Annotated in this window: 385 protein-coding genes, 1 tRNA gene, 1 pseudogene and 2 riboswitches; of the genes and pseudogenes, 222 read left to right on the plus strand and 165 right to left on the minus strand. The window is 73.1% G+C overall.

Annotation, left to right across the window (positions count from 1 at the left end; translation table 11 throughout):
* Positions 1-92: 92 nt before the first annotated feature.
* Both ACIBQ8_RS13620 and ACIBQ8_RS13625 read right to left on the minus strand, forming a co-directional pair.
* Positions 93-908 carry a glutamate ABC transporter substrate-binding protein gene (locus ACIBQ8_RS13620; protein ID WP_397175477.1) on the minus strand — a complete coding sequence of 272 codons (816 nt, stop codon included), beginning with the start codon at positions 906-908 and terminating at the stop codon, positions 93-95.
* A gap of 61 nt (positions 909-969) precedes the next feature.
* Positions 970-1725 carry an amino acid ABC transporter ATP-binding protein gene (locus ACIBQ8_RS13625; protein ID WP_397175479.1) on the minus strand — a complete coding sequence of 252 codons (756 nt, stop codon included), beginning with the start codon at positions 1723-1725 and terminating at the stop codon, positions 970-972.
* 137 nt (positions 1726-1862) lie between these two features.
* Between ACIBQ8_RS13625 and miaB the strand changes: the two genes are divergently transcribed.
* Positions 1863-3356, plus strand: a complete 1494-nt coding sequence (miaB, locus tag ACIBQ8_RS13630) for a tRNA (N6-isopentenyl adenosine(37)-C2)-methylthiotransferase MiaB (RefSeq protein WP_397175481.1) — start codon at positions 1863-1865, stop codon at positions 3354-3356.
* 67 nt (positions 3357-3423) lie between these two features.
* Here the strand turns inward: miaB and ACIBQ8_RS13635 are convergent, their stop codons facing one another.
* Positions 3424-3816, minus strand: a complete 393-nt coding sequence (locus ACIBQ8_RS13635) for a hypothetical protein (protein WP_397192050.1) — start codon at positions 3814-3816, stop codon at positions 3424-3426.
* Between the two features lie 445 nt (positions 3817-4261).
* On the opposite strand from ACIBQ8_RS13635, the gene ACIBQ8_RS13640 reads away from it, so the two are divergent.
* From ACIBQ8_RS13640 to ACIBQ8_RS13650, 3 genes are all read left to right on the plus strand, one after another.
* Positions 4262-4783: a hypothetical protein gene (locus ACIBQ8_RS13640; RefSeq protein ID WP_397192051.1), complete on the plus strand. Its 522-nt coding sequence runs from the start codon at positions 4262-4264 to the stop codon at positions 4781-4783.
* A 79-nt stretch (positions 4784-4862) separates the two neighbouring features.
* A complete protein-coding gene (locus ACIBQ8_RS13645) occupies positions 4863-5609 on the plus strand; it encodes an isocitrate lyase/phosphoenolpyruvate mutase family protein (protein WP_397175487.1) in 747 nt (248 codons plus the stop codon).
* Between the two features lie 351 nt (positions 5610-5960).
* Complete coding sequence (locus ACIBQ8_RS13650) at positions 5961-6620, plus strand: hypothetical protein (RefSeq protein ID WP_397192052.1); 660 nt, start codon at positions 5961-5963, stop codon at positions 6618-6620.
* A gap of 22 nt (positions 6621-6642) precedes the next feature.
* On the opposite strand, the gene ACIBQ8_RS13655 is transcribed toward ACIBQ8_RS13650, so the two are convergent.
* Positions 6643-7551 carry a ribonuclease Z gene (locus ACIBQ8_RS13655; protein ID WP_397175490.1) on the minus strand — a complete coding sequence of 303 codons (909 nt, stop codon included), beginning with the start codon at positions 7549-7551 and terminating at the stop codon, positions 6643-6645.
* Between ACIBQ8_RS13655 and ACIBQ8_RS13660 the strand changes: the two genes are divergently transcribed.
* The 12 genes from ACIBQ8_RS13660 (at position 7550) to ACIBQ8_RS13715 (ending at position 22115) form a co-directional block, all read left to right on the plus strand.
* A complete protein-coding gene (locus ACIBQ8_RS13660; RefSeq protein WP_397175492.1) occupies positions 7550-8080 on the plus strand; it encodes a methylated-DNA--[protein]-cysteine S-methyltransferase in 531 nt (176 codons plus the stop codon). The two genes, ACIBQ8_RS13655 and ACIBQ8_RS13660, sit on opposite strands and share 2 nt — an antisense overlap.
* A gap of 40 nt (positions 8081-8120) precedes the next feature.
* Positions 8121-9026 (plus strand): tRNA (adenosine(37)-N6)-dimethylallyltransferase MiaA, encoded by a 906-nt coding sequence (miaA, locus tag ACIBQ8_RS13665; protein WP_397175494.1) that lies wholly within the window; start codon positions 8121-8123, stop codon positions 9024-9026.
* A 9-nt stretch (positions 9027-9035) separates the two neighbouring features.
* Positions 9036-9848, plus strand: a complete 813-nt coding sequence (gene dapF / locus ACIBQ8_RS13670) for a diaminopimelate epimerase (RefSeq protein WP_397175495.1) — start codon at positions 9036-9038, stop codon at positions 9846-9848.
* A 52-nt stretch (positions 9849-9900) separates the two neighbouring features.
* Positions 9901-10656, plus strand: a complete 756-nt coding sequence (locus ACIBQ8_RS13675; protein WP_397192053.1) for a hypothetical protein — start codon at positions 9901-9903, stop codon at positions 10654-10656.
* 19 nt (positions 10657-10675) lie between these two features.
* The gene (locus ACIBQ8_RS13680) at positions 10676-12955 is read left to right on the plus strand and encodes a tetratricopeptide repeat protein (RefSeq protein WP_397192054.1); all 2280 of its coding nucleotides are present in this window, start codon (positions 10676-10678) and stop codon (positions 12953-12955) included.
* Position 12956: 1 nt separating this feature from the next.
* Positions 12957-13715, plus strand: coding sequence for an SDR family NAD(P)-dependent oxidoreductase (locus ACIBQ8_RS13685; RefSeq protein ID WP_397192055.1), 759 nt, complete (start codon positions 12957-12959; stop codon positions 13713-13715).
* A 26-nt stretch (positions 13716-13741) separates the two neighbouring features.
* Positions 13742-14365: a GNAT family N-acetyltransferase gene (locus ACIBQ8_RS13690; protein ID WP_397175502.1), complete on the plus strand. Its 624-nt coding sequence runs from the start codon at positions 13742-13744 to the stop codon at positions 14363-14365.
* An 82-nt stretch (positions 14366-14447) separates the two neighbouring features.
* Complete coding sequence (locus ACIBQ8_RS13695; RefSeq protein WP_397192243.1) at positions 14448-16841, plus strand: FAD-dependent oxidoreductase; 2394 nt, start codon at positions 14448-14450, stop codon at positions 16839-16841.
* Positions 16838-18040, plus strand: a complete 1203-nt coding sequence (locus ACIBQ8_RS13700) for a sarcosine oxidase subunit beta family protein (protein WP_397175504.1) — start codon at positions 16838-16840, stop codon at positions 18038-18040. Before ACIBQ8_RS13695 ends, ACIBQ8_RS13700 begins: the two co-directional genes overlap by 4 nt.
* Complete coding sequence (locus ACIBQ8_RS13705) at positions 18040-18288, plus strand: sarcosine oxidase subunit delta (RefSeq protein ID WP_397175506.1); 249 nt, start codon at positions 18040-18042, stop codon at positions 18286-18288. Before ACIBQ8_RS13700 ends, ACIBQ8_RS13705 begins: the two co-directional genes overlap by 1 nt.
* Complete coding sequence (locus tag ACIBQ8_RS13710; RefSeq protein WP_397192056.1) at positions 18285-21386, plus strand: 2Fe-2S iron-sulfur cluster-binding protein; 3102 nt, start codon at positions 18285-18287, stop codon at positions 21384-21386. The genes ACIBQ8_RS13705 and ACIBQ8_RS13710 overlap by 4 nt, the downstream gene beginning before the upstream one ends.
* Before the next feature lie 60 nt (positions 21387-21446).
* Positions 21447-22115, plus strand: a complete 669-nt coding sequence (locus ACIBQ8_RS13715) for an HNH endonuclease family protein (protein ID WP_397192057.1) — start codon at positions 21447-21449, stop codon at positions 22113-22115.
* Here the strand turns inward: ACIBQ8_RS13715 and ACIBQ8_RS13720 are convergent.
* Both ACIBQ8_RS13720 and ACIBQ8_RS13725 read right to left on the minus strand, forming a co-directional pair.
* Positions 22102-23361 (minus strand): sensor histidine kinase, encoded by a 1260-nt coding sequence (locus tag ACIBQ8_RS13720; RefSeq protein ID WP_397175511.1) that lies wholly within the window; start codon positions 23359-23361, stop codon positions 22102-22104. The two genes, ACIBQ8_RS13715 and ACIBQ8_RS13720, sit on opposite strands and share 14 nt — an antisense overlap.
* Positions 23358-24035, minus strand: a complete 678-nt coding sequence (locus tag ACIBQ8_RS13725; protein WP_352322768.1) for a response regulator transcription factor — start codon at positions 24033-24035, stop codon at positions 23358-23360. Before ACIBQ8_RS13725 ends, ACIBQ8_RS13720 begins: the two co-directional genes overlap by 4 nt.
* 93 nt (positions 24036-24128) lie before the next feature.
* Here ACIBQ8_RS13725 and ACIBQ8_RS13730 point away from each other — a divergent pair, with 93 nt between their 5' ends.
* Positions 24129-24539, plus strand: a complete 411-nt coding sequence (locus ACIBQ8_RS13730) for a hypothetical protein (protein ID WP_397192058.1) — start codon at positions 24129-24131, stop codon at positions 24537-24539.
* Between the two features lie 22 nt (positions 24540-24561).
* Here ACIBQ8_RS13730 and ACIBQ8_RS13735 read toward each other — a convergent pair whose 3' ends face one another.
* The 7 genes from ACIBQ8_RS13735 to aceB all read right to left on the minus strand — a co-directional run bounded on the left by ACIBQ8_RS13735 (position 24562) and on the right by aceB (position 31862).
* Positions 24562-24774, minus strand: a complete 213-nt coding sequence (locus ACIBQ8_RS13735) for a DUF2277 domain-containing protein (RefSeq protein ID WP_352322770.1) — start codon at positions 24772-24774, stop codon at positions 24562-24564.
* A 4-nt stretch (positions 24775-24778) separates the two neighbouring features.
* On the minus strand, positions 24779-25519 hold the full coding sequence (locus ACIBQ8_RS13740) for an IclR family transcriptional regulator (protein WP_397175515.1): 741 nt from the start codon (positions 25517-25519) through the stop codon (positions 24779-24781).
* A 38-nt stretch (positions 25520-25557) separates the two neighbouring features.
* Positions 25558-26301 (minus strand): IclR family transcriptional regulator, encoded by a 744-nt coding sequence (locus ACIBQ8_RS13745; protein WP_397176054.1) that lies wholly within the window; start codon positions 26299-26301, stop codon positions 25558-25560.
* A 2-nt stretch (positions 26302-26303) separates the two neighbouring features.
* Positions 26304-27506 carry a (Fe-S)-binding protein gene (locus ACIBQ8_RS13750; protein WP_397192244.1) on the minus strand — a complete coding sequence of 401 codons (1203 nt, stop codon included), beginning with the start codon at positions 27504-27506 and terminating at the stop codon, positions 26304-26306.
* Positions 27507-27508: 2 nt separating this feature from the next.
* On the minus strand, positions 27509-28702 hold the full coding sequence (locus ACIBQ8_RS13755; RefSeq protein WP_397192059.1) for an FAD-binding oxidoreductase: 1194 nt from the start codon (positions 28700-28702) through the stop codon (positions 27509-27511).
* Positions 28702-30141: an FAD-linked oxidase C-terminal domain-containing protein gene (locus ACIBQ8_RS13760; RefSeq protein ID WP_397192060.1), complete on the minus strand. Its 1440-nt coding sequence runs from the start codon at positions 30139-30141 to the stop codon at positions 28702-28704. Before ACIBQ8_RS13760 ends, ACIBQ8_RS13755 begins: the two co-directional genes overlap by 1 nt.
* Positions 30142-30284: 143 nt before the next feature.
* Positions 30285-31862: a malate synthase A gene (gene aceB, locus ACIBQ8_RS13765; RefSeq protein WP_397192061.1), complete on the minus strand. Its 1578-nt coding sequence runs from the start codon at positions 31860-31862 to the stop codon at positions 30285-30287.
* Positions 31863-32019: 157 nt separating this feature from the next.
* Here aceB and ACIBQ8_RS13770 point away from each other — a divergent pair, with 157 nt between their 5' ends.
* The 7 genes from ACIBQ8_RS13770 (at position 32020) to ACIBQ8_RS13800 (ending at position 42715) form a co-directional block, all read left to right on the plus strand.
* Entirely contained in the window at positions 32020-32712 is a 693-nt protein-coding gene (locus ACIBQ8_RS13770; RefSeq protein WP_397175521.1) for a DUF4097 family beta strand repeat-containing protein, read from the plus strand.
* Between the two features lie 84 nt (positions 32713-32796).
* Positions 32797-34209, plus strand: coding sequence for a GTPase HflX (gene hflX / locus ACIBQ8_RS13775; protein WP_397176057.1), 1413 nt, complete (start codon positions 32797-32799; stop codon positions 34207-34209).
* Positions 34210-34636: 427 nt separating this feature from the next.
* Positions 34637-35845, plus strand: coding sequence for an imidazolonepropionase (hutI, locus tag ACIBQ8_RS13780; RefSeq protein ID WP_125633626.1), 1209 nt, complete (start codon positions 34637-34639; stop codon positions 35843-35845).
* Between the two features lie 34 nt (positions 35846-35879).
* On the plus strand, positions 35880-36695 hold the full coding sequence (locus ACIBQ8_RS13785; protein WP_397192062.1) for a DegV family protein: 816 nt from the start codon (positions 35880-35882) through the stop codon (positions 36693-36695).
* Positions 36696-37308: 613 nt separating this feature from the next.
* The gene (locus tag ACIBQ8_RS13790) at positions 37309-37950 is read left to right on the plus strand and encodes a helix-hairpin-helix domain-containing protein (RefSeq protein ID WP_397192063.1); all 642 of its coding nucleotides are present in this window, start codon (positions 37309-37311) and stop codon (positions 37948-37950) included.
* 241 nt (positions 37951-38191) lie between these two features.
* Complete coding sequence (locus tag ACIBQ8_RS13795) at positions 38192-40891, plus strand: ComEC/Rec2 family competence protein (RefSeq protein ID WP_397192064.1); 2700 nt, start codon at positions 38192-38194, stop codon at positions 40889-40891.
* A gap of 1278 nt (positions 40892-42169) precedes the next feature.
* Positions 42170-42715: an isochorismatase family protein gene (locus ACIBQ8_RS13800; protein WP_397192065.1), complete on the plus strand. Its 546-nt coding sequence runs from the start codon at positions 42170-42172 to the stop codon at positions 42713-42715.
* Positions 42716-42806: 91 nt separating this feature from the next.
* On the opposite strand, the gene ACIBQ8_RS13805 is transcribed toward ACIBQ8_RS13800, so the two are convergent.
* The 3 genes and pseudogenes from ACIBQ8_RS13805 to ACIBQ8_RS13815 form a co-directional block, all read right to left on the minus strand.
* Entirely contained in the window at positions 42807-43712 is a 906-nt protein-coding gene (locus ACIBQ8_RS13805; RefSeq protein WP_397192066.1) for an LLM class flavin-dependent oxidoreductase, read from the minus strand.
* Positions 43713-43754: 42 nt separating this feature from the next.
* Positions 43755-44186, minus strand: a complete 432-nt coding sequence (locus ACIBQ8_RS13810; protein WP_397192067.1) for an aldo/keto reductase — start codon at positions 44184-44186, stop codon at positions 43755-43757.
* Between the two features lie 124 nt (positions 44187-44310).
* Positions 44311-44712: pseudogene (locus ACIBQ8_RS13815) on the minus strand (aldo/keto reductase); the annotation flags it as partial.
* Positions 44713-44960: 248 nt separating this feature from the next.
* On the opposite strand from ACIBQ8_RS13815, the gene holA reads away from it, so the two are divergent.
* The gene (gene holA / locus ACIBQ8_RS13820) at positions 44961-45932 is read left to right on the plus strand and encodes a DNA polymerase III subunit delta (protein ID WP_397175533.1); all 972 of its coding nucleotides are present in this window, start codon (positions 44961-44963) and stop codon (positions 45930-45932) included.
* A 257-nt stretch (positions 45933-46189) separates the two neighbouring features.
* Here the strand turns inward: holA and ACIBQ8_RS13825 are convergent, their stop codons facing one another.
* Complete coding sequence (locus tag ACIBQ8_RS13825) at positions 46190-47329, minus strand: epoxide hydrolase family protein (RefSeq protein WP_397192068.1); 1140 nt, start codon at positions 47327-47329, stop codon at positions 46190-46192.
* A 59-nt stretch (positions 47330-47388) separates the two neighbouring features.
* On the minus strand, positions 47389-47886 hold the full coding sequence (locus ACIBQ8_RS13830) for a MarR family winged helix-turn-helix transcriptional regulator (RefSeq protein ID WP_397175536.1): 498 nt from the start codon (positions 47884-47886) through the stop codon (positions 47389-47391).
* A 68-nt stretch (positions 47887-47954) separates the two neighbouring features.
* On the opposite strand from ACIBQ8_RS13830, the gene ACIBQ8_RS13835 reads away from it, so the two are divergent.
* Complete coding sequence (locus tag ACIBQ8_RS13835) at positions 47955-49331, plus strand: MFS transporter (protein WP_397192069.1); 1377 nt, start codon at positions 47955-47957, stop codon at positions 49329-49331.
* 67 nt (positions 49332-49398) lie between these two features.
* On the opposite strand, the gene ACIBQ8_RS13840 is transcribed toward ACIBQ8_RS13835, so the two are convergent.
* The 6 genes from ACIBQ8_RS13840 to ACIBQ8_RS13865 form a co-directional block, all read right to left on the minus strand.
* The gene (locus ACIBQ8_RS13840) at positions 49399-50091 is read right to left on the minus strand and encodes an ABC transporter ATP-binding protein (RefSeq protein WP_397175540.1); all 693 of its coding nucleotides are present in this window, start codon (positions 50089-50091) and stop codon (positions 49399-49401) included.
* The gene (locus ACIBQ8_RS13845; RefSeq protein ID WP_397175542.1) at positions 50081-51010 is read right to left on the minus strand and encodes an ABC transporter ATP-binding protein; all 930 of its coding nucleotides are present in this window, start codon (positions 51008-51010) and stop codon (positions 50081-50083) included. Before ACIBQ8_RS13845 ends, ACIBQ8_RS13840 begins: the two co-directional genes overlap by 11 nt.
* Positions 51007-53601, minus strand: a complete 2595-nt coding sequence (locus ACIBQ8_RS13850) for an FtsX-like permease family protein (protein WP_397192070.1) — start codon at positions 53599-53601, stop codon at positions 51007-51009. Before ACIBQ8_RS13850 ends, ACIBQ8_RS13845 begins: the two co-directional genes overlap by 4 nt.
* Positions 53598-56657, minus strand: coding sequence for an ABC transporter permease (locus ACIBQ8_RS13855; protein WP_397175546.1), 3060 nt, complete (start codon positions 56655-56657; stop codon positions 53598-53600). Before ACIBQ8_RS13855 ends, ACIBQ8_RS13850 begins: the two co-directional genes overlap by 4 nt.
* Before the next feature lie 207 nt (positions 56658-56864).
* Positions 56865-57134: a 30S ribosomal protein S20 gene (gene rpsT, locus ACIBQ8_RS13860; protein ID WP_106235424.1), complete on the minus strand. Its 270-nt coding sequence runs from the start codon at positions 57132-57134 to the stop codon at positions 56865-56867.
* Between the two features lie 130 nt (positions 57135-57264).
* Positions 57265-58254: a hypothetical protein gene (locus ACIBQ8_RS13865; RefSeq protein ID WP_397175547.1), complete on the minus strand. Its 990-nt coding sequence runs from the start codon at positions 58252-58254 to the stop codon at positions 57265-57267.
* Between the two features lie 55 nt (positions 58255-58309).
* Between ACIBQ8_RS13865 and lepA the strand changes: the two genes are divergently transcribed.
* On the plus strand, positions 58310-60145 hold the full coding sequence (lepA, locus tag ACIBQ8_RS13870) for a translation elongation factor 4 (RefSeq protein WP_397175549.1): 1836 nt from the start codon (positions 58310-58312) through the stop codon (positions 60143-60145).
* A gap of 4 nt (positions 60146-60149) precedes the next feature.
* Here the strand turns inward: lepA and ACIBQ8_RS13875 are convergent, their stop codons facing one another.
* Together ACIBQ8_RS13875 and ACIBQ8_RS13880 are read right to left on the minus strand one after the other, a co-directional pair.
* On the minus strand, positions 60150-60431 hold the full coding sequence (locus ACIBQ8_RS13875) for a hypothetical protein (RefSeq protein ID WP_397175551.1): 282 nt from the start codon (positions 60429-60431) through the stop codon (positions 60150-60152).
* The gene (locus tag ACIBQ8_RS13880; protein WP_397175553.1) at positions 60428-60721 is read right to left on the minus strand and encodes a hypothetical protein; all 294 of its coding nucleotides are present in this window, start codon (positions 60719-60721) and stop codon (positions 60428-60430) included. The genes ACIBQ8_RS13875 and ACIBQ8_RS13880 overlap by 4 nt, the downstream gene beginning before the upstream one ends.
* 76 nt (positions 60722-60797) lie before the next feature.
* On the opposite strand from ACIBQ8_RS13880, the gene ACIBQ8_RS13885 reads away from it, so the two are divergent.
* Positions 60798-61280, plus strand: a complete 483-nt coding sequence (locus ACIBQ8_RS13885; protein ID WP_397192071.1) for a GNAT family N-acetyltransferase — start codon at positions 60798-60800, stop codon at positions 61278-61280.
* A gap of 4 nt (positions 61281-61284) precedes the next feature.
* Here ACIBQ8_RS13885 and ACIBQ8_RS13890 read toward each other — a convergent pair whose 3' ends face one another.
* Together ACIBQ8_RS13890 and ccmA are read right to left on the minus strand one after the other, a co-directional pair.
* Complete coding sequence (locus ACIBQ8_RS13890; RefSeq protein ID WP_397192072.1) at positions 61285-62778, minus strand: DUF6297 family protein; 1494 nt, start codon at positions 62776-62778, stop codon at positions 61285-61287.
* 52 nt (positions 62779-62830) lie between these two features.
* A complete protein-coding gene (gene ccmA / locus ACIBQ8_RS13895; RefSeq protein ID WP_397175558.1) occupies positions 62831-63454 on the minus strand; it encodes a heme ABC exporter ATP-binding protein CcmA in 624 nt (207 codons plus the stop codon).
* Positions 63455-63600: 146 nt separating this feature from the next.
* Between ccmA and ACIBQ8_RS13900 the strand changes: the two genes are divergently transcribed.
* Together ACIBQ8_RS13900 and ACIBQ8_RS13905 are read left to right on the plus strand one after the other, a co-directional pair.
* Positions 63601-63918 carry a hypothetical protein gene (locus ACIBQ8_RS13900; RefSeq protein WP_397175560.1) on the plus strand — a complete coding sequence of 106 codons (318 nt, stop codon included), beginning with the start codon at positions 63601-63603 and terminating at the stop codon, positions 63916-63918.
* 111 nt (positions 63919-64029) lie between these two features.
* Complete coding sequence (locus ACIBQ8_RS13905) at positions 64030-64662, plus strand: MOSC domain-containing protein (RefSeq protein WP_397175562.1); 633 nt, start codon at positions 64030-64032, stop codon at positions 64660-64662.
* Positions 64663-64719: 57 nt separating this feature from the next.
* Here ACIBQ8_RS13905 and ACIBQ8_RS13910 read toward each other — a convergent pair whose 3' ends face one another.
* Both ACIBQ8_RS13910 and ACIBQ8_RS13915 read right to left on the minus strand, forming a co-directional pair.
* The gene (locus ACIBQ8_RS13910; RefSeq protein ID WP_397175564.1) at positions 64720-65964 is read right to left on the minus strand and encodes a glycoside hydrolase family 18 protein; all 1245 of its coding nucleotides are present in this window, start codon (positions 65962-65964) and stop codon (positions 64720-64722) included.
* 63 nt (positions 65965-66027) lie between these two features.
* Entirely contained in the window at positions 66028-67233 is a 1206-nt protein-coding gene (locus ACIBQ8_RS13915; protein WP_397175566.1) for a styrene monooxygenase/indole monooxygenase family protein, read from the minus strand.
* A 55-nt stretch (positions 67234-67288) separates the two neighbouring features.
* Here ACIBQ8_RS13915 and hemW point away from each other — a divergent pair, with 55 nt between their 5' ends.
* On the plus strand, positions 67289-68506 hold the full coding sequence (gene hemW, locus ACIBQ8_RS13920) for a radical SAM family heme chaperone HemW (RefSeq protein ID WP_397192073.1): 1218 nt from the start codon (positions 67289-67291) through the stop codon (positions 68504-68506).
* Here hemW and ACIBQ8_RS13925 read toward each other — a convergent pair.
* From ACIBQ8_RS13925 to ACIBQ8_RS13935, 3 genes are read right to left on the minus strand one after another with little or no spacing between them, the layout of a single operon-like run.
* A complete protein-coding gene (locus ACIBQ8_RS13925) occupies positions 68499-69137 on the minus strand; it encodes a DUF4870 domain-containing protein (protein ID WP_397192074.1) in 639 nt (212 codons plus the stop codon). The genes hemW and ACIBQ8_RS13925 overlap by 8 nt on opposite strands.
* Positions 69134-69943: a DUF3097 domain-containing protein gene (locus ACIBQ8_RS13930; RefSeq protein WP_397175571.1), complete on the minus strand. Its 810-nt coding sequence runs from the start codon at positions 69941-69943 to the stop codon at positions 69134-69136. The genes ACIBQ8_RS13925 and ACIBQ8_RS13930 overlap by 4 nt, the downstream gene beginning before the upstream one ends.
* A gap of 17 nt (positions 69944-69960) precedes the next feature.
* On the minus strand, positions 69961-70797 hold the full coding sequence (locus ACIBQ8_RS13935) for a DUF456 domain-containing protein (protein WP_397192075.1): 837 nt from the start codon (positions 70795-70797) through the stop codon (positions 69961-69963).
* Positions 70798-70953: 156 nt separating this feature from the next.
* Here ACIBQ8_RS13935 and hrcA point away from each other — a divergent pair, with 156 nt between their 5' ends.
* The 3 genes from hrcA to ACIBQ8_RS13950 are packed head-to-tail and all read left to right on the plus strand — an operon-like array spanning position 70954 to position 73856.
* The gene (hrcA, locus tag ACIBQ8_RS13940; RefSeq protein WP_352324080.1) at positions 70954-71967 is read left to right on the plus strand and encodes a heat-inducible transcriptional repressor HrcA; all 1014 of its coding nucleotides are present in this window, start codon (positions 70954-70956) and stop codon (positions 71965-71967) included.
* 11 nt (positions 71968-71978) lie between these two features.
* Entirely contained in the window at positions 71979-73121 is a 1143-nt protein-coding gene (dnaJ, locus tag ACIBQ8_RS13945; RefSeq protein WP_364339640.1) for a molecular chaperone DnaJ, read from the plus strand.
* A gap of 9 nt (positions 73122-73130) precedes the next feature.
* Positions 73131-73856 carry a 16S rRNA (uracil(1498)-N(3))-methyltransferase gene (locus ACIBQ8_RS13950; protein WP_397175575.1) on the plus strand — a complete coding sequence of 242 codons (726 nt, stop codon included), beginning with the start codon at positions 73131-73133 and terminating at the stop codon, positions 73854-73856.
* Positions 73857-73874: 18 nt separating this feature from the next.
* On the opposite strand, the gene ACIBQ8_RS13955 is transcribed toward ACIBQ8_RS13950, so the two are convergent.
* Together ACIBQ8_RS13955 and ACIBQ8_RS13960 are read right to left on the minus strand one after the other, a co-directional pair.
* Complete coding sequence (locus tag ACIBQ8_RS13955) at positions 73875-74501, minus strand: hypothetical protein (protein WP_397175576.1); 627 nt, start codon at positions 74499-74501, stop codon at positions 73875-73877.
* Positions 74498-75010 (minus strand): SigE family RNA polymerase sigma factor, encoded by a 513-nt coding sequence (locus ACIBQ8_RS13960; protein WP_049573205.1) that lies wholly within the window; start codon positions 75008-75010, stop codon positions 74498-74500. The genes ACIBQ8_RS13955 and ACIBQ8_RS13960 overlap by 4 nt, the downstream gene beginning before the upstream one ends.
* Positions 75011-75289: 279 nt before the next feature.
* On the opposite strand from ACIBQ8_RS13960, the gene ACIBQ8_RS13965 reads away from it, so the two are divergent.
* From ACIBQ8_RS13965 to era, 8 genes are all read left to right on the plus strand, one after another.
* Positions 75290-75634, plus strand: a complete 345-nt coding sequence (locus ACIBQ8_RS13965) for a histidine triad nucleotide-binding protein (RefSeq protein WP_397175578.1) — start codon at positions 75290-75292, stop codon at positions 75632-75634.
* Between the two features lie 90 nt (positions 75635-75724).
* Positions 75725-76762: a PhoH family protein gene (locus ACIBQ8_RS13970; RefSeq protein WP_352352470.1), complete on the plus strand. Its 1038-nt coding sequence runs from the start codon at positions 75725-75727 to the stop codon at positions 76760-76762.
* Positions 76759-77235, plus strand: coding sequence for an rRNA maturation RNase YbeY (ybeY, locus tag ACIBQ8_RS13975; protein ID WP_352329052.1), 477 nt, complete (start codon positions 76759-76761; stop codon positions 77233-77235). Before ACIBQ8_RS13970 ends, ybeY begins: the two co-directional genes overlap by 4 nt.
* A complete protein-coding gene (locus tag ACIBQ8_RS13980) occupies positions 77232-78527 on the plus strand; it encodes a hemolysin family protein (protein ID WP_397175582.1) in 1296 nt (431 codons plus the stop codon). Before ybeY ends, ACIBQ8_RS13980 begins: the two co-directional genes overlap by 4 nt.
* 309 nt (positions 78528-78836) lie before the next feature.
* Entirely contained in the window at positions 78837-79487 is a 651-nt protein-coding gene (locus tag ACIBQ8_RS13985; RefSeq protein WP_397175583.1) for a hypothetical protein, read from the plus strand.
* 10 nt (positions 79488-79497) lie between these two features.
* Positions 79498-79815 carry a cytidine deaminase gene (locus tag ACIBQ8_RS13990; protein ID WP_397175585.1) on the plus strand — a complete coding sequence of 106 codons (318 nt, stop codon included), beginning with the start codon at positions 79498-79500 and terminating at the stop codon, positions 79813-79815.
* A 7-nt stretch (positions 79816-79822) separates the two neighbouring features.
* The gene (locus tag ACIBQ8_RS13995; RefSeq protein WP_397192245.1) at positions 79823-80293 is read left to right on the plus strand and encodes an NUDIX domain-containing protein; all 471 of its coding nucleotides are present in this window, start codon (positions 79823-79825) and stop codon (positions 80291-80293) included.
* A 9-nt stretch (positions 80294-80302) separates the two neighbouring features.
* A complete protein-coding gene (gene era / locus ACIBQ8_RS14000; RefSeq protein WP_397175587.1) occupies positions 80303-81220 on the plus strand; it encodes a GTPase Era in 918 nt (305 codons plus the stop codon).
* 21 nt (positions 81221-81241) lie between these two features.
* Here the strand turns inward: era and ACIBQ8_RS14005 are convergent, their stop codons facing one another.
* Together ACIBQ8_RS14005 and ACIBQ8_RS14010 are read right to left on the minus strand one after the other, a co-directional pair.
* A complete protein-coding gene (locus tag ACIBQ8_RS14005) occupies positions 81242-81715 on the minus strand; it encodes a hypothetical protein (RefSeq protein ID WP_397175588.1) in 474 nt (157 codons plus the stop codon).
* 152 nt (positions 81716-81867) lie between these two features.
* On the minus strand, positions 81868-84435 hold the full coding sequence (locus tag ACIBQ8_RS14010) for a BTAD domain-containing putative transcriptional regulator (protein ID WP_397192076.1): 2568 nt from the start codon (positions 84433-84435) through the stop codon (positions 81868-81870).
* Positions 84436-84514: 79 nt separating this feature from the next.
* Here ACIBQ8_RS14010 and ACIBQ8_RS14015 point away from each other — a divergent pair, with 79 nt between their 5' ends.
* The gene (locus ACIBQ8_RS14015; RefSeq protein WP_397192077.1) at positions 84515-87931 is read left to right on the plus strand and encodes a WD40 repeat domain-containing serine/threonine protein kinase; all 3417 of its coding nucleotides are present in this window, start codon (positions 84515-84517) and stop codon (positions 87929-87931) included.
* On the opposite strand, the gene ACIBQ8_RS14020 is transcribed toward ACIBQ8_RS14015, so the two are convergent.
* Complete coding sequence (locus ACIBQ8_RS14020; protein WP_397175594.1) at positions 87928-88368, minus strand: ATP-binding protein; 441 nt, start codon at positions 88366-88368, stop codon at positions 87928-87930. The two genes, ACIBQ8_RS14015 and ACIBQ8_RS14020, sit on opposite strands and share 4 nt — an antisense overlap.
* Before the next feature lie 107 nt (positions 88369-88475).
* Here ACIBQ8_RS14020 and ACIBQ8_RS14025 point away from each other — a divergent pair, with 107 nt between their 5' ends.
* Both ACIBQ8_RS14025 and ACIBQ8_RS14030 read left to right on the plus strand, forming a co-directional pair.
* Positions 88476-89249 carry a helix-turn-helix transcriptional regulator gene (locus ACIBQ8_RS14025; RefSeq protein WP_352352480.1) on the plus strand — a complete coding sequence of 258 codons (774 nt, stop codon included), beginning with the start codon at positions 88476-88478 and terminating at the stop codon, positions 89247-89249.
* Positions 89240-89482 carry a DUF397 domain-containing protein gene (locus tag ACIBQ8_RS14030; RefSeq protein WP_397175596.1) on the plus strand — a complete coding sequence of 81 codons (243 nt, stop codon included), beginning with the start codon at positions 89240-89242 and terminating at the stop codon, positions 89480-89482. Before ACIBQ8_RS14025 ends, ACIBQ8_RS14030 begins: the two co-directional genes overlap by 10 nt.
* A gap of 13 nt (positions 89483-89495) precedes the next feature.
* Here ACIBQ8_RS14030 and ACIBQ8_RS14035 read toward each other — a convergent pair whose 3' ends face one another.
* Both ACIBQ8_RS14035 and ACIBQ8_RS14040 read right to left on the minus strand, forming a co-directional pair.
* On the minus strand, positions 89496-89975 hold the full coding sequence (locus tag ACIBQ8_RS14035) for a hypothetical protein (protein WP_397175597.1): 480 nt from the start codon (positions 89973-89975) through the stop codon (positions 89496-89498).
* A gap of 325 nt (positions 89976-90300) precedes the next feature.
* A complete protein-coding gene (locus tag ACIBQ8_RS14040) occupies positions 90301-91032 on the minus strand; it encodes a Mut7-C RNAse domain-containing protein (protein ID WP_397175599.1) in 732 nt (243 codons plus the stop codon).
* 26 nt (positions 91033-91058) lie between these two features.
* On the opposite strand from ACIBQ8_RS14040, the gene ACIBQ8_RS14045 reads away from it, so the two are divergent.
* A complete protein-coding gene (locus ACIBQ8_RS14045) occupies positions 91059-91958 on the plus strand; it encodes a TAXI family TRAP transporter solute-binding subunit (protein ID WP_397192078.1) in 900 nt (299 codons plus the stop codon).
* On the opposite strand, the gene ACIBQ8_RS14050 is transcribed toward ACIBQ8_RS14045, so the two are convergent.
* From ACIBQ8_RS14050 to ACIBQ8_RS14075, 6 genes are all read right to left on the minus strand, one after another.
* Positions 91949-93274 carry an ATP-binding protein gene (locus ACIBQ8_RS14050; protein WP_397175601.1) on the minus strand — a complete coding sequence of 442 codons (1326 nt, stop codon included), beginning with the start codon at positions 93272-93274 and terminating at the stop codon, positions 91949-91951. The genes ACIBQ8_RS14045 and ACIBQ8_RS14050 overlap by 10 nt on opposite strands.
* Positions 93271-93936 (minus strand): response regulator transcription factor, encoded by a 666-nt coding sequence (locus ACIBQ8_RS14055; protein ID WP_358292061.1) that lies wholly within the window; start codon positions 93934-93936, stop codon positions 93271-93273. Before ACIBQ8_RS14055 ends, ACIBQ8_RS14050 begins: the two co-directional genes overlap by 4 nt.
* A gap of 9 nt (positions 93937-93945) precedes the next feature.
* Positions 93946-95256, minus strand: coding sequence for an MFS transporter (locus ACIBQ8_RS14060; protein WP_397192079.1), 1311 nt, complete (start codon positions 95254-95256; stop codon positions 93946-93948).
* 108 nt (positions 95257-95364) lie between these two features.
* On the minus strand, positions 95365-97551 hold the full coding sequence (locus ACIBQ8_RS14065) for a glycoside hydrolase family 6 protein (protein ID WP_397192080.1): 2187 nt from the start codon (positions 97549-97551) through the stop codon (positions 95365-95367).
* Between the two features lie 26 nt (positions 97552-97577).
* Positions 97578-98552: a GNAT family N-acetyltransferase gene (locus ACIBQ8_RS14070; protein WP_397192081.1), complete on the minus strand. Its 975-nt coding sequence runs from the start codon at positions 98550-98552 to the stop codon at positions 97578-97580.
* Positions 98553-98610: 58 nt separating this feature from the next.
* Positions 98611-98856, minus strand: a complete 246-nt coding sequence (locus ACIBQ8_RS14075; RefSeq protein WP_352327988.1) for a DUF2630 family protein — start codon at positions 98854-98856, stop codon at positions 98611-98613.
* A gap of 38 nt (positions 98857-98894) precedes the next feature.
* Here ACIBQ8_RS14075 and ddaH (ACIBQ8_RS14080) point away from each other — a divergent pair, with 38 nt between their 5' ends.
* Both ddaH (ACIBQ8_RS14080) and leuA read left to right on the plus strand, forming a co-directional pair.
* Positions 98895-99641 carry a dimethylargininase gene (ddaH, locus tag ACIBQ8_RS14080; RefSeq protein WP_397192082.1) on the plus strand — a complete coding sequence of 249 codons (747 nt, stop codon included), beginning with the start codon at positions 98895-98897 and terminating at the stop codon, positions 99639-99641.
* Positions 99642-99892: 251 nt separating this feature from the next.
* Complete coding sequence (leuA, locus tag ACIBQ8_RS14085) at positions 99893-101599, plus strand: 2-isopropylmalate synthase (protein WP_397192083.1); 1707 nt, start codon at positions 99893-99895, stop codon at positions 101597-101599.
* A 67-nt stretch (positions 101600-101666) separates the two neighbouring features.
* Here the strand turns inward: leuA and ACIBQ8_RS14090 are convergent, their stop codons facing one another.
* Positions 101667-102362 carry a TetR/AcrR family transcriptional regulator gene (locus tag ACIBQ8_RS14090; protein WP_397175613.1) on the minus strand — a complete coding sequence of 232 codons (696 nt, stop codon included), beginning with the start codon at positions 102360-102362 and terminating at the stop codon, positions 101667-101669.
* Between the two features lie 117 nt (positions 102363-102479).
* Between ACIBQ8_RS14090 and ACIBQ8_RS14095 the strand changes: the two genes are divergently transcribed.
* From ACIBQ8_RS14095 to ACIBQ8_RS14105, 3 genes are read left to right on the plus strand one after another with little or no spacing between them, the layout of a single operon-like run.
* The gene (locus ACIBQ8_RS14095; RefSeq protein ID WP_397192084.1) at positions 102480-102833 is read left to right on the plus strand and encodes a YrdB family protein; all 354 of its coding nucleotides are present in this window, start codon (positions 102480-102482) and stop codon (positions 102831-102833) included.
* Between the two features lie 2 nt (positions 102834-102835).
* Positions 102836-103747: an NAD-dependent epimerase/dehydratase family protein gene (locus tag ACIBQ8_RS14100; RefSeq protein ID WP_397192085.1), complete on the plus strand. Its 912-nt coding sequence runs from the start codon at positions 102836-102838 to the stop codon at positions 103745-103747.
* Entirely contained in the window at positions 103744-104628 is an 885-nt protein-coding gene (locus tag ACIBQ8_RS14105) for a Gfo/Idh/MocA family protein (RefSeq protein WP_397175616.1), read from the plus strand. The genes ACIBQ8_RS14100 and ACIBQ8_RS14105 overlap by 4 nt, the downstream gene beginning before the upstream one ends.
* On the opposite strand, the gene ACIBQ8_RS14110 is transcribed toward ACIBQ8_RS14105, so the two are convergent.
* From ACIBQ8_RS14110 to ACIBQ8_RS14125, 4 genes are all read right to left on the minus strand, one after another.
* A complete protein-coding gene (locus ACIBQ8_RS14110; RefSeq protein WP_397175617.1) occupies positions 104612-105436 on the minus strand; it encodes a trypsin-like serine peptidase in 825 nt (274 codons plus the stop codon). The genes ACIBQ8_RS14105 and ACIBQ8_RS14110 overlap by 17 nt on opposite strands.
* Positions 105437-105507: 71 nt before the next feature.
* Positions 105508-106512, minus strand: a complete 1005-nt coding sequence (locus tag ACIBQ8_RS14115) for an acetamidase/formamidase family protein (protein ID WP_387672540.1) — start codon at positions 106510-106512, stop codon at positions 105508-105510.
* On the minus strand, positions 106509-107876 hold the full coding sequence (locus ACIBQ8_RS14120) for an APC family permease (protein ID WP_397175618.1): 1368 nt from the start codon (positions 107874-107876) through the stop codon (positions 106509-106511). The genes ACIBQ8_RS14115 and ACIBQ8_RS14120 overlap by 4 nt, the downstream gene beginning before the upstream one ends.
* Before the next feature lie 57 nt (positions 107877-107933).
* A complete protein-coding gene (locus tag ACIBQ8_RS14125; protein WP_397175620.1) occupies positions 107934-109013 on the minus strand; it encodes a substrate-binding domain-containing protein in 1080 nt (359 codons plus the stop codon).
* Positions 109014-109064: 51 nt separating this feature from the next.
* Between ACIBQ8_RS14125 and ACIBQ8_RS14130 the strand changes: the two genes are divergently transcribed.
* The gene (locus ACIBQ8_RS14130) at positions 109065-109550 is read left to right on the plus strand and encodes a MarR family winged helix-turn-helix transcriptional regulator (protein ID WP_397192086.1); all 486 of its coding nucleotides are present in this window, start codon (positions 109065-109067) and stop codon (positions 109548-109550) included.
* Here ACIBQ8_RS14130 and ACIBQ8_RS14135 read toward each other — a convergent pair.
* The 3 genes from ACIBQ8_RS14135 to ACIBQ8_RS14145 all read right to left on the minus strand — a co-directional run bounded on the left by ACIBQ8_RS14135 (position 109519) and on the right by ACIBQ8_RS14145 (position 111574).
* Positions 109519-110001 carry a cupin domain-containing protein gene (locus ACIBQ8_RS14135; RefSeq protein WP_397175624.1) on the minus strand — a complete coding sequence of 161 codons (483 nt, stop codon included), beginning with the start codon at positions 109999-110001 and terminating at the stop codon, positions 109519-109521. The two genes, ACIBQ8_RS14130 and ACIBQ8_RS14135, sit on opposite strands and share 32 nt — an antisense overlap.
* 28 nt (positions 110002-110029) lie before the next feature.
* Entirely contained in the window at positions 110030-110224 is a 195-nt protein-coding gene (locus tag ACIBQ8_RS14140; protein ID WP_397175625.1) for a hypothetical protein, read from the minus strand.
* Between the two features lie 72 nt (positions 110225-110296).
* Complete coding sequence (locus ACIBQ8_RS14145) at positions 110297-111574, minus strand: Glu/Leu/Phe/Val dehydrogenase (RefSeq protein ID WP_397192087.1); 1278 nt, start codon at positions 111572-111574, stop codon at positions 110297-110299.
* Positions 111575-111814: 240 nt separating this feature from the next.
* On the opposite strand from ACIBQ8_RS14145, the gene ACIBQ8_RS14150 reads away from it, so the two are divergent.
* From ACIBQ8_RS14150 to ACIBQ8_RS14165, 4 genes are all read left to right on the plus strand, one after another.
* Entirely contained in the window at positions 111815-113344 is a 1530-nt protein-coding gene (locus ACIBQ8_RS14150) for an alkaline phosphatase D family protein (protein ID WP_397192088.1), read from the plus strand.
* Positions 113345-113353: 9 nt separating this feature from the next.
* Complete coding sequence (locus tag ACIBQ8_RS14155) at positions 113354-114070, plus strand: class I SAM-dependent methyltransferase (RefSeq protein ID WP_397175631.1); 717 nt, start codon at positions 113354-113356, stop codon at positions 114068-114070.
* Between the two features lie 73 nt (positions 114071-114143).
* Positions 114144-114734, plus strand: coding sequence for an RNA polymerase sigma factor (locus ACIBQ8_RS14160; RefSeq protein WP_397192089.1), 591 nt, complete (start codon positions 114144-114146; stop codon positions 114732-114734).
* A complete protein-coding gene (locus ACIBQ8_RS14165; RefSeq protein WP_397192090.1) occupies positions 114727-115953 on the plus strand; it encodes a CU044_5270 family protein in 1227 nt (408 codons plus the stop codon). Before ACIBQ8_RS14160 ends, ACIBQ8_RS14165 begins: the two co-directional genes overlap by 8 nt.
* Before the next feature lie 63 nt (positions 115954-116016).
* On the opposite strand, the gene rocD is transcribed toward ACIBQ8_RS14165, so the two are convergent.
* From rocD to ACIBQ8_RS14180, 3 genes are all read right to left on the minus strand, one after another.
* Positions 116017-117222: an ornithine--oxo-acid transaminase gene (rocD, locus tag ACIBQ8_RS14170; protein ID WP_397175635.1), complete on the minus strand. Its 1206-nt coding sequence runs from the start codon at positions 117220-117222 to the stop codon at positions 116017-116019.
* A gap of 1 nt (position 117223) precedes the next feature.
* Entirely contained in the window at positions 117224-118021 is a 798-nt protein-coding gene (ddaH, locus tag ACIBQ8_RS14175) for a dimethylargininase (protein WP_397175637.1), read from the minus strand.
* Between the two features lie 125 nt (positions 118022-118146).
* On the minus strand, positions 118147-118635 hold the full coding sequence (locus ACIBQ8_RS14180; protein WP_397175639.1) for an Lrp/AsnC family transcriptional regulator: 489 nt from the start codon (positions 118633-118635) through the stop codon (positions 118147-118149).
* Between the two features lie 91 nt (positions 118636-118726).
* Between ACIBQ8_RS14180 and ACIBQ8_RS14185 the strand changes: the two genes are divergently transcribed.
* On the plus strand, positions 118727-121075 hold the full coding sequence (locus ACIBQ8_RS14185) for a GH1 family beta-glucosidase (RefSeq protein ID WP_397192091.1): 2349 nt from the start codon (positions 118727-118729) through the stop codon (positions 121073-121075).
* Here ACIBQ8_RS14185 and ACIBQ8_RS14190 read toward each other — a convergent pair.
* The 5 genes from ACIBQ8_RS14190 to ACIBQ8_RS14210 all read right to left on the minus strand — a co-directional run bounded on the left by ACIBQ8_RS14190 (position 121072) and on the right by ACIBQ8_RS14210 (position 126794).
* The gene (locus ACIBQ8_RS14190; RefSeq protein ID WP_397192092.1) at positions 121072-122019 is read right to left on the minus strand and encodes an isopenicillin N synthase family dioxygenase; all 948 of its coding nucleotides are present in this window, start codon (positions 122017-122019) and stop codon (positions 121072-121074) included. The genes ACIBQ8_RS14185 and ACIBQ8_RS14190 overlap by 4 nt on opposite strands.
* Before the next feature lie 102 nt (positions 122020-122121).
* On the minus strand, positions 122122-123519 hold the full coding sequence (locus ACIBQ8_RS14195) for a glycoside hydrolase family 16 protein (RefSeq protein WP_397192093.1): 1398 nt from the start codon (positions 123517-123519) through the stop codon (positions 122122-122124).
* Between the two features lie 93 nt (positions 123520-123612).
* Entirely contained in the window at positions 123613-124392 is a 780-nt protein-coding gene (locus ACIBQ8_RS14200) for a hypothetical protein (protein ID WP_397192094.1), read from the minus strand.
* 177 nt (positions 124393-124569) lie between these two features.
* The gene (locus tag ACIBQ8_RS14205; protein ID WP_352323408.1) at positions 124570-125289 is read right to left on the minus strand and encodes a DUF5941 domain-containing protein; all 720 of its coding nucleotides are present in this window, start codon (positions 125287-125289) and stop codon (positions 124570-124572) included.
* Positions 125286-126794: a CDP-alcohol phosphatidyltransferase family protein gene (locus tag ACIBQ8_RS14210; RefSeq protein ID WP_397175645.1), complete on the minus strand. Its 1509-nt coding sequence runs from the start codon at positions 126792-126794 to the stop codon at positions 125286-125288. The genes ACIBQ8_RS14205 and ACIBQ8_RS14210 overlap by 4 nt, the downstream gene beginning before the upstream one ends.
* Before the next feature lie 140 nt (positions 126795-126934).
* On the opposite strand from ACIBQ8_RS14210, the gene recO reads away from it, so the two are divergent.
* Genes recO through ACIBQ8_RS14225 form a run of 3 tightly spaced genes read left to right on the plus strand, consistent with a single transcriptional unit; the run spans position 126935 to position 128652 of the window.
* Positions 126935-127669: a DNA repair protein RecO gene (recO, locus tag ACIBQ8_RS14215; protein WP_357979377.1), complete on the plus strand. Its 735-nt coding sequence runs from the start codon at positions 126935-126937 to the stop codon at positions 127667-127669.
* Positions 127666-128448 carry an isoprenyl transferase gene (locus tag ACIBQ8_RS14220; protein ID WP_397192095.1) on the plus strand — a complete coding sequence of 261 codons (783 nt, stop codon included), beginning with the start codon at positions 127666-127668 and terminating at the stop codon, positions 128446-128448. The genes recO and ACIBQ8_RS14220 overlap by 4 nt, the downstream gene beginning before the upstream one ends.
* 12 nt (positions 128449-128460) lie before the next feature.
* Entirely contained in the window at positions 128461-128652 is a 192-nt protein-coding gene (locus tag ACIBQ8_RS14225; protein ID WP_397192096.1) for a hypothetical protein, read from the plus strand.
* 256 nt (positions 128653-128908) lie between these two features.
* Here ACIBQ8_RS14225 and ACIBQ8_RS14230 read toward each other — a convergent pair whose 3' ends face one another.
* Positions 128909-129436 (minus strand): CGNR zinc finger domain-containing protein, encoded by a 528-nt coding sequence (locus tag ACIBQ8_RS14230; protein WP_397176061.1) that lies wholly within the window; start codon positions 129434-129436, stop codon positions 128909-128911.
* A 91-nt stretch (positions 129437-129527) separates the two neighbouring features.
* Between ACIBQ8_RS14230 and ACIBQ8_RS14235 the strand changes: the two genes are divergently transcribed.
* Positions 129528-130445, plus strand: a complete 918-nt coding sequence (locus tag ACIBQ8_RS14235) for a DMT family transporter (protein ID WP_397192097.1) — start codon at positions 129528-129530, stop codon at positions 130443-130445.
* Here the strand turns inward: ACIBQ8_RS14235 and ACIBQ8_RS14240 are convergent.
* The 5 genes from ACIBQ8_RS14240 to ACIBQ8_RS14260 all read right to left on the minus strand — a co-directional run bounded on the left by ACIBQ8_RS14240 (position 130385) and on the right by ACIBQ8_RS14260 (position 133753).
* Positions 130385-130774 (minus strand): transcriptional repressor, encoded by a 390-nt coding sequence (locus tag ACIBQ8_RS14240; protein ID WP_352323403.1) that lies wholly within the window; start codon positions 130772-130774, stop codon positions 130385-130387. The genes ACIBQ8_RS14235 and ACIBQ8_RS14240 overlap by 61 nt on opposite strands.
* Complete coding sequence (locus tag ACIBQ8_RS14245) at positions 130771-131643, minus strand: metal ABC transporter permease (RefSeq protein WP_397175652.1); 873 nt, start codon at positions 131641-131643, stop codon at positions 130771-130773. Before ACIBQ8_RS14245 ends, ACIBQ8_RS14240 begins: the two co-directional genes overlap by 4 nt.
* Complete coding sequence (locus ACIBQ8_RS14250) at positions 131640-132419, minus strand: metal ABC transporter ATP-binding protein (RefSeq protein WP_397175654.1); 780 nt, start codon at positions 132417-132419, stop codon at positions 131640-131642. Before ACIBQ8_RS14250 ends, ACIBQ8_RS14245 begins: the two co-directional genes overlap by 4 nt.
* Entirely contained in the window at positions 132416-133333 is a 918-nt protein-coding gene (locus ACIBQ8_RS14255; RefSeq protein ID WP_397175655.1) for a metal ABC transporter solute-binding protein, Zn/Mn family, read from the minus strand. The genes ACIBQ8_RS14250 and ACIBQ8_RS14255 overlap by 4 nt, the downstream gene beginning before the upstream one ends.
* A 75-nt stretch (positions 133334-133408) precedes the next feature.
* Positions 133409-133753: a DUF6703 family protein gene (locus tag ACIBQ8_RS14260; RefSeq protein ID WP_397175657.1), complete on the minus strand. Its 345-nt coding sequence runs from the start codon at positions 133751-133753 to the stop codon at positions 133409-133411.
* A gap of 57 nt (positions 133754-133810) precedes the next feature.
* Here ACIBQ8_RS14260 and ACIBQ8_RS14265 point away from each other — a divergent pair, with 57 nt between their 5' ends.
* Together ACIBQ8_RS14265 and ACIBQ8_RS14270 are read left to right on the plus strand one after the other, a co-directional pair.
* Positions 133811-134098 carry an antibiotic biosynthesis monooxygenase gene (locus ACIBQ8_RS14265; RefSeq protein WP_358292153.1) on the plus strand — a complete coding sequence of 96 codons (288 nt, stop codon included), beginning with the start codon at positions 133811-133813 and terminating at the stop codon, positions 134096-134098.
* 94 nt (positions 134099-134192) lie between these two features.
* Positions 134193-135578, plus strand: coding sequence for a glycine--tRNA ligase (locus ACIBQ8_RS14270; RefSeq protein WP_387672600.1), 1386 nt, complete (start codon positions 134193-134195; stop codon positions 135576-135578).
* A gap of 87 nt (positions 135579-135665) precedes the next feature.
* On the opposite strand, the gene ACIBQ8_RS14275 is transcribed toward ACIBQ8_RS14270, so the two are convergent.
* On the minus strand, positions 135666-136613 hold the full coding sequence (locus ACIBQ8_RS14275; protein WP_397192098.1) for a dienelactone hydrolase family protein: 948 nt from the start codon (positions 136611-136613) through the stop codon (positions 135666-135668).
* Between the two features lie 150 nt (positions 136614-136763).
* On the opposite strand from ACIBQ8_RS14275, the gene ACIBQ8_RS14280 reads away from it, so the two are divergent.
* Together ACIBQ8_RS14280 and ACIBQ8_RS14285 are read left to right on the plus strand one after the other, a co-directional pair.
* Positions 136764-137426: a response regulator transcription factor gene (locus ACIBQ8_RS14280; RefSeq protein ID WP_352323395.1), complete on the plus strand. Its 663-nt coding sequence runs from the start codon at positions 136764-136766 to the stop codon at positions 137424-137426.
* Positions 137423-138595: an ATP-binding protein gene (locus ACIBQ8_RS14285; RefSeq protein ID WP_397175661.1), complete on the plus strand. Its 1173-nt coding sequence runs from the start codon at positions 137423-137425 to the stop codon at positions 138593-138595. Before ACIBQ8_RS14280 ends, ACIBQ8_RS14285 begins: the two co-directional genes overlap by 4 nt.
* A 51-nt stretch (positions 138596-138646) precedes the next feature.
* On the opposite strand, the gene ACIBQ8_RS14290 is transcribed toward ACIBQ8_RS14285, so the two are convergent.
* A complete protein-coding gene (locus ACIBQ8_RS14290) occupies positions 138647-139090 on the minus strand; it encodes a hypothetical protein (RefSeq protein WP_397175662.1) in 444 nt (147 codons plus the stop codon).
* Between the two features lie 400 nt (positions 139091-139490).
* Between ACIBQ8_RS14290 and ppdK the strand changes: the two genes are divergently transcribed.
* Entirely contained in the window at positions 139491-142127 is a 2637-nt protein-coding gene (gene ppdK, locus ACIBQ8_RS14295; RefSeq protein ID WP_397175664.1) for a pyruvate, phosphate dikinase, read from the plus strand.
* Between the two features lie 285 nt (positions 142128-142412).
* Positions 142413-142871, plus strand: a complete 459-nt coding sequence (locus tag ACIBQ8_RS14300) for a GNAT family N-acetyltransferase (protein WP_397175665.1) — start codon at positions 142413-142415, stop codon at positions 142869-142871.
* On the opposite strand, the gene ACIBQ8_RS14305 is transcribed toward ACIBQ8_RS14300, so the two are convergent.
* The gene (locus ACIBQ8_RS14305) at positions 142868-144358 is read right to left on the minus strand and encodes a M48 family metalloprotease (protein WP_397192099.1); all 1491 of its coding nucleotides are present in this window, start codon (positions 144356-144358) and stop codon (positions 142868-142870) included. The genes ACIBQ8_RS14300 and ACIBQ8_RS14305 overlap by 4 nt on opposite strands.
* Before the next feature lie 80 nt (positions 144359-144438).
* Between ACIBQ8_RS14305 and ACIBQ8_RS14310 the strand changes: the two genes are divergently transcribed.
* Both ACIBQ8_RS14310 and ACIBQ8_RS14315 read left to right on the plus strand, forming a co-directional pair.
* Entirely contained in the window at positions 144439-145659 is a 1221-nt protein-coding gene (locus tag ACIBQ8_RS14310) for a deoxyguanosinetriphosphate triphosphohydrolase (RefSeq protein WP_397175669.1), read from the plus strand.
* A gap of 77 nt (positions 145660-145736) precedes the next feature.
* Positions 145737-146900: an NAD(P)/FAD-dependent oxidoreductase gene (locus ACIBQ8_RS14315; protein WP_397192100.1), complete on the plus strand. Its 1164-nt coding sequence runs from the start codon at positions 145737-145739 to the stop codon at positions 146898-146900.
* Here ACIBQ8_RS14315 and ACIBQ8_RS14320 read toward each other — a convergent pair.
* Positions 146863-147753, minus strand: a complete 891-nt coding sequence (locus ACIBQ8_RS14320; RefSeq protein WP_397192101.1) for a M23 family metallopeptidase — start codon at positions 147751-147753, stop codon at positions 146863-146865. The two genes, ACIBQ8_RS14315 and ACIBQ8_RS14320, sit on opposite strands and share 38 nt — an antisense overlap.
* Positions 147754-147995: 242 nt before the next feature.
* Between ACIBQ8_RS14320 and dnaG the strand changes: the two genes are divergently transcribed.
* Both dnaG and rpoD read left to right on the plus strand, forming a co-directional pair.
* Complete coding sequence (dnaG, locus tag ACIBQ8_RS14325) at positions 147996-149837, plus strand: DNA primase (RefSeq protein WP_397192102.1); 1842 nt, start codon at positions 147996-147998, stop codon at positions 149835-149837.
* Between the two features lie 354 nt (positions 149838-150191).
* Complete coding sequence (gene rpoD, locus ACIBQ8_RS14330) at positions 150192-151295, plus strand: RNA polymerase sigma factor RpoD (RefSeq protein WP_241563834.1); 1104 nt, start codon at positions 150192-150194, stop codon at positions 151293-151295.
* A 64-nt stretch (positions 151296-151359) separates the two neighbouring features.
* On the opposite strand, the gene ACIBQ8_RS14335 is transcribed toward rpoD, so the two are convergent.
* From ACIBQ8_RS14335 to ACIBQ8_RS14365, 7 genes are read right to left on the minus strand one after another with little or no spacing between them, the layout of a single operon-like run.
* Positions 151360-152166, minus strand: coding sequence for a transporter substrate-binding domain-containing protein (locus tag ACIBQ8_RS14335; protein ID WP_397175676.1), 807 nt, complete (start codon positions 152164-152166; stop codon positions 151360-151362).
* On the minus strand, positions 152163-153542 hold the full coding sequence (locus tag ACIBQ8_RS14340) for a hypothetical protein (protein ID WP_397192103.1): 1380 nt from the start codon (positions 153540-153542) through the stop codon (positions 152163-152165). The genes ACIBQ8_RS14335 and ACIBQ8_RS14340 overlap by 4 nt, the downstream gene beginning before the upstream one ends.
* Entirely contained in the window at positions 153539-154177 is a 639-nt protein-coding gene (locus tag ACIBQ8_RS14345) for an FHA domain-containing protein (protein ID WP_397175679.1), read from the minus strand. Before ACIBQ8_RS14345 ends, ACIBQ8_RS14340 begins: the two co-directional genes overlap by 4 nt.
* Entirely contained in the window at positions 154177-155463 is a 1287-nt protein-coding gene (locus ACIBQ8_RS14350; protein WP_397192104.1) for a VWA domain-containing protein, read from the minus strand. Before ACIBQ8_RS14350 ends, ACIBQ8_RS14345 begins: the two co-directional genes overlap by 1 nt.
* Positions 155456-156307, minus strand: coding sequence for a PP2C family serine/threonine-protein phosphatase (locus ACIBQ8_RS14355; RefSeq protein WP_397175682.1), 852 nt, complete (start codon positions 156305-156307; stop codon positions 155456-155458). The genes ACIBQ8_RS14350 and ACIBQ8_RS14355 overlap by 8 nt, the downstream gene beginning before the upstream one ends.
* Positions 156304-158496: a tetratricopeptide repeat protein gene (locus ACIBQ8_RS14360; RefSeq protein WP_397175684.1), complete on the minus strand. Its 2193-nt coding sequence runs from the start codon at positions 158494-158496 to the stop codon at positions 156304-156306. The genes ACIBQ8_RS14355 and ACIBQ8_RS14360 overlap by 4 nt, the downstream gene beginning before the upstream one ends.
* Positions 158493-159659, minus strand: coding sequence for a hypothetical protein (locus ACIBQ8_RS14365; protein ID WP_397192105.1), 1167 nt, complete (start codon positions 159657-159659; stop codon positions 158493-158495). The genes ACIBQ8_RS14360 and ACIBQ8_RS14365 overlap by 4 nt, the downstream gene beginning before the upstream one ends.
* 175 nt (positions 159660-159834) lie before the next feature.
* On the opposite strand from ACIBQ8_RS14365, the gene ACIBQ8_RS14370 reads away from it, so the two are divergent.
* The 3 genes from ACIBQ8_RS14370 to ACIBQ8_RS14380 are packed head-to-tail and all read left to right on the plus strand — an operon-like array spanning position 159835 to position 161770.
* The gene (locus tag ACIBQ8_RS14370; protein WP_352318900.1) at positions 159835-159993 is read left to right on the plus strand and encodes a hypothetical protein; all 159 of its coding nucleotides are present in this window, start codon (positions 159835-159837) and stop codon (positions 159991-159993) included.
* A 32-nt stretch (positions 159994-160025) separates the two neighbouring features.
* A complete protein-coding gene (locus ACIBQ8_RS14375; RefSeq protein ID WP_397175688.1) occupies positions 160026-161300 on the plus strand; it encodes an amylo-alpha-1,6-glucosidase in 1275 nt (424 codons plus the stop codon).
* The gene (locus ACIBQ8_RS14380) at positions 161297-161770 is read left to right on the plus strand and encodes a hypothetical protein (RefSeq protein ID WP_397175690.1); all 474 of its coding nucleotides are present in this window, start codon (positions 161297-161299) and stop codon (positions 161768-161770) included. The genes ACIBQ8_RS14375 and ACIBQ8_RS14380 overlap by 4 nt, the downstream gene beginning before the upstream one ends.
* 67 nt (positions 161771-161837) lie before the next feature.
* Here the strand turns inward: ACIBQ8_RS14380 and ACIBQ8_RS14385 are convergent, their stop codons facing one another.
* Positions 161838-162155 carry a YtxH domain-containing protein gene (locus ACIBQ8_RS14385; protein WP_352318894.1) on the minus strand — a complete coding sequence of 106 codons (318 nt, stop codon included), beginning with the start codon at positions 162153-162155 and terminating at the stop codon, positions 161838-161840.
* A gap of 126 nt (positions 162156-162281) precedes the next feature.
* Here ACIBQ8_RS14385 and ACIBQ8_RS14390 point away from each other — a divergent pair.
* The 7 genes from ACIBQ8_RS14390 (at position 162282) to ACIBQ8_RS14420 (ending at position 168526) form a co-directional block, all read left to right on the plus strand.
* Positions 162282-162353: transfer RNA gene (locus tag ACIBQ8_RS14390), tRNA-Asn, on the plus strand.
* Between the two features lie 200 nt (positions 162354-162553).
* Positions 162554-163018, plus strand: a complete 465-nt coding sequence (locus ACIBQ8_RS14395; RefSeq protein WP_352352548.1) for a hypothetical protein — start codon at positions 162554-162556, stop codon at positions 163016-163018.
* Complete coding sequence (locus tag ACIBQ8_RS14400) at positions 163015-163293, plus strand: hypothetical protein (protein WP_397192106.1); 279 nt, start codon at positions 163015-163017, stop codon at positions 163291-163293. Before ACIBQ8_RS14395 ends, ACIBQ8_RS14400 begins: the two co-directional genes overlap by 4 nt.
* A 258-nt stretch (positions 163294-163551) precedes the next feature.
* On the plus strand, positions 163552-164649 hold the full coding sequence (locus ACIBQ8_RS14405) for a nitric oxide synthase oxygenase (RefSeq protein ID WP_397192107.1): 1098 nt from the start codon (positions 163552-163554) through the stop codon (positions 164647-164649).
* A gap of 41 nt (positions 164650-164690) precedes the next feature.
* Positions 164691-165464: an enoyl-CoA hydratase-related protein gene (locus ACIBQ8_RS14410; protein WP_397192108.1), complete on the plus strand. Its 774-nt coding sequence runs from the start codon at positions 164691-164693 to the stop codon at positions 165462-165464.
* 160 nt (positions 165465-165624) lie between these two features.
* Positions 165625-166662 carry an NAD(P)-dependent alcohol dehydrogenase gene (locus ACIBQ8_RS14415; RefSeq protein WP_397192109.1) on the plus strand — a complete coding sequence of 346 codons (1038 nt, stop codon included), beginning with the start codon at positions 165625-165627 and terminating at the stop codon, positions 166660-166662.
* 34 nt (positions 166663-166696) lie between these two features.
* On the plus strand, positions 166697-168526 hold the full coding sequence (locus ACIBQ8_RS14420; RefSeq protein ID WP_397175698.1) for a glycoside hydrolase family 15 protein: 1830 nt from the start codon (positions 166697-166699) through the stop codon (positions 168524-168526).
* A 5-nt stretch (positions 168527-168531) separates the two neighbouring features.
* Here the strand turns inward: ACIBQ8_RS14420 and galK are convergent, their stop codons facing one another.
* Positions 168532-169644, minus strand: a complete 1113-nt coding sequence (gene galK, locus ACIBQ8_RS14425) for a galactokinase (protein WP_397175700.1) — start codon at positions 169642-169644, stop codon at positions 168532-168534.
* Between the two features lie 43 nt (positions 169645-169687).
* Here galK and ACIBQ8_RS14430 point away from each other — a divergent pair, with 43 nt between their 5' ends.
* A complete protein-coding gene (locus ACIBQ8_RS14430) occupies positions 169688-170524 on the plus strand; it encodes a 1-aminocyclopropane-1-carboxylate deaminase/D-cysteine desulfhydrase (protein ID WP_397175702.1) in 837 nt (278 codons plus the stop codon).
* On the opposite strand, the gene ACIBQ8_RS14435 is transcribed toward ACIBQ8_RS14430, so the two are convergent.
* From ACIBQ8_RS14435 to ACIBQ8_RS14445, 3 genes are all read right to left on the minus strand, one after another.
* Positions 170458-171129 (minus strand): DUF6766 family protein, encoded by a 672-nt coding sequence (locus ACIBQ8_RS14435; RefSeq protein ID WP_397192110.1) that lies wholly within the window; start codon positions 171127-171129, stop codon positions 170458-170460. The two genes, ACIBQ8_RS14430 and ACIBQ8_RS14435, sit on opposite strands and share 67 nt — an antisense overlap.
* A gap of 79 nt (positions 171130-171208) precedes the next feature.
* A complete protein-coding gene (locus ACIBQ8_RS14440) occupies positions 171209-171589 on the minus strand; it encodes a hypothetical protein (RefSeq protein ID WP_397192111.1) in 381 nt (126 codons plus the stop codon).
* A 49-nt stretch (positions 171590-171638) separates the two neighbouring features.
* Entirely contained in the window at positions 171639-172184 is a 546-nt protein-coding gene (locus ACIBQ8_RS14445; protein ID WP_397175707.1) for a hypothetical protein, read from the minus strand.
* A 114-nt stretch (positions 172185-172298) separates the two neighbouring features.
* On the opposite strand from ACIBQ8_RS14445, the gene ACIBQ8_RS14450 reads away from it, so the two are divergent.
* From ACIBQ8_RS14450 to ACIBQ8_RS14465, 4 genes are read left to right on the plus strand one after another with little or no spacing between them, the layout of a single operon-like run.
* Positions 172299-173030, plus strand: a complete 732-nt coding sequence (locus tag ACIBQ8_RS14450) for a TetR/AcrR family transcriptional regulator (protein WP_397192112.1) — start codon at positions 172299-172301, stop codon at positions 173028-173030.
* On the plus strand, positions 173027-175504 hold the full coding sequence (locus ACIBQ8_RS14455; protein ID WP_397192113.1) for a PEP/pyruvate-binding domain-containing protein: 2478 nt from the start codon (positions 173027-173029) through the stop codon (positions 175502-175504). The genes ACIBQ8_RS14450 and ACIBQ8_RS14455 overlap by 4 nt, the downstream gene beginning before the upstream one ends.
* A 49-nt stretch (positions 175505-175553) precedes the next feature.
* Complete coding sequence (locus tag ACIBQ8_RS14460) at positions 175554-175700, plus strand: hypothetical protein (RefSeq protein WP_397192114.1); 147 nt, start codon at positions 175554-175556, stop codon at positions 175698-175700.
* A 25-nt stretch (positions 175701-175725) separates the two neighbouring features.
* Positions 175726-176658 (plus strand): phosphotransferase, encoded by a 933-nt coding sequence (locus ACIBQ8_RS14465; protein ID WP_397175713.1) that lies wholly within the window; start codon positions 175726-175728, stop codon positions 176656-176658.
* A gap of 96 nt (positions 176659-176754) precedes the next feature.
* Here the strand turns inward: ACIBQ8_RS14465 and ACIBQ8_RS14470 are convergent, their stop codons facing one another.
* Positions 176755-178737, minus strand: coding sequence for an amino acid transporter (locus ACIBQ8_RS14470; RefSeq protein WP_397175714.1), 1983 nt, complete (start codon positions 178735-178737; stop codon positions 176755-176757).
* Between the two features lie 82 nt (positions 178738-178819).
* Positions 178820-179791 (minus strand): PP2C family protein-serine/threonine phosphatase, encoded by a 972-nt coding sequence (locus tag ACIBQ8_RS14475; protein ID WP_397192115.1) that lies wholly within the window; start codon positions 179789-179791, stop codon positions 178820-178822.
* A 138-nt stretch (positions 179792-179929) separates the two neighbouring features.
* Here ACIBQ8_RS14475 and ACIBQ8_RS14480 point away from each other — a divergent pair, with 138 nt between their 5' ends.
* From ACIBQ8_RS14480 to ACIBQ8_RS14500, 5 genes are all read left to right on the plus strand, one after another.
* Entirely contained in the window at positions 179930-182035 is a 2106-nt protein-coding gene (locus tag ACIBQ8_RS14480) for an ATP-binding protein (protein WP_397175718.1), read from the plus strand.
* 131 nt (positions 182036-182166) lie between these two features.
* Positions 182167-183381 carry a cytochrome P450 gene (locus tag ACIBQ8_RS14485; RefSeq protein ID WP_397175719.1) on the plus strand — a complete coding sequence of 405 codons (1215 nt, stop codon included), beginning with the start codon at positions 182167-182169 and terminating at the stop codon, positions 183379-183381.
* Between the two features lie 237 nt (positions 183382-183618).
* Positions 183619-184563 carry an alcohol dehydrogenase catalytic domain-containing protein gene (locus ACIBQ8_RS14490; RefSeq protein ID WP_397175721.1) on the plus strand — a complete coding sequence of 315 codons (945 nt, stop codon included), beginning with the start codon at positions 183619-183621 and terminating at the stop codon, positions 184561-184563.
* Positions 184564-184566: 3 nt separating this feature from the next.
* Positions 184567-185859, plus strand: coding sequence for an alpha-galactosidase (gene melA / locus ACIBQ8_RS14495; RefSeq protein WP_397192116.1), 1293 nt, complete (start codon positions 184567-184569; stop codon positions 185857-185859).
* Positions 185856-186914: an amidohydrolase family protein gene (locus ACIBQ8_RS14500; protein WP_397192117.1), complete on the plus strand. Its 1059-nt coding sequence runs from the start codon at positions 185856-185858 to the stop codon at positions 186912-186914. The genes melA and ACIBQ8_RS14500 overlap by 4 nt, the downstream gene beginning before the upstream one ends.
* 4 nt (positions 186915-186918) lie before the next feature.
* Here the strand turns inward: ACIBQ8_RS14500 and ACIBQ8_RS14505 are convergent, their stop codons facing one another.
* Positions 186919-187794 carry a sigma-70 family RNA polymerase sigma factor gene (locus ACIBQ8_RS14505; RefSeq protein WP_397192118.1) on the minus strand — a complete coding sequence of 292 codons (876 nt, stop codon included), beginning with the start codon at positions 187792-187794 and terminating at the stop codon, positions 186919-186921.
* Between the two features lie 219 nt (positions 187795-188013).
* Between ACIBQ8_RS14505 and ACIBQ8_RS14510 the strand changes: the two genes are divergently transcribed.
* Complete coding sequence (locus ACIBQ8_RS14510; RefSeq protein ID WP_397192119.1) at positions 188014-189321, plus strand: FAD-binding oxidoreductase; 1308 nt, start codon at positions 188014-188016, stop codon at positions 189319-189321.
* Here ACIBQ8_RS14510 and ACIBQ8_RS14515 read toward each other — a convergent pair whose 3' ends face one another.
* Positions 189322-190596 (minus strand): C39 family peptidase, encoded by a 1275-nt coding sequence (locus ACIBQ8_RS14515; RefSeq protein ID WP_397192120.1) that lies wholly within the window; start codon positions 190594-190596, stop codon positions 189322-189324.
* Between the two features lie 174 nt (positions 190597-190770).
* Here ACIBQ8_RS14515 and ACIBQ8_RS14520 point away from each other — a divergent pair, with 174 nt between their 5' ends.
* Positions 190771-191229, plus strand: coding sequence for a GNAT family N-acetyltransferase (locus ACIBQ8_RS14520; RefSeq protein WP_397192121.1), 459 nt, complete (start codon positions 190771-190773; stop codon positions 191227-191229).
* A gap of 27 nt (positions 191230-191256) precedes the next feature.
* On the opposite strand, the gene ACIBQ8_RS14525 is transcribed toward ACIBQ8_RS14520, so the two are convergent.
* Complete coding sequence (locus ACIBQ8_RS14525; RefSeq protein ID WP_357979480.1) at positions 191257-191703, minus strand: Lrp/AsnC family transcriptional regulator; 447 nt, start codon at positions 191701-191703, stop codon at positions 191257-191259.
* 162 nt (positions 191704-191865) lie between these two features.
* On the opposite strand from ACIBQ8_RS14525, the gene ACIBQ8_RS14530 reads away from it, so the two are divergent.
* A complete protein-coding gene (locus tag ACIBQ8_RS14530; RefSeq protein WP_397192122.1) occupies positions 191866-195282 on the plus strand; it encodes an indolepyruvate ferredoxin oxidoreductase family protein in 3417 nt (1138 codons plus the stop codon).
* The gene (locus ACIBQ8_RS14535; RefSeq protein WP_397192123.1) at positions 195279-196412 is read left to right on the plus strand and encodes an acyl-CoA dehydrogenase family protein; all 1134 of its coding nucleotides are present in this window, start codon (positions 195279-195281) and stop codon (positions 196410-196412) included. Before ACIBQ8_RS14530 ends, ACIBQ8_RS14535 begins: the two co-directional genes overlap by 4 nt.
* A 113-nt stretch (positions 196413-196525) precedes the next feature.
* Here ACIBQ8_RS14535 and ACIBQ8_RS14540 read toward each other — a convergent pair whose 3' ends face one another.
* The gene (locus tag ACIBQ8_RS14540) at positions 196526-197086 is read right to left on the minus strand and encodes a GNAT family N-acetyltransferase (protein WP_397175738.1); all 561 of its coding nucleotides are present in this window, start codon (positions 197084-197086) and stop codon (positions 196526-196528) included.
* A 328-nt stretch (positions 197087-197414) separates the two neighbouring features.
* Here ACIBQ8_RS14540 and ACIBQ8_RS14545 point away from each other — a divergent pair, with 328 nt between their 5' ends.
* The 4 genes from ACIBQ8_RS14545 (at position 197415) to ACIBQ8_RS14560 (ending at position 202120) form a co-directional block, all read left to right on the plus strand.
* Positions 197415-199217 (plus strand): protein kinase, encoded by a 1803-nt coding sequence (locus ACIBQ8_RS14545; protein ID WP_397192124.1) that lies wholly within the window; start codon positions 197415-197417, stop codon positions 199215-199217.
* 158 nt (positions 199218-199375) lie between these two features.
* On the plus strand, positions 199376-199549 hold the full coding sequence (locus tag ACIBQ8_RS14550) for a hypothetical protein (protein WP_352318817.1): 174 nt from the start codon (positions 199376-199378) through the stop codon (positions 199547-199549).
* 154 nt (positions 199550-199703) lie between these two features.
* The gene (locus tag ACIBQ8_RS14555) at positions 199704-200231 is read left to right on the plus strand and encodes a TlpA family protein disulfide reductase (protein ID WP_397192125.1); all 528 of its coding nucleotides are present in this window, start codon (positions 199704-199706) and stop codon (positions 200229-200231) included.
* Positions 200228-202120: an ABC transporter ATP-binding protein gene (locus tag ACIBQ8_RS14560; protein WP_397192126.1), complete on the plus strand. Its 1893-nt coding sequence runs from the start codon at positions 200228-200230 to the stop codon at positions 202118-202120. Before ACIBQ8_RS14555 ends, ACIBQ8_RS14560 begins: the two co-directional genes overlap by 4 nt.
* On the opposite strand, the gene ACIBQ8_RS14565 is transcribed toward ACIBQ8_RS14560, so the two are convergent.
* The 3 genes from ACIBQ8_RS14565 to ACIBQ8_RS14575 all read right to left on the minus strand — a co-directional run bounded on the left by ACIBQ8_RS14565 (position 202036) and on the right by ACIBQ8_RS14575 (position 204661).
* Positions 202036-202536, minus strand: coding sequence for a S26 family signal peptidase (locus tag ACIBQ8_RS14565; RefSeq protein WP_397175745.1), 501 nt, complete (start codon positions 202534-202536; stop codon positions 202036-202038). The genes ACIBQ8_RS14560 and ACIBQ8_RS14565 overlap by 85 nt on opposite strands.
* Before the next feature lie 68 nt (positions 202537-202604).
* Positions 202605-203318 carry a TetR/AcrR family transcriptional regulator gene (locus ACIBQ8_RS14570; RefSeq protein WP_397192127.1) on the minus strand — a complete coding sequence of 238 codons (714 nt, stop codon included), beginning with the start codon at positions 203316-203318 and terminating at the stop codon, positions 202605-202607.
* Between the two features lie 53 nt (positions 203319-203371).
* A complete protein-coding gene (locus ACIBQ8_RS14575; RefSeq protein ID WP_397192128.1) occupies positions 203372-204661 on the minus strand; it encodes a cytochrome P450 in 1290 nt (429 codons plus the stop codon).
* A gap of 207 nt (positions 204662-204868) precedes the next feature.
* Here ACIBQ8_RS14575 and ACIBQ8_RS14580 point away from each other — a divergent pair, with 207 nt between their 5' ends.
* Complete coding sequence (locus tag ACIBQ8_RS14580; RefSeq protein WP_397175750.1) at positions 204869-205768, plus strand: cation diffusion facilitator family transporter; 900 nt, start codon at positions 204869-204871, stop codon at positions 205766-205768.
* Here the strand turns inward: ACIBQ8_RS14580 and ACIBQ8_RS14585 are convergent.
* Complete coding sequence (locus ACIBQ8_RS14585; protein WP_397192129.1) at positions 205747-207003, minus strand: DUF3500 domain-containing protein; 1257 nt, start codon at positions 207001-207003, stop codon at positions 205747-205749. The two genes, ACIBQ8_RS14580 and ACIBQ8_RS14585, sit on opposite strands and share 22 nt — an antisense overlap.
* A 20-nt stretch (positions 207004-207023) precedes the next feature.
* Positions 207024-207728, minus strand: coding sequence for a FadR/GntR family transcriptional regulator (locus ACIBQ8_RS14590; protein WP_397175754.1), 705 nt, complete (start codon positions 207726-207728; stop codon positions 207024-207026).
* A 67-nt stretch (positions 207729-207795) separates the two neighbouring features.
* On the opposite strand from ACIBQ8_RS14590, the gene ACIBQ8_RS14595 reads away from it, so the two are divergent.
* The gene (locus tag ACIBQ8_RS14595) at positions 207796-208662 is read left to right on the plus strand and encodes a fumarylacetoacetate hydrolase family protein (protein ID WP_397175756.1); all 867 of its coding nucleotides are present in this window, start codon (positions 207796-207798) and stop codon (positions 208660-208662) included.
* Positions 208663-208691: 29 nt separating this feature from the next.
* Positions 208692-209522 (plus strand): AraC family transcriptional regulator, encoded by an 831-nt coding sequence (locus ACIBQ8_RS14600; protein ID WP_397192130.1) that lies wholly within the window; start codon positions 208692-208694, stop codon positions 209520-209522.
* Here ACIBQ8_RS14600 and ACIBQ8_RS14605 read toward each other — a convergent pair.
* Together ACIBQ8_RS14605 and ACIBQ8_RS14610 are read right to left on the minus strand one after the other, a co-directional pair.
* A complete protein-coding gene (locus ACIBQ8_RS14605; RefSeq protein WP_397192131.1) occupies positions 209515-210429 on the minus strand; it encodes an NAD(P)-dependent oxidoreductase in 915 nt (304 codons plus the stop codon). The genes ACIBQ8_RS14600 and ACIBQ8_RS14605 overlap by 8 nt on opposite strands.
* An 89-nt stretch (positions 210430-210518) precedes the next feature.
* Positions 210519-211244, minus strand: coding sequence for an MgtC/SapB family protein (locus tag ACIBQ8_RS14610; protein ID WP_397192132.1), 726 nt, complete (start codon positions 211242-211244; stop codon positions 210519-210521).
* Between the two features lie 126 nt (positions 211245-211370).
* Between ACIBQ8_RS14610 and ACIBQ8_RS14615 the strand changes: the two genes are divergently transcribed.
* Both ACIBQ8_RS14615 and ACIBQ8_RS14620 read left to right on the plus strand, forming a co-directional pair.
* Positions 211371-212192, plus strand: coding sequence for an NAD(P)H-binding protein (locus ACIBQ8_RS14615; RefSeq protein WP_397192133.1), 822 nt, complete (start codon positions 211371-211373; stop codon positions 212190-212192).
* Between the two features lie 128 nt (positions 212193-212320).
* Positions 212321-212701 (plus strand): DUF664 domain-containing protein, encoded by a 381-nt coding sequence (locus ACIBQ8_RS14620; protein WP_397192246.1) that lies wholly within the window; start codon positions 212321-212323, stop codon positions 212699-212701.
* Here the strand turns inward: ACIBQ8_RS14620 and ACIBQ8_RS14625 are convergent.
* A complete protein-coding gene (locus tag ACIBQ8_RS14625; protein WP_397192134.1) occupies positions 212694-213605 on the minus strand; it encodes an alpha/beta hydrolase family protein in 912 nt (303 codons plus the stop codon). The two genes, ACIBQ8_RS14620 and ACIBQ8_RS14625, sit on opposite strands and share 8 nt — an antisense overlap.
* Before the next feature lie 165 nt (positions 213606-213770).
* Positions 213771-216680 (minus strand): LuxR C-terminal-related transcriptional regulator, encoded by a 2910-nt coding sequence (locus ACIBQ8_RS14630; RefSeq protein ID WP_397192135.1) that lies wholly within the window; start codon positions 216678-216680, stop codon positions 213771-213773.
* A gap of 216 nt (positions 216681-216896) precedes the next feature.
* Here ACIBQ8_RS14630 and ACIBQ8_RS14635 point away from each other — a divergent pair, with 216 nt between their 5' ends.
* Entirely contained in the window at positions 216897-218339 is a 1443-nt protein-coding gene (locus ACIBQ8_RS14635) for a long-chain fatty acid--CoA ligase (protein WP_397192136.1), read from the plus strand.
* Positions 218340-218358: 19 nt separating this feature from the next.
* Here the strand turns inward: ACIBQ8_RS14635 and ACIBQ8_RS14640 are convergent, their stop codons facing one another.
* The 3 genes from ACIBQ8_RS14640 to ACIBQ8_RS14650 form a co-directional block, all read right to left on the minus strand.
* Positions 218359-219366 (minus strand): endonuclease/exonuclease/phosphatase family protein, encoded by a 1008-nt coding sequence (locus ACIBQ8_RS14640; protein WP_397175770.1) that lies wholly within the window; start codon positions 219364-219366, stop codon positions 218359-218361.
* 131 nt (positions 219367-219497) lie between these two features.
* Complete coding sequence (locus ACIBQ8_RS14645; RefSeq protein ID WP_397192137.1) at positions 219498-220127, minus strand: hypothetical protein; 630 nt, start codon at positions 220125-220127, stop codon at positions 219498-219500.
* Between the two features lie 211 nt (positions 220128-220338).
* Positions 220339-221124, minus strand: coding sequence for a hypothetical protein (locus tag ACIBQ8_RS14650; protein ID WP_397192138.1), 786 nt, complete (start codon positions 221122-221124; stop codon positions 220339-220341).
* Positions 221125-221585: 461 nt separating this feature from the next.
* On the opposite strand from ACIBQ8_RS14650, the gene ACIBQ8_RS14655 reads away from it, so the two are divergent.
* Both ACIBQ8_RS14655 and ACIBQ8_RS14660 read left to right on the plus strand, forming a co-directional pair.
* Entirely contained in the window at positions 221586-223364 is a 1779-nt protein-coding gene (locus ACIBQ8_RS14655; RefSeq protein ID WP_397192139.1) for a hypothetical protein, read from the plus strand.
* Positions 223361-223723, plus strand: a complete 363-nt coding sequence (locus tag ACIBQ8_RS14660; RefSeq protein ID WP_397175778.1) for a hypothetical protein — start codon at positions 223361-223363, stop codon at positions 223721-223723. The genes ACIBQ8_RS14655 and ACIBQ8_RS14660 overlap by 4 nt, the downstream gene beginning before the upstream one ends.
* A gap of 29 nt (positions 223724-223752) precedes the next feature.
* Here the strand turns inward: ACIBQ8_RS14660 and ACIBQ8_RS14665 are convergent, their stop codons facing one another.
* The 5 genes from ACIBQ8_RS14665 to ACIBQ8_RS14685 all read right to left on the minus strand — a co-directional run bounded on the left by ACIBQ8_RS14665 (position 223753) and on the right by ACIBQ8_RS14685 (position 231572).
* Positions 223753-224391 carry a GPP34 family phosphoprotein gene (locus ACIBQ8_RS14665; RefSeq protein WP_397192140.1) on the minus strand — a complete coding sequence of 213 codons (639 nt, stop codon included), beginning with the start codon at positions 224389-224391 and terminating at the stop codon, positions 223753-223755.
* Positions 224388-225785, minus strand: a complete 1398-nt coding sequence (locus tag ACIBQ8_RS14670; RefSeq protein WP_397192141.1) for an APC family permease — start codon at positions 225783-225785, stop codon at positions 224388-224390. Before ACIBQ8_RS14670 ends, ACIBQ8_RS14665 begins: the two co-directional genes overlap by 4 nt.
* 202 nt (positions 225786-225987) lie before the next feature.
* A complete protein-coding gene (locus ACIBQ8_RS14675; RefSeq protein ID WP_397192142.1) occupies positions 225988-228288 on the minus strand; it encodes a chitinase C-terminal domain-containing protein in 2301 nt (766 codons plus the stop codon).
* 119 nt (positions 228289-228407) lie between these two features.
* Entirely contained in the window at positions 228408-229451 is a 1044-nt protein-coding gene (locus tag ACIBQ8_RS14680) for a PP2C family protein-serine/threonine phosphatase (RefSeq protein WP_397175786.1), read from the minus strand.
* 162 nt (positions 229452-229613) lie between these two features.
* Positions 229614-231572, minus strand: coding sequence for a glycosyl hydrolase family 18 protein (locus tag ACIBQ8_RS14685; protein WP_397192143.1), 1959 nt, complete (start codon positions 231570-231572; stop codon positions 229614-229616).
* Positions 231573-231814: 242 nt separating this feature from the next.
* Here ACIBQ8_RS14685 and ACIBQ8_RS14690 point away from each other — a divergent pair, with 242 nt between their 5' ends.
* Together ACIBQ8_RS14690 and ACIBQ8_RS14695 are read left to right on the plus strand one after the other, a co-directional pair.
* Positions 231815-232162, plus strand: coding sequence for a luciferase family protein (locus ACIBQ8_RS14690; RefSeq protein WP_397175789.1), 348 nt, complete (start codon positions 231815-231817; stop codon positions 232160-232162).
* Positions 232163-232423: 261 nt separating this feature from the next.
* Positions 232424-232561: riboswitch (cyclic di-AMP (ydaO/yuaA leader) on the plus strand.
* Positions 232562-232575: 14 nt separating this feature from the next.
* On the plus strand, positions 232576-233295 hold the full coding sequence (locus ACIBQ8_RS14695; protein WP_397175791.1) for a CHAP domain-containing protein: 720 nt from the start codon (positions 232576-232578) through the stop codon (positions 233293-233295).
* Between the two features lie 51 nt (positions 233296-233346).
* On the opposite strand, the gene ACIBQ8_RS14700 is transcribed toward ACIBQ8_RS14695, so the two are convergent.
* On the minus strand, positions 233347-233895 hold the full coding sequence (locus ACIBQ8_RS14700; RefSeq protein WP_397175793.1) for a TetR/AcrR family transcriptional regulator: 549 nt from the start codon (positions 233893-233895) through the stop codon (positions 233347-233349).
* 91 nt (positions 233896-233986) lie between these two features.
* On the opposite strand from ACIBQ8_RS14700, the gene ACIBQ8_RS14705 reads away from it, so the two are divergent.
* The 9 genes from ACIBQ8_RS14705 (at position 233987) to ACIBQ8_RS14745 (ending at position 244250) form a co-directional block, all read left to right on the plus strand.
* Positions 233987-234490 carry a nuclear transport factor 2 family protein gene (locus tag ACIBQ8_RS14705; RefSeq protein WP_397192247.1) on the plus strand — a complete coding sequence of 168 codons (504 nt, stop codon included), beginning with the start codon at positions 233987-233989 and terminating at the stop codon, positions 234488-234490.
* A 10-nt stretch (positions 234491-234500) separates the two neighbouring features.
* Positions 234501-235724 carry a Tm-1-like ATP-binding domain-containing protein gene (locus ACIBQ8_RS14710; RefSeq protein ID WP_397192144.1) on the plus strand — a complete coding sequence of 408 codons (1224 nt, stop codon included), beginning with the start codon at positions 234501-234503 and terminating at the stop codon, positions 235722-235724.
* Positions 235724-236539, plus strand: coding sequence for a phosphoenolpyruvate hydrolase family protein (locus ACIBQ8_RS14715; protein WP_397175796.1), 816 nt, complete (start codon positions 235724-235726; stop codon positions 236537-236539). The genes ACIBQ8_RS14710 and ACIBQ8_RS14715 overlap by 1 nt, the downstream gene beginning before the upstream one ends.
* Positions 236540-236555: 16 nt before the next feature.
* A complete protein-coding gene (locus ACIBQ8_RS14720) occupies positions 236556-236969 on the plus strand; it encodes a cupin domain-containing protein (protein WP_397175798.1) in 414 nt (137 codons plus the stop codon).
* 181 nt (positions 236970-237150) lie between these two features.
* Positions 237151-237654, plus strand: a complete 504-nt coding sequence (locus tag ACIBQ8_RS14725) for a hypothetical protein (protein ID WP_397175799.1) — start codon at positions 237151-237153, stop codon at positions 237652-237654.
* Positions 237654-239075, plus strand: a complete 1422-nt coding sequence (locus ACIBQ8_RS14730; RefSeq protein WP_397192145.1) for a hypothetical protein — start codon at positions 237654-237656, stop codon at positions 239073-239075. The genes ACIBQ8_RS14725 and ACIBQ8_RS14730 overlap by 1 nt, the downstream gene beginning before the upstream one ends.
* Positions 239072-240373: a VWA domain-containing protein gene (locus ACIBQ8_RS14735; protein ID WP_397175803.1), complete on the plus strand. Its 1302-nt coding sequence runs from the start codon at positions 239072-239074 to the stop codon at positions 240371-240373. The genes ACIBQ8_RS14730 and ACIBQ8_RS14735 overlap by 4 nt, the downstream gene beginning before the upstream one ends.
* 14 nt (positions 240374-240387) lie before the next feature.
* Positions 240388-241500 carry an AAA family ATPase gene (locus tag ACIBQ8_RS14740; protein ID WP_397175805.1) on the plus strand — a complete coding sequence of 371 codons (1113 nt, stop codon included), beginning with the start codon at positions 240388-240390 and terminating at the stop codon, positions 241498-241500.
* Positions 241497-244250, plus strand: a complete 2754-nt coding sequence (locus tag ACIBQ8_RS14745) for a DUF5682 family protein (RefSeq protein WP_397192146.1) — start codon at positions 241497-241499, stop codon at positions 244248-244250. Before ACIBQ8_RS14740 ends, ACIBQ8_RS14745 begins: the two co-directional genes overlap by 4 nt.
* 174 nt (positions 244251-244424) lie before the next feature.
* On the opposite strand, the gene ACIBQ8_RS14750 is transcribed toward ACIBQ8_RS14745, so the two are convergent.
* From ACIBQ8_RS14750 to ACIBQ8_RS14765, 4 genes are all read right to left on the minus strand, one after another.
* Positions 244425-245684, minus strand: a complete 1260-nt coding sequence (locus ACIBQ8_RS14750; protein WP_397175808.1) for a lamin tail domain-containing protein — start codon at positions 245682-245684, stop codon at positions 244425-244427.
* Between the two features lie 123 nt (positions 245685-245807).
* Positions 245808-247274 carry a 5-carboxymethyl-2-hydroxymuconate semialdehyde dehydrogenase gene (hpaE, locus tag ACIBQ8_RS14755; protein WP_397192147.1) on the minus strand — a complete coding sequence of 489 codons (1467 nt, stop codon included), beginning with the start codon at positions 247272-247274 and terminating at the stop codon, positions 245808-245810.
* On the minus strand, positions 247274-248185 hold the full coding sequence (gene dapA / locus ACIBQ8_RS14760; protein WP_397192148.1) for a 4-hydroxy-tetrahydrodipicolinate synthase: 912 nt from the start codon (positions 248183-248185) through the stop codon (positions 247274-247276). The genes hpaE and dapA overlap by 1 nt, the downstream gene beginning before the upstream one ends.
* Before the next feature lie 20 nt (positions 248186-248205).
* Entirely contained in the window at positions 248206-249624 is a 1419-nt protein-coding gene (locus ACIBQ8_RS14765; protein ID WP_397192149.1) for a fumarylacetoacetate hydrolase family protein, read from the minus strand.
* Between the two features lie 162 nt (positions 249625-249786).
* On the opposite strand from ACIBQ8_RS14765, the gene hpaD reads away from it, so the two are divergent.
* The 4 genes from hpaD to ACIBQ8_RS14785 all read left to right on the plus strand — a co-directional run bounded on the left by hpaD (position 249787) and on the right by ACIBQ8_RS14785 (position 252809).
* On the plus strand, positions 249787-250647 hold the full coding sequence (gene hpaD / locus ACIBQ8_RS14770; protein ID WP_397192150.1) for a 3,4-dihydroxyphenylacetate 2,3-dioxygenase: 861 nt from the start codon (positions 249787-249789) through the stop codon (positions 250645-250647).
* Positions 250648-250661: 14 nt separating this feature from the next.
* Positions 250662-251489, plus strand: a complete 828-nt coding sequence (locus tag ACIBQ8_RS14775) for an alpha/beta fold hydrolase (RefSeq protein ID WP_397192151.1) — start codon at positions 250662-250664, stop codon at positions 251487-251489.
* Positions 251486-252151, plus strand: a complete 666-nt coding sequence (locus ACIBQ8_RS14780) for a GntR family transcriptional regulator (RefSeq protein ID WP_397192152.1) — start codon at positions 251486-251488, stop codon at positions 252149-252151. The genes ACIBQ8_RS14775 and ACIBQ8_RS14780 overlap by 4 nt, the downstream gene beginning before the upstream one ends.
* Positions 252152-252221: 70 nt before the next feature.
* Entirely contained in the window at positions 252222-252809 is a 588-nt protein-coding gene (locus ACIBQ8_RS14785; RefSeq protein WP_352352627.1) for a TetR/AcrR family transcriptional regulator, read from the plus strand.
* Between the two features lie 92 nt (positions 252810-252901).
* On the opposite strand, the gene ACIBQ8_RS14790 is transcribed toward ACIBQ8_RS14785, so the two are convergent.
* A complete protein-coding gene (locus ACIBQ8_RS14790) occupies positions 252902-253891 on the minus strand; it encodes a methyltransferase (protein WP_397192153.1) in 990 nt (329 codons plus the stop codon).
* A gap of 214 nt (positions 253892-254105) precedes the next feature.
* Between ACIBQ8_RS14790 and ACIBQ8_RS14795 the strand changes: the two genes are divergently transcribed.
* Genes ACIBQ8_RS14795 through ACIBQ8_RS14810 form a run of 4 tightly spaced genes read left to right on the plus strand, consistent with a single transcriptional unit; the run spans position 254106 to position 259374 of the window.
* A complete protein-coding gene (locus tag ACIBQ8_RS14795) occupies positions 254106-255854 on the plus strand; it encodes a dipeptide ABC transporter ATP-binding protein (RefSeq protein WP_397192154.1) in 1749 nt (582 codons plus the stop codon).
* Between the two features lie 56 nt (positions 255855-255910).
* Complete coding sequence (locus ACIBQ8_RS14800; protein ID WP_397192155.1) at positions 255911-257512, plus strand: ABC transporter substrate-binding protein; 1602 nt, start codon at positions 255911-255913, stop codon at positions 257510-257512.
* 9 nt (positions 257513-257521) lie between these two features.
* Positions 257522-258466 carry an ABC transporter permease gene (locus ACIBQ8_RS14805; RefSeq protein WP_397175824.1) on the plus strand — a complete coding sequence of 315 codons (945 nt, stop codon included), beginning with the start codon at positions 257522-257524 and terminating at the stop codon, positions 258464-258466.
* Positions 258463-259374 carry an ABC transporter permease gene (locus ACIBQ8_RS14810; RefSeq protein ID WP_397192156.1) on the plus strand — a complete coding sequence of 304 codons (912 nt, stop codon included), beginning with the start codon at positions 258463-258465 and terminating at the stop codon, positions 259372-259374. Before ACIBQ8_RS14805 ends, ACIBQ8_RS14810 begins: the two co-directional genes overlap by 4 nt.
* A 50-nt stretch (positions 259375-259424) precedes the next feature.
* Here the strand turns inward: ACIBQ8_RS14810 and ACIBQ8_RS14815 are convergent, their stop codons facing one another.
* Positions 259425-260396: an aldo/keto reductase gene (locus ACIBQ8_RS14815; RefSeq protein WP_397175827.1), complete on the minus strand. Its 972-nt coding sequence runs from the start codon at positions 260394-260396 to the stop codon at positions 259425-259427.
* 114 nt (positions 260397-260510) lie between these two features.
* On the opposite strand from ACIBQ8_RS14815, the gene ACIBQ8_RS14820 reads away from it, so the two are divergent.
* A complete protein-coding gene (locus ACIBQ8_RS14820) occupies positions 260511-261257 on the plus strand; it encodes an SDR family NAD(P)-dependent oxidoreductase (protein ID WP_352352634.1) in 747 nt (248 codons plus the stop codon).
* 40 nt (positions 261258-261297) lie between these two features.
* Here the strand turns inward: ACIBQ8_RS14820 and ACIBQ8_RS14825 are convergent, their stop codons facing one another.
* Positions 261298-262653: an amidohydrolase gene (locus ACIBQ8_RS14825; RefSeq protein ID WP_397192157.1), complete on the minus strand. Its 1356-nt coding sequence runs from the start codon at positions 262651-262653 to the stop codon at positions 261298-261300.
* 83 nt (positions 262654-262736) lie between these two features.
* On the opposite strand from ACIBQ8_RS14825, the gene ACIBQ8_RS14830 reads away from it, so the two are divergent.
* The 3 genes from ACIBQ8_RS14830 to ACIBQ8_RS14840 are packed head-to-tail and all read left to right on the plus strand — an operon-like array spanning position 262737 to position 267067.
* Positions 262737-263840, plus strand: coding sequence for a zinc-binding dehydrogenase (locus tag ACIBQ8_RS14830; RefSeq protein ID WP_397175833.1), 1104 nt, complete (start codon positions 262737-262739; stop codon positions 263838-263840).
* A gap of 12 nt (positions 263841-263852) precedes the next feature.
* On the plus strand, positions 263853-264806 hold the full coding sequence (locus ACIBQ8_RS14835; RefSeq protein WP_397175835.1) for an aldo/keto reductase: 954 nt from the start codon (positions 263853-263855) through the stop codon (positions 264804-264806).
* The gene (locus ACIBQ8_RS14840) at positions 264803-267067 is read left to right on the plus strand and encodes an arylsulfatase (RefSeq protein WP_397192158.1); all 2265 of its coding nucleotides are present in this window, start codon (positions 264803-264805) and stop codon (positions 267065-267067) included. The genes ACIBQ8_RS14835 and ACIBQ8_RS14840 overlap by 4 nt, the downstream gene beginning before the upstream one ends.
* Before the next feature lie 4 nt (positions 267068-267071).
* Here ACIBQ8_RS14840 and ACIBQ8_RS14845 read toward each other — a convergent pair whose 3' ends face one another.
* Entirely contained in the window at positions 267072-268397 is a 1326-nt protein-coding gene (locus ACIBQ8_RS14845; protein ID WP_397192159.1) for a glutamine synthetase family protein, read from the minus strand.
* A 127-nt stretch (positions 268398-268524) separates the two neighbouring features.
* Here ACIBQ8_RS14845 and ACIBQ8_RS14850 point away from each other — a divergent pair, with 127 nt between their 5' ends.
* From ACIBQ8_RS14850 to ACIBQ8_RS14865, 4 genes are read left to right on the plus strand one after another with little or no spacing between them, the layout of a single operon-like run.
* Positions 268525-269331 carry an acetoacetate decarboxylase family protein gene (locus tag ACIBQ8_RS14850; RefSeq protein WP_397192160.1) on the plus strand — a complete coding sequence of 269 codons (807 nt, stop codon included), beginning with the start codon at positions 268525-268527 and terminating at the stop codon, positions 269329-269331.
* 25 nt (positions 269332-269356) lie between these two features.
* On the plus strand, positions 269357-270817 hold the full coding sequence (locus tag ACIBQ8_RS14855; protein WP_397175842.1) for an aldehyde dehydrogenase: 1461 nt from the start codon (positions 269357-269359) through the stop codon (positions 270815-270817).
* Positions 270810-271718 carry a 3,4-dihydroxyphenylacetate 2,3-dioxygenase gene (locus ACIBQ8_RS14860; RefSeq protein WP_397175844.1) on the plus strand — a complete coding sequence of 303 codons (909 nt, stop codon included), beginning with the start codon at positions 270810-270812 and terminating at the stop codon, positions 271716-271718. Before ACIBQ8_RS14855 ends, ACIBQ8_RS14860 begins: the two co-directional genes overlap by 8 nt.
* Positions 271711-272559, plus strand: a complete 849-nt coding sequence (locus ACIBQ8_RS14865) for a fumarylacetoacetate hydrolase family protein (protein WP_397192161.1) — start codon at positions 271711-271713, stop codon at positions 272557-272559. The genes ACIBQ8_RS14860 and ACIBQ8_RS14865 overlap by 8 nt, the downstream gene beginning before the upstream one ends.
* Positions 272560-272585: 26 nt before the next feature.
* Here ACIBQ8_RS14865 and ACIBQ8_RS14870 read toward each other — a convergent pair whose 3' ends face one another.
* From ACIBQ8_RS14870 to ACIBQ8_RS14880, 3 genes are read right to left on the minus strand one after another with little or no spacing between them, the layout of a single operon-like run.
* A complete protein-coding gene (locus ACIBQ8_RS14870; RefSeq protein WP_397192162.1) occupies positions 272586-273026 on the minus strand; it encodes a GNAT family N-acetyltransferase in 441 nt (146 codons plus the stop codon).
* Positions 273004-273729: a gamma-glutamyl-gamma-aminobutyrate hydrolase family protein gene (locus ACIBQ8_RS14875; RefSeq protein WP_397175850.1), complete on the minus strand. Its 726-nt coding sequence runs from the start codon at positions 273727-273729 to the stop codon at positions 273004-273006. The genes ACIBQ8_RS14870 and ACIBQ8_RS14875 overlap by 23 nt, the downstream gene beginning before the upstream one ends.
* Positions 273726-275261 carry an aldehyde dehydrogenase gene (locus tag ACIBQ8_RS14880; RefSeq protein ID WP_397192163.1) on the minus strand — a complete coding sequence of 512 codons (1536 nt, stop codon included), beginning with the start codon at positions 275259-275261 and terminating at the stop codon, positions 273726-273728. Before ACIBQ8_RS14880 ends, ACIBQ8_RS14875 begins: the two co-directional genes overlap by 4 nt.
* Before the next feature lie 144 nt (positions 275262-275405).
* Between ACIBQ8_RS14880 and ACIBQ8_RS14885 the strand changes: the two genes are divergently transcribed.
* Positions 275406-276056: a hypothetical protein gene (locus ACIBQ8_RS14885; RefSeq protein ID WP_397192164.1), complete on the plus strand. Its 651-nt coding sequence runs from the start codon at positions 275406-275408 to the stop codon at positions 276054-276056.
* A gap of 27 nt (positions 276057-276083) precedes the next feature.
* On the opposite strand, the gene ACIBQ8_RS14890 is transcribed toward ACIBQ8_RS14885, so the two are convergent.
* Positions 276084-276986, minus strand: a complete 903-nt coding sequence (locus ACIBQ8_RS14890) for a polysaccharide deacetylase family protein (RefSeq protein WP_397192165.1) — start codon at positions 276984-276986, stop codon at positions 276084-276086.
* 224 nt (positions 276987-277210) lie between these two features.
* Here ACIBQ8_RS14890 and ACIBQ8_RS14895 point away from each other — a divergent pair, with 224 nt between their 5' ends.
* The gene (locus ACIBQ8_RS14895; protein WP_397192166.1) at positions 277211-278383 is read left to right on the plus strand and encodes an Ig-like domain-containing protein; all 1173 of its coding nucleotides are present in this window, start codon (positions 277211-277213) and stop codon (positions 278381-278383) included.
* Positions 278384-278464: 81 nt separating this feature from the next.
* On the plus strand, positions 278465-279154 hold the full coding sequence (locus ACIBQ8_RS14900; RefSeq protein ID WP_397175857.1) for a hypothetical protein: 690 nt from the start codon (positions 278465-278467) through the stop codon (positions 279152-279154).
* Positions 279155-279332: 178 nt separating this feature from the next.
* Here the strand turns inward: ACIBQ8_RS14900 and ACIBQ8_RS14905 are convergent, their stop codons facing one another.
* The gene (locus ACIBQ8_RS14905) at positions 279333-279527 is read right to left on the minus strand and encodes a hypothetical protein (RefSeq protein ID WP_397192167.1); all 195 of its coding nucleotides are present in this window, start codon (positions 279525-279527) and stop codon (positions 279333-279335) included.
* A 198-nt stretch (positions 279528-279725) separates the two neighbouring features.
* Between ACIBQ8_RS14905 and ACIBQ8_RS14910 the strand changes: the two genes are divergently transcribed.
* Positions 279726-281162, plus strand: a complete 1437-nt coding sequence (locus ACIBQ8_RS14910) for an MFS transporter (RefSeq protein ID WP_397192168.1) — start codon at positions 279726-279728, stop codon at positions 281160-281162.
* A 399-nt stretch (positions 281163-281561) separates the two neighbouring features.
* On the opposite strand, the gene ACIBQ8_RS14915 is transcribed toward ACIBQ8_RS14910, so the two are convergent.
* Both ACIBQ8_RS14915 and ACIBQ8_RS14920 read right to left on the minus strand, forming a co-directional pair.
* Entirely contained in the window at positions 281562-283532 is a 1971-nt protein-coding gene (locus tag ACIBQ8_RS14915) for a tetratricopeptide repeat protein (protein ID WP_397192169.1), read from the minus strand.
* A gap of 277 nt (positions 283533-283809) precedes the next feature.
* On the minus strand, positions 283810-284007 hold the full coding sequence (locus ACIBQ8_RS14920) for a hypothetical protein (RefSeq protein ID WP_397192170.1): 198 nt from the start codon (positions 284005-284007) through the stop codon (positions 283810-283812).
* A 338-nt stretch (positions 284008-284345) separates the two neighbouring features.
* On the opposite strand from ACIBQ8_RS14920, the gene fxsT reads away from it, so the two are divergent.
* On the plus strand, positions 284346-286877 hold the full coding sequence (gene fxsT, locus ACIBQ8_RS14925) for an FxSxx-COOH system tetratricopeptide repeat protein (RefSeq protein ID WP_397192171.1): 2532 nt from the start codon (positions 284346-284348) through the stop codon (positions 286875-286877).
* A gap of 16 nt (positions 286878-286893) precedes the next feature.
* Here fxsT and ACIBQ8_RS14930 read toward each other — a convergent pair whose 3' ends face one another.
* Complete coding sequence (locus ACIBQ8_RS14930; protein ID WP_397192172.1) at positions 286894-288093, minus strand: FxsB family cyclophane-forming radical SAM/SPASM peptide maturase; 1200 nt, start codon at positions 288091-288093, stop codon at positions 286894-286896.
* Between the two features lie 362 nt (positions 288094-288455).
* Between ACIBQ8_RS14930 and ACIBQ8_RS14935 the strand changes: the two genes are divergently transcribed.
* From ACIBQ8_RS14935 to ACIBQ8_RS14955, 5 genes are read left to right on the plus strand one after another with little or no spacing between them, the layout of a single operon-like run.
* A complete protein-coding gene (locus ACIBQ8_RS14935; protein ID WP_397192173.1) occupies positions 288456-289475 on the plus strand; it encodes an ABC transporter substrate-binding protein in 1020 nt (339 codons plus the stop codon).
* Positions 289472-290308 (plus strand): ABC transporter ATP-binding protein, encoded by an 837-nt coding sequence (locus ACIBQ8_RS14940; protein WP_397175862.1) that lies wholly within the window; start codon positions 289472-289474, stop codon positions 290306-290308. Before ACIBQ8_RS14935 ends, ACIBQ8_RS14940 begins: the two co-directional genes overlap by 4 nt.
* Positions 290301-291275 (plus strand): ABC transporter permease, encoded by a 975-nt coding sequence (locus ACIBQ8_RS14945; protein WP_397175864.1) that lies wholly within the window; start codon positions 290301-290303, stop codon positions 291273-291275. The genes ACIBQ8_RS14940 and ACIBQ8_RS14945 overlap by 8 nt, the downstream gene beginning before the upstream one ends.
* The gene (locus ACIBQ8_RS14950; protein ID WP_397175866.1) at positions 291272-292603 is read left to right on the plus strand and encodes an LLM class flavin-dependent oxidoreductase; all 1332 of its coding nucleotides are present in this window, start codon (positions 291272-291274) and stop codon (positions 292601-292603) included. Before ACIBQ8_RS14945 ends, ACIBQ8_RS14950 begins: the two co-directional genes overlap by 4 nt.
* Positions 292600-293169: an NADPH-dependent FMN reductase gene (locus ACIBQ8_RS14955; protein ID WP_397192174.1), complete on the plus strand. Its 570-nt coding sequence runs from the start codon at positions 292600-292602 to the stop codon at positions 293167-293169. Before ACIBQ8_RS14950 ends, ACIBQ8_RS14955 begins: the two co-directional genes overlap by 4 nt.
* A gap of 128 nt (positions 293170-293297) precedes the next feature.
* Here ACIBQ8_RS14955 and ACIBQ8_RS14960 read toward each other — a convergent pair whose 3' ends face one another.
* The 3 genes from ACIBQ8_RS14960 to ACIBQ8_RS14970 form a co-directional block, all read right to left on the minus strand.
* Positions 293298-294092, minus strand: a complete 795-nt coding sequence (locus ACIBQ8_RS14960) for an SDR family oxidoreductase (protein ID WP_397175870.1) — start codon at positions 294090-294092, stop codon at positions 293298-293300.
* A gap of 42 nt (positions 294093-294134) precedes the next feature.
* The gene (locus ACIBQ8_RS14965) at positions 294135-296129 is read right to left on the minus strand and encodes a glycosyl hydrolase family 28-related protein (protein WP_397192175.1); all 1995 of its coding nucleotides are present in this window, start codon (positions 296127-296129) and stop codon (positions 294135-294137) included.
* Positions 296130-296319: 190 nt separating this feature from the next.
* Positions 296320-297099 carry a CPBP family intramembrane glutamic endopeptidase gene (locus ACIBQ8_RS14970; protein ID WP_397175874.1) on the minus strand — a complete coding sequence of 260 codons (780 nt, stop codon included), beginning with the start codon at positions 297097-297099 and terminating at the stop codon, positions 296320-296322.
* Between the two features lie 117 nt (positions 297100-297216).
* Here ACIBQ8_RS14970 and ACIBQ8_RS14975 point away from each other — a divergent pair, with 117 nt between their 5' ends.
* Both ACIBQ8_RS14975 and ACIBQ8_RS14980 read left to right on the plus strand, forming a co-directional pair.
* Positions 297217-298170: an NAD(P)H-binding protein gene (locus ACIBQ8_RS14975; RefSeq protein WP_397192176.1), complete on the plus strand. Its 954-nt coding sequence runs from the start codon at positions 297217-297219 to the stop codon at positions 298168-298170.
* 24 nt (positions 298171-298194) lie between these two features.
* Positions 298195-298449 carry a DoxX family protein gene (locus ACIBQ8_RS14980; RefSeq protein WP_397192177.1) on the plus strand — a complete coding sequence of 85 codons (255 nt, stop codon included), beginning with the start codon at positions 298195-298197 and terminating at the stop codon, positions 298447-298449.
* Positions 298450-298453: 4 nt separating this feature from the next.
* Here the strand turns inward: ACIBQ8_RS14980 and ACIBQ8_RS14985 are convergent, their stop codons facing one another.
* The 4 genes from ACIBQ8_RS14985 to ACIBQ8_RS15000 form a co-directional block, all read right to left on the minus strand.
* A complete protein-coding gene (locus ACIBQ8_RS14985; RefSeq protein ID WP_397175879.1) occupies positions 298454-298786 on the minus strand; it encodes a putative quinol monooxygenase in 333 nt (110 codons plus the stop codon).
* 178 nt (positions 298787-298964) lie between these two features.
* Positions 298965-299570, minus strand: coding sequence for a superoxide dismutase family protein (locus ACIBQ8_RS14990; RefSeq protein WP_397175880.1), 606 nt, complete (start codon positions 299568-299570; stop codon positions 298965-298967).
* Between the two features lie 137 nt (positions 299571-299707).
* The gene (locus ACIBQ8_RS14995) at positions 299708-301876 is read right to left on the minus strand and encodes a transglycosylase domain-containing protein (protein WP_397192178.1); all 2169 of its coding nucleotides are present in this window, start codon (positions 301874-301876) and stop codon (positions 299708-299710) included.
* A 206-nt stretch (positions 301877-302082) separates the two neighbouring features.
* Positions 302083-303246 (minus strand): SRPBCC family protein, encoded by a 1164-nt coding sequence (locus ACIBQ8_RS15000; RefSeq protein ID WP_397192179.1) that lies wholly within the window; start codon positions 303244-303246, stop codon positions 302083-302085.
* Positions 303247-303466: 220 nt separating this feature from the next.
* Here ACIBQ8_RS15000 and ACIBQ8_RS15005 point away from each other — a divergent pair, with 220 nt between their 5' ends.
* The gene (locus ACIBQ8_RS15005; RefSeq protein WP_397192180.1) at positions 303467-304519 is read left to right on the plus strand and encodes a DUF6221 family protein; all 1053 of its coding nucleotides are present in this window, start codon (positions 303467-303469) and stop codon (positions 304517-304519) included.
* 20 nt (positions 304520-304539) lie between these two features.
* Here the strand turns inward: ACIBQ8_RS15005 and ACIBQ8_RS15010 are convergent, their stop codons facing one another.
* On the minus strand, positions 304540-305013 hold the full coding sequence (locus ACIBQ8_RS15010; RefSeq protein ID WP_397175887.1) for a proteasome activator: 474 nt from the start codon (positions 305011-305013) through the stop codon (positions 304540-304542).
* A gap of 115 nt (positions 305014-305128) precedes the next feature.
* On the opposite strand from ACIBQ8_RS15010, the gene ACIBQ8_RS15015 reads away from it, so the two are divergent.
* From ACIBQ8_RS15015 to ACIBQ8_RS15045, 7 genes are all read left to right on the plus strand, one after another.
* Complete coding sequence (locus tag ACIBQ8_RS15015) at positions 305129-305491, plus strand: hypothetical protein (protein WP_397192181.1); 363 nt, start codon at positions 305129-305131, stop codon at positions 305489-305491.
* A gap of 75 nt (positions 305492-305566) precedes the next feature.
* On the plus strand, positions 305567-305818 hold the full coding sequence (locus ACIBQ8_RS15020) for a hypothetical protein (RefSeq protein ID WP_397175890.1): 252 nt from the start codon (positions 305567-305569) through the stop codon (positions 305816-305818).
* A gap of 119 nt (positions 305819-305937) precedes the next feature.
* Positions 305938-306471 carry a 2,4'-dihydroxyacetophenone dioxygenase family protein gene (locus ACIBQ8_RS15025; protein WP_352324601.1) on the plus strand — a complete coding sequence of 178 codons (534 nt, stop codon included), beginning with the start codon at positions 305938-305940 and terminating at the stop codon, positions 306469-306471.
* A gap of 48 nt (positions 306472-306519) precedes the next feature.
* A complete protein-coding gene (locus ACIBQ8_RS15030; protein ID WP_397192182.1) occupies positions 306520-307761 on the plus strand; it encodes an MFS transporter in 1242 nt (413 codons plus the stop codon).
* Entirely contained in the window at positions 307758-308807 is a 1050-nt protein-coding gene (locus tag ACIBQ8_RS15035; RefSeq protein ID WP_397192183.1) for a 2,3-butanediol dehydrogenase, read from the plus strand. The genes ACIBQ8_RS15030 and ACIBQ8_RS15035 overlap by 4 nt, the downstream gene beginning before the upstream one ends.
* On the plus strand, positions 308804-309538 hold the full coding sequence (locus ACIBQ8_RS15040; protein ID WP_364336828.1) for an SDR family NAD(P)-dependent oxidoreductase: 735 nt from the start codon (positions 308804-308806) through the stop codon (positions 309536-309538). The genes ACIBQ8_RS15035 and ACIBQ8_RS15040 overlap by 4 nt, the downstream gene beginning before the upstream one ends.
* Before the next feature lie 54 nt (positions 309539-309592).
* The gene (locus ACIBQ8_RS15045) at positions 309593-310558 is read left to right on the plus strand and encodes a helix-turn-helix domain-containing protein (RefSeq protein WP_397175897.1); all 966 of its coding nucleotides are present in this window, start codon (positions 309593-309595) and stop codon (positions 310556-310558) included.
* Between the two features lie 39 nt (positions 310559-310597).
* Here the strand turns inward: ACIBQ8_RS15045 and ACIBQ8_RS15050 are convergent, their stop codons facing one another.
* The gene (locus ACIBQ8_RS15050) at positions 310598-312067 is read right to left on the minus strand and encodes an IclR family transcriptional regulator C-terminal domain-containing protein (RefSeq protein ID WP_397192184.1); all 1470 of its coding nucleotides are present in this window, start codon (positions 312065-312067) and stop codon (positions 310598-310600) included.
* A 142-nt stretch (positions 312068-312209) separates the two neighbouring features.
* On the opposite strand from ACIBQ8_RS15050, the gene ACIBQ8_RS15055 reads away from it, so the two are divergent.
* From ACIBQ8_RS15055 to ACIBQ8_RS15090, 8 genes are read left to right on the plus strand one after another with little or no spacing between them, the layout of a single operon-like run.
* Positions 312210-312965 (plus strand): CoA transferase subunit A, encoded by a 756-nt coding sequence (locus ACIBQ8_RS15055; protein ID WP_397192185.1) that lies wholly within the window; start codon positions 312210-312212, stop codon positions 312963-312965.
* Positions 312962-313591, plus strand: a complete 630-nt coding sequence (locus ACIBQ8_RS15060) for a CoA transferase subunit B (RefSeq protein WP_397192186.1) — start codon at positions 312962-312964, stop codon at positions 313589-313591. The genes ACIBQ8_RS15055 and ACIBQ8_RS15060 overlap by 4 nt, the downstream gene beginning before the upstream one ends.
* Positions 313588-314736 (plus strand): thiolase family protein, encoded by a 1149-nt coding sequence (locus ACIBQ8_RS15065; RefSeq protein WP_397175902.1) that lies wholly within the window; start codon positions 313588-313590, stop codon positions 314734-314736. Before ACIBQ8_RS15060 ends, ACIBQ8_RS15065 begins: the two co-directional genes overlap by 4 nt.
* A gap of 5 nt (positions 314737-314741) precedes the next feature.
* Positions 314742-315494, plus strand: coding sequence for a protocatechuate 3,4-dioxygenase subunit beta (gene pcaH, locus ACIBQ8_RS15070; RefSeq protein WP_397192187.1), 753 nt, complete (start codon positions 314742-314744; stop codon positions 315492-315494).
* A complete protein-coding gene (gene pcaG / locus ACIBQ8_RS15075; protein WP_352328073.1) occupies positions 315491-316015 on the plus strand; it encodes a protocatechuate 3,4-dioxygenase subunit alpha in 525 nt (174 codons plus the stop codon). The genes pcaH and pcaG overlap by 4 nt, the downstream gene beginning before the upstream one ends.
* Complete coding sequence (pcaB, locus tag ACIBQ8_RS15080) at positions 316002-317189, plus strand: 3-carboxy-cis,cis-muconate cycloisomerase (RefSeq protein ID WP_397192188.1); 1188 nt, start codon at positions 316002-316004, stop codon at positions 317187-317189. Before pcaG ends, pcaB begins: the two co-directional genes overlap by 14 nt.
* Positions 317190-317191: 2 nt before the next feature.
* Positions 317192-318289 (plus strand): 4-carboxymuconolactone decarboxylase, encoded by a 1098-nt coding sequence (pcaC, locus tag ACIBQ8_RS15085; RefSeq protein WP_397192248.1) that lies wholly within the window; start codon positions 317192-317194, stop codon positions 318287-318289.
* Positions 318286-319746 carry an aldehyde dehydrogenase family protein gene (locus ACIBQ8_RS15090; RefSeq protein ID WP_397175905.1) on the plus strand — a complete coding sequence of 487 codons (1461 nt, stop codon included), beginning with the start codon at positions 318286-318288 and terminating at the stop codon, positions 319744-319746. Before pcaC ends, ACIBQ8_RS15090 begins: the two co-directional genes overlap by 4 nt.
* Before the next feature lie 52 nt (positions 319747-319798).
* Here ACIBQ8_RS15090 and ACIBQ8_RS15095 read toward each other — a convergent pair whose 3' ends face one another.
* Positions 319799-322693 (minus strand): M36 family metallopeptidase, encoded by a 2895-nt coding sequence (locus ACIBQ8_RS15095; RefSeq protein WP_397192189.1) that lies wholly within the window; start codon positions 322691-322693, stop codon positions 319799-319801.
* Positions 322694-322864: 171 nt separating this feature from the next.
* Between ACIBQ8_RS15095 and ACIBQ8_RS15100 the strand changes: the two genes are divergently transcribed.
* From ACIBQ8_RS15100 to ACIBQ8_RS15110, 3 genes are read left to right on the plus strand one after another with little or no spacing between them, the layout of a single operon-like run.
* Positions 322865-323611 carry an SDR family NAD(P)-dependent oxidoreductase gene (locus ACIBQ8_RS15100; protein ID WP_397192190.1) on the plus strand — a complete coding sequence of 249 codons (747 nt, stop codon included), beginning with the start codon at positions 322865-322867 and terminating at the stop codon, positions 323609-323611.
* A gap of 34 nt (positions 323612-323645) precedes the next feature.
* Entirely contained in the window at positions 323646-323993 is a 348-nt protein-coding gene (locus ACIBQ8_RS15105; protein WP_397192191.1) for an ArsR/SmtB family transcription factor, read from the plus strand.
* On the plus strand, positions 323986-324456 hold the full coding sequence (locus ACIBQ8_RS15110) for an SRPBCC family protein (protein WP_397175913.1): 471 nt from the start codon (positions 323986-323988) through the stop codon (positions 324454-324456). Before ACIBQ8_RS15105 ends, ACIBQ8_RS15110 begins: the two co-directional genes overlap by 8 nt.
* A 4-nt stretch (positions 324457-324460) precedes the next feature.
* Here the strand turns inward: ACIBQ8_RS15110 and ACIBQ8_RS15115 are convergent, their stop codons facing one another.
* Together ACIBQ8_RS15115 and ACIBQ8_RS15120 are read right to left on the minus strand one after the other, a co-directional pair.
* On the minus strand, positions 324461-325141 hold the full coding sequence (locus ACIBQ8_RS15115) for a hypothetical protein (RefSeq protein ID WP_397192192.1): 681 nt from the start codon (positions 325139-325141) through the stop codon (positions 324461-324463).
* Between the two features lie 81 nt (positions 325142-325222).
* A complete protein-coding gene (locus ACIBQ8_RS15120; RefSeq protein WP_397192193.1) occupies positions 325223-325975 on the minus strand; it encodes a lytic polysaccharide monooxygenase in 753 nt (250 codons plus the stop codon).
* Between the two features lie 350 nt (positions 325976-326325).
* Here ACIBQ8_RS15120 and ACIBQ8_RS15125 point away from each other — a divergent pair, with 350 nt between their 5' ends.
* The 3 genes from ACIBQ8_RS15125 (at position 326326) to ACIBQ8_RS15135 (ending at position 329146) form a co-directional block, all read left to right on the plus strand.
* Entirely contained in the window at positions 326326-327330 is a 1005-nt protein-coding gene (locus ACIBQ8_RS15125; RefSeq protein WP_397175918.1) for a TerC/Alx family metal homeostasis membrane protein, read from the plus strand.
* A gap of 101 nt (positions 327331-327431) precedes the next feature.
* A complete protein-coding gene (locus ACIBQ8_RS15130; protein WP_397175920.1) occupies positions 327432-328148 on the plus strand; it encodes a GNAT family N-acetyltransferase in 717 nt (238 codons plus the stop codon).
* Complete coding sequence (locus tag ACIBQ8_RS15135; protein ID WP_397192194.1) at positions 328145-329146, plus strand: lysophospholipid acyltransferase family protein; 1002 nt, start codon at positions 328145-328147, stop codon at positions 329144-329146. The genes ACIBQ8_RS15130 and ACIBQ8_RS15135 overlap by 4 nt, the downstream gene beginning before the upstream one ends.
* On the opposite strand, the gene ACIBQ8_RS15140 is transcribed toward ACIBQ8_RS15135, so the two are convergent.
* Genes ACIBQ8_RS15140 through ACIBQ8_RS15150 form a run of 3 tightly spaced genes read right to left on the minus strand, consistent with a single transcriptional unit; the run spans position 329107 to position 332268 of the window.
* The gene (locus ACIBQ8_RS15140) at positions 329107-329991 is read right to left on the minus strand and encodes a carbohydrate ABC transporter permease (protein ID WP_397175924.1); all 885 of its coding nucleotides are present in this window, start codon (positions 329989-329991) and stop codon (positions 329107-329109) included. The two genes, ACIBQ8_RS15135 and ACIBQ8_RS15140, sit on opposite strands and share 40 nt — an antisense overlap.
* A 1-nt stretch (position 329992) precedes the next feature.
* Entirely contained in the window at positions 329993-330916 is a 924-nt protein-coding gene (locus ACIBQ8_RS15145; protein WP_397192195.1) for a carbohydrate ABC transporter permease, read from the minus strand.
* Positions 330913-332268, minus strand: coding sequence for an extracellular solute-binding protein (locus ACIBQ8_RS15150; RefSeq protein ID WP_397192196.1), 1356 nt, complete (start codon positions 332266-332268; stop codon positions 330913-330915). The genes ACIBQ8_RS15145 and ACIBQ8_RS15150 overlap by 4 nt, the downstream gene beginning before the upstream one ends.
* 355 nt (positions 332269-332623) lie before the next feature.
* Here ACIBQ8_RS15150 and ACIBQ8_RS15155 point away from each other — a divergent pair, with 355 nt between their 5' ends.
* The gene (locus ACIBQ8_RS15155; protein WP_397192197.1) at positions 332624-335035 is read left to right on the plus strand and encodes a glycoside hydrolase family 3 N-terminal domain-containing protein; all 2412 of its coding nucleotides are present in this window, start codon (positions 332624-332626) and stop codon (positions 335033-335035) included.
* Positions 335022-336047: a substrate-binding domain-containing protein gene (locus ACIBQ8_RS15160; RefSeq protein WP_358292575.1), complete on the plus strand. Its 1026-nt coding sequence runs from the start codon at positions 335022-335024 to the stop codon at positions 336045-336047. Before ACIBQ8_RS15155 ends, ACIBQ8_RS15160 begins: the two co-directional genes overlap by 14 nt.
* Here ACIBQ8_RS15160 and ACIBQ8_RS15165 read toward each other — a convergent pair.
* From ACIBQ8_RS15165 to ACIBQ8_RS15185, 5 genes are all read right to left on the minus strand, one after another.
* Positions 336034-337590 carry a PQQ-binding-like beta-propeller repeat protein gene (locus tag ACIBQ8_RS15165; RefSeq protein WP_397175932.1) on the minus strand — a complete coding sequence of 519 codons (1557 nt, stop codon included), beginning with the start codon at positions 337588-337590 and terminating at the stop codon, positions 336034-336036. The genes ACIBQ8_RS15160 and ACIBQ8_RS15165 overlap by 14 nt on opposite strands.
* Positions 337587-339176, minus strand: coding sequence for a carboxylesterase/lipase family protein (locus ACIBQ8_RS15170; RefSeq protein WP_397192198.1), 1590 nt, complete (start codon positions 339174-339176; stop codon positions 337587-337589). Before ACIBQ8_RS15170 ends, ACIBQ8_RS15165 begins: the two co-directional genes overlap by 4 nt.
* 128 nt (positions 339177-339304) lie before the next feature.
* Positions 339305-340639 (minus strand): xylan 1,4-beta-xylosidase, encoded by a 1335-nt coding sequence (locus tag ACIBQ8_RS15175; RefSeq protein WP_397175936.1) that lies wholly within the window; start codon positions 340637-340639, stop codon positions 339305-339307.
* 205 nt (positions 340640-340844) lie between these two features.
* Positions 340845-342425 carry a carbohydrate binding domain-containing protein gene (locus ACIBQ8_RS15180; RefSeq protein WP_352325889.1) on the minus strand — a complete coding sequence of 527 codons (1581 nt, stop codon included), beginning with the start codon at positions 342423-342425 and terminating at the stop codon, positions 340845-340847.
* Positions 342426-342590: 165 nt separating this feature from the next.
* Positions 342591-346160, minus strand: coding sequence for a discoidin domain-containing protein (locus ACIBQ8_RS15185; protein ID WP_397192199.1), 3570 nt, complete (start codon positions 346158-346160; stop codon positions 342591-342593).
* Positions 346161-346395: 235 nt separating this feature from the next.
* Here ACIBQ8_RS15185 and ACIBQ8_RS15190 point away from each other — a divergent pair, with 235 nt between their 5' ends.
* The 5 genes from ACIBQ8_RS15190 (at position 346396) to ACIBQ8_RS15210 (ending at position 352409) form a co-directional block, all read left to right on the plus strand.
* Entirely contained in the window at positions 346396-347388 is a 993-nt protein-coding gene (locus ACIBQ8_RS15190) for a LacI family DNA-binding transcriptional regulator (protein WP_397175939.1), read from the plus strand.
* Positions 347389-347529: 141 nt separating this feature from the next.
* Positions 347530-348903, plus strand: coding sequence for an ABC transporter substrate-binding protein (locus tag ACIBQ8_RS15195; RefSeq protein ID WP_397175941.1), 1374 nt, complete (start codon positions 347530-347532; stop codon positions 348901-348903).
* A 71-nt stretch (positions 348904-348974) separates the two neighbouring features.
* The gene (locus ACIBQ8_RS15200; RefSeq protein WP_352325894.1) at positions 348975-349895 is read left to right on the plus strand and encodes a sugar ABC transporter permease; all 921 of its coding nucleotides are present in this window, start codon (positions 348975-348977) and stop codon (positions 349893-349895) included.
* A 2-nt stretch (positions 349896-349897) separates the two neighbouring features.
* Positions 349898-350857: a carbohydrate ABC transporter permease gene (locus ACIBQ8_RS15205; RefSeq protein WP_397192200.1), complete on the plus strand. Its 960-nt coding sequence runs from the start codon at positions 349898-349900 to the stop codon at positions 350855-350857.
* Positions 350858-350891: 34 nt separating this feature from the next.
* Positions 350892-352409, plus strand: coding sequence for a glycoside hydrolase family 13 protein (locus ACIBQ8_RS15210; protein WP_397192201.1), 1518 nt, complete (start codon positions 350892-350894; stop codon positions 352407-352409).
* A gap of 100 nt (positions 352410-352509) precedes the next feature.
* Here ACIBQ8_RS15210 and ACIBQ8_RS15215 read toward each other — a convergent pair whose 3' ends face one another.
* Positions 352510-353490 (minus strand): endonuclease/exonuclease/phosphatase family protein, encoded by a 981-nt coding sequence (locus ACIBQ8_RS15215; RefSeq protein ID WP_397192249.1) that lies wholly within the window; start codon positions 353488-353490, stop codon positions 352510-352512.
* Between the two features lie 47 nt (positions 353491-353537).
* On the minus strand, positions 353538-355847 hold the full coding sequence (locus tag ACIBQ8_RS15220; protein WP_397192202.1) for a protein kinase: 2310 nt from the start codon (positions 355845-355847) through the stop codon (positions 353538-353540).
* Positions 355848-355982: 135 nt separating this feature from the next.
* Here ACIBQ8_RS15220 and ACIBQ8_RS15225 point away from each other — a divergent pair, with 135 nt between their 5' ends.
* Positions 355983-356453 (plus strand): PPOX class F420-dependent oxidoreductase, encoded by a 471-nt coding sequence (locus tag ACIBQ8_RS15225; protein ID WP_397175949.1) that lies wholly within the window; start codon positions 355983-355985, stop codon positions 356451-356453.
* 34 nt (positions 356454-356487) lie between these two features.
* On the opposite strand, the gene ACIBQ8_RS15230 is transcribed toward ACIBQ8_RS15225, so the two are convergent.
* On the minus strand, positions 356488-357294 hold the full coding sequence (locus ACIBQ8_RS15230) for an alpha/beta fold hydrolase (RefSeq protein ID WP_397175951.1): 807 nt from the start codon (positions 357292-357294) through the stop codon (positions 356488-356490).
* 97 nt (positions 357295-357391) lie between these two features.
* Positions 357392-358870, minus strand: a complete 1479-nt coding sequence (locus tag ACIBQ8_RS15235) for a hypothetical protein (RefSeq protein WP_397175953.1) — start codon at positions 358868-358870, stop codon at positions 357392-357394.
* A gap of 125 nt (positions 358871-358995) precedes the next feature.
* On the opposite strand from ACIBQ8_RS15235, the gene ACIBQ8_RS15240 reads away from it, so the two are divergent.
* Positions 358996-360327 (plus strand): hypothetical protein, encoded by a 1332-nt coding sequence (locus tag ACIBQ8_RS15240; protein WP_397192203.1) that lies wholly within the window; start codon positions 358996-358998, stop codon positions 360325-360327.
* Between the two features lie 84 nt (positions 360328-360411).
* A complete protein-coding gene (locus ACIBQ8_RS15245; RefSeq protein ID WP_397192204.1) occupies positions 360412-360915 on the plus strand; it encodes an NUDIX domain-containing protein in 504 nt (167 codons plus the stop codon).
* A 19-nt stretch (positions 360916-360934) separates the two neighbouring features.
* Here the strand turns inward: ACIBQ8_RS15245 and ACIBQ8_RS15250 are convergent, their stop codons facing one another.
* Positions 360935-362389 (minus strand): glycine hydroxymethyltransferase, encoded by a 1455-nt coding sequence (locus ACIBQ8_RS15250; RefSeq protein WP_397175958.1) that lies wholly within the window; start codon positions 362387-362389, stop codon positions 360935-360937.
* 22 nt (positions 362390-362411) lie between these two features.
* A riboswitch (ZMP/ZTP riboswitch) is annotated at positions 362412-362498 on the minus strand.
* 82 nt (positions 362499-362580) lie between these two features.
* Between ACIBQ8_RS15250 and ACIBQ8_RS15255 the strand changes: the two genes are divergently transcribed.
* Positions 362581-363513 (plus strand): MerR family transcriptional regulator, encoded by a 933-nt coding sequence (locus ACIBQ8_RS15255; RefSeq protein WP_397175960.1) that lies wholly within the window; start codon positions 362581-362583, stop codon positions 363511-363513.
* A gap of 31 nt (positions 363514-363544) precedes the next feature.
* On the opposite strand, the gene ACIBQ8_RS15260 is transcribed toward ACIBQ8_RS15255, so the two are convergent.
* Positions 363545-364762, minus strand: coding sequence for a multidrug effflux MFS transporter (locus ACIBQ8_RS15260; protein ID WP_397192205.1), 1218 nt, complete (start codon positions 364760-364762; stop codon positions 363545-363547).
* 217 nt (positions 364763-364979) lie between these two features.
* Here ACIBQ8_RS15260 and ACIBQ8_RS15265 point away from each other — a divergent pair, with 217 nt between their 5' ends.
* Positions 364980-365552: a carboxymuconolactone decarboxylase family protein gene (locus ACIBQ8_RS15265; protein ID WP_397175962.1), complete on the plus strand. Its 573-nt coding sequence runs from the start codon at positions 364980-364982 to the stop codon at positions 365550-365552.
* Positions 365553-365653: 101 nt separating this feature from the next.
* Here the strand turns inward: ACIBQ8_RS15265 and ACIBQ8_RS15270 are convergent, their stop codons facing one another.
* The 6 genes from ACIBQ8_RS15270 to ACIBQ8_RS15295 form a co-directional block, all read right to left on the minus strand.
* Entirely contained in the window at positions 365654-366256 is a 603-nt protein-coding gene (locus tag ACIBQ8_RS15270; protein ID WP_397175964.1) for a class I SAM-dependent methyltransferase, read from the minus strand.
* A 52-nt stretch (positions 366257-366308) separates the two neighbouring features.
* Positions 366309-367364, minus strand: a complete 1056-nt coding sequence (locus ACIBQ8_RS15275) for a GNAT family N-acetyltransferase (protein WP_397192206.1) — start codon at positions 367362-367364, stop codon at positions 366309-366311.
* Positions 367365-367393: 29 nt separating this feature from the next.
* Positions 367394-368134: a hypothetical protein gene (locus ACIBQ8_RS15280; protein ID WP_397192207.1), complete on the minus strand. Its 741-nt coding sequence runs from the start codon at positions 368132-368134 to the stop codon at positions 367394-367396.
* A complete protein-coding gene (locus tag ACIBQ8_RS15285) occupies positions 368131-369741 on the minus strand; it encodes a carbamoyltransferase (RefSeq protein ID WP_397192208.1) in 1611 nt (536 codons plus the stop codon). The genes ACIBQ8_RS15280 and ACIBQ8_RS15285 overlap by 4 nt, the downstream gene beginning before the upstream one ends.
* 4 nt (positions 369742-369745) lie before the next feature.
* Positions 369746-370993: a hypothetical protein gene (locus ACIBQ8_RS15290; RefSeq protein WP_397192209.1), complete on the minus strand. Its 1248-nt coding sequence runs from the start codon at positions 370991-370993 to the stop codon at positions 369746-369748.
* A 125-nt stretch (positions 370994-371118) separates the two neighbouring features.
* Complete coding sequence (locus tag ACIBQ8_RS15295; protein ID WP_397175969.1) at positions 371119-372171, minus strand: trypsin-like serine peptidase; 1053 nt, start codon at positions 372169-372171, stop codon at positions 371119-371121.
* 167 nt (positions 372172-372338) lie between these two features.
* On the opposite strand from ACIBQ8_RS15295, the gene ACIBQ8_RS15300 reads away from it, so the two are divergent.
* The gene (locus ACIBQ8_RS15300) at positions 372339-372998 is read left to right on the plus strand and encodes an AMP-binding protein (RefSeq protein ID WP_397175971.1); all 660 of its coding nucleotides are present in this window, start codon (positions 372339-372341) and stop codon (positions 372996-372998) included.
* A 69-nt stretch (positions 372999-373067) separates the two neighbouring features.
* Positions 373068-375509: an ATP-binding protein gene (locus tag ACIBQ8_RS15305; RefSeq protein WP_397192210.1), complete on the plus strand. Its 2442-nt coding sequence runs from the start codon at positions 373068-373070 to the stop codon at positions 375507-375509.
* A gap of 56 nt (positions 375510-375565) precedes the next feature.
* On the opposite strand, the gene ACIBQ8_RS15310 is transcribed toward ACIBQ8_RS15305, so the two are convergent.
* Positions 375566-378937 carry an AfsR/SARP family transcriptional regulator gene (locus ACIBQ8_RS15310; protein ID WP_397192211.1) on the minus strand — a complete coding sequence of 1124 codons (3372 nt, stop codon included), beginning with the start codon at positions 378935-378937 and terminating at the stop codon, positions 375566-375568.
* 212 nt (positions 378938-379149) lie between these two features.
* Here ACIBQ8_RS15310 and ACIBQ8_RS15315 point away from each other — a divergent pair, with 212 nt between their 5' ends.
* The 16 genes from ACIBQ8_RS15315 (at position 379150) to ACIBQ8_RS15390 (ending at position 397716) form a co-directional block, all read left to right on the plus strand.
* Positions 379150-380838 (plus strand): AMP-binding protein, encoded by a 1689-nt coding sequence (locus ACIBQ8_RS15315; RefSeq protein WP_397192212.1) that lies wholly within the window; start codon positions 379150-379152, stop codon positions 380836-380838.
* A 14-nt stretch (positions 380839-380852) separates the two neighbouring features.
* A complete protein-coding gene (locus tag ACIBQ8_RS15320; RefSeq protein WP_397192213.1) occupies positions 380853-381071 on the plus strand; it encodes a phosphopantetheine-binding protein in 219 nt (72 codons plus the stop codon).
* On the plus strand, positions 381068-382396 hold the full coding sequence (locus ACIBQ8_RS15325; protein ID WP_397192214.1) for a flavin monoamine oxidase family protein: 1329 nt from the start codon (positions 381068-381070) through the stop codon (positions 382394-382396). The genes ACIBQ8_RS15320 and ACIBQ8_RS15325 overlap by 4 nt, the downstream gene beginning before the upstream one ends.
* The gene (locus tag ACIBQ8_RS15330) at positions 382389-384086 is read left to right on the plus strand and encodes a class I adenylate-forming enzyme family protein (RefSeq protein WP_397192215.1); all 1698 of its coding nucleotides are present in this window, start codon (positions 382389-382391) and stop codon (positions 384084-384086) included. Before ACIBQ8_RS15325 ends, ACIBQ8_RS15330 begins: the two co-directional genes overlap by 8 nt.
* Positions 384083-385606, plus strand: coding sequence for a KamA family radical SAM protein (locus ACIBQ8_RS15335; RefSeq protein ID WP_397192216.1), 1524 nt, complete (start codon positions 384083-384085; stop codon positions 385604-385606). Before ACIBQ8_RS15330 ends, ACIBQ8_RS15335 begins: the two co-directional genes overlap by 4 nt.
* Complete coding sequence (locus tag ACIBQ8_RS15340; protein ID WP_397192217.1) at positions 385603-386661, plus strand: RimK family alpha-L-glutamate ligase; 1059 nt, start codon at positions 385603-385605, stop codon at positions 386659-386661. The genes ACIBQ8_RS15335 and ACIBQ8_RS15340 overlap by 4 nt, the downstream gene beginning before the upstream one ends.
* A gap of 5 nt (positions 386662-386666) precedes the next feature.
* A complete protein-coding gene (locus ACIBQ8_RS15345; RefSeq protein WP_397192218.1) occupies positions 386667-387896 on the plus strand; it encodes a phenylacetate--CoA ligase family protein in 1230 nt (409 codons plus the stop codon).
* A gap of 2 nt (positions 387897-387898) precedes the next feature.
* The gene (locus tag ACIBQ8_RS15350) at positions 387899-389155 is read left to right on the plus strand and encodes an MFS transporter (protein ID WP_397192219.1); all 1257 of its coding nucleotides are present in this window, start codon (positions 387899-387901) and stop codon (positions 389153-389155) included.
* On the plus strand, positions 389152-390003 hold the full coding sequence (locus ACIBQ8_RS15355) for an SDR family NAD(P)-dependent oxidoreductase (protein ID WP_397192220.1): 852 nt from the start codon (positions 389152-389154) through the stop codon (positions 390001-390003). Before ACIBQ8_RS15350 ends, ACIBQ8_RS15355 begins: the two co-directional genes overlap by 4 nt.
* Positions 390000-390434: a hydroxyphenylacetyl-CoA thioesterase PaaI gene (gene paaI / locus ACIBQ8_RS15360; protein ID WP_397192221.1), complete on the plus strand. Its 435-nt coding sequence runs from the start codon at positions 390000-390002 to the stop codon at positions 390432-390434. Before ACIBQ8_RS15355 ends, paaI begins: the two co-directional genes overlap by 4 nt.
* On the plus strand, positions 390431-391753 hold the full coding sequence (locus ACIBQ8_RS15365) for an MFS transporter (protein ID WP_397192222.1): 1323 nt from the start codon (positions 390431-390433) through the stop codon (positions 391751-391753). Before paaI ends, ACIBQ8_RS15365 begins: the two co-directional genes overlap by 4 nt.
* Before the next feature lie 24 nt (positions 391754-391777).
* The gene (locus ACIBQ8_RS15370) at positions 391778-393034 is read left to right on the plus strand and encodes a phenylacetate--CoA ligase family protein (protein WP_397192223.1); all 1257 of its coding nucleotides are present in this window, start codon (positions 391778-391780) and stop codon (positions 393032-393034) included.
* Positions 393035-393257: 223 nt separating this feature from the next.
* Complete coding sequence (locus ACIBQ8_RS15375) at positions 393258-395096, plus strand: hypothetical protein (protein WP_397175994.1); 1839 nt, start codon at positions 393258-393260, stop codon at positions 395094-395096.
* On the plus strand, positions 395080-396543 hold the full coding sequence (locus ACIBQ8_RS15380) for a hypothetical protein (RefSeq protein WP_397192224.1): 1464 nt from the start codon (positions 395080-395082) through the stop codon (positions 396541-396543). The genes ACIBQ8_RS15375 and ACIBQ8_RS15380 overlap by 17 nt, the downstream gene beginning before the upstream one ends.
* A gap of 10 nt (positions 396544-396553) precedes the next feature.
* Positions 396554-396676, plus strand: a complete 123-nt coding sequence (locus ACIBQ8_RS15385) for a putative leader peptide (RefSeq protein WP_397175998.1) — start codon at positions 396554-396556, stop codon at positions 396674-396676.
* 80 nt (positions 396677-396756) lie between these two features.
* Complete coding sequence (locus tag ACIBQ8_RS15390; protein ID WP_397176000.1) at positions 396757-397716, plus strand: TauD/TfdA dioxygenase family protein; 960 nt, start codon at positions 396757-396759, stop codon at positions 397714-397716.
* Positions 397717-397805: 89 nt separating this feature from the next.
* On the opposite strand, the gene ACIBQ8_RS15395 is transcribed toward ACIBQ8_RS15390, so the two are convergent.
* Both ACIBQ8_RS15395 and ACIBQ8_RS15400 read right to left on the minus strand, forming a co-directional pair.
* A complete protein-coding gene (locus ACIBQ8_RS15395; protein ID WP_397192225.1) occupies positions 397806-398933 on the minus strand; it encodes an acyltransferase family protein in 1128 nt (375 codons plus the stop codon).
* 88 nt (positions 398934-399021) lie between these two features.
* Positions 399022-399222 carry a hypothetical protein gene (locus tag ACIBQ8_RS15400; RefSeq protein ID WP_357979852.1) on the minus strand — a complete coding sequence of 67 codons (201 nt, stop codon included), beginning with the start codon at positions 399220-399222 and terminating at the stop codon, positions 399022-399024.
* Positions 399223-399427: 205 nt separating this feature from the next.
* Between ACIBQ8_RS15400 and ACIBQ8_RS15405 the strand changes: the two genes are divergently transcribed.
* From ACIBQ8_RS15405 to ACIBQ8_RS15450, 10 genes are all read left to right on the plus strand, one after another.
* Positions 399428-400747: an aminopeptidase P family protein gene (locus ACIBQ8_RS15405; protein ID WP_397176003.1), complete on the plus strand. Its 1320-nt coding sequence runs from the start codon at positions 399428-399430 to the stop codon at positions 400745-400747.
* Positions 400748-400809: 62 nt separating this feature from the next.
* Positions 400810-401715 (plus strand): dihydrodipicolinate synthase family protein, encoded by a 906-nt coding sequence (locus ACIBQ8_RS15410; RefSeq protein ID WP_397176005.1) that lies wholly within the window; start codon positions 400810-400812, stop codon positions 401713-401715.
* Positions 401712-402713 (plus strand): proline racemase family protein, encoded by a 1002-nt coding sequence (locus ACIBQ8_RS15415; RefSeq protein WP_397176007.1) that lies wholly within the window; start codon positions 401712-401714, stop codon positions 402711-402713. The genes ACIBQ8_RS15410 and ACIBQ8_RS15415 overlap by 4 nt, the downstream gene beginning before the upstream one ends.
* 52 nt (positions 402714-402765) lie before the next feature.
* Complete coding sequence (locus tag ACIBQ8_RS15420; RefSeq protein ID WP_397192226.1) at positions 402766-403992, plus strand: NAD(P)/FAD-dependent oxidoreductase; 1227 nt, start codon at positions 402766-402768, stop codon at positions 403990-403992.
* Complete coding sequence (locus ACIBQ8_RS15425) at positions 403989-404273, plus strand: (2Fe-2S)-binding protein (RefSeq protein WP_397192227.1); 285 nt, start codon at positions 403989-403991, stop codon at positions 404271-404273. Before ACIBQ8_RS15420 ends, ACIBQ8_RS15425 begins: the two co-directional genes overlap by 4 nt.
* Positions 404266-405753 (plus strand): NAD(P)/FAD-dependent oxidoreductase, encoded by a 1488-nt coding sequence (locus ACIBQ8_RS15430; protein ID WP_397192228.1) that lies wholly within the window; start codon positions 404266-404268, stop codon positions 405751-405753. Before ACIBQ8_RS15425 ends, ACIBQ8_RS15430 begins: the two co-directional genes overlap by 8 nt.
* Positions 405746-407269, plus strand: a complete 1524-nt coding sequence (locus ACIBQ8_RS15435) for an aldehyde dehydrogenase (NADP(+)) (protein WP_397192229.1) — start codon at positions 405746-405748, stop codon at positions 407267-407269. Before ACIBQ8_RS15430 ends, ACIBQ8_RS15435 begins: the two co-directional genes overlap by 8 nt.
* Before the next feature lie 24 nt (positions 407270-407293).
* On the plus strand, positions 407294-408466 hold the full coding sequence (locus ACIBQ8_RS15440) for a phosphotriesterase (RefSeq protein WP_397192230.1): 1173 nt from the start codon (positions 407294-407296) through the stop codon (positions 408464-408466).
* Positions 408463-409533: a phosphotriesterase gene (locus tag ACIBQ8_RS15445; RefSeq protein WP_397176016.1), complete on the plus strand. Its 1071-nt coding sequence runs from the start codon at positions 408463-408465 to the stop codon at positions 409531-409533. The genes ACIBQ8_RS15440 and ACIBQ8_RS15445 overlap by 4 nt, the downstream gene beginning before the upstream one ends.
* 11 nt (positions 409534-409544) lie before the next feature.
* The gene (locus ACIBQ8_RS15450) at positions 409545-410522 is read left to right on the plus strand and encodes an alpha/beta hydrolase (protein WP_397176018.1); all 978 of its coding nucleotides are present in this window, start codon (positions 409545-409547) and stop codon (positions 410520-410522) included.
* A 250-nt stretch (positions 410523-410772) separates the two neighbouring features.
* Here ACIBQ8_RS15450 and ACIBQ8_RS15455 read toward each other — a convergent pair whose 3' ends face one another.
* On the minus strand, positions 410773-411744 hold the full coding sequence (locus ACIBQ8_RS15455; protein WP_397192231.1) for an alpha/beta hydrolase: 972 nt from the start codon (positions 411742-411744) through the stop codon (positions 410773-410775).
* Positions 411745-411858: 114 nt separating this feature from the next.
* Between ACIBQ8_RS15455 and ACIBQ8_RS15460 the strand changes: the two genes are divergently transcribed.
* Positions 411859-412401, plus strand: coding sequence for a hypothetical protein (locus ACIBQ8_RS15460; RefSeq protein WP_397176022.1), 543 nt, complete (start codon positions 411859-411861; stop codon positions 412399-412401).
* Between the two features lie 28 nt (positions 412402-412429).
* On the opposite strand, the gene ACIBQ8_RS15465 is transcribed toward ACIBQ8_RS15460, so the two are convergent.
* From ACIBQ8_RS15465 to ACIBQ8_RS15485, 5 genes are all read right to left on the minus strand, one after another.
* Positions 412430-413593: an FAD-dependent monooxygenase gene (locus ACIBQ8_RS15465; RefSeq protein WP_397176024.1), complete on the minus strand. Its 1164-nt coding sequence runs from the start codon at positions 413591-413593 to the stop codon at positions 412430-412432.
* A gap of 90 nt (positions 413594-413683) precedes the next feature.
* A complete protein-coding gene (locus ACIBQ8_RS15470) occupies positions 413684-414238 on the minus strand; it encodes a hypothetical protein (RefSeq protein WP_397192232.1) in 555 nt (184 codons plus the stop codon).
* Between the two features lie 70 nt (positions 414239-414308).
* Positions 414309-415034: a LuxR C-terminal-related transcriptional regulator gene (locus ACIBQ8_RS15475; protein WP_397176027.1), complete on the minus strand. Its 726-nt coding sequence runs from the start codon at positions 415032-415034 to the stop codon at positions 414309-414311.
* A 130-nt stretch (positions 415035-415164) separates the two neighbouring features.
* Positions 415165-416439 carry a phytase gene (locus ACIBQ8_RS15480; protein ID WP_397176029.1) on the minus strand — a complete coding sequence of 425 codons (1275 nt, stop codon included), beginning with the start codon at positions 416437-416439 and terminating at the stop codon, positions 415165-415167.
* Between the two features lie 167 nt (positions 416440-416606).
* Complete coding sequence (locus tag ACIBQ8_RS15485) at positions 416607-417776, minus strand: ABC transporter substrate-binding protein (RefSeq protein ID WP_397176031.1); 1170 nt, start codon at positions 417774-417776, stop codon at positions 416607-416609.
* A 237-nt stretch (positions 417777-418013) separates the two neighbouring features.
* Between ACIBQ8_RS15485 and ACIBQ8_RS15490 the strand changes: the two genes are divergently transcribed.
* From ACIBQ8_RS15490 to ACIBQ8_RS15550, 13 genes are all read left to right on the plus strand, one after another.
* Complete coding sequence (locus ACIBQ8_RS15490) at positions 418014-418985, plus strand: Gfo/Idh/MocA family oxidoreductase (RefSeq protein WP_397176032.1); 972 nt, start codon at positions 418014-418016, stop codon at positions 418983-418985.
* Positions 418982-419824: a TIM barrel protein gene (locus ACIBQ8_RS15495; protein ID WP_397192233.1), complete on the plus strand. Its 843-nt coding sequence runs from the start codon at positions 418982-418984 to the stop codon at positions 419822-419824. The genes ACIBQ8_RS15490 and ACIBQ8_RS15495 overlap by 4 nt, the downstream gene beginning before the upstream one ends.
* Positions 419825-419844: 20 nt before the next feature.
* Complete coding sequence (iolC, locus tag ACIBQ8_RS15500; protein WP_397192250.1) at positions 419845-420786, plus strand: 5-dehydro-2-deoxygluconokinase; 942 nt, start codon at positions 419845-419847, stop codon at positions 420784-420786.
* On the plus strand, positions 420779-421690 hold the full coding sequence (locus tag ACIBQ8_RS15505) for a deoxyribose-phosphate aldolase (RefSeq protein ID WP_397176036.1): 912 nt from the start codon (positions 420779-420781) through the stop codon (positions 421688-421690). The genes iolC and ACIBQ8_RS15505 overlap by 8 nt, the downstream gene beginning before the upstream one ends.
* Positions 421687-423525 (plus strand): 3D-(3,5/4)-trihydroxycyclohexane-1,2-dione acylhydrolase (decyclizing), encoded by a 1839-nt coding sequence (gene iolD / locus ACIBQ8_RS15510; protein WP_397192234.1) that lies wholly within the window; start codon positions 421687-421689, stop codon positions 423523-423525. Before ACIBQ8_RS15505 ends, iolD begins: the two co-directional genes overlap by 4 nt.
* On the plus strand, positions 423525-424505 hold the full coding sequence (locus ACIBQ8_RS15515; protein WP_397176039.1) for an inorganic phosphate transporter: 981 nt from the start codon (positions 423525-423527) through the stop codon (positions 424503-424505). The genes iolD and ACIBQ8_RS15515 overlap by 1 nt, the downstream gene beginning before the upstream one ends.
* Complete coding sequence (locus ACIBQ8_RS15520) at positions 424502-425155, plus strand: DUF47 domain-containing protein (RefSeq protein ID WP_397176041.1); 654 nt, start codon at positions 424502-424504, stop codon at positions 425153-425155. The genes ACIBQ8_RS15515 and ACIBQ8_RS15520 overlap by 4 nt, the downstream gene beginning before the upstream one ends.
* A 20-nt stretch (positions 425156-425175) precedes the next feature.
* A complete protein-coding gene (locus tag ACIBQ8_RS15525; protein WP_352324733.1) occupies positions 425176-427002 on the plus strand; it encodes an iron ABC transporter permease in 1827 nt (608 codons plus the stop codon).
* Positions 427003-428100 carry an ABC transporter ATP-binding protein gene (locus ACIBQ8_RS15530; protein ID WP_397176043.1) on the plus strand — a complete coding sequence of 366 codons (1098 nt, stop codon included), beginning with the start codon at positions 427003-427005 and terminating at the stop codon, positions 428098-428100.
* Complete coding sequence (locus tag ACIBQ8_RS15535; protein ID WP_397176044.1) at positions 428097-428861, plus strand: HAD family hydrolase; 765 nt, start codon at positions 428097-428099, stop codon at positions 428859-428861. Before ACIBQ8_RS15530 ends, ACIBQ8_RS15535 begins: the two co-directional genes overlap by 4 nt.
* On the plus strand, positions 428852-429703 hold the full coding sequence (locus ACIBQ8_RS15540; protein ID WP_397192235.1) for an inositol monophosphatase family protein: 852 nt from the start codon (positions 428852-428854) through the stop codon (positions 429701-429703). The genes ACIBQ8_RS15535 and ACIBQ8_RS15540 overlap by 10 nt, the downstream gene beginning before the upstream one ends.
* The gene (locus ACIBQ8_RS15545) at positions 429700-430482 is read left to right on the plus strand and encodes a Cof-type HAD-IIB family hydrolase (protein ID WP_397192236.1); all 783 of its coding nucleotides are present in this window, start codon (positions 429700-429702) and stop codon (positions 430480-430482) included. Before ACIBQ8_RS15540 ends, ACIBQ8_RS15545 begins: the two co-directional genes overlap by 4 nt.
* Positions 430479-431146: aldehyde dehydrogenase family protein (locus ACIBQ8_RS15550; protein WP_397192237.1), on the plus strand; the 668-nt coding region annotated here is incomplete at its 3' end. The genes ACIBQ8_RS15545 and ACIBQ8_RS15550, both read left to right, overlap by 4 nt.

The following is a 431146-nucleotide window of genomic DNA, read 5'->3' on the forward strand; positions in this document are numbered from 1 at the left end:
GGGGGGGGTGTTTTTTTTTTTTTTTTCCGGGGGGGGGGCGCCCCGCGCGGGGGGGGGGGGGGCGGGCCCCCCCCCCCCCGCCTCTGGCGTGACTAGCTGCAGCCCTCGGCCGGGGGCGCGGTCTCCGACAGCTTCAGGCCCTCGATGCCGCCGAACCACTTCTCCAGCAGCTGCTTCATGGTGCCGTTGTCCCAGATCTTCTTCACCGCGGTGTTGACGGCCTCACACGTCTTGGTGTCGCCCTTCTTCAGGCCGATGCCGTACTTCTCGTCGGTGAAGCCCTGGCCGAGCACCTTGAAGTTGCCGCCGGCCTGCTTGGCGAAGCCCGCCAGGATCAGGTCGTCGGTGGTGACGGCGTCGAGGTTGCTGCCCGACAGCTTCTGCACGCACTCGGAGTAGTTGGCCGCGTCGACGGTCGTGGCGTCGATGTCGAGCTTGCCGTCCGGGGGCGGGTCGGTGACGCGCTTGTAGGAGTTGGAGCCGGCCGCCTTGCAGATCTTCTTGCCCTTGAGGTCCTGCGGGGCGTTGATCGCGGCGTCGTCCTTGCGGACCATGATGTCCTGGTGCGCGATCACGTACGGGCCGCCGAAGGACACCTTGGCCTTGCGCTCCTCCGTGATGGAGTACGTGGCGAAGATGATGTCGACGGTGCCGTTCTGGAGGAAGGGCTCGCGGTTGGAGGAGGCCGACTCCTTCCACTCGATCTGGGCGTCCTTGCCGCCGTTCATCTCCTTCAGCACGGCCTTGGCGACGTCGACGTCGAAGCCCTCCGGCTCCGACCCCTTCTTCAAGCCCAGGCTCGGCTGGTCCCACTTCGTGCCGACCACGACCTTGCCGCCGTCCTGGACCTTCTCCAGGACGCTGGCGTAGGTCTTGTCCCCGCCGCAGGCGGCCAGAGCGGCGAGCATGCCCACTCCCGTGACCACCGCTCCCAAACGACGCATGTGCATGTATACCTGCCTCAAAATCTCAGTGCGTGAGGATCTTCGAAAGGAAATCACGCGCGCGGTCGGTCTGCGCGTTGGTGAAGAACTCGTCGGGGGTGTTCTCCTCCACGATCTGCCCGTCCGCCATGAAGACCACCCGGTTGGCGGCCCGGCGGGCGAATCCCATCTCGTGCGTGACGACCATCATCGTCATGCCGTCGCGTGCCAGCCCGATCATCACGTCGAGCACCTCCTGGACCATCTCCGGGTCCAGGGCCGAGGTGGGCTCGTCGAAGAGGATCATCTTCGGGTCCATGGCCAGCGCACGCGCGATCGCGACCCGCTGCTGCTGGCCGCCGGAGAGCTGGGCCGGGTACTTGTCCGCCTGCGCGGCGATGCCCACCCGTTCCAGCAGCTCCATGGCCCGCGCGTCGGCCGCCTGGCGGTCCTTGCGGCGCACCTTGATCGGGCCGAGCGTGACGTTCTCGCGGATGGTCTTGTGCGCGAACAGGTTGAAGGACTGGAACACCATGCCGACCTCGGACCGCAGCCTGGCCAGCCCCCTGCCCTCCTCGGGCAGCACCTGGCCGTCGAACACGATCCTGCCCTCGTCGATCGTCTCCAGGCGGTTGATCGTCCGGCACAGCGTGGACTTTCCACCGCCCGAAGGCCCGATGACCACCAGAACCTCGCCACGAGAGACGGTCAAGTTGATGTCCTTCAGGACGTGCAACGCCCCGAAGCGCTTGTTGACGCCCTCCAACTGAACGAGTGGAGTGGCGTCGCCGTTCTCCGTCATGGACCAAAACGGTAGAGGTCATTAAGACGCTGGTCACTAACCAGGTGGTACCGATCCGGTCACATCGTGCCGTCAAGCTGGTGTTTTAGACGGGGGCGGCTGCCGCGAGCCGGACAACGACTACCCTTGAACCTGCCATGACTGTGACCCAGGAGAGCGCCCGCACGTACGAAGTGCGCACATACGGGTGCCAGATGAACGTGCACGACTCCGAGCGCCTTTCCGGCCTGCTGGAAGACGCCGGCTACGTGCCGGCCCCCGACGGCGAGACGGCCGACGTCGTCGTGTTCAACACGTGCGCCGTGCGGGAGAACGCCGACAACCGCCTTTACGGAAACCTCGGCCACCTGCGGCCGGCCAAGATGGACAACCCGCGCATGCAGATCGCGGTGGGCGGCTGCCTGGCCCAGAAGGACCAGGGCGACATCGTCCGCAAGGCCCCCTGGGTCGACGTCGTCTTCGGCACCCACAACATCGGATCACTGCCGGTGCTGCTGGAGCGGGCCCGGGTGGCCGGCGAGGCGCAGGTCGAGCTGAAGGAGTCGCTGGAGGTCTTCCCCTCCACGCTGCCCACCAAGCGCGAGTCGGCCTACGCGGCGTGGGTCGCGATCTCGGTCGGCTGCAACAACACCTGCACGTTCTGCATCGTGCCGTCGCTGCGCGGCAAGGAGAAGGACCGCCGTCCCGGCGACGTCCTGTCGGAGGTGCGCACGCTCGTCGGCCAGGGCGTCCTGGAGGTGACCCTGCTCGGCCAGAACGTCAACACCTACGGCGTCGAGTTCGGCGACCGGCTGGCCTTCGGCAAGCTGCTGCGCGCCTGCGGCGACGTCGAGGGGCTGGAGCGGGTGCGCTTCACCTCGCCCCACCCGGCCGCCTTCACCGACGACGTCATCGCCGCCATGGCCGAGACGCCCAACGTCATGCACCAGCTCCACATGCCGCTGCAGTCGGGCTCCGACCGCGTGCTGAAGGCCATGCGCCGCTCCTACCGCGCCGAGCGCTACCTCGGCATCATCGAGCGGGTGCGCGCCGCCATGCCCGACGCGGCCATCTCGACCGACATCATCGTCGGCTTCCCCGGCGAGACCGAGGAGGACTTCCAGGCCACCCTCGACGTCGTCCGGCAGAGCCGCTTCGCCAACGCCTTCACCTTCCAGTACTCCATCCGTCCGGGCACCCCGGCGGCCACCATGGAGGACCAGATTCCGAAGGAGGTCGTCCAGGAGCGTTACGAGCGCCTGGTGGCCCTGCAGGAGGAGATCTCCTGGGAGGAGAACAAGAAGCAGGTCGGCCGCACGCTGGAGGTGCTGGTCGCCGAGGGCGAGGGCCGCAAGGACGACGCCACGCGCCGCCTGTCCGGCCGCGCCGCCGACAACCGGCTCGTGCACTTCGCGGTGGGCGAGGAGACGCCGAGGCCCGGTGACATGGTCACCGTCGAGGTCACCTACGCCGCCCCCCACCACCTGGTCGCCGACGGCGCGGTCCGTGAGGTGCGGCGCACGCGGGCCGGCGACGCCTGGGAGGCCCGTCAGGGCGCCCCGGCCAAGGGGCCCGGCGTGCTGCTCGGCATGCCGTCCGTCGGCCGCCCGGCGGCTCCCGCCCCGGCCGCCGGAGCCTGCTCGGCCCACTGAGCCACCGCTTTTCAGCGCGTTCCCGCACCCCGCCGCTCCTTCTGGACGGCGGGGTGTTCCACGTTGGTCAGCGGCGGAGGCGGTCGAGGAAGCTGTAGCACGGCTGGCGGCGGAAGTCGTCGAACGTGGCGCACGGGTCGGGCCCGCCGGCTCGTACGGAGGGCGGCGGCGGGGGAGGCGCCTGACGGTCCGGCTCGGGGACGACCCGCTCCCTGGGCGGCGCCTGCGGGGACGCGTGCGGAGCCGGACGGCGTACGGCGGCCCGCCGGGACGGACGCGGCGGCGCGACCAGCGGCGGACGCGTGGGCAGCGCCCGGGGCGAGAGCGGCGACGACAGCTCGCCCCTCGCCGGCCGGCTCTTCGCCGGCTCGCCCTTCACCGGTTCGCTCTTGGCCGACGGCTGCGAGGGCTCGCCCGGCCCCGACGCCGTGGGACGGCCGGGCGCCGGCACGGCCTGCATCCAGCCCGGTGACCAGGGCCCCGGTGACCAGGGCCCCGGTGACCAGGGGCCCGGTGACCAGGGGCCCGGTGACCAGGGCCCCGGGGACGGGGTGGGCGGCGCCGGGGACGGCTCGGCCGCCGGCGAGCCCGCGATCTGCGAAGGAAAATACGATCTTGGGATAAGCGGTGTTTCCTGATCGAATTCACGGCGGTTTTGCGGGCGCGATTCCGGCGAACTGGTGAATGCGAGGAAAATCCCGAGACCGGCCGTGACGAGTACCCCGGCCGCTCCGGCCGCGGCGCCCAGCCGGGGACGGCCACCTGGGCAAACAGATCTTTGGGGGGACAAGTCGTGATTCCTTTGTGATTGGTGTGCGAGCATTCCGCTGATGCGGCTAGTGTGGTCCATCACCCGCGGAAGCCGGCGAGCTTTCCCCGATACGACCGCAGGGAGCTGCACCACCATGCATGATCCGACCGAGACGGATCGTCAGGAGATCCTGTCCGGGCCGGGCTCGTCCCCGAGGCCCCCCGGCAAGAGCAGGAAGACCGCCGTCATCGCCGCGTTGGCCCTTGTCGGCGTGCTCGCCGCGGGCGGCGCCGGCTACCTGCTGGCGGCCAAACCGGGCCAGAGCGTCCAGCAGGAGCAGGGCTCCGGCCGTCCGTCCCCCGGCACGAGCGCCGGCGACGAGGTGTTCGAGGCCGACGAGGACGCCACCATGGGCGACGCCACCACCGACGCCCCCGACGACGGCCTGCCTGCCGACGGTTCCGACGACTCCGCCATGGGCGACGCCGTCACGGACCCGGGCGGCGGCTCCGACCCCGCCGACAAGGGATCGACCGGTTCCGACGGCACGGCGCAGAAGGGCACCGGGGGCAAGCCCGGCACGCCGTCCACCAAGGCCCCGCAGCCGGCGGGCGACGATCCCGCCGACGGCCCCGCGGGGCAGCTGAGCGGCCAGTGCGCCAAGAGCGGCTGCTGAGACACCGCCCAAGTGGCTTGCCCTTTCCGGCCCGTAATGGATCTGCTGGAGAGCCGGCCGTCCTCGTAGGGTGCCGGGCATGACGACTGACAGAGCGGCCACGTTGCGACGGCTGCACGTGCCCGGCAGCCCGCTGATCCTGCCCAACGTCTGGGACGCCGCCTCGGCGCGCGCGGTCCAGGAGGCCGGGTTCCCGGTGGTGGCCACCGGCAGTGCGGCCGTCTCCCGCGTGCTGGGGTACGCCGACGGCGAGAGCACGCCGGTCGGCGAGATGATGGCCGCCATCGCCCGCATCGCCAGGGCCGTGGACGTGCCCGTGACCGCCGACGTCGAACGCGGTTACGGGCTCGCGCCCGGCGAGCTGGCCGAGCGGCTGGCCGAGGCCGGGGCGGTCGGCTGCAACGTGGAGGACTCCGACCCGCGTACCGATGAGCTGGTCGACGCCGGGGCGCAGGCGGACTTCCTGGCCGGCATGCGGGCGGCCGCGGGCGACGCCCTGGTGATCAACGCCCGGATCGACACCTACGTGCGCGGCCTGCGCGACCGGGCGGCTGCCGTGTCGCGCGGGCGGCGCTACCTGGAGGCCGGGGCCGACTGCGTGTACCCGATCACGCTGGCGGACGAGGGCGAGATCGCGGCCCTCGTCGCCGAGGTGGGCGGGCCGGTGAACATCCTGTTCCGGCCGAAGGCGCCGTCGTACGCGCGGCTGGCGGAGCTGGGGGTGGCCAGGATCAGCTTCGGCGGCGGCCTCCACCAGGCGGCCCACGCCTACACCCAGGGCCTGCTCGCCGCCATCGCCGAAGGCCACGATCCCTACACCACCTGACCGCCACCCTCCAGCACGCCCCGGGAACGCCCTGCCGGGCTCGGGGCTCTGGAGGGCCAGGCCGGGGTTTTGGCGTGCGGGTCAGGTCCTGGTTCGCGCCATGCCCGGGTTCTGAGGTGGGGGTTCTCAGGGGCCTGGGTGGTGGGCCGTGCTGGGATTCTGAGGTCCGGGTTCGTGTCATGCCGGGGTTTTGAGGTCCCGGAGTTGTGAGGTTCAGAGGCGGGCCGTGCTGGGTTCTGCAGGTGCGGGTTCTGGGGCGTTCGGGGGTGCGGGTGCCCGGGGGTGGGGTGGTTGGCGGCGCTGGGCGGGCTGGGGGGTGAGGTGGGGCGGGTGGCGCGTACGCTTGCGCTCGTGCTTGTCGCCGCGGCCGTCTGCCCGCAAACCCCGCTGATCGTGACCGGGCTGCCCGAGCTGCGCGCGGCCTGTCGTACCGCGGTCGCCGCGCTCCGGGCCGCCCGTCCCGACGTGCTGGTCGCGGTGGGCGGCGCGGAGACGACCCGCTCCTACGACGGCGCCGCGGCGGGCACCCTGCGTCCCTGGGGCTTCGAGGTCACGGTGGGCGAGGGCCGGCCCGTGCTGCCGCTGTCCCTGACCGTCGGCCGCCTGCTCCTGAACGACGCCGACGCCGACGCAGAGGTCCCCGCGCAGGCGGTGGCCTTCGACGCCGCTCCGGACGAGTGCCGGGCGATCGGGGCCGGGCTGGCCGCCCTCGGTCGCCGGGTCGCGCTGCTGGTCATGGCCGACGGTTCGGCCTGCCTGACCCCGCGGGCCCCGGGCCGGTACGACGAGGCGGCCGGGCCGTACAACGACCTGATCGCCGCGGCGGTCGGGACGGCCGACGCGGCGGCGCTGGCGGCGCTCGACCCCGTCGAGGCCGACCGGCTCTGGGTGACCGGCCGCGCGGCCCTCCAGGTGCTGGCCGGCGCCGCCGAGGGGGCGCCGCTGACCGGCACGCCGCTCATGCAGTCCTCGCCCTACGGCGTGGGCTACTTCACGGGCGTGTGGAGCTGACGAGACGCCACCGGAAGGCCCGTCAGGTCGAAGCCGTGCGGCGGCGGGGGACCGGGATGCGCATCAGGTCGCGGGCGGTGATCACTTCGCCGTCGAAGCTGCGCCGCACCTCCTCCACGAACGCCGGCTCCTCGGCGAACCCGTACCGCTCGGAGAAGTGCGTGAGCACCAGCCTGCGCACGCCCGCGTCGGCCGCCACCACGCCCGCCTCGAACGCCGTCAGGTGCCCGTACTCCTTGGCCAGCGCGCTCTCGGCGGACAGGAACGTCGACTCGATCACCAGCAGGTCGGCCCCGGAGGCCAGCTCGAACACCGCGTCGCACAGGCGGGTGTCCATGACGAACGCGGCGCTCTGCCCCGGCCTCGGCTCGCTGCACTCGGCGAGCGTGACGCCCCGGACCGAGCCGGTGCGCTGGAGCTCGCCGACCTCCGGGCCGCGGATGCCGTGGCGGGCCAGCCGGTCGGGCAGCATGCGGCGGCCGTGCGGCTCCTGGACGCGGTAGCCGTACGACTCGACGGGGTGGGACAGGCGGCGGGCGATCAGCGGCCCCACCCCGGCCAGCGCGCCGGAGACCGGATGCTCCTCGATCACCTTCGTGTCGGCGAACGCGGCCGCGTGCCGCAGCCTGCGCCAGTAGGTCTCGCCGGAGGCGGGGAAGACCGCGCGCACCGGGTGGCGCACCCGGTCGCGGGCGATGCGCTGCACGACCCCTGGCACGCCCAGGCAGTGGTCGCCGTGGAAGTGGGTCACGCACAGCCAGTGGACGTCGTTCGCGCTCAGCCCGGCGTGCAGCATCTGCCGCTGCGTGCCCTCGCCGGGGTCGAAAAGGTAGCCTTGCCCGTCCCAGCGCAGAAGGTACCCGTTGTGGTTACGGTGTCGGGTGGGCACCGCGCTGGAGGTGCCCAGCACCACGAGTTCACGTGAGGACATGATGACCACGCAGTCCACGCTGTCCACGGTCGCGTTCGCCGAGGTGCCGACGCCGGTCGGCCCGTTCGTCCTGGCCGTCACCGAGCGGGGGCTGGTCGCCTCGGGATGGGGGTCGCCCGCCGGACTGGCCGGCCGGCTCGGCCTGGCTGAGGTTCATGATGCGGATCGTACGGCCTGCGCGGTCGCCGAGCTGAACGCTTATTTCGCCGGCGAGCTGCGCACGTTCAGCACCCCCGTGGACTGGCGGCTGATGACCGGCTCAAGGCTCCAGGTGCTCCAGGCCCTGCATCGCGTCCCGTACGGCACCGCCGTCACCTACGGCGAGCTGGCCCGGCGCGCCGGGTCGAGCGTGCCGGCCCGCGGCATCGGCTCGATCATGGGCTCCAACCCGATCCCCATCTTCGTGCCCTGCCACCGGGTGGTCGCGGGCAACGGGCTGGGCGGGTTCAGCGGCGGCGTGGGGGTGGAGACCAAGCGCTGGCTGCTGACCCACGAGGGATACCTCCAGCCGACGCTCCTCGACCTGTAGGTGGTCCGTCCACACCCGGACAGTTGACACACTGGTCGGTGTGCGCCAGCAGCCAGTCATCGCCGTCGTGGGCCCCACGGCGGCCGGGAAGTCCGATCTCGCCGTCGATCTCGCGCTCCGGCTCGGGGGCGAGTGCGTCAACGCCGACTCCATGCAGCTCTACCGCGGCATGGACATCGGCACGGCCAAGCTCACCCCCGCCGAGCAGCGCGGCGTCCCCCACCATCTGCTGGACATCTGGGACGTCACGGTCACGGCCAGCGTCGCCGAGTACCAGCGGCTGGCCAGGGAGCTGTTCGCGAAGATCGACGTCCCGGTGCTGGTGGGCGGCAGCGGCCTCTACGTCCGGGCGGCCCTCGACGACCTGGAGTTCCCCGGCACCGACCCGGTGATCCGGGCCCGGCTGGAGGAGGAGCTGGCCGAACGCGGCCCGGCCCCCCTGTACGAGCGGCTGCGCGAGCTCGACCCGGCCGCCGCCGAGGCGATCCTGCCGAGCAACGGCCGCCGCATCGTGCGCGCGCTGGAGGTGATCGAGCACTCCGGCCGGCCGTTCTCGGCCACCATGCCGTCCTACGACGCCGTCTACCCCAGCGTGCAGCTCGGTCTGGAGGTGCCGCGGCCCGAGCTCGACGAGCGCATCGAGCTGCGGGTCGAGCGCATGTGGGCGGCGGGTCTGGTCGAGGAGGTCCGCGCGCTGCTCGGGCAGGGCCTGGCCGAGGGGCGCACGGCGGGCCGCGCGCTCGGCTACGCCCAGGTCATCCGGTTCCTGGAGGGCGAGTGGAGCGAGGAGCAGGCGTTCGCCGAGACGGTCAGGGCCACCAGGCGCTTCGCCCGCCGCCAGGAGTCGTGGTTCCGCCGCGACCCGCGGGTGCGCTGGCTCCCGTACGACGCCCCCGACCTGCTTGAACGATCCCTGGCGCACATCGCCGACCCCGGTGCGGCATAAACTCAGGCAATGCGGTTTCTCAAGGGGCACGGCACCGAGAACGATTTCGTCATCCTGCCCGATCCCGACGACGGCGTGGAAGTGACGGCCGCGCTCGTGGCCAAGATCTGTGACCGGCGGGCCGGGATCGGCGCCGACGGCGTGCTCCGGGTCGCCAGGACCAAGGAGCACGCCGAGGTGGCCGAGCAGGCCGCGGCGGCCGACTGGTTCATGGACTATCGCAACGCCGACGGCAGCGTCGCGGAGATGTGCGGCAACGGCGTCCGCGTCTTCGCCCGCTACCTGGTGGACGCGGGGCTGGTGGAGGGCACGGAGTTCAGCCTGGCCACCAGGGGCGGCCCGCGCCGGGTCCGCGTGGAGCCCAACGGCGACATCACGGTCGACATGGGCAAGCCGGCGGTGCTGGGGGAGAGCGTGGCGGGCGTCGGCGGCCACGAGTACCCCGGTCTCCACGTCGACATGGGCAACCCCCACCTGGCCTGCGCGATCGGCGACCCGGTCGTCCAGCTCGACCTCAGCCACCAGCCCGGCTTCGACACCGGGGTGTTCCCGGCGGGCGTCAACATCGAGCTGTTCAACCCGGTCGGCGTCAGCCGCGTGGTGATGCGGGTCTACGAGCGCGGCTCGGGCGAGACGCGCTCCTGCGGCACCGGCGCCGTGGCGACCGCCGTGGCCGCCGCGCACATGTCCGGCGACACCACCGGCACCTGGACCGTCGAGGTCACCGGCGGCTCGCTGACCGTCATCCTCGACGAGGACACGAGCTACCTGTCCGGTCCGGCGGTGATCCTGGCGAGCGGCGAGCTGATGCTTGCAGAATGATGTTCTTCTGAGGGATGCTGGGTCCACTTTCCGAACCGAGGAGGGGTTGAGGATGGCGGACCCACGTACCACGGCGGTGCAGGTCAAGGCGCCGATCGGCCAGTACGGCGGCGGCTTCATGGTCTCCCGCGAGGCCAAGGCCGTCTGCGAGCAGCACGGGCTCGGCCCGCGCGAGCTGTACTTCCGCGGGCGCTGCGGGGTGCTCGGCGAGTGCCACGCCGACGTCGTCACCTCGGTGGCGGCCTTCTTCCCGGCCGCCCACGTCGAGGAGAGCTGGAACGGCGGCCGGAAGATGCCCGTCGAGCAGGCCGTCGAGCTCTACACCGAGGCGTGCAGGCAGTGGGGGCGGCGCAAGCTCGGCGGCCACGACGGCTGCGCCCGCATCGCCGAGCTGCTCGAACCGGTCGTCATGCAGGCCTCGCCGGTGGGCGCGCCGCTGTTCGCCGGCTGGCGGGCGGTGCCGCTGCCGGACGACCCGCCCGCGCGCGCCGTCCAGCTCATGCACGTCCTGCGCGAGCTGCGCGGGGGCCTGCACGCCAACGCCGTGCTCGCGGCCGGGCTGCACCCCCTGGAGGCCACGCTCGCCGCCGTCCACGACACCACCCCGTTCGGCTACGCCGACGGCGTGACGATCGCCAGGTTCTTCACCTGGCCCGAGCCCTACGCCACCCCCGGACCCGACGTCGTGGCGCGGCGGGCCCAGGTCGAGGAGACCACCGACGACCTGATGGCCCCGGTCTTCTCGGTCCTGCGCGACAACGAATCGGACGAGCTGATCGAGCTTCTGCGTTTTGGGCACGCTCGTTGACCTGGCAGACTGACTGCCCATGGACGTGGACATCTGGGCCTGGGTCGGCGAAACCCAGCAGCAGCTTTCCGAGGCGGGCAACGTTGGCCTCGCCATGGCGCTGGGAGACCTTCCCGCACAGGCCTACGAGGGCCGGTATCCGCAGCTCGACGTGATGGCCCCGGCCATCGCCCAGCAGGCCGAGTCGCTGGAGCTGCCCTGGCTGGAGTTCTACGCCCGCTACTGGCACCTCATGGGCCGCATCGGCGACCGGGCCCAGGGCGCGGTGGCCATCGACGACGCGCGGCAGCTTCTCACGTTCGCCCAGCGCGAAGACGTGCGCGACTGCCCGGCCACCCCGGCCGCCGTCGAGGCGATGGCCATCGTGTGGGCCAACACCGACGGCCCCGGCTACGCCGGCGACCGCCTGGAGACGGTGGGCGCCTTCCTGGAGGACATGAGCCCGGAGCGGCCCGCCTTCAGCGGCCTGGCCACCCAGTACGTCGCGGCGCTCGTCGACGCGGGCAAGGCCGGCGAGGCCGTCGCCTACGCCGAGTCCGTGGTCGAGCGGCTGCGCACGGCCGGTCGCGAGGCGAGCTGGGAGCTCGGCGCCGAGGGCGCCCGCGCCCTGCTGGCCGCCGGCCGGGCCGACGACGCGCTGGCCGCCCTCCAGGCCGCCGCCGACCTCTCTCCCGACGACCCGCCCGCCAAGGCCCACCGCGAGGGCGTGCGCCGCGCGCTCATCCTGGCCGAGCTCGGCCGCACGGCCGAGGCCGTCGACGCGCTGCCCGACCTCGACGTGGTCGGCGAGCACCCGCGCGTCTTCGTCGAGTGGTCGCGCGCGGTCGCCAAGCTGGCCGGGTCCTCCCAGATCACCAACACCTGGCAGCTCGGCCGGGTGCTGCGTCAGTGGATCGACTACTTCGGCATGATGGGCGGCTACCGCTCCCGCGTCGAGCTCGCGCTGGTCGCCGGCGACCTGGCCCTCGCCAGGAACGGCGTGTGGCAGGCCCGCCTGCTGGCCGACCTGGCCGAGTCCGGCGCGGCGGAGCTGCGCGGCGAGACCGGCGACCTGACCGAGCGCGTCGCCGCGCTGCGGGCCGCCGCCGAGGCCACCTCCGAGCCCGCGGCCCCCGGCCCCCTGGCCGAGCGGGTCGGCCTGTTCGACGCCGCCGACGGCTTCAACGCCGACCCCGAGAAGTGGGTGGGCTGGCTCGCGCCGCTGTCCGGTGAGGACCTGGAGGCCACCCGCCGCCACACCACCACGCTCGGCTTCCTCGGCTTCCCCGCGGCGGGCGCCGACATCTACTGGAAGCTGCTGGTCGACTCCGGCGACATCGCCTCCGCCGACCCCGACGACGTGGCCTACCTGACCACCCTGCTCATCGAGGCCCGCCAGGACGAGCGGCTGGAGCAGATGGCCGCGCTGCTGCCGCACGCCGCCCAGTACCTCGCGCTGGCCAGGCTCCACAGCGCCCGCGAGCGCTGGCCCGAGACGCTCGACGCCGCCGAGCACGCGGTCGCGGCCGGGGCCGGCATCGAGGCCAGGCGCCTGCTGTCCGGCGCCGCCCAGCAGCTCGACCACAACGACAGGGCCGCCGGCGTCCTGGCCGAGGTGCTCGACGAGCTGACCGACGAGGACGTCTGGCGCATGGTCGTCATGGCCACCTCGGCGGAGGACTGGGACACCGTGCGCAAGGGCGCGGCCAAGATCGGCATGCCGATCAAGTCCAAGCAGGGCCCGATCGAGGAGGAGATGGGCCTGATCCGGCTCATCCTCCCCGCCCCCGACGGCGGCCAGCGCCAGGTGTTGTCCATCCGCACCGGCCCGGCCACCGCCCGGCTGGCGCTGCCGCAGCCGCGCGGCATGGACTACAACGCCGGCGACCTGGTCGTGTTCGACCCGCAGCTGCTGGAGCCCGTCCCGGAAGACCCGCAGGAGCAGCAGAACTTCGTGCCGCCGTTCGCGGCCGTGCGCATCCTGCGTCCCGGCGGTTACACCAGCTACTTCTTCGACGGCGCCGCGCCGAGCGAGGAGGACTGGGCGGAGTTCACCGAGGTCATGGCCGAGCGCGGCTGGCCGATGTGGGTCTACAGCGACGAGAACTACACCGTCACCCACCCGACCAGCGGCGAGTCGCTGCCGGGCGTGTTCGGCTGGGTCGCGGTGCCGCCGGACGTGTCGGCCGCCGAGGTCGACGCCCTGCTCGACGACGCCACCGAGCGCTGGGTGCACCCGCTGGCCTGGCTCGACCTGGCCCGCGAGATCGACGTCGAGGTCGAGCGGCACGAGCGCATCGTCAAGGAATACGGGCTCTGACGTGCTGGAACGCTTCAGCCTCGACGGCAAGGTCGCCATCGTCACGGGCGCGTCGTCGGGGCTGGGCGTGGCCTTCGCCCGCGGGCTGGCCGAGGCCGGCGCCGACGTCGTGATCGGCGCCCGGCGCGCGAGCCGGCTGGCGGAGACCGGGCGCCTGGTCGAGGAGGCCGGGCGCCGCTGCCTCCCGGTCCCGACCGATGTGGCGGTGCCGGAGGAGTGCGACGCGCTGGTGGCCGCGGCCGTGGCCGAGTTCGGGGCGGTCGACGTGCTGATCAACAACGCGGGGGTCGGCACGGCCGTGCCCGCGCTGCGCGAGCCGCCCGAGGAGTTCCGCCGGGTGGTGGAGATCAACCTGCACGGCACGTACTGGATGGCGCAGGCGTGCGCGCGGGTGATGCGGCCGGGCTCGTCGATCGTGAACATCGGCAGCATCCTCGGCGCGACCACCGCCGGGCTGCCGCAGGCCGCCTACAGCGCGTCGAAGGCGGCCGTGGCCGGGCTCACCCGCGACCTGGCCCAGCAGTGGACGGCCCGGCGCGGCATCCGGGTCAACTGCCTGGAGCCGGGGTTCTTCGCCTCGGAGATGACCGAGCAGTATCCGCCCGGCTACCTGGAACGCATGCTGGAGCTGCGGGTGCCGATGAAGCGGTCCGGCGACCCGGCCGAGCTGGTGGCGGCGGCGGTCTTCCTGGCCTCCGACGCCTCCTCCTACGTCACCGGGGTCACGCTGCCCGTGGACGGCGGCATCCTGATCACCTAGAGGGTCCTTCTAGTACGTTGTCGGGAATGACCGCCCCCTTCGTACGTTCCTACCGTCCGGCCGATCTGGCCGCCGTCTACGACGTCTGCGTGCGCACGGCCGACGCCGGTGGCGACGCCCGCGGCCAGTACGCCTCCGACCTGCTCATGGGCGACATCTTCGCCGCCCCCTACGTCACCCTGGAGCCCGAGCACGCCCACGTCGTGGACGACGGCACGGGCCAGGCCGTCGGCTACGTCGTGGGCACCGCGGACACGGCGGCGTTCGTCCGCCGCTACCGTGAGGAGTGGATCCCGGCGGCCGCGGCCCGCTGTCCCCTTCCCGCCGACCCGCCGGTCACGGCGGACGACGTGATGCTCGCCCTGCACCACCGGCCCGAGCGCATGCTGGTGCCCGAGCTGGCCGGCCACCCCGCCCACCTGCACATCGACCTGCTGCCCGGCTGGCAGGGCCAGGGCTGGGGACGCCGGCTCATGAGCGCCTTCGTCGACGGCCTGCGCGCCGCCGGGGTGCCGCGGCTGCATCTGGGGATGGTCAGCACGAACGCGCCCGCGCGGGCCTTCTACGACCGGCTCGGGTTCGTGGAGCTGGCGGTGGCCGACGCGGGGCCGGTGACGTACCTGGGACGGGACACCTCGCCGCTGGGCTAGCTCTTGTCCGCGGGGATCCAGGGCCTTATGTTCGTTGCGTAGTCCGGTGCTTGTTGCGTATTAAGGAACAACCGGAGGCGTGATGGGTCGGCCGCGCGTGGTGATCATCGGAGCCGGGATCGTGGGTTGCGCGGTGGCCGACGAGCTCACCGAACGCGGCTGGAGCGACGTCACCGTCGTGGAGCAGGGCCCGCTCTTCGCCGCGGGCGGCTCCAGCTCGCACGCCCCCGGCCTGGTCTTCCAGACGAACCCGTCCAAGACCATGACCGAGTTCGCCGCCTACACCGTGCGCAAGTACACCGCGCTCGGCGCGCACTGCTTCCGGCAGGTCGGCGGCCTGGAGGTGGCCACCACCCCGGAACGCTGGACCGACCTGCACCGCAAGCTCGGCTGGGCGCAGTCGTGGGGCGTCGAGGGCCGCCTGCTGGACGCCGCGCAGTGCGCCGAGCTGTGGCCGATGCTGGACCGCGGCCGGGTGCTGGGCGGCTTCCACGTGCCGAGCGACGGCCTGGCCGCCGCCGTGGCCTGCGGCGAGACGCAGGCGGCGCGGGCCGCCGAACGCGGGGCGCGCTTCCTCGGCGGGCACACCGTGACCGGCGTCGAGCAGCACGGCGGCCGGGTCACCGGCGTCTCCTGCCTGGTCGCGGGGGAGTACCGGACCATCCCGGCCGACGTGGTCGTGTGCGCCGCCGGATTCTGGGGCCCGTCGATCGGGGAGATGGCCGGGCTGACCGTGCCGCTGCTGCCGCTGGCCCACCAGTACGCGAAGTCCGCCCCCCTGCCCCCGCAGCCCGAGGGCCCCATCCTGCGCCACCAGGACCGCGACCTGTACGCCCGGCAGCACGGCGACCGCATCGGCATCGGCTCCTACGCCCACCGCCCCATGCCGGTCGCCCAGCACGAGATCGGCCCCAAGGGCACCACCATGCCCTCGGTCCAGGCGTTCACCGAGGAGGACTTCGAACCCGCCTGGCGCGACGCCGCCGAGCTGCTGCCCGCCCTGGCCGGGGCCAAGTACGAGGACGGCATCAACGGCGTCTTCTCCTTCACCGCCGACGGCTTCCCGCTGATCGGCGAGGCGCCGCACCTGGACGGGTTCTGGCTGGCCGAGGCCGTCTGGGTGACGCACTCGGCCGGGGTGGCCAGGGCGGTCGCCGAGCTGCTGGTGACCGGCCGGTCGCAGGTGGACCTGCACGAGTGCGAGCCGGCGAGGTTCGAGCAGGCGCAGCTGTCGCCCGCCTACGTCGAGGAGCGCGGCCGGCAGAACTTCGTCGAGGTCTACGACGTCATCCACCCGTTGCAGCCCATGGAGTCGCCGCGCCCGATGCGGACCAGTCCCTTCTACCCGCGCCAGGTGGAGCTGGGCGCGTACTTCCTGGAGTCGGCAGGATGGGAGCGGCCGCACTGGTTCGAGGCGAACGAGCCGCTGCTCGCCGGCCTGGAGGAGCCGCGGATCGGCGCCGACCGGCGGGACGCGTGGGCCGGCCGCCACTGGTCGCCCGTCGCCGCCGCCGAGGCGTGGGCCACCCGCGAGCGGGTCGCGCTCTACGACATGACCTCGCTCAAGCGCATCGAGGTCAGCGGGCCGGGCGCGGCGGCCTTCCTCCAGCACATGACCACCAACAACGTGGACAAGAGGCCCGGCACGGTCACCTACACCCTGCTGCTGGACGCCGGCGGCGGCATCCGCTCCGACCTCACGGCGGCGCGGCTGGCCGAGGACAGGTTCCAGATCGGCGCGAACGGCAACCTCGACCTCGACTGGCTGACCCGGCACGCCCCCCGCGGGGTGCACATCAGGGACATCACGCCCGGCACCTGCTGCGTCGGCGTGTGGGGGCCGCAGGCCAGGGACCTGCTGCAGGGGCTCACGGACATGGACCTGTCCAACGACGGCTTCCGCTACTTCACCTGCCGGTCCGGGTACGTCGGGCAGGTCCCGGTGCTCGCGATGCGCGTCTCGTACGTGGGCGAGCTGGGCTGGGAGCTCTACACCGGCGCCGACATGGGGCTCAAGCTGTGGGACACGCTGCGGGCCGCCGGTACGCCGGTCGCGGGCGGGCGGGCCGCGTTCAACAGCCTCCGGCTGGAGAAGGGGTACCGGCTGTGGGGCGTGGACATGACCACCGAGCACGACCCGTACGAGGCCGGGCTGGGGTTCGCGGTCAAGGAGGACAAGGACTTCCACGGCCGCGACGCGCTCCGCGCCGAACCGTCCCGCAGGCTCGTGCCGCTGCTCAGCGACGAGGTGGTCATGGGCAAGGAACCGGTCCGGCACGACGGCCGCGTCGCCGGGTACGTCACCAGCGCCGCGTACGGGCACACCATCGGCCGTCCGATCGCCTACGCCTGGCTGCCGGCCGAGCTGGCCGGACCGGGGACGCGGGTGGACATCTCGTACTTCGGCCGCCGCGTGCCCGCGGAGGTCGCCGCCGAGCCGCTGTTCGACCCCCGGATGGAGAAGATCAGACGTTGACCCACCCCGGCTTCCTCTGGCGCAACCCCGATCCGCGGCCCTCCTACGACGTGGTCGTCGTGGGCGGCGGCGGGCACGGCCTGGCCACCGCCTACTACCTGGCCAGGAACCACGGCCTGACGAACGTCGCCGTCCTGGAGAAGGGCTGGCTGGCCGGCGGCAACATGGCCCGCAACACCACCATCATCCGCTCCAACTACCTGTGGGACGAGAGCGCCGCCCTCTACGAGCACTCGCTGAAGCTGTGGGAGGGCCTGAGCGCCGAGCTGGACTACGACCTGCAGTTCAGCCAGCGCGGCGTGCTCAACCTGGCGCACAACCTGCACGACGTGCGCGAGGGCAGGCGGCGGGTCAACGCCAACCGGCTCAACGGCGTGGACGCCGAATGGCTGGACGCCGACGAGGTCAGGAAGTTCTGCCCGATCGTCAACGTCTCCGGCCGGGCCCGCCACCCCGTCCTGGGGGCCACCTTGCAGCGGCGCGGCGGCATCGCCAAGCACGACCACGTCGCCTGGGCGCTGGCCCGCCAGGCCGACGCGTACGGCGTGGACCTGATCCAGGGCTGCGAGGTGACCGGGTTCGAGATCACCGGCAACCGGGTGACCGGCGTGCGCACCTCGCGCGGGCCCATCGCCGCGGGCACGGTCGCGCTCGCCGCGGCCGGGCACACCTCGGTCCTGGCCGAGCGGGCCGGGATCCGGCTGCCGCTCCAGTCGCACCCGCTCCAGGCGCTGGTGTCGGAGCTTCTGGAGCCGGTGCTCGACTGCGTCGTCATGTCCAACGCCGTCCACGTGTACGTCAGCCAGGCGCACAAGGGCGAGCTGGTCATGGGGGCGGGCATCGACGCGTACAACTCCTACGGGCAGCGCGGCGGGAGCCACGTGATCGAGGCGCAGATGGCGGCGGCCCTGGAGCTGTTCCCGCTGTTCAGCCGGGTCCGCGTGCTGCGGACGTGGGCCGGGATCGTGGACGTCTCGCCGGACGCCTCCCCGATCATCGGCGCCACCCCCGTGGACGGCCTCTACGTCAACGCGGGGTGGGGCACCGGCGGCTTCAAGGCGACCCCCGGCTCCGGCTGGGTGTACGCCGACACGATCGCCAACGGCCGCCCGCACCCGCTCGCCGAGCCGTTCGCGCTGGAGCGGTTCACCACGGGCGCGCTCGTGGACGAGCACGGCGCGGCGGCGGTGGCCCACTGATGCTGCTCCTCGACTGCCCCCACTGCGGCCCCCGCGACGAGACCGAGTTCCACTACGGCGGCCAGGCCGGGATCGCCTACCCGCAGGCCCCCGGCGAGCTGTCCGACCAGGAGTGGGCCGCCTACGTCTTCCTGCGCGACAACCCCAGGGGCTGGTTCCGCGAACGCTGGTTCCACACGCACGGCTGCCGGACCTGGTTCACCGTCGAACGGCACACGGTCACGCACGAGATCAGGAAGGCGCCATGAGGTTCACCTTCGACGGCCGTCCCCTCCGGGGGGAGCCGGGCGACACGCTGGCCGCCGCGCTGCTGCGCAACGGGGTGCGGGTGGTGGGCCGGGGCATCGCGTCCGGCCGCCCGCGCGGCGTCTTCTCGGCCGGACCCGAGGAGCCGAACGCCCTGGTCCGGGTGGGCGCCGACCCGATGCTGGCGGCCACGACCGTGGAGCTGTACGACGGGCTGGAGGCGTGGAGCCTGCGCGGCAAGGGCCGGCTGGACCTCGACGCGGCCGACGACCGGCGCTGCGACAAGGGGTACCTGCACTGCGACGTGCTGGTGGTCGGCGGCGGCCCGGCCGGGCTCGCCGCGGCCGCCGCGGCGCGCGCGGCCCGGGTGATCCTGCTCGACGACCAGCCCCGGCTGGGCGGCAACCTGCTGAACAGCCGGGTGCTGCTCGACGGCGCGCCCGCGCTCGACTGGGTGGACTCCCTCGACCTGTCCGGCGTGCGGGTGCTCACCAGGACCACGGCCGTCGGCTACCACGACCACAACTACGTGGTGGCCGTCGAGCGGCGGGCGCGCGGCGAGCGGCTGTGGCACATCAGGGCCCGCCGGGTCGTCCTGGCGACCGGCGCCCACGAGCGCTCGCTCGCCTTCCCCGGCAACGACCGGCCCGGCGTCATGCTGGCCTCGGCCGCCCGCGCCTACGCCAACCGGTACGGCGTGCTCCCCGGCCGCCGCGCGGTCGTCCTCGCCTGCGCGGACTCCGGGTACGAGGCCGCCGCGGACCTGCGCGCGGCCGGCGTGGAGATCGCCGCGATCGTCGATCCGCGCCCCCGGGGGCTCACCCCCGACGCCCTGGCCGGGCAGGTGATCACCGGCACCACGGCCGGCGCGGACGGCGTGCTGACCGGCGTGCGGGTGGGGGAGCGGCACATCGAGGCCGACCTGCTGGCCGTGGCGGGCGGCTGGAACCCCGCCGTGCACCTGTTCAGCCAGTCGCAGGGGCGGGTGCGCTTCGACGAGGGGTTGCAGGCGTTCGTCCCGGACGTCTCGGCGCAGGCCGAGTGCTCCGCCGGCGCCTGCCGCGGCCGGTACGGCACCCGCGAGGCCATCGCCGACGGCCACGCGGCCGGCCGGGAGGCCGCCGGGTCCGCCGCCCGCGAGCTGCGCGTGCCGGAGTGCGACGAGCGGCCCCCGCGGCCGCCCGCCGCGTTGTGGCTGGTCGAGGGGGACGGCGACGAGCCCGCCTTCGCCGACCTGCACCGGGACGTCACCGTGGCCGACCTGGCCAGGGCGACCGGCACCGGGATGCGCTCGGTCGAGCACGTCAAGCGCTACACCACCGCGGGCACCGGCGCCGACCAGGGCAAGACGTCGGGCACGGTCGTCGTGGGCGTGATGGCGGCGCTGCTCGGGACCGCGCCGGGGCAGGTGGGCACGACCACGTTCCGGCCGCCGTACACGCCGGTGTCGTTCGCGACGCTGGCCGGGCGCGACCGGGGCGCGCTCTCCGACCCGGTCAGGACCACCGCCATGCACGCCGCGCACGTCGCCGCGGGCGCGGTGTTCGAGGACGTCGGCCAGTGGAAACGCCCCCGCTACTTCCCGCTGGACGGCGAGACCATGCAAGCGGCCGTGGCGCGCGAGTGCCGGGCCGCCCGCACCTCCGTCGCCGCCATGGACGCCTCCACCCTGGGCAAGATCGACATCCGGGGCGCGGACGCGGGCGCGTTCCTGGACCGGATCTACACCAACATGTACTCCACGCTCGCTGTCGGCGCCTGCCGCTACGGCCTCATGTGCCGGGCCGACGGCATGGTGTTCGACGACGGCACCACGACCAGGCTCGCCGCCGACCACTACCTGATGACCACGACCACCGGCAACGCCGCCGCGGTGCTCGACTGGCTGGAGGAGTGGCGGCAGACCGAGTGGCCGGAGCTCGACGTCTCCTTCACCTCGGTGACCGACCACTGGGCGACGGTCGCCGTGGCCGGCCCCAAGGCGCGGCGGGTGATCGCCGCCGTCGCGCCCGGCGCGCTCGGCCTGCCCTTCATGCGCTACGCCGGGACGGACGTGCTCGGCGTGCCCGGCCGGGTGTTCCGGATCAGCTTCTCCGGCGAGCTGGCCTACGAGGTCAACGTGCCCTGGCCGTACGGCAGGGCGCTGTGGGAGGCGGTGCTTGAGCTGGGCGCGGTGCCGTACGGGACCGAGGCGATGCACGTGCTGCGGGCCGAGAAGGGGTTCGCCATCGTGGGCCAGGAGACCGACGGCACGGTCACGCCGCACGACCTCGGCATGTCGTGGATCGTCTCTCCGCGCAAGCCCGACTTCGTGGGCAAACGCTCGCACGCCCGCCCCGACACCGCCCGCGAGGGCCGCAAACGCCTGGTCGGCCTGCTCGCCGACGACCCCGCGGCGCCGATCGAGGAGGGCGCCCAGCTCGTCAGGGGCGGGCCGGGCGCGCCCATGCTGGGGCACGTCACCTCCGGCTACGCCAGCGCGGCGCTCGGCCGGACGTTCGGGCTGGCCATGGTCAGGGACGTCGTGCCCGGCGACCGGCTGACGGCGGTGTCGGGGGCGGCGGCCACCGGCGTGACGGTCGTCGAGCCGGTCCTGTACGACCCGGGCAACACCCGCCGCGACGGCGACCCCCTGGAGGAGGACGCGCCCGCGGCGTCCGGGGGCGTCCCGGCGCGGGAGAGCCCGGCGGCGGCGTTCGCCGACCGGTTCGCGGCGGCGAGCGGGCCGTCGGCGCGGCTGCGCGAGCTGCCGTTCGAGCCGATGTGGGAGGTCAGGGGCGCCGATCCCGGCGTGGGCCTGCGGCTCGGCCCGTCGTGGTGGCTGGTGACCGGGGTCGCCGCGCCGGAACCCGGCTGGGTGGACGTCTCGGGGCAGCGGACGATCCTGGAGCTGTCCGGGCCGGCGGCGGAGGACGTCCTGATCACCGGCTGTCCCGTGGACCTGCATCCCGACGTGTTCCCGGGGCACGCGCAGACGCTGCTGGGCCGGGCCCCGGTGATCCTGGAACGGCGGGCGGCCGGGGAGTACCGGATCCACGTCAGGTCGTCGTTCACGGCCTACCTGGCAGAGTGGCTCTTGGACGCGCTTTTAGCGTTATAAGACCATTTAGGGGTACTTGCTATACCTAGACTTTACGAAAACCGAAGTCTGGGGGATCTCGTGCGCGTACGGGCGTTCACGGCCGGTCTGGCCATGGTGACGATGCTGGCCGGCTGCGGCGGCCTTGAGGCGCAGTCGGGCGGCCCGGACCCGGCCAAACCCGACTCCGCGTCGGTCTCGGACGCCCGCAAGAAGCTGGACAAGCTCAAGGTCAAGGGACGAGCCCCGCGCACCGGCTTCGACCGCGACGAGTTCGGCCCCGCCTGGGCCGACGTCGACCACAACGGCTGCGACACCCGCAACGACATCCTCAAGCGCGACCTGAAGGACGAGACGTTCAAGTCGGGCACCCACGACTGCATCGTGCTCACCGGCACGCTGGACGACCCCTACAGCGGCAAGACCATCAAGTTCAAGCGCGGCCAGGACACCAGCACGGCCGTCCAGATCGACCACCTGGTGCCGCTGTCGGACGCCTGGCAGAAGGGCGCGCAGCAGTGGTCGCCCGCCAAGCGCAAGGAGTTCGCCAACGACCCGCTCAACCTGCTGGCGGTGGACGGCCCGCTGAACAACCAGAAGAGCGACTCCGACGCGGCCACCTGGCTGCCGCCGCGCAAGGCGTACCGGTGCGCCTACATCGCCCGCCAGATCGACGTGAAGAGCAAGTACGACGTCTGGATCACCGACGGCGAGAAGGGCGCGATGGAAGGCATACTCAAGGACTGCTGACAGCCGCGCCGGGGGCGGTCAGCGTCAGCTCCACGCGGGCCCCGCCGCCCTCGGGCGCGGAGACGGCGAGCGTGCCGCCGCACGACTCGGCGGTGCGCCGCGCGATGTCCAGCCCCAGGCCGGTCGAGCCGCCGCCGCTGATCCCCCGCTCCAGCGACCCGGGGTCGAACCCCGGCCCCGAGTCCTCGACGACCAGCAGGCTCCCGGCCGGCCGGGACGACAGCCGTACGGCCATGGCGGTCCCCTCCGGGGTGTGCGCGAACACGTTGCCGAGCAGCGCGTCCACGCACGCGGCCAGCTCCTCGCCGCCGACGGCGACCGGCGCGGGCGCGTCGGGCAGCGACACCGACACCGGCCGCCCCTGGTCCTCGGCCAGCACCGACCAGAACCGCACCCGCTCGCGCACGACCTCGGCCGCGTCGCACGACCCGCGCCCGGCCGAGCGCCGCCGCGCCTCGGTGATGACCGCGCTGACCGCCCGCTCCAGCGCGTCCGCCCTGGCCTGGACCCGGGCGGCCTCCTCCGGGTCGCGCAGCGACTCGGCCTCCAGCCGCAGGCCGGTCAGCGGCGTGCGCAGCCGGTGGGACAGGTCGGCGACCGACTCGCGCTCGGCGGCCAGCAGGTCGCCGATGCGCCCGGCCAGATGGTTGAGCGCCAGCGCCACCGACCGCACCTCCGGCGGCCCGCCCGGCTCGGCCCGCGCGCTCAGGTCTCCGCCGGCCAGCCGGTGGGACACCCGGGCCAGCCCGACCACGGGCCTGGTCACGGCCAGCGCCAGCCGGTCGGCCAGCACGATGCCGAGCACCATGAGCCCCAGCCCGAGCACGAGCAGCGCCAGCCAGGCCGGCCGCACGCCGTGCGTCAGCTCGTCGTCCGGCACGAACACCCTGATCACGGCCGTGCCGTCGGGGGACTGCGCCGAGACCAGCACCTCCCGGCCGCCGGGGGCGACGGCGGTCACGCTGCGGCCCGTCGCGGCCAGCCGCACGGCGTCGGAGCGGGCGGCGGGCGCGCCCATCGTGCCCCCGCCGGGCAGGAACACCGTCACCCGCCGTGGCACCTGCTCGACCGCCAGCGGCAGGTCGGGCGTGCCGACCGCGACCGCGACGGACTCGGCGGCGGCGGTGGCCCGGCTCATCGCGCCGTTCTCGGCCACCGTGCCGATCAGCAGCGCCATCGGCACCAGCAGCGCGATCAGCACGAGCGACGTCGTCGCGGCCACCAGCAGCGCCAGCCAGCGCCTCACGACGGGCCGACCAGCTTGACCCCGACGCCTCTGACGGTGTGCAGGTAACGGGGTTCGGCCGCGGTCTCGCCGAGCTTCCTGCGCAGCCACGACAGGTGCACGTCCACGGTCTTGTCGGCGCCGCCGTACGGCAGCCGCCACACCTCCGTCAGCAGCTCGCGCTTGGTGACCACCTCGCCGGGCCGGGCCGCGAGGAAGTGCAGCACGTCGAACTCGCGCGGCGTGAGGTCGAGCGACACGCCGTCGAGCGTGGCCGTGCGCGCCCGGGGATCGACCCGCAGCCCGCCCACGGCCAGCGGCTCCGGCGCGGCCTCGCCCGCGCGCCGCAGCACCGCCCGCACCCGGGCGTCGAGCTGCCGGGCGCTGTACGGCTTGACCACGTAGTCGTCGGCCCCCGCGTCCAGGACGGGCACCATCTCGGCGTCGCCGTCGCGGGCGGTCGCCACGATCACCGGCACCCGGCTCACCGCCCGCAACATGCGCAGCAGCTCGACGCCGTCGAGGTCGGGCAGGCCCAGGTCGAGCACGATCAGGTCGGGACGGTCCTGCACGGCCAGCCGCAACCCCTCCAGCGCGGTCGGGGAGGAGGAGACCGCGTGGCCGAGATCGCGCAGGCCCCGGCTCAACGACGTCCGGATGGTCACGTCGTCCTCGATGAGCAGGATGTCAGCCATATACCCAAACCGTAGACGGTCCGTGGTGATGCACCGAGCATCGTTAGCGTCGCCTTAACCTGCGCTTAGCCGTACGTGGGGGAGGGTGAAGGCGTGAAGCGTCTCGTGCTGGCCTGGGCCGTCACCGCGGCCGCCGCGACCGGGGCGGCCGTGGCCGTGCTCGGGCTGCTCGGAACCGGGGTGACCGGCCCGTCCAGCCGCGTGCTCAGCGGGCCGGAGGTGCGCGCCGCGCTCTCCACCGCCACCGCGCGCGCCGCCACGCCCATGCCGCGGACGTCCGCCCGCGCCCAGGACCGGCTCATGCGCACCGAGGCCGGCACGGTGATCGCCTCCTGCTCCGGCGGCCTGGTCACCCTGCGCTCCTGGAGCCCCGCCCAGGGCTACTCGGTGGACGGCGTCCAGCCCGGCCCGGCCCGCGAGGCGAAGGTCGAGTTCGAGCCGGAGGACGGCGAGGAGGTCGAACTCAAGATCTTCTGCACCCCCGACGGCCCCGCCACCCGCTGACCGGCCCGGCGGCGCGGACGGGTCAGCGGCCTCCGCGAACCTCCAGCGCCCCCAGCAACTCCTCGGAGGCCCTGGTGATCGCCTCCACGGCCCGGTCGAACGCCTCGGCGTTGTGGGCCGCGGGGGCGCGGAACCCGGAGATCTTCCTGACGTACTGGAGGGCGGCGGCCCGCACGTCGTCCTCGGTCACGCTCTCGGCGTACGGCGGCCGCAAGGTCTTGATGCTTCTGCACATGGTCTCAACGGTAATAGCCGATGCGCTGGCTTATCTCCCTCGCGCCTGCGGCCAGCAGCTCGCCGACCTCGGGCAGCCGCTCGGGCGTGAGCCGGTAGGACGGCCCCGACGCGCTGACCGCGGCCACCACCGAGCCGTCGGCCCCCCTGATCGGCGCCGCCACCGCGTTCAGCCCGATCTCCAGCTCCTCCACCGTGGCCGCCCACCCGCGCCGCCTGATCTCCTCCAGGCCCAGGCCGGCGGCGGAGGTGACGGTGCGGGGGGTGTAGCGCTCCAGCTCGCCGGCCAGGCGCAGGGCGCCGAAGGCGAGCAGCACCTTGCCGCTGGAGGTGGCGTGCGACGGGGTGCGCTGGCCGACCCAGTTGTGGCCGCTGATCGCCGCCGGGCCGCGCACCTGGCTGATGTTGACCGTGTCGCCGTCCTGGGGGACCGCGATGTTGACGGTCTCGCCGACCGCCTCGGCCAGCCGCAGGCACACCTCGCGGCCCTCCCTGGACAGGTCGAGCTGGGCCGTGGCGGCGCCGGCCAGCCGTACGACGCCGAACCCCAGCCGGTAGCGCCCCCGGTCGCCGCTCTGCTCCACCAGCCCGCCCTGCTCCAGGGCGGCCAGCAGCCGGAACGCGGTGGACTTGTGCACGTCGAGCTCGACCGCGAGGTCAGTCACCCGGGTGGCGCCCTCGCGGGCCAGGATCTCCAGGATCGCGATGGCCCGGTCGACGGACTGAACCGTCGTACTGTTGCTCACAGCGCAACAGAATAGCCGCCGGAGCCGGACGGCAGGCGCTACTTCGAGGAGGCCGGGGCCAGCTCGCGGCCGAAGTCGGAGGCGATCCTCCGCATGCCCTCGGCCAGCTCGTCGCGGTCGAGGGCGTCGATGCGCTCGGCCGGCCCCGACACCGACATCGCGGCCACCACGCGCTCGCCGTCCCGGACGGGCACCGCCAGGCAGTGGACGCCCAGCTCCTCCTCGCCCAGGTCCATCGCGTAGCCGCGCTCCTTGACCCGGCCGAGCTCGGCCAGCATGCCGGCCGCGTCGGTGATCGTGTTCGGGGTGCGCCGCGGCATGCCCGTACGCTCGAACACCGCCATCGCCTCGGCGGCCGCCCGCCCGGCCAGCAGCGCCTTGCCCACGGCCGTGCTGTGCGGCAGCACCCGCCGTCCGACCTCGGCGAACATGCGCAGCCTGCGCGGCGAGGGCACCTGCGCCACGTAGACGACGAAGTCGCCTTCCAGCACCGCCAGGTTCGCCGTCTCGCCGGACAGCTCCACCATCCGCGTCAGGTACGGCTGCGCCCACACCCCCACCATGCTCTCCGCGATGCCGCCCAGGCGGACCAGCCCGCCGCCCAGCGCGTACCGGCGGTCGGACTCCTGGCGCACGTAGCCGCGGGCGAGCAGCGTCTGCAGCAGCCGGTGGATGGTCCCGTACGGCAGGCCCGTCCGCGCCGCGATCTCCGACAGCCCGGCCTCGCCGCCGTGCTCGGCCAGCGCCTCCAGCACGTCGAGCGCCCGCTCGACCGACTGCACGCTCACAGCGACACCCCGCGCAGGGAGGCGTCCAGCACTTCGGCGGTGTGGGCCACCCTGATCTCCTTCCCGGCCCGGCGCATGGCCGCGGCGATCTGCATCGTGCATCCGGGATTGGCCGAGACCAGCAGCTCGGCCCCGGTCGAGGCGACCGCCCCGGCCTTGCGGTCGCCGAGATCGCGGGCCGCCTCCGGTTGCAGGATGTTGTACGTCCCCGCCGAACCGCAGCAGATCGCCGACTCGGGCACCTCCCGCAGCTCAAGGCCGGGAATGCCGCGCAGCAGCTCGCGCGGCTGCGCCCGGACGCCCTGGGCGTGGGCCAGGTGACAGGCGTCGTGGTAGGCGACGGTGAGCGGCAGCGGATGCCGCCTGGCCGCCGGGCCCAGCTCGGCCAGGAACTCCGACAGGTCCCGCACCCGGAACCCGGGATCGGAGCCGAACAGCTCCCCGTACTCCTTCATGACCGAGCCGCAGCCGGCCGCGTTCACCACGACCGTCTCGACCCCCGCCCTCCGGAACGCCCTGACCGTCCGGCGCGCCAGCCGCCGGGCCTGATCGGCGCGCCCGGCGTGCACGCTGAGCGCCCCGCAACACCCCTGCCCGGCCGGGATCAGCACGTCGCAGCCCTCCAGCGCCAGCACCCGCGCGGTGGCCGCGTTCACCTGCGGGAAGAACTCGCCCTGCACGCACCCGGTGAGCATCCCGACCACGGCCCTGCGCCCGCCCCTGGCCCTGACCAGGCGGGGCAGGCGCTGCCGGTGCTCCACGCGCGGCGCGAGCGCGGCCATGGCGCCCAGGCTCGGATGGGCGCGGGTCAGGAACGGCGCCATCCGCCCGGCCAGCCCCATCGTCGGCCGCAGCAGCCGCAGCCTGCGCGGGTAGGGGAACAGGCTGAACACGATCTCGCGCACCGCCCGCTCCCGCGGCTCGCGCACGTGCGTGCGCTCGGCCTCGGCGCGGGTCTGCTCGATCAGCCGGTCGTAGCGCACGCCCGACGGGCACGCCGTGACGCACGCCATGCAGCCCAGGCAGGCGTCGAAGTGCCCGGCCATCTCCGGGGTGACCGGGACGCCCTCGACGTGCTGCTTCATCAGGTGGATCCGCCCGCGCGGCGAGTCCATCTCCTCGCCCCACAACGCGTACGTCGGGCACGTCGGCAGGCAGAACCCGCAGTGCACGCAGTCGCCGATCAGCTCCGGGTCCATGGTCACAGCCCTCCCGCCAGCCGTCCGGGCGACATCCTGCGCCCGGGGTCGAACCGTTCCTTGACCCGCCGCATCAACGGCAGCGCGCTCACCCGCCCCCACCTGTCGACCCCGGCGTCCGGCGCGGCCAGCACGTTCACCCGGCCGCCGGCGGCCTCGACCCGCTCCCGCAGCCCGCTCACCAGGCCCGGCAGCGCGTCCCCGGCGACAGGGGCGACGGGCTCCAGCAGCACCCGGCCGGCGACCACCGACCCGCGCAGCGACAGGCCGCACCCTTCTGCCGCCCGCAGCACAGCGCCGGCCGCCGAAGGCGGGAAACGCACCTCGACCAGCACCTCACCCCGCGGGACGACCCCCCACCAGGACGGCGGCTCGCCGGTCACCGCCCCGCCGCCGACCAGGTCGCGCAGCGCCTCGGCGCGGGCCCGCGCGGCCGTGCCCTCCACCAGTACCGCCAGCGTCACCGGCCCGCCCGGCTCCGGACGGTCCACCTCGACCGCGCTCGGCTCGGCCTGCGCGGCCGCCAGCGCCGCCGCGACGCCCGGCACGTCGTCCGCGGTCGTCCCGGCGACCACCCAGCGCCGCTCGCCGGGCAGCGGATGCAGCCGGAACGTGGCCTCGACGATCACCCCGAGCGTGCCGTACGAGCCGGTGAACAGCTTGCCGAGGTCGTAGCCCGCGACGTTCTTGACCACCTTGCCGCCCGACCGGGCGACCGTGCCGTCGGCCAGCACCACCGTGACGCCGATGAGCAGGTCGCGGGCGGTGCCGTAGCGGAAGGCGCGGGGGCCGGGCAGGGCGGTGGCCAGGGCGCCCCCGACGGTCGCCTCCCCGGCGAACGGCACGTCGAGCGCCAGCTCCTGCCCGCGTGCCGCGAGCGCCGCCGCCAGCGCCGCCGTGCGCACGCCGGCCTGCGCGCGCACCACCAGGTCGCCCGCCGCGTGCTCCAGGACCGCGTCCAGGCGGGACAGGCCGAGCAGCACGTCGCACCGCTCCGGCGGCGGACCCCAGTGCAGCTTCGTGCCGCCTCCCGCGGGCACCACCGCCAGGTCGGCCGCGGCGCACGCGCGCAGCACGGCGGCGACCTCCTCGACGCTCTCCGGCACCGCCACCCACCGGGCGCCCCACCGGTGCGCCGGGTCTCCGGGCCCGGCCGCCCTGACCGGCACGCCGGTGCCCGCGAACGGATCCGCCATCAGAACTGCTCCGCCCTGCCCGACTCGACCAGCGGGTGCGCGCCCTTGCGCACGCCCGGAACCTCGCCGCACAACCGCGGCGTGGGGAACACCTTGCCAGGGTTGGACAGGCCGCCCGGGTCGAACGCGCACCGGAGGAGCTGCATGGTGTCCAGATCGGCGCCGGTGAACATCTTCGGCATGTAGCGCGCCTTGTCCACCCCGACGCCGTGCTCGCCGGTGATCGAGCCGCCGTGCTCGACGCACAGGTCGAGGATCGCGCCGGAGACCGCCTCGGCCCGCTCGCCCGCGCCCGGCTCGGCGTCGTCGAACAGCACCAGCGGGTGCAGGTTGCCGTCGCCGGCGTGGAAGACGTTGGCCACCCTGATGCCGTGCTCGCGCGAGAGCCGGTCGATGGCCGCGAGCACGCCGGGCAGCGACGTGCGCGGCACGACGCCGTCCTGGACGATGTAGGCCGGGCTGATCCGGCCGACCGCCGCGAAGGCCGACTTGCGGCCCTTCCAGATGGCCGCGCGCTCCTCGGGACCGGCCGCCACGCGCAGCTCGAAGGCGTCCGAGCAGATCTCCGTCAGCCGCGCGAACTCCCGCTCGACCGACTCCCGCGGCCCGTCCAGCTCCACGATCAGCACCGCGCCCGCCCCCTGCGGGTAGGAGCAGGCGACCGCCGCCTCGGCGGCCTCGATGGCCAGCGCGTCCATCATCTCGATCGCGGCCGGCACGATGCCCGCCCCGATGATCGCCGACACCGCCCGGCCGCCCTGCTCGATGTCCCCGAACGCGGCCAGCACCGTGGTCACCGCCTCCGGCGCCCGGCTCAGCCGTACGGTGATCCTGGTGGCGATGCCCAGCGTGCCCTCCGAGCCGACGAACGCGCCGAGCAGGTCGTAGCCCGGGTCCATGCGGTCGAGGACGACCAGGTCGCCGTCGGGGGTGACGATCTCGCACGCCTCGACGTGGTTGACGGTGAAGCCGTACTTGAGGCAGTGGGCGCCGCCGGAGTTCTCCGCCACGTTGCCGCCGATCGAGCAGACCTGCTGGCTGGAGGGGTCGGGGGCGTAGTAGTAGCCCGCGTCGCGCACGGCCTCGGTGATCGCCAGGTTCGTCACGCCCGGCTCGACGACGGCCCTGCGGTCGGGCAGGTCGATCTCCAGGATCCGGCGCATCTTCGAGGTGACGATGAGCACGCCGTCCTCGCGGGGGAGCGCGCCGCCGGACAGGCCCGTGCCCGACCCCCTGGCCACGAACGGCACCCCGAAGTCATTGCACATCCGGACGATCCGGGCGACCTGCTCGGCCGTCGCGGGCAGCACGACCACGCCCGGCGTCGCCCGGTGGCTGGTCAGCCCGTCGCACTCGTAGGTGCGCAGGCGTACCGGATCGGTGATCACCGAGTCGGGAGGCAGCAGCGAGCGCAGCGCCGCCGTCAGCGTGTCGAGCACCAGTCACTCTCCAGATCCGTCACCTCTAGTGTGCGACTGTTCGCACCGGTCTGGCCAGTTTTCGGAGGCAGGTTGGGGTGGGTTTCGGGGGGTCCGCTTATGTCCGGCGCTGGCGCGCCGGACATAAGCAGAAATTTCAACATCTACGGCATTTGGGCGTACGCCGGCAGCGTCAGGAACTCGGCGAAGTCGTCGTCCAGCGCCACCTGCTTGAACAGCGCCGTCGCCTGCCCGAACAGCCGCTCGTCGTAGCCCGGCTCGGCCGAGATGCGGGCCAGCTCCTCGGCGATGATCCGCTCGACCAGCTCCTTGGTCACCTGCTCACCGGTGTCGGCCAGCGTGATGTCGTTGTGGATCCACTGCCAGATCTGCGAACGGGAGATCTCGGCCGTCGCGGCGTCCTCCATGAGGTTGTGGATCGCGACCGCGCCCAGTCCGCCCATCCAGGCGGCCAGGTAGCGCAGGGCAACGTCGACGTTGTTGCGCAGGCCCGTCTCGGTGATCTCGCCGGGCGTCTCGGAGACCGACAGCAGGTCGGCGGCCGAGACGCGGACGTCCTCGCGCAGCCGGTCGAGCTGGTTGGGCCGCGCCCCCAGGACGCCGTCGAACACCTCGCGGCACACCGGCACGAGGTCGGGGTGGGCCACCCAGGAGCCGTCGAACCCGTCGCCCGACTCGCGCGTCTTGTCCGCCCGCACCTTCTCCAGCGCCACCGCGTTGACCTCGGGGTCGCGCCGGGAGGGGATGAACGCCGCCATCCCGCCGATGGCGTGCGCGCCTCGCTTGTGACACGTGCGCACCAGCAGCTCGGTGTAGGCCCGCATGAACGGCGCGGTCATCGTCACCGCGTTCCGCTCGGGCAGCAGGAACTCCCGGCCCCGCGTGCGGAACTTCTTGATCACGCTGAACAGGTAGTCCCAGCGGCCCGCGTTGAGCCCGGCCGAGTGGTCGCGCAGCTCGTGGAGGATCTCCTCCATCTCGAACGCCGCCGGATAGGTCTCGATCAGCACGGTCGCCCTGATGGTGCCGTACGGGATGCCCAGGAGCTCCTGGGCCCGGGTGAACACGTCGTTCCAGAGCCGCGCCTCCAGGTGCGACTCCATCTTCGGCAGGTAGAAGTAGGGGCCCTTGCCCTTGTCGAGCTGGCGCTGCGCGCAGTGGAAGAAGTAGAGCCCGAAGTCGAACAGCGACGCCGACACCGGCCGCCCGTCCACCTGGGCGTGCTTCTCGTCCAGGTGCCAGCCGCGCGGGCGCACCACGATCGTGGCCAGCTCGTCGTCGGGCCGCAGCGCGTACGTCTTGCCGCCGGTCTCGAAGTCGATCGCCCGGTCGAGCGCCTCGCGCAGGTTGAGCTGCCCGGACACGCAGTTCTCCCACAGGGGCGAGTTGGCGTCCTCGAAGTCGGCCAGCCACACCTTGGCGCCGGAGTTGAGCGCGTTGATGGTCATCTTCCTGTCGACCGGCCCGGTGATCTCGACGCGGCGGTCCTCCAGGCCCGGGGCCGGCGGCGCGACCTGCCAGTCGCCCTCCCTGACCTCCTTGGTCTCCGGCAGGAAGTCGAGCGTCCCGCCGGCCGACAGCTCCGCCTGACGGGCCTGACGGGCTTCGAGCAGCTCCAGCCGCTTGGCGCCGAACTCCCGCTGGAGAGCCGCCACGAAGCCGAGCGCCTCCGGCGTGAGGATCTCGTCGAACCGTTCGAGCATCGGGCCGGTGATCTCCATGTCCCCCTCTTTTCCGTAGAGTGGAAAACTGATTCTGGATTGTGGAAGTGAAGCTACTCCGCCCAGGGTTCCCGGGTCAAAGGCTGGGGTACCCCTGGGACGTCTTCGGGGGCATCCCCGATGCGGAGGGGGTCATGCCCGCGAAAGGATCGGGGGCATGAAGACGATTGCTGTGGCGGGCGGGCTGCTGGCCGCCGCGCTGGTGCTGACGGGTTGCCGGGTCGAGAGCTTCGGCGGTTCCACGAACCAGGACACCGTGTCCTACCAGGTGACGGACAAGGTTTCCAAGCTGCAGGTCAAGAGCGACGCGGGCGACACGGTGATCACCGAGACCGACGGCACCGCCGTCCGGGTGGTCGAGACGTTGCGCTGGCGGGGCGACGACAAGCCCAAGCCGCAGCACAAGGTCGAGGGCCAGGCGCTCTTCGTGACGTACGACTGCCCGTCCAACTGGGGGAGCTGCAGCGTCGACTACAAGATCGAGATCCCCAAGGGGCTGGCCGTCGACCTCGACAGCGACTCGGGTGACATCACCTTGCGGGCGCTGAGCGGTCAGCTCGACGCGAAACTCGACTCAGGCGACCTCGAAGGCTCCGGCATGACCGGCAAGAAGGTGTACGTCCAGGCCGGGTCGGGCAACGTCGAGCTCAAGTACGCCACCGCGCCGGACAGCGCGGAGCTGGAGGCCGGCTCGGGCGACGTCGTCCTGAAGGTGCCCACGGGGGCCTACGACATCAAGACCGACGTGGGCTCCGGCGACGCCGCCGTCTCGATCAAGTCCGACCCGAGCTCCCCCCGCAAGATCTCGCTGACCGCCGGTTCCGGTGACGTGACGCTCTCGGCGGGATAACCAGGTGATGACGCCGGGGATGTCGTGCCACCATCGTGGGAAGACACCGAGGTGTCCAGACGTTCCCTCATAGAGATGACACGAATGCACGAATACACCGCGCTCGACGAGTTCGAGACCGGCGACATGGACCTCGAGGAGCGCCAGGCGCTGCGCCGCGTGGCGGGCCTCTCCACCGAACTCCAGGATGTCTCCGAGGTCGAGTACCGGCAGCTGCGGCTCGAGCGGGTCGTCCTCGTCGGCGTCTGGACCTCCGGAACCGCCGAAGACGCCGAGAACTCCCTGCTGGAGCTCAAGCTCCTGGCCGAGACCGCCGGGTCCGAGGTGCTCGAAGGCCTCATCCAGCGGCGCCAGAAGCCCGACCCGGCCACCTACATCGGCTCGGGCAAGGCCCTGGAGCTGCGCGACGTGGTCGAGTCGACCGGCGCCGACACCGTGATCTGCGACGGCGAGCTGACCCCCGGCCAGCTCCGCCAGCTCGAGGAGACGGTCAAGGTCAAGGTCATCGACCGTACGGCGCTGATCCTCGACATCTTCGCCCAGCACGCCAAGAGCCGTGAGGGCAAGGCCCAGGTCGAGCTGGCGCAGCTGCAGTACCTGCTGCCGCGCCTGCGAGGCTGGGGCGGCAACCTGTCCCGCCAGGTCGGCGGTCGCGCCGCGGGCGGCGTGGGCATCGGCGGCCGCGGCCCCGGTGAGACCAAGATCGAGCTCGACCGGCGCCGCATCCGCGAGCGCATGTCCAAGCTGCGCCGCCAGATCAGCGGCATGTCCACCTCGCGCGAGACCATGCGCCACCGGCGCCAGCGGCGCGAGGTCCCGGCCGTGGCCATCGCGGGCTACACCAACGCGGGCAAGTCCTCGCTGCTCAACCGCATCACCGGTGCGGGCGTGCTGGTCGAGGACGCGCTGTTCGCCACGCTCGACCCGACCGTGCGCCGCGCCCGCACGCCGGAGGGCCGGCTGTTCACGATCGCCGACACCGTCGGCTTCGTGCGCCACCTGCCCCACCAGCTCGTCGAGGCGTTCCGTTCCACGCTGGAGGAGGTCGCCGACGCCGACCTGATCCTGCACGTCGTCGACGGCTCGCACCCCGACCCCGAGGGTCAGCTCGCGGCCGTCCGCGAGGTGTTCGCCGACATCGAGGGCGCCTCCGAGGTGCCCGAGGTCGTGGTGATCAACAAGGCCGACGCGGCCGACCAGGAGGTGCTCGACCGCATCGCCAGGCGCGAGCGCGACAGCATCGTGGTCTCCGCGCGCACCGGCAAGGGCGTCCCCGAGCTCATGCGGCTCATCGAGGAGCGGCTGCCGCGCCTCGACCACGAGGTCAACCTGCTGGTGCCCTACGACCGGGGCGACCTGATCTCGCGGGCCCACAAGGAGGGCGAGGTGCTCTCCGTCGAGCACGTCCAGGACGGCACCGTCCTGCACGCCCGCGTGCTGCCGAGCCTGTTCCAGGAGCTGGAGCGGGTGGGTAAGCCGGTCGAACGCGTCTCTTAGCGGGACGGCTGGGCAGCTCTCGCTCAAAGTAGCGCAGAGCTGCCCAAATAGGGCAGTGGTCCCGGAACCCTGGGGTTGCTAGGATGGCCAGACCTAACGTTGGTCTGGTTTTTTGGTTTCGGTTCTGGGTTTCGGATGATGACGTTGAGCGCGGCAGTCGTCAGCGGGGGCCAGGGGGGCAAGGCGTGGCTGGGTGACGGATGGGATGAGTGGTCTTTCTTCCGAATAACCCTGTACACCAAGCCCGGCTGTGAAATAACGTAACTGAACTGAAATCGCCGGGTCATGTCTCCGGCGATACGGTCACCGCACAACATCACGCGGATGAGAGCAGGAGACCCCCCATGTCGTCCGGACCCGGAGCGGACTCAGTGGGCGCGGCACAAGCCGTGCGCTGGGTGCTGCGCCTGCAGGGGGCGGTGGTGCGATGACCGTTCGGCTCTTGACCAACATCGGCCGCCTGTGGACGGGTAACGAGGTCCTCAGCAACGCGGCCATCCTCGTGCACAACGACCGCATCGCCTGGGTCGGGCGGGCGCCCGACCTCCCGCAGAGCGTGCCCGGCGTCGTCGACGACATCGTCGACGTCGACCACGTGGAGAACCTCGGCGGCGCGCTCGTCACGCCCGGTCTCATCGACGCCCACACGCATCCGGTCTACGCCGGCAACCGCTACGCCGAGCTGGCCATCCGCACCGGCGGCTCCAGCGCGGCCTCGATCACCGCGGCGGGCGGCGGTGTCGGCTCCACCGTCACCGTGACGCGCGGCACCGACCCCTGGACGTTGTGCAACGGCGTGCGCGAGCGGCTGCGGAGCTGGCTGCTCAGCGGCACCACCACCGTCGAGGCCAAGACCGGCTACCACCTCACCCGCGACGGCGAGCTGGCCGACGTGCGGCTCCTGCGCGAGCTGGAGAAGGAGCCGATGATGCCGCGGGTGCACGTCACCTTCCTCGCGGCGCACGTCGTGCCTCCCGAGTACTTCGGCCGCCAGCGCGAATACGTCGAGGCCGTGGGCGCCTGGTGCGCCGACGCGGCCGCGGCGGGCGCCGACAGCGTCGACGTCTACTGCGACGAGGGCCACTTCACCACCGAGGAGTCCCGCTGGGTCCTCGCCTCGGGCCGCAACGTGGGGCTGCTCCCGCGCATCCACGCCGGCCTGTTCAGCCGGCGCGGCGCCGTGCAGCTGGCCGCCGAGCTGGGCTGCGCCTCCGCCGACGGCCTGCACCACATGTCCGACGAGGACATCGCGATCATGTCCCGCTACGGCGTGCCCGCGGTGGTCTGCCCGGCCACGGCGCTGCAGCGCGGCCACGTGCCGCCGGTCCGCCAGATGATCAAGCACGGCGTGCAGATCGCCCTCGGCAGCGACCACAACCCCGGCTACTGCGGCATCACGTCGATGTCGCTGGTCATCGCCATGGCGGTGTCGGCGTTCGGCATGAGCGTCAACGACGCGCTGCGCGCGGCCACGCTGGGCGGCGCGACCGTCCTCGGGGCGCCCGACCGCGGGGTGCTGGCTCCCGGGCGGCTGGCCGACATCGTCCAGTGGGACGCCGACCACGAAGGCGCCTTCGCCTGGTCCTTCGGGCTCAAGCCGCGCCGGGTGTGGCGGGGCGGGACGCCGGTCCAGTAACCCCGGACCGGGATCGGGTGGCTAATCTCGGGATATGCCGCCCTCTGTCGCCGTTGTCACCGATTCCACCGCTTACCTGCCCGCCGTGCCCGGTGTGACGGTGGTGCCGGTACAAGTGGTCGCCCGCGGCCTCCCGCGCGACGAGGACGCCTTCACCGGCGACCTGGCCACCGCCACCACCTCGCGTCCGTCGCCCGCCCGCTTCGCGGCCTGCTACGACGAGCTGGCCGCCGCCGGAGCGACGGGCGTGGTCTCCATCCACCTGTCCGGCGAACTGTCCGGCACCGTCGAGTCCGCCCTCGCGGCGGCCAGGGACGTGCCGGTGCCGGTGGAGGTGATCGACAGCCGGTCCATCGCGATGGGCCTGGGCTATCCCGTGCTGGCGGCGGCGCGCTCGGCCGCCGCCGGAGCCTCCTTGGACGACGTGGCCGAGGCCGCCCGCCGCACCGCCGCCGTCACCCGGACCTTCTTCTACGTGGACACCCTGGAGTACCTGAGACGCAGCGGCCGCATCGGCGCCGCCACGTCGTTGTTCGGGTCGGCCCTGATGATCAAACCGCTGCTGCACATCGTGGACGGGCGCATCTCCCTGCTGGAGAAGGTGCGGACGTCGGGGCGGGCGATCGCGCGGCTGGAGGACCTGGCGGTGGAGGCGGCCACGGAGCTGGGCGGGGCCGGGGTGGCGGTGCAGCACATGGGGGCTTGGGGGCGGGCCGAGGCGTTGGGGGAGCGGTTGACCAAGCGGGTGGAGGGGGTTCGTGAGGTGCGGGTGGTGGAGGTGGGGGCGGTGATCGGGGCTCATGTGGGGCCGGGGATGCTGGGGGTGACGGTCACGGCGTACGAGGGGTGACCGGGCTTGTCTTTTTTGACGGCTTTTCTCTGGTCGGGGCAGTGTTTTCCACAGCCCTTTCGTCTGTTGAGGTCGTTTTCCCCAGAACTCGGTTCGGTGGGTCGGGGGTGGGGGTGGCATCCCTAGGGTCGTCGGCGTGCGATCTCAGGACCCGACGGCAGAGCGGACCATAGCCGAATCCAGGCTCCGGTCGATCACGAGCCCTGCCCGGAGGTCACGTCCGGGACGACGCACCAGACATCCTTACGGCGACGAGGCCCAGAACCTCCCGGCCTCCCGACTCAACGCACCCCCACCCCCTCCTGCGCCTACTTTTTCCGCATCCGCTTCTTCCACGGCCTCCTCTTCCACGGCCTCCTCTTCCGCGGCCTCCTCTTCCGCGGCCGTTTCTTCCGTGACCGCGTCTCCTGCGTCCGGGTCTCCTTGGCTGGGGGCCCCTGCGTCCGGGCCCCCAGTGCTGGGTGCTCCGGGGTTGCACCAAGCAGAGCAGCTGGATGAGCCGGAGGAGAGCGTCCCCGGAGCCGGGCGTCGGAGCGGGCGGGGGATCGAGCCTCAGGCCGCCACGGTGCCGCCCCCACACAGCCCTCGGCGGCTCACAGGCAGCCCCGCTCCCATGCCCCCGACCTTCCAAGCGTTCCGCGACGCCATCACCTCGGCCCAACCCTCCGCCACCATCGACCTCAGCAAGCCCGGCCTGCGTGTGCTCGTGGCCGTCGGTGCCCTGGCCGTCGCGGTCGCCGTCTTCTTCGTCTGGCGCTCCCAGCCCACCCCTGAGCCCCTCCCGCCACCACCCGCGACGACCCCTCTGTCCCCGTCACCCACCGCCGCCAAGGTGACCGTTCAGGTAGCGGGCAAAGTCCGTAAGCCGGGCGTCTACCTGCTCCCGCAGGGCTCTCGTGTGACGGACGCGGTGACGGCGGCGGGCGGGCTCAAACACGGCGCCTCAACGGGCCCCCTCAACCTGGCCCGACGCCTGATCGACGGAGAGCAGATCATCGTCGGTGCCCCCTCTCCGGTCGTCGCCGCCGTACCTCCCGGATATCCCGGCTCGGACCCCGCCCCGGCCATCCTCGACCTCAACGCCGCCACCCCCGACCAACTCGAAGAACTCCCGGGAGTGGGAGAGGTGCTGGCCGCCAGGATCGCCGAGTTCCGCACCACCCACGGCGGCTTCACCAGCGTGGACCAGCTCCGCGAGGTGAGCGGCATCGGCCCGAGAAAGTATGAAGAAATCAAGCCGAAGGTCCGCGTCTGACATGCCGCCCTCCAACGACCCCTCGCCCCCCGGCCGTTCTGCCATCTCCATGCGCCCAGCTACGACCGATCCTCTGCGCTCAGTCACCACCGCCGATGCTCTTTGTGCCGCCCCCACCGACTCTCTGCGCCCCGCCGTCGCAGACGACGGTGAGCACAAGCGCTCCTGGACACTGGTCCTCCCAGCGCTGTCCGCCTGGGCAAGCGCCCTGATCATGCTTGGTCAGCCGCCCACTGCGGGCATGACGACCGCCGCGATCATCGCCCTTGCCGCAGGCGTCCTGGCCTGGCGCACCCGCTCGCCGTTCACCCGCTTGCCCCTCATCTGTCCACTGATCAGCAGGTTCCTGCCTGCGTCGTTCAGACCGGTCCTGTCTGCCTTTCCACTGCACCTGCCGTTCAGCCGCCACCGTTCGCTACGTTCGTCGCCCTCTTCCTCAGGACGGGTTTCCTCCGGGCGGACGTCGCCCCTTTGGGGTGCCTTGCGGAATGTCGTGCTCGCGACACTTATCTGCGCGGCGGCGGCCTCCGCGTCTGTCGCCTTCCGCGTCCAGGCGCTGACCACCGGCCCGGTGGCCGAGCTCGCCGCCAGGAACGCGAACGTGAGCGCCGAGATCGTCCTGTCCGACGATCCGAAGCGCAGGCCACGCAGAAGCGGCCACTTCAACCGGGACAGCTACGTGATACCGGCCACGCTCAAGATCATCGAGTCGCCTGCGTGGCAGAAAGGCAGCTCCACCACCGGTCAACCCGAGGGAAACCGTCCCGACGTCCCTGGAAGCAGTGACGGAGGTCCGACGCAGTCATCCGCAGCACCGGAACGCCAAGCCGTCGATGTCCCCATCACGGTGTTCGCCGGTGGCAACGCCTGGAGCGCCCTGCTGCCGAGCCAACGCCTGCAGGTCACCGGCCGCCTGGCGCAACCAACGCCCGGCGACCTGGTGGCAGCCATCCTCCTGGTACGAGGCGAGCCCCGCGTCCTGACACAGCCCTCGTCCATGCAGACCATGGCGGGCACCCTCAGAACCGGCCTCAGGACAGCCTCCGACCCTCTCCCGCCCGACCAGCGCGGCCTGCTGCCCGGCCTGGTCGTCGGAGACGTCTCCCGCATCGACCCTCAGGTGGCCGCCGACCTCAAGGAAGCGGGCCTGAGCCACCTGAACGCCGTAAGCGGCGCAAACCTCGCCATCGTCGCAGGCGCCGCCCTGGCGCTCTCCCGCCTGGTCGGCCTCTCCCTGCCGCTGAGAGCTGTTTTCGCGGCTGTCGCGATGCTCGCGTTCACCGTGGTGGCCAGGCCGTCCCCGAGCGTTCTGCGTGCCCTGCTGATGGGCCTGGCCGCCGCCCTCGCCCTGGGTACCGGCCGGGCGAAGGACGGCCTCGCGGCCCTCTCGGCAACCGTCCTCTTGCTGGTCCTGTTCGCGCCGGAACTGGCGCGTTCGTACGGCTTCGCCCTCTCGGTCGCGGCCACCGCCGGCATCCTTCTCCTCGCTCCACGCTGGCGCGACAAACTCTCCCCTCCGTCACCGGGGGAGAGCAGCAACCGCGACGCCACCGAAGCGCCCACGACGACAGACCGGAAACCGGTGAAGGAAGGGGAACGCGCCAGCGAACAAGGGCGTGCGGCGAGTGCATCCGAAGCGGGCGGCGACTGCCGCGCGGCCTCGTCCCCCGAAGACGCGTCGGCTGGTCGAGGGCGTGCCGTCGCAAGGATGTGCCGGTTGCCGCGATGGCTGGCGGAGGCGCTGGCCGTGTCGGCTGCCGCGCAAGCGGCCGTGACGCCCGTCCTGGTGCTGATGTCGGGTCAGTTGACGTTGGTGGCGGTGCCCGCCAACCTGCTCGTGGCCCCCGCCGTTGCTCCCGCGACCCTGCTCGGTTTCGCCGCCGCCCTGGTGGCCCCGATCTGGCCGGACGCCGCCGGCATGCTGGTCATCCCGGCCGGATACGCGGTGGGCTGGATCGTCACCGTGGCTCGCTGGGCGGTGAACGTCCCTCTCGCCACCCTGCCCTGGCCGGGCGGCCTCCCTGGTCTGGGGCTCCTCGCCCTCGCTGTGGCGGTCGCGATCCCGGTGCTGAGACACCGTCGTTGGCGGACGATGGCGCTGCTGACGGCCGGAGCGGCTTTGGTCGCCGTACTGGTGATCCGTCCGCTGACAGGGGCTTGGCCGCCCAAGGGTTGGTTGATGGTGATGTGCGACGTGGGGCAGGGCGACGGGCTGGTGGTGGCGGCCGGGCCTGGACGAGGCGTGGTCGTGGACACCGGCCCGGACCCGGTCGTCATGGATCGATGCCTGCGCAGGCTCGGCGTCGAGGACGTTCCCCTGCTCGTCCTGACCCATCCGCACGCCGACCACGTGGACGGCCTGCCAGGCGTCCTCAGGAACCGACGCGTGGGAGCCGTGATCGTCAGCCCTCGGCCGACGGCGGTGCAGTCCAGCGCGCGGATCTCGGCCGTACTGGCTCGACACCGGGTTCCCGAGGGGAACGCGGAACCCGGCACGCGATGGCGGTTCGGCCCGTCCGAGCTCACCGTCGTCGCCCCTGACGCGGCGTCAGGCGGGGGGAACGGGCAGGGCGAAGGCAGCGTGATCAACAACTCCAGCATCGTCATCCACGTACGCTGGCGCGCCGGTTCCGCCCTGCTCGCCGGAGACCTGGAAACCGAGGCGCAGGACGACCTCGCACGCCACCTCATCCTGCGCGCCGACATCCTCAAGACCCCGCACCACGGCTCGAATCGTCAGTCCCCGGCCTTCCTCGGCTCGCTGGGCGCACGGGCCGCCCTGATCAGCGTGGGCACCGGCAACGACTACGGCCACCCGGCCACATCGACCCTCGCCCTCCTCCACCGCCTCGGCACCGCCATCTACCGCACCGATCGATCGGGTGACCTGGCAGTCGTCGAACACGAAGGCAGCCTGGCCGTAGTCCCCCGTGGCCCGTGAGTGATCCGGTCCAGGACGAGCGGGGCCGAAGCGCACCGGGAGGCAAGAAAGCGGAGACCGCTACCGGTGAGCCGCCCGACCGGATGAGGATGGGGCTGCGGGGACCGTCGTCAGGTTATGGGCGGGGCACGAGGCAGTGCCTTCTCGCGCCCGGTGGCGAGCTGACTTTCGGGACGTTGGCGGGGCACGGGCGGTACCTTCTCGCGCCTGGTGGTGGGCTGACTCTCGAGACGTTGGCGGGGCGCGAGGCGGTGCCTCTTCACGCCTGGTGGCGAGGTGACCTTCGCGGACGGGGACGTTGGCGGGTTGTGGAGTGGTCGCTGTTCGTGCCTGGTGGCGAGCTGATCTTCGTGGCGGGGCACGAGGCGGTGCTTCTTCACGCCTGGTGGCGAGGCGACCTTTGGGACGGGATGGTTGCGGGGTGGTGGCTGTCCGCGCATGGTGACGAGCTGACCTTCGGGACGGGGATGTCGCGGTGCTGCTGGGCGGGTTCGATTCCCTGGGGGTGATGGCGAGTTGCCGGATTGGTCTTCCGCCACGACGCCGTTGGTCAGCTACGCGCTTGCCGGAGGTGTCACCTCCGCACAGGCTGTGCACCGGTGCCACAGCTCAGCCTGTGTTGGCCCGCCGTAGCTACCTCCACTCCCCACGCATCCTTCAGGGGAGCCCGTGCGGCGTCCTGGTCTCTCCGGGCGGGCCGGTCGGAGGGGGCTGGGGCCATTGGCGCTTCTCGCTGGCGCGGGCCGTTCGGACGGGTGTCGGTCGTCTTGTCGAGCCGGAAGGTGGGCCGTGGCTCCGTCGTCTGGTTGACGTGGCGTTCGCGCCGGGAGATCGGCTCGCCGCCGGGCGTGACAAGTCACCGGCCTGCGGGCCGCTCCACAACTCCTCAGCAGCGTTGCGCTGTTTGTAGAGCGTCAGGATCGCGGGTGACCGTCCGTCGCCGCAGGTGGTGCGCTTCCTGCGGCGGACGCTCTCGGGGAGGGCGTGGCGTCTGCAGGTCCGAGCAGGAAGGGACGGCCTGCTGGGGCGGGGAGCCGTTCGATGCTGCCCGGACGAGTTCGAGGTGTTCGGTCGAGACGTCCGAAAGCTACGGCTGACCAGGTGGGGAGTCGTTCGATGGCGGCCTGATGGGTTTCGTGGTGACAGGGAAGGGCGTCGCGAGCCCGCCAGCCAGCTCGCCGAGTCGGAAGCTTAGGGACGGTTCGGTTGGCATCGTTCATGGGGGGCATGCTACTGTCGTCATATCATTCAGTTCGTGAACGATTTTAGGTGAGAATAATGATCGATCATCGCGGCGTGCAGATCGTCTTCGCCGACCTGCAGGACAGCATCGTGGCCCTGAGCAGCACGAACAGCCCCGAGGTCATCAGACGGTCGGCCGGTGTGCTCGGCACGGTCGCGCAGGCTCTGAACATCCCCTTCACCGTGTCGGTCGCCCCCCGACCCGGTGGGCCTGGCGTCATCGCCGAACTTCCCGAGGCGTCCCCCTTCGTGCGCGGCGGACCGTGCTGCTGGGACGACCACGCATGGCGCGAGGCGATCGCCGCCGAGGGTCGCAAAACGCTGGCCCTCTGTGGCGTGACCTCGGAGATCGTCGTTCTGCACACCGCGCTGGACGCCCTGGCCGATGGCTACGAGGTGATCGTGCTGGTTGACGCGAGCGGCGGCATGTCGGAGCGTACGGAGAGCGCGGCCTTCCGTCAGATCGAAACGGCGGGTGGCACGGTGACGTCCGTGGCGGGCTTCGTCACGAGTATGGTGCGTGACTTCACCACCCCAGTGGGCCGCGGCGTCATCACCGCACTGCACGGCCTGTCGGGCTAACGATCACGGCCGCGGCCCGGCCCTCAGCTCGTCGGCGTGTCATGCGGCTCTCGGCTCGTCCGCGTGTCCATGTGGACGGCGACCCGTCGCGCTACTTCGCGACCGCCTCGCGGACGGACGGCACGATCTCCTGGGCCCAGCGGGCCAGCGTGGGGAGGTCGGTGGCGCCGTGGCCGGCGGAGAAGAGGACGAAGCCCGAGGCGTCGTGCTCCAGCACCGCTTCGGTCAGCTCCTCGACCCACTGCCTGACGGAGCCGCCGATCCAGCGCCCGTCGTGGTCGCGGGTGGCGGGCAGCGGACGGTCGGTGATGCGTCCCGGGAAGTTGTAGATCGTACGGATCTCGCGCGGGTCGCGGCCCACCGCGGCGGCCGCCTCGTCGATGATGGGCCGCGAGGTGCGATACCGGTCGCTGCGCCAGTCGGCCGCGTGGCCGGGGATCCAGCCGTCGGCGACCCTTCCCGTGGCGGCCAGGGATTTGGGGCCGTTCGACCCGGTCCACACCGGGGGCGCGGCCACGGGGGCGGGCTCGATTTCGCGTACGCGGTAGTGGCGTCCTTCGTGGGTGACCGGTGCGCCGCCGCCCGACAGCTTCCGGATCAGGACGATCGCCTCCTCGAAGGCGTCCACGGCGTCGCCGGGGGTCTGCCGGGGCACGCCCATGTCGGCGATGCGGTCCCACAGCCCGCCCGCGCCCATGCCGAGCACGACGCGGCCGTTCGACAGCGCCGACAACGACGTCACCGTCCTGGCCAGCATGGGGGCGGGCCTGGTCGGCAGGTTGGTGACGTTGGCCAGACCGGCGATGTGCCGCGTGCCGCCCAGCAGGAAGCCGATCGTGGCGTAGGCGTCCAGGCGCTCGCCGAGATAGGGGTGGTCGGACAGCGAGAAGAGGTCGAGCCCGTCCCGGTCGGCCTGCTGGACCATGCGCAACAGCTCGGGCAGGTCCTCGACACCGGAATGCGCGCCGAAACCGAACACCACGTCAGAAGTGGACACAGTATTGCCTTTCATACTTCACACAGAGAAAAGAAGGAGAGGTCACCAGGCGTACGCTTCTGGTGCGGGCTTGGGGCCGTCGGGGCCGGGCGGCGGGAACAACTCGTCCAGCCTGGCCAGGGTGTCTGCGTCGAGGGTGATCGCGGCGGCGCGGAGCGAGCCGTCGAGCTGGGCGGCCGTACGGGGGCCGACGATCGGCGCGGTCACTCCGTCCTGGGCGAGCAGCCAGGCCGGCCCGACGTTCGCGGGGTCCTCGCCGAGGTCGGCGCAGAGCCGCTCGTACGCCTCGATCGTCTCCTGGTGACGGGCGAGGACGGCGGCCGACCGGCCCGAGGCCCCGCGGGAGGCGCCGCCCTGCTCGCGCTTGCGCAGGACGCTGCCGAGGACGCCGCTGTTCGGCGGCGACCACGGGATCAGGCCCAGCCCGTAGTGCCGCGCCGCGGGCAGCACCTCCAGCTCCATCCAGCGGTTCATCAGGTTGTAGATGGACTGCTCGGCGACAGGCCCGAGCGCGTGTCGCGCCCGTGCCGCCTCCTGGGGCCTGCGCCAGGTGCCAGCCGGCGAAGTTGGACGAGCCGAAGTAGAGCACCTTGCCCTGCTGTCGTAGGACGCCGAAACCCTCCCAGATCTCCTCCCACGGCGTAGTCCTGTCGATGTGGTCGGTGCCCAGCCGTCTGAGCGAGGCGTCGCACGCGCGTCTGATGTGCAGCGCGGACAGGCGGCTCTCGTTGGGCCACCGCCCGGTCGGGAGGTGGAGCTTGGTGGCCAGGACGATCCTGTCGCGCCTGCCGTCCCCTCGGGTGAACCAGCGGCCGACGATCTGCTCGGTGCGGCCGTCGGCATAGACGTCGGCGGTGTCGAAGAAGGTGACGCCGTGCTTGTGTGCGCGATCCATGATCGCGTGGCTGTCCGGTTCGGACGTCTCTGACCCGAAGTTCATCGTGCCCAGGGCCGGCCGGGACACCGCCAGGCCGCTCCGGCCGAGCTGGACGTGATCCATCTCAGACCACTTGAGGCCGCGCGAACGGCCCCACGCGCATCGCGACCTCGGCGGCCGACGCCCGAGGGTCCGCCAAGCCGCTGTGGCCTCCAATGATCATCACAACTGTACGACTCGTCATCGTGGCTCCAACCGAAACTCAGTTCGTGCTCCGAACCATAATCGTTCGTAACACGAACTGCAAGTCGGTCCGGTGGGTCTCGGCGTCGAGTACCAGGTTGTCGGTGCCGCATGGCATGCTGCCTGACATGGCGGGAACCGATCCAGCACTTGTCACCCTGGTCCTCGGCGACGAGGAGCTGCTTGCCGAGCGGGCGGTGGGTGCTGTCGTCGCGGCGGCGCGGGCCGGCGACCCGGGGGCCGAGGTGCATGATCTCGTCGGCGGAAAGGTCGCCACCGGCGAGCTGACCCAGCTGACCTCGCCCTCGCTCTTCGGCGACCGTTCGGTGGTCGTCATCCGCTCGGCGCAGGACCTGCCGAAGGACGTCATCACCGAGGTGGTGACGTACGCGAAGCAGCCGTCCGACGACACGGTCCTCGTGCTGGCGCACCCGGGTGGGGTGAAGGGGAAGGCGCTGGTCGACGGGGTGAAGAAGGCCGGGGCCAAGGTGGTGACGATCAACAAGGTCACCAAGGCCGGCGAGCGGCTGGAGTTCGTCAAGGGAGAGGTCAAGCGGGCCGGGCGGAACATCGCGGGGGACGCGGCCCAGGCGTTGCTCGACGCGGTGGGCAACGACCTGCGGGAGCTGGCGGCGGCGTGCAGCCAGCTCGCGTTCGACACCGAGGACAAGACGATCAGCGCGGCGGCTGTGGCGCGCTATCACAAGGGCCGGGCCGAGGTCACCGGCTTCAACGTGGCCGACTCGGCGATCGAGGGGCGTCTGGCCGAGGCGCTGGAGCAGTTGCGCTGGGCTCTGGGCACCGGTGTCGCCCCGGTGCTGCTGGTGAGTGCGCTGGCCGGTGGGCTGAGGTCGCTGGCCAAGGTGGGGAGTGCCCCGCGCAACCTGCGCGGGGGGCAGCTCGCCGCCCATGTGGGGATGCCGCCCTGGAAGGTCGACCGGGTCAAGCGCCAGCTGAACGGCTGGGGGCCGGAGGGCCTGTCCCGGGCGATCCAGGCGGTGGCCACTGCGGACGAGCAGGTCAAGGGCGGCGGAGCTGACGCGGCCTACGCCCTGGAGCATGCCGTGCAGGTGATCGTCGCCAGCCGCACAGGCCGGTAGCGAGAAGCGTGCTGTGCAAGTGATCGTGGCCAGCCGTGTGGGCTGCTAGCCAGAAGCGTGCCGCGCAGGTGGTGGTGCGGGCCGGTAGCGGGGAGTGTGCCTTGCGGGTGGTCGTGGCGGGTCGTGCGGGCCGGTCGTGAGGAATGTGCCGTGCAGGTGGTGGTGCGGGCCGGTAGCGGGGAGTGGGCCGTGCCGGTGGTTGTGGCCGGTCGTGTGTGGGCCGGTAGTGGGCGCCCGCGGAGCGGCGGTGGTGGTCCTCAGGGGAGGCGTAGGGGGCGGAAAAACGTGGTGATGTCGGTTGCGAGCCGGGCTGGTTCCTCCAGGGCCATGAAGTGGCCGCCTCGGGGCGGGGTGTTCCAGTGGCGCAGGTCGGTCAGGGCGCGTTCGGCGAAGCTGCGGGGGAGGCCGGCCATCGACGGTTCGTGGCTGAGGGTGACGGCCGACGGCACGGTGATCGGCGGCCGGGGCGGGTTGCTCGGCCAGTCGTAGTACGACTTGAACGAGGTGCCGATCGAGCCGGTGGCCCAGTAGAGGGTCAGCATGGTGAGCAGGGTGTCGCGGTCGAACCGGGATTCCAGGTCGCCGTGGCAGTCGCTCCAGGCGCGCAGTTTGTCCACGATCCACGCGGCCAGGCCGGCCGGTGAGTCCAGCAGGGCGGCGGCGATCGTGTCAGGACGGGTGAGCATGATCTCGCTGTAGCCGCCGTCGCGCTGGTCGTAGGCCGCCTCGGCGTCCAGGAAGGTCTGCTCGTCGGGGGTCAGTGGCGGGACGTCCAGGGACGCGGGAGCGGGCGGGTGGATGAGGTGGATCCCGGTCACCTGCTCCGGATAGAGGGCGCCGAGCCAGCCGACGGCCGCGCCGCCGATGTCGCCGCCGAAGGCCCCGTAACGCTCGTGGCCCAGGACCTCGGTCATGAGCAGGTGCAGCATGCGGGCCATCGCGGGCCGGGTGAGGGGCTCGTCCGGCAGGTCGGAGTAGAGGAAGCCGGGCATCGACGGGATCACGACGTCGAAGGAGTCGGCGGGGTCGCCGCCGTACCGGGCGGGGTCGGCCAGGCGTGCCGCCAGGGGAAGCATCTCCAGGAAGCTGCTGGGCCAGCCGTGGCAGAGCAGGATGGGCAGCGGCGCGCGGCCGGTGCCGGGGATCCGGACGAAGTGCAGGTCTCGTCCCTGGACGGGGGCTTTGCGGTGGTCCAGCTCGTTGAGGCGGGCCTCCTGGGCGCGGAAGTCGAACCCGTCGGCCCAGTACGTCACCAGTTCGCGCAGGTAGGCGGGGTCGGTGCCGCCCTCCCAGGGACGGTGGTCCAGCGAGCGGGTGAACCTGGCGTTACGGAGACGGGAGCGCAGGTCGTCGAGCACGTCGTCGGGAACCTCTATGCGGAACGCCGTCACGGCCATGTGGTCTCCGGGGTCGGAAGTGTCATTCCAGCATGGGTATCACCGGACGCCTGCCCGTCTCAATGCAATTGATTGGGGTTCGTCTCCACGTAGAGCAGGAGCTGTTTGAGCAGCTTGTCCAGGGTGTCCTGGTCGTCGGGGGAGAGGGCGTTCACCATGGCCGTCTCCAGCACGGCCAGGACGGCCATGGCCTCCATCCAGAGGTCGTGCCCCTTGGGCGTGAGCTCGACGTCCACGCGACGGCGGTCTTCGGTGCTGCGGACGCGGCGTACCAGACCCGCCTTCTCCAGCGTGTCGAGACGGCCGGTCATGCCGGCGGGGGAGAGCAGCAGCTCGGCGGCCAGTTCGGTCGGGGTGGCGGTGCCGTTGTGGGCGGCGAGCCTGTGGAGCGTCTGGAACTCGAAGTCCTGGACGCCGGTCTGGGCCAGCGCGGCCGCCTTGGCGTGGCCGAGGTGTTTCACCAGCGACTGCATGCGGGTGACGATGCCCTCCGTCCGCTCGTCGAAGGGCGCCTTGCCGCGCCAGCGGGCCAGATGACGATCGACGGAGTCCTCCACGGCACAGGATCATACGCTACCAAGTAATTTGTTGACGAAACATTCGCTGACGAAATACCTTCCTGGTCATGTCGATTTCGTTGTTCGCCGGGCCCAGGAACCGGCTGCTGGCAGGACGCAGCATGTCCGCGCTGGGCACGGCCATGATCCCCACCACGCTGACCCTGGCCGTGCTGCGCGCCACGGGCTCGGGGGAGGCGCTGGGGCTGGTGCTGGCCTGCGAGATGGTGCCGTTGCTGTTGCTGCTGCCGGTCGGCGGCGTGCTGGCCGACCGCGTCCGGCCCGGACGGGTCGTGCTGCTCGCCGACCTCACGCGCTGCCTGGCGCAGGGGCTCATGGCGGTCGAGCTGCTGGCCGGGGTGTCCCGGGTTCCGGATCTCGCCGTGTTGTCGGCGGTCTCGGGGGCTGCGATCGCGTTCGGGAGTCCTGCCGTGCCGCGGCTGGTGGTGGCGGTGGTGCCGGGGCCGGACCGGTTGCGGGTGAACGCCCGGATCGGGGTGGTGACCAGCGTGTCGGCCGTCCTGGGACCGGCGCTCGCGGGGACGCTCACGCTGGCCGTCGGGCCAGGGTGGGCCGCGGGGGTCACGGCGACGTTGTTCGCGTGCTCGGCGCTGACCCTGGGCGGAGTCCGTACGGCGGCCACGGGCCAGGACCCGGCGGACGAGAGCCCCGGGCGCGCGGACGGGACGGGGGTCGTGCAGGAGCGGAAGGCGGTCGTGCGGGAGGGGAAGGCGGTCTCCGGCGAGGAGGCCGGGCGGCGGCGATGGGGGATCGGGTTCGGACGGGAGCTGGTCGAGGGGTTCGGGGAGGTCAGGCGGCGGCCGTGGTTCCTGGCCTGCGTGCTGGCGCACGGCGTGTGGCACTTCATGGCCGGGTTGTTCCTCACCCTCGGGCCGGTGGCGGCCGTGCAGCGGCTGGGAGGCGAGGCCGGTTGGATGATCATCGTGCAGAGCGGCACGGTCGGGCTGCTGGCTGGGGTGCTGGTCGCGCCGCGGTTGCCGGTGCGCAGGCCGCTGGTCGCCGTTCAGGCGGGGGCCGCGCTCTATCTGCTGCCGATGGTGGCGTTGCCGGTGGCGGTGGGGTTCGGGCTGCCGGCCGTGGTGGTCGCGGTGGCGTACTTCGTGGCCATGGTGGGGCTCGGGGTGCTCAGCCCGCTGTGGGAGACGGTGGTGGCCGAGGAGATCCCGGAGGGGGCGTTGGGGCGGGTGCGGTCGTTCGACCAGCTCATCTCGTTCGCGGCGCGGCCGGTGGGGCTGGCCGTCGCGGCGCCGCTGGCGGGCGTGACGGGGATGGGGGTGCTGATGGTCACCGGTGGGGTGGTGGTCGCCGTCGCCAACCTCGCCGCCGTGGCGCGCTCGCCCAGGCCCGCGCCCCCTCCGGCAGCCGCCGACCCGGATCCGGCGACGGCCCGGCGCGGGCAGGGGAGGAGCGGGCAGGTCAGGTGAGGGCGGGTCAGGTGACGGTGGGAGAGGAGGGAGCGGGTCAGGTGAGGACGGGGGAGGAGCGGGCGGGTCAGGTGAGGGCGGCCTCGCGGACGACGCCGTCGCTGATCTCCAGCACCCGGTCGGCCAGCGTGATCAGGCTGGGGTCGTGCGTGGCGACCAGCGCCGTCACCCCCTCGCTGCGCACCAGCGCGCGCAACAGCTCCATGATCTGCCGCCCGGTCTGCGAGTCGAGCTGTCCCGTCGGCTCGTCGGCCACCAGCAGCCTGGGCCGGTTGCCCAGAGAGCGGGCGATCGCCACCCGCTGCCGCTGCCCGCCCGACAGCTCGTACGGCCGCTGGTTCATGTGCTTGTCCAGCCCCACCAGCGCCAGCAGCAGCCGGACCCGCTCCTCCCGCTCGGCGGACGGCACGCGGGCCAGCCGCATCGGCACCCCCACGTTCTCGGCCGCCGACAGCACGGGGATCAGCCCGAACGACTGGAACACGAAGCCCACCACGTCCCGGCGCAGCGCCAGCAGGGCGTCCTCGGACATGGACGTGACCTCGTGCCCGTCCACGACGACCCGTCCGGCGTCCGGACGGTCCAGGCCGCCGATCTGGTTGAGCAGCGTGGTCTTGCCCGACCCCGAACGTCCGCGGACCGCCACCAGCTCGCCGGGGAACACCTCGAAGGACACCTCGCGCAGCGCGACGACCTCCTTGGGCCCGCTCCGGTAGACCTTGCGGACCCCCTCCACCACGACCAGGGGCTCATTGCTCATGGGAAGGCTCCTCTCGGGCGGGCCAGACGCCGATGTGGTCGGATTCGAGTTCGAGGCGCACCCGGCGTTCCATGTCCAGGGCGTTCATGAAGTCGCGGGGGAGCTGCAGGCGGCCCACCCGGTCGAGCACGGCGTACTCCTCGGCGACGATCTGCCCCTCGGCGCCCTCGCGCCGCAGCGTCTCGCTGCTGGTACGTCCGTCGCGGATGCCCACGGTGCGGTCCACCTGCTCCGACACCAGCGGGTCGTGGGTCACGATGACCACGGTCACGCCGAGCTCCCGGTTCGCCTTGCGCAGGGATTCGAAGACCTGCTCGGACGTCTCGCTGTCCAGCTCGCCGGTGGGCTCGTCGGCCAGGATGAGCTGCGGCTCGTTGGCCAGGGCGACGGCGATGGCGACCCGCTGCTGCTCGCCGCCCGACATCTCGGGCGTGCGGCGGTCGGCGCAGTAGCCGACGCCGAGGAGCTCCAGCAGCTCGCCGGCGCGGGCGCGGCGCGCCCGTCCGCCGCCGGCCAGCTTCATGGGCAGCTCGACGTTCTCCCTGGCGGTCAGGTACGGCAGCAGGTTGCGCGCGGTCTGCTGCCAGATGAAGCCCACCACGGAACGCCGGTAGCGCAGCCGGTCCTTGGCCGTCATCGCCAGCAGGTCGGTTCCCGCGACCCTGGCCACCCCCGCGGTCGGCACGTCGAGCCCCGACAGCACGTTGAGCAGCGTGGACTTGCCCGACCCGGACGCGCCGACGATGGCCACCAGCTCGCCCTTGTCGATCACCAGGTCGAGGCCCTGCAGGGCGACGACCTCGACGCCCTCGGTCTTGTAGATGCGCACCAGGTTGTCGCAGACGATGTGCGCGTCGGCGCCGAACGCGGTCTTCTCCCGCGTGGCCTTGGCTTCCAGCTCTGACAGGGTCGGGTTCATGTGAGGTCCCCCACTCGAAGGACGGCGCCGATGCTGCGACGGCGGCTGATGGCGGTGTGCGTGTACGCGCCGAGCACGGCCACGACGGCCAGCCCGGCCGCCAGCGCGGTCGGCGTGATCAGGTCTAGGGAGTAGTCGCCGACGGGCAGGTCGCCGGCGTAGGAGGACAGGTCGACGCCCGGCCCGAGCGCCGCGGGCAGCCCGAGGCCGAGCAGCAGGCCGGCCAGGGCGGTTAGCAGGATCATCGGCATGATCTCCAGGACGGTGAGCCGCTGCGCCTGCCGGTCCGACAGGCCCAGTGTGCGCAGGAACGACAGCGCCCTGGCCCGGTCGGCCGCGCCGATCACCAGCGAGAGGATGACGGCGACCAGCGCGTACGCGGCCAGCGCCACCGTGACCACGACCAGCGTGGTGCGCACGGTGCTGGTCAGCGGGTCGTCCTGGATGGCGGCCAGCGCCTGGGCCTGGGATTCCACGGTGCTGAGCGGGACCAGCCGGTGCAGCTCGTCGAGCGCGGGGTTGCCGCTGATGAGCAGGGTGTTCACGGCGGGCCGCACGAGGGACTCCATCGGCAGGATCACGAACTTGCCCTGGTTGTAGAAGCCGGGCACGGAGGTGATCACACCGCCCTCGCGCACCTTGAGCCGCGACTGCCAGCCGATCTCGTACGTGCCCCGCCCCTTCAGGTCGGGCGAGACGAAGGCGCCGCCGCTCCCGGTGGGCACCTCGATCGGCGCGTCCACCAGCAGCCGCCGCCACTCGGGCAGGTTCACGGCGATGGCCTCGGCGCGCTCGGCGCCGTACCCGATCTGGACCCGTCCGGTCTGCGCGAGCACGACCTGCCCGACGCCGGCGACCTTGCGCACCCGCTCGATCACGTCGGCCGGGATCTCCACCCGGGACGTCACCTTGACCGGCGCGCCCACCTGCTGCCAGGACGCCAGCCGCTGCGTGCTCACCAGCCCGTCGGAGATCACCGCGGCGAACACCGACACGCCGAGCGCGGGCAGCAGGATCAGCACCGGCAGCACCGACGCGGAGCGCGCCCTGGCCGCCCTGGTCAACCCCAGGAACGGCACGGCCCCGGGCCGCCGCGCGGTCAGCCGGACGAGCAGCCGCAGCGGGTACGGGTAGCAGCGCAGGATGATCACCGCCGCGGCGAGCGTCAGCGCGATCGGCACCACCAGCAGGAACGGGTCGAACCCGGCCGAGGCGGCCAGCCCGCGGGTGCGCAGCAGGTACGCCCCGGCCAGCGCGAGCACCACGACCAGCACCTCCAGCGTGAGCCGGCGGGCGGACGGACGGGCGGTGCTGACGTCCGCGCGCTGCTCGTGCAGCGGCACCCGGTGGGTGACGGCCAGCCCGGCGGCGGTGAACCCGACGGCGGCCACCATCACCAGCAGCGGTCCGACGTGCACGATCGGCAGCACGGGCCCGGGGACGAACCAGGACAGCCCGTACCCGGCGAGCCCGGCGGGCACGACGGCGAGCGCGGTCAGCGCCGCGCCGGTGCCCGCCACCTGCCCCAGCGACCCGCCACGCGCCCGCGTCAGCGCCAGCGTGTGGTCGAGCCGGCCGGACAGCAGCTGCACCGCCAGCACGATCACGCCGACCGCGACCAGCAGCAGGCCGCCGAGCACCAGGTACATCACGGTCTGCGCGGTGGACTGGGCGGCCAGGAAGTCCGTCAGCAGCTTGGGCAGCGCGGTCACCACCCGGTACGGGCTGTACGAGCCCGACGCCTGCAACCCGATCACCCGCTCGAACTCGCTGACGGCCGCCTGGAGGTCGGTCGTGGCCAGCGCGTCCGCTTTGTCCGGGGCGACGGGCAGCACCCAGTTGTAGGACAGGTTGCGCCCGTCGCCGCTGAGCGCGGTCAGCCCGGCGTCGGACATGATCGTCGTGATGTGCTTCTCGAACTCCAGCTTGCCCGGCGGCAATATCCGGGTGACGGACAGGATGTCGCTGTTGTGGCTCCAGTAACGGTCGCCGGCCTGCTTGGCCTTGAAGGCGCCGACCAGCTTCACCGCCACGTAGTGGCTCTCACCGAGCACCTTGACCTGGCCGATCTTCAGGTCCATCGCGGTCAGCGCGGACTCGACCAGGCCCACCTCGATGAGCGGGATCGTCTCGCCCTCGAAGCGCATGGTCGAGGGCTTGCCCGGCGCCTGCCCCTGGACCCAGTCCACCCGCCGGTCGGCGTCGGACAGCCAGCCGAGGTTCATGAACATGGTCCCGCCCGAGCCGTGGATCGGGGTGACCACGGTCTTGGCGCTCATGTGGCTGTCGCCCGTGCCGGCCGGCACCACCAGCGGCCGCAGCGCCGCGGGCACGAGCTGGCGCCAGCGCCGGTCCCTGGACTCGAACTGGTCGCGCTCGTGCAGGTCCTCTTCCTTCGACATCGACCCGACGGTCACGGTCAGGTCGGCCTGCTCGGCGGAGGCGGTCCGCAGCGCGTCGCGCAGCGCCTGGTCGAACGACGACTGCATCGCCCTGGGCAGCCCCGCGACGAGCAGGCAGGCGCTCAGCGTCAGCACGAAGAGCACGGCCACCGCGCCCAGGTGCGTGCGGGCCAGCAGCGGGATCCTCACTGTTCCTCCCGAATGCCGAGACCCTGCCTGCGCAGGTTGCGCGCCAGTCCGGCGACGATGGCGAGCAGCACGGCGGCCACCCCGGCGAGCATGGCCCCCGTGGCGCCCCACGGGATGTCGAGCACCACGCCGGGGGTGACCGCCGACGCCTGCCCGGTCAGCACGATGTGCGGCACCACGAGCATGCCCACGACCACGGCGAGCCCGGTCCCGGCCGCCAGCGACAGCCCGATCACGAACGTCTGCTCGATCGCCAGCATCCCGAACACCTGCCGGGAGCTCACGCCGAGCGCCCGCAGGATCGCGAACTCGTTCATCCGCTCGCGGGCCGCGACCGCCGCGTTGACCAGGAAGCCGAGCGCCGCGAACACCAGCGCCGCGAGGAAGCCCAGCATCAGCGCGCCCTGGAGGCCGCTGGCCAGCGGGTCGTCCTGCATCTTGGCGGCCAGGGTGCGCTGGTCGATCGCGGTGACGTCCCATGCGGGGCGGCCGGTGAGCGCCGCCGCCGCCCGGCCGTCCGGGGTGGCGAGCCACCACTCGGTGGCGGGCCTCGGCAGTTGCGCCGCCGCCAGATCCTGCGCCTGCATCGTCCCCCAGTCGGCCAGTACGGCGTGTTGCCCGGCGGTCGTCGTCGGCATCGTCTCCACGACCGCCACGACCTTGACGTCCATGACCCTGCGGTCGATGCTGGCCCGTCCCACCTGGCCGACGCCCAGCTTGAGCGACTCGGCCAGACCGGCGGTCAGCACCACGGGCAGCGGCCCCTGGACGGGCGGCGACCCGAAGAGGGCCGTCGCGGGCTGCCGCCCGGTCGCCTTCACCGACACGGCGGGCGCGGTCACCGGCCGCCCGTCGGCGCTGATCCCGGTCACCGTCAGGCTGCCGCTGCCCGAGGGCGGCGCGCTCGCGACCAGCCCGCGCAGCGACAGCGGGTAGGTGATCTTCCCGCTCCGCCCCGCCAGCGCGGCGAGGTCCACGTCGAGGGTGTTCTCGCCCGCCTTCAGCACGCCCAGCGACACGTCGCGCCACACTCCGAGGGCGTCGGACAGGACCAGCCGCACCGGCAGTTCGGCGTCCGCGGTGGCGCGCAGGGTGAGCGCGGCCGGCTGTCCCGGCAGGTCCAGTTTGCCGGCCTGCGGCCCGGCCAGCGCCCGGGAGATCTCCGCGACGGGCCGGTCGGCCAGGTCGGGGCGGAGCTGGAACAGCGTGCCGAGCTTGGCCGCGTCGATCCCGATGAGGATGGCGTTCTCGCTGCTGACCTCGGTCTGGCCGCGGAAGACGGGCGAGGCGGCGGTCACGCCGGGCAGGGCGGTGAACGCCGTGCCGCGGCCCAGCGGGCCGAGCTCGGGGGCGTCCGGCGGGCCCGACAGGCGCAGGTCGGCCCCCGCCTGGTGGCGGGCCTGGTCGAGCTGGGAGGCGCGCCAGGTGGCGGCGGTGGCCATGGACACGATGCCGATGGCGATGGCCATGGTGAGCAGCAGCGCGGGGCCGGCGTACTTGAGCGGGCGCCTGCTGACCTGCCAGGCGCCGAGCGCCGGGGCGAGGGATGGACGCCTGGAGGTGATCCGCTCGGCCACCGCGGAGATGCGCGGGACCAGCCGCAGGCCGAGCATGCCGCCGGTGAGCAGGGCCAGCGCGGGACCGGAGATGATCAGCGGGTCGATGCCGAGCCCGCCGCCCGCGGTCGTGGTGACCGGCGCGCCGTAGTGCTGGAGCTGCCAGATCGCGAGGCCGGCCACGACCAGCAGCGCGACGTCGGCGCCGGCGCGCTGGATCAGCCCGCGCCCGCCGCCGCGCCCGCGCGCCGACTGCTCCTCCACGTACGTGCGCCGCGCGCCCGCCAGCGCGGGCAGCACCAGCAGCACCGCGGAGGCCACGGCCACGGCCACCGACACCAGGAACGTGCCCAGGCCGGCCGAGGGGTCGAGCCGCACGCCCGACGCCTTGATCCAGGGCAGCCGGCTCACCAGCCCGAGCAGCGGCGGCCCGAGCAACGGCGCGACGATCGCGCACGGCACCGCGACCAGCATCGCCTCGCCCCCGGCCAGCGCGGCCAGCCGCAGCGTGCCCGCGCCGCGCGAGCGCAGCAGCGCCACCTCCATGCGCCGGTGGTCGGCCAGCAGGCGCGCGGTGAGCATCAGCGCGTACGCCGCCAGCAGCAGCAACTGCAGCACTGGGATCAGCATGGTGGAGCGGGCCACCAGCGAGGCGGTGTCGAGCTGGGTGAGCATCTCGGGCAGGCGGCTGGTGGTCACGCAGCTCGGGCACTCGCCGGCCTTCAGGTGCGCGCCCACCTCGCCGACCGCCGCGGCCAGCGGGCGCAGCTGGGCCGGCGTCAGGGAGCGCAGGTCGGGCTCGGCGGTCCAGGTGGCGTTCACATTGGTGGCGAAGCGGCCGATGAACGTCTCGCGGGAGACCATCAGCGGCCCGTACGTGGTGAAGTCGCCGCGTTCGACGCCTCTGCTGAGCAGTTGCTCCCCGGTCCAGCGCTCGCCGAAGGGGTCGTCGAGCTGGAACACGCCGGTGATGCGCACCTGGACGGGCTCCGGCGACAGCCGTCCCACGGTGGTCAGCTCCTGGCCGACCTTGAACCCGGCCGCCGAGGCCGCCGACAGCGAGACCGCCGCCTCCACCCGGCCGTCGGCGGGCTTGGGCCAGGCGCCGGAGACGAGCTTGGCGTGCTGGTCGAGGCCGTCGTAGCTGCCGAACCTGAGCAGTTCGGGCCGCTCGCGCTTCTCCTGGCCGGGCATGGCGTAGGAGTCGGAGCGGAAGCTCGTGGTGAGCGCCGGCGCCTTGGTGTACGCCTTGGTCAGTTCGGCGCGGACCGCCCGGTCGTAGACGGGGAACGTCTTGTCCGTGACCGGCGCGCTGATCGTCGCGGACGTCTGGCGCAGGGAGGCGGTCTCCATCGTCCTGCGCACGCCGGCGTCGGCGATGGAGGAGGCGTACATGGTCAGCGCCACCAGCGTGGTGGTGGCCAGCAGGATCGAGCCGAACGCGGCCAGAAGGAGCAACGGCTCGCTGAACGCCCGTTTGACGACCAACGGCCCCCGCATGTGTCCCCCTTCGTCCGTTTAGTGAACCCTCACGGAGAGGGCGGACGGGAAGCAAGTGATCTTGTTAAGGGATGCTCAGCCGATACCCGGCGGCGATGCCGATGTGATATCAAAACTGTGACAAAAAGTGCACAAAACCAAGAACGCCGCACCCCATGAAGGAGTGCGGCGTCAGCGCGCGCCCGGACTTCGCCGGACGGCGGGAGCTTACTTGGCGGCCAGAGCGGCAGCCTGCTTGGCGATCGCCGACTTGCGGTTGGCGGCCTGGTTCTTGTGGATGACGCCCTTGCTGACGGCCTTGTCGAGCTGGCGGGCGGCGACGCGCTGCAGCGCCGCGGCCTGCTCGACGTCGCCCTGCTCGGCGGCCTCGCGGAACTTGCGGACGGCCGTCTTCAGAGAGGACTTGACCGCCTTGTTGCGCAGACGCGCCTTCTCGTTCTGCTTGTTGCGCTTGATCTGGGACTTGATGTTCGCCACGAAGAAGCCTCGGTGAAAGTCTAAGGATGGATGGGGCGCGCGGGCTCGAGAGAGGGCGCGCCACACGCAAGTGAACAGGGTACCAATAACCCAGGTGGCTGCTCAAATCAACGCCCCGGGTGCTCCCAGTTTAGGCCAGCCAGCGGGTCATGTACTCCTTCCAGTCCTCTTCGGTGGCGGCGAAATCGACGTACAGGGCCAGGCCGAAGCGCTCGCGGCGGCCGTGCTCGGACAGGGCCAGCCGGGCGCCCTCGGCGGCCGTCGCCACGCTCTCGGCGGCGTCCAGCCAGGGCAGGCCGTGGTCGTGGTAGGCGGGGGCGCCGACGAACAGGGACTTGTCCCGCGGGACGAGGTCGAGGGCGAGCGCGGCCTGTCTGGCCACGTGGCCGCCGTACAGGGACTGGGCGGGCGCGCCCGAGTCGTAGGTCATGATCGCGACCTGGTCCACCCGGTTCACGACCTCCTGGAAGTAGCCCTGCGACCAGTACTTGTCGTGGCCGAGCGCGAGCCTGGCCGCCGGGCGCATGAGGGGATAGGGCTCGATCTGCGGGGTCGAGGCGGACAGCAGCCTCGTATGGGCCCGCGTGCGTTCCAGCAGGTCGAGGAACTCGGTGTCGCCGTCGCCGATCGGCTCGAAGTTGTAGTGGACGCCGTCGTAGCCCGCCTTCATGACGGCGGCCACGCCGGCCAGGACGTTCGCGCGGGAACGGGCGTCGTCGAGGTCGAGGCCGTTCTCGACGGACTGGCCCAGCCAGGCGGAGACGCGGACGCCGGGCAGGTGCCGATGCATCCATGTCACGAAATCTGCTGCCTTGGGGTGCTTGGCGGGGTCAAGGCGGCCGTCCCGCTCGAACGGGCCGGAATGGACGTACACGTCCTTGATGCCGGTGGTGCGCAGGCGGGCGGCGAGTCGTTCCACGTCCCGCTCCGTACGGCGGCCGTCGACCCAGGCGTGGCCGAGCCAGAGGGCGTCGTTGCCGGTGCTCTTCGCCCAGGCCGCCGGGGCACCGGTAAACTGGAGGCGGAGCGCGACGGCGAGCAGGCCGGCCAGCGCCACCACGACGGCCAAGGCCAGCGCGATCAGGCGCAGGCCGCGGCGGACGACGGTCCGGATCATCATCTGGGCATGTCACCATGAAAGACGCTTGACCTCAACCCTGTCGAAACGGACTTCGGTGCGCACTCAGCCTGGCCAGACCGACCCCGCGTTGATCCGCAACTTCTGCATCATCGCGCACATCGACCATGGCAAATCGACCCTTGCCGACCGGATGCTGCAGATCACCGGCGTGGTCGACGACCGCTCCATGCGCGCCCAGTACCTCGACCGGATGGACATCGAGCGCGAACGCGGCATCACGATCAAGTCGCAGGCCGTGCGCCTGCCCTGGGACGGCCACGTCCTCAACATGATCGACACCCCCGGGCACGTCGACTTCACCTACGAGGTGTCCCGCTCGCTGCAGGCGTGCGAGGGCGCGATCCTGCTGGTCGACGCCGCGCAGGGCATCGAGGCGCAGACGCTGGCCAACCTCTACCTGGCCATGAACGCCGACCTGCACATCATCCCGGTGCTCAACAAGATCGACCTGCCGGCGGCCCAGCCGGAGAAGTTCGCCGAGGAGCTGGCCGGCCTGATCGGCTGCGACCCCTCCGACGTGCTCAAGGTGTCCGGCAAGACCGGCGTGGGCGTGCGCGAGCTGCTCGACCACGTGGTGGCGACCGTCCCGGCGCCCGTGGGCCAGGCCGACGCCGCCGCGCGGGCGCTCATCTTCGACTCCGTCTATGACACCTACCGCGGCGTCGTGACGTACGTCAGGGTCATCGACGGCCATCTGAGCAAGCGCGAGCGCATCCTCATGATGTCCACCAACGCCACCCACGAGACGCTGGAGATCGGCGTCATCTCGCCCGAGCCCAAGCCCGCCGAGCGCGGCCTCGGCGTCGGCGAGGTGGGCTACCTGATCACCGGCGTGAAGGACGTGCGCCAGTCGCGCGTGGGTGACACCGTCACCTCCTCGGTCAAGCCCGCCAAGGAGATGCTGGCCGGCTACGAGCACCCCAAGCCGATGGTGTTCTCCGGGCTCTACCCGATCGACGGCGACGAGTACCCCGAGCTGCGCGAGGCGCTCGACAAGCTCCAGCTCAACGACGCCGCGCTGATCTACGAGCCGGAGACCTCGGCCGCGCTCGGCTTCGGCTTCCGTGTCGGCTTCCTCGGCCTGCTGCACATGGAGATCGTGCGCGAGCGCCTGGAGCGCGAGTTCGGCCTGTCGCTGATCTCCACCGCGCCCAACGTGGTCTACCGCGTGGTGATGGAGGACGGCAAGGAGCTCACGGTCACCAACCCGTCCGAGTTCCCGACGGGCGGCAAGATCGCGCAGGTCTTCGAGCCGGTCACCAAGTCCACGATCCTGGCGCCGGCCGAGTTCATCGGCGCGATCATGGAGATCTGCCAGGGGCGGCGCGGCCAGCTCCTCGGCATGGACTACCTGTCGGAAGACCGCGTCGAGATCCGCTACACGCTGCCGCTCGGCGAGATCATCTTCGACTTCTTCGACCAGCTCAAGTCGCGCACCCGCGGCTACGCCTCGCTCGACTACGAGCCGGCCGGCGAGCAGGAGGCCGAGCTGGTCAAGGTCGACATCCTGCTGCAGGGCGAGGCCGTCGACGCCTTCAGCGCGATCGTCCACAAGGACAAGGCGTACTCCTACGGCGTCGACATGGCCAAGAAGCTGCGCGAGCTGATCCCGCGGCAGCAGTTCGAGGTGCCGATCCAGGCCGCCATCGGCGCCCGGGTCATCGCCCGCGAGAACATCCGGGCCATCCGCAAGGACGTCCTGGCCAAGTGCTACGGCGGTGACATCTCCCGTAAGCGCAAGCTGCTGGAGAAGCAGAAGGAGGGCAAGAAGCGGATGAAGATGGTCGGCCGCGTCGAGGTGCCCCAGGAGGCCTTCGTCGCCGCGCTGTCCACCGACTCCGGCGCCGCCGCCGACAAGACCAAGAAGTAGCCGACTACGGGCCCGGCACGGCGGGCGTTCGCGCGAGCGCCCGCCAGTGCCGGCCCGGGTCGGGGAGCAGGCGGCGGGCCCGCAGGTCCATCAGGCCGCCGACGCCGGTCAGCTCGGCGGCCGGCTCGCCGTCCGCGCCCCTGAACTCCTGCCTGACCCCGACGCCGGCCGCGCGCAGGCACTCCCAGCGGGCGTGGTCGCCGTACTGGTGGTAGACCACGTTGTCGAGGTGGCCCCGGGTGTCGAGCTCGTAGCCGCGTACGGCGATGGGCACCGAGAAGGTCATGATCGTTCAGCCAGCCAGGCGTGCGATTTGGCGGTGAGGTAGCGCAGGCCGTCGTCGCCGAGCTCCACCCATTCGCCGCGGGCCCAGCCGCCCGTGGTCTGGGGGGCGAAGCCGTGCCGCTGGAACAGCGCCGACGCCTCCTTCTGGGTGAGGCCGCGGCGTCCCCATTCCGCGATGACGCGGGCCGTGCGCTCGGCCTCGTCCGGCTCCTCCTCGCCGAGCGCGGCGGCCAGCTCCTCCAGGCCGCGGGCCATCAGGCGCAGCGAGGCCTGCACGCGGGCGATGTCCATCGGCGCTCCTCCATCGCTATCCGATTGGCAGCGATAGCTTAGCGATGGAAGCGGATACCCTGAAAGGGTGGAAGTGGTGCATACGGAACGAATGGTCCTCTCCCGGATCCGCCCGGAGGACCTCGAAGCCGTGCACGAGATCCACTCCGACCCGCGGACGAACGTCTACAGCGCCGCCGGGCCCACCGTCGACCTGGAGGCCAGCCGGGTCATGCTCGACCTGTGGCTGGCCGACTGGGCGGACCGGGGGATCGGCTACTGGGCCGCCCGGCTGACGGAGGGATCGCAGGTGCTGGGCGTCGGCGGCCTGCGGCACGCGGCCCTGGACGGCGCGGACGTGCTCCACCTGTACTACCGATTCCGCCCCGCCGCCTGGGGCCACGGGTACGCGGTCGAGCTCGCCAGGGCGGCCCTGCGCGTCGGGCGCGACCTCGGCACCGTGGTCGCCCTGATCGGGGACGGCAACGAGCCCTCCCGCCGGGTGGCGGAGAAGGCCGGCCTGCACAGGGAGCGCACGATCCCGTACGGCGGCGTGCCGAGCGACCTCTACGTCGCCTGACCGCTCACGGGCGGGGGCCCCGACGGGAGCTCACCAGGACGCCCGCCAGCGCCACCAGGCCCGCCACCGCCTGGGCCGCCAGGAACCCGCCCGCCGCGGCCGGCCCGGTGGCCAGCGCGACCACCGCGGGCAGGCAGCCGAGCAGCGCCAGGTCGGCGCCCGTCGCCGCCCACAGCACCGGGCCGGTCGGGATCGTGCCGGCGGGGGTGTCGATGACCGGCATCGAATGGTCGACCGGCCCCCTCCTGGCCATCCGCAGCGCGCCGGCCGCGAGCGCGGGCGCGGTGAGCAGCCCGAACACCCACGTGCCGGACGGAAGGCCGCCCACCGCCGCGACGCCGGCCAGGGCCAGGGTCGCCCACGCGCCGCCCAGCAGGCCGGGCAGCAGCGCCCGCGCCGCCAGCGCCGGACGCCGGCCCACGCCGATCAGCCGGGCCAGGGCGGGGTTGTCGGCGTCCCGGCGCGCGCCGGACGTACCGGACGCCGCCACCGCCAGCGCGCCGCCGAGCACGACCAGCCCGAGAGCCGCCGGAGCGGCGCCCGCCTGGGCGAACACGGCGGGCAACGCCGCGCTCGCCGCCGTGGCCGCCAGCCGCCAGGGCCGGCGGCCGAGCCGCACCCAGTCCTGCCAGGCCAGCGCGAGCGGCGCGGGCATTCCCGGCCACGCCCGCGAGGCGAGCTTCCTGGCCCGCCAGTGGTTGTCCTCGGCGATCCAGGTCAGCGCGCCGGGATCGAGGGTGACGGCGGCGCTGGTGACGTGCCCGGCCCGGGTGGAGGCGGTCAGCAGCAGACGGGTGGGGATGGCGGCCAGCGACCCCCACGCCCGGCGGGCCAGGACGGCGGCGAGCGCGGCCATGGCCGACGCCGTGGCCGCCAGCGCCGGCAGGGGCGCGTTCGCGGCGGCCGCGAGCGCCGTACGGGCCTGGCCGCTCACGGCGACCACGGCCAGCAACAGGAGCGCGACCAGCACGCCGGTCAGCCACAGGTTCCAGGTCGGGGAGGACTGGGCGAGCATCGCCAGCGCCATGCCCGCCACGCTCGCCGCCGTCGCCACCGCCAGCGCGGCCAGCAGCCGCCACACCAGCGCGCCCGGCGCGCCGAGCGCCGCCAGCAGCCCGAGCCCGAGCAGCAGCCCGGCCACCAGCGCGACGACCATGAGCAGCCGCCCGGAACGCCCGAGCAGCCGCCGCCGGTCCAGCGGCGAGGTCAGCAACCAGGACGCCTCCGCCGCGGGCAGCATCACCGGCCCGGCCGCCCGCGCCAGCGCCAGGCAGCCCGCGAACCCCAGCAGCACCAGGGCGACCCCCGCGCCCATCCGCCCCGGCTCGACCGTCCCGCCCAGGCCGGAGACCACCGAGGACAGCGGCTGCCCGACGACGGCGAGCAGCATGCACAGGCCGAACAGGCTGACGTAACGATCGACCAGCCCGGCCCGGGCCCGCCCGCGCGCCCGGACGAACGCCCGCACCGACCGCACGCTCACCTCGCCCGCGCTCACCGCCCGCCCGCCTTCCCCGTCAGGCCGCTCTTCCGGACGACGGCGTGGCCGCTCATGCGGGCACCCCGGCGGGGGAGACCCGGCGGGCGGCGTCGGCCAGGGTCTGGTCGTGGGTGGCCATCACCACGGTGCCGCCCTCGTCGGCGTACTCCTCCAGCAGTTCCCCGAGCCGGACGCGGAAGGCCGCGTCGAGGCCGCGTTCGGGCTCGTCGAGCAGCAGCAGCGTGCTCGGCCGCAGCAGCGTGGCGGCCAGGCAGAGGCGCTGGCGCTGGCCGGTGGACAGGTTGAGCGGCGGCGCGTCGGCCCGCTCGGTCAGCGCGAACTCCTCCAGCGCCGAGTCCACCGTCATGCGCGCCTCGGCGTACACGGCGCCCATGAGCTCCAGGTGCTCGCGCGCGGTCAGCCCGGGGTACCAGGCGGGCTCGTCGCCGAGCAGCGCCACCCGGCGCCAGAAGGACGCGTCGTCGGCGGGCTCGGCGCCGAACAGATGGACCGCGCCGGACGTGGCGGGCTGGAGGCCGGCCAGGCAGCGCAGCAACGTGGACTTGCCCGATCCGTTGGGCCCGACGACCGCCACGACCTCACCCGGCTCGACGGCCAGGTCGAGGCCCCGGAGCACCGGATTGCCCCCGAGCTCGACGGACAGGTCCGTGACTTCGATGATCAAACCGCTCACCGTTCGAGCGTAGCCACCCCGGCGGCCGCCCGCGTGACCGGTCCGCGGGGCCGTCCCGCCGCCTTCCCCGGGGCGGGAGAGCCGATTCTGTCGGTGCCGGTCGCTACCTTTGCTGTTCCCGAACACCAGTGCTACTGGAGGGTGACGTGATTGCTTCTGAGCGATTCGAGCGTGCCGCTGTGCTGGGGGTGGCCGTGGCGGAGGAGACCCGGCGGCTGCTGCGGCTTCACCTGCGACCCGCCGAGGTGGGCGGCGACGGCAGGGTGGTGGTCGACGTGCCCTATCCCGACGCGGCGGTGGTGGCGGCGCTGCTCGACGTCGCGGCCGAGTGTTTCGGCGAACGCGGCGGCTCGGTCGAGGAGACCCGGCAGGCGGCCCTGGAGACCCTGTTACAACTGGCCGAGTTCGACACCGACTCCCAGCTCGCCCGGGTGGCGCCGGAGCCCGGCGACGGGCGCGGGTGACGGCTCGGCGAACAGGCCGAATGGGCACATGTCTGTTCTTCTCCGCTGAAAGGCTGAGAAAGGCGGAAAAATCGGTGCGCCGGGTGGCCGTCCGTCCGCTACCGTCGCGGCATGCGCATCCTCTCCGTCAACGTCGGGCTGTCCTTCGACGCGGAATGGGCCGGCAAGCTCGGCCGTACGGCGATCGACAAGCGGGCCGTGCGCCACCGGGTGGAGGTGCTGCGCAACGGCCTGGCCGGCGACGAGCGGGCCGACACGCCCAACCACGGCGCCCCCACCCAGGCCGTCTACGCCTACGCCCGCGAAGACTACGACTGGTGGCAGGGCGAGCTCGGCCGCGACCTGCGCGACGGCCGTTTCGGGGAGAACCTGACCACCGCCGGCCTCGCCGTCAACGACGCCCTCGTGGGCGAGCGGTGGCGCGTCGGCAGCGCCCTGCTGGAGGTCACCGGCCCGCGCATCCCCTGCGTGGTGTTCCGCAACTGGATGGACGAGCCGGGCTGGCTCAAGCGCTTCACCGGGGCCGCGCGGCCGGGCGCCTACCTGGCCGTGGTCGAGCCGGGCGAGCTGGGCGCGGGCGACGAGGTGGAGATCGTCTCGCGCCCGGCGGCCGGGATGACGGTGGCGGACGCCTTCCGCGCCCGCCACGGCGACGCCGACGCGCTGGCCCGGGTGCTCGCGGTCCCCGGCCACGCCCCGGAATGGGACGAGCTGGCCGCGCGGGCCGGCCGGATGGTCAGCTAGAGACCGCCTCCATCCGGCCGGGCGGCTGGAGACCGCCTCCACCCGGCCGGGCGCCGGTCAGCGCAGCACGGCGTACAGGGCCGAGGTGAGGGAGGCGCGGGCGTCGTCCTGGTCGATCGACCACATCATCGAGCCGCCCAGGCCCTTGAGCCGGATGTAGGCCGCCTTCTCCAGCAGCGACGCCGGGTCGTCGTAGGACCAGAACTCGTTGCCGTCGTACAGCCACATCGCGCCGGTGCGCACGTCCCGGTAGCGCTTGCCGGGCTTGGCGGCCAGGTCCTTGTAGTCCTCGCTGCCCGGCCCCCACTTGCCGGCCGCTGGTCCGGTCGCGGGCTGCCAGAGGCCGTCGCCGCCGCCGGTCACGCCGGTCCAGCCCTGCCCGTACGCGGGCACGCCCACGACGATCTTGCGGCCGGGCGCGCCGCGCGACAGGTAGTCGCGGACGGTCTGGTCCACGCTGTACCTGACGGGGTTGGGGTCGCGCCGGTCGGTGAACAGGTTCCCGTTGTGCCCGGTCCGCGACTCCCAGGTGCCGTGCAGGTCGTACCCCTGGACGGTGGCGAAGTCGAGCGACCGGAACACCCGGCGCACCTCGAAACCGGCGTCGATCTTCGCGGCGGCGGCCGGGAGGAAGGCGGTGAGCTGGGAGCTCGCCGAGAAGGCCCGGAGCTGGGCGCGCAGTTCCTCGACGAAGAGGGTGAAGTTGCGCCGGTCCTCCGGCCTGATCACGTTCCCGTCGTTGCCCGCCGAGCCCGGCCACTCCCAGTCCAGGTCGACGCCGTCGAACACGCCGGCGCCCGCGCCCGGCTCCAGGCCCGGCAGGTTGCCGCGCAGCCACAGGTCGACGCACGAGCGGGCCAGCGCGGACCGTGACTCGGCGGTGAGCACGGCGTCGGAGAAGTACTTGGACCCGGTCCAGCCGCCGAGCGAGATCAGCACCTTGAGGCCGGGGTGCCTGGCCTTGAGCTTGCGCAGCTGGTTGAGGTTGCCGTTGAGCGCCTGGCCCGGCTGGTCGGCGACGCCGTCCACGCTCTGCTCGGCCGGCACCGGACGCTGCCAGTCGGCCCAGGGGTCGGCCGAGTAGCAGGCGCCCTCGGCGCTGACGAAGCCGAAGGCGTAGTTGAGGTGGGTGAGCTTGGCGGCGGCGCCGCTGGTGTCCACGTCCTTGACGTGGTAGTTGCGCCCGTACACGCCCCACTGGATGAAGTAGGCGACCCGCTTGAATCCGGGATGGGCCTCGGCGGGCACGGACACCGCCGTGAGCCCGAGTAAGAGCGAGAGTGCGAGGAGGATCTTCTTCACGGGCGCTCCTGGGGGGTGAACTTATAAGAAACTTTCCTATAAGTTGACGCGATCGTAGAACCGTCACCCCGTGCCGTCAACGACGCGCGCCACCTCCTCGGCGCTGGAGAACAGCCGCCACGCGCGCGCCGGGTCGCCGAACAGCGACAGCACCAGATCGGCCACCTCCTGCCTGGTCGCGGCGGCTTCGAGCAGGGTGAGGACGTGCTCCGCCGGCGGCCGCAGGAAGGCGTTCGTCCACGCGACGACCGGCTCGGCCGCCACCCACATGCGCCGGGCCGTCCCCCGCGCGAACGCCGCGTCGTACGGGCCGCCCGCCGCGATGGCCTCGGCCGCGATCCAGGCGCAGGCCGAGCCCAGGTTCGCGCCCTGCCCGGTGATCGGGTCGTTGGCGACCCAGGCGTCGCCGATCGCCAGCGCCACGACGCCGCCGGGCAGCTCGGCCACCGCCTCGCGCACGACCGGCGTGATCGCGCCCTGCAGCAGGTCCTCCGGTCCGAGCAGCTCGAACGCCGCCGGATCGATCAGCTCGGCCAGGCGCGGCGCGTGCTCGGGCAGCAGGGCGAGCAGCGTCTCGCAGAACTCGTCGGCGGGCACCCGGGCCAGCACGTCGAGCGGCCCGCCGGGGATCGCCTCGACCAGGACGCCGCCGTGCACGCCCGACCGCGTCATCATCGCCATGCACAGGATCTCGCCGCAGCCGGGCGAGATGTTGAAGCCGAAGGCGGGCCCCGGATCGAACCCGTGGAACAGCCCGGCGGCCAGGATCCGCTGCGGCGCCCCGTACGGCGACCAGGCCGGAATGCGCGGGAACAGCTCGCGCACCGAGCGCCGCCCGGTGGCCACCACCATCAGCTCGTGGCCGCGCGACCAGCGGGCGACCTGGCCCGCGTCCGGCGGGAGGGGATCGACGACCAGGCGGCCGCCCCTGCCGGTGTAGTCGTCCATGAGCGCCGGCAGCAGCACCCGGAAGTCGACCCCGTGGAACGGCTCGCTCACGCGGCCGGTGAACTCCAGCGGCGGATCGCCCTTGATCGAGAGGCTGCCGCTGACCAGCAGGCAGCCGGGGTCGAGGAAGTGCAGGCTGCCCAGCTCCCGCTCCCGGGCCTGCGCGCGGCCCATCCTGCCGACCGTGTTCGGCAGCCGCCCGCGGCCCAGGTCCGCCGCGTCGCCCTCGCTGTAGAGCGTGGTCGCGACGCCGAGCTGCTGCAGCCGCAGGGCCAGCGTCAGCCCGGAGATGCCCGCGCCCACGATCCCGACGCCCGTCATGTGCGGCCTCCTTCGATGGCTCGGAGCACCCCCGTGAGCAGGCACACTGGATGACGTGCCATCCACCCTGCCCGACGGCGATCCGGCGCCCGCCTCCGGCGAGCTGCCCGACAGCGCGCTGCGCGGGCTCGGCGAGCGCCCGTTCGGCTTCTACGTGCACGTGCCGTTCTGCGTCACCCGCTGCGGCTACTGCGATTTCAACACCTACACCGCCGCCGAGCTAGGGCCCGGCGCCTCCCACCGCGACTACGCCGACACGGTCGTGGCCGAGGTGCGCCTGGCCCGGCGCGTCCTCGGCGACGCCGACCTGCCCGTGGAGACGGTGTTCTTCGGCGGCGGCACGCCCACGCTGCTGCCTCCCGAGGACCTGGCGCGCGTCCTGGCCGCCATCGACGCCGAGTTCGGGCTGCGGCCGGGGGCGGAGGTCACCACCGAGGCCAACCCCGAGTCCGTCGACCCCTCCTACCTCGACAAACTCCGTCAGGGCGGCTTCAACCGGGTCAGCTTCGGCATGCAGAGCGCGCGTGAGCACGTGCTCCAGGTGCTCGACCGCAGGCACACGCCGGGCCGCCCGGCGCGGGCCGTCCAGGAGGCGCGGGCGGCCGGGTTCGAGCACGTCAACCTCGACCTCATCTACAGCACGCCGGGGGAGTCCGACGACGACTGGCGGGCCTCGCTGGCCGCCGCGATCGAGGCCGGGCCCGACCACGTGTCGGCGTACTCGCTGATCGTGGAGGAGGGCACCAGGCTCGCGGCCCGCATCCGGCGCGGCGAGCTGCCCATGCCCGACGACGACGTCGCCGCCGACCGCTACCTGATCGCCGAGGAGCTGCTGACCGAGGCCGGTTTCTCCTGGTACGAGGTGTCCAACTGGGCCACCTCCGAGCAGGCCCGCTGCCGGCACAACCTGCTCTACTGGACCGGCGGCGACTGGTGGGCCGCCGGCCCCGGCGCCCACAGCCACGTCGGCGGCACCCGCTGGTGGAACGTCAAGCACCCGGCCGCCTACGCCCAGCGCCTGGCGGCGGGCGCCTCGCCCGCGCACGCGCGCGAGGTGCTCACCGGCGACGACCGGGCCGCCGAGCGGCTGATGCTGGAGCTGCGGCTGGTCTCCGGCTACCCGCTGGCCGAGGTCGCCCCCGGCGCGCGCACGGCGGTGGCGAGCGCGCTGGCGCGCGGGCTGCTGGAGCCCGAGCCGTTCAGGGCGGGCCGGATGGTGCTCACCCTCAAGGGGCGGCTGCTGGCCGACGCCCTGATCACCGAGCTCATGTGACCAGGCGGATGGCGAACGGATAGCGGTAGTTCTCGCCCCGGTTGGTGGCGATGGCCGCCTGCACGTGGAAGATCAGCGACACGATCCAGATGATCGGGAACAGCAGCAGGCCGACCAGCACCAGCGACAGCACGATCGCCACCGCGTAGCCGATGAACATCGTGATCTGGAAGTTCAGCGCCTCGGCCGCCTGGTCCCTGACATAGGGGGACTCGTCCTTCTTCATCAGGTAGATGACCAGCGGGCCGACCCACGAGACGAGCAGGCCCAGCAGGTGGGCGAGCATGGCCATCGTGGTGTCGTCGCTGCCGCGGCGGGGGCCGAACCGGCCGGGCACGTACGGCCCGGCGGGGTAGCCGTGACCCGGCTGGGCGCCGTAGCCGGGGGCCTGGCCGTAGCCCGGCGGCGGGGGCACGTAGCGGGGCGGCGGAGGCATGTGGCCGGACTGCTGGCCGGACTGCTGGCCGGGCCCGCTCGGCGGCTGCCGCCCGTAGTCGGGCCGGGAGCCCGGCTGCTGGCCGTAGCCGAGCTGGGGGCCCGAACCCTGGTCGCGGGGCACGTCGTACGGCGGGACGTCAGGGGCCGAGTCGGCGGGGGTGGGATCGTCGGGGGACGGCGGGGCCTGGCTCATGATGCCTCCGTAACGAAGTCGATCAGTTCCTCGACCCGGCCGAGCAGCTCCGGCTCCAGGTCGGTGTAGGACGAGACGGCGCCCAGAATGCGCCGCCAGGCGTCCGCGGGCTCCATGCGCCAGCCCAGTGCGGCGAGCACGCCCTCCTTCCACGGCACCCCGCGCGGCACGTCGGGCCAGCCCGGGATGCGCAGCACGGACGGTTTGACCGCCTGCCAGATGTCGATGTACGGATGACCCACGACGAGCACGTGCGGCGAGGTGATGCGGGCCGCGATCCGGCTCTCCTTCGACCCCGGCACCAGATGGTCGACCAGCACGCCCAGCCTGCGGCCCGGCTCGGGGGCGAACTCGGCCACGATGGCGGGCAGGTCGTCCACGCCCTCCAGGTACTCCACCACGACCCCCTCGACCCGCAGGTCGTGGCCCCAGATCTTCTCCACGAGCGCGGCGTCGTGCACGCCCTCGACGTAGATCCGGCTCTCCTTGGCGACCCGGGCCCGCAGCCCCTCCACGGCGATGGACCCGGACGCGCTGCGCCTGGGCCCCGCCGGGGCCGCGGCCGCCGGGCGCACCAGCGTCACGGGCCTGCCCTCCAGCAGGAACGCGGCCGGCGCCAGCGGGAACAGGCGGCGTTTGCCGAACCGGTCCTCAAGGGTGACGGCCTCCTTGTCGCAGGCCACCACGGCGCCGCAGAAGCCGCTGTCGGCGTCCTCCACGACCAGGTCGAGTTCGGCGGGCACCTTCGGGATCTTGCCCTTGCCCGGCCGCCGCCAATTGCCCGCCAGCACATCACCCTCGTACACACGGGGACCGTAGCAAATCACCCGCTGACCGCAAGGCGCTTACGCGCGCCGCTGCGCCGGACGAGGACGACGATCGTGCCGATGACGCCGATGAGCAGGCCGATGCCGGGGAACAGGAACAGCGCCGCCACCCCGCCGAACAGGCCGCCCGCCGCGGAGAGCACGTCACGGCCCACGCCGAAGCGGGCCGAGGACTCCTCCTGCGTGGCGCAGGTCAGCTGGTAGTCGCCCTTGGCGGGGGCGTTGACGGCGAGGATCTCCTGCCAGGTGGTCCCGCCGGCGCTGAGCGTCTGGGTGCCGGAGACCTTGACCAGCCTGGCCTGGGCCGGGCCGCCGGAGATCTCGCACTGGTAGTTGACCCGCGTGTCGGTGGCGATGTAGACGGCCGGGCGCTTGGCGGGGTCGATCGCGACCTTCACGCTTTCGCCCGACGCGAACGTGGTCGTCGGGGCCATGTCCGAGACGCTGCTCAGCACGCCGCCGGCGAACACGAACACGCCCACGACGCCCAGCACGACCGCGACGGCCCACACGACGGCGATCCACCACAGGCGCGGCTTGATCGCCTTGCCGTCGATCCTGGCGGGGAACTGCGGCTGCGGGCCGTACTGGTTGTGGGGGCCGGGCTGGCCGTACTGGTCGGGCTGGCCGTACTGGTCGGGCTGGCCGTACTGGTTCTGCTGGCCGTACTGGGGCGGGGGGCCGTACTGGGCGGGCGGCTGTTGCTGCTGGTAGGGCGGCTGGCCGTGCTGCTGCGGCTGGTACGGCGGCTGGGCGTACTGGTTCGGCTGACCGTAGTAGGGACCCTGCCCCTGGGGCGGTCCGTACTGCGGGGGCTGGGAATTGTCGGTCATGCGGCAAGTGTGAGGCCTGTCGCTTGTAAGTCGCTAGCAACAGGATGGGACCTGGTGTTATCGCACCTTGTGGGCGAGAGCCGTACACTTGGCACTCGGGAACACGGAGTGCTAGACCTGTCGTTTCCCTGTTAGGCAGAGGCAGGAGGTGAGCACGTGCTCGACGAACGGAAGCTTGCGGTGCTCCGCGCCATTGTCGAAGACTACGTGTCCACCAACGAACCGGTGGGCTCCAAGGCGCTCGCGGAGCGCCACAACCTCAAGGTCTCCCCGGCAACGGTCAGGAACGACATGGCCGCTCTGGAGGAGGAGGGCTACATCACCCAGCCGCACACCAGCGCGGGCCGCGTGCCGACGGACAAGGGCTACCGCCTGTTCGTCGACCGGCTTTCGCAGGTCAAGCCCCTGTCGGGGGCCGAGCGGCGGGCGATCGAGACCTTCCTCGCCGGCGCGGTCGACCTCGACGACGTGGTCTTCCGCACCGTCCGGCTGCTCGCGCAGCTCACCAGGCAGGTCGCGGTCGTGCAGTACCCGACGCTGACCCGTTCCACGGTCAGGCACGTCGAGCTGGTCCCGCTCAACGACCGGCGGGTCATGCTCGTGCTGATCACCAACACCGGGCGCGTCGAGCAGCGCGTGATCGAGCTGCCCGAGGTGGTGGAGGACGACCGCATCGCCCACCTGCGCGCGGTGCTCAACTCCTGCCTCGACGGCTGCGGGCTGAGCAACGTCCCCGAGCTGGTCGCCGACCTGCCCGAGCGGCTGCCCGCCGAGGATCGGCCCGCCGTGGCCACCATCCTGTCGGTGCTGCTCGAAACCCTCGTCGAACGCCATGACGAGAAGATCGTGTTCGCCGGCGCCGCCAATCTCGCGGGCGCCGACTTCGCCACCGGCCTGCGCGACGTGCTGGAGGCGCTGGAGGAGCAGGTCGTGCTCATGCGGTTGCTCGGCGAGACATCCACAGACACCCCGTCCGCGCTCACCGTGCGCATCGGCTCGGAAAACCCCTACCTTCGCGGCACGTCCATCGTCGCAACCGGATACGGTTCTGGCGACAACCAACTGGCCCGGCTCGGCGTGCTGGGTCCCACGAGGATGGACTACCCCGTGACGATGGGCGCCGTACGCGCGGTGGCACGCTACGTCAGCCAGATCCTGGCTGCATCTTAAGAGGTCGATAAGTGGCAAACAGCGACTACTACGCCACCCTCGGGGTGCGCCGTGACGCCAGTCAGGACGAGATCAAGAAGGCCTACCGCCGCCTCGCCCGCGAGCTGCACCCCGACGTGAACCCCGATCCTGAGACCCAGGAGCGGTTCAAGGAGATCACGCAGGCCTACGAGGTGCTGTCCGACCCGAACAAGCGCCAGATGTACGACCTGGGCGGCGACCCCTTCGGCGGCGGAGCCGGCGCCGGCGCGGGCGCCGGCGGCTTCGGCGCGGGTTTCCCCTTCAGCGACATCATGGACGCCTTCTTCGGCACCGCGGGCGGCACCCGCGGCCCGCGCTCGCGCGCCAGGAGGGGCCGCAACGCCACCATCCGGGTCGAGCTCGACCTGCGCGAGACGGCGTTCGGCACCACCCGCGAGCTGGTCGTGGACACCGCCGTGCTGTGCGAGGTGTGCCACGGCGCCGGCGCGGCCCCCGGCACCCACCCCGACGCCTGCGACATGTGCAACGGGCGCGGCGAGATCTCCCAGGTCACCCGCTCGTTCCTGGGCCAGGTCATGACCTCGCGGCCGTGCCCCCAGTGCGGCGGCTTCGGCAGCATCATCCGCCACCCCTGCCAGGAGTGCTCGGGCGACGGCCGGGTGCGCACCCGCCGTACGATCAAGGTCCGCATCCCCGCGGGCGTCGAGGACGGCACCCACATCCAGCTCGCCGGCGAGGGCGAGGTCGGCCCCGGCGGCGGCCCGCCCGGAGACCTCTTCCTGGAGATCGTCGAGCGCGCGCACGAGATCTTCGAGCGGCGCGGCGACGACCTCCACTGCACGGTCCAGATCCCGATGACGGCCGCCGCGCTCGGCACCATCCTCGCCGTCGAGACGCTCGACGGCTCCGAGGAGATCGACGTGCGCCCCGGCACCCAGTCCGGCCAGGTCATCACCATGTACGGGCGCGGCGTGCAGCGGCTCAACGAGTCCGGCAGGGGCGACCTGCTCATCCACGTCAACGTCGAGACCCCGATGAGGCTCGACCAGACGCAGGAGGACCTGCTGCGCGAGCTGTCCAGGCTGCGCGGCGAGGAGCGGCCGCCGGGCAAGTTCGCCCCCGGCCAGCAGGGTTTCTTCTCCCGCCTGCGTGACGCCTTCAACGGCAGGTGACGATCACCCGTGACCGTCCCCGTGTTCATCGCCGAGGACCTCGTCGGCTCCGAGCTCACGCTCGACGGCCCTGAGGGGCGGCACGCGGCCTCCGTGCGGCGGCTGCGCGCCGGCGAGCGGGTCGACCTGACCAACGGCGCGGGCGACGTCGCCGAGTGCGTGGTGCGCGAGGTGTTCAAGGACGCCCTCGCCCTCGACGTGCTGGCCCGCTACACCGTCGAGCCGCCCGCGCGGCGGCTGGTGGTCGTCCAGGGGCTGCCCAAGGGCGACAGGGGCGAGCTGGCCGTCGAGATGATGACCGAGGTGGGGGTCGACGTGATCGTGCCCTGGGCCGCCTCGCGCAGCATCACGCAGTGGAAGGGCGACAAGATCGCCAAGGCGCTGGGCCGGTGGCGTGCCACGGCCCGCGAGGCCGGCAAGCAGGCGCGCCGGTTCCACCTGCCCGAGGTGGCCGACCTGGCCTCCACCGCCCAGGTCGAGGGGCTGCTGGCCGACGCGGCGCTGGGGCTCGTGCTGCACGAGGAGGCCGCCGAGCCGCTGTCGAAGGTGGCGCTGCCGCCCGGCGGCGACATCGTCGTCGTCGTGGGGCCCGAGGGCGGCGTCGCGGAGGAGGAGCTGCGCAGGTTCGCCGCGGCCAAGGCGGTGCCCGTGCTGCTCGGGCCCACCGTGCTGCGCACCTCCACGGCGGGGGTGGCGGCGGCGTCCGTGCTGCTCGCGCGTACCGGGCGCTGGTAGGCCCGGCTCAGGGCGCTCTCACGGCGTCGTGTGCGGCACGTCCACCAGCGGGCTGCTCAGGTCGCTCGGGCCGGTCGGCATGTCGTCCGGCGGGCACTCGTCGGAGGGGCACGACGTCGGCGTGTCGGTCGGCTCGGTCGGCGTCGGCGTGGGGGTCGGCGTGATCTCGGGGCACTCCTGGTCGCCGGCGGGCTCGCCGCTCGGGCAGGGCGTCGAGGACGGCGTCGGCGACGGCGTGGGCTGCCTGGTCGACCTGGCCGTCTCCGAGGGCCGGTGGGTCTGGCTGTGGCTGGGCGGCACGACCACCACGGGCGGCGGCTCGGCGCTGTGGCTGTCGGGCCTGGGCGGCGTGGACAGCCTGGTCGAGGAGTTGCCCGGCGTGGTGGTCGAGTTGTCCACCACCTTGACGGGCGTCTCGAAGATCTGGGAGCGCAGCCCGGGAACGACCATCACGATCGTCCCCGCCACCAGCACGGCGCTGACGGCCGCCGCGCCCGCACGCCACCAGAACAGGTTACGGACGCCGCGCCGCTCGATGCGGGCGCGGATGATCTGCAGTCCTTCCGGCGAGGGCACGACCGCGTCCGCCTCCGCGCGGAGCGCACGGCGCAGGACGTCGCCGTACTCGTCGGGGGGCTGGGTCATGACATCTTCTCCAGGACGGACCGCAACGCGGCCATTCCACGGGCGGTGTGGCTCTTGACCGCGCCCTTGCTGATGCCCATGGCGTGGGCGATCTCAGCTTCGGACAGATCTCCGTAATAACGCAGAACCAGTGCTTCTCTCTGTCGGGTCGGCAGGGCGCGTAACGCCTCGATGACGGCGGAGCGTTCCAGCTCGCCGATCGCGCCGTTCTCGGCGCTCGGGGCGTCCGGCAGGCCCTTGGGTGCGTACTTCTCGACGACCGCGCGGTGACGCAGCACGGAACGGGACCGGTTGACGACAGACTGACGCAGGTAAGCGAGTGCTTTGTCGGGATCGCGGAGTCTGCGCCAGGCGCCGTGAATGGCGACGAACGCGTCCTGCACGACTTCCTCGGCGGTTGCCATGTCACGCACCAGCAACACCGCGAGACGCACCAATGACCGGAAGTGCGCGCTGTAGAGCGCGGTCACGGCCATGTCGGCATCCCACCCGACCGGCACCGCCCCCATCGACCTGTCGGCCAGAAGGGTTTCGGTGGTCACATCAGTGGGACGCGCGGCCTTCCCAGAGGGTTTACTCTCTTCCGGTTCTGAAGGTTTCCCCGGTTCCTTAGGGTGCATTACCCAGTCGTGTTCCTCGCCAGGTGGCGCTCGCCCGACCCTGAATCATCTTTTTTGCTCTGAAGTGTCGCACACTCACCCTAACCGCGCGGATCTTCGGGCGCACGACACCACGGATTACCGATTCGCAACGGACTGCCGAACGGTCGCTCTCGATAGGGTACTGCCGTGAGCGACTGCCTCTTCTGCAAAATCGTGGCCAAGGAAATTCCGGCCGACGTCGTCTACGAGAACGCCAGGGCGCTGGCGTTCCGCGACATCAATCCGCAGGCCCCGACGCACGTGCTGGTCATCCCGCGCGCGCACCACCCCGACGCGGCGTCACTGGCCGCCGCCGACGACGGGCTCGCCGACGACGTGCTCAAGGCCGCGCACGCCGTCGCCGTCCAGGAGGGGGTGGCCGAGAGCGGCTACCGCGTCGTGTTCAACACCGGCGCCGGCGCCGGCCAGACCGTCTTCCACGTGCACGCCCATGTTCTCGGAGGGCGTGACCTCACGTGGCCGCCCGGCTGATATTGACGCGAGCAATCAGCCTGGTGCCGGATACGATGGGCGGAGAAGAACACCGAACAGACCGGGAGGCATCAGGCCGCTGGCCTGCCCATGTCCGAACTACATGAATCCCGACGCACGGCACCTCCCTCGCGCACTCAAGCCAAGGTGCTGATTCCGGACGAATACCCGATGGTCAGCCTCCTCGGCTCCCGTGACGAGCTGCTTCGCGTCATCGAGGGCGCCTTCAGGGCCGACATCCACGTGCGGGGCAACGAGATCACCGTCACCGGCAGCCCCGACGAGAGCGGCGCGGTCGTGCGCCTGTTCGAGGAGCTGGTCGAGGTGCTGCGCAGCGGGGGCGAGCTCACGCCCGACGCGGTCGAGCGGAGCATCGCCATGCTGCGCATGACCTCCGACCGTCCGGCCGAGGTGCTCTCCCTCGACATCCTGTCCTCCCGCGGCCGCACGATCAGGCCGAAGACCGTCAACCAGAAGCGCTACGTCGACGCGATCGACCAGCACACGATCGTGTTCGGCATCGGGCCCGCGGGCACCGGCAAGACGTACCTGGCGATGGCCAAGGCCGTGCGCGCGCTGCAGGAGAAGCGGGTCAACCGCATCATCCTGACCAGGCCGGCGGTCGAGGCGGGCGAGCGGCTCGGCTTCCTGCCCGGCACCCTCTACGAGAAGATCGACCCCTACCTGCGGCCGCTCTACGACGCGCTGCACGACATGGTCGACCCCGACTCGATCCCGAAGCTGATGGCCGCGGGCACGATCGAGGTCGCGCCGCTGGCGTACATGCGCGGCCGTACCCTCAACGACGCCTTCATCATCCTCGACGAGGCCCAGAACTCCTCGGCCGAGCAGATGAAGATGTTCCTGACCCGGCTGGGGTTCAACTCCAAGATCGTGGTGACCGGCGACGTGACCCAGGTCGACCTGCCCTCGGGCACGGTGAGCGGGCTGCGGGTCGTCCAGGACATCCTGGAGGGCATCCCCGACATCCACTTCGCCCGCCTGTCCAGCGCCGACGTGGTGCGCCACAAGCTGGTGAGCGACATCGTCGACGCCTACGGGCGCTACGACGCCACCCAGGCCGCCCAGGAACCGAAGGCCATCCACCGGGGGAAACGACGCCCGTGAGCATCGAGATCAACAACGAGTCCGGCGTCGGCGTCGACGAGGAGAACCTCGTCGCGCTGGCCACCCACGTGCTCGGCGAGATGGGCATCAACCCGCTCGCCGAGCTGTCCATCGTGGTGGTCGACGAAGACGCCATGTCCGAGCTGCACGAGAAGTGGATGGGCGAGCCCGGCCCGACCGACGTGCTGGCCTTCCCGATGGACGAGCTGCGTCCCGGCGGCGGCGCGCGCGGCGACGGCGAGAGCCCGGCCGACCCGGCGCTGCTCGGCGACGTGGTGCTCTGCCCGCAGGTGGCGGCCAGGCAGGCCAAGGAGGCCGGGCACAGCGCCCAGGCCGAGCTGGAGCTGCTGTGCACCCACGGCATCCTGCACCTGCTCGGCTACGACCACGCCGAGCCCGAGGAGCACAAGGAGATGTTCGGGCTGCAGGCCCAGATGCTCGAGTCCTGGCAGGAGGTGCGCGACTCGCGGTGAACGCCTGGTTGCTGTGGGCCATCGCCCTTGTGATCATCGGTGGCCTGATCGCCAGTGCGGAAACGGCACTGACGCGCATCTCCAGGGTGCGCGCGGAGGAGTTCGTCCGCGAGGGCCGGCGCGGGGCCGACCGGCTCCAGGCCATCGTCACCGACCCGCCCCGCTACCTCAACCTGCTCCTGCTGCTGCGCCTGAGCTGCGAGCTGGTGGCGACGGTCATCGCCACGCTGCTGTTCATCGACCTCATGCACGACCAGGGCTGGGCCTACGTGGCCGCCGCGGCCGTCATGATCGTGGTCAGCTACGTCGTCGTCGGTGTCATGCCGCGTACTCTGGGGCGCCAGCACGCCGAGCCGGTCGCGCTGGCCGGGGCGCCGATCGTCTACGGCCTGACCCGCATCTTCGGCCCGCTGCCCAAGCTGCTCATCCTGCTCGGCAACGCCCTGACCCCCGGCAAGGGCTTCCGCGACGGCCCGTTCACCTCCGAGGCCGAGCTGCGCGACCTGGTCGACCTGGCCGAGGAGCGCCGGGTGATCGAGCCGGACGAGCGCGAGATGATCCACTCGGTCTTCGAGCTGGGCGATACGCTGGTCCGCGAGGTCATGGTGCCCCGCACCGACATGGTCTACATCGAGCGCGGCAAGACGATCAGCCAGGCGCTGTCGCTCGCGCTGCGCAGCGGCTTCTCCCGCATCCCGGTCGTGGGCGAGAACGAGGACGACGTCATCGGCATCGCCTACCTCAAGGACATCGCCCGCAAGATCCACGAGTCGGGCGAGGGCGGCGGCAAGGAGACGGTCGAGTCGATCATGCGGACGGCCGCGTACGTGCCGGAGAGCAAGCCCATCGACCAGCTCATGCGCGAGATGCAGGCCCGGCAGATCCACATCGCGATCGTCATCGACGAGTACGGCGGCACCGCCGGCCTGGTCACCATCGAAGACGTCCTGGAGGAGATCGTCGGCGAGATCACCGACGAGTACGACCAGGAGGCCCCGCGCGTGGAGACCATGTCCGAGGGCGCGCTGCGGGTGACCGCCCGCATGCCGGTCGACGAGCTGGGCGAGCTGTTCGACACCGAGATCGACGTCGACGACGTCGAGACCGTCGGCGGCCTGCTGGCCCACGCGCTCGGCCGGGTGCCGATCGCCGGGTCGCAGGCGGAGGTGGCGGGGCTGGAGCTGACGGCCGAGAGCCTGGCCGGGCGGCGCAACCGCATCAGCACGGTCGTCGTCCGCCGGGTGGCGGCGTCCGAGGAGGACGACGTCCAGGCCGCCGCCGAACGTGACTGACCGCTTTTGCGGGGAGATGTCGCAAGCGTTCTACAAGTCGTCTGCAAGCGGGGTCCGGCAGTCTCGTACCTGACACCCGGTGCGGTGGGTGTCACGAGGAAGCGTCCGAACGCCGGGTGGGGTTCGCGGCCGGAGGACGCTCCTGGGGGGACGATGGCGTTCCGGCCAGCTAGCCGGCCAGGACGTCGATCGGCGTAAAGGGTGTTCTCGTCTGAAAACTCAGGCGAGGGCACCCTTTTTGCGTTTGGTGGAAACTCTGCGGAGATTGCCGCATTCGTGGCGGGGGGAGGCTGCGGTCCAGGGGGAATCATGAAAGCGCGGATCATCGTGTACGGGCTGCTGGCCGCGACCCTGGCGGGCTGCGCGGGCAGCGGCGGGGCGGACGGGAAGATGGCGGCCGTCGTCGACGCCCAGGCCATGGCCCAGCTCCGTGAGGTGCTCACCAGGCGGCCGAGCCTGCCGGACGGCTTCGCGCAACGGCCCGAGCAGGCCTGGCGGGTGCCGTTCGGCCGGGTGGACCAGGCGTGCCGGGCAGCGCTCGACGTGGCGGCCGGGCACGCGCCCCAGGAGGGGCTCACCGGCCAGGCCGCGGTCAGCTACCAGGGGGACGGACTGGGGGAGCGGGCCGCCGTCGGACTGGCCCGGTACGCCGGCGACGAGGCCGAGGCGCGCTTCGACGACCTCAGCGACGCCCTGGAGTCGTGCCGGGAGGTCCGGACGCCGGGCGGCACCGCCCTGCGGGCCCGCAGGCTGGACGTCGGCGACGCCGCCCGCTCCGGGGACGAGGCCGCCGCGGCGCGGCTGCGCGGCCGGCTGAACGGCTACCCGTACGCCCTCGACGTCGTGCTGTCGCGGGACGGCGACACGCTGGTGTCGGTCGTGCACGCGGGCATGAGCGACGTGAACCGGGACCGGACGAGGAAGCTGGTCGCCGCCCTGCTGTCGATGTCCACGGCCTAACCTGGTTCCCGTGACTCTCGATCCTGAAGACAGCAAGATCATCACCCTGGCGCGGGCGGTCAGGGCCCGCAACGAGGCCGCCGAGGGCGCCGCCGTGCGCGACGAGACCGGCCGCACGTACTCGGCGACCGGCGTCGCGTTGTCGTCGCTGACGCTGTCGGCCGTGCAGGTCGCGGTGGCCATGGCGGTCTCCGGCGGCGCGCGTTCGCTGGAGGCGGTCGCGCTGGTGACGGCGGGCGAGCCCGACCCGGCGGACGAGGCGGTCGCGGCCGAGCTGGGCGTCAAGGCCCTGCTCGTGGCCGGCCCCGACGGCACGCTGAGGTCCTGACGTGGCCATGTCGCCGTTCCTGGCCCGGCTGCGCGCCAAGATCGGCAACGACCTGCTCATGCTGCCGTCGGTCAACGGGTGCGTCTTCGACCGCGCCGGGCGGGTGCTGATGGCCCGGCACGGCGACGACGGCCTGTGGGCCACGCCCGGCGGCGGCGTCGACCCAGGCGAACGGCCGCAGGACGCGGTGGTCAGGGAACTGCGCGAAGAGCTGGCCGTCGAGGTCGAGGTACGCGGGCTGATCGGCGTCTACGGCGGCCCCGAGTACCGCACGGTCTACCCCAACGGCCACGAGGTGGCGTACGTCATCGCCATGTACGCCTGCACCCTCGTCTCCGGCACGCCGACCCCCGACGGCGAGGAGATCAACGACTACCGGTGGGTGACCGAGCACGAGGCCGGCGGCCTGAAGACGCCGGCCTGGACACCCCTGGCGCTGCCCGACGCGTTCGCCTGGTGGCGTGAACACGGCAGCTGATAAGCGACAATGCACAATGTGACTTCGCCAGACAATCATCGCGCCGGATTCGCCTGCTTCGTGGGAAGGCCGAACGTCGGCAAGTCCACATTGATGAACGCCCTGGTCGGCGCCAAGGTGGCGATCACCTCGTCCAAGCCGCAGACGACCAGGCGGGTCATCAGGGGCATCGTGCACCGCCCCGACGCCCAGATCGTCATCGTGGACACGCCTGGCCTGCACCGGCCGCGCACCCTCCTCGGCGAGCGGCTGGACAGCCTGGTGCTGTCCACGCTCACCGAGGTCGACGTGATCGGCTTCTGCGTGCCGGCCAACGAGCCGATCGGCAAGGGCGACCGCTTCATCGCCGACAAGCTGGCGGCGGTGAAGAAGACGCCCGTGATCGCCGTGGTGACCAAGTGCGACCTGGCGAGCCGGGAGCAGGTCGCCCAGCAGCTGCTCGCGGTGTCGCAGGTGGCCGAGTTCGCGGCGGTCGTGCCGGTGTCGGCCCAGTCGGGCGAGCAGCTCGACGTGCTGGGCGACGTGCTGATCGAGCACCTGCCCGAGTCGCCGCCGCTGTACGAGGGCGGGCAGCTCACCGACGAGCCCGAGCAGGTGCTGGTGGGGGAGCTGATCAGGGAGGCGGCCCTGGAGGGCGTGCGCGACGAGCTGCCGCACTCGATCGCCGTGGTCGTCGACGAGATGCTGCCCCGCGAGGGCCGCGACGACCTGCTCGACGTCTACGCCCACATGTTCGTCGAGCGGCCCTCCCAGAAGGCCATCGTCATCGGGCACAAGGGCGAGCGGCTGCGCGAGGTGGGCACCAAGGCCCGCCGGCAGATCGAGGCGCTGCTCGGCACGCGGGTCTACCTCGACCTGCGGATCAGCGTGGCCAAGGACTGGCAGCGCGACCCCAAGCAGCTGCGCCGCCTCGGCTTCTTCGACTGAGCCGCCGGGCTGGGCGGGCGGTCAGCGCGCGCGGCGCGCCAGGGCCAGCACGGACAGCACGACGACCGCGATCGAGCAGGCCAGCGCGGCGAACCAGCCGAACCTGATGACCGGCTCGACCGACAGCAGCCCGCCCAGGTCGAGGGAGAGCCGGTCGCCGATGCGCTGCGGGTCGGCGACGAACATCACCAGCAGCAGCGTGGCCACCGCGCCCGGCACCACCGCCAGCGCCGCCACGCGCGGCCGGCCGCCCAGCAGGCCCGTGACGCCGAGCGCCAGCGCGGCCAGCCCGGCGAGCAGCGTGTAGAGGCCCGTGCTGACGTCGACGCCGCGCACGTCGTCGGAGACGCCGGCGCCGATCAGGTCGCTGCGGGCTTCGACGCCGGCCCAGGGCATGATCGCGGTGAGCACCAGGAGGGCGGCCGCGACGGCGACGGCCAGCGCGGCGCCGCGGCGGGCGGACGTCGTCCGGGCGGGCTTGAGGTCTTCGGCCACACGATCACTGTAAGCCGGACCCCCGGCCGTCACCACCCGACGCGACGGACTCGTCACCAACCCGGACACCCGCCGCGGCGGGCAGGGGTCGAGAGGGGGCGACGGGGGCCCGGGTGACGGACCAGCGGGGTGCCGAGCGGCGGGGTGCGGGGTCAGGGGGTGGACAGGAAGGCACGGGCGTTGGCGGCGGCCCGGCGGTCGCCGGTCTCGTCGAAGACCTCCAGGGCGGCCGTGGCCAGCTCCCGGGCGCGCCCGGCGGCACCCTCGGCCCGGTTGACCCCCGCCAGGGCCAGCAGCGCGTACGCGTCCAGCAGGCGGTCGCCGAGCCGGACGGCGATGCCCCTGGCACGTTCGGCGGCCGACCTGGCATCGGGTTTGGCGCCCTGCGCCAGCCGTACGGCGGCCAGGTCGAGCAGGGTGTCGGCCTGCCGGTGACGGTCGCCCAGCTCCGTCAGATACTCGACGGCCGCCAGGAGGTGGACGGCGGCCTCCTCCAGCCGGCCCGCGCGGCGCAGCACCGCGCCGAGCACCTGCTCGGCGTCGGCGGCGTCCCGCTGGTGCTCGGCCGCCTCCAGGCAGGCCAGCAGCGCCCGCTCGGCCTCCTCCAGCCGGTCGCGCTCCAGGTGCACCCGGCCCAGGCGGCGCCGGGTCTGGTTGACGTCGCGGGTGCGGCCCTGCCGCAGGAACATGCCGAGCGCCAGCCGCAGCTTCTCGTGGGCCAGGTCCCATTCGCGCTCGGCCAGGTGCAGGTCGCCCTGGCTGAGCAGGACGAGCGCCTCACCCCGGTCGTCGCCGGCCCGCCGCGCCGACTCCAGCGCCCGCTGCGTGACCGCCCGCCAGTCGTCGAGGAAGCGGTGCCGCTCCAGGTACGGCCCCAGCAGGTGCGCCAGCCGCCAGCACGGCTCGTCCAGCCCGGCGGCGTGCAGGTCGGCCACCAGGCTCACCAGGAACGGCCGCTCGGCGTCCAGCCACTCGACCGACTCCCTGATGTCCCTGGTCGCCACGGCCGTGCCGGGGTCGCCCGACACCAGCGAGAAGCGCGAGGCCCGCACCCGGGCCAGGACGAGCTCCGACACCTCGGCCAGCACGCCCGGCAGCGGCTGCTCGCGCGCGAACAAGCGGGTCAGGTCGTGCATGCGGTAGCGGATCTGGCCGGCCGCGTCCACGCCGTGCGTCTCCAGCAGACCGGCGTCCACCAGGGCCTCGGCTCCGCCGCCGAGCCGGTCGGTGAGCCAGTCGGCGAAGTCGGGGGCCGACAGGGCGCCGAGGCCGCGTAACGTCCGCCTGGCCGGCTCGGGCAGCCCCTCGTAGCCGATGGCGAACACGCTGCGGACCGTCTGGTCGCCCGCGTGCAGCAGGTCGAGCCGCTTGTGCTCGTCCTCAAGGAGGCCCACCAGGTAGTCCACCGTCCAGTTCGGACGGGCCGCCAGCCGGGACGCGGCGATGCGCAGCGCGATCGGCAGGCCGCCGCAGAAGCGGGCCAGCCGGTGCAGAGCCTCGTCCGCGGGCCGTCCGGAGCCGGCCACGAGCAGGGCCAGGGCCTCCTCCCGGTCGAGCACGCCCACCGACAGCCGGGTCGCGCCGGTCAGGCCGCCCAGCGGCGAGCGGCTGGTCACGACCGTCGGGCAGGACGTCAGCAGCGGGCGCACCTGGGCCTCGCCGGCGGCGTTGTCCAGCAGCACCAGCAGGCGGCGGTTGGCCGTGTAGGTGCGGAACAGGCGCTCGCGCTGCTCCAGCCCGGCCGGGATGGCCTGGGCCGGGCAGCCGAGCCAGCGCAGGAAGTCCTCCAGGACGGCCGAGGGGGCCGTGGTCTCGCGCAGGTCGGCGTACAGGATGCCGTCGGGGAAGGACTCGCGGGCCCGCCAGGCGGCGTGCACGGCCAGGGCCGACTTGCCCGCGCCGGCCTGGCCGTGCACGACGACGTGGCCGCCGACCACCCGGTCGAGCAGGTCGGCGCGGCCGGTGAAGTTCGCGATGTCCGGCGGCAGCAGCACCGGGGGGCCCGCCGAGACGTGCAGCGACACGTCGTCGTGGAGCATGCGGTGGTAGAGCAGTTGCAGCTCGGGGTCGGGCTCGATCGCGTGGCCGCCGTCGAGCTGGTCGCGCAGCACCGCGTACGCGGCCAGCGCGTCGACCCGGCGGCCGCTGCGGTAGAGGGCCAGCATGTACTGGCCGCGGAAGCGCTGCCACAGCGGGTGCTGTTTGGTCAGCCGCTTCAGCTCGGCCAGCAGCTCGCGGTGGCGGCCGGCGTCGAGGTCGGCCTGGAGGCGGCGTTCCAGGGCGAGCAGGCGCAGCTCCTCCAGCTCCTCGCGCAGGCGCCGGGTCTCCTCCCACCGCTCGCCCTCGGGGTCGAGGTCGTCCAGGGCGGGGCCGCGCCACAGCGACAGCGCCTCCTCGTACGAGCCGCGCTCGACCAGCAGCCGGAACCGGTCGACGTCGAGCTGGTGGGCGCCGATCGCCAGCACGTACGAGCCGGACACGGTCGTGATCACGTCCTTGCCCAGGAGCTGGCGGAGCTGGCCCACGTACCCGCGGACGAGGCTGTCGGAGCGGTCGCCGCCCTCGCGTGGCCACAGCAGCCGGCGCAGCCGTTCCACGGTCAGCGGGCGGCCCGCGTTCAGCAGGAACATCGCCAGCAGGTCCCGGTGCTTCGGGGTCGTGGGGGTGCGATCCCGGCCGCCGTCGCGGACTTCGAGCGGGCCCATGATGCGGAATTCCACGCGGCCTTCCTTTTCGGAGGAGATGTCGATCAGAATGGCACATCTGATGGCTGCCCTGATTTCCTCCGACCCTCACCGCTTGGGCCGTTACTGGCTGGCCGCACGGCTCGGCGCCGGGGGCCAGGGCGTGGTCTACGAGGCGTACGGCGAGGCCGGGGAGCGCGTCGCGGTCAAGGTGCCCAGGTCCGACAGCCCGGAGTCGCGCTCCAGGCTGGCCAAGGAGGCGGCGGCGGCCCAGCGGGTGGCCTCGTTCTGCACGGCCAGGGTGATCGAGGCGCAGGTGGACGAGGCGCCACTGTACATCGTCAGCGAGTACGTCCCGGGGCCGAGCCTGCGGGAGGTGGCCGCGGAGGCGGGGGCGTACGAGGTGGACGCGCTGCGCCGCCTGGCGATCGGCGTCGCGACCGCGCTGACGGCCATCCACCAGGCCGGGATCGTCCACCGCGACCTCAAGCCGGACAACATCATCCTGGGCCCGGACGGCCCCCGCGTGATCGACTTCGGCGTGGCCAGGGTGGCGGGGCCGACCACGACCGGGCCGATCATGGGCACGCCGGGCTACATGGCGCCCGAGGTGCTCACCGGGCGCGCCGCCACCGAGGCGGCCGACGTGTGGGCGTGGGGGATGGTGGTGCTGTTCGCGGCGCGGGGGCGCGACGCGGTCGAGGCCGGCGAGCCGATGGCGGTCGTGGGCCGGGTGCTGGAGTTCGAGGCGGACGTCGCCGGGCTGCCGGAGGACCTGGCCCCGCTGGTGTCGGCCGCCACCGCCCGCGATCCCGCCGTCCGTCCCGCCGCCGGTGACCTGCTGCTGCGCCTGCTGGGCGAGGGCACCCGCCGGGACGCCGGCGACCCCCTGGCCCGTGGCGGGATCGTGGCGGGGGAGCTGCGGGGGCAGGCCGGCCCCGATCTGGGGGCGATCGCCGAAGAGCTCTACGGCGAGCTGAGCGAGGACGAGCGGACGGCCGTGCCCGAGGTCTTCCTGCGGCTGCTCGACGGCGACGGCCTGCGTCCCGTGGAGCGCGAGGAGCTGCCCGAGGACAAGGCGGTCGACTCGATGCTCGCCGTGTTCGTCTCGGCGGGCATCCTGACGCCGGGCGGTGACGCGTACGAGCTGGCCGCCCCCGGCCTGGTGCAGGCGTGGCCGCGGTTGCGCGACTGGCTGGCGGGCAACCGCGAGGGGCTGCCCGTGCACCGCCGCCTGGCCGAGGCCGCCGCTGAGTGGGACGGCCACGGCCGCAAGCCCGCCGACCTGCTCCAGGGCACCAACCTGGACCGCACGCTGCAGTGGGCCGCCACCGAACGCAAGGACCTCACCCTGGCCAGACGCGAGCGCGACTTCCTGGACGCCGCCGCCGGGCAGGCCCGCAGGCGCACCCGGCGGCGCGGCCTGCTCGCGGCCGTGCTGGCGGTGCTGCTGGTGGTGGCGCTGGGCGGGCTCGGCGCGGCGGAGTACCTGCGCAGGGAGTCGGCCCGGCAGCGGGACGAGGCGCTGGCCAGGGAGCTGGCGCTGCGCGCCGCCGGGCTGCGCGAGCTGGAGCCCGCGCTGGCCGGGCTGCTGTCCGTGGCGGCCTGGCGGCTGGCCCCGGCGCTGGTCGAGACGGCGGGCGCGCTGTACGACGCGGGCTCCCAGCACGTCACCGACGTGTTCGTGGCGCCGTACGTGGACACGGAGAGCGTGCAGGCGCTCAGCACGGACGGCCACGTCCTGGCCTCCGTGACGGACGGCACCGCCCGCATCTGGGACGTCCCGACCGGCCGGAAGCTGCACGAGCTGGCCGGCCTCGGCGCGGGCGTGCAGAACGTCGCCGTGAGCCTCGACGGCCGCCTGCTGGCCGCCCTGGACGACAAGGGCGTGCGGCTGTGGGACGCCGTCACCGGCAGCCGGCTCGGCGGCCGGTTCGCGACCATGGCGGGCGGGTTCGGGGCGCTGGAGTTCGACCGCACAGGACGCCGGCTCGCGGTGCCGTACGGCTCCGACGGCGAGCAATGGTGGGACGTCGCCACCCGCACCCCCCTCACCGCCCCCGGCGGCGCGATACTCAACGGCGTCAGCCCCGACGGCCGCTACGGCTTCGTCGCCGACAGCGAGGACCGGTCCGAGGTGTGGGACCTGGGCCGCCGCCGGCGGCTGGACCTGCCCTCGCTGCCCGGCACCGGCACCTCCGTCGAGGCGAGGTTCAGCGACGACGGCCGCGCCCTCGTGGTCGTCGAGGACGTGCCCCGCCACGACAAGCCCAAGGTCCACCTGTACGAGCTGCCCTCCGGCACCTCCGAGTACGAGCTCGAAGGCGAGCACGCGCAGGCCGCGGACCTGGTCTTCGACGGCCGGTACGTGGCCACGTGGCGACCGGCTGACCTGCTCGTCCTGCGGCCGCGCGACAGCCTGGTGACCACTCTGGTGCTCCCGGTGCCGGAGGGCGTCACGCAGGTCCGCTTCGACCTGGCGGGCAAGGCCGTGCGCCTGCTGGACGCGGCGGGCGGCGTCTCCACCGTCGATGTCTCCACGCTGTTCGATCCCCGGCTCGGCGATGAGCTGCCCGACCTGCGGATGAGCCAGGACGGCCGGGTCCTGGCCGTCAAGCGGGACGAACGGCTCGAACTGCTCGACCCGGCGACCCGCCGCCGCCTGGCCGGCCCGATCGCCTGGAAGGGCGACGGCTCGGCGATGGCCTTCAGCGCGGACGGCAGGCGGCTGGCCTACGGCGACGGCGACCGCGTCCGCGTGCTCGACGTCGCGAGCGGGCGGGAGGCGCAGGCGTTCGAGCTGGCCGGGAAGGGGGCGGAGAAGGCCGACGCGCTCGCCTTCGACCCCGGCGGCCGGACCCTGGCCGTGCTGCCCTCCAGGTTCGAGGGGCCGCTGCCGCTGGAGCTGCACGACCTCGCGGGCTCGTGGGCGCGGACCACGAAGGTGACGGGCGCCGGGCCCATGAGCTTCGCGCCGGACGGTTCGCGGCTCCTCATGGGCGGCCCCGAGCTGCGGCTCTACGATCCGGTGGGCGGGACCGCGCTGCCGGTGGGGGCCGAGGCCCGGCGGGTCGGCGGCGCGTTCGCCTACAGCCCGGACGGCCGCCAGGTGGCCTTCTCGCATCCTGACCGGATCACGCTGTGGGACCGGGACCTGCGGACCATGCTCGGCGCCTTCCCCAGCGTGCCGGGCGCGGAGCAGCTGGCGCTGCCGGTCTGGTCGCCCGACGGGCGGCTGATCGCCACGTACGAGAAGGGCCCGCGGATCCGCCTGTGGGACGTGGCCTCGCGGCGGTACGTCGGGGTGGTGTTCGACGCGCTGGCGGAGTCGGCGGGCGACAACGCCTGGCTCGGCTTCTCGGCCGACGGCACAAAGCTGTACACGCTGGACGACGACGGCGCCTTCCGTACGCACGACCTCGACCGGCGGCATGTGGCCGCGACCGTGTGCGCCCGCGCCGGCCGCGCGCTCACGGCGGCGGAGTGGCGGACGTACCTGCCGGGGGTCGAGCCGTTCGACGTGTGCCGCTAGGACGCCCAGGCGACGACCTGGAACCAGACCGCCTTGCCGGGCGGCACGGGGTGCCAGCCCCAGTCGTGGGACAGGCTGTGGACGATGGCCAGCCCCCGCCCCCGGCAGGCCAGCGGATCGGCCTGGCCCATCCGGGGGAGTGCCGCGCACGAGTCGCGGACCTCCACGGTCAGCAGCCGCCCCTCCCGGACCACCACGACCCGGACGGGTTCCGCCGAGGGGGCGTGGGTGAGCGCGTTGGTGGCCAGCTCCGAGACGAGCAACTGGGCGATCTCGACGGCGGCCGCCGCCGCTTCGTGATCCTTGGCGACGTCGCGGACGAACCGCCGCACGGAGGAGACGCAGCCGGGCTGCCGGGGCATCCGCCGTTCGCCGAGGACCGTGTCCGGCAGGGGCCGCCGGTGGGCGAGCGTCACGGCGGGACTTTCGGATTTCATGTGGCCAGCGTGACGCCATATGACTACGGTCGGTAGTGGTCTGATTGCAAGGAGTGGACTTTGAAGTCCGTGCCGTTGGCGTTGAACTCGGGCGAGGGGAGGGCAGGGTGGCCGACTTCTATGCGCCTCAGGCGATATGGGGCAGGGAGTTGCGGCACTACCGAAAAGCGGCGGGCCTGACACAGGGGCAGCTCGCCGAGCGCATCCATTTCAGCGAGGGCCTGATCAGCGGCGTCGAGACCGGTCAGCTCCCGGCCAGCCCCGAGTTCGCCGAGGCCTGCGACAAGGCCCTCGGCACCGGCGGAGCCCTGCGCCGCCTGCTCGACTGGCGCAAGGGTCAGATCTTCCCCTCCTGGTTCGGCAAGTGGCACGAGAAGGAGCAGGCGGCGCTCACCCTGCGCACCTACGAGCCGCTCCTGGTGCCCGGCCTCCTGCAGACCGAGCAGTACGCCCGCGCCCTGCTGCGCGGCAACGAGGCCGCGGTGGCCGCGCGCATGGAGAGGCAGGCGATCCTTGCCCGCGACGACCCTCCGTCGCTGCGCTGCGTCATCGACGAGGCGGTGCTGTTCCGGCCCATCGGCGGGCCGGAGCTGATGAAGGGTCAGCTCCGGCGGCTGCTCGACGCGGTCACCCCGCGGCTCAGCATCCAGGTCCTCCCGCACGGGCTGCACTCCGGCTTGACGGGCGGCTTCGTGATCGCGACCCTGGACGGAGGCTCCGAGGTGTTGTACGCGGAAACCGCGGTGCGCGGCATCACGACGAGCGATCATGAGGACGTCTCGGCGGCCGTGGAGCGGTTCGAGGCCATCCGTACCGAGGCGTTGCCCTTGAGCATGTCCCTTGAAACGATAAAGAAAGCCATGGTGGAACGATGGACCTGAGCTGTGTCCAGTGGCAGAAGTCCAGTTTTTCCGGCGACAACGGCGGCAACTGCGTCGAGATCGCCGAGCTCAAGAACGTTCCTGGCGGCCCTGCGCACAAGGGCGGGCAGGCCGAGCTGGTCGTCGTGCGTGACTCCAAGGACCCCGACGGGCCCAAGCTGTTCTTCACGCCCGCCGAGTGGGACGCGTTCGTGGCGGGCGTGAAGGCGAGCGAGTTCGACCGCGCCCGGTAGTTCGCGGCGGGGTTCAGCAGGTGGCCGGACCGGCGTCCCGCTGGACCTCTATGGAGGGCGTCTCGCCCACGTGCGGCGGCATCGCGGACGCGGACATCAGCGGATCGCCCGGGGTGCCGCCGACCTTCTCCAGGAAGTCGGCCCACTCGGTCGGCACGGTGAGCGCGGTGATCGCGTACCACTCCCCGGCCATGGCGGGGTCGCCGCCTTCGAGCGAGACGGGCACGTCCCACTGGCCGGAGGCCCGTACGGGGTCGACGCGGTAGAAGCGGGTGTGCCTGGTGCGCGGCGTGCCGGTCGTGCGGCGTACGCCGATCAGCAGGGTCGTGCCCTCGGGCAGCGTGGCGGTGCCTCTCACCAGCGGGCAGGGCGAGGCGGTGGCCCCGGGGCCGGTGACGGGCGCGGTGATGGCGAGCCGGGGCGTCTCCCGCTCGCTCTGCGCCTGGCTGTACTTCACCACGACGCCGGGCAGGCCCACCAGCGTCGTGGCCATGCCGACAATGGCGGTGGCCCACTTCCTTCTGGCGCTCCATACGCGTGGAGCGGGCCCGGCGCCGCGGCCGAGCTTTCGATTCTTGGCCATTTGCGGTATTTCCCCCGATCGTGCGCCGCGAGATGGATGCGCGGAAACGCGACGAATCCGAATTTTTCCGGATAAACGTCGAATTGGAGTCTTTTGCTCAACGGGGTGGAAGGGTGTCAGTATGCACCCGATATCGGGTGATGCCGTTTCCCCTGCTCATACCCTTGATCGTCCGCGTAACCCCCGGCCGAGGGTGTTTTTGAGATCAACTTGACGGTCGTTCTCAAAGTGCGAATCAGCGGCTATTGGCCCAAATGCGCGCCGATTGCACGATCTCCTCAAGGTTGTCGCTGTGCGCGCCCTGCCAGTAGACCTGGCCGCAGTCGCCGCACCGGCCGTAGGCGTCGTAGCTGCGCCGGGTGCCGGCCTCCAGCAGCGGCCCGACCTCGTCCTTCGACACCGGCACGAGCACGCCGTTGCAGGCCGTGCAGCGCGTCCAGGGGGCCAGCGGCGGCTCGAAGCGTTCGAGCACGTCGCGGAGCTGGTCGGCGGGGCGCGAGCCGCGGACGTAGGCGCCCAGCCACAGCGCGCGGCGGCGCAGCAGGCCGCGGTCCTGGGTGAGCAGCACCCGCCGCTCCTCGTTGGCCTGCACCACCAGCGCCGGGTCGTCCATGTCGTTGTGGTACGCGGTGTCCACGCCGAGCAGCCGCAACCGCCGGGCCAGCGTGCCGAGGTGCACGTCGAGCAGGAACCGCGGCCCGGCGGGCAGCGGCTGCGGCCGGGGCACCGGGTGCACCTCGACCGTCTCGCCCGGCGCGAGCAGGTGGGACGGGGCCACGCCGCGGCCGTCCGACAGCATCGGGCCCGCCTCGGTCAGCGGGATGCCGAGCGACTCCACGTGATGGCCGAGCGTGGAGGTGCCGTCGATGGTCACCCGCTGCCACTCCCCACGGCGGCTCACGGGCACGAACATCCTCAGCTCGGCGGCGATGCGCAGGCGTGCGTCCCGTTCGGTCACACTGTCCATTCTGCGGGACCGGATACCGTGACATCATGCCCATGTCCCGCCGAGCCTTCCTCGGGCTCGCCGCGCTCGCGGTCGGCTGCTCCACGGCCAGGCCCGCCGAGCTGCGGCTGGTCACCGGGCTGGCGGGCGGCCCGTACGGCGCGCTCGGGCAGCGGCTGGCGGGCGAGCTGCGGCACGACGGGCTGACCGTGCGGGTGGTGGAGACCGCGGCCAGCGTCCAGAACCTGACCATGATGGCCGGCGGCCGGGCCGACGTCGGGTTCGCGCTGGCCGACAGTGCCGACGACGCGGTCAGGGTGCGCCACCAGCCGGTCTCCGCGCTGGCCCGGATGTACATGAACTACGTGCACCTGGTCGTGCGCGAGGGCGCGCGCGTCCCCGGCGTCGGCGACCTGGCGGGGCGGCCGGTGTCGATCGGGGTCGAGGGGTCGGGCACGGCGGTGACCGCGACGCGCGTGCTGTCGGCCGCCGGGCTGCGCACGCCGCCGCAGATCAGCAGGCTCGGCCTCGACGCCTCCGTCACCGAGCTGCGCGCCGGCCGGATCGAGGCGTTCTTCTGGTCGGGCGGCGTGCCGACGCCCGCGCTCGCCGCGCTCGACGACATCGCGCTGGTGCCGCTGGAGTCGCTGGTGCCGGTGCTGCGCCGCCGCTACGGGCCGGTCTACGAGCACGCCGCCGTGCCGGCCGGCGCGTACGGGCTGGCCAGGCAGGTGCCGACCGTGGGCACGCCGAGCTACCTGATGTGCCGTACGACGCTCCCCGACGACCTGGCCTTCACCGTCACCGAGACGCTCTTCCGCGCCCGCGACCGCCTCCAGGCCCCCTCGGCCCCCGGCGGCCGCCTCGACAGGCGTTACGCCATCGGCACCGGCGTCGTGCCCCTGCACCCGGGCGCGGCCCGCTACTACCGCTCGGTCTACGGCTGAGCCAGGGCCAGCTCGACCACCAGCCCGCGCGGCACGGCCGGCAGCAGCCGCAGGGTGGCCCCGCACGCCTTGGCCAGCTCGGCGGCGATGGCCAGGCCGAGCCCGCTGCCCGGGACGTTCGCGTGCGCCCCCGACCGCCAGAACCGCCCCAGCGCCTCGGCCCGCTCCTCCGCGCCCAGCCCCGGCCCGTCGTCGGCGACGCGCAGCACCCCGCCGTCGAGCGTGACCGTCACCGTGCCGCCCTCGGGGACGAACTTCTGGGCGTTGTCGAGCGCGATGTCGGCGATCCTGGCCGCCGCCTCCGGCACCACCGCGCCCGCCGGGACATCGGCCACCAGGCACACGCCCTTGGCCGCGAAGACCTCGCGCCACACCGCCAGCCGCTCGCCGAGCCCGACCTCCTTGCCCGCCAGGCCCGCGCCCGCCTCGACCCTGGCCAGCGCCAGCAGGTCCTCCACCAGCAGCGCCAGCCGGTCGAGCTCGGACATCGCCTCGGCGTACTCGGCGGTGCCCTCCTCGCGCAGGTGCGGCTCCAGGTTCTCCAGCCGCAGCCCGAGCACGGTGAGCGGGGTGCGCAGCTCGTGCGAGGCGTCGGCCACGAACGCGCGCTGCCGTTCCATCGCCGCCGAGACCGCGTCGGCCATCGCGTTGAAGCGCTCCTCCAGCCGCCGCAGCTCCGACGGGCCCGCCCCGGGATGCGCCCGCGCGTCGAGCCGGCCCTGCGCGATGGCCCGCGTGGTGCGGTCGAGCTCGGTCACCGGCCGCAGGATCCAGCGGGCCAGCCGCCGGGCCGCCAGCGCCGACCAGGCCAGCGCGACCAGCGCCCCCGCCGCCAGCGCGCCCCAGACCAGCGACACGTCCAGCCGGGCCTGGCCGGTCGGGGCCTCCAGCAGCACCACGCCGGACAGCTGCGCGTCACGACCGGCGGGCTCGGCCAGCAGCACCGTGGCCGGGCCGAACGGGCTGACCGTGGGCAGGTCCTCGGTCGTGCGGCCGGACAGCGCGAGCCGGGTCGCCTCCCGGTCGTCGGCCTCGAACCGGCCGGCCGAGACCAGGATCGAGCCGTCGCGGTCGCGCACCCGGACGGCCGCGCCGTACAGGTCGGCGTAGCGGGAGACCTCGATGATCAGGCCCGTACGGTCGTCGTCGCGGGCCGCGGCGTCGGCCAGCTCGGCGAACCGGGTGGCGTCGGCGCGCCGGTCGAGCAGCAGGCGGTTGGTCCGGTGGGAGGCGTAGGCCAGGCCGAGCGGCACCGCCAGCGCCGCGATCAGGAAGACGATCAGCGTGGTGAAGGTGACCACCAGCCGCGCGTTCATCCCGCCGGGCCCAGCCGGTAGCCGGTGCCGCGCAACGTCTCCACCAGCCCGGGACGCCCGGTCTTGGACCGCAGCCCCGCCACGTGCACGTCGAGCGACCGGGACGCCGACAGCAGCGGATCGCCCCAGACCTCGTCGAGGATCTCCTCCCGGCTGCGCACCACGCCCGGCTCGCGGGCCAGCAGCGCCAGCACGTCGAACTCGCGCCTGGTCAGCGCCACCGGCCGGCCGGCCACCGTGACCTGCCGGCACTCCAGGTCGATGCGCACGTCGCCGACGCACACCACGTGGTCGCGGGCCGGCATCGGACGCGTGCCGCGCCGCAGCACCGCCTCCATGCGGGCCATCAGCTCGACCGTGCGGAACGGCTTGACCAGGTAGTCGTCGGCCCCCGAGCGCAGGCCGCGCAGCACCTCGCGCTCCTGCGTGCGCGCGGTGACCACGATGAGCGGCACCGCCGAGACGCGGCGCAGCCGGCGCAGCACGTCGAGCCCGTCCATGTCGGGCAGGCCCAGGTCGAGCAGCACGAAGTCGACGCCCCCCGCCAGGCGGAGGGCGTCGACGGCCAGGCCGGCGCGGGTGACCGAATGGCCGTGCCGGGCCAGCGCCGTGGTGAGCGCGGAGGCGAGCCGATCGTCGTCCTCGACCAGGAGAACCCGCATGGTGCCAGGTTAGACGCGGGCGGTGACCGGATCCGACGGCTCGGCGCCCTCGCTGCGCGACAGCGCCGCGTCGCGGGTCTCGCGCATGGTCAGGTAGACGGCCAGGGAGACGGCGGCGCAGGCGGAGACGTACCAGTAGAAGCCGGACTCGATGCCCTTGTCCTTGAACCACAGGGCGACGTACTCGGCGGTGCCGCCGAACAGCGCGTTCGCGATCGCGTACGGCAGCGCCACCCCCAGCGCGCGCACGTGCGTCGGGAACAGCTCGGCCTTGACCACGGCGTTGATCGAGGTGTAGCCGGTGACGATCACCAGACCGGCGAGCGACAGGACGAGCGCGCCCCCGAAGCCGCTCGCCCCGCCCAGCGCGGTCATCAACGGCACCGTTCCCAGCATCGACCCGATCCCGAACGTGATCAGCAGCGGCCGGCGGCCGATGCGGTCCGACAGCGACCCCGCCAGCGGCTGCAGGCACATGAAGATGAACAGCGCGCAGAAGCTGACCAGCGTGGCCGTCTCCTTCGGCAGGCCCGCGGTGTTCGACAGGTACTTGGTGAGGTACGTCGTGTAGGTGTAGTACGCGACCGTGCCGCCCATGGTCAGGGCGATGACCAGCAGCGCCTCCTTCTTGTGCGCCAGGAGCTGCCTGATGGTGCCCTTGTCCCTGCGCTCCTCTTCCTCCTCGCCGTACGCCTCGGTCTCCAGCAGGCTGCGGCGCAGGTAGAACACGACGGCGGCGGCCGCGGCCCCGACCACGAACGGGATGCGCCAGCCGTAGGAGTTCAGGGCCTCCTTCGACATCGTGTTCTGCAGGATGATCTGCAGGCCGAGGCCGACGAGCTGGCCGGCGGTCATGGAGACGTACTGGAAGCTGGAGGCGAAGCCGCGCCGGCCGCGCGGGGTGGCCTCGGTCAGGTACGTGGCGCTGGCGGCGTACTCGCCGCCCACCGACAGGCCCTGGAGCAGCCGCGCGACCACCAGGACCAGCGCGCCGGCGTAACCGACCGACTCGTACGTCGGCGCGATGGCGATCAGCAGCGCGCTGGCCGACATCAGCGTGACGGTGAGCGTGAGCGCCGCCTTGCGGCCCCGGCGGTCGGCGTAGCGGCCGAGCAGCCAGCCGCCGAGCGGGCGCATGAAGAAGCCGACGGCGAAGATGGCCGCGGTGTTGAGCAGCTTGGCCGTGTCGTCCCCGTCAGGGAAGAACGAAGCGGCGAAGTACACGGCGAAGCTGCTGTAGACGAACCAGTCGTACCACTCGACCAGATTGCCGACGGAGCCGCCGATCACTGCCTTCCACGGCACGCGCGCTTTGTTCATGTAGGACCTCCTGGGGGGAGTGGATGCAGGCCAGAGCCTCTCCCCAGAAGGTTGTTCGGACAAGGTGCGGCGGCTCAGATCTAACGTGCGCTTAACATCGGGTTCTCCTCAGCGCAACGGGGGACGGGCGTTCTTGGCGCGTTCGAGCGCCAGATCGGCCCACCACTCGCCGCTCTCCGGCGCCACCACGCCGCGTTCGGGGTCCTCGTCGCCGTTCGTGCCGCGCCGGCATCGTCCGCCGGAGCTGCCGGCCCGGGTGATCCACAGGTAGGCGTCCGCCAGCTCCTCGCCGGTGTCGGTGGTGGGCCGCTCGCCGACGCCCCGGCCGGGCGGGTTGCACCAGGTCTGCGGGTCTTTGTACTTCTTCGTCGGCGACCACTGGCCCTGGCCGTTCCTGGCCGTGTCCACCACGAAGTGCGGCAGGTCGCCGCCGGGGTCGGCGTCCTTCGGGCAGGTGGCGCCGCCCGTCCTGCGCATGACGGCGATGCAGGCCGACAGCGACTTGCCGTACTCGACGGCCTTGGGGGTGGGCTGGAAGGAGGCGGTGTTGACGAAGAACCCGTCGGCCTGGTCGATGCCCGCGCCGATCAGGCGCCGGGCCATCACCTCGGTGCCGGGGTAGAGGTCCTGGCTGCCGTCGAGGTAGACGGCCGTGCCGGGGTGCCCGGTCTTGAGCGACTTCACGGCCTCGCGCAGGTCGCGGTAGCGCTGCTCGGCCGTGCCGGCCGCCGTGCAGTCCTTGGTGCCGGGCAGGTTGACCAGGCTGGACGGCTCCAGGATGACCACGGCCTTGCGGTCGCCGACCTGACGCGCCACGCCCCTGACCCACTCCTGGTAGGCCGTCATCTCGGCGGCGCCCGTGGCGGCGCAGTCGCCGCCGCCCGGCATGTAGTTGATCAGGAACACCGGCACGCCGCCCGCCTCCTGCGCGGCGGTCACGGCGCTCTCGACCGTGGCCCTGACCTCGGGCTGGTTCAGGCGGATGGCGTGCGGGACGGCGGCCAGCCGGTCCATGAGCGCGGCGTCGGCCGGGCGGTCCTTCCGCCACACGGCGGCCTGGCGGGCGGCGGCCTTCTCCTTCTCGGACCAGAAGGTGACGCCGTTCTCGCGCAGCGGGTTGCGGGGGGTCGCGGTGGAGGCCGGTTCGGGACCCGCGGTCGTGCGGGTGGTCGCGGGGGTGGTTGCGGGGGTGGTCGCGGGGGTGTCGTCGTGGGGCCACAGCAGGGCCGTGGTGGCGCCGGCGGCCGCCACCACGACCGCCGCGGTTGCGGCCAGCAGTCTCGTACGCCGCTTCCCCGCCGTCGTCCCGTCCGTCCCTTCGGGAGGAGGGGGGACGGTGGCCGGCGTCCCGTCAACGGGAGGGGGAGGGGGGAGGGTGGCCGGCGTCCCGTCAGCGGGAGGGGGAGGGGGGAGGGTGGCCGGTGTCTCGGCGGGGGGCGGGGGGCCGTCGGACGGGGCTGCGGGGTGTGGGGGCGGGGTGGGGAGGGCGGCTGAGGGGGTGGCGGTGCTGAGGGCGTCCATCAGGTCCTGGGCCGTGGGACGGGCGGCCGGGCTCTTGGCCAGGGACGCGGTCACCAGGTCGAGCAGCGGCCCCGACAGCCCCCGCAGCTCGGGAGCCTCGTTGACGATGCGTAACAGGATCGTCGGCACCGACCCCGACCCGAACGGCGGCAGCCCACCGGCGGCGAAGGCGACCGTGCAGCCCCACGAGAAGATGTCCGAGGCCGGCCCGACCTGCGACCCCGCCACCTGCTCGGGCGACATGTACGACGGCGTCCCCACGATCGCGCTGCTCATCTCCGACTCCGCCAGCCGCGCGATGCCGAAGTCGATGACCTTGGGCCCCACCCGGGACAGCAGCACGTTCGACGGCTTGAGGTCGCGGTGCACGACCCCGGCCCCGTGGATGGCCCGCAACGCCATCGCCATGGCCGCGGCCAGCCCGTCGAGCGCGGAGCCCGTCAGCGGCCCGGAGCCGCGCACCGCGTCGTCCAGGCTGGGGCCCTCGACGTACTCGGTGACCAGGTACGCCACGTCCGCGTGCACGTCGGCGTCGAGCACCGGGGCGGTGCAGAAGCGGGCGACCCGCCGGGCCGCGGCCACCTCGCGGGCGAACCTGCGCCGGAAGTCGGGGTCGGCGTCCATCCTGGCGCGGATGAGCTTGACGGCCACCCGTGCGCCGCCCGGGCCCTCGCCCAGGTAGACGACGCCCATGCCGCCCTCGCCCAGCCGGCCCAGGAGGGCGTAGCGCCCCACCCGCCGCGGATCCGCGTCCCGTAACGCCTCCACCGTCATGACGAGTCAGGTTAGCCGGGGAAAGGTCAGACCGTCAGCCGCCACTCGTCCCACTCGTCGAGCAGCTCGAACCCCATGGCCTCGTTGATGGCCAGCATGTGGGCGTTGGACGTGGCGTTCCAGGTGATGATCTGCTCCAGGTGCGGCTCGCGCTCGCGCAGCCACAGCAGGTTGGACAGCTTGAGCAGCAGGCCCAGGCGATGGCCGCGGTGCTCGCGCAGGACGGTGGTGTCGGCCTGGTGGCCCCAGCCGTCGGAGCGGTCAGCGGTGAGGTAGATCCGCGTGTAACCGGCGGGCGCGCCGTCGGACTCGCGCCTGGCGATCATCGTGTAGCAGGTCTCGCCGTTGATCGTGACGCGCTCCTCGCGCAGGCGCAGGCGGTCGAGGCTGAAGGTCATGTCCTCGACGTCGGCGTCGCGGGGGGCGTCGTTCATGCCGCTCATCAGCGTGGCGAGGTCGGCCAGCAGCTCAGGACCGGCCGGGCCGGCGAACCGCTCGACGCGGTAGCCGGGCACCTCCGGCAGCATGCCGCGCAGCGCGGCCCAGTCGGCCGTGCGCAGGTCGAGCGTGCGGCGGGCCTCCCGGAGCGCGACCGTCATCCCGTGGGCGCGGGCGAAGCGGGCGCCGACGCCGGTGGTGGGGGTCTCGGTGAGCAGCAGGGTGCGGCCGTGGGCGCGCATCCGGACGAGGACGTGCTCGAACAGCTCGCCGCCGAGGCCGCGGCCGCGCAGCTCCGGCCGGACCACGAGCGGGAAGAGCCAGCCCATGTGCCGGTTGTCGTACTGGTGCAGCGCCAGGGAGTAGCCGCCGGCGACCTTGCCGCCGTCGGTCGCCACCCAGGTCTCGGCCAGGTCGCCGGGGCCGCCCAGGCGGGCGATGGCGGAGAGGCGGGCGAGTGACAACTTGGGGCCGGGCTCGTGCGCGTGCGCGGCCAGGTAGGCGTCGTGCAGGCCCGTCATCAGCTCGCCCGGCCGGTCGAAGTCGATTGGCTGGATGTGCATCCGTCCAGCCAAGCGCATCGGCGTGGCGTCTGGCCAGCCGTTTTACCGCCGGTGGGCCCTACTGCCGGTAGTTCTCCACCTCGCCGGCCGGGCGGACGGCCGCGCCGTCGGGGTCCTCGCCCGCGCCGCGCCTGGCCCGGCGCTGCCGCAGCAGGTCCCAGCACTGGTCGAGCGCCACCTCAAGCTGCTTGACCCGCGCGTGCTCCTCGTCGGAGGTGACCTCGCCCGCCGACAGCCTGCCGCGCAGCTCGTGCTCCTCGGCGACCAGAGCGCTGATCCTGGTGAGAATCTCGTCGTCCCGCATGCCCAAGACTCTAACGACTGCGTGATAGAACACGCCCTATGTCTGGTATCGCGCTGGTAAGGAAGCCCGGACCCCGGATCGCCGAGGGCATCGTCACGCACATCGAGCGCGTGCCCGTGGACCACGAACGCGCACGTCACCAGCACGACGCCTACGTCGCGGCGCTGGCCGCGGCCGGATGGCGGCCGGTCTACGCCGAGGACGCCGACCACCTGCCCGACGCGCCCTTCGTGGAGGACGCCGTGGTGGTGTCGGGGCGCCTGGCCGTGCTCACCCGGCCGGGCGCGCCGGAGCGGCGTCCGGAGGTGGAGTCCGTCGAGCGGGCCGTACGGGAGCTCGGCCTGAAGGCGGTCCGGATCGCCCGCCCCGGCACCCTGGACGGCGGCGACGTGCTCCAGGTCGGCCCCACCGTGTACGTCGGCAGGTCGGCCCGCACCGACGACGAGGGCGTCAGCCAGCTCGCCGCCCTGCTGCCCGAGCGGCGGGTCGAGCCCGTGGGCCTGCGCGGCGTGCTGCACCTGAAGTCGGCGGTGACCGCCCTGCCCGACGGGACGCTCATCGGCGATCCCGGTCGCGTCGAGCTGCCGGGCCTGCTGGAACCGCCGGAGGAGCCGGGCGCGCACGTGGTGCCGCTGGGCGGCGACCGGGTGCTGCTGGCCGCCTCCGCCCCGCGGACCGCGGCGATGCTGGAGAGGCGCGGGCTCGTCGTGACGAGGGTGGACATCTCGGAGTTCGAGCGGCTGGAGGGCTGCGTCACCTGCCTGAGCGTGCTCATCCCGGACTAGCGGTGGCGCGTGTCGGAATTTCGCGGCCCTGACCAGGTGTTTCACCATCGGTGGACCGATCGGCTCTCATGATGTGAGATCAAGGGCAGCGAATCCCGAGACGTCTGGTAGCGTGCTTGGCATGCTGCGCGGGCTGCTTCTTAGCTGCCGCGGCGAGGGCCTGTAAGGCCGGCTCCCTCGTCGCGGAGCCAGTCATGCGCGTCGGCCGCTTTCGACTCGACTTTCGACTCGACCGACGAGGAGCAGCAGAGATGAACGCCCAGCAGCCCAGCCCCATGCCGGCCCATCGCTATCAGCCGTTCGAACCGATCCGGCTGGCCGATCGCACCTGGCCCGACCAGGTCATCACCAAGGCGCCCCGGTGGTGCGCGGTCGACCTGCGCGACGGCAACCAGGCCCTGATCGACCCGATGGACTCCCACCGCAAGCTCCAGATGTTCGAGCTGCTGGTACGCATGGGCTACAAGGAGATCGAGGTGGGCTTCCCGGCCGCCTCCCAGACCGACTTCGACTTCGTCCGGCAGATCATCGACGAGGGCCGCATCCCCGACGACGTCGTCATCCAGGTGCTGACCCAGGCCAGGCCCGAGCTGATCGAGCGCACCTTCGAGGCGATCGAGGGCGCCAAGCAGGCCATCGTCCACCTGTACAACTCGACCTCCACCCTCCAGCGCCGCGTCGTGTTCGGCCAGGACAAGGAGGGCATCACCGCCATCGCCGTCGAGGGCGCCAAGCTGGTCAGGAAGCTGGCCGAGGCCACCGACGTCGACGTCTTCTACCAGTACTCGCCCGAGTCGTTCACCGGCACCGAGCTGGAGTACGCCGTCGAGGTGTGCGACGCCGTCAACGAGGTGTGGCAGCCCACCCCCGACCGCAAGGTCATCATCAACCTGCCCGCCACGGTCGAGATGGCCACGCCCAACGTCTACGCCGACCAGATCGAGTGGATGCACCGCAACCTGCGGCACCGCGACTCGATCGTGCTGTCGCTGCACCCGCACAACGACCGGGGCAGCGCCGTGGCCGCCGCCGAGCTGGGCTACATGGCCGGCGCCGACCGCATCGAGGGCTGCCTGTTCGGCAACGGCGAGCGCACCGGCAACGTGTGCCTGGTCACCCTGGGCATGAACCTGTTCTCGCAGGGCGTCGACCCCGAGATCGACTTCAGCGACATCGACGAGATCCGCCGCGTCACCGAGTACTGCAACCAGCTCCCGGTGCACCCGCGCCACCCGTGGGGCGGCGAGCTGGTCTACACCGCCTTCTCCGGCTCCCACCAGGACGCCATCAAGAAGGGCTTCGAGCACCTGGAGCGCGACGCCGCGGCGGCCGGAACGCCGGTGGCCGAGTTCACCTGGGCGGTGCCCTACCTGCCGATCGACCCCAAGGACATCGGCCGCACCTACGAGGCCGTCATCCGGGTCAACAGCCAGTCGGGCAAGGGCGGCGTGGCCTACATCATGAAGGCCGACCACCAGCTCGACCTGCCGCGCCGGCTGCAGATCGAGTTCTCCAAGGTCGTGCAGGCCCGCACCGACGCGGGCGGCGGCGAGATCAGCCCCACGGCCATGTACGAGATCTTCCGCGACGAGTACCTGCCCAACCCCGCCAACCGCTGGGGCCGGCTGAGCCTCATGGCCCACCGCCACGAGTCGACCGTCGACGACAAAGACCGCATCGGCGCCGACGTGCGCCTCGACGGTGAGATCCGGGAGATCGCGGGCGTCGGCAACGGCCCGATCTCGGCCTTCATCGACGCCATCGCCGGCGTCGGCATCAAGGTGCGGGTCCTCGACTACGTCGAGCACGCGATGAGCGCGGGCAGCGACGCCAAGGCCGCCTCCTACCTGGAGTGCGAGGTCGACGGGCAGGTGCTGTGGGGCGTGGGCATCGACGCCAACACCACCACGGCCTCGCTCAAGGCCATCATCTCGGCGGTCAACCGCGCCGCGCGCTGACGTTCTCGCGGAAGGGGCAGGAGTGCACATGCGCTCCTGCCCCTTCCGGCTTGCGGGGACGTTCCGGTCACGCGGCGAGGCCGAGTGTGGCGGCGGCCAGCCGCAGCGCGTGGTCGAAGGCCGCCCGCCGGCTGTCGATCGTGTTGTTGAACTGGCCGAACACCTCGAAGTTGACCCAGCCGTACAGCGTCGCCCAGGACGCCATCGCCCGCCACACCACGTCGTCGGGCACGCCGGGCATCAGGGCGCGGATGTTCTCGGCGTCCGCGGCCACCTCGGCGGGCGGCTCGGGGGCGGCCGGCGGGTGCAGCTCGCCCGCGTCCCAGGCGTCGACGACGAGCGCGCCGAGCACGGTGACGTCGCGCAGCCGGGCCGCGATGGTGTCCTGCGGCGCCTGGTAGCCCGGCACGGGCGAGCCGTAGAGCAGGGCGTACTCGTGGGGGTGGGCCACCGCCCAGTCGCGCACGGCATGGCCGGCGGCCAGCCAGCGGCCGAGGTGGGCCGTGCGCGGGCAGGCGGCCTCGGCCTGCTCGACGGCCTGGCCCAATGCGTTGTAGCCGTCGATGATCAGGGCGGTCAGCAGGTCGTCGCGGCTCGGGAAGTAGCGGTAGATGGCCGAGGAGACCATGCCCATCTCCCGCGCCACGGCCCGCAGCGACAGGCCGCCCGCGCCGTCGGTGGCCAGTTGGCGGCGGGCGATGTCGGTGATCTCCCTGGTGAGCTCGGCTCTCACGCGCTCTCGCGCGGTACGGCTGGCTGTCATGCACAGCAGGTTATCAGAGCACTGGCAAAAAACGAGAGCACTGCTCTTGACGAGTGCCGCTCTTTTTAGAGAGCATTGCTCTCGTAAGCGAACAGCGCACCCCCTCAGGAGATCTCCATGCTCGCCCTCGCCAAGAACGCCAACGCCGCCCTGATGTTCTTCCTGGAGCTCGGCGTGCTGGGCGCGGTGGCCTACTGGGGCTTCACGCTCAGCCCGAACTGGGCGATCAAGCTCCTGGCGGGGCTGGGCGGCCCGGCGCTGTTCATCGCCGCGTGGGCGCTGTTCGGCGCGGGCGGCGGCGCGAACGCCACCATCCCGCTCACCGGCCTGGCCCGCGTCGGGCTGGAGATCGTCTGGTTCGGCGGCGGCGCGCTCGCGCTCTACGCCGCGGGCCGGGTCACCCCGGCGATCGTCTTCGCCGCCGTCTTCGTCGTCAACGCGCTGCTGCGCGTCATCTGGAAGCAGGTCTGATCATGGGTAAGCACGTCGTCGTGGGGTCCGGCCAGGTCGGCTCGCACCTGGCCGCCAAGCTCGCCGCGCAGGGGCACGAGGTCGTCGTCGTGACCCGCTCGGGCCGCGGGCCGGAGGGCACGGTCAGGGTGGCCGCCGACGTGGCCGACCAGGCCCGGCTGTCCGAGCTGGCCAAGGGGGCCGACGTCCTTTACAACTGCGTCAACCCGGCCTACCACCGGTGGCTGACCGACTGGCCGCCGATGGCCGCCTCGTTCCTGGCCGCCGCCGAGTCGAGCGGGGCCGTGCTGGCCATCCTGGGCAACCTCTACCCGTACGGGCCCGTCTCCGGCCCGATGACCGAGGACCTGCCGCCGGCCTCCACCACCCCCAAGGCCCGGGTGCGGGCCAGGATCTGGCACGACGCGCTGGCCGCCCACCGCGAAGGGCGGATCAGGGTGACCGAGGTGCGCGGCTCGGACTTCTTCGGCCCAGGTGCCACCGACCAGTCCCACCTGGGCACCCGCTTCATCCCCGCGCTCAAGGCCGGCCGGACGATCCGGCTCGTCTTCCCCGCCGACGTCCCGCACAGCTGGACCTACCTGCCGGACGTGGCCGACGCCCTGATCACCGCCGGCGCCGACGAGCGGGCCTGGGGCCGCCCGTGGCACGTGCCCACCAACGACCCGATGACCTTCCGCGAGGTCGGCGCCCGGATGGCCGCCCTGCTGGACCTGCCGGAGCCCAGGATGACCACGCTGCCGTGGCCGCTGCTGCGGGCGTCCGGGCTGTTCTCGCCCATGATCGGCGAGCTGCGGCACGTGCGCTACCAGTTCACCGCGCCCTATGTGCTCGACTCCTCGGCGTTTCAGCAGGTCTTCGGCGTCGCGCCTACGCCGGTGGAGGCCGCGCTGAAGGCTACGCTCGACGGATGAAGATAGCCATGATCGGCCTGGGCGACATCGCGGAGAAGGCGTACCTGCCCGTGCTCGCCGCCCAGTCCCTCGACCTCCACCTGTGCACCCGCAACACCGCGCGGCTCGACCGGCTCGGTGACGCCTACCGCGTCGCCGACCGGTCCACCAGCGTCGACGAGGTGATCAAGGCGGGGGTCGACGCCGCGTTCGTGCACGCCGCGACCGAGGCGCACCCGGAGATCGTCGAGCCGCTGCTCAGCGCGGGGATCCACGTCTACGTCGACAAGCCGATCGCCTACAGCCTGGCCGAGTCCGAGCGCCTGGTGCGCCTGGCCGAGTCCGAGGGCAGGTCGCTGATGGTCGGGTTCAACCGCCGCCACGCCCCCGGCTACGCGGGGCTCATGGCCCTTCCGCGTCATCTCGTGCTGATGGAGAAGAACCGCGACAACTACCCCGACGCGCCCCGGCGGGCCATCTTCGAGGACTTCATCCACGTCGTGGACACGCTCAGGTTCCTGGCCCCCGGCCCGGTCACCGAGACCAGGATCCGCACCCGCGTCCGCCGCGACCTGCTCGAACACATCGTCCTTGAGCTGTCGGGCGCCGGGTTCACCGCGATCGGCGTCATGAACCGGGTCAGCGGCGCCGCCGAGGAGACCTGCGAGGTCATGGGCGACGGCATCAAGCGGCGGGTGGTCAACCTCGGCGACGTCCTCGACTACGAGGGCGGCGAGACGCTCACCAGGCGGCCCGACTGGGTGCCGGTCGCCCGGCAGCGCGGCATCGAGCAGATCTGCCAGGAGTTCCTGCTCGCGGTCCGCGAGGGCCGGGTGATCACCGCCGACGACGCCCTGATCACCCATGCCATCTGCGAAGAGGCCGTCAGCCAGGCTTCCTGACCCGCATCGACTCGTCGGCCCTGGCGAACATCCGGTCGAACGTCGTCCCGCCCAGCCGGGCCAGCACCGTGTAGCCGTCGGTGTCGCTCAGCGGGCTGGAGGAGGAGACCACGCCCGCCACCGAGTCGCCGTACAGCACCGGGCCGCCGCTCCCCCCGGCGGCGGCATGGCAGTTGCGGGTGACCATCAGCCCGGGGCCCACCGTCGAGCCCTCGACCGCGTCGCCCAGGCAGCGGTACATCTGCGTGCCGGGGTAGCGCTTGCCGGCCGGGTAGCCGAGCAGTTCCAGCCCGCGCAGCCCGGCGCCGCGGCTCGTGCGCAGAGGCGGCAGGCCCTGGCCGACCACGTCCTCCAGCGGGCGCCTGCCCTTGACGACCCCGACCAGGCCGACGTCGTACGGCAGCACGTCGGGGGAGTCGGGGTTCGCCCGCCAGCGGTCCGGCGCCCACGTGCGCACCGCGGACCAGACGCCGTGCCGCGGGTTGCCCCTGTCGAACCCGGGCATGAAGACCAGCCGCTTGAGCGGCCGGCCGTCGTGGTAGAGGCAGTGCGCGGCCGTCAGCACCAGGCTGCGGCTGCGCGAGCCGATGACCGCGCCGCCGCACCACACGTCGGTGCGGGTGACGGGGTCATGGCCGAGCAGCACGCCGGTCAGCCGCCGCGCCCCCGTGTAGGGGCGCGGGACCGGCGCGTAGCCCAGGCGGTCGCCGTCCGGGGTCAGCACCTGGGGGACGGGGACGCTGCGCTGCGCGACATCGGTGAGGCCAGCCGGATCGAGCAGGACCAGAGACAGTACCAACCTGAGCACTTTCCCACTCTACGGGGAAGATGATCAATGCTCTGACCTGCGACACCAAGGTTTACCTAAGTGGGGGATTGTCATGCGTCGTACTGGGCGCCCAGGGCGCGCAGGCGGGCGTGGGCGTCCTCGTACACCGATGGGGCGCCCAGGTAGGTCTTGGGCAGCTTGGCGACCATGGTGTAGTTGGTGTCGCACACGTTCCCGACCGGCGCCTGGCCGGCCTGGCTGACGAGCTGGTACGCGTCCAGCGTGTCGAGCCCGGTCAGCTCCGAGGTCCAGGTCACCAGGTCGTGCTGGCTGATGCGGTAGGCGTCCTCCAGGGGCCTGGCCGAGCCGGTGGACATCAGGTGCAGGTCGTCCTCCAGCCGGGGCCACGGCGTGGCCACGCCCTTGATCAGCTCGACCGCGACCACGGTGTTCATGGCCGACTCCACGGCCGTGCCGCAGACCTCGCCGTGCCCCTGCAGGCCGTGGCCGTCGCCGATCGAGAACATGCCGCCCTCGACGTTGACGCCCAGGTAGACGGTGACGCCCGCGCGCAGCTCGGGGGTGTCCATGTTGCCGCCGTGCGCGTCGGGGGTGATGGTCATGCGGGCCTCGTTCGCGCCCGGGGCCACGCCCACCGTGCCGTGCATCGGGTCGAGCGGCAGCGCCACGCTGAAGTCGCTGTTGCGCGCGTGGTAGACGGCCACGCCCTTGTCCACGTCGATGTCGTAGCGCCAGACCCGCTCCTCCAGCGGCGGCTGGAGCGTCGCCGTGGTGTGGGTGCCGGTCAGCGCGCCGAAGTGCGGGAACGTGGTGGAGACCGCCCAGTCGCGGGCCGGGGTGATCTTCACGAAGTGCAGCGCCAGCGTGTCGCCCGGCTCGGCCCCCTCCACGTGGAAGGGACCGGTGACGGGGTTCAGGTACGGGAACTCGCAGACCCGCGACGGCAGGTCCTCCACGGTCCGCACCCGGCCGCCGAAGCAGTCCTCGGTGTACAGCTCCAGCACCGTCCCGGGCCGGACCCTGCCCAGGGCGGCACGGCCGCCGAAGGTGTAGCTGAGCTCCTCCGGCGTGGGGTGGTAGGAGACGACGTTCACTTGACCTCCGAGGGGAGAACGGGCCTGCGGCCGATCAGATAGCTGACGCCCAGGACGGCGAGACCGACCGCCAGCCAGATCAGGCCGACCGTCTGGGTCACCAGTTTGGTGTTGTACACCACGGCGGCCAGGACGAGGAAGCCTATCGCCGGCGCGATCAGATGGGCCCACACGTTCCCGCTGCGCCTGCGGAAGAAGTGGTGGACGACGACGGCCACGTGCAGGATCAGGAAGGCGGTCATCGCGCCGAAGTTCACCAGCTGGCTGAGCAGGGCGATGCCGTCGTCACGGCTGTTCATGTAGAGGCCGATGCCCAGCGACAGCACGGCGACCGCCAGCGTGGCGTTGACCGGCACCTGGTGCTTGGGGTGGACCTTGGCCAGGAACGAGGGGAGCATGCGGTCGCGGGCCATCGCGAACAGCAGCCGCGAGGTGGCCGCCTGGGCGACCAGCGAGTTGGCGAAGCCCCACGCGATCGCGGTGGCGACGGCGGTCAGCACGCTCAGCCAGTGGCCGCCGGCGAACTCCGCCATGCGGTAGAAGGCGTCGCCGTTCGGGTCGCCGGCCTTGATCAGCTGGGCGCGGTCGGGCATGAGCAGCGCCGCGACCCACGTCTGCGCCACGAACAGCACCGCGGCCAGTGCGAGCGCGGCCACCATCGAACGGCCGAGCCGCCGGCCGTCCTCCTTGTTCTCCTCGGCGAGGGTGGAGATGCCGTCGAAGCCGAGGAAGGACAGCACCGCCGTGGCCGCCGCGCCGAACACCAGCGTCCAGTTGAACGCGGAGGACTCGAAGATCGGCGTGAGCGCGCCCGCCTGGGCCTTGCCCTGCGCCAGGGCGATGCCGCCGACCACCAGGAAGATCGCCAGCACGGCCAGCTCGGCGACCAGCATCACCCGCGTGATGCGCGCGGTCATCTGGATGCCCATGTAGTTGACGGCCGTGTTGAGCAGCACGAAGATGACCAGCCAGCCCGACACCGGGATGCCCGGCACGAACGAGTTCATGGCCAGGCTGGCGATGAGGTAGAGCAGCGACGGCACCAGGATGTAGTCGAGCAGGATCGCCCATCCGGCGATGAACCCGACCGGCGCCGAGATGCCGCGCCCGGCGTAGGTGTAGACGGAGCCGGCCATGGGGAACGCCTGGGCCATCTGCGAGTACGACAGCGCCGTGAACGCCATGGCGACCAGGCCGATGATGTAGGCCAGCGCGACCATGCCGCCGGACGACTGGAACACGCCGCCGAAGATGCCGAACGGTGCGATCGGCACCATGAAGATCAGGCCGTAGATCATCAGGTCGGCGAAGCCCAGAGAGCGTTTGAGCTCCTGGCGGTAGCCGAACTGCTCAACGGTGCTCATGTTGCGCGGCTCCTTGGTGAGGTTGGGGGGCGTTTCGCACCTTAGAGCCAAAGCTTTCTAGTGAAAAGGTTTCTCAAGCAAGAAATCCAGGCCGTCCGCCCTGCCGAGGTGCACCGTGCGCCGCACCTGCCGGTTCAGCAGCGTGAGCGGGCCGCGCGCGCTGACGATCGTGGTGCCGTCGGCCACCGCGTCGAGGGCGGGGACGGCCAGGCTGCCCGCCCGTGCCGACAGGGCGGCGAGCATCGCGACGGCCTCGTAGCAGCCCTGGCCGTGGGCGTTGAGCATGGGGGCGTGCGGGCCGAAGCGTTTGGCGTACCGCTCGGCGAAGTGCAGGCTGGCCTCGGTCGGCAGGTCGCGGAAGTAGCCCATCGACGCGTAGAGCTCGCCGGTGCCGTCGCCGCCGATGCCGAGCAGGCCGTGCTCCTCCAGCGCCCCGCACAGCCGGGCCGCGCCGAGGCCGGCGGCCGCGTAGGCCCGGTTGAAGGCGACCAGGTCGCTGCCGATCAGCGTGAGCAGGATCGCGTCGGGGCGGGCGTCGGCGATCCGGCCGAGCCAGGAGGCCGCCCCGCCGTACCGGACGAACGCCTCGCCGACGACGGTCGCGCCGCGCGCGCGCAGCCGGCGGCGGGCGCCCGCGTGCACCAGGCGCGGCCAGACGTAGTCGTTGCCCAGCAGGTACCAGCGGCGCGCCCGGTGGACGCTGACCAGCCACTCGATGCCCGGTTCGAGCTGCCTGCCGGGGGTCTCGCCGAGGAAGTAGACGCCCGGCGCGTGCCCGCCCCCCTCGTACGGCGGCGCGTACACGAACGGGACCCGCCCGCCGATGGCCGCGACCACGTCGATGCGCACGTCGCTGGCGTGCGTGCCCACCACCGCCTCGACCGTGCCGGACGCGACCAGGCCGGCCACCTCGGCCGCCACCTCGCGCCCCGGCCGCCCGCCGTCGATCAGCACCAGCTCGATCCGCCTGCCGAGCACGCCGCCCCGGGCGTCGACCTCCTCGGCGGCCAGCACCGCGCAGTTGATCGCGCACGGCCCCACCAGCCCGAGCACCCCCGACACGGGCACGACCAGGCCGATCCGGACCGCGTCCGAGGGGATGAGCCGGGCCTCGAAAGGATCGACGATGGCCGCCACGCCGACGAGTATCCTCCGAACTAGCTCTCCGGTGAAAGGACCTGATGTGTCATGGCTAAATCCGGGCTGGGGTCCTCACTCGCGTACGTGCTCAGCCGCGCCGAACGCGAGGTCACGCGCGGCCTGGCGGCGACCCTGGCCGGCGAGGACGTCACCGTCGAGCAGTGGCGCATCCTGCGCGCGCTGGCCGACGGGCGCGGCCACTCGATGGGGGAGCTGGCCGAGGCGGTGCTCATGCCGCACCCGACGCTCACCAAGGCGGTCGACCGGCTGATCGACCGGGCGCTGGTCCACCGGGGCGCGTCGGCGGGCGACCGGCGGCGGGTGGCGGTGTTCCTCGCCGACCGGGGGCGCGACCTGCTGGCCCGCGTCGACGGCGCGGTGGCCGACCATCACCGGGCCATCGCCGCCGCGTTCGGCCAGGAGCGCACCGAACGGCTGATGCGCGAGCTGGACGAGCTGGCCGCCGCCCTCGACCGGGCCTCCGCTCAGCCGCCGGGCCCGGTCAGTCCAGCCAGTACGTGTCGTGGCGGATGAAGAACTCGGCCTTCTCCTCCTCGCTCTTGCCGGCCAGGTCGAGCAGCCCCTCGAAGTAGCCCTCGCGCGGAGCGCCGGGGGCGAAGTGCAGCAGCATGGTCGCGGGCTCGCCCGACTCGTTGCGGAAGGCGTGCACGCCGCCCTCGGGCACGTGCACCCAGTCGCCGGGGCGGGTGTCGATCCAGCGGCTGCCGTCGTAGATCCGCACCGATCCGTCGAGGACGTAGAACGACTCGGAGATCGACTTGTGGAAGTGGGGGCTCGGGCCGGACGGCTCGGGCCCCATCACCCAGCGGTAGAGCCCGAACTGGCCGTTGGTGGTGGCCCCGGTGGCCAGGTAGTGGACGGTGTTGCCGCTCGGGTAGGTCAGCTCGGGGGCGTGCTCGTAGGGGCGGTACGTGGCGGACAGCTCGCCGGTGTCGCCCGGATAGCGCGGTTCCGGATAGGTCATGAGGCCATCCTGCCCGACCCGCCCCCGATCAGCTCTCGCGGTTCTTCCTGTCGTGGTCGGACCACAGCAGCAACGCCAGGCCCGCGACCGCGAGGCCCAGGTAGGCCGCCAGGGGCAGCTCCACGAACCGCCCCACGAACCCCCACTCCGTGTCGAACCAGACGCGCCCGGCGAACCCGCCGAGCCCCTGGATGATGGCCATGACCCCGATGAAACCCCTCATGACCCCGACCGTCGCAGAACGGGACCCGCCCCGGCATCCGACCTTGGGCGGGTCACGTGCGACCAAAGTAGGTCAGGGGTACAGGCCCCGCATGCTGTGGGCCTCGGCGACCCGGCCCACGCCGATCACGTGCGCCGCCTCCCGCAGCGTCAGCCCGCGCTCGGCGGACATCGACTTGACCTCGGAGAAGGCGCCCTCCATCAGGTCGCGCAGCTTCACCTCGACCTCGCGGGAGCTCCAGGAGAAGGCCTGCATGTTCTGCACCCACTCCAGGTAGGACACGATCACCCCGCCCGCGTTGGCCAGGATGTCCGGCACGACGGTGGTGCCGTTCGCGGCCAGGATCTCGTCGGCCTCCGGCGTGGTGGGGCCGTTGGCGCCCTCCACGATCAGCCGGGCGCGCACGCGGGGCGCGTTCGCCTCGGTGATCACGCCTTCGAGCGCGGCCGGGACGAGCACGTCCACGTCCAGCTCGAACAGGTCGTCGTGGGCCATCGCGTCGGCGTGCGGGTAGCCGGCCACGCCGCCGGTCTCGGCCACCCAGGCGCGCACGCGGGCGACGTCGAGGCCGCCGGGCGCGTAGAGCGCGCCGGTGACGTCGGAGACGGCGACGACCTTGCAGCCCTCGTCGGACAGGTACTGCGCGGCCAGCGCGCCCACCTTGCCGAAGCCCTGCACGGCGACCGTGACGCCCTCCGGCGAGCGCCCGAGGGCGGCCAGGGCCGCGATCTGCACGCCGCGCGAGGTGGAGCCGGTGCGGCCGAGCGAGCCGCCGAGCGTCATCGGCTTGCCGGTGACCACGCCGGGCACCGAGTAGCCGGCGTTGACGCTGTAGGTGTCCATGATCCAGGCCATGGTCTGCTCGTCGGTGCCGACGTCGGGGGCCGGGATGTCCTTCTCCGGGCCGATCAGCGGCAGGATCTCGTTGACGTAGCGGCGGGTGAGCCGTTCGAGCTCGATCGTGGTCAGCGCGCCCGGGTCCACGGCCACGCCGCCCTTGGCGCCGCCGTACGGGATGCCGACCAGCGCGCACTTCCACGTCATCCACATCGCCAGGGCGGTGACCTCGTGGATGTCGGTGCTGGGATGAAAGCGGATGCCGCCCTTGGCCGGGCCGCGCGAGACGTTGTGCTGGACGCGGAAGCCCTGGACGACGTCCATGCGCCCGTCCTCGCGGCGCACCGGGACCGAGACGGTCAGGGAGCGGCGGGGCGTGGCCAGCATCGTGCGGAGGCCGTCGTCGAGCCCGAGGTGGGCGGCGGCCTGGTTCAGTTGGTGAAGAGCGGAGTCGAGCGCCTGTTGACCAGGTGTGATCAGCGCCGGCGTCTTTGACGGCACCATGATGCTCATGGTCGAGTTTCCTCCTGTATGCGCGCCCATTTTGTGGGAGAAGGCGCCGTTGCCTTCCCTCTTGGGCGTGTTGTCTCGATCATCCTAGGCGGGGCAGTTTGACCTTGCCTAGGCTATGAAGGCATATCCAAGCCGTTGATCAACGTGCTGGGAACGTGCCACTCTGGCAGGCTATCGAGCGAGAGTGTGCCGAATCGTCGAAAACCGGAGGGTTGGATGCCCGCACTCGTGGTTGGGCCGATGTTGCGTCACGTCGACTCGGTCAGTGCCTCGATCTGGGTGGAGACCAGCGAGCCCTGCACGGTCACCGTCGAGACGGCAGGCGGGGCTTATCGGTCGCCCACCTTCACCGTGCACGGTCACCACTACGCGATCGTGGATCTCGTTGACCTGTCCCAGGATATCGCCTCCTATTCCGTCAGCCTCGACGGGGACCAGGTCTGGCCCCTGGCGGGTCGCCCGGCCAGCCGGGTGCGGCTGCTGCCCGCCGAAGGGCCCCGCAAGCTGGCGTTCGGGTCGTGCCGCACGAGCGTGCCGCACGACTCGGCGCACGTCCGCACCCACGGCGACGACGTGCTGCGCGCCTACGGCGTGAGCCTCATGCGCGCCGGCGAGGAGGAGTGGCCCGACCTGCTGCTGCTCCTCGGCGACCAGGTCTACGCCGACAGCCCCTCGCCCCAGATGCTCGACTACATCCACGCGCGCAGGACCACCGAGCCGCAGGGCGAGATCGCCGACTACGAGGAGTACGCCGAGCTCTACCGCCAGGCCTGGACCGACCCGGAGATCCGCTGGCTGCTGTCCACCGTGCCCACCGCCATGATCTTCGACGACCACGACCTGCGCGACGACTGGAACACCTCCCAGCCCTGGCGGGAGAAGATGGCCCTGACGAGCTGGTGGCCGCGCCGCGTGGTCGCCGGGCTGGGCGCCTACTTCGTCTACCAGCACCTCGGCAACCTGACGCCGGCCGAGCGGGCGGCCGACCCGCTGGTGCGCGAGCTCACCGAGGGTGGCGGCGACGGCGGCCCGGCCCTCGACGCCTTCGCCGCCAAGGCCGACGCCGAGCCGAGCAGCAACCGCTGGAGCTACACCCGCGACCTCGGGCACACCCGGCTCATCATGATCGACACCCGGTGCGCCAGGCAGCTCACCCCCGGCGACCGGCGCATGCTCGACCCCGAGGAGTGGGCCTGGCTCCAGGAGCAGGCCGCCGCCCCGGCCGAGCGGCTGGTCATCGGCTCCTCGATCCCGTTCCTGCTGCCCGAGGGCGTGCACGGCGTCCAGAACTGGAACGAGGCGCTGTGCGACGGCAAGTGGGGCCGTACCGTGCAGCGGTGGTCGGAGCAGCTGCGCCAGGCCGTCGACCTGGAGCACTGGGCGGCCTTCCGGCGCTCGTTCGAGGACCTGGGCAGGCTGCTGGTCCGGCTCGGCAAGCCGGCGGTGATCCTGTCCGGCGACGTCCACTACTCCTACCTGGCCAAGGCCTCGGCCGGGCAGATCTACCAGGTCGTCTGCTCGCCGATCCGCAACCCGCTCAGCCGGTTGCTGCGCTGGGCCAACGTGCTCACCCAGTTCGGGCTGGCGACGCTGGTGGGCAGCCTGCTGGCGCGGCTGGCGGGCATCCCGCGGCCGCCGTTCCGCTGGCGGGTGACCAAGGGCCCGCTGTTCCAGAACGCGCTGGCCACGCTGACCTTCCCCGACACGATCACCTGGTACGAGTCGACGGGCGACGGTGTCAGGCCGATCGACTCGGCCCGGCTGGCGTAGAAATGACCTATGAATGACGATCAGTACTCCAGGGCCGTGCCGTTCTACGACCTGTGGCACGAGGACGGGCACGTCCCCCAGATCCGCGAGCTGCTCCCGCCCCTGCTGAAGGGGGTGCGGGGCGGCGTCATGGAGATCGGCGCGGGCACCGGCCTGATCACCGAGGTGATCGTGCGCGAGACGGAGGGCGAGGTGTTCGCCGTCGAGCCGGCGCTGGCCATGCGGTCGGTGCTGCTGTCGCGGCTGGCGGCCGACGAGGAGGCCCGGCGCCGGGTCACCGTGCTGGCCTGCGGGGCGCTCGACGTCGACGTCGACGAGCCGGTCGAGGCCGTCGTGATGATCTCGGTGTTGCAGGCGTTCCCGGCCGGGCGGCGGGAGGAGCTGTGGCGGGTGCTGGCCAGGCAGCTCGAACCGGGCGGGCTGCTGCTGTTCAACTGGCGCGAGCGGCCCGCGCCCACGCCCGGTGAGCTGGAGCTCATGGGGTCCTACCAGGTCGGGCGGCACGCCTACGAGGTCTGGGGCCAGGTGCTCGACGTCACCGGCGAGACCGTGCGCTCGCGTTTCCTCTACCGGGTCAGGCAGCGCGGCGTGGTGATCGGCGAGGACGAGGTGACCAGCGAGGCCCACCGGCCCGCCGGCGACCGGCTGGCCGCCGAGCTGACGGCGGCCGGGTTCACCAGGGACGAGGCCCCCGACGGCCTGTCCGCCTGGCGAAAGGCGACATAGCCAGAAAAAGGTGGAACCGGGCTTCCGGGTGCGGCCAACAACAGGGTGACCGCATGAGAGAGGACCGGATGTCGTGAGTGTCGAGGACACAACCGCAACGCTGGATGACTCGACCCTGATCGGGAATTCGCTGAGCGATCCAGAGCGTTTCGCCGCGCTGTTCGACCGGCACGCCGACGAGATCCACAGGTACGCCGCCCGCCGCCTGGGCGCCGAGCTGGCCGAGGACGTGACGGGGGAGGTGTTCCTCCTCGCCTTCCGCGGCCGCGGCCGCTACGACCGCACCCTGCCCGACGCCCGTCCCTGGCTGTACGGCATCGCCACCAAGGTCGTGTCCCAGCACCGCAGGGCCGAACGGCGGCGCACCGCGGCCATGGCCAGGGTGGGCGCCGAGCGTCCGGGCGCGTTCGACGAGCGCAGCGCCGACCGGGTCACCGCCGAGCAGCTCCAGCCCCGCCTGGCCAGGGCGCTGACCAGGCTCAGCGCGGGCGAGCGCGACCTGCTGCTGCTCGTGGCGTGGGCCGACCTGACCTACGAGGACGCCGCGCGCGCCCTCGGGGTGCCCGTCGGCACCGTCCGGTCCAGGCTGCACCGGCTCCGCGTCAAGGTACGCAGGGCGCTCGGCGGCATCGATCCCTTCGCAGAGGAGCCCCAGCATGGATGACGAGATCCGCACGTTCGCCGACGGCAGGCCGGCGGCGCCGCCGTACGAGCCGCAGGCCCGCGCGCGGGCCAGGGAACGGCTGCTGGCCGAGGCACGCGGCGGGCGGCGTCTGCGGCTGCCCAGGCTGGGCTGGCAGACGGCCGCGGCCTTCGGCGTCACGGTGGTCCTGGTCGGCGGCGTGGCGGTGGCGCTGTCCGGCCAGGGCGGGACGGATGCCCGCCCGGCCACCTCCGTGATGCTGGCGGCCGGCGAGGTGAACCCCCGGCCGGACCAGTTCATCCTGATCGAGTCCGACACCATGTACGGCTCGCGCTCGATCGACGCCTCCGGCGGGCAGAGCCGCTACCTCTACCGCCAGCACCGCAGGATCTGGAAGTCCGTGGACGGCAGCAAGGACGGCCTGCTGCAGATCGAGGGCCGCGAGCCGCGCCCCTGGCCGGGCGAGCCGCTGCCCGCCGACGCCACCAGTTGGCAGGGCAGCGAGTGGAACCGGCTGGCCTCCTGCCCCGACCTGCGCGGCCCCTACCGCGACGACTACGCCTACCTGAGCACGCTCCCGACCGACGCCACGGCCATGCGCGACCGCCTGTACCAGCCGGTCCCCGGGGGCGGCAAGGACGGCGATCCCGACGCCGTCGCCTTCGCCCGCGCCGGCGACCTCGTCAGGGAGAACTACCTGCCCAAGGCACAGCGGGACGCCCTGTTCGAGGCGGTGAAGACGATCCCCGGCGTCGAGGCGGCCGAGGGCGTCGCCGACTCCTCGGGACGCGTGGGCGTGGCGCTGGGCCGGGTCGCCGGCTGGGGCGTGCGCGAGGAGCTGATCTTCGATCCGGCCGGGCACACGTTCCTGGGGGAGCGGCAGGTCGTGGTCGACGCCAAGGCGGGCGCGCCGAAGGACAGCGTCCTGGCGCTGACGGCCCAGCTCGACGTCTCCGTGGTGGACGCCCTGCCGGAGGCCCCCGACGCCGCCGCCGACGCGAGCTGCATGCCGGAGACCCAGGCCCCCGTGCCCACTCCGTCGGAGTCCGGCTCGACGACGTCGGAGCCGCCGACGGCCGAGGCGACGATCACGTTCACCCGGGAGCCGGCGGCCGGCGCGCCCTCGGCCGAGCCGTCCGAGGAGCCGCGGCCGACGCCCACCGGCACGGCCGTCCCGACCGGCGAGCCGCAGCCGACCAGGACCGTCACGGTCGAGCCGAGCGCCTCCGCCGGGTCCTGACAGCCGGACGGGCGCGCCGGTGTGGCCGGCGCGCCCGCCCGGGGCCTGTCCGGGACCTGAGGGCTAGAGGCTTTCCAGGACGGCGGCGAGCTGGTCGACCGCCCAGAGCAGGTCCTCCTCGGAGATCACGATCGGCGGCGCGAGCCGGATCGTGGACCCGTGGGTGTCCTTGGCGAGCACGCCGCGCGCCATCAGCGCCTTGGAGACCTCGCGCCCGGTGCCGAGGGCCGGGTCGATGTCCACGCCCGCCCACAGCCCGCGCCCGCGCACCGCCACGACGCCCTTGCCGGCCAGCTCGCGCAGCCGCGCGTGCAGCACCTCGCCGAGCCGGGCGGCCCTGGCCTGGAACTCGCCGGTGTTCAGGATGTCGATGACGGCGATGCCGACCGCGCAGGCCAGCGGGTTGCCGCCGAACGTGGACCCGTGCTGGCCCGGCTTGATGACCCCGAGGACGTCCTCGTCCGCGGCGATGGCCGAGACCGGCACCACGCCGCCGCCGAGCGCCTTGCCCAGGATGTAGACGTCGGGGACGACGTTCTCGTGGTCGCAGGCGAACGTGCGGCCGGTGCGCCCGAGACCCGACTGGATCTCGTCGGCGATCATCAGCACGTTGTTGTCGGTGCAGATGCGCCGGACCTCGGTCAGGTAGCCGTCCGGCGGCACCAGCACGCCCGCCTCGCCCTGGATCGGCTCGACGAGCACGGCCACGGTGTCGTCGTCGATCGCCTCCCTGATCGCCTCGGCCGAGCCGTAACGGACGATCTTGAACCCGGGCGTGTACGGCCCGAACCCGTCGTGCGCGTCGGGGTCGGTGGAGAAGCTGATGATCGTGGTGGTGCGGCCGTGGAAGTTGTCCTCCATCACGATGATGTTGGCCCGCTCCGGCGCGACGCCCTTGACCTCGTAGCCCCACTTGCGGGCCACCTTGATCGCGGTCTCGACGGCCTCGGCGCCGGTGTTCATCGGAAGGATCATGTCCTTGCCGGTGAGGTCGCCGAGCCCGGCGCAGAACTGGGCGAACTGGTCGTGGTAGAAGGCCCGGCTGGTCAGCGTGAGGTTCTTCAGCTGCTCCTGGGCGGCCTCGATGATCTTCGGGTTGCCGTGGCCGAAGTTCAGTGACGAGTAGCCCGACAGGCAGTCGAGATAGCGCTTGCCCTCGACGTCGGTGACCCACGCGCCGTGCGCCTCGTGGATGACCACGGGCAGCGGATGGTAGTTGTGCGCGCTGCGGCGCTCGCTTACTTCGATCAGCTCTGCGCTGGTGCTCATGTTACTTCTCCCCCCTGATCTCCAGTGTGCAGCACTTGGGACCGCCGCCCGCCTTGCGCAGCTCCGACAGCTCGACCGGGATCACCTCGTAGCCGTGCCGCTTGAGCTCCAGCTGGAGCCCGGACGCCTCGGAGTTGATCACCACGTTGCGGCCGTCGCTGACCGCGTTGAGGCCGAGCACCTCGGCGTCCTCGGCGGTCGCGATCACCGCGTCCGGGAACATCGCGCGCAGCACCTCCTGGCTGCCCTTGGAGAAGGCGCCGGGGTAGTAGGCGACGTTGCGGCCGTCGAGCGGGAACAGCGCGGTGTCCAGGTGGTAGAAGCGCGGGTCGACCAGCTTCAGCGAGACGACCGGGCGGCCCAGGTACTCCTGCGCCTCCTGGTGGGCGACCACGTCGGTGCGGAAGCCGGTGCCGGCCAGGATGACGTCGTCGAGGGTGAGGAAGTCGCCCTCGCCCTCGTTGACGTGCGTGGGCTCCAGCGTCGGGTAGCCGCGCTCGACGAACCAGCGCAGGTAGGCCGGGCCCTCGGGGCCGCGCTCGGGGAAGGTGAAACGGGCGCCGTAGACCCGTCCGCCGACGACCAGCGCGCCGTTGGCGGCGAACACCATGTCGGGCAGGCCCTCGATCGGGTCGATGAGGCTGACCTGGTGCCCGAGCTCCTCGTACGCCGACTTCAGCCCTTCCCACTGCCGGATCGCCACCTCACGGTCGGCGCCGGCCTCGGGGTCCATCCACGGGTTGATGGCGTACTCGACCGCGAAGTAGTCCGGGCGGCACATGAGGAAGTGTTTGGGCATGCAGGGCTCCGTCGTCTGGGCAGGGAGAGTTCCCGTGTTGTTCCGGGAGGACGGGGACAGCCTAAGAATTGACGTTTGCGCAGGCCAAGCGGTGCGCATTGCGCGTTGGCGCGGGTCTGTTGCGTCTATCGGCCAACGACGTGCGATCCGTTGCGCGAGTCCGTCAGGGCGGCTCCCGGAGGGGTGTCCACCAGCCGCGACAGCACGATCGAGCTCTTGGTCCGCACCACGAAAGCCTCCGCCGCGATGCGCTCGATGACCCGCTCGACGTGCCGCACGTCGGTGGCCCTGATGTGCAGCAGCGCGTCGGCCTCGCCGGTGATCGTGGCCGCCGCCACCACCTCGGGGAACTTGGCCACCGCCAGGGCGATGTCCGACGGCTTGGTCTTGCCCTGGCAGAACAGCTCGACGTACGCCTCGGTGGTCCAGCCGAGCGCCTGCGGCGCGACCCGCGCGCTGAAGCCGGTGATCGCCCCGCTCTTCTGCAGCCGGTCGACCCGCCGCTTGACGGCCGACGCGCTCAGCCCCACCTGCTGGCCGATGTCCGCGTAGGTCGCGCGGGCGTCGTCGACGAGCGCCGCGATGATGTCACGATCGAGCCGGTCCAGTTCCACCGGCTCTGTATACCGCCTGGCCAGGCTGGCGCGCGACGAGCGCCGCGCGGGAGACTGGGCGCTCGGTCCACTGCCGGAGGATTGCCGCCACATGAATGTCGCACGTTTTCCCGAGGGTTTCGTCTGGGGGGTCTCGACGTCGGCCTTCCAGATCGAGGGCGGCACCGCCGCCGACGGCCGCGGGCCGTCCATTTGGGACGCCTTCGCGGGAGGCACTGCCGACGCCTGCGACCATTACCACCGATATCGCGAGGACGTCTCGCTGATGAAAGACCTGGGAATGGCCGCCTACCGGTTCTCGGTGAGCTGGCCGCGCATTCTCCCGGACGGCTCGGGAAAGGTGAACGCGGCCGGTCTCGACTTCTACCAGCGGCTGGTCGACGCCCTGCTGGAGGCGGGCATCACGCCTTTGGCCACCCTTTATCACTGGGACCTGCCGCAGGCGCTGCAGGAGCGCGGCGGATGGCCGTCCCGCGACACCGCCCGCTGTTTCGCGGACTACGCGGCGATCGTGGCCGAGCGGCTCGCCGACCGGGTCGGCACCTGGTTCACCGTGAACGAGCCGTGGGTGGCGGCCTTCGTCGGCCACGGCTCGGGGGTGCACGCGCCGGGCCGCCGGTCGGCCGCCGAGGCGTTCAGGAGCGCCCACCACCTGCTGCTCGCCCACGGCCTGGGCGCCCAGGCCCTGCGCGCCGCCGGGGCCGCCGAGGTGGGGGCCGTGCTCAACTTCTCGCCCGTGCTGACGCCGGCCCAGGTCGGCGACTTCGACCGGCCGCTGTCGGAGGAGGACGCCGAGGCCGTGGCCAGGATCGACGCGCTCGTCCACCGGCAGTTCCTCGACCCGATGCTGCGCGGCGCCTACCCCGCCGACCTGCTGCCGGTCATCGAGCGGCACGCCGGGCTCGGGCACGTCCGCGACGGCGACCTGGCCGACATCGCCCAGCCGCTCGACCTGCTCGGCGTCAACTACTACGCGCCGGCCGTCGTCCAGGCGCAGCCCGGCGAACCGGCCGACCCGGCTTATCCGGGAAGCGCCGGCGTGCTTTTCAGCACCATTCCCACGGCGGTCACCGCGATGGGCTGGCCGATCGTCCCGAACGCCCTTTCGCTGTTACTGCGGCGGCTCGCCGGCGAATATCCCGGGCTCGAACTCATGATCACCGAGAATGGCGCGGACTTCGTCGACACGGTCACTCCCGACGGCATTCACGACGTCGACCGCGTGCATTTCATCGAGGAGCACCTGCGGGCCCTGCGGACCGCCGTCGAGGAGGGCGCGAACGTTCGCGGATATCTCGCCTGGACGCTGCTCGACAATCTCGAATGGGCCGAGGGGTACCGGCGCAAGTTCGGCCTCGTGCACGTCGACTTCGACACCCAGCGCAGGCGGCCCAAGGACAGCGCCCTGTGGTACCGCGACGTCATCAGGCGCAACGGCCTGACCGAGGCGCCGCCCCGGCGTCCCACGCTGGAGACGGTGGCCGCCCGCGCCCGCGTCTCCCGGGCCACGGTCTCCCGCGTCGTCAACGGCGAGGCGTCGGTCAGCCCCGAGGTGCGCTCCACGGTCCTCCAGGCCGTCAAGGAGCTCGGCTACGTGCCCAACGCCGCCGCCCGCAGCCTGGTGACCCGGCGCACCGACACCGTCGCGCTCGTGCTGCCGGCCCCCAGGCACGCCGCCGACCCGATGGTCGCCGCCGCCGTCCAGTACGTGACGAGCCTGCTGGAGGGCGCGGGCAAGCAGATCACCCTCATGCTCGCCGACACCGCCGAGAGCCAGCGCCGCATCGTCCGGCACGCCGAGGCGCGCCTGGTGGACGGCGTCGTCCTGCTGCCGCCCGAGCGGGGCGACACCCTGGCCGAACGGCTCTCGCGCACCGGCGTGCCGCTCGTGCTGCTGGGCCGGCCGCCGGTCGCCTCGCTGGTGCCGTACGTGGACGCCGACAACGTCGCGGGCGCGGCGGCGGCCACCGAGCACCTGCTGGCCACCGGCCGCCGCCGGATCGGCATGATCTGCGGCCCGATGGACCTGGTCGCCACCCAGGACCGGCTCGCCGGCCACCGTACGGCCCTCGACCGCGCCGGGCTGCGGCCCAGACTGGCGATCGGCGACCTGACCCGGGCCTCCGGCGCGGCGGCGGCCGGGCAGCTCCTCGGCGACGCCCCCGACCTGGACGCGATCTTCGCGGCCGACGACCAGATGGCCGTCGGCGCCCTGCTGGCCGCCCGCGCCGCCGGCCGGCGGGTGCCCGACGACCTGGCGATCGTGGGCTTCGACGACATCGACGCCGCCTCGGCCACCACCCCCGCCCTCACCACCGTCCGGGTGCCCGTCACCGAGCAGGCGCTGGCGCTGGCGCGGCTGCTGCTGTCGCGGCTGGAGGGCCGGAGCACCACGCCGGTCGTCCTGCCCACCCGGCTGATCGTGCGGGAGTCGGCCTAGATCTGCCGCTCGAACAGGCTCGGGAAGACCTTGGACACCTTCGACAGCAGGTACTCGCCGTAGGTGCCGGTGAAGTCGACCTGGCCGTCCCAGCGCTCGCCGGCGGCGTAGGGGAGGGGCGGCACCACGCTGTCCCACCCGGGGTCGAAGAAGAACGGGTAGCTCAGGCGCTCGTTGCCGCTGCGGTTGCGCACGCGGTGCGGCGTCGAGCGGTAGCGGCCGCCCGTGAGCTTGTCGAGCATGTCGCCGATGTTGCAGACGAACGTGCCCGGCAGCGGCGGCGCCTCGATCCAGCCGTCCGCCGTCCGGACCTGGAGGCCGCCGTTGGCGTCCTGGAGGAGCAGGGTGAGCAGGCCGTAGTCGGTGTGCTCGCCCACGCCCCAGGTCTCGTCGTCGTCCGGGGGCGCGGGCGGGTAGTGGAAGATGCGGAACAGGACGGTCGGGTCCGCGGTGTAGCCGGTGCGGAAGTAGCCCTCGTCCAGGCCGAGGCTGAGCGCGACCCCCGACATGACCGCCTGCGCGACCCCCGTCATCGTCTCCAGGTAGGCGAGGACGGCCTCCCGCAGCTCGGGCACCTGGACGGGGAACTGGTTGGGGCCGTGCAGCGGGAGCGGGCCGGGCGGCTGCTCGGCGCCGAAGTAGACGCCCTCCTTCAGGTCCGGCCGCCCCGAGGTCAGCTCGCCGCCCACCGGGAAGAAGCCGCGCCAGGCCGGGCCGCCGCGGTCCATCGAGATCTCGGCCTTGACCTCCTCGGGCAGCGCGAAGAAGCGCCTGGCGGCGGCGTCGAGCCGGTCGAGGAGGTCCTGCGGCACGCCGTGCCCGCGGACGTAGAAGAAGCCGCTGTCCCGGCAGGCCGCGCCGATCGCCGCGCCGACGGCCTGCCTGTCACCGCCCGGGGTGTCGCCGACCAGCGGGGAGATGTCGATCACCGGCAATTCGCGCACTGTCCCATTGTTCCCCATCTACCGCGATCACCGACGAAGGCCGCGGCGGGAGGAGCGCGGGCTCGGGTGTCTCCGCCGCGCTCCTCCGCCGTCCTGGGCGGGTCAGGTCGTCGAGAAGGTGAACCAGTTGACGTTGACGAAGTCGGCGGGCTGGCCGCTGCTGAAGGTCAGGTAGACGGTGTGCGTCCCGGTGACCCCGCTGATGTTGGCGGGGACCGTGCGCCAGCTCTGCCAGCCGCCCGTACTGGCCAGCGCGAAGTCGCCGATCGGCGGGGCGGACGGACTGTCCAGCCGCACCTGCACCAGCCCGCTCACGCCGGCCGCCGCCCCCGACGCCACCCTGGCCTTGAACTGGCGGGCGGGCTCGGAGCCGAAGTCGACCCCGTCGTAGCGCAGCCAGTCGCCGTTCGCGATGGCGCCGACGTTCTGGCCGCCGCCGGTGTCGGTGGTGGCCTCGACGATGGTGCCCGACTGGGCCTGGTAGCGCTCGGCCTGGATGGTGGAGCGCGCGTCCACGCCGCCCGGGACGGTCGGCGTGGACGTCGGGGTGGAGACCGTGCCGCTCTGCCAGACGGCCACGTAGTCCACCAGCAGCGGGTGGCCGGGGACCGTCGCCGCCGTCGGCGTGCCCGTGCCGGCCAGGGCGTTGGGGAACGCGCCGCCCATCGCCAGGTTGAGCAGCAGGAAGTAGCCGCCGTGCCCGGTCATGTCGGCCCAGGTGGTGGCGTCGAGCTGGTTCTGGCTGACGCTGTGGAACTGCTGGCCGTCGACGTACCAGCGGAGCTGGTTCGGGCTGGCGGCGCGGTCCCACTCGAAGCGGTAGGTGTGGAAGGCCGACTGGCAGGACGATCCGGGGCAGGCCCGGCTCGCGCCCAGGCCGGTCGTCTCGTTGCAGGGCCCGCCGGGGCTGACGCCGCAGTGGAGCACGCCCCACACCGAGTCGATGCCGTTGACGTTCTCCATGATGTCGAACTCGCCGATGCCCGGCCAGTTCCAGTAGTTCCCCCGGTACGGCGACCCCAGCGCCCAGAACGCCGGCCAGTAGCCGAGCGCCGCCTGACCGGTCACGTTCGGCATCTGGATCCGGCCCTCGATCCGCAGCACGCGCCCGGCGGCCGGCTTGAAGTCGGCCCGCCTGGTCTCGATGCGGGCCGAGGTCCACTCGCCCGAGCCGCTGCGCAGGGGCGTGATGCGCAGGTTGCCGGAGCCGTCGAGGCTGACGTTGGAGGTGCTGGAGGTGTAGTTCTGGATCTCGCCCGTGCCCCAGTTGCCCGGCCCGCCGGGATAGCCGTGCCCGGTGTCGATGATCCACTCGGCGGACGAGGGCGGCGTGCCCGCCGAGCCGTTGAAGTCGTCGGACCAGACCAGCGACCAGCCGGACGGCGTGGACGGCACGGAGGCCGAGGCGCTGACGGCCACTTTGACGAGCAGGCCGGTGAGTGCCACGAGCACCACCGCCACGGCCACCAGGCGGCGCCGGTGCCGGATCTCTGTTGTCATCCCTGCTCCATGGGGGGTGATGGCGGGTGAGAGAGCGCTCTCTTGACGCGACGTAAACACGCCGCTGACCGCGTGTCAATATGGGAGAGCGCTCTAGAGCAGGTCCACGGACGACGCCCCGGCGGCCTCGAACGCCTCCCGCCAGAAGCTCTCCAGCAGCGGGAACCGGCCGGGGACGGACTTCTTCGCCCGCAGGAACCCGTGCACCACCACCGCGTACCCGGACAGGTCGGGCAGCAGCCGCGCGGCCCGCAGTTCCCCGACCTTCCGGCCGCGGGCGGCCTCGCCCAGGTCCAGCTTGCCGACGTCCAGGTCGCCGCGGTCGTTGAGCAGGTCGCTGAACACGATGAGCCGGTGCTCCCTGTCCGGCTGCCGCAGCGCGCTGAGCTGCTTGACCGCGTACCGCAGGGCGCCCAGGACGTCCGAGCCCCGGCCCTCCTTCGGGCAGTCGAACAGCCCGACCGCCCGGGGGAGCACCTGCTGGATCCGGCGGGCCCTGACCCGGTCCTCGACCGCGGGGTCGTCGCCGGGGTTCTCGGTGCGGGTGGCGGCGATGGGCACCGGGTCCTCGCGGCACGCGCTGCTCTCCGAGCTGCCGGTCACCGCCGCGAAGCCGATCCAGTCGCAGCCCTTGGCGAACCCCGGCAGTTCGGAGTCGACGTCGTTCCTGGCGGTCACCGGGTCGGCGTAGCCCGTCGAGTCGACGACCGCGCCGCACACCGGGCCCGGATCCGTGCCGCACCCGCTCACCGGGCCGACGGCCAACGCCAGCACCACCACGACCCGCCCGGACCGGCCCGCCCACGGCCCGCGCGCCGCCGCGCGCCCGTCCGGCGGATGCCCTCGTCTGAACGGCCGCGACCCGAACGCCATCCGCGTCTCCTGGCTCCGGCCGGACCGGACCCCGGCTCGAATGTGGCTGAATTTCAGACTAGTCCGTCATGTCCTTTTCTGGCGGGGCGATTCGGCGCCCGCACGCGAAACGGCGGTCACCGGCGCCCTTGTCGGGAGCCCGTGACCGCCGTCGTGTCCGGAGGGGGAGGTGGCCGCTCAGCCCTTCTCCGCCTCGCCGGTGGCCTGCTCGAGCGCGTCCTCGGGCGAGGCCTCGAGGTCCTGCTCGGCGTCGGCGCCGGCCTGCGCGGAGGCCTTGTCCAGGCGCACCCAGCTCGTCACGCTCTCCACCGCGAACAGCACGAACAGGTACGCCGTCAGCACCGCGAGCACCGGCGTCAGCCAGCCCAGCGCCGCACCGGCACCGATGATCAGCAGGCGCAGCTCCCAGCCGAGCCCCGCGTGGAACACCCACGCGGGCGGCCAGATGCTCTGCCGGGTGCGGTAGACGGTGTCGTAGGTGTGGTAGCCCACCACGTAGACCAGCACGAACAGCAGCCACTTCGGCGCGCCGGCGGCCAGGCCGATCGCGATCATGGCGAGGAACTCGGTGCCGCGCAGCAGCGGCGGCGTGAGCCAGTCGAAGCGGCCCAGGTGGTCGCGCGGCGCGGTCGGCAGCACGAGCAGCAGCGTGATGGCCACCGGCACGAGCAGCAGCGGCCCCTTGTCGGGCAGCCCGACGACGGTGACGGCGACGACGGCGAGCAGCGCCACGAGCGTGGCGGGCACGGGCGGCAGGCCCTTGCCCAGCTTGCCCGCGAGGGCGTGCACGAGCGGGCCGTCGTCGCGGTAGGCGAGCAGGCGGGCGGTCTGGATGCGGCGGCGTTCCTCGTCGGGGTCCGGCGTGGGGGTGGCCATGGCCTGCGGTTGAGTGATCATACGAGCGACCTCATGAGGCGTCCGGTGAGGGTGTAGGCGGCGGCGACGGAGCCCCAGACCACGAGGGTGAGGAAAGTGATCCGGGCGTCGAAGAGGGCGGCGGTGATCGCGATGGCCGCGAACCGCTCGCCGATGGGGAACACGATCATCTTCCGCGCCCAGTGGACCGCGCGGAACTTGCCCGCCCTGGTCCACATCTTGAGCACGCCGCGCAGGCCCTGACTGCGCTCGGCCTTGCGCCGCTCCAGCGCCCTGCGCAGGTCGCGGTCGTCGGGGGCGTCGAGCGGGAGGGTGGGGAGCTGCGCGGGCGGCTTGCGCCGGTTGGAGATGCCGAAGGAGAAGTCGAGCAGGTGGCGGACGGACTGGAGCCCGATGGCGGCCAGCGCCAGGATCCAGATGTCGTCGCCGTTGCCCGAGACGACCCAGCCGACGGCCAGGCCGGCGAAGACCACGTATTCCTTGAAGCGGTCGAAGGTGGCGTCGAGCCAGGCCCCCAGCACGCCGAACTTGCGGGCGTACCGGGCCACCTGCCCGTCGACGCAGTCGAAGACGAAGGCGAAGTAGATCAGCAGGCCGCCGGCGACCATCCACGGCCGGTCGCCGGTGGCGAAGCACGCGGCGGCGGCCACGCCGAGCGTGATCGAGATCAGCGTCACCTGGTTGGGCGTGAGCCCGCGCCGCGCCGCCCAGCGGGCGATGAAGCGCGAGTAGGTGGAGACGAAGTAGGTGGTGAAGAAGCCGTCGGCGCCCTTGACCGCGTTGTTGAGCCGGGCGCGGTCCTCGTTCATGCCGGCCATCTCGGCGCCGGCCTCGTTGACCTCCTCCGGCGTGCTCACCCGCCGGTAGAACAGGTCGCGCCGGCCGCGCACGCCGACCGACACGCCGTTGCGCACCAGGCCGAACACCACGAGCTGGACGAGGTCGTCGTCCGCGCCGAAGCGGTCGGCCATGAGGGCCAGCTCGCGGCAGGTCTGCGCGAGCACGGGGGCGTTGCGGGCGCTGATGTGCAGCGGGCCGAGCACCACCGCGTTGGGCCTGGTCACCGCGTGGTTGGCGGTGCCGACCGACACGACGCGCGACTTGCCGACGCGCGCGCGCACCGGCAGCCCCTCGAGCCGGCCGTAGCCGATCTCCGGGTCGGCCTCGTCGATCGGTACGGTGTCCTCCTGCGCCTCCTCGGTCACCTCCAGACGCGGCTCCTTGGCCACGAGCGCCAGCGCGCCGCGCTTGGCCTTGGTGATCTGGTAGATCAGCTCGTCGTGGACGACCGAGTTCTGGGGGATGATGAAGAGGCTCTCCGTTGCCGATTCTGCGACGTCGGCCAGGGCGCGCAGGGCGGCGGCCACGTCGCCGGTCTCGATCGTGGCGGGCCGCGGGTCATAGGAGACGAGCTGGCTGCGCAGCCGCTCGGCCACGGTGGGATTGCCGGGCAGCGCGGCCAGCCTCAGGCCGGTCGGAGAGGTGTCGGGGCCGGGCGAAGAGCCCAGCAGGACCACGCGGGTCATGACTCCCTTTCGAGGCAGTAGCGGGGGGTTGAACAACGGGTGATGCGGGGACAGACGTCAAAGTCTAGTGACGACAGGGCAAACTCGCGTCACCAGAGCATGCCCGGAACATGCCGCGCGTGCGGCCGTAAGATGGGCAAGTGAGTCTCTACCGCGACGAAGGCGTCGTCCTGCGGACACAGAAACTCGGTGAGGCCGATCGCATCGTCACCGTTCTGGCCAAGCGCACCGGCAAGATCCGGGCGGTGGCCAGGGGCGTGCGCCGCACCAAGTCACGCTTCGGCGCGCGGCTGGAGCCGTTCACGCACGTCGACCTCCAGCTCCACACCGGCCGCACGCTCGACGTGATCACTCAGGCGGAGACCATCAGGCCCTACGGCGAGGCGCTGGCCGTCGACTACCCCCGTTACACCGCCGGCAGCGCCATGCTGGAGACGGCCGACCGGCTGACCCACGGCGAGAAGGAGCCGGCGCTGCGGCAGTTCCTGCTGCTGGTCGGCGGCCTGCGCACGCTGTCCGAACGCGTCCACGAGGCCAGGCTGGTCCTCGACGCCTACTTCCTGCGCTCGCTGGCGGTGGCCGGTTACGCGCCGGCGCTGGAGGCGTGCGCCAAGTGCCAGGCCCCGGCGGTCAGGGCCTTCGCCATCGTCGCGGGCGGCGTGGTGTGCGGGGCCTGCCGTCCGGCGGGCTCGGCGGTGCCGGCGGGGGAGACGATCGGGCTCATGACGGCGCTGCTGCGCGGCGACTGGGCCACCGCCGACGCCTCGGAGTCGCGCCACCGCAGCGAGTGCAGCGGTCTGGTGGCCGCATATCTGCAATGGCATCTGGAACACGGAATACGCTCTCTGCGACACGTCGAAAGGGAGCATGCGTGAACGTCCGGCCTCCGACCCCTCATCCGTCAGGCGCCATCCCGCCGCCGATCCCGCGTGACCTCGTGCCCCGGCACGTCGCCATCGTGATGGACGGCAACGGCCGCTGGGCCAAGGCGCGTGGCCTGCCGCGCACCGAAGGGCACAAGGCGGGCGAGTCCTCGCTGTTCGACGTCATCGAGGGGGCCCTTGAGCTGGGCGTCCCCTACCTGAGCGCCTACGCCTTCTCCACGGAGAACTGGAAGCGCTCGCCCGACGAGGTGCGCTTCCTGATGGGCTTCAACCGCGACGTCATCAGGCGGCGGCGCGACGAGCTCAACGCCATGGGCGTGCGGGTGCGCTGGGCGGGCCGGCCGGGCCGGCTGTGGAAGAGCGTGATCTCCGAGTTGCAGAGCGCCGAGCAGATGACCCTCGGCAACAGCAAGCTGACGTTGCAGTTCTGCGTCAACTACGGCGGCCAGGCCGAGATCGTCGACGCGGCGGTCAAGCTGGCGGCCGACATCGCGGCCGGGCGGGTCAAGCCGTCCAAGGTGAGCGAGAAGGTGTTCGCCCGCTACCTCGACGAGCCGGAGATCCCGCCGGTCGACCTGTTCGTCCGCTCCTCGGGCGAGCAGCGCTTCTCGAACTTCCTGCTGTGGCAGTCGGCCTACGCCGAGATGGTCTTCCTCGACCGGCTCTGGCCCGACTTCGACCGCCGCGACCTGTGGGCGGCGTGCGAGATCTACGCCAAGCGCGACCGCCGCTACGGCGGCGCGATCCCCAACGAGGTCGCCGGCGCCTAGAGGCACCCCGGGGTGCACCCCTGCCGAGGTGCACGGCTTCCCGGCCCCGACGGCGCGGGCAAGAGCACGACCTTCCTGCGCCACCACGAGGGTGGCCGGCACAGCGGCACGTGGACGCTCGTCCGCCCGGCGCTGCGCCGCGAGCGTGCCGCTGTGCTGGGCGGCCTGGATCCTGACCGCCCTGCTCGGCGGGACGTCGGCTGAGAGACGTGGCGTCGCGGCGGTATCCGGAATTCTGGCACGAGGGTCAGGCTGAGAGCCGGTGAAGGCGGGTACAACCCGTTCCCCCACGATGAAGGAGGGCCGATGATCCCAGGTTGCGGCTCGTGCAACTGTTCCGACGTCTTCGCCACCGCCAAGCCGCCGTGGTGGCAGACGTCCAGCGAAGCACCCTGAACCACCCGTACCTGCCGCCCGTCCCCCGGTCGTCGCGGGGACGGGCGGTTCGCGTGCCGGACGGTCAGGCGCGGCGGCGGGCCCGGTAGGCGGCGACGTGCATGCGGTTGCCGCAGGTGCGGCTGTCGCAGTAGACCCGCGAGCGGTTGCGGGACTCGTCGACGAACACGCGGTCGCAGTCGGGGGCCGAGCAGGTGCGCAGGCGCTCCATCTCGCCCTCCACCAGCAGGTGCGCCAGCGCCACGCCGCAGTCGGCGGCCACGTGCTCGGCCAGGGAGGCGTCGTTGGCGAAGTAGTGCACGTGCAGCGGATGACCGTCGTGCTCGGTCAGCCTGGGCGTGATGCGCGTCTCGGCGAGCAACGCGTTGAGCGTGCGCACGGCGCTGGCCACGTCGGAGGCCGTGAACACCCGGTGGAACGCCTCGCGCACCATGCGCACCTGGCCGAGGTCGCGGGCGGTCAGCGCGCCGATGCCGCTGATCTGCCGGGACTCCACGAAGGCTTGCAACTCGGCCAGGCTGGCCAGACCGTCGTCGCCGCCGGTGGACGGCGAGGTGTTGACCAGGTCGACAACGGTCGCCAAAGAATGCACCATGTCATGGCCAAACGGCATGTTGACTCCTGTCGGGGCCGGTTCTAGCGTGGTCGCAGCGTATCTCTCCCATGGGACTCCGGGGGTTTCCGTGAGTGCATATCGGCGTATCGTCCTGATCGCGATCGCCGGAGCACTGATCATCTCCACCTCCGCGCCCCTGGTGCGGCTGTCCGGGGTCTCGCCCGCGACGTCGGCGTTGTTCCGCTGCGCGTACGCGGTGCCGCCCATGGTGCTGCTCGCCTGGCTCGAACGGCGGAAGCTGGGGCCCCTGCCCTGGCGGAACGCGCTGCCGGCCTGGGCGGCGGGCGTGCTGTTCTCGCTCGACCTGCTGTTCTGGCACCAGTCGATCAAGCTGGTCGGCGCGGGCCTGGCGACCGTGCTGGGCAACCTCCAGGTGTTCATCGTGGCCTTCGCCGCCTGGGGCCTGTTCCGCGAGCGCCCCTCCAACCGGCTCATGGCGAGCACGCCGATCGTCTTCGGCGGCGTGGTGCTGATCTCCGGGGTGTTCGACGGCGCGGCGTACGGGCTCGACCCCGTCATGGGCGCCGTCACCGGCCTGGCGACCTCCGTCGTGTACGCCGCCTACCTGCTGCTCATGAAGGCCGGGCCGGGCCGGACGGCGGGGCCCCTGGCGCACGCGACCGTCGTGGCCACCGTGCTGATCGCCGCGCTCGGCCCGCTGTTCGGCGGGGCCGACCTGGCGCCGGAATGGCCGGCGCACGGGTGGCTGCTGCTGCTCGCGCTGGGGCCGCAGGTGGCCGGATGGCTGCTGATCACGTACTCGCTGCCCAGGCAGCCCGCGGCCCTGACAGCGCTGCTGCTGCTCGTGCAGCCGATTACCACGGTCGCCATCTCCACGCTCACGCTGGGGGAGCGGCCCTCCGCGCTGCAGCTCGCCGGGTGCGCCGCCGTCGTGCTCGGCGTGCTGTACGGCTCCCGCGGCCCTCAGCCCACGCGGGCCGGCGCCGAGCAGGACGAGCAGGTGCCGAAGACCTCGACCGTGTGAGTGATCTCGGTGAAGCCGTGGTCGCTGCCGACCGCCTCGGCCCAGCGCTCGACGGCCGGCCCGGCCACCTCGACCGTGTGCCCGCAACGACGGCAGACCAGGTGGTGGTGATGGTCGTCGCTGGCGCACGCCCGGTAGACCGACTCGCCCTCGTCGGTGCGCAGCACGTCGACCTGGCCGCAGTCGGCCAGCGCCTGCAACGCCCGGTAGACGGTGGTCAACCCGATCTTGGCGCCGTGCAGGCGCATCTCCGCGTAGACGTCCTGGGCGCTGCGGAACCCCTCGCTGCGGCGAAGGGTGTCGTGCACGGCATCGCGCCTCGTCGTCATGCGACCTCCTCGACACGGACTTGTGGTCGCCGGCTCACTGGGGACTCCTGGATACGGCCTCGCCGTACGAATTTACCGACAGCGAGGGCCAGGACGAAGCCGGCGAGGGCGAGAAGCACGATCGCCGCGCCCGGAGGCACCCGCGACGACATCGTCGAGGCCAGCAGACCGCCCACCGAGGCGAGCACGCCGAACAGCATCGCCAGCCCCATCGTGGCCCGAAAGCCCCTGGTGAGCTGCTGGCTCGTGGCCACCGGGATCACCATCAGGGCGCTGACCAGCAGCAGGCCGACCACCCGCATGGCGATGACCACGGTGAGCGCGGCGGTGACCGCGATCAGCAGGCTGAGGAAGCGCACCGGCAGGCCGCTGGCCTTGGCCATCTCCTCGTCCTGGCAGAGCACGAACAGCTCCCTGCCGAAGACGACGACCACGCCGATCACCGCCACGGCCAGCGCGCCGATGATCCAGATGTCCTCCCGCGTGACGCTGGCGATGGCGCCGAACAGGTAGGAGTTCAGCTTGGCGTTGCTGCCGCCGGGGGCGATGCCCATGAGCATGACGCCGCCCGCGATGCCGCCGTAGAACAGCAGGGCGAGCGCGACGTCGCCGCTGGTCCGGCCCCGGGCCCTGACCAGCTCGATCGCCACCGCGCCCAGCACCGAGACGATCACGGCCGTCAGCACCGGCGCCGTGCCGGTCAGGAAGCCCAGCGCCACGCCGGTCAGCGCGACGTGCCCGATGCCGTCGCCGAGCAGCGACAGCCTGCGCTGCACGATGAACGTGCCCACCGCGGGCGCGCACAGCCCCACCAGCAGCGCGGCGATCAGCGCGAGCTGGAAGAGGTTCTCCTGCAGAAGGTCGATCATCGCGCTTCTCCCTGCCAGCCGGTCAGCGGGCCGGCGGCCGGCTCCTCGGCGTGCGGATGCTGGTGCTCGTGTCCCGGCCTGGCGCACTCGCCCTCGGGCCGCGGCGGCGCGCCGTCGTGCGCGACGCGGCCCTCGCGGACCACGACGCCGCGGGTGATGAGCGGCTCCAGCGGGCCCAGCTCGTGGGCGACCAGGACGATCGTCTTGCCGTCGCGGACCAGGCCGCCCAGCGTGTCGGCCAGGAGCTGCTGGGTCTCGGCATCGACGCCCGCCGTGGGCTCGTCCATCACGTACGTGTCGGGCTCCCCGGCCAGGGCGCGGGCGATGAGCACGCGCTGCTGCTGGCCGCCCGACAGCGACTGCACGGGGTCGCCGGCCCGGCCGGTCAGGTCGACCGCGTCAAGGGCGTGCGCGACCGCCGCCCGGTCGGCCGCGCTGGTCCTGCGCAGCCGGCTCTGCCGGGCGATGCGGCCCGAGGCCACGACCTCGCGGACGGTGGCGGGCACGCCGCCGCCGACCTGGAGGCGCTGGGGCACGTAGCCGATGCGCCACCAGTCGCGGAAGCGGGCGGGCGGGGAGCCGTACAGGAGGGTCCGGCCGCCGGACAGCGGGGTGAGGCCGAGCAGCGCGCGGACCAGGGTGGACTTGCCGGAGCCGTTGGCCCCCAGCAGGGCCACGACCTCGCCGGGGCAGACGGTCAGGTCGACGCCGCGCAGGATCTGCCGGCCGTCGAAGCTGACCCGGCCGCCGGTCATCGCGAAGGCCGTCTCGCTCATGCCGCACACCCCAGAGCCGTGCGGAGGGTCTTGAGGTTGTCGCGCATGGCCGTCAGGTAGTCGCCGGCGGGCTTGCTCTCCAGCGGGTCGAGCACGGCCGTCTTCGCGCCGACCTCGCCGGCCAGCACCTCGGCCACCTTCGGGCTCACCAGGGACTCGGTGAAGATCGTGGTGGCGCCCTCGGCCCTGGCCAGCGCGGCCACCTCCGACAGGCGCTTCGGCGACGGCTCGGTCTCGGGGTCGAGCGTGATGCCCACCTGCTTGAGCTTGTAGCGGTCGGCCAGGTAGCCGAACGCCTCGTGCGCGGTGACCAGCGTCTTGCCGGCGCAGGCGGCCAGGCCCTTGGCGAACTCCTGGTCGAGGCCGCCCAGCACGCCCGCAGCCGTGGCGGCGCGGGCCTTGTACGCCTGCGCGTGGGCGGGGTCGGCGGCGGCCAGGCGCTCGCCCAGCTTCCCGGCGACCGTGGCCAGCCGGGACGGGTCGAGCCAGATGTGCGGGTCGTAGGAGACGCCGTGTTCGTCCGCGTGCTCCTCCGCGTGCCCCTCCTCGCCGGCGTGCCCGCCCGCCGGGATCGTCGTGACGACGGCGGCGGCGTCGAAGGCGGTGTCGGCGGAGACGGCGTCGTCGACGGCCGGCTGCACGCCCTTGACGTAGACCGTGAGCGCGGCGTCCTGGAGCTTGGTCATCTGCTGGATGCCCAGCTCCAGGTCGTGCGGCTCGACGCCGGGCGCGGTCAGGACGGTCACGTTCGCGTCGGGCCCGGCCACCTGCTCCGTGAGCCACTGGAGCGGGTAGAAGGCGGCGATCACCTCGGGCCTGCCGCCCGCGGCGGTCTCGGTGCCCTCCGCGGCCCCGGCGCCACAGGCGGACGTGGCCAGCAGGGCTGCTCCGGCGAGGAAGGTTACGGCGCGCATTGGGGGCGTACGGGACATCACGCCCTCAAGTATGGAGAAAATGAAAATGATTGTCAAAATCTCCGGCGGGCCGGGCTAGAACGCCCCAAACCGGTCAGCGGCCAGGACCGCCAGGAAGACCAGCATCACGACCCGCAGCAGCCGCCCGCCGATGCCCAGCGACGGCCACGACAGGTACGCCAGCCACCCGACGAACGCCAGCACCACCAGCGCCGCCACGCCGCCCAGCCAGTTGGCCAGCGCGAAGGCGGCCAGCAGCAGGATCACCAGCACGGCGGGGGTCGCCCACCTGGGCACCTGCGTGAACAGAAAGGTCATCGGGATGGCGCTGCGCCGCTCGACGGCCTTGCGCGCGCCGCCCGCGCCCGGCGTGAAGAACTGCTCGCCCTGGGGCAGCGGGCGCTTGTTTTTGGAGGCCACGTCGAGAGCCTATGGGAGTTCGCGTGACAGCAGGGTGCGCACCTCTAGGCTGGGCTGGTGCTCGCCGTGATCCGATACACCGTGCCAGAGTCCCAGTCCCAGGACTTCATCAAGCAGGGCCACGCCATCCTCGACACCTTCGCCGCCCAGCCGGGTTTCCACCGCGGGCGGCTGGCCCGCTCGGTCGACGAGCCCAACCTGTGGGCGCTGGTCAGCGAATGGGAGGGCGCCGGGTTCTACCGCAGGGCGCTGTCGGCCTCCAGGATGGTCATGTACCCGTTGATGATCCTCATGGTCAACGAACCCAGCGCGTACGAGGACGTGTACACGCAAGAGGGTGCGTAGCGATACTCGCGCGCGGGACCGGGTGAGCGTCCCCTAAGCTGGGATCTCACCGAATTCACTCGCCGACCTCCAGCCGGAAAGAGACGCAACCAAAATGGCACGACGCACCGACGTCATGGACACCATCGTCAGCCTCGCCAAGCGCCGCGGGCTCGTTTACCCGTCGAGCGAGATCTACGGCGGACTTCGCGCGTCGTGGGACTACGGTCCTCTGGGTGTCGAGCTGAAGAACAACGTCAAGCGGCAGTGGTGGCTGTCGATGGTCCAGTCGCGCGACGACGTGGTGGGCCTCGACTCCTGCGTCATCCTGGCCCCCGAGGTCTGGCGGGCCAGCGGCCACGTCGAGACCTTCACCGACCCGCTGACCGAGTGCCAGTCGTGCCACAAGCGCTTCCGTGCCGACCACCTCGTCGAGGCGTACGAGGAGAAGAACGGCAAGGAGCCCGAGAACGGCCTGGCCGACATCACCTGCCCCAACTGCGGCAACAAGGGCACCTTCACCGAACCCCGGCAGTTCAGCGGCCTGCTCAAGACCTTCCTCGGCCCGGTGGAGGACGAGTCGGGCCTGGCCTACCTGCGTCCGGAGACCGCCCAGGGCATCTTCATCAACTACCTCAACGTGCAGCAGTCGGCGCGCAAGAAGGTCCCGTTCGGCATCGGCCAGGTCGGCAAGTCCTTCCGCAACGAGATCACCCCGGGCAACTTCATCTTCCGCACCCGCGAGTTCGAGCAGATGGAGATGGAGTTCTTCGTCAAGCCCGGCACCGACGAGGAGTGGCACCAGTACTGGATCGACGAGCGGTTCCGCTGGTACTCCGACCTGGGCATCAACAAGGACAACCTGCGCCTCTACGAGCACCCGCAGGAGAAGCTGTCCCACTACGCCAAGCGCACCGTCGACGTCGAGTACCGCTTCAACTTCCAGGGCTCGGAGTGGGGCGAGCTCGAAGGCATCGCCAACCGCACCGACTTCGACCTCACCGCCCACTCCAAGGCCTCGGGCGTCGACCTGAGCTTCTTCGAGCAGGACACCGGTGAGCGTTACGTCCCCTACGTCATCGAGCCGGCCGCCGGCGTCGACCGGGCCACGCTGACCTTCCTGCTCGACGCCTACACCGAGGACGAGGCGCCCAACGCCAAGGGCGTCCTGGAGAAGCGCACGGTGCTGCGGCTCGACCACCGGCTCGCGCCGGTCAAGGCCGCGGTGCTGCCGCTGTCGCGCAACGCCGACCTGTCGCCGAAGGCCCGCGACCTGGCCGCGCAGCTGCGCAGGCGGTGGAACGTCGAGTTCGACGACGCGGGCGCGATCGGCCGCCGCTACCGCCGCCAGGACGAGATCGGCACCCCGTTCTGCATCACCGTCGACTTCGACACCCTCGAAGACCACGCGGTGACGATCCGCGAGCGCGACAGTATGGCCCAGGAGCGCATCGCCATCGATCAGGTCGACTCCTACCTGCGTCAGCGCCTCAACGACTGACCCCGGCACCACCTCACCGGCGCCGCCCCGGCTCTCCGCCGCGGGCGGCGCTCGCGTTCTCCCGGCCGAGCCGGGCGGCCCGGCCGGTCAGGGCAGGTGGCGGGCGAACCAGGTCAGCACGTAGTCGTAGGCCTGCGAGGCGGCCCGCTCGTCGTAGCGGGCGCCCGTGTCGTTGAAGAAGGCGTGGCCGACGCCGGGGACGGTCACCAGCTCGTGGGTGAGCCCGGCCTCCGTCAGCGCCGCCTCGGCCGCGTCCCTGGTGGCGTTGACGCGGTCGTCCTGCTCGGCGTAGATCGCCAGCACGGACGCCTTGGCGCCGGTCAGGTCGGCGTGGTCGGGCAGCGGGCCGTAGAAGGGCGCCGCGGCGGCCAGCCGGTCCTCCCCGGACGACAGCAGCAGCCACGTCATGCCGCCGCCGAAGCAGAACCCGATCATGCCCAGCCCGGCGCCCTCGGCCCGCTTCTCCAGCTCGCCGACGGCCGCCTTCATGTCGGCCACGAACCGCTCCTGGGGGATCTCGCCCAGCTTGGCCGTGACCTGGGCGGTGTCGGCGAACGCGGCCGTGCCGCCGTCCCGGGAGAGCAGGTCGGGCGCCAGGGCCGAGTAGCCGCTCGCGGCCAGCCGGCCGACGACCGAGCGGATGTGGTCGGTCAGGCCGCGGTTCTCGTGCATGACCAGCACCGCGCCCTTGGGGACGGCGGCGGGGGACCAGGCGGCCCGCAGGGTGGCGCCGTCCGGGCCGGGGAACGTGATCTCCTGCGTGGGCAGCGGGGCCGGGCCCGCGGGCGAGGCCGTGCCGGACGGCGAGGCGGCGGGCAGCCCGGGGGTGCCCGCCGGGCCGGCGTCCAGGTCGGCGTCGGCGTCGGCGTCGGGGCCGGTGTCGGGGGTGGCGCCGCAGGCGGCGAGGAGAGCAGTGGCGGCGGGGAGGGTGAGCCCGAGGAGGCCCAGGCGGCGCAGGGCCTCGCGCCGCGAGATCAGGCCCTCTACGTGGTCGAGTGCCACTTCTTCTGCCAGATATCGCTGGAAGGGCGTCATGGTCGAAAGATCTAACTGTCAACACCGAAAAATCGTGTAAAGGCGATAGTTATGTGGTTTTTCGCTGGTATTTGGTGAGGTGGTGCTCAAGTCGGGAACGCCGCTCCGGCCCCATGGCGTGACCCCTCATCCGGAACTATGGTCAAGATCATGCGACTGCTGGTGGTCGAGGACGAGGAAGACCTGGTCGACGCGTTACGGGTGGGTCTGGTCCGGGCGGGCTACGCGGTGGACGTGGCCTACGACGCGCCGTCGGCGCACGAGAAGCTGGAGGTCAACACCTATGACCTGGTCCTGCTCGACCTGAACCTGCCCGGCGGCGACGGCTTCGAGCTCTGCCGTTCGGTACGGGCCGCCGGCCGCGGGGTGCGCATCATCATGGTCACCGCCCGCGACCGCCTCGACGACCGGGTGCGCGGCCTCGACGAGGGCGCCGACGACTACCTGGTCAAGCCGTTCGCCTTCCCCGAGCTGCTGGCCAGGGTGCGGGCGCTGCTGCGCAGGGACACCGGCGGCACCGCCGTCCTCCAGGTGGGCGGGCTGCGCATCGACACCGCCCGGATGGAGGTCTCCCTCGACGGCCGCTCCCTGGCCCTGACCCCCAAGGAGTACGGCGTGCTGCACTACCTGATGACCCGTCCCGGCCACGTGGTCTCCACCGAGGAGCTGCTCGAACACGTCTGGGACGAGCACGCCGACCCGTTCACCAACACCGTCCGGGTCACCGTCGGCAACCTGCGCCGCAAGCTCCAGGAGGACGGTCTCATCGAGACGGTGATCAGCCGCGGCTACCGGCTCAGGGAGCCGGCGTGATCCACACCATCCGCTTCCGGCTCACCGTGCTCTACTCGGGGCTGCTGTTCGTGCTGGCCGCGCTGGTGCTGGGGGGCATCTACGTCGCGGTCTCCAAGACCACCGAGGAACGCCCGTACTCGACCGAGTACGCCAAGGCGTACCGCGGCAACCAGTACGTGGGCAAGCAGGAGGTCGTCTTCATCGAGGAGGTCGAGAACGAGGTCAACATCAGGACGCTGGCCACGCTGCGCGACTACTCGCTGGCCACCCTGGCCGGGCTCTACCTGGCGTCCCTGGGCATCGGCTGGGTGTTGTCCGGACGGGTGCTGCGTCCGGTGCGGTCGATCACCCGGACGACGGAGGAGATCCAGGCGACCGACCTGACGCGGCGGATCAGGCTGGGCGGCTCGCGCGACGAGCTCAAGGACCTGGCCGACACCATCGACACCATGCTCGACCGGCTGGAGGAGGCGTTCAGCGCGCAGCGCCGGCTGATCGACGACGCCTCGCACGAGCTGCGCAGCCCGCTGACGATCATCCGCGCCAACGTGGACGCCGTGCTGGCCTCGCCCGACGCCAGCGAGGCGGAGCGGGCCAGGGCCGTGCAGATCGTGGACCGGGCCACCACCCGGATGACCAGGCTCGTGGAGGACCTGCTGGCCAGCGCCCGGCGGCAGGCGACCGCGTTCGCCGACACCGACCTCGACCTGAGCCGGGTGGCGCGGGAGGCGTGCGAGGAGTACGCGGCCCCGGCCGCCGCCCGCGGCCTGACGATCACCCGCGGGCTGGACCGGAACCTGGAGATGACCGGCGACCAGGACGCGCTGCGCCGGGCGGTGGCCAACCTGCTGTCCAACGCGGTGCGCCTGACCCCGCCGGGCGGCGTCGTCCGGGTGGAGGCCGGCCGGTCGGACGGCTGGCTGTGGGTCGCGGTCAGGGACGACGGACCCGGCCTCGGCGTGGCGGAGCAGGAGCGGGTCTTCGACCGGTTCTGGCGCGGCGAGGCCAGCCGGCGCGACCGGCACACGGGCCTCGGCCTGGCCATCGTCCGGCAGATCGTGGAGTCGCACGGGGGACGGGTGGCGGTGTTCTCCAGGCTCGGTCAGGGGGCCACGTTCGTGCTGTGGCTGCCGCCACGCGACGGCGCGCCGGGCCCGGCCCCCGAGCACAACCCCATCCTGGCCTGACCGCCCCGCCTGGCAGTCTCTCGGGCCCGCGCCGGCGCGGGCCGGTGCGCGCTACTCCAGCACGCGCCCGACGAGCTGCCCGTCGCGTGCCACCGCCACGCAGTACGCCGTGCGGTGCCGCGGCCACTCCTCCTCCAGCGGCGGCAGCGCGGTCACCTCGACCTCGCTCACCCTGCCCGGCAGGATCCGCAGCCGCGGGGCGCAGAAGTCCGTGGCCTGCCTCCTGGCCTGGTCGGCGCCCGGCCACGCCCCCTCCGGCACGACGTAGATCATGCCGAACTCGGCCTCGTGCGGGTTGCCGCACGGCACGAGCGTCGCGATCAGGTCGTCGGGGATCGACACGAGGCAGTCGCCCGGCCGGAGCTGGGTCGCGTGCCGCTGTTCCGCTCCCGGCACCGTCGACCCGCCGGAGGGCTCGGGCGTTCCCGAGCCGCAGGCGGACAGCGCCAGGACCAGGCAGGCGGCCATCAGACCTCGGGGCGTCGTGCGGGGCATGCGAGCAGAGTGTCATGTCCCGATCACGTCCATATCGCGGAACGACCCGAGCTGGGTCACGTTGAGCGATCACGACGGCCGGAGGTCCAGGTAGATCACCGTGCCGGCGGGGGGCTTGGCCGATCCCGCGACGAAGCCTGCACGGCGCTTTGGCTTGGCGCGAGCGGCCATGGGCGTCTCCTGGCGGGACGGGATCCGATTCCCCACCTCTCGCTCCTCTTTCTCAAGAATTGGTGTAAACCAATTGGTATAAACCAATTTATCGGTCAGCGGTCCTATAATTGGATTAGACCTGTCGCGGGCTGTTGACCTGCAAAAACGATGACTTAACCGAGGAGTGCAGTTTCATCATCTATTTCGCCGGTAGAGTCCGGGACAGAAGCGTTGGATTGGAGCTGTGGTGGCCAAGTACGTTTACGACTTCACCGAGGGCAACAGGAATCTCAAGGATCTTCTCGGTGGAAAGGGCGCGAATCTCGCCGAGATGACGAATCTCGGGCTGCCCGTACCCCCCGGATTCACGATCACCACTGAAGCCTGCCGTCACTACCTGACGGAAGGCGCTCTTCCCGACGGCCTGGAGCGCGAGGTCGCCGAGCACCTGGACGCCCTGGAGGCCCAGATGGGCCGCCGGCTCGGTCAGGCCGACGACCCGCTGCTGGTCAGCGTACGGTCGGGCGCGAAGTTCTCCATGCCGGGCATGATGGAGACGGTCCTCAACATCGGGCTCAACGACGAGTCGGTGCACGGCCTGGCCAAGCAGGCGGGCGGCAACGACCGCTTCGCCTGGGACTCCTACCGCCGGCTGATCCAGATGTTCGGCAAGACCGTGCTCGGGCTCGACGGCGACCTGTTCGAGCACGCGCTCGACGAGCTGAAGGGCCGCCGCCAGGACACCGACCTCGACGCGGGCGAGCTGCAGGGCCTGGTCGAGACCTACAAGGGCATCGTCAGGGAGCAGACCGGCAAGGACTTCCCGGCCGACCCCCGCGAGCAGATGCGGCTGGCCGTCATGGCGGTCTTCGACTCCTGGAACGCCCCGCGCGCCATCCTCTACCGCCGCCAGGAGCGCATCCCGGCCGACCTCGGCACCGCCGTCAACATCGTGGCCATGGTCTTCGGCAACGTCGGCAACGACTCCGGCACCGGCGTCGCCTTCACCCGCGACCCCGGCTCCGGCCAGCAGGGCATCTACGGCGACTACCTGCAGAACGCCCAGGGCGAGGACGTCGTCGCCGGCATCCGCAACACCATCCCCCTCCAGGAACTCGAACGCCTCGACAAGCGCTCCTACGACGAGCTGCTGCAGATCATGGAGACGCTGGAGAACCACTACAAGGACCTGTGCGACATCGAGTTCACGATCGAGCGCGGCAAGCTGTGGATGCTCCAGACCCGGGTCGGCAAGCGCACCGCCGCGGCCGCCTTCTGCATCGCCACCCAGCTCGTCGACCAGGGCCTGATCACCCTCGACGAGGCCGTCACCCGCGTCACCGGCGACCAGCTCGCCCAGCTCATGTTCCCCCGCTTCGATGGCGGCGCCGAGAAGAAGAAGATCGCCAAGGGCATGAACGCCTCGCCGGGCGCCGCCGTGGGCAAGGTCGTCTTCTCCTCCGAGCGCGCCGTCGAGCTGGCCGGACGGGGTGAGGACGTCATCCTCGTCCGCCGCGAGACCAACCCCGACGACCTGGCCGGCATGATCGCCGCCAAGGGCATCCTGACCAGCCGCGGCGGCAAGACCTCGCACGCCGCCGTGGTCGCCCGCGGCATGGGCAAGACGTGCGTGTGCGGCGCCGAGGAACTGGAGGTCTCCACCGGCGAGCGCCGGTTCACCGCCCCCGGCGGCGAGGTCGTCTCCGAAGGGGACGTGATCTCCATCGACGGCACCACCGGCGAGGTCTACCTCGGCGAGGTCCCGGTCGTGGACTCGGCCGTCGTCGAGTACTTCGAGGGCGCGCAGCCGGACGACGACCTGGTCAGGGCCGTGGACCGGATCATGGGCCACGCCGACTCCGTGCGCCGGCTCCGGGTCCGCGCCAACGCCGACACCCCCGAGGACGCCGCGCGGGCCCGCCGCTTCGGCGCCCAGGGCATCGGCCTGTGCCGCACCGAGCACATGTTCCTCGGCGAGCGCCGCCAGCTCGTCGAGGACCTGGTCCTGGCCGACGGCGAGGCGGAGCGGCAGGCCGCGCTCGACGCCCTCGAACCCCTCCAGAAGGCCGACTTCATCGGCATCTTCAAGGCCATGGGCGGCGACCCGGTCACCATCCGGCTCATCGACCCGCCCCTGCACGAGTTCCTGCCGGACCTGGTGGACCTGTCGGTGAAGGTCGCCACCTCGCCCGACGTGACCGACAAGGACCGCAGGCTGCTGGCCGCCGTCAAGAGGCTGCACGAGCAGAACCCGATGCTGGGCCTGCGCGGCGTGCGGCTCGGCCTGGTGATCCCGGGGCTGTTCGCCATGCAGGTGCGGGCGATCGCGCAGGCCGCGGCCGAGGTCCCGGGCGCGCGTCCGGAGATCATGATCCCGCTGGTGGCGTCGGTCCAGGAGCTGGAGTCCGTACGCGAGGAGGCGACCAGGATCCTCGCGGAGACCGGCGTCGAGGCGCTGATCGGCACCATGATCGAGGTGCCGAGGGCGGCGCTGACGGCGGGCCAGATCGCCGAGGCCGCCGAGTTCTTCTCCTTCGGCACGAACGACCTGACCCAGATGACCTGGGGCTTCAGCCGCGACGACGTGGAGGCCGCCTTCTTCTCGCGCTACCTGGAGCTCGGCATCTTCGGCGTCAGCCCGTTCGAGACCCTGGACCGCGACGGCGTCGGGCGGCTGGTCAGGATCGCCGCCGAGGAGGGCCGCGCGGCCCGCCCCGACCTGCACCTCGGCATCTGCGGCGAGCATGGGGGCGACCCCGACTCGGTGCACTTCTGCCACGAGGTCGGCCTCGACTACGTCTCCTGCTCCCCGTTCCGCATCCCGGTGGCCCGGCTGGAGGCCGGCCGCGCCGCCCTGACCGACACCGACTCCGACACCCGCTGACGGGCGCGGCGGCCGGGGCCCCGGGCCCCGGCCGCCGCTACCCGCGGCGCCGGTTGGCCAGCGCCACGGCGGTGAAGACCACGATCCCGATCAGGAGGAAGAAGAGCACGAAACCGATGATGATCTCCGGGACGCCTAAGTTCACGGGGGTTCCCTCCCTGCCGGCGCCCCTGGAGGAGCGCTCCTTGCGACGGATCGTAGGAGCGCGCGGTTGAAGATCTGTTGACGTCCTGTCCATGGACCCCGGAGATCACGCGAAAAGCGGCTTTTGGGATACTTTCCGCCATGGAATGGGAGCTGCGGACCGCCGTGCCGGGCGACGTGGAGGCCATCGCCGAGCTGCGGGCCACGGTGATGCGCCCCGACCTGGAACGGCTGGGCCGCTTCGACGAGCACCGGGTACGGCAGCGCTTCCGCGACTCCTTCGCTCCCGGGCACACCTCCGTCATCCTGGCCGGCGGCGCCTTCGCCGGCTGCGTCACCCTGCGTCCCGCCGAGGACGGCCGCCTGCTGGAGCACTTCTACCTCGCCCCCGCCGTCCAGGGACGCGGGCTCGGCACGGCCGTCCTGCGGGCGCTGCTGGACCGCGCCGACGCCGAGCGCGCGACCGTGCGCCTGGTCGTCCTGCGGGGCAGCGCCGCCCAGCGGCTCTACGAGCGGCACGGTTTCACCGTCGAGGGCGCGGACCAGGTGGACGTCCTCATGGTCCGCCGGCCGGGCGCCGGGCAGCCCGCGGCGGGCTAGCGGGGCGCGGGCTCCTCGGCCGGCACGTAGTCGTGCCGCATCCCGTGGTCGCCCAGCCACTGCCGCAGCCCGGCCACGGCCTCCGGATCGCCCGCGACCCGGGCCGCGTACTCGGCCAGGGCCACCTCCTCGCCGTCCTCGAACAGCAGCCGGGCGGGGCCCGACCACGACAGCGTCCACCTGGCCTCGCCGAGCTGGATCAGCACCGCCTCCAGCGCCTGGCCCAGCACCCCGGCGAGCAGCGTCTCCGACGGCTTCCAGCCCAGCTCGCGCAGCCGCTCGGCCAGCTCGGCCTGGCGGCCCCTGGCGATCGCCTCGAAGGCCGCGTCGAGGTAGGGCCGCGCCGCCCCCATCACCCGCTGACCCGCCACCGCCAGGTCGTGCAGGGCCTCGGCGTTGCGCGCGGCGTACATGCCCTGGGCCACCAGCTCGTCCCACGGCACCGGGCGCAGCGCGGCCAGCGCCTCCGGCGTCCACATCGACCGCTCGACCGCCTCGGCCGCGACGCCGGGATCGCGCAGCAGCGTCAGCGCCGGACGCGGGTCAGGGACGTGCTCGGGCTCGGGCAGCACCGCGATGGCCGCCAGCCGGTCGGCCAGGCCGGGATGGGAGTCGTACGGCGAGACCTCCTCGGGCCGCTCGCCCAGCCGCGCGATCTCGGCCTGCCGGTCGGGGTCGTTCATCAGCGCGTGGAAGCCGCCGAACACCGAGGCGGGCCGGGTGCCGCCCACGCCGGTCAGCGACAGGTAGTCGCCGGCGTACAGGTCCCAGCCCAGGGAGGTGTCGTGGATCTTGCGGAGCGCGCCCGACATGGCCTGGCGCCCGCCGATCGCCACCGCGAACTCGTCGGCCTCCAGCTCCTGGCGGCGCGACACGGCCTGCGAGACCCGCAGGTAGAGCTTGGCGTACCAGGCGAAGAGCCGTTGAATGATCGGATGGTTGCCCAGCCCCTGCACGGTCGCGATCAGCGACACCCGCCCCCGGTAGACGGGCGCGCCGAGCCGGGTGTGCGCGCCGCTGTAGTGGCCCAGCTCGTGCCCGAGCACGGCGCGCATCTCGTCGACGGTGAGCGTCTGGAGCAGCGGCAGCCCGATGAACATCCGCCGCCGCGTGGCGCGCAGCCCCAGGAACCGGGTGTCCTCCGAGACCGCCGCGTTCACCTCGGGGACGAGCCGGATCTCGTCGGGCGGCGCGGTGCGCACCCGCCGGGCCAGGTCCTCCACCGCCTGCCAGAGCGCGGGCTCGTGCTCGCGCCCCACCGGAACCCCCGGCAGCTCGCCCCCCTGGTTCCTGCCGACCATGAACAGCGCCCGCACCAGCGCGCCCGCCGCCAGCGTGAGCAAGATCGCGACCTTCAGCGCCGCGGTGTGGAAGTCCACCAGCAGCAGGACGTCGAAGAACACGGCGGCCACCAGGATGACGCCGACCAGCACGTAGAAGCCGGCGAGCAGACTGAAGGCCAGCACCGCTCGGAACGCTGTCGTCATGGGGGAGGGCTCCCGGGGAAGGGGTTCTCGCGAGGCTCGACACTAGCGGAGACAGGAAACTGGATAAAATCACTGCACCAATGTCGTACTACGACGAGCACGACCAGGAACGATGGGTCCCGGAACCACCCGGCAACCCCGGCCGCGCCGCGTTCGAACGCGACCGCGCCCGCGTCCTGCACAGCGCCGCGCTGCGCAGGCTGGCGGCCAAGACGCAGGTCGTGGGCCCCGGCGAGACGCTCGGCGGCGGCCAGCACATCCCGCGCACCCGGCTGACCCACTCGCTCGAATGCGCCCAGGTCGGCAGGGAGATGGGCGCCACGCTCGGCGTCGACCCCGACCTGGTCGAGACCGCCTGCCTGGCCCACGACCTCGGCCATCCGCCGTTCGGGCACAACGGCGAGGTGGCGCTCAACGCGCTGGCCACCTCGTGCGGCGGCTTCGAGGGCAACGCCCAGAGCCTGCGCCTGCTCACCAGGCTGGAGGCCAAGGTCCTCACCGAAGACGGCCGCAGCGCCGGCCTCAACCTCACCAGGGCCGCGCTCGACGCCTCCGTCAAATACCCCTGGACGTGCGAGAAGTCCCCGAAGTTCGGCGTCTACCACGACGACCTGCCGGTCTTCGAGTGGATCAGGGACGGCGCCCCCGAGGGCCGCGTGAGCTTCGAGGCCCAGATCATGGACTGGGCCGACGACGTCGCCTACTCCGTCCACGACCTGGAGGACGCGCTCCACTCCGGCCACGTCACCCCCGAGGCGCTCCAGTCGCCCGTGGAGCGCGGCGCGGTGGCCCGCATCACCCGCACCTGGTACGCGCCCGGCGCCGACCTCAACGAGCTGGAGGAGGTCTTCGCCAAGCTGATCGCCGACCCGCTGTGGCCGCGCCGCTTCGAGGCCACGCTCGCCGACCTGGCCGGCCTCAAGGCGCTCACCAGCGGCCTGATCGGCCGGTTCTGCCGCTCGGCCCAGACCGCCACCCTGGAGGTCCACGGCGCCCGCCACCGCGCCGACCTCGTCGTGCCGCGCGCCACGCTGCTGGAGTGCGCCCTGCTCAAGGGCGTCACCGCCCACTACGTGATGACCACCGAGGGCCACCACGCCAACCAGGCCAGGCAGCGCGAGCTGATCACCGAGCTGGCCTCGCTGATCACGCTCGGCGCCCCCGCCACCCTCGAACCCGCCTTCCGCCCCGCCTTCCTGGACGCCCCCGACGACCCCGCCCGGGTGCGCGTCGTGATCGACCAGATCGCCTCGCTCACCGACACCTCGGCCGTGGCCTGGCACCGGCGCCTGTCGAAGTGACGGCCAGCCGCCGGGGCCGGTGAAACCGCCCCCACGAGCGGCTTTGCGGACCTGCCTCGTCGGCGGATACTGCGCGCATGGCCACATATGTCATCGTCGGCGCGGGCCTTGCGGGAGCCAAGGCCGCGCAGACGTTGCGCGAGGAGGGCTTCGCCGGCGAGGTGGTGCTCGCCGGCGCGGAGAGCGAACGCCCGTACGAACGGCCGCCCCTGTCCAAGGAGTACCTGCGGGGCGGCGGCGACCGGGAGAAGATCTACGTCCACGCCCCCGGCTGGTACGCCGACAACGACGTGGAGCTGCGGCTCGGCCTGCCCGTCACCCGCATCGAGCCCCGCAACCACGTCGTCAGGTTCGCCAACGGGTCCCGGCGGGCCTACGACAAGCTGCTGATCGCGACCGGGGCGACGCCGAGACGCCTGCCCGGCCCCGCCTACTACCTGCGTACCGTCGAGGACTGCGAGGCGCTCAGGCGGCGCTTCGCCGAGGGCGGCAGCGTCATCGTGGTCGGGGCGTCCTGGATCGGGCTGGAGAGCGCGGCGGCGGCCCGCGCGGCGGGCTGCCCGGTCACCGTCGTCGAGCCCGAGCCCACCGCGCTCAACCGGGCGCTCGGCCCCGAGCTGGGCGCGGTGTTCGCCCGCCTGCACGCCCGCCACGGCGTGGACCTGCGCTTCGGCACCGCCGTCGCCGAGGTCACCGGCACCGGCGTGCGGCTCAGCACGGGGGAGCGGCTGACGGCCGACCTCGTGGTGGCCGGCATCGGCGTCGCGCCCGAGGTGGAGCTGGCCCGCGACGCGGGCCTGGAGATCCGGCAGGGCATCCGCACCGACGCCTCCCTGCGCACCTCGCACCCCGACGTGTACGCCGCCGGCGACGCCGCCGAGCCCTTCCACCCCCTGTACGGCCGGCACGTCCGCGTCGAGCACCGGTCGGGCGCGCTCAAGGGCGGTCCGGCCGCCGCCCGCGCCATGCTCGGCCAGGACGTCGTCCACGACGACATCCCCTACCTGTTCACCGACCAGTACGACCTGAGCATGGAGTTCACCGGCGACACCGGCGGCCACGACGAGATCGTCTGCCGGGGGTCGGTGGAGGACCTGCGCTTCGTCGCCTTCTGGCTGCGCGAGGGCCGGGTGGTCGCCGGCATGAGCGTCAACACCCGCGACGCCGTGCCGGAGATCCAGCAGCTGATCAGGGCGGGCGCCGTCATTGACCGAAAGGAGTTGACGACGGGTTCGCCGTGATCGGGTTGTCGTCCTTGGGCTCGGCGGTCTTGCGCGGCTTCCTGGGCTGCTTGGTGGCCTGCGGCACCTTCTTCGACGTGCACTGGACCGCGCAGCGCGGCGTCTCGCCGAGCCTGCCGCGCAGCGCCAGCGTCTCCTTGCGGGGGGAGAGCGTGCGGTTGCCGGAGCGCCAGGCGTCGAGGTAGTCCCACGGCTCGACCATGCCGCGCCGCACCCACCAGTAGGCCGGGCCGGTCTTCCAGGAGATCGCGAAGTAGAGGTTGGAGCCGGCGTCGCGGGCGTTGCCCGACCTGCCCACCCGGCCGAGCAGCTGCCCGGCCTTGACCCGCACGCCCGGCCGCACGCCGTCGGCGACGGAGTCGAGGTGGCCGCCGAGGTAGCGCACGCCGTCGTCGCCGATGATCGTGACGAACCGGCCCTCGCGGTCGGCGCCCTTGTCGGTCGAGGGCGCCCACCGGTTCTTGACGTTGACCTCGTCCACGACGCCGTCCACCGGCGCGACGAACGAGCAGCCCTGCGGGGCCCAGATCGTCGTCTTGGGCAGCACCAGCAGGCTGCGCTGGTAGGTCGTGCCGCAGCCCTTGACCGGGAAGGTGTAGGTGAACTTCGACAGCTTGGGCGGCGGCACCTTGACCGGGTCGTCCCCCTTGGGCGGCCGCTCGGCCTGCTGCTCGCCCTCCTGGCCGGACGGGCCGGGCGAGGGGATGGTGGCGGTGACCGCCGGGGTGGGCGTGCCCGTGGACGCGCTCGCGGACGTGCTCGTGGGCGGGGCCGTGGAGGGCGACTGGGCGCTGACGCCCGCCACCCCGGTCGCCTGGGCGCAGGCGCCGGTGAGCAGCACGGCGCCGGCCACAACCGCCCACCGTACGATATGCCCGGAATGCATAGTCTTCCTCACCCGTGTCACCGTTTCCACCGACAACCCTCACCTTTGTAGCCGACCACGGGACTCCGCATCACCAGTTTCCCGCTTTAGCAACCCAGAGGTGACGCGCGTCTTCCCCGGCCGTCGACCGGCCGTGCCACGCCGTTCACCGGCCGCGGCACACCCCGCGAGGGGCGGAACCGTCGGTCGGGCGGAATAGACTCACCGGCGTGGCTGGCCGGATCCGTGATGTCGACATCGCGCTCGTACGCGAGCGCTCCCCCATCGCCGACGTGATCGGCGAGCACATCCAGTTGCGCAATGCCGGAGGGGGCAACCTCAAGGGCCTGTGCCCCTTCCACGACGAGAAGAGCCCGTCCTTCAACGTCACCCCCGAGCGCGGAATGTACTTCTGCTTCGGGTGCTCAGAAGGCGGCGACGTGATCACGTTCGTCGAGAAGATCGAGCATCTGCCGTTCGGTGAGGCGGTCGAGCGGCTGGCCCAGCGGGCCGGCATCCAGCTCCAGTACGAGCAGGGCGGCTACGTCCCCAAGCGCGACCACGGCGAGCGGGCCCGGCTGATCGAGGCCCACCGGGTGGCCGCCGAGTTCTACGCCGAGAAGCTGTTCGGGCCCGACGCGGCCCCGGGGCGGCGGTTCCTGTCCGAGCGCGGGTTCGAGCGCGCCGACGCCGAGACGTTCGGCGTCGGCTACGCGCCGAACGAGTGGGAGGCGCTGGCGCGCCACCTGATGGGGCGCGGGTTCACCGCCGACGAGCTGGTCAAGGGCGGCCTGGCCAAGGAGGGCAGGCGGGGGCCGATCGACCGGTTCAGGGGGCGGCTGATCTGGCCGATCAGGGACGCCACGGGCGACGTGATCGGATTCGGCGCGCGCAAGTTGCTCGATTCCGACGATGGTCCGAAATATCTGAATACGCCTGACTCGCCGCTTTACAAGAAGAGCCAGGTCCTTTATGGCATTGATCTCGCCAAACGAGAGATCAGCAAGCGCGCCCAGGCGGTGATCGTCGAGGGATACACCGACGTGATGGCCTGCCATCTGGCCGGAGTTCCGACCGCGGTGGCCACCTGCGGCACGTCGTTCGGCGAGGAGCACATCAAGATCCTGCGCCGGTTCCTGCTCGACCAGGCCGAGTTCCGCGGCGAGGTCATCTTCACCTTCGACGGCGACGCGGCCGGCCAGAAGGCGGCGCTGCGGGCCTTCGCCGACGAGCAGAAGTTCGTCACGCAGACCTACGTCGCGGTGCAGAGCGACGGCCTCGACCCGTGCGACCTGCGGATCAAGCAGGGCGACGCGGCGGTGCGCGACCTCATCGCGAGCCGCGAGCCGCTGTTCCAGTTCGCCATCAGGAGCACCATCTCCCGCTACGACCTGCGCAGCAACGAGGGCAAGATCGCCGCCCTCGACGCGGCGGCGCCCATCGTGGCCGGGATCAAGGACGTCGGCCTGCGCAAGCGCTACGCCATCGACCTCGACCGCTGGCTCGGGTTCATGGACGAGCGCTTCGTCATGCAGCGCATCGGCGAGGTGGCCAACACCCAGCAGGGCCGCCCCCAGCGCGCCCCCAAGGCGGCTCCCGTCGATCCGAGCGTGCGGGTGGAGGGCGAGCTGCTCAAGCTGGCCGTCCAGCGGCCGGCGCTGCTCGGTCCGCGCTTCGACGCCCTCGACCCGCAGGCGTTCACCGCGCCCGACCACGTCGCGCTGCACAAGGTCATCCAGGCCGCCGGAGGCGCCGGCTCGGCCGGTCACGGCGGCCGCGAGTGGGTCGACCGGCTGCTGGAGCACGCCCACGACGAGGCCACCAGGGCGCTGGTGACGCGGTTCGCGGTGGAGCCCGTCCAGGCCGACGCGCACGCCGAGGAGCGTTACTCGGGGGCCATGCTGGCGGCCATCGAGGCGATCGCGGTCGACCGGGCCATCGCCCAGGCCAAGTCCCGCATGCAGCGCCTCAACCCGGTGGAGGAGCAGCAGGAGTACAACAGGCTGTTCGGCGAGCTGGTGGCGCTGGAGCAGCAGCGCCGGGTGCTGCGCGACCGCGCCGCGGGAAGCTGACCGCCGGGGCATTTGATAACAGTTCGGCAGCGGGGACGGCCGGGGAACCGGGAGGTGTCCGGGGAATCCCGGCCGGTCCGCGCCGCCGTGACGGGGCGTCTCCGGCGTCTTCCGGGCAGCGAAAGAGATACGTCCGGCCGGCGGACGTCGCCGGACGTGGGATTCCAGACCGCGTAATTGACTTTTCTTTCCTGATCAAACTCGGGCCAAACCTTTACTCGATCTCAATTCGGTAATGCTGATCGTCTTACCTTCCGCAACAAAAATGGGTCTGCCATTTGATGGAACCAATACTGCAGACTGTCTCCCGTGGGTGCATCGGTGCTGCCAAGCGGGCCGCCATCGGTAGATCAGGTGGCGGACCTCGTCGCGAAGGGAAGGGAGCGCGGAAGCGTAACCGTCGATGACGTCGCCGCCGCGCTTGACCGATCCGAGCTGCCGTCCGACGCGCTGGAACGCGTCGTGCGGATGCTCGCAGAGAACGGCGTGGAGGTCCTCGAGCCCCAGGGCGACGAGGAGTCCACCCGCGCCGATGAGGAGGACGTAGGCAAGCGGGCGCCGACCAGCGATCTCGTCCGTATCTATCTGCGGGAGATCGGCCGCGTCCCCCTGCTGACCGCCGAGGAGGAGGTGGAGCTCGCCAAGTCGATCGAAGCCGGCCTGTTCGCCGAGGACAAGCTGGCCAACGGGGTCTCGCGTCTGGCCTTCCCGGAGTTCAGGGAGCTCGTCTGGCAGGGCACCAGGGCCAAGCAGCGGCTGATCGAGGCCAACCTCAGGCTCGTGGTGTCGATCGCCAAGCGGTACGTGGGCCGCGGCATGCTGTTCCTCGACCTGATCCAGGAAGGCAACCTCGGGCTCATCCGGGCGGTCGAGAAGTTCGACTACACGAAGGGCTACAAGTTCTCCACCTACGCCACCTGGTGGATCAGGCAGGCGATCACCCGGGCGATCGCCGACCAGGCGCGCACCATCCGCATTCCGGTGCACATGGTGGAGACCATCAACAAGCTCGTCAGAGTGCAGCGTCAGCTCCACCAGGACCTCGGCCGCGAGCCCATCCCCGAGGAGATCGCCAAGGAGATGGACCTCCCGGTCGACCGCGTGGTGGAGATCCAGCGCATCGCCCAGGAGCCGGTGTCCCTGCAGTCGCCGATCGGCGAGGAGGACTCCGACCTCGGTGACTTCATCGAGGACGCCGACGCCGTCGTGCCCATGGAGGCCGCCGCCTTCATCATGCTGCAGGACCAGCTCGACGACATCCTGGCCACGCTGTCCGACCGCGAGCAGCGCATCATCCAGCTCCGCTTCGGCCTGGCCGACGGGCATCCGCGCACGCTGGAGGAGGTGGGCAGGGAGTTCGGCGTGACGCGCGAGCGCATCCGGCAGATCGAGTCGAAGACCCTGGCCAAGCTCCGCCACCCGACGCGCGCGCAGATGCTCAGGGACTACCTGGACTGACCCTTCGACCCCGAGGGCGGGCCCGGCGAGCGTGCCGGGCCCGTCCGCATGCCGGGCGGCGGGCTCAGGAGCAGCCCTCGAACTGCGGCACGGCGATGTTGGCCAGGTTCAGGCCCGCCTTGCTGAACCACTTGTGCAGCAGCCTGCTCGCGGTGCCGTCCTGGTACATGTCGGTGATCGCCCGGTTCACCGCCTCGCAGCCCGGCACGTCGTCCTTGTGCAGGCCCACCCCGCTGCGCTGCTCGTTGAACTGGGCGTTGGCCAGCCGCAGCCCCGAGCCGTCCTGGTTGGCCAGGCCGGCCAGGATGACGTCGTTGGTGGTGACCGCGTCCACCTGCCGGTTCTTCAGCGCGCTCAGGCACGTCGCGTAGTCCTTGAACGGCACCAGCTTGGCCGCCACGCTGCGTTCCTCCACGACCCGCTCGGCGGCGTTCGAGCCCTCCACCGCGCAGATCCGGCGGCCCTTCAGCTCCCGGACGTTGTTCACCTTGTCGTCCGGCCGCGTCAGGATGTCCTGGTAGGAGATGTGGTACGGCCCCGCGAACAGCACCTTCGCCTTGCGGTCCATGCTGATCGTGTACGTCGCCACCACCATGTCGGCCCGCCCCTGGACCAGCACCTTCTCCCGGTCGCCGGCCAGCACGGGGATCAGCTTGAAGTCCTTGCCCAGCCGCTTGGCCAGGTAACGCGCGACGTCGACGTCGAAGCCCTCGAAGGTGCCGTCCGGCTTGCGGAATCCCACCGACGGCAGGTCGGAACGGACGGCGATGACGAGGGAGTCCTTGTCGACGATCGACTCCCGGCCGCCGGTCCCGCAGGCCGCGGCGGCCACCGCGGTCAGGGCCAGGGCCGCTACCAGTGCCCGCTTCAACGGTACTCCTTGAGTCTCGGCCACACCCCGGCGATCATCAGCAGCCCGATCCCGGCGATCGCGAACGGCAGCAGCCGCCACAGGCTGTCCAGCGCGTTCTCGCCGGCGTCGATGGCCCGGTCGAAGGTGCGCTCGTGCCGTTCGGCCAGGGCCACCAGGGCCTGGTCGTAGGCGTCGAAGGCGGCGGTGACCGGCCCGAGCTTGGCGGTCACCGCCTCGGCGGTCCTGCCCTCCAGCGCCAGCGCGCGGAAGGAGGTGTCGGCCTGCTGGAAGGCCCGGTACGCGTCCAGCACGCGGATGCCCTCGGGGCCGGTCAGCTCGGGCCCCAGCATGCCGCGGGCCGCCCCGGCGTCGGCGGCCACCTTCGCGTGGTACTGGGTGAGGTTGCCCGACTCGAAGTAGACGACCGACTGCGACTTGTCCAGGAACGTGTGCTCGTAGGTGTCGGCGCGGTCCTTGTCCAGCAGGTAGCGGCTCTGGTCGCCCTGCGCGCTGTTGCTGATCGCGCGGGCCTTGGCCAGCGTCAGGACCGAGTCGAAGCCCTGTGTCTTGGCCGTGCGCAGGTCCGTCTGGTCCTGGCCGAGCACGTTCACGCCGAGGATCAGCGAGACCACGGTGGCCAGCGTGGCGACCAGCAGCGCCGGGCCGAACACCCGGCGGAACCGCCGGGCCAGGAAGATCTGGAGCCAGATCAGGCAGCCCAGCGCGAGCAGCCCGGCCAGCAGCACCGCCGAGCGCAGCAGCGGGACCATGGCGTTGTTGTCGTCGTAGGTGCGGCGGACGATCGTGCCGCTCTCCAGGGTCAGGTTGTAGGCCTGCGGCAGCAGTACCAGCCGCATCAGGTCGGTGGCCTGCCGGTAGGTGCCCACGACGTCGTCCGGCGGCGCGCCGGGCGCGTGCCGGGCCTGCTCGTTCAGCAGCAGCGCCTGCCCGGCGAGCCGTTCGTAGCGGCCGAGGCCGTCGAGCACCGACTGCACGGTCCGCCGCTCGGCGGCGTTGTCGCCGGCCAGCTCGAACGCCTTCAGCAGCGCCTGGTTGGCCTCCGTGCGCCGCCGCTCGTACCGGTCGACGGCCTCGCGGCGCTGCTGGCCGTACTGGTCGCCCATGACCAGCGAGTTGGCGACCTGGGCGTCCATGTCGCTGAGCGCCAGGTAGAGCCCGGCGGTGGCGACGACCTGCGGCCCGGCGTCGCGGCCGATGACCTGCAGCCCGTCGCCGGCGGTCAGGCTGCCCACCCCGAGCGCCGCGAACAGCAGCGCGAGCGCCGCCACGGTGACGCCGGAGATGACGCGGATGCGGCCGGGCACGCTGCGGCGCGGCAGGGGGGCGGGGGCGCCCGCCGGGACGACGGCGCCCGGGTTCTGCACCAGGGTCACGGTGTGCCCTCCCTGATGGTGATGACGGTCCAGGCGCCCAGGTGGATCCGGTCGCCGGGACCGACCCGGACGGGCGTGTTGATCTCCAGGGTCCTGCCGTTGACCTGGGTGCCGTTGGCCGACCCCGGGTCCACCAGCGTCCAGGTGCCGTCGGGCTGGGCCAGCAGCACGGCGTGCAGGTGCGACACCCCCGGGTCCTCGGGCGGGCCGGTCAGGTCGATCTCCGGCGCCAGGTTCCTGGCCCGGCTGCGCCGTCCGATGCGCACCTGCTCGCCGACCAGCCCGAACGAGCGCTCGGGACAGTACGGCGGGAAGGCCATGCGCGCCGCGTCGGGACCGCCCTCGGCGACCACCTTCTCGTAGTACGCGCGGTCGGCGGCGGCGACCGCCTCCCACCGCGCTCCCCGCACCGGGAGCGGGACGCCGCCCCCGCCGCCGGTGAAGTCGTGCCCGCACACCTCGCAGAACTGCCCGGCGCGCGGCGTCTGGCAGACCGGGCAGGCGTCGTCACCCCCGCCCGCGCCCGCCGCGGACGGCTGGGGCTGGGACGCGGCGGGCGCGCCGCCGATCTGCGCGCCGCAGACGTCGCAGTAGTCGTCGGAGCCGGAGGCGTGCCCCTGGGGACAGGTCGCCATCAGCCCTCGCCCTTACGCAGCCGGCTGGTGCGGACGGAGCCGGTGTCCAGCTCGATCTCGTCGGCCTTGTCCACGTTCCTGCGCAAGCGGGCCGTGCCGGTCGCGGGATCGACCTCCACGACCTTCTCCAGCAGCCGGGCGGTGTCCTCGCGGCCGGACTCCGCGGCCAGCTCCCTGGCCTTGGCCAGGCGCGCGGTCGCGGCCTCCACGTCCCCGGCGGCGCGGGCGCTGAGGCCGTCCTGGATGAGCTCGTGCAGCTCGGCCTGGCCGGTGTAGTGGGCGACCTTCCGGTTGATCTGCGTGGACTGCGCCAGGTCGTCGGTCCACTGGGCCAGCACGTTGCCGGTGGCCACGACGTCCTGGGTGTCGGGGCGCACCAGCTTCACCCAGCCGGCCCTGATCTCCTGGCCGATCTGGCCCGGCGGCACCTCGACGCACAGGTGGTACTCGCGTTCCTCCTGGCCCCACGAGCCGGTCGGGTAGTCGCCGGTCAGCGGGTTGACGTCGGTGCGTTTGCCGGTCAGGTCGAGCAGCGTGGGGGAGACCTGCTTGACGAACTTCAGCTTGGCGGTCTGCGGCACCCACACCCGCAGCGACAGGTCCGCCACGGTCTTGCTCATCGACGTCTGCGTCACCCGGCGGAAGAACTCGGCCAGATCGCTCTGGTTCCGTACGAACTCGAACGAGCCGAGCATCGCCTCGGCGACCTTCCGCAGCTCGGCGGGCACCCAGTCGTCGCCCACGCCCAGGCTGTCGCAGACGAACTTGCCGCTCCACCCCTGCAGCACGGCCCCGAACACCTCGGGGCGCTCGTTGTTCTGCCCGTCGGTCATCAGCAGCGCGTGCCTGATCGCGTTGGGGTACCCGCTCAGCAGGTGCCCGGCCAGCTTCAGCCACTCGCCGATGGCCGTGCCGCCGTGCGCGAGCAGCCTGCTGATCGCCCGCTCGGCCTCGGCGCGGGTGGCGGGCGTGGCCCTGACCAGGTTGGCGTTGCCGCCGGGGTAGATGACCTTGGCCTTCTCGGTCCCGGCGATCACCGCGAAGTGCACGCCGTCGCGCAGCGCGTGCACGGCCGCCGCCGCGGCCTGCCGGGCCTCGCGGATCTTGCCGCCGCTCATCGAGCCGGAGGTGTCGACGATGATGACCTCGGCCGCCTCGGTGGGCGCGGCCTGGGCGAAGCCGCCGCCGGAGGAGGCCACGGTGAGGATCGCGTGCACCTCCCGGGCGTCGGTGGACAGGTATTTGTTCTGGTCGATGTTCAGCGTGAACGTGGGCTGGTCACCCATGCGTTTCTCCTAGGGGGATGAGAACGATCGTCACGTTGTCCTGGCCGCCGGAGGCCAGTGCGTGGCGCAGCATCTCGCGGGCCATGTCGAGAGGGGTTCCCGTCTGCGGGAACCGGTAGCCGTCCAGGTAGCGCCACAGCCCGTCGCTGCACACCAGCAGCAGGCCGGGCGCCCCCGGGGCGAGCGTGCGCACATGCAGCGACACCTCGCCGGAATCCGCGCCGAGCCACGCGGTGATCTCGCCGGTCGGGACCACGTCGTCCTCGGTCAGCAGCACGCCCTGCCCGGGGGCCTCGCCGGGCAGCCAGTACGCCCGCGTGTCACCCGCCCAGCTCAGCGTGATCCCGCCGGGGGCGGCGACCGCGGCGACGTAGGTGCAGGCGGGGGCGTCGTCCACGGACGTCGCCAGCGCGGCCACGGCCTTCCCGGCCAGCTCGAACGCCTCCTGCGCGGAGGCGCCCCTGGCCAGGGCGGCGCCCGCGGTCTCCACCGCCGCGGCCGAGGCCTCGTCGGCGCGCGGCGAGCTGCCCACGCCGTCGCACACCACCGTGATCACGGCGTCGCCGGTGGTCAGCAGCGCCATGGCGTCCTCGTTGCGGGCGCGTCGCAGGCCCTTGTCGGTCACCGCGGCGGCGCCGCCGTCCAGGACGGTCTCGGCGTGGTCGCGGCCGGTGGGCTGGCGGGCGCCGCACCGCTCGCAGTAGCCCTCGGCGTCCACCGCGGCCGCGCCGCAGGAGGTGCAGACGGGCGCGCCGAGCGCGTGCCCGCAGCGCTCGCAGTAGACGTCCCCCTGGACGACGGGGGAGGCGCACATCGGGCAGCTCTGGGGGTTGGGTTCGGTCACAGCCACGTCCTCGGTCGTACGGCGTTCGCCTCGTCGATGAGCGCGTGGCGTTCATGGCGGGAGCCGGCCGCCACCGCGAGCTTCCGGTAGATCGACTCCAGCCGCCTGCGCAGCCCCGGTTCGGTGAAGTCGGCCCCGGCCAGCTTCGTCCCGGGCGGCGCGGGGTTGTTGTCCAGCCAGGCCAGCGCGCAGCGCAGCAGCTCGGCGGTGAGCAGGTCGCGGCGGCGCGGGTCGAGGTCGGCCAGGTTGGCCAGCCGTCCGGCCGCGCCCACCAGGTCGGCGGCGGACACCGTGCTCAGGTCGCTCCGGCGGAACACCGAGGCGGCCAGGGCCACCTGCGCCGCGACCCGGTAGCTGGAGGCGGGCGGCACCTCGTCCAGCACGTTGACGCGGCCCGTCCTGGCCAGCCCGAACGCGGCGCTGACGTAGGAGTGGTCGGTCCGCCAGACGGCGTTGTACCAGTGGGCCGACTGCCTGCCGGCGCACTCCAGCGCGAAGGCCAGCGCCAGCTTGGGCGCGAGCTCGCCGGGCAGCGCCGACACGCACGCGTCGAACATCGTCACCGCGGTGTCCGTCTGGCGCGTGGCCAGCGCGAGCACCCCGCGGTACCAGGTCGTCCGCCAGTCGCCGGGGAGCTGCTGGTCCAGCTCCGACAGCGCCACCGGGGTCTCGGCGGCGCCCGCCTCGGCCAGCAGCCTGGCGCGCATGAGCCGGGTCTCGGGCGTCGGCGGCATCGCCGAGAGCTGGTCGAACAGCTCCTTGCCGTCGAACCCGAGCAGGCCCGCCAGCGCGCCCGCCGCCGGGTCGAGCGGGTCGACGTGCGGCACCGGCAGCTCGACCGCGACCGCGGCCGGGTCGAGCGGCCCGAACACCTCCTGGCGGGAGTCCGACAGCGCCGTCCACACGGCCGAGCGCTCGGGCCCGAACAGGGTCGAGGGCGCCGGGAACGGCACGCCCTCCTCGGCCGCGCTGATCTCCCGCAGCACCCCGACGAGCTGCTCCTCCATCTCCCACGCGCTCTGGAACCGGTCGGCGGGGTCGGGCGCGGTGGCCTTGCGCAGCAGCCGGGCGAACGACTCGTGCCCGCAGTCCTGCGGCAGCGGACTGGCAGTGCCGCCCTTGGCCGGGCTCCAGGACGGGATTGTCAGCACCGCCAGGGTCCTGGCCACGGTGTAGAGGTCGGAGGCCACGGACGAGGGATGGGTGTCCAGCTCGGGCGCGTGGTAGCCGACCGTCGCCCAGGACGTGCCGGGCGGCGAGCCGACCGGCTGGACGGCGCCCAGGTCGATCAGCTTGAGCCGCCGGCCGACCCGGATCACGTTGGCCGGCTTGAGGTCGCAGTAGACCAGGCCGTTCTCGTGCAGGTAGCCGAACGCGTGCAGGATCTCCCGGCCGTAGATCAGCGCCTCGCGCAGCGGCAGCGGGCCCTGGCGGCGCAGCTCGTGCAGCGACTGGCCGCCGACGTACTCCATGACGATGTAGCCGAGGCCGCCGGAGAGCTGGAAGTTGAGGATCTTGACGATGTTGGGGTGGTCGACCGTGGTGAGGAACTTGCGCTCGGCCTCGGCCGCCGCCAGCGCCTCGGCGTCGTTGGTGTTGAGCAGGCCCTTGAGGACGACCCAGCGGCCGTCCAGGGCCTCGTCGGCGGCCAGGTAGATCCAGCCGAGGCCGCCGTGCGCCAGGCAGCCGAGCACCCGGTACTGCCCGGCCACCATGTCGTCCTTGGCCAGTTTCGGGGTGAAGGAGTACGGCGTGCGGCAGTGCGGGCAGAACCCCTCCGTCAGCCCGGGACGGCCCTGCCGGGACCGGCCCACCGGCTCGCCGCAGGCCGGGTTGGCGCAGAACCGCTTCTCCTCCGGCACCTGCGGATCGGCCATCACGGCCGTCGCCGGATCCCGGTACGGCACGGACGGCAGGTCGGCGATGCCGCCCAGCACCCCGGCCCGCGACCTGCCGCTGCTGCTCACCGGCGAGGTCAGCGACCGGCTCACCGGCTGGGTGTTCACCGGCCCCGAGAGCGGCCCCGAGAGCGGCCCCGAGAGCGGGCCCGAGGCCGAGGCCGACGCCGGGCCCGACGCCTGCTGGGGGACGGACGCCGCCGGGGGCGGCGCGGCCGCCGCGTTGCCGCACAGGTCGCAGTAGCCGTCCTCGATGGTGCCGGTGCAGCCCGGCTGCGCGCAGCGGGTCATGGCTTACCTCCGTGTATCGCGCGCTGGTAGGTGTCGACCGCGGCGGCCGCCTCGGTCAGGTCGCAGGGAGCGCTCCACAGCAGGGATCGTGCCCGCTCGAAGCACGCGGTGGCGCCGGGGTCTTCGGCCATGCCCTTGCGCACCGCCATGGCCTGGCAGGCGCCGAGCCGGCCGCGTAACTCGTCGCGCCTGCCGACCAGGCCGTACAGGGCCTTGGCGGTGGCCCGCGCGCGGTCGGCCGCCTTCTCCGCCTCGCTCTCCACGCTCGCCAGCCGCCTGGCCCGCACCACCCAGGTGTCGGCCGAGGCGTCGAGCGCGGCCAGCTCGCCGGTCAGCTCCTCGACCCGGCTGCGCGGGCGGGCCTGCGGCGGCAGGGCGATCTTGACCACGACCGCGCCGTGGGCCAGCCTGGCCTCGCTCTCGGCCGCGCGTACCCGGTCGAGGGCGGCCACCAGGTCCTCGCGGCGCCTGGCGTACTCGCGCTTGACCACGATCGCCTGGTCGATCTCCGCGCGGGCCTCGGCCAGCACGCGGGCGACCCCGCCGAGGTCGGGGCCGACGCCCGCGCCGAGCGGGTCGGCGAGCAGGGCCGCGCGCATCCGCCGCAGCTCCGACTCCTGCGCCTCCAGGCCGGCGCTCTCGCCCAGCTCCCGCTCCAGGTCGCGGATCTCGCGCAGGACGCGGTCGGCGTCGTCGAGCCGGGGCAGGACGGCGTTCCACACGGCGTCGATGTCGTTGAGCGCCGAGGTGACCTCGCGGAAGGCGCCGTCCATGCGGGCGACGGTCTCGTCGAGGGTCAGCCGCTCGTCGGCCTCGGGCAGCAGCGAGCGCTGCTCGACGGGCTTGGCCGCGGCCCGCAGCACGACGGACGTGCCCGACAGCAGCCGGGTCAGCTCGTCGAGCTGCTCGGCGCCCAGTCTCGCGCGCGCGGCCCTGACCTGCTCGGCGTCGCGCAGCACGGCCCGGTAGGCGTCGTTCAGCAGCCACAGCCGGGTCAGCGCGGCCTGGACGGCGGCCCAGCGCTGCGCCGTCACCCCGTCCAGCGTGGCGCCCTTGAGCAACTGGTACGTGGTGTGGGATTCGAGATCGAGCAGGTCGCCGGAGATCCGGTCGCGTTCGTCGGCCCGAGCGCGCAGCGCGTACTCGGCGCCTTCCCTGCTCATGGGTGGTCCCAGACTCATCACGCTCCCCGTGAAGAGGGCCCCCGATGCCCCGTGTCCTACCGGCTCAACGGGAGTCTTGACCGGTTGGTTCCATAGGGTAGGGGTGACCCTGACTTGTCCCTGATTCAACCCTCGGTCACCTGCAAACGGCTTAACGATCTCCTACGGTGGAGACATGGCACGCATCCTTCTGATCATCGCCGCGATCATCGTCGCACTGCTTCTCGTCGGCCCGCTCGTGGGTTTCGTCTTCACGCTTCTCAAGTGGGCTCTCATCATCGGCGCCGTCGTCCTCGGTGTCACGTTCGTCGCGAAGTGGGCCAAGAGGCCGTAGCTTCCGCCCGCTTCCCAAGGCATAGTGAGTGAATGGAGGCGCGGCCGGCGGTTGACGATGCCGCGCTCGGGCGCGAGGCGCTGGCCGTGCTCGAGGCGAACTGGACGGGCAGCGGCACCGTGCCCGCGCCGGGTCTCTACCCGCACCAGTGGAGCTGGGACTCCGCGTTCGTCGTCATCGGCCTGGCCAGGCATCGCCCGGAGCGCGCCCGGGAGGAGCTGCTCAGCCTGCTGAGCGGCCAGTGGGCGACCGGCATGGTGCCCCACATCGTCTTCCACACCCGCGAGGCGTACTTCCCCGGGCCGTCGGTCTGGCGCTCGCAGGAGCACGCGTCCGCGCCCAGGGTCTGCACCTCCGGGCTCACCTCCCCGCCGCTGCAGGCGCTGGCGCTGCGGTGGCTCTACCGGCACACCGGCGACGTGGCCTTCGTCCGGCGCACGTTCCCGCTGCTCGTCGCCCAGCACCACTACCTCGCCTCGGCACGCGACCTCGGCGGCGCCGGACTGGCGGCGATCGTCCACCCCTGGGAGTCGGGCATGGACGACAGCCCCGCCTGGGACCAGCCGCTGGCCGCGCTGCCCGCCATCGGCTACGGCTACCGCAACGTGCAGCTCGCCGAACGCCACCCCGACAGCGACCACGACCGCTACGTCTGGCTGGCCATGCGGTACCGCGACGCCGGCTACCGCGCCGAGTACCTGCGCGACGAGCACCCGTTCGCGGTCGAGGACCCGATGTTCAACGGGATCTGGCTCGCCTCCTGCCAGGCGCTGGCCGAGCTGGCGCCGGTGGCCGGGGCCGACCCCGCACCCCACGCCGAACAGGCCGAACGGCTCAGGCAGGCCATGCTCGACCGGCTCTGGGACGGCTGCTTCTACCCCCGCGACCTGCGCTCCGGCCGGCTGATCAAGGTCTGCACGGTGGGCGCGTTCGGCCCGCTGCTCGATCCCGGCCTGCCCAGCGACCACCTGCACGCCTGCGTCGAGGTGCTGGAGTCGGCCCGGTTCATGGGCGCGACCGGCTACCCGGTGCCGAGCTGCGAGATCCGCGCCGCCCAGTTCGACCGCACCCGCTACTGGCGCGGGCCGTCCTGGGTGAACACCAACTGGCTGTTACGCCGGGCCGCCGCCGTCCACTCGCTCGACCAGCTCGGCCGGCAGCTCGCCAACGGCACCCTGCGGCTCGTCCGGCAGGCCGGGTTCCGCGAGTGCTTCGACCCGTTCGACGGCAGCGGGCGCGGGTGCAGGGACTTCTCCTGGAGCGCGGCGCTCACCCTCGACCTGCTCGCCGATACCGTGGAGATATGAGCATTCTTCGCCGCCTGCCCGCCGACGTGCGCCGATCCCTGGACACCCGGCCGGGGGAGCGGGTGCTGACGTTCACCGAGACCGCCGACGGTCACCTGGTGGCCACCAACCTCGCCCTGTTCCTGTCGGACGGGACGCGGGTGCCGTACGAGGAGATCGACAAGGCGTCCTGGGACGACGAGGGGCTGCGGGTCGTCACCACCACCGGCGCCCGCCACTTCGAGCGCGTCGCCGAACCGCGGATGGTGCCCGAGACCGTGCGCGAGCGGGTGAACTCCACCATCGTGGTCAACAAGCGGGTCAGCCTGCCGGGGCGCGGCGGCGTCCGGCTGGTGGCCAGGCGCCCGCCGGGCGGCGAGGTGCTGGGCTGGACGCTCGTCTTCGACGAGGGGCTCGATCCGACGGACCCGGGCCTGCGCGCGCAGGCCGAACAGGCCCTGGAAGGCGTCCGGCGCAGCATGGGCGTGTGAGGGATCACACGTCCGTGCCGCGCCGGATCTCGGGGCCGATCTTGAGGCCGGATCTCAGGCCGGGCCCTCAGTAGGGAATGCCGGTCTCGCGGGACTTCCGTTCCGCGAGATCCTCCTCCTCGGGCCAGCCGCTGCCGGACCGGTGGTGGCCGTCGGAGCCGAGGAACGGGATCTTCTCCTGAAGCGTCCCGCCCACCTTCTCCCTGGCCGCCCCGGCCAGCCTCGACGCCTGCGCGCCGACCACCCCGGCGGCTTCCTGGACCCTCGGGCTGTCAGCCACACGCTGGGCAGCCCGCTTGATCTGTTCGTACCGCTCGCGTCCCGCCCGGCTGCCGAGCACGTAACCGACAGCCAGACCGACCGCAAATGTCATCCGATAACGCATCTTGCACCTCCGCTGTCTCCCGGCCTACCCCAGTTGCGATGCGACACGCACTCCAGGAGTGCGCTAATCTATTCCTGCGCACGACGGAAGGGCCCAACAAGCCCGACCAGCAGGGCGAACGTACGATCCCGCGTAGCTCAACGGCAGAGCAGCCGGCTGTTAACCGGCAGGTTATAGGTTCGAGTCCTATCGCGGGAGCTGCGGTCAAACAAGAGTTTGGCAGGTTAGGCCCTCTCACCGAGACAGGTGAGGGGGCCTGACGCTTTCCACGGAGACGTCCCCCCTCGCTGCGGGGCGGCGGTAGGTGGGCTCCAGGCGGTCATCTCCCTGACACCCCTCATCGAGAAGTTGTACATTCACAGCGGTTCTCATTGACGTCCTCACTCCGCGAGAAGCCGTTGACCACGTCCGAAGCACCCCTCAGCCCGGAACAGGGCCGCACTCCGCCGGCGGGCCTGACGCGTGCCAGGGCACGGCAGATCATCGGGCGTCTCACGCTCTGGGTGGTGTTCGGGGTGATTTTCGGGCTGCTTCCCATATGGATCGACGCCTTGCGCGGCGTCATGTCACCTCAGCGGTTCAGCTGGATGTCCATCCTGGCCAAGGGGGAGCTCTTCATCGCCTCTTCCGCGCTGGCCGCCGCGGCGGTGGGGGAACTGGTGTTCGCGCCCTTCGGCCATGAATGGCAGATCATGAGAGCCATGATGGTGGGGTCGTCGCTCCTGTGCTGCATCGGGAACGCGGTCGCGTACACGCAGGTGGCCATGGCGGGTCCGGGCACGGTGGCCAACGTCTCCCTGACGTTGTTCGTGCTCACCTTGGCGGCCAGTGCCGCCTGCGTCGGATTGGCGGCGGGCCGATGACCGATGTCCTGGGCCTCGCGGTCGTCCTGGCCGGATCGGGCGCCTTGGGCGCGTTCGCCTCCGCGCTGCTGGCCTGGCTCAGACTGCGGCGACATGGCGATGCGGTGCGCATCCGGGTGCGGAACGAGGGCGGGGCCACGATCGAGCTGGCGGCGACGAATCTGCGCGGCCTGTCGGGCGAGGAAGTCCGGGAGCTGACGCAGAGGATCTCCGACGCGCTCGAAGAGTCGCGGATCGCCGATGATTCAAAGCCTGATCGCCGCGAGATGTCCTGAAAGCAAGGGATTCACGCGTTGTAGTGGGTGAGTTACCGATTTTGGCGTTACGGGGACAACGGGCGTTCGCGGCGGGAGGATGGGGGAGCCGGTCGGGTGTGGCCGGTAGCCGCGGGAAGTCGTGACGGGGGCGTGGAGAGGGCGCCGCCGGCAGGACGTGCCGCCGACCCGGAATCGGCGGGGCGCTCCGCTGAGCGAAATGTTGGTTGCCGCGTGCGTACCTGGATCAGGTCACTGCGTCCCTTCGATGTGCATGCCGTGCACGCGCTGTTCGAGCGCACCACGGACCTCCGCGAGGCGGAGCGTTTCATCAGGCTCTTCCACGCCGAGAACCCCTCCACCGGCGGCCTGGCCGCCCGGCTGCGCGACGTCGCCAGAGACGTCGCCCGCCACGGCACCTACGTCCACACCTTCGAGGAGCTGGAGTTCGGCGCCCGGGTCGCCTGGCGCAACAGCGGCCGGTGCATCGGACGCCTGTACTGGCGTTCGCTGAAGCTGCGCGACCGGCGGGAGGTGACGACGGCCGAGGGCGTGGCGGTGGAGTGCGTGGCGCACCTGCGCGAGGCGACGGGGCAGGGGCGCATCAGGCCCACCGTGACCGTCTTCGCCCCGGACACCCCGGCCATGCCGGGCCCGCGGGTGCTCAACGACCAGCTCGTCCGCTACGCCGGGCACCGGCTGGACGGCGGCGGCGTCCTCGGCGACCCGCGCAATGCCGGGCTCACCGATCTGGCGAAGGAGCTGGGCTGGCGCGGCGGGCCGGGCCGGTTCGACGTGCTGCCGCTGGTCGTGCGGGCCGGGCTCGGCGACCCGCTGTTGTGCAACCTGCCGGGCGACGCCGTGCTGGAGGTGCCCCTGCTGCATCCCGAGTACGCGTGGTTCGCCGAGCTGGAGCTGCGCTGGCACGCCGTGCCGGTCATCTCGGACATGTGCCTGGAGATCGGCGGCGTCTGCTACCCGTGCGCGCCGTTCAACGGCTGGTACATGGGCACCGAGATCGGGGCGCGCAACCTGGCCGACTCCGACCGGTACGACCTGCTCCCCGAGGTGGCCAAGCACCTCGGCCTGGACACCTCCACCGAGCGCTCGCTCTGGCGCGACCACGCGCTGGTCGAGCTCAACGTGGCGGTGCTGCACTCGTTCGAACGGGCGGGCGTGACGATCACCGACCACCACACCGAGTCCCGGCGCTTCCTGACCCACCTGGAACGCGAGGAGCGCGCCGGACGGCGCTGCCCGGCCGACTGGTCGTGGATCGTGCCGCCGCTGTCGGGCGGCGCGACCCCGGTCTTCCACCGCTACTACGACACCTGCGAGCTGACCCCCGCGTACGTGCACCGCCACCCCACCCGCTGATGCGCTTGCCAGCCCCGCCCAGAACATGGTTCGGTTAGCGCATGGCGGAACTCGTGCTCTCATCGTCGGACCGGGGCGTGCTCACGCTGACCTTCAACCGTCCCGACACGCTCAACGCCTGGACGGACGCCATGGGCCGGCGCTACTTCGACCTGCTGGCCGAGGCCGAGAAGGACCCGGACGTCCGGGCGATCGTGGTGACCGGCGCGGGCAAGGGCTTCTGCGCCGGGGCCGACTTCAGGACGCTCGCCGCCATCCAGACCGGCTCCTACGACGAGACCCCCGACCCCCGCCCCAACACCTTCCCCACGACCATCGGCAAGCCGATCATCGCCGCCGTCAACGGCGCCTGCGCCGGGCTCGGCATGGTGCACGCGCTCGTCTGCGACCTGGTCTTCACGGCCGAGGACGCCAAGTGGACGACCGCCTTCCCGCGCCGCGGCCTGGTCGCCGAGTACGGCCTGTCCTGGGTGCTGCCGCGGGTCATGGGCCAGCAGCGGGCCATGGACGTCCTGCTGTCGGGCCGGGTGTTCAGCGGGCGGGAGGCGTACGAGCTGGGGCTGGCCAACCGGGCGGTGCCGGGGGAGTCGCTGCTGGAGCAGGCCCAGGAGTACGCCAGGGAGCTGGCCGTGCACAGCTCGCCGGCGTCCATGGCGGTGATCAAGCGGCAGGTGTGGCACGACTGGGACGTCACCCTGGAGGAGTCGGCCAGGAAGGCCGTCCACGAGATGCTGGCCTCCTTCGGCCGGCCCGACTTCGCCGAGGGCGTCGCCAGCTTCCTGGAGCGCCGCCCGCCGGACTTCCCGGCGCTGTGAAACCGCAGGCCGGAGGGGGTACGGGCGGACCGCGCCGAGGTTAGACGGCGAACCCGGCAGGGTAGGGCTGGGCGTGTCCGGCAGGGTTCGCGGACAGGCCGGGGCGTGGGGGCACGTCCAGCGGGGGGCACGTTCGGGGGGCGCGGTGCAGGCTTTCGTCATGAAGGAGATCGGCCGGGTCGGCTTCATGGACAAACCGGTGCCGCGGCCGGGTCCGCGCGACGCCGTCGTCCGCACCACCACCGCGCTCATCTGCACCTCCGACTCCCACACCGTCCAGGGCGGCATCGGGCCGCGCACCGATCTCACGCTCGGGCACGAGGGCGTCGGCGTGGTGCACGAGGTGGGCGAGGAGGTGCGGGACTTCCGGCCGGGCGACCGCGTCCTGGTGGGGGCCATCACCCCCGACTGGGGCGACCTCGCCTGCCAGGACGGCCATCCCTCACAATCGGGCGGCCCGCTCGGCGGGTTCAAGTTCGCCAACTCCAAGGACGGCGTCTTCGCCGAGTTCTTCCACGTCAACGAGGCCGACGCCAACATGGCGAAGATCCCCGCCGGGGTGCCGGACGAGACGGCCGTCTACTGCGCGGACATGCTCTCGACCGGGTTCATGGGCGCCGAGAACGGCGACATCCCCATCGGCGGGACGGTCGCGGTGCTGGCCCAGGGCCCGGTGGGCCTCATGGCCACCGCGGGCGCCCGGCTGCGCGGCGCCGGCCTGGTCATCGGGGTCGAGTCGGTGCCCCTCCGCAAGCGGCTGGCCCGCGACTTCGGCGCCGACGAGATCGTCGACTTCAGCGCCGAGGACGTCGTCGAGGGCGTGCTCCGCCTGACCGGGGGACACGGCGTGGACACCGCCATCGAGGCGCTCGGCGCGGACGCCACCTTCCAGACCGCGATCAAGATCGTCAAGCCGGGCGGGACGGTCTCCAACACCGGCTACTACGGCCAGGGCGAGTTCGTCCGCATCCCGCGCGTCGAGTGGGGCGTCGGCATGGCCGGGAAGAAGATCACGACCGGCCTGTGCCCGGGTGGGCGGCTGCGCATGGAACGCCTGCTGCGCATCCTCGTGGGCGGCCGGGTCGATCCCACGCCGCTGACCACCCACACGTTCCCCTTCGCGGAGATGGAACGCGCCTTCGAGGTCTCGGACAAGAAGCTCGACGACGTGGTCAAGGTCATGATCACCTTCCGGTGACGATCAGCAGCCACACAGGGGGAGAACGCCGGCCATGCTCGATCTCGATCCACCCTTCCGCCCGGTGCGCCACCGGGACGGCTACCCCGCGCTGGAGGACCTGGGGCTCATCGGCGACGGCACGACGGCGGCGCTGGTCGCCCTCGACGGCTCGATCCCGTGGTTGTGCCTGCCGCGCTTCGACAGCGACCCGCTGCTGTGCGGCCTGCTCGACCGCGAGCACGGCGGCTGCTTCACGCTGACCACCGACGACCTGCGCGAGGCCAGGCAGTACTACGAGCCGGACACCGCCGTCCTGGTCACCGAGCTGCGCGGCCCGTCCGGCGTCGTCCGCATCACCGACGCGCTGGTCCTGCGCGCCGGCGCCGACCTCAGCGACGACGCCGGCGGCGGGCGGGGCGAGCTGGTCAGGTCCGCGGTCGTCCTGGCGGGGGAGGTGCGCCTGCGGGCGGAGCTGGCGCCGCGCGGCGGCGGGCAGGCCCGGGTGCTCGGCAGCGGCCTGGAGGTGGGCGTGTCCCGCCGCCCCGACCTGCGGCTGCACCTGCGCTCCGACCGGCCGCTGACCGGGCTGCGCACCGTGCACGACCTCCGGGAGGGCGAGCGCCTGGACCTGGTGTTGTCGTGGGGACGCATCCACCGTCACCACCGGTTCGACCCCGAGGCGATGCTGCGGCAGACCGCCGACGCCTGGCGGCGCTGGATGGGCGCGTGCACCTACCGGGGCCCGCAGGAGGCGCTGGTCCGGCGGTCGGTGATCACGCTGAAGCTGTGCGACGACTGGGTGAACGGGTCGCTGGTGGCGGCGCCGACGTCCTCGTTGCCCGCGCCCGTCGGCGGGGTGCGCAACTGGGACTACCGCTACACCTGGATCCGCGACGCCGCCTACGCCGTCTTCGCGCTGCGCCGCGTCGGCTTCGCGGAGGAGGCCGACGGCTTCCTCGGCTGGGTGCTCGACGCCTTCGAGCAGAGCGGCCGGCCGCGGATCATGTACACGCTGCGCGGCGACCCCGTACCGGAGGAGGTCGTCGACGCCGACCTGGAGGGCTACCGGCGCTCGGCGCCGGTGCGGTGGGGCAACGGCGCGGCCGACCAGCGCCAGCACGACGTCTACGGCGAGGTGCTGGACTGCGCCGACCAGTGGCTGCTGCCCGGCCGCGACCTGCAGCCCGCGCTGTGGTCGGGGCTGTCGGCGCTGGCCGAGGCCGCCGCGCGCAGCTGGCGGCAGCCCGACCAGGGCATCTGGGAGGTACGCAGCCAGGGCCGGGTCTTCACCTACTCGGCGGGCATGTGCCAGGTGGCGCTCGACCGGGCCGCGGCCATCGGCGAACGGCTGGGCCTGGACGGTCCGATCGCCAGGTGGCGCGCCACCGCCGAGGAGCTGCGCCGGCTGATCCTGGAGCAGGCGTGGGACGAGGAGGAGCAGTGCCTGAGCGAGCACCTCGACGGCGGCGGCGGCCTGGACGCCAGCCTGCTCGCGCTGCCGCTGCGCAAGGTCGTGCCGGCCAACGACCCGCGGATGGCGGCGACCACCGCCGCCGTCGCCGAACGCCTGTCCGCCGGTGACGGCCTGCTCTACCGCTACCTGCACGACCAGTCGCCGGACGGCCTGCCCGGCGACGAGGGCGCCTTCCTGCTGTGCAGCTTCTGGCTGGTGGACAACCTCATCCTGCAAGGTCAGCGGGCCCGCGCCGAGGAGCTGTACGCCTCCCTGTGCGCCCGCGCCAGCCCGCTCGGCCTGCTGCCGGAGCAGATCGACCCGGCCACGGGCGCGTTCGCGGGCAACTACCCGCAGGCGTTCAGCCACATCGGGGTGATCGCCAGCGGGGTCAACCTGGCACGGGCGGGAGCGGCCCGCACGCCCTGACCGGCTCAGGCCAGGCGGTGGGCGCCCTTGGCGGCGGTGGCGGCCAGGAAACGCGGGGCCTGGAAGCCGCGCTCGGCGTAGGCGGCCGAGACCGACTCGCGCACGCCGTCCAGGCTGTCGTCGGGAACCAGGGCGATGGCCGAGCCGCCGAAGCCGCCGCCGGTCATCCTGGCGCCGCGGGCCCCGCCGCGGAAGGCGGCCTCCACGGCCACGTCGAGCTCGGGCGAGGAGACCTCGTACTGGTCGCGCAGCGACAGGTGGGAGGCGTTGAGCAGGGCGCCGATCTCGGTGACCTTGCCCGCGCGCAGCAGGCCGACCAGGGCCTCGACGCGGTGGTTCTCGGTGACGACGTGCATGACGCGCTTGCGCTCGTCGCCCTGGAGCCGGTCGAGGGCCGCGGCCAGGTCGGTGACGTCGCGCAGGGACGCCACGCCCAGCTTGCGGGCCGCCGACTCGCACTCGGCGCGGCGCTTGGCGTACTCGCCGCCGGCGTGCTCGTGGTGGACCTGGGTGTCGATGATGAGGATGCTCAGGCCCTCGGCGGCCAGGTCGAGGGGGATCCTCCTGGAGCCCAGCGAGCGGCAGTCGAGGAACAGCGCGTGGCCCTCCTCGCACAGCGCCGAGGCGGCCTGGTCCATGATGCCGCACGGCATGCCGACGAAGTCGTTCTCGGCCCGCTGGCTGAGCAGCGCGATCTCCATCGGCGTCAGGCCGAGCCCGTGGACGTCGTTCAGCGCGGAGGCGACGGCCACCTCCAGCGCGGCGCTGGAGCTGAGCCCCGCGCCCTGGGGCACGTCGCCGTCGATCGCGATGTCCGCGCCGGCGACCCGGTCGCCGAGCATGGCGAGCACGCCCACGGCGTAGCGGGCCCAGCCGGTCGCCGCCTCCCTGGCCGGCAGCTCGATCGGGCCGCCGGAGGACTGGAGGGACAGCAGCCGGATCGTCTGGTCGGCGCGCGGGGTGACGGCGGCGCTCACGCCCCACGGCACCGCGAAGGGCAGGACGAAACCGTCGTTGTAGTCGGTGTGCTCGCCGATCAGGTTGACCCGGCCGGGTGCGCGCCAGACCGTCTGGGGATCGGCACCGAAGGCGGCACGAAAAGCTTCAGCAACGCGCATAATCCAACACTCCTCAACAAAGGCCCGACCGTAGACTAGCGCCATGGAGGAGCTCCTGGATCCAGCGCTCGGCCAGGTCCGGGTGTTCCTGATGCACGACGACAACAAGCGGCGCAAGCTCAAGTACAACCTCGGCCATCGGCGGCTGCTCACCTTCGGCGGGGCGTACTCCCATCACATCAGGGCCGTGGCTCAGGCCGGAAGGCTGCACGGCATCGAGACGATCGGGGTGATCAGGGGCGAGGAGCACCTGCCGCTCAACCCCACGCTGGCCTTCGCCGCCTCCTGCGGGATGACCCTCACCTACCTCGACCGCGCCGCCTACCGGCTCAAGCACACGCCCGAGGTGCAGGCGCGACTGCGGGAGCGGTGGGGTGACGTGACGATCCTGCCCGAGGGCGGCAGCAACGCCGCGGCCGTGCGCGGCTGCGCCGAGCTCCCGCCCGAGATAGACGTCGACTACGACGTCGTCTGCTGCCCGGTCGGCACCGGCGGCACGCTGGCCGGCATCTCGGCCGGGCTGCCCGAGGGCAGGCGGGCGCTGGGCTTCCCGGTGCTCAAGGGGGCCGGCTTCCTGGCCGGCGAGGTGGCCCGGCTCCAGCACGAGACCTACGGCCGCACCTGGACGAACTGGTCGCTCAACCTCGACTACCACTTCGGCGGCTACGCCCGCTCGACCCCGGCCCTCGACCGGTTCGCCGCCGAGCACCGGGTCGAGGGCGTCTACGTGGCCAAGATGCTCTACGGCGTCCTCGACCTGGCCCGGCGGGGGGCGTTCGCGCCGGGCACCCGCGTCGTGGCCGTGCTGACCGGTCAGCCCTCGACGTCCGTGGCCGCGTGCGGGGCGCCGACCGGCTTCGACTCGGGCGAGCCGCGCTGACGCAGGTAGATCGAGAGCACCACCATCGACAGCACGGCCAGCAGCTCCGACTGCCAGTTCTGCAGGCTGCGGTTCCAGAACTCGGCGGAGGTCACGTACTGGCCCCACGAGACGGGGTCGCGCAGGTCGCCGAGCCGTCCGGCGTTGTAGGCCGCCTGGCCCGCCACCGACTGCGCCAGCCACGACAGCACGAAGATGGCCCCCATCACCAGCCCCAGCGAGTTGCTGAACAGCCACAGCCGGGCGCCGCGGGCCCTGGCCCAGGCGGGGGAGTAGCTGGTGGCGTGCGCGCCGACCTGCTGGTCCTCGTCCGACTCGGCGCCGGCGTCCTCCACCTTCTTGGACTCGGGGGAGCCCTTCTGGACGAGCCAGACGGTCAGCATGATGTACAGGAAGAACTGCAAATACTCCGACTGCCAGTTCTCGGCCACGTCCACGGCGAAGTCGGAGGAGGTGACGTAGTCGGCGAACGACACCGGGTCGGCGCCCTGGACCAGCTGCAGGTCGTTGAACTGCAGCATGCCCGCCACCGCCTGCCCGCCGAGCGCCAGCAGGAACATGACCAGGAAGGCCAGCGAGAGGGAGTTCTCCTTCAGCCACTTCACAACCGCGCCCACCCGATGGCCAGGAACCAGGCCAGCCCCGCCGCGATGACGAGCAGGGTCAGCGTGAACATCACCCGCATCAGTCCTCCACCTCGCACTCGTAGGGCAGGTCGGGCACGGGCCGGCAGCCCGCGGCCTTGACCCGCCAGCCGTCGTCGAAGCGGTGCAGGAACAGGGTGTCGCCGGCCAGCCGCACCTGGGCCTCCTTGCCCCACACGTTCACCTCGGTGACCGCGCCGCCGGGCCCCAGCTTCAGGTCGCCCAGCGCCTGGGCGCAGGTCTGGCCGCGGTCGGGCAGCTTCTCGGCGGTGGTCCTGGCCAGCAGCCCGCACGCGGCGTCCTCCTGGTGCGCCGCCAGGGCCGCGTGGAACCGCTCGGCCGCGCGGGCGGGGGACGTCGTGTCCACGGCGCAGCCGACGGCCGCCAGGAGGAGCGCCGTCACGACGAACGGAAATCTCATGAGCCTCCCGCTACCCAGGGGGGCGGCGGGCATGCTGGGCCGGTGGGGGCTATCCGAGCTGGTCGAGCACCGGGGCGACCAGCGCGTTGAGCTCGCGGACCAGCACGAGCACGGCCCGGTGGGCACGCTGCTCGACCTCGTCGTGCGGCCCCTCGGGCTCCGGCGGGAGGTCGCCGAGCGGCACGGGCGCCTCGACGAGCAGCGTGGCGCGCAGGAACGGGATGCGCGCGAGGTCCTGCTGGGTCGGCTCGACGTACTGGCCGAAGGTCTCCTGCCAGCCCAGCCAGCCGCGGTCGCGCCACCAGGCGCGCGATCTGGTCAGCTCGGCGGGCAGCGGCGAGACGATCCGGACGCGCGCGAACAGGGTGCCGTCCCAGGTGTTGCGGTGGCAGGTGGCCTCCAGGACGCGGCGGTCCCAGCGCACGTAGCCGGGGGTGAGGGCGGGCGGCGTGGCCAGCCGCCAGGCCGCGCAGGCGAACCTGACCGGCGCGATGTCACCCCACTCGAACTCGTCGAGGTTCTTGCGCACGTGCACGGCGTAGCGCCCGTCACGGTCCCTGTCGAACTCCTGGTCGATCCAGAACGCCTTGCCCATGCCCCCTACGCTACGGCCCGGCGGCGCCTTCCCGGCGGCGTACGGGAGATCCGGCCTTGCCGTCGATTACGTGACCGTTTAAGCTAATCTGGTCAAACAATTGGAGGACGACGTATGGCCAGAGCGGGCAGGCCGCCGCAGGACCCCGCGCGGCAGGCCGAGCGCGCCCACCGGATCCTCGACGCCGCCGCCGAGCTGATCCTGCGCTGGGGCTACGACAAGACCACCGTCGACGACGTCGCCAGGCGCGCCGGGGTCGCCAAGGGCACGATCTACCTGCACTGGAAGACGCGCGAGGAGCTGTTCGCCGCGCTGCTGCGGCGCGAGCGGGTGCTCATGCTGGACCGGGTGCGCGAGGCCGCGCCCGCGACCCTCGGCGAGCTGTTCGGCAGCCTGGCCGCGGCGCTGCTGCACCGGCCGCTGCTGCACGCGGTGCTGCTCGACGACTCCGAGGTGCTCGGCAAGCTCACCCGGCTCAAGCGGCAGCGCCCGGCGGCCGGCGGCCTCGAACTCGGCGGCCCCTTCGACGCCTACCTGCGCGAGCTGGTCCGCCTGGGCGCCGTGCGCGCGCAGCCGGCCGAGCACGTCACGGTGATCGGCTCGATCTTCTACGGCTTCATGTTCCTGCCCGGCGCGCAGCCGGAGTCGGAGCGGCTGCCCGACGACCGCGTCGCCGAGCTGCTGGCCGAGACCGTCGAGCGCGCGGTGGGCACCGGGCGCGCGCTGCCGCCCGGCGACGCCGCCGCCGTCGCGCGGGCCACCCTCGACCTCATCGACGCCCTCGCCGACGTCGCCCGGCGCAAACTGGCGACATCCATGAGCCCGGCCAAGGAGCGCGTGCAATGAAGGCAGTCATCCCCCTCGACGACGAAGCCGCCGCCGACCTCGGCACCGCGGGCGGCAAGGGCGCCTCGCTGGCCCGGCTGGCCAGGGCGGGGCTGCCGGTGCCCGGCGGGTTCGTCGTCACGACGCAGGCGTACCGGTCGTTCGTGGCGGCGTTCGGCGACGAGATCGCCAACGGCGGCGACCCCGGCGCGCTGTTCGCCGCGCACGAGATCCCGGCGGGCCTGGCCGAGGCGGTCCGGGCCGCGCACGCCGCGCTCGGCGACGACGTCGCGGTGGCCGTGCGCTCCTCGGCCACCGCCGAGGACCTGCCCGAGCTGTCGTTCGCCGGGCAGCAGGACACCTTTCTCAACATCAGGGCCGACGGCCTGCTGGACGCGGTCCGCCGCTGCTGGGCCTCCCTGTGGAACCCGCGCGCCGTCGCCTACCGCGAGCGCAACGGCGTCCCGCACGACGACGTGGCCCTGGCGGTGGTCGTCCAGGAGCTGGTGGACGCCGACGCCGCCGGGATCATGTTCACCGCCGACCCGGTCACCGGCGCGCGCGACGAGATCGTGGTCAACGCGTCCTGGGGGCTCGGCGAGGCCGTCGTCGGCGGGCAGGTCACGCCGGACACGATCATCCTGTCCGGCGGCCGGGTCACCGGCTCGCGGGTCGCCGACAAGACCGTCATGACCGTGCGCACCGCGGGCGGCACCCGCGAGGAGCCCGTGCCCGCGGAACTGCGCCGCGCCCCCGTGCTCGACCCGGCGCAGGCGGTGGAGCTGGCCGCGCTCGGCGAACGCGTCCAGGCCCTGTACGGCATGCCCATGGACGTCGAGTGGGCCAGGCGCGACGGCACGTTCGCGATCCTCCAGGCCCGCCCGATCACCGGCCTGAAGCCGCAGGTCGAGGAGTGGAACGACAGCCTCAAGGGCGACTACCTGTGGACCGCGGGCAACCTGGGCGAGGCCATCCCCGACGTGATGACGCCGGCGACCTGGTCGTTCGTCCGGATCTTCATCAAGGAGGCCATGTCGGCCTCGGCGCTGCCCGGGTTCGACCTGGTGGGCAACATCGGCGGGCGCTTCTACATGAACCTCAGCGTCGTCCACTCCATCGCCGCCGCCCTGGGCATGCGGCGCAGGCTGGGCGCGGTCGAGCAGGTCTTCGGCAGGCTGCCGGCCGGCCTGGAGGTGCCGCTGGTGCGGCTGTCCCGCTGGGAGATCGTCCGGCGCGTCCTGCCGCTGGCGGTCGACATCCAGCGGCGGGTGCGCCGGAACGTCAAGGACCTGCCGGCCTTCCTCGCCACCTCCCGGCAGCGCTGCGAGGAGCTGCGCGCCCGCGTCGCCGTCACGACGGGCGGCCCCGAGCTGGCCCGCCTGTGGACGTCCGACATCGAACCCCACTTGGTCACCGCCAGCCGCATGCTGGAGGCCGCCGGCCGCCAGGGCGGCGCCACGCTGGTCTGGACCCGCGACCGGCTGCACCGGCTGATGGGCGAGGCGGACGCCGAGGCCATGCTCACCGGCGTCAACGCCGACGGCGAGCTGGCCAGCCTCGGGCCCGTCCTGGGGCTGGGCAGGCTGGCCAGGGGCGAGATCAGCCGGGAGGAGTTCGCGCTGGCCTACGGGCACCGCGGCCCCCACGAGTTCGAGGTCTCAAGGCCCCGGCCAGGCGAGGACCCGGCCTGGATCGACGCCCAGCTCGCCGGCCTGCGCGACCTGCGGGCCGGCACCGAGGCGCTGCTGGCCCGGCAGGAGAAGGCCAGGCAGGAAGCGTGGGCGCGGTTCGCCGCCCGCCACCCCGGCAAGGAGGCCCGGATGCGCGCCCGGGTACGGCGGTGGAACGCGGTCGTCCGCGACCGGGAGAGCGCCCGCTCGGAGAACATCCGGGCCTTCTGGGTGCTGCGGGCGTTCGTGGTGCGCGCCGGGGAGCTGACCGGGCACGGCGACGACCTGTTCCACCTCTACCTGGAGGAGATCCTCGACGTGCTGCGCGGCGACGCCTCCCCCCTCGCCCGGGTCCCGGTCCGGCGGGCCACCCACGAGCGGTACGCCGCGCTGCCGCCGTACCCGACGGTGATCGTCGGCCGGTTCGACCCCGTCCGGTGGGCCGCCGACCCGCGCCGCCGGGCCGACGTCTACGACGCCCGCGGCTTCGACGTCCCGGTCAGCGACACCGTGACCGGGTTCCCCGGCGCGCCGGGCGTGGTCGAGGGCGTGGCCAGGGTCATCGCCGGCCCGGAGGACGGCGACCGGCTGGGGACCGGCGAGATCCTGGTGACGACCCTGACGAACGTCGGCTGGACCCCCATGTTCCCGCGCGCCGCCGCCGTCGTCACCGACATGGGCGCGCCGCTGTCGCACGCCTCGATCGTGGCCCGCGAGCTCGGCATCCCGGCCGTGGTCGGCACCGGCAACGCCACCATGCGGCTGCGGGACGGTGACCGCGTCCGCGTGGACGGCGAGCGCGGCACGGTCGAGTTGCTCCGGTGAAAAGAGTGCGCCAAGTCGGCCGTCCCCCGGCGGCCGGTGTGTTCACTGGATGACCATGATCGAACAGTGGATCCTCGACGACGAGCGCGAGCTCGAAGCGCGCTGCGCCCGCTTCCGCCTCGCCCTGCTGGGCCTCGACCGCGACGCCGCCCAGCCCGACCCCCAGGAGGCCCGGCAACCGGATGACACCGCCTGAACAGCACGACCCGCCCGGCCTCCGTATGACACCGCCTGAACAGCACGACCCGCCCGGCCTCCGGACCGACCCGCCCGGGTGGGGCGACCTGCCCGGCGCTCTCGTCCGGGAGGTCGAGCGGCGGCTCGGCCGGGCGGCGGCCGGGTTCGCGGAGCGGCACGGCGGGTTCACCGGCGGCGTGCGCGGCGTGCTCACGCTGACCGGCGGCGGCCGGGTGTTCGTCAAGGCCGTGCCCGCCGGCTCGCAGCACGCGGCCGACCATCGGGCGGAGGCCGTGGTGGGCGCGGCCCTGCCGCCGGGCGTGCCCGCCCCCCGGTTCCTGTTCTCCTGCGAGGCGGCGGGGTGGGTGCTGCTGTGCTCGGAGGTCGCGCCCGGCCGGATCCCGCACGAGCCCTGGCACGACGACGAACTGGCCGCCGCGCTCGCCCTGCTCGCCGCGTGCGCCCGCGAGCTGACCCCGTCCCCGCTGGGCGGCCTGCCCACGCTGGCCGGGCGCATGTCGGGACGCTGCGAGCTGTGGAACACCCTCGACCCCGCCCGCGCCGGAGCCTGGGAACGCGCCCGCCTGCCCCGCCTGGCCGCGGTCGAACGCCACTGGACCGCCCTGGTCACCGGCGGCACGCTGCTGCACTTCGACCCGCGCTTCGACAACATCCTCATCGACCGCGACGGGACCGCCCGCCTGGTGGACTGGGGGCGCGCCTGCACCGGCCCGGCCTGGGCCGACCTGGTCTGCCTGCTGCTCCAGTCGGACCTCGGGCCGCGCGACCCCGAGCGCCTGCTCACCACGCACCCGCTCGGCCGCCGGGCGCCCGCCGAGCAGGTGGACGCCCTCCTGGTCGCCCTCCTCGGCTACTGGACGCGCTCGTCTGCCGCGCCCGCGCCGCCGGCGCTGCGCGACCGGCGCGAACGCTCCCGCCGCGCCACCCTCGCCTGGCTGCGCACCCGCTGGCCCTGACGCGCCCCCGGACCGGCCCGGCGTCGGACACGGCCCCGGATCAGCCCTGGACCGGCCCCGGATCAGCCCAGGACCGGCCGGACCGGGCGCGGCCGGTCAGCCGCCGACGTGGATGCCGGGCCGCCGCTGCGGCTCGGGCTCGACCTTGCGGATGATCTCGCGGACGACCGGCGCGGTGTCGCCGCGGCCCAGGATGAGGTAACGCAGCAGGTGGACCATCGGCGAGCCCTCGGCCCACTCGAAGTAGCAGTGGGGCCGCACCCCGGTGCCGTCGCGCAGCGCCAGCAGCACGGCCGCGATGGCGTTGGGCGCGGCCGGGCTCTCCGCGCGCAGCACGCGGTGGCCGTCGACCTCGACGCCGCGCACCCGCAGGACGTCGCTGAAGCTGGACGGGTCGATGACGTCGATCTCCAGGAACAGCACGTCGGCCCGGCCCGGCACCGGGTTCATGGCCCGCTGCTCGCTCTCCTTGGCCAGGTACTCGGCCGCGTCGCCGGGGCCGCGCCGGTTGGCGATGATGTTGAGCGCGCCGTCGTGGTTCAGCGAGTCGGTGACGAACCGGCGCGCGGCCTGGTCGAACTCGATCCGGTCGGCCCGCAGCTCGGTCGTGCGCGACACCCGCGAGATCAGCGAGATCGCGATGATGCCGAGGATGAAGAACGCCGAGATGGTGATGCCGTCGGGCTTCTCCCTGATGTTCTCCACCAGCGCGTAGACCAGCACCAGCGTCAGGACGGCGAAGCCCACGACGGCCGGCGTCTGGCGGTGGCGGACGGCCGAGATGGTCACCGCCACCGCGCCGGAGACCATCATGGCCAGGATGCCGGTGGCGTACGCGCCGGCCTGGGCGTCGACGTCGGCGTTGAAGGCCAGGGTGAGCAGGACGCAGATGGCCGTGTAGACCAGCACGACCGGCCGGACGGCCTTGCCCCACTCGGGCGCCATGCCGTACGAGGGCAGGTAGCGGGGCACGATGTTGATCAGGCCCGCCATGGCCGAGGCGCCGGCGAACCAGAGGATGAGGATGGTGCTGACGTCGTAGACCGTGCCGAAGCCCTCGCCGAGCCGCTCGTGCGCCAGGTACGCCAGCGCCCTGCCGTTGGCCTGCCCGCCCGGCCTGAACTGCTCGGCCGGGATGAGCACGGTCGTGACGAAGCTGGTGGCGATCAGGTAGACGCTCATGATGAGCGCGGCCACGGTCAGCAGCTTGCGGGTGTTGCCGATGCGCGAGCGCAGCCGCTGCCCGGGGTCGTCGCCCTGGGCGGCCACCAGCGGCATCATGCTGACGCCCGTCTCGAACCCGGACAGGCCTAGCACCAGCAGCGGGAAGGCCAGCACCGCCGGGCCGACCAGCCCGGTGAAGCCGCCGCGCCCGTTGAGCAGCGCGTCCGTCCAGCGCGACAGGACCTCCGGGTCGGCCGCCACGTCGGCGAACCCGACGGCCACGACGACCGCGTTGAGCAGCAGGAACAGCGCCACCAGCGGGATGGCGACGCCGACCGCCTCGGTGAAGCCCATCAGGAACACCCCGCCGAGCACCACCAGCAGCACCACGGTGATGATCACCGCGTGCCCGTGCAGGAAGCTCGGGAAGTACGGGTTCTCCAGGATGTGCACCGAGGCGTCGGCGGCCGACAGCGTGATCGTGATGATCCACGACGTGGCCACGAACCCCAGCAGGACCAGCACGAACAGCTTGCCCCGCCAGAACGGCAGCAGGCGCTCCAGCATGGCGACCGACCCCTGCCCGTGCGGGCTCTCCTTGGCCACCCGCCGGTACATCGGCAGCATGCCCAGCAGCGTCAGCGCCACGATGAGCAGCGTGGCCAGCGGCGACAGCGCGCCGGCCGCGAGCGCGGCGATGCCGGGCAGGTAGGCGAGGGTGGAGAAGTAGTCGACGCCGGTCAGGCACATGACCTTCCACCAGGGCTGCGGCTCGCCGTGGCCCTCGGCCGACTCGGGGCCGACCGGCTGGACCTGGTGCCGCAGCAGCCATCGCGCCGCCCCGCTCGAAGGCGGCCCGGTGCGGCCCGCGCTCTCGACCGACTCGGGTATGGCAAGCTCACCGGTACCGCTCACCGGAACTTCCTCTCGGGGACGCCGCCAAAGAACGTCCCCACCTTAGGGGGTCGGATCCGGGCGGCGCCCGGGGCGGTCCTCCCTAGAAGCCGTCCTTGCGGGAGTCGGCGGGAAGTGCGGTGGCGGCCGGGCCGTCCGGCGCGGGACCGGCCGCGCGCTCGGCGGGGTCCGGTGCGGGCACCGGCTGCACCAGCACCAGCGTCAGGTCGTCACGCAGGTCGCCGGCGTGCTCGTCCAGCAGGTCGAGCAGGTTGGGCAGCGCGTGGTCGAGGCCGGGCGCGGCCAGGGCGTGCCGGACGTGCTGGTCGAGCGGGAACTCCACGCCGTCGGCGTCCCTGGCCTCGCTCAGGCCGTCGGTGTAGAGCAGCAGCCGCTGGGACAGGCCGAGCCCGGCGCGGCGCATCCGCGGCTCCGGGCCCAGGCCGAGCGGCGGCGACGGCTCGGGCGGCTCCAGCGCCTCCAGGCGGTGGCCGATGCGCAGGGGAGCCGGATGGCCGCAGTTGACCAGCCGCACCTCGCCGGGCACGAACTCGGCCAGCAGGACGGTCACGAAGTCCTCCTCGCCCAGGTGCGGGACGAGGTCGGCGTCGAGCGCCGTGACCAGCGTCACCAGGTCGGGCGCGTCGGGCGCGTGCCGCCGGAAGGAGGCCAGCACGACCGCGCTCAGCCGGACGGCCTCCATGCCCTTGCCCTTGACGTCGCCGACGATCAGCCGCACCCCCGAGGGCGCGACCAGCGCGTCGTGCAGGTCGCCGCCGATCAGCGCCTGGTCGGTGGCCGAGCGGGTGTGGACGGCCAGGCTCATGCCGCCGAGCCGGGGCGGCAGCGGCCGGACGATCGCCTGCTGGGCCAGGTCGGCGATCTGCCGCACGCGGAACAGCTCGCGCTCCTGGTCGCACTGGAACCGGTAGGCCACGGACGTGAGCCCGGCCGCGGGAGCCAGGACGAGCAGGCCCGTCAGAGGGTCGAAACCCGCGCGCCCGAAGGTGACATAGAGCGCGACAACCCCTTCGACCAGCAGGAACAGCAGGAACCAGCCTCGCTGTGAACGCATGGTGTGTCTCCGGTTATCGGCTTCTTCTTTCCGGACGCGGCGAACAGGGTGAGTAGCTACTTTCTCACTTTTAGTCACGCAGTGCATCAGGTTCCGGCAAGCTGCTGTCACAACTTCATCCGATAGGTGGCGATCACGATGGCAGGTAAGTGGCAGGCGGGCAACCTTCCAGCGGAACTCACGAGCCTGATCGGCCGCGGCGCGGAGCTGGAGCAGGTGCGCAGGGCGTGCCGGCGGTCGCGGCTGGTGACCCTGACCGGGGTGGGCGGCGTGGGCAAGACCCGCCTGGCCCTGCGCGCCGCCGCCGACCTGCGGGCCGACTTCGCCGGCGGCTGCTGGCTGGTCGAGCTGTCGCCGCTGGACGACGGGACCCTGCTGCCGCACGCCATCGCCGAGGCGCTCCGGCTCACCGACCAGACCACCAGGCCCATGTCCGAGGTGCTGGCCGAGCACCTGTTCGGGCGCGAGCTGCTGCTCGTGCTCGACACCTGCGAGCACCTGGTCGGGGCCTGCGCGGTGACCGTCGAGGGGCTGCTCGCGGCGGTGCCCGGCCTGCACGTGCTGGCCACCAGCCGCCGTCCGCTGGAGGTGGACCCCGAGCTGGTGATCGTGGTCGACCCGCTGCCGGTGCCGGCCGCGGGCGCCGCCGCGCCGCTCGGCCACGACGCCGTGACCCTGCTCGTCGAGCGCGCCACGGAGACGATGCCGACCTTCGAGATCACCGACACCAACCGCGACGACGTCGTCCGGCTGTGCCGCAGGCTGGAGGGCATCCCGCTGGCGATCGAGCTGGCCGCGGCCCGGCTGCGCGACCTGCCCCTGGGCCATCTGGCCGACCGGCTGGAGGACCGCTTCGCCACGCTGGAGGACGACCCCGCGCTCACCCAGGAGGCCGACCCGCCCTGGCACCAGGCGCTGCGTACCGCCGTCGGGTGGAGCCACGAGCTGTGCGAGCCCGCCGAGCGGCTGCTGTGGGCGCGGGTGTCGGTGTTCGCCGGGGACTTCGACGCCGAGGCGGCGCGCCGGGTGTGCGCCGACGAGCGGCTGCCCGAGGCCGACATCGGGCTGCTGCTCGACGCCCTGGCCGACGAGTCGATCCTGACCTGGCTGCCGACCGGCTCGGGCGAGCGCTACCGCATGCTCGACACGCTGCGCGAGTACGGCGCGGGCTGGCTGCGCGGCCTCGGCGAGGAGGAGGAGCTGCGCCGCCGGCACCGGGCCCACTACCAGGACCTGGCCGTGCGCGGCGCGGCCGGCTGGCTCGGCGCCGGCCAGCCCGCCTGGTACGACCGGATGGTCGGCGAGCACGACAACCTGCGCGCCGCCCTGGAGAACGCGCTCGGCGAGCGGGACGGCCGGGCCGCCCTCGACCTGGCCGGCACCCTGGCCTTCTTCTGGTACGGCTGCGGCTACGCCAAGGAGGGCCGCCACTACCTGGGCCAGGCCCTGGCGCTCGACCCGGCCCCCGGCCCGGTCCGCGCCCGCGCCCTGTGGGCCGACGGCCTGCTCGCCGCCACCCAGGGGGACGCCGCCGCCGTCGCGGCGCGGGCCGAGGAGTGCGAGGCCGCCGCGGCCGACGACGACGCCTTCGCCGCGCTGTGCGTCAAGGCGCTGCGCTCGTCGGCCGGCGTGATCCGCGGCGACCTGGAGCAGGCCATGGCGGAGTCGGAGCCGGCGTACGCGATGCGCTGGAACGGCGAGGAGCTGACGATCGCCGGGCTGCTGGCGCTGATGTGCCGGGCGGTCGCGCACACCGTCGCCGGCCGGATCGAGGAGGCGATCTCGGTGCTGGAGGACCTGCGCGCCCTGTGCGACCAGCAGGGCGAGCAGGCCATGCGCTCCCACGGCGACCTGCTGCGCGGCCAGGCCGAGCTGGCGCGCGGGCAGGTGGCGGCGGCCGTCGCCTACGGGCAGGCGGCGTTGCGCACCAAGCGAAGGCTGCACGACGACTTCGGCATCGGGCTGACCGTCGACCTGCTGGCGCTCGGCGCGGGTGCCGCGGGCCGGCCGGAGCGGGCGGCCCGGCTGCTGGGGCTGGCGCAGCGGATCTGGAGCAGCCACGGTCAGGCGCAGGCCAGCGTCCCGGCCTGGGTGGCGGCCCGGCAGGAGTGCGAGCGGCAGGCGCGCGAGGCCCTGGGCGACGACGCGTACGGGTCGGCGTTCCGCGCCGGGTTCGACGGCGAGGTCGACGCCGGGATCGCGTACGCGCTCGAACCCGAGGGGGAGGGGCTGCCGAACGTGTGAGACCACCGATCCTGGGGCTCCGACGTGGCGGAGGAGGCAGATGTTGCCTGCCTGGCGGTGACAACCTCACCCCTTGGATCCATCGGCGTTACCACGGAGAGTGGGGAGACATCCGTACATGGGAGGCTGCATTGGACACCGCGCCACTTCCGTTCCCGGTTCCCGGCGAGCGGACGTCCGAGACGATCCGCCGCCTGCGGGACGAGCACGGACCGGTCCTGCCCGTCCTGCTGCCGGGGGAGGTGAACGGCTGGCTGGTGACCTCCTACGAGGCGACGGACGAGGTGCTGGCCAACGACGAGGCCCTCTACAGCAAGGACGCCAGGAACTTCACCGGCCTGCATGACGGCACCGTCCCCGCCGACTGGCCGCTGCGCCAGGTCATCGAGGGCGACCACCTGCTGACCAAGGACGGCGCCGACCACCGGCGGCTGCGCAGCCTCATCAACCGCGCCTTCACACCGGCCCGGGTGGCCGCGCTGGCGCCGCGCGTCCAGGAGATGACCGACGAGCTGCTCGACCGCATGGCCGGGCGGGACGGCGAGGTCGATCTCGTGCATGCCTTCAGCGAGCCGCTGCCGGTCGCCGTGATCTGCGAGCTGTTCGGCGTCCCGCAGGAGGAGCGGACGCAGATCCGCGAGTGGACGGGGGTGATGTTGTCGCACGCCGCCGCCCCCGACGAGGTGAACGCGGCGGCCGGGTCGCTGCTCGGCTACCTGGCGGCCTTCATCGCGCGCCGCCGCCGCGAGCCGGCCGACGACCTGACCACCGGCCTGATCCGCGCCAACGAGGACGACGGCGGCCGCCTGTCCGACAACGAGCTGCTGTGGATCCTGTGGGTCGTGCTCGTCGCCGGTCACGAGACGACCGTGCACCTGATCGCCAAGGCGGTGGTGGCCCTGTGCGCCGACCCCGCCCAGCTCGACCGCGCCCGTACGGAGGACGCGTGGGAGCAGGTGGTGGAGGAGGCGCTGCGCAGCCGCAACTCGGTCGTCGGCCTGGTCTTCCGCTACGCGCTCAAGGACGTCACGGTCGCCGGCACGACGATCCCGGCCGGGCAGCCCATCGTCGTCGGGCTCACCGGCGCGGGCACCGACCCGGCCCGCTACGGCCCGGACGCCGGCCGCTTCGACCTTGGGAAGGCCAAGGAGGGGCATCTGGGCTTCGGCCGGGGCCCGCACTTCTGCCTGGGGGCGCCGCTGGCCCGGCTGGAGGCCAGGATCGCGCTGTCGTCGCTGTTCGGCAGGTTCCCGGGGCTGCGGCTGGCGGTCCGTCCCGAGGAGATCGCCTACACGGCGTCGATCATCACCGAAGGGCCGCTGGCGGTGCCCGTGCTGCTGCGCTGATTCTGCCTGTCAAACCGTCTTTCCGTGATTCGGAACAGGGCGGCCGGGAGCGGGGACGCAGTCCTCGACCCGGCCGCTCCTGCTGTGCCGGGTGCGGTGATGCCGCCCCACTCCGCTCGGCCTCTTGACATGATCTTCGCCGCAATGGTCTCCTAGCGCCAGTTCGGAATCGCATTCCTTATGACGGAACAGGACGGGGATCTCCATGGAACGCGCGCATTCGGCCGGCCGGCCCTCGTGAGGGCTCTCGTCTTCACCGCACCCGGCGTCGTGGAGCAGCGGGACGTGCCCGAGCCCGTGGCCGGGCCGGACGAGGTGCTGGTGCACGTGGTCGCCTCCGGCATCTGCGGCAGCGAGCTGCACGGCGTGAAGACCCCCGGGTTCCGGGTGCCGCCGCTGGTCATGGGGCACGAGTTCGCCGGGCGCACCGACGACGGGCGGCCGGTGACGGTCAACCCGATCCTGTCGTGCGGCGCGTGCGACGTGTGCCTGCTCGGTCGGCCCAACGTGTGCAGGAAGCGGCAGATCATCGGCGTGCACCGGCCGGGCGCCTTCGCCGAGCGCGTCGCGGTGCCGGCCGCGTCCGTGGTGCCGCTGCCCGACGGGCTCGGCTGGACCGCCGCGGGCGTGGTGGAGCCGGCCGCGAACGCCGTGCACGCCTGGGGGCTGGCCGGGCGGCCGGCCGGGGCGCGGGTGGGCGTGATCGGCGCCGGGGCCATCGGCCTGGCCTGCCTGCTCACCGCCCTGTCCGGCGGCGCGGCCGGCGTGGAGGTGGCCGACCGCTCGCCCGAGCGGCTGGCCGTCGCCGCGGAGCTCGGCGGCGTGGCGGCGGGCGCCGAGCTGACCGGCGAGTACGACGTGATCTTCGACGCGGTCGGCGCCGCCTCCACCCACGAGCAGTCCCTGTCCCGGCTGCGCCCCGGCGGCGTGGCCGTCTGGCTCGGCCTGGCCGACCACGTGGCCGGGTACGACGCCGCCGACCTGGTGCGCGGCGAGAAGCGCGTGCTGGGCTCGTTCGCCTACGACGCGGCCGACTTCGCCGCGGCCGTCGACCTGGCCGGCCGCTGGGACCTGAGCTGGGTCCGGACCTTCCCCCTGGAAGAGGGCGCCGAGGTCTTCACCCGGCTGATGAACGGCCAGGCCACCCCCGTCAAAGCCCTGCTGACCCCGGAATCGAGGTAATCCATGGCCCGCATCGTCCTGGTGGGCGCCGGCAGCATCACGTTCGCCAAGAACCTTCTCTCCGACATCCTGACATTTCCGGAACTGTCGGAGTCCACCATCGTGCTCCACGACATCGACAGGGCCCGGCTCGACACCGCCGCGGCGATGGCCCGCTGGATGGTCGCCGAGCTGGGCATCGGCGCCAGGATCGAGGCGCACGCCGACCGCCGGCCCGCCGTCGAGGGCGCCGACTACGTGATCAACGAGATCGCGGTGGGCGGACTGGAGGCGGTCCGGCGCGACCTGGAGATCCCCGCCGCGTACGGCGTGCGCCAGACGATCGGCGACACCCTGGGCGTCGGCGGCATCTTCCGCGCCCTGCGCACGATCCCCGTCATGGTCGGCATCGGCGACGACCTGGCCGAGCTCGCCCCCGACTCGGTGCTGTTCAGCTACACCAACCCGATGTCGATGATCCCCTGGTCGGTCTACGCCGGAACCCCGTTCAAGAACGTCGTGGGCGTCTGCCACGCCGCCCGCGACACGCAGAGCACGCTGGCCGCCATGGTCGGCGTCCCGGAGGAGGAGATCTCCTTCCTCACCGCGGGCGTCAACCACCAGGCGTTCGTGCTGCGCTTCGAGCGCGACGGCGAGAACCTCTACCGGCGGCTCGACGAGCTGATCGAGCAGGACCCCGAGCTGCGGCGGAGGGTGCGCGTGGAGGTCTACCGCAACTTCGGCTACTTCCCGACCGAGTCCTCCGAGCACGGCTCGGAGTACCTGCCGTGGTTCCTGCCGCACGCCGAGGAGGTCGAGCGGTACCGCATCCCGATCAACGTCTACCTGGAGTGGCTGGCCGAGGGTTACGAGGAGTACGAGCAGTACAAGAGCTCGCTGGAGGCCGGCCGGGGCGTGCCGATCGAACGCGGCGACGAGCTGGCCTCGCTGGCCATCCACTCGATGGAGACCGGCGCCCCCAGGCTGATCCACGGCAACGTGCGCAACGGCGGCCTGATCTCCAACCTGCCGCCGGAGGCCACCGTCGAGGTGCCCTGCCACGTCGACGGGTCCGGGGTGCGGCCGCTGCCCGTCGGCGAGCTGCCCGCCCAGGTCGCCGCACTCAACCGGGCCTTCCTCAGCGTCGGCGAGCTGACCGTCAAGGCGGCCCTGGAAGGGCGGCGCGACCACGTCTACCAGGCCGCGCTGCTCGACCCCAACACCGCCGCCACCCTGCCGGTCCGCAAGGTCCGCGAGCTGGTGGACGCCCTCATCGAGGCCCACGGCGACCTGCTGCCCGAAGGCATCAGGAAGTGACCCTGCCCGACGCCGGCCTGCCGCTGTCCCGCTACCGTCCGGTGTCGCAGCTCCGGGTGGCCGTGCACGAGGTCGGCCGGGCCCGGCTGCCCGTGGTGGACGCCCACATCCACCTCGGCCGCTGGCTGACCGAGGACGGCGGCTGGATGGTGGGGGACGTCCCCGCCCTGATCGGCATGATGGACGAGCTCAACCTGCGCGGCATGGTCAACCTCGACGGCCGCTGGGGCCGGGAGCTGGCCGAGAACCTCGAACGCTACGACGCCGCCCATCCGGGCCGGTTCGCCACGTTCTGCCACGTCGACTGGTCCGAGACCGCGACGCCCGGCTTCGGCGAGCGGCTGGCCGCCCAGCTGCGCCGCTCGGTCGCCGAGGGCGCGGCCGGGCTGAAGGTGTGGAAGGACGTCGGGCTGCGGGTGCGCGACCACCGGGACGAGCTGGTCATGCTCGACGACCCCCGGCTGGACCCGCTGTGGGCCGCCGTGGGGGAGGCGGGCGTCCCCATCGCCCTGCACACCGCCGACCCGGTCGCCTTCTTCCAGCCCGTGGACGAGCGCAACGAACGCCTCGAACTGCTGGCCGCCCGGCCCGACTGGAACTTCTCCGGGCCGCAGTTCCCGCCGTTCGAGCGGCTCATGGAGGCCATGGAGTCGATGGTGGCCCGGCATCCGGCCACGACCGTGATCGGGGTGCACGCCGGGTGCTGGCCGGAGAACCTGGGGTTCGCCGGCCGGATGCTGGACGCGTACCCGAACTTCCACATCGACATCGCGGCGCGCGTCGCCGAGCTGGGACGCCAGCCGCGCGCCGCGCGGGCGCTCCTGCTCCGCCACCCCGGCCGGGTGCTGTTCGGCACCGACGAGATCCCGCCGCACCCGGACGTCTACCGGATCCACTTCCGGTTCATGGAGACCGACGACGAGGCGTTCGCGCACTCCCTCGACGACCCGCCGCTGATGGGCCGGTGGACGATCTCCGGGCTCGACCTGCCCGGCGACGTCCTGGAACAGGTGTACGCGGGCAACGCGCTGCGGCTCGTGCCCCGGCTGGCCTGACCGGTCAGGGCGCGAGGGCCAGGTCGAGGGCGAGGTCGAGGGCGGCCAGGCGGGCCGGGTCGGAGACGATGTCGATCTCGGTGACGCGCTCGCCGTCCGTCGTGACGCGCAGCACCAGGAACAGCCGGCCGCCGCGCAGCACGCCGATGCCCGGCCTGCCGTCGACGAGCACGAGATCGGCGAAGCGCGCGCGGCCGGAGTCGGTGAGCGTGCCCTGCGCCACCGGACGGGCGCCGCGCCGCTCGCCGCCCGACCCCGGCACGTCCGACCGGTGCAGCACGTCGGGGTCGAGCACGGCGAGCAGGGCGTCCAGGTCGCCGGCGCGGGCCGCGGCGAGGAAGGCGGCCACGAGCTCGCGCTGCCTGGCGTGGTCGGCGGCGGGCAGGACGGGCGTGCCGTGCACCCGCTGCCGCGCCCGGCTGGCCAGCTTCTTGGCCGTGGCGGGGGAACGCGCCACGATCCGCGCGATCTCCTCGAACGGCACGGCGAACAGGTCGTGCAGCACGAACGCGACCCGCTCGGCGGGGCTCAGCGTGTCGAGGACCACCAGCAGGGCGAGCCCGACCGAGTCGGCCAGCACCGCGGCGTCGGCCGGATCGCCGTCATGGACGCTCACCTGGTCGAACCGCTCGCCCTCGACGAGCTGCTCGCCCCTGCGCCCGCGGGCGCGCAGCATGTCGAGGCAGACCCGGCCGACGATCGTGGTCAGCCAGCCGGGCACGTTCGCGACCCCGCCCGTGCCGGCGCGGGCGGCCCGCAGCCAGGTCTCCTGGACGGCGTCGTCGGCCTCGTCGGCCGAGCCGAGCATGCGGTGGGCCACCGCCCGCAGATGGCTCCTGGCCTGGTCGAAGTGGCCGGCCAGGTCGGCTTGCGCGTTCATCGGTCACCTTTCGTCGCGCCGGGTCGTCATACAGGCGGCTGGGCGACGACGAAGGGCGACCATGGCGGCATCCTAAGCCCGTCAGGGCACGGTGCGGGGCCCCGGCGCGGCGCGCGCGGGGGCCCCGCCGGCATGTCCCCGGGGCGATCTTCCGGATGGTCTGTCACCTTTCCGCGGCCCGCGTCGTCAAGGTGGTGAGTCTTCATGAAGGAGTGGACGATGACGTACGACAAGCTGCGCACCGCGGTCGAGGGACGCGTGTGGCTGCCCGGCGACGAGGGCTTCGAGGCGGCGGCCAGGGCGTGGAACCTGACCGTGGCCCAGCCGGTGGCCGCCGTGGTCGAGGCGGCCGACGCCGCCGACGTGGCCGCCCTGGTCCGCCATGCCCGCGAGGAGGGGCTGACCGTCTCCGCGCAGCCGCGCGGCCACGGCGCGAGCGGCACCGCCGACGGCGTGATCCTGCTGCGCACCGACCGGCTGGACGAGCTGGAGATCCACCCGGCCGAGCGGCGCGCCCGCGCCGGCGCCGGCGTGAGCTGGGGCGCGGTGCAGACCGAGGCGGGCAGGCACGGCCTGACCGGGCTGGCCGGCAGCAACCCGGCCGTCACCGTCACCGGCTACACCCTCGGCGGCGGCCTGAGCTGGTTCGGCCGCAGGTACGGCTGGGCGGCCGACAGCGTGCGCGCCTTCGACGTCGTGGACGCCGAGGGCCGGCCCGCGCGGGTGACCGGGGAGAGCGACCCCGACCTGTTCTGGGCGCTGCGCGGCGGCGGCGGCGACTTCGCGCTGGTGACCGCCGTCGAGTTCGACCTGTACGCCGAGCGCGCCCTGTACGGCGGCCGTCTCATGTGGCCCGGCCAGAAGGAGGCCGAGGTGTTCGCGGCCTTCCGCGAGCTGACCGCCGACGCGCCGCCCGAGCTGTCGTTGTGGGTGAACCGGATCCAGTTCCCCGAGGCGCCCCCGATGGTCACCGTGGACCTGGCCTACCTGGGCGAGGCGGCCGAGGCCGAGGACCTGCTGGGCCGGCTCGCCAAGATCGACGGCGTGCTGAGCGACACGCGGGCCGCGATGGCCACGGCCGACCTCGGCGCGATCACCGCCGAGCCGACCGACCCGGCGCCCGCGGTGGCCCGTACCGAGCTGCTGACCGGGCTGGACGCCGGCGCCGTGGAGATCCTGCTGGCCGAGCCGGTGGGGCCGCTGGTCGCCATGCAGGTCAGGCACCTGGGCGGCGCGCTGACCCGGCCGGGCGGCGGCGCCGGGGGAGCGCTGGCCGAGCCGTACCTGCTCTACCTGCTCGGGGCCGGGATCAGCCCCGAGCTCGGCCAGGCCGTACGGGCCAAGCAGGACGCGGTCGTCGCCGCCCTGGGCGAGCGGGTGAGCGGGCGCAAGCCGTACACGTTCCTGTCGCCGGGCGAGCGGGCGGCTCAGGCGTTCCCCGAGCCGGCGCTCGCCCGGCTGCGCGAGATCAAGCGGTCGCGCGACCCGCAGGGCGTGTTCCGCGCCAACTACCCGGTGCTGGACTGATCACCAGTTGGCGGGCAGGCCCGGCGTCGTGGCGGGCAGGGCGTGGCCGGGCGGGCTGATGACGTAGACGACGCCGCCGCTGCTCGAACTGCGCAGCCACACGTTCTCGAAGTCGGCGCGCGGATAGACGTGGCGGACGGCGTCGTTGGAGGGGGAGGCGGGGTCGTTGGCGATCACGTCGCCCGTCGCGGTGAAGCCGACGATCACCATGAGGTGGCCGTCGGTGCCGTATCCGGCGCCGGGCAGCTCGCCCTTCTTGAACGACTGCGAGGTGATCACCGGGATGCCCGCCTTGATCAGCCGCTCCAGCTCGGTCAGGGTGCGCAGACGGGTGACGAAGCCGTCCAGGCCGTACCGGCCGGCGTAGGCGGTGTTGAACGGCCAGTTGCCGGCGCCCTGGTAGGCGTGGTCGTAGGTGTAGCGGGCCGCGTGGTCCACCTCGGGGTTCGGGTCGGACGGGTCCACCCAGGAGGTGTCCTGCGCGCTCGGCCACTTGTCCCAGTAGCCGAGCACCATCGTGGTGGAGGTCGGGCTGCACCACGCCTCGCCGCCGCCGTCCCACTCGGGGTAGTGGCCGGCGTGCACGTTCTGGGAGCGGCGCGGGACGTTCAGCTCGACGCCCCACGCCCCGCCGCCGGGGCTGACCGGGACGGTCTTGCGCTCGGGCACGTTCGAGGCCATCGCGCCGAGCGTGCGCACCCGGGGCGTCACGGCCGAGCCCGGCCTGCGGTAGAGGGTCAGGCGGAGCTGGTACGCCGACAGTTGCCGCCCGGACGCCGCCACCAGCGTGTCCACGGCGACGGACCCGTCCGCGTCGCCCTGTCCGGCCACGGAGGTGCGCAGGATGTCGCCCTCCGCGTAGGACCAGCGGCCGAGGACGTACCACTTGCTCAGCCCGGCGGTGTTCCTGGCCCTGGCCTCGACCTGGAGCCAGCTCCCCTGGGGCACGTCGGCCGTCCAGGAGGCGATCAGCTGGGTGGCCGGGAAGCCGACCGTGCGCTCGGGGCCGGTCCATCGGGCGTACTCCCACGTCCTGGTGCCCAGGGCGTCGGTGTAGGAGGTGGTGCCGGCGGCCGAGGCGAACGACAGCCCGTCGGCGGCGGACGTGCCCTCGCCGGTGCCGGCGGCGAAGTCGGCCCGCTGGTAGACGACGTCGGGGACGACGGGGCCCGGCTTCGTCCCGGCGACGTCCTTCCCGGCGACGGCGGCGACGGCGGGCGGTTGGAGGGTGGTGGCCAGCAGGAGTCCGGACAGGAGGACGGTCAGCGCGCGCATGAACCCACCTTGCTCGGAAGGCTTCGGATGGGCCCGACAGTAGGGACATCCGGCGGGCAAAGCATCGGGAAATCTACGTATCGGCCATGGAGGCGCGGCCCGCGCCCGTCCTGGTGTGGAATGCTCTCCGCCATGCTGATAAGGAATGGGACAATTGATGACATTTTCTCGATCGTGGCGCTGCACGTGGAGAGCTGGCGTACGGCCTACGCGGGCATCATGCCCGACGGCTTCCTGAACGGCCCCCTGGACGACGACCGGCTCGCGCTCTGGCGGGAGCGGCTGGACCCGCCCGTCCGGGGGGCGGGCCTGTTCGTCGGCCACGACGACGACGGGGAACTGCTCGGCTTCGCCTACCTGCTGCCGGCCCCGGACGGCCGGATCCTGCTCGACAACCTGCACGTGCGGCCGGGGAGCACGGGCTCGGGCGCCGGATCGCGCCTGCTGCGGCACGCACTGGCCTGGGCGGCGGACGAGCATCCCGGCCGGGAGGTCTACCTGGAGGTGCTCAGGGCCAACACCCGGGCCGTCGGCTTCTACGAACGGCACGGCGCACGCCGCACCGACGAGCGGATGTGCCGTTTCCAGCAGGGGTTCGAGCTGCCCGAACTGGAGTACGCCTGGGTGAACTGACCCTCGGGCGACGCGCGGTGCGGGCGGTCAGGTGAGGGCGTCGCGCGTCCAGGAGCCCAGGACCAGCAGGGATTTGGTGCCGGTGACGTTGCCGGCCCGGCGCAGCCGGTCGATGACCTGCTGGAGGTGCCCGAGGTCGCGCACCCGTACGTGGATCAGGGCGTCGGGGTCGCCGGCGATGGTGAAGACGGCCTGCACCTCGGGCACGTCCGTCGCCGTGCGGACGATCTCGCCCACCGGCGTGGTCCCCGGGTACCGCAGCTCGGTGAACGCCTCGATGCCCCAGCCGAGCTTGGCGTAGTCGATCTGGACGGTGAACCCGGTGATCACCCCGATCTCCCTGAGCCGGTCGACCCGCCGCTTGACCGCCGCCACCGACAGGCCGACCTGCTCGGCCATCTCGGAGAAGGTGCGGCGGCCGTCCTCGCGCAGCAGCCGGAGCACCTGATGGTCGATGTCGTCGATGTCCGGCATGTGAGAATCCTCCTTGGTGGCGCAAAGTTCTTCTGCGCCAGAATCGCCCAGCTCACATTATTTGCGTCTTCGTTGTGGTTTCGCGTCTGATACTTGCGCACAGTAGCTCTCCGTTGCTGTGCTGGGAAACCCCACATACGCTTTGCCCGCCAGGAGGTTCGCGTGAGCGTGAACAGCGCGACCGTGTCGCTCGACGACAAGTACGCCGCGCCGGACGGCCGGGTGCTGATCTCCGGCATCCAGGCCCTCGTCCGGCTGACCCTTGAACAGCGGCGCCTGGACCGGGACCGCGGCCTGAACACCAGGGCCTTCGTCTCCGGCTACCAGGGCTCCCCGCTGGGCGGCCTGGACCTGGAGATGGGCCGCGCGGCCCGCTTCCTCGACGAGGCCGGCGTCGTCTTCCGGCCCGGACTCAACGAGGAGCTGGCCGCGACGGCCGTGGCCGGCACACAGCTCCTCGGCCAGGTCCCCGGCCGCAGCCACGACGGCGTCACCGCCTTCTGGTACGGCAAGAACCCCGGCCTCGACCGCGCCGCCGACGCCATCAGGCACGGCAACATGGCCGGCACCGCCGCGCTCGGCGGCGCGGTGGCCTGGATCGGCGACGACCCCGGCTGCAAGTCCTCCACCGTGCCCAGCTCGTGCGAGCCGATGTGCCAGAGCCTGTCGATGCCGCTGCTCGCGCCCGGCTCGGTCGCCGAGATCATCGAGTTCGGCCTGCACGCCGTCGCCCTGTCCCGCGCCACCGGCCTGTGGACCGGCCTGAAGATCGTCGCCGACATCGCCGACGCCTCGGCCACCGTCGAGCTGGGCGCGTCGCATGACGGCATCCCCCTCCCCGACCACGCCGACCGCGGGAAGTCGCCCATCCTGGTCGGCCCCTCCGCCCTGGACGCCGAGTACGACCTGCTCACCCGCAGGCTGGAACTGGCCCGCGACTACGGCCGCAGGCACGGGCTCAACCGCGTCATGCGCGACGCCCCCCGCGCCACGCTCGGCATCCTGGCCTCCGGCACCACGTACGCCGTGGTCCTGCGCGCCCTGGCCGACCTCGGCCTGGACGAGAGCGCCACCGAGGACCTCGGGCTGCGCCTGATCCGGCTCGGCATGCCGTTCCCGCTGGCCGAGGCCGACCTGGCCGCCATGACCTCCGACCTCGACCGGGTGCTGGTGGTCGAGGACAAGGTGCCGTTCCTGGAAGGGCAGCTCAAGCAGGCCCTCTACGGCGGCGAGCGCGCCCCCGTCGTGTCGGGCCGGGACCTGCTGACCGCCCGCGGCACCCTCGGCGCCGAGGACGTCGCCAAGGCCCTGGCCACCTGCCTCGGCCCCGACCGGCTCCCGCGCGGGACCGTCCACCTGGCCAGGCCCGCCTCCGCCGCGCGCCGCCTGCTGCCGATGGTCGCCGCGCGCACGCCGTACTTCTGCTCGGGCTGCCCGCACAACTCCTCCACCCGCACGTCCGACGACACGCTGGTCGGCGTCGGCATCGGCTGCCACGCCATGATCGCCCTGGACGGGCACGGCCGCGGCACCCAGATCGGCATCACCCAGATGGGCGGCGAGGGCGCCCAGTGGATCGGGCTCGCGCCGTTCACCCGGGACCGGCACTTCGTGCAGAACCTCGGCGACGGCACCTTCCACCACTCCGGCTCCCTGGCCGTGCGGGCCGCGGTGGCGGCCGGGGTGACGATGACCTACAAGCTGCTCTACAACGACGCCGTCGCCATGACTGGCGGCCAGCGCGCCGAAGGGCGGCTCGACGTGCCCGCGCTCACGCGCTCGCTGGCCGAGGAGGGCGTGCGCCGGATCGTCATCACCACGCCGGAGCCGGAGACCTACCGCGGGGTGCGGCTCGCGCCGATCGCCTCCGTGCGGCACCGCGACGACCTCGCCGACGTCGAGCGGGAGCTGGCCGCGCTGGACGGCGTGACCGTCCTGCTGCACGACGACAAGTGCGCGGCCGAGGAACGGCGGCTGCGCAAGCGCGGCAAGCTGCCCACCCCGACGGCGAAGGTCGTGGTCAACGAGCGCGTCTGCGAGGGCTGCGGCGACTGCGGCGACGTCTCGACGTGCCTGTCCGTCCAGCCCGTCGAGACCGAGTACGGCCGCAAGACCCGCATCCACCAGCCGTCGTGCAACTCCGACCTGAGCTGCCTCAAGGGCGACTGCCCGTCGTTCCTGCTGGTCGAGCCCGGCACCAGGGCGCCGCGCGAGCTGCCGCCGCTGCCCGTGCGGCTGCCCGAGCCGGTCGTCAGGCTCGACGGCGACGCCGAGACGCTGATCCGGATGCCCGGCATCGGCGGCACCGGCGTCGTCACGGTCTCGCAGATCCTGCAGATGGCCGCCCACCTCGACGGCCTGCACGCCGCCGGCATCGAGCAGACCGGCCTCGCGCAGAAGGGCGGCCCGGTCGTCAGCGACGTGCGCATCGCCAAGCGGCCGGTGGACGGCTCGGTGCGCGCCTCGCGCGGCACGGCCGACGTGCTGATCGGCTTCGACCTGCTCGGGGCCGCCGCCGACGCCAACCTCGCCGTCGCCGCGCCCGGCCGGACGGTCGCCGTCGTCAACACCTCCATCGTGCCCACCGCCGCCATGGTCACCGGACGGGCGACCGTGCCCGGCTCCTCGGCCGACGCCGTGGTCAGGCTGGAGTCCGCTACGGAGGGTGCGGACAACCTGTACCTCGACGCGCACGAGCTGTCCGAGGCGCTGTTCGGCGACCACATGCCGGCCAACATGCTGCTCGTCGGCGCGGCGTACCAGCACGGCTGCCTGCCCGTCTCGGCCGCCTCGATCGAGGCGGCGATCAGGCTCAACAAGGCCGCCGTCGAGCAGAACCTCGCGGCCTTCCGCTGGGGCCGGGCCGCCGTCGCCGACCGTGAGGCGGTACGCCGGGCCGCGCTCGCCGAACCCGCCGAGCGGCCCGCGCCCGACCTGGAGGAGACGCTGGCCCTGCGGGTGGCGGACCTGACCGGCTACCAGAACCAGACCTACGCCCGTACGTACGAGAACGACGTCAGGCGCGTGGTCGCCGAGGCGGCCGGACGCGCGGGGGAGGAGGCCGGCGCGCGCGTCGGGCTCGCCTACGCCCGCTCCCTGCACAAGCTCATGGCCTACAAGGACGAGTACGAGGTCGCCCGCCTGCACCTCGACCCCGAGGAGCAGGCCAGGCGCGAACGCGAGTACGGCGCCGACGCGGTCGTGTCCGTGCTGCTGCACCCGCCGCTGCTGCGCGCGATGGGCATGAAGCGCAAGATCCGGCTGCGCCGCTCCGCGCCGGTGCTGTTCCGCGGCCTGCGGGCCGCGCGCGTGCTGCGCGGGACCGCCCTCGACGTGTTCGGCCAGGCCGAGGTCCGCCGGGTCGAAAGGGAACTGATCACCGAATATCGTGATCTCATGCGTGCCGCCCTCGCCCGGCTGACCCCCGGCACGATCGACGCCGTCACCGAGATCGCCGGCCTTCCCGAGTCGATCCGCGGGTACGAGGACATCAAGCTCGCCCGCGTCGCCGAGTTCCGTCAGCGGGCCGCGGCCGCCCTGGCCCGCCTCGCCGAAGCCGCACCCAAGGAGTCGTCGTGACCGTTGACCGCCTGCTCCCCGACCAGGACGCCAAGGACCTGATCGAGCTGACCCGCGACATCGCCGACAAGGAGCTCGCGCGCCGGGTCGACGAGCACGAGCGCGCGGAGACGTACCCGGAGGGGCTGTTCGCCACCCTCGGCGCGGCCGGCCTGCTCGGACTGCCCTACCCCGAGGAGTTCGGCGGGGGCGGGCAGCCGTACGAGGTGTACCTCCAGGTGATCGAGGAGCTCGGGGCGCGCTGGGCGGCGGTCGCGGTGGCGACGAGCGTGCACACGCTGGCCTGCTTCCCCGTGGCCGCGTACGGCACTCCCGAGCAGCGCGACCGCTGGCTGCCCGACATGCTGGCCGGGCGGATCGTCGGCGGCTACAGCCTGTCGGAGCCGCAGGCGGGCTCGGACGCCGGCGCGCTCACCTGCCGGGCCGAGCGCACCGAGAGCGGCGACTACCGCATCACCGGCAACAAGGCCTGGATCACCCATGGCGGCATCGCCGACTTCTACGCCCTGTTCGCCCGTACCGGCGAGCGCATCTCCTGCTTCCTCGCGCCCGGCGCGGCCGAAGGGCTCACGTTCGGCCGCCCGGAGGAGAAGATGGGCCTGCACGCCGTGCCGACCACCAGCGCCCACTGGGACGGCGCCGTCATCGACGGCGACCGGCTGATCGGCGAGGAGGGCCAGGGCCTGCAGATCGCCTTCAGCGCCCTCGACTCCGGCCGGCTCGGCATCGCGGCCTGCGCCGTCGGCCTGGCCCAGGCGGCCCTCGACGAGGCCGTCGCCTACGCCAAGGAACGGCAGACGTTCGGCAAGCGCATCATCGACCACCAGGGCCTCGGCTTCCTGCTGGCCGACATGGCGGCGGGGGTGGACAGCGCGCGTGCCACGTACCTGGACGCCGCCCGCCGCCGCGACGCCGGCCTCGACTACAGCCGGCAGGCCAGCGTGGCCAAACTGGTCGCCACGGACACCGCCATGAAGGTCACGACGGACGCGGTCCAGGTGTTCGGCGGCTACGGCTACACCAGGGAGTTCCGGGTGGAGCGCTACATGCGCGAAGCCAAGATCATGCAGATCTTCGAGGGCACCAACCAGATCCAGCGCTTGGTGATCGCCCGCCAGCTCGCCAAGTAGCCCCTGACGCCCCGTGATCGACCTCAGTGATCACGGGGCTCTTTTTTCGTGTCAGGAGCCGCGTGCCGAGCCGGGTTCGCCGCTGGAAGTGACGGGACGAGGGCGGTTCGCAGTCAGAGGCTGTGGTCGGCGGGGGCTTCGAAGATCAGGCCGCGGCCGTCCTCTTCGTCCCAGTCCTCGCCGACCTGGACGAAGCCGAAGCCTGCGATCGTGGCCAGGGACGCGACGTTGTCGGGGCTGATCGTCGCCCGTACGGTCCTGACCGCCGGTTCGGCCGCGGCTCGGCGCAGCAGCTCGATCAGGATGGCTCGGCCGTAGCCCTGGCGGCGGAACTCGGGGGCGACCGCGTAGCCGATCTCCACCATGCCCGCCTCGTCGGGTGGTCCGTGGAAGCCGGCATGACCGATGACGACGCCATCGGGGCCGGTCACCGCCTGCCGTGCCATCCAGGATGCGTGGTCAGGGTCGGCGGCCATCTGGTCGATCCGGATCCGCCACAGCCACCGTGCTCTGTCTGTCACGAAGTAATCGGTCAGAACGACCCCCGCCGTCCGGCCGGCAGTGGCCAGGTCCCCGTCGAGGAGAGCGGACATCGCCGCGCTCGACAGCTCGACGAAGCGCACCTGCTTCGGACTGGTGGGGGACGACGGTTGACGATCGGGTTCATCTGTCACCGTGCGATGGTCGCAAAGTGTCCGCCGGACCGGAACCGGTTTTTCGCGAGCAGGGGGCCGGCCCCGCTCGCCACGGCCCAGGCCGCCACCGCTGTTCCGCTCAGCGCCGCCACGCGCGGTCCCCTCGCCGCGCGGCCTGACCGGCAACCTGGCGTGGCGTGGGCGGGCAGGGCGGTCACGTAGGCGTGCGGCAGGTCGTGCGTGGTGGCCGCCGGACGTCCCGAGTGCGCCGACATGGAAGGCGCACGGCTACAAGGTTTCGTAGTGACTTGACCCACTGTGTCGGACACTGGGGCGATCTGCCCGGCCAGCGCTAGGGTGAGATCTTGTGCAGGCGCTCACGCCGGAAGACTTAGCCCGGATCGGTCCCTATCGGCTGGTCGGCGTGCTCGGACGAGGCGGTCAGGGAACGGTCTACCTGGGTCAGGGCACCTCCGGCGAGCAGGTCGCGGTCAAGGTGCTGCACGCCGATGCCGCGGCAGACGAGCACGCGCGCCGCCGGTTCCTGCGCGAAGCCGAGGCGGCCCGCCGGGTTGCCCCGTTCTGTACCGCGCGGGTGCTGGACACGGGCCTGGTGGGCGGACGGCCGTACATCGTCAGCGAGCACATCCCGGGGCCGTCGCTCGACCTGCTGGTCAGGACCGAGGGGCCGCGGTCGGGGAGCGGGCTGGAGCGGCTCGCGGTGGCCACGCTCACCGCGCTGGCGGCCATCCACCGGGCGGGGATCGTCCACCGCGACTTCAAGCCGCAGAACGTGATCATGGGTCCTGAAGGGCCCGTGGTGATCGATTTCGGGATCGCCAGGGTGACCGCCCTGACGGCCACGCACAGCGTGGTGGGCACTCCCGTCTACATGGCGCCCGAGCAGTTCGGCGGAGAGCCGATCACCCCGGCCGCCGACCTGTTCAGCTGGGCGACTTCCATGATCTACGCGGCCACCGGGCGGCAGGCCTTCCGCGGGGACGCCCTTCCGGTGATCATGCACGCCGTCCTGACCCGCGAGCCCGATCTGTCGTCCGTGCCGCGGGAACTGCGTCCGGCGCTGGCGGCCTGCCTGGCCAAGGACCCCGCGGCCCGGCCGGGCGCCGCCGCCCTGGTGCGCCGCCTGACCGGCGACGAGTCTCCGCCGGCCGCTCCCGTCGCTCCCGCGGCGCACGCGACGACGGGCATCCCGGAGGCCGAGCGGCCCGCCCTCCGGCCGTACCCGCCGACGCGGGAGCACCTCCCTCCCGGCCCGGCGGACCCGCACGGACCGCCTGGTCAGGACGTCCTGTCGCCGCCGCCTGCCGGAGGCGGCGACGGGGGCCGGTCGAAGAGGGTGGGCCTGGCCGTCGGCGCTGGAGCGGTCGCTCTGGTGCTGGTCGTGGTGGGCGTACGGGCCGTGGTCAAGAACACGGTACGGGGAGCGCTGCCGACCGGCCGCCCCTCCGCCGCCGCCTCCTCCCGGCCGAACCCCTCAGAGACGCCGGCGCCCTCCCAGACGCCCTCCCAGACGCCCTCCCAGACGCCGTCACAGACACCGTCGCAGACGCCCTCCCAGACGGCTTCGGAAAAGCCGAGCGAGGCCGAGTTCACCCCCGCCGACCTCGACAAGGAGAGCACGGACCCGACCCCCGTCACGGCAGACGCCCTCCTCCCGCAGTCCTTCACGAGCGCCGAGGGGGTGCGTTTCAGCCGTAAGGCGGCCGGGGTGGAGGACTGCCCGAGCCCGTGGCCCGTGGCCAGGGTCAAGTCCGCCCTGCGCAAGGCGCGCTGCGACGACATGGCCGTGGGCGTCTACGTCAGCTCGGGCGCTCCGAAGGGACGCATCATGGCGACCGTCTGGGTCGTCCCGCTGAAGGACTCGGGCCGGGCCGGCGCCGCCTACTCAAGGCTCAGGAACGTCTACGCGCAGGAGTGGGGCATCCGGTGCCCCCGGACAGGGCCGGGGTCGACCGGCATCTGCTACACGTCGAACTGGTGGGACGTGCAGCTCTACTCGTGGACCGGGCGACGCGGCCGGTACGTGATCCGCACCCTGGCCGTCTACACGAACCTCACCAGAGCCGCCGGCGCGGCCAAATGGCTCAAGGACGCCTCGCGCGCGGCGTTCGAGAACTCCGGCCCCCTGGTCCACCAGAACGGACAGTGAACGAAACCGACGGCCCACGTGCGGATAAAGATCAGCCCGGAAATGTCAAGATCACTTGCTGCTCAAAGTCATCTCCAGTCTCAGCCGATCTGTCCGTTAACTCCGGTCTCTTGCTGGGCGACGTTGATCGCGTAAAGATCCCCACGCAAGGAGCTGCCATGATCCGCGCACTCAACCAGCTGGGAGACCGCCTCCTCGACAAACTCCTCCCCTCGGCGAACGCCTCGGCCGCGTGCTGGACCGACTGGTGCTGCCAGGGCAAGTTCTGCCGGACCTGCTGCTACCACGACTCCAGCGGCACGGTCAGCTGCGGCAGCTTCGACTACTGCTGACGGACGCCCCTCCCGATCTCCCATGACAGCCATCTGCCGGCGGTCCCCGGGACGGTGCGGGCCGGCGTGCTGCCGGCCGGCACCGTCCTGGTGGGGTTTCGACGACCTCGCCGGCCTGTTCGCCGCACAACCGCGTCACCCCTGAGGAGCCCGCATGCCCTATCTCGTCGCCGCCGTCGTCATCGTCGGACTGTTGTGCCTGGTGAACCTGGTGTTGACGCTGGCGGTGATCCGCCGCCTGCGCGCGCACACGCTGCGGCTGTCGGAGCTGGGGCCGACGCGTCCTCCGTCGGTGCAGCCGGGCACGACGATCGGCGAGTTCAGCGCGGCCACCGCCGACGGCGGGACCGTGTCGCGCGCGTTCTTCTCGGGCGTCTCCGTGGTGGCGGTGTTCTCCACCGAGTGCGCGTCCTGCCACGAGCTGCTGCCGGAGTTCACGTCCTACCTCGCCGAGACGCGTCCCGAGCGGGTGCTGGCCGTGGTCACGGGCGACCCGGACGAGGCCCGGCGGTTCACCCGCGAGCTGACCTCGGCCACCGTCGTCGTGGAGCCGATGGGCGGCCCGGTGAGCAGGGCGTTGCAGGTCTCGCAGTTCCCCAGCTTCTTCCTGGTCGACGGCGACGCGGTGGTCGTGGCGGCCGAGGCCGCCCCGGGCAGGCTGCCGGCGGTCACCCGCCGATGACCCCTCCCGCCGGGCCCGGCGGCGTATCCCGGGGGCGGCGGGCGCGCGCGGCCGTGGCGCTCGCCTGGCGGGCGCATCCGGCCGCCGTCCTGGGGTCGGGGATCGCGGTGCTGCTCATGGGGCTGGTCCCGGTGGCCGCCGCGTGGCTGACCAAGCTCGTCCTGGACGGCCTGGCCGCCGGGGCGGGGCCCGCCGAACTGCTGCCGCCGGGCGTGGCCCTCGGCGTGACCGGCCTGGTCGGCGCGGCACTGCCCGCGGTCGCCGAGTACGCCCAGGAGCAGCTCCGCCGCGCGCTCCAGGTGCTGATCCAGGACCGGCTGTTCCAGGCCGTCAACACCCATCCGGGGCTGAGCCGGTTCGAGAACCCGGCCTTCCACGACCGCGTACGGCTGGCGCAGGACGCCGGGCAGAACGCGCCGCAGCGGATCGTCCGCTCGACCCTGGGGATCGCCCAGGGAGCCGTCACCCTCGCCGGGTTCACCGCGGCGCTGGCCCTGCTCGCGCCGGGGATGATCGCCGTCGTGGCGCTCTCCGCGATCCCGTCGGTCCGCGCCCAGCTCGACCTGTCCCGGCGGCGCGCGAGCATGATGTGGGGCGTCAGCTCCAGGGCCCGGCGGCAGATCTTCTTCGCCGGCCTGCTGACCAGCCCCGACGCGGCCAAGGAGATCCGCCTGTTCGGCCTGGGCGACCTGCTGCGCGGCCGGATGCTGGCCGAGCTGCGCGCGGTCAACGCCGCCGAGCAGGGGCTCGCCCGCCGGACCCTGCGCATTCAGGGCGTGCTGTCGCTGGTGGGGGCGGCCGTCGCGGCGGCCGGCCTGCTCTGGGCGATCATCGCCGCCGCGTCGGGCGCGCTGAGCGTCGGCGACGTCGCCGTGTTCGTCGCGGCCGTGGCCGGGGTGCAGTCGGCGCTGGCCTCGATCGTTGGCCAGTCGGCGGACGCGCACAACGCGCTGCTGATGTTCGGGCACTACCTCGACGTGGTGGCCGACCCGCCCGACCTGCCCGTGCCGCGGCGGCCGCGGCCCGTCCCGGCGCTGCGCGAGGGCATCGAGGTGCGCGACGTCTGGTTCCGGTACGACGACGCCCATCCGTGGGTGCTGCGCGGGGTCGACCTCTTCGTCCCCCGCGGCGGCTCGCTCGCCCTCGTCGGCCTGAACGGCGCGGGCAAGAGCACCCTGGTCAAGCTGATCTGCCGGCTGTACGACCCGGTGCGCGGGTCCATCCTCTGGGACGGCGTCGACCTGCGCGAGACGGACCCCGCCGAGCTGCGCGGCCGCATCGGCGCGGTCTTCCAGGACTACATGTCCTACGACCTGACCGCGGCCGAGAACATCGGGCTCGGCGACGTCGCGGCGATCGGCGACCGGGAGCGGGTCGAGGACGCGGCCCGGCTGGCCGGCGTCCACGAGACGGTCGCCGGGCTGCCGCGGGGCTACGACACGCTGCTGAGCCGGATCTTCTTCGGCGACCGGGACGACCCCGAGGCCGGAGTGGTGCTGTCCGGCGGTCAGTGGCAGCGCCTCGCGCTGGCCCGCGCCCTGATGCGCAAGGGCCGCGACCTGCTCGTGCTGGACGAGCCGAGCTCCGGCCTGGACGCCCAGGCCGAGCACGCCATCCACCAGAGCCTGCGCCGCCACCGCGCCGGACGCACCAGCCTGCTGATCTCCCACCGGCTGGGCGCGGTCCGGGAGGCGGACGTGATCGTCGTGCTCGCCGAAGGGCGGATCGCGGAGCAGGGCTCGCACGCGGAGCTGATGGCGCTCGGCGGGGAGTACGCGAGCCTGTTCACCCTCCAGGCCCAGGGCTACGAACCGGCCGCCCCTCCGGACCCGCGGACGGGCGACATCCCCCGCACGACGACGCCGAGCACCCGGTCGAACGGCACGTAACCCCACCTCCGCGAGTCCTCGCTGACCGGCCCGTCACCCAGGACCACCAGCCGGCCCGCCGGGACCGTGTCGCCCGGCGAGGCCCCCACCCGGCCCGCGACCTCGGGCGGGACCGGGTCGCCCGGCACGGCCACCGCCCGCTTGATGAACCACATGGCCGCCCCCGGCGCCGGCAGCGGCCCGGTCCGCCACTCGCCCCCGGGCGGCAGCGTCTGCAGCACCACGACCTGCCCGCGCCCGACGCCCGCCCCCGTCGTCCTGCGGACGAGCACCCGGTCGCCGGTGCGGTAGGTCGGCAGCATGCTCGCCCCGCTGATCCGGACGACGACCAGGCGCCGCCGGGCGGCGACCAGCCCGGCGGTCAGCCCGGCGGCCAGGGCCGCGATCGGGGCCAGCAGGATCAGGACACGCCGCACGACGCCCTCCCAAGTCGATCATCACCGGAGACTGCCGACACTAGCGCCGGATCCTCCCGCCGGACAGGTCAGCTCGCAGCCGGCCGCCTGGCAGGCCCGGGGTGGCCGAGGTGCGGGGGGTGTCCGGGGTGGTCGAGGCCGGCGGTGAGCTGGTCGATCGCCGTGTCGATGCGCCGTCCGAGCAGGGCGGTGTCCGGCGGCCCCGCGGAGGCCGCGGTCTGCCGGAGCCACTGGTCGAGGACGACGCGCAGCGCCGTCAGGGCCGCGGCCGCGCACAGCAGGGGATAGCCGGTGTCGCCCGGACGCCCGGGGGCGGGGTGGCCGATGTGCTCGGCGATGGCCTCGGCCAGGGCCTGCTCCTGCGCCGCGAGCACGGCCAGCTGCTGCGGCACGAGCGTGGGCGCCGACCGGACGAGCTGCAACGCCCGGACGTGGTCGCGACCGGCGGCCTCGCTCTCGTTCATGACCGTCAGCACGGCCGCGCGGAAGGCGCGCAGGACCGGCTCGGTGCGCGGCCGGGCCCTGAACCGGGCGACGAGCTCCTGCGCGGCGGCGGCCAGCGAGGCCACGACCGCCTCCTCCTTGCTGGAGAAGTAGTTGAAGAACGTGCGCAGCGCGATGTCGGCCTCGCCGGCGATCTGCTCGACGGTCACGTTCTCGACGCCGTGGCGCAGGGCCAGCCGGAGCGCCGCCTCGCGGAGGGCGGCGCGGGTGGCCTGCTTCTTGCGTTCGCGGCGGCCGGGCGACGCGGGCTCCCCGCCGCCCGATGCGAGCTGAACCACCCCGGCCTCCTCTGCCACGGTCCTCATTATGGGCGAGGGCGCCGGCCGCCCGGTCAGGACCAGGCGACGGGCAGGGAGTGCACGCCGAAGACGAGCATCTCGTCGCGCACCGGCACCTGGCCGGCCGGGACGGCCAGCCGCAGGTCCGGCAGGCGGGTGATCAGCTCCTTGAAGCCGATGCGCATCTCCACCCGGGCGAGCTGCTGGCCCAGGCACTGGTGCACGCCATGCCCGAAGGCCAGGTGGGGGACGCGGGCGCGGTTGACGTCGAAGCGGTCGGCGTCGGGCCAGTGACGGGGGTCGCGGTTGACCTCGGGCGTGGCGATCACGACGGTCGCGCCGGCGGGCAGGTCGGCGCCGCCCAGCCTGACGGGCTCGGTCGTGACGCGGCTGACGCCGAGCTGGATGATGCTCAGGTAGCGCAGCAGCTCCTCGACCGCGTTGTCGACGAGGGAGGGGTCCGCCCGCAGGGCGGCGAGCTGGGCGGGGTGCTCCAGCAGGGCGAAGGCGCCCAGTCCCAGCATGTTGGCGGTGGTCTCGTGGCCCGCGCCGAGCAGGACGAGGGCGACGTCCACGAGCTGGGCGTCGGTCAGCGGCGGGTCGGCGTCGTGGACGAGCCCCGACAGCAGGTCGTCGGCCGGCTCGGCGCGCTTGGCGGCGACCAGCCGCTGCATGAACGCGTACAGCTCGACGCCCGCCACGGCCCGCTCCTCGTCGGTGGAGTTGGCGTTCAGGCCGACGGAGGTGCGTTCCTGGAACTCGGCGCGGTCGGCGTAGTCGACGCCGAGCAGCTCGCAGATGACCAGCGACGGCAGCGGCAGCGCGAACGACGGCACGAGGTCGGCCTCCGTGCCGGCCGCCTTCATCGCCTCGATGTGCTCGATCGTGATCTCGGTGACCCGGGCCTCCAGCTCCCGCATGCGCCGGACGGTGAACTGGCCGGTCAGCAGCCGGCGGATGCGCGTGTGCTCGGGCGGGTCCATGAACACGAAGAAGCCGTCCTCGCGGCTCTCGACGGACGGGCCCGCGGGAAGGGCGCCGGCCGCCTGCTCGGCCACCTCGTGCGGCTGCAGCGACGTGGCCTCGCGGTGACGGATCCGGTCGGCGCTGAAGCGGGCGTCCGACAGGACGGTGCGGGCCTCGTCGAAGCCGGTGACCAGCCACGCCCGCGCGCCGTTGAGCAGCTCCACCGGCCGGACCGGGCCCTGGCCGCGCCGCTCACGCAGGCCCGGCGGCGGGTCGAACGGGCATCCGCCGCGCTCGACCAGGTCGGCGGGCAGGATCCGGCGCATCGCCGTGGGGCTCGCGCCGGGGGAGTCGCCGGTCGGGCTGCGGTCGCTCATCGGCACGTCCTGTTCTCGCGGGGGCGGGCCGTTCCACCCTACAAAGATGCACGACGCGCATCAATGCACGTTGTGCATGTCCATTCGGACGCCGGATCAAGGTGTGCCCGCGGGCCCACGGGGCAAAGGCACGCATCCGACAGCTCACCGGCACGGGAGGAACGTGATGACGCGACAGCCTGGACGAGCACCCGTTGCGGGGCCGGCGTGAGCGGTAAGGGGGGCTCGCAGGAGGCGACCTACGCGGCGCTGGCCGCCAACCTGGGGATCGCCGTCACCAAGTTCGTGGCGTTCTTCTTCACCGGCTCGTCCTCGATGCTCGCCGAGGGCATCCATTCCTTCGCCGACTCGGGCAACCAGGGGCTGCTGCTGCTCGGCCAGTCCCGGGCCAAGCGCGGGCCCACCCCGTCCCACCCCTTCGGCCACGGGCGCGAGCGGTACTTCTACGCCTTCCTGGTCTCGGTCGTGCTGTTCTTCGGCGGCGGCCTGTTCGCCCTGTACGAGGGGTACGAGAAGATCAGCCACCCGAAGCCGCTGGAGAGCTGGCCGTGGGCGATCGGGGTGCTGGTGGGCGCGATCGTCATGGAAGGGCTGTCCCTGCGCACGGCGGTGCGCAACGCCGACCGGGCCCGCGGGGGCCGGTCGTGGCTGCGCTACATCCGCGAGGCCAAGGCCCCCGAGCTGCCCGTGGTGCTGCTGGAGGACACCGCCGCCCTGATCGGGCTGGCCTTCGCGCTCGTCGGGGTCACGCTCACGCTGGTCGTCGGCGACCCGGTCTATGACGGCATCGGCTCGATCGCCATCGGCGTGCTCCTGATCATCGTGGCCGTCACCCTGGCCACCGAGACCAAGAGCATGATCATCGGTGAGTCGGCGTCGCCGGAGGTCCAGCGGGCCATCGAGGAGGCCCTGCGCGAGGACGACGCCGTCGCCTCCTTCACCCGCCTGCGCACCCTGCACCTGGGCCCGGAGGAACTGCTCGTGGCCGCCCGCGTCACCGTCGCCGAGCAGGGGGACGCCGTCGCAGAGGCGCTGGCCAAGGCCGAGGAGCGCATTCGCGAACGCGTCCCGATGTCCACGGTCGTCTACCTCCAGCCCGAGCCCTGATCCTGCCACTGCCGCACCCACGAGCGGCCGTAGTCGTTGCCGTGCGGCGTGCGCAGCACGGTGTGGACGTGGAACGGCTTGGGCGTGTCGTAGTCGAGGAAGACGCCGCAGTGGTGGTCGAGCTCGGCGACGATCACCGGTGACTGCAGCCGGTAGTAGAAGACGTCCCCCGGCCGGTGGCCGCCGATCCAGCAGAACCAGGTCTCGTCGAGGTGCGCGGCGATCTCCCGCACCCGGGCGGCGCGCGGCCCTGCCGGAAGCAGGCCGACGAACGACTCCGCGACGGCCAGCGCGTGCTCCCGGGCGGCCGGGGGCATGGCGGCGACCCGCACCCCCTCGAACGGGATCACGCGGTTGTCCTGGAACGCCCCGGCCAGGTGGCGTTCGTCCCCCGGGTGCACCCGTCCCTCGGGCATCGCCGGATCGACCATGCGCTCGTAGACGACGGCCTGCCGGCGTTGCTCCTCGGGCAGGGCGGCCATCAGCCGGAGGCCGCGGGCGACCCGGTCGGCGAACAGGTCGCGCAGGCCGGCGTGCGGACCGGCGTCGATCTCGTCGGGCTCGGCGCCGAGGAACACCGGCGACAGCGCCATGCGGCCCTCGACGACCAGGCAGTTGAGCGCGCAGTGGTGGCCGTAGAGCTGCCAGCCCCAGGGGGCCCGCGGGCCGGGCGTGCCGTAGAGGGCGAAGTTGTAGCTGAACTCGTTGAGTATCGTCTCCAGGCCGACGACCTCGCCCAGGAAGCCGTTGACCCGCATCACCGCCCGGACGAGCCGGCCGCCCTCGGGCGAGAGCGAGGCGTCCACCAGCGCCAGCGCCTTCTCCCTGACGGCCGGCGGCCGCAGGTCCAGCCGCAGGCCGGTGTCGAACTGCATGAACTCCGGGTTGGCCCAGGTCTGCCACGCCACGGCGTCGGCCTCGTGCGAGAGGCGTTCGCGGTCCTCGTCGTCCAGGCAGGCCAGCAGGTCGCGGGCGGCCGACACCATCGCGGCGACCGGCGCCTCCTCTCCGGGGGCGGCCGGTGTCAGCGGGTACAGGCCGTCCCGCAGGACGCCGTCCTCGGTGACGCCGCGGAAGTCGTTCCCGTACAGCGGGGTCCAGCCCTCGATCAGGCCGCCGGTGAACGTCCCCGGTCTCCTGGCCAGCTCGCGGTAGGCGTAGGGGTCGAGGCCGCGTACGCCGGCCAGCCTCGGGTGGTCGTGCGGGAACAGGTACTGGCGGAACTCACCGGGCATGAGGGGCTCTCCGGTCTGTCTCAGACGGTGGTGTTGTGCCGGGCGACGGCGGCTCGTACGGCGCTCTCGTCGCCGGCCGCGATCGCCTCGACCAGGTCGGCGTGGATCTGGTGGCGCAGCTCGCGGTACCCGGCGCCGGCCGCGTCGTCGGGACGCGCGGACGCGGCCCCCAGATGGCCGAGCGTGCCGAGGTAGACGGCCCGGGCCATGGCGTTCGGGCTGATGGCGGCGATGCGCTCGTGCAGGGCCCAGTTGGCGCGCATGAAGGCGTCCCAGCCGGGCGCGGCGCGCAGCCGCCGCAGCAGGCGGCGCAGGTCGGCGACGTCCCGGCGGGTGCGATGACGGGCGGCGCCGACGTCGATCAGCTCCTCCAGGTGGTCGCGCAGCTCGACGGCGTCGGCGACCGTGCCCGGCTCCTCGGCGACGCCGAGCAGGGTGTGCCGCAGCCGCACCACCGGGCCGGGATCGGCGACGAACAGGCCGCCGCCGCGGCCCGGCCGGATCTCCAGCACGCCGCGGTCGCGCAGCAGCCGGACGGCCTCGCTGACGGTGGCGTAACCGAGGCCCGTCTCCGCGCGCAGCGACTCCAGCGTGCCGACCGGCTCGCCGGGGCCCAGCCCGCGCGACCTGATCCGCTCGTCGAGCGCGGCGGCCAGCCGCTCGGCCCGCGTGCCAGCGCCCTGCCCGAGCGCGGGCGGTTGTCCGGGCGAGGAGAAGTAGGGCATAGTCCGGATCCAACCACAAAACCTGCGAACCTTTAGCAGGTTTTTCGCCGCCTTGAGGAGATGAGCGATGAGGATCGTCGGGATCCGCAGGAACGCCGCCGGAGGCGTCGAGGCGGGCGCGCTGTCGGACGACGGGACCGAGGTCACCGTCCTCGCCCCGCTGGAGCGGTTCTGGGCCGGCGCGGCCGCCTTCCTGGCCCGCGAGCCGGCCGGCGAGCGCGTCCCGGTCCCGTCGGTCACCCTCGTGCCGCCGGTGCTGCCGGAGGCCCGGGTGATCTGCGTCGGGCTCAACTACCTCAGGCACGTCGCCGAGGGCTCCCACGCGGGGGAGGGCGTGCCGCCGCACCCGACGCTGTTCGCCCGCTGGACGCGGTCGCTGACCGTGGGCGGCGTCCCGGTGCCGGTGCCCTCGGGCGAGGACGGCCTGGACTGGGAGGGCGAGGTCGTCGCGTACGTCGGCGCGCCGCTGGTGGACGCGGGCCCGGAGGAGGCGCTGGCCGCGGTCGCCGGCTACTCGGTATTCAACGACCTCACCGCGCGCAGGGCGCAGAAGCTCACCAGCCAGTGGATCCTGGGCAAGAACGCCGACCGTTCCGGCCCGCTCGGCCCGCTGGTGCCCGCGTCCGAGGTCGGTGACCTGCGCGACGGGCTGCGGCTGCGGACCCGGGTGAACGGCGAGGTCGTCCAGGACGGGCGTACCGACGAGATGGTCTACGGCGTCGGCGACACGCTGGCCCTGATCTCGCGCACGTTCACGCTGCGGCCCGGCGACCTGCTGGCCACCGGCACGCCCGCCGGGGTCGGTTACGCGCGCACCCCTCCGTGGCTGCTGCGGCCCGGCGACGTCGTCGAGGTCGAGGCCGAACGCCTCGGCAGTGTGCGCAACCCGATCGTCGGCAACGACGCGCGGGCGCTGACCGAGCCGGAGGGGTGAACCGCGGCCCGATGGCCGACACTGGGGTGGTGGAGACACGACCTGTCCGCGGCGGGGCGGGGCGGCCGGGGCACCGGCTGCGCTTCGGCCCGGCCGCCGAGGGCATCGAGCGGCTGGCGGCCTCGCTCGTCGGCGAGGCGTTCGCGCCCCACCGCCACGACACGTACGCGATCGGCGTCACGCTCGCCGGCGTGCAGACCTTCCGCTACCGCGGCGAGCTGCGGCGATGCCTGCCGGGGGAGTGGCACGTCCTGCACCCCGACGAGCTGCACGACGGGGCCGCGGGCACCGACGCGGGCTTCGGCTACCGGATCTTCTACGTCGATCCGTACCTGATCCAGGAGGCGCTGGGCGGCCGGCCGCTGCCGTTCGTCGCCGACCCGGTCGTGCGGCCGGAGGGGATGTCGCCGGCGCTGCTCGCCTGGCTGCGGCACCTGGACGAGCCCCTGGAGGAGCTGGCCCGGCTGGAGGTCGCGCTGCTGGTCGCGGCGGCCCTGGAGCGCCACGCCGACGTCCCCGTCCGGCGGCGGCGCGACCCCCTCGCGGTCGAGGCGCTGGCACGGGTGCGCGAGCTCATCGCCGCCGACCCCGCGACCCGGCACCCGGTGGCCGAGTTCGAACGCGTCTCGGGCCTCGACCGCTGGACGATCGCCCGCCAGTTCCGCGCCGCCTTCGGCACCAGCCCGACCCGGTACCGGACGATGCGCCAACTGGACGTGGCCCGGCGGGCGATGCGCGGCGGCCTGCCGCTGCGGGAGGCCGCGCTGCGGGCCGGCTTCGCCGACCAGAGCCACCTGACCCGCATGTTCAAGCGCGCCTACGGGCTCACCCCCGGCGAATGGACCGCGGCCCTCACCTGACGCCCGGCGCGTCCACGGCGGCGCTCGCCCGGCGGCCGTCGGTCCTGGCCTCGATCGCGCGGATCACGGCCACCATGTCGAGCGTGCCGTGCCCGAGCGCCAGGGTCTCGGCGAACAGCGCGTGGCAGACGTCGATCAGCGGCGAGGCCACGCCCGACGCCCGCGCCGCCCCGGCGATGAGCCGGTTGTTCTTCAGCACGTCGGCGATGGCCGCCTGGGCGGTGAGGTCGCCGTCCAGCAGCTTGCGGACCTTCCCGCGCGACACGTCGCTGGCCATCGGGCCCGAGTCGAGCACCTGGGCGAACCTGTCCAGGTCCAGGCCGTGCCGGGCGGCGAAGTGCGCGGCCTCGGCCAGGCCGCTGACCATGGTGATCAGGAAGATGTTGACCGCCAGCTTCATCAGCAGGCCGCCGGGCACCGGGCCGCACGCGATCGTCCCCGCGCACATCGGCGCGAGCAGGGGGCGTACCCGCTCGACCGCCGCGGGCTCGCCGGCCAGCATCGCGACCAGCCGCCCGGCCTCGGCCGGGCCGCGCGAGCCCGACACGGGCGCCTCGACGTAGTCGCCGCCGGCCGCCCGCACCGCCGCGCCCAGGTCCGCCGACCACGCCGGGGACGTCGTGCCCATGTGCACCACGATCCGCCCGGCCACCATGGACGCGAAGCGCGGCGTGCCGCGCCCGAGCACCGCGTCCACGGCGGCCTCGTCGGCCAGCATGAGCAGCACGACCCCGGCCCGCGCGAACACCTCCTCCGGGCTCGCCGCCACGTGCGCGCCGGCCGCCCGCAGCGGCTCGCACCCGGCCGCCGTACGGTTCCAGACCACGACCGGCGTGCCCGCCCGCACCAGGTTGAGCGCCATGGGCCGGCCCATGATCCCCAGTCCGATGAATCCCGTCACGGCCATCCGCCCTCCCGCTCTCCGTGTCCCGCCGCCACCGTTGTAGCGGCAGCGACGGGCTGCGGTCTTGAACGGTTGTGCGGCCCCCGCCGGCGTCAGGGCGTGGTGACGTCGAGGTCGACGCTGGAGACGCCGAGCACGCCGTCGATCTCCAGCAGCTCGGTGATCAGCACCTCGACCGGCCCCGCGCCCTGGACGACGAGCCAGATCGAGATCGACTCCCGGTCCTTGCGCGGCTGGTCGCGTTCGAGGGTGAGCTCGGCGATGACGAAGCCCCTGTCGCTGCACAGCGCCAGCACCCGCCGCAGCGCGCCGTGGCGGTCGAGGTAGGTCAGGTGCAGGCGCGACTGGGCGTACTTCGAGCGGGGCAGCCGGGCGCTGAGCGGGGTGAAGGCGAACAGCACCAGGAAGTGGCCGGCGGTGACGGCGACCGCCAGCAGCCACAGCCCGGCCCCGGCGGCCATGCCGACCGCGCAGGTCAGCCAGACCACCGCGGCGGTGGTCAGGCCGCGCACCGCGTCCCGGCGGACGAAGATCAGGCCGCCGCCGATGAACCCGATGCCCGACACGATCTGCGCGGCCACCCGGGACGGGTCCAGCGTGACGTGCTCGCCCAGGACGTCGGCGAAGCCGTACTTGGACACCAGCATGATCAGGGCCGAGGCGAAGCCGACCAGCGTGTGGGTGCGCAGGCCGGCGCTCTTCTGGCGGATCTCGCGTTCGAGCCCGATGGCGGCCGACAGCAGCAGGGCCAGGCCCAGTTCGCCGAGCTGGGCCCATCCCTGCCCGGCCAGTGCCGTCGCGGCGTACGCCGTCCCCATTTGCCCAGATGTCCCCGGCGTGCGCGGGGTTCACACCTCGCGCCAACCAAGTTAGTTGCCTGACTCATTTTCTGTGCTACGGTTCTTCTCAGTCAGGCAACTAACTAATGACCGAGGAGAACCACCATGTTCGTCGTCACGGGTGCCACCGGGAACGTCGGCCGCGCGCTGGTCGGCCTGCTGGCCGAGGAGGGCCTGCCGGTCACCGCCGTCGCCCGCCGCGTCACGCAGGCCGAGGTGCCGCCGGGCGTCCGGGCCGTCGCCGCCGACCTGGGCGACGCCGAGAGCCTGCGTCCGGCCCTGGCGGGGGCGGAGGCGCTGTTCCTGCTGGTGGCGGGGGAGGACCCGGAGGGCGTGGTCGCGGCGGCCGGGGAGGCGGGCGTGCGCAGGATCGTCCTGCTGTCCAGCCAGGGCGCCGGGACGCGGCCGGGGGCCTACCCGCACGCCGTCCGGTTCGAGGAGGCCGTCCGCGGGTCGGGCCTGGCCTGGACGGTCCTGCGTTCGGGCGGCATGGCCTCCAACGCCTACGCCTGGGCCGAGCCCGTACGCCTGCACCGCACCGCCGAGGCCCCCTTCGGCGACGTCGGCCTGCCCTTCGTCGACCCCGCCGACGTCGCCGCCGTGGCGGCCGCCGTCCTGCGCGAGGACGGGCACGACGGGGCGACGTACGTGCTGACCGGCCCCGAGGCCACCACCCCGCGGGAGCGGGCGGCGGCCATCTCGGCGGCGCTGGGCGAGCCGGTGCGCTTCGCCGAGCAGACCCGCGAGGCCGCCCACGCCCAGATGGCGCAGGTCATGCCGCTGCCGGTGGTGGAGGGCACGCTCGCCATCCTGGGCGAGCCCACTGCCGACGAGCGGAGCGTCAGCCCGGACGTCGAGCGCGTCCTCGGCCGCCCCGCCCGCCCGTTCGCCGCCTGGGCCGAGCGCAACGCCGCCGCCTTCCGCTGACCGGCGGCGACGGGCGCGGCAGCACGGCGGCTGTCGGTCTTGTCGGTGGCGGGTTCTACGGTGGACCGCATGACCGACAGCGACACCCCCTGGGAGCCCTGGTCGAAGACCACCTGTCCACCGTCAGGCTGACCGGCGCCCCGCTCGGTGAGCCCTGGGAGTCGGCCGGCTGGGACGGCCCCGACTGGCCGTTCACCTCCGCCGCGCACGACAGCCCCGCCGACCTCTACGCCCTGTGGGACGTCGCGGTCGAGCGCTCACGCGCCCGGATCGGCGCGGCGCTGGCCGACGGCGGCCCGGCGCGGCTCGTCCACCTGTCCTGGCCCGACGGCCGGCACGCCAGCCTGCGCCGCCTGCTGTGCGACCTCATCGAGGAGTACGGCCGCCACACCGGCCACGCCGACCTCCTCCGCGAGGCCGTCGACGGCCGGGTGGGCGAGGACCCGCCGGCCGGCTGGAAGCCGGTGACGGCGGGCGTCACCGGCTCCGGAGCCGCACCCGTCAGGTGATCGGGCAGGTGTCGCGGTACTCCTCGATCGCGGTCCCGCGCGGGGCGGGGCACAGGAACTGGTCGTAGCGGGTGTCGTCGTCGACGAACCGCTTCAGCCAGGCCACCATCGACTTGGCCATCGTGGTGTTGGTGACCTGCGGGAAGAAGTGCGTGGCGCCGTTCAGCTCCAGGTACGCCTTCTCCACCGGAGACGGGATCGACTGGTAGAACAGCTCCGAGTGGGTCGCCACCGGCGCGATCGTGTCGGCCTCACCGCCGATGATCATCGTCGGCACCCGGAGGCCCGACCAGCTCTTGGTGAGGTTCCACGGCGCCAGCGGCACCGCCGCCTGGAGCGACGGGCGCGCGTCGGCGGCCTCCAGCGTGCCGCCGCCGCCCATGGAGTGACCGGCCACCGCGAGCCGGGAGGCGTCGATCCTGCTCCGCACGACCGACGGGCTGCCCGAGGTCAGGTAGTCCAGCGCGGCCAGGAGCTGACGGCCGCGGCTGGCCGGCTGGTCGTAGATCGTGATGGTGTCGATGCCGATCACCACGAACCCGTGCGAGGCGAGCCGCGGCCCCAGCCAGGCGAGGCTGGACCAGGTCGCCGTGTAGCCGGGCGAGATGGCGATCGCGCCGAAGGTGCCCTGGCTGGTGTCGGTCGGGTAGTAGACCGTCCCGCCGCCGAAGCCGGAGACGCTCAGCCGCGAGACGCCGAGCTCGGCGGTCGCGAACGGGCCGCGGGCGGCTTCCAGGATCGCGCTGGTCGGGTCGGGGCCGCGCTCGTACGGGCCGGCCGCGTGGGCGGCCGGCGCCGCCGCGACGCCGCCGGCGAGCAGCGTGACGGCCAGGGCGAGCTTGGTGAACGTTCGCGCGCCGAAGTGGGGGGTGGAGAGCTGCACGTCGTCGAACTCCCTGCTCATCGGGGAATGACTGCTGTCTGTCGCCATTGTCGGGACGCGCGGTCAGCCGTGCATCGGTGAAATCACCGGTCTCGTGCCGCGCGCCGCCCGGTTCAGGCGCTCACCCCGAGATCGCCGGCGGTCACCGGGGCGCGCGGTTCACCTGGGTCCTTCCGGCGGCATCGCTCAGGACATGAACCTGACCAGCTCCACCCGCGAGCGGATGCCGAGCTTGCTGAAGATGTTCCTGAGATGGTGCTCGACCGTGCGCCTGCTGAGGAAGAGCTGCTCGGCGACCTCCTTGTTGGTGGCGCCCGCGGCCACCATGCGGGCGATCTGCGCCTGCTGGGCGGTGAGCTGCGACACCGTCGCGTCCGCGGCCGGCCGGACCGGCTCGCCGGAGGCCCGCAGCTCGGCCCTGGCCTGCTCGGTCCACAGGCGCGCGCCGTGCCGCTCGAACGTCTCCAGCGCCGCGTGCAGGTGGTTCCTGGCCGCGCCGGGCCGCCGGTCGCGCCGCAGCGCGCTGCCCAGCAGCAGGTGCGTACGGGCCGCCTCGAACGCGTTGACGCCCTGGCCGTGCAGGCGCAGGGCGTCCAGGAACAGCTCCTCGGCCTCGCCGGGACGCACCGACAGCAGCGCCCGGCAGCGCGAGACCAGCGCCCGCAGGGCGGGGCTGCGCGTGCTGCCGACCCAGCGTTCGAGCACCCGCAGGGCCGCCGCGGCCCGCTCGCGGTCGCCGGTGCGGGCGGCCGCCTCGATGTAGTGCGGGGTGGACATGACCTTGATGACGACGTGGCGGTTGCGCCGCTCGGCCCGCAGCCGGCCGGCGGCGTCGGCCACGCGGCCCGCGGCCAGGTCGAGGCAGGCCAGCGCCCAGTTGCCGACCGCGCCGGCCAGGCCCAGCTCGTGGGCGTCGGCCAGCTCGATGGCGGCGTCGGCGCGGATCCGGCACGTCTCCTGGTCGCCCTCGACGGCGGCGCTGACCGCCAGCCAGGCCAGGTGCTGGGCCGCGGTGTTGTGCTGGCCGGTCTCGCGGGCCAGCCGCAGGCCCTTCGCGGCGGTCGCGGCGACGGAGGCGTACCGGCCCATCCAGACGTCGGGGTAGATCGTGAACTCCAGGAGCTGCGGCACCGCCGACGCGGCCCCGCGCAGCCGGGCCTCCTCCACGGCCCGCGCCGACAGCCGGTGGGCCACCGCGTCCTCGCCCAGCAGCATGCCCGCCACGCAGGCCCACGTGAGGACGGCCGGGTCGCGTACCGACCCGGCCAGCTCCAGCACCCGCCGCAACGGCCCGGCCGCCTCCTGGTGCAGGCCGCTGAAGGTGTGGGCCATGCCCGCCAGGTACTCGAACATGAGCTGAGCCGTCGCCGGCTCGTCCGGCCGCCGCAGCGCCGCCGCCTGCCGGGCGATCGCGATGAACGCCCGGTTGTCGCCCGCCCGGTAGCTGGCGTCCGCCGCGCGGACCAGCGCGCGCACGCCGAGCACGCGGTGGCTGTCCAGCAACCGCCGGGCCGCCGCCAGCAGCTCCTCGCGGGCGCTGCCGGTCTCGCCGCCCAGCAGCTCCAGGCTGCCGCGCAGGAGCTGGACGTGGCCGCGCAGCTCCTCGGGCGCGCCGGGCGACCGCAGCCGGGCCAGCAGGGAGCGCGCGGCCAGGGGACGTCCCGACACCCAGGCGTGCCTGGCGGCGGCGGCCAGCCGTCCGGCCTCGACCGCGGGATCGGCGGTCAGCTCGGCGGCGCGCTCCAGCGCCAGGTAGGGCTCGGGGAACCCGGCACGACGCTCCGGGGCGAGGCCCGGCTCGGAGCTCCCGGCGGCCCACCGCACGGCCAGCGCCGCCCGCGCCAGCTCGTCCCCGGCCTCCTCGCCGCCGTCCCCCGCCCAGGCCCGGTGCCACGCCCGCCGCAGCCTCTCCCAGCCGCCCGCGCGCTCCCCGTCCGGGCTGCCCTCCTCCGAGCCGGGCGCGCCGGCGGCGTCCGAGGGCTGGGGCCGGGGCGGGGTGAGCAGGGCGGCGAGGAGGCGGTGGGCGCGGCGGCGCTCGGCCAGCGACGCCGCGTGGTAGGCGACCGCCCGCATCGCGGGCTCCCGGAACGCGAACGCGTCCCCCTCGGCCCGCAGGACGCCCGCCCGTTCGGCCGGTTCGAGCACGGACAACGCGCACGCCGGGCTCGCCGCCCTGGCCAGGGTCGCCACGTCCAGGGCCGGATCGGCGGCGATCAGCAGCGACAGCCGGCGCGTCCGCGCGGGCAGCCGGGCCAGCACGCCCGTGTGCTCGCGCCACAACCGCCCACCGGGAGGCAGGACGGCGGGCGGCGCCGCGAGCCCGGCCCGCTGGTCGGGGGTGAGCGCGCCGATCAGCTCGCGCAGCGCCAGCGGGTTGCCGCAGGCGATCTGGTCGAGCGCGGCCGGCAGGTCCTCGGCGAGCCCGCCGGGCGCCAGGTCCGCGGCCAGCTCCCGCACCGCCGGCCCGTCGAGCCCGCGCAGCTCCCGGACGGGCACGCCGTCGAGCCGCCACGTCGCGCCGCCGTCGAACCCCTCCTGGACCGGCTCGCCGTCGGGCCCGCGCTCGCGGTACGGGGTGGGCGCCGGAGGTCTGGTGGTGAAGAGCAGGGCGATCGGCTCGCAGGACAGGCGGCGGGCCACGAACGAGAGCGCGTCCAGGCTGGCCGCGTCCAGCCGGTCGGCGTCGTCCACGCAGGCCAGCACGGGACGCTCGGCGGCGACCGCCGACAGCAGCCCGAGCACGGCGGCGGGCAGCACGAGCCCCGCCCCGCAGGTCCCGGACTCCAGGGCCGCGGCCAGGGCGCGGGCCTGGACGGCCGGCAGCGCCGCGACGGCCGCGGACACCGGCCTCAGCAGGCCGTGCAGCCCCGCGTACGGCACCCGCGACTCCGGCTGCACCCCCGCCACCCGCAGCACCCGGAACCCGGAGGCCCGCGCGGCGGCCAGGTCGAGCAGTGCCGTCTTGCCCATGCCCGCCGCGCCGGTCAGCAGCAGCGCCCCGCCGGAGCCGGCCCGGGCGTCGTCGAGCAGCCGCGACAGGACGTTCTCCTCCGCGTCGCGGCCGCGTAACACGGGGACGCGCGTGACTGGGGACACGCCGTCCAGTGTCACGCGCGGGTGCCACCGCTGAAAGGGGCCGCCGTCCACGGAAACCGCCGGCCGGGCCTCTCGGCCGCAGGCGAGCGGATGGACGGGAGAAAGTGTGGCATTCCGGTGACAGCAAGCGCTTGGTGACCTACCTTGAGTCCTGACCGTCAAGGAGTGCCGATGCGGAATCAGGGGCTTGGGTCATGGCCGGCACGCAGGGCGCGGATGACGCCCGCCCGGCCCGCCGTCGGTTACCGGGGAATCGACCGCACCTACGGCGACCTGTACGACCGGGTCACCCGCCTGGCCCACGGGCTGACCGGCCTGGACGTGGGCCGCGGCGACCGGATCGCCTATCTCGGGCCCAACCACCCGTCCCTGGTGGAGACGTTCTTCGCCGCCGGGCTGCTGGGCGCGGTGTTCGTCCCGCTCAACGCCCGGCTGGCCGCGCCCGAGCTGCGCTTCCTCCTGGACGACTCCGGCGCCCGCGTCGTCGTCCTCGGCGCGGGCCAGGACGGCGGCGGCCTGCCCGGCCGGCACCTGGGCCAGGACGCCTTCGAGGAGCTGATCGCCGGCGCCCCCGCCGACCCCGTGGACGAGCCGGTGAGCCAGGACGACATCTGCCTGATCATGTACACCTCGGGCACCACCGGCCGCCCCAAGGGCGCGATGCTCACCCACGGCAACCTCATCTGGAACGCCGTGAACCTGCTGGTCGACGTCCCCCTCGCGCACGACGAGGTGACGCTGGTCAGCGCGCCGCTCTACCACATCGCGGCCCTGGCGCAGACGCTCGTGCCGACCGTGCTGAAGGGCGGCAGGGCGCTGCTGGAGCCGTCGTTCGGGGTGGACAGGACGTTCGACCTGGTCGAGTCCGAGCGGGTCACGATGATGTTCGGCGTGCCGTCGATGTTCGCGGCCCTCGCGCGGTCGCCGCGCTGGGCGCAGGCCGACCTGTCCAGCCTGCGGCACCTGCTGTGCGGGGGAGCGCCGGTGTCCGAGCCGCTGATCAGGACGTACCGGGAGCGCGGGCTGCCGTTCCTCCAGGGGTACGGCATGACGGAGACCTCCCCGGGCGCGCTCTTCCTCGGCGCGGGGCACCCGGACGCCGGGCTCGGCTCGGCCGGGGTGCCGTGCTTCTTCTCCGACGTGCGGCTGGTCGCCCCCGACGGCTCGCCCGCCGCCCCCGGCGAGCCCGGCGAGGTGTACGTCCAGGGCCCCAACGTCATGCCCGGCTACTGGCGGCGGCCGAAGGAGACGGCCAAGGTGTTGTCCGCCGACGGCTGGTTCAGGTCGGGCGACATCGGCGTGGCCGACGAGGACGGGTACGTCCGCATCCGCGACCGGATCAGCGACATGTACATCTCCGGCGGCGAGAACGTCTACCCGGCCGAGATCGAGAACCTGCTCCTCGCCCATCCGGCGGTGGCCGAGTGCGCGGTGATCGGCGTGCCGGACGAGAAGTGGGGGGAGACCGGCAAGGCGCTGGTCGTGCTGCGGCGGGGCGCGAGCGCGGAGCCCGAGGAACTGCTCGCCCACCTGGACGGCCGCCTGGCCCGCTTCAAGATCCCGAGGTATCTGGAGCTCGTCCCCGGCCTGCCGCGGAACGGCGCCGGCAAGCTGCTCAGGGCGTCCCTCAGAAAGCTGCACGGGCGGCAGGAGCCGTGACCGGTCAGGGAGCGGCGGGTCAGCCGATGGCGGGCAGGCGCAGGTCGGCGAAGACGCCGCGGTGGTCGGTGCCGGGCACGTCGAGGATCTCCGTACGGGCCACGCCCACCCGGCGGTCGGCCAGCACGTGGTCGATCGTGATGAACGGCGGTACCGCCCTGCCGTTGGGCCAGGTCGGGACGAGCCCCTTGCCCACCTGGTCGGCCGCGTCGACGTAGCCCCTGGCCAGCAGGTCGCGGAAGGCGCGGTGGTCGAGACTGGCGTTGAAGTCGCCGGCCAGGATCCTGAGCACCGACGGCGACGGGGACGGCAGCGCCTTGAGCGAGGCGTCCCACTCGGCCGCCATCCGGCCGAGCGGCGGGTTGGGGTGCACGGCCACGACCTCGACCTTGCCGCCCGAGGGCAGGGACAGCGTGGCGGCCGGCATGTTGTGGCCGATCGGGGTGAACAGCCCCCGCCGCGCCCGCAGCGGGTGCTTGGCGAACAGGCCGCTGCCGATCGCGCCGTCCGCGGCCTGGAGCACCCGGTACGGGAGCAGCTTGCGCAGCCCCGCCTGGTCGAGCCGCCGGACCGCCTCCGGGGTCAGCTCCAGCGCGCTGAAAACCTCGATCTCGTACGTGCGCACCAGGCGGACCACGGTCTCGGCGTCGGCCCGTCCGAACAGGTTGACCGACAGCACCCGCAGCGGGACGCCGTCGATCACCTTGCCCGCCTCCACCCCGGACGTCCTCGGGATCAGGCACGCCACGAACACCATGCCCACGACGGCCGCGCTCAGCCCCGCCGGGCGGTTGCGCCTGAGCACCGCCAGCAGCGCGGTCAGCGCGGCCAGCCCCGCGCCGATCGGCGTCACCGTCATGAGCTGGATGAGGATGGAGCCGGTCTCCAGGCCGCCGACCCGCAGCGCCGCCCAGGCCGCCAGCAGCGCGACCACCGTCCAGGCGAACCAGCGCCTGCGCCGCCGGGGTGAGGGACGCTTGCCGGCGGATGCGCGTTCGGCCGTCGCGCTCGCTCCCCGTTGATCCACAGCATGAACCCTAAGGCAGCGGCGGAGGACCCGAACCAGCGCCGCTCACCCCGTCCCGTCCCGCCTCAGCCCGCGCCTCACCCCGGCCCGTCCCGCCTCAGCTCGGCCCGCCCTCGGCTCGGCTCGGTGGCTCACCTTGCCGACTCGGCGCCGGTCTTGACGGCGAGGAGTTGCCTGCGCATCGCGACGAAGTCGCCGACGTCCGTCATCGCGACGTGGGCGGCGCCGCGCACGGTGGGCTCGCCGCGCATCCGGAGCCGGTAGATCAGCCGGGTGCCGCCGCCGGTGTCGCGGAGCGCGATGGAGCAGGTCGTGGTGGCGTCGGCGCCGCGGTCGGCCAGGACGAGGCTGTGCGGGGCCTCGATCCGCTCGACGACGAAGGCGCCGCCGTCCATGACGTCGCCTGGCTTGAGGGCGCCGGGATTGAGGTCGTGCGGGGGCTGCGGGGGCTCGCCCGCGGCTGCCGCCCACGCGTCGGCTCCGGCGCCAGGGCGGGTGTCGGGGCGGGTACCGGGGCGGGGGCCGGGGCCCGGGTAGCCGCCGAGCCGGACCACCCAGGCCCACACGACCGGCGGCGGCGCGTCCACGGTGACGGCACGGGTGGCCTGGAGCTGGGGGAGCGGCACGATGTCGTCGCCCGGCAGGTCCTCGTGCACCTCTTTGTCGGTCGCGCCCCAGCGCAGGTGCCAGGGCCGCACGGCGAGCAGGTACCCGGCCGCCGCACCCGCGGCCAGCCGGAACACACGGCGTGGCAGGAACATCGCAGCACTCCTTCGTGTCACTGACGGAACGTGTCGCTGGACGTGTTGCTGAGCGTGTCGCTGAACGTGTTGCCGGACGTGTTGCCGGGCCGGGCGTGCCGTCGGCGGCGTGTGTCGCCGGAGCCCCTGGCGGGACGTGTCGTCTGCGTCGGCCTCTCGTCGATCGGCGCCCGGAATTTCGGAGCTTATGCTGAATTATGGGCCAATGTGGCTAGATCTGGTCGGCTTTCCATATTGTCAGGCCATATGTCTCCGCAATCGGCCGCCACGCCTGCGCGAATTCTGCCTTCGCCGTCTGCGCGGCCTCCGATCTGCTGAGACCTCGCCGGTAATCGCGGTCGCCCGAGACCGGGCCGGTGCAGCCGCCCGCCACATGCCGCCGGGCCCAGGACAGGAAGGCGGTGTCGGCGTCGTAGGAGGCGTCGAGTGCGGTGATGAGCGTCTGCTTCAGCGCCGCGCCGTCGGGCAGGGCCGTCACGTCCAGCGTCCGGGCGGCGGCGAGCTGGTCGCGGCGGCCGGCGGTGATGTCCTCGATCGTGGTCACGCCGCTCCGGCGGCAACCGGTCGCGTCCGCGATCGCCGCCGACAGGCTGGAACGGGCGGAACTGCTGCTGGACAGCAGCTCGTCCACCTGTCCGGCTTGCCCGGCCGCAGCCGCCGTCGGGTCCGTGCTCGGCGTCGGGCCGGTGCTCGGGGCCGGGTCGTCGGCGGGGGTGGCGTCCCCGGTCGCGGGGTCCTCCGCCGCCTCGTCCGAGGTCTGAGGCTGGACGGCCGACGGCGCGCCGCTCGAACTTCCGCCCGCCTCCGCCGGAGAGGACGGGCGGCTCCCGGCCACCCACCAGACCAGCGCCGTCGTCGCACCCGCCAACGCCACGCTGACCAGCACCACCGGCCGCCGCCACCCCGGCGGACGCAACCGCGACGGCGGCGGCGGATGATCGTCCATCGGCGGCCCCTGCGACAGGCCGCCGAACACGCCCTCCCCGGACGAACGCACCCCAGGCGGGTTACCATCGGCGCCGCCCACCGCGACCGGGACATGGCTGCCGCCGGGAGGGGCACTGGGACCTGAGGGTCTGGAGGGCGGGAAACCAGGGCCGCCGGGTTGGGGGCCGGTATTTGAAGGGCCGCCGGGCACATGGCCCCTCCCCGTTGGGCTGCCGGGTGGGGTGCCGGTGCCTGCGGGGGTGGGGGGTGTGGGGGTGGGGAGGTGGGCGCCGCAGCGGGGGCACTGGGTCAGGGCGCCGGTGTCGCTGCCGCATCGCCCGCACCGCCTCCCGGCGCCTGAATGGTGGACCAATACACCCTCCCGTAATGCTCCGTAAAGGGAAGAATTTCAATTTATCGGGCTTTTGTCCCGACCTTCACTTCCGGTGAACGAGACTATTTGATAACAACGAGCCCCCCAAAGCACTCGCCCCTCATAAGCTCGGCCGGGTTCACCGACGAAGGAGGGTCATGGCCGTCGACAGCTCCGGCGCCGCCGGATCCACGCGGGACACCACGGCCCACCCGGGCGTGCCCCGCATGAGCAACGTCACCCGCTACCTCAGCGCCGCCGCCTACCTCGACAGCGGGTTCCGCGACCGGGTGCTGGGCGAGCTGATGTTCGACCCCTACCGCGCGGTCCCCCCGTCCTACGGCGGCTTCGACCTCATCCCGGTGATCCACCACTGCCGGCGCTCGCGCTCGATGCTCGTCGTCCGCGACGCGCTCATCACCGTGTTCTTCCTGGCCGGGTTCGTGATCTCGCCGGTGACCACGATCGCGTGGGTGGCGATGCTCGTCCCGCTGGTGCTGCTCACCTCGGGGCGGGTCCGGCGCGGCTCGCTGCTGCTGCGGGGCGCGCTCTGGTTCTGGGCCGCGAACATGGCCCTGCTCCTGCTGGCCGGGGTGTTCTCCACCGCGCTGTCCGTGCTGCTGCTGCAGGGCCTGTCCAGCTCCTCCTTCTACGACGACGGCCCCTCCTACGGCGTCGCCGACGTCCTGAGCCAGGGGCTCGGCACGCTGGCCCTGGCGATGGCGGTGCCCTTCACCACGCTGGGGGTGGCGCTGGTCTACCGGATCGCGACGTACATGACGCTGGCGGGCACGCTGCGGCCGGGCGCGCCCGAGCCGGTCACCGGCGCGACCGGCCCCCGCACCGCCCACCGCGTCGACTACGTGCGCAGCGCCCAGTGGGGCAACATCACCATGTACGCCAACGAGGACGCCTTCATGGGCGCCGGGTCCATCGCCAGGAGCTGGTCGATCGCCGTCGAGCTCGACCGGGTGCGCGGCCGCGAGGGCCCGCCGCGCCGCCAGGACGACCCGGTCGACATCGACCCCGTCGAGCTGCACGCCTTCGTCCGCGAGCGGCTGAAGGACATGCGCGACCGCGTGCTGCGTCCCAACGAGGGCATCCAGCGGCTCGACATCGGCGACCACGTCGTCACCAGGGGGATCTTCACCGTGGCCGACTGGCACGAGGGCGGCGTCCCGGTGTCCCATCCGCTGATCGGCAAGAACGGCCTGCCCAGGTCCCACGCCACGCCCGAGGAGATCGAGGCCGTCGTCCGCCATCCGCAGGGCGGCGTGCGCTACTACCAGCGCGTCACGATCAACAACGCCGGGCAGGAGATCCGCGACCGCAACGGCCGGCTCGTCGCGCCCGCCGAGGACCAGGAGGCGCTGACCTCCGCGTTCATCTACCTGGCCGTCGAGGGCCGGATGCTCTACACCCAGTTCGTGGTCACCGTGCTCCCGCCCGCCCACGGCCCCTACCACGTGGTCGACCGGCTGCCCACGATGACCGGCGGCCGCATCGCCTGGGAGGCGGTCAGGTCGTTGAAGCTGCGGCTGCTGCGCGACGTGCTGGCCGCGCCCGCCCGGCTGGTCCGTACGGGGGTGCAGGCCGTCCGGCAGAACATGCTGGCGCCCGACCCGCGCAAGCACATCGTCTACCCCTACGGCGCCCGCTTCAGCGTCCGGGAGCTGGGCGCGAGCGACGACCTGCAGACCCACATCCAGGTGCTCGACGTCTCCAAGTACGTGCGGATGATCGAGCAGCGGCTCACCGAGGCGGTCCTCGACTTCCTGGAGGACAAGGGCGTGGAGACGGGCGCCTACCGGTTGCAGGCGGCGAGCGTGACCATGAACACGCTGTCGGTCAGCGGCGGCGCCACGGTCAGCGGCCCGGTCGCCTTCGGGCACCAGGCCGCGGCGACGGTCAACAACCTGGGAGGGCAGGGCGCGTGACGACCGAGGGAACCCCGACGCCGAGCTCGTACGGCGTGCACATCAGCGGCGGCGAGGTGAGCGGCCCGATCGCGGTGGGCCCGCACTCCCGCGCGACGGTCAACAACCTGGGCGGCGCGGCCCCCGGCGAGGCGGCCCGGCTGCTCGACCGGCTGGAACGCCTGCTCGCCGAGCACGAGGCCGAGGTGACCGAGCCCGCGCGGGCCCGCCGGGACGTCGCCGACGTGCGGCAGGAGATCGAGCAGGCCGACCCCGACCGCTCCCGCGTCCTCGACGCGCTCAAGCGGCTGTCGGCCCGCGCGGCCGAGGTGTCGGTGATCGTGGAGGTCGTCGGCCAGATCCGCGAGCTGTTCGGCTGACCCCCCGCGGCTCTCGGAGGGGGCCGTGGTCAGCGGAAGACCGCGATCGCGGCCTCGCCGAGCATGTCGTCGATGAGCTGCACGACCTCCCTGACGACGGGGGAGTGCTCGCCCGCGATCTCCCGGAGGCGTTCGACGAGCCGGGCCGAGGGCTGGTCGAGGTAGAGCTCGGCCTCCAGCCGCAGCGCGCCCACCAGCCCGCACAGCGCCGCGCCGCGCCCGTCGGGCTGCTTCCAGCCCTCCACCGCCGAGCGCACCCCGGCCGAGGCGCGCACCACCGAGGCGATGTCGGCGAGCTGGTACCGCGTGTACGGCAGCATGCCCATGCGCCGCCTGGTCACCATGACCAGCACGCCCGCGGTGACCAGGCTCTGCCGGGTGAGGTCGTAGGCGTCCTCGGCGAGCTTCTTGATCCAGAACCTGGCCTCGCCCTCGGCCCGGTCGCGGGCCATCAGCGGGACGAGGGAGTCCACGACCGCGTCGCCGACCGGGGTGGGGTCGACGACGGCGATCCGGCCCTGCCCGACCGTGACGCGCCCGCTCAGCGCCAGGTCGAGCAGCACCGCCCCGGCCAGCCCGAGCGCCATCGAGTGCTGGTGCACCAGGGGCTTGCCGGACTGGTCGTGGCCGATGAGGAACAGCTCGTGGTGGAGCGGCGGCCGCGTCACGGCGACCGGATCCCGGTCAGGCCGGCCTTCTCGTCGCCGTCCAGCACCGGGCGGCGGCCGCGGGCGTACAGGACGCCGAGGACGACGACGCCGACCGCGAGCCAGATCAGGCCCACCCGCTGGGCCATGATGTTGGCGTTGACGATCACGAAGATCAGGATCGCCATGCCGATCAGCGGCATCACCAGGTGCGACCAGAAGTCCGACGAGCGCTGCCTGACCCGGTAATGGACGATCACCGACACGTGCAGCACGACGAACGCGATCAGGCCGCCCATGTTGACCAGGCTGCTCAGCAGGCCGACGCCCTCCTTGAGCTGCGAGGCCCACACGCCGATGGCGATGGACAGGGCCGAGACGAGCAGGATGGCGTTGGCCGGGACCGAGTGCTTGATCGACACCTTGGCGAGGAAGGCGGGCAGTTGCCGGTCACGGGCCATGGCGTACAGCAGGCGGGAGACGGCGACCTGGGCCACCAGCGTGTCGGCGAAGCCCCAGGAGATGGCGGTGGCCGTCGAGGTGACGTGCCGCAGCCACTCGCCGCCCGCCGAGGCGGCGGCGTCGTAGAAGGCGGTCTCCGAGCCGGTCTGCAGCAGGCCGGCCGGGTCGGGCACCACCAGCGCCGCCACCCAGACCTGGGCGACGAACAGCAGCCCGGCCAGGATCAGCGCCAGCCGCATGGCCCTGGCCACCTGGGCCGAGCCGCCCGCGGACTCCTCGACGAGCATGCTGATGCCGTCGAAGCCGAGGAAGGACAGCACCGCGACGGAGACCGCGGCGAAGATCACCGGCCAGGAGAAGGTGTCGGGGTTGAACAGCGGTGTGAGGCTGAACCCGTGGCCCCGGCCCTGGAGCAGGGCCCAGATCCCGATCAGCACGAACAGGCCGAGCACGACCAGCTCACAGGTGATCAGCACCTTGGTGAGGGTGATCGTCATCCGGATGCCGCGCAGGTTGACCACCGTGTTGACGGCCACGAAGATGAGCAGCCACCCCCAGACCGGCACCCCTGGCACGCTGTTGTTCATGGCGATCGAGGCGACCAGGTAGAGCAGGCTCGGCACGAGCAGGTAGTCGAGCAGGATCGCCCACCCGGTCATGAAGCCGACCGACGGGGCGATGCCGCGGCCCGCGTAGTTGTAGACCGACCCCGACAGCGGGAAGGCCTTGACCATCTGCGCGTAGGAGGCCGCGGTGAACAACATCGCGACCATGCCCACCAGGTACGCCAGGACGGGCATGCCGCCCGAGGTCTTGTAGACCGGGCCGAAGATCGCGAACGGCGCGATCGGCACCATGAAGATCAGGCCGTAGAACACGAGATCGGTCAGTCCGACCCCGCGGCGTAATTCCTGACGGTAGCCGAACTGCTCGATGCTCTCCTGAGGTTGCACGACAGCCTCTCCATGTCGTCCATGCGGGGGGTGACGGGCCTCGGTATACGCATGGGGTTACGGATACCGGTGGGGCTCGATCTGGCGATCCTTCCGTAGCCCACGGTCACGTCGCAAGAGGCTGCTCCAGGTGGTTGCGTACCTGAGCCCGGCGGAGGCGGGCGGGACGCGTGCCGTCCCCCCCCCCGGCCGGGGCGCCGCCTCAGCAGGCGCCGACGTCCTTCCACACGCCCCACTCGCCGGTGGTGCCGGGCTCCTGGCCCTGCGTCCACCACTTGGCCTCCCACGTGTGGGCCTTGTGCGAGACGCGCTGGCCGCCGTTGTAGACGGCCGTCGCGCTCCAGGCGGGCGCGGTGCAGGCGCCGCCGGTCGGGGTGACGGTCGGGGTCGCGGACGGGCTCGGGCTGGGCGCGACGCCGCCCCGCGCCAGGTCCTGGACCAGCCCGTACGTCCGGCCGCCGAAGGTCAGCGTGTAGTTCGCCTGGCCGGGGACGGGCAGGTAGTACACGTAGTCGAGGGTCACCGACGCGCCGGGGGCGAGCGTCTGCCAGGTGGGCAGCTTCACCGACACCCGGTGGAAGTCGCCCTTGAGCCCGCCGACGTTGTTGCCGGTGTGCTCACTGCTGATCACCCGCAGGCCGAAGCCGGACTGGTCCTTGGCGTTGTTCGGGGCGGAGGTCGCGTAGTCCCACTGGAACTCAGCGCCGCCCGGGACGGTGGTCTGCGTCTTGTTGGTGATGACGAGCTTGGGGTTGATCGGGTAGTTGCTGTCGCCGGCGGGGAAGCCGGTGGCCTCGATCGTGACGTCCACCTTCTCGGCGGGGACGGCCACCTTGGCCTTGGCCGCGCCGTACGGGGCGGCGGTCCTGAGCTTGTCGTAGAGCAGGCCGGTCAGGGTCTGGCCCATGAAGTACTCGCCCTTGGCCGCGTCCCAGGCGTAGTCGCCGGCCAGTTCCCAGATCATCACGCCGCCGATGCCCTGATTCCTGACGTAGTCGGCCTTGGCGCCGAGCGACTGGTCGTCCTCGGTGGACAGGAACACCTTCTTGCCGGCGTTCCACAGCCAGGGGGCGGTCAGGGTGGCGTTGTAGTTGCGGGTGTAGGTGCCGGTCAGCCGGTCCTCGGGGTCGTTGGCCGGGTCCAGGCCGTAGGCGGGGCCGTAGGAGCCGGCGATGCCCTTGGCCAGGTTCATGGCGTGCCACATGGGGTTGGAGCCGGCGCCGACCTCCTTGCCGTTCTCCTCGTCGTGCCAGAGGTTGTCGATGCCGCGGGCGCCGTCGCCGCAGGTGGTCAGGCCCTGCGGGCAGCTTCCGCTCGGGCCGTTGGAGGTGCCCCACAGGCCGTTCGCGCCGCCGTTGACGTTCCTCCAGCCGCGCGTGTAGTACGGCACGCCGATGTTGATCCGGCCGGCCGGCATCGCGCCGCGGAAGTAGTGGTAGGCCCAGTCGGTGTTGAGGTAGCCGAGCCCGCCGTACTGGGCGGCGGTGTAGACGCCCCACTTGGCCAGCTCGGCGTCCTTGCCGTCGTCGTACAGGGCGGCGTTGGGGCCGACGAACTCGTTCCAGGCGCCGTGCAGGTCGTAGGACATGATGTTGACGTAGTCCAGGTACTGGGTGACCTGGAAGGTCTCCATGCCGCGCAGCAGGTAGCCGGAGGCGGGGGCGGCGACGGTCAGCATGTAGTACCTGCCGTCGGCGGCGGCCGCGGTGTCCAGCTTCTGGCGCAGCGTCCTCATCAGGGCCGCGTAGCCCTTCATCAGGTTCGACCTGCGGGCGTTGGCGATGGTCCAGTCGAGCGGGTTCCCCGCGTCCTTCATCGAGGTCGGGTACTCGTAGTCGATGTCGACGCCGTTGAACCCGTACGCGCGCACGAACGCCACGACCGAGTCGGCGAACGTGCCGATGCCGGCCTGGTTGACCGAGCCGTCGGCGTTGGTGGTCATCGAGTAGAAGCCGCCGGAGGGCACGCGGGCGCCGCCGGCGTCGAGGTAGCCGCCGGTCTCGGCCCAGCCGCCGACCGACACCAGCGTCTTGGTGCCGGGGTACTGCTTCTTGTACTTGTTCAGCAGGTTGAAATGGCCTTTGTAGGCGTAGGCCGGGTCCATCTCGGCGCCGGGGACGCCGGGCCACTCGGTCGCGGTGGCGTTGGCGTCCACGGCGATCTTGTTGCTGCCGTCGACGTGGGCGAAGGCGTAGTTGATGTGGGTGACCTTGCCCCACGGGATGTCGCCGGCCAGGTAGGCGGGCTGGCCGTTCTTGCCGGTGCGCCAGCTGGTGAAGTAGCCGATGATGCGGCGGGGGTGGTCGGCCCCCATCTTCTCGCGGCCGTCCTCGTCGTAGGCCAGGCAGTAGGGGACGTCCACGCCGGGGGTCTGGTAGAGGCCGTCCGGGCGGCAGGCGGCGTTGTCGGCCGCGGCGGTGGCCGTACCGGCCAGGGCTCCTGCGATGAGGACCAGTGAGGTGCCGCACGCGGCCAGGGCCGCGCGTAGGCGTGTGGGCTTCAAGGCCACCTCCGAGGGGGCATGACTGGGGGGTTGATCGGAAGGTAAGCCTGGCGAACAGGGCCGTCAATGCTTTCTGTTAGGAAACTTTCTTAATAGTTGCCGTCCGGTCGCCCGGCCGGTCACGATCCGGTCCGGCGCAGGATGAGCACCGCGATGTCGTCGCGCGGGGCGCCGTGCGTGAAGGCGTTCAGGTCGGCGGCCAGGGCCTCGACGGTCCTGGCGGGCGGGTCACGGGCCCAGGAGCGCAGCCGCTGCTCCAGCGGGTAGAAGGAGCCGTCGCGGGCGCGGGCCTCGGTCACGCCGTCGGTGCACAGCAGCAGCGAGGCCCCCCGCGGGAAGGCGAAGCGCGCGCCGTGGCGCGGCTCGCCCGCCAGCCCGGCCAGGCCGAGCGGCACCTCCGGCTCGCCGAGCCAGAGCTGCCCGGCGTTCCCGCCGTGGATCAGGTACGGCGCGATGTGCCCGCAGTTGACCGCGTCCACCTCCAGCTCGGGGCCGATGTCCAGCAGCAGGGCGGTGACGAACCGCTCGGGCTCGCCGGTGTGCGCGGCGAACCTGTTGTGCCTGATCACGGCGTCCTCCAGGGCGTCGGCCACGCCCATGAGGGAGATCTCGCGGTAGGCCGCCTCCCGGAAGGCGCCCAGCACGGCCAGCGCGGCGCCGATCGCGGGCAGCCCCTTGCCCTGTACGTCGGCGATCATCACCCGGGTCCCGTACGGCGACGGCGCCACCTCGTACATGTCGCCGCCCACCATCGTGTCCTCCTCGATGGGCTGGTAGAGGCCGTCCACGACCACGTCGAGGGAGCGCAGCGGCAGCGGCCTGACGAGCTGCCGCTGCAACGCCGCGGCGGCCGAGCGCAACCGGCGCACCTCCTCCTCGCGCTGGATCCGGTAGCTCGCGCCGACCACGCTCATCAGCCCGAATGCCGCGGTGAAGCCGGAGACCTCCAGGTTCGTCCGCAGGTTGCCGCCCAGATAGGCGACCGAGGCCGACACCACCGCCAGCACCCACACCGACGCGACCGCCGTCTGCCACACCGAGCCCAGCGCCGACACGATCGCGGGCAGGAAGATCAGCACCGGCACGAGCTCCGCGCCCCCGCCGGTGAACCTGTCCAGCCCGACCACCAGCGCCGTGATCCCGATCAGGCCGACCACGAACACCGGTGTCGTGAAGAAGGGCCGCCTGTGCCCGCCACCCCAGAGAATCGTCGTTCACCCCCCGGTGACCAGCTTCTCCCAAGGCGTCCGCGTTCCGTCCTGCGGCGCGCCGGGCACGGCGAAGGGCCGGCCCCGAAACCCGGGACCGGCCCTTGACGTGCGAACTTATCCGAGGCCGTTCTTCATGGCCGTGAGGAGTTCGGCGTTGGTGGTGTCACCGCTGAGCTCCCAGAAGAACGCGCCGCCGAGGCCCTGGTTCTTCGAGTAGCTCATCTTGCCGCCGATGGTGCTCGGCGTGTCGTAGCTCCACCACTGGTTGCCGCAGTAGGCGTAGGCCGTGCCCGCGACCGTGCCGGTGGACGGGCAGCGGGTCTTGATGACCTTGTAGTCCTCGATGCCCTGCTCGTACGTGCCGGGCGCCGGGCCGGTCGCGGTGCCGCCGGGCGCGGCCTGGGTCACGCCGGTCCAGCCGCGGCCGTAGAAGCCGATGCCGAGCAGCAGCTTGGCGGCCGGGACGCCCTTGCTCTTCAGCTTCTGGATGGCGTTGTCGGTGTAGAAGCCGGGGACCGGGATCTTGTCCCAGGTGGTGAGCGGGGAGTGGGGGGCGGTCGGGCCCTGCGCGTCCCAGCCGCCGAAGAAGTCGTACGTCATGACGTTGTACCAGTCGACGTACTGGGCGGCGCCGCCGTAGTCGGCCGCGTCGATCTTGCCGCCGTTGTTGCCGTCGGCGGTGATGGCCGCGGTGACCAGGTTGTTCGCGCCGAAGCGGGAGCGCAGCGCCGACATCACGTTCTTGAACGCCGCCGCGCCGCTGGTGTCACAGGTCAGGCCGCAGGCGTTCGGGTACTCCCAGTCGATGTCGATGCCGTCGAAGACGTCGGCCCAGCGGGGGTCCTCCACCAGCTTGTAGCAGGAGTCGGCGAAGGCCGTCGGGTTCTGCGCCGCCTGGCCGAAGCCGCCGGACCAGGTCCAGCCGCCGAAGGAGAAGAGCACCTTCAGGTTGGGGTACTTCTTCTTCAGCTTGCGCAGCTGGTTGAAGTTGCCCCGCAGCGCGCCGTTGTCCCAGGTGTCGGCGACGCCGTCGACGCTCTCGCCCGCCTGGTAGAAGCGGTCGTAGTCGGCGTAGCTGTCGCCGATCGTGCACTGTCCGTTCTGCACGTTGCCGAACGCGTAGTTGATGTGGGTCAGCTTGGCCGCCGAGCCGCTGGTGTCGATGTTCTTGACGTGGTAGCCGCGCTGGTAGATGCCCCACTGGACGAAGTAGCCCAGCACCTTGTTGCCGCCGCCACCGCCGCCGCCCGTGGTGGTCGCGGTGATCTGGTTGCTGTCGGCGGAGCGGTTGCCGGCCGCGTCACGCGCGCGCACGGTGTAGCTGTAGGAGGTGTTGGCGCTGAGGCCGCTGTCGTTGTACGTGGTGCCCGTGACGGTCGTGACCAGCGTGCCGCCGCGGTAGACCTCGTAGCCGGTCACGGCCACGTTGTCGGTGGAGGCGTTCCAGGCCAGCGAGACGCTGCTGTTGCTGACGCCGGTCGAGCGCAGGTTGCCGGGCACCGACGGCGGGGTCGTGTCGTCGCCGCCACCGCCGCCGGTGGTCGTCGCCGAGATCTGGTTGCTGTTGGCCGAGCGGTTGCCGGCCGCGTCGCGCGCGCGCACGGTGTAGCTGTACGCCGTGCTCGCGGTGAGGCCCGTGTCGTTGTACGTGGTGCCCGTGACGGTCGTGACCAGCGTGCCGCCGCGGTAGACCTCGTAGCCGGTCACCGCCACGTTGTCGGTGGAGGCGTCCCAGGCCAGGGCCACGCTCGTGTTCGTGACGCCGGTCGAGCGCAGGTTGCCCGGCACGGACGGCGCGGTCGTGTCGCTGCCGCCGCCGCCGGAGACCTTCCACAGCGCCGCCACGTTCGGCGGCTCCCAGCCGGGCTGGGAGGTGTGCGCCTGGAGGCAGACGTAGTCGACGCCGTTGTAGGTGACGACCGTGCCCGCCGTGTAGGCGGTCCACGGGGCCCAGGCCGCCGCGTACGCCACCGTGCTGGCGGAGGCGAGCGGTGGGGCGGCCACGGCCGCGGTGAGGGGCAGGGCCAACGCCGCCATTCCCGCCAGGACCTTGCTCAGAATGGTGTGTTTCATGTCGCTCCGACATCCGTTGGGGGGTGTGTGGGGAGTGGGATGGGAGACTTCTGGGGAAACTATTAGGAAAGTTTCCTTTAAGTTGTGAATCGACGGTAGCCTCTGCCTGGGGGAGCGTCAATACGTATCGGTCAGGCGTCCGTAATCGTGCCGGTCAGACCGCGGACACGGCCGTTCACGAGGGGATAACGGTTCGGGAACGGGGGCTGACGGCGGGCTGAGCCGTGGCTCAGCATGGGAGCGTGGCAGGAATCTCCGCCTGGCGGCGGACGCCCACGCGACGCGGGCCCTACGTGGCCCGCGCGGTCGCGGAGTTACGGTCCTGGCCGTCGCTGAACGTCAGCGGCACCGGTCAACAGGTCGCCTTCGCCGTACACGGAACCGAGATCCTGCGCCTGGCCGGCCGGGACGAGGTCCACCTGCGGCTCACCGCCCCCGCCATCGGCCGCCTGGAGCCGTATCTGCGGGCCTGCGACCAGGTTCACGCCTGCCGCGACCGCGCCTGGGTCGCCGTGCAGGTCGACGCCGAGCCGGATCTGGAATTGTTGCTGGCCCTCACCAGCGTGGCGATAAAGGCGCACGTGGCGTGAACCGATTCGCTGCGTAGCGTTTCTCCGACGCAGCGTCGAATTCATTGCCGCCATTTGCCTGGGAATTACTCGCCGGGTAGCTTGGTTGTACACAGCCGAACGGGGAGTCGTCCCAGGTAGGGATGGCATTGCCAGGGAATTACCCTAGCGGGACCCGTGTTGTACAGAATCGATGCGGGCAATCCCCGCATCCGGGCGTCGCGCAAATACCTTCAGGCCCTTTCCCGGGCCCGGGAAGACGATGCGTCAGCCCTTTGCCTGACCAAGAGACCGCTGAATCCGCCTGTGCGCGGAACCGGGGACCCATGTGTCCAATGGGGTGAATCGGCACCGTGGTGCCGTAGGGCAGCTTCCCGCCCGAACCCGTCAGCTAACCCGGCAAGCGGCACGGAAGCTCAAGGAGTAACACCCTCATGGCCAAGCACCGTCTTCACCGTGCCTTCAAGCTCGACCTCGCCAAGATCGCTCTCGGCGCGACCGCCGTCGCCGGCGTGCTCGGCACGCACGCGGCAGTGAACGCCGACACCACCCACGCCACCGCCCACACCGCCGCCCAGACCGCCAAGGTCGCCGGCGTGGCCGCGCAGCCGCACGTCGCGCAGAACCGCGCCGCCGACGAGAGCGCCAAGGGCAAGGTCAACGTCACCGCCGCCCAGGTGCTGGCCACGGCCCGCGCCCAGGTCGGCACGTCGGAGGACGCCAACGGCGGCGGCACCAAGTTCCAGAAGTGGTACGCCGACTCCCAGCGCGCCGCCGAGACCGCCGCGCGTGACGGCGGCAACCGCGCCATGTACCTGAACGCCCCCTGGTGCTCGATGTTCGTCTCCTGGGTCGGCGAGCAGACCGGCGCCCGCCCGCAGGTCGGCTGGGACGCCTACACCGTGACCCACGCCAAGTGGTTCGCCGCCAACCACCGCTGGGGCACCGAGGCCAAGCCGGGCGCCGTCGTCTTCTTCTCCTGGAGCGGCAGCAAGAGCCTGAGCGACATCCAGCACGTCGGCTTCGTCGTCAAGGACAACGGCGACGGCACGATCTCCACGATCGAGGGCAACACCGGCAACGGCAAGGTCGAGCAGCGCGTCCGCCCGACCTCCCAGGTCGTCGGCTACGGCTACCCGTCGTACGCCGCCTGATCCACCCTTGCGAAAGAGCGCATTCCCCGAGGGGAGTGCGCTCTTTCGCGTTCAGGGCCGCCGCTGCCGCTGGACCAGGGCCGCCGCGGCCTGCCCGGCCGAGCGGGCCGCGCCCGGCTCCTCGGAGATCATCGCGGTCACCGTGGCGCCGTCGATCAGGGTGAGCAACTGCTCGGCGAGCAGGCCGGGGTCCCCGGCTCCCGCCTCCTCGGCGAGCGAGCGCAGGTAGGCGCGCAGGCGCTCCTTGTGCTCGCGCACCGCCGTGCGGACGGCGGCCGAACCGGCGCCCAGCTCGGCGAAGGCGTTGGCGAACCCGCAGCCGCGGAAGTCGTCCTCGGCGAACCAGCGTTCCAGCCAGGCGAAGACCGCCGGGACGGGGTCGCCGGCGTCGGCCACGTACGCGGTGAGCGAGGCCATCCAGCGTTCGTCGCGCCGCCGCAGATAGGCCACGACCAGCGCCTCCTTCGACGGGAAGCACTGGTAGAGGCGCTTCAGCGAGAGGCCGGAGGCGGCCCGGATCTCGTCCATGCCGACCGCCTGCACGCCGCGGCGGTAGAACAGGTCGCCCGCGGCGTCCAGCAGCCGCTGCTCGTGATCCATGACACCCCTCCAGGTGCTTGCCGCGGAGAACGGTCGTTCTCTACGCTAGCGCACAACCCGGGAGAACGACCGTTCTCCCGATCGGAGAGGACTGCCCATGACCCGCCCGCCCGTGCCGCCGTTCACCGAGGAGACCGCCCGGATCAAGGTCCAGGCCGCCGAGGACGCCTGGAACACCCGCGACCCCGAACGCGTCGCGCTCGCGTACACCGAGGACTCGGTGTGGCGCAACCGCGGCGAGTTCGTCACCGGCCGCGCCGGGATCGCGGAGTTCCTGCGCCGCAAGTGGGCCCGCGAGCTGGACTACGCCCTGCGCAAGGAGCTGTGGGCGTTCACCGGCGACCGCATCGCCGTCCGCTTCCAGTACGAGTCCCGCGACGCCGCCGGCCAGTGGTGGCGCAGCTACGGCAACGAGCAGTGGGAGTTCGACGCGTCGGGGCTGATGCGCCGCCGGGAGGCCAGCGTCAACGACGTCGCCATCACCGAGGATGAACGCCGCATCTTCGGCTCCCGCCCGCCGTCCGAACACGGCGTGGACGTCCTCGGGATCCGCCGCGCGGAGATCGCCGGGGTAAGGTCGGAAGGCCGATCGTAGGAGGTCTGACATGGCGGTCTTGCTGCTGGGCACCCTCGACACCAAGGGGGAGGAGTACGCCCTCGTCCGCGACCTGATCATCCGGGCCGGCCAGGGCGTCGTCCTCATGGACACCGGCGTCATGGGCGCCCCGGCGCTGGCCGCCGACGTCCCCGCCGAGGCCGTGGCGCGGGCCGCGGGCACCACCCTCGACCGGCTCAGGAGCGCCGGCGACCGCGGCGCCGCGCTCGCCGCGATGGCCGCCGGGGCCACCGCCCTGGCCCAGGACCTGCACGCCCGCGGCGAGCTGAGCGGCGTGCTCGCGCTCGGCGGCAGCGGCGGCTCCTCCATCGCCGCCGCCGTCATGCGGGCGCTGCCCGTCGGCCTGCCCAAGCTGCTCGTCTCGACCATGGTCAGCGGCGACGTGTCGGCCTACGTCGGGGAGACCGACGTGACGCTCATGTACAGCGTCGTCGACGTCGCGGGCGTCAACTCCGTCTCCCGCCGCATCCTGACCAACGCCGCCGCCGCCGTCAGCGCGATGGCCGCCTCCCACGACGCCGGCGCCGAGCCGTCCGGTGAGGACAAACCGCTGGTCGCGGCCACGATGTTCGGCGTCACCACGCCCGCCGTCGACGCCGCGCGGGCCCGGCTGGAGTCCCTGGGCTACGAGGTGCTGGTCTTCCACGCCACCGGCTCGGGCGGACGGGCCATGGAGGCGCTGGCGGCCGGCGGCCACTTCGCCGGGGTGCTCGACCTGACCACCACCGAACTGGCCGACGAGCTCGTCGGCGGCGTGTTGTCGGCGGGCCCCGACCGCCTGACCGCCGCCGGGCGGGCCGGCATCCCGCAGGTCGTCAGCCTGGGGGCCGTCGACATGGTCAACTTCGGCCCGATGGAGACCGTGCCGGACCGGTTCAGGTCACGGCAGCTCCTGGTGCACAACCCGACGGTGACGCTCATGCGCACCACCCCCGCCGAGAACGCCGAGATCGGGCGGGCGATCGGCGAGCGGCTGGCCCGCGCGTCGGGGCCGGTCACGCTGTTCGTGCCGCGCGGCGGCGTCTCGGCCGTCGACGTCGAGGGCGGCCCGTTCCACGACCCGGCGGCCGACGCGGCCTGCTTCGACGCCGTGCTCGCGGCCGTCGCGGGCGGCGCCGTCGAGGTCGTGCAGAGCGACCAGGACATCAACAACGCGCAGTTCGCCGTGGCGGCCGCCGACCGGCTGCACCGGCTGATCGAGAAGGGGGCCTGATGCGTCGCGACGAGGCACTACGGAGGTTGCGCGCCGAGCGGGAGGCGGGCCGGCTGATCATCGGCGGCGGCGCGGGCACCGGGCTGTCGGCCAAGTCCGCCGAGGCGGGCGGGGTCGACCTGCTCATCATCTACAACTCCGGGCGGTTCCGGATGGCCGGCCGCGGCTCGCTCGCCGGCCTGATGCCCTACGGCGACGCCAACGCGATCGTCGTGGAGATGGCGGGGGAGGTCCTGCCGGTCGTCAAGGACACGCCGGTGCTGGCCGGGGTGTGCGGGACCGACCCGTTCCGGCTGATGCCGCGCTTCCTCGACGAGCTGAAGGACATGGGCTTCACCGGCGTCCAGAACTTCCCGACGGTCGGCCTGATCGACGGTGTCTTCCGGGCGAACCTGGAGGAGACCGGCATGGGCTTCGACCTGGAGGTGGAGATGATCAGGCTGGCCGCCGAGCGCGACCTGCTCACCGCCCCCTACGTGTTCACCCCCGAGCAGGCCACCGCCATGGCGCGGGCGGGCGCCGACGTCCTCGTCCCGCACATGGGCCTGACCACCAAGGGCAGCATCGGCGCCGTCACCGCGATCGGCCTCGACGAGGCGGCCGTGCGCATCCAGGAGATGCGCGACGCCGCCGTCGCCGTCAACCCCGACGTCATCGTGCTGTGCCACGGCGGTCCCATCGCCGAGCCCGACGACGTGCGTCACATCCAGCAGCGCACGGTCGGCGTCGCCGGGTTCTTCGGCGCGTCCTCGATGGAACGCCTGCCCGCCGAGCGGGCCATCGCCGAACAGGTCCGCGCCTTCAAGCAGCTCTGACCGGGAGGAACCCGCCATGCACCGACGACCGGACGCCCTGCCCACGATGATCTTCGACTGGGGGGCCATCAAATGGCACGTGACGCCCGACGCCGTGCCGGGCGCGTCCTCCACGTTCGGCGAGGTCGTCATCAACCCGAACAAGGGCCACGAACGCCACCTGCACCCCGACTCCGACGAGGTCCTCTACGTCATCGAGGGCGAGGGGCGGCAGACCGTCGGCGACGACCCGGAGTTCCCGGTCCGGGCCGGTGAGGCGATCTACATCCCGAAGGGCACGCTGCACTCCACCTTCAACACCGGCTGGCGGCCGCTGCGGATCATCGCGACGTACACGCCGGGCGGGGCCGAGCTGGCGCTGCGCGAGCTGCCCGGCTTCGTGGAGCTCGGCCCCGGCGACCACCCGACCTGGGCGGCCGCCACCTCCTGAGCGGCGCGGCCGTGCGCGGGGTTCGGGCCCGCGCACGGCCCGCGGCGTGCCCGGCCTCCATGTGAATGATCGTTCACGTCCGGTCTGTCGGTGGCCTCCGGTAGATTTCCGGGTCTGTTGATCAAGCCCATTCGGAGTTGGCTGTCGGCGCGAGCATGCCGTCAGACTGGAGGTCGAGACCTTGGACGCGGACGAAACCGCGTGGGAGCAGCGCAGCGTCGTGCGGGTGGTGCCGCCGGTCCAGCCGCGCAAGCTGGCGAAGGTGCCCTTCGTCGAGCTGGCTGACGGCAGGTTGCAGGGGGTCGTGTCGAGCGGGTCCGACATCGAGCGGGTCTACGTCTCCTCGATCGCCGCCGGCACCCACGACCTGAGCTGCAGCACCAACAACAACCGCCCGTGCGGCGCGCTGCACGGCTACGCGTGCAAACACATCCGCATGCTGGCCGACGAGGCCGTGCTCCAGTACGGCCTCGACCGGGTGGCCCGCTACCTGCGCGTCGAGGTGCCCGAGGGCGGCCACCTGATGAGCGTGCTGAACGGCACCCCCCAGCGCACCCCGGCGGCCGTGGTGTTCAGCCGGTTCCTGCGCCACCTGGCCTACCTGGAGGTGCCCGACAGCACCGAGCCGCTGGCCGAGCTCCACTGGTTCCCGGCGATGGGGCCGCAGACGGGAGAGGTGGGCTGATGCTCGACGTACAGCTCGGGGAGCTGGCCGGCGACGGGCCGGCCGGGGTCGAGGAGGCGCTCGCGCTCGCCACGGGGTTCGACGGCGCGCTCGGGCACGGGTTCGCCAGGGTCGCCGAGGAGCCCGCCGCGGCGCTGGCCGCGCTGGCCGGCGCGCTCGCGGGCTCCCCGCTCGGCGACCGGCTGGGCGAGGCGGTGGAGAAGGTGACCGCGGGGTCGGTCGCCGACGAGCACCTGGCGGCGCTGGCCGGCGGGCGGGCCGCGCTGTTCGGCGCGGTGCACGACGCCCTGCTCGCCCGCCTCGACCAGGCGCTGGGCCGCAGCCGCGCATCCTGGCCGCCGGCCGCCGCCACGGACGCCGCCACGGACGCCACAACAGGGGCGGCGTCCGTGGGCGGCGTGCCGGAGAACCTGCTGGCCGGGTGCCGGGTCTGGTTGCGGGAGCTGGCGATCACCGGCTGGCGGGGCGTCGACGACGACCTCGTCTCCGCCGCCGACCAGGCGATCGAGGCGCTGCTCGGGGTGCCCGAGCTGCGCGGGCTCGCCGTGCTGCTCGACGGGCTGGCGACCGAGCTGCGGGCCGCGTCCCCGGTGGCGACGATGGACCGGCTGCCGCTGCGGCGGTGGGCCGACCTGTGGACGCGCGGGCTGCTGCTCGCCCAGTCCGGGCCGTGGCACGGCGTGCCCGAGCCGGTGTCGGGGCGGCTGCTGATCCTCGGCGCCGACGTGCACGAGCACGCCACGGTCGTCCGGGTGCAGGTGCACGGCGTCCTGGAGGAGGCCGGGGGCCGGACGCGGCTGGTGCGCACCAGTGTCGCGGCGGCCAAGGTCGACACCATCGTGGGGCCGTCGGTGTGGCGGCTGTTCGGCGGGCGGCCCGTGCTCATGGGCGCGCTGGCCGGCCACCGGTCCGTGGAGATCGACGGCATGCCGCTGCTGCCCGGCGGCGACCTGCTCTGGCACGACGACCGCGCCCGCACCGGCGCCGAGGCCGACCCGTTCACCACCGCGCGGGTGCTGCTCGCGGGCGCGCCGGCCCCGGCCACGCCGCCGCTCGACCGCCACCCCGTGCGCATCGCCGAGCCGGTGCTGGTCGAGGGGTACACGGTCGACGGGCACACCCTCGACCTGGGCGGCAACAAGCTCGCCCTCGACCTCGACCGGCTCCCGGCGAGCTGCCCGCTCACGCCGGAGCTGGTGGCCGCGTCCTCGGCGTGCGTCGGGCTGGTGCGCCGCGACGGCGGCCGGTGGCTGCTGCAGCCGCTCGCCGTCCAGGCCACGGTCAAGAAGAAGCCGGTCACCGTGCACAACGGCGACTGGGCGAACGGCCCGACCGACCCCAAGGTCGTCAAGGCCGAGGCCAAGGCCGGCGACGTCGTCGCCGTGCTGCGCGAACGGGCAGGACGGCTGCTGCGCAAATGACCGACTCGACCACGAGCGCCGACGAGACCCGGCGCCAAGTGCTGTACTGGCGGCTCATGTCGCGGCTGTTCTCGGCCGACGAGCAGCCCGCGCTGGAGACGGCCAGCATGGGCATCGTCGGCGACCTGGAGCTGCCGCCCGCGCTGCTCGACCCCGGCGTCTCGGTGGACACGCTCGTCCAGCGCTTCCCCGAGCTGGGCGCCGAGCTCCAGGACCTGATGGCCGACAAGGAGCACGCGGAGGGCGGCGAGGTGCGCCGCGCCGCGCTGGTCTCCAAGCTGCTGCTCAACGTCTTCTCCACCGGCACGGGCGACGTCACGGCGGGCGACCTGGCCCGCTGGAAGCAGGACGCCGCCTGGTTCGAGAAGGGCATGGGCTGCGAGCCCGGCGGCCTGCGCAACGGGCCGGGCAACGAAGAGCTGGCCGCCGTGCTCGCCATGATCGAGGGCGGCCTGGTCAAGCGCATGCGGCTGCGCGAGGTGCTGGCCGACCCGGCCCTGGCCCGGCAGCTCACGCCCAGCATGTCGCTCATCGAGCAGCTGCTGCGCGACAAGTCCAACCTGTCCGGCGTCGCCCTGGCCAACGCCAAGGCGCTCATCCGCAGGTTCGTCGACGAGGTCGCGGAGGTGCTGCGCACGCAGGTGGAGAAGACCAGCGTGGGCGTCATCGACCGGTCGGTGCCGCCGAAGCGGGTCTTCCGCAACCTCGACATCGAGCGCACGATCTGGAAGAACCTCACCAACTGGAGCCCCGAAGACCAGCGGCTCTACGTCGACCGGCTCTACTACCGGCAGACGGCCCGCCGCACCACGCCGGCCCGGCTCATCGTGGTCGTCGACCAGTCGGGCTCGATGGTCGACGCGATGGTCAACTGCACCATCCTGGCCTCGATCTTCGCCGGCCTGCCCAAGGTCGACGTGCACCTCGTCGCGTACGACACCCGCGCGCTCGACCTGACGCCCTGGGTGCACGACCCGTTCGAGGTGCTGCTGCGCACGACGCTCGGCGGTGGCACCGACGGCACGGCCGCGATGGCCCTGGCCAGGCCGAAGATCGCCGATCCGCGCAACACCGTGATGGTGTGGATCTCCGACTTCTACGACAACCGCTCGCTGATCAACGACTTCGGGTCGATCCACCGCTCGGGGGTCAAGTTCATCCCCGTCGGCTCGGTCAACAGCTCCGGCCACCAGAGCGTCGACCCGTGGTACCGCCAGAAACTCAAGGACCTGGGCACCCCCGTGCTCTCCGGCCACGTCCGCAAGCTCGTCTTCGAGCTCAAGAACTTCCTCACCTAGGAGAACCCCCGACCATGAGTGACATGCTGCGCGCCCCCGCAGAGGCGAAGTACGCCGAAGAGCTCGACTGGCTGGAGTCGGTCGACGACGGCCCCAAGCCGTTCTCGTGGCGGCTCAGCCCGCGCATGATCCGCATCTTCATCCTCGGCTCCGAGCGCTCCGACGGGCTCGACCGCGAGATCCCGCAGAAGTGGTTCGGTGACCGCAGCTTCGTCGAGCGCAGCATCGTGACGCTGGCCTCCGACCGCGGCCTGCTGCTGATCGGCGATCCGGGCACGGGCAAGAGCTGGCTGGCCGAGCTGCTGGCCGCGGCGATCTGCCGCAACTCCACGCTGGTCGTGCAGGGCACCGCGGGCACCACCGAAGACCACATCAAATACTCGTGGAACGTCTCGATGGTCATCGCCAAGGGCCAGTCGCGCGAGTCGATGATCCCCTCGCCGATCATGAACGCCATGGAGCAGGGCGTGATCGGCCGCTTCGAGGAGCTGACCCGCTCGACCAGCGACGTCCAGGACGCGCTGATCTCCATCCTGTCGGAGAAGTACGTCTCCATCCCCGAGCTCGACGACGACAACATCGTCTTCGCCCAGCCCGGCTTCTCGATCATCGCCACCGCCAACAGCCGCGACCGGGGCGTCAACGACCTGTCCTCCGCGCTCAAGCGCCGCTTCAACTTCGTCCGCATCCCGGTGGTGACGAACAAGAAGAGCGAGGCGGAGATCGTCCGGTTCCGTACCGAGGAGCTGCTGCGCCGGCACCAGATCGAGCTCGACCTGCCGCCCACGCTGCTGGACATCCTGCTGCAGAGCTTCGCCGACCTGCGGGCCGCGGCCGCCTCGGCGACCAGCGACGACGAGAAGCTGGAGTCCGCGCTGTCCACGGCCGAGCAGATCGGCGTGCTGGAGGACGCCATCCTGCACAGCCACTTCTTCGGCGACCGCACGCTGCGCCCCGAGACGCTGGCCGGCTCGCTGGTCGGCTCGCTGGCCCGGCGCAGCCCGGAGGACCTGGCCATCCTCAACAAGTACTGGCACGGTGTGGTCGAGCCGCGCAGCAAGAAGGACGGCGGCCCGTGGCAGGACTTCCTCGAGGGCGGCCGCCAGGCCATCTCCACCCTGTCATGAGCCTCTTCCAACCGCTGAAGGATCAGCTCAGCGAGGCCGCCTCGGCGTTCGCGGGCGACGGCGCGGTCTCGTCCATCCTCACCGGCATGGTCGAGGACGTCGACCGGGCGCTGCGCGAGGAGCTGGAGATCTTCCCGGTCTGCCACCATTCGCCCGCCTCGGCGCTGGCCATGGTGCGCCGCCTGCGGGAGAAGCAGCCCAAGGTCATCTACCTGGAACTCTGCGAGGACCTGGCGCCGCTGCTGACCGAGCTGCGCAACTGCCGCCTGCCGGTGGCGCTCCAGGCGTTCGCGACCGACCTCGACGGCTTCCCCAAGGGTTCGGGGCCGCTGAGCGTGGTGGCCCCGATCACCGAGGCGTCGGCCGAGTACCAGGCCATCTCGTACGCGCTGGAGACCCCGGACGTCGAGCTGGTGCTGGTCGACCGCTCGGCCGACCACGTCTTCCAGTGGCTGCCGCGCGAGGGGGAGGAGCCGGCGAAACCGGGTGAGGAGGCCGGCCTGCACGGCGACGCCGTCGGCGTGGAGATCGGCGACCTGCGCCCCCGCTTCGCCGAGCTGGAGGAGCACCTGCTCCACCACGGCAAGGTCCGCCACTGGTCGGAATGGTGGGACCAGTACGTCGAGCAGCCGCTCTCCGGCGCCGACTACGACACCTACCGCCAGGTCATGGTCCTCATCGGCAGCCTGTTCCGCCGGTTGCGCCCCGACGACGACCGGCTGGCCGGCGACGAGGAGCGCGAGCGCTACATGTGGACCAGGATGCGCGAGCACCTGTCCGCCTCGGGCGCCGACCCGGCCGACTGCCTCTACGTCTGCGGCGCCTTCCACGCCGCCAGCCGCGTCGAGCAGTTCGGGCTGGCCGCCACGGCCCCGTACGAGATCGCCCCCCGCACCGCGACCCGCTGGCTGTACGGGCTGATCCCCTCCAGCCACTCGGCCATCGAGGCGCAGTTCGGGCTGGCCTCGGGGTCGGTGTCGATCGCCGCCGCCACCTGGGCCAAGGCGGTGACGCGCGGCAAGCTGACGCCGTTCCAGCTCAGCGGGCAGAAGGGGGCCAGGAAACGGCCGGTCAAGCTGCCCGCGCCCGCCGCGCCGGCGCAGGTCGCCGACCGGCTGACCGGGTTCCTGTCCAGGCCGCCGACGCTCGACGCGCTCGACGAGGCCGAGCTGCTGGGCTGGAGCGTCGACATCGTCCGGCTGGCCCGGCGCAACGGCTACCTCGCCAGCACCGCCGACGCCATCGCGGTGTTCGAGACGTCGATCCTGCTGGCCGGCATGCGCAACCGGGCCAGGCCCACGCCGTACGACTTCCAGGACGCGGCGGTCACCTGCATCGAGAAGGACGTCGTGCCGGGCCGGCGCGACGTGCGGCGCCTGTGCGAGATCCTGCTCGGCGGCGACCGCATCGGCTCGGTCGGCTACGACGCGCTGCCGCCGCTGGCCCAGAACGTCTACGACCGGCTGCGGCCGCTCGGCGTCGACTTCGACAAGCGCACGATCCAGCGCGCGCTGCTCGACCTGCACGCCGACCCCGAGCTGCGGCCCTGCTCCGACCTGCTGTGGATGCTGCGCTACGTGCTGCCCGCCGACGCGGCCCGGCCGATCATGGGCGAGCGCAAGCTCGGCGAGCGGGCCATCCAGGAGAGCTGGGACCTCGCGCTCGGCCGCAACCAGCGGGCCATCATCGAGCTCGGCTACGAGGGCGTCACCATCGAGCAGGTGGTCGAGCAGCGGCTGCGGCGCGCGGTCCGGGAGCCCGACGCCACCGCCGCCGTGGCCCTGGCCGCCGTCGAGGACGCCATCCTCTACCTGGGCGGCGGGCGCGTCGCCGACGAGCTGGGCGCGCGGGCGGTGGAGTTGCTGGCCGGCGAGCGCGGCGTCGACGACGCGCCCGACGTGCTGCGCCGCATCCGCCGCCTGCTGGCCTACTACCGCACCGCCGAACCCACGCTGCCGGCGTGGTGCGAGGCGTTCGTGACCGAGGGGTACGCGCACTACTGCACCCTGCTCCCGACCGCGTTCGTCGAGGACGACACCGGGGTGCGGCAGGTGTCGGCGATGCTCGGGTTCCTGTTCACGATGGAGGGGCTGGCGCTGGCGCTCGGGTGCGACCGGGCGCAGCTGGAGATCGCGGTGCGGCAGTCGCATCCGGAGGCGCCGGCCAAGGTGGCGCTGCTGTGGGCCGCCCAGCACCTATTGGGGCTGCTGCCGCTGGCCGAGCTGCGGTCGCGGTGCGACGAGCTGCTCGGCAACCCGCTGGTCATCCCGTCGTTCCCGCAGTACATCACCGGGTTCGTGCAGGCGATGGAGCCGGCTCCGGCGCTGTCCGGGTTCGTGGTGGAGGTGATCTCCAAGGCGTTCGGACGGCTGCCCGACCAGGTGCTGCTGCCGTGGCTGCCGAAGCTGATCACGACGCTGCGCGACCAGGCGGGCGAGCTGATGCCGGTCCTCGTCCGGGAGGCCGGGCGCACGTTCCCCGGCAGCCTGACGGCGGTCGACGCCTGGACGCCGCCGTGGGCCCGGACGGCGGCGGCCGTGCCGAAGGCGGCCCCCGCGGTCGCGTCCGGGCCGGTCGCCGAGCTGCTGGCGGGGCATCCGGCGGCGTGCGACGCGGTGGCGGGGCTGCTGGGCTGCGAGGGCGGCTGGCAAGAGCCCTCCGCCGTCGGCGGGCCCCGGCACCGCGAGGTCGAGACCCTTCTCACCGACCACCCGGCCACCGCCGCCGCCCTGGCAACCCTCCTCACCTGACCACCCCCTCACCCCGAGCGCCGTAACGCCGGTGCTCGGGGTGGAGGCAGCGGCCCCGAGCGTCGTAACGCCGGTGCTCGGGGTGGAGGCAGCGGCCCCGAGCACCGCAAGGCCGGTGCTCGGGGCGGGGGTCAGCGGCCCCGAGCACCGCAAGGCCGGTGCTCGGGGCGGGGGTCAGCGGCCGAAGCAGATGGTGTGGCCGGGGTGGACGTGGTCGGGCTTGTAGGCAGCCTGGTCGATCGTGACGCCCTCGGGGGAGACGAGCAGGATGGTCTCGCCCTGGTTGCGGAGCTGTACCCGGCCGTCGAGCACGACCTGCAGCACGCCCCCGCCCGCGAGCACCCCCGTCAGCTCCATGCGCCCGCCCCCCGAGTCCGCCAGCGCCCACCCGCCGAGGTCCACGGACCGGCCGGTGACGTTGAGGAGGGTGACCGTCTCGTGCCCCCGGTCGGCCCCCACCGGGTCGGGCAGCGCGGCCACGATCAGCACGTCCCCGGTGGACGGCGGGCGGGCGAGGACGGGCGCGCCGGGCGGCGCCGGGTCGGGGCTGATGACGAAGTCCTCGGGCCAGGCCGTGAGCTGGATCTGGGTGCCCGAGGCCCGGATCACGTCGTGCAGGTTGCCGTGTTCGAGCCGGTCCAGCAGGAACACCGCGTCGTCCCGGTTGACGGGGTCGGCCCGCAGCCAGGCGTCGAAGCCGTCGAGGTTCGCCGCCCCGGTCGCCAGGTAGGGCACCAGCCGGCGGAACAGCTTCGGCCACATGACGAGCCGGGTGAGCGCCTCCAGCGAGCCGACCTCGGCCGGCCCGTCGGGGTCGGCGGCCGAGCGCGGCCAGATGCCGGTGGCCGCCGCCTCCGTCCTGGCCGTGCGCGACACGCCGGCCAGGTGCGTGCGCAGCGTCGCGGGCAGCGTGGCGTAGAAGGCCGGGTACGTCAGCCCGGCGGCCAGCAGCTTGGCGTTCGCCGACGTGTCCACCAGCGCCTCGTCGAGGAACACGGCCTGCCCGTCGGGCCCGGGGTGCTCGCCGGTGAACACGAAGCCGATCAGCCGGCCGTTGGCGTCGATGCCGTTGCTGAGGACGTGCCCGCGCAGCTCGTCCTGGTCGGCCGACTGGACCTTGTTGGGCAGGTCGTCGAAGAAGCGCACGTTCGTGAAGCCGAGCAGCCGCAGCAGCTCGTCGCGGGCGGCGTTCGCGCCGGTCAGCTCCTGGTGGGTGTCCTGGAAGTGGGTCTCCAGGGCGTCGACGGCCTCCAGGCGGACGGAGATGCCGCGCGCGCCGAGCTCGGGCGGCCGTCCGGACGGCCGGGCCAGCGCCTCGACCAGCGCGGGCGTGTCCGGCCTGAACTTGATCGTGTCGCCGTCGGGTTCGGGGCCCTGCCGGGGAAGGTCGGGGTAACGGATGACGAAGCTGCCGCGCAAAAGTGTGTAGCTCATTGGGTTCCCCCCCAAAGATGGCCATCACCGCCGTATCGGCCACCGGGAGCGTAACTCCGCGCGCTTCCCGGCGTCCACGTCCCACGCCGGGCCGGGGAGCGGCCCGGCGCGGGACGTGCCGGCTCAGGCGGCTCCGAACCGGGGGATCGGCAGGTCCTCGGTGGCCAGGTGCACGATGTGCGACTCGGTGTAGACGTCGATGCTGTGCCGGCCGCCCTCCCGGCCCACGCCGCTGGCCTTGACCCCGCCGAACGGCGTGCGCAGGTCGCGCACGTTCTGGGAGTTGACCCACACCATGCCCGCCTCGATCGACTGGGCCAGCCGGTGCGTCCGGCGCAGGTCGTTGGTCCACAGGTACGCCGCCAGGCCGTACCGGGTCGCGTTGGCCAGCTCCACCGCCTCCGTCTCGGTGGAGAAGGGCGTCACGCAGACGACCGGTCCGAAGATCTCCTCCTGGAAGATCCGCATGTGCGGGGCCACGTCGGCGAACACCGTCGCGGCCAGGAAGTTGCCCGCCGTCAGGTGCTCGGGCCGGGAGCCGCCGGCGACCAGGCGGGCGCCCTCGCGCGAGCCGAGCTCGACGTACTCCATGACCCGCTCGTAGTGCTCGGGGTGGATGAGCGCGCCCAGCTCGGTGGCGGGGTCGCCGGGCGCGCCGACGCGGACCCGCGCGGCCCGCCCGGCCAGCCTGGTCACGAACTCCTCGTACACGGTGTCCTGGACGAGGATCCGCGAGCTGGCCGTGCAGCGCTCGCCGTTCAGCGAGAACACGCCGAAGACGGCCGCGTCGAGCGCCCGGTCCAGGTCGGCGTCGTCGAAGACGAGCAGCGGCGACTTGCCGCCCAGCTCCATCGACAGCGTCTTCAGCGACGACGCGGCGTTGCGCATGATGGTCTGCCCGGTGCCGCTCTCGCCGGTGAAGGAGATCACCGGCACGTCGGGGTGGGCCACCAGCGCCGCGCCCGCGTCCTCGCCGATGCCGTGGACCAGGTTGAACACGCCCTCGGGCAGCCCGGCCTCCTCCATGATCTCCGGCAGCAGGCTCGCCGAGGCGGGGGACCACTCGGCCGGCTTGAGCACCACCGGGCAGCCGGCCGCCAGCGCCGGGGCCAGCTTCCAGGTCTCCAGCATGAACGGCGTGTTCCACGGCGTGATCAGCCCGGCCACGCCGACCGGCTTGCGCACGACGTAGTTGAGCTGCGCGGAGCCGACGCGGTAGACGTCCTCGCCCATGGTGGTGATCACGTCGGCGAAGAAGCGGAAATTGTGCGCCGCGCGGCGGGCCTGGCCGCGGGCCTGGGTGATCGGCAGGCCGGTGTCCCGGCACTCCAGCGCGGCGATCTCGTCGTCCCTGGACTCGATGGCCGCCGCGATCGCGCGCAGCGTACCGGCCCGCTGCTCGGCGGGCATCGTGCTCCACGGGCCGTCGGTGAACGCCTTCTGGGCGGCGGCGACGGCCGCGTCCACGTCGGCCGCGCCGCCCGCGGCCACCTCCAGGTACGGCTCGTTCGTGGTCGGGTCGAGCGCGGTGAAGGTCGCACCGGACTGGCTCGGGACGTGCCGGCCGCCGATGTAGTGCTCCAGTTTCATCAGGCGACTCCCTCGCTCTGTGCCAGTAGTTCGTTGATCCGGGCGATGCCGGGCTCGGTGGGGGTGATCAGGGGGGCTCGTACGTGGCCGGAGGCGATCAGGCCGCGCTGTTCCAGCACCCACTTGGCGGGAGCCGGGTTCGTCTCCACGAACAGCAGCTCGACCAGCGGGTGCAGCGAGTAGTGCAGCTCCAGCGCGGTCGCGTGGTCGCCCGCGGTGTACGCCTCGTACATGCGGGCCACGGTCTTCGGCGCCAGGTTGGCCGCCGCGCTGACGAAGCCGACGCCGCCGATGGCCAGCAGCGGCAGGCAGAGCAGCTCGATGCCGGACCACATGAGGAAGTCGCGCCCGCACAGGTTGAGCACGTGCGAGAAGTGCTCGAAGTCCTTGGTGGTCTCCTTGATGCCGACGACGTTGTCGTGGTCGCGGCGCAGCCTGGCCACGGTCGCGGGGGCGATGTCGACGGCGGTGCGCGAGGGCACGTTGTAGATCACGATCGGCAGCGCGGGGAACTCGGCGGCGACCGTGGCGTACCAGCGGTAGAGGGCTTCCTGGGTGGGACGGGCGTAGTAGGGCGTGATGACCAGGGCGGCGTCGGCGCCCAGGCGCTCGGCCTCGGCGGTCAGCCGCAGGGTCTCGTCGAGCTTGGCCGAGCCGGTGCCGGGCAGGAACGGCACCCGGTCGGCGGTCTCCTCGGCCACCACGGCCATCGCCGCGACGCGCTCCTCGACGGACTGGGCGCCGGGCTCGCCGGTGGACCCGCCGGTCGAGATGCCGTGCGAGCCCTGGTCGAGCTGCCAGCGCACCAGCGAGCGCAACGAGTCCAGGTCCAGCGACCCGTCGGCGGCGAACGGCGTCACCACGGGGGCGATGGATCCGCGGATGGTCGACGGATCCGAGCGGAACTTCATGGGTTCTCCTTCTTGGGGGGTCAGCGCTGCTGCTCGTACGCCTCGCGCCAGGCGCCCTTCAGCGGGTAGAGGCCGTCGATCGAGGCTCCCTCGGCGACGCGATCGAGGATGAAACGCTCCTCGTCCTCCTGCCGGACGGCGTCCCGGGCGACCTCGGCGACCAGCGCGGGCGGGATGACGACGACCCCTTCCGCGTCGCCCACCAGCACGTCGCCAGGGCACACCAGCACGCCGCCGCAGTCCACCGGCACCTGCGAGTCCATCGGGACGTGGCGGCGGCCGAGCACGGCGGCGTGCGCGGCGCCGTAGTAGGAGGGCAGGTCGAGCGAGGCGAAGGAGGGGCTGTCGCGCAGCCCGCCGTCGGTGACGACGCCGGCCGCGCCGCGGCGCAGGGCGCGCATGGCCAGGATGTCGCCCAGCGTGCCCGCGCCGTGCTCGCCGCGGGCGGAGATGACCAGCACCTCGCCCGGCTGGAGCTCCTCGACGGTCCGCTTCTGCGCGTTCATGCCGCCGCCGCGCTCGGCGAAGACGTCCTCGCGCAGCGGCAGGTAGCGCAGGGTGCGTGCGACGCCGACCATGCGCAGGTCGGGACGGGCGGGGCGGACGCCCTCGATGAAGTGGTGGTCGATGCCGCGCGCGCGGAGCTGGGAGGAGAGCGTCGCGGTGGAGACCGAGCGCAGCGCGGCGACGACCTCCTGGGTCAGGGGGCCAGGATCAGGGGCGGAGTCGGGGGCGGGATGGGCGGCGCCGTACGCGGCGGCCCTGGTCGCCTCGGTGACCTGGGGCTGGACGCCGTACGCCGTGGGTGGCTCCTGGCCGGCGACGACCTCGTTGCGCAGCCGGGCCGTGCCCTCCAGCTCGACCTCCACCACGTCGCCGGGCCTCACGACGGTCGAGCCCGCCGGGGTGCCGGCCAGGATCAGGTCGCCGGGCTCCAGCGTCATGTACCGGGACAGGTCGGCGACGAGCAGGTCGAAGCCGAACAGCAGCTCGTCGGTGCACGCCTCCTGGACGAGCTCGCCGTTGACGTACGTGCGCAGCCACAACCGTCCGGGGTCGGCGCCGGTGAGCAGTTCGGAGCCGACCGGCGTGAACCCGTCCTGGCCTTTGGCCCGCAGGTTGGAGCCGAGGTCGGCGTGCTTGAAGTCGTAGACGCCGAAGTCGTCGGCCGCCACGTACCCGGCCACGTGCTCCAGCGCACGCTCGGGGGAGACGCGATGGGCGCGGCTGCCGATGAGGATGCCGATCTCGCCCTCGAACGCCAGCAGCTCGCACCCCTCGGGACGCACCACGGGCCGTCCGGACCACGACAGGGACGTCGGCGGCTTGAGGAAGTAGGAGGGGACGGCAGGGACGCGACCGCGCTCGGCGGCGCGGCTGCGGTAGTTCAGATGGACCGCGACGATCTTCCCTGGTGACAGGCCGAGAGGGTGTCCCACCTCGTCTCCTTCCAAATCATATACGACATCATTTATGTTATGGCATGTGGAACAATATCGACATACCCCCTCAGATGCCTACATGATGCTCATCACGTCATCAGTGGAGAGGAGAGTGCGGATGATGGTTCAGACCGCCCAAGCAGGCCGGGGAGTGGCGTGATGGGTGAGATCGTGCTGGCCGCCAAGATCACGCACGTGCCGTCGATCTGGCTGTCGATCCAGCCCGGCAAACACTTCGGCATCCGCCGGCCCGCGGAGCTCGCCCTGACCGAGGTCGGCAGGCGGGCCCGCGAGCGCGGCGCGGACACGTTCCTGATCGCCGACACCCATTGGATGAACAGCATCGGCTTCCACCTCAACGGCAAGCCGCGCCACCGGGCCACGTACGTCAGCCATGAGTTGCCGCACTTCATCCACGACCTCGCCTACGACTACGCGGGCGATCCCGAGCTGGCCGAGCTGATCCGCGAGGAGATCGTCGCGGGCGGCCAGAAGGCCCGCGTGCACACCTACCAGGACCTGGGCCTGGAGTACGCCACACTCGTGCCGATGTACTTCATGAACCAGGACACCGACATCCGGGTCCTGCCCATCGGCTGCAACATCTACTCGACCGTCGAGGAGAACCGGCGGATCGGCGAGGCGCTGCTGCGGGCCGTACGCCGCAGCGACAGGAAGGTGGCCTTCCTGGCCAGCGGGTCGCTCTCGCACGCCTTCCCGCCCAACGAGATCGCCGAGTCGCTGCTCGACGACGTGAGCAGCGAGCTGAACCGCAAGGTCGACCACGCGGTGCTGGAGATGTGGGACGAAGGACGCATCCCGGAATTCCTCGACATGCTGCCCGACTACAACGAGCGCTGCACCGGCGAGGGCGCGATGGCCGACACCGCCATGCTGTTCGGGCTGCTCGGCTGGCGCGAGTACACCGGGCGCGGCGAGCAGCTCTGCCCGTACTTCGGCAGCAGCGGCACCGGCCAGGTGGTCGTCGACTTCCCCGTACCCGCGTACCACACGAGATGAAGGAGCCGGCGCACATGGCGGCCGTACAGACGTTCACGCCCGACCGGCCCGCCGGCGGGCCGCCCGTGCTGCTGCTGCACGGGTTCGCCTCCAGCGGGCGGCAGGACTGGGTGGAGACCGGGATCGCGGCGGCGCTGGCCGCGGCCGGGCGCGTGGTCGTCGTGCCCGACCTGCCCGGCCACGGCGGGAGCCCGGCCCTGGACGAGCCGGTGGGCGCGCCCGGGATCGCGGCGGCGCTGCTCGCCCCGACCGGCGACGGGCCGCTCGACGTGGTGGGCTACTCGCTCGGCGCCCGGCTCGCCTGGGAACTGCCGGAGCTGGCGCCCGGCCGGGTGCGCGCGGTCGTGCTGGGCGGACTCAGCCCGTTCGAGCCGTTCGCCGCGCTGGACGTGGCGGCGCTGCGCTCGGCCGTGGCGGGCGGCGAGCCGGGCGACCCGATGACCGGCATGATCGCGGCGATGATCGCGGGCGCCTCCGGCGGCGACCCCGGCCGGGCCGCCGGGCTGGTCCGGCTGGTCGAGGGACTGCGCGGCACGCCGTTCGAGCCCAAGGGCTGGGCCGGGCGCACGCCGCCGGTGTTCGTGGCGGGCGCGCGGGACATGATGACCTCCGGCATCGAGAACGTCGTCGCGCTGGTCCCGGGCGCCCGGCTGGTCACCGTCCCCGGCGACCACCGCGGCGCGCTGGCCGGCCCCGAGTTCCGCGCCGCGCTCGCCGAAGCGCTCGGCACGGCGCCGGGCCCTGCGTCCGGCACAGCGTCCGGCACAGTGCCCGACGCAGCGTCCGATGCAGCGTCCGATGCAGCGTCCGATGCAGCGGCCGATCCGGCGTCCGGCGCGTGACCAGCACCGGCGGAGTCGCGTCGAAGGCGGAGCTCAGCTACGAGATCCTGCGTGCGCGCATCCTGGACGGCACCTACGGCCCCGGCTACCAGCTCGTCATGGACCGCCTCGCGCGGGAGATCGGCGTCAGCACGATCCCCCTGCGCGAGGCGCTGCGCCGCCTGCAGTCCGACGGGCTGGTGGAGGTCGTGCGCAACGTCGGCGCCCGCGTCGCGGTCTTCGACGCGGCGCAGGTGCGGCACACGCTGGAGGTGCTGGCCCGCCTGGAGGGGTACGCGACCGCCGTCGCGGCCCCGCGCATGGGCCCGGCGGACGTGGCGCGCTCCCGCGACATCAACGCCCGGCTGTTCCAGGCGCTCGACTCCTTCGACCCCACCGCGTTCACCGCGCTCAACCGCGCCTTCCACTTCTCGGTCTACGAGCACTGCGACGACGAGCACCTGAACTTCCTGCTGGAGGCCGAATGGACCAGGCTGGACCACATGCGGCGCTCGGTGTTCGGCTACCTGCCGGGCCGGGCCCGCCGTTCGGTCGAGGAGCACGAGCACCTGCTCGATCTCATCGCCGGGGGAGCCGACCCCGCCGAGATCGAACGGCTGGCCTGCGCGCACAAGACGAACACCGCCGGCGCCCTCTATGACGTCCGGGTCACCCACGGCTAACGATCGGGTCATACCCTCGCGGCATTTTGTCCTACACTGGTAGACGAAACGCCGTACGAAGGGGTGCCGCATGCCCAAGATCATCGACCACGACCAGCGTCGCAGCGACATCATCGACGTCACGTGGGACCTGATCACGAAGGGGGGCATCGAGGCGGCCACCATGCGCGAGATCGCGAACGCGGCGGGCTTCGCCAACGGCGCGCTCAAGCACTACTTCCCCGGCAAGGAAGACATCATCGAGGCGACGTACGAGCGCGCCCTGGCCATCGTGACCAGCTACGTCAAGCTCGACGGCCGCCGCGGGCTGGGCGCGCTGCGCGAGATGTGCGAGGCCGCGATGCCGATCGACGAGGAGCGCATCACGGCCGGCCGGGTGCTGCTGATCTTCTGGCAGACCTCGCTGACCAACCCCAAGCTGTACGACAAGTACCTGGAGCACCTGCGGGCCTGGCGCGGCATGCTGCACCGGCTGATCGAGGAGGGCCGCGCCGACGGCGACATCCACACCTCGATCCCCGACGAGCAGCTCGTGGACGAGCTCGTGCTGCTCAACGCGGGGGCCAACGTGATGAGCCTGGTCGGCCCGCAGTTCTCCACGGTCGAGCTGCAGAAGCGGCACCTGGAGTCGTTCTTCGACCGCATCTCCCGGCCCTGACCCGCATCTCCCGGCCCTGACCCGCATCTCCCGGCCCTGACCCGCGCGTTCCGGCCCGCGCCGCCTTTCCGGCGGCGCGGGCCGCGCCGTGCTCAGACCGCTTCGGCCACGATGACGCGCGGGCTGCCCGGCAGGGCCAGCTTGTCCACCGGCTTCCAGGCGGCCTCGTCGAGCCAGGCGCGCACCTGCGACTCCTCGTGGACGACAGTCCCGTCGATCACCAGGTACTCCCCGGCGTGCAGCGCGTCGATGGCCCGCTGCTCGGCGTCGTCGTCGAGGAAGAAGTCGAGCAGCAGCAGCCGCGCCCCCGGCGCCGCCGCCGCGCGGGCGTTGCGCAGGATGGCCCGGTTCTGCTCGACGCCGAAGCGGTGGATGACGTGGTTCACCATGACCAGGTCGTACGGCCCGGCGGGCGTGGCCGTGTCGGTCGGGGCGCCGGTCACCTCGGCCCGGCCGGCGAACCCGGCCTCGGCCACCTGCCGGGTGACGGAGTCGGCGAAGGCCGGGTCGTACACGAAGGACGCCCGCAGCTCAGGGTTGGCGCGCAGGGCCTCGAAGGCGAAGGCGCTGGACAGGCCGCCCAGGTCCAGCAGGCTGCGGAAGCCGGAGAAGTCGAACGCGCCGCCCAGCATCCTGGCGTGCAGGCTGTTGTACGTCATCACCCCGGCCATGAACGTGCTCCACCGGTCGCCCGAGGTGTCCAGGACGCCCGGCTCGGTGGTGTCCACGGTCGTGTCGAACTGCAGCCAGTGGCCGTAGCTGATCTGGTTGAGGAAGGTGAGGAACGGCCCGAGGTCGAGCTCGGACGACCTCTGCCCGGCCAGGTAGCCGGCCGCGTCGGCGCCGAGGGCGTACCGGCCGTCGGTCCTGGTCAGCAGGCCGAGCCCGGCCATGCTGTCGGCCAGGATCCGGGCCATGCGGGGGGTGACGCCGGTGGCCGCCGCGATCTCCCCGGCGCTGCGCTCGCCGTCCGCGAGCGCCTCGAACAGCCCGATGCGGCTGGCCGCGAAGAGCTGCTTGGCGCCCATGTAACCGGTGGCGATGGCGACGATCGGATCCGGCGTGGGGGAAGGCGTGGACATGGTCAAGGCCCTGCCCTTTCTGTATTGTCTACGAATGTAGACGTTCACCATAGACCCTCTGTCTACGAACGTGGAATAACCGTTGACAGTAGGGGGACCCTCTGTCAACCTTTGTAGAACTATCTGGCTCGAACATGGCCTTTCGGCAGCTCAGTGTGGGTTTGCGTGCCCCACTTCGAGCACGGGACCGGTGCCTGGAATGGAGCTCTCGCGCATGTCGCTGCTCAACCTGACGGATCTGACCATCGGCGTCACCCGGGAGGACGCCGAGCCCCAGGAACTCGTCCACCGGCTCACCCTCGACGTCGCCTCCGGGCAGACGCTGTGCGTGGTGGGGGAGTCGGGCAGCGGCAAGACCGTGACGGCGCTGTCGATCATCCGCCTGCTGGAGTTCGTGGCCCCGGCCTGCACCGAGGGCGCGATCGAGGTCGGCGGCGTGGACGTCACGCGGCTGAGCGCCGAGGGCATGCGCGCCTACCGGGGCGCCCGGATCGGCATGATCTTCCAGGAGGCCCTGGACTCGCTCAACCCCGCCCAGCGCGTCGGCGCGCAGCTCATCGAGGGCTACCGGCCCGAGGGCGCGCTGCCCCGGCAGGCGCTGCGCCGCGGCAGCCGGCTGCGCCGCGAGGCCGAGGCCAAGGCCAGGAGCCTGCTCACCGAGGTCGGGCTGGCCGACACCGACCGGATCATGGCGCTCTATCCGCACCAGATGTCCGGCGGCATGCAGCAGCGCGTGATGATCGCCATGGCGCTGATGTCCGACCCCGACGTCCTCATCGCCGACGAGCCGACCACCGCCCTCGACGTCACCACGCAGGCCGAGATCCTGGCGCTGTTCCGTCGCGTGCAGCGTGAGCACCGGACCGCCTGCGTCTTCATCACCCATGACATGGGCGTCGCCGCCGAGATCGCCGACCGGATCGCCGTCATGTACCGGGGCAGGCTGGTGGAGGTCGGCGACAAGATGGACATCCTCCGCAAGCCTACGCATCCGTACACCAAGGCGCTGCTGGAATGCGTGCCGCAGCTCGGCGTCAGCCGCCGTACGGGATTCCCGACGATCTCGGAGACCAGGCTGCGGGCCGCCACCGAGACCGCCACCGAGACCGCCATCGGGAGCTCCGGCGGCAGCGTGACCGAGACGCCGGCGCTCGGCGACGAGCCCGCCCCCGCCGACGGCACCCCGCCCCTGGTCATCGAGAACGTCACCAAGGTCTACCGGACCGGCCGCCGGGGGAGCGTGCGCGCGGTCGGCGGCGTCTCGCTGGAGATCGCGCCCGGCGAGTTCTTCGGCCTGGTCGGCGAGTCCGGCTCGGGCAAGACGACGCTCGGCCGCATGGTCAGCGCCCTGGAACGGCCGACCTCGGGCAGCATCTCCTTCGGCGGGCACCGCATCACCGAGGCGGGGCTGCGCGGCGACGAGCGCTCCTTCCGCCGCGCCGCCCAGCTCATCTTCCAGGACCCGCAGAGCTCGCTCGACCCCCGGCACACCGTGGCCCGCATCATCGCCGAGCCGCTGCGCGAGCTGACCCCGCTGCGCGGCGCGGACCTCGACCGGCGGGTGGCCGAGCTGATCGACGAGGTCGGCCTGCCCGCCGACTGCGCCCGCAAGCTGCCCTCGCAACTGTCCGGCGGCATGCGCCAGCGCGTGTCCATCGCGCGCGCGGTCGCCGCCGAGCCGAAGCTCATCGTCGCCGACGAGCCCACCTCAGCCCTCGACGTCTCCGTCCAGGGCCAGGTCATGAACCTCCTCCTGCAGCTGCGCCGCTCGCACGGCATCAGCTTCCTGTTCATCACGCACAACCTCAGCCTGGTGCTGTCGGTGGCCGACCGCGTCGGCGTGATGTACAAGGGCGACCTCATCGAGGTCAGCGCCCCGGAAACCATCGCCTCCTCCTCCACCCACGAGTACACGCGCCGGCTCCTCGCCGCGAACCCCGACTTGTCGGCATACGTGGAATAGCCCCGGGCCGGCCTTCTCTTCTGTCCCCCCTTTTAGAGCAAGAGCGAGAACCCACCATGAACGTGCTCAAGAGCCTGAGGGCCGGGCTCGTCTCCGCCGCCGCGGCGAGCGCCCTGCTGCTCTCCGGTTGCGCGGGCGGCGCGACGTCGTCCTCCTCGTCCTCCGCCGACGCCGGCGCCCCCGTACGCGGGGGCGACCTCGTGGTCGCGGTGCCGACCGACCCGCAGTCGCTGGACATGGTCGCCAACCCCGGCCAGGTCACCGCCCACATCGGCAACATGCTGTACGAGAAGCTCTTCGAGGTCGACAGGGCCTTCGCGGCCAGGCCGATGCTGGTCGACACCTACAAGCGCAGCGACGACCGGCTCACCTACACCTTCGAGCTGCGCGCCGGTGTCACGTTCCAAGACGGCGCCCCGCTCACCGCCGCCGACGTGGTCGCCAGCCTGGAGCGCTGGCTGAAGAGCCACGTCACCGGCCAGCAGGTCGCCGCCGACGTCAAGAGCCTCAAGGCCACCGGCGACCGCACGGTCACGCTGGAGCTGAAGAAGCCGCGATACCCGCTGATCGACGAGCTGGCCAGCCCCGGCGCGGAGATCTACGAGGCGAAGAACCTCAAGGACGTGCCGGCCACCGGCTTCGCCAAGGAGGGCGCGGTCGGCACCGGGCCGTACAAGCTGAAGAGCTGGGACATCGGGCAGCAGGTCGTGCTGGAGCGTTACGACGGCTACAAGTCGCGCGCCGAGGAGGACTGGGGCGGCCAGGCCGGCGCCAAGCACGCCTACCTCGACACGGTCACCTACAAGGTCGTCGCCGACCAGGACGCCGTGGTCAACGGCCTGCAGACCGGCCAGTGGGCGCACGCCATGCCGGGCGACGACCAGTACACCCCGCTGAAGAACAACCCCGCCGTGGTCGTGTCGAACCTGGCCGGGGCCAACCAGAACGTGCTGATCCCCAACTTCAACAAGGGCTCGAAGTTCTCCGACGTGCGTGCCCGGCAGGCGCTCAACCTGCTGATGGACAAGCCCGCGCTGAACGCCGCCACCGGCGGCGGCCCGGACCTGACCGCCGAGGTGGGCGCGCTGGTCTCGCAGGACAACAAGGGCCTGTACTCCACCGCCGGCGACGACGTCTACAGGCAGCACGACCCGGCCAGGGCCAAGGAGCTGTTCGCGCAGGCCGGCGTCAACGCCGGTGACACCGTGCGGATCCTGACCTCCAGCAGCTACCCGCAGTTCAGCCAGTGGGCGGTGCTGCTGCAGGACCAGCTCTCCAAGATCGGCATCAAGACGAAGATCGACACCTACGACTTCCCGACGATGCTCGGCACGATCACCAAGGACCCCGGCGGCTGGGACGTCACCACCCTGTTCTTCAACGCCGCGCTCACCTCGCCCTCGCAGATGCCCGCGCTGACCCTCGGGGCGTTCAACGGCTCCGGCTCGCCCGAGCTGGCCAAGCTGATCGAGGACTACAACGCCGCGACCTCCCCCGAGACCGCCAGGACGCTGATGGACCAGCTCCAGGCGTTCGTGTGGCAGCAGCTCCCGGTCATCACGATCAGCCAGTCGAAGCTGTACGCCGCCTACTCGCCCAAGCTCAAGGGGTACGACACGTTCTACCGCGTGTTCTGGAACTCCTGGCTGCGGAAGTGAGGGGGGAACATGGCGGGACTCCTGCTCCGGCGGCTGCGTGACCTGGTCGTCATCCTGCTGATCGTGGGCACGATGATGTTCTTCGTCATCCGCCTGATCCCGGGCGACCCGGCCATCGCCATCCTCGGCCCGACGGCCAGGCCCCAGGACGTCGAGGCGCTCCGGCAGAGCATGGGCCTGACGGGCTCGCTGTGGGAGCAGTACCTGAGCTGGCTCGGCAACGTGGCGGGCGGCGACTTCGGCTCGTCGATCACCTACCACGCGCCGGTGGCAGGGGTCGTGGCCGAGCACTTCGTCCCGACGCTGACCCTGGCGGTGATCAGCACCGTCCTCAGCTTCGTCGTCGCGGTGCTGGTCACCTCGTGGAACGCGGTCTCGCCGCGCAACCCGGTGGCCCGCGCGCTCAACCTGCTCTCCTCGCTCGGCATGGCGATCCCCGACTTCTGGATCGCGCTGATCCTGGTGCTGGTGTTCGCCGTGTCGCTGCGCTGGTTCCCCTCCAGCGGGTACGCCGACCTCTTCGCCGATCCGGTCGCCGGGGTGCCGATGCTGGTGCTGCCGGTGGTGTGCCTGGTCATCGGGCAGTCGGCGCTGTTCACGCTGACCCTGCGGGAGAGCGTGCTCGGCGAGCTGCCGCAGACGTACCTGCGCACCGCGCGGGTCAAGGGCCTGTCGGAGCGGCAGGTCATGCTCGGGCACGTGCTGCCGAACGCGCTCATGCCGCTGGTCACCCAGCTCGGCAGCAACTTCGCGATGATGGTCGGCGGCATCGTGATCATCGAGTCGATCTTCGTCATCCCCGGGCTGGGCTCGTTGCTCATGGGCGCGGTCTCGACCAGGGACTTCCCGCTCGTCCAGGGCGTGACGCTGTTCGTCGCGCTGATGTTCGTGCTGGTCAACCTGGTCGTCGACCTGTCCTACGCCCTCCTCGACCCCAAGGTGCGTGTTTCGTGACTTCCCAGGCCGTCGCCGGGCGCGTCGGGACGGCCGGGCGGCCCTCCGCGGCCTCCCGGGCCTGGCGCCGCAACCGGGTGCTGATCACCGCCACCGCGCTGCTCGTCCTGGTCGTGCTGGCCGTCGTGCTGCTGCCGGTGTTCCTGCCGGACGCGAACGCGACCGACCCGGTGCACCGGCTGCTGCCGCCCTCGGCCGACCACCTGCTCGGCACCGACTCCTACGGCAGGGACGTGCTGAGCCGCCTGGTCTCCGGCGGCCGGGCCTCGCTCGGCCTCTCGGCGCTCATCACGCTCTGCGCGGCCTTCACCGGCATGGTGATCGGCCTGGTCAGCGGCTTCTACCGGGCCGTGGACGCCGTCGTCATGCGGATCATGGACGCCTGGATGTCGTTCCCGGCGATCATCCTGGCCATGGCGCTGGCCATCGGGCTCGGCGCCAGCATCTGGACCGAGCTGATCGCGCTGACGGTCATCTTCACGCCGTTCACGGCCCGGGTGATCCGCAGCCGGGTGCTCGGCGTGGCGGCCCGGCAGTACATCGGGGCGGCGCGGGTGTCCGGCATGCGGCCGGCGAAGATCCTGTTCGTGCACGTGCTGCCCAACGTGCTGCCGCTGGCGCTGGTGCAGGTCGTGATCCTGTCGGCCTCGGCCATGCTGGTGGACGGTGCGATGAGCTTCCTCGGCCTGGGCATCGCGCCGCCCACGCCGACGTGGGGCAACATGATCGCCGAAGGGCGGTCGTACCTGACGCAGGCGCCGTGGCTGATCGTGCTGCCGGGCGTGGCCATCATGCTCTGCGTGCTGCTGCTGAACCTCATCGGGTCGAGCATGCGCAACGTGGTGAACGCGCGCGCCCGGTCGATGAGCGAGCTGCAGAAGCTGCGCACCCGCCGTCCGGCGCGGTGAGGGCACGCGTGGGGACGCCCGGCGATCGGCCGGGCGGCCCCGCGGCCGGGTCAGGGGGTCCAGACGCCGTCGGCGCGCACGTCGCGGTCCAGCCACAGGCCGGCCAGGGCCGCGCGCACCTGCGGGCCGTGCTCGCGCCACAGCCGCAGCGCGCCCAGGTTGTCCTCCAGCTGGGCCGCCCTGCTCACCCCGAACAGCACGTTGGCCACCGCCGGATGCTCCAGGCAGAAGGCGATCGCGACCTGGGCGGGCGTCGCGCCGAACTCGGCAGCGACCCGCGCGACGGCGTCCGCGGCCTGCCTGACGGCCTCCCGGATGCCGCCCGGGTCCGCGCCGATCTTCCGTTCGGGGAACCTCCTGCCCACCAGGATGCCGCCCTCGAAGACGTCGCTGGCCTGCAACGCCAGCGCGCCGGAGGCGAAGTGCCGGCCGTAGAAGCCGCCCTCGGCCATCGAACGGCGGGCGATGCTGTACTTGAGCTGGGCGAAGCTCGGCGGCGTGAGGCCCTCCTCGGCGGCGAAGCTCAGCGCGAGGTCGACGTCCTCGGCGATCCAGTTGTTGACGCCCCAGCTCGTGAAGCGGCCGGCCGCGATCTGCTCGGCGACGTCGGTGACGATCCGCCGGATGTCGGGCCGCTGCATATAGTCGCCGACCACGACGGTCTCGGCGCTCTCGACGCCGACGCGGTCGAAGCTGACGTCGAGCTGCTCGCGGAAGCCCGTGCGCGGGTACTCCCACAGCCAGAGCTTGCCGCAGAGCTGCCAGTCCTCCCGGCTCGCGCCCGCCTCGCGCACCGCCCGGCCGAAGATGAGGTCCGTACGGGCCTGCTCGGCGTGCGGGCCCATGTTGTAGTGGGCGACGTCGAAGAGGGTCACCCCGGCGTCGAGGGCCGCCCTGATCAGGGCCACCGCGTCGCCGAACTCCATGCGGTCCCAGGTGTTCCAGGACCCCAGCCCGAACAGGGACGTCGCCGGGCCGCCCGGTCCGAGACGCCGTGCCGGAACCCGCTGTGTGTCGCTCACGTCGATCCACTCCCTGCCGGATGAAGCCTTTTTTGTCTACGCTTGTATAATAATAAACCCAGGACGCCCGCGCAGCCCCGTCTGCGAAGGCCCGAACCGAACAGGAACCCCCACATGAGCGAGCCTGTCGTTCCCAGGACCGTCCTCGTCACCGGCGGCGCGAGCGGCATCGGCCGCGGCGTCGCCGAAGCCTTCGCCGCGGCGGGCGACCGGGTGGTCATCGCCGACCTCGACGAGGCGCGGGCCAGGGCGGTCGCCGCCGAGCTCGGCGCCCACCACGTCCAGGTGGACGTCGGGGACGCCGCCTCCGTCGAGTCCGCCGTCGCGGCCGTCGCCGCAGAGCACGGCGACATCGGCGTGCTGGTGAACAACGCCGGGCACACCGCGGGTGGCGGCCCGCTCATCGGGCTCGACGTCGACGTCTTCGACGCCTGCGCCCGGGTCAACTTCCGCGGCACGTTCCTGATGACCCGGGCCGTCGGGGCGCACATGGTGGCGCGCGGCGTCCGCGGCTGCATGGTGAACATCTCCTCCATCGGCGCCCGCCAGCCCACGCCCGGCCTCGGCCACTACGAGGCCACCAAGGCCGCCATCGACGCCCTGACCCGCTCGGCCGGCATCGAGCTGGCCCCCCACGGCATCCGCGTGAACGGCGTCGCCCCCGGCCCGGTGCTCACCCCGATGACGGCCATGTTCGCCACCGACGACGCGGCCAGGAAGGCGTGGGAGGCCCGGATCCCGCTGGGCTCGATCGCCCAGGTGGCCGACATCGTCCCCGCCGTGCTCTTCCTGGCCTCCGACGGCGCCCGCCACATCACGGGCGTCAGCCTCCAGGTGGACGGCGGCCAGCTCCTGGCCTGACCCGCCCCCGGCGGGGCCGGGCCGCCACCGGCCCCGCCGGTCAGTCCAGCGACACCCCGTCGCGCAGGTGGACGATCCGCCCCGCGGTCACGGTGGCGTCGACCGCGACCTGCGGCAGGTCCGCCGGCGCGACCTCCAGGGGGTCGCGCTCCAGCACGCAGAAGTCGGCCGCCTTGCCCCACTCCAGCGACCCCTTCCACGCCTCCGCCCCGTCCTGGACGGCGGGCGCGGTGGTGTAGCAGCGCAGCAGGCGGGTCATCAGCCGGGGGCGCGGCGCCCGCTCGCCCAGCAGCCCGCACGCCGCCGCCACCTGCGCCCGCCAGTCGGGCGTGGTCACCGGCCCGTCGCTGCTCAGGGTGAAGGTCACCCCACTGGCCAGCAGCTCCTGGAGCGGCCAGGCCGTCCCGGCGACCTCCGGGCCGAGCGCGCCGGCCACCCAGCCGGCGGTGGCGGACGCGATCACCGGCTGGGTGGTGAGGCCCATGCCGAGCCCGGCCATGCGGGCGATCTGGGCGGGGTTCACCAGGTCGCCGTGGATGACGTAGTGCCGCCCCGAGGCCCCGTGCTCCAGCTCGGCCACTGTGTCCACGAACGCGTCGATGGACCGGTCGCCGGTGGCGTGCACGCCGACCTGGAGGCCCGCCCAGTGCGCCAGCCGGATCATGGTGCGCAGGTTGTGCTCGCGCGCGGCGTCGTCCGCCCCCGCCACCAGCAGCGATCCGTGGCCGCCGGAGGTGTAGCGGTGGCAGGTCCAGGCCGAGCCCATGGGCGGGATGCCGTCGGCGAAGATCTTGAGCCCGGTCACGTTGAGCCAGGCGGGGTCGGCGCGGGGGAGGGGCGCGTCCAGGCCGGTGGCGACGTCCTCCAGCGTGCTGGGGCCGTCGAGGGCGCCGAACAGCCGCAACGCGGTCACCCGGGCCCGCAGCTCGCCCTCCTTCGCCAGCGTCGCGTAGGTGTCCAGGACGGCCTGGGAGAAGCAGCCGGTCTCGCCGTCGTCCTCGCCGGGGCCGAGGCCGGGTTCGGTGTAGCTGGTGATGCCGAGCGAGGCGCAGATCCGCCCGGCGCGCAGGATGGCGGCCCGCCTGGACTCCTCGTCGGCCAGCAGCCGGCCCTGGTGGGCGGACAGGCCGTTCTCGCTGATCAGCGTGTCCGGCCAGACCGCGCCCAGCCAGGCGGCGTGCAGGTGGGAGTCGTTGATGCCGGGCAGGACCGTCCGGCCGGCCAGGGAGAGCACCCGGGTGCCCGGCCCGGCGTGCGCCAGGGCCTCCTCGTCCGTGCCGACCGCCACCAGGCGGCCGGCCCGCGCCGCCAGGCCGCTGGCCCGCCCGTCGCGGGCGTCGAAGGTGAGCACGTTGCCGCCGACCGCCACGAGGTCCGCGTACTCGTCCGCTGACACCGGGTTCCTCCCGAGGGGCTGTAATTGTTTGTCAACGAGTGTAGATTAACCACACTTAACGGTCGAAAGCCACGAAGGTGACCATGCCTACGAGAACCGCCGCCGCCGTCCTCACCGAGCACGGCAAGCCCCTCAGCCTTCAGGACGTACCGCTGCCGGACGCCGTCGAGCCCGGCGCCGCCCTGGTGCGCATCACGTGCACCACCCTGTGCGGCACCGACGTGCACCTGTGGGCCGGCCAGATGACGTTCCCCGGGATGCTGCCGATGATCCTCGGCCACGAGATGGTCGGCGAGGTCGTCGAGGCCGGGCCGGGCACCACCGACGCCCTCGGCCGCCCCGTCGGCGCGGGCGACCGCATCGGCTGGTCGGAGTCCACCTGCGGACACTGCTACGGCTGCGCCGTGCTGCGCCAGCCGGTCGCCTGCGCCAATCGCGGCTACGGCTTCACGCAGCGCGCCGACCGCCCCCCGTACGCCACGGGCGGCCTGGTCGAGTACTGCTACGTGACCCCGGGCGCGGCCAAGCTGCTGCTGCCCGCCGACGTCAAGGACACCTGGGCCTCGATGTCGGGCTGCGCGGCCAAGACCGTGCTGCGCGCCGTGGACCGGGCCGGCGGCATCAGGACCGGCGCCACCGTGGTGGTGCAGGGCGCGGGCGCGCTCGGCATCTTCGCCACGGCCGTCGCCAGGATCGCCGGCGCGGGCACCGTCATCACCGTGGGCGGCCCGGACGACCGGCTGGCCGCCGCCCGGCGCTTCGGCGCCGACGCGACCGTCTCGACCGACCTGAGCAAGGAGGAGCGCGTCGCCCGGATCAGGGAGCTGGCCGGGGAGCGCGGCGCCGACTACGTGTTCGACCTGGCCGGAGCGCCTACCGTGGCCGAGGAGGCCGTCGCGGTGGCCGCCCAGCGCGGCACCGTGGTGATCGTCGGCTCCACCGGCTTCGAGCTCGCGCCCGTGCCGCTCGGCGCGGTCATGGGCAAGGAGCTGACCGTGGTCGGCTCGCTCAACGGCGACATCGCCGACTACCACCGCTCGATCGAGTTCTTCCGGACCTTCGCCGCCCGCATGCCGTGGGACGAGCTGTTCAGCGAGCCCGTCGGCCTGGCGCAGGCCACCGCCTGCGTCGAGTCGATGTCCCGGCTCGGCCAGATCAAGGCCGTCGTCGACCCCCGCCTGCCCTAGGAGAGCCAAACCGTGCAGACCATCCCGCGCCGCCGCATCGGACGTACCGGACCGGAGACGGGCGTGCTCGCCCTCGGCTCCTGGCACACCTACGACCGCATGGACTTCCACGACGCGGTCGCCATGATCCGCGAGGCCGTGGACCGCGGCATCGACCTGTTCGACGTCGGCGTCTACGGCTTCCCCGGCATGCCGCCCGTGTTCACCGACGTGATCTTCTCGGCCCTGGTGCGCGCGGCCGGCCTGCGCCGCGAGGACTACCTGCTCTCCTCCAAGCTGTGGCTGGAGGGCTACCCCGACCACAGCCTGCGCGACCAGCTGCTCAACGCCCTGTTCCGGGCCGGCGCCGACCACGCCGACCTCGTGGTGCTGGGCGACCTGCGGCACGACGGCGTGGACCTGCACCGGCTCGTCCTCGACCTGGCCGGCCTGGCGAAGGAAGGGCTGATCCGGAGCTGGGGCGTCAACAACTGGTCGGCCTCGAACGTGCAGACGCTCATCGACGCCGCCGCCGGCGAGGGCGTCGAGGGCCCGGCCGTCGCGCAGCTGAAGTACAGCGTCTCGCGCCGCTCGATCCCCGACGGCGCGCCGTTCGCCCGCATCTTCGCCCAGGGCGTGACGCTGCAGTCCTCCGACGTGCTGGAGGGCGGCGTGCTGCTGGGCAAGGGCGTGGACCGGCAGGTCGGCCGCGACCCCGGCGGCGTCAGGGAGCGCATCGCGGCCTCGGCGGCCGAGCTGGCCGCGATCGCCGCCGACCTGGACGCCACCCCCGCGCAGGTGTGCGTGGCCTTCACGCTCACCCACCCGGCCAACACCACCACGCTGTTCGGCGCGACGAGCCTGGACCAGCTCCGCGACAACCTGGCGGCCGTGGAACTGGTCGAGCGGGTCGGCGCCGAGGAGCTGCGGGCCCGGGTGGCGCCGCTGTGGGCCGACCGGGACGCCGTCGACCCGGAGGGCCCGTGAGCACGCCGCCGAGCAGGGGGTACGAGGGCTTCGGCGGCACGGCCCGCGAGCTGGCCTCGCAGTCCACGCCCTGGTGGCCGCGGCCGCGGCGGGCGCGTCCCGGGGCGCCCAACGTGGTCGTCGTGCTGGTGGACGACCTGGGGTTCAGCGACCTGTCGCCGTTCGGCTCGGAGATCGACACGCCGCACGTGCAGGCGCTGGCCGAGTCCGGCTACCGGCTCGTCAACTACCACAGCACCCCGCTCTGCTCGCCCTCCAGGGCCGCCCTGATGACCGGGCTCAACCCGCACCGGGCCGGGTTCGCGACGGTGGCCCACGTGGACCCGGGCTATCCCGGCTACCGGATGGAGATCCCGCGGGAGGTGCCCACGCTGGCCGAGTCGTTCCGGGCCGGCGGGTACGCGACGTTCATGGTCGGCAAGTGGCACCTGACCGTCGAGTCCAAGCTGCACGACGGCGCCGACAAGAGCTCCTGGCCGCTCCAGCGCGGCTTCGACCGCTACTACGGCTCCATGGACGGCTTCACGTCCCTGTTCCACCCGCACCGCCTGATCAGCGACAACGGCCCGATCCCCGACGAGGGCTTCCCGGACGGCTTCTACCTGACCGACGCCCTCACCGACCGCGCCATCGGCATGATCAACGGCCTGCGCGCCAACGACGCCGACAAGCCGTTCTTCCTCTACTTCGCCCACCAGGCCGTGCACGGCCCGGTGCAGGCCAAGCCCGCCGACGTCGCCAAGTACCGCGGCCGCTACGACGCGGGCTGGGCGCGGATCCGCGAGGAGCGCTTCGCCCGCCAGCTCCGCGACGGCCTCTTCCCCGAGGGCACCCGGCCCTCGGACCCGGACCTGGCGCCGTGGGAGGAGCGCACCGAGCTGTACGCCCGCCACATGGAGGTCTACGCCGCCGCCGTGGACGCCGTGGACCAGAGCCTCGGCCGGCTGGTCGAGCACCTCAAGCGCATCGGCGAGTACGACGACACCGTCATCGTCGTCACCAGCGACAACGGCGCGACCGCCGAGGGCGGCCCCGAGGGCACCCGCAGCTACCTCAGCCGCTTCGTGCACCTGGCCGGCCTGCCCCGCGACTGGTGCCACGACGTGCCGCGCGACCTCGGCCTCGTCGGCGGCCCCCAGGTCCACGGCCATTACCCGCGCGGCTGGGGGAACGTCTCCAACACCCCGTTCCGCCTCTACAAGGGCCACGCCTACGCGGGCGGCATCCACGTGCCGTTCGTGCTGTCGTGGCCGGCCGGGCTGCCCAGGCAGGACGGCGACCCGGGCGTGCGCGACCAGTACGCCTACGTCACCGACGTCGCGCCCACCCTCCTCACCCTGGCCGGCCTGGACCCTCCCCAGGACGTGGACGGCGTCCCGTTCGACCACTTCCTGCGCGAGCGCGACCGGCCGAGCCGGCACCGCTCGCAGTACGTCGAGAGCGGCGGTCAGCGCGGCTACTTCGAGGACCACTACAAGCTCATCGCCCCGCACCTGCCCGGCACGCCGTTCACCGACGACGGCTGGGAGCTGTACGACATCGCCCGCGACCCGGCCGAGACCACCGACCTGGCCGCCGAGCAGCCGGAACGGGTGGCCGACCTGGCCGCGAAGTGGCGGGCGGCGGCCTGGCTCAACACGGTCTTCCCGCTGGCCGACACGCCGGACATGCTCAACACCCGGCCGGCGGCCGAGCTGGCGCTGTCGGAGCCGGTCACGATCCATCCGGGCACCCCGGTGCTGGAGCGGTTCCGGTCGAGCAGGCTCACCTCCATGCGGTCCTTCACCATCGAGGCGTGGCTGGAGCGGCGGCCGGGCGACGAGGGCGTGATCGTGGCCCACGGCGACCAGGGCGGCGGCTACGTCCTGTACGTCGAGGACGGCGAGCTGCGGCTGACCTACAACGCCTACGGCGTGCCGGTGCGGGCGGCCGGCCCGCTCCCGGCGGCGGGCCCGGTGACCGTCACGGCCCGCTTCACGGCGCTGCCGGAGATGCGCTGGGACATCGAGGCGCTGGTGGACGGCAAGCCGGCGCTGGCCGTCGAGCGGGTCCCGCAACTGCTCGGCATGGCGCCCTTCACCGGCATCAGCGTCGGCTTCGACTACGGCGGACCGGTGGACTGGGAGCTGCACGAGCGCCGGGGCGTGTTCCGCTACCGGCGCGGCCTGGACCGGGTGCGGTACGTCCCGGGGGAGAAGGCGCCCTACAACCCGGAGATCATCGCGCTGGCCGAGGACCTGGCGCAGCGCGCGATCGAATGACGGGTCACAGGTGGTAGGCGTACTCGCCGAACTCCCAGTCGGTGACGTGCCGCTGGAAGCGGGCGACCTCGTCGCGCTTGTAGGCCAGGAAGGCGGCGGTGAAGTCCTTGCCGAGCAGCTCGGTGAGCTCGCCGTCGGCCTCCAGGGCGTCCAGGGCCGCGGGCAGGGTCATCGGCAGCACCGGGGCCTTGGAGGCGTCGTAGCCGTACCCGACGAGCGGCGCGGGCGGCTCCTCGGCCGCCCGCACCCCCAGCAGCGCGGCGGCCGCGGTCCCGGCGACCAGCAGGTACGGGTTGGCGCTGGCGTCACCGAGCCGCAGCTCGAAGCGGGCGCCCGCGCCGCGCTCCGGCGGGACGCGGAGCATCGCGCTGCGGTTGTCGAGCCCCCAGTCGACGAGCCAGGGGGCCAGCGTGTCGGGGCCGAACCGCTTGTAGGAGTTGACCGTCGGGTTGGCCAGCGCCGCCAGCGCGGGGGCGTGGGCCAGCACGCCCGCGATCGCGTGCCGCGCGGTCGCCGACAGCCCGTACGGCGCGGCCGGGTCGTCGAAGGCGTTGCCGCCGTCCTCGCCCAGGCACGACAGGTGCAGGTGGAACCCCGACCCGCCCTCGTCGTTGAACGGCTTGGCCATGAACGTCGCCAGCCTGCCCTCCACCCGGGCCAGCTCCTTGACCGCCGCCTTGAACCAGAAGGCCCGGTCGGCCGCGTCGAGCGCCTCGGAGTGCCGCAGGTTGATCTCGAACTGGCCGCTGCTGAACTCGTGGTTGCCCGCCGTCACGCCGAGGCCGAGGTCGCGCAGGTGCCGCAGCGTGCGGGTGAGGTGGCCGTCGGGGTCGCCGCGGCGGCCGGCGGTGTAGACGTTGCCGGTCGCCTCGGCGTACCGCTGCCAGCCGCCCGCGGGGGCCGGGTCGCACAGGAAGTACTCCAGCTCCGGCCCGACGACCGGGTGCAGGCCCTGCTCGGCGCACCGGGCCAGCACGGCGCGCAGCAGGTCGCGCGGCGACTCGGGGGCCGGGGCGCCGGTGGCCGGGTCGACGACGTCGCCGTGGCACCAGGCCACGCCGGGCTCCCACGGCAGCGGCGTGAGCGTGGCCAGGTCGGGGACGACGGCGATGTCGGGCAGCCCCGCGTCCAGGCCGCCGCTGATGTCGGCGGTGCCGCCGCGCGGGGTGGAGTGGTAGACGGCGCGGCAGAAGGCGAGGCCGTGACCGAGGGCGTCGGGCAGCGCCTCCAGCAGGACGTCGCGGGCGCGGTCGGTCCCGGTCAGGTCGGGGTAGGTCACGCGGACCACGTCGACGCCCCGCTCGGTCAGGCGGTCGATGTGCTGCTGCACCGGTCTCTCCTAGGGTCGTTTGACGCCAAACGTAACGGGCGCGTATTGGCTGCCGCAAGAGCTGTTGACCGATCGGCCTGGATGTTCATATTTTATTTGGAACCAAACGAGTTCCAGGAGGACCATCTTGGCCGGCGTCCGCGGCTACTTCCACCCCAAGACGGCCACGGGCCGCTCGTCCCTCGTCCCGGAGCCGCCGTGGCACTACTCCGGCGACCTGCTCACGATCGAGTACCGCACCGATCCCGACCGGGTGCGCGAGCTGCTGCCCGAGCCGCTGGAACCGGCCGCCGAGGACCCGGGCGCGGTCGCGCTCATCTGGGCCGACTGGCAGTCCTGCGCTGCCTCCCGCGAGGAGCTGCTCGACCCGGTGCGCTCGCAGTACAAGGAGGCGTTCGCCGTCGTCCGGTGCTCCTACCGGGGGCGGACCTACTCCAGGTGCGTCTACATCTGGGTGGACAAGGACTTCGCCGTCGCCAGGGGGCTGCACCAGGGCTATCCGAAGAAGCTGGGGTCGATCCACCAGACCCGGCCGCACCCGTACGGCCCCGCGCCCCGCATCGAGGCGGGCGCCCGGTTCGGCGCGACGCTGGCCGCCGCCGACCGCCGCCTGGCCCAGGCCGTGGTGACCCTGCGCGAGCCGTCGCCGCACAACGGGTTCGTCAACGGCCACCCCATGGCCCACCACCGCTGGCTGCCCGCCATCGGCAAGGGCGGCGGGCTGGCGCTCGACGAGCTGGTCGAGTCCGGCGCCGCCGCCTTCGAGGCCGGCCAGGCGTGGGCGGGCGACGCCGAGCTGGAGCTGTTCGACGCCCCCACCGAGGAGCTGTCCCGGCTGGTCGTCCGCGAGCCCATCGGCGCCTACTTCCGCCAGGTCGGCGTGGTGTGGGACGGCGGCACGCTCCTGGAATCCGGCACCTCCGGCGCGCACTAGCCCCTTGAGAAGGAAAGCACCCGACATGTCCGAACAGATCACCGTCGCCGGGGTCACCGTCGACACCCGCCACTGGATCGGCGGCCGGCGCGTCGCCTCCGCGCGCACGTTCACCGACCTCTCGCCCATCGACGGCGCCGCGCTCGGCGAGATCGCCCGCGGCGGCCCCGCCGAGGTGCACGCCGCCGTCACCGCCGCCCAGGACGCCTTCCCCGGCTGGGCCGCCACCCCGCGCGCCGGCCGGGCCGCCGTGCTGCGGGCCATCGCCGACGGCGTCGAGAAGCGGCTGGAGGAGCTGGCCGCCGTCGAGACCCGCGACAACGGCGCCCTGCTGCGCTCGCACCGCCGCGGCGTCATGCCCCGCGTGGCGCACAACTTCCGCTTCTTCGCCGACTGGCTGGAGGGCCTCGGCCACGACGACTTCGACACCCGCGGCCACGCCAACCACGTCTCCTGGGACCCGGCCGGGCCCTGCGCCCTGATCACGCCGTGGAACGCGCCCCTCATGCTGGCCACCTGGAAGATCGCCCCCGCGCTCGCCGCCGGGAACACGGTGGTGCTCAAGCCCGCCGAGTGGTCGCCGCTCACCGCCTCCCTGCTGGCCGACGTCGCCGCCGCGGCCGGGCTGCCGGACGGCGTGCTCAACGTCGTCCAGGGGTTCGGCGACGAGGCCGGGCAGGCCCTGGTAGAGCACCACGGCGTGCGCCGCGTCAGCTTCACCGGCTCGGTGCCGACCGCGCGGCGCATCGCCCGCTCGGCCGCCGCCAACCTCACCCCGCTCAGCCTGGAGCTGGGCGGCAAGTCGCCGCTGCTGGTCTTCGCCGACGCCGACCTCGACCTGGCCGTGGACCTGGCCGTCGAGCAGTACGACAACGCCGGGCAGGTCTGCCTGGCCGCCACCCGGCTGCTGGTCGAGGCGCCGATCGCCGAGGAGTTCGTCCGCCGCTTCACCGGACGGGCCGCGGCCCTGGTCCAGGGCGACCCGCGCGACGAGGCCACCGACGTCGGCCCCAACATCCATCCGCGCCAGGTGGAGAAGATCGACGGGTTCGTCCGGCGGGCCCTTGCGGCCGGTGCCCGCGCCGTCATCGGCGGCGAGCGCGGGGACGGCCTGTACTACCGGCCCACCCTGCTCACCGACGTGGCCCAGGACAGCGAGATCGTCCAGGAGGAGGTCTTCGGCCCGGTGCTCACGCTGCAGACGTTCGAGACCGAGGAGGAGGCCGTCCGGCTGGCCAACGACACCCGCTTCGGCCTGGCCGCCACCGTCGCGACCGGCGACCGCGAGCGCGCCCGCCGGGTCACCGAACGGCTGGTGGCGGGCACGGTGTGGGTCAACTGCTTCTTCGTGCGCGACCTGCGCGCGCCCTTCGGCGGCTCCCGCGAGTCCGGCGTCGGCCGCGAGGGCGGCACCTGGAGCTTCGACTTCTACTGCGACCTGAAGAACACCGTCACCGCGCCGAAGGGCTGGAACGACCATGGGTGAGATCGTCGGGGCGGGCCTGCTCGCGCACGTCCCCACCATCGTGCTGCCCGAGCGCACCCGGCGGGAGCTAAACGAGGGCAAGGAGATCACCCTCGTCACCGGCCTGCGCGAGCTGCGCCGGGACGTCTTCGAGCGCGACGACTACGACACCGTCGTGGTGCTGGACTCCCACTGGGCCACCACGGTCGAGTTCGTGGTCACCGCCCAGACGCGCCGGGCCGGGCTGTTCACCTCCGAGGAACTGCCGCGCGGCATGTGCCGGATGCCGTACGACTTCCCCGGCGACCCCGAGCTGGCCCGCAACGTGGCCTCCTTCGCGGACCGCCACGGCACCTGGATCACCCCCATCGACGACGAGTACCTGCCGATCTACTACGCCACCACCAACCTGTGGAAGTACCTCGGCGAGGGACTGCCCGGCAAGCGCTGGGTGAGCATCGGCGTCTGCCAGACCGGCGACATGGAGGACCATCTGCGGCTCGGCCGCGCGCTGGCCGACGGCGTCGCGGCCACCGACCGACGGGTGCTGGTGATCGCCTCCGGCGCGCTGTCGCACACGTTCTGGCCGCTGCGCGAGCTGCGCGACCACGAGTCCAGCGACCCGCGGCACATCTTCACCCCCGAGGCCCGCGCCGCCGACCTGCGGCGCATCGAATGGTTCCGGCAGGGCCGCCACGACGAGGTCCTGCGCACGATGCCGGAGTTCTGGACGTACAGGCCCGAGGCCCGATTCCACCACTACGTCATGCTGGCCGGCGCCCTCGGCGAGGAGCGCTGCACGGCCCCCGCCCGTCAGTACGGCGAGTACGAGAACTCCGTCGGCACCGGCCAGGCCCTGCTCTGGTTCGACCGCCCGGCCGGCGGCTGGACCGCACCCCGACAGGAGAACGCCCATGCCTGAGTACCGCCGCGTCCTGCTGGACGGCGCCGTCACCGAGACCGTCCGCGACGGGGACGAGCTCGTCGCCGCGGACGGCCGCCGGGTCGGGGCCGAGGAGGCCGTGCACCTGCCGCCGGTCGTCCCCACGAAGATCATCGCGGTGCACCTGAACCACCGCAGCCGGGTCGAGGAGTTCCGGACCCGGCTGCCGGACGCGCCGACCTACTTCCACAAGCCCACCTCCTCGCTCAACTCCCACCGGGGCGCGGTCGTGCGGCCGCAGGGCTGCAAGTGGCTCAACTACGAGGGCGAGATCGCCATCGTCATCGGCCGGACCTGCCGCAACATCGCCCCCTCCGAGGCCGATGCGTTCATCGCGGGCTACACCGTGGCCAACGACTTCGGGCTGCACGACTTCCGCGACACCGACGCCGGGTCGATGCTGCGCGTCAAGGGCTCCGACACGCTCTGCCCGCTCGGCCCCGGCCTGGTGACCGGCTGGGACTTCCGCGGCAGGCGCCTGCGCACGTACGTCAACGGCGAGGTCGTCCAGGACGGCAACACCGACGAGATGACCTGGGACATGCACTACCTGGTCGCCGACATCGCCCGGACGATCACCCTCCACCCCGGCGACGTGCTGCTGTCGGGCACCCCGGCGGGCTCGCGGCCCGTCCGGCCGGGCGACGTGGTCGAGGTCGAGGCCGAAGGGCTCGGCCGGCTGACCAACCACGTCGTGACCGGGCCGGCCCCCATCCGCTCCGACGTCGGCGCGCAGCCGACGGAGTCGGAGGAGGTGCGCTCGACCGCCCTCGGCGGCGACTGGGAGTTCCGCGGCGTCCGCCCGCCACGCCGGTCATAGGGCTCAGGGGCCGCCGCCCGTGAGGGTCACAGCCGGTGGCTGAGGATGCGGCGGCCCTCGTCGCGGAAGCCGCGCTTGCCGTAGTAGGCGAACAGGTGGCTCACGTCGGCGCCGTTCGGGGCGATCACGATCTCCAGGGCCGTGCAGCCCCGATCGGCGGCCCACCGGCGGCTGTCCTCGATCAGCCGCTCCGCCTCGCCCCGCCGCCGCGCCTCCGGCGCGACGAACAGGTCCTCCAGCTCGGCGTACAGCCCCTGCTCCAGCCCGAACGTGGTCGTGGTGATGCCGAACGCGACCAGCCGGCCCTCGCTCTCGCTCACCGCGACCCGGACGCCGGGCGCGGCGATCAGCCTGGCCAGGTTGGCCTTCAGCGTCTGCGCCGGGGTGGTGAAGCCGTCCTCGGCGTAGAAGGCGACGGCGAGGCCGTGCAGTGCGGGCAGGTCGTCAGGGACGGCGGCGCGGATCATGACAGCCATGATGCCCCGCCTGGCGGACGAGCGCGTCGAACAGGGCCTGCTGGGCCGGATCGCGGTGGGCGGTGTCCTCGGGATGCCACTGCACGGCGGTGAACCAGCCGGGCGCGCCGTCGTGCTCAAGGGCCTCCACCGTGCCGTCGGCGGCGTGCGCGGCGGGGGACAGGCCGTCGCCGAGCCGCTCGACGCGCTGGTGGTGGAAGCAGGACGCCTCCACCTTCGCCGTCCCGGCCGCGCGTTCCAGCAGGGTGCCGGGGCGCAGCGACACCGGGTGCACGACGTGCCGGTGGCCGCCGTCGGGGCCGCCCATGTCCTGCTCCAGCGTGCCGCCGAGGGCCACGTTGACGACCTGGAGGCCCCGGCAGATCGCCAGCGTGGGCAGCCCGGCGGCCAGGGCGTGGCGGGCCAGGGCCAGGTCGAAGGCGTCCTGGTCGTCGTCCACGTCGTAGACGTCCTCGTGGGTGTCGGGGGCGCCGTAGCGGTGGGGGGCCACGTCGCCGCCGCCGGGCAGGAGCAGGCCGTCGAACCTGGCCATCCGGGCCGCCACGCCGTCCGCGCCGTCCGGGTGGATCGTGGCCGGCTCGCCGCCCGCCCGCCACACGGCCTCCACCAGGGCGCGGGCGCTCACCTCGGCGGCGTGGCGGAGGGCCGAGGCGGTGGCGGAGAAGCGGGCGGGGATCGCGATCAGCGGTCTCACAACTGGATCCAGGTGGTCTTGAGCTCGGTGTACTTCTCCAGCGCGTGCGCCGACTTGTCGCGGCCGTTGCCCGACTGCCGCATGCCGCCGAAGGGCACGGTCAGGTCGCCCTCCTCGTAGCAGTTGACCCAGACGGTGCCCGCCCGCAGCGCGCGGGCGACGCGGTGGGCGGTGCCCAGGTCGGAGGTCCACAGGCCGGCCGCGAGACCGTACTCGGTGTCGTTGGCCAGGCGGACGGCCTCCTCGACGTCGTCGAAGGCCAGCACGGACAGCACCGGGCCGAAGATCTCCTCCCTGGCCAGCCGGGAGCCGGGGTCCACCCGGTCGAAGACGGTGGGTTCGAGGTAGGCGCCGCCGGTGCCGGCCAGGATCCGGCCGCCGCCCGTACGCAGCCGCGCGCCCCCGGCCAGACCGGCCTCGACGTGGCCGCGCACCCGTTCCAGGTGGGCCTCGCCGACCAGGGCGCCCATCTCCGTGGCCGGGTCGAGCGGGTCGCCGACGCGCAGCGCGCGGGCGCGGGCGACCACGGCCTCCGTCACCCGGTCGGCCACCGACCGGTGGACCAGCAGGCGGGACGGCGCGGTGCACATCTCGCCCTGGTTGAAGAAGACGCCCCAGGCGGCGGTGGCGGCGGCGGCCTCCAGGTCGGGGGCGTCGGGAAGGATGATGTTGGGCGACTTGCCGCCCAGCTCCAGCCACACGCGCTTGAGGTTGGAGTCGGCCGAGTAGCGCAGGAAGTGCCGCCCGACGGCGGTGGAGCCGGTGAAGGCCAGCACGTCCACGCCGGGGTGCAGGCCGAGCGCCCGCCCGGCGGTGGGGCCGTCGCCGGCGACCACGTTGAGCACGCCCGGCGGCAGCCCGGCCTCGGTGGCCAGCCGCCCCAGCTCCAGGGCCGACAGCGGCGACAGCTCCGACGGCTTCAGCACCACCGTGCACCCCGCGGCCAGGGCGGGGGCCACCTTCCACGAGGCCAGCGTGAGCGGGAAGTTCCACGGCACGACCGCGCCGACGACCCCGGCGGGCTCGCGGGTGACCAGGGCGAGGGCGTCGGCGGGCACGTGCGGGGCCTCGTCGGCCAGCTTGCCGGCCAGCTCGCCGTACCAGCGGAAGGTGGTGATCGCGGCGCGCAGCTCGATGTCGTGCGCGTCGGTGACCGGCTTGCCCATCTCCAGGCTGACGAGCAGCGCCAGGTGCTCGCGCCGCTCCTCGATCAGGGACGCCAGCCGCACCAGCGCCCGCCCGCGCTCGGCGGGCGCCATCCGCGGCCACGGCCCGGAGTCGAACGCCCGCCGCGCCGCCGACACCGCGAGCCCGACCTCCGCCTCGCCGCCGTCGGCCACCTCGGCCAGCACCCGGCCGTCGCGCGGCGAGCGCACCGTGAAGGACGCGCCGCCGGGCTCGTCTGCGCCGTCGATGTGGTGCGCGGACGGGGGCGTGACCGCCGCGGCCCGGCTCAGCCATGCCTCGTGGGTCACCCGTTGTTTGGTGGCGAACGTCTGGTCGAGCGTCGGCAGGTCGCCGTTGACCGGCATCGTCGGCCCTTCTGTCGCGGACGGGTGCTCCGAAAATGTACGGTCCCAAACGATTGGCCGTCAATGGCCGGCCGCCACCGGCGGGGAACCGGGTCCGGCGGTCCGCTCGTTGGCCGGTCGTCACCCCGAGTCCGTGGAGGATCCTTGTTACGACTCGTCTGCCTCGCGCTCGCCGCCGCCCTGACCGCCGCCCTGACCGCCGCCCTCACCGCCGGCTGCACCGTCGCCGACACCGGCCGGCCGGTGTCGCCGGAGGACATCGAAGAGGTCATCGACGACGAGCCCGACGGCGGGTCCGACGCCGCGGCGCAGGACGAGTCCGCCCGCATCGCCGTCTGCGTGGACACCGGCTCGCAGACCAGGGCCGGCTACCGCCCGTGCGAGGACGAGCGCCGGGGCTACGCCTGGTACTTCTACGCCGGCGACGCCACCGTCCCCGCGGTGGGCGAGCGGGCCGACGGCGGCACGTACGAGGACCTCGGGGAGGACGGGCTCACCAAGGCGTCGCCGCAGGGCGGCCCCGGCGCCGAGACCGCCATCGAGACGCCGTCGGAGTGGGTCGAGGTGTGCGTCGCCAAGCCGTCCCGGCGGCGCGTGGTCAACAACTTCTGCGAGGACCGGCAGGGCGGCTACGGCTGGTACTACATCGCCATCGACGGCCGCGTGCCGCCCGTCGGCGGACGGGCCGACAACGGCGCCTTCCGGTTCTACGGCGGCGACAGCTACCGGGCCCGCGAGTCGGGCGGCGACGCGGCCGACGCCGCGATCGGCTACGAGGAGACCGTCGAGGAGTGACTCCGCCGACGGGGGGCGCCTGCCCGGTTACCTGGGGCCGCCGGAGAGCCGGCGGGCGTTGTGGACGACCTTCGGCGGCCGGCCGCCGAACAGCTCGCTGACCGTGACGAACCGGTAGCCGCGGGCGGACAGGCCCTTCAGCACCCGCGGCACGGCCTTGACCGTGGTCGGGTGGATGTCGTGGAACAGGATGACGCTGCCGGGGCGGACCCGCTTGAGCGAGACCCGGGCCACCCTGGCGCTGTCGCGGTAGCGCCAGTCGAGGGTGTCCACGCTCCACAGGACCAGCGGCCGGTGCGCCTGCCGCCGCACGTCGCCGTCCGTCGCGCCGTACGGGGGGCGTACCAGGCCGGGGACGACGCCCGCGGCGGACTTGACGGCCTGGTCGGTGCGGGCGAGCTGGGACCTGATCGCGGCCGGCGACAGCCGGGTCAGGTCGGGGTGGGACCAGGTGTGGTTGCCCAGCTCGTGCCCCGCCTCGACCGTGCGCCGCACCACGTCGGGGTGGACGCCGACGTTCCGGCCGACGACGAAGAACGTGGCGTGGGCCCGGTACTTCGCCAGGTGGTCCAGCAGCGTCCCGGTGTAGGGCCCCGGGCCGTCGTCGAACGTGAGCGCCACGCACTTGACCTTGCGGCAGTCGGGCTTGTCCGGCTCGGCGGGCACGGTGGGCTCGGCCGACGGCTCCGTCCGGTCCGGCTTGTGGCCTTGCCTGTGGTCGGGCTTGGGGTCCTGCTTGTGGTCCTGCTTGTGGTCCGGCTTGTGGTCCTGCTTGTGGTCGGGCTTCGGCTCGGGGGAGGCCGACGGAGCAGGGTGGGTGGGGGAGGGCGTGGGGCGGGCGGGGGTGGCTCCCGCGAGCGCGGTCGTGACGGCCAGTGTCGCCGCGGTCATCCCGATACCGGACAGGTACCGCTTCATGCCGCCGTTCATGACGTTCCCCCTCATGCACCGCCCCCGGTGCGTCATCCCCTGAGACCGGCCCAGAAGGACCGTTCCACAGAGTTGGACACCAGATCCGCCCGCAAGGTTCGCAAGAGTGCTCATCGGCGGATGAAGGTTTCTCCCCTGCTCATTGGGCAGAGGTGTCCGCACGTGACAGCACAGACCGTTCAATGAAGAAGTTGACGCCTTGTCAGGCACGGGAGGCATCGGAGATGCGGAACGGCCGGACCAGTACGACGCTCGCCCTCGCGGGGCTCCTGCTCGCCGGATGCGCCTCCGGCGGCGGCCGGCCGGCGGACGGGCCGCGGCAGGCCGAGGGCCCGGCGGCCAGGCTCGCGATCACCCCGGCGGACGGCAGCAAGAAGGTCGCCCCCGACACCGGGATCAGCGTGCGGGTCACCGGCGGCAAGGTCACCAAGGTGACCGTCGCCGACGCCAAGGGACGCCAGGTGACCGGCTCGACGGCGGCCGACGGCACCTGGCGGCCCCGGTGGCCGCTGCGCCCGGCGACGTCGTACACGGTGAGCGCGCAGGCCACCGGCGCCGACGGCAGGGCCGTCACCGGGCGGTCGTCCTTCACCACGCTCAAGCCCGGGCGGGCCCTGCAGAGCGGCATGTCGCCGCTGGACGGCGAGAAGGTCGGCGTCGGGATGCCGGTGCAGCTCCTGCTGTCCCACCCGGTCACCTCCAGGCAGGCCCGCGCGGCGGTCGAGCGTTCGCTGGTGGTGGAGATGTCCGAGCCGGTCGAGGGCGCGTGGAGCTGGGTGAGCGACCGCGAGGTGCAGTTCAGGCCGCGCGATTACTGGCCGGTGGGCGAGAAGGTCAAGGTCGTCGCCCACCTGGCCGGGCTGCGGGCGGGCGAGGACCTGTGGGGGACCAGGGACCGCAGCCTGTCCTTCACCGTCGGTCCCCGGCACATCACCAAGGTGGACGCCGACCGCCACCGGGCGGTCGTCACCGCGGACGGCAAGGTCGTCCGGACGATCCCCGTCAGCCTGGGCAAACCCGGCGACGACAGCTACTCCGGCGTCATGATCGCCCAGGAGAAGGCCGCGGAGACCGTCATGGACTCGGCCACCATCGGGGAGCCGGGCGAGTACCGGATCAAGACCAAGTGGAACGTCCGGATGACCTACAGCGGCACCTTCTTCCACGCCGCGCCCTGGTCGACCGGCGCGCAGGGCAACTCCAACGTCAGCCACGGCTGCGTCAACGCCAGCCCCGCCGACGCCCGCTGGTTCTACGACTTCACCCAGCGCGGCGACGTCATCGAGGTCAAGGGCACCTCGCGCAAGCTCCGGTTCGGCAACGGCCCGACCCCGTGGGCCAAGTCGTGGACGGAATGGCTCGCCGGCAGCGCCACGGGCAAGCCCGCGACCGGCTAGACCCCCATCTGGCGGCAGGACCTGCGCGAACATCAGAATGTCGCCTTGCCCGCGGGGGCCCGCACCACGATCATGTCGCCAATGGACGCCGACGCACCCCTGGACTACTACCTGATCTACGCCGCCGACCGTGGCCGCGGAACACTTCCCCTGGGCATCCTGGTCGAGGAGTTCGTGCTCTGCGACGACTACACCGCCGCGGGCATCGACTGCGCGGAATGGACCGCCGAGTGCGGCGAGTGGCGCGAGTCGCCCGGATCCAGCCGGGCCATCCGCGCCGACCCCGCGCTGCGCGACCGGGTGCTGCCCGTGACGCGGCGCGACGCCCGCGAGACCTACTCGATGCTCGGCGGCGGCGCGCTGCCGGAGGAGGCCGAGCTGCGGGCCTTCTTCCAGTACCGCCAGGCGCTCCCCGCCGCGGCCCCTCTCGACCTGGGCGGCTCCCCTTCGGCGCAGACCCGGCGCTACCGCATCCTGTTCGCGGGCGAGCTCGGCGAGCGCGGCCTGGCGAACGTCAGCACGGTCCTGCGCCTGGAGCCGCCGCGGGAGAACCCGCGGGCCAGGATCGCCGGCACCGCCACGGCGACCGCCGCCGGCCACACCTTCACCTGGGAGCTGCGGCGCATCGGCCCAGGCATCGCCTGGTGCCTGGACGTCACCGTACGCCTGAGCGCCGGCCCGCTGGCCGCCATCGGCGCCCTGCTCCACCACCACCGGCAGGCGATCCGCGGCCAGGGCCTGATCCCCGTGACCATCGAACGCTTCGCCTGACCGGGGGGGCCGGCCCGCCCATCGGACTGCCCCGCACGGACGGCCGCGCCTCCCATGGGCTGGCGCGTGAGGCGACGACCGCGCCGGGGAAGGTCTTGTCCTCGCTCGCCTCCAGCACGTTCGCCGACAACCGGTAGACGTCGGCGAGGGCGGCGGGCGGCCGGCGCAGCCCGGCGCCCTAGGCCGCCCAGCCTGCCTCGAACGCGGCGCGGGTGGACTCGAACGGCCGCGCCGCCGCCGCGCCCGCCGTGCGCAACGTGGCTTCGGTGGTGTGTCCGAAGCCCAGCGCGAACGTCACCGCGCCCGAAGCGTCGATCGGCAGCCGGGCGGTGACCACGACATCGCCGCGCTGTCTGCAGAGGAGCCACCCCACCTCCTTGTCAACCCGGCCCACCACCCGTCGAGGTCAAGGAACTTTGGCCTGCCGGGGTGACCGTTTGCCTGTAACAGGCCCCCGTTACGGGTACGATCACCGTCCGAAGGCCGGTCTTCAGCCTGTGACGCGAAGCCCGGCTCTGGGACGACACCGCACCTGGCTTGCCCAGCGTCCGGCGCCTTGGGAGCGACAGAGGTGACCGACAGCACCGCGGGCGAGGGCCCGGCCGACGGGAGACGCGCCCCGTGGCGCCGCGACTTCAACCTCCTGTGGAGTGCCTCGGCGGCCAACCAGCTCGGTTCGACGAACGCCATGCTCGCCGTCCCCCTGCTCGCCCTGTCGCTGACCGGTTCGCCGGTGTTCGCCGGCTGGGTGACGGCGGCCGGCACGCTGCCCCGGATCCTGCTGGCCCTGCCGGTGGGCGCGCTGGTCGACTACATGGATCGGCGGCGGGTCATGATCGTCAGCCTGCTGGCCCGCGGCGTGCTCGCCGTGCTGCTGACGGCAGGCGCCTTCGCGACCATGCCGGAGCACGCCGTGCTGCCGCTGGTCGCCGCAGCACAGGGCGTCTGCCTGGTGTTCTTCAGCACCGCGGAGGCGACGGTGGTGCCGCGGCTCGTACCGCGCGAGCACCTGCCGGGCGCGATGGCGAAGAACGAGGCGCGCGTGCACGCGGCGGCGCTGCTCGGCCGCCCGCTCGGCGGCCTGCTGTTCGACCTGCACCGGGCGCTGGCCTTCGCCGTCGACGCGCTGACCTCGTTCCTGTCGGTGTTCGCGCTGCTGCGCATGGCGAAGGACCGGCTCACCCCGTACGGCGTCCCGCCGCGCCCGCGGATCAGAGCGCTGGTGACCGACCTCGGCGACGGCTTCGCCTATCTGCGCAGGGAGCGATTCCTGGTGCCGGTGCTGGTCGTCTGCGCGCTGGCCAACTTCTTCTTCCAGACGCTCGCCCTCGTCCTCATCCTGCTCGCGCACCAGCAGCGGCTGCCGAGCCTGCTCATCGGCTGCCTGATCGCGGCCACCGGGTTCGGCGGCGTCCTGGGCTCGTTCACCGCGTCGCGGCTGCAGAGCAAGGGGCGCACCAGGGGCGTGATTGTGACGTGCGTGTGGTCGTGGCTGATGCTGACCGCGTTCGTGGCGCTGGTCGACCACGACAGCGTCGTGTTCGTCGCCGTCGTGCTGCCGCTGGCCTGGGGCGGCATCGGCTTCACCGGCGCGCACATCAATGTCGCGCTCGCGGTCTACCAGGCCGACGAGGTGCCGAAGGAACTGCTGGGCAGGGTCACGGGCGCCGGGCGTTTCCTCTCCGGCGGCGCCGTCCCCCTGGGGGCGCTGTCGGCCGGCTACCTGATCGCCGTGTGGGGCACCAGGGGCGCACTCGTGCTGGTGGCGGTGGCCATCGGCGTTCTGGCCGTCGTCCTGACGCTCATGGTGACCTCGCTCGGGCACGGGCTGGGCCGCCGGTGGCGCGCGGCCGTCAGCCGGGCGGCACGGCGAGGTCGGAAGGGGGCGGCGCGGGCGGGAAGACCTCTGCGCTCAGCGCGCGCAGCGCCCGTTGCAGGGCCACCTCAACCTCCTCCCCGGCCACAACCGGACTTGATACCGAACGGGCGTGCCCGAACGCCCTGGTGACGGCCGCGCTGAGCTGCCCGATGCGATCGCGCGCGCCCTCCGGGCACAACGGCCACAACCGCTCGACCGCCACCGCCGCCGCCAGGTACTCCACCCGCGCCTGCCGGAACTGCCCGGGCAGGTCCTCGCCGTCGAGGCGAGCATCTCGATCGGTGCGCATGTCGAGCGAGATGCTCACGGTCAGTCCGAATCGCAGCACCGCCGATTGCGCGTCGGCGAACGCCGTGCGCAGAGTCTCGGCACTCGCGTCCTCCCGGTCGGCCTGGCGCTGTTCGGCGGCGGCCCTGGTGGCCTGCTTGGCCTTCAGCCGCTCGGTCACCGTCGCCCAGCCGGCGCCCGACAGCGCGGCCAGCACGGCAGATCCACCGGTGATGAGGGCCACCAGGGCGGTGTCGGGCATCACGAGCCCGCGAGCAGCTTCCTAGCCGTACGCCGCTGGTGCTCAGGGAGCGGCGGGCGCCGGGCCGTCATGGCGCGGTCGGCCAGCTCCGTCGCCCTGGTGACGTCGCCGGTGAGCTTGTGAACGCGGGCGGCGCGCAGCAGCACGGGACCGCTCTCCTCGGCCTCCTTCAGCGCCTCCTCGGCCTCGTCGAGGGCGTCACCGAGGTCGTGGGCCACCTCGGGGCGGGTCAGGCTGGCCATCGCCAGCGCGCGGGCCGCCTTGGTCGAGGGCGCGGGCCGGCCGCCGCGCAGCTGCCGCATGTCCCGCAGGGCCGACTCGGCGTCGCCGAGGTCGGCCAGGAACTCCCCGCGCGAGCGCCTGGCCTCGGGCGTGTCCGCCTCGCGGTTGAGCACGTCGCTCAGCACGGCGAGGGCGGCGTCCGGTTGCCCGGCCTCCCACAGGGCCTGGCCGAGTGCGGTCTGCACGATGAGATCGTCCGGAACCCGGCCGACGGCGGCGCGCAGCTGCTCGACGGCCAGCCCCGGCCTGCCCTGGGCCAGGACGACGCGGCCGACCGCCGTCATCAGCCAGCCGACGGCAGCGTTGTCGCCGACGGCCTCGAAAAGCCGGGCCGCGGCGCGGTAGTGCTCGATGCTCTCCTCGAGCAGCCCCTGGTCGTAGTCGATGTTGCCGGAGAGCGTGTCGATCTCGGCCCGCAGCCGCAATGCCTGTGGCGGGCAGGTCTGGGCGGCCTCGTGGACGAGCCGGCGGGCGCGTTCGGGATCACCCTCGTCGCCGGCGCGTTTGGCGGCGCGTAACCGGGCCGCCGGGTCGGGGGGGGACTGCGGCCACATGGCGACGTCGAGCTGCCTGAGCGGGGCCAGCATCCGGGGGTGGCGGGGGCCGTGCATCGGCAGGCCGTTGCATTTGGGCGAGCTGACCAGGTAGCGGTCCTCCAGGGCGTTGAGCACGACCGCGCCCACGTCCGCGACCGGGTCGGACAGCCTGCCGTACTCGTGCAGGATGTCCCGCCGGAACCAGGACATGAGGCGGCCGGGAGGTAACAGATAGTCGGTGGCGATCTCGGCCAGCGTCTCGGCGCAGAATTCGCGTACCGCCCGGTCGGCCGCGGTGTCCAGCTCCGTCAGCAGGAACCGGTCGCGGTCCGGCGGATCGCCCCACAGGCGGGCCCCGGCGGCCTGCAGAAGCAGCGGGTCGACCTCGTCGGCGGCGGGCCAGGACCGGCCGGTGTCGTCGCGGACCGTGCGGATCTCGTCGACCAGCTCCTCGACCTTGTCCGCGGCGGCGCCGTCGCCGGTGGACTCGGCCGACAGCCGCATCGCCTCGACGGCGTGCGCCCGGGTGAACGGCGGCAGCGCCAGCTCCTGCGGTTCTCGGACCGCGTAGCGCCTGAGCACGTGCCGCAGCTCGTCGAGATGGTCGGTGCGGACCGACAACAGCAGGCGCAGGTCGGGGCGCTGGGACAAGGACCCCAGCAGCTCGTCGAAGAAGCTCTCCCTGAGGTGCTCGTACGGGTCGGGCAGCCGCAGGAACGTCTCCACCTGGTCGACGGCGGCCAGCGTCGGCCCGGCGACGCCGTCGTTGCGCTGGAGCCTGCGCAGGAAGTCGCTCAACGACAGGCCCGCGAAGCTGGCCAGCGAGCCGCCGCCCGACCACGACGAGAGCAGCGCGATCACGTACGGGTTGTGCTCGGGTAGCGCGGCGGCTGGCCAGACGCGGGTGGAGCGGGCCAGGCCCACCGGTAGCACGCGCGCCCGCTCGTTCCTCAGCGAGGGGATCACGGCGGCCCGCAGCAGCGAGGTCTTGCCGGCGCCGGCCGCGCCGTGCAGGATCGTCAGCCGGTTGCCCTGCCACATGCCGGCCAGCTCCGCGGCCTCAGCGGACCGTCCGAAGAACAGGGCCCCGTCGCCTTCGTCGAAGGGACGAGCTCCGACGAAGGGACCGCGTCGGGGGCCGGAAGCAGTCATGGGACCAGACCTCACTCACCGAGGACGACGTCGTATTCCTTTGTGGCCCGGGACCGGACTGCGGAGGCGCCCGCCCCGGTCAATGCCGCAAGACGCGTGTGGCGGCGAGCCTCCTGAATAATTCCGTCCGGTTTCGAACTCAACGTCCGGCTGTCGCCGCTGCACGATTCTCGATGGCTCCCCATGATATGGCATCGCCATGGACGGTGCCCCGTTTTCGGGTTCGCCGAAACCCGGGGAATGATCTCCCGCCGGGCCTCGGCGAATCGGTTCGTGATTACGGATTGCCCGGCCGGTACGGCACCGGCGTGCTGTTGTCGAAGGCGGCGAACACCTCGTCTTCCCTCGGGCCCGACTCGAGCAGCTCGAGTAACTCCAGTGCGATCACGGAGTTCCCCAGCCGTTCGAGACGGGCAGGTGAGAGTGCGGACAAATCAAGAAGATCCTTGTGGTGCGTGACGACCTGCGGTGCCATGGGCGCTCCCTCGTCGGCTCTGGCCTGCCCGCAGCGTTCCCCGTCCGGATGACCGGCCCGTCCGGAGCGAAGTGCTCAACAGGCTTGATCCCACAGTGGCCGAATTCGGCGGGCCCGCCAATAGTCGGGGAATTAGTGCCGTCCTGAACAGGGCATTGACGGTCGCCGTTATCGGCCGGGTAGTACGGGACCCGCCGGACCGCTACCATGACAGTCTGTCGTTTTATCTTGCCCTATTCCGGAAAACGATTTTCTATTCCTGCACCAGCACCCCGTGAAGACACGGACAGAAGGGCGGGCACGTGACGTTTCCAGAGCCGTCCGCCGCACTGCGCGCAGTGAGCGACTTTCCCAATGTCTGGAAGGTTCCACCCAGGAACAAGAACTTCACCGGCCGGGAGGAGCTGCTGTCCAGGCTGCGTGACAGCATTCTCCAACAGCCCACCGCGGTCGTGCCGAACGCCCTTCAGGGCTACGGCGGCGTCGGCAAGACGCAGGCCGCGATCGAATACGCCTATCGCTTCCGCGAGGAGTACGACCTCGTCTGGTGGATCCCCTCCGACCAGCCCGGCTTGGTGCGCTCGACGCTGGCCCAGCTCGCGCCCCAGCTCGGCCTGCCGGGCCCGACCGCGACGGGCATCGACGAGGCGGCCAACGCCGTCCTGCAGGCGTTGCGCCGCGGCGAACCGACCCGCCGCTGGCTGCTGATCTTCGACAACGCCGACGAGCCGGACGACATCAGGGAGATCGTGCGTCCCGGCCCGGGGCACGTCCTGATCACCTCGCGCAACCATCGCTGGGAGAGCGTCGTCGACACCGTTCCGGTGGACGTCTTCCCGCGGCGGGAGAGCGTCGAGTTCTTCCAGAAGCGCCTGCGCAGGGCGATCAGCGAGTCCGTCGCCGTCGAGCTGGCCGAGGCGCTCGGCGACCTGCCGCTGGCACTGGAGCAGGCGGCCGCGCTGCAGAGCGAGACGGGCATGGCGCCGGAGGAGTATCTCAAGCTGCTTCAGGAGCACACCAGTCAGCTGCTGAGCAAGGGCAAGCCCTCGGAGTACCCGGTCTCCATGACGGCCGCGTGGGGGCTGTCGGTGAACAAGCTCAAGGAGAACCTGCCCGAGGCCATGGAGCTGCTGCGCTGCTGTGCCTTCTTCGGGCCGGAGCCCATCCCGCGCTCGGTGCTCGTCCCGGTCAAGGGGGCAGTGCGCCCGGTGATCGCCGAGCTGCTCGCCGATCCCATCAAGCTCAGCGGGGCCATCGGCACGCTGGCCAAATACGCCCTGGTGCGGGTCGAGGCCGAGGCGAGCGGTCAGGCCGGTGGCCAGCGCGGCCCAGGGCGACCGGCCACCCTCCAGGTCCACCGCCTGATCCAGGCCCTGCTGCGGGAGGAGCTCGAACCGGAGGTCCAGGAGGAGATCCGCGCGGAGGTCCACTCACTTCTCGTCGGCGCGGTGCCGCAGGCTCCCGACGACCCGGCCAACTGGCCGCGCTACGACGCGCTGCTGGCCCACGTCCGGCCGGCGAGGGTGGCCGAGAGCCGAAGGGACGAGGTCCGCGACTTCGCGATCAAGATGCTCACCTACCTCAGCTCCTCCGGGAACTTCGCCGCGACCGGCAGCCATGTGGCGACGTTCCTCGAGCGCTGGACGCACGACTCCGGCATGGACAACCGGCACGTGCTCCAGGCCAAGCGCCTGCAGGGGGACCTCTATCGCGAGCAAGGCCGCTACGCCGAGGCCTACGAGCTCAACCAGTCCACCCTGGTCTCCATGCGCGCGGCGCTCGGCGAGGAGGAGCGCGACACCCTCATCCTGCTCAACGGCATCGGCTCCGACCTACGCGCGCAAGGCCGCTTCATCGACGCCAGGGAGCACGACGAGGAGTCGCTGCGCCTGCACAGGAAGGTGCTGGGGCCCGACGACGTCATCACGGTAAGGGCGATCAACAGTCTGGCCCTCGACTACGGCCTCACCTCCGACTACGTCCGTGCCAAGGAGCTTCTCCTGGAGGCGCTGCGCACGGCCCAGGGAGGGGAGACCGCGGTCACCCGCGGCACCGAGCTCAACCTGCGCACCGGCCTCGGCCGCGTGGTGCGGCTGTGCGGCGACTACCGTCAGGCGGTCGACGTCTGCGACGACGCGCTGATCTTCGGCCGCGAGTTCTTCGACGCCAACCACCCGCGCATCCTGCTGGCCCAGAAAGACCTGGCCATCGCCCTACTGCGGTCGGGAGAGACCGAGGACGCCCTGCTGCAGGCCATCGACGTGCACGAGCGCTACGTGCGGCTGTACGGGGTCGACCACCCCAGCACGCTCGCCGCCGCCACCTGCCTGTCCAACTGCAACCGCGCCAACGGCAACGTGGAGCAGGCCTACGAGCTGGCCTTCGACACCATGAACCGCTACCCGCGGATCTACGGCGCCGACCATCCGTACAACCATGGCTGCGCCAGCAACGTGGCCCTGTTGCACCGCGTGCTCGGCGACCCGCAGGCGGCGCGTGAGCTGAACAAGAAGGCGCTCGACGGCATCGAGCGCAGGCTGGGCCGCGACCACCACTACTACCTGCTCATCGCCGTCAACTACGCCAGCGACCTGGCCGTGCTGGGCGACCTCAAGAACGCCTGCGAGATCGGCGCGGAGGCCCATCAGCGCCTCAGCGCCCTGGTCGGCGCGCGCCACCCCACGGCCCTGGCAGCGGCGGCCAACCTGTCGGCCGACCTGGAGGCCGCTGGACAGCGGGAGGAGGGCAGAGCGCTCTTCGACGAGACCATGCGGTCCTACCTGGAGACGCTGGGCCCCGAACACCCCGACACCCGGGTGGCCGGCGAGCGGCGCCACCTCGACTGCGACTTCGACCCGCCACCGGTCTGACCAGGCCGAGCCCCGCTCACCCCCCGGGCGCGAGGAGCTCGGGGGTGCGCGGGTCGGCTCTGGTCAGGTCGGCCACGTCGTCGGTCACGGTCCGCCGGATGTGGCTGATCAGCCGGTACAGGTCGCGGCAGTAGACCGACGGGTTCCGGAATCCGCTGCCTGGCCGGTACCGGTGGGGATAGAGCCCGCCGCCGCAGATCCTGGCCAGTTCGCAGGCGGCGCACTCGTCCGACAGCGCCCGCGCGCCGATCTGCCGGGCCGCGATGGAGGGCAGGAGCAGCGCCGCGTCGAAGGAGTCGCGGAAGGTGTGCAGCAGCGTGCCGGCCGCTCCGTCGTAGGCGGACTTGAGCGTGTCGACCTGTTCGATGCTGCCGTCGGTCTCGATGACCACGACCGCCACCGGCGATAGGCCGATCCCCTCGCTCCTGGACGGCCGCCCGCAGACCAGCCGGATGATCTGGCTGAACATGCGGATCTGGGTCTCCCGCTCGGGCGCCCGGTACCAGCGGTCGAAGACGGCCACCAGCCAGTCGCCGTAGGGCGAGCCGGCGGCCGACCAGCCGGGCGGGGGAGTCGTCCAGTTGCCGTGCGGCAGCAGGAAGTCCAGCACCGGCGGGCGGAACCGGAGCAGCGCCTCGTAGGTCGTGACCGGGTCGTTGGCCAGGTCGAGGGTGCACAGCAGGCCGCCGAACAGGTGGCGGTAGGCGGGCGTCGTCAGGCGTTCGATGCCGGCCCGCACCTGCTCGTAGCTGCCCCGGCCGGAGGCGTTGCGGCGGTGGCGGTCGTGCCCCTCCTTGTCGCCGTCGAGGCTGACGCCCACGTAGACGTCCAGATCGGCGAACAGGCTCAGGAAGCCCTCGTTGAGCTGGACGCCGTTGGTCTGCACGCGGGCCACCAGCTCGACGCCGGACGGCAGCGCCGAGCGCAGGGCGGTCAGCGCATAGCGCATGTGGTCGACGCCGACCAGCAGGGGCTCGCCGCCGTGCAGGATCACCTCGACGCTGTCCAGGCCGTTGGCCTCGGCGTGCTCGGCGATGCGGGCGGCCACGCGGTCGATGGTCGGGCCGGACATGCGGCGTGGCTGGCGGCGCCAGCTCTGGTCGGCCATCTCGTACATGTAGCAGTAGTCGCACGCGAGGTTGCAGCGGCTGTGGAGCTTGAGTATGAACTGCCTGAACGGGGTGGGCCGCCACCCCGACTCCAGCAGTCTTCCCACATCGAGATCTGCGGGCCATTCGGCTTCGCCCACGCTGATCAGCTCCCGGGGCTGCGACGAAGCTCGGTGCCCGAGCTCGTTCATCCCCGTGCCGGATTCCCGCCAGAGTAGATCATCAAACCGCGCAAGTGGGGACCGTCGTTTCCGGAAGGGAACCGTTCCCCGAGTTTCATGTAAAGCCAGTAGGAAATGTTGACTTAGCGTCCTGGGTTCCGTACCTTCGTAGGCATGAGCCAGGGCCTCTACCTGACCCGGCGCCCGCACGTGGACCACGGCCACGTCGCCAGCGCGCAGTGTCGCTGATCACGCACCTCCGGCAGACCTCCCAACCCCCTGCGCAGTTCTCCCCAGAGGAACTCATCGTGATCAACATCAGACGTGCACTCCTCGCCGTGCTGCTCGCGACCGTGACCGCCGGCTGCGGCGCGGCCGAGGGCTCGGCGAGACCCGGCGAACCGGAGGTGAAGGAGCTTCGCTACCAGGGCAGCGCGGGCACCGTCACCTTCCCCGAACTGGCCGCGGAGCTCGGCTACCTCGGCGACGTCAAGCTCAAGTGGGTGGGCAACACCACCTCGGGGCCGCAGGACATCCAGTCCGCGGCCACCGGTCAGACCGACTTCGGCGGCGCCTTCGACGGCGCCGTCATCAAGCTCAAGGCGGCCAAGGCCCCGATCAAGGCGGTGATCGGCTACTACGGCTCGGACGAGAAGTCGTTCAACGGCTACTACGTCAAGGACGACAGCCCCATCAGGACCGCCCGCGACCTCATCGGCAAGAAGATCGGCGTCAACACCCTCGGCGCCCACCACGAGGCGGTGATCAAGGAGTATCTCAAGCGTCAGGGGCTGACGCCGGCCGAGATCGAGCAGGTCCAGCTCGTGGTCATCCCGCCGGTCAACACCGAGCAGGCGCTGCGGCAGGGGCAGCTCGACGTCGGCACGCTCGGCGGCGTGCTCAAGGACAAGGCGCTCGAACGCGGCGGGCTGCGTCCGCTGTTCACCGACGTCGAGCTGTTCGGGCCGTTCACGGCCGGGGCCGTCGTGCTGCGCGAGGACTTCATCGCCAGGAACCCCGGCACCGTCAGGACCTTCGTCGCCGGCTTCGCCAAGGCCATCGCCTGGGCGCAGACCCGCCCGCGCGAGGAGGTCGTCGCCAAGTTCGAGCAGATCATCGCCAAGCGCGGACGCAACGAGAGCACCGACGTCGTGAAGCTCTGGAAGAGCACCGGCATCGCGGGCAAGGGCGGTGTCATCGACAGCCGGGAGTTCCAGCGGTGGATCGACTGGCTCCAGCGCGAGGGCGAGATCCGTCCTGGCCAGGTCAAGGCCACCGACCTCTACACCAACGAGTTCAACCCCTACGCGAACGGGAGCGGCTCATGACCGCCACGATCAGCGAGACCGGCGTCCAGACGAAGATCGGCATCCGGAACGTCTCCAAGGAGTTCACGGTCAGGGACGCGGGCGAGCCGTTCACCGCCCTGTCCGGGATCGACCTGGACGTCCGCGAAGGGGAGTTCCTCACGCTCGTCGGGCCGAGCGGTTGCGGCAAGTCCACCCTCCTCGACCTGGTCGCGGGCCTCGCCGAGCCGACGTCGGGCCAGATCGTGGTCAACGGCGCGCCCGTCACCGGGCCCGGCCTCGACCGGGGGATCGTCTTCCAGCAGTACGCGCTGTTCCCCTGGCGCACCGCGCTGGCCAACGTGGCCTTCGGGCTGGAGGCAAAGGGCGTGCCCAGGGCCGAGCGTACGGAACGGGCGCGGCGGCACCTGGAACTGGTCGGCCTGTCCGGCTTCGAGGACCGCTACCCGCACGAGCTGTCGGGCGGCATGCGCCAGCGCGTCGCCATCGCCCGCAGCCTGGCCTTCGACCCCGACGTCCTGCTGATGGACGAGCCCTTCGCCGCGCTCGACGCGCAGACCCGCGAGTCGCTCCAGGAGGAGCTGCTGCGCATCTGGCAGCACACCCGCAAGACCGTCGTGTTCATCACGCACGGCATCGACGAGGCCGTCTACCTGGGGCAACGCGTCGCCGTGATGACCTCCAGGCCGGGCCGGATCAAGGAGATCATCGAGGTGGACTTCGACTCGCGCGAAGGCGACCTGCGGGCCGATCCGCGCTTCGGCGAGTACCGGCACCACGTGTGGGGGCTGCTGCGCGACGAGGTCGCCGCGGCGCAGGTGCAGGAGCGGAAGGCGGCGATCCGGCATGACTGACGCCCGCGCCGACACGCGGCCCGAGGGCGACGTCCACTGGTACGACCTCCCCGACGACGACCCCGACCCCCACGACGAGCCCGGCCCCCATCACCACCACGGCCCCGCGACCGGGGACGAGCCCGCCGCCGTCCGGCCCACCGAGGGGGAGGACCGGAAGAAGGCGTCACCCGCGGCGCGGAGACGGACGGGCGGGCCGGTGCGACGCGCGGGCGGGGCGGTGCGGCGGGCGGGGCGGAACTCGGCCGCGATCCTGCTGCTCCTGGCCGCCTGGGAGGCGCTGCCCCGCCTCGGCGTGGTGGACCCCGTGTTCGTGCCCCCGCTGTCGGAGAGCCTGGCCGCCGGCGCGGACCTGCTGCTCACGGGCCGGCTCCCGGAGCACCTGGGGGCGTCGCTGGCGCGCTCGCTGTCCGGGTTCGGGCTGGCGATCGTGCTGGCCATCCCGCTCGGGCTGCTGATCGGCTGGTACAAGCCCGTCGCCGACTTCCTCACGCCGCTGCTGGAGGTGTTCCGCAACACCTCGGCGGTCGCGCTGCTGCCGGTCTTCACGCTCATCCTCGGCATCGGCGAGACGACGAAGGTGGCGTTCGTCCTGTACGCCTGCTCCTGGCCCATCCTGCTCAACACCGTCAGCGGCGTGAAGACCGTCGAACCGCTGCTGATCAAGTCGGCCCGGTCGATGGGCCTCGGCCCGGTGCGGCTGTTCCAGAAGGTGATCCTGCCGGCCGCCGTGCCCGCCATCTTCACGGGGGTGCGCCTGGCGGGCGCGTACTCGATCCTCGTCCTGCTGTTCGCCGAGATGGTCGGCGCCAAGGCCGGGCTCGGCTACCTCATCCTCGACGCCCAGTCCAGCTTCCGCATCCCCGACATGTACGCCGGCATCATCACGATCTCCGTGGTCGGCCTGCTGTTCAACCTGCTCCTGATCGGCGTCGAGCGCCGCTTCTCCACCTGGAGGACCACGTGACGAGAAAGCTCCACCTGAACGCCTTCCTCATGGGCGTCGGCCATCACGAGGCCGCCTGGCGGCACCCCCGCACCGAGCCGAGCCGCCTGACCGACGTCCGCCACTACCAGGAGCTGGCCAGGATCGCCGAGCGCGGCAGGCTCGACTCGCTCTTCCTCGCCGACGGCGTGGCGCTGCAGGGCGACGTCCGGCACAACGCGCTCGGCGGGCTGGAGCCGCTCACGCTGCTGGCCGCGCTCGCCTCGGTGACCGACCACATCGGCCTGATCGCGACCGTCTCCACGACGTACAACGAGCCCTTCCACGTGGCGCGCAAGTTCGCCTCCCTCGACCACATCAGCGGCGGACGGGCCGGCTGGAACATCGTCACCTCCGCCAGCGAGGCCGAGGCGCTCAACTTCGGCGTCGAACGCCCCACGCACGCCGCCCGCTACGCCAGGGCCGACGAGTTCCTGGAGGTCGCCGGCAAGCTCTGGGACAGCTGGGAGGACGACGCCATCCTGGGCGACCGCGCCGGCGGCCACTACGCCGACGCCGGCAAGATCCATCCTGTCGAGCACATCGGCCGCCACTTCGCCGTCCGGGGGCCGCTGAACACCTCCCGTTCCCCGCAGGGCCGTCCGCTGCTGGTGCAGGCCGGGTCGTCGGAGGACGGCAAGGAGTTCGCCGCCCGGCACGCCGAGGCCGTCTTCACCGCCCAGCAGACCCTGGAGGAGGGCCAGGAGTTCTACAGCGACCTCAAGCGGCGGGTGGCCGCCCACGGCAGGCAGCCCGGCGACGTGCTCGTCCTGCCGGGCATCTCGCCGATCATCGGCTCGACCGAACGGGAGGCGCTGCACCTGGAGAAGGAGCTCGAAGACCTGATCATCCCCGCCTACGGCCTGGCCCAGCTCTCCCACCTGACCGGCATCGAGCTGACCGAGGACGACCTCGACCGGCCGCTGCCGGACGTGGCCGTCGAGACCGAGGGCGCGCAGAGCCGGCGCAAGCTCGTCATCGACCTGGCCAGGCGGGAGCGCCTGACGGTCAGGCAACTGCTCAACCGGCTGGCCGGCGGCCGCGGCCACCGCGTGGTCGCCGGGACGCCCGAGCAGATCGCCGACCAGCTCCAGGAGTGGTTCTTCACCGGGGCCGCCGACGGCTTCAACATCATGCCGCCGCTGCTCCCGTCGGGCCTGTCCGACTTCGTGGACCACGTCGTGCCGGAGCTGCAGGTCAGGGGCCTGTTCCGGTACGAGTACGAGGGCCGTACCCTCCGCGACAACTACGGCCTGACCCGGCCCGTCTCCCGGTACGCCGCCGGGCTGGCGGCGGCGGTGGCCGGATGAGCGTCGTCGCGCTGGTCGGCAACCCCCGCGAGGGCTCCAGGACGCGGACCGTGGCCGTGGAGGCCGCCGAGGCCGTCGCGCGGCGGCTCGGCCTTCCCGGCGTGCACGACGTGATCGACCTGTCGGCGCTCGGGCCGCACCTGCTCGCCCCCGGGCCCGCGCCCGGCGTCGAGGTGGCGCTGGAGCTGGTCGCCGAGGCGCGGGTGCTGGTGGTGGCCAGCCCCACCTACAAGGGCACGTACACCGGGCTGCTGAAGGCGTTCCTCGACCGGTTGCGGCCGGAGGCGCTGGCCGGGGTGGTGGCGTTGCCGCTGCTGGTCATGGGTGATCCGAAGCACGCGCTGGCGGTCGAGGTGCACCTGCGGCCGCTGCTGGTGGAGCTGGGCGCGACCGTGCCGACGCCGGGGCTCGCGGTGCTGGAGTCCCAGCTCGCCGTACGGGAGCCGCGGCTGCCCGCACTGGAGTCGCGGCCGCCCGGGCTGGAGGAGCTCCTGGGCCGCTGGGCGGAGCGCGTCGCCCCGCAGGTGGCCGCAGCCCTCGCGGTCGGCCACCCGGCCCCCGCCTGAGGCACGCCGGGCCCCCGCCTGAAGGACGCCGGGCCCCGCCTGAGGGCGTGGGCCGCTGTCTGAGGGCGGTGGTGCCACTCGCCTGAGGGCGGGGGCCCGGGTGGGAGCGGGCGGGCGGGGGCGCGGGGTCAACGCCAGTCGCCGGACTGGAGCGCCCCCGCCGCCTGCGGTCCCATCGTGACCAGGCCGCCGTCCACGAACACCGACGAGCCCGTCATGTACGAGGCGGCCGGCGAGGCCAGGAAGGCGATGACCGCGGCCACCTCCCGGGCGTCGCCCGGCCGCGGGATCGGGTACCCCGGACGGCTCCCGGCCCGCGGCGGCCGGTCCTCCTGCCCGGTCATCGGCGTGGCGATCTCGCCGGGCGCGACCGTGTTCACCGTGATGCCGTGCGCGGCCAGCTCCAGCGCCAGCACCCGGCTGAGCAGCTTCAACCCGCCCTTGGCCGCGCAGTACGGCCCCGCCCCCACCCTCGGGTACTCCTCGTGCACGCTGGTGACGTTCACGATCCGGCCGCCGCGCCCCTCGGCGACCATCCGCCGGGCCGCCCGCTGCGCGCACAGGAACGGCCCGTCCAGGTCCACCGCCAGGACCGAGCGCCAGCGCTCGTAGTCCATGTCGAGCAGCGGCTCCGACGACCCGGTGCCGGCGTTGTTGACCAGCACGCCGAGCCCGCCCAGATCCCCGGCCAGTTCGTCGACGACGTGCGCGGCGCGTACCGGGTCGGTCAGGTCGTGGCGGCGCACGGCCGCCGCCTTGCCCGCGTCCCGGACCAGCGCGGCGGTCTCCCGGGCGCCGTCCTCGTCCTCGTGGTAGGTGATCCCCACGTCGAACCCGTGCTCGGCCAGCAGCACGGCGGTGGCCTTGCCGATGCCGGAGTCGCCGCCCGTCACAACGGCGACCCGGTCGTAGCTGTCGCTCATGCCGTCCCCCTGCCCCGCACCCCGGCGCCTAACGCGGCCGTCTCACCAGGGGGCGGGGGCCGGTGGGGGGACGGCTGGAGGGCGGTCGTCGCAGGTGAGGGTGTTGGGCAGGAGCCAGGGGGCGAGCCAGCCGTCGTTGCCGCCGCCATCCGTCAGCGCGAACTCCGAGCCGTCCGGGGTGAAGTGGAAGGTGCCGCAGTTGTTCACCGGGACCGCGCCCACGTTGCGGGCGTCCACGTTCTCGAAGGCGGCCGAGCCGGCGGCGCGGGCGCTGAGCACCGAGGTGCCCGTGCCGTCCACCCGGACGTCCTTGAAGCGCAGGCCGGTGATGGAGTAGAGGTCCTTGACGGGCCAGTCGGCGACCAGCATGACGGCGTTGTAGGTGTTGTCCAGGTAGTGGTCGCCGGTCACCCGGATGTCGGCGTCGATGTCCCGCTCCAGGGCGTAGAACCAGATGGCGCCGAGGCCGATCTTCCAGTTCAGCTCGTACGTGCCGGCCCGCACGGTGGTGTTGCCGGTGATGTCCAGGCGGCCGGTGAACGGCTCGGCGCCGAAGCGGGAGCCGACCTGCAGGGCGCTGCCCTCGCGGACGGGGTCGGCGATCAGGTTGGCCGAGACCGTGTTGTCCGTGCCGCCGTAGATCGCGATGCCGTTGGCCAGCACCGGCGTCTGGACCGTGTTGTGGTCGAACGTGTTGCGCGCGTCCGCCGCCCGCTCCGACCACATCGCCAGGCCGTCGTCGCCGGAGTTGCGGACGAAGTTGTCCGACACGACCGTGCCGGTGACGCCGGTGTGCAGGTTGAGCCCGTCGGCGATCTGGTCGGCGATCACGTTGCCGGTGACGCGGGTGCCGCTCATCGGGCCGTCGAACCAGATGCCGACCTTGGTGTGGTGGAGGTACAGGCCCTCGATCGTGAAGTCGCTCATCGCGCCGCCGATGCCGTTGACCTGGTCGGTGTCCACGCGCTCGCGGACGTCGCCCTCGATGGCGAACCCGGACAGGTGCACATTGCGGCTGCCGCCGTCCGCGGCGTCCTTGCCGTAGAAGCCGACACCGGTGTGGACGGACCCGTCGGGCGCCGGGGCGTCCAGGGCGACCTCGCGGCCCTTGATGATCGTGTACCAGCTGCCGGCGCCGGTGATCGTCACGTCGTCCACGACGATATGCCGGTTGACCTGGTACGTGCCGGGCGGGACGTACACCTTGAGATGGGCGCGCCTGGCGAAGGCGACGGCCCGGTCGAAGGCGGCCGACGACTCGCGGCGCCCGGACGGGTCGGCGCCGAAGGCCAGCACGTTCGCCGCGACCGGCTCGATCCGCGGCGGGGCGACGAGCTCGGAGTCGAGCAGGTCGATGACCGTCCAGGCGGCTCCGGCGCCCGCCGTCAGCCGGATCCGGTCGCCCGCCCGGTAGGTGCGCCCGAGCAGCAGGCGCTGCTCGTCGTAGAAGTGACTGGGCCGGAACGGCTTGGCGATCGCCGGGGCCGGGGTGGTGGCGCTGGGCACGCAGGAGCACTCGGTGATCCACCAGTCGGGGTGCAGCAGGTCGGCGCCGGGGTCGTCGGTGAACGGGTACTGGTTGTACAGCCAGGAGTACTGCGAGGTCAGCGTCATGGTGGCCCGGTGGCGGCCGTTGACCGCGACGTCGAGCGGCGCGGTGATGCCGCCGCCCGCGGGCGCGTCGGGGATGCTGTAGCGGACCGTGACGGCGTTGGCCGCGGCCGGCAGGGTGAACTCGACGTGCCGGCCGGGCGTCAGCCGGACCGCCCGCCGCCCGGACGCCTCGGCGGGCAGCGTGTACGCCGAGCGGTCGGGGCCGATGACCGTGCCGTCCGTCGGGGCGTTCTCGGCCTCCTGCTCGGCGAAGCCGACGCGCGCGCCCCGGCCGGCGACCAGCGCGGGGTCGAGGGCGGCCCTGGTGACCACGGGCCCCGTCGCCGCGGCGGCTTGGGCGGCGGCCTGCGCGGCGGCCTGCGCGGCGGCCTGCGCGGGGACGGCGAGCGAGGCGAGGGGGAGGCCGAGAGCCGCGGCGAGCACCGCCACGACCCTCCGGGATGTGCTCGTGCCTGACATCCGAAGCTCGATTCTCTCGGGGGGTGAGGTGACAGTAGGACCCCACGACCCCGCGACACAAGGCTCCTGCGAAGGAGTTTCGTAACGTTGTTGTCGAGCTTCGACCGGCTATCGATTTCTTGCGATATTTACGCAAACGGCTTGCAAGCGGTCGTCAGGGGAGCCAGCTCACCCGGCCGTGCAGGGCGGCGTACCCGACGAAGGCCACCACGTCGATCAGCGTGTGCGCGATCACCAGCGGCATCGCGCGCCCCCACCGCTGGTACAGCCGCCCGAACACCAGCCCCATCACCACGTTGCCGACGAACCCCCCGAACCCCTGATACAGGTGGTACGACCCCCGCAACACCGACGACACGATCACCGCGCGCCACGGCCTCCAGCCCGCCTGGTCCAGCCGGTGCAGCAGGTAGCCGCTGACCAGCACCTCCTCCAGCACGCCGTTCTGCGCGGCGGCCAGCAGCAGCACCGGCACCCGCCACCACACCTCCGGCAACTGTCCCGGCACCACCGTCAGGTTGACGCCCAGCGCGTAGACCGCCAGGTAGAAGGCCAGCCCCGTGCCGCCGATGGCGGCGGCGAGCAGCGCGCCGCGCAACGTGTCGCGGCCCGGCTCGCGCAGGTCCACCCCGATCGTCCGCAACGACTCGCCCGACCGCACCAGCAGGTACGCCACCAGCGCCACCGGCGCCACCGAGATCGCGATGTCCACGAGCTGCAACGTCAGGTCCAGCCACGGCCGCCCGGGGGCCAGCGAGCCGACCAGCACGGCGTGCTGCCCCTTCAGCTCCTTGGGCGCGGTCAGCGAGCCGATCAGCCGGACCAGCGACAACACCGCGCTGGCGCCGAGCGAGACCGACAGCACGACGAGGATCTCGGCTCTGATGAGCCTGGGGCCGAGGGCCGGACCGGGGGCGAGTGACTGGGTGTGCATGGGCCGCAGAGTAGCCGCCCAGCGCTCCGATCCGGATAAAGCACCCCTTGTCGGCGGGTCTCCGGGGCCCGGTCAGGGTCATGTCACACTTCCCGTCCCGGGTTCCTCTCAGAGGGCATGAACGACATGATTCTCGTCACCGGCGCCACCGGGACGTTCGGACGCCCGCTGGTCGAACTGCTCACCGCCCGGGGGGCCAAGGTGCGCGCCGTCACCCGATCGGCGGCCGGGGTGCGCCTGCCCGCCGGGGCCGAGGCCGTCGAGGGGGACCCGGCCCGCCCCGAGACCCTCGCCGGCCACCTGGACGGCGTCACCGCCGTCTTCCTGCACCCGCGCGCCATCGGCGACGGGGCGCCCGGCCTGCTCGCCCGTGCCGCCGAGCGCGGGGCGCGGCGGGTGGTGGCCCTGTCGGCGATGAACGTCGACGAGCCCCTCGACGAGCAGCCCTCCCGCTTCCGCGGCGACCGGAACAAGGAGGCCGAGGCCGCCGCCGTGGACAACGGCCTGGAGTGGACCAGCCTGCGCGCCGCCTCCTTCGCCGGGAACGCCCTCCAGGCGTGGGCGCCCCAGATCCGGGCCGGGGACGTCGTCCGGTACGTGCACGCGGGCTTCCAGGAGGTGCCGATCGACGAGCGGGACCTGGTCGAGATCGCCGCCACGACGCTGCTCGGCGGCCACGCCGGACGCCGGCTCGAACTGACCGGGCCCGAGTCGCTGACGCACGCCGCGATGGTGGCCGTGCTCGGCGAGGCGATCGGCCGGCCGCTGCGCTTCGAGGAGATCCCGCCGGAGGACGCTGAGCGGGGCCTGGTCGCGGGCGGTCTGCCGGAGCCGTTCGTCCGCGCCCTGCTGGCCCGTTACGCCAGGTATGCCACGCGCCCCCAGCACCCGGTCACCGGGGACGCGGCCGCGCTGCTCGGCCGCCCGCCCCGAACCTTCGCCGACTGGGCCGCCGCCCACGCCCCGGCCTTCGCCCGCCAGGACCAGCCGGGCGAAGGCCGTTCGCCCGCCCGTCAGCCCCAGGACCACCCCGCCGGAGGCCGGGCGTCCGGCGGGCGGGCGCAGGGCTGACCGGCCGACACCGTCCGGACCGGGGTGCCCCGGTCGTGGCTGGTCTGGCCGATCGGCACGCTGAAGGCGGCCGGCGCGGCGGGGCTGGCGCTCGGCCTGCTGGGCGTGCCCCTGGCGGGGACGGCGGCCGCGGCCGGGCTCGTCCTCTCCTACGTCTGCGCCCTCTGCACGCACCTGCGCGTGGCCGACCGCTCGCCGCAGTTCTACCTGGCGATCGTGTTCCTCGCGCCGGCGGTCGCCACCCTGGTGCTGGACCCGGCGCTGGTGCTGCGGCCCTGAGCGGTCAGCCGCGCTCGGGGACGGCCATCTCGCCGAGCGGCGACCAGTCGTCCTGCGGGACGTTCGCGTTGACGATGCGCGGCGTCTCGGCCAGGTAGCCGGGCAGCACCTGCTGGGCCTGCTTGAAGTGCGCCGACGTCACGTGCGCCGCCCCGGCCGCGTCGTCGCGGAACGCCTCGACGAGGACGTACTCGGCCGGGTCGTCGAGGCTGCGCGACCAGTCGAACCACAGGCAGCCCGGCTCGGCGCGGGTGGCCTCGGTGAACTCGGCCGAGATCTCCGGCCAGCGGTCGGCGTGCTCCGGCAGGACGCGGAACTTCGCGGTGATGAAGATCATGACGGGAACTCCCCAGGTCGGCGGCGTTACGGCACGAGACTAGCCGCCCACCCCCGCCCACCCACGGCGGGGCCTCAGGCGCGTCGCCCGCGGCCTGATCGCACCGCGGGCGGCGCGGGCTCACGCGCGTCGCGTCACCTGATCACACCGCAGGCGGCGCGGGCTCACGCGCGTCGCGTCACTTGATCACGCCGCAGGCCGTGCGGCCGCCCGCGTCGCCCGTGCGGTGGGTGGCCTCGTCGGGGCCGTCGGGGGCGTAGCGGGCGGGGATGTTGGCCAGGTTGTCGGGGAGGGCGTGCACGATGACCGCGCTGCCGTCGGCGTCGGTCAGCTCGCGCAGGCCGAACCGGTCGGTGACGACCGACGCGGCGCCCGACCCGTCCTTGCCGACCAGCAGCGGCGGCAGGTCGCCCGAGTGCCCCGGGTGGACGGCGCCGGCCAGGTCGAGGTGGCCTCCGGCGGTGAAGAAGGGGGAGACCTGCCCGGTCGCGGGATCGACGGCCTTCGGGTCGCACAGGCCCGTCGTGTGGATGTGGAAGCCGTGGAACCCCGGCGTCAGGCCCTTGACCGAGACCGAGACGCGCGCCGTCCCGAAGCCCTCGCGCAGGATGCTGAGCCGCCCGACCGCGACGCCGCGCGCGTCGCGGATGACCACGGGCCGCGGGTCGCCCTGGCGCGCGGCGGTGGCGTCGGCCACCGCGCTCACGCCGATGGCGGCGACCCCGGCGGCGAGCGCGAGGCAGAGCGCCAGATGTGTCCGGCCGAACGTCCGTGCCTTGGGCATGGCGAAACCGTCCCTCGTGAGGCGGAGATGTGCGGACTCATCGAGGGTACGGTCGCGTCGCGCCGCCTGTCGTATAGCTCTTGAGTCACCCGTCGGGGTTATGGACCGGGCGCCGTGGAACCGGCCGGCGCGCCCGCTCAGGGCGTTCGGCCCGCGCCCTGGTCGTCGAGGGCCGGCTCCCCGAGGCCGGTCTCGCCCGCGTCGGGACGGTCGGCCTCCCGGTCGGGACGGGCGGGCGCGCAGGCGTCGCCGCACCCGCCGAAGCGCCCGGTGTCGATCGGCGTGAACCGCGTGGCGGGCACGCCCTTCAGCGCCGCCCTCATCGTGTCGTTCCAGATCGGCCCCGGCAGCGAGGCGCCGGCCACGATGGAGAAGTACCGGCCGCCGATCGTGGTGTTCACCAGCTTGTACCGCTGCGAGCCGCGCGGGTCGCCGATGCTGACCGCGCCCGCCAGGTCCGGGGTGAACCCGGCGAACCACGCGGTGGCGTACCCGTCGGTGGTGCCGGTCTTGCCCGCGGCCGGGCGGCCGATGCCGCCGACGCGGCTCATCGTGCCCTTGGTGAACACGCCCGACAGGATGTGCGCGGTCGCGTCGGCGACGCCGGGGTCGAGCGCCTGCCGGCACGACGGCCGGTACGAGGACGGCCGGCCGGTGGCGGCGTCGGTGATCCTGGTGATGGCCATCGGCGCGCAGTACCGGCCCCGGGCGGCGATGGCGGCGTACGCGGTGGCGACCGTCACCGGGTCGGTCTCGTTGATGCCGAGCGTGAACGTCTCGTACTCCTGGAGCTTGCGGCCGTCGGCGCGGGCGATCCCGAGCGACTTGGCCGTCTCCACCGTCCGGCACAGCCCCACCCGCTGCTCCAGCGCCATGAAGAACGTGTTCACCGAGCCCCACGTGCCGGTCCGCAGGGTCTTGAAACCGGGGGAGCCCTCGTCGTTGGTGACCGTCCAGGACGGGTCGCCGACGCCGGCGCCGGCGCAGTTCTTGAAGGCGGCGGCGGAGGGGGCGTTGTAGCCGTTGCCCACGGTGATGCCGTCGTCCACCTTCATGCCCTGCTTGAGCGCCTCGACCAGGGTGAACGTCTTGAACGTCGAGCCGGCCTGGAAGCCGATCAGCCCGCCGTGCCGCGCGTCGGCCACCGCGTTGAAGGAGATCTGCTTCTTCCTGGCCGAGGAGCCGTAGCCGCGGCTGGCGGCCATCGCCCTGATCGCGCCGGTGCCCGGCTCGACCAGCGCCTCGGCGGCCAGGGCGTTGTCGGTGGCGCTGACGTGCTTCCTGATCGCCCGGTCGGCGGCGGCCTGGGCCTTCGGGTCGAGCGTGGTGTAGATCTTCAGACCGCCCTGCGCGAAGGCGCGTTCCCTGGCCCGCCGGGTGCCGCCGAAGGCCGGGTTGGCCAGCAGCTCGTGCCGGACGTACTCGCAGAAGTACGGGTAATCGCTGTCGCCGCAGCCGTTGGGCAGCCGGACGTCCTTGAACCCCAGCTTCCTCGCCTTGGCCGCGGCCGCCTGCTCCGGCGTGATCCTGCCCAGCTCGGCCATCCGGTCGAGCACCACGTTCCGCCGGGCCAGCAGCAGCGCGCGGGCCTTCTTGCCGCGGCTCGGGTCGGTCGTGTTCGGGTCCTGCACGGCGCCCGCCAGCGTGGCGGCCTGGGCCAGGTCGAGCCGGGAGGCCGGGACGCCGAAGAACCGCCTGGCCGCGGCCTGCACGCCGTTGGCCCCCGCGCCGAAGTAGGCGATGTTGAGGTAGCGGCGCAGGATCTCGTCCTTGCCGTACTTCCGCTCGACGCCCATCGCGTAGCGCAGCTCCTTGAGCTTGCGGGCGTAGCTGGCCTCCAGGGCCTTGTTCTTGTCCTGCTCGGTGTCGGCCGCGTTGAGCAGCACCTGCTTGACGTACTGCTGGGTGATGCTCGAACCGCCCTGGCTGAGCCGGTCGGAACTGAGGTTCTTGACCAGGGCGCGCAGCGTGCCCTCCATGTCGATCGCGCCGTGCTCGTAGAACCGGTCGTCCTCGATGGCGACGACCGCCGTCCGCATCACCTCGGAGATCTGGTCCAGGCGGACGATCTCGCGGTTCTGGTCGTAGAAGCGGGCGATCACGTTGCCGCGGGCGTCGTACACGGTGGAGGTCTGCGCGAGGGGCGGCTCGACCAGCGCCACCGGCTTGAGGTTCAGCTGCTCGGTGGCGGAGACGACCAGCGTGCCGGTGCCGCCGACGGCGGGCAGCGTGATCGCGGCGGTCAGCAACCCGGCCGACATCGCCGCGACCGTGAGCCGGGCGACGTTCGACAGGCGATTGGGCATGCGGGAGCACCTCCGGGCGGGAACAGGGGCAGGCCCGGACATGACAGCACAGGACGAAAGCCGGCGTCCAAGACCGATATCGGCCATCCGGTGATATCGGGATCGATATCACGCCAGCGTACGGGCCACGCGCGAACCCCCGTCGCGCGTGGCCGTCCGGCGGCCGGAGTGCGGCCGGAGTGCGGCCGGAGTGCGGCCGGAGCCGGTCAGAGCAGGGACGGCGCGGCCGGCTGCACCTGGCTCTCGACGTGCTCCTTCAGCCGCACCAGATCCTGCCGCAGCTTGCGCGCGGGATGCGCGCCGAGCAGCCCGGCGATGGCGTGCCCGGCCGCCCCCGCGATGGGGTTGTAGCACAGGTGCACCTGGACGCGCGTCCGGCCGTCGGCCTGGGCGTCCACGCGCAGCACGCCGGTGTGGGCGATGAGCTCGCCGTCGCCGGACTTCCAGGCGATCTCCGCGCCCTCCTCGCGCTTGGTCTCGGTGGCGGTGAAGCGGATGCGCGTCCCGGCCGGGCCCCTGATCACCCAGTGGGAGCGCTGCTCGTCGGCCGACAGCCGGACCTCCTCGACGTCCGGCATGAAGCGCGGGAACAGCGAGTAGTCGCTCACCAGCGGCCACACGGCCGCCACCGGCGCCGCGATCGAGACGGCCGCGTTGACGTCGATCGCCTCGCGACCGGCGTTGACGCCGGTGAGGCGGCGCAGCGGCAGGTTCGTCGCCGCCCGCACGGCCAGCGCGGAGGCGGCGCAGCGGGTGAGCCAGGACAGCGGCCTGGGCAGCTTGCCGGTGACCGCCCAGATCGAGGCCGCCGCCCCGCCCGCGACCAGCCTGGCCGACGGCGACCAGCGCTGCTGCAGCAGCTCGGGCACCGCCTTGCGGCGGCGGCCCTGGCCCTGCAGCCGCGGCGCGTCGGTGCCGTCCCTGTGCACGTGCCAGTTGGTCTCCACCCGCTTGACGCCCGGGATGCGGCGCACCTTCTGGCGGGCGCGCTCGTCCTCGCCCGCGAGCACGTCGCCGGAGAGCGTCACGACGCGCTCGCGCACGTCCACCTCGACGGCGTGCGGGTGGCTGATGTGGCGGCCCAGTTCGGCGCGTACGCGTTCGTGCAGGACGCGGTCGTCGGCCGAGCCGCCGGTCAGGCGGTACCTGGCCGCCGCGGCCGACCCGCGGCCCCGGTTGGACAGGTCGCGGCCGAGCACGCCCAGGCCGTCGCGCACCTCGTGGGTGGCGTGCGAGCCCTTGTCCCGCACGCGGGCGCGGCGCGTCCGGCCCCGGTCCGGATCCAGCAGGTACGTCACCGCGGCCCCGGCGCAGGCGCCGAGCACGGCCGCGACGAACGGGTGCGACCGCCTCCGCGACTCCGTGTGCACGATCTGGATGCGCCGCGGAGCCGGTTGCCGCGATTCCCCGTTGAAGGAGCTGATGCCCCGAAAAGCAGTCGTGCGCATGACCACAATCCCCCTCGCTCGCACTTCCCGCTGGCCGTGGCCTACCCCGCAGGTCACAGCGCTAACGGAGGGCCGTCCGGAGGCGTTGGTCTCCCGCGATACCGGGCAGAAAGCACGATAGGGGATTAAAGGGAGTTCTGGCATGAAGAGCACGGTTCGCACCGCGACGCAGGCGTTCTGGATCGACGCCGGGCACGGCGGGACGCAGGAGCACTACGGCGAACAGCTGCGCAGATGGCGGCACGCGTTCGCGGCCACGGGCGGGGAGCCGGGCGCGAGCGGCGTCACGCTGGACCCGCTGCACTTCGCGCTGGCCGCCTGGGAGGTCGCCACCCGGCCGGTCGCCGACTCGCCGTACGTGCGCACCCACCCCCGGGTCCTGGACGCGGCCTGCCACCGGGCCGAGGACGGCCGCGACCCGCTGGCCGTGGTCGAGCTCGCCGCGCCGCCGCCCGTCCCGCTGCCGGACGGCTGGTCGAGCTGGCGGCGCCAGGGCGAGCAGCCGTACGCGGCCGGCGCGGAGGGCACGCCGACCGTCCTGAGCACGCTGGAGCTGCGCATCCCCCTGTCCGGGAGCCGACTGCCGACGCCCACCCGGCCGCGCGCCGAGGGCCTGCCCAACCTGGACGACGCCCAGGCGTCGCTGGAGGCGTTCGTCGCCGAGCTGAACGCGGCGGTCACCCCGTTCCTGCGCGAGCTGGACGGCGCCGAGGGCGTCTCCGACACCGACGGCGCCACGCTGGTCCAGTGGCTGCGCACGCAGATCGAGGCCGACAAGGCCACCGCGGAGGCGGCGGGCGCCGGCCCCTGGCGCTACCTCACGGCCACCGGCCCGGCCGCCGCCCCGGTACGCCAGGGCGCGGGCGGCGCGCGGCGGCTGGAGTTCGGCGGCGGGCGGACGGTCACCCGCGTCGGCTTCCACGACGACGACCTGCTCCACCCGGTCGAGGCGATCCACATCGCCCTGCACGACCCGGCCGACGCGATCGCCCGCTGCGGCGCCGAGCTGGCACTGCTGAACGAGCACACCCCGCCGCTGTCGGCCGGGGACACCCGGGACACCGGTGACAGCGGGGTCGCCGTCTGCCCGCTGTGCGGCGAGGCGGCCGGCTCCCCCTGCCAGACGCTGCGTCACCTGGCCTACGGCTACCGCCTGCGCCCCGGCTGGCGGCCCGAATGGAGCCCCTCCCGCTGACCGCCCGGCCTGCCGGCGTCCTAGAGGTAGTTGCCCTCGCCCGGGGCGCGGACGCCGTCGGCGCGGGGGAGGGCGCGGCCGGCGTGCAGGCCGAGCTGCTGCTGGCGGGCGGCGGCCTGCTGGAGCTGGAGCCCGGCCTGGATGCCCTGGAAGACGCCCTCCAGCCAGCCCACGAGCTGCCCCTGCATGACCCGGATCTCCATCTCCGTCGGCGTCCCGCCGTTGGGGGTGGGCCGCAGGCGTTCCAGCTCGTCGCGCAGCTCGGGCGCGACCGCCCCGGCGACCTCCTGGATGGCCTGCTCGTAGATGCGGTGCATGCGCTCCCTGGCGCGCTCCTCCAGGTGCACCCCCTTGGCCTCCTCCAGCAGGCTGCGGGCCATCGCGCTCACGCGGAGCAGCCGGGCGGGCTCCTCGACGTTCTCGATGTCCGTCCTCACGGCATCGCGCAGGGTGTGCTGCTCGTCCCCCGATGCTGGATGCGGCGTCGTCGTCATGTCCTCAGTCCTCGTTCACGCAGGTGAGCGGCTCGCTACCGCCAGCAACAGCCCTTCCCGGTGCCCCGCCGTTCACTCGTGGGAGCGGCCGGAATCCTGGGTAGGGGTCACCCTCATGAACCGGCGAGACGACGATCCCGAGGACGAGTTCTTCGCTCCGGTGCTGCGCGAGCCGCCGCCCCCGGACGAGATCAGCCGCTCAGGCGTGGTGAGCGACACCGGCGTGCCCGGCGTGCACGGCGGCGGCGAGGGGGACTGGCCGCGCAAGCCGCCGCCGTCGAACGCGCTCGGCCTGCGCCTGCTGGCCGCCGCGCTGCTGCTGCTCGCCGGGGTCGTGCTGGCGGTGCTCGCGGTGCTGGCCGGACGGCTGCCGCTGGCGCTGCCGCCGGCGATCCTGGCGGTGGCCGCCGCCGCGTACCTGGTGGTGTTCGCGCGGCGGCGGGCCCGCGACGACGGCGGCCCGCCCACCTTCGGCTAGCGCGGGCAGGGCGGCCACCTGGGGTTTCGCCCTGTCTGTGGGGGTACACGCCCGCTGAGGGGAAGAGGAGCCGAGATGTCTCTCATCGACCGTGACTGTGTCCGCAGGCTGCTGGAGTCGGAGCACGCCGACGCGACGCTGGTGTTCGTCCGGGGCGACTGCGTCGTGCTGCGGGCCGCCGAGATCGACGACGCCCACCGGGGGCTGGTGATCGCCAGCCGCGAGGACGTCATGGCCCAGCTCCCCGACGGCGCCACGACGGACGGCCAGGCCCTCGACGACCTCGCCGTGCGGCTGGACAACGTGGTGCGCGACCTGGGCGCCTGAGCCGGGCGAGCCCGTCCGCATGTCCTGAATCTGCAAGCCGCCACGTCCACCTGGGGAAAGACGGTGTCGGTCCCGCCGGGATTCACTGCCGGGAACACGACACGAAAGGGGCCGTTCAGATGCCCGACAACCCCACCGGCGAGTTCTGGAAGGACCTGCGGCCGATCGAGAACTCCTTCCGGCCGGACGCGCTGCCCGAGGTGTACCTGTCCAAGGTGGCCACCGACGACGACCGGTACTACGTGCCGTTCACCGAGACCGTCGGCTCCCGTCCGCTGTGGATCAACGTCAAGGACAACAGCTGGGCCGACATCCTGCGGGCCAAGGAGGCCGGGCTGGTCAACCGGCACTACCACCCGCACGAGGTGTTCGCGTACACGATCTCCGGCAAGTGGGGCTACCTGGAACGCCCCTGGACGGCCACCGCCGGCGACTTCGTCTACGAGGCCCCTGGCGAGGGCCACACGCTGGTCGCCTACGACAGCGGCGAGCCGATGAAGACGTTCTTCATCGTCAAGGGCCCGCTGGTCTGGCTGGACGAGAACGGCGACCCCGACGGCTTCTTCGACGTGCACGACTACATCAAGATGTGCCGCGAGCACTACGAGAAGGTCGGCATCGGCGCCGACTACGTCAACTCCCTGTTCCGCTGACCGCCGCCCCGCCGCATCCCCCGCCGCATCCCCCGAAATGAGAGCGTCATGACCGACATCGCGGTCGCGCCGGACACCAGGGCCGCCGACCGGTACGAGAACCGCCTTCTCGTCATCCTCTTCCTGTCCTTCGGCTTCGTCTTCTTCGACCGGCAGGCGCTGTCGTTCCTGGCGCCGTACATGGACCGGGACTTCGGCCTGTCCAACGCCGAGCTCGGCACGCTGTCCGGCGTGCTCGCCCTCACCTGGGCGCTGGCCGGGATGTTCGCCGGCCGCCTGTCCGACATGCTCGGCAGGCGCAAGCCCATCCTGGTCGTGGCCGTGGTGCTGTTCTCGCTGTTCTCGGCCTCGTCGGGGCTGATGGGCGGGTTCGCCGGGCTGCTGGCCGCCCGCGCGCTGATGGGCACGGCCGAGGGCGCCGTGCTGCCGATGGCGCAGTCGCTCATGGTCGAGGCCAGCCGGGAACGCCGCAGGGGCTTCAACATGGGCCTGCTGCAGGGCTCGTCGGCCGGGCTGCTCGGCGGCATCCTCGCGCCGCTGGTCGTGGTGTGGATCGCCGAGACCTACGACTGGCGGGTCGCCTTCTACGTCACGATCATGCCGGGCCTGGTGATGGCCCTGCTGATCGCCAAGTTCGTCCGCGAGCGGTCGCCGCGGACGGCGGCCGGGGCGCCCGCCAAGGAGCCGAGGGTGCCGCTGGGCGAGGTGCTGAAGCTGCGCAACATCGTCGTCTGCATGCTCATCGCCTGCTGCTACCTGACGTGGTTCGTCACCATCATCACCTTCACGCCGACGTACCTGACCCAGGTGAAGGGCTTCGGGCCGGGCACGATGAGCGGCGTCATGACGTGCCTGGGCGTGGCCTGGGTGCTCTGGGGCTTCGCCACCCCGGCCATCTCCGACCGGCTGGGACGCAAGCCCGCGCTGATCGGCTTCACCGCGCTCGCGGTGTTCTGCCCGCTGGCCGTGGTCTACGTCGAGAGCCCGGTGCTGCTCGGCGCGATCATGATCGTCACCTACACCGGGCTCGGCTGCTTCACGCTGTTCATGGCCACCATCCCGGCCGAGACCGTGCCGCGCGGCGCGCTGGCCACCGCGCTCGGCGTGATCATGGGCGTGGGCGAGCTGGCGGGCGGCTTCCTGGGCCCGATGGTCGCCGGTTGGGCCTCCGACCAGTGGGGGTTGCAGGCCGCGATGTTCATCGCCGCCGGCGGCGCGCTGGTCGTGGTGGGGCTCGCCTTCGCCCTGAAGGAGACGGCCCCCGCCGTGCTGCGCAGGGCGGCCGCGTGAGGGCCGCGGTCTGGCACGGGGCCAAGGACGTGCGGGTCGAGGACGTCCCCGTGCGCGAGCCCGGCCCCGGTGAGGCCGCCATCGCGGTGGCGTACTGCGGGATCTGCGGCAGCGACCTGCACGAGTACGCCGACGGCCCGCACGCCATCCCCGTGGGCGAGCCGCATCCGGAGTCCGGCGTGCGCGCGCCGCTCGTCCTCGGCCACGAGTTCTGCGGCACGGTCACCGGCCTCGGCGCGGGCGTGACCGGCCTGGCCGTGGGCGACCGGGTCGCGGTTGAGCCGCACTACCGGTGCGGGAACTGCCCGCGCTGCCTGGCGGGGGAGTACAACATCTGCCGCCATTTCGGGTTCGCCGGGCTGATGGGGCACGGCGGGCTCGCCGAACGGGCGACGGTGCCCGCGTACATGCTGCACCGGCTGCCCGAGTCGGTGCCGCTGGAGCAGGCGGCGGTGTTCGAGCCCGCGGCCGTGGCCCTGCACGCGGTGCGGCGGGCCGGGATCCGCCCCGGCGACACCGTCGCGGTCCTCGGGCTCGGCCCGATCGGCCTGCTCGTGGCCCGCTTCGCGGCGCGGGCCGGCGCGGGCCGCGTGGTGGCCGCCGACCGCTCGCCCGCCCGTCTGGAGCTGGCCCGCCGCCTGGGCGCGGAGACGGCGGCGGGCGACGGGCTGGCCGCGGCGGTCGGCGGGGAGGGCGCGGACGTCGTCTTCGAGGCCGTCGGCTCGGAGGACACGCTGCGCGCCTGCCTGGCCGCCACCAGACGCGGCGGCCGGGTGGTGTTCCTCGGGCTGACCGGCACGGTCTCCCTCGACGCCTTCGCCCTGGTCAACAACGAGCAGACGATCGTGACCAGCGTCGGCTACCGCGACGCCTATCCCGAGCTGATCCGCATGGTCGCCGAGGAGGGCGCGGACCTGGCCGCGATCGTCACCGCGACCATCCCGCTGGAGCACGTGGTGCGCGACGGGTTCGAGGCGCTGCTGCGCGGCGAGGACCAGGTCAAGGTGCTGGTGCGACCCTCTCGGGACGGGGGGCGGCTCCGGTGACCGACGGACTGGCACCCGGGCTGTTCGCCGGGCGGCACGCGTTCGTGACCGGCGGCACCTCCGGCATCGGCGCGGCGACCGCCGTGCTCCTCGCCGAGCTGGGCGCCGCCGTGACCGCGCTCGGCCTGCCGCCCGCCGACCCGGCCGAGCTGCCCGCGCACCCGCTGGTCCGGGTGGTGGAGCACGACGTGCTCGACCGGGGCGGTCTGGCCCGGCTGCTGTCGGCCGGCGATCCGCTCGACGCGCTGGTCAACTGCGCGGGCGTCAGCCACGACCGCGAGGAGTACGACCTGGCCCGCTGGCAGCGCGTCATCGAGGTCAACCTGACCGCCACCATGGTCGCCTGCCAGGCCGCCCGCCCGGCGCTGGCCGAGCACGGCGGCGCGATCGTGAACGTCTCCTCCATGTTCGCCTTCTCCGGCAGCAGGGACCGGCCCGCCTACAGCGCAAGCAAGGGCGGCGTCTCCCAGCTCACGAAGTCGCTGGCGGCCGAGTACGCCGCCGACGGCATCAGGGTCAACGCCGTCGCCCCCGGCTTCGTGGTCACCCCGCTGGCCCGCGGCGTGCTCGACGACCCGCCGGCCCTGGCGCAGGTGCTGGCCCGCATCCCCGGCGGGCGGCTCGGCAGGCCGCGCGAGGTCGCCTCGGTGGTGGCGTTCCTGTGCTCGCCGGCCGCGTCGTACGTCACCGGGGCGGTCGTCCCCGTGGACGGAGGCTATCTGGCTGTGTGACATCTCACTTAAGCTGTGTGTCCCCTGACCGGCACGAACGCGAGGAGGGTCGCCTTGCCCGCCGTCTCCGTGATCTCCCAGGCCACGACCGAGCACGTCGAACCCGCCGAGCGCATCCACTTCTGGGAGGACTACAACCGCAGGGCGCTGGTGGGCCTGTCGTGCACGTCGTACTCCGAGCAGGGCCTGCTGGCCAGGCAGACCAACATCGAGCTGGCCGGGCTGCGGCTGGCCGAGATCGCCGGGAACGCCCACGCGATCGAGCGCAGCCCGCAGACCGTCAGGTCCACGCCGAAGGACTCGGTGTTCGCGACCCTGCTGCTCAAGGGCGAGGCGGTGTTCCTGCACGAGAACGGCTGCCTGGCGGCCACGGCGGGCGAGCTGGTCGTCTACGACACGCGCCGGCCGTACCTGTTCGGGTTCTCCTCCTCGATGCGGCAGATCCTGGTGGACGTCCCACGCGAGCTGTTCGCGCAGGCGTGCGTGGCGGGCGGGCTGCCGGGGCCGATGGTGTTCGGCAGGGCGACGGCTCGGGAGGGCGCGCTCGTGGCCGCGCTGCGCTCGATGATCGGCGGCCTGGCCGCCCTGCGGTCCGCGCCCGACCCGGCCGAGGCCGAGCGGGCCGTGCTCGACCTGCTCAGGCAGCTCGCCGAGGAGCGCACGGGCGGGCGTCCCGGGCCGGACGCCTACCGGTCGCAGCTCATCGTCGCCGAGGACTACATCGACCGGCACCTGCACGACCCCTGCCTGGGGGCGGCGCAGGTGGCCGGGGTCATGGGCATCTCCGTGCGGCACCTGGCGCGCATCTTCGAGTCCACCGGACGCTCGCCCGCCCGGCACATCGTGGAGCGGCGGCTGGTCCGGGCGCACGCCGAGCTGACCGGGCCGCGCGCGCCGGAGACCACGATCGCCGACGTGGCCCACCGGTGGGGCTTCTCCAGCCAGGCCCACTTCGCCCGCCTCTTCCGCGCCCGGTACGGCCTGACCCCGAGCGAGGCCCGCGCCGAGGCCACCCGGTAGGCGGTCACCCGGTAGGCGGTCACCCGGTGGACGGGCCGGCTAGGGGAGGCGGCCGGTGTGCGCGAGGTCGGCCTCCATGCGCGCGGCCGTCCGCCTGAGCTCGGGCAGCACGTCGCGCAGCAGGTGCTCGCGGCTGGCCCGGCCGGCGTGCGTGGCCACGTTGACCGCGGCCACCACGCGCCCGTCCGGCCCGCGCACGGGGACGGCGATCGACCGCACGCCCTCCTCCAGCTCCTGGTCCACCAGCGCGTAGCCGTCGGCGGCGGCCTGCCGCACGGCCGCGGCCAGCCCGTCCGGCGAGGTGATCGTGTGCCGGGACAGCGGCTTCGGCTCGATGGCGGCCACCCGCGCGGCGGGCTGCCCGGCCAGCAGCACCCGGCCCATGGACGTGGCGTACGCCGGGAAGCGGGTGCCGACCGTGATGTCCACGCTCATGATGCTGACCGTGGGCACCCGGGCCACGTAGAGCACGTCGTCGCCGGACAGCACCGCGACCGACGCCGACTCGCGGACGCGCGCCACCAGGTCGGCCAGGTGCGGCTGGACCACCTCGCCGAACGTACGCCCCGACAGGTGGGCGTAGCCGAGTTCGAGCACCTTGGGCAGCAGCACGTGGCGGTCGCCCACGGCGGCGGCGTAGCCCAGGCCCTCCAGGCTCAGCACCGCCCGCCGGACGGTGGCCCGGGGCAGGCCGGTCACCCTGGCGGACTCGGCCAGCGTGCAGCCGCCGCGCGCCGACCCGAGCGAGACCAGCACGGCCAGGCCGCGGGCGAGCGACTGCAGGTAGCCCATGCCCAGCTCCTCCTTGACGGCCCGCGAACCGTCGAGGCCGGCGGGCGCGCGGCGCGGCTCCCGTGGCCCGGCGGCCTGGGCGGCGAGGACGGCCTCCATGTCCGCCACCGTCGCGCGCAGGCGGGGCAGGGCGTGCTCGCGCAGCCCCGCCACCGTGTGCCTGCTGGTGTGGCTGACCACGCTGACCGCGCAGACCGCCGTGCCGCCGGGGTCGCGTACGGGCAGCGCGACCGCGATCAGGCCCGGCTCGATGAGCTGGTCGTCCTCGGCCCACGGCGCGGCGGGGTCGAGCAGGGCCAGCCCGGCCGCGCACCGCCCGGCGGGCAGCAGGTCGCCCACCCGGAAGGCCACCGACATCGTGCGCCGCCGGGTGAACTGGCCGACGAAGCGCACGCCGTCGCCGTCGCGCACGGCCAGCGAGACCGACTCCTCCAGCTCGGCGGCCAGCCGCTCGGCCAGGGGCGACAGGCTCTCCTGGAAGCCGTCGCAGGCCAGGTAGGCCGCGCCCAGCTCCATCAGCGGCGGCGCGAGCAGCACGTCGCGGCCCTGCGCGCGCAGGTGGCCGAGGTGCACGAGCGTGGCCAGCACGCGGTCGACCGTGGACCTGGCCAGCCCGGTGGCGCGGACGAGGTCGGTCGCGCGCATGGGCCGCCCGGGGTCGGCGGCCAGCACGCGCAGCACGGCCAGGCCGCGCTCCAGGGTCCCGGCCGGTTCCATCGGCGACTCCTCGTCCAGGTGGGGGCTTTGACAGGAACGCCCCGGTTACAGATACTCGAACTCATAATAGTGAACTAAAGTTCGCAGAGCGAACACCCCTCGGGCGGGCACTCGGCGGACACCCTCGGCTGAACGGAGCGTCGTGCGGAGAGACAAGGTGGTCGCGACGGCCGCGGAGGCGCTGGCCGGCGTGCGGGACGGCGCGTCGTTCGCGGTCGGCGGCTTCGGGCTCAGCGGCATCCCCAACGTGCTGATCCAGGCCCTCTACGACACCGGCGTGACCGGCATCGGCGTCGTGTCCAACAACTGCGGCGTCGACGGCGGCGGCCTCGGCATCCTGCTGGCCGCCGGGCGCATCGCCCGCGTGACCGCCTCCTACATCGGCGACAACAAGGAGTTCGCCCGGCAGTACCTGGGCGGCGACCTGGAGGTCGAGCTGACCCCGCAGGGCAGCCTGGCCGAGCGGCTGCGGGCCGGCGGCAGCGGCATCCCCGCCTTCTACACCCCGGCCGGGGTCGGCACCCCCGTCGCCGACGGCGGCCTGCCGCTGCGCCACCACCCCGACGGCACCGTAGCCGTCGCCTCGCCGCCGAAGGAGGTGCGCGAGTTCGACGGCCGGGAATACGTCCTGGAGCACGGCATACGCACCGACTTCGCGCTGGTCCGGGCGGCCAGGGGCGACCGGTCCGGCAACCTGGTCTTCCACCGCGCCGCCCGGAACTTCAACCCGCTGGCCGCCATGGCCGGGCGGGTCACCGTCGCCGAGGTCGAGGAGCTGGCCGAGCACATCGACCCCGACGAGGTCCACCTGCCCGGCGTGTTCGTGCAGCGCGTGCTCCCCCTCACCCCGGCACAGGCGGCGGACAAGGGCATCGAGAAGAGGACGGTCACCGAATGAGCTGGACCCGTGACCAGATGGTCGCGCGGGCGGCGGCCGAGCTGCGCGACGGCGACTACGTCAACCTCGGCATCGGCCTGCCCACCCGCATCCCGTCGTTCCTGCCGCCGGGCGTCGACGTGGTCCTCCACTCCGAGAACGGCATCCTCGGCGTCGGCCCCTACCCCGCGCCCGCCGACGTCGACCCCGACCTGATCAACGCGGGCAAGGAGACGGTCACCGTGCTCCCCGGCGCGTCGTTCTTCGACTCCTCGCTGTCGTTCGGCATGATCCGAGGGGGTCACATCGACGTGGCCGTGCTCGGCGCGATGCAGGTCTCGGCCCGCGGCGACCTGGCCAACTGGATGGTCCCCGGCAAGCTGGTCAAGGGCATGGGCGGGGCCATGGACCTGGTGCACGGCGCGCGCAAGGTCATCGTGATCATGGAGCACAACGCCAAGGACGGCTCACCCAAGATCGTCGCGGAGTGCTCGCTGCCCCTGACGGGCCGGCGATGCGTGCACCGGATCATCACCGACCTCGGCGTCCTCGACGTCACCGAGAAGGGGCTGGCCCTGGCCGAGAGAGCGCCGGGCGTGGGCCTGGACGAGCTGCGCAACCGTACCGACGCGGAGGTCATCGCATGAAGGACGTCTACATCGTCGACGCCGTCCGCACGCCGTTCGGCCGCCACGGCGGCGCGCTGGCCAAGGTGCGCCCCGACGACCTGGCCGCGCACGTCGTCGCGGCGCTGGTCGAGCGGACCGGCCAGGAGAGCGCCGACGAGGTGGTCATGGGCAACGCCAACGGCGCGGGCGAGGAGAACCGCAACGTCGCCCGGATGGCCGCGCTGCTGGCCGGACTGCCGGTCACCACGCCCGGCGCCACCGTCAACCGGCTGTGCGGGTCGGGCATGGAGGCGGTCATCCAGGCGTACCGGGCGATCGCGGTCGGCGACGCCTCGGCGGTGATCGCGGGCGGCGTCGAGTCGATGACCCGCGCGCCCTGGGTGCTGCCCAAGCCCGACCGCGCCTTCCCGGCGGGCGGCGGGGAGCTGGTCTCCACGACGCTCGGCTGGCGGCTGGTCAACCCGAGGATGCCCGCCGAGCACACGGTCGCGCTCGGTGAGGGCGCCGAGCTGATCGCCGACAAGCACGGCATCACCCGCGAGGAGCAGGACGCGTACGCGCTGGGCAGCCACCGGAAGGCGGCCAAGGCGGCCCTCGACCGCGAGATCGTCCCGATCGCCGGCCTGACCAGGGACGAGGGCATCCGCGACGACACCTCGGCCGAGGCGCTGGCCAGGCTCAAGCCGGTGTTCAGAAGGGACGGCGGCACGGTCACGGCCGGCAACTCCTCCCCGCTGAACGACGGCGCGGCGGCGCTGCTGCTGACCGACGAGGAGGGGCTGCGCGGCCGCGAGCCGCTGGCCCGCCTCACCGCGAGCGCCGCGAGCGCGCTGGAGCCGCGCTACTTCGGGCTCGGCCCGGTCGAGGCCGTGCGCAAGGCGCTGGCCAAGGCGGGCAAGGGCTTCGGCGACCTGTCGACCGTCGAGCTGAACGAGGCGTTCGCCGCGCAGGTGCTCGGCTGCCTGGCCGAGCTGCCCGAGCTCGACCCCGCCCTGGTCAACCCCGACGGCGGCGCGATCGCGATCGGCCACCCGCTCGGCGCCTCCGGGGCCCGCGTCACCGGCGCCGTGGCCCACCGGCTGGCCGCGGCCGGCTCGGGCGTCGGGCTCGCCTCCCTCTGCATCGGCGTCGGCCAGGGGCTGGCCGTCGTACTCGAAAGGTAGCGTCCATGTCCGAACCACTCACGCAGGCCGACATCGACCGCGAGATCGCCGCGCTGAGCGAGTCCCGCGGCGAGCGGCCCGCCGACCACCCCTCGCGCGACTACGCCCCCTACCGCAGCACCCTGCTGCGCCACCCCAAGCAGCCGCTGGTCGCGCTGAAGGACCCGGAGGCGAGCGAGCTGGCCGGCCCGGTGTTCGGCGTCACGGACGTGACCGCCCTCGACTCCGACCTGACCCGCCAGCACCTCGGCGAGCCGCTGGGCGAGCGGATCACCGTGACCGGACGGGTGCTCGACCGCCAGGGCCGGCCCGTGCGTGGCCAGCTCGTGGAGATCTGGCAGGCCAACTCCGCCGGGCGCTACCTGCACCAGCGCGACGACCACCCCGCGCCGCTCGACCCCAACTTCTCCGGCGTCGGCCGCTGCCTGACCGACGACGACGGCCGCTACCACTTCACCACGATCAAGCCCGGCCCCTATCCCTGGCGCAACCACCTCAACGCCTGGCGGCCCGCGCACATCCACTTCTCGCTGTTCGGCACGGCCTTCGCCCAGCGGCTGGTGACCCAGATGTACTTCCCCGGCGACCCGCTGTTCCCCTACGACCCGATCCTGCAGTCGGTCACCGACGACGCCGCCCGGCAGCGGCTGGTCTCGACCTACGCGCACGACCTGTCCAAGCCCGAGTGGTCGCTCGGCTACCGGTGGGACATCGTGCTCGACGGGCCCGCCGCGACCTGGATGGAGGAAGGCCGATGAACCCCACCCCCTCGCAGACGGTCGGCCCGTTCTACGGCTACGCGCTGCCCTTCCCCGGCGGCGGCGACCTGGCCGCCGGCGGCATCACCGTGCACGGCCGCGTCTACGACGGCGCGGGCGACCCGATCCCCGACGCGCTGCTGGAGTTCTGGCAGGCCGACCCCACGGGCGACCTGTCGGGCGCGCCGGGCTCGCTGCGCCGCGACCCGGTCAACGGCGCGGTCATCGGCCGGCACGGCGTCGACTTCACCGGGTTCGGCCGCGTCCCCACCGACGCCGACGGCCACTGGACCTTGCGCACGGTCGAGCCGGGCAACGGGTACATCAGCGTGTGCGTGTTCGCCCGCGGCCTGCTCCACCACCTGTTCACCCGCATCTACCTGCGACCCGACGCCTTCCTCGACTCGCTGCCGCCCGAGCGGGCGCGCACGCTGGTCGCGGTCGAGGAGCGGGAGGGCGTCCACCGCTTCGACATCCATCTTCAGGGCGAGAAGGAGACGGTCTTCCTTGACTTCGGCTGACCCCGGCGGCGGGAACCCGGGCGCGTCCTCCGTGGGCGCCCTGGGCGACTTCGGGCTGCTCGCGCCCATGCGCGGCGGGGCCGAGGCGACCGGCGACGTGGCGGTCCTGCAGGCCATGCTCGACGCGGAGGCCGCGCTCACCCGGGTGCTGGCCGCGCTCGGGCGCGCGCCGCGGGAGGCGGCCGACGCCGTGACCGCCGCGGCCCGCGCCGAGCTGTTCGACCCGGCCGGCCTGGCCGCGCGGGCCCGTTCGGGCGGCAACCCGGTCATCCCGCTGGTGGAGGACCTGCGCGCCGCCGCCGGGCCGTACGGGCAGTACGTGCACGCGGGCGCGACCAGTCAGGACATCCTGGACACCGCGCTCATGCTGGTCGCCCACCGGACGCTCGGGCCGGTCCTGGACGACCTCGACCGGGTGGCCGCCGGGCTCGCCACGCTGGCGTGGGCCCACCGCGACACCGTCATGGCCGCCCGCACGCTCACCCAGCAGGCCGTGCCCACCACGTTCGGGCTCAAGGCGGCGGGCTGGCGGAAGCTGGCCCTCGACGCCCGCGACCGCCTCCGCGCCGCCCGCGAGGCCCTGCCCGCCCAGCTCGGCGGCCCCGCCGGCACCCTCGACCGCTTCACCGCCCCCGACCAGGACGACGCAGGCGCGGCGGCGCTGGAGGTGGCCGCCCGGTTCGCCGCCGAACTGGGGCTGGCCGCGCCCGCGCTGCCCTGGCACGTGCTGCGCACCCCCGTCGCCGACCTGGCCGGGGCGCTGGCGTTCACCGCGGGCGCGCTGGGCAAGCCGGCGGCCGACGTGCTGGTGATGTCGCGTACCGAGATCGGCGAGGTGTCCGAGGGCGTCGGCGGCGGCTCGTCGTCGATGCCGCACAAGCACAACCCCGTGCGGGCCACGATGATCGCCGCGGCGGCCCGCCAGGTGCCCGCCCAGGCCGCCGTCCTGTACGCCTCGCTCGCCGCCGAGGACGAGCGCCCGCCCGGCGCCTGGCACGCCGAGTGGCAGCCGCTGCGCGAGGCGCTGCGCCTGGTCGCCGGCGCCGCCCGCGACGCCGCGGAACTCGTCGCCGGCCTGCGGGTGCACCCCGGGCGCATGCGCGCCGCCCTGACCGTCGCCGGACCGCCCGGCGCCGCCGCCGCCCTGGTCAAGCGGGCGCTGGAGGAGAAGTGACGTTGTTGCAGCACCGGGTGGACGGCCCGGAACACGCCGAGCCGATCGTCCTCGGCCCGTCGGTCGGCACCTCGACCCGGGTGTGGGAGCCGCAGGTCGCCGCGCTGGCCCGCAGGTTCCGCGTGGTCCGCTTCGACCTGCCGGGACACGGCGGCTCCCCGCCGCTCGGCGTGTCCACGATCGACGGCCTGGCCGGGCTCGTCCTGGACCTGGCCGACGACCTGGGCCTGGACGCCTTCCACTACGCCGGCATCTCCATCGGCGGCGCGATCGGCGCCACCCTGGCCCTGCGCCACCCCGCACGCCTGCGGTCCCTGGCGATGATCTGCTCCTCGGCCCGCTTCGGCGAGCCGGACGGCTGGCGCGAGCGCGCCGCGCTGGTCCGCGAGCGGGGCACCGCGCCGCTGCTGGAGCCCACGGCCAAGCGCTGGTTCGCCGGGCCGGGCGACCCGGCGCTGCTGGACGACCTCGCCGCCGCCGACCCCGCCGGCTACGCCGCCTGCTGCGACGCCCTGGCCGGCTACGACCTGCGCGCCGAGCTGCCCGGCATCGCCGTCCCCACGCTGGTCCTGGCCGGCCGCGACGACCCCGCCACGCCGCCCGCGCACGCCAGGGAGCTGGCCGACGGCATCCCCGGCGCGACGCTCGTGGAGGTGCCGGGAGCGGCCCACCTGGCCGGCGTCGACCAGCCGGACCGGGTCACCGCCGCGCTGCTCGCCCACCTGCCCGCCGCCCCCGGCATGCGGGTGCGCCGGGAAGTGCTCGGGGACGCCCACGTCGACCGGGCCGTAGCCCGCACCACCGCCTTCACCAGCGACTTCCAGGACCTCATCACGCGCTACGCCTGGGGTGAGATCTGGACCAGGCCCGGCCTCGACCGGCGCACCAGGAGCTGCGTCACCCTCACCGCGCTGGTCGCGCACGGGCACCTCGACGAGCTGGCCATGCACGTCCGCGCCGCCGTGCGCAACGGGCTGACGGCCGACGAGATCGGCGAGGTGCTGCTGCAGAGCGCGATCTACTGCGGGGTGCCGGCCGCCAACGCGGCGTTCGCCGTCGCCCAGCGCGTCCTTACCGAGATATCAGGGGAGTCCGCATGACCATCGCCCGTGACCTGCTGATCGGCGGCAAGAACGTGCCCGCCCAGAGCGGCCGTACGACGCCCGACCTGGCCCCCTACACCGGCGAGGTGTACGCGACCGTGGCCGCCGCGGGCGTCGAGGACGTCACCTCGGCCGTGGACGCGGCCCAGGCCGCCTTCGACGGCTGGGCCGCCACCAGCCCGTTCGCCCGCCGGGCGATCTTCCTCAAGGCCGCCGACCTGCTCCAGGAGCGCGGCGAGCAGGCCGTGGCGCTGATGGCCGCCGAGGTCGGCGGCACCCGCCCGTGGGCGCTGTTCAACGTCGGGCTGGCCGCGAACATGCTGCGCGAGGCAGCCGCCGCGATCACCGCGCCGCGCGGCGAGGTGCTCACCGCGCAGGAGGAGGGCGTGCTCGGCCTGGCCGTGCGCGAGCCGCTCGGCGTGGTGGCCGCCTTCTCGCCGTGGAACGCGCCGATCATCCTCGGCGTGCGCTCGGTGGCCGCCGCCCTGGCCGCGGGCAACACCGTCGTCATGAAGCCCAGCGAGGACGCCCCCATCGCGTGCGGCCTGTTCGTCGCCGACCTGCTGCACGAGGCCGGGCTGCCCGCGGGCGTGCTCAACGTGGTCACCAACGACCCGGCCGACGCCGCCGTGGTCGCCGAGGCGCTCATCGCCGACCCCCGCGTCCGCGCGGTCAACTTCACCGGCTCCACCGAGGTCGGCCGGATCGTCGGCACCCACGCCGCCCGCCACCTCAAGCCCGCCCTGCTGGAGCTGGGCGGCAAGAACGCCATCATCGTCCTGGACGACGCCGACCTCGGCCACGCCGTCGACGCCGCCGCGTTCGGCGTCTACATGAACGCGGGCCAGATCTGCATGTCGGGCGACCGCGTGCTGGTGCACGAGTCGCTGGCCGAGGAGTTCGGCCGCCGGTTCGCCGACAAGGTGCGCGCGCTGCCCGCCGGCGACCCGTCCCGGCCGGAGACCGTGATCGGGCCGCTGGTCAGCGCGGAGGCCGCACGCCGGGTGGCCGGGCTGGTCGCCGACGCGGTCGCCAAGGGCGCGAGGGTGCTGGCCGGCGGCGGCGAGCCCGAGGGCGCGGTGCACCCGGCCACGGTGCTGACCGATGTGCCGAAGCACGCCGGTCTGTACTACGGCGAGGCGTTCGGCCCGGTGTGCGTGGTCGGCACCTTCGCCACCGACGACGAGGCCGTGGCCCTGGCCAACGACACCGAGCACGGCCTGACCGCCGGGATCATCACCGAGAACGGCACCCACGGCCTGCGCGTGGCCCGCCGCCTGCGGACCGGCATCGTGCACGTCAACGACCAGTCCGTGGGCGACGAGCCGCAGGCGCCGTTCGGCGGGGCCGGCTCCTCCGGCTACGGCCGGTTCGGCGGCCGGTGGGGCCTGGAGGCGTTCAGCAACACCCGCTGGATCACCCTGGCGACCGAACAGGCCCACTACCCGTTCTGACGCCAGGCCCGTTCCCATGAGCGGCGGGCCGGTCGGCCGGCCCGCCGCCGGGTCAGTGGGCGTACGCCTGGAACTCCGCCGCCCGCACCTGCTCGCGCGCCGGGCTCGCCGTGGCGCAGTCGGTCGCCGAGCCGGGGTCGGCGTCCTGCTCGCCCGCGTAGCGCGGGTTGCCGGTGCACTGGCTGGCGACCACCCGCAGCATCAGGTGGGTGGCGCTGGTCGGCGGCACCCGGAAGGAGCGCACCAGCAGGTCCGCGCCGCGCGGCCGGGGCAGCGTGGCGTCGAACGCGTCCGCCGGGCTGGTGTAGACCTTCCTGAAGCTCGCCGGGTCGGCGCAGTTCGCGGCGCAGGCCAGCACCTCGAACGCGCGCAGCGCCGAGAACCTGTTCTGCCCGCCCGGGTCGGCGGCGTCGCCGACGTCGGGCCGGAGCATCGCGCTCACCTGGACCCTGCGCACCGTGACGGGACGCTCGCCCGCCAGGTCCACGACGACCGACTTGCCGGCCGGCGCGCCGGTGCGCGAGGCCCAGTTCGTGGCCTCGGTGTCGTCGATCAGCCGGGCCTGGTTGACGCCGTCGCCGGCGGCCGTCGCGCCCGCCGCGGCCGAGGCGAGGTTGCGCGGCAGCGGCAGCGGGAGCGGCAGCTTCGCCCCGGCCACCACCGGGAACGTCAGCCGCGCGTGCCCGAACCCGGCGCCCGCCACCACGAACCGGTACGTCCCCGGCGTCATCTCGACGGTGTCGCCCAGCGGCGTGGCCGGATCGGTGTCGGCGACCGGCACCGCGCGGCCCTCGTAGTCGCCCACGTAGAGCCGCAGGGCAGCGTCCCTGGCCTCGCCGAGCGGCTTGAGCTGGAGGGAGCCGTTGCGGCCCGCCGGGTCGACGAAGCTCGGCGTCGGGTCGGGGTCGTTCGGGCCGTTGCTGGCCGCGCCCTCGCCCAGGCCGTGCTCGGCGAACGCCCGCCACAGGATGTCCTGGTTAGCGCCGTCGAAGCGGATGGCGTCGGCGGCCAGGATCGCGTCCCGGTGGTCGACGTAGCTGACCGCGCCTGAGGCCATCAGCAGCAGGGCGTCGTAGGAGAGCTGCGCCCACCGCCGGTTGCCGGGGCACCGGTCCACCGCCACCTTGCCGTCGGCGCAGTCGCGCTGCCGGGCCGGCGTGCCCTTGCCGTACCGCTTGACGAACGCCTCGCGGACGCCGAACTGGGTGGCGGTCCAGATCTCGCCGTCCGCGTGCACCTGCGTGCCGACCAGGTCGTAGGACAGGTCGCTGTAGTTCAGCGGCGACCTGGACATGTCGTAGTTGCGGATGCCCCGCGCCCGGTCGCCGGTGACGTACGGGCCGATCACGTACGGGGTCGCGCCGTAGGAGCGGAAGCCGTACTCGTCGAGGTACTCCATGGCGAACAGGTCGGAGGTGCTCTCGTTCATGGCGCCCGCCTGCGCGCCGCTCCAGCCGGCGTTCGGGCCGGCGATCATGCGGCCGGAGATGGCGTGGCTGTACTCGTGGCCGATGACCGACATGTCGTAGTCGCCGTCCACGCAGGGGGCGTAGAACGAGCCGGCGATCGGCTGCCACAGGTACATGTTGGTGATCGGGGCGACGCCGTCGGGGCCGGTGATCTGGTTTGCGTTGTCGCGTACCGACGCCACGCGCGCCCCGGCCTGGGCGTTGCCCAGCTCGGGGTCGTTGCCGAGCCCGCCGCGGTCGCCGTTGTCCACCTGCATGTTCCAGGCGGACTCGGTGAAGCCGAGCCGGTAGGACCAGTCGTGCATGCGGTTGTGCATGGCGTTGAGGTTGGCGATGGCGGCCTCCAGGTCCGCCTCGCCCGGCTGGTCGAACGTCGCCGGGTCGCACTTGGCCCGGTGCCAGGTGTTGCGCCACGGGTAGACGTAGTCGCGGTCCGGGGAGGGCGCGTTCGCGCGGGTGCCGACGGTGAACGGGTCGCCGTTCGCGCGGTTCTCGTACGTCCGGGCGGCGTTGCCGGCGCTGGTGCGGGTCGGTGTGCCGGTGGCGTGGTCCACGTCCCAGGCGCGGCCGGTCGCCGGGTCGCCGCCGGTGGCGAGGTCGCAGCCGGGCCCGGCCGCCTGGCACCAGGTCCGCCGGGTGTCGTCGGCGGAGTAGTCGCCGGGCGGGTTGACCGGGAAGGCCGCCCAGCGCGGGTTCTCCGGGTCGAAGTGGTCGACCAGGTTCTCGCGGGTGAGGACGCCGCCGCTGACCGCGTCCACGTGGGTGGTGTACGCCGCCGCCGCGCCCTTCCCGCCGCCGATCAGGACCACCTGGTACGCGCTGTGCACGCCGTCCGGCGCGGGCACGGCCACCTTCGTGACCTGCTTCGTCGTCGCCGTGGCCAGGTCCACGCCGCCGTCGCGGGCCGCGATCTCCAGGGCCCGCGCCTCGCTGATCGCGGCGGCCGGCGGAGCGGCCTGCTCACGGGCGAGCGAGGAGGTCACGTGGCGCACCTTCCCGTGCACGACGCCGACCGCGACGAGCCCGTCCACCCCGGCCGGCAGCCCGCCGAACCGCTGGCGCAGGAGCACCACGTGACCGGCGCCGAGGGGGTTGACCGCGACCTTCTCCAGCCCGGCGACCTCCTCCGCCGACAGGCCGAACAGCGGCTCGTTGGCGGCCAGGTAGGCGCGGGCGGCCCGTTCGGGGTCCTCACCCAGTCCCTCGGCCAGCGGCGCGGCGCCGGTGACGACGGCGGGGGTGCCGAGGGCGTTCCAGCGGATCCGCGCGCCGGCGGCCCGAGCGCCGAGCCCGGCGGGCGGCGGGACGCGGCCCTGCCGGTTGTCCAGGTCCGGTTCGCCGTGCTGCTCGGCCTGGAAGTCGTGCACGATCGGGGCCCGGCCGCCGGGTTCGCCCCGCGCGGCGCCGGTCAGGGGGAGGGCGGAGGCGGTGACCGCGAGGGCGATCACGGCGCCGCGTAACCAGGGTCTAGGGGACACAGTTCCTCCTGGGCACAGAAGACGCGCGGTTGACGCCCGTCCCGCCAGAGGTAACACCGCCCCGGAGTCCTGACAAGATCGGGTAAAGCCTCCAGGACTGTCCAGTTCTTGACACCGTCGCGTATTCAACCTGTAAGTTGATAAACCAATGGGTTGAACAAGGAGGTAGACATGCTTCTCCCGGAAAAGGTCGCGGTGGTCTACGGCGGCGGCGGCTCGATCGGCGGCGCGGTGGCCCGCGCCTTCGCCCGCGAGGGCGCCCGCGTCCACCTGGCCGGCCGCACCCAGGCATCGCTCGACAAGGTCGCCGACGACATCCGCGCGGCCGGCGGCACGGCGCGGACCGCCCTCGTGGACGCGCTGGACGAGCAGGCCGTCGACGCGTTCACCGGCTCGGTGGCCGACCGCGAGGGCCGCATCGACATCTCGTTCAACGCCGTCTCCGTCCAGGACGTGCAGCGCCCGCTGGCCGAGATCTCCGTCGAGGACTTCCTGCGGCCGATCCAGGTCGCCGCGCGCACCCAGTTCCTCACCATCAGGGCCGCCGTGCGGCACATGGCCGGTTCGGGGGTCGTCCTGCTGTTCGGCGGCGGCGGGCCGCAGACGCAGCCGGGGCTGGGCGGGTTCAAGGTGTCGCTGGACACCATGGAGGGCATCCGCCGCCAGTGGGCCTGCGAGGCCGGGGCGCAGGGCGTGCGCGTGGTCACCCTCATCACCGGCGGCGTGCCCGAGAGCATCCCCGACTCCTTCCCCGGCAAGGCCGCGCTGGAGGCGGAGCTGCGCGAGCCCACCCTGCTCGGACGGCTCGCCACCCTGGCCGACGTGGGCGACGTGGCCGCGTTCGTCGCCTCCGACCGGGCCCGGACGATGACGTCGGCGACCGTGAACGTCTCCTGCGGCGCGATCGTGGACCATTAGGGTCGGGACCGCCCAGGAAGGAACGTACACACCGATGCCCGACGACCAGCTCAGCCTCACCTTCGCCGCCCTGGCCGACCCCACCCGGCGGGCCATCCTCGCCCGGCTGGCCGACGGCGAGGCGACGGTCAACGAGCTGGCCGAGCCCTTCGAGATGAGCCTGCAGGCCGTGTCCAAGCACCTGAAGGTGCTGGAGCGGGCCGGGCTGATCAGCCGCGGACGCGACGCCCAGTGGCGGCCGTGCCGCCTGGAGACGGCGCCGCTGGAGGGCGCCTCCGCGTGGATCGACCGCTACCGCGAACGCTGGACCGGCAGCTTCGACCGGCTCGACCAGGAGATCAGCAAGCTCCGGCACAGCGAGGAAGGACGTGACCATGGCTGAGACCGAATTCGTCATCGAACCCGGCCGCCAGGACATCATCATGATCCGGACCTTCGACGCCCCGAGGGACGTCGTGTTCCGGGCAGTGACCGACCCGGCGCTGATCCCGCGCTGGTGGGGCCCCCACTGGCTGGACACCCGGGTGGACGTCATGGAGGTCGCGCCGGGCGGCCGGTGGCGCTTCGTCAACACCGACGCCCGCGGCCGGGAGTACGCCTTCGGCGGCGTCTACCACGCGGTCGTGCCGCCGGAGCGGTACGTGCGCACGTGGGAGTTCGAGGGCACGCCGGGCGAGGTGGCTCTGGAGACCGTCCGGCTGGAGGAGAGCGGCGGCCGCACCCGGTACGTGGCCCAGTCGGTGCACCCGTCCGTCGAGGCGCGCGACGCCATCGTCCGCGCCGACGGCGCCAAGGGCGGCGCCCAGTCCATGGACCGCCTGGCCGAGCTGCTGGGAGCGCGCTGACGCCTTATTGCGGGCAGGCCAGACGGCAGCCGCCGAAGCGGGCCTCGTCCGGCTCGGGGAAGCGGGACTTCGGCGTCCCGCGCAGCGCCCCGGCCATCGAGGCCCGCCAGACGGGGCCGGGGATGGTGGCGCCGTCCACGGTGTCGTAGCGGCGGCCGCCGACTGTCAGGCCGGTGAGCGTGGGCCGGTCGGGCCCGGCGGTGGACGGGCGCCGCTGGGACCCGTCGGGGAACGTGCGGGGCTCGGACTCGTCGGGGAATCCGAGGCTCAGCGCCCTGATCTCGCCGCTGCCGGGCGCCACCATGGCCTCGACGGCGACGGGCGCGTCACCCGGGCGGGCCCGCGCCTCGACGGCCCGTTGTGCCGCCTGCTGCGCCCGCGGATCGAGCGCGGTGGCCACGACCAGGCCGCCGCGGGTGAGCAGCCGCGGATCGATCGCGGTCAGCTCGTCGTGCACCCGGCGGCAGAAGGCGGGGTGGCGGCCGGCCGCGCAGTCGGGGGCGAGCTTCTCGACGACCCGGCCGCCGCCGTCGGTGATCACGCTGTCGCGCACCACCAGCGGGGCGACGGCCAATCGCTGCCTGGCCGGCGCCGGGCCGGCCGTCGCGGACAGCACCAGGACGGCGCCCCAGACGGCCGCCGCCACCCCGGCGACGACGCCGAGGACGAGGAGAAGTCGCTTCATCGGCGTCCTTCCGGAAGGGGGGTGCGGCCGGCCCGTCCATCATGGCCGACCGCACCGCCCCCGTGCACCGGAGCTAGACGATCACACCCGTTGCCACAGGGCGGGCACGTTCGGCGGCTCCCAGCCGGGAAGCGCCGTGTGCGGCTGGAGGCAGCGGTAGGTGGCGTTGTTGTAGACCACCTGGTCACCCGACTTGTAAGCGGTGCCCGCCGTCCAGTTGCCGGCCGGGCCCTGGGTCGGGGTCACCGTGGGGGTCACCGTGGGGGTCGGGGTGGGCGTGGGGGTGGGCGTCGGGGTGGCGGTGGGGGTCGGCGTCGGGCCGCCGGGGCCCACCTGGAGGTCGACGCAGTTGTAGAAGGCGTTCTCCGTGTCGGCGATGTTCCAGATGGCCAGCAGCTTGATGCGCCCGGTCCGGCCGCCCAGGCTCACCGTGTGCGTCACTGTCGCGCCCGGTTCCCTGCCGTGGTCGTTGAACGAGGCGATCCGGGTGCCGCCGACGTAGTAGTCCCACGTGCTGGTGGCGTGCCGGGCCTCGATGAGCCACTTGAAGTTGACCGTGTCGCCGACGGACGCGGCGGGCCAGGCCTTGCTGTCGTCGTCCAGCGGGGCCCACCGGGCGTCGCCGCCGCTGCAGTTGCGCAGGCCCTTCGGGCCCTCGACGCTCTGCGGCTCCCAGATGATCTGGCCGCAGTTCTTGACCTTGCCGGCCGCGCAGTTGGCCTGGCGGCTGGGCGGGTCGGAGATGTAACCGTGCGCCGAGGCCGGCGGGGAGAGCGCGACGACGGTGGCGACGGAGACCGCCGCCATGGCTAAGAAGGTCCATACTCTGCGCATGTCACCGTTCCTTCATGCTGGGGGATTCTCCCAAATATAAAGGAAAGTTTCCTAACGGTAAATGGCACAGTCAGCGCTTTTCCGCCCCGCAGTCAGGCTCTCCTCGCCATCCGCCGGTAGCGGGGGCCCTGTCCCTGGTGGCGGGGAGAGTGCGGGCGCCGCGCAGATGGGGCTGGCCAACAGGTGGTGACATGTCGTGACTTCGCCTAGGCTGAGGGTGCCGAGGGGAGTACTTCGCAAGCGCCGGCCCGGTCAGTACGGACGTCCCAGACGTCCCCGGGCGGCCGCCCGCGCGATCGGCGCACGGGCGAAGGAGACCTCGAACGATGACGCGCGTTCGAGGAGGACCCATGCCCCCGGGCACATTGCAGGCTGCCCCCGCCCTGACCACCATCGCCACGCCCACCCTCTGGCTGGTCGCGATCGCCGGGCTCGTGCTGCTGCTGGCGCTGGATCTGCTGTTGACCAGGCGCCCGCACGAGGTCCGCATGCGCGAGGCGGCCGGCTGGTCGGTGTTCTACCTGATCCTGCCGGTGATCTTCGGCTTCTACCTGTGGGCGGACCACGGCGGCGGCGTCGCCGTGGAGTTCTTCACCGGGTTCGTGGTGGAGAAGTCGTTGTCGGTGGACAACCTGTTCGTGTTCATGCTGCTGCTGGCCGCCTTCGCGGTCCCGCCCGCACTCGCCCGGCAGGTCCTGCTGTACGGGATCGTCGGCGCGCTCGTCCTGCGCGGCGTCTTCATCTGGCTCGGCGCCGCCGCCCTGCAGAGCGGCACGTGGGCGTTCCTGCTGTTCGGCGCGATCCTCATCGTCACCGCCGGGAAGATCCTCAAGGACGTGCTCGGCGGCCACGAGCAGCAGGTGGACATCTCGTCCATGCGCAGCGTCCGGCTGGTGCGCCGGTTCGTGCCGGTCACCGACGACTACCGCGGCTCCCGGCTGGCCGTGCGCGAGGGCGGACGGCTCGCCCTGACGCCGCTGGCCCTGGCCGCCGTCGCCGTCCTCGGCACGGACATCGTCTTCGCCGTGGACTCCGTGCCGGCCGTGTACGGCGTGACCGAGGACCCGTTCCTGGTCTTCGCCACCAACGCCTTCGCGCTGATGGGCCTGCGGGCACTGTACTTCGTGCTGCAGGGCGTCCTGACCAAGCTGCGCCACCTCAACCACGGGCTGAGCGTCATCCTGGCCTTCATCGGGGTCAAGCTCGTCCTGCACTGGGCGCACGGCGTCTGGGACTGGATGCCGCAGATCCCGACGCTCGCCTCGCTCGGCGTGATCGTCGCCGTCCTGACCACGGTCACCCTGACCAGCCTGTACGCCAACCGCCGCGACCGCGAGAAGGAGGCCGCGAGCTAGTTCACCGCTCCGACGCCTGGGTGCCCCCGACGCGAGAGCCGGCCGTCATGTCGGCATGACGACATGGTCGCGAGACGCTTTCAGGGAAGGACCCCGCGCCCATGACGATCTCTCTTGACACGAGCCGGTACACGGTCGGCATGGCCACGAGCCCCGCCGACCTCCAGGCGGCCCAGCGGCTGCGGTACGAGGTCTTCGCCGAGGAGATGGGGGCGCGGCTCGACAGCCCGGTCTCCGGCCTCGACGTCGACCGGTTCGACGCCTACTGTGACCACCTCCTGGTGCGGGAGGGGCGGCGGGTGGTGGGGACGTACCGGCTGCTGCCGCCGGGGCGGTCGGACCGGCTCTACTCCGACGGCGAGTTCGACCTGCGCGCCCTCGCCCCGATCCGCAACAACCTGGTCGAAGCAGGGCGTACCACCGTGCACCCGGATCACCGGGACGGCGCGGTGGTCGCGCTGATGTGGGCCGGGATCGCCCGGTACATGGTGAGCGGCGGCCACCAGTGGCTGGCGGGCTGCTGCTCGGTGCCGCTCGACGACGGCGGCGCGCTGGCGGCCGGGGTGGCCGGGCGGGTGCCGCTCGGCCCCGAGGAGCACCGGGTCACGCCGCACGTGCCCTGGACGGCCGCCGGCGCGCCGCGCTCCGACCGGTTCGTGCCGCCCGCGCTGCTCCGCGGCTACCTGCGGCTGGGCGCGTGGGTGTGCGGGCCGCCCGCGCACGACCGGGACTTCGGCACCGCCGACTTCTTCGTGCTGCTCTCGATGGCCCAGGTGAACACCCGCTACCTGCGTCACTTCCTGGGCGGGACGCCGTGACCGGCCCGTGGCTGCGCACGGGGCCGTGCACGCCGGACATGTGCGTGGGGGCGGCGGTCGTCGCAGCGGGGGCGGCGCGCCGGGCGCTGTGGCTGCTCGCGGCGGCCCTGGTGGTCCTGGCCGGGGTGCCGGTCGCGCTGACGGCCCGCCACGTGCGCGCCGACGTACGGGCGCGCCTCACCGGGACGTGGGCCCGCCTCCTGCTGCGGGCCCTCGGCATCCGCCTGGAGCTCACCACCGAGGAACCACCGGAGGGCGCCGCGGCAGGGCCGGGGTCCGGGGCTGCGGGGGAGGCGGGGGCTTCCGGTGTGAGGAGGGAGGCCGGGGCTGCCGGTGCGAGGGGGGAGGCCGGGGCGTCCGGCGTGGGCGGGGAGGCCGGGGAGCTGGTCGTGGCCAATCACGTGTCGTGGCTGGACCCGCTGGTCATCGCGGCCGCGGTGCCCTCGCGCCCGCTGGCCAAGCGGGAGATCGCCGCCTGGCCGGTCGTCCGCACGCTGGCCGCGGGCTCGGGGGCGCTGTTCATCGACAGGGAACGCCTGTCCGCGCTGCCGTCGGCGGTCGCCGCCGTGGCCGCGGCGCTGCGGGCGGGCGACACCGTCGTGGCCTTCCCCGAGGGCACGACGTGGTGCGGGCTCGGCATGGGCGACTTCCGGCCGGCGGTGTTCCAGGCGGCGATCGACGCGGGCGCCGCCGTACGGCCCGCCACGCTGCGCTACCGCGAGGACGGCCGGCCCTCGACCCGGGCCTGCTACGTGGGCGAGGACTCGCTGCTCGCCTCGGTGCTGCGGGTGGCCGCGACCCGGCGGCTGGCCGTCGAGGTGCGCCTGCTGGCCCCGCTGCGCGCCGCGCCGCCGGCCGGCCGGCCGCGGGCGCGCGCCGCCCTGGCCGGGACCGCCGAGGCCCTGGTGCGCGCCGCGATGGACGGCCCTCCCGGGCGGGAGCGCGGGAGGGCCGTCGCTCACTTGCCGAAGCCCGCGGTCAGCCCGCTGAGCAGCTGACGGCGGCCCACCACGTACAGGATCAGGATGGGCAGCGTGGTCAGGACGACCGAGGCCAGCACGGCGGGCACGTTCACGCTGTACTGGCCCTGGAACGTCCACAACGCCAGCGGCAGCGTGCGCTTGTCCGGGCTCTGGGTCAGGATCAGCGGCAGCAGGAAGCCGTTCCAGATGGTCAGCGCGTTGTAGATGGTCACCGTCACCACGGCCGGACGGGTCAGCGGGAAGGTCAGCCGCCAGAGCATGCCCCAGTCGGTGGCGCCGTCCAGCCGCATCGACTCGAACAGCTCCTTGGGCACGTCCCTGATGAAGTTGGACAGCACCAGCACCGACAGGGGGATCGCGAACGCGATGGAGGGCAGGATCATGCCCAGCAGCGAGTCGTACAGGTGCAGCCGGATGATGATCAGGTAGATCGGGATGATCGTGGCCTGGAGCGGGATCGCCAGCCCCATGAGGAACAGCGAGTTCACCCCGCGCAGGAACCGCCCGCCGCCGCGCACGATCGCGTACGCCGCCATGAACGACACCCCGACGGCGGGGACGACCGCGCCGAGGGTGAGCAGCAGGCTGTTGAGGAAGTACAGCGCGAAGTCCGACTCCAGCACCAGCTTGTAGGCCCCCAGCGTGGGCTCCGCCGGCGGCGCGAGCGGGTTGGAGGCGTAGTAGGAGCTCTGCTCCTTGAAGCTGGTGACGACGATCCAGTAGATCGGGACCACCACGATCGCCAGCCAGATCCACCCGGCCGCCCCGGCCACCCAGTTGGGCCGGCGGGTGGACGGACCGCCGGCCCGCCGGGACGCCCCGGCGGCGTGCCGGGCCGGCTTCGTCAGCGTCGTCGCCATGTCAGGCCCCTTCCAGCTGGCTCGCCGAGGCGTCGCGGCCGCCCAGACGGCGCAGCAGCAGCGCCAGCGCCAGGCCCACGAGGACGAGGATGACCGCGATCGCGCTGGCCGGGCCCATCAGGTTGGCCTGGAACCCCCGCTTGTACATGTCCAGGGCGAGCACCCGGGTGGCGTCGCCGGGTCCGCCCGCGGTCAGCACGAAGATCAGGTCGAAGAACGTCAGCGACCCGACCACCATCAGCGTCGAGGACGTGATGATCGTGTACTTGAGCTGCGGCAGCGTGATGCTGAAGAACGTGCGCACCCGGCCCGCGCCGTCGAGCTCGGCGGCCTCGTACATCGAGCGCGGGATCTGCCGCACGCCGCCCTGGTAGATCAGCGAGTGGAACGGGATGAACTGCCACGACACCACGAAGATCACCACGCTGAAGGCGAGGACGGGCTCGCCCAGCCAGTCCTGGGCCAGCAGGTCGAGGCCGAGCCCGGCGCCGAGCCCGAAGTTCGGGTCGAGCAGCGCCTTGTAGGTGATGGCGATGGCGGCCGAGCTGAGCAGCAGCGGGATGAAGTAGAACACCGACAGCACGGCCCGGTAGCGCTGCCGGCCGGCCAGGAACACCCCGAGCAGGATGCTGGCCGGCGTCTGCACCGCCCAGGACGCGGCCATCACCAGGAACGTCACCCACAGCGCGTGCGGCAGCCCGGGATCGGCCAGCACGGCCTGCCAGCTCGACAGGCCGGCGAAGCCGATGTCGCCGAGCCCGTCCCAGGAGGTGAAGCTGAGGACGAGGACGCCGATCAGCGGGATCACGCCGAAGGCGACGAAGAGCAGCAACGCCGGGACGGCCAGCCAGGCGAGGGAGCCGCGGCCCCCTCGCGCGGCCGCCGCCGGCGCCCGCCGCCCGGCGGGGATCGGGATCACGCTCACTTGCCGATGACCGCGTTCATGTTCGTCTGGAACTGCTGCGGCGAGATGGACAGCTGGAACAGCTTGGCGATGTTGTCCAGCAGCACCTCGGCGGCGGTCGGGCTGAGCGCCTGGTCCCACGACTGGGCGAAGGTCTTGGCGTTGCTGGCGATGCCGTAGACGAACTTCAGGAACTCGGCGTCGGGGGAGGAGGCGAAGGCCGCGTCGGCGCCCTTGACGATCGGCACGGCGCCCGTGTCGGCCCACTCCTTGACCTCGGTCTGGTCGAGCACGCCGCTGGTGAAGAACTTCTTGGCGATCTCCTTCTGCTCGGGGGTGGCCTTGGCGGAGATCGACAGGTACTGGCCGGGGTTGCCGACGGTGTTGCTCGGGTCGCCCTTGCCGCCGTCCACGGGCGGGAAGTTCATGTAGCCGAGGTGGCCGCCGGGGACGAAGTCGCCGCCGTCGTTCTTCATGCCGCCGTACGTCCAGCCGCCGTGCAGCATCATCGCGGCCTTGCCGGTGTAGAGCAGCGCCTGGTCGGCGTTGGAGTCGGCGGTGATGGAGGAGAAGCCCTTGATGAAGCCGTTCGCCTTGATCAGGTCCTGCATCTTGGTCAGGGCGTCGAGGGCGGCGGGGTGGGACCAGGCGTCCTTCTGGCCCTCGAACACCGCCTGGAACACCTCGGGGCCGCCGATCCGGTCGAACAGGAACTCCAGCCACATCATGTTGGTCCAGCGCGACTGGCCGCCGAGCGAGAACGGCGCGATGCCCTTTGCGTTGATCTTGGGCACGATGTCCATGATCTCGCCCCAGGTCGTCGGCGGCTGCACGCCGACCTTCTCCAGGACCTCCTTGTTGTAGTACAGGACGATCGGCTGGACGGTCTCGCACGGCATCGCGTAGATCTTGCCGTCCACGGTGGCCGCGCCGAAGGAGGAGGGGAACAGCCGGTCCTTGACGGCGGCGTTCTCGGAGAACCAGGACGTGAGGTCCTCGACCTGGCCCGCCTGCACGTAGCTGCGCAGCGTGCCGCCGCCCCAGCCCCAGATCAGCGTGGGGGCCTGGCCGGCGCCGATGGCCGTCTTGATCTTGGTCTTGTAGGCGTCGTTCTGGAACGCCGTGCCCTCGATCTGGGTGGTGGGGTTGGCCTTGTTGAAGCGCTCGACCGCCCGGCGGCGCACGCCTTCCTGCGGCTCGACCGACAGGTACCAGTAGGTGGCCTTGGCGCCGCCGCCGCCACCGCCGCCGGTCGGGCCGCCGCCGCCCGCGCGGGTGGGGCCCGACGTGCCGCAGGCGGCGAGCGCGGCTCCCAGGGGCAGCCCCATCGAGAGGCTGAGGAAGGTGCGGCGAGAGGTTGTCCTGGTCTCCACGCTGATCTCCGTACTCGAATGCCGTGGCCTGGCCGCGGCTCGGTTGTCCTTGGGACGCGTTGGCCGGCGGTCGGATCGGCAAACCCCCCAATGCCGCTCGTCCGCTCGCCGTTGAGTGAACTAGTCGAAACATTTGCGACATGACCGCGCGGCACGTCAATCTAGATTTCGACCATTACCCTGTCAAGACCTCTGCCGCGGAAACCGGCGCTGGGTGGCGTCCGGGCCTGTGTAGTAATGTCGCGCGGGCATCTAGCTGGATATTCTGCCCCAGTTGCGGCATTGTGCAGGTGGCAGGCCCAGCTCCGAAATGTTTCGAAACTTTGCGGCAGGAACTCTTGAAGGAGTGCAGTTCATGACGGCTCTAGATCGGACCCCGGCGGATCGGGTCCTCGGTCCGTGGCTGGACCCGGCGCTTCCCGTGGCCGAGCGCGTCGAGGCCCTCCTTCAGGAGTTGACGCTGGAGGAGAAGGTCGCCCAGCTCGGCAGCCGGTGGGTGGGCAACGACATGGCGGACGAGGAGGCGGCCCCCGCTCCCGACCCGGACGGCGCCGGCACCCACAACGTGGCCCCCATGCAGGACGTTTTCGCCGCCTCCGGCACCGTGCCCCTGGGCGAGGCCGCCCGGCACGGGCTCGGCCACCTGACCCGGGTGTTCGGCAGCGTCCCGGTGACGGTGGCCGACGGCGCCGCCGAGGTGGTGCGGCTGCAACGGGAGGTCGTCGGCCTGTCCAGGCTCGGCATCCCGGCCCTGGTGCACGAGGAGTGCCTGACCGGCTTCACCACCTACGGCGCCACCGTCTACCCGGCGGCCATCGCCTGGGCCGCCACCTTCGACCCCGGCCTGGTCGAGCGCATGGCCGCGGCCATCGGCCGGGACATGCGGGCCGTGGGCGCCCACCAGGGCCTGTCCCCCGTGCTCGACGTGGTCCGCGACTACCGGTGGGGCCGGGTCGAGGAGACGATGGGCGAGGACCCGTACCTCGTCTCGATGCTCGGCACGGCGTACGTGCGCGGCCTGGAGAGCGCCGGCGTGATCGCCACGCTCAAGCACTTCGCCGGGTACTCGGCCTCGCGGGCCGCCCGCAACCACGGCCCGGTCCCGATGGGCCGCCGCGAGCTGATGGACATGATCCTGCCGCCGTTCGAGGCGGCCCTCACCCTGGGCGGCGCCCGTTCGGTGATGAACTCCTACTCCGACGTGGACGGCGTGCCCGCCGCCGTCGACTCCTGGCTGCTGACCGACCTGCTGCGCGAGGAGTGGGGGTTCACCGGCACCGTCGTGTCCGACTACTGGGCGGTCCCGTTCCTGGCGACCATGCACCAGGTGGCCGCCGACCCGGCGGACGCGGGGGCGCAGGCGCTGGCCGCCGGCCTGGACGTCGAGCTGCCCGACACCCTCGGCTTCGGCGCGAACCTGGTCGAGCGGGTGCGCCGGGGCGAGCTGCCCGAGGCGCTGATCGACCGCGCCGCGCGCCGGCTGCTCACCCAGAAGGTGCAGCTCGGCCTGCTCGACCCCGGCTGGACGCCGGAGGGCTCGGTCGCCGGCGCGCAGGACGTCGAGCTGGACTCGGCCGCCAACCGCGCCCTCGCCCGCGAGCTGGCCGAACGCTCGATCGTGCTGCTCGACCCCGGGACCGAGCTGCCGCTGCGCGCGGGCCTCGGCCGGATCGCCGTCGTGGGCCCGTGCGCCGACGACCCGCGCACGTTCATGGGCTGCTACGCCTTCCCCAACCACGTGCTGCCCCGCTACCCCGGGCTCGGCCTGGGCGTCGAGGCCCCGACCGTGCTGGACGCGCTGCGCGCCGAGCTGCCCGGCGCCGAGATCGTGCACCAGCCGGGGTGCGCGGTCCAGGGCGGCGACCGGTCCGGGTTCGCCGCGGCGGCCGACGCCGCCCGCGCGGCCGACCTGTGCGTCGCGGTCGTGGGCGACCTGGCCGGGCTGTTCGGCCAGGGCACGTCGGGCGAGGGCTGCGACGCCGAGGACCTGCGGCTGCCCGGCCTCCAGGCCGACCTGCTGGCCGAGCTCTTCGCGACGGGCACGCCGGTCGTCGTGGTGGTCGTCTCCGGCCGCCCGTACGCGCTGGGCGAGGTGCACGCCGGAGCCGCCGGGCTGGTCCAGGCGTTCATGCCGGGAGAGGAGGGCGGCGGGGCGATCGCCGGTATACTGAGCGGTCGTGTCCAGCCTGGAGGCAAGCTTCCCGTGCAGATACCCCGCCATCCTGGCGGGCAGCCGGGCACCTACCTGCAGCCCCCGCTCGGAGCCGACAGCAAGGGCATCAGCAACCTCGATCCGACCCCGCTGTTCCCCTTCGGGCACGGCCGCTCCTACACCTCCTTCGAGGTCGGCGACCTGCGGATCAGCGCGGCCGAGGTCCCGACCGACGGCGAGTTCACTGTCTCGGTCCGCGTCGCCAACACCGGCGACCGGGCGGGCGACGAGGTCGTGCAGCTCTACCTGCACGACGTCCTCGCCCAGGTCACCAGGCCGGTGAAGCAGCTCACCGGGTTCGCCAGGGTGCACCTCGAACCGGGCGCGAGCAGGCGGGTCTCCTTCCTCGTCCACACCGACAGGACCGCCTTCACCGGGCGCGACCTGCGGCGCGTCGTGGAGCCGGGAGACGTCGAGGTGCTCGTCGGCACGTCCGCCGCCGACCTGCCGTGCCGCGGGGTGGTCCGGCTGACCGGGCCGGTGCGGCCCGCCGGCGCGGGCAGGCGGCTGGTCACACCCGTGGAGATCCGAGGAGGAACAGATGCCGGCTCCTAGGCGCGCCACGCTGGCCACCGTCGCGGCCTCGGCCGGCGTGTCCGTCGCCACCGTCTCCAAGGTGCTCAACGGCCGCAGCGACGTGGCCCCGGCGACCCGTTCGCTGGTGCAGTCGCTGCTCCAGCAGCACGACTACGTGCCCGCCACGCCGCGCCGCGGCGAGGCGGGCGGCCCCGCCACGGTCGAGGTGCAGTTCGACGACGACCTCAACGCCTACTCCACCGAGATCATCCACGGCGCGATCGAGGCCGGCGACGAGCTGGAGACGTCGGTCGTCGTCAGCATCAGGAAGAGCCACCAGCGCACCGGCGGCTGGGCGCGCGACCTGGTCGCCGCCGGGCGGCGGGCGCTGATCGTGGTGACCAGCGAGCTGACCGGCGCGCAGCTCGGCGCGCTGACGCGGGCCCGGCTGCCGCTGGTCGTGATCGACCCGCTCAACCTGCCGACCACCAGCGTGACCAGCGTCGGCTCGACGAACTTCGCCGGCGGCCTGACCGCCACCCAGCACCTGCTGTCCCTGGGCCACCGGCGCATCGCCTACATCGGCGGCCCGCCGACCTCGGCCTGCAACCAGGCCCGCCTGCACGGCTACCGCGCCGCGCTGGAGGCTGCCGGCGCGCCCGAGCCGCCCGGCTACGTCCGCACCGCCCACTTCCACTACCAGGACGGCCTGGACAACGGCGCGAGCGTGCTCGACCTGCCGGAACCCCCGACCGCGATCTTCGCCGGCTGCGACGAGATCGCGCTCGGGGTCATGGAGGCCGCCAGGTCGCGCGGCCTGCGCATCCCGGAGGACCTGAGCATCGTCGGCTTCGACGACACCCAGATCGCCCGGATGGCCTCGCCGCAGCTCACCACCGTGCGCCAGCCGCTGCGCGAGATGGGCCGGGCGGCCCTGCGCACCGCGCTGCGGCTGGCGGCCGGCGAGCGGATCGACTCCCACCACGTCGAGCTGGCGACCGAGCTGGTGGTGCGCGGCTCGACCGCCCCGGCGGCGCCTACGGAAGGCTGAAGGCCAGGAACACCGACCCGTACGGGTTCGGGTACGGCGTGAAGGAGTACCCGGACTGGACGAACAGCATGCCGTGCGACACCACGGCCCCGCCGCCGCCCGAGACGGCCCCGCCGCGCCCGGTCAGCCCGTTGACGCCCTGCACCTCCTGCATGGTGTCGTAGGCCCACACGACCTCGCCGGTGCGCGCCGAGTAGGCCCGCATCTTGCCGTCCATGCTGCCCTCCCAGACCAGGCCGGGGGTGCTGGAGACGGCCGGGGTGTGGCCGAGGCGGCAGACGTCCGGGTACTGGGCCGCGCCGCCGGTGGCGCAGCCGTCGGCCGGGTTGGGCGTCTCCCACAGCAGGTGGCCGGTGGCCGGGTCGAGCGCGAACAGGGTGCCGGGCTGGGCCATGTACGTGGCCACGTACAGGCGCTGCCCGTCGAAGGAGGTGCCCCACTGGACGCCGGACAGGCCGCCGCCGGGCATCGGCTTCGACAGTTGCCGCTGCCAGACGATCTTCCCGGTACGGGCGTCGAGCACGTGGTACACGCCCGCCTTCTGCCCGATGCCGACCAGGGCGCGCCCGCCCGCCCTGAACAGGTTGGGCGCGGCCCCGAGGTCGAAGTCGAGCGCGGTTCCGTCGGGGAAGTTGGGGCAGTACTCGCGGTCCTCGGGGGTGGGCAGCGAGCACTCCAGCCGCCAGGTGTCCACGTCGGTCATCCGCCGGGTCCAGCGCGGCCGGCCGGTGTCGATGTCCAGCGCCAGCACCGAGTCGTAGTGGCCGGCGCTGCCGGTGTAGTTCTGGCCGGTGCCGACGTACAGGGTGCGGGTGACGGGGTCGAGGGCGGGGGAGCTCCACACGCCGCCGCCGGAGGGGGCGTACCGGGGGACGCCGTTGGGCCAGGTGCCGTCCTGGCGGGCCTTCGGGACGGTGTTGAAGCGCCAGACCGGGCGGCCGGTGTCGGCGTCCATGGCGTCGAGGTGGCCGCGGAAGGTGCAGCAGGCGTGCTCCTTGCCCATGATGTTCTCGCCGCTGGAGACGCCGACGTAGACGCGGTCGCCGAAGACCAGGGGGGAGCTGGTCACGATCGCCGTGACGGTCTCGTCGAGCCGGCGGGCCCAGGCCAGCCGGCCGGTGCGCTGGTCGACGGCGTAGAACCAGCCGCGCACGTCGCCGAAGTAGACCTTGCCCCTGGCCACGGCCGGGCCGTCCTGCACCTGCGTGCGGCCGGTGCCGACGGTGGTCAGGTCGAACTCCCAGCGGGCCGCGCCGGTGGCGGCGTCCCTGGCGTACAGCTTGCCCTCGGGGGAGCCGAAGTACACGGTGTCGCCCACGACGGCGGGCTGGCTGCGCGGCGTGCCGGCCTCCTTGGGGTAGGCGAAGGCCCACTTCAGCGCGAGCCCGCCGACCGTGCGCGGGTTGATCGCGCGTTCGGCCGCGTTGTGCCGCCAGCCCAGCGGGCCCTGCTGCCACATGGGCCAGTCGCCGCCGGTCGCCGCCTGCGCGGGCGCCGGGCCCTGCAGCAGCGCGAGGCAGAGCGCGGTCAGCAGCCGGATCATGAGGTCGCCTCCTTGTTCCAGAACGCGCACTGGTGCTGCCTGGCGATCTCCCGCGTCACCTGGCTGTCACCGGCCGGGGCCAGCGACATGACGGCGGGGTCGGTGCGGGTGTACCGGGGCCACAGCGGGGTCCCCTCCGCGGTCGGGTCGCCGGTGCGGGCGAAGCCCGTCCACTGGGCGACGAGCTGGGCGCCGAAGGAGCGCTGGTTGGCGTCCAGGTCCTTGACGTCGGAGTACAGGAAGGGCGCCTCGCTGATGTGGAAGGCGCCGTTGGGCTTGGTCTGGTCGAGGAAGAACAGCGGCGGCGCGTCGGTGTTGTCCACCTGGAAGGCGTACACCGGCAGGTGCGCGGCCAGCCGTTCGTCGTTGAGCAGCGCCGGGCAGACCGAGTTGCTGTCGGCCACGATCGTCCGGTACGCGATGAACGCCGCCGGGGCGGGGAACCTGGCCAGCGGGTAGCGGGCGAGCACCTCGGGGGCCAGGGGGCCGTACTGCTGCCGGACCAGGGTCTCGTACTCGGCCGGGGTGTTCGCGGCGGGGAGCTGGACCTCGTCGCGGCCCACGCCGTGCATGAGGGCGACCTTGTTGACCCTGCCCCTGGCGAACGCCCGGGACGGCGACATGGTCAGGATGCGGCCGTCCACGATGGGGGCGATCGTCCCGCGGTCCGGGCCGAGCCCGTCGCCGGACTGGTCGAGCAGCGCCTTGACCGGCTTGGCCCGCAGGCACGCGGCCGGGTCGGCGGCCTGCTCGCAGCCGAGCGCGGCGGCGAACCGGCCGCCCTGGGCCTGCGCCTCGGCCTGCGTGGGCAGCTCGGCCTTGCAGTCCTGCGGCTGCCAGAAGGTGTTCACGCCGCGCAGCGAGTTGTACTCGCCGCTCTGCACGATCCCCTTCTCGAACAGGCCCTTCGCGGTCGGCGACGCCGTGTGCGCGCAGACGCTCGACCCGCCGGCGCTGGCCCCGAAGATCGTCACGTTGCCGGGGTCGCCGCCGAAGCGGGCGATGTTGCGCCGCACCCAGCGCAGCGCCTCCTGCTGGTCGGACAGGGCGTAGTTGCCGGCGTTCCGGCCGAGGGCCCGGTGGGACAGGAAGCCCAGGACGCCCAGCCGGTAGCCGACGCCGACGTGCACGACGCCGCCCGCCCTGGCCAGGTGGGAGCCGTCGGAGGGGGCGCCGTACCGGAAGCCGCCGCCGTGGAACTCCACCATGACGGGCAGGTTCCTGGCCCCTTCGGGGGCGGCGACGTTGAGCTTGAGGCAGTCCTCGTCCTCGGAGGGGGAGCCGAGCAGCTCGGCCTGCGGGCACGGGCTGCCCCGCCCGGTGCCGGACAGCACGCCGGGCCAGGGCGTGGCCCGGCGCGCGGGCGTCCAGCGCAGGTCGCCGACGGGCGGGGCGGCGTAGGGGATGCCGAGCCAGGAGCGCAGGCCCTCGCCCGCGATCCCGCACACCTGGCCCGTGTCGGTGGTGACGGTCGTGCCGGGCGCGCAGGCGGGCGCGCTGCGCGGGGCCGCCTGCGAGGGCGGCGTCGTCAGGCTGAGCGACGCGATCACGACGAGCGCGCTCAGCCCCGGTCGGAGCTTCAACATGCGCAAGTTCCCTCGGTGGATTTACTCGGGATCTTGCGCATCCTGTCAAGGCGAGTCAGCCGGAGCAATGGCGGCCGTCATACCGGACCGCCATCTCGCCCGTGTGATCGCCGCCGCGCCGCCCGCGGCTAGCGGCCGCTCCACTTGATCTCGTACGGCTTGAGCGTCAGTTCCTTGCCGTCGACCGTCGTGGTGACCTGCTTGCCCGTGGTGTTGACCGCGAGGAGCTGCTCGGGCTGGGCCAGCACCCGGACCCGCCGGTCGGAGGAGGTGACCGGCTCCAGCTCGGCCCCCGCGGGGAACCAGCGGGTGAAGTCGGCGACCAGCTTGCCGGTGGGCATCAGCGCGCCCGTGCGCGGCTCCCACATGCAGGCCCGGCACTCGCCGTCCTTGGCCTGCGGGTTCCAGTACAGGGCGGTGCTCGCGCCGCTCTGGGCGAACTCCATCATCGAGACGGCCTGCACGGCCAGCCGCATGGGCTCGTCCCAGACGGTGCCGTCCTCGGGCACGAAGTACCACTCCGACCACCACACCGGCAGGTCGCCGGTCTTCTCGCGCAGCCACCTGGTGATCGCGCCGAACTTGCCCAGGGCGCCGAACGCGTCGGGCAGCAGCTCGTGGGTCTCGGTGGGGGAGGCGCCGTCCACGACGACGAAGTCGGCGCCCTTCTTGTGCTTGAACCAGTACTCGAAGGCGTCGAGGGCGTGCTGGTTGACCGCTCCCCACGGCCCGCGCAGCTCGGTGTCGCCCTTGCTGTCGCTGTCGAAGCCCAGGTACGGCCCGCCGATCTTGGCGTCCGGCCGGACCGCCTTCACCGCGTCGTACACCTTGTTGTACAGCTCGGTGTAACCCTTGTAGTCCGCGGGCTTCCTGTGGTCGCGCCAGAAGCCCTTGAACTCGTTCCAGACCATGAAGTACTTCACGTCCCGGTAGCGCTCGGCCACGGTCGCCGCCAGCTTGGCGAAGTCGTCGAAGTGCTCCGGGTACGGCGCGTCCTCCAGGTGCTCCTTCCAGGCCGACTCCTCGGTCGGGCCCTCGGGGCCGCCCTTCATCCAGTCGGGGGCGCAGCACAGCGTGATGACGCCGGTGCCGCCGGACTCCCGCATGAAGTTCGTCCGGCTGTCGAGGTCCTCCCAGAAGTACTCGCCCCGCCGCGGCTCGGGGTTGAGCGCCCCGAAGCCCATGATGTGCTGGTTCTGCAGCATCGGGGTCTCCGACAGCGCGCGGGCGACCTCCTGCTCCAGGCGCGGGGTGATGTTGTTGGCGCTGACGCCGGTGTGGGTCAGGCCCCAGCGCGGCCAGCCGGCGTCCACGGGCGGCGGCTTCGGCGCCTCGGCGGTGGCGGCGGGCGAGGACGCCGGCGGCGGCTGGGCGCCGGTGGTCTCCTGGTCGGCGGTGGCGCCGAGGGAGCAGCCGGCCGCGAGCAGCGCCATGGCGGCGAACCCCGCGACACAGGTGGCCAACCGGCCAGAACGCCGCCCCGCCGTCCGCCCGCTTACTGTTGACACCTGAATCCCCACCTGGTTCTCGGCGCTTTTTGCCTAGAGCGTTCCATGCCCCCGCAAACGCGGCAAACCAGCGGGCCGGATTCACAGCCAAGCGTTATCTCGCGGACACGGCGGCGCTTCCGGCGCCCCTGGCGCGCCGGAAGGCCGCCGCGTCCTGTCCCTAGCGGCCCTGCAGGCCCTTGACGTTGTCCCCGAACGTCCAGCCCTTGGAGCCGTCCCAGTTGATCGACCAGGTCATCAGGCCCTTGAGCTGGCCGTTGAAGGCGTTCCAGCCCTGCGACACCAGCGAGGGGGCCATGTAGCCGCCGCCGGCGCCCGGCTGCGCGGGCAGGCCCGGCACCTGCTTGTCATAGGGCACGGTGATCGTCGTGCCCTGGATGGTCAGGCCGTTGTTCAGGCAGGTGGTCTGGACGGTGAAGCCCTGCACGGTCCCGGCGGAGTAGGAGTCGCCGGAGCAGCCGTACATGCTGCCGTTGTAGTACTGCATGTTCAGCCACCACAGGCGGCCGTTGTCGGCGTACTTCTTGATGATCGGCAGGTACGCGCCCCAGATCGACCCGTACGTCACGCTGCCGCCCGTCACGTAGGCCGTCTCCGGCGCCATGGTCAGGCCGAACCCGGCCGGCATCTGGGCGAGCACGCCGTCGATGATCCGGATGAGGTTCGACTGCGAGGCGGAGAGCTGGGTGATGCTGCCGCCGCCGGTCAGGCCGGTCTCGATGTCGATGTCGATGCCGTCGAAGTTGTACTTCTTCAGGATCGGCACGACGGTCGCCACGAACCGGTCGGCGACGGCGCTGGAGCCGAGGTCGATGCCGGCCGCCGCGCCGCCGATGGACATGAGGATCGTCGCGCCCGCGGCCTTGGCCTGGCACATCTCGGCCGGGGTGGCGACCTTGACGGTGGCGTCCATGCCGTCCTCCCACAGCACGGTGCCATCGGAGCGGATGACGGGGAACGCGGCGTTGATCACGTTGTAGCCGTGCGCCTTGATGCGCGGGTCGGTGATCGGGATCCAGCCGAGCGGCGGGTGCACGCCGTTGATCGCGCCGTCCCAGTTCTCCCAGTAGCCCTGGATCACCTTGCCCGCCGGACGCGGCTTGGTCGGGCAGGTGGTGTCGGTCGGCGTCACCGTGGGCGTCACGGTGGGCGTCACCGTCGGGGTGACGGTGGGCGTCACGGTCGGGGTGACGGTGGGCGTCACGGTCGGGGTCACCGTCGGGGTCACGGTCGGCGTGATCGTGGGGGAGGCGGTGCCGCCGGGGCCGTCGAAGCTGACGTCGTCGGCGTAGTAGGTGCCCTGCCCGTACCAGCCGTGCAGGAAGATGACCGCGGTGCTCTGGCTCGCGGTGGTCGTGAACGACACGGTGAGCTGCGTGTACGCCCCCGCCGACGACGTCCAGGACGAGGAGCCGCCGGTCACGCCGAGGTAGACGTAGCTGCCGCGCACCCACGCGCTCAGCGTGTACGTCGTGCTCGGCCGCACCGACACCGACTGGGTGCACTGCGCGGTGTCGGACCCGCTGGCCGCCGCGGCCAGCGCCTTGGTGCCGGAGTGGACGGGGGTGGAGACCACCGATCCCAGGCCGCCGGTGCACGACCACGGCGACAGGGATCCGGTCTCGAAGTCCGGGTTGGTGAGGAGGTTGGCCGCCTGGGCGGAGGTCTGGACGACGAGGACGCCCAGTGCCGCCAGGACGGAGGCCAGCAGCACGACGAGGAGACGGCGCGTTCGCTTCATGGTGGACAACCCTTTCGTCGCCCGAGCGCGGGCCCGCGACCAGCGGGTTCATCGGATTATGTAAAGAAACTTTAAAGTTGTCCACGGAGCTTGCATACCATTTGGGTCATATCGCGGACGTGCCGTCCGGGCCCCCGCGGACCCGGACGGCACCTCGGGACGGGCTCAGTTCACGTTGAGCGTGAACGTGCTCGTCGTGTTGCGGATGTTCGTCGCGTTGTCGCTCAGCCGCAGATTGCCGAACGTCGCCGAGCCGACCGCCGGGCCCTGCCCCGGCTCGGGCAGCTCGTTGACCCAGATGCCGAAGCCCGACTTGGCGTCGAAGGCGTCGCCGCTGCGGTGCGCCCCCGAGATCGACACGTTCGTGAACACGGTGTCGGTGACCGGGTTCAGCGGCGTGCTCGGGCTGGAGTAGCCGGTCTGGAACATGATCCCGCTGTAGGTCGGGTCCACGATGTCCACGTCGGTGACGCGGATCGCGGTGAACTTCTTGGAGGCGGAGAAGATCCACATCGCCGGGAACGTCTGCTGGCCCCAGAAGTGCCCGCCGGAGCGGACGATCGAGATGTTCTCGAACTTGGTCTGGCCCGGCCCGAAGTCCCGCATCGGGATGCCGAAGTCGAGCGAGCTGATCGTGATGCCCGAGTAGACCAGGGTGTCGGCGATGTAGGCGTTGCGCACGACGTTGTTCTGGCCGCCGTACACCGCGACGCCCGCCGCCCGCCAGGTCAGCAGCGAGGTGATGTTCTCGAAGACGTTGCCCGACTGGTCGGCGTTGACGTTGTCGATCGCCGCGAACAGCGCGAAGCTGTCGTCGCCGGTGGCCCGGGTCTCGACGTTGGTGATCAGGTTGTTCGTGCTGCCGTTGGTGAAGTTCGCGCCGTCGGCGAAGGTGTTCCTGATGCGCGAGTTCCTGATCGTGACGTGGTCGACGTTCGTGCCCCAGAACATGCAGATCTGGTGCTCGACCCAGATGTCGTCGATCGTGATGTTGGAGACCTTCGACAGGTCGAAGATCTTGCCGGGGCCGTCGATGCGCGAGGTGTAGTTGCCGAAGTGGGCGAACCCGGCGAACGTCGAGCCGTTCGACGACGCCTCGGTGCGCCAGCCGACGTCGGTGCCGTCCTGGCCCGAGGGCGAGACGAACCTGGTGTACCAGGGGCCCGCGCCGACCACCTTGACGGCCTTGCCGTACACCTGGAACTTGCCCGTCGTCTGGTACGTGCCCGCGGGCAGGTAGACGCCGGTCAGGTTGCTGTCCTGGCGCGCCTTGTCCAGGGCGTTCTGCACGTCCTGCTGGGAGAAGCCGGCCGGCACGGCGTAGTGCGCGGGGTCGGGGTTGGCGGCCGGCGAGACCTGCTCCAGGCTGACGAAGTCGATGGCGTAGGTCGTGCCGTTGGCCGGGTCCTTCTGCAGCCTGATCCTGCTGCCCTTGGGGACCGTGGCGTTCAGCATGACGTTGGCCTCGTCGTAGATGTGGCGGGCCGGCCCGGCGCCGGGGGAGTTGCCGGGGCTCGCCTCCGCGCCGTACAGCCAGGCGTACTTCGAGGTCAGGTCGATGGCCTTGTGGAAGGCGCCGTCGACGTAGATGTTCAGGGTCGAGCTCGTGCCGCCGCCGCCCGGGGCGTCCGGGATGGAGAAGCGGGTGACCAGGGTGTTGGTGTCGGCCTTGGTGGTCCACTCGACGTAGGAGCCGGTCTGGTTCAGCGTCACCGCGCGGCGGCCGGACGCCTCGCCGGCCACCGTGCCGACGTCCCTGCTCGGGCCGACGACCTGCGCGCCGCCGCCGGTCACGCCGTCCTCGGCCTCGTAGGTGTCGTACGGCATGTTCGCGCCGCGGCCGACGAAGAGCTGCTGGACGCTGGTGTTGTTGGCCTGCTTGACCGGCAGCTCGTTGGCGTCGTTCGCGATGACGGTCTTCACGGTGTACCGGCCGCCCGCGGCCGTCCAGGTGCCCAGGGACACGGGGGCGGTGGTGGCGCCGGCGGCGATCGCGCCGCTGTGGGCGCCGGTCAGCGTCCTGACGACCGTGCCCGCCTCGTTCGCGACGGTCAGCGTGACGCCGTGCGCGCCGGCGGCGGAGGCCACCGTGCCCTGGTTCCTGATCGCGACCGAGAAGGCGACCGTGCTGCCGGCGGGCGGGTTGCCCGGCGTCCAGGAGACCGGCGAGGCGACCAGGTCGGAGGTGTCCACCGGCTTGACGACCAGCGGGGACGGGCCGGTGAGGGAGTTGTTGGACTCGTTCTGCTCGATGACGGCCCCGGCGTCGTCGGCCTTGGCGGTGACCGGGTAGCTGCCGGCGTCCCGGGCGCCGATGTTCGCGGTCACGGTCGCCGAGGCGCCCGCGGCCAGCGCGCCCACGTTCGCGGTGGCGACCTTTCCGGCGCCGAGGGAGAAGGCGACGTCGGTCGCGCCCGACGCCGCGTTGCCGGCGTTCCTGACCACGGCCGACAGCGTGACCGCGTCGGTCTCCACCGGCGCCTGCGGCGACCAGGACAGCGAGGTCACGGTCAGGTCGGGGTTCGGCGCGGGCACGCCCATGACCTGGAGCTCGGCCACCTGCCCCGCCGGGGCCCCGGTGTTGGCCGTGAACGACAGCCGCACGTCGGCCACCCGCGCGCCGACCGGCACCGTCACCGTGTTGCCCGAGCCCGGGTCGAACGTGTACGCCGCCGAGGACACCAGGTTCGTGAACCCCGAGGCGCCCTGCTCCCTGCCGAGCACCTGGAACGTCTGGGTGCGGGTGCTCCACACGGCGGCCGGGTCCAGCCTGACCACGACCGAGGAGACGTCGGCGTTCGCGCCGAGCTGCACGGTCAGCGTGTTCGGATAGCTGCCGCCCGCGCCCTCCCAGTACGTCGTCACGCTGTTGTCGTTGGCGTTGGCGGCGACGTAGGTGTGCACGGAGGAGGAGGCGGTGATCGGCTTGCCGGCGGCCAGGTTGGAGCCGCCGCCGCCGCTGCCGACGCGGGTGACGGTGTTGCTCGCCGGGGACTGGTTGCCCGCCGCGTCCCTGGCCTTGACCTGGTAGGAGACCGTCAGCGTGCCGGGCTGGGCGTCGGTGTAGGTCAGCACGTTCCCGGCGACGCTGCCGCGCAGCGCGTTGTTGGCGTAGACGTCGTAGCCGGTCACGCCCACGTTGTCGGTGGCGGCGGTCCAGGTCAGCCTGATCTGCCCGGCGACCGGCTCGGTGTAGGCCAGCCCGCCGGGCGCGGACGGGGCCTGGGTGTCGCCCGAGCCGGGGCCGCGCACCTCGAACTCGGAGACCTGGGCGGCGGGCCAGCCGGTGTTGGCGGTGACGGTCACCCGGACGTACCGGACGGTCGCCGCGGTGAAGGTGATCGTCGCCGCCGGGGCGAACGTGCGCGCGGCCGAGGCCGAGAGCGTCGTGAGCGGCGAGCCTTCGGTGCCGCCCTGCACCGTCAGCGTCTGCGTCCTGGACTCCCACGCGGCGGGCAGCTTCAGGGTCACCTCGTTCACGCTGACGGCCGAGCCGAGGTCCACCTGGATCCACTGGGGGAAGGCGTTGTTGGCGCTCTCCCAGTAGGTGGCCTGGTCGCCGTCGGTGGCGTTGCCGCCGCCGTAGACGTCGGTGGTGCTGCTCACCGTGACCGGTTTGCCGGCCGCCAGGTTCGGGCCCGCGGCCGCGGCCGGTGGGGCCGTCCAGCCGATCAGGGCCAGGGCGACGGCCACGGCCGCCGCGAGCGGTCGTAAGAGGGAGGGCTTGCGTCTCATGGGGGGTGTCACCTCTCGTCGGGCTGGGAGGGTTGCCCGCACCTTAAGTTGACTCATAGAAATCCGCAATGTTTCTACTTCGTTTCGCAAATAATCGACTGCCGCGTGATTTCACGGGCCTGGTGAACGAAGCAGGTCGTGAGCCCTGCGACAGCGACGGAAACCGCACACATCGCCCGCAAGGACGGGCGCAAGCTGTTGCAAGTCTTTGCGGGAATGGTCGTATAGTTTGCGCATGACCCGACGACTCGGAGACGTGGCCAAGAAGGTCGGCATGAGCGAGGCGACCGTGAGCCGGGTGCTCAACGGCAAGCCCGGCGTGTCGGAGGCCACCAGGGAGGCCGTGCTCACGGCCCTCGACGTGCTCGGGTACGAGCGCCCCACCCGGCTCCGCGGCGACCGCGCCCGGCTGGTCGGCCTGGTGCTGCCCGAGCTGCAGAACCCGATCTTCCCGGCGTTCGCCGAGGTCGTCGGCGGCGCCCTGGCCCAGCAGGGCTTCACCTCCGTGCTCTGCACCCGCACGGTCGGCGGGGTGAGCGAGGCCGACTACGTCAGCCTCCTGCTCTCCCAGCAGGTCAGCGGCGTGGTCTTCGCCGGCGGCCACTACGCCCAGGCCGACGCCTCCCATGAGCACTACGAGCTGCTCTCCGAGCGCAAGCTGCCGACCGTCCTGGTCAACGCCGCCGTCGAGCACCTGGGGTTCCCGCAGGTGTCGGCCGACGACGTGGTGGCCGCCGAGATCGCGCTCGGCCACCTGCGCAGCCTCGGTCACGAGCGGGTCGGCCTGGTGCTCGGGCCGCGCGACCACGTGCCGTCCCGGCGCAAGCTCGCCGCCGTGGCGGGCCAGGTCGATCCCGCGCTGGTCGAGCACAGCATGTACTCGCTGGAGGGCGGCCACGCGGCGGCCGCCAGGCTGGTCGCCAGGGGCGTGACCGGCATCGTGTGCGCCAGCGACATGCTCGCGCTCGGCGCGGTGCGGGCCGTGCGCAGGGCCGGCCTGTCGGTGCCGGAAGACGTCTCGGTCGTCGGGTTCGACGACTCGGCCCTGATGAACTGCACCGACCCGCCGCTGACCACCGTGCGCCAGCCGATCGACGCCATGGGCCGGGCCGCCGTCGACCTGCTCATCGCGCAGATCGACAAGCACGTGGTGCCCGCCGACGAGCTGCTCTTCGACCCGGAGCTGGTGGTCAGGGCCTCGACGGGACGGGTTCGCGGCTCGTCCTGAGAGCGTCTTCCGGTGACCTAGTCGTTATCTTGCAATCACATGTCGAAACATTGCGGACATCTGAGCGATCTGCCATTGTGAGCGCACAGCGGGGCGCCTCACCGTCCCCCGGCTTCGTCAAGCTTCGGAAGGGTCAGATCGATGAAGAGATCGGACTATCGCAGGACTGTGGGGCTGCTCGTGGCGGCAGGCCTGAGCATGAGCGCCGTGGCCTGCGGCAGTGGCGACGACACCGAGCCCGGGGCGCAGGGCAGCGCCTCGGGCGCCGCGCAGGTGAGCATCACCGTCGCCTGCCAGCCCGCGAAGTCCGCCCCCAAGGAGCGGCAGGCCTGGGACGACGACGTGGCCGCGTTCATGAAGGCCAACCCCGGCGTGACGGTCAAGAGCACCGACCAGCAGCCCTGCTTCGACCCCAAGACCTTCGGCCCGAAGCTGGCCGGCGGCCAGATGGAGACCGTGTTCGTGGTGCCGGTCACCAACTACGGCGACGTGATCGCCAAGGGCCAGGGCCTGGACATCACGCCGTACACCGGTGAGATCAAGAACTGGAACGACCTGCGCCAGGACGTCCGCGACCTGGTCACCAAGGACGGCAAGGTCTACGGCGTCCCCAACGTCCACTACAGCGTCGGCCTGGTCTACAACCGGGCGCTGTTCACCAAGGCCGGGCTCGACCCCAACAGCCCGCCCAAGACCTGGGCCGAGGTCCGCGAGGCGGCCAAGAAGATCGCCGCGCTCGGCGGCGGCGTCATCGGCTACGGCGAGTACTCCGGCGGCAACACCGGCGGCTGGCACTTCAACCAGGCCCTGTACGGCCGCGGCGGCGACATGGTCTCGGCCGACGGCAGGACCGCCGCGTTCAACTCGCCCGAGGGCAAGGCCGTGCTGCAGTTCCTCAAGGACCTGCGCTGGGTGGACAAGAGCACCGGCGCCAAGCTGTTCAACGCCTGGGAGCCCCTCATGCAGGCCATGGGCTCGGGCAAGGTCGGCATGATGCTCGGCGCCCCCGACGTCGTCACCGACGTGGTCAACAAGTTCAAGGGCGCCGCCACCGACTACGGCATCACCGGCTTCCCCGAGGCCAAGGCGTCGCTGAGCGGCGGCGAGGCGTTCTTCGTCAACCCCAAGGCCACGCCCGAGCAGGCCAAGGCCGGTCTGGCCTGGGTGAACTTCCGCTTCAACACCGTCGGCAAGGGCCGCTTCGACTTCGCCCGCGGCAAGTCGCTCGGCAACCCGGTCGGCGTGCCCGACAACGACGTCTACGGCGCCTCGCCCACCGGCAAGGCCATCCAGGACGCCCGCAAGGCCAACGCCACCCTGCCGGTGGAGAACTACCAGCCGTACGTGGACGCCTCGGCCACCATCCCGCCCAAGATGGAGCCGCCGCACGCCCAGGAGCTCTACGCCATCCTCGACGTCGCCATGTCGGCCGTGCTGAGCCGCGAGGACGCCGACGTCGACCAGCTCCTCGCGGACGCCGAGACCAAGGCGAACGCCATGCTCGGCAAGGGCTGAGCGGAACGTGAGACCGGGGCGCCGCACCCGCCGGCGCCCCGGTACGTCGAGTCGGTGATCGGAGACACCCCATGAGCATTGCGACCGCCGGAGCCGCGCGACGGCCGAGGCCGCCCTCGCCGTTGCGCCGGGCGTTGCGCAGGAACCTGACGGCCTACGGGTTCATGGTCGGGGCGCTGTTCTGCTTCGTCCTGTTCTCCTGGTATCCCATCGTCCAGGAGTTCATCCTCAGCTTCCAGAAGACCGACCTGGTCAACGAGCCGGAGTGGGTCGGGCTGGACAACTTCAGGGCCGCCTTCGCCGACCCCGCCTTCGGGCCCGCGTGGCTGAACACGCTCATGTTCACCGTCCTCGCGCTGGTGCTGGGCTACGGGCTGCCGTTCGCGGTGGCGATCCTGCTCAACGAGCTCCGCCACTGCCGGGCCTACCTGCGGTTCGTGGTGTACCTGCCGGTCATGCTGCCCCCGGCCGTCGCGGTGCTGCTCTTCCGCTGGTTCTACGACCCCGACGTCGGCCTGTTCAACCAGATCCTCGGCTTCTTCTCGCTGCCCGGACTCAACTGGATCTACTCGACCGACACCGCGCTGCTCTGCCTGGTGCTCGTCTCGACCTGGATGAACATGGGCTCGGCGACCCTGATCTACCTCGCCGCGCTGCAGAACATCCCGCCCGACCTCTATGAGGCCGCCGAGCTCGACGGCGCCGGCGTGTGGAAGCGGATCAGGCACATCACGATCCCGCAGACCCGGCTGATCCTGCTGCTCATGCTGATGTTGCAGATCGTCGCGACCATGCAGGTGTTCATCGAGCCGTACCTGCTCACCGGCGGCGGCCCCGAGAACGCCACCGCCACCGTCGTCTTCCTGATGTTCCAGCAGGCGTTCACCTACAGCGACTACGGCGCGGGCGGCGCGCTCGGGATGATGCTCATGGTCGTCCTGCTCGCCTTCGCCGCCGTGCAGCTCCGGCTGACCCGCGAGGAGAAGGGCTGACCATGTCGAACGCCACCCTGCGCCGCCCCGCCGCGCCGCCCTCGCCGGAACGCCGGTCCAGGAGACGGCCGCCCAGACGCATCGAGGTGCAGTTCCGCACGATCATCTCCCCGCACCAGCTCAACAGCCGGTGGGGACGGCGGGTCTACTGGGCGGTCCTGGTCGCGACGGTCGTCACGTTCACGGTCGTGTTCCTCCTGCCGATGTACTGGATGATCACCGGCGCGCTGAAGTCGGCCGAGGAGTTCGCCCAGGTGCCGCCCACGCTCTTCCCGAAGGAGCTGAACTTCGGGAAGTTCCTGGAGTCGTGGGAGCTGTTCGACATCGGCACGCTGCTGAAGAACACCGTCCTGTACGCCGCCGGCGGCTGGCTGATCACCATGTCGGTCGACGTCGCCGCCGCGTACGCGCTGTCGAAGCTGCGCCCGGCGTTCGGCAACGTCATCCTCGGCGCCATGCTGGCCACCCTGATGATCCCGCCGATGGTCGTGCTCATCCCCACCTATCTCGCCATCCACGACGTGCCGATCCTCGGCTGGGACCTGCTGAACAACCCGTGGGGCCTGTGGCTGCCCGCCGCGGCCAACGGCTTCAACATCTTCCTGCTCAAGAGGTTCTTCGACTCCATCCCCCGCGAGCTGCTCGAAGCCGCTCAGATCGACGGCGGCGGCCCGTTCCGCATCCTGTGGTCGGTGGTGCTGCCGGTCTCCCGCCCGATCCTCGGCGTGACGTCGATCTTCACGATCGTCACCTCGTTCAAGGACTTCATCTGGCCGCTGCTCGTCATGAGCGACAGCGAGAAGATGACGCTCAGCGTGGGCCTGGCCCAGACCGCCGGGGCCGTGTCGCAGGACCAGGTCATGGGCGGCCTGGTGATCGCCAGCATCCCGACCGTCATCGTCTTCTTCATCTTCCAGCGGCACATCATGGCGGGACTCACCGCCGGCAGCCTCAAGGGCTGAGTGCCTCCACCTATGGCAAGGAGTTGTCTTCAGCATGTCCGAAACGTGGTGGCGGGGAGCCGCGATCTATCAGGTCTACCTGCGCAGCTTCGCCGACGGCAACGGTGACGGCGTGGGCGACCTGGCGGGGCTGCGGGCACGTTTGCCGTACCTGTCGGCGCTCGGGGTGAACGCGATCTGGCTCAACCCCTGGTATCCGTCGCCGCTGGCCGACGGCGGGTACGACGTGGCCGACTACCGGGACATCGATCCCGTGTTCGGCACCCTGGCCGAGGCGGAGGAGCTCATCGCCGAGGCCCACGGCCTGAACATCAGGATCATCATCGACGTGGTGCCGAACCACAGCTCGACCGCGAGCGCGTGGTTCCGGGAGGCGCTGCGCGACCCGTCCGTGCGCGACCGGTTCTGGTTCCGCGACGAGCCCGGCGAGTGGCAGTCGATCTTCGGCGGGCCCGCCTGGACCCAGGTGCCCGACGGCCAGTGGTACCTGCACCTGTTCGACCCCGGCCAGCCAGACCTCAACTGGACCAACCCGGACGTCCACCGCGAGTTCCACGACGTGCTGCGCTTCTGGTACGACCGCGGCGTGGACGGCATCCGCATCGACTCGGCCGCCCTGCTGGCCAAGCCCGCCGGCCTGACCGGCTCCTACGAGGACCTGGACGAGGTCCACGACGTCTACCGGAGCTGGCGCCTGATCAACGACGAGTACGACGGCCGCGTCCTGGTCGGCGAGGTCTGGCTGCCCGACCAGGAGCGCCTGGCTCGTTACCTGCGCTCCGACGAGCTGCACACCGTCTTCAACTTCCCGTTCCTGGCCTGCCCCTGGGAGCCCGCCGGCCTGCGCCAGGTGATCGAGCAGACCCTCGCCACCCACGTCCCGCTCGGCGCCCCGCCCACCTGGGTGCTGTCCAACCACGACGTCGCCCGCGTCGTCACCCGGTACGGCCGCGCCGACACCTCCTGGGACCACGCCGACCGCAGGGACGGCGCCCCCTCCGACCTGGAGCTCGGCTACCGCCGGGCGCGCGCGGCGGCGCTGCTGGCCATGGCGCTGCCCGGCGGCATCTACATCTACCAGGGCGAGGAGCTGGGCCTGCCGGAGGTGGACGACATCCCCGACGAGCTGCGCCAGGACCCGATGTGGCGGCGCTCGAACCACACGGTGAAGGGCCGCGACGGGTGCCGGGTGCCGCTGCCGTGGTCGGGCGACGAGCCGCCGTTCGGCTTCGGCACGGCCACGCCGTGGCTGCCGCAGCCGGACGCCTGGAACAAGCTCACCGTCGAGGCCCAGACCGCCGACCTGGGCTCGATGCTCAACCTCTACCGGGACGGGCTGCGCATCCGTGCCGAGCGGCTCGGCGACGGCACGCTCACCTGGCTCGACCTCGGGCCCGGCGTGCTCGCCTTCACCCGGGAGTCCGGCCTGACCTGCGTGGTCAACCTGGGCGCCGACCCGGTGCCGCTGCCCGCCCACGGCACGGTCCTGCTGGCCAGCGGCACCCTGGACGGCGACCGCCTGCCCAGCGACACGGCTGCCTGGCTGGCCTGACCCCGCCCCCGGCCCGTCCGGGTCCTCGCGCCGGTTCGGGGCCACGCGCCCGTCCGGGCCCCGCGTCCGGTTCGGTCCGGGCGCGGGGCCTCCGGGCGGGTCAGGTCTGGACGCGGAGGTCGGCGAAGAGGGCGCGGTGGTCGGAGCCGGGCAGGTCGATGACGCGCACGTCCACCGCCCGCGCCCGCCCGTCCGTCAGCACGTGGTCGATCGCCACCAGCGGCGGGATCCGGCGCATCGGCCACGTGGGGACCAGCCCCTTGCCGGTGGCCGCCGCCGCGTCGGCGTAGCCGGTGCCCAGCAGCCGCCGGAACACGGCGTGGTCCAGCGTGGCGTTGAAGTCCCCGGCCAGGATCCGCGGCGCGCCCGTGGACGGCGCGGGCGGCAGCGTCCCGACCCCCGCCTCCCACTCCGGCACCGTCGAGGGCACCGGCGCCACCGGATGCACGACCACCACCTCCACCGCGCCGCCGGGCAGCGCCGCCTCCACGACCGGCATGTGATGCCCGACCGGCTGGAACAGGCCGGTACGCTCGCGCAGCGGGTGGCGCGCGTACACGCCGCTGCCGACCGGCCCCCACGTCTCCGGCTTGGTGACCTGGTACGGCAGCAGCGTCTCCAGCCCGGCCGCGGCCAGCCGGTCGCGTTCCGCCCAGGTCAGCTCCTGGAGGCTGAGCACGTCCACGTCCAGCGTGCGGACCAGGTCGACGATCGTGCGGGCGTCGCCGCGGCCGCCGTTGAGGTTGGCGGTCAGCACGCGCAACGGGCGGCCGGCCGCGCCGTCCGTACCGCCGGCCAGGGCGCGCGGGAGCACCAGCCAGGCCAGGCACACGCACACCGCCAGCATGACCGCGACCGCCGCCCGGCTGCGGGCCAGCGCCGCCGCCCCCAGCATCAGCAGCGCCGCCACCCCGAAGTACGGCGTGAAGGACACCAGCGGGACCAGCAGGACGCCCGACTCCAGGCCGCCGAGCCGCACCGCCGTCCCCGCCGCGAACAGCACCGCGACCGCCGTCGCCAGCCGCCGCCTCCAGACCCGGCGCGGACGCGTCCGCACGGGCTCCTGCACCGCTTCGTCCATGAGCACAGCCCGAACCCTAGGCCGCGATTCTTAAACCTGGATGAGCGTCAGGCGGAACCGAGGCTCCACGCGCTCAGCAGGGCGTCGCCGCCGGCGCCCACGACCACGGGACGGCCCGCAAGCTCGGCCAGCGCCAGGGCCCGCACCTCGGCGCCCGGCCCAGGGCCCAGCTCCCCGACGACCTTGCCGTCGGTCAGGCTCCAGACGCGGACGACCGTCTCGCCGCCGCCCGGCGCGTGCGCGACGACCGCGACGGGCCTGCCGCCGAGCGCGCCCACGACCAGCGCGGACGCCCCCCGGTCGTCGGGGCTGCGGCGGCTGAAGTTCCACTTCTTCCTGCGCCTGCCGGTCGCCAGGTCGTAGACGCGCAGGGTGGCGTCGAGGTGCGTGGAGACCAGGATCGGACGGCCGTCCAGCTCCCCGCAGGCGAGCAGCTCGATGCCGCCGATCTCGCCGGTCTTGTAGGTGTGTGTCACCTTTCCGTCCGACAGGCGGCGGATCCGGACGCGGTTGGCGCCGTCGCCGGTGACCAGCACCTCGTCGTCGCCGAGGCGGCCGAACGCCAGGCCGTTGACGCCCTGGAAGTGGTCGGTGACGGCGGGGCCGATCTGGCGGCCGGTGGCGAGGTCCCACAGGCGGACGACGCTGTGCAGGTCCTTCAGGCTGTCGTACTTCTGGGTGACGGCGACCGCGCGTCCGGCGGTGGTGACGGCGATGACCGGGTCGGCCGCCTTCTTCCCGCCGAGGGCGCCGCCCGCCGGGTTCCACAGCCGCATCCCGCCGTCGTCGTGGCCGGAAGCGGCCTTGCCGTCGCCGCAGGCCACGGCGGTCGCGGCGGTGCCGCCGTCGCCGAGCCTGCGCACGGGCGCGGACGCCGGGCCGAGGTCCCAGACGAGCACCGCGCCCTTGGACGTGCCGCAGACGACGGTGGAGCCGGCGGCGGCCAGGACGGCCGGCGTCCCGCTGCCCGGCGGCAGCGCCACGGGCTCCCTGACGGGCGCGCCGAACGGCTCTGGGGACGGGGTGGTGGACGCCGTGGGGGACGTGCTGGGCGCCGGGCTCGTCGCGGCCGTCGTGGGCGTGCCCGTCGCCGTCGATGTGCCCGTCGCCGGCGGGCCGGTCGGGTCGCCGGTGGGGCGGGGGGACGGGTCGTCGGCGAGCCCGTTCGCGGGGCGCAGCAGAAGGAAAGCGGACGCCGCCGCAGCCACCGCGGCCGTCGCACCGCCCACCACCACGGCCCGCCGGCTCACCCGCCGCTCCGTACCCGGCCTGGTCGCCTCCCCATGAAACCCCGGCCCCGTCACCCCGGCCCCGGCAGGCGGAAGCGTCGCTCCAGGCCCGCGCGGCGGAACCGTCGCCCCGGCTCCGGGCGGGGGGATCGGCGCGCCGGGCGGAGGGGCCGTCGCCGGGCTTTCCGCGCGCATGTCCGGCCCGCCGCCGGCCCCCGGATGCGCCGCGGGCCCCTCGGAACGGAGGTGGGCCGACCCTGGGACGCCGGGCGGGTGCGGCGCGGCCGAGCCCGCGGCGGCGTGCGGGTGCGGCGTCGGCGAGCCGGGGGCGCTGATGAGGTGGCGGAGGAGGGCGGCGGGGGTGGGGCGGGCGGCAGGGTCCTTGGCGAGGCAGGACAGGATCGGGTCCACCAGGCGGGCCGGCACGTCCGTGAGGTCGGGCGTCCCGCTCATGACCTTGTGCAGGATGGCGGCGACCGTCTCACCCGCGTACGGCGGATGCCCGGTGGCCGCGAACACCATCGTCCCCGCCCAGCTGAACACGTCGGACGCCGGCCCGACCCGCTCGCCCGCGAACTGCTCGGGCGACATGTACGCCGGCGTCCCCATCGGCGCCGAGGCCTGCGTCGTCGCCCCCAGGGCCTTGGCGATGCCGAAGTCGATGACGATCGGACCCTCGGGCCCCATGAGCACGTTGCCCGGCTTGAAGTCGCGGTGCACGATCCCGGCCTCGTGGATGGCGGCCAGCGCGGTCAGCGTGGAGATCGCCAGCCGGTCCAGCGCGCCCCCCGTGCGCGGCCCCGACTCCCGGACGAGCCGTTGCAGGGTGTCGCCCGCGACGTACTCGCTGACGATGTACGGCCGCCCGTCGGCCACCCCCACGTCCAGCACGGCGGCCGTGCAGAACGCGGCCACCCGGCGCGCCGCCTCGGCCTCGCGCAGCAGGCCCCGGGTGACGTCGTCGTCCTGGGTCAGGTGGCTGTGCAGCAGCTTGATCGCGACCTCGCGGCCCGCGCCGTCGACGCCCTTGTAGACGACCCCCTGCCCGCCCGAGCCGAGCACGCCGAGCAGCCGGTGGTCGCCGATCCTGTCGGGGTCGCCGGGCCGGAGCGGACGGACTTCCGGCATTCCGCTCCTCCCCTCGGGCACGTACCGGCGGATGCCGGCGAACCACACCATAGGGCCGCAAAGGCGGGCCCCGGAAGCCGGGCCCGCGCCGGATGGCAGGATCGAAGCCGGCCCCGCACAGGAAAGGCGTCCCGCATGGCTCCCAGGATCGCGACCGCCCGCCGCGTCGACCTGCCCGAACTTCTCGACTTCCTCCGCCCCCGGCACCACGGCCTGCTCTCGACGACCCGCGCCGACGGGCGTCCCCAGCTCTCGCCGGTCTCGTGCGGGGTCGACGGCGAGGGCCGGATCGTGGTCTCCACCTACCCCGGGCGCGCCAAGGCCGCGAACGCCCGGCGCGACGAGCGCGTCTCGATGTGCGTCCTGTCCGACGACTGGGACGGCCCCTACGTCCAGGTGGACGGGCGAGGCGAGGTGCTGGACATGCCCGAGGCCCTCGACGCCCTGGTGGACTACTACCGGTGCATCGCCGGCGAGCATCCCGACTGGGAGGAGTACCGGCAGGCCATGCGCCGCCAGAACAAGTCGCTGATCCGGATCACGATCGACCGCTGGGGGCCGATCGCGACCGGCGGCTTCCCGCCGGACCTGACCCCCGGCGGCTGACCCGGCGGCCGGGCGCGGCGGCCGGGCGCGGGCGTCAGCGGGCCAGCACCTCGCGCAGCACGTCGGCGAACTCCTTCGGGCGCTCGACGAACCCGCCGTGCTCGCCGGGGAACACCACCGGCGGCGCGCCGAGCAGGCCGGCCAGCGCCTGCGAGGTGCGGTACGTGAGCAGGCCGCCCGACTCGGCCCCGACGCCCACGACGACGCGGGCCGGCCCGGCCGTCAGCGCCGCGATGTCGGGCACGTACCGGGTGGTGCCGCGCATCTCGTGCAGGAAGAAGTGGGTGGCGTCGGCCAGGTCCTGCTCGGGCGACTCGCTCGGCGGCGGGGCCGGGGCGTCCTCGCCGGTCTGGAAGCCCGCGGTCGCCATGAACTTGCCGAACGCCGCCCCCGGGCCCTCCCGGCGGAACGTCTCGACGATGTCGTCCACCTCGGCGCGGCGCCGGGCCGCGTCGGGCAGCAGCTCCAGCACGGGCGGCTCGTGCGCGACCAGGGTGCGCACGCGGGTGGGGTGGCGGGTGACCAGGGCGAGGCCGGTGACCGCGCCGCCGCTGCTGCCGAGCACGTCGGCCGACTCGGCGCCGAGCGCGTCGATGATCGCGACCGCGTCGTCGGCCCGCAGGTCGGGGGTGGAGTCCTGGCCGGGGTCGTCGAGCGTGCTGCCGGACACGCCGCGCGGGTCGTGGGTGACGACGGTGTGCTCGCCGGCCAGCTCCTCGGCCAGCGGGGCGAAGGGCGCGGCTGCCATCGGCGCGCCCACCAGCAGCAGCAGCGGGCCGCTGCCGCGGACGTGGTAGCGCAGGCGTCCGCCCGGGATGTCGAGGATGTGCGTGGTGCTCATCGGTGTGGGTCCTTCCGCGGAGTCGGCTGACACCAGGTTGGACCACCGGGGGCGGGCGAACTCATCGGTCCGGGGGCTCCTGGTGGCAATGTGCCGATCAGAGCTCCTTGACCTCGTCGAACAGGTCCTCGACGGCCGCGACGATCCGCCGGGTGGCCGGGGAGGCGGCGTCGGGGCCGTCGAACGGGTGCGCCACGCCCTCGGCGACGCCCTCGACGGTGGCGAGGTCGGCCCCGGGATGGCAGACGACGTCCGGCTCGGGCAGGTTGGCCAGCAGGAACTCGCCCTGGCTCGCCCGCGCCTGCGACGGGTGCGCCCCCCGCCGCACCCACCGCAGGCTCCCCGACCGGTCCAGGCGGTAGACGCCGGGGCCCTGGGCGGCCGACACGCGTACGGGGGCGTCGCGGGCCAGGCGGACCCGGACGTGGAAGGGCCCGCCCGGCCGGGCCGAGCGCAGCAGCGTGCGCTGGTTGAACTCCTGGGCGTCCCCCAGCCAGCTCACCGGCCCGCCGAGCATCACCGACAGGTGGGCCAGCACGAACGGGGGCAGCCCGGCGGCCTGCTGGTTGACCGAGGACACCTCGGTGCCCTCCTGGTGCCGCCACTTGATCGCCGTCAGGTAGACCCGTTCGCCCGGCGTGAGGATGGCCTCCACGCTGAACAGGCCGGCCGCGCCGTACCTGCGCCAGGCCCAGAACGCGATGCGCTCGGCGCACTCGATGAGCAGCGCGGCGGCCGGCGTCGGCCAGGGGCGCGACCAGTCGTCGCCGGTGCTGCGCATCGGCCCGGCGCCCAGCTCGGCGATCCCGGCCGAGGTGTGGGCGGGGCGGTCGGCGTACACCCGGACGCCGCCGTCGCGGTCGGGCACGCTGAGCACCGCGATCGTGCACGGCCAGCCCGGCACGTACGCCGCCACCCGGTACGGCCCGAGCAGCCGGGCCGCGCGCGGCATGTCGTGCTCGCCTGCGACGACCACGGTGCCGTGCCGGTCCGCCCGCCGGCCCGCCTGCACCACGACCCGCTCGGTGCCGACCGCGCGCCGCAGCTCGGCCAGTCCGGGCAGCCGCTCGACGTGCACGCAGGGGACGCGGGCCACCGCCGGCACGCCGGCCGCCCGCAGCAGGTCGTCCAGCAGGTGCTTGGCCTCGATCGCGGCCCGCACGTCGGCGTCGATGGCCGCGACGACGCCGCCGGGGCCGGCCAGCTCGCGCAGGCGGGCGTTGTCGTACCAGGTGAAGACGACCGGCGGGCGGTCCAGCTTGAGCAGGTGCCGGGCGGCCTCGTGTCGGACGCGGGGCAGCCAGGCGTGCCGCTCGGCGACCGACCGGGTCCTGGTGCGCTCCTCGGCGGCGACGACCATGCCGGGCAGCGCCGGGTCCCACGCCGAGTAGCAGCCGATGCTCAGCGCCGGGCGCAGCGCCTCGACCGGGGCCGGGCCGGTGTAGCCGGTGCGCAGCGCGGTGCTGAACCGTTCGACGCAGACCAGCGGGCGGCCCGCCAGCGCGGCCGTCAGCTCCTCCTGCGCCGCCTCCTCCAGGCCCGTATCGCGCCGGCCCGCACCATGCAGCCCGTCCATCAGCCCCTCCCTCGCCGTCCTCCGTACGGGGCCCTCCCGCGAGGGGCACGGCCCGCACTCTTGACGGTGCCCCGCGTCCGGCGCACCGTCGAGGCCACAGTGATGTGAAGCGATGTGAAGATGAGATGCCGCCCCGGCGTACCCACCCAGTCGTCAACCGGGCGCTGGCGGCGTTGATCGAGCAGGCGGGCTGGACCCACGCGGCCACCGCGCGGCACGTCAACGCCGTCGCCGCCGAGAGTGGCGAGCGCGTGCACTACGACCGCTCGGCGGTCGGCCACTGGCTGACCGGCACGATCCCGCGCCCCGAGGCGGTGCGCGCGGCGGTCGAGGCGTTCCGCCGCCGCCTGGGCAGGCCCGACCTGCGCCCGGCGCAGCTGGGCTGGCCGGAGCCGGGCGGGTCGCCGTCCGCCGACGATCCCTGGCGCGGCGACCCGGTCGCCCGGCTCGCCGTGCTGGGCGAGGATGACCTGCTCAACCGGCGCACGTTCACCCTGGCCGCGTTATCCGGACTGTCCGGCTTATCGGTCCTGTCCGCGCAGCGGGCGGGCGGCCGCGCGACGGCCCGCCGGGCCGGCGCGGGCGACGTCGAGCGGATCCGCGCCACCACCCGCGCCTTCGCCGACCTGGACGACCGCTACGGCGGCGGCCACGCCCGCGCCGCGGTCGCCGCCTACCTGTCCCGCGAGGTCACGCCCCTGCTGCACGGCACGACCGGCCGCCGCAGGCCCGACCTGTTCGCCGCCGCCGCCGAGCTGAGCTACCTGGCCGCCTACATGGCCATGGACGCCGGCGCCCACGCCCTGGCCCAGCGCTACTACATCAGCAGCGTGCGGCTCGCCGACGAGGCCGCCGACCTGCTGCTGCGCGCCACCGCCCTGCGCAGCATGGCCGTCCAGGCGGCCGAGCTGGGCCACGACGGCGAGGCGCTGGCCCTGGCCGAGGCGGCGGCGTCCGCGCTGGCCGGGCACGGCCCCGCCCGCACCCAGGCGTGGATCACCGGCATGCGCGCCGAGACCCACGCCGCCGCCGGCACCCGCTGGGACGCGCTCCGGCTGCTCAGCCGCACCGAGACCCAGCTCGAACGCGCCGACTCCGTCCCCGAGTCGGAGTGGACGGGCAACTACCGGCGCGAGTCCCTGGAGCACCAGATCGGCCTGACCCTCACCCAGCTCGGCGACCACGCCACCGCCGCCCGCCACTTCGCCGCGTCCATGCGGGCCAGACGGCCGGTCGAGCTGCGCACCCGCGCCCTGATCGGGCTGCGGGCCGCCCACTCCCTCCTGCGCGCGGGCGAGGTGGACCAGGCGGCGGCCACCGTCCTCGACCTCAGCGACGACATCCGGCTGATCTCCTCGGCCCGGGTCCGGGAGGAGCTGCGCGGCCTGCGCGCCGCCTGGCAACCGCACCGCGGCAACCCCCTGGTCAGCCGCGCGGACCGCGCGGTCGCGGGCTGACGCCGCCGCAGCGCCCTCCGGGCCGCCGGTTGCCGGGCCGGGCGGGACCTGTGGGCGCGCCGGGACCGGCTCTAGGATCGCGGCGTGATCAGGAACGCGTACTGCTCCTTCTGCGGCGCCGCCTTCGACCCCGGCCTGCCCTGGCCCCGCACCTGCGCGGCCTGCGGGAACACCAGCTACCTCAACCCGCTGCCGGTCGCCGTGACGCTGCTGCCCGTCGACGACGGCCTGCTCGTCGTACGCCGGGACGTCGAGCCGCGCCGCGGCGAGCTGGCCCTGCCCGGCGGGTTCATCGACCTGGGGGAGTCCTGGCAGCAGGCGGCCGTGCGCGAGCTGCGCGAGGAGACGGGGGTGGTCGCCGAGGCCGCCGACGTCACGCTGTTCGACGTGGTCAGCGCCCCGGACGGGACCGTGCTGATCTTCGGGCTCGCCCCGCGCGTCACCGCGTCCGCGCTGCCGCCGATGCAGGCCACGGACGAGACGAGCGAGTGGTCGGTCATCGACGGGCCCGCCGAGCTGGCCTTCCCCGCCCACACGCGGATGGCGGCCGCCTACTTCGCGGGACGGGCCCGCCGCGGGCCGGAGTGACCCGGCCCGGGGCGGCGGGTCAGCTCAGGTCGAGGCCCGGGTAGAGCGGGTGGGCGGCCAGCAGCTCGGCCGCCGCGGCGCGGGTCTTCTCGGCGGTGCTCTGCGGCAGGTCGTACTTCGCCTTCGAGCCGGCCGACGGCGTGGTGTCGGCCAGCACGCCGACGATCAGCTCGGCGACCTGGTCGAACTCCTGCGTCCCGAACCCGCGCGAGGTGAGCGCCGGGGTGCCGACCCGGATGCCCGAGGTGTACCAGGCGCCGTTGGGGTCGCGCGGGATCGCGTTGCGGTTGGTGACGATCCCGGCGTCGAGCAGCGCCGACTCCGCCTGCCGGCCGGTCAGCCCGTACGTGGACACGTCGAGCAGCACCAGGTGGTTGTCGGTGCCGCCGGTGACCAGCCGCACGCCGCGCCGCGCCAGGCCCTCGGCCAGGGCGACCGCGTTGGCGGCCACCGCCCGCGCGTAGTCGGCGAACGCCGACTGCCGGGCCTCGGCCAGGGCGACGGCCTTGGCCGCCATCACGTTGCCGAGCGGGCCGCCCAGCACCATCGGGCAGCCCCGGTCGATCGAGTCGGCGTACTCCCGCCGGCACAGCACCAGGCCGCCGCGCGGCCCGCGCAGCGACTTGTGCGTGGTGGTCGTCGTGACGTGCGCGTACGGCACCGGGTCGTGCACGCCGGTGAACACCTTGCCCGCGACCAGCCCGGCGAAGTGCGCCATGTCCACCATCAGGACGGCGCCCACCTCGTCGGCGATCTCCCGCATGCGGGCGAAGTCGATGCGCCGCGGGTAGGCCGAGTACCCGGCGATCAGCACCAGCGGGCGGAACTCGCGGGCGGTGGCGCGCAGCGCGTCGTAGTCGAGCAGGCCGCTGTCCGGGTCGGTGCCGTAGGAGCGCTGGTGGAACATCTTGCCCGAGATGTTGGGACGGAATCCGTGGGTCAGGTGACCGCCCGCGTCGAGCGACATGCCGAGGGCCCGCTGGTCGCCCAGGGCCTTGCGCAGGGTCTCCCAGTCGTCCTCGGACAGGTCGTTGACGTGCCGCGCGCCGGCGGCGGCAAGGGCCGGGGCCTCCACCCGGTGGGCCAGGATGCCCCAGAACGCCACCAGGTTGGCGTCGATGCCCGAGTGGGGCTGGACGTAGGCGTGCTCGGCGCCGAACAGGGCCTTGGCGTGGTCGGCCGCGAGCTGCTCGACGGTGTCGATGTTCTGGCAGCCGGCGTAGAAGCGGTGGCCGATCGTGCCCTCGGCGTACTTGTCGGACAGCCACGTGCCCATCGTCAGCAGGACGGCCGGGGAGGCGTAGTTCTCGCTCGCGATGAGCTTCAGCGAGGCGCGCTGGTCGGCCAGCTCGGCGCGGATCGCCCCGGCCACGCCGGGCTCCACGGCGGCGATCACGTCGAGCGCGTTGCGGTAGGCGGCCGACACGGTGGCCGCGTCGTGGGCGCCGTAGGAATGGGGGTGCTCTTCAGCCATGACTTCTCCCGAGCCGTCGAAGTGAGGGCACCCAGGCGCGCGGCGACGTCCAGGACCGCTCCCCGGTGGTCAGTCCCACCTTACGATCACGCCGGTCACGATCCGAGGCTTGACACCACGGTCGTCGCCCGGGGCCGCGCAACGAGGGAGGCGCTTGAGTCTCCACCAGGGGGAGACGCCAAGGTGGAGCCATGGACGGCGGCACCCTCTACACGATCGGCGACCTGGCGCGGCGGACCGGGCTGCCGGTCAGGACCATCAGGTTCTACTCCGACCGCGGGATCGTGCCGCCGGTGGAACGCAGCCCGGCCGGCTACCGCCTCTACGACGCCGCCGCCGCGGCCCGCCTCGACCTCGTGCGCACGCTGCGCGACCTCGGGGTTGACCTGGTCACGGTCCGCAAGGTCGTGGACCGGGAGCTGACGCTCGCGCAGGTCGCGGCGGCGCACGCCGAGGCCCTGGCGGTGCGGATCCGCACGCTGCGGGTGCGGCGCGCGGTGCTGACGGCGGTGGCCCGGCGCGGCTCGGGGCCCGAGGAGATGGAGCTCATGCACAGACTCGCAGGACTGTCGGAGGACGAACGCCGCCGCCTGGTCGGCGACTTCCTGGACGCCGCCGTCCCGGACGCCGGGCCGGGGCTGGCGGGGATCCGGGCCTCGCTGACCCCGGAACTGCCGGACGACGCCGAGCCGGAGCAGGTGGAGGCGTGGCTGGAACTGGCCGAGCTGATGGCGGACCCGTCCTTCCGCGCGAAGCTGCACGACCTGACCGCCGGCCACGCCCGCGACCGTGCCGCGGGCCAGGGGGAAGGGGTGCTGCGGGACGCCGTGTCGCGGGGCGTGGGCGCGGCGAGGAAGGCGCTGGCGGCGGGCGTGGATCCCGCCGCGCCGGAGTCCGCGCCGGTCGTGGCGGCGGTCGCCGGCGAGTACGCGAGCCTCCTGGGCAGTCCCGACGACGCCGGACTCCGGCGACGCCTGCTGGCCAGGCTGACGGCGGCGGACGATCCCCGCAGGGACCGCTACCTCCGCCTGCTCGCCGTGGTCAACGCCTGGCCGCCCCCGGACCCGTCGGCCCCGGCCCTCGACTGGCTGATCACCGCCCTGCGCACCCACCCGGCCCCCTGAACCCGGGCCTCAAGACCCCACCGGATGTGGCTCAGCCGCGGGCGGGGGCCTCGGCGGCGGCGGGGCCGGTCTCGGGCAGGCCCCGGGTCAGCAGGCGGGCGCCGATGCCGAGCAGCGCGGTGACGACCATCGTGCCGCCCATCGGCAGCCCGGTGTCCGCGCCGCCCAGGCCGACCAGCGGCGAGACCAGCGCCCCGAGCGCGAACTGCAACGCGCCCATCACGGCCGCCGCCGTGCCGGTCGCGTACGGCGCCCGCCCCACCGTCAGCGCCGCCGCGTTCCCCATGATCAGCGTGAACGAGCTGACCAGCAGGAACAGCACCGGCAGCACCGCCACCGCGGCCATCCCCGCCCCCAGCAGCACCAGCAGGACGGCCGACAACCCCAGCACGATCCCCTGCCCGGTCCGCAGCAGCCCCTCCGGGCTGAACCGGCGCACCAGCCGCGCCCCGGCCAGGCCGGTCAGCGTCATGCCCAGCGCGTTGGCCGCGAACGTCACGGTGTAGGCGGGGGTGGACAGGCCCAGGACGTTCTGCACGACGAAGGGCGAGGCCGAGATGTACGCCATCAGCCCGGCGAAACCGAACGCGAAGGAGAAGGCGTAACCGAGATAGCCCCGGTCGGCGAACAGCCGCCGCACGGTCCGCCCCGTGGCGGCCAGGCCGCCCGCGTGCCGGCGTCCGGGCGGCAGCGTCTCGGGCACGACGAGCGCCGAGCCGAGCAGCATCACGGCCGAGATCGCGGCCATCACCCAGAACTCCGCGCGCCACCCGGCGGGCGACAGCGCGCCGCCGATCAGCGGGGCCACGACGGGCGCGACGCCGACCACCGAGGCCAGCAGCGAGAAGACGCGCGCCGCCGCCCGGCCGGACGTCAGGTCGGCCGCCACCGCGCGGCCGATCACGATGCCCGCCGACCCGGCGAACCCGTGCACGAAACGCAGGGCGACGAGCGTCCGGACGTCCGGCGCGAGCGCGCACAGGACGCAGGCGGCCAGGGCGGCGGCGGTGGCCAGCAGGATCGGCCGGCGGCGGCCGAACCGGTCGGACAGCGGCCCGATGACGAGCTGCCCCAGCGCCAGCCCGGTGAGGAACGCGGTCAGCGTGAGCTGCACGGCGGCCGGGCCCGTCCCCAGGTCGGCCGCCAGGTCGGTGAACACGGGCAGGTACATGTCGGTGGCCAGCGGCGCCACCGCCGACAGCAGGCCGAGCACGACCAGCAGCGGTCCGGACACCCCGGTCCTGGTCACGAGACACGCCCCGGCGGGCGGTGGCGCTGGTGGCAGCGGTGGGGAGCGGCGAACTCCATGGTGTCTCCAAGACGGCCGTGCGGCTAGAGACCTAGGATGTTCCGTGATCCGGCCTCGGCTAACCGCGCCACCGGCGCCGGAGGGCGCGACGTCACCGCAGGTCCGCCCGCCGGCGGAGCCCGGCCGGCCCGCGTCGCCGGCCAGACAGGAGCACCGCATGACCGCCCGGCTGCCCGCCCTCCCCCCGGAGGACCTGGACGACGCCCAGACCGAGGTCTACCGCGCCATCACCGGCGGCCCCCGGGCGGCGGGCCCCCAGGTCTTCCCCCTCGCCGACGAGCGGGGACGGCTGCGCGGCCCGTTCAACGCCATGCTGCTGAGCCCGCCGGTCGGCGGCGCGCTCCAGGCGCTGGGCGCGGCGGTGCGCTACGGCTCGGTGCTGCCGGACCGGGCCAGGGAACTGGCGATCCTCGTGGTCGCCGCCCACTGGGGCAGCGACTTCGAACGCGACGCGCACGAGGCGGTGGGCCGGTCCTGCGGCCTGACCGAGGCCGAGCTGACCGCGGTGCGCGAGGGACGTCCGCCCGGCCTGGCCGACCCGGCCGAACGCGCCGCCGTCCGCGCCGCCCGCGAGCTGACCCGGACGGGGACGCTGGGCGAGGAGGACTACCGGGCGGTCACGGCGGCGCTCGGCGAGCGGGGCCTGTTCGAGCTGACCACCCTGGTCGGCTACTACGCCACGCTGGCCCTCCAGCTCCGCGTCTTCGCCGGCGAGCTGCCCCCGAAGTGAGGGGCACGCGTCTCACGTCGTGAGGCGTCCGGCGGGCCTGGTGGACAGGGCGACCAGGGCCGTTCGCGGGACCTCCGCCACGTACTGCCCGTCGCGCCGGCTCACGACGGGACGGGGCGGTGCGGCGGGCTCCGGCGGCCGGCGCGTCCCGTGGTCGAAGTGCCGCTCCAGCACCCGCCAGGCCGCCTCGACGTCCTCCAGGGCGGCGAAGTACGCGCCCAGTCGAGCACCCGTACGGGCAGGCCCGCGTCGGCGAACAGGGCGGCCAGGCCGGGCCGGGTCACCCGCGCCGCCTCGGCCACCGCGCCCGGCCGGTCCGCCGGGGGGATGTGATGGGTTCCGTACGCCAGCAGCACCCCGCCGACCGACGCCTCCCGCAGGAACAGGAGCTGGGCGGCCTGGCGCACCGCGGGCAGCCCCTGCGCGAGGGCCCGGTCGACCATGTGGCCGGACAGGTCGCCGGTGATGATCGCCGGTTTGACGTCCAGGCTGCCGAGCCGCCCGGCGGCCGCCCGCGCGACCGTCCCGTCCCCGCCGAGGACGTCCAGCAGCAGCGGCGGCCCGGCCGCCGGATCGGGGGCGAGCAGCCCGAGCAGCGCCCGGATGCCGGTCCAGCGCACCAGCGCGTCCTGCTGCGCCCGGCGGTAGGAGTCGCCCCGCCCGTCGCGGTCGGAGTCGAACTCGCTGCTGGTCGCGGCCAGCACGCCGAGCGCCCGCGCCGCGCCCGGCCGCGCACCGGCCCTCGTCCTTTCCGGGTCACGTGCTCGATGGCGGGGACGGGAGCTGCGGCGGGTCGAGGCGGTGGCCCAGCCCGCCGACGAGCCGGGTGACCATTTGGCTGCGGGCGGCGAACAACCGGCTGCGCGGCTCCAGCCGCACCCCGAACTGCTTCTTCGTCTCGTACGCCGCGCCGCCGAGCCGCAGCGTGCGCGCGCCCGAGCCGACGGCGGCCCGTACGCACGCCGTGAGCAGCGCGTGGTAGACGGCGGTGCCCTCGGTGAGGGCGTAGTCGCGCCCGATCCACCGGGCGACCAGCTCCTCGCCGTCGCGCAGCAGGGCGACGCAGCCGGCCGGCGCGCCGTGCCGGCGGGCGGCCAGGACGGTCAGGTCCGCGCCCAGGGCGCCGGCCGCCTCGGTGAGCAGGGCCGGCCGGTAGAAGACGTGCGGCCCGTGGCGCAGGTCCACCGCGGCCACCATCGGCCCCAGCCGGTCCAGCAGCCCGTCCGGCTCCCCGCCGGGCGTCAGGGGCCGGACCTCGATGCCCTCGCGCGCGGCCCGGCGCTGCGTGCGCCGGATCTCGGCCCGCCTCTTGCGCGGCAGATGCTCCAGGTACGCCTCGTACGACGGCCACGTCAGGTCCAGCAGCGTCTCCGGCAACCAGCCCAGGCGGCTGTAGCCCGGCTGCCCGGCGGCGTACGGCAGGTGGTCGACGACGCAGAACAGCAGCCGCTCGCGCCTGACCAGCGACCGCACCGCCCGCAGCAGGACCCGCCGCTGCGGCCCCTCACCGCCCAGCAGCCCGGACGTCGCCGTCATCGGCGCCTGGACCTGGAGGAAGGGCCACCTCCTGGTCAGAGGCCCGAAGCGGGACTCCAGCACCGGGTTGTGCAGCCGGTGCTCCAGCGCGCACACCGCCGCGGCCACGAGCCCGCCGTCCTTGCGGACCAGCAGGTAGCGCGGCCGGTGCCCGGACAGGACGCGTTCGGCCAGGGCCAGCCAGTGATGCCGCACGAAGGGCACGCCGTCGGCGAGCGCGTCCCACTCCCCGGCCCCGACCTCGCCGATGGAGGCCGCCACCTCAACGCGGTACATCGCGCGCCTCGCCGGCCGGGCGGGCCACGTCAGCGCCGCCCATCGGCGCGCACCTCGAAGCGCAGCGCCCGGGTCACGGCGGCGGCGGCCGCGTCCAGCTCCGCCGGGCCGGACGCGTGCACGACGAACCAGCCGAGCCGGTCGGAGACGTCGCGGTAGGGCCGCACCCGCTGCCCTGGGCGGGCCAGCAGGACCAGCTCGGCCACCCCCGGCAGCGCCCTGGCCGCCGCCGCGCCGGACACCGACACCAGCTCGCCCGCGCGCCCGGCGGTCAGCACCTGCCACAGGACCGGCCTGGGCGGGTGCGGGCGCAGCTCGATCGGCAGGCCGACCGCGGCCTGCACGGCGGCCCTGACCGGATCCATGATCGAACGCGTGGTGTCCAGGACGCCGCCGGGCAGCCCGGCCGGCATCCGGCGGCTCATCGTCAGCACCAGCGGCGGCGGGCTCACCGTCTGCAGGCTGGTCGCCACGAACGCCACGCGCCCGTCGTCCACGACGCACTCGCAGTTGCACAGGATCCCGCGCATCTCCTCCTCGACCATCACCAGCCCCCCGTACGAGCTGCGCCGGCCGCTCTGGGCGTCGGCGGGCTTGACCACCACGGGGAAGCGCAGCCCGCGCGCCCGGACCGCCAGGTCGGCCCGCCCGGCGAGCGCGGCCGAACGGTCGACCGCGATCGTCCGCAGGCCCATGGCGGCCGCCGCCCGGTAGGTGGACAGCGAGCCGTCGGCGGCCCCGAGCACCACCAGGGACCTCGCGCCGCTCATCGGTCCTCCTCCCGGCCGCCCCGGTCGTCCGCCCGCCGCTTGCGGGCCCAGAACGGGCCGAGGGCCAGCGCGTCCGCGCCGGTTCTGAGGTAGCAGGCGACGGCGTCCTCGGGCGTGCACACGATCGGCTCGTCGTCGTCCCGGAAGGAGGCGCCGGCCAGCATCGGCACGCCGGTCAGCGCCTCGAAGCGGGCGATCAGGGAGTGGAAGAGCGGGTTGGCGGCCCGGCTCACCGTCTGCACGCGGGCGCTGCCGTCCACGTGGGTGATCGCGGGCACCTCGCCGCGGCGGTGGTCCAGCACGTCGAACCCGAGCAGCATGACCGGCGAGGGATGTCCGCCGTCGAAGTAGTCCGCCGACCGCTCGGCCAGGCACGACGGCGCCAGCGGCAGGAACGGCTCCCGCCGCCTGACCCGCTCGTTCATGCGCGCGGCCGACGTGGGGTCGCGCGGGTCGGCCAGCAGCGAGCGGTTGCCCAGGCCGCGCGGCCCGCACTCCGTCCGGCCCTGGAACCAGCCCACGATCAGGCCGTCGGCGATGCGGGCGGCGGCGTGCCCGGCGATGTCGGCCGGCCGCCGGTAGTCCACGCCCGCGTCGCGCAGCGCCTTCTCCATGCGTTCCTCGGTGAAGCCGGGCCCGGCGAAGACGTGACCGCCCGCCGGGCGGGGCCGGCCGTACAGGCCGACGCTCACCTCCAGCGCCGCGCCGAGCGAGGCGGCGGCGGGCTGGGCGAACAGCTCCTCGAAGCCGGACTCGGCCAGCAGGCGGCCGTTCAGCATCGGGTTCATCGCCGTCTCGCCGGCCACCGCGAGCCGGGTCGCCCCGGTCGTCTCGCGCAGCCAGCGGGCCAGGTGCAGCCCGGCCCGCTCCAGGGTGGCCTGGAGGGCGAAGGCGACGTCCATGGCGTGCTGGGTGAGGGTCTCACCGGCGGGCGGTGGCGGCGGGCCGAAGGCGTCGAGGAACCGCGCCGAGACCGTGTGCCGCCCGCCGTCCGCGTGCGGCTCGAACCAGCTCAGGTCCAGCTCGTGGCCGCCGTACGGGGTCAGGCGCAGCAGGTCGGCGAAGGGCTGGAGGTAGGTGTCGCCGCCGTACGCCGCCAGCGCCATCACCTTGTCCTCGTCCAGGCCGGGACGGAAGCCGAGGTAGCCGGTGACCGCCGCGTACAGGGCGCCCAGGGAGTGGGGGTGGCCGACGTGCCGCAGGTGCCTGATCCGGTCCCCGTCGCCGACGGCCAGGCAGGTGCCGGTCCCGTCCATCGTGAGCACGGCGGCCGAGTCGAACGGGCTCACGTGGAAGGCGCCGGCCGCGTACGCCCGGTGGTGCTCCACCAGGTGCACCCCGAACCCGGCCGGCCCGGTGTGCCCGGCGGCCTCCCTGACCTCCCAGCCGGGCGGGGAGCCCGTCCGGTGCCCGTGGAAGGCCACGTGGTCCACCTCGTCCAGCCCGATCCCCGCCTGTTCCAGGCAGTACGCGACCGCCCGGCGGGGGAAGCGGCCGTCGTGCCGGACGCGGGTGAGCCGCTCCTCCTCGGCGAACGCCACGATCTCGCCGTCGCGCACGAGCGCCGCCGCGGAGTCGTGCGCCCGGGAGATGCCCATTACGTACATGTCGTCACTCCGAGTTCCGCGAGATCAGCATCCGGCGCATGACATGGGCCTTCACGGGCACCCCGAGGGCGAGCGCCACCAGGCCCCCGGCCGCCCCCGCCCACGGCACGACGACGACCGCCAGCGAGGCGGTGGCCACCAGCCCGGCCAGCGCCCCCGCCGACGTCACGGCGAGCACGTCGTTGTTGGTGTTCTCCACCAGGTAGGCCGCGTACATCACGGTCAGGAACAGGGCGAGCACGACGACGACCAGCCCGCCCAGGGCCACCGGCGACGCCGCGAGCCCGTCCGGCGCCCACCGGAGGAGGGCCGCGCAGGCCACGGCGACGGCGGCCCCCGCCCACCCGGCCCGGCCCAGGAGACGGGCCGCCCGCGCCCGCCCGGCCCGTCCGGCGAGCCCGCGCAGCCGCCGAGAGGTCGCCGGCTGCGCGACCCGGAGCAGGTAGATCACGAGCTGGCAGACCGCGACCGCCGGCAGCAGCGCGAGATACAGCACGCCGCTCTGCCCCGGGCGCCCCGAGGCGCCGAGCACCAGGTACACGACCGCGAAGCAGAGCGCGTCACAGAGGTCGGCCGCCCCCAGCAACCAGGCGGCCCGCGACAGGGGACGCAGCAGCGACCGCCGCCCATGGCCGGGAGGCGGGCGCAGCCAGTCGCGGGGGAGCGCCGCGAGCGCCCCGCAGGTCACCACGACCGTCCCGGCCAGGACGAGCAGCAGATGCGTCTGCGGCGGCCAGCCGATCCACAGGGTGACGGCGGTGACGGCGAGCACCACGCCGCCGCTCGCCGCGAACGCCAGGGTGTCCAGCACGGGCCGGCCGCGTACGCGGTGCAGCCCGGAGACCGTCATCAGCAGGCCCGTGCAGGCCGACCACGCCCCGGCCGCCAGACAGAGGGCCGCCGTCGACGACGGCGCGGTCACCGCCACGGGAACGAGCACCGCCAGCAGCCCCGCGACCGGCGCGGCGGACATGGCCACCGTCAGCCGGGCCACCGCCGGGCCGGTCCGCCTGACCCGCGCCAGCGTCTTCAGCGCGGCCTTCTCCGGCGCGTCCGCGACCAGGAGCAGCCATCCGCACAGCCCGAGCGCGGTGGCGTAACGGCCGAACGCCGCGCCGTCCCACACGGCCGCCGGCGCCGCCGCGGCGACCTGCGTACCGGCCCGGAACGCGCCCCGCCCCGCCAGCAGCCGCAGCACCGCCGCGGGCCGGAGGCGGGCCGCGGCATGGGCGTCGGCACTGGTCTGGGTCAACGTGGTCCCCCGTCGGTCGCCTGACGGCGTGGTGGCGTTCGTGCGCCGGGTCAGAGCGTCCGCCGTGCGGCCGGAATACCGGCCGGGGGGCCCAAAACAGCTCAGTCAGCGGACGCCGGCGGTGGTCAGGCGGCGCCGGAGCGTTGTGCGGCCTGGTAGACGGCCATGGCCTCGTTCCCGAAGAAGGGGCCGAACATGAAGTCGGGGGCGAAGTCGTACTTGAAGCTGTTGACGGAGTTCAGCCAGCCGAGGCCGCTGGAGGTGTCGAACCCCTCGAACCACGGCCCGCCGCTCGACCCGCCGGTCATCGCGCATCGCAGCCCCTGGTCGCGGGTCCTGACCGGGTCCTTGAACGCCTCCCCGCTGCAGAACACCAGGTCCGAGCCGTCGAAGGGGGCGGCGGCCGGGTAGCCGAAGGAGAACATCCGCCGTCCGGTGGGCTGGTTGAAGGCCACGCCCTGGCCGCCGACGACGTCGGTGAGCGTGCGTCCCTGCAAGGGGGCGACCACGGCGGCGGCGACGTCGAAGTTGATGTCCTCGTTGGCGTTCCACTGCTGGGTGGTCAGCAGCCGGGTGGCCACCCACGTGCCGAACGGGCGGCGGCCGTCGTCGAAGCCCGGGACGAACACCCAGTTGCGGTGGGCGGCGCCGTTCATCTTGACGCAGTGGCCGGCGGTCATCACGACGCTCTCGTTGGCGCTGGTCACCGCGGTGCCCGAGCAGGAGGCCGTGCGGCCCTCGGCGGTGGTGAAGAAGACCCGGCCGACCGTGCGGGCCACGCCGCCGCCGTCGGCCCACGCCTGGCCCGGACTGTTCCGCGCGGGCGCCGCCCGGCGGGCCGCCGCCGCCGTGCCTCCGGCGAGAGAGGAGTCCCCCGATCCGGACCAGGACGAGGTCGTGATCCGGCGGCCGCCCGTGACGCCGCGCGTCGCCCAGGGCGTGCCCTGCGTCGGCCCGCCGGAGGACGTCCCGCGGCGCGGCACGGGCGCGGAGAGCGGCCTGGCCGCCCGCATGCGCTCCGGCGTCCAGTAGTCCATGACGGTCCTGCGCTGCGCCGTCGAACCGGCCCCCGACCAGCCCACGGGCCCGCGGTCCAGGGCGGTCCCGGCCTGCGCGGGGACCGGCGCGCCCGCCACGGCGAGCGCGACGACGGCGAGCAGGGCGACTCTGCGGTGCATGACGTACCTCCGAAACCGGAACCGGGATCTGCCGTCAGGAGGTACGCGCGCCGCCCCCGCGCGGGCTCAAGCCATGCGGAATCGGGTATGGCCGCGGCCGGATTACACACCCGGTTACACACTCTGGACCATGCCGCCCGGCCGCCTCCCTTCCTAGCCTGGTGGCCATGACTGGTTGGACGGAGACGGTCCTGCTGCGGGCGGCCGCTCTCGGCCCGCGGGTGGCGGTCGCCGAGGCCGCGAGCGGCGCCACGCTCACCTACGGCACGCTCGCCGTCCGCGCCCGCCAGGCCGCACAGGGCCTGCGGCGGCGGGGCCTGCGCCCCGGCGACCCGGTGGTCGTGCTGCTGCGCGGCGGCTGCCACCTGCCCGTCGCCGGGTACGCCGTGCTCGCCGCGGGCGGCGTGGTCGTGTCCATCCCCGGCGGACCGGCCGCCGCCGGCGCCCGCATCATGATCACCGACCGGGACGACGCCGACGCCATCGCCCAGGAGGCCGACATCCGGCAGGTCTACTCCTTCACCGGCATCCCCGGCACGGCCGGCTTCGACAGCCTGCTCGGCGCCGACGGCCCGATCGAGCCCACCTCCCGGCTCACCACCGCCCGCAAGGTGGGCGCCGCCGACGTCGTCCTGGTCGCCGGGGCCGACCTGCGGGCCTACGACATGGTGCTCGGGGCGGGCGCGCGGCTGGTCGCGGCGCACGAGCCCGACCCCGCCGAGTGCCGGCGGATCATCGCCGAGCACGACGTCACCCTGCTGATCGACGCGCGGCTGCGGGTCGTCCCGGTCCGCGCCCCCGGCGCCGCGCTTGGGGCAAACCTCTGACAGGTCGTGAGGGCGGTGTCACACTGGGTGCCAATCCTGGGGTCCAGACACATGAGGATCATGGTGACGTTGCTCAGACACAACCTTCCCGCCGAGCCCGACAGGTTCATCGGCCGGGAACGGGACCTGGAGGAGCTGTGCGGGCTGGTCGGTGAGGTCAGGCTGCTGACGCTCAGCGGCGTCGGAGGCACCGGCAAGACCCGGTGCGCGCTGCAGATCGCCTCCCGGCTGGTCCCGTCCTTCCCCGACGGGGTCTGGCTGGCCGAGCTGTCCCGGCTGACCCGGGCCGACCTGCTGGTCCACGAGATCACCAAGGTGCTGGGCGTGCACGAGGAGGGCGTGCGGCCGCTGCTGGACACGCTGGTCGACTTCCTGCGCGGCAAGAAGCCGCTGCTCGTCCTGGACAACTGCGAGCACCTGGTCGAGGCGTGCGCCGAGCTGGCCGAACGGCTGCTGACCTCCTGCGAGGACCTGCGGCTGCTGGTGACCAGCCGGGAGCCGCTGAAGATCCCCGGCGAGCTGGTGTGGCGGGTGCCGCCGCTGGCGCTGCCCGGCCCGGCCGAGGCGGCCGAGGAGGTCGAACGCGTCGAGTCCGTGCAGCTCTTCCTCGACCGGGCGCGGTCGGCCGGGTCGGGGCTCGCGGTCACCGGCGCCAACGCCGGCGACATCGCCCGGCTCTGCCACGCCCTCGACGGACTGCCGCTGGCCCTGGAGCTGGCCGCGGCCAGGACCGCCGCGATGTCGCCCGGCCAGATCTCGGCCCGGGTCAACGACCGGTTCCGGCTGCTGACGGCCAGCGGCCGTACCGCGCCGGCCCGGCAGCGCACCCTGCTGGCCACCCTCGAATGGAGCCACGACCTGCTCTCCCCGCAGGAGCAGGTGCTGTTCCGGCGGCTCGCGGTGTTCAGCGGGCCGTTCACCCTCGACCTGGCCGAGTCCGTCTGCGCGGGGCCGAGCCTGGCCGCCGCCCAGGTTCTCGACGTGCTCAGCGGCCTGGTCGACAAGTCGCTCGTGCTGTTCGACCAGGGCAGCTCGTGCTACCGGCTGCTGGAGTCGGCCCGCCAGTTCGCCGCCGGGAAGCTGGAGTCGGCCGGCGAGACCCGGCGGCAGCGCGACCGGCTGCTGCACGGCCTGGCCGACCTCGCCCACCACCACGGCCGCGATGTGTGGGCCACGCCCGGCCTGACCTGGCCCGAGCGCTACGCCCGGCTGCTCGCGCTCCAGGACCTGCTGGGCAACGCCCGCGAGGCCCTGTCCTGGGCCGTCGAGTCCGGCCTGGCCGAGCCCGGTCTGCGGCTCGCGTGCGGCTACATGCCGCTGTGGGTCGGGTTCGGCGAGCTGACCGAGGGCCGCCGCTGGTACGAGAGCCTGCTCGCGCTGCCCGCCGCCCGCCCGCTCGGCGACCTGTCCGCCGAGGCCCTGCTCCACCACGCCAACCTGGCCTACGAGCAGCAGGACGCCGCCGCCTGCGGCGAGTCGGCCGCCCGCGCCCTGGCGCTGCGCCGCGCGACCGGCGGCGACGACTTCATGCTGGCCTTCACCCTGGTGATCGCCGGCATGTACGAAGGCACCAAAGGCGACGTCGCGCTGGCAGCCGAGCGCGGCGAGGAGGCCCTGGAGCTGGCCCTGCGCGTCGGCAACGGCCTGATCGAGGCGTCGGCGCGGCTGCTGCTGTCCGGGGCGGCCGCCTTCCAGGGCCTCCGGCGCGAGTCGCTGACCAGGGGCGAGGAGGCCATCGAGATCTACTCCCGGTTCGGCCATCTGTGGGGGGTCACCCGGGCCCACCTGGAGCTGGGCCGCTTCGCCGACTTCCTCGGCGACCTCGACAGCGCCCGCCGCCACCTGGAGGAGTGCGCCGAGCTGGCCGAGGAGATGGCGGCCAAGCCCGTCCTCGCCACCAGTCTCGGCCTGCTCGGCGCGGTCCTGGCCCGCCAGGGCGAGGCGGAGCGGGCCAGGGCGCGGCTGGCCCGGTGCGTGACGCTGAGCCGGTCCATGGGGCAGCACCTGCCGATCATCTCCGCGCTGGTCGCGCTCGCCGTCCTGGCCGAGAAGCAGCACGACCTGGAGACCGCCGTGCGCCTCTGGGCCGCGGCCAAGGCCATGGAGGAGCGGCTCGGGCTGCCCGTCTGGACCTCCGCCACGCCCGAGCCGCTGCTCGCCCGCGCCCGCGCGGAGGCCGGCGAGGGTCAGGTCCAGCTCTGGTGGACGATGGGCGGCGGCATGACGGAGGAGGAGGCCCTGCGTTACGGCCTCCGGGGCGAGCGGCCGGCCCCGGGCGCGCCGCGGTGCGCGGCGGGCCCCGCGGCGGGCCCGGCGTCGGTGCTCACGCCGCGCGAGCGGGAGATCGTCGTGCTGATCAGCCGGGGGCTGTCCAACCGGGCCATCGGCGAGGAGCTGTTCATCAGCCCCGCCACCGCCGCCCGGCACGTCGCCAACATCCTGCTCAAGCTCAACTTCGGCTCGCGCACGCAGGTCGCCGCCTGGGCCGCGGAGCACGGCGTCCTCCACTGATCCCGCCGAGGCTGATCGCGGCGAGGCTGATCGCGGCGAGGCTGCGGCGGGGGCGGTCATCGGCCCGCGGCCACCTCGGCGGGCCGGGCCGGCGGCGGGTCCAGGACCGCCGTGAACAGGTCGCCGGCCCGTTCCCTGAACCGTTCGGCGGCCGGCTCGTCGCCGGTGTGGCGGTGGGCGCGGCCCAGCGTCACCAGGGCCCGCGCCTCGCCCAGCTTGTAGCCGCTGCCGGCGTGGACGCGGGCCGCGCGGGCGGCGTAGGAGATGGCCAGGCCCGGGTCGCCGGCCGCCAGCGCCGCCTCCGCGCCCGCCGCCAGCGCCGCGCCCTGCACCAGCACCGCGCCCGCCTTCCTGGCCAGCGCCAGCCCCGCCAGCGTGTCGCGCATGGCGGCCACGTGCTCGTCCAGGCGGGTACGCGCCACCGCCAGCCCCACGAGCGCGTCCGCCTGGCCCACGGCGGCGCCGATGCCGCGGGCCCGCTCCAGCGCGGCGCTCAACTGCCCGACGGCGGCCCCCGGGTCGGTCTGGCAGCGGATCCGGCCGAGCCCGAGCAGGGCGTCCAGCTCCAGCTTGGGATCGCCGACCGCCAGCGCCCGCCGCAGCGCCTCCTCGGCGCAGGCGAGCGCGTCGGCCCGCCGGCCCGCGTCCAGGTGCACGTCGGCCAGCTCCCTGCACAGGTCGGCCTGGTACCGTTCGCCGATCGCGGCGCCGAGCCCGCGCGCCGCCGTCAGGCACCGGACGGCCTCGCCCAGCCGGCCGGTCAGCCGCAGCACGTTGCCGAGGCTGGCCAGCGCGGCGGCCTCGGTCGCCGGCAGCCCGCGGTCGCGGCAGAGCGACACCGCCTCGCTCAGGCGTTCCTCGGCGTCGTCGAGCCGGCCCATCTGGGTCAGCGCCAGCCCGAGGTCGACGAGCGGCCCTGCCCCCACCCGCGAGGAGCGCCGCGAGCCGTCCACGGCCAGGGTCAGCAGCCGCCGGGCCGCGCCGAGCCTGCCCTGCTGGAGGTGGACCACGCCGAGCGCGGCCAGCGCCGCCAGCTTCCCTTCGGGCCAGCCCGCCAGCTCGGCGGCCGTGAACGCCCCGCGCAGCTCCGCGACCGCCTCGGTCAGCTCGGCGGCCCGCCACCGGGTGGCGGCCAGGCAGTGCCCGACGGCCGCCTGACCCAGGTGGTCCCCGGCCGCGCGGGCGGCCCGCCGCGCGTCCCGCAGCAGGTCCGTCCAGCCGGGCTGGCCGCCGGTCAGGTCGAGGTAGCCGTTCATGGCGTCGATGAGCCGCCAGGCGTACGGGTGGCCGGGGGCGTTCCGTACGGCGGCGACGAGGTTGGCGCGCTCGGCGTCCAGCCAGGCCAGCGCGGCGGCGGCGCCGGGAAAGGCGGACGGGCGGCCGGGGCCGTCGGCGGGGGCGCGCAGCAGGTGGGGGTAGGCGACGTCGCCGGCCTCCCGGACCATCCGCAGGTACCAGGCCATCAGCGCGTCCAGGGCGCGGGCCCGTCCGGGCGCGCTCTCCTCGGCCAGCACGCGTTCGCGGGCGTACTCCCGCATCAGGTCGTGGAAGGTGTACCGGCCCGGCTCCGGCTCCTCGACCAGGTGCGCGGCGGCGAGCCCGGACAGCAGCCGGTCGGCCTCGGCGGGCACGGTCCCGGCCAGCGCGCCGGCCGCCCCCGCGGTGAACGTGGGCCCGGGGACGAGCGCGAGCAGCCGGAACAGCCGCCGCGCCGCCGGATCCAGGCGGTGATAGGACAGGTCGAACGCGCCGCGCACGCCCGCGTGCGGATCTCCGGTGACCGCCAGGGCCGATAATCGGGTGCCGGTGAGCCGGCGCACCTGACCGGCGATGTCGCCGACGGCGTCACCGCCCGCCCGGCCGAGGATGCCCGCGGCGGCGATGCGCAGCGCCAGCGGCAGCCGGCCGCACGCCCTGGCCAGGTCGAGCGCCGCGTCCCGCTCGGCGGCCAGCCGTTCGCCGCCGAGGATCCCGCCGAACAGCGTGACCGCCTCGCCGGTGGACAACACGCCGAGCGGGACGGGGATCGCGCCGTCCCGGGCGACCAGGCCGTCCAGGCGGTCCCTGCTGGTGATCACGGTGGCGCAACGCCGTCCGCCCGGCAGCAGCGGGCGGACCTGCTCCTCGCTGCCCGCGTTGTCCAGCACCACCAGCACCCGCCGGTCGGCCAGCAGGCTGCGGTAGGCCGCGCTGGCCTCCTCCACCGTGCCGGGCACGCGCTCGGCGGGCAGGCCCAGCGCGCGCAGGAACCTGCCGAGCGCCTCGATCGGCAGCAGCGGACGCTCGGCCGAGTGCCCGCGCAGGTCCACGTAGAGCTGGCCGTCGGGGAAGCGGTGGCGGTTGCGGTGGGCCCAGTGCAGGGCCAGGGCCGTCTTGCCGGACCCGCCCGCGCCGGTCAGCACCGAGATCGCCGTCCCACCGGCGTCCGTCCCACCGGCGTCCGGGTCGCCGGCAGCCGGGCCTGCGGCGGCCGGGTCGCCGCCGCCTGTGAGCCTGTCACCGCCCGTCGCGGCCGGGGCGCCGTCGGTCGTGGCCGGGTCGCCGGGCGTCGCGAGGAGGTCGAGGAGCCGGAGCTGGGCCGTACGGCCGGTGAACTGGCCTGGGCCGGGCGGCAGTTGCGCGGGCGGCACCGTTTCCCGGGAATCGGCCCGCCTGATCGGCGGAACGTTCCCGCGCAGGATGCGCTGATGCAGTTGCCGCAGCTCGGGGCCGGGATCGAGGCCCAGCTCCTCGGTGAGGCGACGGCGGGTGCGCTCGTACCGCTCCAGCGCGTCCACCCGACGCCCGGCCCGGCACAGCGCCAGCATGAGCAGGCCGACCAGCCCCTCGCGGAACGGGTGCTCGGCGACCAGCGCGATCAGCTCCGGGACCAGCACGGCCGCGCGGCCCGCCCGGACCTCGGCGTCCAGGCACTCCTCGACGGCTCCGAGGCGTTCCTCGGCGAGCGCGTCGCGCAGCCGGTCCAGCAGCTCGCCGCCGGAGACGCCGGTCAGCGGCTCGCCGCGCCACAGGGTCAGGGCGCGGCGCAGCCCGGTGGCCTGCCGCTCGGCCGTCTCCCCGGCGCGCGCCCGGGTGACCGCCGCGCGGAACTCGTGCACGTCCACCTGCCCGGGGTCCAGCCCGAGCTGGTAGCCGCGCGGGCGGTAGGCGATGGTGACGCCGGCCGCGGCCAGCAGGGGACGCAGCCGGGAGACGTACCCCTGCACCAGGTTGCGCGCTCCGGCCGGAGGCCGTTCGCCCCACAGGCCCTCGATCAGCCGGTTCACCGAGACGAGCCGGCCCGCGTCCAGCGCGAGCAGGGCCAGCGCCGCCCGCTGCCGGGGCGGCCCGAGCGGGATCTCCTGGCGCCCCCGCCATGCGCGCACCGCCCCCAGGAGCCCGATCTTCAGTACGTCCGCCAGACCCGCCCGTGCTGTTTCGTCTGACATATCGCATTTCCCCTTTGCCACGTCGCAGGCCGCCATACAGGAGACATGACAGGCAGTACAGCCGAAATCCTGACGCCATCAAGCCCCCGTGCAGCGCCCTGCTGCACTCTGAACGCGATCTCGCTTGGGTTCGCTCCACATTCGCTTGACACGGGCTGACAGACGCGCCGACGCGCGGCCGGCCCGTCGCGTCACCCGGGGAAGAGGCAGCGTTGTCCGAACCGCACCACGACGTTCTCCATGAGTTCGCCCGCACGGCCGGGCTCCATCCGGGCCGTCCGGCCCTGGTCCACGACGGTCGCACCGTCACCTACGCCGAGCTGGCCGCCTGGGTCCGCGCCGTCGCCCGGCGGCTCGGGCCCGATCCCGGGGCGGTGGGCGTGCCGGCGTCCCGCACGCCGGGGACGGTGGCCGCGCTGCTCGGCACGCTGGCGGCCGGGGGCGCGTACGTGCCCGTCGACCCGGCGCACCCGCGGGCCCGCCGGCAGACGATGCTGGCGGCGGCCGGCTGCCGCACGCTGGTCGCCTCCGGGCCGGACGCATGGGCCCCGGACGGCGTTCGCGTGATCGAGCCACCCGATCACAGCGCCCCTGACAGCAGCTCCGACGGCTCCTTCGACGGCGGTCCCCCCGGCCTCTTCGACGGCGGCTCCGACGGTTTCCTCGACGGCGGCTCCGACGGTTTCCTCGACGGCGGCCCGGTGGGGGAGCTGTCGGTCGTCGCGGGGGATGCGCCCGCGTACGTCCTGTTCACCTCCGGTTCGACCGGCGCGCCCAAGCCCGTGGTGACGCCCAGGCGGGCGATCTCCGTCGTGACCGGGGCGCTGCGCGAGCTGTTCGGCATCACCCCGGCCGACCGGGTGCTCCAGTTCGCCTCGCTGAACTGGGACACCTGCCTGGAGGAGATCCTGCCCGCCCTGACCGGCGGGGCGGCGCTGGTCTTCCACGACGGCGTGCACTCGGGCTCGTTCCGCCGGATGTTGCGCGCGGTCGCCGAGGAGCGGATCAGCGTGCTGGACCTGCCCACGGCGTTCTGGCACGAGCTGGTACGGCACCTGGCCGACGAAGGGGCCGCTCTGCCTTCGTGCGTCCGGCTGGTGATCATCGGCGGCGAGGCCGTCAGCCCGTCGCGCCTGGCGGACTGGCGGGCCCTGGACACCGGCGGCGTCCGCCTGCTCAACACCTACGGGTGCACGGAGACCACGCTCATCACCCACGCGATCGACCTGCACGGCCCGCTGGCCGACGAGCTCGCGGCGGAGCGCCCGCCGACGGACCCGCCCGGGGCGACGGTGGGGGAGCGGGTGCCGATCGGGTGGGCGCTTGCGCACGTCGAGCAGCGGGTGAGTGCGGAGGGCGAGTTGCTGGTCGGCGGGCCGGCCCTGGCGCTGGGCTACCTGGGCCTGCCGGAGGCGACCGCCGCGCGCTTCGTCACCCCCGAGGCGGGCGGCGGGCGCTTCTTCCGAACCGGGGACCGGGTCACCGTGGTGGGCGGCGGGGCGCTCGTCCACGAGGGACGGCTCGACCACGAGCTCAAGATCAGGGGCATCCGGGTGGACCCGGCCGAGGTCGAGGCGCACATCGCCGGCCATCCGGGAGTGAGCGCGGTGGCGGTGGCGGGCGTCACGGTCGCCGAACACACCACCCTCGCCGCATACGTCGTCCCCCGCCCGAACCCCGGCCAGGACGCCGAGTACCGGAAACCCGGTCGGGACGCCGAACACCCGCAGCCCCGCCGGGGCGTCGAGGGCGGGCTGGCCGACGACGTCCGGGAGTACCTGCGGGAGCGGGTGCCGGGTCACCTGGTGCCCGGCCGGATCACCGTCGTGCCCGAACTGGCCTACACCACCAGCGGAAAGGTCGACCGCGCCGGTTCGCACCGGCGCTACACCACCAACTGAAGGAGATCATGCACGTGGACGTCACCGCCGTCTCAGACATCTTCCGGCGGGTACTGGAAAACCCCGAAATAACGGATGATTCCGATTTCTTCGTCTTGGGTGGGGATTCGCTGCTCGCCACCCGCGTCCTCAGCGCGATCGCCCGCGACTGCGGCGCCGAGCTGGACTTCGACGACTTCCTCGACGCCTCCACCCCGGCCGCGCTGGCCAAGAAGATCGCGAGCCTGGCATGAGGGTCGTCGTCGTGGGAGCGGGTCTCGCGGGGCTCACCGCCGCCGCCGACCTGGCCGCGTCCGGCGCCGAGGTCACCGTGATCGAGGCCAGGGACCGGGTCGGCGGGCGTACGCACGGCATCGAGGTCGCCCCCGGCGGCTGGGCCGACGCGGGCGCGGCGTACCTGGGGGAGCGGCACACCGCGCTGACGGCCCTGCTGGCCGACCTGGACCTGAAGACCACCCCGGCCCCCGTGGCCGGGGCGGCCAGGTTCGCGCTCGGCGGCGAGCCCGTCACCCGGCAGTTCCCGCCCCTGTCGGCGGTCGCGCTGGGCGGCCTGTTCGACGCGCTGGAGGAGCTGGCCGCCGCCGTCCGTCCCGACGCCCCCTGGCTGACGCCGGACGCCGCCCGCCTGGACGCCACCACCGCGGCGGACTGGGCCGCCGAGCACCTGACGCACCCCGACGCGCGGCTGTTCTTCCCGCTGTTCGCCGGCGAGATGATGGCCGCCGACCCGGCGGACGTGTCCGTCCTGCACCTGGCCTTCTACCTGCGCTCGGGCGGCGGCCTGCGCTACCTGAACGCCTTCGCGGGCGGCGCGCAGGAGGACCGGATCGACGGCGGCGCCCACCAGGTGTCCCTGCGCCTGGCCGCCCGGCTCGGCGACCGGGTGCGCCTCGGCGAGCCGGTGCGCGCGGTCCACCAGGACGCCTCCGGCGTGGACGTCGTCACCGCGACCGGCGCCACCAGGGCGGACGCGGTGGTGGTCGCCGTGCCGCCGGTGCGGGCCGACGCCGTGGAGTTCCGGCCGGGCCTGCCCGCGCCGCGCTCGGGCCCCCGTACGGCGCCCGGCTGCGCGGTGAAGGTGCACCTGGTCTACCCCGCGCCGCTCTGGCGCGAGCAGGGCCTTTCGGGCTGGTCGGTCAGCGCGGACGGCCCCCTGCTGTCCACCGTGGACGACTCGCCCGCGGGCGGCTCGGCGGGCGTGCTGACCGGGTTCGTGACCGGCGCGCAGGCCAAGGCGTTCGCCGCGCTGCCCCCGCGCGAGCAGGCCGAGCGGGCGCGCGCCCAGGTCGCGCGGCTGTTCCCCGGGCTGCCCGCCCCGGACGCCTGCCACGTGACCGACTGGCTGAGCGAGGAGCACAGCCGGGGCTGCTACGCGGCGCTGTTCGGGCCGGGCGACTGGCTGCGGCTCGGCCCGCGGCTGACGACCCCCCACCAGCGGGTGCACTGGGCCGGCACCGAGACGAGCACCGAGTTCTTCGGCCTGATGGAAGGCGCCATCCGCTCAGGACACCGGGTGGCCGCGGAGATCGACGCGACGTGGAGGCACATCCATGACTGACCCGACCCCGATCGCCCCCCTGGCCGTACGGCAGGGCTTCATGACCGAGCCCGGCCTCGGCGCGGGCAACTTCCTCGACCACGCGCTCGCGGCCAACCCCAACCGGTCGGTGCCCTTCGTCTTCAGCCACCACGCCGACCACCGCGGCCAGGTCGTGTTACGCGGCCACAGCCTGACCGACCTCGCGGCCCTGCGCGACCGGTACGCCACCTGGTACCACGCCAACGGCGTGCGGCCCGGCGAGCCCGTGGGCGTCGTCGTCGCCGAGGGACTGGAGCCGCTGCTGCACTTCCTGGCGCTCACCGCGCTCGGCGCGATCCCGGCGATGGTCAACGACGCCATGCGGGCCGACGTCATGGCCGGCTATCTGGAGCACGTCGGCGTGGTGGGCGTGGTCGCCGACGACACGACCCGGCTGCAGCTCGCCTACCGCAACACGCCGCGGGCGCGGCCCCGGTTCGTCGCCCTGGCGGCCGAGGTGCGGGCCCACGACGCGGCGTCGGCCGGGCTGCCGGAGCAGTACCCGTACCGGCACGAGCCGGACGACGTGGTGGCGCTCATCCACTCCTCCGGCACCACCGGCACCCCCAAGTCCACCATCCTCGGACATCGCAGCTTCTGGGACGGCAAACAGCTCCGGATGGTGCGTTTCCCGGCGGAGCCGTACGACCGGCTGATGTCGCTCATGCCGCACACGCACGCGGGCGGGCTCAGCTACTTCCTCACCGCGGTGCTGCTCGGGCTGCCGACCGTGATCATGTCGGACTGGCGGCGGGCCGGGGTGGAGCCGGTCATGGAGGCGTTCCAGCCGACCATGGTGGCCTCGTTCCCGCGCACGTTCGTCGAGCTGGCCACCGGCGAGCTGCCGGTCAGGGGCGCGGCCCGGGTGCACTCCTGGTTCAACACCGGCGACAGCGCCCACTACGGCCACATCCGGCGGCTCGTCCAGCTCGGCGAGCGGCCCGCGGGGCTGATCAGGTCGTGGCTGCTGCCGCAAGGCGAGGCCGCCGGCGAGCCGCTGCCCGGCTCCCAGTTCGTGGACGGGCTCGGCTCCTCGGAGATGGGCATGGCGTTGTTCGGCCAGGTCACCTCGCCCGAGACGCCGCGCGCCGACCGCTGCGTGGGCAAGCCCCAGGACGCGGTGATCAAGGCCGCCGTGCTCGACGAGAACGGCCGGGAGCTGCCCGACGGCGAGGTCGGCCTGCTGGGCGTGATCACCCCGTCGCGCACCCCCGGCTACTGGAACGACGCCAGGCTGACCGGCAGCTTCGAGCTCAACGGCTTCTGGCTCACCGGCGACGTCGCCCGCCGGGACGCCGAGGGCAACTTCTACCACCTCGACCGCACCGTGGACGTGATCGACACCGCGACCGGGCCGGTCTACAGCCTGCCCGTCGAGGAGGTCCTCATCGCCGACTGCGCGGACCTCGTTCAGGACTGCTCGGTCGTCGGCGTGCCGGGGCCCGAGGGGCAGGTGCCGATCGCCGTCGTACGGACGCAGGCCGAGGCCGCCGCGGTCACCGCCGACGAGATCAGGGAGAAGGCCAACAAGGCGCTGGCCGACGCGGGCCTGGCCACGCTGGCCGCGGTGATCCTGGCGCGTACCGAGCAGGACTACCCGCTCGGCCCCACAGGCAAGGTGCTCAAGCGCGAGCTCCGCACCCGGCACGCGGCGCTGTTCGCCGGATGAGCCCGAACGACGACACGCCCCGCCACCCCGCCGACGGCACGTCCCACCAGCCCACCGACGGCACGTCCCGCCGGCCCGCCGACGGCACCGGGAGCGCCCGGCCCGCCGTCGCGGGGCCCGGGACCGCCCAGCCCGGGACCGCCCAGCCCGTCACCGCCGGGTCCGGGACCGCCGCCGAGCGGCCCTACGTGTACGCGCGGCGGGCGCTCGCCGAGCCCGACTGGCGGCGGCTGCCGGGGTGGCGCGGGGTCACCGAGGCGCAGTGGCGCGACGCCCAATGGCAGCGCGCCCACTGCGTGCGCAACCCGGCTCAGCTCCGCGCCGTCACCGGCGACCTGCTCCAGGACGCCTTCCTCGCCGACCTGGCCGCCGACGCGGCCCGCTTCGCCACCATGTCCATGCTGGTCACGCCCCAGCTCCTCAACGTCATGGCGCCGGACGAGGCCGGCGATCCGGCCGCGTTCACGGTGGCGTTCCTGGCCAATCCCGTCCGCCGCTACCTGGTGCCGGTCGCCTCCGACCGGCACCCGGTCTGGCCGAGCCATCCGCGGGCCGAGCGGGACTCGCTGCACGAGGCCGAGATGTGGGCGGTGGAGGGTCTGACCCACCGCTACCCGACGAAGGTGCTGGCCGAGCTGCTGGCCACGTGCCCGCAGTACTGCGGCCACTGCACCCGGATGGACCTGGTCGGCACCTCCACCCCGCAGGTCGTCAAGGCCAGGCTCACGCTGCGGCCGGTGGACCGGCAGGAGCTGATGCTGGACTACCTCAAGCGCACGCCCGCCGTCCGCGACGTGGTGGTCTCCGGCGGCGACCTGGCGAACATGCCGTGGCCGCGGCTGGAGGCGTTCCTGCTGCGGCTGCTGGAGCTGGAGTCCGTACGCGACATCCGGCTGGCCACCAAGGCGCTGGTCGGGCTGCCGCAGCACTGGCTCCAGCCGGCCGTCGTCGAGGGCGTGGGCCGGGTGGCCGCCGTCGCGCGGGCCCGCGGGGTGAACCTGGCCGTGCACACCCACGCCAACCACGCCCGCTCGGTGACGCCGCTGGTCGCCGAGGCGGCCGGGGCCCTGCTCGCGGCCGGCGTGCGGGACGTGCGCAATCAGGGCGTGCTCATGCGCGGCGTGAACGCCACCCCGCACGACCTGCTCGACCTGTGCTTCGCCCTGCACGGCGAGGCCGGGATCCTGCCCTACTACTTCTACGTCTGCGACCTGATCCCCAACGCCGAGCACTGGCGCACCCCGCTGCACCAGGCGCGGCACCTCCAGGAGGCCATCATGGGCCACCTGCCCGGCTACGCCACGCCCCGGATCGTGTGCGACGTGCCCTACGTCGGCAAGCGCTGGGTGCACCAGGCCGCCGCCTACGACCGGGAACGCGGCGTCTCGTACTGGACCAGGAGCCACGGGATCGGGCTGGAGCCGCCCGGCCCGGAACGCCGCTTCCCCTTCTACGACCCGATCGACACCCTGCCCGAGCCAGGCCGCCGCTGGTGGGCGAGCCAGAAGGGAGAGTCATGAGCTCGTTGCGCCGTATGTGCTGGATCTTCCCCGATCGGGAGTCCACCCGGGCCACCGCGATGTGGCACCCGTTCTTCTGGGACCTGTACGAAGAGGTCGCCGCCGAGCTCGGCCTGCGCTGGACCAGGAACTCCCCGGACTCGGTCACCGTGGACGCCCTGGAGCCCGGCCGCCCCCGCGTCTTCGTGGACGACGAGCCCGTCACCCCCGAGGACACGCTCTTCATCACCGCCCTGTACTCCCTGCCCTACCAGTCCATGGACGTCTTCAACCAGTACGCCCTCTACGCCGTGCTGGAGGAGGCCGGCTTCTACCTGCCGTTCCCGCCGTCCCTGTCGCCCGTGGCCAACGACAAGCTGGCCACCGTCCTGCGGCTGCGCGACTCGCCCGTGCCGCCGATCCCGACCCTGCGCATCGGCACCGGCCGGGACACCAGCAAGCACCTGTACGAGGCCGCCATCGCCGGTCTCACCTACCCGGCCCTGGTCAAGCCGTCCGGCTGGTGCGGCGGCGGCGGGGTGAACCTGGCCCGCGACTCCGAGGAGCTGCGCGGGCTGGCCAGCCTCGCCCAGGGCGGCGACACCACGCTCGTCGTCCAGCCCTACCTGGGCGACGGCACGGTGGACTACCGCGTCTACGTCGTGGACGGCGAGCCGATCGCGGTCATGAAGCGCATCCCGGAGCCGGGCTCGCCGGTCGCCAACGCCAGCAGGGGCGGCACGATGGAGTTCCCGCCCGTCCCGCCCGAGCTGGCGGCGGCCACGGCGTACTTCTACGAGCGGCTGCCCATCCCGTTCTTCTGCGTCGACTTCCTGCACGACGGCGAGCGCTACTGGTTCTCCGAGCTGGAGCCCGACGGCGTGATCGCGCCCGACCTCGGCGACCCCGCCCGCACCCTCCAGCGCGACGTCACCCGCGCCCGCTGGACGGCCTACCGCGACGGCCACGCCCGCTTCCTCAAAGACCGCCTCCCGCAGAACCGCCTTCCGCAAGCCGGCCTTCCGCAAGCCGGCCTCCCGCAGAACCACCCTTCGCACGAACCCGAGAGCTGGTGACCCCCATGACCGAATCGTTCTCGCTGACGTCCGCGGCGGCCGAGCCGCTGCTGCACGTCCCGAGGCGCTCGCTGGAGCGGCTGAGGAGCGTGCCCGCGCTCGCGCCGCGCTACGAGGGCCACGAGAAGGTGCTCACGCTGGAGGACCTGGCCGCCCTGCCGCCGCTGGTCAAGGACGACCTCAACGTCGCGCTCGCACACCTGGAGCCCAAGGCCGGGCACGGCGCGACCTGGCTGTTCCAGAGCGGTGGCAGCACCGGCGCGCCCAAGGTCGGCTACGCTCCCACCGGCTTCTACATGGAGGGCGTGCACCGCCATTGGCAGCCCCTGGAACCGGACGACGTCTTCGTCAACGCCTGGGGCGCCGGCCGCATGTGGGGCGCCCACTTCCTGGCCGCCGCCTTCGCCGACCTGTCCGGCTGCCGGGTCATCGCCCTGGGCTCGGTCGGCAAGGAGGAGTACGGCGACTGGCTCGGCTTCTTCGCCGACCGCAAGGTGACCGCGTTCGGCGGCACGCCCAGCGTGCTGCGGCTGTGGTTCGCCCACGCCAGGGCGGCCGGCCTGCGCCTGCCCGCGCTGCGCAAGGTGCTCTGGCTGGGCGAGGCCTGGCATCCCCAGCTCGACGAGGACCTGGCCGAGGTCGCCCCGGACGCCCGCCGCTGGGGCATGTTCGGCAGCACCGAGACCTGGGTCGCCGCCACCAACACCCCGGACTGCCCGGCCGACGTCTTCCACCCGCTGCCCGACCAGCTCGTGCACATCGACGCCGACGAGCTGCTGGACTTCACCACGCTCAACCCCGACATGCTCAACCCGGTGCTGCGTTACCGCACCGGCGACGCCGGCCGCCTGGTCTCCTGCCCCTGCGGCCGGGACGGCAGGGCGCTGCGCATCCTGGGCCGCCGGGACTCGGTCGTCCAGGTGCGCGGCCTCGGCCTGCACGTGGACGACGTCGTCGCCCAGGCCGAGCGCGAGCCCGGCGTGCTGCGCGCCCAGGTCCTGATCACCGAGCGGCAGGGCCGGGTCTCCGGCGTGGACGTGCTGCTGCTGACCGGCCCCGACACCCCGCCCGACCTGCCCGAACGGCTGCGCCACGACCTCCTGGCCGCCACCTTCACCCTCAGCACGGCCTTCCAGCACGACCCCGGCTCCTTCCGCGTCCGCGCGGTGGACGCGCTGATCGGCAACGACCGCACCGGCAAGACCTCCTCCTTCGTCGTGCGGGAGGAGCAGTGAGGATGCCGGGGTCGCTCGGCAGGGAGTTCGGCCTCTACTGGAGCGGCCAGACGGTGAGCCTGCTCGGCGACCGGATCACCGTGTTCGTCGTGCCGACGCTGATGATCTTCGTGTTGCACGCCTCCGCGCTGGAGGTCGGCATCGTGGCCATGGCCCAGTACCTGGGCATCCCGCTGCTCGGGCCGATCGCCGGGGTGCTCGTGGACCGGTGGGACAAGCGGCTGACCATGGTCGTGTGCGACCTCGTCCGGCTGGTGGCGGTGGGGGTCATCCCGGTCGCGTACTGGTGCGGGGTGCTCTCGACGCCGGTGCTGTTCGTGTGCGTGGCGCTGATCAGCGGCGCGACCATCTTCTTCAACATCGGCTACCTCGTCGCCGTGCCCACGACCGTGCCGCAGGACCGGCTGGTGCGGGCGTACTCGCGGCTGGAGGGCAGCAGCACGGTGTCGGAGGTGGCCGGGCCGTCGATCGCGGCGGGCCTGTACCACCTGCTCGGCGTCGCCTCGCTGCTCGTGGACGCGGCCAGCTACCTGGTCTCGGCGGCGTGCCTGCGGGCCATGAAGCCGTGGGGCGTCACGACCGGGGAGCGGGTGCCGGTGCGCTCGCGGCTGATGCTCGGCTTCCGGCTGAACTGGGCCGACCCGGTGCTGCGCCGGGTGGTGCTGGCCGCGGTGGTGCTCAACTCGGGCGGGCCGGTCTTCGTCACGGTCCTGCCGGTGCTGGCCTACCAGGGGCTCGGCGTCTCGGTGGGGGTGTTCGGGGCGGCGATGTCGGCGGCGGCCGTCGGCGCGGTGCTCGGCGCGCTGGCCGCCCCGAAGATCAGCGACCGGCTCGGGCTCGGCCGGACCATGGCCTGGGCGCTGCTGCTGCACTGCCTGGTCGGCCTCGGCGTGCTGGCCGCGCCCGCGCTGCCCGCCGCGCCGGTGATCGGCGTGACGTTCGGCTGCTACGGCTTCTTCATGTCGTGCATCAACGTGTGCAGCGCGCCGATCCGGCAGTCGCGGATGGCCGCCGAGAACCAGGGCGTCATGCACGCCGCGTTCCGCACGGCGACCTGGGGGGTGATCCCGCTGGCCGCGCTCGCGGGCGGGTCGGCGGTCACGCTGCTGACGCCCGCGCTGGGCGTGCTCGGCGCGGCGCAGGCGGTCATGGCCGGCGGCACGCTGCTGGCCGCCTTCTCGTTCCTGCCCGCCTCGGGGATCCAGGCCCGCATGGACCGGGCCGAGCCGCGGGCGCACCTGGCGGGGAGCGCGTCATGACGACCGTGCTGATCACCGGGACGTCGTCGGGCATCGGGCTGGCCACGGCGGTGACCGCCGCGCGGGCCGGCATGACGGTGGTGGCCACCATGCGCGACCCCGCCCGGGACGGCGACCTGCGCGCGGCGGCCGACCGGGCCGGCGTCACCCTGGACGTCCGCCCGCTCGACGTCACCGACCCCGCCTCGGCGCGGGCGTGCGTGAAGGGCGTGCGCGAGACGTACGGAGGGCTGGACGCGCTGGTCAACAACGCGGGCGTGTCGAACTTCGACCCCACGATGGAGATGTCCACGCCGGAGGCGCTGCGCGCCAACTTCGAGGTCAACTTCTTCGGCGTGATCGAGGTCAGCCGGGTGGCGATGCCGCTGCTGCGGGCCGCCGGAGGCCGGCTGGTGACGGTCGGCAGCGTGCACGGCGTCGTGGGCCAGCCGTTCAACGAGGCGTACGCGGCGGCCAAGGCGGCGGTCGAGGGGTTCATGGAGAGCCTGGCGCCGGTCGCGGCGGCGCACGGCGTACGGGTGAGCGTGGTGGTGCCCGGCTTCGTCTCCGACACCCGGTTCGGGATTTTTCCGGACATCAACCGGAAGACCATCCGGGCCGCCTCCGGCCCGTACGCCCCGGCCTTCGACGCCTACCTCGACTGGGTGTGCGGCCCCGGCTGGGAGGGCGCCGGCCAGACCTCCTGGCAGGTGGCCGACGTGATCGTGGACGCGCTGACCGCCGCCGACCCGCCCTTCCGCATCCCGACCGGCCCCTGGGTGGCGCAGTACGTGGCCGGCAAGCTGGCCGACCCCGACGGCTCGGCCGTCCAGTCCATGGCCAGGACCTGGCTGGGAGCCACCCCATGACCGGCCCCGCGATCGAGCCCGCGACCGGCCCCGCGACCGGTCCCGACCCGGCCTGCCGGGCGCTCGGCATCGCGCTGGAGGAGGCCGCCGGCGGCCGGGCCCGGCTGCGCATGCGCGTCACCGAGGACATGGTGAACGGGCACGGCGTCGCCCACGGCGGCTACCTGTTCCTGCTCGCCGACGCCGCCTTCGACCACGCCTGCAACAGCCGCGGCCCGGTCATGCTGGCCCACAGCGCCCAGGTGACGTTCCTGCGCCCGGCCGCGGCGGGCGACGTGCTGGTGGCCGAGGCCACGGAACGGGCCAGGCACGGCAGGCACGGCGTCTACGACGTCACCGTGCGCCGCCCGGCGGGCGAGATCGTCGCCGAGTTCCGCGGCCACGGCGTCGTGGTCGCCGGCCGTCCCACCAGCGAAGGGAAGACCTCATGAGCGGGCAGAAACGGCGGACCGGACGCTGGATCGAGCACTGGGAACCCGAGGACGCGGGGTTCTGGGCGGCCGTCGGACGCCGCGTCGCCACCAGGAACCTGATCTTCTCCATCTTCGTCGAGCATCTCGGCTTCGCGGTGTGGCTGCTGTGGAGCGCCGTCGTCGTCCTGCTGCCGAAGGCGGGCTTCCCGTTCACCGTGGACCAGCTCTTCTGGCTGGTCGCGGTGCCGAACCTGGTCGGCAGCACGCTGCGGCTGCCCTACACCTTCGCCGTCTCGGCCTTCGGCGGGCGCAACTGGAACGTGGCCAGCGCCCTGCTGCTCCTGGCGCCGACGGGGCTGCTGGCCTGGCTGGTCACCGATCCGGCCAGACCCTACTGGATGTTCCTGGCCGCCGCGGCCACGGCCGGGCTCGGCGGCGGCAACTTCGCCTCCTCCATGGCCAACGTCTCCTACTTCTACCCGGAGCGGCGCAAGGGGTTCGCGCTGGGCGTGAACGCGGCCGGCGGGAACCTGGGCGTGGCGGTCGTGCAACTGCTGATCCCGCTGGTGGCGGCGGGCGGCCTGGCGTACGCCGGGCTGGTGTGGATGCCGCTCGTCGTGGCCGCCGCGCTGTGCGCGTACCTGTTCATGGACAACCTGGCCGTCGCCAGGACCGGCTTCGGCACCCAGGGCAGGGCGTTCCTGCGTCCGCACACCTGGGTGATGTCCTTCCTGTACATCGGCACCTTCGGCTCGTTCATCGGCTACTCGGCGGCGTTCCCGCTGGTCGCCCAGTCGGCGTTCGCCCAGTCCGCCTCGCCGTACCTGGCCTTCCTCGGGCCGCTGGCCGGGTCGCTGGCGCGGCCGGTCGGCGGCTGGCTGGCCGACCGGCACGGCGGGGCCAGGGTCACCTCGTGGTCGTTCGTCGCCATGGCCGCCGGGGCCGTGGCCGCGCTGGCCGCGCTCGGACGGCACAGCTTCCCGCTCTTCCTGGGCGCGTTCCTGCTGCTGTTCGTCGCCTCGGGGGCGGGGAACGGGTCCACGTACCGGATGATCCCGGCCATCTTCACCGCGCAGGCCGGGCACGGGTCGCCGGACGTGCGGCTGCGGGCCAGGCGCGAGGCCGCGGCGGCCATCGGCATCGCCTCCGCGGTCGGCGCGTTCGGCGGGTTCCTCATCCCCAGGGGCTTCGCCGTCTCGCTGGCCGGGTCGGGTTCCGTCGCGCCCGCCCTCCAGGTGTTCATCGGCGCCTACGCCGTCTTCCTGGCCACCAACTGGTGGTTCTACCGCCGCCGGGTGCTGGCGCGGGTCCCCAGTCTCGCAAGCAGCCGGATCTGAGCATCGACGACCAAGGAGTGACACATGCCCGCCAAGTCCCTGCGTGACCTGATCGGCTTCGCCCGCCGGCACTCGCCGTTCTACGCCGAGCTCTACCGCGACCTGCCCGACGGCGTGGCCGACCTCACCGCGCTGCCGATCATCGACCAGAACGCCTTCTGGGCCGCCAACACCTACCCGGACAACAGGCTGCTGACCGGCCCCCTGACCGACGCCGGCGTCTACGCCTCCGGCGGCACCACCGGAGCGCCCAAGTTCTCCCCATGGACGCGCTCCGAGCACGCCGACTCGGTGACCGCGTTCGGCGCCGGCATGGTGCGGGCCGGGCTGCGGCCCGGCCACCGGGTGGCGAACCTGTTCTCCGCCGGCGAGATGTACGGCGGCTTCCTCTACATCGAGCACGCCCTGCACAACGCCCCCGTGGAGAACGTGCGCCTGCCCATCGCCTGCCACGCCGAGGACGGCTACATCGCCGACCTGATCGAGCTGTTCGGCGTGCACGTGCTGGCGGGGCCGCCGATGAAGCTCGGCAAGGTGGCCGAGGCGGTGATCGCGCGCGGGCGCGGCGCGGACACCGTGGAGCTGCTGCTGTTCGCCGGCGACCTGCTCTTCGACGACCTGCGTCCGCAGCTCGCCAAGGCCTTCCCCGGCGCGGTGATCGCCTCGCTCGGCTACGCCTCCGTGGACGCCGGGCTGATCGGCGGCCCCGTGGCGGGCGCGGACGTGCGGGTGCACGAGGCGTTCCCCGACCGCACCCTGGTGGAGCTGATCGACGAGGTGACCGGCGACCCGGTCACCACGCCCGGCATGCGCGGGCGGGTGGTCGTCACCAACCTGTTCAGGACGCTGATGCCGGTCATCCGCTACCCGGTCGGCGACCTGGGGGAGTGGACCGACGCGGAATGCCGGGCCTTCCGGCTGGTCGGCAGGACGTCGGAGGGGGCCAGGGTGGAGACGGTGGCGATGTCCAGCGAGGCCGTCCGGGCCGTGCTGGTCGCCGCCGACCCGGACCGGGCGATGTCGGCGATGCAGATGGTCCAGCGCCGCTGGGACGGCAAGGACGGCCTGCTGCTCCGGCTGGCCTGCACGCAGGAGCCGCCGCCCGGCCTGACCCGGCGGCTCGTGGACGCCGTGTACGCTGCCAAGCCGCTCTACCCGAAGTCCGTGGCCGAGGGGCTGGTGCACCCGCTGACCGTGGAATGGGTGCGGCCGTCGGAGCTGGTGACGCACCCGCGTACCGGGAAGGTGTTGCAGGTGGTGGACGAGCGCCCGCACCCCTGACCCCGGCCGGAGCCTCCGGCCCCGGCCGGAGGCTCCGGATTCATCCGGGTTTTTCCGCGACGTCCGCTGCTTCGTTTCTATGATGGAAACGAGCGTCCGCGGGGCGATGCTCACTGCGAAATCGTTCCAGGCCCACCCGGGCTCATTCGGGCACGCACCGGCGACGACGACCCGGCAGGTTGCTGCGATGGCGGATTCGTTCAACGACGCTCACCTTCGCCTGGTGACGAAGGAGTGCCTCCCGCTCGGGAGCGGCGACCGGCTCCCGGTCATCGTGCTGCTCGGCCCCGACGGCACCGACCGCGAGGTGTGCATCACCCGCGTCTGGAGGAGCGTCACCAGGCCCGAGTCGCCCCGGGTGCGGGTGGATTTCCGGCTGCCGGGGCTGCGCGACGCGCCGGTGGTCAAGACCGTCGAGCGCATCGCCCACGACCTGATGGAGACCTCCAGCGTCCGGCTGCCCCGGGTGGTCTTCGCGCTGCACGTGCTGGCCCTGGACCCGCGGGACCGCTCCGACAACGAGCTGGCCGGCGAACTGGACGACCTCGTGGACGGCGGCGACCCCGAGCGGCTGTCCGACGCCCTGTCCCTGCTGCGCGACCTGCTCGGCCGCATCCCGGGGGCCGAGCCGCTGGCCGCGCTCACCTCGGTGCTCCAGTACGCCGCGCGGGGCCAGCGCCGCCGCGTGGTCAGGCTGCTCAACGACAAGGGCAGGACGTGGCTGGCCGCCCAGATGGCCAACGGCAACGTGATCGACCTGGCCAGACGGCGGGACGGCCACGGCGGCGACCCGTCCGGGTCCGCCGGGGCGATCCTGTGCCGGGCCCTGGTCGCCGACCTCGCCGACTCCTGGTCCAAGAGCCACCGCCACGCCAGGAGCTGCCTGCTGCTGCTGGAGGGTGCCGAGACCGCGGCGGGCCGCGCGCTGCTCAGGGCGCTCGGCCCGGCCAAGGGCGCCGACCCGCTGCTGGTGGTGGCCGAGTCGAGGGAGTGGCTGCCGATGGGGGGCTCGTGGGCGCGTCCCGGCACGGTCGTGCCCGGCGCGGCCCACCCGCCCACGCTGGCGGAGGCGAGCTACCGCGACTGGCGGGCCGGCTACGACGCCCGGGAGCAGCCGTGGTGGTACCCCGTGCTGATGCCGCCGCTGGAGGCCGACAGGTCGCGCGCCTATGCCTCGGCCGTCCGGGAGCTGACCGGCGGCCATCCGGCCGTGACCCGGCGCCTGGGCAGGCTCGCCGCCACGGCCCAGGACGACGACGCCTTCCGCGCCGTCGTGTGCCGCGAGGACCTGCTGCGCTGGCCCGACCGGCTGCACCTGGCCCACCTCGACGAGCTCACCGACTGGGCGGCGGCCAGGAACGTGGACGACGCCGAGAGCGCCCTGCTCAAGCGGGCCGGCCGGACGCCGAACCTGCGCAACGAGCTGGCCGACCTGCTCTGGCTCGACCGCCGTCCGGAGGAGCGGGACCCGCACGGCCGCTACGAGGGGGCGCCCGGCCCCCAGGTCACCGTGATCCATCCGTGGCTGCGGCGGCTGCTGCTGCACCGGCTCGCCGTCACCGGCCGCTGGGACGACGTGCACGACGACCTGGAACGCTTCCACCTCGGCCCCGGAGGCGAGGAGAACCCGCGCAGCCTGCACCACCGCCTGGCCCGCGTCGGCCCGGACGACCCCGAGGGCCATCTCGCCCACGTGGCCGGGCGCCTGCACCGGCTCTTCGACCGGCTCGACGTGCGCGAGGACGGCCGCAGCCGGCTGCCGGAATGGCTGGCCGGCTTCAACGAGGTGACCGCCGCCCCCAACCGGCTGCCGCTGGTCACCCCCCTGGACGAGCTGTACGACTCCCTGGTGGCGACCGCCGCCCCGCACGAGCGCGGGGACTGGCTCGTCGTGGTCAGGGCCCTGGTCGTGGACCGCTGGTTCTGGCTCGACCCGCTGCTCGACCCGTCAGGGAGCCGGGCCGAGCAGGTCGCGCGCGGGCTGCGGGACCTGGCCAGGCGGTCCACCACCAGTCCGGCGATCTTGCTACGGGAGGCCGACAGGTATGAGCGACGACGGTGACCTCGGCACGGCCGGGGCGGGCGATCCGGCGCCGGCGGAGGTCGGCGCGAAGTGGGCGGCGGGCCGCCGCAACCGCGTCCTGCTGCGCAGGGCGCTGGCGGGGGTGCTCGTCGTGGCGGCCGTCGTCGTCCTCGGGCTCTACGTCAGGACGGCGCGGCTCACCGACGACAGCGACGCCTTCGGGCCCGACCTGGCCCCGGTCATGAGCCGCATCGCCGCCGAGAACGCCGCGGTGGAGAAGGAGCACCCGGACGACTACGTGACCGTCGTCGCGATGTTCCCGATGACCGGCTCACTCACCGACATCGCCCTGAACCGGGAGAGCATCAGGCACGGACTGGAGGGCGTCCACCTGGCGCAGGTGTGGCGCAACCGGCAGCCGTCCTCGCCGCCGTACGTGCGGGTGCTGGTGGCCAGCGACGGGCCGCAGGACTGGGAGCCGACGGTCGAGGCCGTCCGGGACCGGACCGCGGAGGAGCACATCGTGGCCGTGACCGGGCTCGGCGCCAGCACCGGCGCGACCCGCGGGACGGTCGCGAGCCTGAGCGCGAGCCGGTACGCCATGGTCTCGGCGGTCATCACCTCCGACGAGCTCACCGGCTTCCCCGGCCTGGCCCGCGTCGCGGCCCTGAACAGCGAGCAGGCCCAGGCCGGGGTGGTGCACGCCAGGAAGGTCAACCCCGGGCTCAAGGCGGTCGTGATCAAGGACCTCAACCCGGCCGACAGCTACGTCAAGACCCTCGCCCGGTTCTACACCGGCTCGCTGGCCGGCCGGGAACGCGTGATGGAGCTGTCCTTCGACTCCTCGACCAGGTTCTCCGGCACCGTGCTCGACGTCATCGCCGAGCGCGTCTGCAACTCCGGCGCGAACACCGTCCTGTACGCCGGGCGCAGCGAGCAGCTGCCCGCGCTGATGCAGGCGCTCAGCCAGCGCGAGCGGTGCGTCCGGCCCGGCGTCACCGTGGTCACCGGCGACGACGCCAGCGAGATGAACCGCAAGGTCGACCTCGGCATGTGGGGGGACACCCGGATCCGGCTCTTCTACACGGCCCTGGCCCACCCGGCGAGCCTCGCGCTGCCCGGCGGCGGGGTGCTCACGGCGATCCGGGCCAGGTTCGAGGGGGACGACCCCGACAGCTTCCGGCGCATGTTCCCGCACGAGAGCCTCGACGACGGCATGGCGATCATGCACCACGACGCCATGTTCGTGGCCCTGGAGACGGCCAAGGCGTTCGCCCGCGAGCCGGACGTGCCCTCGCCGCAGGACATGGCGAACATGCTGACCAGCGGCACGGTGTCGGTCGAGGGCGCCAGCGGCCCGATCAGGATCGTCGAGGGCGGCGCCCGCCAGACCAAGGAGATCCCGATCCTCCAGCTCAACCCGGACGGCACCTCGGCGTACTCGGGCCGGGTCACGGTGACGGACGGCGGCCCCGGCAGGAGCTGATCCGTCTTTCATGCATTACCTATTGCTTTTGTGGGGAATTTCGCGCAGGATCAGGGGTGTGAAGAGCCTTCTGGTGGCCCGCCTCCACGTCGATCTCCGGCGGCAGGCGAGCGCGCTCTGTGCCGTGCGGTGACCTCCGGGTCCCCGCTCTCCTCGGACGCCCGAGCGTCCTTCCCCCAGACCTTCCCCGAAGCTCAGAGGAGTGGCCGAACCATGTCGACCCCCACCAGCGTGCTCACCGTCCGGCGCGTCGCCGGGCACATCGGCGCCGAGATCACCGGCGTCGATCTGGCCCACCCGCTCGATCCGTCCGTGGTCGAGGAGATCCGCCAGGCGCTGCTCGCGTACAAAGTCGTGTTCTTCCGCGGGCAGGAGCTCGACCACGCCGCGCAGATCGCCTTCGCCCGCCAGTTCGGCGAGCTGACCCACGCCCACCCGCACGAGGACGCGCCGCCCGAGGAGTTCCCGCAGATCCTGACCATCGACCCCCGCCGGTACGAGAAGCGTTACGGCGTCAACTACCGCGAGCTCTACCAGAGGAGGCGCTACTCCTACTTCTCCGGCTGGCACACCGACGTCACCGCCGCCGTCAACCCGCCCGCCGCCTCGATCCTGCGGGCCGAGACCGTGCCGGAGTTCGGCGGCGACACCCAGTGGACGAACCTGGTGGCCGCCTACGAGGGCCTGTCCGCGCCGCTGCGCGACCTGGTGGACGGCCTGCGCGCCGAACACCGCTTCCTGGCCGGCTACCAGGCCGCCGATGAGGACGGCAAGCTGGTCAAGCGCGTCAACGACAACCTGCTCATCTCCGTGCACCCGGTGGTGCGGGTGCATCCGGAGACCGGTGAGCGGGCGTTGTTCGTCAACCCCGGGTTCACCGACCACATCGTGGGCCTGTCGGCCGTGGAGAGCCGCCGCCTCCTCGACCTGCTGTACGAGCAGCTCACCCGGCCCGAGTACACTGTGCGCTTCCGCTGGCGGCCGGGCAGCGTCGCCTTCTGGGACAACCGCGCCACCGCCCATCTGGCCCCGTCCGACCTCGACCACCTCGACGTGCCGCGCACGCTGCACCGGGTCACGCTGATCGGCGACCGGCCCGTCGGACCCGACGGGTTCGTCTCGGAGATCGTGGCGGGAAGGGAGTTCAGGGCCCAGTCACTCGTGGTCGCCTGACGGCGGCGGCCACCTCCGCGAGCGGGACCCGCTCGCGGCACCGGACGCGCGGGCGGGGGCTGGGGGGTGCCCGCCCGCGGCGTCGGTCCCTACTTCCGGACGGGGGCCCGCGACCCGCTCAGCCGGCGGCCGAGCCGCTGGGCCGGGGCCTCGATCACGTGGTACGTCACCAGGCACAGCGGGATCAGGACCAGGTAGTACAGCACCAGGTTCGGCAGCAGGCGCAGCAGCAGCGGATGCAGCAGGTAGACGGAGAAGCTGATCACCCCGAGCCGGGTCAGGACGCGCGGGAACGCCCTGTGGCGCAACGCCAGCCCCACCCCGAACACGGCGAACGCGAGCACGAGCGCGGGCGCCCATCCCGGGTCGTCCTTGGCGGCAACGCCGCAGGCCACCACCGCCAGGCAGGCGAGCCCGGCGGCCCGCCAGGAGATCGTGCCCTGCTCGGCGCGGTACACCGCGGTCCCGGCGAACATGGCCGCCAGGACGATCACGCCCTGCCAGGTGCCGGCCCGGCTGCCCAGGACCACCAGCGCCAGCCCGAGCAGCCCGCCCGCCGCGGCGGCCGCCGTACGGGCCCGGCCGTCCCCGAGGACGGTGACCGCGATCGCCGCCACGACCGCGAGGACGAGCAGCGCGGCGGTCAGGTCGGCCCCGCCGTTGATCGACGCGCCCGGCAGCAGCAGCCCCGCCGGCACGGCCAGCGCCGCCAGCGCGACGGCGATGCCCGCCGACCTGCGGGCCTGACCGGTCGCGAACAGCGCCACGCTGATCAGGTAGAACGCCATCTCGTACGACAGCGTCCAGGTCACGCCGATGACGGGCGGCAGGTTGAGCAGTTCCTGGAGCATCGTCAGGTTGCCGAGCGCGACCAGCGGCGCGGGACGCTCGCCGAGGCGCGGATCCAGCGGGAACAGGCCCGCGAGGGCGAGCAGGAACGCCAGGCCGAGGGCGGCCAGCAGCAGCGGCAGCAGGCGGAAGGCCCGGCCGGTCCAGAAGGCGCGCAGGTCGCCGCGCCGTTCCAGGGACGCCGGGATGATGTAGCCGCTGACCAGGAAGAACACGAAGACGCCCCACGTGCCGAGGTCGATCCTGCGGTCCACGACCGCCCACGCGGCGGGGACGAAGGACCAGCCCGCGTGGTGCGCGGTGACGGCCAGCGCGGCGGGCCCCCGCAGGGCGTCCAGCCAGGCCAGCCGGGCGGAGGCGGGGGACATCTGTCGAATTCTAGGCCATTTGCGACAGAACGCCCCCGTAACCGGACATCCGCCCGGCTTCGCGCCTCCCCGGGCCGGGGCGCCGCGATCAGCGGGACGGCGAGCGGCGCAGGCGCAGGCCGATCACCACGACGGCGACGCCCACCAGCAGCACCACCGGACCGATGACCGCCCAGGTGGCGTCGCCGGTCATCACGCTGCCGCCCACCACGCCCAGTCCCTGGAGCGCCCAGAGCCCGCCGACCAGGGCCAGCAGCACGCCGACGACGATGAGGATCCAAGAGGTCATCGTTCTTCCCGTCTCTCGTCCCGCCGCGCTCGTTCCGCAGCGGGGGGCTCCGTGTGCGTGTTGATCGCGTGGCTCCCGCAGAGTAGCCGAGCCTTTGTCACGATATGCGGATTTTTCTGGTCACCTCTTGGCGGCGGCTTCCCGCCGTCCTAATGTTCAGTGCAATGCCACACATTACTGAGCCCTATGGAAGGAGTGATCCCCGGTGCGCGACGGCAGGCCCCCGAAGCTGTCCGAGATCCCCGCTTTCACCGCGTACATGAACACCGGCTGGGGCAGCGCCGACCGCACGCCGCGGGTCGTGCCCGGCGCGGCCGAGGCCGCCGCCGCCCACCGGGCGCGGCTGGCCGAGGCGCTGCCCGGCCGGACCGTCGTGCTGGCCGCGGGGCAGGCCCCGATCCGCAGCAACGACATGGCCTACGACTTCCGCGCCGCCAGCGACTTCGTCTGGGTGACCGGCTGCCAGATCGAGAACGCCGTCGTCGTGCTGGCGGGGGCCGAGGCCACCCTCTACGTGCCGCCGCCCGCCCGCCCCGGCGACCCGGCGTTCTTCACCGACTCCAGGTACGGCGAGCTGTGGGTGGGCGCCGCGCCCGGCCTGGACGACTGGGCGAAGGCGCTCGGGGTGCGGGTCCGGCCGCTGGCCGAGCTGACCGCGGACGTGACCGAGGACCAGGAGGCCGCCCGGGTCCTGGCCGAGCTGCGCATGCACAAGGACGACTGGGAGCTCGGCCAGCTGCGCGAGGCGGTGGACCGCACCGTCGAGGGCTTCGCCGCCGTCGTCCGCGAGATCCCCGCGGCCGTGGCCGGACGCGGCGAGCGGTGGCTCCAGGGCACCTTCGACCGGTACGCCCGCGCCTACGGCAACGGCCCCGGCTACCCCTCCATCGTCGGCTCCGGCCCGCACGCGCCCACCCTGCACTGGGTGCGCTGCGACGGCCCGGTGACCCCCGGCGAGCTGCTCCTGCTCGACCTCGGCGTCGAGGCGGAGAGCTGCTACACCGCCGACGTCACCCGCACCTTCCCCGTCTCCGGCCGCTTCACCCCGGCCCAGCGGCAGGTGCACGACCTGGTCGAGCGCGCCCACCGGGCCGCGCTCGCCGCGGTCGCACCCGGCCGCCGCTTCAGCGACTTCCACCACGCCGCCATGGAGGTCGTCGCGCACGGCCTGGCCGACTGGGGCCTGCTGCCGGTCTCGGTGGACGAGGCCCTGTCCGACGCCGGCCAGCACCACCGCCGCTACCTGGTCTGCGGCGTCGGCCACCACCTCGGCCTGGACGTGCACGACTGCGGCCGGGCGAGCCAGGAGTCCTACCAGGACGCCGTCATGGCCCCCGGCATGGCGCTCACCGTGGAGCCCGGCCTGTACTTCCACCCGCACGACCTCACCGTCCCGCCGGAGCTGCGCGGGGTCGGCGTCCGGATCGAGGACGACCTGGTGGTCACCGAGCAGGGCGCCGACGTGCTGTCGGCCGCGCTGCCCCTGGACGCCGGCGGCCTGGAGAAGTGGATGGCCGCCGGGTAGGTAGTCGCTGTGACATTGCACCGCATAATCTCTCGAATATCCCCATGTGAGGAGACCTCAGCATGACCACCTCCGCCACGCCGTGGCGCGGCATCCACGTCGCGACGGCCCTGCCCTTCGCCGACGACCTCTCCGTGGACTACGACGGGTTCGCCGAGCACGTGCGATTCCTGGCCGAAGGCGGCTGTGACGGTGTGACGCCCAACGGCTCGCTGGGCGAGTACCAGACGCTCACGCCGCAGGAGCGGGCCCGCGTCGTCGAGACGGCCGTCCAAGCCGCGCCGCCCGGGTTCGGCGTCATGCCGGGCGTGGCCGCGTACGGCGCCATGGAGGCCCGCCGGTGGGCCGACCAGGCCGCCGAGGCGGGGGCCACGTCCGTGCTGCTGCTGCCGCCGAACGCCTACCGGGCCCCGCGCGAGGCCGTCGTCGCCCACTACCGGGAGGTCGCCAAGGCCGGGCTGCCGGTCGTGGCCTACAACAACCCGTTCGACACCAAGGTCGACCTGACCCCGGACCTGCTGGCCGAGCTGTACCACGAGGGCCTGATCGTCGGCGTCAAGGAGTTCACCGGGGACGTGCGCAGGGCCTACGAGATCGCCGAGCTGGCGCCGGAGCTGGACCTGCTCATCGGGGCCGACGACGTGCTGCTGGAGCTGGGCCTGGCCGGGGCCGTCGGCTGGATCGCCGGGTACCCGAACATGATCCCGCAGTCCACGACCCGCCTGTACCGGCTGGCCACCTCCGGCGACCCCGCCGACCTGCCCGAGGCGCTGCGCGTCTACCGCGACCTGCACCCGCTGCTGCGCTGGGACTCCAAGCCCGAGTTCGTGCAGTCGATCAAGCTGTCCATGGACCTGGCCGGGCGCAGGGGCGGCGCCTGCCGTCCGCCGCGCCTGCCGCTCGCGCCCGAGCTGGTCGCCCGCATCACCGCCGACACCGAGGCCGTCCTGGAAAAGGGCTACAAGTGAGATCACGTCGCACCTTCCACGCCGTCGACTCCCACACCGAGGGCATGCCCACCCGCGTGATCGTCGGCGGCGTCGGCGCCATCCCGGGGGAGACCATGGCCGAGCGCCGGCTGTGGTTCATGGAGAACAGCGACGACGTGCGCACGCTGCTCATGTACGAGCCGCGCGGCCACGCCGCGATGAGCGGGGCGATCCTCCAGCCGCCCACCCGGCCCGACGCCGACTACGGCGTGCTGTTCATCGAGGTCTCCGGGCTGCTGCCGATGTGCGGCCACGGCACGATCGGCGTGGCGACCGTCCTGGTGGAGACCGGGATGGTGCCCGTGGTCGAGCCGGTCACCACGATCCGGCTCGACACGCCGGCCGGGCTCGTGGTGGCGTCCGTGGCGGTCGAGGACGGCGCGGCGACCTCGGTGACCATCCAGAACGTGCCCTCCTTCGCGTACGCGCTGGACCGCAAGGTCGAGGTGCCCGGCTTCGGGGAGATCGGCTACGACCTGGCCTTCGGCGGCAACTTCTACGCCTTCGTCGAGCTGGCCGAGCTGGGGCTGCCCTTCGACCGGGCCCGCGCCGGCGACCTGCTGTCGGCCGGGCTCGCGATCATGGACGCCGTCAACGAGCACGACCGCCCGGTCCACCCCGAGCGGCCCGACATCAACGGCTGCCATCACGTCTACCTGGCCGCACCCGGCTCGACGGCCCAGCTGTCCAGGCACGCCATGGCCATCCATCCCGGCTGGTTCGACCGCTCGCCGTGCGGCACCGGCACCAGCGCCCGGATGGCCCAGTTCCACGCCCGGGGCGAGCTGGCCCTCGGCGAGGACTTCGTCAACGAGTCGTTCATCGGCACCCGCTTCACCGGACGGCTGCTCGGCGAGACCGCGGTCGGCCCGCTGCCCGCCGTGCTGCCCTCGATCACCGGCCGGGCCTGGGTCACCGGCACCTCGCAGTTCCACCTCGACCCGACCGACCCCTTCCCGGCGGGGTTCCTGCTGTGAGCCGTCCCGCCCAGGCACGCGGCCCGCGGGCGGGCGGCGCGAAGGGCACGCCGTGAGCGCCGACCTCGTCGTGGTCGGCGCCGGCGTGGTGGGCGCGGCCGGCGCGTACTTCGCCGCGCGGGCCGGGCTGCGCGTGGTGGTCGTCGAGCGCGGAGCCATCGCCGGGGGCACCTCCAGCGCGGGCGAGGGCAATCTGCTCGTGTCCGACAAGGAGGCAGGGCCCGAGCTCGACCTCGCGCTCTACTCCCAGCGGGTGTGGCGCGAGGACCTGGCCGAGCACGCCGGGCTGTGGGAGTTCGAGGCCAAGGGCGGGCTGGTCGTCGCGTCGTCCGGGGCCGGTCTGGCCTCGCTGCGCGAGCTGGGCGAGCACCAGCGCCGCCACGGCGTCGAGGTGCGCGACGTGGCGGCGCAGGAACTGCGCGACTACGAGCCGCACCTCGCGCCCGGGCTCGCCGGAGCCGCCTTCTACCCCCAGGACGCCCAGGTCCAGCCCATGCTGGTGGTCGCCCACCTGCTGCGGCTGGCCCGCGCGCACGGCGCGCAGGTGCGCACCCGTACCGGCGTCACCGGCTTCCTGCGCGACGGGAGCCGCGTCACCGGCGTGCGCACCCCGGCCGGCGACGTGCCCGCCGGGGCGGTGCTCAACGCGACCGGCACCTGGGCAGGCGACGTCGCCGCCCTGGCCGGGGTGCACGTGCCCGTCCTGCCCAGACGCGGGTTCGTGCTGGTCACCCAGCCCATGCCGCCCCGGACGATCCGCCACAAGGTCTACGCCGCCGAGTACGTCGGGGACGTGGCCAGCTCCGACGCCGCCCTGCAGACCTCGCCCGTCGTGGAGGGCACCGGCAGCGGCACGATCCTCATCGGCGCCTCCAGGGAACGGGTCGGCTTCGACCGCACGTTCTCCCCGCGGGCGGCCGGCGCGCTGGCGGCCAAGGCGATCGCGCTGTTCCCGATGTTGTGGGACGTCCGGGCCATGCGCACGTACCTGGGGTTCCGGCCGTACTGCCCGGACCATCTGCCGGTGATCGGGCCCGACCCGCGCGCGCCCGGGTTGTGGCACGCCTGCGGGCACGAGGGGGCGGGCATCGGACTGTCCGCGGGCACCGGCAAGCTCGTCGCCCAGGCGCTCACCGGTCGCACCCCGGACCTCGACCTCAAGCCCTTCGCCCCCGACCGCTTCCCAGCCCCCGACCGCTCTTCCGGCACCGACCATTTGTCCGCTTCCGACCGCTTTTCCGGCACCGGGTCCGCCGCGACCGAGGAGGGGCCCCGATGACCCACCAGATGACCTTCCGCGGCGCGAGCGTCCCCGCCGAGCCGGGGCAGAGCGTCGGGGCCGCCCTGGTCGCGGCGGGCATCCTCGACTGGCGCACCACCCGCGGGGCCGGCCGGCCGCGCGGGCTGTTCTGCGGCATCGGCATCTGCTTCGACTGCCTCATCACCGTCGACGGCGTCCCCGACCAGCGCGCCTGCCTGGTCCCGGCGCGCGACGGCATGCGCCTCGGCGACGACGCCCCCGCCCGCGAAGACGGCGAGCCGGGAGGCCCCCATGCGTGAGACGCACGACGTCGCCGTGGTCGGCGCGGGCCCGGCCGGACTGGCCGCCGCCGTCGAGGCCGCCGGGTCCGGGCTGGACGTGGCCCTCGTGGACGGCGCCCGCCAGCCGGGCGGCCAGTTCTGGCGGCACTACGACGAACGCCACGCCCGCCCCGAGGACGCCGCCGGGCACCACGACTGGCCCGTCTTCACCCGGCTGCGCGACCGGCTGCGCGCCCTGACCGCCGCCGGACGGATCCGCTACCTGCCCGGCCACCAGGTCTGGCTGGCCGCCCGGGACGACGCGGGCACGTTCACGCTGCGCACCACCCCCACAGTCCCGGAGGAGGGGGCCGCCGGCGCCACGGTGACCGCCCGCGCGCTGATCCTGTGCCCCGGCGGCTACGACAGGCAGCTTCCCGTCCCCGGCTGGGACCTGCCCGGCGTGATGGCCGCCGGTGGGGTGCAGGCCCTGCTCAAGGGGCAGCGCACGCTCGCCGGCCGCCGCGCGGTCGTCGCCGGGACCGGGCCGTTCCTGCTGCCGGTCGCCACCGGCCTGGCCGCGGCCGGGGCGCGGGTGGCGGCGGTCGCCGAGGCCAACGCCACGCTCGGCTGGCTGCGCGAGCTGCGCGGCGCCGCGTCCGTGCCGGCCAAGGGGCTGGAGGCGGTGCAGTACGCGGCGCTGATGGCCCGTCACCGCGTGCCGTACCGCACCGGGACCGTGGTCACCGAGATCCTGGGGGAGACTCGGGTCGAGGCCGTCCGGCTCGCCCGGCTCGGCCGCGACGGCCGCCCGGCCGGGCCGGCCCGCGAGATCCCCGCCGACCTCGTCGCGCTCGGCTGGGGGTTCACGCCGTCCCTCGAACTGCCGCTCATGCTCGGCGCCGGCACCAGGAAGGACGTCGACGGCTCGCTCGTCGTGACCGTGGACGCCTTCCAGCGCACCGACGTCCCCGGCCTGTACGTCGCGGGCGAGGCGACCGGCGTCGGCGGCGCCGTCCTGGCCCGGCAGGAGGGGCGGCTGAGCGCCCTGGCCCTGGCCCGTACGCTGGGCCGCCGGGCCGACCCGGCGCTCATGGGCCGGTTGCGCCGGTCGATCGCCCGCGGGCGGCGCTTCGCCGCGGCCATGCACCGGACCTACCCCGTGCCGCGCGCCTGGACGTCCTGGCTGCGGGAGGAGACGCTGGTCTGCCGCTGCGAGGAGGTCTCCTACGGCGACCTGCGCCGCGCCCACGACGACCTGGGCGCCGACGACCCGCGCACGCTGAAGATGCTGGCCAGGCCGGGCATGGGCTGGTGCCAGGGACGGGTGTGCGGGTTCGCCACCGCCGGCGTCGCGGCCTGCCTGAGCCGCCGCGAGAGCACGGCCGCCGATCTGCGCCCGCTGTCCACCCGGAGCCTGGCGGCCCCGGTGCCCCTGGGCGAGCTGGCCGCGCTCGCCGACGACCACCCTGCCGACAACACCGACGAAGACCATGAAAGAGGACGAGACCGTGAGTGACGTGCTGAGCGTCGACCCGCGTACCGGACAGGCCCGCGAGCGCGTCGCGGCGGAGTCGACGCCGCAGGACGTGGACCGCGCCGTGCGCGCCGCTGCCGCCGCCGCCCCCGCGCTGGCCGACCGGTCCGTACGCGCCGACCTGCTGCGTACCGCCGCCGCGCTGCTGGAGGAGGGCGGCGAGGAGATCATCGCGACCGCCGACGCGGAGACCGCCCTCGGCAGGGTCCGCCTCACCGGCGAGCTGGCCCGCACCTGCTACCAGCTACGGGCCTTCGCCGACGTGGCCGAGTCGGGCGCCTTCCTGGACGTGATCATCGACCACGCCGACCCGGCCGCCCGCCCGGCCCCCCGCCCCGACCTGCGGCGCTACAAGGTGCCGCTGGGCGTGGTCGCGGTGTTCGCGGCGAGCAACTTCCCGCTGGCCTTCAGCGTGCCGGGCGGCGACACCGCCAGCGCGCTGGCCGCCGGGTGCCCGGTCGTGGTCAAGGCGCATCCGGACCATCCGGCGACCAGCGTCCTGTCCGCCCGCGCGCTGCGCGCCGCCGCCGAGAAGGCCGGTCTGCCGGCCGACGTCGTGGGCCTGGTGCACGGCTTCGCGGCCGGCCCGGAGCTGGTCCGGCACCCGCTGACCGCCGCCGTCGGCTTCACCGGCTCGGTACGCGGCGGGCGGGCGCTGCACGACCTGGCCGCCGCCCGTCCGCGGCCGATCCCGTTCCACGGCGAGCTGGGCAGCCTCAACCCGGTCGTGGTGACCGAGCGGGCCGCCGCGACCCGGGCGGCCGAGATCGGCGCGGGCCTGGCCGCCTCCTACACCCAGGGCCTCGGCCAGTTCTGCGTCAAGCCGGGCCTGGTCCTGCTGCCCGCGGGCCCGGCGGGCGACGCGGTGCTCGACGCCGTGGTCGCGGCCACCGTGCCCGCCGGACCGCTGCTCGACCCGCGCATGCGGGCGGCCTTCCTGGACGGCGTGCGCTCCCGCGCCCAGCTTCCCGGGGTCAGGCAGGTGCTGGCCGCGGGCGAGGACGACGCCGCGCCGCTGGCCGTCCGTCCGGGCGTGCTGACCGTGGCGGCCGAGCGGCTCGCGGACGGGGACGCCCACGCCGAGCTGCTGGAGGAATGCTTCGGGCCGGTCACCGTCGTGGCCTGGTACGGCTCGGAGGCCGAGCGGGACGCGGTGCTCGACGCGCTGCCCGGCAACCTCACCGCGACCGCCCACCTGGGGGCCGACGAGCGCGAGGGCGCGGCGGCCGGCCTGGTGGCCAGGCTCGCCGGGCTGGCCGGACGGGTCGTCGTGGACGGCTGGCCCACGGGCGTGTCGGTCGCGCCCGCGATGCAGCACGGCGGGCCGTACCCGGCCTCGACCAGCACCTCGACCTCGGTCGGCGGCACCGCGATCGAGCGCTGGCTGCGCCCGGTGTGCTTCCAGGACACCCCCGACCCCCTCCTGCCGCCGGAGCTGCGCGAGGCCAACCCGCTCGGCGTTCCGCGGACGGTGGACGGCTTTTATCTACACTTGTAGACGCTCTGGGGCTATATTGCTCGTGTGTCCACCACCGATGCCACGGTCGTGGCCGTCACCGGCGAGGTCCCAGCGACCTCGCTGGGCGCGGTCCTGCCGCACGAGCACCTGCTGAGCGACTTCGCCCCGCCCGACGACACGCCCGAGTCCTGGGCGCGCACCGGCCGCACCCGTCCCACGGCGGCCGGCGCCCTGTGGCTCTACCGCGCGCCGCTGACGATGGACCTGCTCGGCGAGGTCGGCATGGGCGCCGTCAACCGGGACGACCTGCTGCTCGGCGACGCGGGCCTGGCCGCCGCCGAGCTGGCCGCGTTCCGGGAGGCCGGCGGCGGCACGGTGGTGGACCTGACGGCCGACGGGCTCGGCCGCGACCCGGCCGGGCTGCGCCGGCTCGCCGAGGAGACCGGCGTAACCGTCGTCATGGGCTGCGGCCGGCACCACCCCGCACGCCCCGCACACCCCGCCGCCCTTGCCGCCCCTGCCGCCCCTGCCGCCCCTGCCGCCCGGGAGGCTGCCGCGCCGACCTCGGCCCGTGACGTCGCCGCTCTGACCTCCGCCCGGGACGTCGCCGCGCTGGCCGGGGAGCTGACCGAGGAGCTGGTTCGCGAGCTCACCGAGGGCGTGCGCGGCGTGCGGGCCGGCATCATCGGCGAGCTGGCCGCGCTCGACCCCGGCGTGCCCGCCGAGCGCGCGTTCCTGGTCGCCGCGGCCCGCGCGTCGGCGGCCACCGGCGCCGCCGTCTCGCTGGCCCGCAACGACGACCCGGCCGTCCAGCAGCGTGTCCTCGACGTGCTCGCCGAGGAGGGCACGGACCTCACGCGGGTGGCCGTCGGCCACTGCGACGCTCTCTCCCCGCGGCCCGACGACCTCGAACCGCTGCTCGGCCGCGGCGTCTTCGTGCAGTTCGACCGGCTCGGCAGGCTGCCCACCGCGCTCAGCGTCTCCGACGACCAGGACGTCGCCGCGGCCGTGCTCGAACTCGCCCGCCGCGGCCACGCCGGACGCCTGCTGCTGTCGCAGGGCGTACGGGCCAAGTCGGAGCTCCTCGCGTACGGCGGCGGCGGTTACGCCTTCGTCCTGCGGCAGTTCGTGCCCTACCTGAGGATGCTCGGCGCCGACGACGAGCTGATCGAGACCCTCACCGTGCGCAACCCGCGGCGGCTGCTCGCGCTCCGGAGCGAGGAGGCGGGCTCGTGAGCCGCTACCCCTTCCCCATCCCGAACCTGGCCGGGCAGGCGCTCACCGTCGCCGGCCCGGTGGACCCGGCGCTGCTCGGGCAGACGTCCATGCACGAGCACATCTTCATCGACCTGCGCAGGCCCGCCCGGTCCCGCCGGCCCGGCGAGGACGCGCCGGCGGCGGCCGAGCCGCTCACCCTGGCCAACCTCGCCCGCACCCGCCACGGCGGGCCGAACGCCGACAACGACCTGCTGGGCGACTTCGACGAGATGCTCGCCGAGACCCTCGCCTTCGCCCACAGCGGCGGCCGCACCATGGTCGAGGTCTCGCCCATCGGCCTCGGCCGCGACCCCGAGGCGCTGCTGCGGCTGTCCCGGGCCGGCGGGATGCACATCGTCATGGGCGGCGGCTGGTACACCCCGGCGTTCCATCCGGCCGACATGGACCAGCGCACGGTCGACGAGCTGGCCGACGTCATCGTGCGCGACGTCGTGCTCGGGGCCGACGGCACCGGCGTGCGCGCGGGCATCATCGGCGAGGTCGGTGCGGAGTCGTCGCCGCTGACCGGCGGCGAGCTGAAGAGCGTACGGGCCGCCGGGCGGGCCGCCCGCGTCACCGGCGCGCCGGTCACCTTCCACGTCGGCGGCGTCGGCGAGGAGAAGTTCCGGGTGCTCGACATCCTCCAGGAGGAGGGCGTCGCCCCCGGCAGCGTCGTCCTGGGGCACTGCGCGGACGTCCTGTCCGGACCCGAGTTCGCCGAGCGGCTGCTGGCCCGCGGCGTCTTCGTCGAGTTCGACTTCCTGGCCGCGCCGGGCAGCCCGTGGGGGCACCTCGTCCTGGGCAGCGACCACAAGGTCCTGCGCGGCATCGCCGACCTGGTCGAACGGGGCTACGCGGGGCAGATCGTGCTGGGTCACGACGTGTGCCAGAAGATCCAGCTCAAGCGGTACGGCGGCAAGGGCTACGACTACATCCCGCGGCACTTCCTGCCCGCCCTGCGCCGCCTCGGCGTCAGCTCCGAGGCCATCCACAAGATCATGGTCGAGAACCCGGCACGGGCGCTCACCTTCGCAGAACCGCAGTGACCAGGAGAACCATGCCCCCCACCCCTGTGCCCTTCGACCCGGCGATGGCCGCCGTCCTGGACGGCATGCCCCGGCCCGACGGGCCCGCCCCCACCTTGGAGACCATCCCCCTGATGCGCGCCGCCGGGGCGGCCATGCCCATGCCGACGGTCGCCGACGTGATCGGCGACCGCGAGATCGACGCCGAGGAGCTGCTCGTCCCCGGGCCGTCCGGCGCGCCGGACCTGGAGATCACCGTGCTGCGCCCGCGCCGCCTGCGGTCCCCGGCCCCCGGGCTGTACAACATCCACGGCGGCGGCATGATCACCGGCCACCGGGCCATGGACACGCCGCGCCTGGTCGCGCTCGTCGAGGAGCTGGGCGTCGTCGCCGTCAACGTCGAGTACCGCCTGGCCCCCGAGCACCCCCATCCGGCGCCGGTCGAGGACTGCTACGCCGGACTGGCCTGGATGTCGCGGCACGCCGCCGAGCTCGGCGTGGACCCCGGGCGCGTGGTGGTCATGGGCGGCAGCGCCGGCGGCGGCCTGGCGGCCGGGGTCGCCCTGCTGGCCCGCGACCGAGGCGGCCCGCGCCTGGCCGGCCAGCTCCTGCTGTGCCCGATGCTGGACGACCTCAACACCACCGTCTCCAGCCACCAGTACGACGGCCTCGGCACCTGGCCGCGCGCCCTGAACCTGCTGGGCTGGCGGGCCCTGCTCGGCGAGCGGGCCGGCGACCCGGACGCCGGCGTCCCCTGCTACGCGGCCCCGGCGCGGGCGGCCGACCTGTCGGGGCTGCCGCCCGCGTTCATCGAGGCGGGCGCCGCCGAGCTGTTCCGCGACGAGGACGTCGCGTACGCCACGCGGATCTGGGCGGCCGGCGGGCAGGCCGAACTGCACATCTGGAACGGCGCCTTCCACGGCTTCGACATCTTCGCCCCGGACCACGAGATCACCCGCGCCGCCCTCGCCACCCGCCTCTCCTGGCTGACCCGCACCCTGACCCCGTAACCTCCCGCCCGCCGCCCCGCGAACGAAGTGGTGAGGAGGGGGCGGAATGCCCACGTCGCTCCGATCCGCCGTCTCTTGCGTCGTGTGGAGGGCCTCTGGGGCGGTGGGGACGTGGGGGTGCCTACGCCGCTCCGATCCGGCTGTCCTCCTGGTGTCGTTCGGAGGGTGGCGCCCGGGGTGATGGGGAGGGAGATGTCCGCGTTTCTCGGGCCCGTCGTCCCTCGGGCGCGCCGTCCGGGGGACAGGGGGGTTAGATGGACAGGGTGCGTTGGAGCCAGGAGAGTTTGGTTTCCAGGGCGGCGCGGGAGACGCGGGCGGCTGGGGTGACGTTGAAGCCGTGGTGGCCGCCGGCCCACACGTGGAGTTCCGCCTGGCCGCCGGTCGCCCAGATGCGCGTGGCGAACTCGACCGCCTCGTCCCGGAACACCTCGGCGGCCCCGACCTCGATGAAGACCGGCGGCAGCCCCGACAGGTCGGCCGCGCGCGCCGGGACCTCGTGCGGCAGCACGTCCGGGCCGCCCCGCCGGTCGCCGAGCACCGCGGTCCAGGCGGTGTCGTTGTTGTTGCGGTCCCAGGCGCCGATGCCGTCGTACTGGAGGCTCGACACGGTCGAGTTCCGGTCGTCGATCATGGGTGCGCCGATGTAGAGCCCGGCGGCGGCCGGGCCGTTCCGGTCGCGGGCCATGATGCCGACGGACGCCGTGAGCCCGCCGCCCGCGCTGAAGCCGGACACGAGCAACCGCCCCGGGTCGAACCCCAGCTCCTCGGCGTGCCCGGCGGTCCAGACGAAGCCCGCGTAGCAGTCCTCGGCCGCCGCCGGGGCCGGGTGCTCCGGGGCGAGCCGGTACTCGACCGTCACCCCGACCATGCCGTGCTCCAGGGCCGCCTGGATCAGGCCCTCGATGCCGAAGAAGCGGGTGCCGAGGATCATCCCGCCGCCGTGGATCTCGTACACGGCCGCCGCGCCGGGCGCGGGCCCGCCCTTGGGACGGACGACCGTGAGGGTGACGCCGGGCGCGCCCTCGGGGCCGGGAACGTCCACGTCCCACCACTCGACGGGACGGCCGGCGACGATCGCCTCCATGGGCGGGATGAGCTCGGCGAAGATCTCGCGGTTGCGCTGGATGGTGTCCGCGCGCAGCGGAACGCTCTCGACCGTCGCCAGGAACGCCGCGAGACCTTCCGCCAGCTCAGGGTCGTAGGGAACGGGGACGTAGCTCATCGTGCCGCCTCTCGGAGCCGAACGGACGGCTTAAAGTCTACGAGCGTAGAAGCGGTCTGTCCTGATATACACGGGTACGCGATCAGTCTGACCATGTCCCCCAAGGAGAAGACCATGGTGAAGAGACTCCTCGAAGCGACCCCGTTACGCGCGGGGGTCGTCGCGGCCGTCGCACTGACCGGCACGCTGCTGACCTCCGCCCCGGCCGGCGCCGCCACTGCGGGCCTCCAGGCCGCCGCCGCCCAGACCTCCTCGGCCGTCCAGGAGGCGGCCTCCCGCCCGGCCAACGGACGGATCGTCTACGACCGTCTCAGCGGCGGCCGCGGCGTACTCAAGATCAAGAACGGCACGTCGAAGGACGGCGTCGTCACCATCGTCAAGGGCCGGACCAAGGCGATCAGCGTCTACGTGCGCGCCCGGTCCACCGCCCGCATCCGGGACGTCCGGGACGGCACGTACCGCATCTTCTTCACCACCGGCTACCGGTTCAGCATGTCGAAGGGCCGCTTCACCAGGGGCGCGACGTACCAGAAGTTCAACGACCGGCTGCGCTTCCGCACGACCTCGACGCAGTACACCATCTGGACCCTGACCCTGAACCCGGTCAGGGGCGGCAACGCCCGCACCAGCCCCGTGAACCCCAAGGACTACCCCTGATCGGGACCTGAGCGGGCGCGCCTCCCGGTCAGTCCTTGCCGAAGCCGCCGAACCCGCCGAAAAAGCTGAGAACGCGGTCGACCTGGACGTACATCCGGGGCGGCAGGTGCGGCAGCACCCGGGAGTGCCGCTGGCCGAGCAGCGCGATGAACTCGACCGGCGAGAGGTCGATGTAGCGCGTCAGGTTCTCGTACCACTGGGCGCTGAGCCGGGCCGACTTCTGGTGCGGGCGGATCGCCTTGCGGCGCTCGCGGTCGTAGCGGGCGAGGGCGGCCGGGAGCTCCGGCTCCTGGTTCAGCGCGTTGACCAGGAAGGCGGCGTCCCCGAAGGCCAGGGCGGTGCCCGCGCCGATGGAGTAGTGGGTGGTGTGCGCGGCGTCCCCGAGCAGGACGAGGTCGTCGTGGTACCAGGTGCGGTTGGTCAGCGTGCGGAAGTTCAGCCAGTACGCGCTGCCGTCGGTGTGCGCCCGTCCGATCAGCGGGTGGCCGTCCAGGACGTCGGCGAAGATCTTCTCCAGCAGCGCCAGGCCGTCGGCCGCGTCGGCCCGGTCGAGGCCGAGCCCCTTCCAGGTCTCGGGGGAGCACTCGACGACGCACGTGCTGTGGTCGCCGCTGTAGACGTAGCAGTAGCACCAGATCCAGCCGTGCGGGGTCTCGGAGAAGGCGAAGGTGAAGGAGTCGAAGACCTTCGTGGTGCCGAGCCAGATGTAGTGGTTGCGGCCGACCGCGATCTCGGTGCCGAAATGGTCGGCGTGCGGCGCGCGCATCGTGCTGTTGATGCCGTCGCCGGCCACGACCAGGTCGGCGTCGAGCTCCTCCCGGGAGGCGATCTCGCGGCCGTGCTCGACGTGCACGCCCAGGGAACGGGCGCGGTCGGCCAGGATGTCGAGCAGGCGGTGGCGGCAGATGCCGAAGCCCTCGTCCGACTCGGTGAGCGACACCGTCGCGCGGTCCTGGACGTGGGTGACCCAGCTGTCCCAGCGGATCGAGTTCTCCCTGATGACGTCCGCCGACTCGGGGTCGGCGGCGCGCAGGTTCTTGAGCAGGTCGTCCCAGTAGGTCACGCCCCAGCCGTAGGTGGTCCCGGCCGGGTTGCGCTCGTAGACGGCGACCTCGTGGGACGGGTCGACCCGCTTCATCAGGATCGAGAAGTACAGGTTGGCGGGCCCACCGCCGACGCAGGCGACCTTCACACTAGCTCCCCTAGCGACAGAAAGTAATCAATTCAGCACAGAGAGTATCAGAGGGTCTGCGTCAGGGGAGAAGGCGCGCCCGCCGGACGGTCAGGCCCCCGCTCGCGCCGTACCGCGCAGGGCGCGCACGCCGCGCAGGCCGAGGGTGAGGCTGCCGGCCAGCAGCACGACGCCGGACAGCACCCCGCTGACCACCGGCACCCACGCCACCGCGGGCGTGGCGGCCAGGACGAGCCCGCCGGCGCCGAGCAGCGTGAGCGCCGCGCCCGGCACGGCGATGCTCCGGTCCTTCCACACGGGCGCGAGCGCGACGAAGTGCACGCCCACCACGAACGCCACCCACGCCACGTTCCCCTCCTCGGGACGCCCGAGCGCGGCCAGCACCCGCAGCCCGCCGAACAGCAGGACCGCCTCCACTACGACCACGGCCAGGTAGCCCGGCCCGAACATGCCCCGCCGGCCGGCCGGGGCGGGACGTTCCGCGCGCACGGCCCGCAGCCACATCGCCAGCACGGCCGCCGCCGCCAGGCACGCGGCGGGCCGCAGGACGTTCGCCGCCACGGGGTTGAGCGGGCCGTGCGCGTTGACGACGACGAACACCGCGCCGAACACCGCGCCGACCAGCAATCCAGTCATTTTCTGCATGACGTCCATCGAAGCGCCCGCCGCGGCCCGCCCGCGCGGGTGCTGGGACGAGGACGGGGTAGCCCTGGCCCTACCTGGCCACACCGCGCAGGTAGGCCAGCACCGCCAGCACCCGCCGGTTGGCGTCGTCGGTCGCGGGCAGGCCGAGCTTGCCGAACACGGAGGCCACGTGCTTGCCGACGGCCGCCTCCGTGATCGACAGGGCGCGGGCCACGGCGCTGTTGGAGCGGCCCTCGGCGATCAGCGCCAGCACCTCCCGCTCCCGGGGCGAGAGCCGGTGGGCCGGCTCGGTGACCTCCCTGGCCCGCGCCCACGACAGCTCGAACAGGTCGATGAGGGTGGCGATCAGCCCCTGCTGCCTGATCATGAGCGCGCCCGGCGTGTAGGCGATCGGGGTGATCCGGACGAACGCCACGGACCGGTCGAAGATCAGGAGCTGCTGGATGGGCTCGTCGATGACCCGGTGCAGGTCGCCGGCGGCGTGCAGCTCCTTGATGCGGGCCGCCTTGCGCGGGTCGTCCAGCACGCTCGAATGGACGATCGTGCGCATTGACAGGCCCTCCCGCAGGGCGTCAAGGACGGTACGCCGGCTGCGCTGCTCGTCGCGGCCCTGCTCGCGCGAGCCCACCGGGTGCATGGCCCGCAGCTCGGCCGACGACCGGGTGGCGCGCAGGATGTGCCGGCGGACGAGCTCGGGGTCCTCCAGCCGCTCGACGTCGACGGGGATGCCGCGCAGCTCGCCGACCACCTCTTCCAGGCGGCGGGCGAGGTGGTCGAGCGACTGGCTCTCGGTCACGCTCCTCCTCCGCACGCGCCCCCCATTCTCCCCGCCCCGCGAAAGGATGCCCAAATCGGCCCGGAAACGGCGAAGGGGCGCCGTCCGGCTGGACGGCGCCCCGGTTCGCGGGACCGCTGGGCGGCGATGATCAGTCGCGCGGGTCCCAGCCGTCGGTGTCCACGTCCAGGTCCAGCTCGTCGGCGATGTCGCCCCAGTCGGCGAACTTGAAGTTGGTGTTCTCCCGGTCGGCCGTGGCCGGCGTGTTCACGCCGTCGTGGGCGATGAACATGCCCTCGTCGAACTCGCCCAGCGGCACGTTGAGCACGGTCGAGCCGTCGCTCACCTCCGAGCCGTCGATGCCGTTCGCCTCGCCGATCCGGAACTGGCCGAGGTAGCCGTTGGAGCCCTCCCGGCGGTAGACGGCGAAGGTGTTGTCGCCCTGGCTGGAGGCCAGCAGGTAGCCCTTGCCGTCCTCGCGGTAGTAGATGGTCAGGCCCTCGGCGTCCGCGGTGAGGTGCGTGCCGCCGTAGCCGGGGTCGGCGCCGGGGGTGCACTCCTCGGTCGCGGGGTCGTAGGTGCCGGGGACGCCGTACTCGCGGACCTTGTCCACCAGGACGGGCGTGCCGGTGAGGTCGGCGCGCATCCGCCAGATGCCGACGTCCTCCTGGGCGGCGTAGAGCACGTCCCGCTCCTGGTCCACGACCATGCCCTCGACCTGCGCCTGCTCGTCGGGCTCAAGGCAGGGGGACCAGGTCTGGCCGTTCGGCAGGGTGAAGGAGCCCGGCAGCGTCATCGTCCGCACGAGCTGGTAGCCGATCTTGCCGCCCGGCTTGGCGAGCAGCTTGACCAGGCCGACCGAGGTCTTGTGCCGGCGGCTGACCAGCGCGTACGTGCCGGTGGAGTCCTTCCAGGCGGTCAGGCCGTAGGCCGTCTCGGCGTCGTTGACCTGCTGCTGCGTCGTGTTGAACACGAACGGCGCGGCCGGGTCGGTCACGTCGGTGAGGTGGCCGTGCGAGATGGCGTAGATGCGCAGCATGTCCCGGCCGCGGTCGGAGACGATCGCCAGGTCCCTGCCGCCGAAGCCGTAGGCGACGTCGACGTTGTTGAAGCGGCCCGCCTCGTCGTCCGGCCCGGGGGCGGCGGGGGCCGGCAGGTGCTGGAGCTGCTGCCCGTCGAGGTCGTAGACGTACAGGCCGCCCTTCTTGGCGGTGGCGATCACCACGCTGTCCTCGGAGTCGGACGGGTCGACCCAGATCGCGGGGTCGTCGCCGTTGGCGTCGCCGCCGGCCTCGTCGTCGTACAGGGAGGGGGTCTCGACGTCGGGGTACACGGTTGCCACGCCGGCACCGGCCGCGGGTACGGCGATCCCGCCCAACACGGTCAACATCAGGGCTGCCAGGGAGAGCCTGGACAGGGGACGCATTGCGCCTCCTCGTTCGGGGTGTTGATGTTGCCCCAAAACGTAACGACCAGTTTACAAGAAATCAATAGGTCGTCCTTATGTCAGGACATTAGGTGTTGCAAAGAGGCCAGGGCATGCCGACGCGCCCGGCCGGGGATCCTCCCGGCCGGGCGGTGCGACGGTGCGTGCTAGCTGCGGTTGACGCGCCAGAAGTCCGACATGGCCTGGCGGTTCTGCAGGTCGCCGAGCAGGCCCTTGGGGTCGGTGTGGAAGAGCTGGCCCTGCCAGTCCGACAGGCCGGGCGGGGTGACCATCGGCTTCACCGTGCTGTTGCCCGAGACGCCGCCCTCGCCGATCTCGTGCTTGACGCCCTCCTCGGTCATGATGAAGTGGACGAACAGCTTGGCCGCGTTGGGGTGCTTGCTCTTGGTGGCGATCGCCGCGTACTTGGGGTAGCTGAAGCCGGCGAAGGGGGTCATCCCCTCGCAGGCGGCCTGGTGGTAGCCCTTGTCCTCGTTGTTGCGGAACTTCGAGATCGACATGAAGCCGATCTTCTTGTCCGTGGCGGCCGGCGCGCCCACGGCGGCGGAGATGTCCTCGTCGGAGCCGGTCAGCACCGGCTTGTTGAGCGACAGGCGCTTGATCCACTCCTGCGCGGCGCTCTTCTCCTCGGTCTTCAGCGGCTTGCCGTACTTGGCCTGGTAGGCCTGTTCGAGGGCCTGGTTGCCGTACGCGTCGAGCTGGGTGAAGAACGACAGCACGGTCGGCTTGCCCAGCGGGTCCTGCATCACCAGCTTGCCGGACCACTCCGGATCGGTCAGGTCCCAGACGTTCTTCACCGGGCAGCCGCCGGGGGAGAGCTTGGTGTTGTAGCCGAAGACCGTCGCCTTGGAGAGGGCGAGCAGCGGGTTCTGGTTCTCGGCGGGGATCTGGTCCTTCAGGTCGCCGGGGATCCACGTCTGGGTGACGCCCTGCGGCGCGAGCTGGCCGACCAGGACGCCGCCGTCCTCGTACATGGCCGCGTCGATGGTGACGTTGTCGGCGGCGTGCTCCCTGGTCATCTTCTCGGCCGTCTGCGGGGTGTCCGACTTCACCCCCTCCATGGCGATGCCGTACTTCGCGGTGAACGCCTTGGCCACTTCCTCGATGTCGCCGCTGGAGTCGTAGACCAGGACGCTGCCTTCCTTCTTCGCCGCGGCGACCAGCGCCTCCAGGTCGAAGTTCGCATCGAGCGACGGGCCGGGCAGCGCCTTGGCCGTCGCCGCCGCCGACGGTCCTCCGCCTGCGGTGGAGGGCGCGCACGCCACGGCGGCGGACGCCAGCAACGCCATGGAGATGATCTTCCCGGTACGCCTCATGATGGCGTCACTCCTCTTGCCTCTCGGATTCGCAAGGCGCCGCGCCAGCCCCGACCGGCGCCATTGTGTGCTCACGATGAACGTCACGTGAATAATTTGTCAAGACATTCTTACGTGCGAGCTGAGCCACGACCTCCCCTCCCAGCTACGACAGTTCATCCTTATGTCAGGACAAAGTCTTGACGGTTCATCTCCTGTTCATCTAGAACTGGAGGCCCCCCTGGATGAGGAGCGATCATGCGTGTGGGTCTGCTGGGCCTTGGACGTATAGGCATGTTCCATGCCACAACCCTGTCCGCCTTGGTTGACGAGCTCGTCGTGTCCGACGTGGACACGGCGAGGGCGGAGGAGGTGGCCCGGCGGCTCGGCGCCCGGACCGGCGATCCCTTCGACGCGGACGCGGTGGTCCTCGCGACGCCGACCTCCGCCCACGCCGAGGGCCTGCTGAGGGCGTGCGAGCGGGGAGTGCCGGCGTTCTGCGAGAAGCCCGCCGCGCCGACCGTCAAGGAGACGCTGCGGGTGGCCGAGGCCGTCGAACGGGCCGGGATCGGCGTGCACATCGGCTTCCAGCGCCGCTTCGACGCCGGCTACCAGGCTGCCCGCGAGGCGCTGCTGGCCGGCGAGCTGGGCGAGCTGCACCGCGTGCACATGCTGACCGGCGACCCGGCGCCGCCGCCCGCCGAGTACGTGGCCCAGTCCGGCGGCATCTTCCGCGACTGCCACATCCACGACTTCGACATCCTGCGCTGGGTCACCGGCCGCGAGGCGGACGTCGTGCAGGCGGTCGGCGCGAACCGCGGCGATCCGTACTTCGCCGCCGCCGGGGACGTCGACAACAGCGCCGCCCTGATCGTCATGGACGACGGCACGCTGGTCACCCTGCAGGGCTCCCGCTACAACGGCGCCGGCTACGACGTGCGCATGGAGCTGGCCGGCACGCTCGGCACCCGCGCCGTCGGGCTCGGCGACCGCACCCCGCTGCGCTCGGCCGAGGGCCTGAACCCGGACGGGCCGCCGTGGCCGGACTTCCAGACCAGGTTCGAGGACGCCTACGTCGCCGAGATGGGCGCGTTCCTGTCGATGGCCAGAGGCGAGAGCGAGAGCCCCTGCACCGTCCGCGACGCCCTGGCCGCCCTCTACCTGGCCGAGGCCGCCGACCTGGCGCGCCGCGAGGGCCGTCCGGTGCGCGTGCTGGAGGTGGCCCAGTGAGGATCGCCGCCGCACCCATCTCCTGGGGCGTGTGCGAGGTGCCCGGATGGGGACACCAGCTCACCGCCGACCGCGTGCTCGCCGAGATGGCCGAGCTCGGCCTGACCGCCACCGAGCTGGGCCCCGAGGGCTTCCTGCCCGCCGACCAGGACCTGCTCGGCCGGTACGGGCTGCGCGCCGTGGGCGGATTCGTCCCCGCGGTCCTGCACGACCCCGCCCACGACCCGCTGCCCGCCCTGCGCGCCACGTGGACCGCCTTCGACCCGGACGTGGTCGTCGTGCTGGCCGCCGCCACCGGCGCCGACGGCTACGACGCCCGTCCCGAGCTGGACGACACCGGCTGGCGCACCCTGCTCGGCAACCTCGACCGCGCCTTCCACGAGGCCAAGGGCGACGGCCGCGCGCTCACCCTGCACCCCCACGTCGGCACCATGGTCGAGACCGGCCAGGAGGTGGACCGGGTGCTCGGCGGCAGCGCCGTCCCGCTCTGCCTGGACACCGGCCACCTGCTCATCGGCGGCGGCGACCCTCTGGAGCTGGTCACCCGCGTCCCCGAGCGGATCGCCCACGTGCACCTGAAGGACGTCGACGCCGCCCTCGCCGCCCGCGTCCGGGCCGGTGAGCTGACCTACACCGACGCCGTCCGCGCCGGGATCTACCGCCGGCTCGGCCGCGGCGACGTGGACGTCCGGGGCATCGTCGAACGCCTGACCGCCGCCGGCTACGACGGCTGGTACGTCATGGAGCAGGACGTCGTCCTCGACGCCGAGCCCCCGGCGGGCACCGGCCCGGCCGACGACGTGCGGGCGGGCGTGGCGTTCCTGCGGGGCCTGGCGTGAGCGCCCTCGACGTGCTGACGATGGGCCGGGTCGGCGTGGACGTCTACCCGCTCCAGACCGGCGTGTCGCTGCGGCAGGTGGAGACGTTCGGCAAGTACCTGGGCGGCAGCCCCACCAACGTGGCCGTGGCCGCCGCCCGCCTGGGCCACTCCAGCGCGGTGATCACGCGGACCGGCGACGACCCGTTCGGCGCGTTCGTCCGCGACGCGCTGCGCTCCTACGGCGTGGACGACCGCCTGGTCGGCGCCGTGCCCGGCCGGCCGACGCCGGTCACGTTCTGCGAGATCAGGCCGCCGGACGACTTCCCGCTCTACTTCTACCGCCAGGACGCGCCCGACCTGGAGATCGCGCCCGGCGACCTGGACCTGGCGGCCGTCACCGGCGCGCGGCTGTTCTGGGCCACCGTGACCGGCCTGTCGGCCGAGCCGTCCCATGCCGCCCACCTGGCCGCCTGGCGGGCCCGCGGGCGCGCCCGGCACACCGTGCTCGACCTGGACTACCGGCCCATGTTCTGGGCCGACGCGGCCACCGCCGGGGAACGCGTGCGGGCGGCGCTCGCGCACGTCACCGTCGCGGCCGGCAACCTGGACGAGGTCGAGGTGGCCACCGGCACCCGCGATCCGCGCGCGGCCGCCGAGGCCCTGCTGGCGGCGGGCGTCGAGCTGGCCATCGTCAAGCAGGGCGCCGACGGCGTGCTCGGCATGACCGCCACGGAGACCGTACGGGTGCCGCCCGTCCCGGTCGAGGTGGTCAACGGGCTCGGCGCCGGCGACGCCTTCGGCGGCGCGCTCTGCCACGGCCTGCTCGAAGGCTGGCCGCTCGAACGCACCCTGCGCTTCGCCAACGCGGCGGGCGCGATCGTCGCCGGACGCCTGGCCTGCGCGCCCGCGATGCCCACGGCGGACGAGGTCGAGACCGTCCTGTCCGCCACCCTCTCGGAAGGAGCCGTCACGCATGCGTGAGCAGGACTACCGCCGGCTGCTCGACCAGCGCGCCTGGCAGCCGGAGCGCGTCGCCGAGGCGGCGGCCGCCCGCCGGCGCCGGCCCCTCAGGAACGGCAGGGAGCAACTGCTCATCATCGCGGCCGACCATCCGGCCCGCGGCGCCCTCGGCGTGGCCGGCCACCCGATGGCCATGCGCAGCCGCGCCGACCTGCTCGACCGGCTCATGACCGCCCTGGCCAGGCCCGGCGTGGACGGCCTGCTGGCCACCCCCGACATCGTCGAGGACCTGCTGCTGCTCGGCGCGCTCGACGACAAGATCGTCATCGGCTCGATGAACCGCGGCGGCGTGCACGGCTCGGTGTTCGAGTTCGACGACCGCTTCACCGCCTACGACGCCCCCACCATCGCCGCGATGGGCCTGGACGGCGGCAAGATGCTGTGCCGGATCGCGCTGGAGGACAGCGCCACCGCCGCCACCCTGGCCAGCTGCGGCCAGGCCGTCACCGACCTGGCCGCGCACGGCCTGATGGCGATGGTCGAGCCCTTCTGGTCCAGGCGGCAGGACGGCGTGGTGCGGCACGACCTGTCGCCCGAGGCCGTGATCCACGCCATCAGCGTCGGCCAGGGGCTCGGCGCGACCTCCGCCCGCACCTGGCTGAAGATCCCGGTCGTGCCGGAGATGGAACGCGTCGTGGAGTCCACGACCCTGCCCGTGCTGCTGCTGGGCGGCGACTCCGGCCAGGACGCCGGCGAGATGTACGACTCCTGGCGCAAGGCGCTGCGCCTGCCCGGCGTCCGCGGCCTGGTGGTCGGCCGAGCGCTGCTCTACCCGCCCGACGGGGACGTGGGCGCCGCCGTGGACACCGCGCTCGGCCTGCTGGAGGGCGGCGTGCCCGATCTCGTGCAAGGAGGTGCCTCATGAGGCTGACCACGGCCCAGGCGCTGACCCGCTTCCTGGCCGCCCAGTGGTCGGAGCGCGACGGCGTCGAGCAGCGGCTGATCGCCGGCGTGCTCGGGATCTTCGGCCACGGCAACGTCGCGGGCGTCGGCCAGGCGCTGGCCGAGCAGGGCGCGGGCACGGGCGACGCGCTGCCGTACTATCTGGCCCGCAACGAGCAGGCCATGGTGCACACGGCCGTCGGCTACGCCCGCACCCGCGCGCGGCTGTCCACCTTCGCCTGCACGACGTCCATCGGGCCGGGCGCCACCAACCTGGTCACCGGCGCGGCGCTGGCCACCATCAACCGGGTGCCGGTGCTGCTGCTGCCCGGCGACGTCTTCGCCACCCGCGCCCCCGGCACGGTGCTGCAGGAGCTGGAGGACCCCAGGTCCTACGACGTGTCGGTCAACGACTCGCTGCGCCCGGTGTCGCGCTTCTTCGACCGGATCAACCGGCCCGAGCAGCTCCCGGCCGCGCTGCTGGCGGCGATGCGGGTGCTCACCGACCCCGCCGAGACGGGCGCGGTGACGCTCGCGCTGCCCCAGGACGTGCAGGCCGAGGCGTACGACTGGCCCGAGGAGCTGTTCGCCCGGCGGGTCTGGCACGTTCCCCGCCCGGTGCCCGAGCCGGCCGCGCTGGCCAGGGCGAAGGAGCTGCTGCGCGGCTCCCGCAGGCCGCTGATCGTGGCCGGCGGCGGCGTCCGGTACAGCGGGGCGTGGGCCGAGCTGACCCGCTTCGCCGAGAACCACGGCGTGCCGGTGGGCGAGACGCAGGCGGGCAAGGGCGCGCTGCCGTACGACCACCCCTGCGCGGCCGGCGCGATCGGCCACACCGGCACCGACGCGGCCAACACCCTGGCCCGCGAGGCCGACCTGGTCATCGGCGTCGGCACCCGCTACACCGACTTCACCACCGCCTCCAGGACGCTGTTCGGGCAGGCCGCCTTCCTCAACGTCAACGTCACCGCCTTCGACGCGGCCAAGAACGCGGGCGCCACGCTCGTCGCCGACGCCCGCGAGGCCCTGCGCGCCCTCGACGACGTGGACTGGCGGGCCGACCCCGAATGGACCCACCGGGCCGCCGCCCTGGCCGCCGCCTGGCAGTCGGAGATCGGCCACACCTACGGGGGCCCCGAGCTCACCCAGCCCGTCATGCTCGGCGTCCTCAACGAGGTCGCCGAAGGCGGCGTGGTGGTCAACGCGGCCGGCTCGATGCCGGGCGACCTGCACCGCCTCTGGCGGCCCGCCGACCCCGAGCAGTACCACGTCGAGTACGGCTACTCGTGCATGGGCTACGAGATCGCCGGCGGCCTCGGGGTGAAGCTGGCCGCGCCGGAACGCGAGGTGTTCGTGCTGGTCGGCGACGGGTCGTACCTGATGATGGCGCAGGAGATCGCGACCGCCGTGCAGGAGCGGATCAAGCTGGTGATCGTCCTGGTGGACAACAGGGGCTTCGCCTCCATCGGCAACCTCAGCGAGTCGGTGGGGGCCCGGCGGCTCGGCACCGCGTACCGCACCCGCGGGCCCGGCGGCGAGCTGGACGGCGAGCCCCTGCCGGTGGACCTCGCCGCCAACGCCGCCAGCCTGGGCGCCGACGTGCTGCGCGCCGACGGCCCCGAGTCGCTGCGGGCCGCCCTGGTCAAGGCCAAGGAGTCGGCCAGGACCACCGTCGTGTACGTCGAGCCCGCCCCCGGCGGCGGCCCCGGCGCGCAGGCCTGGTGGGACGTGCCGGTCGCGCAGGTGTCCGGCCTGCCCGAGGTCAGGGCCGCGCGCGAGCGCTACGACGAGGCCAAGCGCGACCAGCGGCTCTACCTCTGATGGGCTGGACGCTGGCCTTCGCCGCGGTGGCCGTCCTGTTCGTGCTGATCAGCGGGGCCAACGACGGCGCCACGCTGATCGGCCTCGGCCTGCGCTTCCCGCGCACGCCCGGCTGGCTGGCCGCCGCGCTGCTGGTGGCGGTCCTGTTCGCCGGGCCGTACGTGCTGGGCGTCGCGGTCGCGCGGACCTTCACCGAAGGGCTCGCCGGGCTCGACTCGGGCAGCGGCGCGGCCGTGTTCCTGGCCGGCGTCGTGATCGCCGTCGTGGTGGTGGCGGCGCTGACCGGCAAGGGGCTGCCCACCAGCCTGACGCTGGCGGTGATCGGCGGCATCGCGGGCGCCGGGCTCGGCGCCGGGCTGCCGGTGGCCTGGCCGAGCCTGGTCACCGTCCTGGCGATCGGGGCGTGCGCGCCGCTGGTCGGGCTGGTGCTCGGCTACCTGCTGGGCACCGCGTCCCGGCGGGTGCCGTCCTCGCGCCGGATGCCGGGGCTGGTGCTGGCCGCCCACCTGGTGGCGTACGCGGCCCAGTGCCTGGCCTACGCCGTCAACGACGGCCAGAAGATGATCGCCGTGGTGAGCGTCGCCGTGGACGTCGGCCGCAACGGGCTCGGCCGGGTCGGGCCCGTCCAGCTCTCGCCGGGGTGGATGGCCGTGCTGGTGGCGCTGTTCCTCGCCGGGGCGCTGACCACGCTGCCCCGGGTGGGCGAGCGGGTCGGCCGCGGCCTGGTCATCACCCGGCCGCTGCACGTGCTGTCGGCCGAGACGGCGGCCACCGGCGCCGTCCTCGGCAGCTCGGCCCTGGGCAGCCCGGTGAGCATGACCCAGTCCGTGACCGCCGGGGTCGTCGGCGTGGTGGCAAGCGAAGGAAGCAGGAGGGTGCGATGGCAAGGAGTGCTGAACATGGGTACGGCGTGGCTGGTCACGCTGCCGTCGTCCATGGCCCTGGGCGCCCTGGCCGGGCTCGGCCTGAGGCTGCTGTGAGCGGCGGACGGCCCCGCCGGCTCGCCCGCGCCTGGGACGAGCTGCGCGGCCGCTCCGGACGGCGGGTGATCGACCTCATCCGCGGCCAGGTCGCCGTCGCCAGGGAGGGCGCCGTGCTGGCCCGCTCGGCCGCCTCGGGCACGACCGGCCAGGCCGCCGCCCGCGCCCGCATGGCCGAGGTCGAGCACGAGGGCGACGCCGCCCGCGCCGAGCTCGTCCGGGCGCTGAGACGGGTGCTGGCCACCCCCATCGACAGGGAGGACCTGTTCCGGCTCTCCCGCTCGATCGACGACGTGCTGGACCAGTTACGCGACTTCGTCCGCGAGGCCGACCTGTTCGGGCCCGCCGACCTCACCTTCGCCGCCGAGCCGCTGGGCGCCGTCATCGACGGCCTGGACCAGCTCGAACAGGCCCTGCTGAAGATCACCGGCGACCCCGGCTCGGTCACCGTGGCCGTGCTCGCCACCCGCAAGTCCCACAGCCGCGTCCGCCAGCTCCACCAGGCCCGGCTCACCGAGCTGTTCGCCGGCCCGCTGGACATGGACACCCTGCGCGAACGCGAGCTGCTCTCCCGCCTGGACGCCGTGGGCCGCCGGCTCGGCGAGGCCGCCGACGCCCTCGCCGACGCCATGCTCAAACGAAGCCACTGAAAACCCCCCGAAGGAAGACCATGGCTGTTCTGACCAAGACGGAGCCGCCGCCTCGCCCGCCGAGACGGCGCCGACTCCGCTACCGCCTGCAGGTCCTGCGGCACGACCCGACCGCCGCGCTCGGCCTGATCCTCGTCGTCCTGCTCGCCTACCTCGTCGTCGCCCCCCTGATCGCGGTCCTGTCGGACGCCTTCCGCCTCCAGTTCGGCGACGAGCTGCACGCCGGCCAGCAGCCGGGCGAGTGGACCGGCTACTACCTGTGGCGGGTCTTCCGCTCCCAGATCAGCGGCCTGCTGTTCTGGGGCCCGCTGGTCAACACGCTGGTCGTCGCCGTCGGCACCGTGCTGTTCGCGCTGCTGCTCGGCGGCGGGATGGCCTGGCTGGTGACCCGGACCAACGTGCCCGGCCGCAAGTGGCTGGCCGGGGCGCTGGTGGTGCCGTACATGCTGCCGTCGTGGACGTTCTCGCTGGCCTGGCTGACGCTGTTCAAGAACGAGCGGGCCGGCGGGCAGGTGGGCTTCCTGGAGTCGGCCGGCGTGCGCACCCCCGACTGGCTGGCCTACGGGCCGCTGCCGATCATCGTCACGCTCGGGCTGCACTACTACCCGTTCGTGCTGCTGCTGGTCGGCAACGCGCTGCGCAGGATCGACGTCCAGCTTGAGGACTCGGCCCGGATCCTCGGGGCGCCGCGGCGCGTCGTCGTGCGGCGGATCGTGGTGCCGCTGATGCTGCCCGCGCTCTCCTCGGCCGTGCTGCTCGTGGTCGGGCGGGTGCTCGGCACGTTCGGCACCCCGTACGTGCTCGGCCTGCCCGCCGACTACCAGGTGCTGTCCACCGGGCTGTTCCAGTCGATCAGGGACCGCAGCACCGGCGTGGCCTCCGTGCTGGCCACCGTCATCGTGATCATCGGCGTGCTGATCGTCTTCACCGACATGCGGCTGATGCGCGAGCAGCGCAGGTTCGTCACCGTCGGCGGCAAGGGCGCGATGGACCGGCTGGGCGACCTGCGCGGCTGGCGCTGGCCCGCGTTCGCGCTGGGCGCGGTGGTGTTCGTGGTCAGCGTGCTGATCCCGGTGCTCACGCTGCTGCTGTCCACGCTCACCCGCACGCCGCTGGACCTGTCGACCCTGACGCTCGACTACTGGATCGCCGACCGGCTGCCCGGCGCGGTCGGGTTCCCGCACGGCATCCTGCGCGGCTCCGAGCTGTGGCAGGCCGCCTGGAACTCGCTGCGCATCGTCGGCCTGGCCTCGCTGATCTGCGCGGTCGCCGGCCTGCTCATCGGGTACGTCGTGGTCCGCGGCACCGCGCCGCGCATCGCCGGGTTCCTGCGCCAGGTGTCGTTCCTGCCGTACCTCATCCCCGGCATCGCCTTCGCCGCCGCCTCGCTGTCGCTGTTCGCCGTCGCCCGCGGGCCCGTCCCGGCGCTGTACGGGACGACGTTCCTGCTGATCCTGGTCATGGCCGTGACGCACCTGCCCTACAGCTCGCGCTCGGGCATCGCGGCGATGATGCAGCTCGGCCGGGAGCCGGAGGAGGCCGCGCAGATCGCCGGGGCCTCCTGGTGGCACCGGATGCGGCGGATCATCTTCCCGATCCAGAAGGGCGCCCTGGTCACCGGCATCGTGCTGCCGTTCATCTCGGGGCTGAAGGAGCTCAGCATCGTCGTGATGCTGACCACCACCGGCACCCAGCTTCTCACGACGCTCTCCATCGGCCTGGTCGACTACGGATACACGCAGCTCGCCAACGGCGTCGTCCTCATGATCGCTTTGCTCTCCTTCACCATGACTTCCCTGACCCAGCGGCTGACCAAGAGCAGCCTGGCGTCCGGCCTAGGAGGATAGATGCCGAACATCACCTTGAGCGCAGTCTCCAAGAGCTACGGCGGCGGCGACTACGCGGTGAAGAACCTCGACCTCGTGGTCCCCGACGGCGCCTTCATGTGCCTGCTCGGCCCCTCCGGCTGCGGCAAGACCACCACGTTGCGCATGATCGCCGGCCTCGAACAGCCCACCGCGGGCAGCATCGCCGTCGGCGAGCGCGTCCTGGACTCCGTCGAGCAGGGGGTCTACGTCCCGCCGGAGAAGCGGGCGATGGGGCTGGTGTTCCAGAACTACGCGCTCTGGCCGCACCTGTCCGTGCGCGACAACGTGGAGTTCGGGCTGCGCATGCGCAAGGTGCCCGCCCCCGAGCGGCGCTCGCGGGCCGAGGCGGCGCTGAGGATGGTGCACGTCGACGCCGCGATGGACCGCTACCCGTCCCAGCTGTCCGGCGGCCAGCAGCAGCGCGTCGCCCTGGCCAGGATGCTCGCGGTCAACCCGTCCGTGCTGCTGCTGGACGAGCCGCTGTCCAACCTCGACGCCCGGCTGCGCCTGGAGATGCGGGCCGAGCTCAAGCGCATCCACGAGGAGTCCGGCGCGACGATCGTCTTCGTCACCCACGACCAGCTCGAAGCCCTCACCATGGCCACCGACGTCGCCGTCATGAACGAGGGCGAGCTCCAGCAGCTCGCCGCGCCCATGGAGATGTACGAGCGGCCCGCCAACCGGTTCGTCGCCGAGTTCGTCGGCAGCCCGCCGATGGCCATCGTGGACGCCGGTCCGGCGCCCGGCGGGCTGGCCGGATCGCTGCTGCGGTTCGTGGAGGCGCGCGGCTCGGGGGTCACCCCGTCCGCCGTCGGCATCCGGCCCGAGGCGCTGCGGCTCGGCACGCCGCCCGCCGCCGCCTGGAGCGAGGACGCAGTGGTCGAGGCCGTGCTGCCGGCCGGCTCCTCCTGGACGGTACGGCTGCGCGTCCTGGACACCGAGCTGTTCGCCCTGTCGTACACGCCGGTACGGGCCGCGCCCGGCGACGTGCTGCCCTGCTGGACCGAGCAGCTCCATCTGTTCGGCGCGGACGGCGCCCGCATCTCCTCCTGGGACCGGGCGGAGGTGACCGCGTGATCCGCCCCAAGGCACTGCTCCTGGACTTCGGCGGCGTGATCGTCGAGACCGCCAAGCGCCCGTCCTGGGCGGCCGAGCTGGCCGCCGAGGTGCACGCCATGCTGGCCAGGACCGGGTTCGACGGCCTGACGGCCGAGGACGTCGAGAGCGACATCCGGGCCGGGGCGCGGGCCGACAAGTACTGGAAGGACTCCACCTCCCGGCAGTTCGCGCCCGAGGAGATGACCCACCGCCGGTTCTGGGCCGAGTTCGTCGCCACCGACTGGCCCGAGCAGGCCCGCACGCTGGTCACGGTCGAGGCGACGCCCCTGTGCAAGCGGATGGGCGAGCTGCGCAGCGACCGGAAGCTGCGCACCGGCATGGCCGAGCTGCTGAACGCCTGCCTGCGCAACGGCGTCGTCCCCGCCGTCGTCAGCAACGCGCTGTGCGGGGCCGTGCACCGCGACTACCTGGCCGGGAGCGGCCTGGACCACCTGTTCGCCGCGCAGGTCTACAGCGACGAGGTCGGCGTGCGCAAGCCGAACCCCGAGATGATCCTGCTCGCCTGCCGCGCCCTCGGCGTGGATCCGGCCGACGCCTGGTACGTCGGCGACAACTACGACCGGGACGTGATCTGCGGCGCCCGGGCCGGGGCGGGGGCGACCGTCCTGATGGTCTCCGCGAGCACCGACAAGATCCCGTACCGGGTGCGGCAGAGTCCTCAGGCCACGGTCGAGGACCCCCGCGCCCTGCTGACCCTCCTGGAGGAGACATGGACGTGAACACCTCTCGCGAGCTGGCCGCCATCGCGGCCGAGGCGGCCAGGGCCGTCGGCGACCGGCTGCGCGGCGCCTTCCGCTCGCGTCCGGAGATCCAGACCAAGCGCGACTTCCACGACCCGGTGACCGAGCACGACAAGGCGGCCGAGGAGGGCATCCGCGAGGTGCTCGACCGGCTCTGCCCCGACAGCGTCGTGGTGGGCGAGGAGGGCGGCACCAGGGGACAGGGCGCCATCAGCTGGTACGTCGACCCCATCGACGGCACCGCCAACTTCGCCGTCGGCCTGCCGTTCTTCTGCACCTCGATCGCCGCCGCCGTGGACGGCGAGGTGGTCGCCGGGGTGATCTACGACCCGGTGCGCGACGACGAGTTCACCGCCTGGCTCGGCGGGGCCGTCTGCAACGGCGAGCCGCTGCGCAGCGCGGGCGCCCGCGCCGACCGCGAGGCGGTGCTGCTGTCCAGCTATCCCACGCCGCGCGACCTGGCCGAGGACGAGGAGGGCGCGCTGCGCCGCTTCTCCAGGATGACCCAGTCGTTCGCGACCATCCGCCGTCCGGGCAGCGCCGCGCTCAAGCTCGCCCACGTCGCGGCCGGCTGGTCCGACGTCGCGTACGGCACCCGCGTCAACGCCTGGGACGTCGCGGCCGGATCCCTGCTGGTCAGGCAGGCCGGCGGCGTCTATATCCCGCTGTCGGGCAGCATCTTCGAGCCGGGCGGCTACCTGGCCTGCGTCGGCGGGTTCGACCTGGCCTCCTCGGTGCTGTCCGACGTGGCCGCCGCAGCCGCCGGAGCCGCCGGAGCCGCCGGAGCCGACGGGGTCGCCGGGGCGAGGAGCGCGACGTGATCCGCTGGATCGTGACCGACCTCGACGGCACGCTCGTCGGGCGCGACCTGGCCATGGTGCCCGCCGCCCGGGACGCGCTGCGCCGCTACCGGGCCGCGGGCGGCGAGGTCGTCATCGCCACCGGCCGCATGGAACGCTCGGCCCGCCCCTACTACGACGAGCTGGGCCTGGACGGCCCGGCCATCCTCTACAACGGCGCCCGCACGGTGAACCTGGCGACCGGCGAGGTGCTGCGCTCCCGCCACCTGCCCGCCACCGCCTGGAAGACGCTGCTCGGCCTGTTCGGCGAGCTGCCCGCCGGCGTGTACCCGGTGGCCTTCTCCGGCGGCGAGGCGCTGGCCGTGGACGACGTCCAGGAGCTGCGGGACTACGCCCGGCGGGACGGCATCACGCTGCGCGACCCCGGCGACTGGGCGGCGCTGCCCCCCGACGGGATCACCAAGTGCATGCTGATCGGCGACCGCCTGCCGGAGCTGGACATCGCGGGCACGGTCACCGTCCGGTCGGAGGCGACGTACCTGGAGGTGCTGCCGGAGGGGGCGACCAAGGGCAGCGCGCTGCGCGAGCTGGCGAAGGCTCGCGGGGTGCCGCTGGAGCAGGTCGCCGCCATCGGCGACAACCCCAACGACATCGACATGATCCAGGCCGCCGGCCTGGGCATCGCGGTCGGCGACGGCCACCCCGACGTGCTGTCGGCCGCGGACGTGGTCTCGCGTCCCTGCGCCGAGGGCGCGCTCGTGGACGCGGTGGAACTGGCACTGGGAGAGGGAGAACGGTGAAGTCGGTCAAGCACTGGATCAACGGCGCCCTGACGGACGGCGGCGACCGGACGGCGGAGATCTTCAACCCGGCCACGGGCGAGGTCAGCGGTCACGTGGCGCTGGCGTCGGCGGCCGAGGTGGACGCGGCGGTGGCCGCCGCGGCGGCGGCCTTCCCGGCGTGGCGGGACTCCTCGCTGATCAAGCGCGCCCGGGTGCTGTTCCGGTTCCGTGAGCTGATGTACGCCCATCGGGACGAGCTGGCCGCTTTTATCTCGGCCGAGCACGGCAAGGTGCATGCGGATGCGTTGGGGGAGGTGGCGCGCGGGCTGGAGGTGGTGGAGTTCGCGTGCGGGATTCCGCATCTGCTCAAGGGTGGGTTCTCCGAGGGGGTGTCGACTCGGGTGGATTCGTATTCGATGCGGCAGCCGTTGGGGGTGGTGGCGGGGATCACGCCGTTCAACTTCCCGGCGATGGTGCCGATGTGGATGTTCCCGGTGGCGATCGCGTGTGGGAACGCGTTCGTGCTGAAGCCGTCGGAGCGGGATCCGTCGGCGTCGTTGCTGATGGCGCGGTTGTGGCAGGAGGCCGGGTTGCCTGAGGGGGTGTTCTCGGTGGTGCAGGGCGACAAGGTGGCGGTGGACCGGCTGCTGGGGCATCCGGATGTGGCGGCGGTGTCGTTCGT

This window comes from Nonomuraea sp. NPDC049646 (assembly GCF_044465525.1).
Classification (GTDB): domain Bacteria; phylum Actinomycetota; class Actinomycetes; order Streptosporangiales; family Streptosporangiaceae; genus Nonomuraea.

Coding starts and splice junctions, on each gene's coding strand:
- ACIBQ8_RS14135 (WP_397175624.1), bottom strand. CDS start 110,001: ATGACCTATCCGGAACCGCGCTATCCGGGCGACACCGGCGAGCTGTCC.
- ACIBQ8_RS14200 (WP_397192094.1), bottom strand. CDS start 124,392: ATGGCGTTCGGGTCGCGGCCGTTCAGACGAGGGCATCCGCCGGACGGG.
- ACIBQ8_RS14310 (WP_397175669.1), top strand. CDS start 144,439: ATGTCGTACTACGACGAGCACGACCAGGAACGATGGGTCCCGGAACCA.
- ACIBQ8_RS15350 (WP_397192219.1), top strand. CDS start 387,899: ATGCCGGGGTCGCTCGGCAGGGAGTTCGGCCTCTACTGGAGCGGCCAG.
- ACIBQ8_RS15210 (WP_397192201.1), top strand. CDS start 350,892: ATGTCCGAAACGTGGTGGCGGGGAGCCGCGATCTATCAGGTCTACCTG.
- ACIBQ8_RS15105 (WP_397192191.1), top strand. CDS start 323,646: ATGCCCGACGACCAGCTCAGCCTCACCTTCGCCGCCCTGGCCGACCCC.
- ACIBQ8_RS15300 (WP_397175971.1), top strand. CDS start 372,339: ATGACTGGTTGGACGGAGACGGTCCTGCTGCGGGCGGCCGCTCTCGGC.
- ACIBQ8_RS14455 (WP_397192113.1), top strand. CDS start 173,027: ATGAAGGCAGTCATCCCCCTCGACGACGAAGCCGCCGCCGACCTCGGC.
- leuA (WP_397192083.1), top strand. CDS start 99,893: ATGAACGCCCAGCAGCCCAGCCCCATGCCGGCCCATCGCTATCAGCCG.
- ACIBQ8_RS14515 (WP_397192120.1), bottom strand. CDS start 190,596: ATGCGCGCGCTGACCGTCCTCCTGTCCGGACTCCTGCTGGCCACCACC.
- ACIBQ8_RS14275 (WP_397192098.1), bottom strand. CDS start 136,613: ATGACGCCCTTCCAGCGATATCTGGCAGAAGAAGTGGCACTCGACCAC.
- ACIBQ8_RS14730 (WP_397192145.1), top strand. CDS start 237,654: ATGCTCGACGTACAGCTCGGGGAGCTGGCCGGCGACGGGCCGGCCGGG.
- ACIBQ8_RS14995 (WP_397192178.1), bottom strand. CDS start 301,876: ATGCCCAATCGCCTGTCGAACGTCGCCCGGCTCACGGTCGCGGCGATG.
- ACIBQ8_RS15340 (WP_397192217.1), top strand. CDS start 385,603: ATGAGCTCGTTGCGCCGTATGTGCTGGATCTTCCCCGATCGGGAGTCC.
- ACIBQ8_RS14030 (WP_397175596.1), top strand. CDS start 89,240: ATGGACCTGAGCTGTGTCCAGTGGCAGAAGTCCAGTTTTTCCGGCGAC.
- ACIBQ8_RS13645 (WP_397175487.1), top strand. CDS start 4,863: ATGACGACTGACAGAGCGGCCACGTTGCGACGGCTGCACGTGCCCGGC.
- ACIBQ8_RS15020 (WP_397175890.1), top strand. CDS start 305,567: ATGTCTCTCATCGACCGTGACTGTGTCCGCAGGCTGCTGGAGTCGGAG.
- ACIBQ8_RS15115 (WP_397192192.1), bottom strand. CDS start 325,141: ATGAAGCGACTTCTCCTCGTCCTCGGCGTCGTCGCCGGGGTGGCGGCG.
- ACIBQ8_RS15220 (WP_397192202.1), bottom strand. CDS start 355,847: ATGCCGGAAGTCCGTCCGCTCCGGCCCGGCGACCCCGACAGGATCGGC.
- ACIBQ8_RS15235 (WP_397175953.1), bottom strand. CDS start 358,870: ATGGACGGGCTGCATGGTGCGGGCCGGCGCGATACGGGCCTGGAGGAG.
- ACIBQ8_RS14865 (WP_397192161.1), top strand. CDS start 271,711: ATGCCTGAGTACCGCCGCGTCCTGCTGGACGGCGCCGTCACCGAGACC.
- ACIBQ8_RS15130 (WP_397175920.1), top strand. CDS start 327,432: ATGACGATCTCTCTTGACACGAGCCGGTACACGGTCGGCATGGCCACG.
- ACIBQ8_RS15280 (WP_397192207.1), bottom strand. CDS start 368,134: ATGAGCGGCGCGAGGTCCCTGGTGGTGCTCGGGGCCGCCGACGGCTCG.
- ACIBQ8_RS14045 (WP_397192078.1), top strand. CDS start 91,059: ATGCCCATGTCCCGCCGAGCCTTCCTCGGGCTCGCCGCGCTCGCGGTC.
- ACIBQ8_RS13790 (WP_397192063.1), top strand. CDS start 37,309: ATGCCCCCGACCTTCCAAGCGTTCCGCGACGCCATCACCTCGGCCCAA.
- ACIBQ8_RS13880 (WP_397175553.1), bottom strand. CDS start 60,721: ATGGACATCGCCCGCGTGCAGGCCTCGCTGCGCCTGATGGCCCGCGGC.
- ACIBQ8_RS15310 (WP_397192211.1), bottom strand. CDS start 378,937: ATGTCAGACGAAACAGCACGGGCGGGTCTGGCGGACGTACTGAAGATC.
- ACIBQ8_RS14975 (WP_397192176.1), top strand. CDS start 297,217: ATGAACGACATGATTCTCGTCACCGGCGCCACCGGGACGTTCGGACGC.
- dapA (WP_397192148.1), bottom strand. CDS start 248,185: ATGAAGTTCCGCTCGGATCCGTCGACCATCCGCGGATCCATCGCCCCC.
- ACIBQ8_RS15430 (WP_397192228.1), top strand. CDS start 404,266: ATGCGTGAGACGCACGACGTCGCCGTGGTCGGCGCGGGCCCGGCCGGA.
- ACIBQ8_RS13690 (WP_397175502.1), top strand. CDS start 13,742: ATGACCGCCCCCTTCGTACGTTCCTACCGTCCGGCCGATCTGGCCGCC.
- ACIBQ8_RS13750 (WP_397192244.1), bottom strand. CDS start 27,506: ATGGACCCGGAGCTGATCGGCGACTGCGTGCACTGCGGGTTCTGCCTG.
- ACIBQ8_RS14880 (WP_397192163.1), bottom strand. CDS start 275,261: ATGCCGGTCAACGGCGACCTGCCGACGCTCGACCAGACGTTCGCCACC.
- ACIBQ8_RS14440 (WP_397192111.1), bottom strand. CDS start 171,589: ATGAGATTTCCGTTCGTCGTGACGGCGCTCCTCCTGGCGGCCGTCGGC.
- ACIBQ8_RS13905 (WP_397175562.1), top strand. CDS start 64,030: ATGCGCATCCTCTCCGTCAACGTCGGGCTGTCCTTCGACGCGGAATGG.
- ACIBQ8_RS13915 (WP_397175566.1), bottom strand. CDS start 67,233: ATGACGGGCGTCGGGATCGTGGGCGCGGGCATCTCCGGGCTGACGCTG.
- ACIBQ8_RS15030 (WP_397192182.1), top strand. CDS start 306,520: ATGACCGACATCGCGGTCGCGCCGGACACCAGGGCCGCCGACCGGTAC.
- ACIBQ8_RS14715 (WP_397175796.1), top strand. CDS start 235,724: ATGCGTCGCGACGAGGCACTACGGAGGTTGCGCGCCGAGCGGGAGGCG.
- ACIBQ8_RS14360 (WP_397175684.1), bottom strand. CDS start 158,496: ATGACCCGCTGCGCGCAGCCGGGCTGCACCGGCACCATCGAGGACGGC.
- ACIBQ8_RS13865 (WP_397175547.1), bottom strand. CDS start 58,254: ATGATGATCCGGACCGTCGTCCGCCGCGGCCTGCGCCTGATCGCGCTG.
- ACIBQ8_RS15205 (WP_397192200.1), top strand. CDS start 349,898: ATGTCGAACGCCACCCTGCGCCGCCCCGCCGCGCCGCCCTCGCCGGAA.
- ACIBQ8_RS14050 (WP_397175601.1), bottom strand. CDS start 93,274: ATGAACGCGCGGCTGGTGGTCACCTTCACCACGCTGATCGTCTTCCTG.
- ACIBQ8_RS14605 (WP_397192131.1), bottom strand. CDS start 210,429: ATGGCCGTGACGGGATTCATCGGACTGGGGATCATGGGCCGGCCCATG.
- ACIBQ8_RS15165 (WP_397175932.1), bottom strand. CDS start 337,590: ATGATCCGGCTGCTGACCGCGCTCTGCCTCGCGCTGCTGCAGGGCCCG.
- ACIBQ8_RS14055 (WP_358292061.1), bottom strand. CDS start 93,936: ATGCGGGTTCTCCTGGTCGAGGACGACGATCGGCTCGCCTCCGCGCTC.
- ACIBQ8_RS15345 (WP_397192218.1), top strand. CDS start 386,667: ATGACCGAATCGTTCTCGCTGACGTCCGCGGCGGCCGAGCCGCTGCTG.
- ACIBQ8_RS14165 (WP_397192090.1), top strand. CDS start 114,727: ATGGATGACGAGATCCGCACGTTCGCCGACGGCAGGCCGGCGGCGCCG.
- ACIBQ8_RS14300 (WP_397175665.1), top strand. CDS start 142,413: ATGGAATGGGAGCTGCGGACCGCCGTGCCGGGCGACGTGGAGGCCATC.
- ACIBQ8_RS15185 (WP_397192199.1), bottom strand. CDS start 346,160: ATGAGACGCAAGCCCTCCCTCTTACGACCGCTCGCGGCGGCCGTGGCC.
- ACIBQ8_RS15325 (WP_397192214.1), top strand. CDS start 381,068: ATGAGGGTCGTCGTCGTGGGAGCGGGTCTCGCGGGGCTCACCGCCGCC.
- ACIBQ8_RS15530 (WP_397176043.1), top strand. CDS start 427,003: ATGCCGAACATCACCTTGAGCGCAGTCTCCAAGAGCTACGGCGGCGGC.
- ACIBQ8_RS14625 (WP_397192134.1), bottom strand. CDS start 213,605: ATGAGCAGGGAGTTCGACGACGTGCAGCTCTCCACCCCCCACTTCGGC.
- ACIBQ8_RS15275 (WP_397192206.1), bottom strand. CDS start 367,364: ATGTACCGCGTTGAGGTGGCGGCCTCCATCGGCGAGGTCGGGGCCGGG.
- ACIBQ8_RS14350 (WP_397192104.1), bottom strand. CDS start 155,463: ATGGGTGACCAGCCCACGTTCACGCTGAACATCGACCAGAACAAATAC.
- ACIBQ8_RS14610 (WP_397192132.1), bottom strand. CDS start 211,244: ATGGGGACGGCGTACGCCGCGACGGCACTGGCCGGGCAGGGATGGGCC.
- ACIBQ8_RS13955 (WP_397175576.1), bottom strand. CDS start 74,501: ATGACCCAGCCCCCCGACGAGTACGGCGACGTCCTGCGCCGTGCGCTC.
- ACIBQ8_RS14915 (WP_397192169.1), bottom strand. CDS start 283,532: ATGACTGCTTCCGGCCCCCGACGCGGTCCCTTCGTCGGAGCTCGTCCC.
- ACIBQ8_RS13725 (WP_352322768.1), bottom strand. CDS start 24,035: ATGGCTGACATCCTGCTCATCGAGGACGACGTGACCATCCGGACGTCG.
- ACIBQ8_RS13620 (WP_397175477.1), bottom strand. CDS start 908: ATGCTCGCCGCTCTGGCCGCCTGCGGCGGGGACAAGACCTACGCCAGC.
- ACIBQ8_RS14525 (WP_357979480.1), bottom strand. CDS start 191,703: ATGCCGGACATCGACGACATCGACCATCAGGTGCTCCGGCTGCTGCGC.
- ACIBQ8_RS14195 (WP_397192093.1), bottom strand. CDS start 123,519: ATGACAACAGAGATCCGGCACCGGCGCCGCCTGGTGGCCGTGGCGGTG.
- ACIBQ8_RS15050 (WP_397192184.1), bottom strand. CDS start 312,067: ATGGAACCGGCCGGGACCCTGGAGCGCGGCCTGGCCGTGCTGCGCGTG.
- ACIBQ8_RS15200 (WP_352325894.1), top strand. CDS start 348,975: ATGAGCATTGCGACCGCCGGAGCCGCGCGACGGCCGAGGCCGCCCTCG.
- miaB (WP_397175481.1), top strand. CDS start 1,863: ATGACTGTGACCCAGGAGAGCGCCCGCACGTACGAAGTGCGCACATAC.
- ACIBQ8_RS14120 (WP_397175618.1), bottom strand. CDS start 107,876: ATGAGCACCGTTGAGCAGTTCGGCTACCGCCAGGAGCTCAAACGCTCT.
- ACIBQ8_RS15180 (WP_352325889.1), bottom strand. CDS start 342,425: ATGAAGCGAACGCGCCGTCTCCTCGTCGTGCTGCTGGCCTCCGTCCTG.
- ACIBQ8_RS14155 (WP_397175631.1), top strand. CDS start 113,354: ATGAATGACGATCAGTACTCCAGGGCCGTGCCGTTCTACGACCTGTGG.
- ACIBQ8_RS14090 (WP_397175613.1), bottom strand. CDS start 102,362: ATGACAGCCAGCCGTACCGCGCGAGAGCGCGTGAGAGCCGAGCTCACC.
- ACIBQ8_RS15125 (WP_397175918.1), top strand. CDS start 326,326: ATGCCCCCGGGCACATTGCAGGCTGCCCCCGCCCTGACCACCATCGCC.
- ACIBQ8_RS13825 (WP_397192068.1), bottom strand. CDS start 47,329: ATGGCCGTGACGGCGTTCCGCATAGAGGTTCCCGACGACGTGCTCGAC.
- ACIBQ8_RS13995 (WP_397192245.1), top strand. CDS start 79,823: ATGTCGCCGTTCCTGGCCCGGCTGCGCGCCAAGATCGGCAACGACCTG.
- ACIBQ8_RS15380 (WP_397192224.1), top strand. CDS start 395,080: ATGAGCGACGACGGTGACCTCGGCACGGCCGGGGCGGGCGATCCGGCG.
- ACIBQ8_RS15170 (WP_397192198.1), bottom strand. CDS start 339,176: ATGTTGAAGCTCCGACCGGGGCTGAGCGCGCTCGTCGTGATCGCGTCG.
- ACIBQ8_RS14430 (WP_397175702.1), top strand. CDS start 169,688: ATGGAGGAGCTCCTGGATCCAGCGCTCGGCCAGGTCCGGGTGTTCCTG.
- ACIBQ8_RS14070 (WP_397192081.1), bottom strand. CDS start 98,552: ATGCACATCCAGCCAATCGACTTCGACCGGCCGGGCGAGCTGATGACG.
- ACIBQ8_RS14775 (WP_397192151.1), top strand. CDS start 250,662: ATGGCGGCCGTACAGACGTTCACGCCCGACCGGCCCGCCGGCGGGCCG.
- ACIBQ8_RS14870 (WP_397192162.1), bottom strand. CDS start 273,026: ATGATCCGCGCCGCCGTCCCTGACGACCTGCCCGCACTGCACGGCCTC.
- ACIBQ8_RS14410 (WP_397192108.1), top strand. CDS start 164,691: ATGGCGGAACTCGTGCTCTCATCGTCGGACCGGGGCGTGCTCACGCTG.
- ACIBQ8_RS13705 (WP_397175506.1), top strand. CDS start 18,040: ATGCTGCTCCTCGACTGCCCCCACTGCGGCCCCCGCGACGAGACCGAG.
- ACIBQ8_RS14745 (WP_397192146.1), top strand. CDS start 241,497: ATGAGCCTCTTCCAACCGCTGAAGGATCAGCTCAGCGAGGCCGCCTCG.
- ACIBQ8_RS14150 (WP_397192088.1), top strand. CDS start 111,815: ATGTTGCGTCACGTCGACTCGGTCAGTGCCTCGATCTGGGTGGAGACC.
- iolD (WP_397192234.1), top strand. CDS start 421,687: ATGAGGCTGACCACGGCCCAGGCGCTGACCCGCTTCCTGGCCGCCCAG.
- ACIBQ8_RS14555 (WP_397192125.1), top strand. CDS start 199,704: ATGCCCTATCTCGTCGCCGCCGTCGTCATCGTCGGACTGTTGTGCCTG.
- ACIBQ8_RS14805 (WP_397175824.1), top strand. CDS start 257,522: ATGGCGGGACTCCTGCTCCGGCGGCTGCGTGACCTGGTCGTCATCCTG.
- ACIBQ8_RS14140 (WP_397175625.1), bottom strand. CDS start 110,224: ATGAGGGGTTTCATCGGGGTCATGGCCATCATCCAGGGGCTCGGCGGG.
- ACIBQ8_RS14475 (WP_397192115.1), bottom strand. CDS start 179,791: ATGCGTTCACAGCGAGGCTGGTTCCTGCTGTTCCTGCTGGTCGAAGGG.
- ACIBQ8_RS14255 (WP_397175655.1), bottom strand. CDS start 133,333: ATGCGCGCCGTAACCTTCCTCGCCGGAGCAGCCCTGCTGGCCACGTCC.
- ACIBQ8_RS13785 (WP_397192062.1), top strand. CDS start 35,880: ATGCCGCCCTCTGTCGCCGTTGTCACCGATTCCACCGCTTACCTGCCC.
- era (WP_397175587.1), top strand. CDS start 80,303: ATGCACAATGTGACTTCGCCAGACAATCATCGCGCCGGATTCGCCTGC.
- ACIBQ8_RS14945 (WP_397175864.1), top strand. CDS start 290,301: ATGACTGACGCCCGCGCCGACACGCGGCCCGAGGGCGACGTCCACTGG.
- ACIBQ8_RS14830 (WP_397175833.1), top strand. CDS start 262,737: ATGCCTACGAGAACCGCCGCCGCCGTCCTCACCGAGCACGGCAAGCCC.
- ACIBQ8_RS14385 (WP_352318894.1), bottom strand. CDS start 162,155: ATGCGTTATCGGATGACATTTGCGGTCGGTCTGGCTGTCGGTTACGTG.
- ACIBQ8_RS13795 (WP_397192064.1), top strand. CDS start 38,192: ATGACGACCGCCGCGATCATCGCCCTTGCCGCAGGCGTCCTGGCCTGG.
- ACIBQ8_RS14205 (WP_352323408.1), bottom strand. CDS start 125,289: ATGATCACTCAACCGCAGGCCATGGCCACCCCCACGCCGGACCCCGAC.
- ACIBQ8_RS14585 (WP_397192129.1), bottom strand. CDS start 207,003: ATGCCCGGTGAGTTCCGCCAGTACCTGTTCCCGCACGACCACCCGAGG.
- aceB (WP_397192061.1), bottom strand. CDS start 31,862: ATGGAGATCACCGGCCCGATGCTCGAACGGTTCGACGAGATCCTCACG.
- ACIBQ8_RS13710 (WP_397192056.1), top strand. CDS start 18,285: ATGAGGTTCACCTTCGACGGCCGTCCCCTCCGGGGGGAGCCGGGCGAC.
- ACIBQ8_RS14900 (WP_397175857.1), top strand. CDS start 278,465: ATGGACGCCGACGCACCCCTGGACTACTACCTGATCTACGCCGCCGAC.
- ACIBQ8_RS15155 (WP_397192197.1), top strand. CDS start 332,624: ATGACGGCTCTAGATCGGACCCCGGCGGATCGGGTCCTCGGTCCGTGG.
- ACIBQ8_RS14365 (WP_397192105.1), bottom strand. CDS start 159,659: ATGAGCAGGGAAGGCGCCGAGTACGCGCTGCGCGCTCGGGCCGACGAA.
- ACIBQ8_RS14060 (WP_397192079.1), bottom strand. CDS start 95,256: ATGAACAAAGCGCGCGTGCCGTGGAAGGCAGTGATCGGCGGCTCCGTC.
- ACIBQ8_RS13695 (WP_397192243.1), top strand. CDS start 14,448: ATGGGTCGGCCGCGCGTGGTGATCATCGGAGCCGGGATCGTGGGTTGC.
- ACIBQ8_RS14615 (WP_397192133.1), top strand. CDS start 211,371: ATGTTCGTCGTCACGGGTGCCACCGGGAACGTCGGCCGCGCGCTGGTC.
- ACIBQ8_RS14445 (WP_397175707.1), bottom strand. CDS start 172,184: ATGGGCAAGGCGTTCTGGATCGACCAGGAGTTCGACAGGGACCGTGAC.
- ACIBQ8_RS14240 (WP_352323403.1), bottom strand. CDS start 130,774: ATGACGACGAGGCGCGATGCCGTGCACGACACCCTTCGCCGCAGCGAG.
- ACIBQ8_RS14095 (WP_397192084.1), top strand. CDS start 102,480: ATGCTCGCCCTCGCCAAGAACGCCAACGCCGCCCTGATGTTCTTCCTG.
- ACIBQ8_RS14940 (WP_397175862.1), top strand. CDS start 289,472: ATGACCGCCACGATCAGCGAGACCGGCGTCCAGACGAAGATCGGCATC.
- ACIBQ8_RS14635 (WP_397192136.1), top strand. CDS start 216,897: ATGACGCCCGCCCGGCCCGCCGTCGGTTACCGGGGAATCGACCGCACC.
- ACIBQ8_RS15385 (WP_397175998.1), top strand. CDS start 396,554: ATGCATTACCTATTGCTTTTGTGGGGAATTTCGCGCAGGATCAGGGGT.
- ACIBQ8_RS14795 (WP_397192154.1), top strand. CDS start 254,106: ATGTCGCTGCTCAACCTGACGGATCTGACCATCGGCGTCACCCGGGAG.
- ACIBQ8_RS14955 (WP_397192174.1), top strand. CDS start 292,600: ATGAGCGTCGTCGCGCTGGTCGGCAACCCCCGCGAGGGCTCCAGGACG.
- ACIBQ8_RS14210 (WP_397175645.1), bottom strand. CDS start 126,794: ATGACCCGCGTGGTCCTGCTGGGCTCTTCGCCCGGCCCCGACACCTCT.
- ACIBQ8_RS15090 (WP_397175905.1), top strand. CDS start 318,286: ATGACCATCGCCCGTGACCTGCTGATCGGCGGCAAGAACGTGCCCGCC.
- ACIBQ8_RS15470 (WP_397192232.1), bottom strand. CDS start 414,238: ATGCAGAAAATGACTGGATTGCTGGTCGGCGCGGTGTTCGGCGCGGTG.
- ACIBQ8_RS15390 (WP_397176000.1), top strand. CDS start 396,757: ATGTCGACCCCCACCAGCGTGCTCACCGTCCGGCGCGTCGCCGGGCAC.
- ACIBQ8_RS13985 (WP_397175583.1), top strand. CDS start 78,837: ATGAAAGCGCGGATCATCGTGTACGGGCTGCTGGCCGCGACCCTGGCG.
- ACIBQ8_RS14460 (WP_397192114.1), top strand. CDS start 175,554: ATGACCATGATCGAACAGTGGATCCTCGACGACGAGCGCGAGCTCGAA.
- ACIBQ8_RS15355 (WP_397192220.1), top strand. CDS start 389,152: ATGACGACCGTGCTGATCACCGGGACGTCGTCGGGCATCGGGCTGGCC.
- ACIBQ8_RS14855 (WP_397175842.1), top strand. CDS start 269,357: ATGTCCGAACAGATCACCGTCGCCGGGGTCACCGTCGACACCCGCCAC.
- ACIBQ8_RS14685 (WP_397192143.1), bottom strand. CDS start 231,572: ATGAAACACACCATTCTGAGCAAGGTCCTGGCGGGAATGGCGGCGTTG.
- ACIBQ8_RS15540 (WP_397192235.1), top strand. CDS start 428,852: ATGGACGTGAACACCTCTCGCGAGCTGGCCGCCATCGCGGCCGAGGCG.
- ACIBQ8_RS15060 (WP_397192186.1), top strand. CDS start 312,962: ATGAGCTGGACCCGTGACCAGATGGTCGCGCGGGCGGCGGCCGAGCTG.
- hpaD (WP_397192150.1), top strand. CDS start 249,787: ATGGGTGAGATCGTGCTGGCCGCCAAGATCACGCACGTGCCGTCGATC.
- ACIBQ8_RS13960 (WP_049573205.1), bottom strand. CDS start 75,010: ATGGGGGCGGTGCCGGTCGGGTGGGATGCCGACATGGCCGTGACCGCG.
- ACIBQ8_RS14040 (WP_397175599.1), bottom strand. CDS start 91,032: ATGGACAGTGTGACCGAACGGGACGCACGCCTGCGCATCGCCGCCGAG.
- ACIBQ8_RS13800 (WP_397192065.1), top strand. CDS start 42,170: ATGATCGATCATCGCGGCGTGCAGATCGTCTTCGCCGACCTGCAGGAC.
- ACIBQ8_RS14020 (WP_397175594.1), bottom strand. CDS start 88,368: ATGAAATCCGAAAGTCCCGCCGTGACGCTCGCCCACCGGCGGCCCCTG.
- ACIBQ8_RS13675 (WP_397192053.1), top strand. CDS start 9,901: ATGGCGGACCCACGTACCACGGCGGTGCAGGTCAAGGCGCCGATCGGC.
- ACIBQ8_RS14400 (WP_397192106.1), top strand. CDS start 163,015: ATGACCGATGTCCTGGGCCTCGCGGTCGTCCTGGCCGGATCGGGCGCC.
- ACIBQ8_RS14645 (WP_397192137.1), bottom strand. CDS start 220,127: ATGTTCCTGCCACGCCGTGTGTTCCGGCTGGCCGCGGGTGCGGCGGCC.
- ACIBQ8_RS13845 (WP_397175542.1), bottom strand. CDS start 51,010: ATGAACCCGACCCTGTCAGAGCTGGAAGCCAAGGCCACGCGGGAGAAG.
- ACIBQ8_RS15490 (WP_397176032.1), top strand. CDS start 418,014: ATGCGTGTGGGTCTGCTGGGCCTTGGACGTATAGGCATGTTCCATGCC.
- ACIBQ8_RS14105 (WP_397175616.1), top strand. CDS start 103,744: ATGAAGATAGCCATGATCGGCCTGGGCGACATCGCGGAGAAGGCGTAC.
- ACIBQ8_RS14450 (WP_397192112.1), top strand. CDS start 172,299: ATGGCCAGAGCGGGCAGGCCGCCGCAGGACCCCGCGCGGCAGGCCGAG.
- ACIBQ8_RS15230 (WP_397175951.1), bottom strand. CDS start 357,294: ATGAGCACCACGCACATCCTCGACATCCCGGGCGGACGCCTGCGCTAC.
- ACIBQ8_RS14740 (WP_397175805.1), top strand. CDS start 240,388: ATGAGTGACATGCTGCGCGCCCCCGCAGAGGCGAAGTACGCCGAAGAG.
- ACIBQ8_RS13655 (WP_397175490.1), bottom strand. CDS start 7,551: ATGTCCTCACGTGAACTCGTGGTGCTGGGCACCTCCAGCGCGGTGCCC.
- ACIBQ8_RS15485 (WP_397176031.1), bottom strand. CDS start 417,776: ATGAGGCGTACCGGGAAGATCATCTCCATGGCGTTGCTGGCGTCCGCC.
- ACIBQ8_RS14420 (WP_397175698.1), top strand. CDS start 166,697: ATGCTCGATCTCGATCCACCCTTCCGCCCGGTGCGCCACCGGGACGGC.
- ACIBQ8_RS15215 (WP_397192249.1), bottom strand. CDS start 353,490: ATGGACGAAGCGGTGCAGGAGCCCGTGCGGACGCGTCCGCGCCGGGTC.
- ACIBQ8_RS14960 (WP_397175870.1), bottom strand. CDS start 294,092: ATGAGCGACAGCTACGACCGGGTCGCCGTTGTGACGGGCGGCGACTCC.
- ACIBQ8_RS14270 (WP_387672600.1), top strand. CDS start 134,193: ATGGCACGACGCACCGACGTCATGGACACCATCGTCAGCCTCGCCAAG.
- ACIBQ8_RS13640 (WP_397192051.1), top strand. CDS start 4,262: ATGCATGATCCGACCGAGACGGATCGTCAGGAGATCCTGTCCGGGCCG.
- ACIBQ8_RS13735 (WP_352322770.1), bottom strand. CDS start 24,774: ATGTGCAGAAGCATCAAGACCTTGCGGCCGCCGTACGCCGAGAGCGTG.
- ACIBQ8_RS15255 (WP_397175960.1), top strand. CDS start 362,581: ATGGACGGCGGCACCCTCTACACGATCGGCGACCTGGCGCGGCGGACC.
- ACIBQ8_RS13810 (WP_397192067.1), bottom strand. CDS start 44,186: ATGAACCGCTGGATGGAGCTGGAGGTGCTGCCCGCGGCGCGGCACTAC.
- ACIBQ8_RS14065 (WP_397192080.1), bottom strand. CDS start 97,551: ATGACGGTGGAGGCGTTACGGGACGCGGATCCGCGGCGGGTGGGGCGC.
- ACIBQ8_RS14800 (WP_397192155.1), top strand. CDS start 255,911: ATGAACGTGCTCAAGAGCCTGAGGGCCGGGCTCGTCTCCGCCGCCGCG.
- ACIBQ8_RS14315 (WP_397192100.1), top strand. CDS start 145,737: ATGGCCACATATGTCATCGTCGGCGCGGGCCTTGCGGGAGCCAAGGCC.
- ACIBQ8_RS14145 (WP_397192087.1), bottom strand. CDS start 111,574: ATGAGCATCATGGTGCCGTCAAAGACGCCGGCGCTGATCACACCTGGT.
- ACIBQ8_RS13770 (WP_397175521.1), top strand. CDS start 32,020: ATGAAGACGATTGCTGTGGCGGGCGGGCTGCTGGCCGCCGCGCTGGTG.
- ACIBQ8_RS15240 (WP_397192203.1), top strand. CDS start 358,996: ATGCCGCCCCGGCGTACCCACCCAGTCGTCAACCGGGCGCTGGCGGCG.
- pcaG (WP_352328073.1), top strand. CDS start 315,491: ATGAACCCCACCCCCTCGCAGACGGTCGGCCCGTTCTACGGCTACGCG.
- ACIBQ8_RS15330 (WP_397192215.1), top strand. CDS start 382,389: ATGACTGACCCGACCCCGATCGCCCCCCTGGCCGTACGGCAGGGCTTC.
- ACIBQ8_RS14655 (WP_397192139.1), top strand. CDS start 221,586: ATGGCCGTCGACAGCTCCGGCGCCGCCGGATCCACGCGGGACACCACG.
- ACIBQ8_RS15005 (WP_397192180.1), top strand. CDS start 303,467: ATGAAGAGCACGGTTCGCACCGCGACGCAGGCGTTCTGGATCGACGCC.
- ACIBQ8_RS15250 (WP_397175958.1), bottom strand. CDS start 362,389: ATGGCTGAAGAGCACCCCCATTCCTACGGCGCCCACGACGCGGCCACC.
- ACIBQ8_RS14750 (WP_397175808.1), bottom strand. CDS start 245,684: ATGAGCTACACACTTTTGCGCGGCAGCTTCGTCATCCGTTACCCCGAC.
- ACIBQ8_RS14510 (WP_397192119.1), top strand. CDS start 188,014: ATGACGTACGACAAGCTGCGCACCGCGGTCGAGGGACGCGTGTGGCTG.
- ACIBQ8_RS13680 (WP_397192054.1), top strand. CDS start 10,676: ATGGACGTGGACATCTGGGCCTGGGTCGGCGAAACCCAGCAGCAGCTT.
- ACIBQ8_RS15265 (WP_397175962.1), top strand. CDS start 364,980: ATGACCGCCCGGCTGCCCGCCCTCCCCCCGGAGGACCTGGACGACGCC.
- ACIBQ8_RS14370 (WP_352318900.1), top strand. CDS start 159,835: ATGGCACGCATCCTTCTGATCATCGCCGCGATCATCGTCGCACTGCTT.
- ACIBQ8_RS14710 (WP_397192144.1), top strand. CDS start 234,501: ATGGCGGTCTTGCTGCTGGGCACCCTCGACACCAAGGGGGAGGAGTAC.
- holA (WP_397175533.1), top strand. CDS start 44,961: ATGGCGGGAACCGATCCAGCACTTGTCACCCTGGTCCTCGGCGACGAG.
- ACIBQ8_RS14785 (WP_352352627.1), top strand. CDS start 252,222: ATGCCCAAGATCATCGACCACGACCAGCGTCGCAGCGACATCATCGAC.
- ACIBQ8_RS15450 (WP_397176018.1), top strand. CDS start 409,545: ATGCCCCCCACCCCTGTGCCCTTCGACCCGGCGATGGCCGCCGTCCTG.
- ACIBQ8_RS13625 (WP_397175479.1), bottom strand. CDS start 1,725: ATGACGGAGAACGGCGACGCCACTCCACTCGTTCAGTTGGAGGGCGTC.
- ACIBQ8_RS14375 (WP_397175688.1), top strand. CDS start 160,026: ATGGAGGCGCGGCCGGCGGTTGACGATGCCGCGCTCGGGCGCGAGGCG.
- iolC (WP_397192250.1), top strand. CDS start 419,845: ATGGGCCGGGTCGGCGTGGACGTCTACCCGCTCCAGACCGGCGTGTCG.
- ACIBQ8_RS15480 (WP_397176029.1), bottom strand. CDS start 416,439: ATGCGTCCCCTGTCCAGGCTCTCCCTGGCAGCCCTGATGTTGACCGTG.
- ACIBQ8_RS15160 (WP_358292575.1), top strand. CDS start 335,022: ATGCCGGCTCCTAGGCGCGCCACGCTGGCCACCGTCGCGGCCTCGGCC.
- ACIBQ8_RS14550 (WP_352318817.1), top strand. CDS start 199,376: ATGATCCGCGCACTCAACCAGCTGGGAGACCGCCTCCTCGACAAACTC.
- ACIBQ8_RS14920 (WP_397192170.1), bottom strand. CDS start 284,007: ATGGCACCGCAGGTCGTCACGCACCACAAGGATCTTCTTGATTTGTCC.
- ACIBQ8_RS15525 (WP_352324733.1), top strand. CDS start 425,176: ATGGCTGTTCTGACCAAGACGGAGCCGCCGCCTCGCCCGCCGAGACGG.
- hutI (WP_125633626.1), top strand. CDS start 34,637: ATGACCGTTCGGCTCTTGACCAACATCGGCCGCCTGTGGACGGGTAAC.
- ddaH (WP_397175637.1), bottom strand. CDS start 118,021: ATGCCCAAACACTTCCTCATGTGCCGCCCGGACTACTTCGCGGTCGAG.
- ACIBQ8_RS15365 (WP_397192222.1), top strand. CDS start 390,431: ATGAGCGGGCAGAAACGGCGGACCGGACGCTGGATCGAGCACTGGGAA.
- ACIBQ8_RS14130 (WP_397192086.1), top strand. CDS start 109,065: ATGGCTAAATCCGGGCTGGGGTCCTCACTCGCGTACGTGCTCAGCCGC.
- hflX (WP_397176057.1), top strand. CDS start 32,797: ATGCACGAATACACCGCGCTCGACGAGTTCGAGACCGGCGACATGGAC.
- ACIBQ8_RS14695 (WP_397175791.1), top strand. CDS start 232,576: ATGGCCAAGCACCGTCTTCACCGTGCCTTCAAGCTCGACCTCGCCAAG.
- ACIBQ8_RS15515 (WP_397176039.1), top strand. CDS start 423,525: ATGGGCTGGACGCTGGCCTTCGCCGCGGTGGCCGTCCTGTTCGTGCTG.
- pcaH (WP_397192187.1), top strand. CDS start 314,742: ATGTCCGAACCACTCACGCAGGCCGACATCGACCGCGAGATCGCCGCG.
- ACIBQ8_RS13835 (WP_397192069.1), top strand. CDS start 47,955: ATGTCGATTTCGTTGTTCGCCGGGCCCAGGAACCGGCTGCTGGCAGGA.
- ACIBQ8_RS14465 (WP_397175713.1), top strand. CDS start 175,726: ATGACACCGCCTGAACAGCACGACCCGCCCGGCCTCCGGACCGACCCG.
- ACIBQ8_RS13935 (WP_397192075.1), bottom strand. CDS start 70,797: ATGACCGACAATTCCCAGCCCCCGCAGTACGGACCGCCCCAGGGGCAG.
- paaI (WP_397192221.1), top strand. CDS start 390,000: ATGACCGGCCCCGCGATCGAGCCCGCGACCGGCCCCGCGACCGGTCCC.
- ACIBQ8_RS14185 (WP_397192091.1), top strand. CDS start 118,727: ATGAATGTCGCACGTTTTCCCGAGGGTTTCGTCTGGGGGGTCTCGACG.
- ACIBQ8_RS13875 (WP_397175551.1), bottom strand. CDS start 60,431: ATGACCTTCTCGGTGCCCATCGCCGTACGCGGCTACGAGCTCGACACC.
- ACIBQ8_RS14735 (WP_397175803.1), top strand. CDS start 239,072: ATGACCGACTCGACCACGAGCGCCGACGAGACCCGGCGCCAAGTGCTG.
- ACIBQ8_RS15100 (WP_397192190.1), top strand. CDS start 322,865: ATGCTTCTCCCGGAAAAGGTCGCGGTGGTCTACGGCGGCGGCGGCTCG.
- ACIBQ8_RS15295 (WP_397175969.1), bottom strand. CDS start 372,171: ATGCACCGCAGAGTCGCCCTGCTCGCCGTCGTCGCGCTCGCCGTGGCG.
- ACIBQ8_RS15285 (WP_397192208.1), bottom strand. CDS start 369,741: ATGTACGTAATGGGCATCTCCCGGGCGCACGACTCCGCGGCGGCGCTC.
- ddaH (WP_397192082.1), top strand. CDS start 98,895: ATGTCTGGTATCGCGCTGGTAAGGAAGCCCGGACCCCGGATCGCCGAG.
- ACIBQ8_RS14250 (WP_397175654.1), bottom strand. CDS start 132,419: ATGAGCGAGACGGCCTTCGCGATGACCGGCGGCCGGGTCAGCTTCGAC.
- ACIBQ8_RS13855 (WP_397175546.1), bottom strand. CDS start 56,657: ATGCGGGGGCCGTTGGTCGTCAAACGGGCGTTCAGCGAGCCGTTGCTC.
- ACIBQ8_RS14990 (WP_397175880.1), bottom strand. CDS start 299,570: ATGCCCAAGGCACGGACGTTCGGCCGGACACATCTGGCGCTCTGCCTC.
- ACIBQ8_RS14595 (WP_397175756.1), top strand. CDS start 207,796: ATGAGGATCGTCGGGATCCGCAGGAACGCCGCCGGAGGCGTCGAGGCG.
- ACIBQ8_RS14100 (WP_397192085.1), top strand. CDS start 102,836: ATGGGTAAGCACGTCGTCGTGGGGTCCGGCCAGGTCGGCTCGCACCTG.
- ACIBQ8_RS14380 (WP_397175690.1), top strand. CDS start 161,297: ATGAGCATTCTTCGCCGCCTGCCCGCCGACGTGCGCCGATCCCTGGAC.
- ACIBQ8_RS14820 (WP_352352634.1), top strand. CDS start 260,511: ATGAGCGAGCCTGTCGTTCCCAGGACCGTCCTCGTCACCGGCGGCGCG.
- ACIBQ8_RS13755 (WP_397192059.1), bottom strand. CDS start 28,702: ATGGCGGATCCGTTCGCGGGCACCGGCGTGCCGGTCAGGGCGGCCGGG.
- ACIBQ8_RS15110 (WP_397175913.1), top strand. CDS start 323,986: ATGGCTGAGACCGAATTCGTCATCGAACCCGGCCGCCAGGACATCATC.
- ACIBQ8_RS13660 (WP_397175492.1), top strand. CDS start 7,550: ATGATGACCACGCAGTCCACGCTGTCCACGGTCGCGTTCGCCGAGGTG.
- ACIBQ8_RS13635 (WP_397192050.1), bottom strand. CDS start 3,816: ATGCAGGCCGTGCCGGCGCCCGGCCGTCCCACGGCGTCGGGGCCGGGC.
- ACIBQ8_RS15455 (WP_397192231.1), bottom strand. CDS start 411,744: ATGAGCTACGTCCCCGTTCCCTACGACCCTGAGCTGGCGGAAGGTCTC.
- ACIBQ8_RS14480 (WP_397175718.1), top strand. CDS start 179,930: ATGGCAGGTAAGTGGCAGGCGGGCAACCTTCCAGCGGAACTCACGAGC.
- ACIBQ8_RS15010 (WP_397175887.1), bottom strand. CDS start 305,013: ATGACGACGACGCCGCATCCAGCATCGGGGGACGAGCAGCACACCCTG.
- ACIBQ8_RS14290 (WP_397175662.1), bottom strand. CDS start 139,090: ATGCCCCGCACGACGCCCCGAGGTCTGATGGCCGCCTGCCTGGTCCTG.
- ACIBQ8_RS14560 (WP_397192126.1), top strand. CDS start 200,228: ATGACCCCTCCCGCCGGGCCCGGCGGCGTATCCCGGGGGCGGCGGGCG.
- ACIBQ8_RS15025 (WP_352324601.1), top strand. CDS start 305,938: ATGCCCGACAACCCCACCGGCGAGTTCTGGAAGGACCTGCGGCCGATC.
- ACIBQ8_RS14700 (WP_397175793.1), bottom strand. CDS start 233,895: ATGGATCACGAGCAGCGGCTGCTGGACGCCGCGGGCGACCTGTTCTAC.
- ACIBQ8_RS14505 (WP_397192118.1), bottom strand. CDS start 187,794: ATGAACGCGCAAGCCGACCTGGCCGGCCACTTCGACCAGGCCAGGAGC.
- ACIBQ8_RS15460 (WP_397176022.1), top strand. CDS start 411,859: ATGGTGAAGAGACTCCTCGAAGCGACCCCGTTACGCGCGGGGGTCGTC.
- ACIBQ8_RS14895 (WP_397192166.1), top strand. CDS start 277,211: ATGCGGAACGGCCGGACCAGTACGACGCTCGCCCTCGCGGGGCTCCTG.
- ACIBQ8_RS14970 (WP_397175874.1), bottom strand. CDS start 297,099: ATGCACACCCAGTCACTCGCCCCCGGTCCGGCCCTCGGCCCCAGGCTC.
- ACIBQ8_RS15015 (WP_397192181.1), top strand. CDS start 305,129: ATGAACCGGCGAGACGACGATCCCGAGGACGAGTTCTTCGCTCCGGTG.
- ACIBQ8_RS13925 (WP_397192074.1), bottom strand. CDS start 69,137: ATGAGCCAGGCCCCGCCGTCCCCCGACGATCCCACCCCCGCCGACTCG.
- galK (WP_397175700.1), bottom strand. CDS start 169,644: ATGCGCGTTGCTGAAGCTTTTCGTGCCGCCTTCGGTGCCGATCCCCAG.
- ACIBQ8_RS14890 (WP_397192165.1), bottom strand. CDS start 276,986: ATGAACGGCGGCATGAAGCGGTACCTGTCCGGTATCGGGATGACCGCG.
- ACIBQ8_RS14075 (WP_352327988.1), bottom strand. CDS start 98,856: ATGCGGGACGACGAGATTCTCACCAGGATCAGCGCTCTGGTCGCCGAG.
- ACIBQ8_RS13840 (WP_397175540.1), bottom strand. CDS start 50,091: ATGAGCAATGAGCCCCTGGTCGTGGTGGAGGGGGTCCGCAAGGTCTAC.
- hpaE (WP_397192147.1), bottom strand. CDS start 247,274: ATGAAACTGGAGCACTACATCGGCGGCCGGCACGTCCCGAGCCAGTCC.
- ACIBQ8_RS14415 (WP_397192109.1), top strand. CDS start 165,625: ATGAAGGAGATCGGCCGGGTCGGCTTCATGGACAAACCGGTGCCGCGG.
- ACIBQ8_RS14035 (WP_397175597.1), bottom strand. CDS start 89,975: ATGGCCACGACGCTGGTGGGCCTGCCCGGCGTCGTGGTGAAGTACAGC.
- ACIBQ8_RS13970 (WP_352352470.1), top strand. CDS start 75,725: ATGTCCGAACTACATGAATCCCGACGCACGGCACCTCCCTCGCGCACT.
- ACIBQ8_RS14345 (WP_397175679.1), bottom strand. CDS start 154,177: ATGGCGACCTGTCCCCAGGGGCACGCCTCCGGCTCCGACGACTACTGC.
- ACIBQ8_RS14305 (WP_397192099.1), bottom strand. CDS start 144,358: ATGACGACAGCGTTCCGAGCGGTGCTGGCCTTCAGTCTGCTCGCCGGC.
- ACIBQ8_RS15425 (WP_397192227.1), top strand. CDS start 403,989: ATGACCCACCAGATGACCTTCCGCGGCGCGAGCGTCCCCGCCGAGCCG.
- ACIBQ8_RS15120 (WP_397192193.1), bottom strand. CDS start 325,975: ATGCGCAGAGTATGGACCTTCTTAGCCATGGCGGCGGTCTCCGTCGCC.
- ACIBQ8_RS15065 (WP_397175902.1), top strand. CDS start 313,588: ATGAAGGACGTCTACATCGTCGACGCCGTCCGCACGCCGTTCGGCCGC.
- ACIBQ8_RS14720 (WP_397175798.1), top strand. CDS start 236,556: ATGCACCGACGACCGGACGCCCTGCCCACGATGATCTTCGACTGGGGG.
- ACIBQ8_RS15395 (WP_397192225.1), bottom strand. CDS start 398,933: ATGTCCCCCGCCTCCGCCCGGCTGGCCTGGCTGGACGCCCTGCGGGGG.
- ACIBQ8_RS15225 (WP_397175949.1), top strand. CDS start 355,983: ATGGCTCCCAGGATCGCGACCGCCCGCCGCGTCGACCTGCCCGAACTT.
- ACIBQ8_RS15505 (WP_397176036.1), top strand. CDS start 420,779: ATGCGTGAGCAGGACTACCGCCGGCTGCTCGACCAGCGCGCCTGGCAG.
- ACIBQ8_RS14790 (WP_397192153.1), bottom strand. CDS start 253,891: ATGTCCACGCCTTCCCCCACGCCGGATCCGATCGTCGCCATCGCCACC.
- ACIBQ8_RS14280 (WP_352323395.1), top strand. CDS start 136,764: ATGCGACTGCTGGTGGTCGAGGACGAGGAAGACCTGGTCGACGCGTTA.
- ACIBQ8_RS15190 (WP_397175939.1), top strand. CDS start 346,396: ATGACCCGACGACTCGGAGACGTGGCCAAGAAGGTCGGCATGAGCGAG.
- ACIBQ8_RS15410 (WP_397176005.1), top strand. CDS start 400,810: ATGACCACCTCCGCCACGCCGTGGCGCGGCATCCACGTCGCGACGGCC.
- ACIBQ8_RS14575 (WP_397192128.1), bottom strand. CDS start 204,661: ATGAGCGACCGCAGCCCGACCGGCGACTCCCCCGGCGCGAGCCCCACG.
- ACIBQ8_RS15400 (WP_357979852.1), bottom strand. CDS start 399,222: ATGACCTCTTGGATCCTCATCGTCGTCGGCGTGCTGCTGGCCCTGGTC.
- melA (WP_397192116.1), top strand. CDS start 184,567: ATGGCCCGCATCGTCCTGGTGGGCGCCGGCAGCATCACGTTCGCCAAG.
- ACIBQ8_RS15335 (WP_397192216.1), top strand. CDS start 384,083: ATGAGCCCGAACGACGACACGCCCCGCCACCCCGCCGACGGCACGTCC.
- dapF (WP_397175495.1), top strand. CDS start 9,036: ATGCGGTTTCTCAAGGGGCACGGCACCGAGAACGATTTCGTCATCCTG.
- ACIBQ8_RS14860 (WP_397175844.1), top strand. CDS start 270,810: ATGGGTGAGATCGTCGGGGCGGGCCTGCTCGCGCACGTCCCCACCATC.
- rocD (WP_397175635.1), bottom strand. CDS start 117,222: ATGAGCACCAGCGCAGAGCTGATCGAAGTAAGCGAGCGCCGCAGCGCG.
- ACIBQ8_RS14985 (WP_397175879.1), bottom strand. CDS start 298,786: ATGATCTTCATCACCGCGAAGTTCCGCGTCCTGCCGGAGCACGCCGAC.
- ACIBQ8_RS14590 (WP_397175754.1), bottom strand. CDS start 207,728: ATGCCCTACTTCTCCTCGCCCGGACAACCGCCCGCGCTCGGGCAGGGC.
- ACIBQ8_RS15195 (WP_397175941.1), top strand. CDS start 347,530: ATGAAGAGATCGGACTATCGCAGGACTGTGGGGCTGCTCGTGGCGGCA.
- ACIBQ8_RS15370 (WP_397192223.1), top strand. CDS start 391,778: ATGCCCGCCAAGTCCCTGCGTGACCTGATCGGCTTCGCCCGCCGGCAC.
- ACIBQ8_RS15140 (WP_397175924.1), bottom strand. CDS start 329,991: ATGGCGACGACGCTGACGAAGCCGGCCCGGCACGCCGCCGGGGCGTCC.
- ACIBQ8_RS14245 (WP_397175652.1), bottom strand. CDS start 131,643: ATGATCGACCTTCTGCAGGAGAACCTCTTCCAGCTCGCGCTGATCGCC.